Source organism: Ruegeria sp. AB9 (assembly GCF_056542585.1).
The window spans coordinates 393312-851033 of the sequence record NZ_JBQGAA010000001.1; the positions used below are offsets into that span (position 1 = coordinate 393312).

A 457722-nucleotide genomic window follows, 5' to 3' on the forward strand; every position below is an offset into this window, starting at 1 on the left:
TTCGACGTAGCCTTCAAGAACAAGCGAGTGATCAACCCGGTTGAGCGCGGCCACATCGCCTTTCGGACTGATGATTTGCCCGCTTTCCTTAAACTGCTGGACGAACGTGGCATCCCCTATTCCGACTACGGCACCACCTTTGCGAAAGAGTGGCATCAGGTGTTCTTTCACGACCCAGAAGGCAACGTGATCGAAGTTCATCAGCAGGTCGTTCAGGAAGCTTGATCAGCAAAGGGGCGGAACCAACCGCCCCCACCGGGTTTCCGTCCCTCAGACAAATCTGTTGACGTAGTTTTCCAGAACTTCCTGACGCCCTGATCGCGGTTGTGGATTGAGGTCGTTCGCCAACACCCGCGCCGAAATCTCGTCCAACCCAGAATTCAGCATCGCCTGCGCCTCGGGCGTTTTCCAGCCCGCGTACCTGTCCGCCAGAGCTTGCTCCAAACCACCATCTTCAAGCATCGCTGCCGCTGCTTTCAGGCCCCGGGCGCAGATATCCATCCCGCCCACATGCGCGGCGATCAGATCTTCTGCATCGATGGACTGCCTGCGCAGCTTGGCGTCGAAATTGGTGCCACCGGTGGTAAACCCACCTGATTTCAGGATGTGGTAATAAGCCAGCGCGACTTCGGGGGTGTTGTTGGGGAACTGATCCGTATCCCACCCTGATTGATAATCGTTCCGGTTCATGTCGATGGACCCCAGCATCCCCTCGGTCGCGGCCACTGCAATCTCATGCTCAAAGCTATGCCCTGCCAGGATCGCGTGCCCTTGTTCGAGGTTCAGTTTGACCTCATCCTCAAGCCCAAATTTGCGCAGGAAACCGATGCAGGTGGCGGCGTCGAAATCATATTGGTGCTTCGATGGCTCCTGCGGTTTGGGTTCGACAAGGATCGCACCCTTAAACCCGATCTTGTGCTTGTACTCGACCACCATGTTCAGGAACCGGCCCATATGATCCAGTTCGGCCTTCATATCGGTGTTGAGCAGCGTCTCGTACCCTTCGCGCCCGCCCCAAAGCACATAGTTTTCGCCGCCCAGCTTGTGGGTGGCATCCATGCAGGACTTCACCGTGGCGGCAGCGAAAGCAAAAACGTCGGGATCAGGGTTGGTGCTGGCACCGCCCATCCAGCGGCGATGGCTGAACATGTTGGCGGTGCCCCACAACAGCTTGGTACCAGCCCGCTGCATCATTTCACCGATATAGTCGGTGATCTCATTCAACGTGCGAAGGTTGTCCGCGAAGTTACCCTGCTCAGGGCGGATATCGGCATCATGCCAGCAGAAATAGGGCTGCCCCAGGATCTGAAACATCTCAAAGGCGATATCGGCCTTCATCTTAGCCCGTCCCATGTCATCCTGCGGATGCCAGGGGCGCTCGAAAGTGGGGCCACCAAATGGATCTCCACCTTCCCAGGCGAAAGAGTGCCACCATGCCACGGCAAAACGCAAATGATCCTCCATGCGCTTGCCCATGACGATCTCGTCCGGGTTGTAGTGGCGGAATGCGAGCGGATTCTTACTGTCCTCGCCCTCGAACTGGACCTTTTCAATTCCCTGAAAAAAACCACTCGTCATCTCGTTTACCTCATTCCGCCATTTCGCCGGGCTTTTTGCCCAGAATGATCATCGACAACAGATCGTCATCGGTGACATCGGCGATATCAACCGTTCCAACCAGTTGCCCGTTTTTCATGACCGAAGCCCGGTCGCACAGTTCCATCACCGCGTGCACATCATGGTCGATCAAAAAAATGCCGATCCCCTGCGCCTTGAGCTGTTGGATAAGGTCCGCCACCATCTGCGTTTCGTGCGGGCCAAGCGCAGCTGTAGGCTCATCCATAATCAGGATGCGTGCGTTGAAATACACCGCGCGTGCAATGGCAACCGATTGCCTTTGTCCACCTGACAGAGCCGATACCGGGTCGTTGAACTTCTGAAAGTTCGGGTTCAGCTGCGCCATGATCTTACGACACTCGGCCTCCATCGCTGCGTCGTTTACCAGACCAAAGGGCGTGACCATTTCCCGCCCCAAGAACAGGTTCGAGCTTGCATCCAGATTGTCGGCCAGCGCGAGTGTCTGATAGATCGTCTCGATGTTGTTGGCACGCGCGTCGCGGGGGTTGTTGATTTCGACCTTATTGCCATCGATCAGGATTTCGCCGTGGTCCATCTGATAGGCCCCTGAAAGCACCTTGATCAGGGTAGATTTTCCAGCCCCGTTGTGGCCCAGAAGGCCAACAACCTCGCCCGGGTACAGATCAACCGATACATGGTCTACCGCCTTGATCCCCCCGAAGGAAATCGAGATATCGCGCATTTCCACCAGCGGAGGCTGGCCCGACCCGCGGCCAGTCGCTTTGTTCTGTGTTTCTTGAGCTTGCATCATTTCGCCCCCAGACGTTTGCGATACACGATGTCGATATAGACGGCCAAAACCAGAACGGTGCCGACGACGATATTCTGGAACGGCGCATCCACGCCGACCATGGCCATACCCGATTGCAACGCCTGCATGATCAACGCGCCCAGGATTGCGCCATAGATCGTGCCGATGCCACCGGACAGAGCCGTTCCACCGATCACCGCAGCAGCAATCACGCGCAACTCATCCAGCGTACCGATGTCGTTCGAGTGGTTGGCCAGACGGGCCGAAGCCACGACTGCGGACAGCGCACACAAGAACCCCATCAGGGCGAAGATCTTGACGGTCATCATGCGGGTGTTGATGCCCGACAGTTCTGCCGCATCAGGGTTGCCGCCAGTGGCGAAGATATAGCGACCAAAGCGGGTCTTGCGGGCCACGACAGTCAAAGTTACCGCAACAAGGATCAGGATCAGGACCGAGATCGGGATGCCATAGCCGACAACCAGACCTTCTGGCATTGTCTCACCACGTGCCTCGAACATACGTTCGAGCCTGCGGGTGGGGATGGAGTAACTATTGACGATGAAGACATAGCCCATGATTGCGATGCCAACGATCGCGGCCAGCGTTGTTTCAGCCCATACCGGTTTGACAGGGAACCCGTGGGCCGCTTTGGACCTGCGACCGCTCCACAACGCCCAGATCGCTATTGCCGTTGCCGCAAAGCCAACCAGCAAACTGACCGTTGTGCCCAATGTCCCATTGGTGCCGCCGAACATAAGGAATGTGCTATCCAGCGGGCCGATTGTCTGGCCGTCCGTCATGTACCAGGCAACGTTGCGCCAGACCAGAAATCCGCCAAGCGTCACGATAAAGGCCGGTATGGTCAGGTAACCCACCATCCAACCGTGGAAAGCTCCGATCAATGTCCCCACCACCAGGCCCACCACCAGAGTAATCGCCCATGTCGCCGGGTGGTTCAAACCCATTCCCAGCACGTTTGGCAGCAGCTCTGTCTGTGTCATCGCCATGACGGCGGATGTTGTCGCCAGCAGCGCACCGACTGACAGATCAATGTGGCGCATAACGATGATGAACACCATGCCACAGGCCATGATGGCGACCGAGACGGTCTGAATCGACAGATTGAACAGGTTTCTGGGCGTCAGAAAACGGCCGTCCGTAAAGATGTTGAAGCCAATGCACAGGATGATGAAGGCGCCGATCATGCCCAATAGCCGCATATCCAGTTCCAGCTGCTGGAACAGGTTGGCCTTTGCTTTTTGGGGTACCGGCTGAGACGAAGTTTCGGTCATATCCGATCTTTCATGTTCAGCTATGGTCTCTGGCCCACCCATGCGGGCCAGAGACGCAATGATTTGGAACTTGGGTTAGTTACAGGGTGCGGGGCCGTTTTCGACGCCCTGGCAGAGGTCTTCCAGCGGGATCCAGCCAGCATCGACCACAACGGACAGATTGTCTTTTGTGATCGGCACAGGTGCCAGGAAGACCGAATTCATCTCGGTTCCACCAGGCGAGGTCCAGCTGATCGCGCCTTCTACATCCGCAGGGCTGGTTCCACTGCTCAACGCAACGGCGATTTCACCGGCAGCTTTGCCCAATTCACGCGCATCTTTCCAGACCGAGACGGTTTGTGTGCCTTTGGCAACCCGGTTCAGCGCTGCATGGTCGCCATCCTGACCCGAGACAGGAATGCCATCCATGCCCTGTGCGGTCAGCGCAGCAACGGCACCGCCTGCAGTACCGTCATTAGAGGCGACCACGGCATCAACGTTGTTTTCGTTCGCAGTCAGGATCTGTTCCATGTTGCGTTGTGCGTTCGCAGGCAGCCAACCGTCAGTATATGCCTCACCCACAATCACGATGTCACCACTGTCAACGGCGGCCTGAATGATCTCTTGCTGACCACCGCGCAGGAAGTCCGCGTTCGGATCGGTGGGCGAACCCTTGATCATCACGTAGTTGCCTTTGGGCATAGCATCGAACACTGCACGTGCCTGCATCCGGCCAACTTCGACGTTGTCGAAGGTCAGGTAAAATGCGCGATCATCTTCGATCAGACGGTCATACGCGATGACTGGAATACCTTCATCAGCTGCAGCCTGAACTGCCGGACCGATGGCCTGAGAGTCTTGCGCCAAAATGATCAGCGCATCCACGCCTTGGGCGATCAGGCTCTCGATATCCGACAGCTGTTTGGCCGATGACGATTGCGCATCCGACGAAATGTAGTCTGCACCACCCGCTTCCAGTGCAGCCTTGATCGCCGCCTCGTCAGTTTTCCAACGCTCTTCCTGGAAATTCGACCAGCTGACACCGACCGTGGGCTCTGCAAATGCAACTGTCCCCATCAGGACTGCAACTGCAGAAGCGCTGAGAATTCGTTTCATGATTTCCTCCCGGTTTCATTGAGCCATCGATTCATGATTCGTGGCCCCGATAACTCTGAGTAGCATATTTATTTCAGTCGGTAAAATATTTATGCTATCGGTAACGGAAAAAACCGCCTAGGTTGAAGCAGGGATCAGATTCGCGAGGGCAAGATGCTGAAAAGCAAAGCTTCTTCAAATGCCACGGACCAAAGAAACATCACTCGCCTGCGCGTATTGGAAAAAATCCGGGCCAAGGGAACCATTTCGCGAATCGACATCGCCAGCGCTCTGGAGACCAGCCCCGCAACGATCACTTCCGCTACCGCTGATCTGTTATCCGCCGGTCTTATTCAGGAAATAGACGGCGAAACGCCTTCGAAGTCGGCACGTCGCGGCAGACCACGCGTGCTGCTAAAACTACATGGCGCGTCGAATATGATAGCTGGTGTGAAGGTTGCCCGGCAGCAAATTTCAGTCATTCTTGTGGATTTCGAAGGAACCGAAATCACTTCGTACACGCATCCGTTGGATGAGGCTCGTATGGCCCCGGACGCGTTCGCCAAGAAGATCCGCACCGTTCTTGAACAGGCTTGCGGTTCAGCAAACCGATCCCTCGCAGATTTGTCCGGTGTCTGCATCGGTATCGCCGGTCTTATAGATGCAGAACAGAATTTCGTGCATTGGTCGTCTTCTCTGACGGAACGAAATGTGGATCTGAGTCAGCTGTTGTCCAAGGCGCTCCCCTGCCCTGCGTTCATCGAAAACGACGCCAATCTGGTCGCAAAGGCGGAACAGCTATTCGGACTGGGTAAGGGGCTGAAGAACTTTTTGGTTGTGACGATCGAGCACGGTATCGGTCTTGGCATCGTGCTGGATGGCAAACTCTATCGCGGCGAACGCGGATGCGGCGCAGAATTCGGGCACCTCAAAGTTCAGTTGGATGGTGCTTTGTGTCAGTGCGGTCAACGCGGATGCCTGGAAGCCTACGTGGGCGAATACGCCCTGATACGCGAAGCGACCATTGCCAGCCAGGCGACTGATCCCCGCACTCTTGTTGACATACTCGCAGCAGCAAAGGTTGGAGACGCCCGATCCATTTCCGTTCTGGCCCGCGCGGGTCAGATGTTCGGTATGGGGATTTCGAACCTGATCAATCTGTTCGACCCCGAGTGCATTATCCTGTCTGGTGCCAGAGGCAGCTTTGACTACCTGTACTCAGAAGAGGTGATGACCCGTGTCCAAAATGGTGTAGTTAGCGTTGACGCGCCCTTGCCCGAAATCAAAGTGAACCATTGGGGCGATTCAATGTGGGCCAAGGGCGCGGCGGCCTATGGGATTGAACAAGTCTCAATCCTGAAAGTCAGGGAATTAGCAGCTCATGCGAACTAACATTGCGATCCTGTTTGCCGCGGCTTCGCCCGCAATAGCAGACACCCTGCCCCCACGTTTTCAAAGCGTCGAAATCCCCAGCCATGTCTATGACGGTGGCTGGGAACACTTCGTCGGAGGAGGCGTCGCCGTTTTCGACTGTAACGGCGACGATCAACCTGAACTGTTTGTCGCTGGCGGATCAAACCCCGCGCAACTGTTTATCAATACATCCGACGCGACGGTCAGTTTTCATGCAGACACGCCAAGCCAGATGTCGCTGACCGGTGTGACCGGTGCATACCCATTGGACATTGATGGCGATGGGCTATTGGACCTTGCGGTTCTGCGGGTGGGCAAAGACCTCTTGCTGCGCGGCAAACCGGACTGCGCGTTCGAGCCGTTCGAAACGCTGAAATTTCAGTCTCAGGACCATTGGACAACCGGCTTTTCCGCGACTTGGGAAAGCGGGCAAACCCTGCCGACGCTTGCCTTTGGGACCTATGTCGACCGCGGCAATCCGGACGGACCTTTTGAAGCTTGCGGGCCAACTCTGCTGTATAGACCGGAAGGCGCAGGATATGGCGATCCAGTCCACTTGAATCCCGGTCATTGCTCCTTGTCCATTCTGTTTTCCGACTGGGCGCGTACGGGCCGTGCGGATCTGCGTGTCAGCAATGATCGCCATTACTATGTGCGCGGCGGGCAAGAGCAATTATGGGCCATGGAAGACACCCCGCGCCTGTACGGGGCGGAAGACGGATGGCTGCCCTACTCGATCTGGGGTATGGGGATCGCCTCGCGGGATTTGACTGGTGACGGATTTCCAGATGTTTATCTGACGTCGATGGGCGACCAGAAATTCCAGATATTCGATCCCGCATCGGACGGGCCGACATGGCGGGATGCAACCTATGATCGCGGCACTACGGCGCACAGGCCGCACACCGGTGAGGACGGCCGCCCCTCAACCGGCTGGCACGCGCAGTTCGGAGACGTCAATAACGACGGTCTGGACGACATATTTGTGGCCAAAGGCAATGTGGAACAGATGCCTGATGCGGCCCAAACCGATCCCAACAACCTTTTGATGCAGACCGAAGGCGGTCAGTTTGTCGAAACGGCATCAGATGCTGGTGTCGCGTCCATGGCAAAATCTCGTGGTGGAGCTTTGGCGGATTTCAACGGGGATGGATGGCTGGATTTGGTGGTGGTCAATCGTGGTTCGGACCTTGAGGTTTTTCAGAATGAACCGACGTCCGGCAACTGGCTCATGGTTGAACTTAGTCAGAACCATCCAAATCAAGCGGCGGTCGGCAGTTTTATCGAGATCAGGACGGCCGAGGGCGTTCAAACCCGCGAAGTTACCGTCGGCGGCGGACATGCCAGCGGGATTTCTGGAGTCCACCACTTTGGCCTGGGAGATGCCAAAACCGTAAACATAAGGGTGATCTGGCCTGACGGTGAAACTGGTGTATGGCAGACGGTAAACGCCAATCAGGTGATCCGCCTCCACCGTTGATCACTGATCCACTGGCAACCCACTGGGAACTGATTGGGGAACACCCAGGCGCACTGCCGGGTCTTCCAGGGTGTTCAGGAAACTCAGAATGGCATCAACTTCATCATCACTCAGGCTGATCGGCGCCAAATCGTTTGACGCCGCGATAGCGTCGATATGCTGAAGGTCCAACAAAGCCTTTTGGTCCTCTGCCCCGAAAAAATCGGGCAGATCAGCCTTGTCGATTGAGTAACTCCGCAATGCGGTAACCGGATCCAGGTGATGACGCACAACATCTTCAAGCCGCGCGTAAGCCCCGCTGTGGCCATATGGCGCCGTCAGGGTCACGTTGCGCAGTGAAGGTGTGCGAAACGCAAAGGCGTCCTTTGTATCACCCGTGACGCGCATTCGCCCGTCATCCCGAACATGGTTTTCGAAACGCGCCGCTTTTCCGGGGCCGATTTGAGGCATGGCGATGGAATGGAAACTGTGATCGGTCTGGAACCATCCGGAATGGCAAGTGCTGCACCCCGCCTCTCCGTAAAACAGCTCCATCCCCAGTTGCGCCTGATCGGGCAGCGTTTCTTCGCCCCGCATCGCTCGGTCAAAGAGGCTGTTGTCAGCTCGCCATTCGAACGCAATGAAATCAGCAATGACATTGGCGATGGCGGTAAAGGTGATGTCTTCGCCGGGCGCGACCTCTTCAAAATGCCTTTGATACTCCGGTATTGCGGCCACGCGCGCAGCGATCAGATCCCAGGCACCACCCTCCTGGGTCAGCAAGCCAAGGCGTACGGCTTTACTCACTTCGTTTTCCGAATAATGCCCTGCCATTTCATCGGGTGATAGTACCGGGAACATCGCCTGTGCCGCCAATGCGGACTGGAACCCGGGCCTCATATGCGTTCCCAACGGGGTTCTGATACCATTCGGCTGCGACGGATCTGCCTCGAGACGGCCGTCATGGAAGAAGGTCGTAAATTCCAGCGCCCCAAGGTTCCACATCGCGGGAGAGTTCCGGGGAATACGCTGCTCGGGCGTGTTGTCTTGGGCGAGCTTGCGCTTGCCCCCCAGCCCCGATCCACCCTCACCGATCCCCAGCGAGAGCCCGTCTGACGTTCCCAGTTTCGGATGATGACAGGTAGCGCAACTGATGTTCTTGTTCCCTGAAAGGATCGGGTCGTAAAACAGCAGTTGCCCCAATTCTACATTGGAAATGTCCGGTTCGACAAATTCGGGTTGCTGTCCAAGGTCTTGCGCCTGGGCAACTGAAAGCGTCAGCCAGATGCCTACAGCACTCGTTGCGACTCGAATCCTCATGATCGATCCTCTGAAATTTCCAGTGTCAGTGTTTGTTGATACGAGTTGTCCGGCGTGTGGATGACGGATGGGAACGAAGGGATATTAACGGCGTTCGGATATCCTGAGGGTTCAATGCAAAGCCCCGCGCCCGGCATGAATGGACCCGACAGATGAGCCGCAGAATAGACCTGTGCGCCGGGTTGGTCCGAGTAGACATTCATCCTCAACCCCGAAGGAGTTTCGACCTCAGCAACAGGATGGGCTAGGTTCGCGACCTCATCAAACACAAAATAATGGTCCAGTTCATGCCCGTCCTCATCAATGGTGCGCGGCAACGAGAAATCCGGCACCCCATGCCCGGCACCGGTCACCACGCCGGATGGAACCGATAGCTCGTCCAACTCCAACACCCGGTGCGACTTCAGCTTAAGACGGCAGCTCAGAATACCCTGCGGGCAGCCCAGAGTGTAATAATTGTGCTGGGCAATGCTGATCGGTGTAGGGCGATCCGGTCGCGCCGTGATCGTGTAAGTCAGGCGTGGATATGCCAGTTCGACACGCAGCTCAAACTTGACCTCTCCGGGAAACCCACCTGAACCATCAGGCGAGGTGAAGGACAGAACAGCCTGATTTGGTGCGTTTTTCACGATACTCCAGTGTTGGTGTGATAGCCCACCCGGACCGCCGTGCAGTGTCGTCGGCCCCTCATTTCCCGTCAGATGATGGTCGCCCCCCAGCAATGTAAACTGCGCCCCGCCGATACGGTTGGCCACTCGCCCTACAATCGCACCAAGATAAAACGGATCCGACAGGTATTCCCGCGGATTCTCGTAGCCCAATATCAAAGGGGTTTCGCCAAGCCACCATCCCTGCGTGATTGCACCATAGCTCAATACCGAAACGGACATGTCACCGTCTTGAAGTAAGACCTGATCGATAGCTATGGATTTGAAATCAGCCATCATCGGGCAGCAAGGGGGGACAGAGCAGTGTAGTACTGCCGATACCGCTGATATTCGGCCTCATAAGCGTCGGACAGCTCGGCGCGTGGTTCAACACGCTCAGCAACTTCAGGGGATAGCATTACGTCCTTGGGGTTGTCGCCATTTACCGCGCAGGCGGCTAGACGTGCTGCGCCGATGGCTGCGCCGAACTCGCTCCCTTTGGGCAGAGCAAGCGGCATGTTCAGAACCGTCGCCAGCGTTTCCAGCCAAAAGCGCGACCGCGCGCCGCCACCGACAACCAGCAGACTTTCGGGTTTGGTGCCCGTGTTCTTGAGCGCTTCAAGACAATCGCGCATGGCAAAGGAAACCCCCTCCATCACGGATTGCGTCAAATTGGCGGGTTCCGACGCTATATCCAGCCCCAGGAACGCTCCTCGTATGGCGCTGTCGTTATGAGGCGTCCGTTCCCCGGACAGGTATGGCAGGAAGGTGATCTTGGATGGCCCCTCCACCCTATCCGGCAGGGCCGACGCCAGCGCGCCGACGGGTTGGCCGAGGTGACGGGACAGCCAGTTGAGACTGTTGGTGGCCGACAAAATCACACCCATTTGAATCCAGCGATCCGGCACCGCATGACAGAAACAATGAACAGCCGTTTCCGGCGCAGGCGCATAGCTTTCCTTCGCGACCAGCAGCACACCAGACGTCCCCAAGGAAAGAAATCCGCTGCCCTCACCAATGCTTCCGATGCCGCAGGCTGCCGCTGCATTATCGCCTGCCCCGCCGGCAACCACGACGGGCCCGGCTAGGCCCCATTGCTGCAATATCTCAGACCGAAGCTCTCCACCGGCCGCGCTGCCCTCAACCAGTTCGGGCATCTGGTCCCGGCGCATGTGGCTCAGGTCCAGCGCGGTGTCTGACCATTCTCGTTTTCCAACGTCCAACCACGCCGTACCAGCGCTGTCGGACATGTCGCTGACACAGGAACCGGTGAGCCAGAAACGCAGATAGTCTTTCGGAAGCAAAACTTTGGATGTCTTTGCAAACACGTCAGGTTCATGCCAACGCACCCACTCCAGCTTGGGGGCAGTGAAACCCGGAAAAACGATATTCCCGGTGATTGAGCGCATTGAAGGCAGACCATCCAGTTCCGCAGCTTCCTTTGCAGATCTCGTATCGTTCCAAAGGATACAGGGCCGCAGCACATTGCCATCCCGATCCAGCAATGTAGCACCATGCATGTGCCCGCTCAGACCAACGCCTCGCACTGCCGAAAACGCGACATCGTTCACCTCGCGCAGACGGGCGACGACTTTTTGACAAGCTTCTATCCAATCGGACGGATCCTGTTCCGACCAGCCGGGGTGCGGCGTCGATGTCGCGACATCTGCCTCTGCCTCGGCCACGACGCTGCCATCTTCACCAACGACAATTCCCCGAAGACCTGACGTCCCCAAATCCAAACCGAGGTACACGTGCTTCTCCCCCTATATGCAGCACAGACTGATGGCGCCACTAGGCGCTTTGAACTATGCCAGACCTTATCAGTGCAGTTTGCGCTAACACAACAAGACGAAACAAAAGATGGCACTTAATTTCGTGAAGAGCCCTAAAGAACGCGAGAATCATCGACAAGCCCGGTCAAAGTTTAACTGAACTAAGCCGGACCCTAAAATTTTTCCAATTGTCTGACGCTGGTTTCCCGTAAAGAGTTCAAGCAGTTCTGAGTTTACTGATTTCATACTGGCAGTCCGCCCGAAAAGGAAATCGGTCGCAAAAAGGGATTCGGCGAATGAAACCACATGTCAAAGTTGTTGTTGTTGGCGGCGGATGCGTTGGGGCTTCGATCCTTTATGGATTGACACAAAACGGCTGCACCGATGCAGTCATGCTGGAACGGACGACGCTGACCTCTGGCTCTACCTGGCATGCTGCGGGTTTGCTCGTCACCTTTGTGCGGTCGCACAACGTGTCAAAGATGACGATGGAAACCATCCGCATCTATTCCGAAGTCGAAAAGAAGATGGGCGCATCGGTGGGGTTGCGCAAAGTGGGCCAGCTGCGCGTGGCGAATACTCAGGAACGTTGGGATGAGTTCCAATCCTATATCTCGATTGCCGAAGCTGCCGGTGTGCCCTGCAAACTTCTGACGCCAGAGGAAATCGCCGAAGTGCACCCGCTCCTGAACCAATCGGAACATATTCGCGGTGGCATCCTGCATACCGAGGACGGCTATGTGAACCCTGCCGACATCACCATGGCAATGGCGAAACTGGCGCGGGACGCTGGTGCCAAAGTCTTTCAGAACACCGAAGCGCAAGCCTATGAAAAGCTTGAAAACGGTCATTGGAAGGTGACAACCAATCAGGGTGAAATCACCTGCGAGCATCTGGTGTTCGCGACCGGAAACTATGCCCGCGAAAACGCGCGGCGTGTTGGTCTGGATCTGCCTTGCATTCCAATCGTTCACCAGTATTGGACAACTGAAACCGTTCCGCTGCTCAAGGAACGTCGCGCGCAAGGCTTGCCTGAGTTCCCGATCCTGAGGGATGAGGACTACGGCGCGTATCTGCGCGAAGACGTGGGCGGCATTCAGTTCGGCCCGTATGAGTTCACCAAAGACCTCAAGCTGTTCGCCGAAGATCGCGTACCGCCCGACTTCGGCGCTGATCTGCTGCCCGAGGATTTTGACGCGGTCGAGGCTCAGTGGGAACGCGCCATCGAGCGGGTGCCGACACTTGGTGAGGTGGGCATCAAGGCCAACACGCGCGGCCCATTCCAGATGACGCCGGACGAATTGCCGCTTGCCGGGCCCGCACCGGGGCATGAAAACCTGTGGCTGGCCGAAGGCATGCCCGGAGGCATTTTGTGGGGTGGTACCGTTGGGGAACGCCTGGCCCGCTGGATTGTCGACGGCGATCCGGGGATGGATATGTCGGAACTCGACCCGCGTCGGTTCTCGGACTATGCGTCCAAACGGTGGACCATGGACAAGGTACGCGAAACTTGGGGCACGCACATGAACGCGCACATCCCCGGTGAAGATTTCCCCGACGCGCGCCCGATGAAAACAATGGGGTCCTACGATCTGCTGACTGCGCATGGCGCCGTCTGGACCAGCTTCAACGGATATGAGTTCCCGCGCTGGTTCGCCAAGTCACCCGAGGAAGCTGTTCCAGAACACTCCTTCCGCCGCACCAACCACATGGAACGCGTTCAGGAAGAGGTGCGCACAACCCGTGAAGAGGCCGGGTTCATCGAGATGTCGCCGATGACCAAGTTTACCGTGCGCGGACCGGGAGCCGCTGATTGGCTGGATGGCCTGATGGCGAACAAGCTGCCTAAAGTGGGCCGAATGACTCTGTCGCTTTTGTTGAACCCCAAAGGTGGCATGGATGCGGAATACACGATCGTCCGCTATGCCGAGAATGATTTCTATTTGATTTCGACTCCGAACTGGCGCGCCTACAACTGGGATCAACTGCGTCGCCTGCTGCCCAATGATCACTCTGTTATTCTCGAGGATATCTCAGAGCAATTGGGCGTGATTGCTTTGGCGGGTCCTAAGGCGCGCGAGATCCTGCAACCGTTGACCGATAATGACTTGTCGAACGAAACCTTCCCCTGGTTATCGGCGCAAATGGGTGAAGTGGGTTATGCCAAGGGCGTTCATCTGCTTCGCGTGTCTTATACTGGTGAGCTGGGGTGGGAACTGCATCATCCCGTCGGTTACAACCGCCATCTTGTCGACCTGCTTTTGAAAGCCGGGGTGAAACCCTTCGGGCTTGAGGCGCTGGAATCCATGCGTCTTGAGAAATCCTATCGCGCCATAAATCGCGAAATTTGCAAGGATATGACGCCCTATGAGGCCAGCCTCGACCGGTTTGTGGTGACCGAAGGGCGCGACTTCATAGGCAAAGCCGCGCTTCTGAAACAGACAGAAGAAGGCAGGCACCAGCGGTTGGTCTCGTTGAAATTGCCCTTTGGTGAAACTTCGGTGATGTTCGACGAAGGCGTATACGCACATGGAAAACTGATTGGGCGCGTAACGTCGGGCGGGTTCTCTTATTATTGCAACCACGACATTGCGATGGCACTAGTACCACAGGACATGACTGCGCCCGGCACGAAGATGCAGGTGCTGATCCACAATGAAATGCGCGACGCCGAGGTCATCGATACATGTGCCGTTGATCCCGCAAGCACGCGTGCGCGTGCTTGACCGCTAAGACATAGAGGCTGGACTTGAACTGATGACCGAACAATCGACAAAAACGCTTTCTCTTGCTGAAGTTCGGGCCTTGGCCAAATCGGTTCTTGTTTCTGCCGGTGTAGATTCACGCGGCAGTGATGTTCTTGCGGATATCGTCACGCGGTCTGAACGGGACGGTCCGCGCAGCCACGGATTGCGCATGTTACCCGTCTATGTCCAAAGCTTCACCTCGGGATATGCCAACGGCCAGGCGGAGCCCAAGATAGAAAAAGCTGCACCAGGCGTTCTGCGCTGTGATGCCGACAACGGGTATTATCAGGTCGCAGCTGCAGAAGCTCGCGAGGCGTTGATCGCGTTGGCACGGGAAAACGGCATTGCGGCATTCACTTGCGCAAACTGCCATCACCTTGGTGCGTTACGGTTTGACACCGAACCCTTGGCCGAAGCCGGTCTGGTGGCCTTCGCCGTGATCAACTCGCTGTCGATGGTGGTACCGCAGGGTGGAGTTCGCCCGGTTTTTGGCACAAATCCCATGTCATTTGCCTGCCCACGCAAAGGCGACGCGCCCGTGGTCTGGGATCAGGCCTCGTCTATGGTTGCCCTCATGGATATCCGTATGGCCGCAGCCGAGGGGCACGACCTGCCTCGCCCTGCCGGTCTTGATCCTCAGGGCGAGCCCTCCACAGACCCCAATGCTATTCTTGAAACCCGCAGCCTTTTGCCTTTTGGAGAACATAAGGGAGCTGCGATCGCCTTCATGGTTGAGGTGCTCGGTGCCGCACTGGCGGGAGGAACCCTGTCCGTGAACAACGAAGAGCGCGAGTCCTTCGGTGCCTTGAATATCAAAGGCGGTGCGACGCTGATTGCGATTGATCCGACCCGGTTCGGTAATGCGGCCTTCAACGATTATGTCACGCGCATCTGCGCTGAGATTTCCGATAATGGTAGCGCCCGCGTTCCGGGTGACGGCCGCCTTGCAAAACGGGCAGCTGCCGAAGCCCACGGCATCGAAGTGAGTACCGAGGTTCTGGCCGCATTCAGCTGAAACTTAAAACACCGGCTACTGAATAAGTTGTGCGACACCTGCCGACTTGCTCGCCACGCGGTTCAATGGCCCCCGAAATAGGCCTCAAGCAAGCGCTTGTCATTCCGCAATTCATCGGCTGTACCCGACGTCTGCATGCGTCCAGACTCCAGCACATAGATGCGGCTGGCAAGAGACAGGGCGAAATTGGCGTTCTGTTCGGTGATCACAACGGTCAGGCCATATTCCTTGTTCAGCTGACGGACAACCTCGGCAATCTCGTGACAAATTTTCGGGGCAAGTCCGATTGTCGGCTCATCGACAAGCAGCAGTTCCGGACTGGTCATCAAGGCCCGGCCAAATGACACCATCTGTCTTTCTCCGCCGGATTGGGTCGACGTCTCTTGCCCTTCCCGTTCTTCCAGACGCGGAAAAAGTTTGTGCACCATCTCAAGGTTGCTTTCGATGTCGTCACGAGCGGTGAACGCGCCCACCATGAGATTGTCGCGCACCGACATATAGGGAAACAGGTTGAACCTCTCGGGCGCATAGCCCACCCCATGGCGCACAATTTCCGAAGGTGTCCGACCAGCAAGGCTGTGCCCCCGCAACCGGATATCGCCCTCGGTTTTCACAAGGCCCATGATGCTGTCCAACAAGGTGGATTTGCCTGCGCCGTTCGGACCCACCACAGCGACAATCTCGCCGGGCTGTACCGTGATCGATATATCGGTCAACGCCTGCGCCTTGCCGTAAAACGCGGACAGGTTCTCGATTTCCAGATAGGACATCAGACGCTCCCCAGATACGAGGCCTGAACGGCCGCGTCGTTCATCACGTCGCCGAACGAACCCTCGGCAATCATGGTGCCCCTCTCGATGGCAATGGCGCGGTCAATCAGCGGCTCCAGCGCGGGCAGGTCATGGCTGACGATCAGGAAAGTCATCCCGCCCTTGCGCATGGATTGTATGAGATAGGAAATCTGCGCGATTTCACCGACGGTCAGACCCGCAAACACCTCATCCAGTAACATGACGCGCGGTGCTGTGGCCATTGTGCGGGCCATTTCGAGTTTGCGCAAATCACCCATGGCCAGTTCGGCGGGTGAGCGGCTCAAATCCGCTTCCGAGAATCCGACACTCAGCGCCAACTCTTTTTCCCGCTCCGTATCCGGGCGCGAAACGATCATGCGCCAGATGTCGTCCGGCATCAGGCCCACCCGGATGTTCTCTGCAACACTCATGTCTCCGAACGGACGCGGGATCTGATAGGTCCTGCTGACCCCGGCACGAATGCGCTGAGGCGTCGAGAGGCCTGAGATCTCTTGCCCGAACAGCTCGATTGTACCGCTGTTCTGCCGCAGCTCACCCATGATCTGACTGAAGACAGTTGTCTTGCCCGCACCATTTGGTCCGATCAGGCCCAGCGACTCTCCTTCTTGCAAGGAAAAGGACAGATCATTCGTGGCCACAAGACCACCAAACCGCTTGACCAGACCAGAAACTTCCAGTGCAGCGGTCATGCCAGCCCCCCTTTCCGAAGCCGATGAAACCCGCGTTGCACAAGTTCGACCAGCCCCTTTGGCTGATACATATAGAGAAGCAGTGCGATGGCACCGTAGACGAAATACCGCTCGGCCCCCGGCAGTACCGGGCGCAGATATTCCAGCAGAAAGGTCATAAAGAAGGCACCAATCATCGGACCGATGATGGTCGATGTTCCGCCCAGCAATGCCGCAACGATGATGGTGAACAGGAAATTGATGTCGAACAGCGCGCGGGGCGCAAGTGAGCCCAGATAATGGACATAAAACGCCCCACCTAACCCGGCGATAAGAGCGCTGGTCAGGAATGCAAACGCCTTGAGCCGAGTGGTGCTGAGACCTGAACCACGAACGCTTTCCTCATTCATTCCGATGGCGGCCAAGGCGGTTCCAATCCGGGTTTTCATCAATAGCCACATGCTGACTGCAACGCTCAGCATCAGGGCCGTGGACAGGTAATACCCGTTGGCCGCGCCGCGTGTGAGTGTTTGTATCCCTGACATACCACGTGTGCCGCCCGTGAGATCCGGGCGGATCACTTGAACCAACTGATACAGCAACTCCATGAAGGCCAACGTGACCAGCGCAAAGTAGCTGCCGCGAATGCGCAAGGCGGGGAGCAGCACAAGAAGACCCGCGATCATGGTGACCAACACGGCCACAGGGATCGAAATTTCGACCGGCACGTCAAACCGCTTGGTCAGGATCGCGGTCGTGTAGGCCCCGATACCGATCAGGAAAGGATGGCCGAAACTCACGTACCCCGTTCGGCCTGACAGCACATCCCAACTGATGGCGAAGATGGCCAGATAGTTGGCAAAGATCATTGTGCGCAGTGTGCCATTCGAAACCACTTGAGGCAGCAGCAACATGCCCGCAATCAGGCCGCCCCAGAGGACAAAGTGAAACCAGCGCAGCCCCATGTTATAACTCCTCGCGGCCAAACAGGCCCTGCGGCCGGGTCACCAGCACTCCGATGATCAGCAGCATGGTGAAGACGCCGCGCAGTTCTGGCGCCAGCGTTGCCACCACGATGACTTCGAGAAATCCGACGATATGGGCAACGACCAGCGTACCGATGATCGATCCGATACCACCCACAATGACGACGGCCACCGAGATGATCAGAGGCGCGACCCACATGGATGGCGATAGCTGCGTATAACTGGCAAAGAACACGCCACCTAGCGCGCCCAGTGCCCCTGATATACCCCATGTGATCAGGTTGATCCGATCCGGATCGATCCCTGAAATCGCTGCCCCCTTGGCGTCCATTGACACCGCCTGCATAGCCCGCCCCGTATGAGTCAGACGGACAAATGCATAGAGCCCCAACAGAATGGCCCAACTGATCAGTGTTGCGATCAGGATGTTATAGGTAACGGATGCCCCTGCCACGTTGATCACGCCCGGCACAATCGGCAAGAGGATCTTGCTGCTATCGCCAAAAACCAGAACGACCCCCGCCTGTATCACGACAGCAAGGATCAGCGTCGAAATCTCGACCGCTACGTGATCCCCTTTCAGCGTCTTGACGATCAGGCGGTATTTCAGAACGCCCATCATAACGCCCAGTATGACGGCCACCGCAACGCCCATCAGTTTTGGCATTCCCAGCGTCTGAGACACCCAGAAATACATGTACCCGCCGACCATCAGATAAGCACCGTAGGCCAGATTCAGGACGCGCCCGATGCTGAAGATCAGCGTGAAGCCCATGGCGATTAGCGCGTAGAGACCGCTGAGCAAAAGCCCCTGGATCAGTATTTGCAACATGTAAGGATCCCTGGCTGCGGGTGCGCGCCGTCGCGCACCCGATTCAAGCTAAGCGAACGGACAGGTTACTGCTTAACCCAGCTTGGCAAAGTGAATTCACCCGTCGCGTATTTCTCGGGGTAGACAACAGCGGCGGTGCCGTCTTCATACCACTGGACCACAACCATGGACGGCGCGGCATCGTCAAACGGTTCGGACAGATCGAAACGGATATTGTGCGGATAAGTCCGGCCCGTTACGGGCTCCACCTCGTCGTCACCCCAGAAGGCGTAGCGCAGCCACAACTGGCCATCCAGTTCAAGAACCAGATCCTGTTTCTTCATCGCCCCGGCCCAGCCTTCGACATTTTCGAAGCCACCGGCCTCTTCGGCTGCGGCCATGGCCTGCTTCAGGCCATGATAGGCATTGAAACCGTTGAAATGAGGCAACAGCGGGCGGCTGTCATATTTGGCCTGATAGGTATCGACAAATTCCTGGCTGGCCGGATCAAGCCGGAACCCAACAGACGGGATCGGAGACAGGGTCGAGATACCGCCACCTGCGCCGCCCGTATCTTCCCAATATTCCATACCCAGCGCTGCTACGTTCACGCCCGTCATTGCCATCGGCACCTGAAGCTTCACATATTGCGATGACACAACCTGCGAGTTCACCGACGAGACCTGATAGATGAAATCGGCCCCAGTGTCCTGTGCACGGCTGAAGATCGGTGCGAAATCGACGGTGGCAACATCGTAAGTGATGATGTCCTTGACCTCGATGCCGGCAACAGGTGCCAGCGCCTCGGTCACCAGACCGGTTATCGCCTCACCAAAGGCAGTGTCTTCGGCAAGGATGACGACAGAATCCCAACCCATCTTTTCCTTCAGAACATCCGCGCCAAAGTTGATATACAGCGTGGCCAGCGCCTCGTCTGAGGCGATGTTCATGAAATAGGGCGCCATGCTGTCAGGGTCTTCGACCACCATGTCGATGATCCCGATATAGGATGTCCAGGTGTCCAGCGTTGGAATCCGGTATTCCTGCATCCGGGGCAACCAGCCCAGCGATACATCGTCAATCGAGCCTGAGATGATGAAATCGACCTCTTCCGTTTCCGCGAGGTATTCATAGGCCCTGATACCTTCGGTCGGATCCTGTCCCGTATCAGCCGAGACCAGAGTGATCTGCTCCCCCATCACGCCGCCGTTCGCGTTGAGCTCTTCAATCGCAATTTCGGCCCCCCGTAGGGTCGACAATCCGGTGTCCGAGGAAAGCGATCCGATAAATCCTACCTTGATTTCCGCTCCGGCCGCCGAGGCCATGAGCGCGATGCACGTCCCGCTGAGTAGCGCTGCCTTGATCATCACATTAGCTCCCTGTGTCTTATTATGCCTTTCTTGTATTCTGTATACAGTACACAAGACAGTGGTTCGATCAAATCCTTTCTTAAAAACTCATGTTCAGAATTTGCTGATTTCACCCTTTTCGCCGTGGATCACCGCATCTACATCGATTTCCACCATCAGCCCGGGCTGGGTCAGCCCTGCCTGCACCGCGGTCAAAACCGGATCGATCCCCTTGAAAACTTCCCCATGCGCCTGCGCGAACGCGCCCGCCTGGGACAGATCGGTCAGGTAGGCGCGCACCCGGCCCACATGGCGCAACTCGGCGCCAACTTCTTTCAACGCGTCTTCGATGCGAGAGAGGATGTATCGGGTCTGCGCACCTACATCCCCCGGTGCATGGATACGGCCTGTGGGTTCGATGGCGGTGGTGCCTGCAATCCAGACAAACGGACCGATGCGCTTGGCGCGGGAATAAGACGCGACCTCTTCGAACCGTCCACCGGACTTCCAAATGCGTATTGTCACAAGCCCAGCCTCTGTCGGATCGCCTCGGCTGCGTTTTGTAGCGCGGCTTGTTCTGTCTCGGTCAGGCGTAGCTCCTCAACTTCAACCAACCCGCCTGCTCCGAGATGAGCTGGCACACCCAGAACCACGCCATCGATGCCGTATTCGCCCTGCAACATGACCGAAACCGGGACCGGACCTGTACGCGCACCCCGGATGTGGTCGATCAACTCGATCGAAGCATGGGCGGGGGCAATCGTTGCCGAGCCGGATTTCTTCAGCGCGACCACCTGACCGCCTCCGGTGATCGCATCCCGAACACAGGCGTCGATCTGTTCGGGTGACAAGAACACATCCAGCGGGCGACCTTTAATGCGGGCGCGGCTGGGGATTGGGGCCATCTCGTCCCCATGGCTGCCAAGTGTGAACGCCTCGACATCGGCAGTCGTGACACCGGCAGCCATTGCCAGCGCGTTGCGAAACCGGCTGCTGTCCAGTGTGCCCGCCATGCCCAGCACGCGTTCGCGCGGGAATCCTGTTGCGCGCAGCATTTCGACCGTCATTTCGTCCAGCGGATTGGTCACAATGATTACAATTGCATTTGGCGCCGCTGACCGGATTGCCTCGGCGGATTGACGAATGACACGGGCATTTACGTCGATCAGGTCGGCGCGGGTCATGCCAGGACGCCGGGCACGACCGGCGGTCACGACAACCACTTCGGCACCGGCCACCAGATCCATCGACTCGCCACCGATACATCGCGCACGCGCGCCAGTGATCCCGGATGTATGATTGAGGTCCAGCGCAGTTGAGGCCGCCAAACCCGGCGTTATGTCGATCAGCGCAATTTCATCGGCTAAATCCGCCATCGCCGCCAGATGCGCGATATTGCCGCCAACGCCCCCTGCCCCTATCAAAGCCAGCTTGCCCAGCCTGCTGGCTTTGCGCGGCGCGCGCGAAGGTGCGACCCATTTGGGCGAACGGCGATACAACACACGGCGCATTGAAACAGCACCATCCGTACGTGGCGGCTGTGGCCGTTCCAGCGGCCCGTCCACCATCGCAATACCAACACGCTCTGCGGTTTCACGCGCGAGGGCTGTTACAATGTCGCCCGGCAGAACCTCGAACACGATCCTGCCGCGGCGGCGCGCATCCTCGACCGCGTCCGAGCCTATGACGCGTGGCGCGGCCATCAGCCGGCCTGCCCGTCCACGGCCTCAATGGCACGCGCCGCGGCTTCGACAGCAGTTTTGACCGAGTTTTCCGAGCCTGAAATGAACAGGCGACCAAACCGGCCCACCGCACGCACTTCGACGATATCTATTTCGGCCGCTTTTTCGGCCTCGTTTGCGGCTATCGAGATATATGCGGCGGGCGCGCATTCCACGATGCCCAGCGTCTGCCCCGGAACGATCAGCGCCCCCTTGCGCCATTTGTTCAGTAGCTGCGCCTGATAAGGTTCGACACTGGTGATGATCTGGGTGGAGCTGATCGCAGGCTTCAACCGGTCCGACATTGAGGCCCCAAGTTCGGCCAGCATCGCGTCCCGTGCAGCGGACACTTCGGCGTTTGAAGGCGAGCGCAGGATAAAAAAGCCGAATTCGCGCTCTACCATCTGCGTCGTCGCTTCGACCGAAGACGCCTTGAGCGCCCGGTCGATAAGCGAGAACACTCCGTTTCCCGGCGCAAACTCCCCAATCAGCACAGTGTCACCGGACAAAGGCACCGAGCCCTGCACTGTCGCCCCGTTGTAGGCGGCGAATTTGGGTTGCAGGTTATCGATCTGCATCAGCGCCCGGATCGTGATCTCGCTCATGCGCCATACTCCTCGTAAATGTCGCGCCAGGGTCTGCTCTCATACGCGACCCGCTTGATGTTGATGAGATGCAGGGCAGTCACGTTGTCCGAGGTGATCGATCCCGACCACGTGCCTGTGCCCAGCATGAAGGATGGTTCAAGATCAGTGGAATAGCCCATACCGCCCATGATCCCCGGTGTGTTCACCAGCACCCGCCCAGTGGGCACAGTGGCGAACCGGGCGACCACTTCGGGATCATCGGAATGGATGACCGAGGAATGGCCCCAGCCCTCGAATTTGGCGATGGATTGCGCCAATTCGATACCATGATCGGTGGATTTTGCCTCGTAGAAGGCCAAGACCGGGTTCAACTTTTCAGCTGAAAGCGGGCGTTGCCAGCCTATCTCTGTCTCTTCCGATACCAGACAGCGCGTGCGCGGCGGGATCGAAAACCCAGCGGCGTCAGCCAGCGCCTGAGGGCTTTGCCCGACCCTGTCAGGGTCCATCGCCTGCGCGCCTTTGAAGATCACTTTCGCCAGCCTGTCGGTCTCGGCCGGAGTGCAAAAATAGGCGCCTTTGAGTTTCAGTTCGTGGCGCAGATCGCGTGCAATTTCAGGATCGGCGACCACCGCCTGTTCGCTGACACAGGCAGTGCCGTAGTCGAAGCTCTTCGAGGTTACAATCATCTCGGCGACTTCGGCCAAATCACGGGCTTTGGATTTATGCACGTAACAGGGCACATTGCCCGCCCCAACCGCCAGCGTCGGCTTGCCGCTGGAATAGGCCGCCTTGACCATCGCAGGGCCACCCGTCGCCATAACAACCGAAGTCCGGCGATGTCGCATCAGTTCAGCCGTGCCCTGAATGGTCACGGCATCCAGGCATTGGATCAGACCTTTGGGCGCGCCCATCTGCTCGGCCACGCGCGCCATGACACGGACGGTTTCGATCCCGCAACTGACCCCACGCGGATGCGGGGCACAGACAATAGCGTTACCTGCTTTCACCGCAGACAATACTTTATAGATGATCGTCGATGTCGGATTGGTCACTGGGATAAGCGCCGCGACCACGCCCATCGGCTCACCAAAGGCGGCGATCTTGGTGGCATCGTCCCGCCACAGCAGGCCAAGTGTCGTCACGTCCCGCAAGTAATCGGCGACGGACAGCGCATTGAACAGGTTCTTGACCCGTTTGTCGGGCACGTTGCCATACCCGGTTTCTTCAACCGCCAAGTGCCCCAACCTCTCCGCCTCGGGTTCGATCGCCCGAGCCATGGCATCGACTATGGCATCCACCTGCGTCGGATCGGTGCCAAGAAAGGCGCGATACGCTTCGAAAGCCGTTTCAGCAGCGCGCCGTGCGGCGGCGATGGATTTCAGATCAGCGTCCATCACGAGGCTCCGGTGGCAATGGTGTCAAAGATACGGCGTGCCTGATCGACATCGCCTGCGGAGATTCCGATGGTCTCCAGCCTGCGCCCGGCGGCTGCTACGTCGGCACCCAGAATACGGTCTGTCATGGTGATCAGGCTTTCCGTCAAAGGTGCGGGAAGGCCCGCGAGCATCGCGGCTGAAGCAAGCGGTACCAATGAACCGAGCACACCGTCGCGCATCAATTGGCGCGCGGCCTTCCTGTCCGGAACCGGCCGCGCACCCGATCCCCGCTCAGATCCGGCAAAGGTCGCGATCCAGTCGTCTGTCTCTGGCAGATTTCGAACGCCAAAGGCCGCAGCTACCTGCCGCCGTTCTTCAGCCAGCCCTTGGATCACCTCACGCTGATCCGGTCCAATCAGCGCGGCGAATGTCCGGTTGTCCTCCAGCGGGACGCCACCCATAGGCACATCAGGACCGCCAGAGCCCAATCCTGCACCACCGAGGATCAACGCCGGAATCTCAACCGCTGCCGACAAGTCAGCGAACCCTGAGACCAGAACCGAGTCCGCCGGCTGGACGTTTGAAAGATAGGGCTGCAACGCGTCAAGTACGTCTGTCCGGCCACGCGGCAGGGTTGCGGCAGCCATTGGTGTCGCCCGCGTCAGAGTCAGCCCAGCGCCCTCGGCTTGATACCAATAGGGCAAGCCTTGCACCTCAACCAGCGTGACATCTGCCGTGCAACCACCGATACGCAGCATCCAGGCGGCCTCAACCGCGCCCAGAGACCGACCGGGTGCCAGAACAAGCACCTGACCATCGCTCAGGTGATCGGCCAGCACCATGGCATAGGTCCGCTGTTTGTGAATCGGCCCTGTCAGAAAGATCACCTGTGCGCCTCGCACCGCTGCATCCAGCTCGGCCGTGGTGCGGATCGAAGGCCCATCGCGGTCCACCTGATATGTGCCTACCGGCCCTTCACCCCGAATGCCGATCCCCGAGGATTGGGCCAGCAACGACAATTCTGCCCCGTAGGCCGAGAACAGGGTGACCTCGGCCCCTTCAGCCAGACATAGCGCTGCCAGAAGCCGGGCGTCCGGGCCGCCTCCCAATACCGCAATGCGCTCAAATCTCTGGGTAACGGGTGCATCCCGTGTCGCGCCGCGTGTCACTGCGCGCGTGAAATCCTCGAAACCGGATGACATAGTATCTCCTCAGAGGGATGGATCAGGCCGACGATCCGGCACCCAGCCCGTCGATGATTGCCTCAAGCTCGTCATGCGGGCGTGCGATCACGTGGACCGAGACCACCTCGCCTACCTTGTTGGCCGCTGTCGCACCCGCATCGGTGGCGGCTTTGACCGCGCCGACTTCTCCGCGCACGAGGGTCGTCACCAGCCCGCCGCCCGCTTTGGTCTGGCCAACGATTGCAACGCTGGCCGCCTTGACCATCGCATCCGCTGCTTCAATCGCGCCGACAAGGCCGCGTGTTTCGATCATGCCCAGGGCCATCTGCCCCGCCACTGGTTTCGCCATTTTTTGTTCCTCCGAAAAAAGGTTGTTTCGCGTATTGTGGTTCAGGTCGTAGATACGCGGTCGATCACCGCGATAATGGCCATGTCTACGGGTGCCGTGGACAATCCCGCCGCCATCCGGGCCGCAGACCCGCTGACAACCAGCACCATGTCCCCAACCCCGGCGCCGCAGGTATCCACCGCAACCCGGGCCGGTTCGATCAGACTGCCTTTGCTGTCGACCAGGTCCGTCACAAGCAGCTTTGCTCCAACCAACCTGGCGTCCTTGGCAGTTGCTGTGACGGTTCCGGCGACCTTGCCCAAATGCATCAGAATGTCCTCAGATAGCGGTCCATCTCGACCTGAGTGACCTGTTGATTGAAAAACTCCAGCTCTCGCTCGGCTTGCTGCAGGACCAGTTCCCACTGCATTTCGCCCATAACATCGCGCAGCCAGTCCGATCCGCGAGCCAGTTCGATGGCGGTTGGTAAATCGGTGGGAATGGGGTCGCCGATCCCGTCTTCATATCCATTGCCGGTTGTCGGGTCTGAAGGGCTCAACCCCTGCTCAATCCCGTCAAGCCCGGCTGCAATCTCAGCCGCAAGCAACAGATACGGATTGGCATCCGCCCCGGCATCGCGCTTTTCGACGCGCACGGCACTGTCGGAGCCTTCGATGACCCGGATACCAACAGTGCGGTTGTCATAGCCCCAGCTCGTGTTGGTCGGACAGAATGTATAGGGCTGGCGACGGCGATACCCGTTAACTGTGCCACTGCCGCAAATCGCCGTTTCGCACATGCGCTGCTGCAGACCCGCAATGAACGATTTTCCGGTGTCATTGATCTTGCCATTGTCGGCAAAGACGTTCTTGCCATCTTTCCACAGCGAGTAATGCGTGTGGAATCCGTTACCGGACTGGTCAAAAAACGGCTTGGGCATGAATGTCGCCAGATAACCATGCGCGATACCCAACTGGCGGATCAGAGATTTAAACAGAACAACGCGATCCGCAGCAGCCAAAGCTTCGCCGTAACGTATGTTTACCTCGATCTGGCCCGCCGCATATTCCGGGTTCGACTGTTCGATGGGAATGCCGCATTCGTTGATCTGCTGACGGATCGGACCGACAATATGTTCCATTCGGGCAGCGCGGCCCAGACCATAGACCTGAATGCCGCTGTCGCGCGGCTGGCCGGTTTCCGGGTCCAGCAGGTAGAATTCCAGTTCGGTGCCGACATTGACCTCAAACCCCATATCGCGCGCCCGTTCCACCTGCCGCACCAAAGTCTGACGAGGATCGATGGGCACCGGCTTGTGATCCATACCTTCGGCGCGACCAAAACAGACGGCCACGCCCGGCTCCCATGGGACGGCGACAGGCTTGGTCATCGGGAAGACGTGCATGTCGGGATATCCGTTGTCGAAATTGACATAAGGCGTATCCCAGACGTCGCAGGTCATATCGATCGCCAGCAGAGCGATCGACAGTGCATTTCCGCTTTTGCAGACATGATCCCAATGGCTGGCCGGAATGCGCTTGCCGCGCATGATGCCGTTGAGGTCCCCGACACCAAGTATGACGGTATGTGTGCCCTCGGGCAGATCAAACCCCGAACTCATTTGCGCGCGCTCCCTGTTTTTTGGCTTTATAATTGTTGTATTCTGTATACAGTATTCACAAAGCCAGTCAGGAAACAAGGAAAATCTGCGCCATGTCCAAAAGCTCGGTTATCGTTGTCGGGGGCGGCATCGTCGGCGTCATGACGGCGCTTACACTGCAACGGCGCGGCGAGGCCGTGACGCTGATTGACCGGTGGGAACCGGGACATTCCCGTGCATCTTCAACGGATTACAACCGGGTGATCCGCGCCATATCCGGGCGTGACGAGTTCTATACGCGCTGGGCGCGCGAAAGCCGCCTGCGCTGGCTGGAGCTGCAGGCCGAAAGTGGTCAGAACCTGATGTATGAATGCGGTGCGTTGATTCTGGCGACTGCGGGACATTGCGATTGGGAAGACGCAACCGCACAGACTTTCGACCGGGTCGGCGTGCCTTATTACAAATTCGGTCAGCAGGACGTCGAATCTCGGTTCCCTCAGTTCAAGGTCGCCGACATCGAATATGCGCTGTTTGAACCCGAAGCCGGAATGCTGATGGCACATCGCTGTGTTCTGACCGGTCTGGATCTGCTCCGAAAGGCAGGCGGCAAAGTACAGCGCGGTCGTGTCACCACGGATGGATCAGAACGTCCGATGTTGGACGGCAAACCGCTCGAGGCTGATTTGATTGTAATAGCCACCGGCCCGTGGATGGCGGACATGTTCCCCCGAACGATCAAGCCGATCTCGACCGTCGTAGGCGTCAATGTCCTCTACACCTCTACTCCCGACGGGTCAGAAGATTTTGATATGAGCCGGATGCCCTGCTGGATTGATCACGGGCAAGGATCATTTGGCCTGCCATCATCAGAGGGCTCTGGCGTCAAGGCCGCGGTTGTTATCCCGGACAAGATTGATCTGGACAATGATGAGCGGCTGATCCGCCAGGAAACACTGGGCCGCACACGCAGCTATATCCGTCACCGGCTTCCGGGATTGGAGGGACAAAGAGTTGTGGATTCCAAGTTCAACCAGATCATCCTGACCCCTGACACGCATTTCATTGTCGACTGGCACCCCGAGCATGAAAACGTGCTGTTCGCCGGAGGGTGTTCGGGCCATTTGTTCAAGCACGCCCCCGTGTTTGCGGAATTTGCGGCAGGTGTCGGGCTTAAGGATTTTGGCACCGCAGACCGATTCAAGATCGGAGGTCGCAGAAAGTTGAGCCCGAAAGAAAGCCCCAGCGGACGCTAACCGTCTAAGAGGGCGCGATATATTTCAGCGTTAGGGCACCTGCTCTGCGGAAGAACCGCGCCCGCCCGGATGGCATCGCGGCAGGTTTCGGCCTGCAGACAATGCCCGCATTTTTCCGCCAGTTCCAATCCTAGTTCCGAGTGTGCGTTCAGGTCCGCTTCGGTCAGGCCGAATTGCCCGGCCATGGCCAGTATGCGCTCGCGTGCCTGCGGTGCGCCCGATCGCAGCATGGCCAGATCCGCGCGGGACAACCCAAGATCCGAAAGCTCCCGATCACTCAGGCTCTCATCCCGAGGTGCACTGACAATCCGCGTTATTTTCTGAAAGAAATCCGTATATCCTGACATCTCGCGGCCTCCTCCACCACAACATGTATACAGTATACATGGTTACCCGGTGCCGGAATTGATCAGGATCAAGCGGGTTTTGAGTTCTCACGCCTGACCGTAGGTACCGCGAAACAATTCAACCGCCTGCGAGGCGGCCAGATCCTTCGGCACATGAGCCGTTTCAAGCGAGGCCTGCCCATCATCCGCCTCCTGCACTGCAAGAAACACGTCGCGCCCGCGCACGAACAACTCACGCAGATGGCTTGCCCGGTATTCAGGATGGAATTGTACCGAACGGGCCGGGAAGTCATAGTCCAGCGCCCCTACCGGGCAGTGATCCGCCGACCCCGTCACCTGCGCCAGAGGCGGAACACGTGTAACCTGATCCTGATGCCAGAAATAGGCGTCAACGCTGGCTCCGCCATAGTCAAAGCCTCGTGCGCCGACGACATTGCCGATCTCGGCCTTCTCGGCTTTGCCGCCATAGACATCCGCCATGATCTGATGCCCAAAGCAGATGCCGAAGACCGGCTTGGCATGATCCCGGCACAATTCCAGGAAATCGCGAAGGGGCCGCATCCACTCCGTGTCATCGTAGACGCCGAATTCGGACCCTCCGACAACAACCCCATCAAAATCCCCGAGCTGAGGCAATGCCTCGCCGTCGACCACATCCACCGTGGAAAATCGGGCTTCGGGCAGATGTGGTTCAAGCCATGCGCGGATCTGCTGGGCCGTACGCGGCAGCCCCTCAAGCAGCGGCAATGGATGCAGGGTCAACTCAAGAAGTGCGATCCTCACCAGTCGAAGGCCCTATCGATGCCCGCCATTTTGACGCCAGTAAAGGCCGACGCCTGAAAGCTGAGCGCGCGCAGGTCTTCAGTTTCCAGATTGTGGACCGAGGATTTGCCGCAAGCCTTAGCAAGTGCCGTGATTTCCATCGTCATGGCAGTCAGGTAACGAGCGACACGCTCTGCACCTGCATGCGGGTTCATGCGCGCTTCGAGGTCAGGGTCCTGCGTTGCAATACCGACCGGGCAGCGACCCGTATGACAGTGATGGCAAGCCCCCGGCGATGTGCCCAATGCCTGATAATCGTCCAGATATCTCGGAGTGTTACACCCCAGCGCGACCATCGCCGCGTTCCCGATCATGACTGCATCTGCCCCAAGCGCCAGACACTTGGCCGCATCCACACCGGAACGAATACCACCAGCAGCGACGAGCGAGACCTTGCCGCTCATTCCGCACTCATCCAACGCTTCACGCGCGGCGCGGATGGCGCTCATGGTCGGAATGCCAGTGTGGTTAAGCAGTAACTCAGGCGAGGCTCCGGTGCCGCCTTCGGCCCCGTCAACCACAACAACATCGGCACCGGCTTTTGCGGCCACGGCCACGTCGAACCGGGGCCGCGTGGCGCCCATCTTGATGAAGATCGGCACCTGATAGTTCGTGGCGATCCGCAATTCCTCAATCTTGACTGACAGATCGTCGGCCCCGAGAAAATCCGGATGCCGGATAGTGGATCGCTGATCAACTCCTTCGGGCAAAGTGCGCATTTCGCTGACCCGCGGGCTGACCTTCATACCAAGCAGCAAACCGCCGGTGCCCGGTTTGGCCCCCTGCCCTACAACAATCTCCAAGGCATCGGCGCGGCGCAGGTGATCCAGATCCACCCCATAGCGGGCGGGCGACATCTGGTAGAGCAAGCGTTGGGAGGCTTCGCGCTCTTCTTCCAGCATGCCGCCTTCGCCCGTGCAGGTCATGGTGCCCACCTTCGAGGCACCGTAACCCAGCGATGCCTTGGCCGAAGCCGACAGCGCGCCGAAAGACATGGATGCGATATAGATCGGGATTTTCAATTCCAGCGGACGTTCCACCAATCCGCGCCCGCCGCCCAGAACGGTCGTGGTATCGCAGCTTTCGCGGTACCCTTCCAATGGCAGGCGGGTCATTGTCGCCGGGACGAATGTCAAATCGTCAAAGGTTGGCATTTGCTTGTTGAACGTGTTGTAGCCGCGCACCTGATAGCGCCCAAGCTGCGCCAACGCATGCACTTCCGAGATCGCCTCGGGCGTCCAGCGGGTAGACCCACCCTCATCATAAGACGAAGGCACACCGGCCGGCCGGCCTTCGACCGCACCCGCGTCGCGGAACCGAATTTCTTCCTCTGACGCGACTTCAAACGGGTAATCATAGGGTTTACTCAGATCATGAGCCATGCGCTTGCATCCCTGCTTTCAAAATACCAAAGGCGCTGGCCAGACACCATTTTGCGCCAGTTGCGAGAGCTGTCGACCAGCCCCAGAGGATCAAGGATCGCGTCGACCTCGGCCACTTCTTCAGCGGTGGGTTCGATCACGTTGACGTCCACCCCAATACTGTCGATTTCGCCCGCGACCCAGACTTCGCCTTGCCACAGCGCGTCGGCACAAGATTCACCGGCCCCTCCCAACGCAATGATCCGCCCCGCGTGCGCCATGAAACCGGATTGATAGCCGATCTTACCTTCGACCACGATATTGCCGCCCTTCATGGCGACGCCGACGCGCGGCCCCGCATCACCTTTGACATGGATCGTGCCGCCGATCATTGCTGCCCCGCAGGACATACCTGCGTAACCGCCGACGGTGATGTGGCCCTTGGCCATCCCCTCGCCCACGGCCCAGCCGCAGTTGCGTTCGATGGTGATGTTGGCGCCGGTGTTGAGCCCACCGCAATAATAACCAACCGAGCCCTCGAAAGTGATGTCCACATTATCCGGCAGGCCCACGCCTAGATTGTGCCGTGACAACGTATCAACAACCCGGATCGGCTGTCCCGAGGCACACGCGGCCATGATGTCCCGGTTCACCTCACGAATGTGCCGCTTGCCAACTTCGATGACGATTTCATCCATTTTTCTTGCCGCTTCATTCATGCCGCCATGCTCCGGTTGCCGACGCCCCAGATGCCGGTCAGCGACGGGCCGTCATAGTTGATCACATCGCATTCCTCGGTCATCACACGACGCACCGCCTGTTCCTCGGTCGCGGCGGCCAGATCACCATTGCGATTGACCACCACAAGCGGCTTCATCGCGAACCTGTCCTTGGCAAAGCCAATCCCATCCGGTGTCGCGATCATGTAGGTAAAAACACCATCAATAGAGGTGATCGATTTCTTCAGCGCCTGCTCCATCGTCAGGCCCGCCTTCATCTGGTCGCTCACCCAGACCGCAATCAGCTCGCTGTCATTCTCGGTCAGAAAGCGATAGCCCATCCGGCTCAGCCTATCGCGCCATGTGAAATAGTCGGTAATCTGGCCGTTATGCACGATCGCCACATCCGAAAAGGGCCGCGCCCAGAACGGGTGCGAGGCGTTGGGCAAAACCGAGCTTTCCGTCGCCAGCCGCGCATGGCCCAGACCATGGGTGCCGATCATGTCGCGTACGCCATGTTTTTCCGCCACGGCCTCTGCTCCGCCGATATCCTTTATGATCTCAAGGCTACGGCCACAGGATTGCACCTCGAACCGATCCGTCAGTTCATCTGCGTCCCGCACCCAGGCCAGCAAATCAGCCGGGTCCGAGATTTCCGCCCGGAAGCAATAATGCCGGTTCTCATCGGTTACGATCTTCGGGTCGGACAGAAAGCCAGAGCCATGATCTTTCAATACCACCTCAAATGCATCCAGATCGGCGTCCTGCCGAGATTTGTCGAAACCCATTCCCCGCAAAACATATCCGGTTTCCCGTGGCGGCCCATAAACTGCAAACCCGGTGCTATCTGCGCCACGGTGTTCCTGAGCATCCATGAGGTTTACCAGGTCCGCCCCGACCTGTCCGGGTGCGGTTAGAATCCTTCCAGCGATTCCACACATGAAGAGCTCCCTGTTCATTCGTGTCTGTATACTGTATACAGTACACGAACAATAGCAAGCCCAATCGCCTTGGCACCAGTTGCTTTTTTGAATACAGAATTCACGGAACACGGAAAGAGAGGCTCCGAGTGGCTCTGAAACAGATAAAAACTCAGCGCAGACGGCTGGCTGACGAGGTTTACGATCAACTGGTCGAAGCCATCATGAGTCGCGAAATTTCAGCCGAAGATCGATTGGTCCAAGAGAAGCTGGCAGCCGAGTTGAATATCAGCCGAACCCCGGTACGCGAGGCCCTGATGCGGCTGGAAACCGAAGGTGTTCTGGAAGTTGCTGCCAGTGGCGGATTCCGACTGGCGCGCATGGATCAAACCGAAGTCCGGCAACTGTATCAGGCCCGCGCCGCCATCGAAGGTCAAGCCGCCCGGATTCTCGCGGCCCACGCTGACCCCGCAGTTCTGGACAGTCTACGCGAATTGATTCGCCGCGAAGAAAACCTGAGTAATCCTTCGACCCGCGACTACTTCATTGCCAACCGCCGCATTCACCGCGCCTTTATGGTCGAAGCCGGCAACAAGTTCCTGCTGGACATGTTCGACATGATCTGGGGCAAAGCCATGGCCTTCCACTTGTTTTCCGCCATCGAAAATGTCGATATCTCAAAGTCCCTGGGCGACCATCTGACACTTGTCGACGCAATTGCAACCGGCGATGTAACAGAAGCGCTTGAAACCTTTACCGCCCATATCCAAGCCGGGTTTGATTTGCAGATCGAAGGACTGAAGGAAGTGGACAACGGATGAAAGCTGTTTTGCTTAGGCAAAAAGCTATACTTATCCAATTATGCGAAAGTTTCTGATAGCCATAGCAAGCCTCATCGGGCTCGTGGTGCCCCGCGAACTGTACGCCTGCCCGGTTTGTACCGAGCTTCCCGACGCGTCCCTTGCTGATCACATCTTAGCCGCGGAAATAGTCGTATTGGCTGGCCCGGCGTTGGAAAATCCATTCAGATTTGCAGCGCGAAGAGTCTTGTCGGGCAATATTGAAAAGCTCGAAACCATACCGGACATTCCGTTTCTGATTGATAGCGTTACACGGCGTGCTTTTCGCTCTGATCCGACGAACACCGTCCTACTGACCTATGGACCAACCTACAGAGATGGCGCCGGGCGTGGTTTTTCGAGCGGCTGGAGGCGTATCTTCACGATGACCCCGGATCGAAGCGAATTTCTTGAGGAACTGCAATCCTCCGGGCAGATTTGGGCTTATGGAGAAACAAGTACCCCGGACCGGGTGTCCTTCTTCGCTGAGTATTTGTGGCACCCCGATCATGTGCTGCATAATGTGGCCTTGCTTGAAATCGCCCGGGCACCTTACGAACTTGTGCGTCCGATAGGCGGCAGGTTTTCCACCAGCGAAATCATGCGGGAATTGCATGACTTGAACCGCTTCGCATATAGACCCGCCACAATTCGTATGCTCGGATTGCAAACTGATCCACAAGCGCTTTCGATCGTGCGCTCACGCTATGCTAAATCCCTGAAGTCCGGGGGCCTCAATTCTTTTGAGTGGGCACTTGCTGGCATAGAAGCGGATAAAACGTCGGCGATCAGAGCGATTGGTCTCGCCCTACAAGATCCGCTGAAGACCGAAGAAGACAGGAAATCACTGATCCGAGCTTTGGGCGTGGCTGGGTCGTCGCATACAGAGTTTAGACCTGAGATCGCCCAGATTTACTCTGAAGTATTAGAGAAGGACCATGGGCTGGCCCTTCAGATTGCCATCTCAACGCGAAACTGGGGTGAACCGGTTTTGCGCCAACAGTTTGAGGCTCTGGTCGCTCTCGAAGAAACGGACTTGGCAACTCGGTTTATCCTCGAAATGGCGCTGGCTGGCGATATCGCGCCAGACTGAATTGATGGTGGTTATGCTTCGTAGGCTTCGCGTATATCACAGGTCGGGCCTTGCAACTCCAAACATGCCCAAACTTGCTGCTAGTCGCGAACTCTGACATCGCCGCGTTGCGATTGCGGATGAAATGCTTGGATCGAAACCACACTGCCTCATTCACCAGCACCAAAACGGCCTGTCAAAAAACTTCTCAAGGAAATCGACGCAGTATGATATAAACAAAATCGAATATTTAAGGGCCGAGAAGAGCCCTTCGATTTTGCGGTGTATTGTTGGTTTGGGAGGTCAATATGCTTCGGTTTTCTGCCTGTTTTTTTTCACTGGTGGTCGCACCAACAGTTGTACTGTCTGACGCTGTGCCAAGCGAACAGGCGGCGGAAGGCCTGTTTTCGGATCAACCGTATTCCCCGTATGCCCAGCGCACCTTCCCCGAACGCCCGCTATGGGGGGACACACACCTGCACACTGGACTTTCGCTGGATGCGGGTGCTTTTGGGAACACTCTGCTGCCTGATGAAGCGTGGCGTTTTGCAAAAGGTGAGCAGGTCATTTCTTCCACGGGTCAACCTGTAAGGCTGGCACGGCCGCTGGATTGGATGGTTCTTACGGATCATACTGACCTGATGGGGTTTGCCCCGGACCTTCAGGCTGGCAAGCCTGGCGTTCTTGCTGATCCAAAAGGGTTGGAATGGTACGAAGGGTATAAGGCAGGCGGTGAAGAGGCCGGGAAAACGGCTTTCGACATCATTACCAACTTCTCGCAAATGACACTGCCCGAAGTTCTTTTGGAGTCATACAGCCCAGGTGCAGACGCCTTTGCCTTTACCTGGGAACACATTGTTTCAGCCGCAGAGCGGCACAATGACCCTGGCAACTTTACCGCGTTCATCGGTTTCGAGTGGACTTCGGTACCGAAGGGTTTCAACTTGCACCGGAACGTCATGCTACGCGATGGGCCAATCAGGGCGCTTCAAATGGTGCCTCCGGTCACGCAACCTCCTTATGGCGATACCGACCCAAAGTCGCTTTATGCCTGGCTTGAAAAGTATCAGGAGAAAACTGGCGGACGCGCTGTTGCATTTGCTCATAACGGTAACCTGTCGAACGGATGGATGTTCCCAACCGAAGACACGTATCACGGCGGCAAGGTTGACGAAGAATACGTGGCGGCTCGCGCTAAGTGGGAACCCCACTATGAGGTCACTCAGATCAAGGGCGACGGCGAAGCGCACCCGTTCCTGAGCCCGGATGACGAATTTGCGGACTATGAAAACTGGGATGTGGGCAACCTCGACATAACCGAACTGAAAACAGATGAAATGCTGGCTGGCGAATACGCTCGCGAGGCGCTGAAACGCGGTTTGATGCTGGAGGAAAAATTCGGCGTGAACCCCTACAAGTTTGGCATGGGCGGCGCGACGGACAGCCATACGTCCTTGGCCACGGCAGAGGAAGACAATTTCTTTGGAAAATCCGTCAGTGTTGAGCCCTCTGCCTCGCGGATCAAGCATCCGTTCATCGCCAATGATCTTGGCGAAATACCCGGCGACCTCCTTGTCGCGTCCGGATACACGGCTGTCTGGGCCACCGAGAATACGCGCGCCGCGATCTTTGATGCGTTCAAGCGCCGAGAAACCTACGCGACCACCGGACCACGGATCGGCCTGCGGTTCTTTGGCGGGTGGGATTTCAGTGACTCGGACGTAGAAACCCGCTTCCTTGCTAATGTGGGCTATACCAAAGGTGTTCCAATGGGCTCGGACCTGCGCCCACGCGAAGGTGACGGCGCCCCCAGCTTCCTGATCGCGGCTTTGCGCGACCCGGTAGGTGCCAACCTGGATCGTGTTCAAGTGATCAAGGGTTGGCTCGATTCCGAAGGCACCTTGCAGGAGAAGGTTTACGACGTCGCGTGGTCAGATAACCGTGAGCCCGATCAAAACGGCAAGGTCCCTGCGGTTGGAAACACCGTAGACGTTGACACGGCCAGCTGGACCAACACAATCGGAACCGCCGAACTGGTCTCCGTGTGGTCAGATCCGGATTTCGATCCGAATGCGCGCGCATTTTATTACGTCCGCGCCATCGAAATCCCAACCCCGCGCTGGATCCTGTACGACAAGGTGAGATATGGCATCGAATTGCCCGAGAAATCTGTGCTTACGCATCAGGAACGCGCGTATTCGTCACCGATATGGTACACACCGGCAGAGTGATCTGCCCTGGGAACGGAACTGAAAACCGGGGTAGTGACCGCTACCTCGGTGGTTACACAGAGCTTCTGCAACGCGCATTGCGTCCATATTCTTGCCAATTCCGGCCCGATGACGCCAGCAGATGTACGTAGAACCTGAACACGTTTTACGCAGGAGACATCATACGAATACAGAAAGAATCTCTGCTCCACTTTTTTGATTGGAGCAGTTATTTTTATTTGAAATGAAGTTCCGAATACTTGGGTCAAAGTTTCTTTTTTACTCGGGCAGCCAATCTCCAATGACCACCGCAAAGTCGTGACTTTGATGCCTGCGCCAGCGAAACCTCATGATCCCCAAATCTCACGCCGGTCGGAAGAAACAAAAAATACAACCATCAAACATTTTAATGTGATAATTTGACGAAAGCGAAGTTTCCAAGACTTATCAATCATCTCATAATTGGGGGGATTTTATGAGAAATGTACTGCTTCTGAAAATACTTGCCGGTGTCGTCGCCTCACCCGTTCTTGCACAAGATGCACCCATTCAACATGATGCGGAGTATTACATCCTAGAGGCACAACATGGTGAACAATGGGCGCAAGATGACGCGGCCGTTGACGACGCGCTTGTGGCCTTTCGAAACGGAAACGGAGGGAAACCGCCGAATATCGTCAGCGTTCTGATCGATGATATGGGCTTTGGCGACATGGGCATCCCTGAACTGAACGCCGTGCGCGGGTATGAGACGCCCAACATCAATGACTTTTCTGATCAGGCCATGCGTATGGTGCGGATGTATACAGAACCGTCGTGCACCCCTACCCGCGTGGCGCAGATGACCGGACGGTTGCCTGTGCGCATGGGTATGGGCGACACGACAGTGGACATCGCAGGGTTCGGTCTGCCGGATGAAGAGGTGACACTTGCAGAGGTTTTGAAGCAGGCCGGTTACGCGACAAGCCATGTTGGAAAGTGGCACATGGGGGATATCGCTGAAAGCTGGGCGATGAACCAAGGCTTCGACTACGCCCAGCACGCCATCCACCAGCAGGGCCAGCTGACCATCTTCAATGACGATGCGATCAAGGAACAGGTTTCGGTCGCGATCAAAGATTATGATGACAAGTACACTCTGGATAGCTGGTTCCGCCCCGATTCTGCCGCGATGATGACGGTGATCGAAGGTGAAACTGGCGGACCTATTCGTGAAATCCGAATGGAGTCAGGTGAGCGATGGAACGCTGCGAAATATGATGAAATGAACCAGGCCTTTCAGGACAAGACGCTTGAAGAACTGGAACGGTTGAGCGGCGGCGACGAACCGTTCTTTCTTCAGTATTGGCCGATGATCCCGCTGGACAATACGCGCGCCGGTCGGTCTGGGCCGGAAAGCGTGAATGGTGGTCTTTACGTGGACAAGATGCAGCTGTTGGATGAATGGCTCGGCGATTTGTTTGCGCGGCTGGACAGGCTTGGGCTAACCGAGAACACCGTTGTGGTCGTCATGGGCGATAATGGCCATTTCACCAAATACGCGCCGCAGTCAGGTTTTACACCGCTGATCTACGCGGGTGGCAAAGGCGACACCACCGAAGGTGGCGTCCGCGTGGATGCCTTCATCCGCTGGCCCGGCATGATCGAGGCCGACGGGCTGCTTAACAGCATCATCCATGTCTCGGACCTTTATACGACACTTTCTCGTTTTGCCGGGGCGGAGTCATTTATACCTCGGGATCGGTTGGTGGACGGTGTGGACCAATCCGCGGCGCTGCTGTTTGCCGATGAGACCAAAGCGCGCCGCGACCACGTCATCATCTATTCGGTAAACAAGCCTGAGGCGATCGTGAAGGATCAGCTTAAATTGAAACTGCCGGGACCAGGCGAAAGCGCAATTCTGGCGAAGTTCTTCGATCTCTATCGGGACACGCGCGAAGAATATTCAGTTTCGACCGAAGTTGGTGCATGGGGCGGACAGGAATTTGCGAGAATTCTGGGACGTCACATGGCCCGAAAAGAGAAGTTCCCGGACACGCCCCCGGCATTCGGCGTACCATATGAGGGGATCGAGAACATCCGTCCGGAAACCCAACAAGCCGTTGAGGCGTTTCTGGTCAAAAGCCAATCGCCGAAGCAATAAAACTTAACCCTGCGCGGTGAAGCTGCGCATCGTTGGATGCCTTGAAGTTGAGGATTGTGCCATGCTTGGAACGATAATCTATATTCTGGGATTGATCGGATCCCTTGGTATCGGGTTTGTCTATTTCCGCGACCTTGGTGACATCTCTCAGATGCTGCTCAAGGTAAAACGCGAAAACATGGTGCGATTTATCCGTAACGAATACCGGTTGATTGCCATCGGATTGGGCGCGTTTGCCGTGGCGACCCTTGCGCATTTCGCTTTGGGTGCCGGGCCTTTCTGGCTTTGGCTTGTCAGTGCTTTGCTGGTTCTTTTTCTATACGGTTTTCCATACGTATGGGTACATCTTGGCCTCAGAAATCAGCTCAACACCGCGCAGTACTTCCCGATTGATGTCGCAAGCGACTACGTGGGGCCGACGGCACCCGTCATCGTCATCGAAAACGAAGGTCACGCCCGCGCCCATCCGGACGCCCAGATCATGCGCCCGCATCTGGCAGGAGACAAAAAGGGGCTTGGTGGCCAAGACGTCGTCATGACCTACTGCGCGATGGCCAATCTTGGTCAGGGCTATTCCCCCAGCATCGACGGTAAGCGTCTGAACCTTGAGGTTTTGGCGCAGCACGGCAACAACCTGATCCTACGCGACAACGACACAGGCGAGCCGATCCAGCATATCTATGGCTTTCGCGAAGCCGACCGCGATCCCGGCCCAGAAGGCCCGGCGTGCCCCATGCGCCCCGAGGCGCAGATGAAACCCTGGCCCACATACCGGATGACCTTCCGAGGGTTCCGAAAAGCGTTTCCCGATGGAGAGGTCTTTTTGAATAAACCTTCCTCGAACCCACTTCTGCGACTGCTGGATATGGTGACGGAAATCACTTTTGGATGGGGGATCAGCCGCCAGCATCAGGAAGATGCCCCGGTGATGGATAATATGGATCGCTCAGACGACCGGTTGCCCAATAAAACCTATGTGTGGGGCATCACCGTGGGGCAGGACGCCGCTTGCTGGACGGACGACTTCGTTGTTGAAAACGACTGGATTGTGAACGCCAAAGTCGGAGGCCGGGATATCGTGGTCAACCTTGACCCCAGATATGAGAGCCTTGGCGTTTGGTACAATGACAGCGGCAATCCCGTGACCCGCTGTGACTTTTGGGGCGTTTCGGATCAGGGACAGCTGAAACGGGTCGAAACCCTTCGGGCTGGTGTGTTCTGGCACGTCTGGTCCGAGTTCTTTCCAAACACAGACATAAACCGCGTTGGCACGCCAACTGTGCAAGTGGAAGAAACGGCGGCCTGAACACGGCATTATACACGCAAGAAACATCAGGTTTTAGGGAGTTGAGAAATGGCAGAAAGAGCAGGAATTCGAGCGGCCCTCTTTGGGGTTGCGTTGGTGGGATCGGCTGCAACGAACGCCTCGGCACAGCAGTCGGATTGGTCGTACCAAGCGACAATTTATCTGTTCATGCCTGAAACGGAACTGTCCCTGGCCACCCCGAGCGGGACCCTGGACGGGACTTTGAGTTTCTCGGACGCGCTTGAAAACCTTGATTTCGCATTCATGGGGGCGTTTGCTGCGTCCAATGGGCGCTGGTCGTTGCTGGCAGACTACAATTACACTGACTTATCGTTCAGCGATGCCACATCCGGCCCGGCGTTTTCGAGATTGGATATATCGACGACAATCAAGTATTTCAGCGGTTATGTCGGCTATCGGGTCTACGAAGCACCAACCATCAGTGTGGACGTTACCGGCGGGTTCCGCTGGTTCAGCACGGACACCACGATCACGCTGCAGCCGGGGGTCGCTCCGGGGCAGAGTGTGGCGGCTAACGACAATTGGACCGATCCGATCGTCGGAGCCCGCGCCAGAGTGCAGTTTTCAGACAGATGGACCGGGACCGGGTTTGTCGACTATGGAGGTTTCAGAAGTGGCAGCGAGACCTGGCAGGTTTTGTTGACGGCTGACTATGCAATCAATGACCGATGGCAAATACGTGGCGGTTACCGCTACATTTCATTTAGTCACGACCTCAACGGCAATGACTTCGATTTCGATCAATCCGGCCCGCTATTGGGTGCGACCTACAGGTTCTGACCCGATATATCCGGCGCGTTTTCTAACCAGTTCCAAATATTGGCCTCGCTCGGTTTGCCAGACCGAATTGACCTGTCGGGTCTGATGAATAGATATCCCTGGGCAGGTGCGGTCAAAAAAATCGAACCTGTCTAAACATGACCACCAGAGCCGATTTTTTTGTCGCGTAAAGGTCACGCAATCCGAGGACTTTAACCTCAGTGACGCGAGAAGCAGGTTGAGTAAACTGGTAGGGGAAGCGAAATAAACCCGGATCGGTGCGACCTGAGAAGGTCGTGGCACATCCAAGCCCTTATGACCCGACAATTTAGAAAGTCTGAAAACGCGATCGGTGAACGCAGTAAGCGGTGATCTCAAGTATCGCCAGTCATCTGCCTTTTGGCGACCTGAAAGAACTCGGTTAGACACCCTCCATTTCCATAGTGCGGAACTCATCTTTCAACCAAGTGTGCCGGGCGCACATTGGCCTTGTGAAATGCTGCCGTATCAGTTTTCCCATGGCTTTCTGGATCAACACCGACGTCGTCGTCGGGTACACTTCAGTCGTAAACAGCGACACCGTCCGAACGAAGTTCCTGCCAGGAAATGGCATAGCTTTTACGCTGTTGTGAAACCTCTGCGTTCGGTGGAAACACGCTGCCGTCGTTATCGCCCACCCGCTGCCTTGCGCGACCAGACCGATGATGGATTGGTTGCACTCAAGTTCAAACCGGTTGGGCAGGCTGAACTTACTTCGGGCCAATTGAGTTTCGATCTGTTTGCCGATCACATAGTCACGCGAATACCTCAATAATGGCAAGTCGGCATCTGGGTTAAACAGCTCTTCGGGCGAACCTTCAAATTTGTTAGGAACCACGACGAGGAAGGGGTCGCGCATCAAAGGGTATTCGATCAGCCCCTCTGTACGACCCAGCGGTCTTGTGGCAACGCCTACGTCAAGTTTGTGCTCCTGAAGTTTGGCAAGAATTTCGTGACTCGGGCGCGTGAAATGGCGGAAATTGCAGCGCGGCAATGCCTGCGCCAGAAATCGAACAAGATCGGGCGCGATCTGATTGTCGAAATCATCGATCAAAGCCAGTCGCAGGTCCGTCGCATGTTGCCAGTTGCCCGTTCGGATTTCGGCTTCACCGCGTTTCAGTACAGTCAAACCCTCACGAACATAACGAGCAAAAACTTCGCCTGCCGGTGTCAGCCCCATTGGGCGGCGTCCATGGTCGACCAACTCGATACCCAACGCGTTTTCAAGGCTGCGCAGATGGTTCGAAACTGTACTGATCGACAAATCTGTTTCCGATGCGACTTGCTGAATCGATCCGGATTTGGCGATCAACTGGAAGACTTCCAGCCATCTGAGGCTCAGAGATTTGGACACGGCAACGGACCATTGTTTCGATTTGTTCGAAACTAGCGAAGCAAAGTTTTGCCCTTGCGGCAATGAGAAGTTGGTCAAAACGGTCGAATCTAAGACTTCATACGTGCGAATTCCGGATCATATGGACTTGGGTTGATAACCGTCGCGCCAATACGTCGCCCACAACTATCCAGGTCCATTTCGATACCAACCTCCGCCAGCGCCGGATCAACAAAAGCGTGCGCCAGATTCAGTCCTGTGCGATGCCCCCATTCGCCCGAGGTGACGGTACCTACAACATTATCGCCCTGCATAAGAGATGCGCCGGGATGTGCGGGGCCACGATTTGTATCAAAGCGTAAAGGGATCAGCTTGCGACGCAGCCCTTCTGACTGTCGTTTCAGCAAGGCATCGCGCCCGACGAATTCACCCTTGTCCAGACGGACGAACCTATCCAGCCCGGTTTCGAAAGGATCAAATTCGGTGATCAGATCGGCTTTCCAGTGCAAAAAGCTCTTCTCCAGGCGCATGGACTCAACTGCTCTGGCGCCAAACAATTTCAGCCCGTGCGCCTCGCCGGCCTTCCGAAGCGCCAGATAAGCTGCGTACAGCGAAGCGTTTGGAACGTGGATTTCATAGGCCAACTCCCCCGAGAAACTAAGATTCATGACCGTGGCAGGAGCGATGCCAACAAAGCACTCCCGCAAACTGAGCCAGGGAAATGCATATGCGGACCAATCTCCTCTTGAACATGTTGACAGAACAGTGCGCGACTTAGGGCCAGCCAAAACCAGAATGGTTTGATCATTCGTCAGGCTTTGCAGATGAACGTCTTCGTCGCTGCGCAGATGCTGCTGCAACCAATCCATGTCGTGAAACTCGCTTGCTGCGGCAGATCCATACCAGATGCGTGCCGGTCCCCGGTCGCTGGCAGGCAGGTTGGCAACCGTCGCTTCCGCTTTGATCATACCGTGTTGGTTCAACAAATATCCTAACCCGACGCGCCCATCGCGCCGTACGACAGTTCCGCAAAACATCCGATCCAAAAATGTGTGCCTGTCCGCTCCGGTGATCTCGATGCGGTTGAACCCGTTTACCTCCGCAAGCCCGACACCGGTTCGAACATTTTCGACCTCGGCAGCCACCAGATCGAAGGTTTCGTCAAAATCAAAACTGAGCGTTGGCGATAAATCGGGAGCTGGCTTGATGTAGTCCACCCTCTCCCACCCATTAACTACCGTAAACTCCGCCCCTTCGGATGCCAGAACGGGAGTCAATGGTGTCGTCTTGGCGGGTCGGCCAGCCGGGCGATGCTCATGCGGAAAGTGGAACCTGAATTCGTTCTGATAATCCTCAATCGCCTTAAGTGCCGTGAGTTCCACATTTGCATGTCCGGTGAACCTTCGGGGATCGAGGCACCACGTGTCATAACATGCCTCACCATGCACGATCTGCTGCGCCAGCAACCACCCGTGCCCGCCACCTTCACCCAACCCGGCCCGCAGGCCGATAATACAAAACGCATTGCGCTTGCCCGGGATCGGACCAACTAACGGCGCCCCATCAATTGTGTAGGTGATGGGTCCGTTGACCACGGTGTGAATGCCGACCTCCATCAAGGTAGGCATTCGTGCAAACGCCCCCTCGAGCACATCGGTCACACGGTCCAGATCATCCGGGCACAGTGCGTTCACGAAGTTTGGATCAATCCCATCCAATCCCCAAGTCTTGCATCCCTGCTCATAGAACCCGAGCAGCAGACCGTTCTTTTCCTGTCTGCAATAATAGTCGCTGATTGGGCAGCGAAGCAGCGGCATCCGGTGCTCCGCGTCCCGAATGGCTTCGATCTCTTCGGTCAGAAAATACTGATGCTCCATGGACGACACAGGGTGGTGAACACCCATCATTGCGCCGACTTCGTTGACCCGGTAACCACATGCGTTAACGACAATATCGCAGTCGATATCCCCATGCTCGGTATGCACGGTCCAGGTGTCATCGCTGTGCTGCGTCAACGCGGTCACGGGCGTATTTCGGTACACTTCGGCACCGGCTTGGCGCGCCCGTCGCGCCAGGGCCTGGCATAACTGGGCTGGATCGATGTCGCCGTCCAGCGGGTCCCAAAGCCCACCGATGAGATTTTCGGTCGAAATCAACGGGTGTCGGCGGGCGCATTCATCAGCGTCAATCACCTCGAAATGCACGTCCATGCCCCGCGCCATGGACGCGAAATGACGATAACCCTGCATCTGTCCTTCCGTGTTCGCCAGACGTATCCCGCCGTCTCCGTGATGATAATTGATTGGGTAATCCGGATCGTCGGCCAGTTCTTTATACAGCCGGATCGAATGAGTTTTCAGACCGACCATTGTCTGGTTCATTCCGAAATTGGTGACCTGCGCGGCCGAATGCCATGTCGTGCCCGAAGTCAGTTCGTTCCGTTCGACCAAAACCACATCTGTCCAACCCTCTTGGGTCAGGTGGTACAGTGTCGAACATCCGGCGATTCCACCTCCGATCACAACGACTCTGGTACGCGATTTCATTGGCTTTGCTCCCTCGGTTTCCGCACAAGTCTTGCTGAATAACGGGTTGGGCAGACAACCAGGCAAACGTTGGTGCTGGAAAATCGAAACAGGAATTTCGGATTCTGAAAACGGCAATTCTCCTTTGATGCCGGTGTGTTTTGCACCTTACGGTGCAACGACGAAGCAAAGGGATTGGGATACATGCCATCGGGGGACTCGAGACGAAGTGGTCGCAAGGCACGGCATGCTCAGCGTGCAGCCAAGCCCGTGTTCGATCCTTGCCCACCGGGTCAAACAGGCGGCGCGTACAAGCCATTGACCCTTTCGGAAATAGAACAGATATTCGACACCGCCCTGCGATTGCTGGAACAGCTGGGCATGGGAGATGTGCCGGATAGGCTCGCCGCTGACCTCAGGGCCGCAGGAGCACAGGACCGGGAACAGGACAGGCTGGTTTTTCCTCGTTCAATGGTACAACAGGCCATCAAGTCGGCTGCAAAGAGCTTTGTATTCCACGGCCGGGATGAAAACCGTTCCATCGAGGTGGGTGGCGACCGTGTATACTTTGGCACCGGCGGGGCTGCCGTGCAGACGCTTGATATGGACAGTGGGCTTTATCGTCCGTCCACACTGGTTGATCTGCATGACTTCACCCGGTTACAGGACACATTGGCCAATGTCAGTTGGTTCACACGGTGTTGCGTGGCAACAGACGTCCCCGAGGTATTCGATCTGGACGTCAACACGGTTTACGCCCTGGTGCGGAATACAACCAAGCCAATAGCGACGTCTTTCACCTTGGCCGAACATGTCGGCCCCATTGTCGAGATGCTGGACATTGCCGCCGGAGGGGCCGGTGAATTCGCCAGACGCCCTTTCCTGAAAGCGCACATAAGCCCGGTCATTTCGCCCATGCGATATGGCGAAGACGCCGTGGACGTCGTTTATGAATGCATCGCCCATAACATACCGATGTCCTGCATCACGGCCGCACAAGCGGGTGCAACCGCCCCGGCAACTCTGGCCGGATTTCTGGCGCAATCTCTGGCTGAGACGCTCGCCAGTCTCGTGATGGTCAACACGATCAAACCCGGATTTCCAATGGTGTTTTCCAACTGGCCATTCATCGTGGATCTTAGGACCGGCTCATTTGCAGGAGGCAGCGGCGAGACCGCAATTCTGAACGCTGCGTCGGCGCAAATCACAAACTGGCTGGGGTTGCCTTCAGGCGTCGCTGCGTCGATGGCAGATGCCAAGGCCATTGATGCCCAATACGGGGCAGAAAAAGGCATCACGTCGCTTGCAACCGCCTTGGCGGGCGGCAACCTGATTTATGAAAGCTCGGGGATGACTGCGTCCTTGTTGGGCGCAAGTTTCGAAGCCTTTGTTCTGGACAACGAAATGCACTCGCACACCTATCGGGTCTTGCGCGGGATCGAGGTTACCGAATCAAACCTCGGTTTCGACGCCATTTGCAAATCGGTTTTAGGCGACGGGCATTTTCTGGGCAGCGCACACACATATGAAGCAATGGAGCGAGATTACTTCTACCCACAACTCGCCGACCGTCAGGAGCCACGCACTTGGCAAACCGAAGGCGCGATGGATGCATGGTCATCCGCCCGGCAGGTCGCTCAGGACGTTTTGCGCACGCACAACCCTGAGTATCTCACCCCTGAGCAAGACGCCGAAATTCGCAGCCGTTTTCGCATACTGACCTGACCACGGACAAGCATTACAAGTGGGCTGATGAACGGCTAGGGTCACTGACGAAACTTGCAGAGGATGGATAACCATGACCGATTCATTTTTTCAGCCGGTATCAGCCATGGAGCTCGCCCGGTTTGCAGGTATTCCCTCATTCATGCGCCTGCCTATTCTGGATCTGGATCACGAACGCATCTCGGATGTCGAGCTGGGTCTTGTTGGCATTCCCTGGGACGGCGGAACCACCAATCGCCCGGGCGCGCGGCATGGCCCGCGGCAACTGCGGGACTATTCCACGATGATCCGGGCAATGAATCCGGTTACTGGCGTCGCACCTTTCTCGCTGGTGAATTGTGCGGATCTCGGAGATGTCGCTCCCAACCCGGTCGACATAGAAGACACGCTGAATCGGGTCACGAATTTCTACGCGGACCTGAAGGCTCGCAATATCGCGCCCTTGACGGCCGGAGGGGATCACTTGACCACCCTGCCCGTCCTGCGTGCCCTGGCCGCCTCTGGCCCGGTTGGCCTGATCCAGTTCGACAGTCACACGGATCTGTTCGACACCTATTTCGGCGGCCACAAATTCACGCACGGCACCCCGTTCCGTCGCGCAGTTGAGGAAGGGTTGGTGGACCCCAAACGCTTTGTTCAGGTCGGAATCCGGGGCACAGCCTACAATACCGAAGACATCGAATGGGGTGAGGCACAGGGCATCCGCATCATCCGCATAGAAGAGCTGTTCGACCGGGGTATAGACGATGTGATGGATGAAGTGCGCGGTATCGTCGGCACGAAACCGACCTACTGCACCTATGACATCGATTTTGTTGATCCAACTTATGCCCCAGGAACTGGCACACCCGAAATCGGCGGACCCAACAGTTTTCAGGCCCAGCAGGTCATTCGCAAGATGTCGGGCCTGAACCTGGTTGGCGCCGACCTTGTCGAGGTCTCGCCGCCCTTCGACCCCGAGGGCGGGACGGCTTGGCTTGGTATCTCATTGATGTTCGAACTGCTTTGTGTTCTGGCACAAGCCGTTGATGTGCGCCGCGGTTAATCCGCGGCAACGTTCTCGGCAATCATTGAAATCATCTCGAACATCACTGCTGCTGCAGTCAGGGCGGTGATGTTGTTGGGGCTGTCTTTTGTGGGCATCATGCAAACAACGTCTCCGCCCACGATGTTCAACCCACGCGCCGCCCGCAGGATTCCAACCGCTTCATCGATATCGAATCCCTTTTCACCCGGCTCCAAATTAGAAACGGCGGGCGCAACAGTCGGGTCGAGGCAATCCAGATCGAACGTGATGTAGACAGGCCGGTCGCCCAAAACCTCTTTGGTCTGGGCCACGACATCCTCTAACCCGCGCTGACGGAATTCGCGCATTGTGACAATGTTGTACCCATAATCGTACGACGGCTGCAGCCAGTCCAGGCTGCGTGGGTGTCCTCGTAGCCCAATCTGCATCGAACGGGTTGGGTCCACCTGTCCCTGATCGGCCAGATATGCTCCCCAATGTGCCGCTGATTTCTTGGCGCCCAGGAAGTGATCGACCTTGGTAAAAACATCCGTATGTGCGTCCAGGTGCAAGAAGCTGACCGGTTCTCCGCCGGCCAATTTTCCACGTCCCAGAGCCTGCACTATGCCTCCGGTAATGGAGTGATCTCCGCCAATGGAAACCGGCCGTGCGCCGGCCACGTCGATGTCCTTGTAGAATTCGGTAATCCGTTCGATGCAGTCTTCGTTGTCGTTCGCTCTTGGGAACGGCACATCCCCCACATCTGCAATCCGCGCGCTGTTCCATGGATCGATCTCGAAAACCGAATGCACTCTGCGCTGAACGGCCGAGACGTGCCGCAATGCACGTGGTCCCAAATGCTGGTCCCTCTCAGTCGTGCCGTTGCCTGTCGAATGCGGCACACCCGCCAATGCGATATCCTGTCCTTCTGGCCCTACATTGGGACAACGGAACAGAGTAGGTACGCCCCACCAATATAAATTGTCCATCATGGACTGTTCGTAGCGATCGGCCATAGTTTCTCCCGGTCTATAAAAAACGCCCTCAGCAAGAGCCGGAGGCGTCGCTGTTCAGATTTTTTCGTCTTCTCGCCGGAATGCCCCCTGAACGATCCGGTCCATGACCATGGCGAGGAACAGGATTGCGAAACCACCCAGCAGCCCCGGCCCCTTGGCGGCATATTGCAGCGCTTCAAGGATCTCCTTGCCCAAGCCGCCGCCGCCGATCAGCGAGATGATCACGACCATGGACAGACACATCAGGATCGTCTGGTTCACCCCCGTCATGATCGATGGCAATGCCAATGGGATTTCAACGTCCTTCAGCAGTTGCCATTTCGAGGCCCCAAAGGCGACGGCAGCTTCCTTGATGCTTTCCGGCACCCCTCGCATTCCCAGAGCCGTCAGTCGAATAACCGGCGGCATTCCGAAGATGATAGTGGCCAGAATGCCCGGCGGGTTACCCGTGCCAAAGAAGGCGATGATCGGGATAAGATAAACGAATGCCGGAAGCGTCTGCATCAGGTCCAGAACCGGTTCCGCCGCGCGATACGCGCGCTGCGACTTGCCGAACCAGATACCCAGCGGAATACCAAAGACAACGCAAAGCAGCACCGCAGCACCAACCAGAGCGACCGTTTCCATCGCCACGTCCCAATACCCCAGCAGCGCAATGTAAGCCAAAGAAGACGCTGTGAAGATGGCAACCCTTGGTCCCGCTGCGCGCCATGCAGTCACACAGATGACCAGCATGACAACTGGCCAGGGTGAGCCGATAAGGGCAATTGTCAGCGCATCGAGCACCGACCGCACACCCGCCACGATCCCGTCAAAGATGTCGCCACCAGCTGCAGCAGCCGCATCGATCCTGGCCTCCATCCAGCTTGCCAGACTCGAGAACAGCGTGCCGTTCCCTTCTCCCAAAAATATCGCGGATACTTGCTGTTCGGGGAACGCGTCCAATAATGGAAATGATGCGTTCACAGTGAACTTGTAAACAATCAAAGGACCGATCGCGGCGACAAGGATTGCGCCCATGACGATGTTCCGAGTCGAACGCCCACTTTCCGTGCTATCCGGATCGATGCGCCACTTGGAATACTGTTTTTCGTAGACGCGGTCGGCATAGAACCCTTGAACCGCCTTGAAAACCAGCAACATCAACAACCCGGTGATCAGGATACCCGCGGCCTCGGACTGGGCAGCAGCGGCCTTTTCCAGACTTGCGGCCGCCGCTTTTTGTATGTTCTCAGCAAGCTTGGTGAAACGATCTATATCGGCCTGTTCGGTGGCGTCCGCTGCGCGCGCCAACAATTCGGCCGCGCGTTCTTGCTGACGGGCGGCACGGTCAGCGAAATCCGCGCCGGGGTTTCCCCAAGCGCCCCTGCCGATTTGGACCCATGCGATGATCTCGAGGATCAGAAAAGTCCAGAACATGCCCCATATGGCTCGCGATGCGGACCAGAACGGCCCCAACACGGCCGCCCAGGTATTGAACGTGTTGGGGATTGCGCTGGTCGCATCATGGATTTTGTGGAACGCGTTGACATAGTAGTCCCCATTCGGGCCAGCGAATTCCTTGATGGAAAGGTCCAGAGCCTCGCGATCAACTTCGATATCAGAGGCGGCCGTTACCTTCAGCTCTGTCGTTGCATCAGTCATTCTTGCCCCCCTGAATACCACGCAACAGGCGCGGCTTGGTCACGACACCCACATCATTGCCCGAATCCGTGATGACGACCGGCAAATCGGAATTCACGGCCAGATCGATCAGTTGATCCAGATCCGCGCCCTCGTCCGCTCGGGGCGCACCGTCGAGCGGCCCTGAATAACTGTCCATAGGCTCCATGATAGAATGGGCCTTGACCAATTTGAGCTTGGATATGCCTTGAACGAATTCGCGCACGTAATCGTCGGACGGGTTCATGACGATATCTTCCGGGGTGCCGATCTGTACGATGACCCCGTCTTTCATAATCGCAATTCGGTGTCCGATGCGGATGGCTTCATCCAGATCGTGCGTGATGAACAATGTGGTTTTTTTCAACTGCGCCACGAGTGCTTTGAACTGGTCCTGCAATTGCAGGCGGATCAGCGGATCAAGGGCGGAAAAAGGTTCATCCATCAACAGGATTTCCGGGTCCGAAGCCAGCGCCCGCGCGATCCCCACACGTTGCTGCATCCCACCGGAAAGTTCCTTGGGCAGCCTGTCCTCATAACCTGTCAGGTTCACCAGGCTCAAAGCGTGATCCGATACAGCCCAGCGCTTGGACTTGGGAACCTTTCGGATCTCCAAGGGATAGGCCACATTATCGCGCACCGAACGATGCGGCATCAGCGCCATATGCTGAAAGACCATACCAATTTGCTGGGCGCGAATGCGGCGCAATTCGGATTCCGACAGCTTCGATACATCGTGACCCAGAATTTCGATCCGCCCGGCTGTTGGCTCGATCAACCGGTTCACATGTCGCACCAAAGTGGACTTGCCCGAGCCGGACAGCCCCATGATGCAGAAAATCTCGCCCCTCGGCACTTCGAACGTGGCGCCCTGAACGCCGACCACACAGTTGAACCGTTCCAGAACTTCGGGCTTGCCTATGCCTTCGTTGCGAACGGCTTCCATGGCTTCTTCAGCGCGGGAACCAAAGATCTTCCAAACGTTTTCTAGTTTTACGACAGGTTCGTCCATTTATCCCCCACAGGGCGGTGCCCTGCCCAACAGAAAAAAGGCCGCCGCGGTTTTGCGCGACGGCCCAAAGAGTGGTGGTTTAGTTGGTTAGCCAGCCGATGACTGTGTCTTCATTCGCAGCCACCCATTCCTTGGCGAAATCCGCTGCTTCGACGTTGTCGACAGCCAGAGCCTTGCCCATTGCACTCAGATCATCTCCCGACATCTGATAGTTGCTGAACAAGGCGGCCACTTCAGGATAGTTCTCTTCCAGCTCTTTCGCGTAATGCAGGTGAAGCGTTGCCCCGTTCCAGGCCGAGGACGCCTCGGACTTGGACAGCCAATCCGGGTCATCAGTGGGCTGAACAATTGTCCAGGAGGCCGGATCATGGGCGGGTTCTTCCAGAACCGTCAGGTCCTGTGTCACGAAGATATAGTGGGGGCTGTAGCAAAACCCGATCCACGGTTCTCCCGCTTTGGTCGCGTTTGCCAGGTTGGCATAGGCAATGGTTTCTTCATATTCTGTCATGTCGAATATCTGGTCGTAACCATAGGACTTGGCCCGGATCTTTTCGACGACGGTCGACGCCCAGCCCGGCGCACCGATCCATACCTCGGGTGTTCCGTTGCCATCGGTGTCAAAGATCGCCACTTTGTCAGGATCACTCAGGTCATCGATTGATTTGATGTCGTGTTGTTCCGCGATGTAGGTCGGTACGCACATACCCTGCTCAGCCTGGACCGGGTTTTGGTTCATGACGACAGTGCCATTGTCTTTGACATAGGTGTCATGCAGGTTTTGCTGGTTGGGCATCCACACTTCTGGGTGGACATGCATTGAACCGCTGTCCATTGCTTCAAAGACAATCGGGTTGGTGCCGTTCTGCAATTCCACGTCCAGGCCGAGGTTTTCTTCGATCACAAGCTCAAGTATATGCGCCGTGGCGTTCACCGAGGCCCAGTTCGGCACACCGATCACGATATCCGCGGCCATGGCCTGCCCGGCGATCGCAACCGACGCGCTTCCAAGTAGCGTTGCAAATTTTTTCATCTGATATCTCCATGTTGGGCAGCTAGGCGCTTGTTTTTCTCGCCCTCTTGGGCGGTGGTGCGCTCAGGTTTTGGTGCAGGAAGGCAGTGCCTTCCGGTCTTTTTTGGCCAGCGAAATAAGAGGCTGACATAGCATCAAAAGTGAAGCACGCAGATGCGCTGCCCATCAAGAGATACGTTTTTCTACCTCTTGAATGCGAAATTATCGCAAGTTAGTTTTGGTTTATTGCGATTTGAGGCAATATCTCCAACGTCCCTATATTCACCTTTGTTCATTAAAATCTTGGGCACTTGAAAGGAACTGTCAGCCAGCTCAAACCGGTCTCAGCTCGACCTGTGAACTTGTTCTTTGTGGCAAGCCAATACTCTCGGCAAGATCGGCAGACCGCTTCGACTTGAAGATGCCGCCACTATCGAATGGTCGTTCCCGGTTGACGTAGTTGCAATCTGGATAGTGAATGGGGCGGTAAACACCGGCAAATATTGCGTGCAATTGAATCTTCACATCGCGCAATCTCTGTCGGACTAGAAGGCGTGAAATCTCCTCTCGGATTTTTTGGCCACCTGCCCGCTGTAATGAAGTTCCTCTGGCAAGACTATGTTCAACACTCTGTGAAGTGTGGTGCCTAGTCGAAATCGGTAGATGACAATTGCCTACCTACTGATAGATAGTTATCATTATCTTAACCATCTAAGAGAACTGATCCTATGGAAATCAACTCGGACTTCTCTGACCGCGTCGTGGTTCACTCAGACCAGCTTGAGTGGCAAGCCTCGCCCATGAAGGGCGTGGAGCGCAGGATGCTGGACCGGATCGGAGGCGAAGTGGCTCGTGCCACTACTATCGTGCGCTTTGCGCCGGGCAGCCATTTCTCTGCCCATACCCATACTGGCGGTGAGGAGTTCATTGTCCTTGATGGTGTGTTTCAGGATGAACATGGCGACTTCCCAGCAGGTACCTATGTCCGCAATCCACCAACCACGAGGCACACTCCTGGCTCGGAACCCGGCTGCACGATCTTCGTCAAGCTCTGGCAATTCGACATGGAGGACCGCAACCAGTTCCGCAAAAGCATGGCGGATGAATTGGGCGCGCCGGTGAACGGTGTCGCCTCGGCACTCCTGCATAAAGACGAGCGCGAGGTCGTGACTTACAGCCATCTGGACGCGGATGCGGCCCTGACCTCTGGCGCCTCTGGCGGGATAGAGGTTCTGATCATCGATGGTTCTGTCACGGAAGGCGGGGATGAACTGATCAAAAACGATTGGCTACGACTGCCCGAAGGTCAAAGCCTGAAGGTCGTTGCCGGCCCGGACGGGGCCAAAGTCTGGATGAAGACCGGCCACCTGCCCTTTGCCCAGCCACCAGCGGTGTAACTGATGGTTGCGCAAAAACCCCTGGCGATTGTCGCCGGAGCCGGGGCTGGTCTTGGCCAGACCCTGTTGTCACGTTTCCAGGCCGAAGGCATGGCGGCCGTGGGCCTGGGCCGAACCCAACCTGATCACCCTGCCGGTGCGTTTCATCAGGTCGATCTGTCCGACCCTGACGACGCGGCATCGGTCATAGCCGATTTGATCGCCACATACGGCCCCCCGAAAATCGTTGTGCACAATACTGCGGAACTGGTGATCGCACCCTTCGCGGGAACGACTCTGAACGACTATCAACGTACCTGGACTTCAATGGTACAGACGCTGATCGTACTGGCGCAATCAGTGATGCAACCTATGGTTCGTGGCGGTGGCGGCACCTTGATCGTGTCGGGTGCAACCGCTTCCCTCCGCGGTGGCGCACAGTTTTCGGCGTTCGCCTCGGCCAAGTTTGCCCTGCGTGGACTGACACAATCGCTTGCGCGTGAGTTTCAGCCAGCGGGCGTGCATGTCGCGCATGTAATTCTGGACGGTATAATCGACACGGCCAGGTCGCGCGATCGGCACAGTCTGGACCCGGCCAAGATGATGAAGGCCGAAGATATTGCCCAAGCTTATTGGCAACTGACGCAACAACCCCGGTCGACCTGGACCCATGAACTGGATCTGCGCCCTTCCAGTGAGGGGTTTTGAACCGTGCGCACGGATACGCTCATCATCGGCGGGGGTCTTTCAGGGCTCAGCCTGGCAACTCAGCTTGTGGATCAAGGTCAGGAAGTACTGGTCGCTGAGGCGCGCGCCCGCCTAGGCGGGCGCATTCTGTCTGAGGTGCAGAGCGACGGCTATTTCGACATGGGCCCGGCTTGGTTCTGGCCCGGCCAGCCACGGATCGCCGCGCTCATCAAACGGCTGGGCCTGCATTGGTTCGAACAATTCAGCTCTGGCGCACTGAGTTTCGAAGATGAGCGGGGCCGCGTTGAACACGGTCGCGGGTTTTCATCCATGGAAGGATCCTATCGCCTAGTGGGTGGTCTGGGTGCTTTGACAGACGCGCTGTCGGCACGTTTGCCGGATGGAGTAATCCATCTGTCCACGCAGATCACGACTTTGGCGCAAGCCGAAGGTGGGGTTCTGGTCACGACACAATCTGGTCAACAAATTTCGGCCAACCGTGTCGTGCTTGCCCTGCCCCCGCGTATTGCAGCCGAGTTGATCTATGAGCCCGCCTTGCCCAAAGGCACATTGGCTGCCATGCGTAACCTCGCGACCTGGATGGCCGGTCAGGCTAAAGCGATTGCAGTCTATGACACTCCGTTCTGGCGAGAAGACGGGCTGTCAGGTGATGCGATGAGCCGGCGCGGCCCTATGGTGGAGATTCACGACGCTTCACCCGCCCGCGGCGGCCCCTACGCGTTGTTCGGTTTCATCGGTATCCCTCCGCAGGCTCGCCGGGATGAAAGGGCTTTGCAGCAGCAGGTTCAAGCACAACTGGTGCGCCTGTTCGGACCCAAGGCTACAAATCCCAGCGCAGTTTTCCTGAAAGACTGGGCATTCGACCGCTTCACGTCTACCGACCTGGACCTGCAGCCGCTATATGCGCACCCGCAATACGGCCTGCCAAAGGCCATGACGCGGATATGGGAGGACAGGATCATTTTCAGCGGCACCGAAACAGCCGCTCAATTTGGGGGATATCTTGAGGGTTCTTTGGAAGCGGCAGAGACCGCCGCAGCTTTGGTATGCTCGGAAAGGGTTTAGGTGTCATGGAAACAGATACAAAGACGGCTCTGCTGAATTCTGCCGAGTTTGCTGCCCGCAGCAAAGGTTACGACGGGTTTAGCTATGCCGACCTTGCCCAAGAGGTGGGCATCCGCAAAGCATCGATCCACTATCACTTCCCAACCAAAGCCGCGCTGTCGGCTGCTTTGATGGTCCGCTACCATACCGAGCTTGCCGGGCGCTGCGCCAAGATTGAGGAAGCTTACGATACGGCGGGCAACCGAATGCGTGCGCTGATCGCGCTGTATCGTTCGGCATTGAACGGCGGGGAAACCTTGTGCTTATGTGTTTCGCTGATCATCAGCCGGGAAAGCTTGTCGAAAGAGGTCACCGACAAGATTCAGGATTTCCGTGGCATGATGGTACAGTGGATCGAAGATGTCTTTACACTTGGCAAGGCTGATCGGTCGATCTCGGGCTTAGGTGACCCGAAAGCAGAAGCCCGCGCCACATTGGCCTTACTGGAAGGCGCTCACCTGACCGCGCGGGCCGAGAATAGTGCGCAAACTTTTGATCAAGCCGTGGAAATACTACAAGCCCGATGCTTATGACACGGACCAAGTCTTTTTCGCGAAAATTGGCAGTTCCGGTTGTTGAGGCGTCTGCCCGCCTCAACTCGGTTGTTCATACGAGACCAACTATTCGACGCCAAAAGGCCGGGTGCGTTACGCCAGTTTGACCCAAGCAGAGTTCTTTGCAGAGCTTTGCACACATGCGGCTACGAATCTGACGCCCTCAAGCCCATCATGAACTGTCGGATAAACGACAGATGTGTCAGGCGAACTCCCGTTTCTGTACGCCAGAATGGCTTCCGCTGCTTCTCCATAAATATTCGCAAACCCTTCCAGGTATCCCTCCGGGTGCCCCGGTGGCACTCTGCTTAACCGATTGGCTGCATCCCCTGCCCCAGCCCCATTTCGGGTGATCAAGCGCTTTGGCTCTCCGTAAGGAGTAAACCAAAGATAGTTCGGGTCTTCCTGAGCCCACTCGATGCCCCCCTTTTCACCGTACACACGCAATCGCAGCGCGTTTTCGTTGCCGGGTGCAACCTGTGATGACCACAGCATGCCACGGGCTCCACCTTCGAACCTTAGCATTACGTGCGCGTTGTCATCGACCTGACGACCCGGCACAAAGGCCTGCAAATCCGCCGCGAGGCTTTCTGCCCTCAACCCGGTTACAAAGCGGGCAATGTTATACGCATGGGTTCCAATGTCACCGGTTGATCCTCCGGCACCGGAACGTTCAGGATCAGTCCGCCACTCAGCCTGTTTGAAGTCCTGCTGCTCAGTCAGCCAGTCTTGCGGATATTCGACCTGAACCACGCGGATTTTACCGATATCCCCGTTGGCAACCATCTCACGCGCTTGCCGAACCATGGGATAGCCCGTGTAGTTGTGGGTAAGGATGAACAGCGCGTTTGAGTTTTCAGCGGTTTTGACCAGTTTCTTCGCATCACCAAGGGTCGACGTAAGCGGCTTATCGCAAATCACGTGAATGCCGCGTTTCAGAAACTCACGCGCGGCAGCATAGTGAACGTGATTTGGCGTGACGATCGAAACCGCTTCGATCCCGGATTTCAAACGCGCTTCTCGCATCGCCATCTGCTTGAAGTCCTCATAGACCCGCTCGAGACCCAGCGCCTCGCCGCTTTCCCGGGACTTTTCCGGCGTCGAAGATAACGCTCCGGCAACCAACTCGAACTTATCATCCAGTCGCGCGGCGATGCGGTGGACACCGCCGATGAAAGCATCGTTTCCGCCGCCGACCATGCCGAGGCGAATGCGCCCCGAAATTTCTTCGCTTCGTCCGGCTACCATCAGTCTATCCCCAGCATTTTTCGATTGGCCGCTTCGTCAGTTCCTCCATCCGCAAAGTCGTCAAACGCCTTTTCCGTCACACGAATGATGTGACCGGAAACGAACTGAGCACCTTCACGCGCGCCATCCTCGGGGTGTTTCAGACAGCATTCCCATTCGACCACGGCCCAGCCATCAAAGTCGTTTGCCGCCATCTTGGAAAAGACAGCCCCGAAATCCACCTGTCCATCACCAAGTGACCTGAACCGCCCTGCCCGATCCACCCAGCCTTGATACCCGGAATAGACACCCTGTCGGCCGGTTGGATTGAACTCGGCGTCCTTTACATGGAACATCCGGATGCGGTCTTTGTAGATGTCGATATTATCCAGATAATCAAGGCATTGCAGAACATAGTGCGACGGGTCGTACAACATGCAGGCCCGCGCATGATTGCCTGTACGCTCCAAGAACATCTCGTACGTAATCCCGTCATGAAGATCTTCGCCGGGGTGGATTTCATAGCAGACATCCACACCGCAGTCCTCCGCGTGATCCAAAATCGGAACCCAACGGCGGGCAAGCTCATCAAATGCTGTTTCAATCAGGCCAGCAGGACGTTGCGGCCAAGGGTACACATAAGGCCAGGCCAACGCGCCAGAGAATGTAGCGTGAGCCGGGATGCCCAAGTTCCGAGAGGCTGAAAGTGCCTTCTTAACCTGATCAACCGCCCATTCCTGTCGGGCTTTGGGGTCCCCCCGGACACTTTCGACTGCGAAGCCGTCAAATGCTGTATCATAGGCCGGGTGAACGGCGACAAGCTGCCCCTGAAGGTGCGTTGACAGTTCAGTGACTTCAACGCCGTTCTCTCGGGCTTTACCCTTGAAATCGTCGCAATAGTCAGTGCTTGTCGCGGCCGTTTCAAGGTCGAACAACCGCCGGTCCCAACTGGGAACTTGCACGCCCTTGTATCCGCAATCCGCCGCCCATTTGGTAATTGCATTCCATGAATTGAACGGCGCTTCGTCGCCAGCAAACTGTGCAAGAAACAAAGCTGGACCTTTGATCGTCTTCATTAAATTTCCTCCCCAAATACTGTGCCTCTATGGAGGCAAATTTTCCTTCAGATAGATGTCGATACGGATGCGTTCCTGCGATTTGTTGAAAGGGACTTTGTCCGAGGTCGCCCGCAGCAGACGAACGGCAGATCGGACAAGGTGCCCAGAATCTTGCGAAATCAGCGCGTCAAAGGTGCCGCGACTTAGCGCGTCACGACTAAGCGGTGTGAGTTCGTGTGCGATGATGACCAGATTCTTGCCGATCTTGCTCTCTGACAGAAATTGAACCAGACCCGCATTGCCCGCGGCGGAAGAGTATATTCCGACCAGATCCGGATAGGTTTCGAATATCCCGGGCATCATCTTGTAGATCAGCTCAGGGTCATCTCGGCCTTCCACGGATGCAACGACGTCGAGATGAGGAAATTCCTCGGCGACAACAAGATCAAAACCCTGACGCCGCTCCAGATGATCACGTGCCAAACGTGAGCCTGTCAGGACTAAAACCTTCCCCGGACAATGTACAAAGCGTCCCATCAACTGAGCTGCCGTTCGCCCCGCCGAAACGTTATCGATGCCTACAAAATGGTCTCTGTCCGAGCTTGGCAAATCGGACACCAACGCAACCACCGGAACGCCCTTGTCCCTGACCCTCTTTACCGCGTCGCGGACCGAGGGCGTTTCAGGCCCGAAAACGGCCACTCCGTCGACGTCCAGACTGTCGACACCATCCAGAATATTGACGATATCCTGAGGCTCAAACGGAGCGACCTTTTTTATTGTAATGCGTGTCCGTTCGATAAACTGATCGCGTGATTGTTCGGCGATCTGATCGCATATCGCCTCGACAAATTCGTTGCCTGCGTCCGGCAGTATAAAGAGGAAATTATAGACACGGTTTCGCGCGAGGTTGGCAGCAGCGGTGTCGCGTACATACCCCAGCTCATCAATCGCCTTTTTTACTTTCTGAACGGTCACGGCCCGCACACCGGGACGTCTGTTCAAGACCCGATCAACGGTCGCCAGGCTGACACCTGCAACGCGCGCGATGTCATTTACGGTTGGTTTTTTCACCAATTCTATTTTTTGTTTTTGGTCTTCCACGTGTCTTTCAGCCCTCAATCTCCCGTGCCAAACCCTCGAACAACAGCGCAACGGCTTCAGCACCCGGGTCGTTATGCCCAATCAGGTTTTCTTCGGGAACATAGGCTGCGCGGCCTGCCTTGGCACGGTGAATATTTGCCGTATTGTCAGCACCTTCGCGTGCGGCCTTTGCGGCTTGTAACAACCCTGAAGGAAGCGCCGCCAACGCAGGAGCCAGCGCGTCGATCATTGTCCTGTCGCCAACTTTGGCACCACCCACCTGGCTGACCCGGTTCAGACCTTCAACCAATGACTTCGATATGGAAGCCCCGCTGGCACAGGCGTCTCCGGCGGCATTGAAGAAGATTGCGAGGATCACACCGGACGAGCCGCCCATGGTCTGGCTCAGTTCATTGCCCAGCGCAGGAAACAACTGCGTCAGATCCGCAAGAGGCATCCGATCCAGGCTTCCTTGCAGAGACCTGGCCGCAGTCGCCAGTGTACTGCCGGTATCGCCATCGCCGGACTTGGCGTCCAACTCATTCAGGTCCTTCTCAGCGCGGATCAGCAGCTCTGACAAACGCGTAATCGTTTCCTTGGTCGCCGGGTTGTTCGACGGGATTGGATCAATCGGGGTCAAACCATCCGGCAAAGGCGCAACTTGAATGGGCTTTACTGCATTGACCCCCGGCCAAGCCACCAGATCGACCGGTGCTTTCAGCGCCAACAATTCATCCGGATTGACCGGCAGGATCGATACGGAAAATCCGTGCATATCCAGCGAAGTCATCATTGGTGCCGGCCCAATGATGTGTTCCGCGATGCCGGTTTCGGACAAGGCGTGGGTCAAAACAGACATCTCGAGAGGCGTCGTAGACCCCAAGTTGTTCACGAGCGCCACGCAGTCGCCCGCCCCCACTCGCTGTTTCAACTTTTCGACAACAGTGGACATTGCGGTCACGGCATTTGCAAACTCCACTTGCTCCACCCCCGGCTCGCCGTGAATACCTAACCCGAGTTCCGCTTTGCCGGGGGCGATCCTGTCTTCTTTCGGAGATCCAGGAACGGTGCAGGTGTCCAGGCTCATACCAATACTGACCACCTTCTCGACTACGCTCTTTGCAGCGTTGGTAACTGTGTCGAGATCAGCACCGCGTTCTGCCAATGCTCCGGCAATTTTGTGCACGAACAAAGTACCAGCCACACCGCGCGGCTGCGGAAGGTCCGGCAAGGCGATGTCATCGTCCACCACAACCATCTCCACTTTGCGCCCCAACGCACGGGCCCGTTCGGCCGCAAGCCCAAAATTCAAACGGTCACCGGTGTAGTTCTTGACGATCAGCAGGCATCCTGCCTCGCCCGTCACAGCGAGAATACCCGCGAGAACGGCTTCAACCGAGGGGGACGCGAAGACCTCTCCGCAAACCGCCGCGGTCAACATACCCGCCCCTACGAAACCTGCGTGGGCAGGTTCGTGACCGGACCCCCCACCGGATACCAGGGCAACTTTCGATTTGTCCCAATCAGACCTGTAGACAACCTTGATGTGCGGGTACCCATCCAACCTGGTCAGTGCCCCCCCGGATGATGCAAGAAGACCATCTATCGCCTCTGTCACGAGGGTTTCTTTTGTGTTGAGGAACTGGGCCATGCTTTTGCTCCTTAATTCACACGCGTGCCGGACGCGTCAAAATACAACGGGTTTCGTGGGCGAATTTTGATAATTTTTCCAGCGGGATAGTCCTGATGGACATCGATCAATGTCACGACCGGATGGCCATTCAAGTCCAGATGCAACCGGGTTTGGTCGCCTAAGTGTTCCGCACGTATCACACGCGCGTCACTGCCTTCGCCTTCAATGATGTTTTCCGGGCGAAGGCCAATCTGCGGGCCTTTGTGATCCCCGCCAAACAACTCCGACGGCAGGATATTGATCCGCGGCAGACCCAATCGGCTGGCAACGTAAACACTGCCAGGATTTTCATAGATGTCCCTGGGCGTGCCGTACTGAACCAACCTGCCCTCTTCCAGCACTCCGATATGTGTCGCCATTGTCATGGCCTCAACCTGATCATGGGTCACATACAAAAGCGTTGACCCAAGGTCTGCCTGGATTCTCTTGAGCTCTACACGTAAATCCGCCCGCAGCTTGGCATCCAAGGAACTGAGCGGCTCGTCCATCAGGAAAATCTGCGGATCGCGCACCAAAGCTCGTCCGATTGAAACGCGCTGCATTTCTCCGCCGGACAGTTCGGTGGCTTTGTTGTCCAGCTTGTGCGGGATTTGCAGTATTTCAGCGACTTCATTCACCTTCTGCACAATCTCATCCTCAGGTGTCTTGAGGATCGGGGATCGTAGTGGGAACGACAGGTTCTCGCGCACCGTCATATGCGGATACAGTGAATATTGCTGGAAAACCATCGCTACATCGCGTTGGGCAGGCGTGTCCAACCCAACATCTCGTCCGGCAATACGAACCGACCCTGAATCCAGCTTCTCAAGTCCGGAAATCAATCGAAGCGTTGTTGTTTTCCCTGCACCTGTCGGCCCCAATAGCACGACGAAAGCGCCGTCGGGGATTGTCATCGAGATATCGTCGACTGCCCGAACTGTTCCGAACGATTTTGAGATGTTCGTTAAAACGACTTCAGCCATTGCTCAGCACCTCATCGTTCAAGGCGGATCTCAGCGCCCGGCCTGTGGACTGTTCAAAAAGAGTCACTGTCGGTGAACGAAACTCCAAACCCACAGTCTCACCCGGCGTGGCCGTTTCGCCTGCACCAATACGGGCCTTCAACTCACCGTTCGGGCTTTGCAGTGTCACGATTTGGGTTGTCCCGAGGTATTCAGCCGCCAGAACCTTGGCCCGGTAGTTGCTGTCGTCAGACAAAAACACATGCTCAGGGCGGACACCGAAGACCAGCTCGCCTTCCGCGCCCTCCATCAATTTTGGGACGGCCTCGTCATGGCCGTTCAGCCTGACCGTTTCCGAACCGGGTGCCACTTTTCCCTGAAACGGCAGGAAGTTCATCGACGGGGACCCTATGAAATCCGCCACAAACATGGTCGCCGGTTTGTCGTAGATTTCCTGCGGTGTTCCGAATTGCTCGATCACTGCGTTGTTCATGACGACGATTTTGTCGCCCATCTGCATGGCCTCAAGCTGATCATGCGTGACGTAGACAGTTGTCGCACCCATGCGATCGTGAAGCGCGCGCAACTCTTCAGCCATATGCTCACGAAATTCGGCGTCCAAAGCACCCAGAGGTTCGTCCATCATGAATGCCTTGGGTTCGCGAACGATCGCCCGTCCAAGTGCCACGCGCTGCCTGTCGCCGCCGGAAAGCCCACCCACCGGGCTATCCAGAATGTCAGTTATCCCCAAAATTCCGGCAACTACTTCGACTTTGGCTTTGACGGCTGCACGTGACATGCCTTGTGAAATCAGTGGATAGCTGATGTTCTTGCGAACGTTCATGTGCGGATACAGCGCGAACATCTGAAAAACGAACGCTATGTCACGTTCTGAAGGCGGCTTTTGGCTGATTTCCTCACCATCAAGGTAAATTTCGCCTGATGTAGGGAGCTCCAACCCGGCAATCATCCTGAGCGTGGTTGTTTTTCCGCACCCCGACGGCCCAAGCAGCATGAAGAACTCACCATCCTCAATCGTGAAAGAGCTTTCACGGACAGCCGTGAAATCGCCGAACATCTTCTTTACGTTTTTGACTACGATCTGGGCCATTTCTACTCCGGAAAATGGCTGACGATGATGAACATAACGGTTCCGATCAGCGTGACGATGAAGGAATAGGTGAACGCCCAGAGGACAAAGGGCTGCATTAGCATGAAGACCCCGACCGCGATCAGGATGGTCGCGACCATCTCCCACGGGCCGCGGCGAAGACGCATCAGTCCTGTTAGAAAATCGCTCATTTGCGTACCGCTCCGAAGGTGATCCCGCGCAGCAAGTGTTTGCGCATCAGGATGGTGAAAATCATGACAGGGATCAGGAAGATTGTTGCACCAGCCGCAACCGCAGGCCAATCCAGGCCGCCGATACCAATGATGGTCGGGATAAATGGGGGTGCGGTCTGAGCGTTCGCAGAGGTCAGCAGCACTGCGAAAGCGTACTCATTCCAAGCGAAGATTAGGCAGAAGATCGCCGTCGACGCGATACCCGTCGCGGCCTGTGGAAGCACCACTTTGTAGAATGCCTGAAACCTTGTGTAGCCGTCGATCAGAGCGGCTTCTTCATACTCTCTGGGGATTTCATCTATGAATCCCTTCAGCAACCACACTGCCAGAGAGATGTTCACACCCGTGTAAAGCAGGATCATCCCCAGATGCGTGTCGCTGAGCCCAAGATTCCTGAACATAAGGAAGATCGGAATGGCTACGGCAACCGGTGGCATCATCCGTGTACTGAGAATGAAGAACAGAAGATCATCCTTGAGCGGCACCTTGAAACGGCTGAATGCATAGGCAGCCAATGTTCCCAGAAAGATACTCAGGAACGTCGACCCAAACCCGATGATGACCGAGTTCATAAAGCGTTCACCGAACTTGGACGGACCAACAATCACCATGTCGTATTTGCGAACGATTTCATCAGCCCAGTTTTGCGGAGGGTTGGCTTCCAAAAACTCTTGGGTTTGCCGCGTTCTGGTCGTGAACAGGTTGACATAGCCTTCCAGGGTCGGATCGAAGACGACCTTTGGCGGGTAACTGATGGCATCCGCTGGAGATTTGAATCCGGTCAGCAAGATCCAGACAAGCGGGATCATCGTGATCAGCGCATAAGAGATGACCAAAAAACCTGCGATCCACTTGGACCGGCTTGTGGGTTCAGTGACGGAAAAACTGCTCATCTCTGTTTCACCTTGTTCAGGGCTTTGACATAGATCGACGCAAGGCCGAACACGGTGACGAAAAGGATGATTGCATAGGCCGAGGCATAGCCTGTGCGCCACTTCTCAAATGCCTCTCGCTTGAGATTGATCGAAGTGAGTTCCGTAACAGACCCCGGACCACCGCCGGTCAATTGAACCACCAAATCGAACATCTTGAAGTTCTCGATCCCTCGAAACAGCACCGCGAGCATCAGGAACGGCAGCACCATCGGGATGGTGATCGTGAAAAACTGCCGCAGTTTGCTGGCCCGGTCGATTTCGGCGGCCTCGTAGATATAGTCGGGAATGCTACGCAGTCCGGCCAAACAGATCAGCATGACAAACGGCGTCCACATCCACGTGTCCACAATGACGATTGCCCAGGGGGCCAATGTGACTGAACCCAGCATTTCAAAGCTCGATGGTTCTTTTCCGGTGAACCAGGAGATGATGTAATTGAACAACCCGATCTGTGGTTGGTAGAGGAATTTCCAAAAGTTACCGACAACGGCCGGGGACAGCATCATTGGCAACACAATGATCGTGGTCCAAAGGTCATTGCCCTTAAACTTCTTGTTGATCAGCCACGCCAAGGTGAACCCGATCAGAACCTGAAAGAAGATCGTCCAGAACAGAAAATGCGCCGTTGCCTGCATATTCAGCCAGGTATCGGAGTCCGTCAGGATACGCTCGTAATTCCGGAACCCGACATCCTTGACCTCGCGCCCGATCCGGTTGGCTTTGTAGTTGGTAAAACTCAGCTGGATAGTCCAGATCAACGGAAAGATGTTGATCGCAAGCAGCAGGAAGATCGTGGGGGAGATAAATATCCAGGCGATCGCTCGATCGGATAGCCCCCTGATTTTGCGCGCAACTCGCGTGGGCGTTGCCTGCGCAACGCGATCTATGGTCCTGTCAGACATCTCTTTGCCAGTTCTTGTCGATTTGGGACACAAGGGTCATGGTGGAGCGGGCTCACGCCCGCTCCTGCCCTACTGCCGGATTAAAGCTTGCCTTCGTCTTCGAAGACTTCAGTCCAATCCTCGATCAAAAGATCAAGCGCTTCCTGCGCTGTGCCCTGGTCGGCAACCACGTAGTCATGAATGCGTTTCTGCATTGCCAACAGTAACTCTGCATAAGCAGGCTCCTGCCAGAAGTCCTGCACACCTGCCATTGCTTCCAGGAAGTCGCCGGCAAAGGGCTGGCTATCCACGAATCCGGGATCTTCCAGAACCGAATTGTGAGCAGAATACCCGCCTAGTTCCCACCATTTGGCCTGAACTTCGGGTTGCGCGAACCACTTGATGTATTCAAGCGCCGCGTCCTGCTTGTCAGAATAGCTGACAACGGATATCCCCTGCCCGCCCAGCGTCGAACCAGCCTGATTTTGCGGCGGGTTCACAAAAAAGTCGATTTTGTCACCACCCGTGTTGGGATCGGCATAAAGACCCGGGAAGAATGCAAACCAGTTCATGGCCATAGCGACCTGACCCGATTTAAAGGCGTCCAGGCTCTCACCCATGTAAGAGTTGGTATATCCCGGAGGTGTCGCCGTTTTGTAGAACTCTTTGTAGAATTCCAGAGCTTCAACAGCTTCGGGTGAGTTCACCGCACCTTCCATGTCATAGGAGCCCGGTGTGTTTTCGTACTTGAAGCCCCACGGATAGAGAGCGCCGGTCACACCCATTGTGATCCCTTCCGAGCCCCGCTCAGTAAAGATCGCAGCGCCATACACGGTTTTTCCGTCAATCTCGCGCCCTTGGAAGAATTGCGCGATTTGCAGCAGTTCTTTCTGGGATTCCGGTTCACGCAGATCTTGACCCGTCGCCTCTTTGTAAGCGGCCTGAATTTCTGGATTTTCAAACCAGTCCTTGCGATAGAACCAACCGTTTGCATCACCCATGGCTGGCAGCGCGTAATAATTTGGTGTGCCCTTTGGCCACGTTGAATAAGCGTAAACAGTTGCCGGCGCGAAGTCATCCATACTGATGCTTTCCGCATCGAAGAAGTCATTCAACTTGACATAATGACCGTTTTCGGCACCGCCGCCGATCCATTGGCTGTCACCGATCAGCAGGTCGCAGAGCTTTCCTCCGGAGTTCAGTTCATTCAGCATCCGGTCTGCAAAGTTTGGCCAGGGCACAAACTCGAAATTCATTGTGTGGCCGGACTCAGCTTCGAATTCCTTGGAAAGCTCAACCAGCGCATTGGCCGGGTCCCATGCTGCCCAACATAATGTCAGATCTTCAGCATTTGCCTTGGTAGAAAGAGTAGTAGCGGCAAGGACTATTGCGCTGGCCGAGGCCAGTTTTGAGTAAGTCATCCATTCCTCCCTTTTTAACGCCGTCAACCGAGGATGTGCGAATCGCGGCATACCTCCAAGGCTATTTGAGGTACGCACCTCAAGTCTAGATATTTTTGAGGTTCGTACCTCAAACCATCTGATTGAACTTTAATAAATCAGTATAACTAATTATATATACAAACTTTTTTAAACTTGAATACTTCGTCCATTTCTCGAAGAAGTCATTGGAAAAACCCAATGGTTAAAAAATAGTTCTTCCGAACTGATCAGCTGACGGCATTAGGTCGCCAATTCTCGACGACCGTGCTTTGCTCGTTTCCCGGCTAACTGACCGTCACCCAAGGCCGTTGAAATTGAGGATGCAAAAAACGCAAGATAAGCCAAACTCGACTGTTCACGACGGACCAGGGACAAACGCATGGACGATCTCACCATTGTCAGAATGAACCGGTACCCTATCAAAGGCCTGAGCCCAGAACCTCTGAACACTGTAAATCTGAACGCGCGAGAAGGTATTCCCGGCGACCGCCTTTTCGGCTTTGCTCGCTACAATTCCGGCTTTGACCCAACGGACCCAAAGCCATTACCAAAAGACCGCTTTGTCGTGCTGCTGAAGGAAGCTGGACTTGCAGGCCTAAAGACAAGATTCGACGCCACGACCCGGCAATTGGAAGTTGATGTGGACGAGAGCGTCCATCGCTTCAATATGAATTCGCCCCAAGGAAAAACGGATGCGGCAGCATTCCTTTACAACGTGCTAAACCTGCGGGATCCCGAGCCGCCAAAGTTTGTATCTTCGCACCCGCATCGTTTTACGGACGTTTCAGTCGTATCACCGAAGATGATGAATGCGATTTCGGTTCTCAATCTGAATTCTGTCGATGCGTTAAGTAAAAACCTGAACACGGTCATCCACCCCGCCAGATTTCGAGCGAACATCGAAATCGATGGATTACCCCCGTTTTCAGAGTTGGATGCTGTCGGTTCGACATTGGTATTTGGCGATGTCAGGTTGCGGATACTCTCCCGAACGAAAAGATGTGCTGCCACCGAAGTAAATCCAGAAACAGCCCAGCGAGACTTGAAAATCCCGTTCTTGCTTCGAAAGCACCTGGGGCACATGGATATGGGCGTTTACGTCGAAGTACTGGATGGCGGTACGCTCATTGAAGGCCAACGCGGGACAAAACTCGACTGAATGGACCCTCGCTACCCAATCGGTTCTAACAAGAGACCCCGGTCCAGTCATAGCTTGCAACGAAGATAGCGCGTTTTGCCAATACAAACCCGATGCGCCACCAGAGGCATTGAAAGCCCCCCGCGCGTGTCAAATTAGATGCTAATAATAAGACCACAGTAAGATTGCGTTTCAGCGTCAAGGGCAGCTTGCTCAGCCAACCCAGAGACCGGCTTCGTCACTCCCACCTCGGATTACGGTTAACTTGGGTACTTGCTGATCTCAGTGCCTTGATCTCTGTGATCGCTCCACTCGTGACAGCGTTCTCTGTTCAAAACTTCCCAACCCAGGCGAAGGGGTAATCACTGGCTTTCTGGCTCGCGCAACAGGGTTTTGAGATGCGAAACCGGCACGCCGATGTTTGAGCCACCAAACTCAGGCAGTATCGCTGCATTGATAGCAACAACCTCTCCCCTCCGGTTCAACGCTGGCCCTCCGCTCCCACCGGTTGTGGTTTCGGCGTCATAGACGATGGCACTCGGACTCGTCCGGGCGACGATCCCTCGGCTGGCGAGTGGTTGAATCTTGCTTTGCATGGCAAGCTGCGAAGCAATCGCCCAGAAGTTCAGGTTTCCCTTTTCCTCAAGCGTTTCCAAAAAGCCTGATCCAGCCTGCGCGATCAAAGCCTTCAAACCAGTCGGATACCCCAGCAAATACAGTTCTTCTCCGGCGCCTGGTACAGTATCTGCCAACCTCATTCCAAGGCCCTGAACCTGGCCTGGATCAACTGCCAAAATCGCCAGATCTGCTATTTCGCTGACCCGATCCAACCGTGCCACAATTGGTTCAGTTTGATCGGGCAAGTAGACCAGCAACTTCAACATTTCTGCCTCAAGGCCAGCTTGTTTCAAGGCTTGCTCTTTGTCTCCCGAGGTCCAGGGCAAAGCGACATGGCGATTGGTGGCCAACAATGGGACCCCTTCCAGTAAAAAGCCGGTTCCGGTGAACTGGAACTCGGCGGGTTCGCCCGTCCCATCCGGTTCGATCCAAGGCTGGCCAAACGGGGTTTTCAGCCTTTCTCTGTTTTGTCCCAACACGTGACGCAGTAGTTTCCCGCTTTCAACATGACGCAATCCATATGCCCCCTGGAGGAATGCGACGGATCGAGTAGACGCAGCAATCACCCGCGTTGGCGCTCCTGCTCTGTGTTCCAGTGTTCCAAGACGCTGCTCGGTCGACAAAATCTGGCTTTCAAATGCATCTCGCAATGAGGCCAGGTCCCCAGGTGTAAGTGCGTCTTCCCGCGTCTGTGCAAGCATAACTGAAATCGCTTCGATATTGCGGGATTCCTGCTCGATACTGTCGGCCAAGCGTTTGTCGTTCTGGTAAAGCAAGAATCCAAAACCTGAGATCCCAATAAGCGCAGCAAGAACTGTGATCCTGAACAGGATGGTGGTCTGAGACGCAAGCCGTCGTCCACTGTCGCGCAGCGCACCGGACATCTTTTTGGCAAAAGGTCGACGGCTTGCCCGGGTGTATGCGTAAGCGTCACTCAGGATATCTTCGACCGTGTGATGCGAAGGGAACGAGTGATCACACAACCTGTACCGAGACATCGGACCCTTTTCACCAAACTCGATCATGTCTCCATGCCTAAGAGACGCGGACGAAACTCTTTGCCCATTCACCCATACATTGCGCTCTGACGAGGCAGTTATCGTGTAACCGTCGTCAGCCCACTGAAGAGTAGCGATATCGTTGTCATGGGGGGGCACGTCCCCTTTTGGTCGGAGGCTAAGCGTCCTGCTTTCGCCGACAGAAATAATCAGTGCTTTGTCGACAAGCCAGTTCACATTCCCATGCGATGGTCCGGTCAGGCTCTCCAGAAAGGCCCGCACCTCACCCGCACCAACAATCCCCGACGGCCTTGCACCATTCTCGTCCGGTTTCGGCATTTTGGCCTCCTATCCAAACGGATAGGCATTCTAACACGCTGGACCACCAAACCCATGGCAATGTTTCAGGCGTCGAGAGTATTGGGACATTCTTCTTGAAACGACACTGGTGTACAATTCACGAAGATGGTGCGCCGCGAAGAGATCTCCGGTTCGTTCTCCCGAACACTCGTGCGGCCTGTGTTTCTCCGCCTGAGAATTCAGGTTACGAATCTCGGCGGCAGCCGAGCGCCGGAGAAGACGCTCAAAATACCCGACTCCAGGACATACCCATTCGGCTGGAATGATCAGGAGGTTTTTTTCAACTGCGGCGTATTCGAGCACAGATAACCCTGATACACAGCCTGCCCCTTGTTCCGCGCGGATAACATCCCTGATGTTTTACCTTGGGGATACCCGCGGCAAATTATTGAGAATCATCGACTACTTATAACCCGGATAGCCACTGGCTGGCCCATTCCTGCTACTTTCGCTGTAAACTGCCGGTTGCCAAGCAGAAATTCCTCAAAACGACCCTGCAAAGCCACGGTACTGAGACCTGTGTTCGAAAAGCTCTAAGCGTGAGTGTTCCGAACCGTCTCTGCTTGGGAACAGGCAACTGAAACGGGGAAATCGCGGCACAGATCCGGGTCAAAAACGCAAATGATTTGAGGCACGTACGAGTGGCGGGGAGACAGGGATTCGAACCCTGGGAACGCTCTCACGTTCAACGGTTTTCAAGACCGCCGCATTCGACCACTCTGCCACCTCCCCGTCGAAAGCAGGGTCTAAGGCGAAGTTCGACCAGAGGCAAGTCGAAATCGGGAAATCTTGCCGAAGCCTGTGCAGCGGTCTTTCCATGACACTTCAGCCACGTTATGATCCGCAGGAAAGACCGTAACAGGCTGGCATACAGAACCAGCAGACCGGCAGCGGGGTTCGGAAAACGAAACCCCTTCAGGCAAGGGATAAGCAGATGAAGCGAGCGATCGAGACACGCCCGGGGCCGAAACGGCTGGCGTATCTGGCGTTGACTTTGACGATACTGGCCGGATGCGAAGAGGCTTTTTTGACATCTGAAACGGCTGAGAAACCGGAAGACAATTCGGGGAAAACCGAACTCCTGCCAGAGGTGACGGCCGGCGCGCAGCGTGATGTCGAAGCCCCTGAGGTTTTTCAGACAACCGAAGCCGGGCTTTGGGACGGCCGACCGTCGCTTGGCGGGATCTGGGTTGCCCACCCGGATGTTTCCCAACCTGAGCGTGTCGTTATCAGAAACACGTCTAACAACAAATCCGTGACGGGTGCCCTGTTCCGGCGCGAACGCGATCTGCCCGGCCCCACGCTTCAGGTCTCGTCCGCTGCCGCGAAGGAGCTTGGAATGCTTGCAGGCGCGCCGACAAAAGTCAGCGTCGTCGCACTGCGCCGTGAAAAGATAGAAGAGCCGCCTTCGGAGGACACGCCAGAGGCTGAAGAATCGGCAGAGGAAACCACAACTGCTGCAAGTGATGACGCCATCGACACTCAAGCTGCTCCTGATCCGGAAAAGCCAGCCAAACGGAAGTGGTGGCAAAAGAAAGAACCAGCCGTTGCAGCGGCTGGTGCGGCGGCTGTTGCAGCGGGCACCTCCAGCTCGGCCGATGACGCGGCTAAAACTGTTGAGGATGCGAACGAAAAACCCGAGACGTCAACGTCAGCGGACGATCAGGCCGACGCGCCTGAAGAAAAACCTGCCAAGCGAAAATGGTGGCAGAAGAAAGCGCCCGCAGCCGCCGCCGCGGGAACTGCGGTGGCAACTGCGGATGCGGTGACTGACAGCGCGGACGTAGCCGCCGAAGCGGCAGCGGCCGTGGCGTCACCCTCTTTGTCGGACGCGCCGGTCGAGGCCCCTGCTGAAAAATCTGCCAAGCGAAAATGGTGGCAAAAGAAAGATCCTGCCGCGATCACCGAAACACCGCTGGACCCGATAGAGGGTGCCGCAGCAGCAATTGATGCGGCAGACGTCACTCCTGTGGCCGCCCCGGCGACATCGGCGACACCTTTGAGCAAACCATATGTTCAGATCGGAACCTTCAGCGTCGAGGCAAACGCCAACTCAGCGGCACAAAAGGTGCGCCGAAACGGCATGCCGACGGTTGTCCGGGAGTTGAAAACCGCAAATAATACCGTCTGGCGGGTGCTGGTTGGCCCTGCCGCTACCCGGGCCGAACGCAAAGCCATTCAGAAAGACGTGAAAGACCTTGGCTTCAAAGATGCGTTCACGGTTACCGACTAATTCAGCGAGGCGTAATATGCTATCCTCACTACGAACATCTGTATTGGCTCTCGGGCTTGCCGTACTGGCGCTACCTGCCCAGGCTTTTGATACATCGGCCCGTGCGGCCTATGTGATCGACCAAACCACAGGTACCGTACTGCTATCGAAAGATGCCGACCAGCCGTTGCCGCCCGCGTCGATGTCCAAGCTTATGACGCTTTACGTTGCGTTCGAAGCATTGCGGGACGGACGCTTGACGCTGGACGAAACTCTACCTGTTTCGGAACACGCGATGAGCTATGGCGGCTCGACGATGTTCCTGAATACGCAGGATCGCGTTCGTGTCGAAGATCTGCTGCGCGGCATTATCGTTTTGTCGGGCAATGACGCCTGCGTCGTCATTGCCGAAGCGCTCAGCCCGGATGGCACCGAGGCGGGGTTTGCGCGTTACATGACTCAGCGCGCCAAGCAAATGGGCATGAACAACTCGAATTTTGCCAATTCAAACGGCTGGCCTGCCGCCGGGCATATGATGTCGGTTCATGATCTGGCCGTTCTTGCGGATCACCTGATTTCCGACTTTCCAGAATACTATCCCCTTTTCGCCGAAGAGGTTTTTGAATTTGACGGTCGCGCGCCGTCGAACGCCCGTAACCGCAACCCGTTGTTACGGCTGGAAATCGGAGCGGACGGTTTGAAAACCGGCCACACGCAAGAAGCGGGTTATGGCCTTGTCGGGTCCGCCAAACAAGGCGACAGGCGTGTGATCTTTGTGCTGACAGGTCTCGACAGCACCGGCCAGCGGGCAGAGGAGGCTGAGGCCGTGGTTAACTGGTCGTTTCGAAATTTTGTCGAGAGGACAGTTGCCAACGCGGAAACGCCGATAGCCGAAGCCAAGCTGTGGATGGGCGAGAAAAAAACCGTGGGGCTTGTCCCCGAAGGTGATCTGAACGTGCTGTTTCCGGTTCTGGGCACACAGAATGTCGAGGCCGAGGTTGTTTATGACGGCCCCATCAACGCGCCCGTCAAGAAAGGCCAGCAACTGGCGGAACTGGTGATCAAGCCTGAAGGGCTACCGGAAATCCGACGCTCTCTGGTGGCGGCCGAAGACGTGGCGCTTGGCGGGTTTGTGGTGCGTATGCTGACCGTTGGCGGTATCGTATTGAAGGACGTGATCAACAACCCGCTGGAGTCGATGTGACGAAAGCGGGGTTATTTCTGACCTTCGAAGGTATTGACGGATCAGGCAAGTCAACCCAGGCGCGGATGCTGGCGGATCGCTTGCGCGCGCAGGGTCATGAGGTTGTATTGACGCGCGAACCCGGCGGCTCTCCGGGGGCCGAGGAAATTCGTAGTCTCGTTTTGGAAGGTGACCCGGAACGTTGGTCCGCCGAAACCGAGATTTTGCTTTTCACTGCGGCCCGTCGTGACCATCTGGAGCGTACCATCGAACCCGCCCTTGCGGCAGGGAAAGTGGTGATTTGTGACCGTTTTGCGGACAGTACTCGTATGTATCAGGGCCTGTCGCGGGGTGATCTGCGCAGTCTGGTTGATCAATTGCACAGTTTGATGATCGGGCGGGAACCGGATATGACTCTGCTGATCGACATGGACCCAGAAACGGGCCTGTCCCGAGCCAAGGGCCGACAAGGCACAGAGGAACGTTTCGAAGACTTTGGCCCGGAATTGCAAAAGAAAATGCGCGCAGGCTTTCTTGCGTTGGCCAATGAGTTCTCGGACCGGTTTCGCGTTGTCGACGGCAACAGAGACATGGACAGGGTTGCACAGGATGTGACAGAAATCGTCCAAGCAGCTTTGCGGTAGACGATGAGCGACGATATCCCTTCTCCGGATCAAGTGCCGGGTGCACTGCATCCGCGCGAAACTGCGCATCTTTTTGGTCAAGAGGATGCCGAACAGGCTTTTCTGACCGCCTTTAATTCGGACAGGTTGCATCATGGCTGGCTGTTGACCGGGCCGCGCGGTGTCGGCAAGGCGACGCTGGCATGGCGGATTGCGCGTTTTCTATTGGCAACGCCTCCGGCAGATGACGCGGGTTTGTTCGGTGCGCCGCCAACACCTCAGACACTTGACGTTGATCCCGACCAGCCGGTGTCGCACCGCATTCAAGCTGGCGCAGAACCGGGTTTGGCCGCGATAACCCGGTCGCTGAATGACCAGGGGCGGCTGCGGGGCGAGATTGTCGTGGACGACATCCGCAAGCTCGGGAGGTTCTTTGGCCTGTCCTCTGCTGATGGCGGACGCCGGGTCGTGATTGTGGATTCGGCGGATGAAATGAACGTCAGCGCTGCCAACGCGTTGCTGAAAATGCTGGAAGAGCCGCCAGCGCGCACCACCCTTTTGCTGGTGTCGCACCAACCCTCGCGCCTGTTGCCAACCATCCGTTCGCGCTGTCGCACACTGCGCCTCGGCCCGCTGAACGCTCGGGACATGCAGGCCGCCCTTTCACAAGCTGAAACCGAAATGCCCGCTCAGGCCGAACACCTCGCTGCGCTTGCTGCTGGTTCAGTTGGGGACGCTGTACGCCTGATCAATCTGGGTGGTCTGGACATCTATGCCGAACTGATCGCCATTCTGGGCACCCTGCCCCGCATGGATCGTCAACGCGCATTGGCACTGGCCGAGGCCGCAGCCCAGCGCGGTGCCGCCGAGCGGTTCGAGTTGTTGCTGACACTAATTGACGTCGCTTTGTCTCGGCTGGCCCTGACCGGGGCAACAGGCGCCCCGCCTGTTCCCGAAGCTGCGCCAAACGAAGGGGAAACGTTGGCGCGACTTTCCGCTTCTCCGGATCACGCCCGCCGCTGGGCCGAGGTCGCCGCGATAATCACCGCCCGGGCGCGCCATGGTCAAGCCGTCAACCTTGACCCTGCCGCTCTGGTCCTAGATACGGTGTTCAAGATACAGGAAACCGCCGGTCAGAACAGATGAGCGACACCCCCCAGATTACTGACAGCCATTGCCATCTGGACTTCCCGGATTTCGACGGCCGGTTGGACGACATCATCGCGCGCGCCGCCGAAGCTGGTGTGGCCCGCATGGTGACGATTTGCACCAAACTGCGCAACGAACCCACCGTCCGCGCGATTGCCGAGGCCCACGCACCGATCTTCTACGCAGCCGGAACGCACCCGATGAGTGCAGCGGACGAGCCAATGGTCTCGGTCGATGAGCTGGTCGATTTGGCACAGCATCCGAAATTCGTTGGCATTGGTGAAACCGGCTTGGACTATCACTACACCGCCGACAGTGCAGAAGTTCAGAAACAGTCACTGCGCGTTCACATCGAAGCGGCTCAGCGAACCCGGTTGCCTCTGATCATTCACGCCCGCGCGGCGGACGATGACATGGCCCGTATTCTGGCTGAAGAATACCGTAACGCGCCGTTTTCTTGCGTGATGCACTGTTTCTCATCCTCAGCTGAACTGGCCAGAGCCGCATTGGATTTGGGCTTCTACCTGTCCATGTCTGGCATTGCTGCTTTCCCGAAAAGCCAGGAACTGCGCGATATTTTGGCAAGCGCTCCGGTGGATCGCATTCTGGTGGAAACCGACGCACCCTATCTGGCCCCGCCGCCCTATCGCGGGAAGCGCAACGAACCAGCCTATACCGCACATACAGCACGCAAGGGTGCCGAGATCTTCGGTATGGAATACGCCGCTTTTGCCGCCCAGACCCAGGCAAACTTTGACCGGCTGTTCACGAAAGCGGCTTTGTACAAGGCTGCTGCATGACCGGGTTGCGATTTACAATTCTGGGCTGCGGTTCTTCAGGCGGCGTGCCAAGGTTGGGCGGTCACTGGGGCGACTGCGACCCTGCGAACCCTAAGAACATCCGACGCCGCTGTTCAATGTTGGTTGAACGCGACGGCCCGGATGGGACAACCTCGGTTCTGATCGACACCACCCCGGACATGCGCAGCCAGTTGCTGGACACAGGCACCGGGCGGTTGGACGGCGTAGTCTATACGCATTCTCACGCAGATCACGTGCACGGGATCGACGACCTGCGTATGATCGTGTTCAACATGAAAACCCGCGTTCCTGTCTGGGCGGATGGCGATACCCAGAACGCCTTGTTGGGACGCTTTGGCTATGCGTTCATTCAGCCCGAGGGCTCACCTTATCCGCCGATCCTTGAACTCAAGACCATCGATGGCCCATTTGAAATCGGAGGTCCTGGCGGCCCCATTTCATTTCGTCCGTTCAAAGTGAATCACGGATCGATCGATTCCCTTGGGTTTCGCATGGGACAACTCGCCTATCTGCCGGATGTAGCCGAGATTTACGACGACGCCTGGCCCGAGATGGAAGGATTGGACTGTCTGGTCATCGACGCCCTGCGCCGCAGCCCGCACCCCACCCATGCGCATCTGGAAAAGACGTTGGGATGGATCGAAAAACTGCAACCAAAGCGTGCAGTTCTGACCAATATGCATATCGATCTCGACTATGCGACCGTCGATGCAGAAACGCCCGACCACATCGCCCCCGCCTTCGACGGGATGGTGATCCATCAGGCACATTAGCCCCCTGCTTCGCGCCCATAGGATAACGCAGCAGGCCTGCCGCACGGGGGCCACATGCTGCAAAGCCTGATTGACGTCATTCTTCCGGTCTTTTTGGTGATCGGCGCCGGATACACGGCGACACGCACAGGGTATTTCAAGGAAGCGCATGTTGATGGGTTGATGAAATTCACCCAAGGCTTTGCGATCCCCTGTCTTTTGTTTCTTGCCATCGCGCATCTGGACCTCAGCGCCAGTTTTGATCCTCGGCTATTGGCCAGCTTCTATTCGGCCGCCGCGTTGTGTTTCACCGCAGGTCTCTTTGGTGCACGCATCATTTTCGGGCGCGATTGGGAAGATTGCGTCGCCATCGGGTTTTGTTGCCTGTTCTCAAACTCTGTCCTCTTGGGCCTACCGATTACCGAACGTGCATATGGGCCTGAGAACCTGACCGGCAACTACGCGATCATCGCCTTTCACTCTCCGTTTTGTTATGGCGTCGGAATTACGGTCATGGAGGTTGTCCGAAATCGTGGAAACGGTGGCGTACACATGGCGCGTTCCGTTCTGTCTGCGATGTTCAAGAATGCACTGATCCTCGGAATCGCTCTTGGGTTTCTGGTCAACCTGTCTGGCCTGGCTATCCCCGCAGTGGTCGACGAAGCCCTTGGGCTGATCACGCGCGCAGCCCTTCCCGGGGCTCTGTTTGCCTTGGGTGGCGTTTTGGTCAAATACAAGCCCGAGGGCGATCTGCGCACCATTGCCTACGTTTGCTGTATCTCGCTGATGCTGCACCCCAGCCTTGTATGGTTGTTCGGCAAATCCACCGGCTTGCCGCAGGACCTGTTTAGGTCGGGCGTTTTGAATGCCGCCATGGCTCCGGGTTTCAATGCCTACATCTTCGCCAATATGTATGGCCGCGCAAAACGTGTCGCTGCTTCGGCCGTTCTTATTGGGACGGCGTCATCTATCCTGACCGTCTGGCTTTGGCTAACACTTCTGGGCTAACTGTGGTGTTGACTTCAGGTCGTCGTGAAACACCTATCGCACAACGCAGCAGGAGATCCGAATGTCGCATGCCATTATTGTTGCTCATGGCCAACCATCCGACCCGGAACCGGCCGAAGCTGCTCTTGCGGTATTCGCAGCAAAAGTTAACGCGCTGACCGAGAAGGTGGTTGTGCATTCAGCGACTCTGGCTGCCCCAGGCGCGTTGGAGACGAAACTGGACAGCGTACCAGAGAACTCGGTCATTTATCCGCTTTTCATGGCAAAAGGGTGGTTTGTAACCAGCGCGTTGCCCAAACGGCTTGGGAATCACAAGGCACAGGTTTTGGATCCGCTGGGAATCGATCCAGAGCTGCCAGCTTTGACTGCGGACGCCCTGCGAATGGAATTGTCTGGCAAGCAATGGACGGCACAGTCGACAGATCTGGTCATTGCCGCTCATGGTTCTGGCCGTAGTCGGAATCCATCGGCCGTGGCGTTGCAGTTTGCTGAACAGATTGGAGGAATGGTATCTTTCAAATCTGTTCGCGTCGGATTTGTCGAAGAATCGCCATCCATTTCTGACGCCGCGAACGGTACAGGAGATCAGGCGCTGTGCCTGCCCTTCTTTGCCTGTACCGGAGGGCATGTTTTGGATGACGTACCGGAAGAGTTGGATCGTGCGGGGTTCTCAGGTGTTGTGCTTCCCGTAGTGGGCGAGTTGGCTCCGATCCGGTGCCAGATTGCAAAAAAGGTAACGGAGGCATTCGAATCTGCCTGAAATCCCGATACGACCCCCATCATGTTATCTGGGCGATTTCAGGTTTGCGCCTTGCTCAACGTTGAATACAAGCGATGGCAAGACCGGCCGTCACGTTTGGCCTGATATAGGGCTAAATCTGCAGCGTGAAGAATGTCCGCAGCGTTGGGCCTCTTGAACTGCGTGGACAAGGCAGTACCGATACTGGCCGAGATGGTACAGAACTGGTTCTGAAACAACATCGGTTCCTTCAATCTTGAGATCAGACGCCCGGCAATGGAGGCCAGAGTTTCCTCTTGCGTCAAGCCTTTGAAAACAATTACAAACTCATCCCCACCGACCCTGGCGACGGTGTCGTTGCTTCGCGTCTCCTCCTGCATGATGTGGGCCGCCTGTTGCAGGACGAAGTCACCAGCCGCATGCCCCAGCTTGTCATTCACCGATTTGAAAAAGTCCAAATCCAGATGCATAAGTGCGAAGGTAGAATTTGCCGAGATCAGATGTGCGAGCAAGTGATCCATTGCTCTGCGGTTCTTCACTCCGGTCAACGTGTCGGTATACGCCTGCTCTTCGGCCGCGAGCATCGCACCCTGCAGCCGGAGGTTGAGAGAGCGGGATGCCTCCATCGCGGCGGACTTGGCTTCGACCAGATACAACAACTCAATTGCCAGATCAGTGCCCGAGAAATCTGCGCTTGTCAGCGCATAATCCCGCACCGCATCCAAAATTGAAATACCAAACGACAGGTTGATGACTGCACCACCGGAATGTGGCAAAGGCGCGACCAACCCCTTGAGGGTTGTGCGCGGTTCATCATGAAATTTCAGGTGCAGCTTTGCCCCGGCCATTGACATCAGGGCAGGAACAGTTGTGACCGCCCTGGGGCGGATCAGCTCAAACACATCCAGAAACCCCTGCCCCACCAGTGGCAGCTCGGGTCGCAATTTTTGCAGGGTCGGACCTGCTTGCTGGACGCAACCGTTTTGGTCCACCAGCAGAAACATCGGGCAAAGCGTTTCCAGAAGACCAGCCAGTTCCCGGGTGTCTGTCATCCGTTCCGAGCCCCCAGATCAAAGTGCCGCCCTTCAGCAAAAGCGCTTTCAACCAACATGATGGAAATAACGTCACTATCCTGCTGCTGCCCCTCATGCGACAGCATCACCAGCGCGCCATAGTCATCGGCCATTGCGCGTAAGACGCCAACCATGACGCTGGAATACCCTGGCAACCCCAGAGAACAGCACAGTTGATATTCTGCGGTTGAAAGCTCTCTCAACTCCAATGCCGGCAGGGTCAAATCGGACACGGCCAGCCGCACGCGGTCTGCCAGATCATCCAGCGAATGCAGAAACTCGATATAGCTGACGCCTCCAAATCTGAGAAGACGGCGCAATCCTTCCATATTCGGGTGAGACACAAGATAGGTACCCAGATCTTCTAGAATTTCGGCTTGCGACCGATTGAGGTCGGCGCTCAGTGCCTCCATTACCCGAGTCGTCATGTCATCGTCATAGACGAGCATGGCTTCAAACTCGACAATCCCCAGCCGCGCAACTTCGGTCACGCGCAGCCAGCAGGATCGCCCGTAGGTCGCACAGACAAAGGACTGTATCGCCCTATTGATCAGACCATGCATCAGATGCCCCAGATTGGTGTCCTTTGCACTGTGGTCTGATAAACCTTAACAAACAGCCAATATCCACCCTGAGTTGTGGCGAATGCAACCGGGTACCAGTTCGACATCACCTGCCTGGTCAGAAATCCGTGGGCGCGCCGCCTTCCGCTTTGCGACGTTCAACAAACGCGGCCAGTTCCTCGCGAATGCCTTCATCCATCGGGGGCGCTTCGAAACTCGAAATGATCTCTTTGAACATGTGGTGGGCGCGTTCTGCGGTCCAGATCCCACCAGCGACCTCCCACCCTTCATAGTTTTTCCAATCACTCAGGAAGGGTTGATAGAAGGCCGTAGTATAGCGATCCTGCGTATGCTGAATGCCAAAGAAATGACCGTCGTTTCCGACCGACCTGATCGCATCCAGTGCAATCTCATCCGGTCCTGTGGCGGTTAGCTCTGGGTTCATATATCGTTGAATCTGCTGCAATATTTCGCAATCCATAATGAATTTTTCCGGGCTGGCGATCAGACCGCCCTCAAGCCAACCGGCTGCATGATAGACCATATTGGTGCCCGACTGCACGGACGCCCAAAGAGAATTCGAAGTCTCCCACACCGACTGCCCGTCCGGCACATTTGCTGCGCAAACACCCGAAGACCGCATGGGCAAGCCATAGAACCGCGCCATTTGACCTGTCATCTGGGTCGAGCGCATGTACTCCGGTGTTCCAAAGGCAGGCGCACCGGACTTCATGTCCACGTTCGAAGTGAAGGTTCCGATCACGCAAGGAATACCGGGGCGCACATACTGGAACAAAGCAATAGCACACAAAGCCTCAGCCAGAGATTGCGCCACTGCCCCCGCCATGGTTACGGGCGCCATGGCCCCGGCCAGTGTAAACGGAGTAACCACAATCGCCTGACCGCGCCGTGCCAGGCGTAAACAACCGTCAATCATCGGGTGGTCGTGTTTCAGCGGCGATGTGGAGTTAATATTGGTGTACATGCGCGGTGCGGCCTCGAATTCCTCGTGGCTCAGACCACCCGCAATACGCACCATCTCCATGACATCTTCGACGCGTTCTTTGCCCAACGAATAGGCGTGCATCGCCTTGTCGGTCAGGGTCAGCTTGTCATACAGCACATCCAGATGGCGGACGCTCGCGTGGATATCGACCGGTTCAACCGGGTATCCGCCCGCGAAATGAATACAATTGAAATACTGCGTCAGCTTCAGAAGGTTCCGGCACATCTCACGATTGCCGGGCACCTTTTTTCCGATTTCCATGTCCCAGTAGTTCGGTGGAGACGAGACGTTGCCGAACAGGATATTCTTGCCGCCAATTTCGATCTTGCGATCCAGATTGCGAGGGGTGATTGAAAACTGGCTGGGGGCTTTGGCAATCATCTCCATGACAAAGTCCCGCCCCATACGGACATTGTCGCCGTCAATGGTACAACCGGCTTCGCGCAGGATGCCAACCGCCTCTTCGTTATAAAACTCGATCCCGATCTCTTCGAGGATACGCATGGCCCCTCCATGGATCGCTTCGATGCCAGCCTGATCCAAAGGCTCTGTAGGGCGATCGATATTGACAGGCGGATCCCAGGGCATCTGGTCAATCGCTGCGCTGCCCCTGCGCGCAGCCGCCCCTGCGCGCCCTCCTCCGCGGCGCTTGCGTGTGGTGGTCTCGGCCATCGGTGCCTCCGTTCTTGCTTAATTTAAGCAAGCCCCGAAGACACAGCTATGGCCGCTCCGTCTGCGACAGAATATGTCGGTTTTCTATTCCCGTCCGTTGAAACCAGGAATTAACCAATCAGCTTTTGGCCAGCCATTCCGGAATATGCCCGATATCCGGCAAAACCACATCCGCCATTGGTGCCAGAGCGTCAGCTTCGGCCAGACCTGTCAGAACGCCGATTGTGGTCATCCCTGCCGCACGCCCGGCCTGCAAGTCATGAAGACTGTCGCCCACCATTGCGATACGAGAAGGCTCAACTCCGATGTGCGCGGCAAAGGCCAACAACTGGCCCGGCCCAGGCTTGAATCCGTGACCACTGTCATACCCGGCCACAAAATCGAAGTGTTCCCGTATCCCGACGGATTCAAGATGCTGCAATGCGGGATGCTCACTGTCATTTGTCGCAACGCCCAGCTTTATTCCCGCGTTTTGCAAACCTTCCAGGAACGGAACCAATGGAATGGCAGGCGCTTGCGGGGCTGCGGCGGCCTCGGCATTCATCAAATCCACTATCTCTTGCAAGGTCATGCCATCAACATGTGCAATCAAAACCTCAGCGATTTCCTCAACTGTCGCTGCGATTACAATGCTGTCTTCGGTGTATTGTTCTTGTTCGAAATCATATCCGATGACTCGGCCAAGCTCGGTCGCGCGATCTTTATCCCCGCCTGACAGGCGCAACAGCATAGAGCGCCCAAAAGCCCCCCAGGTGTTCGCAAAATCAAACAGCGTGCCATCTTTATCGAAGATGATCGCATCTATCGGCATCGGGTGCTCCTGCGGTAAAGATTGTTTACGTCCAGTGTACGTCAGCGCCGCCGGACAATACTGCCCTCGCTTGGGCAGGAAGATCATAGGCGAGTGAATTGGCGTCACAAAACGCCATGACCCACGAATCGTCAAGCACCAGAAAATCAAGAACCGACGCCAGAAAGTCCGGATCGCCTGCCCGATCACGCGCATCCTCGATCGATGCGCCTGTGGAGCCCAGAAAAACAGGCAAAAGCTCGTCATTGCTGACCAGCCAGGCCAGGGCCGTCAGAGCAAGTGTTTCGGCGGAATCGGAAGATATCGGCATAAACTGAGGTGAGATCCGGTCTTGGAAAGGGTTTGTTAACCAGACTCATAAACACTTTGTTCACGCATGCAATCAACGGTGAACAACTATGTCTGTGCAGGGAACCATCCTTGTCCTCGACGGGGTATCGACCAATCGCATAATGCTGAAGGTACAGCTAACCGCGGCCTGGTATCACGTGGTGCAGGGTGAAAAGCTTGAAGGATTGCCCGCACTTGTGCGTCGTACGCAACCTGATCTGGTTCTGACGGCTCAGACGTTGCCGGATGGCACGGCCGCGGATGTTAAGAAGGCGATTGTGAAGGTGCCCGGCCTTGATGACGTCCCCGTTGTGGCGCTTGCCGCGCAAAACGACCGGGACGCACGTCTGCGGGCGCTGAAGGACGGGCTGGACGATGTGCTGACGCAACCGTTCAAGGACACCTTGCTGCTGGCGCGCATTCGCAGCCTGTTGCGTGCGCGTGCAGTTACCCAGGACCTGCAGGTCAGCAACGGATCGCAACCAATTGGGTTCGCGGAACCAGCCCCGGCGATAATCAGACCGCCCAAAGCGGCGCGGGTTGATATTCTGACCCAGACTGCCCGAACCGGCGCCCTCTGGCACAAGGGACTGGATGATCAACGCCAATTCGATTTGCATTGGCATCTTCAGTCAAACCTGCAGGGCGTTCTGTCCGGCGCCATTCCAGATGCGATTGTGGTCGAGCTGGGCCCGCAACCGTCCGGTCTGAATATCCTTGCAGATCTCAGGTCACGCGGTGTGACACGGCACACTGTGTTGATTGGGGTGTTGAAGGACGAAGACGCCGGGCGGGCCTCGGAAGCTCTGGACCGAGGGGCAGATGCCGTCTGTATGGGCGGGTTCTGCGCACAGGAGATCCTGTTGCGGCTTGATAATCAGATTGCCCGCAAAGCTCGGCTTGATCAGATGCGGACCTCTCTCAGAAGAGGTATTGCAGAATCCTGGATCGATCCGTTGACCGGGCTGCACAATCGCCGCTATGCCATGCGGGCACTGGATCAGATCGCGCGCCAATCCGCTCGGACGGGGCGCAGCTTTGCCATCATGCTGGCCGATCTGGATCACTTCAAGGCAATCAATGACGGCCATGGCCATGTCTGCGGTGATTGTGTTTTGACGCAGGCGGCAGAGCGTATGCAAAACGCCCTGGGATCTCGCGGCTTTGTCGCCCGCATCGGCGGCGAAGAGTTCATGATCGGCGTGCCGGATGTGTCGTCCAAACAGGCGTTGAACCTGGCCGAAACCGTTTGTGACAGCATCTGTCAGTCCCCCTTCCCTTTGCCGGATCAGGGGGCGCAAGTTGATGTAACGGTCAGTATTGGGCTGAAACTGTCTCAGGCCGGTCCCACGGGGCAAGACCGTGCAGCCGAACACGTGGAGAACCTGATAAAGTCTGCGGACAAAGCACTTTACGCTGCGAAGAAAGCGGGGCGCAATCAGGTGAGTGTCAGGCAAAGCGCTGCCTGAAGCAATCAGTCTCTTTTCTTGTGCCCGTGCGGCCCTCGTTTAACAACCTCCTGCAATCTGTCTGCATAGACCTGCCGTTCATCATCACTCATGGCGGTCACGCGCGCCAGCCATTGCGCTTGCAAGGCGTGTTGCAAGTTGGCCGTGGCCTGCGCTTGTTGTTGCAGCAGAACCTGAACCGCCACCGGATCAAAGGGCTCTGCACGCAAAGCCTGACTCAGCGCTTCGAAATCCTGGGTACGACCCTTGGATCCCTTCTTGTGCAGGCCCGACAACTCGCCCCGCATGGCCTTGCGATCGTCTTTGGGCAATGCGCGGTACAAAGCGGGGCCAAATCCGGGTGGTGCTTTGGCATGGTCCCCACCTTTGAGGCGCAACACCGTACCAACAGCGACGCCGACAATCAGCAGGTTCAACGCCAATGACACGACCAGGACAACAGGGATCCACCTGCGTTTGGGCTTGGGATCAGTGTTCATTCCGTGCTCTCCAGAAAACTCGAGTCAAATCCAAGGTCCGCCACAAGGAAGGTTGTCTCTTGCGACGTCAGCAGGTTGGCAGGGTCAGGCAAAAAGGTTGGTGCGGAAAACCCGATCCAGACACCGGCAGCACTTGCGGCGACAAGCCCGCCAAGGCCCTGCCATCCTCCTACATTTCTCACCAACCTGTTCCATATCGAAGGTTTCGGTTGCTGTGCAGGTGCAAGACGACCGAGGCGGACAGATTCAGCATCAGTCTGGATTCGTACGGCCAGATCGTCGGGCAGAACCGGCCGCTGCTGCCGCGCCTGCGCAAACAAATGATCCAGTTCCATGTCTTCATCCGCCATTGTCATACCCCAGTTCTTCACGTCTTCCGGCTAAGATCGCTGTCAGGTTTCGCTTGCCACGCGCGGTCAGGCTTTCGACTGCTTCTACCGAAATGCCCATAATCCCGGCAATCTCGGGGTTGGGCAGTTCTTCAATATGGCGCAGCACGATCGCCTGTCGCTGTCGTTCGGGCAGTTCAGCCAGGGCCGACTGCAAAGCATCCTTGCGCGCCTCATCCTGCATTCGGTCAACCACGCTGGCCTTACCGTCTTCGGGTTCAGGAACGTCCGACAACCTGTCAGGTGTCTTCTTGCGCCGCATGTCTACACACAGGTTCAATGTCACCCGATACAGCCAGGTCGAAACTTTGGCCTGACCCGACACCCAATCCGGCGCCATCTGCCACAACCGCATCATCGCATCCTGCGTCACGTCTTCCGCCTCGGCCCTGTTCCCCAACATGCGCAAAGCAACCGAGTAACAGCGTGGACCCAACCGATCGGTCAAGACTCGTGCGGCCCCTGCCTCGCCATCGGCAAATTGCCTCAGCAACACATCGTCGCTGAGTGTGTTCGCGGTGCATTCAACACCGCGAACGTCTTGTGGGTGGGAGGTCAGATCCTCCATCCTGCATCAGTTATCGTTTGCGTTCGATTTGTGATGCTTTTTCTTTTGGTGCCGCCCCATCCGGTCTTTGGCATCGGCAAATTCCTGTTCCGAGATTCCGCCACTGTTATCCGCATCCATCCGGTCAAACATCTTGTCAGCCCGGCGCGGTTTCGGCAACTCATCCTGGCTAAGGAAACCATCTTTATTCGCGTCGTTGTTTTCGAACATCCTGGCAACCCGATCGCTTACTTTCTTTTGGGCAGCGGCCTGCATTTCCTCAAGGCTCAGCTGCCCATCACCATTGGTGTCCGCCTCGGTGAAACGCGCAGTACGATGCGCCTCCATCTCCTGTTGCGTCACCTGACCGTCGCCGTTGGCGTCCAGTTCCTGAAAGGACACGGGATCGCGGCCACCCGGGCCTGCAGCCAGAACAGAAGTACCGGTAACTGCGACTGCCGACAGAACGATGGCCGAGATGAAATTCACGTTTTTCATTTCTGTTTTCCTTTATTGACGCGGCCCAAGTGCCGCTGCTCATACCCATTCAAACGGGCAGTGTCCGGATTTCCGTCGCCGAACCTGAGAATTTTTTTGGCGGATTTGAGATTATCGTGGGCCAGTTCAATCGGAGGGCGTTGCAAAGCGACGCACCCCCTTTTAAATCTATGCGAACAGGCCCATTATCCGGCAAAGATTAATGCGCGAGTTATATTATGACGGATCAGACGATCGAGACGACCACAGAAGATGAGCGTGAAACATGGCCCGCCCTGGTCAAGGGGTTTCGCTGCAAATGCCCCAACTGTGGGGACGGCAAACTGTTGCACAGCTATCTCAAGGTCAATGATTCCTGCTCGAACTGCGGGCAGGAACTGTTTCATCATCGCGCTGATGACGGGCCAGCCTACCTGACGATTTTGCTGGTCGGCCATTTGCTGGCACCGGCTCTGCACGTGTCATATGTGCATTGGCGGCCAGATCCGTGGACCATGGCCATTGGGTTTTCCATCGGTTGCATTGCGTTGTCCCTATTCTTGTTGCCGCGCCTGAAAGGCGCAGTTGTGGCGTATCAATGGGCGCGTCGAATGCATGGCTTTGAAAAATCCGCGTGACCCGAACCGGTTGATCAGATTGGACATGACACCCGACAAGACCGCCATTCGAGACGCTGCAACGGTTATCGTGCTGAGGGACAGATGGACCAACCCATCGATCCTTATGGGCCAACGCGGTTCCAAAGCGGCTTTCATGCCCAACAAATTCGTGTTTCCTGGTGGCGCGGTTGATCCAGCCGATGCGGATGTTCCGTTGGCAACGGAATTGCCGGAGTTGTGCCTTGAACGTTTGGGAGAACAGGCCGAAGCGGGGATTCAAGGTGCGCTCGCCGCTGCTGCCATACGCGAGCTATGGGAAGAGACAGGTCTTGTTCTCGGCCAGCTGGGCACCTGGCCCGGTCATGTTCCTGACGATTGGAAGAGCTTTTCCGCCTTGGGTTATCTGCCAACTGCAGCTGCACTGCAGTTCGTCTTTCGCGCGGTAACTCCTCCGGGTCGTCCCCGCCGGTTCGATGCACGGTTCTTTCTGGTCGACGCCGAAGCTTTGCAAGGCGATCTGGATGATTTCAGTCACGCCTCGGATGAGCTGTCGCACCTGCAATGGGTGCAACTGGATCGGGCGCGTGATCTGGATCTGCCGTTTATTACCGAGGTCGTTCTGGCGGAAATCGCGGCCCGGGTTACCTCCCCCGAGCCGCCATCGTCGGTTCCCTTCTACAAAAACAACGAAGAAGCCAACCTGTTCCTGCGTCTCAGGGGCTATCCGATGCCTGATCACGACTGACGGTTCAGTTTCACCGCATTCGGCTGATCACCACCGTCACTTCGGGCTTTTTGCCGATTTCCGCTTTGGCCGTCTGCCGAACGATCCGACGCATTTCATCTTCCAGCTTGTCGTCATCGCGCAGAGTCTTGGCCGCAGCCCGCATCAGGAACTGGTTCAGATCTTCTTCCAACACTTCGACCAAAGCAGCACGAGACGTTCCGATCTCAGGCAGGCCCATGGTATCGCACCACGGCTCGCCCAGCGGTTCGTCTTCTTCGTCCAGAACAACAGTTACAGTGACGTGCCCGTTCAGGGCCATGCGGATACGATCCCGCACCACTCCATCAAGTGCACCGATTTTCACCGTTCCGTCCAGATAAGTGCGACCGGTTTCGACGTAATCAACAACCACAGGTGCGTTGCCACTGAGATCCAGCAGGGTGCCGTTCACCGCGAGCACACCGGTTTTGCCGCCCTGTTCCGCCAGTTTGACGTGTTCGCGCAGATGCCGGTGTTCGCCATGCATCGGAATTACAAACTGCGGATCGATCAATGCGTGGACCTTCTCAAGATCTGGCCGGTTTGCATGGCCAGAGACATGATAAAGGCCCGAGCTGTCATCGACCACATCCACGCCCTTTTCGCTGAGCTGGTTCATGATGAAGATGACGCCCCGTTCGTTCCCGGGGATGGTTTTCGAGGAGAACAGGAACAGATCGCCCTCAGCCAACTCCAAACCCCGGTACTTACCACGGGCCAATTGGGCGCTGGCGGCACGGCGTTCGCCCTGACTGCCAGTTACAATCAGCATCAGGTTTTGGCGCGGAAGATCCAGCGCCTCTTCCGCGCTGATCACTTTGGGGAAATCCGACAGAATGCCGGTCTCGGTCGCGGCTTCGATCATCCGGCGCATGGCCCGACCCAACAGGACGATCGACCGCCCGGCCCGTGCCCCCGCTTCGGCCAGCGTTTTGACCCGCGCGACATTTGAGGCAAAGGTCGTTGCCACAACCATACCTTCGGCGCTTTCGACCAACTTGACAATCTCGGGGCCAACTTCGGATTCCGAACGGCCCGGATGGGTTGAGAACACATTTGTACTGTCACAGACCAGCGCCTTGACGCCGGGCTTGGCGACTTCGGTCCACAGGTCGGGGTCAAAGGCTTCCCCGACGACCGGAGCCGCATCCAGCTTGAAATCGCCCGAATGCACGACCCGTCCTGCAGGCGTATCGATAACAAGTGCCGCACTTTCAGGAATCGAGTGCGAAACCGGAAGAAAGCCAACCGTGAACGGCCCGACAGAAACCTGTTCGGGCCACGCGGAAACGGTCGTCACCGCCTCGGCCGGGTGGGCATGTTCGTCCATCTTGCGGCGCGCAATATTGGCCGTGAAGGCGCGCGCATAGACCGGCGCACCCAAGGCTTCATAGCAATGGGCCACGGCACCGATGTGATCTTCATGGGCATGCGTGATGAAAACACCATCAAGCCGGTCAGCGCGCTCTTTCAGCCACGAGATATCCGCATAGATGAGGTCAACGCCCGGCGTTGTGTCCATGTCGGGAAAGGTGACGCCCAAATCCACAAGGATCAGACGTTCCTGCCCCGGTTTGCCATAGCCGTACACATAGGCGTTCATGCCAATTTCACCCGCGCCACCCAGCGGCAGGTAGATCAATCTTTCACTGCTCATGTGGAGCCATTGTCCTTGTTATAGCGATGGATCACGGTCAGCCCGTGCATCGTCAGATCATCTTCGATTGCGTCGAACCCCACGTCGGCCTGATCGAACAAGGGGGCCAGCCCTCCGGTTCCAACGACTTTCATCGGCATTCCGTATTCTCCCTTGATCCGGGCAATCAGCCCTTCGATCAAGCCGGAATATCCCCAATACACGCCCGATTGGATACAACCAACCGTATTCGTACCGATCACTCTTTCGGGTCGAGTGATGTCAATATGCGGCAGCGCCGCGGCGCCCTGGTGCAGGGCTTCGAGACTCAGGTTCACACCCGGTGCGATAATGCCACCCACATAGGCACCATCGGCGGCGACAACATCAAAATTCGTCGCAGTGCCAAAATCCACGACAACCACATTGCCGCCATGACGGTCAAACGCACCCACAGCGTTGGCCAATCGATCCGGGCCGGGCACTGTCCCTTCATCCACACGAGGCGGTACAGGCAAAAGGCAATCGGGTTTACCCACGACCAGTGGTCTGCAGCCAAAAAAACGATCGGCGAAGATGCGCAGATTGAACACCACACGTGGTACCGTCGAGGCAATGATGACATCGGTGATATCCGCCTCGATGCCATAATGTTTCACCAGCGTCGAATACCAGGTGAAATATGCGTCTGCCGTGCGCGCGTGGTGGGTCGAGGTGCGCAGGGTACACAGGAATCGCTCACCGTCCCAAATCGAGAAAACGGTATTGGTATTGCCGCAATCGATGGCCAGAAGCATCCGCGCCCCTCTCAGAAATAGACATCCGCCGCAGGAATGCTCACGCGGCCTTTGGCGGTGTTTAAGACAAGGTTACCGCCTGCGTCCACCGTTTCGAAGGTCCCAACCGTCTCTGACGTACCGGTACGAGCGGTGATGACCTCGCCCAACCGGGCCGCGCGGGACAGCCAGGCGGTGCGGATCGGCTCGAACCCATAGGTGACGAATTGGGTTTCATACGTGGCGTAAGCAGCGGCCAGTTCAGTCAGAAAATCCTCGGGCGAGACATTTGCCCCGGTTTCCGACAGCAATGAGACGGGCCGAACCGCGCCAGGTTCCACCGCCTCTGCGTCCGGGGCATTGGCCAAGTTCACGCCGATACCGATGGACAAATGCGCCACGCCACGCCCCTGCCCGGTGCTTTCCAGCAAGATACCGGCAAGCTTGCCCCCGTTCAGCAGCACGTCATTGGGCCATTTCAGCGACAGTCCTGCGGCCCGCCCTGTAACGGCAACACAAGCGTCAAACAGCGCCAGCGCAGCCACGAAACTGCGTAGGGCCGCCTGCTCCGGCGCGCCCTGAGGACGCATCAACAATGTCGCTGCCAGATTGCCCATCGGGTTGGCCCAGGTCCGGCCACGTCGCCCACGCGCCGCCGTTTGATGATGCGCCATGATCCAGACAGGTCCCCGCGCGTCGGGAGCAATCCGCGCCGCCTCGTTGAGTGTGCTGTCGACTTCCTGCACCTCGTGCAGGCCATAGCCTTGGGGCCACTTGGTCATATCAAAAAGGCCCGGTCGCGCGACCGAGCCCCTCCTTCAGATTGTTCCAAACGCTCAGTTGACAAGCGTAGCCGCCGCAGCTGCCGCCGCGCCCTCGACACCGAACTGATAGAAGATACCGACCAGCATCAAAGCTGCTGACCCCATCAATGCCACCCACAGGACAGGTGTCGACTTAGTTTCGATTGGCTCTTCGTTCTCTGCCCCGAAATACATGTAGAAGACGATCCGCAGGTAGTAGAAAGCACCGATAACCGAGGCGATTGCCGAAACGACCACAAGCCCTGTCAAACCAGCGCTGACACCTGCCTGCCAAACACCAAATTTCGCGAAAAAACCCAACATGGGCGGCACGCCCGCAAGGCTGAACATCAGGATCAGAACAGCCAAGGCCTTACCTGGATCGCGCTTGGAATACTGGCGCAGAGCGTCAATGTCGGTGATGGGTTTACCGTCACGTTCCATCATCAAAATGAAGGCGAAGGTACCGATGTTCATAGTCACATAGATGGCAAGATACATCAGCATTGCCTTGATACCCAGCTCTGTACCCGCGGCCAGACCGATCAGCGCATAGCCCATATGTGCAATCGATGAAAATGCCATCAGACGCTTGATGTCGCGCTGCCCGATGGCAGCCACTGCACCCAGCAGCATTGACAGTACCGAGAGCAGGACGATCACCTGCTGCCAGTCTTTGACAATACCGCCGAACGCGTCGTGCAACAGGCGTGCGAACAAGGCCATCGCTGCAACTTTCGGAGCTGTGGCAAAGAAAGCCGTGATCGGCGTCGGCGAGCCTTCGTATACGTCCGGTGTCCACATGTGGAACGGAACGGCCGAAACCTTGAAGGCCAGACCCGAGATCAGGAAAATCAGGCCAAACAGCAGACCAAGGGAAACATCGCCGTGGTGAACGGTTTGGATAATACCCGAGAACAGCGTGGTACCGGTAAAGCCATAGACCAGCGATGCACCATAGAGCAGCAGGCCCGAACTCAGCGCACCAAGCACGAAGTACTTCAGGCCCGCTTCAGTCGATTTCGCGCTATCACGACGCAGCGCCGCCACGACATAGAGAGACAGAGATTGCAACTCAAGGCCCATGTAAAGCGACATCAGATCGCCCGCGCTGACCATCATCATCATGCCCACGGCGGCCAGCGCCACCAGCAACGGGTACTCAAAACGCAGCAAATCACGACGTGCCATGTATTCCTGGCTCATGACCAGTACAGCGCCTGCCGACAGCAAGATGGCAACCTTGGCAAAGCGGGCAAAGCCGTCATCGACGAACATGCCGTTGAAGGCCACGTTGGTCCCCCCGCCCTGGGTCGCAATCCAGATGGCCAGAAGGGCCATCAGACCTGCCGTGGTCCAGACCAAAAGAGGCGCTAAGCCGTCCTTTGTCGTGTAGACAGCCCCCAACAGCGCCGCCATCGCATAAAGCGCCAGAATGATTTCCGGCAGGATAATTGTCAGATCAGCCTGGATCATGTCTCCAAAGCTCCCTTAATGCGAAGCGGCTGTCTGGGTCGCGGCCTCAGCCGCGGCCAGAGCCGTGTCATAGTTCGAAATCAGCGCAGCGGTGGATTGCCCGATCACATCGGTCACCAGTGACGGGTAGACACCCAGCAGGATGGTCATCACGATCAGCGGGGCAAAGATCAACCGCTCGCGCGAGCTCATGTCGGTCATCGCCTTCAGGCTTTCCTTGATCAGATCGCCAAACACCACCCGACGGTACAGCCACAGCGCATAACCCGCCGAAAAAATCACACCGGTCGCTGCCACGGCTGTCACCCACGTGTTTACCTGGAAGGCTCCCATCAGCGTCAGGAATTCGCCGATGAACCCGGATGTCCCTGGCAGACCGACATTGGCCATGGTGAACAGCATGAATACCAGCGCATAGGCCGGCATCCGGATCACCAGACCGCCATAGGCCTCGATATCGCGGGTATGCATCCGGTCATAGATCACCCCGACACACAAGAAGAGCGCGGCCGAGATAAACCCGTGGCTGAGCATCTGGAAAATTGCGCCATCGATACCCTGCTGGTTCGCGGCAAAGATACCCATGGTCACAAAGCCCATATGCGCGACCGAGGAATAAGCGATCAGCTTTTTCATGTCCTCCTGAACTAGTGCCACCAACGAGGTATAGACGACCGCAATGGCAGACATCCACAACACCAGATCGGTCATTACCGCCGAGCCCACTGGGAACATCGGCAGGCTGAACCGCAGGAACCCATAGCCGCCCATCTTCAGCAGGATGGCTGCCAGAACAACCGAGCCCGCCGTCGGCGCCTGAACGTGTGCATCCGGCAACCAGGTGTGAACCGGCCACATCGGCATCTTCACAGCAAAGGACGCGAAGAAGGCCAGGAACATCAGCGTCTGCATACCGCCGACCACGTAGATGCCCAGAACGCTGAAACTTTCGGACGAGAACTGATGGCTCATCAGTGCCTCGATATCCGTAGTGCCTGCATCCGCATACATCGCAACCATCGCCACCAGCATCAGTACCGAGCCGAGGAAGGTGTAGAGGAAGAACTTGAAGCTGGCGTAGATCCGTTCCTTGCCGCCCCATATGCCGATGATCAGGAACATCGGGATCAGACCGGCCTCAAAAAACAGGTAGAACAGTACCAGATCCAGCGCCATGAAGACGCCCAGCATCAACGTTTCCAGCAGCAGGAAGGCGACCATGTATTCCTTGACGCGGTCAGTCACGTTCCAGCTGGCCAGAATGGTAAGCGGCATGATGAAGGTGGTCAGAAGTACAAACAGAACACTGATGCCATCAACGCCCATCTTGTACTTGAGGCCCATCAGCCACTCACCCTCTTCCACCATCTGGAAGCCGGTGTTTGAGGGGTCAAAGCCGGTATAGATGCCAATCGACACAAGGAAGGTCACAGTGGTTGCCAGAAGTGCAATCCACTTGGCGTTGCGCTGTGCTGCCACATCATCACCGTGCAGGAACAGGGCCAGAATGCCTGCTGCAATAGCCGGGATAAACGTAACAATGGAAAGGATGTTGTCCATTAGTGGGCCCCTCCGCCGATAGACATCCAGGTCACAAGGGCCGCGATGCCCAGCACCATCCAGAAGGCATAGGTAAAGATGTACCCGGTCTGCGCCTTGCCAGCGAGGCGGGTAAAGAAGGGAACAACGCCCATTGCTACTCCGTTCAGGAATCCATCGATTGTATTGCCGTCACCGCGTTTCCACAGGAATCGTCCAAGCGCCACAGTGGGTTTGACGAAGATCGCGTCATAGATTTCGTCGAAATACCACTTGTTCAGCAGGAACAGGTACAACGGACGCTGATTTGCAGCCAGACGGGCCGGCAGCGTCGTGTTCACGATGTAGAACCAGTACGCAACCACAAAGCCAAGCAACATTGCGACGAAGGGTGAAACCTTGACCCATTTCGGAGCCGCATGCGCATCGTCCAGAACGTGATTGTCTGGGGCCATATAGAGCGCACCTTCACCCGGTTCACCTGCGAACACATAATGGTGGTCACCGCCAAGTGCGTCTTTCTCGCCATGTTCCGCATTGTCGGCATGGCCGTCGTCTGCGTGGCTTTCGTCGGCATGGCTGTCTTCACCGTGCGAAACGTCCACCGCAGCATGATCACCGGCCTCGGCTGTATCATTGGCCTCGGCATGCTCCGATGCTTCTGCAACCGGAATACCGTAGAACTTGCCGACCTTGTCCGCATGGCCAAAGAAGTTGCCGTACCAGATCATCCCGGCAAACACTGCACCCAGTGACAAGACGCCCAGCGGTACCAGCATGGTCATCGGGCTTTCATGCGCGTGGTCGTGCGTATGCTTGTCCCCGCGCGGTTCGCCATAGAAGGTCAGGAAGATCAGGCGCCAGCTGTAGAACGAGGTGAACATCGCCGCGATCACCAGCATCCAGAACGCATAGCCCGTTCCACCGGCATAGGCGCTTTCGATAATCGCGTCCTTTGACAGGAACCCGGCAAAACCAAAGGTCGTCAACGGGATACCGACACCGGTGATGGCCAGCGTCCCGATCATCATCGCCCAGAAGGTATAGGGGATCTTCTTACGCAGACCACCGTACTCCGTCATCTCCTGCTCATGATGCATCGCGTGGATCACCGAACCTGCGCCGAGGAACAGCAGCGCCTTGAAGAACGCGTGCGTGAACAGGTGGAACATCGCCGCCGAATACATGCCGACGCCAGCCGCCACGAACATGTAACCCAGCTGGGAACAGGTCGAATAAGCGATGACCCGCTTGATGTCGGTTTGGACCAGACCCACGGTTGCCGCAAAGAACGCGGTCGAGGCACCAAGGAAGGTGATAAACCCGGTCGCGCCGGGGGCGAATTCCATCAGCGGCGACATGCGGCAGACCAGGAAGACCCCCGCCGTCACCATGGTCGCGGCGTGGATCAGGGCTGACACAGGCGTCGGGCCTTCCATCGCGTCCGGCAACCATGTGTGCAGGATCAATTGCGCCGATTTACCCATCGCGCCAATGAACAGCAGAACGCAGATCACTTCGATCGCGGTCCACTCGCCCCACAGGAAGTGCAGCTTCTCTTCTGCCAGAGCAGGGGCCGAGGCAAAAATGTCCGAGAAATTGATGCTGTCGGTCAGGAAGAACAGTGCAAAGATGCCCAGAGCAAAGCCGAAGTCGCCCACCCGGTTGACGATGAAAGCTTTCATCGCCGCCGCGTTGGCCGACGGCTTGCGATAGTAGAACCCGATCAGCAGATACGAGGCGACGCCCACGCCTTCCCAGCCAAAGAACATCTGTACCAGATTATCCGCCGTCACCAGCATCAGCATGGCGAAGGTGAAGAAGGACAGATAGGCAAAGAAGCGCGGCTTATAGCTCTCGCCTTCGCGCCACTGCGGATCGTGATCCATGTAGCCAAAGGAGTAGAGGTGCACGAGCGCCGAGACGGTCGTCACCACGATCAGCATGATCGCGGTCAGCCGGTCCAAACGAATGGCCCAGCTTGTCGAAAGCGAGCCGCTTTCGATCCAGCGCATAATCTCGATCTGCTGGGTGTGACCGTCGAAGGTGAAGAAGACGATCCACGACAGTAGACAGGCCAGAAACAGCAGGCCCGTCGCAGTCCACATGGCCGCTTTCTGACCAATGAACTTCCAGCCGAACCCGCAAAGCAGCGCGCCCACCAGCGGGGCAAAGAGGATGGTGGTTTCCATGTTCTCTTACCCCTTCATCATATTGATGTCTTCAACCGCGATGGTGCCACGGTTGCGGAAGAAGCAGACCAGAATGGCCAGACCAATCGCCGCCTCAGCCGCCGCCACTGTCAGCACGAACAGCGTGAAGACCTGCCCGACCAGATCGCCGAGGAAACTGGAAAACGCCACGAGGTTGATATTCACCGCCAGCAGCATCAGTTCGATGCTCATCAGCAGGATGATGACGTTCTTGCGGTTCAGGAAGAGACCGAAGATGCCGATGACGAACAGCGTCGCCGCGACCGTTAGATAGTGTTCAAGTCCGATCATTTTCTTTCGGTCCCATTCGTTTCCTGTTCTTCGCTGCCCTAAACCCGACCCAAGCAAGTATAAAAGGCACCGCAACTAGTAGTTTCAGCAGCCAGTACTCCGCAGGAAGTACCAGCGGCAAAGTCAAAGTCCCTGCCCCGGTTTCACGTCCTTCAACTCCATCGCCTTGGCCGGGTCGCGCATCATCTGGCCGACGATATCCTGGCGCTTGATGTCCTTGCGGTGGCGCAGCGTCAGAACAATGGCGCCGATCATGGCCACCAGCAGGATCAGGCCCGCCAGTTGGAACAGAAGGAAGTATTGATCATAAAGGATGACGCCGAGCGCCTCAGTGTTGTGGCGGTCCACCGGGACCGGCTGGGCCAGATTGGCTGCCGCGCCCTGCGCGCTGTCCCATGCCCCGAAGGCCATGACAAACTGCATCAGGATGATCAGCCCGATCAGCAAAGCCAGCGGCATATAGCGCGCCATCTCGGCCTTGAGCTCGGCAAAGTCCACGTCCAGCATCATCACCACGAACAGGAACAGAACCGCGACCGCGCCGACATAGACGATGATCAGCAGCATCGCCACGAACTCGGCCCCCAGCAATACGAACAGCCCCGCCGAGGACAGGAAGGACAGGATCAGCCACAGCACCGAGTGCACCGGCTGGCGGCTGATCACCGTGAACAACCCGCCGGTGATGGCGCTGATGGCAAACAGATAGAAGGCAAAGACGGTCATTGATCCTCATCCTCGTTGTCGCCCATGACCTCTTGCGCCAGATCCAGCGCGCGGGTCATGGCCGGGATGCCGGCAAAGACCGACATCTGACCGATCGTTTCCACGATCTCTTGTTTCTTGGCACCCGCTTCCAGCGCGTGGCGCACAGTCTGGCGCACAGCCGCGTCCGCTTGCGCGCCCTGGCAGGTCAGCCCGGCCAGCGTCAGCAGCAGGCGTGTTTTGGCATCCAGACCGTCCTTGTTGACGGTGTTGCCGAACATCATCTCCATGACCTCCTTCGGCATGGTCGGCCACAGCGCCTCGAACCCCTTGGGCGAGAAATTCTCCATCGCCGGGTTCATCGCCTTAGCCATGTCCTGAGCCTGCTTCATCATCAGCTCGAAAGGATTTGTCGGGCTGTCAGTCATCGGTACGGCGCGTCCAGTTCCAGATTGCGTGCAATCTCGGCTTCCCAGCGCTCGCCGTTATCCAGCAGTTTTTCCTTGTCATAAAACAGTTCTTCGCGGGTTTCCGTGGCGAATTCAAAGTTAGGGCCTTCGACGATGGCATCGACCGGGCAGGCCTCCTGACAGAAACCGCAATAGATGCATTTGGTCATGTCGATGTCATACCGCGTGGTGCGGCGGCTGCCATCTTCGCGCGGTTCGGCGTCGATGGTGATGGCCTGCGCCGGGCAGACAGCTTCACACAATTTACAGGCGATGCAGCGTTCCTCGCCGTTGGGATAGCGACGCAGGGCGTGTTCCCCCCGGAAACGTGGCGACAACGGGCCCTTTTCGTGCGGGTAGTTGATGGTGGCCTTAGGAGCAAAGAAATACTTCATCCCCAGCTTCATACCAACCCAGAAATCCTGCAGCAGAAAGTACTTGGCGGCGCGGGTATAGTCGATTTGGGTCATGATCAGCCTCCTACGCTCCACCGGGCGAAGATGCCCCAGAACCACTCGAATTTCGCCGCAAAGGCCACGAACACCACCCAGGCCAGCGAGAAGGGCAGGAAGACTTTCCAACCCAGCCGCATCAGTTGGTCATAGCGGTAGCGCGGCGTGATCGCCTTGACCATCGAGAAGATGAAGAAGAAGAACGCCATCTTGGCGACCATCCACAGCACACCATCGGGCAGACCTGGGATCGGGGACAGCCAGCCACCGAAGAACAGCAGCGAGGTCAGCGCGCACATCAGGAAGATCGCGATGTATTCGCCCGCCATGAACAGCAGGAACATGGTGGCGGAGTATTCCACCTGATACCCGGCCACCAGTTCCGATTCCGCTTCGGGCAGGTCGAACGGCGGGCGGTTGGTTTCAGCCAGCGCCGAGATGAAGAACAGGAAGACCATCGGGAAATGCGGCAGCCAGTACCAGCCAAAGAAGCCGTAGGCAGTGTCTTGCGCCCCTACAATGGCGCCGAAATTCATTGATCCGGTCGAAATGATCACGCCGATGATGATCAAACCGATAGACACTTCGTATGAGATCATCTGCGCCGCAGATCGCAGCGACCCGAGGAAGGGGTACTTTGAGTTCGACGCCCAACCACCCATGATCACACCATAAACCTCAAGCGAGGACACGGCGAAAACATAGAGAACGGCCACGTTCAAATCGGACAGAACCCATCCATCATTGAATGGGATAACCGCCCAGGCAATCAGCGACAAAACGAAACTGGTCATCGGTGCCAGAATGAACACGGCACGGTCGGCCCCGGCGGGTATGACCACTTCCTTGACCACGTACTTCAGCGCATCCGCCACCGATTGCAAAATGCCGTAGACGCCCACCACGTTGGGCCCCCGCCGCATTTGCACAGCGGCCCAGATCTTCCGGTCGCCATAAACAAGGAACAACAGCGAGATCATCACGAAGGCAACAACTGCAAGCACTTGCGCCAGAATGATGATGGCTATTCCGCCTGGGGTGTTAAAGAAATCAGCCATTGGTCCTCACACCGTGGGTATTCCGTTTTCCGCGCGCGATGCAAAGGCCAGATGCCTGCGCAAACTGCGGCTGGGTCGGCGCGTTGGTGTAAACAGCATCTGCCGCCATTGCGCCACCCTTAATATTCGATTTCACACGCAAATCAGGCGCGGCCATCTGCCGCCCGGCACCGTGCGCGCAGTTCTGCGATATGAAACAGTTCAGGTTCATTCCGCAGCGATCTTCTTGGATTTGCGGGCTTGCGTCTGGGCCGAAAGCTCGGCCATCAATTGCGATGCCCGAGCGACCGGGTTGGTCAGATAGAAATCCTTGACCGCATAACGGAAACTCGCCTTGCCTAAAGAACCGGCATCGAGAGCAACGACTTCATTCTCGATCACCTCGTCGATGCGAGCCAGATGCGGAACCGCCTCAATCAAGGCCGTGCGCAACTGCGCCAGCGAGTCAAAAGGCAACGTTGCTTCCAGTTCGGCGGACAGGGCACGAAGAATGGCCCAGTTTTCTTTTGCCTCGCCCGGAGCAAACCCGGCACGCATCGCCAGCTGCGGGCGGCCTTCTGTATTCACGAACAGGCCATTTTCCTCGGTATAGGCCGCGCCCGGCAGGATCACGTCAGCGCGGTGTGCGCCCCGGTCACCATGGCTGCCCTGATAGATTACAAACGCGCCTTCGCCGATCTCGACCTCATCCGCGCCAAGATTATAGATCACATCCGCGGCGCTGATCGATTCCATGCCGCCTTCGTTGGTGGCATCCACGTCCATCGCACCTACGCGCGAGGCCGCAGTATGCAACACGATCAGACCACTTTCGGTATTGGTCGCAATGACTTGCGCGGCGGCCAGCACGGCGGCGCCGTCCGCTTCCTGCAGCGCGCCCTGCCCGACGATGACAAGCGAGCGTTTGCCCTTGATCTCATCATCGCCGCCCATGTCGACGACCTTTTGCAGCGCGGCACGGTCATCGCCAACGTGATGATATCCATACGTCAAATCGACCGCAGAACCGACCAAAGCGACTTCGGCCCCATGCGCCCAAGCTTTACGGATACGCGCGTTCAGGACCGGCGCTTCGTCACGTGGGTTGGTTCCGATCAGCAGGATTCGTTCGGCGGAATCAATGTCCTCAATAGCGGCAGTCCCGGCGTATGCGCCACGGTTGCCCGCAGGAAGTTTGGCACCATCGGTACGGCATTCAACGACACCGCCCTGCCCTTCGATCATCTGTTTCAACGCAAAGGCAGCTTCGACCGGCACCAGATCACCCACGATACCGGCAGGCTTTTCGGCGCTTTTGAGCGCCTCTGCGGCCTTGGTCAGCGCTTCAGGCCATGAGGCCGGGCGCAGCTTGCCGTTTTCACGCACATACGGCTTGTCCAGCCGCTGACGGCGCAGACCATCCCAGACAAATCGGGTCTTATCGCTAATCCACTCTTCGTTCACACCGTCATGGTTGCGCGGCAGAAAGCGCATCACTTCGCGCCCTTTGGTGTCTACGCGAATGTTCGATCCCAAAGCATCCATCACATCGATGCTTTCGGTTTTGGTCAGCTCCCACGGGCGCGCTGTAAAGGCGTACGGCTTGGAGGTCAGCGCACCCACCGGGCACAAATCGATGATGTTGCCCTGCAGGTTCGAGTCCAGCGTCTGATTCAGGTACGAAGTGATCTCTGCATCCTCGCCGCGCCCGGTCTGACCCATCTGGGTAATCCCGGCCACCTCGGTGGTAAACCGCACGCAGCGGGTGCAACTGATACAGCGCGTCATCGCGGTGCCGACCAACGGTCCGAGATCCAAATCATCGACCGCCCGCTTGGCTTCTTTGAAACGAGAACCGGACAGGCCATAGGCCATCGCCTGATCCTGAAGATCGCATTCACCGCCCTGATCGCAGATCGGACAATCCAGCGGGTGGTTGATCAGCAAGAACTCCATCACCCCTTCGCGGGCCTTTTTGACCATGGGCGAATTCGTCTTGACCACAGGTGGCTGGCCCTCAGGCCCCGGGCGCAAATCGCGCACCTGCATCGCGCAGGACGCCGCTGGCTTCGGTGGTCCGCCCACAACCTCGACCAGACACATCCGGCAGTTCCCGGCGATCGACAGACGCTCGTGATAACAAAAACGCGGCACTTCGACACCGGCTTGTTCACAAGCCTGTATCAGGGTCATCGCACCATCGACTTCGATTTCCTGCCCGTCGATATTGATCTTGCGGAGGTCAGACATGGCTCTCAATTCGCTCTCAAGTAGACGCCAATGGCGCTGTTTCTTTGGATTTCCTTCTGCCCCAGCGTGCAGAATGTGTTGGGATTGTCGTAGGTCACGCCGTTCGAGGTCAGATACGCCTCGCCCTTGGCACGCATACGATCTTTTTCCGCATCCGACTCAACGTACGAGCGGATTTCACTGTCCGAATATCCCAGATTGTTCGCTTTGGACCGCAGCCCCCACATCACGCTGATCGCCTTCAATCGCCGCCCGCTGATCGAGGGGCAGTATTCTGAAATCTCATTTGCGATGGCGATGTAATAGAGTTCGTCGTCGATCTCTTTGACATCCCTCAAGGGCGGCTTTGCTTCTACTACAGAAGGGAACGTGATCAGAGCGGCCAGGGCTAACGTTTTTGCAAAAGACATGGATCTTCCTTTCGTTTTGGAAGCACCAAAACGAACTGGTCCGGTCTTGCTAGGCAATAACGGCCTGCAAGTCGCGTCACGATATGCATAAACGCGTGTCATGGCCGCTGACATTGACCTGCTAACGTCAATTGATCATCAATGATGCGAAGGTTTTGCGGCTCGGTATCCGGCCCCACTTTCCAATCAATCCGAGACGAACCAAAATTCTGTACACAGAATTTGATACCCTCATGGCGACCGGCCTCGCGCGCACCGTCCAACGATGCAGACGCGCCCTTCACAACAACGGTAAAATCCGTGGGCGATACTTTCTTGTCGACCACCTTCGCCTTGGCCCTGAACGACTTTCCATCGAACAGAATACGATCTTCCGAGGGCTTAATGATGCCGCAGGCGGACACGCCCGCCAATGCCAAGACGACTACAAGGGTTCTTGGGACTTTCATTCCATCCCTCTTAGTGTTCTTTTCCGCCGAATCGCCATCAGAACGCCGCCACCAATGCCATAAGACCAATCACAAACATGCAAGCCCAGCCCAATACATAAAGTACAGACCGCAGGCCACTGTGTGGTTTACCTAATCCTTTGATGTGCACCACCAACATCACCAAACGCGCAACCAAAGCAACAGACGCAAGCAGATTGATCCAGAATGGGCTGGCACCCAGCAAAACCGCCGCGGTAACAACCGTCACAAACGCCGGAAGCGTTTCCGTTCCATTCAGATAGGCCCGGTTCAGACGATAGGCTCGATCAGAATAATCCTGGTCCGGAGTCGCCCCCGGCGCGAGGCCTTTGCCTTGCTTAGCCAGCGCTGAAAACGGCGCCAGGAACAGAACGACCAGTGTGAAAAGCACAACCGATGAAATCGCGTGGCTATAGTCTGCAAAAACGTCCATCCCGTTTACTCCGCCGCCATCGCACCCATACGGCCCGATTTCTGGGCCTTGATGCGGTCTTCGATTTCTTCACGGAAATTCCGGATCAGGCCCTGGATCGGCCAGGCGGCCGCATCGCCCAGGGCACAGATCGTATGGCCTTCGACCTGTTTGGTCACGTCGAACAACATGTCGATCTCTTCCGGTTCGGCCTCGCCGCGTACCAGACGGTCCATCACACGCATCATCCAGCCGGTGCCTTCGCGGCACGGCGTACACTGACCGCAGCTTTCGTGCTTGTAGAATTTCGATAAGCGCCAGATCGCCTTGATGATATCGGTGGACTTATCCATCACGATCACGGCAGCAGTGCCCAGGCCCGAGCCCAGATCGTTTCGCAGGTAATCGAAATCCATGATCGCGTCGCGCATGTTCTCACCGCGCACACACGGAACCGAGGACCCCCCGGGGATCACTGCCAGAAGATTGTCCCAACCGCCGCGAATACCGCCGCAATGCGTTTCGATCAGTTCTTCGAACGAAATCGACATCGCCTCTTCGACGACGCAAGGATTGTTCACATGACCCGAAATCGCAAACAGCTTGGTGCCTGCGTTGTTCTGACGACCAAAGCCCGCGAACCAGTCGGCTCCACGGCGCAGGATGGTCGGCACAACCGCAATCGATTCCACGTTGTTCACTGTGGTCGGACAACCATACAGACCTGCACCAGCCGGAAACGGAGGTTTCATCCGCGGCATACCTTTTTTGCCTTCGAGGCTTTCGATCAGGGCGGTTTCCTCGCCGCAGATATAGGCCCCTGCCCCATGATGCAGGAAGATATCGAAATCCCAACCTGAACCGGCGGCATTCTTGCCCAGCAGGCCAGCATCATAGGCCTCATCAATCGCGGCCTGCAGCGCCTCACGCTCGCGGATATATTCGCCGCGCAGGTAGATGTAGCAGGTGTGGGCATTCATCGCGAAGGACGCGATCAGGCAGCCTTCGATCAGCGTGTGCGGATCATGACGCATGATCTCACGGTCTTTGCAGGTGCCGGGTTCGGATTCATCTGCATTCACAACCAGATACGAAGGGCGTCCGTCGCTTTCCTTGGGCATGAACGACCATTTCAGACCGGTCGGGAAGCCCGCACCACCGCGACCACGCAGACCCGAGTCTTTCATCGTCTGGATGATCCAGTCGCGACCTTTTTCAATCAGGCCAGCAGTGCCGTCCCAATGCCCGCGGGCTTGCGCGCCCTTCAGTGTGCGCTCATGCATCCCGTAGATGTTGGTGAAGATCCGGTCCTGATCCTTCAGCATCGCGTGTTACCTTCAGCTGTCCTGACGCATGCGCCAGAGTTGAAAAATGTTGATGCCCGCATAGATGAAACCCGCCAGAGCCGCGAGATCAAACAGCAGAGCGTGCCGGGTCGTCAAACCCAGCGCGGGGCCAATGAACAGGTTCATCGCAAGCCAGATCAGCATGGTCACAGCAATGACCACTCCGATATGTCGGCCCTTACGGGCTATGGCCTGTTCCTTGTCCTTATCCATCTTCCCCCGATGCCCCGGATGGGCACCCGTCTAGTCTTCGTACGTGCCCTCAGATTTGGCACGTTTGGCAAATTCGGTTTCTTCGCCTGCCGCAAGCTTGGCCGCCTGCTCGATCCATCCATCGCGTTCGATCCGGCCTTTGAATTTCAAACGCGCATCCACCCAAGCCACCTGTTCGGGCGTCCATGCAGCGATCTGATCGTAGTGATAGAAACCCAGTTCGTTCAGCGTCTCTTCCAGCTTGGGACCGACGCCTTTCAACAGCTTCAGGTCATCTGCCTTACCGTCGCGTGCGGCAGTCAGTGTCTCGGGCTGGTCTTCTTTGACGTCTGCGGGCTTGGCTTCGACTTCTTTGGCAATAGGCTCGGCTTTTGCCTCAGCCACTTGTTTCACAGCCGGTTTCGGAGCCTCGGGTGCTTTCGGAGGTTTTGCCGCCGCCGACGCGCCCGCCTGCTTGCCATCCTTACCCAGCCACGGTGTCAGGATCGGAACTTCGGTCCCGTCAATACGCTTGACCGTATCCCCCAGATCTGTCGCCAGCTCAACGCTTGCGTTGTACTGAGGTTTCCCAGCCTCATACTCGGCCAGACTGCTCAGACCCTTCAGCGGTTCCGCCGCATAGCGGCCGTTCTGCGGCCCCGGGGTCGGTACCTTGCCCGCCGCCAGATCGTCGATGATCTTGCCAAAGCTCGCGGCGGTCAGATCTTCGTAATAATCCTTACCGATCTGCGCCATCGGCGCGTTGGTGCACGATCCGAGGCATTCCACCTCTTCCCAGCTCAACTTGCCATCGGCAGACAGTGCATGCGGTTTCGCAGCGATCTTTTCCTTACAAACCGCGATCAGGTCTTCTGCACCGCAGATCATGCACGACGTCGTTCCACACACCTGAATATGCGCAACAGACCCAACTGGTTGCAGCTGGAACATGAAATAGAAGGAAGCCACCTCAAGCACTCGGATATAAGCCATGCCCAGCATGTCGGCGACGGCTTCGATCGCCGGGCGGCTCAGCCAGCCCTCCTGCTCTTGCGCGCGCCACAGCAGCGGAATGACCGCACTGGCCTGACGCCCCTCGGGGTATTTGGTGACCTGCGCTTCGGCCCATTGCTGGTTAGCAGCGGTGAAGGCGAAGCTTTCGGGTTGTTCGGCGTGAAGACGGCGGAGCATTAGCGGTCAATCTCTCCAAATACGACGTCCATGGTGCCGATAATCGCGGCGACGTCGGCCAGTTGGTGGCCGCCGGCGACGTGGTCCATGGCTTGCAAGTGCAGGAATCCCGGCGCGCGGAGTTTGGCGCGGTAGGGTTTGTTAGTGCCGTCGGCGACCAGATAGACGCCGAACTCACCCTTGGGGGCCTCAACGGCGGCGTAGACCTCGCCAGCGGGGACGTGGAAGCCTTCGGTGTAGAGCTTGAAGTGATGGATCAGGCTCTCCATCGAGGTCTTCATGTCCGAGCGTTTCGGCGGGGTTATCTTGCCGCGCGCCAGAACGTCTCCGGGGCAATCGCGGATTTTGGCGATGGCCTGACGGATGATCAGCAGCGACTGGCGCATCTCTTCCATGCGGACGAGGTACCGGTCATAGCAGTCGCCGTTCTTGCCGACGGGGATCTGGAACTCGAACTCGTCATAGCATTCATAGGGCTGCGCGCGACGCAGGTCCCATGCCAGACCCGATCCGCGCACCATCACGCCGGAAAAGCCATATTTCTGGATGTCATCCTCGGTCACAATACCAATATCGGCGTTACGCTGCTTGAAGATGCGGTTTTCGGTCAGCAAACCGTCGATGTCGTCCAGAACGGCGGGGAATTCGTGACTCCATGCCTCGATATCGTCCAACAGTTCAGGCGGCAGGTCTTGGTGCACACCACCGGGACGGAAATAAGCCGCGTGCAGACGTGCGCCACAGGCACGCTCGTAGAACACCATCAGTTTTTCACGCTCTTCAAAGCCCCACAGCGGCGGGGTCAGTGCGCCGACATCCATCGCCTGCGTTGTCACGTTCAGCAGGTGGTTCAGGATGCGCCCGATCTCGGAATACAGAACCCGGATCAGCGAACCCCGGCGCGGCACTTCGACACCGGTCAGCTTTTCGATGGCCAGACACCAGGCGTGTTCCTGATTCATCGGGGCCACGTAATCCAGACGGTCGAAATACGGCAGGTTCTGCAGATACGTCCGGCTTTCCATCAGCTTTTCGGTACCGCGGTGCAGCAGGCCGATATGCGGGTCGCACCGTTCGACGATCTCACCGTCCAACTCAAGCACAAGGCGCAGAACCCCGTGCGCGGCTGGGTGTTGCGGGCCGAAGTTAATGTTGAAGTTGCGGATCTTCTGTTCTCCGCTCAGCGCGTCCGTGCTGCCGTCATCGTATCTTGAGCCGTCCATCAACGCCCTCGTTTCTTCTTTGCTTCGGCCCGAACCCGGACCTTTTCCGCCTCGGCCGCCTTGGCTGCGGCCCCGGCCAGCAGAACCCCTAACGCGCCCAGAATGATCAACTCACCCATCATCTCAGCGGCGCTCCAACTCTTGCAGTTTCAGCCCGACCCACCACAGCAACGCAATCGTGCCAAAGGGAACCAGACACAGCAGGCACCAGTATTTGTTGATCCCGAAGAACGGTAGAATCTTCACCATCGGAATGATGGTCAGCGCAGACAGGATCAGCCACCAGATGCCCCCCATTTATTCGGTCTCCTGCTTTTCATCCCCCGGCAGAATGTAGTTCGCGCCTTCCCACGGGGACATGAAATCAAACTGACGGTATTCCTGCACCAGGCTGACCGGCTCGTAGACCACGCGTTTCTGCGCCTCGTCGTAACGGACCTCGGTATAACCTGTGGTCGGGAAATCCTTGCGCAGTGGATGACCACGGAACCCATAGTCGGTCAGGATGCGCCGCAGGTCCGGATGACCCGAAAACAGGATGCCGAACATGTCAAACACCTCGCGCTCGAACCAGTTGGCCGAGGGATGTACGCCAACGATAGACGGCACCATATCTTCTTCGCGGATCGAGACCCGCAGACGGATGCGCTGGTTCTGGTACATCGACAGGAAGTGATACACCACGTCGAACCGCTTGGCGCGCTCGGGGTAATCCACGCCAGTTATATCCACCAACGTCGAGAATTTGCAGTTCTGGTCGGACTTTAGGAATTCAATGAATTCCACGAGGTTCGACGGTGCCACGTCCACGTTCAGTTCGCCATGGGTTACGTCCCATGACAGAACGCAATCAGCCCGCTTCAGCTCCAACTGTGTGCCGAGTTCCTTGAGTGCTTCGCTCATCAGCTCTCTCCTCAGCGCACGATTGTGCCGGTACGGCGGATTTTGCGTTGCAACTGCATCAGGCCATACAGCAGCGCCTCAGCAGTCGGAGGGCAGCCGGGCACATAAATATCCACAGGAACGACCCGGTCACAGCCACGAACAACGGAATAGGAATAATGGTAGTACCCACCGCCATTGGCACAGGACCCCATTGAGATCACATAGCGCGGTTCGGGCATCTGGTCGTACACTTTACGCAGCGCAGGCGCCATTTTATTGGTCAGCGTACCCGCCACGATCATCACGTCGGACTGACGCGGGGATGCACGCGGGGCAATGCCGAATCGTTCGGCATCATAGCGCGGCATAGAGGTGTGCATCATTTCAACCGCGCAGCAGGCCAGACCAAAAGTCATCCAATGCAGCGAGCCGGTACGGGCCCAGTTGATGATGTCCTCGGTCGAGGTCAGCAGGAAACCTTTATCCTGCAGCTCGGCATTCAGGGCCTGGGTGGCGACTTCCTTGTCGACGCCGGTGGTGTTGGCACCCGTCATCACTCCCATTCCAGAGCCCCTTTCTTCCATTCATAGGCAAAGCCGATGGTCAGCACCGCCAGGAACACCATCATGGACCAGAATCCGACATCGCTGACGTCCTTGAAGCCCACGGCCCAGGGAAACAGGAATGCAATTTCCAGATCGAATATGATGAACAGAATCGAAACCAGATAGAATCGGACGTCGAATTTCATCCGCGCATCGTCGAAGGCATTGAAACCACATTCATATGCGCTGACCTTTTCAGGGTCGGGATTGCGGACGGCCAGTACAACGGCTGCCAGAATCAAGACGATCCCCAAGCCTATGGCAACGGCCAGAAACACCAGAATCGGGAGGTACTCCCGCAGCAGGTCTTCCACGAATAGCTCCTTTCCTGCGCACGCATCTTGTCGGGTGCGCCGTCAATTGGCGTGTTGACTGGACATTCTCTATCCCCGCGGGGTCAGAGGGTCAACCGAACACAGCCCCCTTCGCCATCAAACCTGAGCTTGACAGCGCGGCATACAACCGCAGCACGTGCGGTTCGCTCTGGCTTGGCAGAACTTCGTTAAACCTAACTATTCCATACAGGTTTTCGTTTTTCGAAAAACGCCGCGATCCCTTCGCGCGCCTCTTCCGTTTCCCAGCGCTCGACCAGTTCACCAATGGTCTGATCAATCACGGCATCGTTAATACGCGGACCCAGAGTACTGATCAGAGCCTTAGCAGAGGCAACCGCCCCCGGCGCGCAAGACAAGTAAGGGCGAATTTCGTCCTCTACAGCCTCCGAAAGCCGATCAGCTGACACAGTCTTCGTCAACAGCCCAAGTTCAACGGCTTCGTTTGCATCAAAAAGACGGGCAGACATAAACACCCGGCGTGCGCGGGCTTCGCCCATGCGGGCAATGACATAGGGTCCGATTGTTGCCGGGATCAGCCCCAGACGCGTTTCGGTCAATCCCATTTTCAAACCGTCGACACCGATCGCGACATCACATACTGCCGCCATTCCAACCCCACCGCCAAAGGCATTGCCGTGCAGTGCTCCGATCAAAGGCTTGGGCATCGCATTCAGAGTCTGCAACATCTCGGCAAGCTTACGTGCTTCGACAAAACGCGTCGCTTTGTCAGCCGCCATCTGATCCTGCATCCAACCCAGATCGCCACCGGCACAAAACGTCTTTCCGGCCGCAGCCAGAACGACCACTCGGACAGCGTCATCCTGACCCAGTTGCGACGCGGCCAGCGTCAACTCGGCGATCATTTGGCCTGACAAGGCGTTGTGCTTCTGCGCTCTGTTCAGGGTCAGCGTGGCAACGCCCCGGACATCGGTCGATACCATTATTGTCTCGAACATCTCAGCTCCTCAAAACCTTGGCCATCTGTGCAGCCTCTTCAATCACGTCGATATCCAGACCAGTTTCGTATCCCAGTCGCTGCAAATGCGCCGCAACGGCCTCGGTGGCCACATTCCCCGCAGCGCCCGGGGCATAGGGACAACCGCCCAAGCCGCCCACGGCTGCATCGAATACACGCACGCCCAGCGCCAAAGCGGCGTCGATGTTATCGATTGCACGGCCATTTGTGTCATGGAAATGCCCCGCCAGTCGCGTCACCGGAACCCGCTCGCGCACTGCCAGAAGCATATGTGCAACCTTGTCCGGAGTACCCTGCCCAATCGTGTCGCCCAATGAGACCTCATAACAGCCCAGCGCAAAAAGCCGATCTGCCACCTCGGCGACTTTCTCGGGCGGTGTCGGACCGTCATACGGGCAGTCCGTGACACACGAGACATAACCGCGAACCGGCAGGTCGATATGGCGCGCCGCTTCAAGGATCGGCGTGAACCGCTCAATCGACTCGGCGATAGAGGCATTGATGTTGGCTTTTGAGAACCCCTCGGAGGCCGAGGCAAACACGGCAATCTCGTCCGCCTTGGCCGCCAGCGCATCGCCATATCCATGCATGTTCGGCGTCAGCGCAGCATAGCGCACACCATCCACACGAGTGATTCCACCCAGAACCTGAGCCGATCCCGCCATCTGCGGCACCCATTTTGGAGACACAAAGCTTGCAACTTCGATCCGGCGGAAACCCGCACGGCTGAGGCAGTCGATCAGGGCGATCTTGTCTGCCACCGGTATCTCGCGCTTTTCGTTCTGCAGCCCGTCGCGCGGCCCGACCTCGTAGATTTCGACCAGGTCACCCATATCCGACCCCCTTCTGGATTGTTGCCGTTTCAAGCAAAGATTGTCTGACCCTGCCACGCCGCGTTGCGCGGGTACAGATCAAGCTTCTTCCTCCAACCTCACCAAGGCAGCCCCGGCTTCGACCTGCGCACCGTCCTCGACCAGCACTTCGGCAACGATCCCGTCCCGCGCCGCAAGCAGAGAATGCTCCATCTTCATCGCTTCCAAAATGGCCAGACGATCGCCTTCCTGTACGGTTTGTCCGGCTGTGGCAAAGACTGCCTTGACCAGACCAGGCATAGGAGCTTCGATCACATTGGTGTCGCCGGTCGCGCTGGCATCGCGGTCCAGCGGGTCGATAACGTCGAAGCTCTGACCGTGGGTGGTGAAAACCGTCAGCGTACCGTTGTTTGCCGCGACACGAGGCATCGGCGCACCGTTCAGCACCCAGCACCCGACGGCACGTTCCGCAACAACGCGATCTTCGCCAAGCTGCCAAATCTGACGATCCGGCCCGTCGACCTGCACGTCCAATTCCAATACTTCATCGCGATTGGACAATTGCACAGCGCGATGCAGCGGAGCCCAGAGCGAAAACCCGGTTTCAGTTCCAACATCCACTAGATCCAGTGCAGTCATCGCAGCCGCGACTGCCGTAGCAGCCGATGGCACAGGTTCCTGCACCAACGCTTCAAGATCACGTCCGATCAGCCCTGTATCCACATCGCCCGAGGCAAATCCTTCGTGACGCGTTAACGCGCCCAGAAAGGCCAGGTTTGTAACGGTTCCCGCAACTTCGGTCTGCTGCAGCACCCGGTTCAACGTCTCAAGCGCAACAGCACGTGTCGCGCCATGTACGACCACTTTGGCGATCATCGGGTCGTACCACGGGCTGATCGTGTCCCCGGCCCGCACGCCGCTGTCAGCGCGACAATTGGCGGGGAAAACCAGATGAGTGAGCGTTCCCGTTGCAGGTAAGAACCCTTTCGGCACGTCCTCGGCATAAAGACGGGCCTCAAACGAATGGCCAGAGATCGACAGGTCTTCCTGCTGCTTCGGCAGGCTTTCACCCGCTGCAACACGCAATTGCCATTCAACCAGATCGATCTCCGTGATGGCCTCTGTTACCGGATGCTCCACCTGAAGGCGCGTGTTCATCTCCATGAACCAGAACCTGTCGGGGCGCAGTCCGTCAGAGGCATCGACGATGAACTCCACCGTGCCTGCGCCTTTATAGCCAATGGCTTCAGCTGCGCGCACTCCGGCCTGTCCCATCGCTTCGCGCATCTCAGACGTCATGCCCGGGGCCGGTGCCTCTTCGATCACCTTCTGATGACGGCGTTGCAGTGAACAGTCGCGTTCGAACAAATGCACCGCATGGGTGCCATCGCCAAAGACCTGAACTTCGATGTGCCGGGGTTTGGCGACAAATTTCTCGACCAATACGGCATCATTGCCAAAAGCTGTCCTGGCTTCGCCCCGTGCACTGTCCAATGCGGGGCGGAAATCGCTGGCTCGTTCGACCAGCCGCATCCCTTTGCCGCCGCCACCCGCAACCGCCTTGATCAAAACGGGGTAACCGATGGTGTCTGCGGCGCCCGCCAGATGTTCCGGATCCTGATTATCGCCATGATAGCCTGGCACTACGGGCACGCCAGCCTCTTCCATCAGAACCTTGGCTGCATCCTTTAGACCCATCTTGCGGATCGCATCCGCCGAGGGGCCGATGAACGTTAGCCCCGCCGCCTGCACGGCATCTACGAAGTCGGGGTTCTCGGACAGAAAGCCGTAACCGGGATGGATCGCCTGCGCGCCGGTATCCAGCGCGGCCTGAATGATCACATCGCCCTTCAAATAGCTCTCGGCCGGAGCTGCGCCGCCGATATGCACCGCCTCATCCGCCATCTGCACATGCTTTGCTACGGCGTCCGCATCCGAATAAACAGCAACGCAGGACACACCCATCTTCTGAGCGGTTTCCATCACCCGACAGGCGATCTCGCCCCGGTTGGCAATCAGGATTTTGTTGAACATCACGCGCCTCCACCTGTTTCGGCAATTGGAAAAGTGAACGAAACAATTGCTAGCAAGAAAAAAATCACTAGCAGGAGGAAGGGCACTGATTGTGCCAGTAGCCTTCCGTTCAGCCTGAGCACTGGTGCGCCGAAATCCGGCAGGTCAGCTTTTAGTGCACCCAGAAGCGCGCCATCAAACTGTGCCATCCGAGTAATGATTGCCCATTGCACGATCATCAACAGCATTCCCAGAAACGCCGTCAGAAATGACAATGTTGCTTCACCTTCCCTTAAAAGGGCGAACCAACCAGCAATGACGGGCACCGCGATAATGGGTGTGGCATAGACTGTACGCCACATTTTGTTGCTGTGCTCCACCCAAAGATAGGCAAGTTTATCTTTTGAAAGTTCGCTCATGGGTATCTTCTCACATCCGGAACACGCCGAAACGTGTCTCCTCAATCGGTGCGTTCAGAGCAGCACTCAGCGACAGGGCCAGCACGTCGCGGCTTTTGCGCGGGTCGATGATGCCGTCGTCCCACAACCGGGCCGAGGCGTAGAGCGGGTGCGATTGCTCCTCGAACATCTCCAGCGTCGGGCGCTTGAATTCGGCCTCTTCCTCGGCAGACCAGGCACCGCCCTGCCGTTCTATCCCGTCGCGTTTGACAGTGGCCAGCACGCCCGCCGCCTGCTCGCCGCCCATGACCGAGATCCTCGAATTCGGCCAGGTCCACAGAAATCGCGGCTGATAGGCCCGCCCCGCCATACCGTAGTTCCCAGCCCCGAACGAGCCACCGACCAGCATGGTGATTTTGGGGACATTCGTCGTGGCAACAGCCGTCACCATCTTGGCTCCATGCCGCGCGATGCCTTCGTTTTCGTATTTGCGACCAACCATGAAGCCGGTGATGTTCTGCAGGAAGACCAACGGGATGTTACGCTGAGAACATAGCTCAACGAAATGAGCGCCCTTCTGCGCCGCCTCCGAGAACAGCACGCCGTTGTTGGCGATGATGCCAACCGGGCAGCCCTTGACATGGGCAAAACCGGTCACCAGCGTCTCACCAAAGCGGGGCTTGAACTCATCAAAACGCGAACCGTCGACAAGTCGCGCGATTACTTCGCGAATGTCATACGGGGTACGCAGGTCGGCGGGAACAACACCCAGAATCTCGTCGGGGTCATATGCCGGATCTTCGGGGTTGGCCCAGTCCACGGTCTGCGGCCGGCGCAGGTTCAGCGAAGCAACCGCGCGGCGCGCAAGGGCCAGCGCGTGGGCGTCATCCTCGGCCAGATAATCCGCCACGCCGGACAGACGAGTATGTACATCGCCGCCGCCCAGGTCTTCGGCGCTGACAACCTCACCGGTCGCAGCCTTGACCAGAGGTGGCCCGGCCAGAAAGATCGTACCCTGCTCTTTCACGATGATTGTCACATCCGACATCGCCGGAACATAAGCCCCACCCGCCGTGCAGGAGCCCATGACCACAGCGATCTGAGGGATACCCTTCGCGCTCATCCGTGCTTGGTTATAGAAGATGCGGCCAAAATGGTCGCGGTCTGGGAAAACCTCATCCTGATTGGGCAGGTTCGCGCCGCCGCTATCGACCAGATAGATGCAGGGCAGATGGTTTTCCTCGGCAATCTCCTGCGCGCGCAGGTGTTTCTTGACCGTCATCGGATAATAGGTGCCGCCCTTCACGGTGGCGTCATTGCACACCACCATGACCTCGCGCCCCTGCACCCGGCCAATGCCCGCGATGACACCCGCCGCCGGGGCCGCATCGCCATACATCCCATGCGCCGCCGTCGCGCCGATTTCCAGAAACGGAGACCCTGGATCGAGCAGGTTCGCCACCCGACGCCGAGGCAGCATCTTGCCACGGGATTCATGCCGCGCCCGGGATTTCTCCCCGCCCCCCATACGGGCCCCTTCGGCAGCGGCTGAGATTTGGGCCAACGCGTCGAGATGGGCCGCGCGGTTTGTCTTGAAGCCCTCAGAGGCGGGCATGGCTTTGGATGTGAGTTTCATATCAGTACGATCCCATTCCCTGTTCGAAGATCCAAAGGCTTCTTGCTTCGAGGGTCAAATCATCACGATCCAACCCACGAAATGATGCCCTCATTAATCGTGGATAAACCCACCCAACTCAAACTGAAGCGTTTGCATTTGCATGAGCGTAAGCCTTGACATGCAATCGGCTCTTACTGCGTCGTATCCCGAGTTAATTGCATTCCAACTCGCCTCTATTTCGCACATTGCATCACGGTAATTGATCCAAGCTCTTTGAGCGGATACCAACATTTCTTTGCTTTCAGAGACACCGTCAGAGCCATAGGCGTTGTTTCGCGCGGCAGCCAAGTAGACTGGATAGACTTCATTTAATTTCGCATCGATCTCATCGAAAGCCGCATAGCTACAATAGTAAGCACCGCCAGCTGTACCGAGGTTTTGCGTGAACCGGTAGCAGCGCCTCATGGCTTGCTCAAAACAAGTGAGTTGGTCCGAGTATTCCCAGTTAAAACACTCTGTCATGTTTAGGTGTGTTTCAGAATCGAAATCCTCAATCGTTTGCAACGGCTGGGCGACAGCTGCAGCGGAAACAAGACCGAAGACACTGAACACAATGGAAGAGATTGAGGCTCTCATTTATTACTTTTCCTTATTGGATTGATGAGTAACAGAGGAGTATGTTGCTTCGTCCACAGCATCAATTCCCTCTTTGGTTGAATCAGCTTTTTCTTTAATCGCCCTTGCTTTCAACTCCTTGCGGATCACCTTCCCCGTCACCGTCATCGGCAGCTCCTCGAGAAACGCCACCTCACGCGGATAGGAATAATGCGCCAGACGGTCTTTGACCCAATCCTGCAACTCGCGCTCCGCCGCCTCGGCCCCCGGCTTCAACACCACATAGGCCTTTACAATCTCGGTCCTCAGCGGGTCGGGCTTGCCGACCACGCCAACCGTCGCCACCGCAGGGTGGGTCAGCAGGCAATCCTCAATCTCAGCCGGGCCGATACGGTATCCGGCTGAAGTGATCACGTCATCATCACGACCAACAAAGCGCAGGTAGTCGCCTTCCCAAACACCTCTGTCTCCGGTGATCAGCCAGTCGCCCCGGAACTTCTCAGCCGTCGCCTCGGGCCGGTTCCAGTACTCCAGCATCATCGAGGCGGACCCGCGCCGGATCGCCACGTCGCCCTCGTCGTCGGTCGTTGGGTTGCCGTCCTCGTCGATCACCGCCACCTCATGCCCCGGCACCGGTTTGCCAATGCACCCGGGCTGCACGGGGAAATCCTCGGCGCAAGAAGATACGACCATGTTGCATTCGGTCTGGCCATAGAATTCGTTGATCGTCAGACCGAACGCCTTTTGACCCCAGGCCAGCATCTCGGCCCCCAGCGGTTCCCCCCCGGACGCAACCGAGCGCAATCCGGGGATCGCCTGATCCGCGGCCTTGAGCATACGCAGCGCGGTTGGCGGGAAGAAGACATTCCGCACCTCTCCCCGTGCAATGATATCGGCGCAGGCTTCGGGGGTGAACTTCTCAAGCCGTGCCGCGACAACCGGGATACCCAGCGCCAGCCCCGGCATCAGAACATCGAACAGCCCGCCGATCCACGCCCAATCCGCCGGCGTCCACAGGCAGTCCCCTTTGCGCAGGTGATTGTGGCTGATCGAGACACCCGGCAGATGCCCGGTCAGAACCCGGTGCCCATGCAGCGCGCCCTTCGGGCTGCCGGTGGTGCCCGAGGTATAGATCAACGCAGCCGGATCTTCAGGCCCGGTCGTGGCAAATGGCACAGCCGGACCCGCCTCGCCAATTTCAGATGCAATCAGAGGTTCAGACAAATCGCCCAGCAGATCCGCCCCTTCGGCATCAGTCAGCACGATCTGAACGCCTGCATCGCCAGCCCGCGACCGCAGCGCATCCCGCTTGAACAGTTTGAACAGCGGCACCGAGATCGCACCGATCTTCCAGATCGCCAGATGCGCCGCAGCGCACCACGGCGACTGGCTCAGCAAAACGCCGATGCGATCCCCAGGTTGCACGCGACGCAGCAGCGCGCGGGCGATATCGTCGGTCATTTGCGACAATTGCCCGTATCTTATAAGCCGCTGGTCCGATCCGGTCAGATCAACAAGCGCCACCTGGTCGCCCGAATGGCTCAGACACTGCTGCGCCATGTTCAGCCGCTCCGGCAGGTCCCAGGTTCCACCTGGACGCAAACCCGGTATGCGCTCAGCGTCTAGCACCATGAAATCCCCTTGTTTTCCTGGTGCTTCGCAGCGCGACTTCACATGAGTTCCTCACGCAAACTTGATGCAGATCAGAGTTGTCGAATGCCGCCTTTGCCAAACCACGAACATCAACATAACCAAAGGCACGAATATGACAAAGAAACTCGCCGCTTTGACGCTGTCTACCGCGTTGGTCGCTCTGGCCGCTCCGGCTTTGGCCCAGTCGCAAGGGGACTGGACGCTTGGCATCGGTGTCGGCTACCTGGACCCGAAGTCGGACAATGGCACTGTCGCGAATACCTACGCCGAAGTCGGTTCCAACACCCGCCCGATCTTTACCGCAGAGTATTTTGTTCGCGACAACCTGGGCATCGAACTTCTGGCGGCGCTGCCATTCAAGCACGATATCACCCTTGGCGGAAGCCTTGACGTCGGCGACGTCAAACACTTGCCGCCCACCCTGTCGTTGAACTATCACTTTCCGACCAACAGCGTGTGGAAACCGTATGTCGGCGCTGGTGTGAACTACACGATCTTCTTCGACGAAGAGACCCCTGGTCTTAAGCTGGACAATTCCGTCGGCCTCGCGCTGCAGGCCGGTCTGGATTATATGGTCACCGAAGCAGGTGCCATCCGTCTGAACGTACGCTGGTTCGACATCGACTCGGATGTCTCGCTCGGCGGTGTCCCAATCGGCACAGCAGAAATCGATCCTTGGCTGGTCGGTGTTTCCTACGTCCATCAGTTCTGATTCCATTACCAAAGCGCCTCGCAGTTCCCTCGTCTGCGGGGCGTTTTTCCTCAGAGCATTTCGTTCATCATTTCACGGCCGATCAGCATCCGGCGAATCTCGCTGGTGCCTGCACCGATTTCCATCAGCTTGGCGTCCCGGAAAATCCGGCTGACCGGTGAATCCGACAGGAACCCCGCCCCACCCAGCGCCTGAACCGCCTGATGCGCCTGAACCATCGCCTGTTCCGAGGCGTATAGGCAGCAAGCCGCCGCATCCTGCCGGGTCACGTCGCCCCGATCGCACGCCTTGGCGACCTCATAGACATAGGCCCGCGCCGAATTCATTGCCGTGTACATGTCGGCGATCTTGCCCTGCATCAGTTGGAAGCTGCCGATAGGTTTGCCGAACTGTTTGCGCTCGGCCATATAGGGCATCACTTCGTCCAGACAGGCGGCCATGATGCCAGTGCCAATCCCGGCCAAAACCACGCGTTCGTAGTCCAGACCAGACATGAGCACGGCCACGCCCTTGCCCTCTTCGCCCAACACGTTCTCGAACGGCACCTCGACGTCTTCAAAGATCAATTCCGCCGTGTTCGATCCGCGCATCCCCAGCTTGTCGAAATGAGGCGAGGTCGAAAAACCCTTCATCTCTTTTTCGATCAGAAAAGCAGTGATGCCTTTCGATCCGGCTTCTGGGTCTGTCTTGGCGTAGACCACCAGAGTATCCGCGTCCGGCCCATTGGTGATCCAGTATTTGTTCCCGTTCAGGCGGTAATGATCGTTGCGCTTTTCCGCGCGCAACTTCATCGACACCACGTCCGACCCGGCCGAAGGCTCTGACATGGCCAGCGCGCCCACATGTTCACCCGAAATCAGGCGCGGCAGGTATTTCTGCTTCTGCTCATTGTTGCCGTTCAGCTTGATCTGATTCACGCACAGGTTGGAATGAGCCCCATAAGACAGAGAAACCGAGGCCGACGCGCGCGCAACCTCTTCGACAGCAATCGTATGCGCCAGATAGGACATGCCTGCACCACCGTACTCTTCAGGGACGGTAACACCCAACAGGCCAAGCTCTCCCATCTCTTTCCACAGCTCGTTCGGAAAGGCATTCGTCGAGTCGATCTCGGCCGCCATCGGCTTGACCCGTTCTTGCGCCCAGCGATGCACCATCTCGCGCAGGGCATTCACATCCTCACCCAGATCGAACTTCATCGTGGCCATGAACATCTGCGTCTTCCCTCCGCTTTAATGAACAAGTGTTCAATAAATCTTTAGCAGCGAATCTGTTGCCGGTCAATCTTTGTGAAGCCCCGACCAAAAACAGAAAACGCCGCCCGGAAAGGGCGGCGCTTTCAACGATTGAACGTGCGTCGCAGGCGCACTCCGCGTGGTCACGACTGATAAATCGCCCCCACTTCCGCCCGGATTATCCGGGCGATCAATCGGCAATCCTCCAGAGAGAACGTCAGGGGCACACGCATGTCCATAACGCCCGCCAGAACCCGGTCACTTTCAGGCATCCGTTCGCTTTCAAAATATCGCCAGCTGTCATAGCGCGATGTGAATCCTGTCGGCTCAGCCCCACCGAACCACTTCAACTCGACCCCACGTGCCGCACAACGGTCGATAACGTCGGCAATCCGCTCAGGCGACCAATCCAGCAGCAGGAACTGGATTGAAGACCCAACATAGGTTTCATCCTCGGGTCGCTCAACAATCGTTAGACCCGGAGTGCCGCGCAGCCCGGCCTCGATCTCGCGGTAGCGCTCGTTCCACCGGTCCACCTGCCGGTCGAGGTCCCGCAATTGCGGGCGCAAGATCGCCGCGCGCAAGTTGTCCATCCGGCCGGAGACGTTTGGCGTAGTGTATTTGATCCGCTCGAACACTTCGGGACCCGGAGCCGCCAGATGGCGCTCATACAACATGTAAGACCCCGACAGCATCGTAGCCTTGGCGGCCAGCTCCTCGTCATCAGTGACCAGCAGGCCCCCCTCGCCCGAGTTTACATGCTTGTAGGTCTGACAGGAATAACACCCGATTGCGCCCTGCCGCCCTGACAACTGGCCACGCCAGGTCGCGCCCATCGTATGCGCACAATCTTCGATCACCATCACTCCGGCTGCATCACACATCTGCATCAGCCGGTCCATGTCGCACAGATGTCCGCGCATGTGGCTGAGCATCAAGACACGGGATTGTTCCAGCTTGCTCTCAAGATCCTCCAGATCGATTGTCAGATCTTCAGTCACACCGACAAAGATTGCCCGCCCACCGACTGAGGCAATCGACCCCGGTACCGGGGCCAGCGTGAAGGCGTTTGTCAGAACCGGATCGCCGGGTTGAACGCCAACTGCGCGCAAAGCCGTCGCAAGCGCATATCCGCCAGACGAAACCGCCAAACAATATTTGGCGCCCGTCTGCGCGGCAAATTCCTGCTCCAGCAGGGCCGTTTCCCCCAATTCACCCGGGGCAACGTTATAGCGATGCAGACGTCCATGGCGCAGAACGGCCAGTGCCGCCTCGATTGCGTCTTCCGGAAGGGGTTCCTGCTGCGTGAAATTACCAGAGAATATTTCGGTCATGGTCTTGTTCTGGGGCTCCGAAGAGGTCCGGTCAAGGTCTTACGCAGCCGCACCGATCAGATTGGGTACGAGGCCAGGCAAATCGTCAAAGTGATGCAGCAAGGCTTCTGGCTCTAATGCCGCCATGTCATCACCTGACGGTCCGAAAGTCACAAGGACGGAGGGCACCCCTGCTGCTCTGGCGGTATTGCGATCTGTATCCGAGTCGCCGATCAGCACACACCAATCGGGATCCCCCCCGGCACGCCGCGCTGCTTCGCGCAGCGGGGCCGGGTCAGGTTTACGCACCGGCAGCGTATCCGCCCCGACCAGCGAGGCAAACCGGTCCCGCACCCCCATGCGCGTCAGCAACAATTCGGCCAGATGTTCCGGTTTGTTGGTGCAAATGCCAATCCCGTATCCCGCATTGCTAAGCATTTCGACCGCCTGCAATGCACCGGGATAGAAACTGGTGTGGGTATCGATATCCTGCGCATAGGCCTCAAGAAGAACCGGGTAATATGTCTGCACTGTCTCTTCATCATAGGCTCCGACACGCTTTAGCCCGTGGGTCAACATCATGCGTCCGCCACGCAGCGCTATAGCGGAATCTGGCCCGTGGACCATCACATCGCCGTGCCCCATTTCGCGAAAACAATGGTTCGCTGCGGCCAGCAAATCGCCCGATGTATCCGCCAAAGTGCCGTCCAGATCGAAAATGACTGTACGCATTTAGCCCCCTTATTCGGCAGGTTTTCGCCGTATCCTGTTTCAATCGGCAATCTAGTTTGATGGCCGAACGGCTTGCGCCTTTGCCCTCAGCGGATAAAACGGTCGGCAACAAAACACAAAGAGAAAACGATTTTATGAGCAATGCCCTTGTCATCCTCGCCGCCGGGAAAGGCACCAGGATGAATTCGGATCTTCCCAAAGTCCTGCATCCGATCGCTCACGCTCCGATGCTTGTTCACGCGATGCGTGCGGGATCTGTCCTGTCCCCTGAGCGTACTGTGATCGTCACCGGCCACGGGTCCGAAGCTGTGGCAAAGGTGGCAAACGGCGAAGATGAAGAGGCGCAGATTGCTGTTCAGGAAGAACAGCTAGGCACGGCCCATGCAGTCGCTAAGGCCCGGCAAGCGCTGGACGGGTTCGAAGGCGATGTCGTGGTTCTTTACGGCGACACCCCGTTTCTGCAACCTGACACGTTAGAGCGGATGATCGAGGCACGATCAGAGAACGATCTGGTCATATTGGGGTTCGAAGCTGCCGATCCTGCCCGCTATGGCCGATTGGTCATGAATGGCAATGTGCTGGAACGCATTGTCGAGTTTAAAGACGCATCAGACGAAGAACGCGCCATAGTATTTTGCAATTCAGGGCTTTTAGCCTGCGACGCACAACTGCTGTTCTCGTTGATCGATGAGGTCGGAAACGATAACGCCTCGGGTGAATACTACCTGACCGACGTGGTTGAAATTGCCCGCAATCGCGGACTGAAAGTCACTGCAGTCGCTTGCGACGAGGCGCAAACATTGGGCGTGAACTCTCGTGCCGATCTGGCGTTTGCCGATGCTGTGTTTCAGGAGCGTGCCCGGGCCGAGCTGCTTGATATGGGCGTTACGCTGATGGCACCCGAGACGGTGTACCTGTCTGCGGATACGGTGGTCGGGCGTGATACGGTGATCGAACCCAACGTGGTTTTCGGCCCTGGCGTCACGGTGGAAAGCGACACAACAATCCGGGCGTTTTCCCATTTGGAAGGCTGTCATGTCAGCCGGGGTTCTGTCATCGGCCCCTACGCCCGACTGCGCCCCGGTGCCGAACTTGCCGAAAACACGCGAGTTGGCAATTTCGTCGAAATCAAGAACGCCGAAATCGCCGAAGGCGCGAAGGTCAACCACCTCAGCTATATCGGGGACGCTTCGGTTGGCGCGGCAACAAATATTGGCGCGGGAACGATCACCTGTAACTACGACGGTGTGATGAAACACAAGACCACCATTGGTGAGAACGTCTTTATCGGATCGAACACCATGTTGGTGGCGCCAGTCACTGTGGGCGATGGCGGCATGACCGCGACAGGCACCGTCGTGACCAAGAATGTGGAACCTGACGCGCTGGCGGTCGCCCGTGCCAAGCAGGAAAACAAACCCGGATATGCGCGTAAATTGTTTGAAATGTTGAAGGCGAAGAAGGCTCGCCGCGACAAAGAGGCCTGAGATATGTGTGGAATTGTAGGTGTTCTGGGGCAGCACGAAGCGGCCCCTATTCTGGTAGAAGCCCTGAAACGGCTGGAATATCGCGGCTATGACAGTGCCGGGATTGCAACGGTGAACGACGGCACATTGGGTCGGCGACGCGCGGTCGGCAAGCTGGTCAACCTCAGCGACCTGCTGGTGCATGACCCGCTACCCGGAAAATCAGGCATCGGCCACACCCGCTGGGCCACCCATGGTGCCCCGTCGGTCAACAATGCGCATCCGCACAAGGCAGGTCCTGTGGCGGTTGTTCACAATGGCATCGTCGAAAACTATCGCAATCTGCGGGCTGAACTGGCCGAACATGGCGTCGACTTTCAGACCGAAACCGACACGGAAACGGTCGCCCTTATGGCGGAACACCATATGAACTCTGGTTTGTCTCCGGTTGAGGCCGCGTTCAAGACGATCGACCAGTTGGACGGCGCCTTTGCGCTGGCGTTTCTGTTCGACGGTGAAGACGACCTGATCGTGGCTGCCCGCAAGGGATCGCCGCTGGCTATCGGCCACGGCGATGGTGAGATGTATGTGGGGTCTGACGCCATTGCCCTGGCTCCGCTTACCAATCAGATCACATACCTTGAAGAAGGCGACAGAGCGGTTCTGACCCGAACGTCGCTGGAAATCCGCAACGAGGCAGGTGAACTTGCCAACCGTGAAAAGCGCAAGATCAAGCTGGATCATGCGCGGGCCGACAAAGGCGAACACAAACACTTCATGGCCAAGGAAATCGCTGAACAGCCCATCGTGGTGGCCGAAGCGATCCGATCCTATCTGCCCACGGGCGGCGACCACGTTGTGCTACCCGACACGAATTTGGATTTCAGCAAGCTGGATCGCCTGACCATGGTGGCCTGCGGCACCGCGTTTTACGCCTGCCTGACCGCGAAATACTGGTTCGAACAACTGGCGAAGATGCCCGTTGAAGTCGATATCGCCAGCGAGTTCCGCTATCGCGAACCTCCGATCACCGACCGCACACTGGCCCTTTTCGTCAGCCAGTCGGGCGAAACCGCCGACACGCTGGCCGCGTTGCGGTACTGTGAGGGCAAGGCAGACAAGATCGTTTCGGTCGTCAACGTGCCCGAAAGCTCGATTGCACGGGAAAGCGATATCGCCTTGCCGATCCATGCCGGTGTCGAAATCGGCGTGGCTTCGACCAAAGCCTTCACCTGTCAGCTGAGCGTGCTGCTGATGCTGGCGCTCAAGGCCGCAGCAGACCGGGGCACGATGACGGATGAGGACATCGCCGATCATGCCGCCGCGCTGCGCGGGTTGCCGTCCGTGCTGAACGCAGCGCTCGATCAGAACCGGGCGATCCGAAAAGCGGCCCAACGGCTTTCCGAGGCGCGCGACGTTCTGTTTCTGGGCCGTGGCCTGATGTATCCGCTGGCAATGGAAGGCGCGTTGAAGCTCAAGGAAATCAGCTACATCCACGCCGAAGGGTATGCGTCGGGTGAGTTGAAACACGGGCCCATTGCCTTGATCGACAAACATATGCCCGTCGTTGTCATGGCACCCCGTGACACGGTGTTCGACAAGACCGTATCAAACATGCAAGAAGTGATGGCGCGCAAGGGCAAAGTGATCCTGGTCTCTGACGACGACGGCATTGATGAGGCCGGTGACGGTGTCTGGAGCACCATCCGCATGCCGCATATTCACACCAGCCTTGCGCCGATCCTCTACTCGGTTCCCGCACAATTGCTTGCCTACCATACGGCCGTTGCCAAGGGCACGGATGTGGATCAACCGCGCAATTTGGCCAAGTCGGTCACAGTGGAGTAACCCATGTCCAAACAGTTTCCGCGGCTTGAAGACGCCCACCGAAAGTTCATCGAAGACCAACACATGTTCTTCGTCGGTACCGCCGGGGCTGAGGGTCGGGTCAATATTTCCCCCAAGGGAATGGACACGCTGCGGGTACTGGGGCCAAACCGCATTGTCTGGGTAAACCTGACAGGTAGCGGCAATGAAACGGCGGGGCATCTTTTACAGGTCGACAGGATGACCCTGATGTGGTGTTCCTTCACCACACGCCCGATGATCCTGCGCACTTATGGAACGGCCCGCTGCCTGCATGTCGGGAATGATGGCTGGGACGAACTCGCCGGGCTTTTCCCCAATCACCGCAGTGCCCGACAGATATATGACCAGTCCATTGACATGGTGCAGACCTCGTGCGGCTATGCCGTGCCTTTTATGGAGTTCCAATCCGACCGTGACACAATGCAAAAATGGGTGGATAGAAAATCAGACGAGGAAATCCGTTCCTATTGGGTTGAGAAAAACGGGAAGACGATTGATGGAAAACCAACAGGCGTTCCTGTCTGATCAAAATGCTGACCGGTTTTCTTGATCAAATCAAAGCCCACGCAGACCCAGAGCGTGCGGACCAGATGGCGGCTTATCATAAGGTAGACCGACCCTATCTGGGCGTGTCAAACCCGGTTCTCAACGACCTGACCAAAGCGTGGCGGCAGGAATTGGATATTCCCGCGCGTGTCGCACTGGCGGATGAGCTTTGGAAAACCGATATTCACGAAGGCCGCCTTGCCGCAGCCAAACTTCTGACCCAGGCGCGTATCCGGCCCGACGAAACAGCTTGGACATTGCTCAAAAGCTGGTTGCCGGACTTCGATGCTTGGGCCGTTGCCGATCATGCCTGTATGGCGATGCAAAAGCGGCTTTCAGCAGATCCTGAACGGCTGAACGAAGTGGAGCAATGGACTTCGTCCGATCACATGTGGACCCGGCGCGCGGCCCTTGTCGCGACCCTGCCCTGGACGAAACAGAACCACCCCAAGCCCCACGACCTGCACCGCCGCGACCGCATCCTCGGCTGGGCCGCCGGATATGTTTCGGACCGAAACTGGTTCATCCAGAAATCCATCGCCTGGTGGCTGCGTGAGCTATCCAAACACGACCCGGAGCGTGTGATCGCTTTTCTGGATATACACGGCGATGCCATGAAACCGTTTGCCCGCCGGGAAGCAGGTAAATACCTGAAAAATCAGTCGGCGTAGACCTCAACCTCGACAAGCTCGTCGAAGGGCACCAACAAGGCTCTCATGGCGTCCAAAGACAAACGGCTGCCGCCACTGTCGGGACCCGAAACCGGGACCAAAGTGATGTAGGCCTGCGCCCCTGTTCTGGGAACCACGACACGCGCCGTAACTTCGCTGTCCACCAGCGGTGTCTGCATCCAGCGCCCCGGAGTGGTCGGATCCCCAAGCCCGGCAATAGTGGTTTTCGCACCAACCCAATTCGGGCGCGCGGAAACCGGCTCAGGTTGCAGCACCTCTTCGGTGACGGCCGTCGTGGCTTCGGCCTCAGACGAGGCCGGAGCTGGCGCGTCACCCCCGCCAAACACGCGGTCAGTCGTTGACCGTACCGCGTCGCACCCGGTTATCAGCAAACATAGCAAAACAAGTATTTTCTTCATGCCGGAAACCTACAGCCCTGCGCCCATCTGTTCCAGCGCAAAGCGCAGTTCGCCCTTGTCGCGGACCGGTTCCAGCTTTACCTATTACGGCATGACAGCTCCGCTTATCGACCCGTTTGCCCGCGCCATCACCTATCTTCGCGTCTCCGTCACGGACCGCTGCGATTTCCGCTGCGTGTATTGCATGTCCGAGAACATGACCTTTCTGCCAAAGAAAGACCTGCTGACGCTGGAGGAACTGGACCGGATGTGTTCGACCTTTGTCAAGATGGGGGTCGAAAAGCTGCGCATCACGGGTGGCGAACCACTGGTGCGCCGTAATATCATGACCTTTTTCAACGCCATGACCCGTCATCTGGACAGCGGCGCACTGAAGGAGCTGACGCTGACAACCAACGGCTCACAACTGCATCGCTTTTCCGAAGACCTGTATGCTGCCGGAGTGCGGCGGGTGAATGTTTCTCTGGACACATTGGACGATGACAAGTTTGCCAAGGTCACGCGCTGGGGTCGCCTGAAACAGGTATTGAACGGAATTGACGCTGCGCAAAAGGCTGGTTTGCGGATCAAGATCAATGCGGTCGCCCTGAAGGGGTTCAATGAGCCTGAACTTCCGAAGATCACGGAATGGTGTGCCGAGCGTGATATGGATCTGACCTGGATCGAAGTCATGCCTATGGGCGATATTGGCAACGAAGACCGCCTGGACCAGTACTGGTCGCTCAAGGACGTCCGGAAAGAGTACGAAAACCACTATTCCGTCACCGATCTGACCGAACGCACCGGTGGCCCGGCGCGGTATGTCCGGCTGGAAGAAACCGGTCAGAAAATCGGTTTCATCACACCGCTGTCGCACAATTTCTGCGAAAGCTGTAACCGGGTCCGCCTGACATGCACTGGCGAGCTTTACATGTGTCTTGGTCAGGAAGACATGGCCGATCTGCGCGGCGCCCTGCGCGACCATCCGGATACCGAACAGCCACTTGAGAATGCCATCCGCTCGGCGATTACCCTCAAACCCAAAGGGCATGACTTCGACTATTCCCGCCAAGCCGTCGATGGCCAGATGAGCCGTCATATGAGCCACACAGGCGGCTGATATGCCGGATCACGACGGTCGTCCCACGGCGTTGTACCATTTGTACTGCGCCCTCACGTCTCTGGCCGCGCCTCTGATATGGCGGACCGTTCGAAACAAACTGCGGGCAGCAGACGTACCTGTTGAGCGCCAACAAGAACGCCTGGGTCATGCCAGCCTGCCCCGGCCAGAAGGGCGTTTGATCTGGTTTCACGCCGCCAGCGTTGGCGAAAGCCTTTCCGTCCTCAGCCTGATCAAACGGCTGGCAGACCGCCTGCCCGAAACCGAATTTCTAATCACCTCCGGCACCCCGACTTCAGCCTCTCTGATCGAAAAGCGCCTGCCTCCTCTTACGCGGCACCAATATCCACCACTTGATACAGCGGGCCCGGTCCTGCGCTTCTTGAACCATTGGCAACCAGATGGCGGGGTTTTCGTCGAAAGCGAGATCTGGCCGCGGCTGATTGTCGAAAGTGCCAAACGCGACGTTCCGCTGGCCCTGTTGAATGCAAGACTGTCCGACAAATCCGTCGCAGGCTGGGAAAAGAGACCAAGGACAGCACGGTTCGTTCTGAACAAATTCAACCTTTTCCTGACGCAAAACGACAAAACCGCAGCCAACCTCACGGCCATGGGTGCCCCTGCCGATCGAGTCCGACCCGGCACCAATCTCAAAGCCATGTCCGATCCCCTTCCCGTGGATCAAAACACGCTGGATGACATACGTGCGCAAATCGCCGACAGACCGGTATGGATCGCCAGTTCGACCCATGCAGGCGAAGAAGAAAGCGTTCTGGCCGCGCATAAATCACTTATGGACCGCTGGCCGGAACTTCTGCTTCTGCTAATCCCGCGCCACCCAGAGCGACGCGGCGAGATCGCTAAACTACTTAAAGATTCCGATCTCAACGCCGCGTTCCGATCAGATAATTCCCGGGTCAGAAACGAAACCCAAGTATATGTCGCGGATACATTGGGCGAGACCGGGACATGGTATGCACTATGTCCCATCGTGTTCCTGGGTGGCTCTCTGAAGGAAATCGGCGGCCACAACCCCTTCGAACCGGCACAAGCCGGAGCCGCCGTGATAACTGGCCCCGGATACTTCAATTTTGCGGAAACATTCGCACCATTGATCAAAACTGGTGGTGCCATTGAGGTTCAAACCACAAAGGATCTCGCTGCAGCGGTCGAGCGTTGGCTTTCAGACAGTCAGGCCCTGACACATGCTTGTCGGGCCGCCCAATCCTGCGTCAAAACACAAAGTAACGCGCTGAACTCTGTCATTGACACGCTGTGCACGTCGCTCGACCTGACGTGAAAGGGCCGGGTCCCTCTTCATCTGGCTAAAAATACCTCAGGGGTGTAGGGGCAGAGCCCCCATTCTTTCCCTCAGGCCGCTGGCATCCGCTGCTCAACGATCTCTGCCCACCAACTGCACCCGGCAGGAATCGCTTCATCGTTAAAATTGTACTCCGGATGATGGACCATCGCGGTGTCACCATTGCCCACAAGAATATACGCGCCCGGACGTTCCTCCAGCATGAAGGCGAAATCTTCACCGCCCATGACCAGAGGCGCCTCGTCACAATCCCCGGATACCGACCGGGCGACATCGGCCGCGAATTCCGTCTGTTCGTCACTGTTCACCATCACCGGATACCCACGGATGTAGGTGACGTCCGCGGTGCCTCCGAACGTGGCAGCGATGCCATTGCAGATCTCGTTAATCCGCTTTTCAGCCAGATCGCGCATGTCCTTGCTCATTGTACGCACGGTGCCTTTGATCTGAACGGTCTGTGGGATCACGTTGAAGGCTTTCGACGACGTCTCAAACGACGTCACCGAAACCACGACCTGATCGATCGGATCGGCATTGCGAGAGGAAATGGTTTGCAGCGCCAAAACCGCCTGCGCCGCCAGAACGGTGGTATCAACTGTTTCATGAGGCTTGGCAGCGTGGCCGCCGCGCCCTTCGAAAGTGATGTCAAACTGATCGGTTGCAGCAAAGAATGAACCCGGGCGAATAGCGAACTTGCCGATAGGCTGCCCCGGCCAGTTGTGCATTCCATAGACTTCCTGAATATTCCAGCGGTCCATCATGCCATCTTCGCACATTTCGCGACCACCGCCGCCGCCCTCTTCTGCTGGCTGAAAGATCACAACAACCGTGCCATCGAAATTGCGGGTTTCGGACAGGTATTTCGCAGCCCCCAACAGCATCGCCGTGTGGCCATCATGGCCACAGGCATGCATGGCACCCGGCGTTTTCGAGGCGTAATCCAGCCCCGTCGCCTCATGGATGGGCAGCGCATCCATATCCGCCCGCAAACCGATGACCTTGCCATTGCTGTCCGATTTGCCCTTGATCACACCCACGACGCCGGTACGCCCTATGCCGGTAACAACCTCGTCGCAGCCAAACTCTTTAAGTTTCTCGGCCACCACTGCACTCGTACGGTGAGTTTCGAACAGGATTTCCGGGTTTTCGTGCAGATCCCGTCGCCAGGCGGTGATTTCATCCTGCAATTCGGCAAAGCGGTTTTTGACTGGCATATCTTCTCTCTCCTAATTCAAGCCGCCGGCATTCGGCGCTCGACCATTTCTGCAAACCACGAGCATCCGATCGGGATAATCTCGTCGTTGAAGTTGTATTCAGGGTGGTGCAACCCGGCGCTGTCGCCATTGCCCAGAACGATGAATGCTCCGGGCCGTTCTTCCAGCATGAACGAGAAATCTTCGCCCCCCATCACCATCGGCGCCTCGATGCAGCTGCCGCCGACCGAGACTGCGGCTTCTTCGGCAAATCCCGTCTGAGCTTCGGCATTGATCGTCACGGGAACACCGCGCGTATAGTTGACGTTCACGGAACCACCGAATGTCGCAGCGATTCCTTCTGCGACCTCTTCGAGGCGTTGTTCGATCAGGTCCCGCATCTCGTTGGAATGGGTCCGGACGGTACCGCGTATCTGCGCCGATTGCGGGATTACGTTGAACGCATTCGAGGACGTCTCGACCGAGGTCACGGACAGCACGGCTTGCAGGATCGGATCCGCATTGCGCGACACAATCGTCTGCAATGCCACAATCAGCTGCGACAGCATCACCGTTGTATCGACCGTCTCATGGGGTTTTGCAGCGTGGCCTCCGCGCCCTTCAAGATGGATGTCAAACTCGTCCGCCGCAGCCAGTAACGGGCCCGAGCGGATAGCGAATTGCCCGGTCGGTACGCCCGGCACGTTGTGCATCGCATAAACTTCCTGAATGCCAAACCGGTCCATCAGACCGTCCTTACACATGGCCTCGGCGCCATTCCCGCCCTCTTCTGCGGGCTGAAAGATCACGATTGTCGTGCCATCGAAATTGCGCGTCTCAGTCAGGTACTTTGCCGCTCCTAAAACCATCGCAGTATGCCCGTCATGCCCACAGGCATGCATCGCATCTGGCGTTTTCGAGGCATAGTCCAGCCCGGTCTGCTCCTGCATCGGCAGAGCATCCATGTCGGCTCGCAGACCAACCACGCGGCCTTGCGTGTCGCTCTTACCTCGAATAACCCCGACCACGCCGGTGCGACCGATGCCCGTTACGACCTCATCACACCCGAATTCCTTCAGTTTGTCGGCCACCAGTGCGCTGGTGCGGTGTGTGTCGTACAGAATTTCCGGATGTTGGTGAATGTCACGCCGCCAACCTGTGATCTCTTCGTGCATCTCTGCGAGGCGGTTTTTGATCGGCATGGCATTCTCCCTGATTTAAGCGACGGGCAATCGTCGTTCCACAATCTCGGCAAACCAACTGCAGCCGGCGGGAATCGCGTCGTCGTCAAAATTGTATTCCGGGTGATGGCACATGGCCGTATCCCCGTTCCCGATAAAGATGTAGGCTCCGGGCCGTTCTTCAAGCATGTAGGCGAAATCTTCCGAGGGCATGATCGGATCAGTGTTGCCATTGACCTTTCCCGCGACAGCCTCGGCCGCCTCGGCAGCGTACGCCGTCTCTGCCTCGGAATTTACCGTCACAGGATACCCCGGCGTCCAGACAACATCAGCTCTTGCTCCAAAGGCCGAAGCCGTATCCTCGGCGATTCTGCGCACGCGCTCTTCTGCAATCGTGCGGTATTCGGGATCGAGCGTCCGGACGGTTCCCTGCAAACGAACTGTATGCGCAATCACGTTCGAAGCAACGCTGTCCGTTTCGAACGTACCCACTGTCAGGACAACGCGTTTGATCGGATCAACGGTACGCGCCACAACGGATTGCAACGACACAACGATATGCGAGGCCACCAGCGTCGCGTCCACCGCGTCATGCGGCGCGGCTGCGTGTCCGCCCTTGCCGGTGATCATGATTTCGAACTCGTCAGATGAGGCCAGCAGTGCACCGGGCCGAATCGCGAACTCTCCTACCGGCAACCCCGGCATATTGTGCATGCCATAGACTTCGTGAATACCCCAGCGATCCATCAGACCGTCCTGACACATTGCCAGACCACCTGCGCCGCCTTCTTCCGCGGGCTGAAAAATCAGGACAGCTGTGCCATCAAAATTTCGGGTCTCGGCCAGATACTGGGCGGCCCCAAGCAGCATCGAGGTATGCCCGTCATGCCCGCAGGCGTGCATCTTGCCCGAGGCAGTAGAGGCATAGTCCAGCCCCGTCGCTTCTTCGATCGGCAAGGCGTCCATATCTGCGCGCAACCCGATCACGCGTCCGGTCGTGTTCTGCCGCCCCCGGATAACAGCCACGACACCCGTCTTGCCAATTCCCGGAGTGATCTCATCGACACCAAATTCCTTGAGGCGCTCGACGACGAATGCAGCAGTTTCGTGCACGTCATACATCAGTTCCGGGTGCGCATGCAGGTGGCGGCGCCACTTGGTGATATCGCCGTGCATTTCTGCAAGTCTGTTTTTGACAGGCATCTCAAAACCTTCCTCTGAGCTGCTGATGCTACTTTAGATTCTACTCGGCGCTCAGCTTTTCAACCAAGCGCTGCATAAACTTATGACCGGCTTCAAATTGTGCAATCGATATGAACTCGTTCGGTTGATGAGCCTGCGCAATATCACCAGGACCGCAAATCACGGCTGAATACCCGGCCTCCTGAAACTGACCCGCCTCGGTCCCGTAGCTGACGACGTGGCTTGCATTGTCCCCGGTCAGAACGCGCACCAAAGCTTCTGCTTCGCCGTCCTTTTCAGGCACCAGCCCCGGGATCGAAAAGTGCTCAGACAATTCGATGCGGGCGTCCGGATGAACAGTCTGCATCCGGGCCTCGGCCGCGCGGACCTGCTGGAAATACGCATCCTGCCAATGCGCCTTGGATTCATCCGGCACGGTGCGGAAATCCATCATGAACCGACAGTCTTTGGCAGTGATGTTGTGAGCCGTACCGCCTTCGATCATGCCAACATGACAGGTCGTCCACGGTGGATCGAATACAGCGGCAACCGCGCTGGGATCTGCCGCCATGTTCTTCGCGTTTTGCTGATTGGCCCAGTCGATCAGAGGAGCAGCCTCCAGGATCGCGTTGACGCCTGTATGCATGATGGAGCTGTGAACTTCGAACCCTACGATATGGGTATCAAAGCCGAAACCGCCTTTGTGCCCTGTCACGGCCTGCATCATCGACGGCTCACCCACAATCACCGCTGACCCCTTGGGAAAAACCTCTTGCATTGCCTCAATCATGGGCGGGGCACCGGTGCATCCAACTTCTTCGTCAAAGCTGAGCGCAAGTTGAAGCGGTCGCTTGATATCAGTGTAACGCGCTTCGACCAGAGCCCAAATCGCCAAAGCGTCAAAGCCCTTCATGTCGCAGGTGCCGCGCCCGAAATACTTGCCGTCTTTCTCGGTCACCGTGAACGGGTCAGTATCCCACGGTTGCCCGTCAACCGGCACGACATCGGTATGGCCGGACAGAATCACCGCGCCTTCTTGCAAAGGACCAACATGCGCAATGATCGCGGCTTTGTGCGGCTGATCCGGATCGGGCCAGCGATGCGGTTCGATTCCATGGCCTTTCAGGTATTCCTCAACCCAATCCACCAAAGGTAGATTGGTTTCACGGCTTACGGTTGGAAAAGAGATCAGTTTGGTCATGATCTCAAGCGGCGTCAGGCGTTTTGCCATTGGGGTCAGTATCCGCTGTCCGTAGTCAGAATGAAGTGTCCTGACTCAACCTCTTGATATTGCGAGGGTTCAGGTTTGTGACCGACAGGATGGATCGGAGACGGGATCGGCTTGAAGTTCAGGTCCTTTTCCGATTTGCGCTTGTTCGGGTCCGCAATCGGAACAGCCTTCATCAGCGCCTGCGTATAGGGGTGTTGCGGGTTCTCGAACACGCGTGCACGGGGGCCAAGTTCGACAATGCGGCCAAGATACATCACCCCGACATAATGGCTGACACGCTCAACCACGGCCATATCGTGACTGATGAACAGATAGGACAGGCCCAGCTCAGACTGCAGTTCCATCATCAGGTTCAGAACCTGCGCCTGCACTGATACGTCAAGGGCCGAGACTGCTTCATCCGCGATGATCAGCTTGGGATTCAGGGCCAGAGCACGGGCAATCGCAATCCGCTGACGCTGACCACCGGACATTTCGTGCGGGAACCGACGCATGAAGCTGCGCGGCAGTTGAACCTTGTCGAAAAGTTGCGCCACACGATCCTGCAATTCCGATCCCGATGCGACGCCATAGTTGCGCATCGGCTCGGCCACTTGATCAACCAGTTGCATCTGCGGGTTCAGCGATGCGAACGGATCCTGAAAGATCATCTGCATATCAAGCCGCGCCTTGCGCAAGCCCGACTGGTCCAGCTTCATGATATCGACGCCGTCCAGATTAATCTCACCCGCCAGCGGCTCGACAAGTCGCAGGATCGAACGCCCAGCCGAAGATTTGCCACAGCCGGATTCACCAACAAGACTAAGGGTTTGCCCCTTATTCAAAGTGAACGAAACATCTTCGACCGCGTGCACGTTCGAGATCGTGCGGCGCAACAGCCCGCCTTTCACCGGAAATCGAGTGGTCAGGTTTTTTACCGTCAGCAGAACGTCTTCTGTGCCCGGGATCGGCGCAATATTTTGCCCTTCCACGCCCAACAACTTCATGGGCTCAGGTGCCGATTTGCCCTGCATCTCACCCAGTTTCGGCACCGCAGCCAGCAGAGCTTTGGTATAGTCGTGCTGCGGGTTTTCAAAGATCTCTTTGACTGTGCCCTCTTCGACTTTGTTGCCGCGGAACATGACCACCACGCGGTCCGCCATCTGAGCAACCACAGCCATATCGTGGGTGATAAACATCACTGCAGTACCGGTTTCCCGCTTGAGGCGATCCATCAGCGCAAGAATCTCGGCCTGGATGGTCACGTCCAGTGCTGTGGTGGGTTCATCTGCAATCAACAGGCGCGGTTCACAGGCCATTGCCATCGCAATGACAACTCGCTGGCGCATCCCACCCGACAACTCGTGCGGGTATTGCTTCAGGCGACGTTCGGGCTCGGGGATGCGAACCTGACGCAGCAATTCCAGCGCCCGGTCCTCGGCCTGCGCCTTCGACATGTCTTTGTGGATGCGCAGACCTTCGGTCAATTGGCGACCCACGGTGAAAACGGGGTTCAGCGCCGTCATCGGTTCCTGAAAGATCATCCCGATCTCATTGCCGCGAATCTGTTTCATCAGATCCTGATCGGCTTTTGACAGATCCATTTCTTCGCCATCGCGACGATCAAACAGCAGTTCTCCGCCCGCGATTTCACCGCCACCGAACTCGACCAGCCGCATCAGCGACAACGACGAAACCGACTTTCCAGAGCCCGATTCGCCAACGATACAAACGGTTTCGCCTGGTTTGACCTCGAATGAGACGTCTTCGACCCCGACAACAGGACCGTCCTTCGTCTGAAATTCCACCCGCAGTTTTTTGATTTGGGCAATAGGCTGATCCAGCACGCTCGCGCTCCCTTGACGACGTTATTCTTGTTCTGAATGCCGAACGCTACGGCGGGCCACCAGGAAAAGTCAAACCCATTACACATTTTCGCGACGGCACCACTTGCATTTTTCTCAAGTTCTGTTTCGATACCCAACGTAACCGGCTTGGGGCGGCGGCGCCGATGGAAATCGTTAGCGCTTTTATCATTGTTGATCAAAACGTTACCCCGATACGGCAACGCCAAACCCGCAGGCCTTGCGGAGATAATCGAGACACGAACGTGTCCAATTCGGGAGTGACTTATGAAAATCAAAACCCTTTTGCTTGGTGCGATCGCGAGCACGGCAATGGCCCCGGTGGCCTTTGCCGAGCGCGGTTCGGACGGCAATGTCAGCATCATCTATTGGCAGGCACCATCAATCCTGAACCCGTTCCTGTCGGGTGGCACCAAAGACATCGAGGCCGCCTCGCTGGTCATCGAGCCGCTGGCCCGCTATGACCAGGATGGTAACATGGTACCTTTCCTGGCCGCAGAAGTACCTACGGTTGAAAATGGTGGCGTCAGCGAAGACCTCACTTCGATCACTTGGAAAATCGCGCCTGGAATCACTTGGTCGGATGGCACACCGTTCACCTCGGCGGATGTGAAATTCACTGCTGATTACTGCATGCATCCCGAAGGCGGCTGTGCGCAGGTAACCAAATTTGAAGGCGTTACCTCGGTCGAAGCGGTTGACGATATGACCGTCAAAGTAACATTCGACGCGCCGACCCCCTTCCCCTACGGCCCGTTTGTTGGCGGTGAAAGCCCGATCCTGCAGAAGGCCCAGTTCGACAATTGCATGGGTGCCAAAGCCCCGGAATGCACCGAACAGAACTTCAACCCGATTGGCACAGGTCCGTTTGTCGTCACCGAGTTCAAGCCGAATGACGTGATTACTTTCAAGGCCAACGACAACTACCGCGATCCGGCCAAGCCCGCCTTCGCGACCGTGACCTTCAAAGGCGGCGGTGACGCGACTGCTGCGGGTCGTGCCGTCATGGAAACAGGCGAATTTGACTATGCCTGGAACCTGCAGCTGGCACCGGAAGTGATCGCGCAGATGCAGGAAGGTGGCAAAGGAACACCGGTTGCTGGCTTCGGCCCGCTGGTCGAGCGCATTATGTTGAACCAGACCAACCCCTCGCCCGATCTTCCGGAAGGCGAGCGTTCGACGGCTGCCCATCCGCACCCGTTCCTGCAGGACCCGGCAGTTTACAAAGCGATGTCCATGGCCATCGACCGTCCGCTGCTGGTTGAGATCGGTTATGGTCAGGCGGGTAAAGTGACCTGTAACTGGGTTCCGGCCCCTGCCGCGTTCAACTCGACTTCGATGACCTGCGACACGCAGGATATCGAAGGCGCGAAAAAGTTGCTGGATGATGCAGGCATCGTCGATACCAATGGCGATGGTGTCCGCGAAAAAGACGGTGTTCCAATGAAAATCGTCTATCAGACTTCGACCAACGCCGTCCGTCAGGACTTCCAGGCGCTGATCAAGGAATGGTGGAGCCAGATCGGCATCGAATCCGAGCTGCGCAACATCAACGCATCGGTCTTCTTCGGTGGTGACCCGGGTTCGCCCGATACCTTCCAGAAGTTCTATGCCGACGTTGAGATGTACGCCAATACCTTCAACGGCACCGACCCGCAGTCTTACCTGGGTAACGGCCTGTGCGACAAAGCACCTCGCCCTGACTCGCAGTGGCAGGGTGAAAACATCAGCCGCTTCTGCAACGAAGAGTTCGATGCTCTGCACGCCAAACTGGCTGAAACCGCTGGTCTTGAGCAGCGTGCCGAGATCGCGAAGCAGTTGAACGACATCATGGTTGAGAACGGCGGTATGATCCCGCTGGTGCACCGTGGTCGTCTGTCGGCGCACGCAAACACCTTGGGTGGTGTTGTCCTGAACGTTTGGGACAGCGAGCTGTGGAACATTGCGGACTGGTACCGCAAGACCGGTTCCTAAGCACTGACCTTGCAAAGCCGCGCCCCGATCGTTATCGGGGCGCGGTCATTTGCACACCACTCCAACAAGAAGACGCATATAAAGGCGCCTCTTAATGCTCAATTTTACAATCAGACGACTGGTGCTGGCCGTTCCAACACTGCTGTTCATCAGCCTCGTCATCTTCCTGCTCCTCGAATTCGCACCAGGCGACCCGATGGCGCAGGTTCCCCTCACCGTTCCCCCCGAAGTCAAAGAGAAGATGCGCGAAGCGCTGGGCCTGGGCCAGCCGATGCACATCCGGTTCTGGAAGTGGATCGTTCAGTTCTTCTGGATCGAGCCTCAGGTTCTGATCGACTCCATGTTCGGTACGACCTTCTCCGAAGGCGACCTGCGCGTGATTTCATGGCAGACCCGCTCGCCCGTCATGGACATCGTCGTTCAGCGTATCCCGCAGACCCTGTGGGTTGTTGGCACCGCCTACGTGGTCGCCATCCTGATCGCCCTGCCGATCGGCATCTATTCCGCTTACCGCCAGTATTCCTGGTTCGACCAGATGGGTACCTTCGTGTCGATGGTCGGATTCTCGGTTCCGCCCTTCTTCTCGGGCGTGCTGGTGATCGTGATCTTCTCGGTCCAGCTGGGCTGGTTCCCGTCGATCTACGACACAACGCATGTGGTTAACAGTTGGGATAGCTTCGTGGTGCAGTTGAAGCAGATGATCATGCCAGTCATGGTGCTGGCCCTGCAGATCACCGCGCAGCTCAGCCGGTTCATGCGCGCCTCGATGCTGGACAACCTCAATCAGGATTATGTCCGCACCGCACGCGCCAAGGGCCTCAGCGAATACACGGTGGTCATGGTCCACGTCCTGCGCAACTCGATGATCCCGGTGGTTACTGTTATTGCGCTGGGTATCCCGGCCATCTTCGGTGGCGCCATCATCACCGAGCAGGTGTTCAAAGTGAATGGCATCGGTCAATTGCTGATCGGCGCGATCCAGGCCAACGACCTGCCGATGGTGCAAACCCTGACCTTCATCTTTGCTGTACTGATCGTGCTGTTCAACCTTGTAGCAGACGTTCTCTACGGCATTCTTGATCCGAGGATTCGCTATGACTGATCACGATAAATCAGACACGCTGATCCCCGACGAAGGTCTGGCTCCGGCATCCACCGCGTTGCCAACCGCCGACGTGATGGAGGAGCTTACGACTCCTCCCCGCAGCCAGTGGCGTGACGTGTGGGATCAGTTCAAGACGCACAAAGGGGCAATGCTGGGTGCGATCCTGTTCATCTTCATCGTTGCAGGCGTCTATCTGGGGCCATATCTCTGGAGCATTGATCCGACGCAGATCGATATCCGGGCACGTAATCAGGGGCCAAGCTGGGGGCATCCATTCGGCACCGACCAACTGGGGCGGGATATTCTGGCGCGCATGATGTCGGGTGGGCAAACTTCGGTATCCGTAGGCATCACCGCGATGCTGCTGGCGCTGTTTCTGGGATCGTTCATCGGCGTTCTGGCCGGGTTCTTCAAACGGCTGGATGGCCCGCTTATGCGCCTGACCGACCTGTTTCTGGCCCTGCCCCTGCTGCCATTGTTGCTGGTCATGATGCTGCTGTTCCGCGAGCCCCTGTCGGCCGCTTTCGGACTGGAGCGTGGAATCTTCATCCTGATTGTCTGCGCCATCGGCATTACCTCATGGATGCCTACAGCGAGGATCGTACGGGGTGACGTGCTGGCCATCAAAGAGCGTGAATTTGTGCTGGCAGCCCGATCCATTGGCACCAGCAATTCACAGATCATCACACGGCATATCCTGCCGAACGTGTTGTCTCCGATCATGGTATCGGCGACGCTGGGGATTGCTACGGCCATCATCACCGAAAGCGCGCTTTCCTTCCTGGGTTTGGGCTTCCCGCCCGATTTCCCGACATGGGGCCGCCTGCTGTTCGACGGTGTCGACTACCTGCAGCAGTATCCTGAGCGCGTGTTCTGGCCCGGCCTGGCGATCTCGCTGACGGTGCTGAGCGTCAACTACTTGGGTGACGGTCTGCGCGACGCGCTGGATCCGCGCATCCGCGGGCGTTAAACAACTCTTAGCCGGTGCGCTTCAGCGCGCCGGCTAAGAACACGATCAGAACGGCCAATGGCAGCAACCTTGCAAAAGCCAGACGCAGGCCGAACAATTCCGCCAAAAGTCGAACAGCGGCGGACCGATCAACAGATCACATCCCAGTACCTCATGAGACAGGTCCAACCTGTCACGTTCGGCCGGAGCGCCCGACGTTCAGATTCTGAACAAGGCACCATCTAAAATGAACATGGCGACGACGACACGCCATTCAGCAACAATGCTTGTCCCCAGAAGCCCTTGTTCTACTTGCCAAACGCCCCTGTTCTACAGGTCCGGCACCGTTTAGCAAAAGCTGCTTATCCAAGCCGTTTGCGAATACGTTGGATCGCGAACCACACCCCCGCGACAACCGGGATCGTAACTGCCGCAGTCAGCATACCCTTGCTGATGCCCGAGGTCGTCAACGGATACAAAAGGTAACTGACCAGCGACACCGCGTAGTAGCTGATGGCAACGACAGACAACCCCTCGACCGTGTGTTGCAGGCGCAAGGCCAGATCGGCCCGGCGGTCCATGCTTTCCAGCAGTGCCTGGTTTTGCGCGCTGCGTTCCACATCTACCCGCGTTCGCAGCAATTCGCCGGCTCGTATCGCCCTGTCCGACAGTGCCTGCAGACGGTGTTCGGTGGATTTCACAGTTCGAATTGCCGGGTCATAGCGGCGCATCATGAAATCAGCAAAGTTCTGACCGCCTTCGAAACGTTCTTCTCGCAACACTTCGATCCGCTGGTTGACGATAGCTTCATAAGCTCCCGTTGCTCCGAACCTGAACGAACACCGGGCAGACAAAGTTTCGAGTTCAATCGACGTCGACAACAAATCCTGCAAAAGCGCGTCAGGCTGGGCGGAATTGTCGGTCATCTGCCCCATCAATCGGGTGAGTTGCCCGTCCAACTCTCCGATGCGCGGCATCAGTTGCTTGACGCGCGCAAATCCCAGCATCGACATCGCCTTATATGTTTCAATCTCACACAACCGCTGGACAATTCGCCCGGTCCGGCGCCGCCCGGTGCCCTCGGCCACAAACAATGCAAAGCGCATGTGACCTGCCGGATCGATACGAAAATCGCTGGCGCAAACGGCGGCATCGTCCAGTACTCTGGCCACAGCCAGGCTTTCAGGCTCGAACCAATCCAACAATTTGGATTTCACCACGTCGTCACTTTCGCGTTCGACCACGCGCACCATCGCTGACGTAACCCTTTGGCCCGGACTGGCCATAAGCCAATCGGGTGGAAAGACTTCGAAGTCGGCCGGGTTGAACGCACGGTCGCTCACGTTCTGGGCAATCGCGGTGTAGGTCACAAACTCGGTATGCTGCTCCCACTTCAACCAATGGCGACCGATCTGCCCGGCATAATGCGTCGCGTCGGGTTGCGGGTGCTGCGCACCGTGGCGGTCCAGCAGGTTGATTAAGTGAGCCAAATCCTCACTGCGATCGCGAGCGACTGCAGCATCTGGTTTCTTGATCGCCAGAAAGACCACCGTACAGGGCATCGACGCGACCGGAAACGGTCGCGCATGCAATTCATTGGCCAGCGCATAGCGAAGGGGATGGTCATCTATCGGTGTCATTTAGGGTTCCGCCTCGTTCGGCGCACTATACGACACACAGATGATACATCAATTCTCTTTTTATTTCATATGCTTACATGGATGCGACGGTATACAAGCCCGCTATCTCATTGATTTGGCTGCCACAGCTCGATTGGGTTGCCTTCCGGGTCGTGAATACGGGCGAATTTTCCGACCTCACTGTCCCAATCCGGATGAGTTTCGACCACGATTCCGGCAGCTTCCAGCTGCGCTGTTATCGCACCCAGATCATCAACGCGGAAATTGATCATCCATTGTTGGTCATCCCGCCCGAAATAGTCGGTGTCCTGCGCGAATGGCGCAAAGACCGTGTACCCTTCACGCTGCCTCCAGGGCACAGGATCGCAGTGATTGACGCCCAGATGTTTTTCATACCAAGCGCTTAATAATTCGGGATCACGGGCGCGAAAGAAAACGCCACCGATACCATTTACTGTCTGCATCACCGGCCTCCTGTCATCCGTCATGCCGCATCAGCATAACACACTCATCCAGCTTCATCTGGCTGCAAATACCTTGGAGGTCAGGAGGCAAGGCCTCCCTGCATGCAAAAAAGCAAAGGGCGCCTGCGGGCGCCCTTTGCAATTTGGTCAAAGCCGCGGATCAGTCGATCATGGGCAACAGCTTGTCCAGAGACGCTTTGGCATCGCCGTAGAACATGCGGGTGTTTTCCTTGAAGAACAGCGGGTTTTCGATGCCTGAATAGCCGGTACCCTGACCGCGTTTCGAGACGAACACCTGTTTCGCCTTCCAGCATTCCAGAACCGGCATTCCGGCGATGGGGCTGTTGGGATCTTCCTGTGCCGCAGGGTTCACGATGTCGTTCGAGCCGATGACGATGGCTACATCCGTTTCCGGGAAGTCGTCATTGATCTCGTCCATTTCCAGAACGATGTCATACGGCACCTTCGCCTCGGCCAGCAGCACGTTCATGTGGCCCGGCAGACGGCCCGCGACGGGATGGATCGCAAAGCGGACCTCTTTGCCCTTGGCGCGCAGCTTGCGGACCAGTTCGGAAACTGATTGCTGCGCCTGCGCAACCGCCATGCCGTAACCCGGAATGATGACAACACTGTCGGCGTCGTTCAGGGCTGCGGCCACACCATCGGCCTCAATCGCGATCTGTTCACCTTCGACCGCCATCTGCTCACCCTGCGGGCCGCCAAAGCCGCCCAGGATCACGCTGACAAAGTGACGGTTCATCGCCTTACACATGATGTAGGACAGGATCGCACCCGACGAGCCCACCAGCGCGCCGACCACGATCAGCAGGTCGTTGCCCAGCGAGAAGCCAATGGCCGCAGCCGCCCAGCCCGAGTAGCTGTTCAGCATCGACACAACCACCGGCATGTCGGCGCCGCCGATGCCCATGATCAGGTGATAGCCGATGAACAGCGCCGCCAGCGTCATCAGGAACAGCGGGAAGAAGCCGCCCGAAGCGGTGTACCAGATCAGGCAGATCAGCGAGAGACCCGCTGCGGCTGCGTTCAGCGCGTGACCGCCGGGCAGCTTGGTGGCTGCGGACGTCACCTTGCCCGCCAGCTTGCCATAGGCCACGACCGAGCCGGTAAAGGTGATCGCACCGATGAAGACGCCCAGGAACAGTTCCACATGCAGGATCGACAGCTCCGCCGGGGTTTTCTTGGCGATCAGCTGCCCAAACCCTCCGAGACCGGTGTACAGAACCTCTTTCGAGGCATCCGCAACCGCCATCACTTCGGCGACATTCAGAACTTCAAAATGCGCGTTGAAGCCGACGAACACCGCCGCCAGACCGACCAGCGAGTGCATCGCGGCCACCAGCTGCGGCATCTCGGTCATCTGGACGCGCTGCGCCACGTACTGGCCGATCAGACCACCGCCCGCGATCAGCAACAGCGACAGCAACCACAGGCCCGAACCCGGACCAACCAGCGTGGCAAAGACCGCCAGCGCCATACCGACGATGCCATACCAGACCGCGCGTTTGGCGCTTTCCTGGTTCGACAGACCGCCAAGCGAAAGGATGAACAGAACAGCCGCAACAACATAGGCGGCAGTGGTGAAGCCAAATTCCATGTGCCCGGCCTCCTTAAGATTTCTGGAACATGGCGAGCATGCGCCGGGTTACGAGGAAGCCGCCGAAGATGTTGATCCCGGCCATGAAGACAGACAGCGCCGCCAGCAGAATGACCAGGAACGATCCCGATCCGATCTGCATGAGCGCCCCAACGATGATGATCGACGAGATCGCGTTGGTGATCGCCATCAGCGGTGTGTGCAGGCTGTGCGAGACATTCCAGATCACTTGGAAGCCCACGAAAATGGCCAATACAAAGACGATGAAGTGCTGCATGAAGCTGGCCGGAGCGATCAGCCCCACCAGCAGCATCAGCGCGCCACCGACACCCAGCAGGGTGAACTGCTGCTTGGTCTGCGCCTTGAAGGCCGCAATTTCCTGCGCCCTCTTCTCTTCCGGGGTCAGTTCCTTGACCTCAGGCTTTTTCTGCGCCGCGATCGCCTGCACTTTGGGCGGCGGCGGCGGGAAGGTGATCTCACCCTCATGAGTCACGGTCGCGCCGCGGATAACGTCATCTTCCATGTCATGGTTAATCTGACCGTCCTTCTCGGGCGTCAGGTCAGTCATCATGTGACGGATGTTGGTCGCATAAAGCGACGAGGACTGCGCCGCCATCCGGCTGGGGAAGTCGGTATAGCCGATGATGGTCACGCCATTGTCGGTCACGATCTTCTCATCCGCGACGGTCAGTTTGCAGTTGCCGCCCTTTTCCGCCGCAAGGTCAACGATGACCGAGCCCGGTTTCATCGCCTCGACCATGTCCCTGGTCCAAAGTTCCGGCGCCTCGCGGTTCGGGATCAGCGCGGTGGTGATGACGATGTCCATTTCCGGCGCCAGCTCACGGAACTTGGCCAGCTGCGCCTCGCGGAACTCGTCCGACTGGACGCTGGCATAGCCACCAGTGGCCGCACCGTCCTGCTGGTCTTCTTCAAAGTCCAGATAGACGAACTCGGCCCCCATGGATTCGACCTGTTCCGCAACTTCGGGGCGCACGTCGAACGCGTAAGTGATCGCGCCCAGCGAAGTCGAGGTCCCGATCGCGGCCAGACCGGCCACACCGGCGCCCACGATCAGCACCTTGGCAGGTGGCACCTTACCGGCCGCCGTCACCTGACCGGTGAAGAACCGGCCAAAGTTGTTACCCGCTTCGATCACCGCACGATAACCGGCAATATTGGCCATCGACGACAGCGCGTCCATCTTCTGAGCACGCGAAATCCGCGGCACCATTTCCATGGCAATGACATTCGCGCCCTTGGATTTGGCAAGCTCCATCCCCTCTTCGTTCCCGGCAGGATTGAAGAAAGAAATCAGGGTTTTACCCTTGGTCATCCGCTTCAGTTCGGTCTCGGTCGGGATACGAACCTTGGCGACGATATCTGCAGCCTTCCACAGAGACGCAGCAGTCTTTACGACCTCAACACCTGCGGCTTCGTAAGCAGCATCCGAAAACCCAGCGGCAGCTCCAGCCCCTTTTTCGATCAGGCACTCATAGCCCAGTTTCTGCAGCTGCACGGCCGAGTCCGGTGTCATCGCGACCCGGTTCTCCCCGTCCAATATCTCCTTCGGTGTGCCTATCTTCACTGGCAGTCCCCCTAATTCTTACTCTGTGTGAGCGGGTGGTCGGTATTCTTTGTTAAGCAAACATGTATCCTGCGCAACATTATTTCGCAAGCGCAGCATTTCTTACGTGGTGTAATTGCGGAAGCCACCTTAGATCCAGCGCCGCGTCTTACGCTCGTAGCGAGCGAAATCCGCCCGGAATGTCCGACGCAGGCGATCTTCTTCCGGCAGGATGAACCGGCGCTCCAACACCCAGACGAAGATTGGCACAAGAACCAGTGACAGCACGGCGTCAAACCGAAGGATAAGGCCTGCAAGAATCAGAACGTCACCTACGTAGATCGGGTTTCGACTGCGTTTGTAGATGCCCGATTGCACCATCGATGATGGCGTTTTATGCGGAATGACAGTTGTCTTGTGGCGGCGGAACTCAACTATGGCCAATACGGCCATCAGAATTCCGCCTCCGATCAATACACCGCTGAGAAGGTCGGTAAGACCGCCCTCAAGCGACAGGCCGAACCCCAGAAATTTGGCCTGCAACCATGCCAATACCGCAAAGGCGATCAACCAAACCGGTGGTACATCTATCCAGCGCATTCGGGGCCCTTTTTGAATGACGACAAGATCGAGCACATGTCGCTTCTGGGCGATGTCCTACCGCTTTTAGGCCAAGATGGCAAAAGCCCAGTATGTCGCATCGCATAGACACACAATTGAGTATCGGCTACCTCAAAAGCAATCAACGACGATCACACAAGTTAGCGAGCCTTCATGACCGACTTTGCAGCAACCAAAGCCATGTTCGAATTGCCCGAGGGTGTCATTTATTTGGATGGCAACTCTCTGGGGCCGTTGCCCAGGACGGCAGCCGCGCGGGTACAGGAAATGCTGACCGATGAATGGGGCCAGATGCTGATCACCGGCTGGAACAAGGCTGGTTGGATGGGCTTGCCTACCGGGCTTGGCGACCGGGTCGGTCGCCTGATCGGAGCGGAAAAAGGCAGCGTAGTGACCGGAGACACCTTGTCGATCAAGGTCTATCAGGCAGTGGCATCAGCCCTTGAGCTGAATCCGGATCGCAAAGTTGTTCTGTCGGATAACGGGAACTTCCCTTCGGACCTTTACATCGCCGATGGCTTACTACGATCGCTGGGGGACGATTATGAATTGCGGGTCGTTGATCCCGAAGACGTGGCCGGCGCGATCACCGAAGAAGTTGCTGTTCTGATGCTGACCGAGGTGGATTACCGCTCTGGCCGGATGCATGACATGAAGGCGCTGACTGAACTGGCCCATTCTAAAGGTGTGGTGACGGTCTGGGATCTGGCGCATTCCGCAGGTGCCATCCCCGTGGACCTTGCCGGCTGCAACGTCGATTTCGCAGTCGGGTGTACCTATAAATATCTCAACGGAGGCCCCGGCGCACCGGCCTTCATATATGTGGCACCGCGGTTGGCAGAAAACGTACGCCCTGCCTTGTCCGGCTGGCTGGGGCATGAAGCGCCCTTTGCCTTCGATCTGGATTACCGCCCCGGCAGTGGCATTGAGCGGATGCGAGTAGGAACACCGCCCATCATCCAGATGACGGCGTTGTCGACCGCCATGGACATCTGGGATATGGCCGATATGGCCGACGTACGCGCAAAATCGATTGAACTGACCGAACTTTTCATAAAACGCGTCGAAGCGACGTGCCCGGATCTGCAACTGGCCAGTCCCCGCAATCCAAAGCTGCGTGGCAGCCAGATCTCATTCCGCTTCAAAGAAGGTTACGCCGCGATGCAGGCCCTAATCGCGCGCGGTGTGATCGGAGATTTCCGTGCACCCGACATTATGCGGTTCGGCTTTACACCATTGTATATTGATGAAGGCGATGTCGAACGCGCAGTCGAGATTATGGCCGATATCATGCAGAACCGCTTGTGGGACGCGCCCGAATACAAAGTTCTTCAGGGGGTTACCTGACTTCGAGCCCGGCACCAATAAGGGCCGCAACCTGCGCGACCTGCTGTTCGTATACCTCGGCCCCGGCACCAATCAGCTTCAACCCCTTGAGCGTGGCCGTGATCGTCCGACCGGTCTCTGCCGCGTCAGCCAGCAGGCGCACCCGGCCCGATTGTTCCTGCTGGGTCAGCCAATCCGCATAGATTGCCGCTAATTTGGCCTCACCCGCTGCTATAATTTCGGAGGACAAGGATTTGGTGTTGTCCAGCATCTCAAGCCCGTGCGGAGAGGCTAGGATTTTCGCCATTCCCTCAGTTTGCGCCTGAATCGCTCGGGTCAAAACCTCGGGCACTGATCCTAGTGTCGCCAGCGCTTCGGCCACCGCTACGCTTTTTTCGGCATAGTACAACTCGGTCAGTTTGCTGACGATCGCCTCTTTGTTCTTGTAATGCAGATACACCGCTGGCCGCGACATCCCCGCACCGCGCGCGATATCGTCCATCGAGGTCTTTCGGTATCCATAGGTGGAAAAGGCTTGAAACGCAGAATTCAGGATCGCCTTTTGCCGTGAATCGTCACTGGTATCTTTCATACCCGAAGCACTGACATTTTTTGCTAATTTTGTCAATTGACATCCTGACACTTTGATACAATTATGTCAGAAACCAGCCGAAGCAACAAGAGGTGCGCCATGGCGACGGCCCTGAAAATCAATGGAAAGCAACATCAGGTGGACCTGCCTGATGACGTCCCCCTGCTCTGGGTGCTGCGGGATGAAGTCGGCCTGACCGGAACCAAATTCGGCTGCGGCGTGGCAGCTTGTGGGGCCTGCACTGTTCATATCGACGGCGAGGCCGTGCGCTCATGTCAAGTTGCGCTGTCGGATGTCTGGGGCGACGTGACCACGATTGAGGGGATTGGCTCGCCAGACGCGCTGGCGACGATCCAACAGGCCTGGGTAGAACATCAGGTTGCTCAATGCGGGTACTGCCAATCAGGCCAGATCATGCAGGCCACCGCATTGCTGGCGGAAAACCCGACCCCCACGGATGCGCAGATCGATGAAGCGATGCAGGGCAACCTCTGCCGCTGCGGCACCTACCCCCGCATTCGCGCTGCGATCCACGACGCGGCATCCAAGCTGAAGGAAGCGTAAACCATGGCATCCGTTGGAAAAATCCTGCGCCGTACATTCCTGATTGGCTCCACCGCGATCGTCGGCGGCGTGGCCTTTGGGGCCTATTACGTCACCCGCCCTGCAGCCAACCCCCTGAAACCCGGTGAAGGTGAGGCCGCGCTGAATCCGTTTGTGCTGATCGATCGGAATGGTGTCACCCTGTTTGCCCCCCGCGCGGAAATGGGTCAGGGCGTTAAGACCACATGGGCAGCGCTGATTGCCGAAGAACTGGATGTCGATCTGGATCAGATCAACGTTTTGCACGGCCCCGCGGCGCAAGCCTATTACAACACCGCCATGGTTGGGGAAGGTCTACCCAACAAAGGTTACGATATTTCGAATTTCCAGCACAATCTGGGACAGGCTTTGGGCGTGATCGGCAAGGTCATCAGCCTGCAGGTCACCGGCGGGTCGACCTCGATGAAAGATGGATTCGAGCGGATGCGCGAGGCCGGGGCTTCGGCCCGTGAGACGCTGAAACAGGCCGCCGCCGACCGGTTGGGGGTGGATCGCAGCCAGTTGCAGACGGCCTCAGGTCATGTGATCGCGCCCAATGGCGACAAGATCGCCTATACCGAGCTGGCGGAAGATGTGGCCAAGCTGGAGCCGATCGAATCCCCCCTGCGCGACCCGTCCGAATGGCGGTACCTGGGCCAGACCCAGCCGCGTCTGGACATGATCGGAAAGGTCACCGGAACAGCGGAATTTGCTATAGATGTGCGCTTGCCCGGGATGAAATTCGCCAGCGTCCGGGTCAATCCGAAACTGGGCGGCACGATGAATGGCTTTGATGACAGCGCCGCGAAATCCATGCCCGGGGTCGAGAAAATAGTTGATCTGGGCAATGGCGTGGCGGTCATCGCCACCAACACATGGCTCGCCAATCAGGCGGTCGAGGCCATCGACGTGGATTGGGGCGATGCACCTTACCCGCCGGAAACCGATGCGATCTTTGCCAAAATTGCTGAGGCGTTCGAGGACAAACCGAACTCGACCATGCGCGATGACGGCGATGTCAGCACGCTACCCGAGGGCGCGACCGAGATTTCAGCCGAATATACCGTACCTTATCTGGCCCACGCCACGATGGAGCCGATGACGGCGGCGGCACTGTATTCCGGCAACAAGCTGGAATTCTGGGGCGGTAACCAAGCCCCGACCTTCATGCAGAGCAAGATTGCCGAAGCAGCCGGTTTGGATTCTGAGGCAGTCGAAGTTCACACCACCTATCTGGGCGGTGGCTTTGGCCGCCGGACCGAGTTTGACTTTGGCGTCATCGCCACCAAGATCGCGATGGCCATGCCGAACACACCGGTCCTGACCACATGGAGCCGCGAAGAGGACATGCGCCACGACTTCTACCGGCCCGGCGCAATCGCGCGGATGCGCGGTGCGGTCAAGGATGGTCAGGCGGTTCTGATCGACGGCCAGGTTGCTTCGCAATCCTGCACCCATCAGGCTGTTTCCCGAATGACCGGATTTGACGGAGGCGGCCCGGACAAAGTGCTGGTCGAAGGCATATTCAACCAACCCTATGCCGTTCCGCACTATCGCATCAGCGGCCACGTCGCCGATCTGGATATTCCTGTCGGCTTCTGGCGCTCGGTCGGCAACAGTCACAACGGCTTCTTTCATGAAACATTCATGGATGAGATGGCCCATGCTGCCGGGCAAGACCCGCTGGAATTCCGGCTGGAACTGATGAAGAACGAGCACGCCCCGTCGGCGGGATGTCTGGAAGCCGTGAAGGAGATGTCAGGCTGGACCGGCCAGACACCAGACGGCATTGGCAGGGGCGTGGCCTTTACCTACAGCTTCGGCACGCCTGTGGCTCAGGTCATCGAAGTGGTCGAAGAAGGCGGCGCCATCCGCATCAACAAGGCCTGGATTGCCTGCGACATGGGGCTGGCGCTGGACCCGGAGAACGTCAAGGCGCAGATGTTCGGTGGCATGATGTACGGCCTGTCCGCGGCATGCTTTGGCGAGATCACCTTTGCCGAAGGCGAAGTCGAGCAGTTCAACTTCCCCGACTATGACGCGGTTCGGATGCACACAGCGCCGCAGGTCGAAGTGCGCGTGCTGGAAACCAACCGCCATATGGGCGGCGCGGGTGAACCGGGCACGCCGCCTTCGATGCCTGCCCTTGGCAATGCGCTGTTTGACCTGACCGGAAAACGCGCACGCTCCCTTCCACTGATCAATCAGTTCGACCTTCTGATCTGATCGTATAGCACCGGTCCGACCTTCCCCCTCGTCGGGCCGGCGCTTATTTCAGGCAGTTTTTTGGATAGTTTGATAAACGGTTCCGGTCGCCCATTCACGCACCGCTTCGCCAAATGCTTCGAACAACGGCCGTGAGACCGGATCATTGATCGCGTCCCATTCCGGATGCCATTGAACCGACAAGGTAAAGCCGGGCGCATCCTTGATATAGATCGCCTCTGGCGTCCCGTCCGGTGCGTGACCATCAATGACAACGCGTTGACCGATCGTTTTGATGCCCTGACCGTGCAGCGTGTTGGTCATGACCTCTGCCGCACCAAACAGTTGCTGGAACACACCACCGGTTTCCAGTGTCACCACATGGCGCAAGGCAAATTTCTCTTCCAGTGTTCCGTCCGGTGGCATCCTGTGGTTCATCCGACCCGGCAGATCGCGGATCTCGGGGTAAAGCGTACCGCCCATGGCCACGTTAACCTCTTGAAAACCGCGACAGATGCCCAGAAACGGCTGCCCCCTTTCGACGCAGGCGCGAACCAGCGGCAACGTAATGGCATCCCGCGCGCGGTCGAATTCCCCATGAGCGTCGGTCGCGGCTTCACCGTATTCTTCCGGATGCACATTGGGGCGGCCACCTGTCAGCAGGAAGCCATCGCAGACCTCCAGCAACTCATCGACCGAGACATAACGTGGATCAGCCGGTATCAGCAGCGGCAGACATCCTGACACATTGGCCACAGCATCCGAGTTCATCGTTCCCCCCGCATGCGTGGGGTATTGGTCGTTCATGAGATACGAGTTGCCGATGATACCGACGACTGGCCGAGACATTCCGCTTTCCTTGTTGTTGTTTTGACTGACAAGGAAGCTAGCGGCAGCAGTATTAACGTGCAAGAAAACACGCCCTGCGTGAAAGCGCAGGGACGTGTTCAGGCACGCACTATACGTTCTGGATTTACTCAATTTTTCGGGAAAATTTCCCAAAATTTAAGGAAAGTATAGAACACGCTCCCAGATCAACTTAGGAGACGTAAATATACACCGCTTGCGTTAAATCTCGCCCGTCAGGCCGGCTGCCTCAATTCCCGCCATTGCGGCCACCGCATCATTGTCAGAAGTGTCACCGGTAACCCCAACGGCGCCGATCACAGCCCCCTTGCGATCACGCAGCAGAACGCCGCCCGGAACAGGCACAACCTGACCGCCATAGACACCATTCACAGACGCCATGAAATAGGCCTGAGCTTCGGCGCGCTGCATCTGCGCGGTACCCGCCATACCCAGCATGACCGAGCCATAGGCCTTACCCTGAGCGATCCCGAAACGACCCGGGGCCGCACCATCCTCACGCTCAAACGCGATGACATGCCCACCGGCGTCCAGAACCACAACCGAGAGGGGCTTCAACTCCATCTCACGGCCCCTTTCAAGGGCTTTGCGGATGATAGTGCGAGCTTTGCGTAGGGAAACTGACATATGAAATTCCTCTTGTCGGATTGGAGTTCAAATAGGCCCGCAAGCAACCGACCTGCGAGTTTTGATTGGGGTTATCCGTGGCTGGCTTTCAATTCCAAACGGCGCGCATGCAGGACCGGCTCTGTGTAGCCCGAGGGCTGAACCCGCCCCTTGAACACAAGATCGCACGCCGCCTGAAAGGCGATGCCGTCAAATCCCGGAGCCATCGGAGTGTAACTTGGATCGATTTCGTTCTGGCGATCCACCACGGCAGCCATCTTTTGCAATGCGGCCATCACCTGAGCCTCATCCACGATGCTGTGATGCAGCCAGTTGGCCAGCGCCTGAGACGAAATCCGGCAGGTCGCGCGGTCTTCCATCAGGCCGACATCGTTGATGTCAGGCACCTTGGAACAGCCCACACCCTGATCAACCCAGCGCACCACATAGCCCAGTATGCCCTGCGCATTGTTTTCGAGTTCTCGGGTGATCTCCTCGTCGCTCAGATTGCGACCACCCAGAAGCGGAATGGTCAACAGATCATCCAGGGTGCCACGGGCACCGCCAGCGGCCAATTCGTCCTGGCGGGCCAACACGTCAACCTTGTGGTAATGCGTTGCGTGCAGGGTCGCGGCGGTGGGCGACGGCACCCAGGCGCAGGTTGCACCGGATTGAGGGTGACCGATCTTGGCCTCCAGCATATCGCCCATACGATCGGGCATGGCCCACATACCTTTGCCGATCTGCGCCTTGCCCTTCAGGCCGCAGGCGAGACCGATATCGACATTGCGATCTTCGTAGGACGCAATCCATGGCGTGTTCTTGATGTCGCCCTTTGGCAGTATCGGACCGGCCTCCATCGAAGTGTGAATTTCATCGCCGGTGCGATCCAGAAACCCGGTATTGATGAAGGCGACCCGCGATTTCGCGGCGCGAATGCACTCTTTAAGGTTGGCCGAAGTGCGGCGTTCTTCATCCATGATACCCAGCTTCACGGTGTTGCGTGGCAGGCCCAAAATGTCTTCTACCATGTCGAAAATCTCGACCGAGAACGCGACTTCCTCGGGCCCGTGCATCTTGGGCTTCACGACATAGACAGAGCCTTCGACAGAGTTGCCGCCTTCGCGCTTCAGATCGTGCATGGCGATCAGCGTGGTGCAAAGCGCATCCATCAAACCTTCACCAATCTCGCGCCCTTCGGCATCCAGTACGGCCGGGTTGGTCATCAGGTGACCAACGTTCCGTACAAGCATCAGAGAACGGCCTTTCAACTTGGCCTGATCACCCGAAGGCCTGGTAAAGCTCAGGTCATCGGCCAGCTTTCGTGTGAATGTGGTGCTACCCTTGGTGACTTCTTCGGTCAGATCGCCTTTCATCAGCCCCAGCCAGTTGCCGTAAGCAACAACCTTGTCCGCCGCATCGACACAGGCCACCGAGTCTTCGCAATCCATGATAGTAGACAGAGCGGATTCCAACCGGACATCTGCAATGCCAGCGGGGTCGGTTGCGCCAATGTTACTGGTGGGGTCGATTATGATCTGGATGTGCAGACCGTTGTTTTTCAACAGCGCAAAGTCGGGCTTGTCCGCTGCGCCGCCAAATCCGGCAAACTGAGCAGGATCACTCAGCGCCGGGGTCAATGCGCCATCCTTGACGCTCAGCTCAGAGACATCTGCCCATGATCCCGACGCCAGCGGCACTGCGTCATCCAGAAAAGCTTTGGCCCACGCGATCACACGAGCGCCGCGCGCGGCATCATAGCCACCACCCGCAGGCAGATCACCCATCGCGTCTGTACCGTAAAGCGCATCATACAGGCTGCCCCAACGTGCATTGGCCGCGTTCAAGGCAAAGCGTGCATTGGTGATTGGAACCACCAGTTGCGGACCGGGGGTCAGGGCAATCTCGGGATCGACATCAGCGGTTTCGATCTGGAACGCATTACCTTCCTCGACCAGATACCCGATCTCGCGCAGGAAGGCCTGATACGCTTTGGCATCGTGTTCCTGACCCTTGTTCGCCATGTGCCACCCATCGACGCGGCTCTGAATTTCAGCCCGTTTGGCCAGCAGCGCCCTGTTCTTCGGTCCCAGCTCATCGGTCATGCGGGACAGGCCGGACCAGAACGCCTCGGATGACACGCCAGTTCCGGGCAGCGCCCGATTCTCGATGAAATCCGCCAGTTCGACGGCAATCTGCAGACCGTTCCGGGTTTCCCTGCTGCTCATGTTCGACATCTCCCGCATTTGTACGCCACTGTATGCAGGCCTCAATTAAGGGCGAAGTTTCCGATAGGCAACACGCCTTGCACCCATTAACGGTCGATCCGTTGGGTCACATCACATTCATCACGTACCCGATGGGCGGCAGAGGGGCATCCGCTCTCTGCTTGCAGGCACCCGGCAGAGCCCATAACGTCGCGCCAAACACGAACCGATGCGAGGCCCCCGATGCGCGACGCCGCCCCTACTACGATCTACCTGAAAGACTATACGCCGTTCGGCTATCTGGTGGACAGCGTGCATCTGACCTTTGACCTCGCGGATCATGCGACGCGCGTCACCTCTCGTATCGCGTTCCGCCCGAATCCCGATGCCACCGATCGCACCTTCTTTCTGCATGGCGAGGAGCTGACCCTGATCCGCGCGACAATTGACGGGTCCGAGATCACCCCTGAGGTTAGTGACAAGGGCCTGACTGCCGATGCACCAGACGCCCCGTTCGTCTGGGAGGCCGAGGTCGAGATCGACCCCGGCAACAACACCGCGCTAGAGGGGCTCTACATGTCCAATGGCATGTACTGCACGCAATGCGAGGCCGAAGGGTTCCGCAAGATCACCTTCTACCCGGACCGACCGGATGTGATGTCCACATTTACCGTGCGCATCAATGGCGATCTTCCCGTGCTTCTGTCCAATGGCAACCCGTCGGGCAAGGGCGCAGGTTGGGCCGAATGGACCGACCCATGGCCCAAACCCGCCTACCTGTTCGCGCTGGTCGCTGGCGATCTGATCGCCCATCCCGGCCAGTTCACCACCATGTCGGGCCGCGATGTGGAACTGAACCTCTGGGTCCGTCCGGGTGACGAAGGAAAATGCGCCTTTGGCATGGAGGCCCTGAAGAAATCGATGAAATGGGACGAAGACGTCTATGGCCGTGAATACGATCTGGACGTCTTCAACATCGTGGCCGTCGATGATTTCAACATGGGCGCGATGGAAAACAAGGGGCTGAACATCTTCAACTCTTCGGCCGTTCTGGCCAGCCCTGAAACCTCAACCGACGCTAATTTCGAGCGGATCGAGGCGATCATCGCCCATGAGTATTTCCACAACTGGACCGGCAACCGAATAACCTGCCGGGATTGGTTCCAACTGTGTCTGAAAGAGGGGCTGACCGTGTTCCGCGATGCGCAGTTTACGTCCGACATGCGCTCGGCCCCGGTGAAACGCATCCACGATGCCATTGACCTGCGTGCACGGCAGTTTCCCGAAGACAACGGTCCTCTCTCGCATCCGGTGCGGCCCGAGAGCTTTCAGGAGATCAACAACTTCTACACGGCAACCGTTTACGAAAAAGGCGCCGAACTGATCGGTATGCTAAAGCGGTTGGTCGGGGATGAAGCCTATACCAAAGCACTCGATCTCTATTTTGACCGCCATGACGGTCAGGCCTGTACCATCGAAGATTGGTTGAGGGTGTTCGAAGACACCACGGGCCGGGATCTGTCTCAGTTCAAACGCTGGTACAGTCAGTCGGGTACGCCTCGCGTCACCGTGTCCGAAGTTTGGGCTGACGGTAATTACACCCTAACGTTGAAACAACGCACCGACCCTACACCGGGACAGGATGAGAAGCTGCCTCAGGTGATCCCGGTCGCTGTTGGTTTGTTGGGACCAAACGGGGATGAGGTTCACGCGACCGAAGTGCTGGAACTGACAGAGGCCGAGCAGAGCTTTCAGTTCACCGGGCTGGCAGCGAAACCCACACCTTCGATCCTGCGCGATTTCTCGGCCCCGGTTATTCTGGAACATGATCACTCGAACGCGGAACGCGCGTTTCTGCTGGCGCATGACACGGACCCGTTCAACCGGTGGCAGGCAGGACGGTCGCTGGCACAGGACACTTTGATGCGGATGATCCTGGATGATGCGGCACCAGACGCCGATTATCTCGACGGGCTGTTGGCCGTGCTGCGCGATGGTGAACTTGACCCAGCCTATCGTGCGTTGATGCTGGGATTACCGACACAGTCTGAGTTGGCAGCAGCCTTGCATGAACGCGGTCAGACCCCCGACCCCATGGCGATCTGGGTCGCGGTGGAAACGCTGCGGCAGGCCACCGCACAGCATGTTCAGGACTTGTTGCCTCGCCTGCACAGCGAGACTTTGGTGGACGGCCCCTACATCCCAGACGCCAAACAATCGGGCAAACGGGCACTTGGCAGCGCTGCACTGGCACTGACGTCTCGTCTGGACGGAGGAGCGATGGCAGAAGATGTGTACGCCAATGCGGACAATATGACGTTGCAACTCACTGCATTGTCTTGCCTTTTGCGGGCCCGCAAAGGTGAGGCACAGCTGACTGCCTTCTATGACCAATGGCAGCACGACCGGCTGGTCATGGACAAGTGGTTTGGCTTGCAGGTCGCGATGGCGGCACCCGAAACGACCTCCGCAATAGCAACGGCTCTGACCCAGCATTCAGATTTCAACTGGAAAAACCCGAACAGATTCCGCGCCGTTATGGGTGCGTTGGCGATGAACCACGCAGGGTTCCACGAGCCGGACGGGACCGGATATACCCTGCTGGCCGATTGGCTGATCCGTCTGGACCCGGTGAACCCGCAAACCACTGCCCGAATGTGTTCTGCATTCCAGACCTGGAAACGGTATGATGCAGAACGTCAGGCCCTTATGCGTGCGCAGCTTTCACGTATCGCGGAAACACCGAACTTGTCGCGCGACACAACCGAAATGGTGTCCCGCATCCTCGGCACATGACGCCTTACAGCTTCACCCGCAGCAACCGGAACTCACGAACGCTGGTCATCCTGGCCAGCGTTTACGCGGCTTTGCTGGCGCTGATTATTCTATTTGACGCTGCATGGTGGATCGCTGGGCTGCTGTCTTTGGCCACCTTGCCCGCGCTATGGGACGTAGTTCAGAACACCAGCGCGGGCATGCAATTAAATCAAGACGCCATTAGCTGGTTCACCGGAAATCGTCAGGGTGAGATCGCGTTGCGCGATATCGATCATTTCCGTTTTGACACCCGCTGGGACTTTTCCGTCCGTGTGTCCATTGTTCTGCATTCCGGCAAACGAATCCGCCTGCCTGATGAGGCCCTTCCGATGCATCGGGATTTGGAAACCTGCCTAGAACAAGCCGGATTTCGGGTAGAACGGCATCATTTCACTGTTTTCTGAAACACTGGGCCTTTGAGGGGTGAATTGGACACAGAAAGGAGAAACTTTTAGGCAATTTACTTGATTTGAACCTGATATCCCGCCAGACTTCGGTGTCAGTTATAAGTTTTACAGTTTTGAGTTTCGCCATGTTTCGGTCGCTAAGGGCGCTGTTCGCCCCATCCACAGCTACTCCTTCAAACTCTTCAACGGATTTGTGCGCGACAAAATCCGCGCTGGCGGCTGCCTTGCCAGAGCAAGGTCAGCTCAATATTCCTGTTGCGAAATCTGCCTGCGACGATCTGATCGGACATTCCACAATCGAACATGGCCGTTATCTGGCCCGGCAGGATCGCTGGACGGAACTGTCGGAGGAAATGCGCGCAGCTGATGAGGATCGCGCCGCCGTATCGGATGGTATGCCGGTTGCCGATCTGTTGGCTTTCGGCGCCAGATCTGACGTTGTATTGGCCGCCGAACATGCGCTCTCGGATGGCAAGGCCATCTCGGATTACGACCTGTTAGGTGGCATCTCGGAACTTGAAGGCGAAATGGCGGATAACCCAGATGATCCAATGATCGCCGCAATCGTGGCTCTTGCCCATATCGATCTGGCATGGGCGTGGCGCGGAACGGCCTCGGACGCGGCTCTGCCGCCCTTGCACCGGTCACGTTGCGCCGCTCATTTCGACCGGGCCGCAGCGATCCTGCCCAACTGCAGGAAAGATGCACCTGAAAGCCCCCTGATTGCAGCGGCTGGTTGTGCGCTCCTAGCTGGTCAACGCAAATCCAACGCTCGGGTTTCTGACGAATATGAACGCCTGATCACCCTGGATCCACGCAATCAGCGCCATATGCGCGCGATGGGCAGCCACCTTCTGCCCCGGTGGTTCGGCAGCTACGAAGAGCTTGAACTGCAAGCCTTGCGGACTGCCGCCAGGACACAGCAAATCTGGGGCGCCGCCGGGTACACATGGGTGCAGTTCGACGCCATCGCACTGGATGAAGAGGCCTGTGCCCGGATTGATGTTGAGTATTTCCTTGAAGGTTTGCGTGATATTGTGCGGCTGCGGCCCGATCAGCAGATGATCAACATGCTGTCAGCCTACTGCGCGATCACCGTGCAGAACGGTCAGGGCCTGAACGATCAGGCCGACCTTGTCCGGTCTCGGATGCGCGACACTGCAAACTGGCTTATCCGAGATCATATGACCGAATTGCACCCATTGACTTGGGCGCACGCGGCCAACGGTTTCAACAACTCTGTCCGCATCAACTCACCCGAACGATTTGCTGCGCGCGGTCAGCGCGATGCCTTGCGCGCCATCTCGGATCTGTTTCGGGAAGAACTGCGCAGCGGTATGGATGTGACATTCACACCATCGGGTCTGCAGTTTTCTCAGAACTGAACACGACAGGATTCCCCCTTGCCCCTAGGCCCAGCCGGGCCTAATACGCAGGTTTAGACTTCTGCGGAAATGAGGCGCGCCATGCTCGACCTGACATACGAAATGCCCAAACCCAAAACCATTGCCGGGGCCAAGCACGATTGGGAACTGGTAATTGGGATGGAGGTGCATGCGCAGGTCTCGTCCAATGCCAAGCTGTTTTCGGGCGCATCGACCCAATTCGGGGCCGAACCGAACTCGAACGTGGCCTTCGTGGACGCGGCGATGCCGGGAATGCTGCCGGTGATCAATGAATACTGCGTGGAACAGGCGGTGCGCACCGGGCTGGGCCTGAAGGCGGATATCAATTTGAAATCGGCTTTTGACCGCAAGAACTATTTCTACCCTGACCTGCCGCAGGGATACCAAATTTCCCAGCTCTACCACCCCATCGTGGGCGAGGGCGAAGTGCTGGTCGAAATGGGTGACGGCACCGCGCGCATGGTCCGCATCGAACGCATCCACATGGAACAGGACGCGGGCAAGTCGATCCACGACATGGACCCGCATATGTCCTTTGTCGACCTGAACCGGACCGGTGTCTGCCTGATGGAGATCGTCAGCCGCCCCGATATCCGTGGCCCCGAAGAAGCTGCGGCCTATATCGCCAAGCTGCGCCAAATCATGCGCTATTTGGGCACTTGCGACGGTAACATGCAGAACGGCAACCTGCGCGCGGATGTAAACGTCTCGATCTGTCTGCCGGGTGCTTATGAAAAGTATCAGGAAACACAGGACTTCTCTCATCTCGGCACACGTTGCGAGATCAAGAACATGAACTCGATGCGCTTTATCCAGCAGGCGATTGAGGTCGAAGCCCGCCGCCAGATCGCCATCGTCGAAGGTGGCGGTACTGTCGATCAGGAAACCCGCCTGTATGATCCGGACAAGGGCGAGACCCGCTCGATGCGGTCCAAGGAAGAAGCGCATGACTATCGCTATTTTCCCGACCCTGATCTGCTGCCGCTCGAAATCGAGCAGGCATGGGTCGATAACATCGCCGCCAAGCTGCCGGAACTTCCTGATGACAAAAAAGCACGTTTTATCAGTGAGTTCAGTCTGACCGACTATGACGCGTCGGTCCTGACGGCCGAGGTTGAGTCCGCCGCCTATTTCGAAGAGGTTGCCAAAGGCCGTAATGGCAAGCTGGCAGCGAACTGGGTGATCAACGAGTTGTTTGGGCGCCTGAAAAAAGAAGACCACGACATCACCGAGTCCCCCGTCTCACCGGCGCAGCTCGCAGGCATCATTGACCTGATCTCATCAGACGCCATCTCGGGCAAGATTGCCAAGGATCTGTTCGAAATCGTCTATACCGAAGGTGGCGACCCGGCGCAGATCGTCGAAGACCGTGGCATGAAACAGGTCACCGACACCGGCGCTATCGAAGCCGCCCTGGACGAGATCATCGCCGCAAACCCGGCGCAGGTCGAGAAGGCCAAGGTGAATCCGAAACTGGCAGGATGGTTCGTGGGCCAGGTCATGAAGGCGACCGGCGGCAAGGCAAATCCGAAGGCCGTCAACGAACTGGTCAGCAAGAAGCTGGGTTCGTAAACCTTTCGTTTTGTACAAGCCTGTCAGCAGCCAACGACGGGTTTGTACAATCCAAAACCTTATGAATTCTTAAGAATTGAGGTCAAGCCTTCGGCTTGACTTCCCCCTTGTTTGCGCTCTTTCTTCCGCTCCAGAGAGGTAAGGTATTATGCAAAACAGATTTGATCAGGAACTTGAAGACCGGCTGGTGCGCTATGCCGCCATCGACAGTCAAAGTGATGAGACGTCCCCCTCGACCCCGAGCACTCAGATCCAGTTCGACATGCTCAACCTGCTGCGCGATGAACTGGCCGGGATCGGCGCGCAGGACGTCAAAATGACAGGCGACAGCGTGGTGGTCGCCACCATTCCCGGAACGGCACCCGGGCCGACCGTGGGCTTTCTGGCCCATGTCGATACGGCCCCTCAGTTCAATGCAGCCGGCGTCAAGCCGCGGGTGATCAAGGGGTATAATGGTGGCGACATCACTTTCCCTGACAATCCGGATTTGGTTCTGTCCCCAGAAGAGAATCCCTATCTGGCCGAAAAGATCGGCCATGACCTGATCACCGCATCGGGCAAGACTCTGCTGGGTGCAGATGACAAGGCGGGTGTGTCGATCCTGATGACCATGGCGCGGCACCTGATCGAAAATCCGGATATTCCGCACGGGCCGATCCGCATCGCCTTTACCCCGGACGAAGAGATCGGGCGCGGTGTGACCGAACAACTGCCCAAAGATCTTGGTGCGGACTTCGCGTACACTCTGGACGGTCAGGAAGTTGGCGAGATCGAATACGAAAGCTTTTCAGCCGACCGTGCGGTGATCAGGATCGAAGGCGTTTCAATCCACCCCGGACTGGCCAAGGAAAAGATGGTAAATGCCACGCATCTGGCCGCCAAAATCGTGCAGACCCTGCCGCAGGCCACGATGACCCCCGAAGTGACGGATGGGCGTGACGGTTTCATCCATGTCACTGACATGAATGGCGGCTCGTCCGAGATGGAAATCAAACTGATCCTGCGCGATTTCGAACTGGATGGCCTAGAGGCTCAGCGCAACATTGTACGTCAGGTTTGCGCGGCCGTGCAGGCCACGGAACCGCGTGCGACCATCACCTGTGACATCAGCCACCAGTACCGCAACATGCGCTATTGGCTGGAAAACGACATGACACCTGTCGAGCTGGCGCGGGATGCCTGCCGCGAGTTGGGGATCGAGCCGCTTTCAGTGCCGATCAGAGGCGGCACGGATGGGTCACGCCTGACCGAATTCGGCACCCCCTGCCCCAACATCTTCACCGGGATGCAGTGCGTTCACGGTCCGTTGGAGTGGATTTCGGTGCAGGACATGGCGCTGGCGACGGAACTGTGCCTTTCGGTTGTGGCCAAGGCAGCACAGGCCGAAGGGAATAGTCAGGGCTGAAATCCGCCGGTTGGGCAACGGCCCTTTCACCCGGGGGTCAGCGTGTTAAGTTGGCGCGGAAACGCATTTAGGAACAGTTGATGCAGCGCTACGAATACAAGGTCATCCCCGCCCCGCAGAAAGGCGTCAAAACAAAAGGTGTGAAAACGGCCGAAGGTCGTTTTGCCACCTCGGTCGAGCAACTGCTGAATCAGATGGGCCAGGACGGCTGGGAATACCAGCGGGCTGAACTTCTGCCCAGCGAAGAACGCTCGGGCCTGACCGGATCGACCACGAACTGGCGCAATGTGCTGGTGTTCCGCCGCGTGGTGGCCGAGGAAGTTGATGTCTCGGAGGTCGGCAAAGTGCCTGAGACAAGTGACGCCCCCCTCGCCCAACCGATTCCGGGCCCCGATGAGGTGCGAGCGCCGAAGCCGATTGCAGTGGACGCAGATGAACCGCCCTTGTCGTTGAAGGGGAAGCATGTAATTTCGGAAGAGGCAGAAAAGTCATAAACGGTTCAGCAAAGGCTAATTACCTGGCCCCGCTGGTTCACTCACTCTCAGTTGATTCTAGAACAATCTTTAAACCTAATCCCAAGGCCACAACGTCGTCCGCAAAATCTGCATTCAAGATGGCGAATGGGCCTTTATCGATTGACACCAAAAGTTCTCCAATCTGACGTGTGCCCGGCGCGCTTGGAGGCGGGACAATTTCCTTTCGCCGCCAAAATCCAGGTGTTCGAACGCTACCTGACAATTGTGCGGTGTACGTGGCATCCATCGTGTTGTTTTTCCGTGAAGGGATAAAACCAAACCGGCTTGGACCGATTTGTGCCGAACCAAAACCACCAAAAAGGTCAATGTGTCCGCTTAGGGGTACAAAATGGACCCCAAAGGAACACCCTTCGATAGCAAGGGCCACTTCGAGATTCAGATTCTTACGAACCTTTCCCTTCTCAATTGCAGTTGATTGATAATGCTCCGGAGCATTCGTTCCCGCCGAGATCTGACCTATCTCGCTCAGGTTCGCCTGTGTTTCCAGGCGGACATATTGAAACCCTTCTCTGCAAGGCTCACTGCCAACTGCAGGTGGAACGGGAGTCAGTCGAGCAACAACGTATTTGGTCTGCCGGAAATCGACAAACCAAATACGTGCGGGTTCTGCATAGGCCCAAGCACTTATCGAGAACGTGAAGAAGGAAACCAGCCAACTGACGTGAAACGACATAGTTTTCAATTCGTTGCATCCGCATTGAGGACTTCGAAATATAGATAATGGCTCAGATTAACCGGTAAATCAGGTAGGTCTTTATTGATCCGAAATGGCACCTCACCCAAGTCAAAATCCGCTCGCATAGTTCCGTATTTTAACGTTTCAAACTCACCCGTTTTGTGGTTCCTTATGCGTCTGGTGTTTTCAGAATATGTTATGTTGAGATTTTCGTTTTTGTCTGGGCTCAGCGTACCTTGAAATTGAACCGAATAGTCGTGAACGTGCCCGGACAATGAGTAGTCAAGGCGCACGAATTCCGGATAACCGTAGAGTTCGCAAAGATAAAAAACTGTATGCAAACGCAAATCAGAAACAGCGGCAACCCGCGCCTTTGAGTAGTGTTTTTTGCTGAACCTCGAGGGAAGCTTACGTTGCTCTGCTTGAGGGGTCACCTGATTTCCGCGGCGTACGACGACAGGTTTCCTTTTGCCTGAAGTTCCGTCGAACGGTGTCAAATCGTTTCCATAGAGGTCAACGTCAAACTCAACTTCAGTTTTTGCTGGTCGCATAGCGTTTGGGCAATCAAACGCGGCTTCTGCATCCAAAATCTCGAGCGGTGCAGATACGAGATCGGTAAAAAGCGTTAGGCCTGCTTTTGATGATTGCGCTGCGACCTGTATTGCCGCCAGCGATGCGCAGGAAACTGCAATAGCGCAAACAGGAGCTATTCTTTTCAAGCTTATAAATTCCTAAAATGATCAGTCGTCGATTTTATGGTTAGCAGTGCGTCAATCGTCAACCAACGAAGTCAAGCCTATCGCTTTGGCACCATGCCCTCCGGCCTCTGGGCACGTCACAACCTGAACGTGAACCATGCCTGCAAAGGCAATAAAAGATACACCCTCGGAAAATCTGTGGCATGTTAACCGGACAACCGGAAAGGGACATCGAAATGGCTATTCGGCAGACACAGGGGCGGACGCGCCTGTACGACAACATCCTCGACACAGTTGGTGACACACCGTGCATCCGGGTCAACCGGATCGCGCCGGACCATGTTACCGTCTATGTAAAGTTCGAGGCCTTCAACCCAGCCGGTTCTGTCAAGGACAGGTTGGCCTTGAACATCATCGAAGCTGCAGAACGTGACGGGCGACTGAAGCCCGGCCAAACCATTGTCGAAGCAACTTCCGGCAATACCGGGATCGGGCTGGCCATGGTCTGCGCGGCCAAGGGCTATCCGCTGGTTGTGACGATGGCCGAAAGCTTCTCGGTGGAGCGGCGCAAACTGATGCGCTTTCTGGGGGCCAAAGTAGTTTTGACTCCCAAAGAGCAGAAGGGGTTTGGCATGTACACCAAGGCCAAGGAATTGGCCGAGGAAAACGGTTGGTTCCTTGCCAGCCAGTTCGAAACCTCTGCTAATGCCGATATTCACGAGAATACAACCGCGCGGGAAATCCTTGCCGATTTCGATGGGAAACGGCTGGACTATTGGGTGACGGGCTACGGAACCGGCGGCACCGTTTCAGGCGTGTCTCGAGTATTGCGGAAAGAGCGGCCCGAAACACAGATCATCCTGACCGAACCGGCAAATGCGGCCATCGTTTCATCGGGCTACGTCAACACCCGCAACGGCGACCATCAGCCGACGGAAAGCCACCCCAATTTCGAGCCGCATCCGATTCAGGGATGGACACCGGATTTCATCCCATGGGTGTTGCAGGAAGCGATCGACAAATCCTATTACGATGAGCTGATCCCCATTTCCGGTCCGGAAGGGATCGAATGGTCGCGCCGACTAGCCTCAGAAGAGGGGATTTTCACAGGAATTTCGGGTGGATCGACCTTTGCGGTGGCTATGAAAATCGCGGAAACCGCGCCGAAAGGGTCCGTTATGCTGGTCATGCTGCCGGACACGGGCGAGCGCTACCTGTCGACCCCATTGTTCGAGGGAATCGAAGAAGGAATGACGGAAGAAGAGTACGCAATCTCGTCATCTACGCCGTCTGCACAGATGAACGCGGACTGACACGCAATGGAATTCAGGTTCCGATATCCAGTGCCAGTGCATGGATCCGGGGCACGATGTCGCCCAGCGCCTTGTGCACGGCGCGGTGGCAGGCGACACGGGATTGGCCCTCGAATGCTCTGGCACGGATACGGACGCTGAAGTGGCTTTCGCCGCCGTCCTGATAGCCAGCATGGCCGCGATGGCTTTCACTGTCGTCGATCACTTCAAGCTCGCGCGGATCAAAGGCGGCTTGCAGGCGGGTTCGGATATCGTCGGTCACGCTCATTTTTTCGCTCAGCGGCAAAAAATTTACCGCTCCCCTCTTCTACTTTCGGCTGCTTAGATTAAACTGCTGCCTCCGAGTCGAAAAGATGCGTTCGTGAGGATGAGAGCATGGCGAAATCAGACCCCTTCGGATTCGATATGTCCGTTTCCAGCGCCAAGAAAAAGAACCCGCGCGGGCGCCGGGGCATGTCGGGTGCGTCCGAGACCTCGGTCCGGATTTGTGATCATGAGGGATGCAACGAGCCGGGTAAGTTCCGTGCCCCCAAAGCGCCCGATGTCTTGGATGATTTCTTCTGGTTCTGCCAACAGCACGTGCGCGAGTATAACCAGAAATGGAACTTCTTTGACGGCACCACCGAGGCTGAGTTGAACGCGCAGCGGTCGAAAGACAAGGTATGGGAGCGTGAAACCAAGCCCATGGGCGATCCCGAAGCCCGTGCGTGGGCCCGTTTGGGCATCGAGGACCCGCATCAGGTGCTGGGTGCCAACAGCACGCAGAACAAAGGCCGCACCTCGGGTGGTGGCGGACGTCGCCTGCCGCCGACCGAACGTCGTGCGATCGAAATTCTTGAGGCAAACGACAGTTGGACCAAGGCTGAGGTCCGCAAAGCATACAAGAAACTGATCAAAGTTCTGCACCCGGATATGAATGGTGGCGACCGCAGCCAGGAAGAGCAGCTACAGGAAGTTGTCTGGGCCTGGGATCAGATCAAGGACAGCCGGAACTTCAAGTAAGGGCTCTGCTTTACTTTTGCGGCGTGCTGCAGCTGAATGGCTGAGGGCCGCGAATGACACAACCTGATACAACTGCGCAAATTCCGTATGGAAACCTGTTTCAATCCCCGTGAAAGTGGTGGAGGATCGGGACAGGAATTTCCAGGGATCAGTTTCGTTGCGCACGTCCATTTGCCTGTTGCTCGTCTCACTAAGCGGGTTAATCGCTGCCAGTTTTTATCCGACTGATGCGGATTGGCGGTTTCTTCTGGCTTTACTGTGCGTGGTGGCCAGCGCGATCCTTCTGATCCGCGCTTGGTCCAGATGGCGCAGAGCCAACACATGGATCATCGTGGATGGCTCGAACGTCATGCACTGGAAAGACGGCACGCCGGATCTGAGCGCGTTGCAGCACGTTATTGTGACTTTGAAGAAAGCCGGATTCAAACCGGGCGTCGTGTTTGATGCGAATGCCGGGTATAAACTCGAAGGTCATTACATGAGCGACCGGGCGTTGAGCCGCGCTTTGGGCTTGCGGGCCAAACGGGTGATGGTCGCCCCCAAAGGGACACCGGCAGACCCGCTGATTCTGCAAGCAGCGCGGGACAGCAGCGCACGCATCGTTACAAACGACAGGTTTCGGGATTGGGTTGACGAGTTTCCGGATGTGTTGCAAGCGGATCGCCTTGTGAAAGGTGGCTTTCGCAAAGACGAGCTTTGGTTTTCGCTATAGGCAAATGCGCCTGATCACGGGCTGAAAAGGGTGAGCCAAGCACGAATCTGTTCAGGATTCTGTGTTTCAACATGAACAGTCGTGACCGGGAGCGGGCGCCTGTCGAGACCTGGCGCGCGCCGTCCGTTCGCGTCGGCCATCAGGCCCAAAACCCGTTTCACGCATTCAGTGACATGTGAAACGAGACATTTGTGTTTTGTTTCACCCTGAGAAAAAGAAGACCCAAGTTAAGGATGATCAAAAAAACTCGGAGTCTTCGTCTGTGAAAGAGATACTGTAATCATCATAGCGTGCAGGGTATTCTCTCGTGAAATTTCGAAAGACCACCTCCTGCTGTTCGATTTCATTTTCGGTGCCGGGGATTTCAACTTCAGCTTCCACCTCAAACGGATAGGAGTCTTCCTGATCTGTTTCCCGGGTAATTTTGTAGCCCATGGTTTCGAGCCTGGCAGCAACCTTATCGGCGTCATTGGCATGCCGAAAAGCTAAGTAGAACGTAAAAGTTATTGGTTTGGACAGATCCAGTCCCTGATCCGCAGCCGAGGCCAACATTTGTGCATTGCTCGGCTTAAAGAACCGATCGACAACCCTTGTGTGAATATCCGACAAGATGGATTTCATCAGTTCGCGCCCTCTACCTTGGTCGTACATAACACTAAGCAGACGGTTTCTCATTCTTCAACTCTTGTCGACGCTGTCCAGCTGTTTGAAATACCTGCCGGTTGAAATCCCATGACTGGCTCCAGCAGGCAGGACTCCTTTGCGCTGGCGCGCCTGGTCGTCCTCACTCTGTTACAAACACTTGTTACGGCCTGTCCCATGGGCCGTGACCTGCGCCCATATCTGAATATGACCTGCCAACGGAAATCGATATGGACCCCCTGATCTACAACGTTCATGCAATTGCTCTTCTGGTTGCCTGTGGTTCGGCCCTGTTGCTGGGCGGATACCTTTCCCTCAACCTCCGCCTGCCGCGGCTTGGCCTGTGGCCAAGCGCCAGCGGGTGGAGGCATCACACAGCGTTCGGTTTGTTCCGGCTGTTCTGCGGTGCCACGATCGCCTTCGCCCTGTTTGAAGTTTGGGTGAATGGCTGGGGTCATTGGCTCCGATATGCGATTGGCGTGCCGATCATGGTCATATCGTTTGGCATAACGCTTTGGGGCTATCGCTTTCTGGGGCTGGACAACACCTATTGCGAAAGCGACGGGTTGGTTACCGGCGGCATGTACGCTTATTCACGCAATCCGCAATACGTGACTTCGGTTCTGGCCACGGTGGGGCTGGGCATTGCCAGCGGATCCTGGGCTACTCTGGCGCTGGCGGCGGCGCTGTTCGTGATCTATTTTCTGTTCGTTCTGAACGAGGAGCGTTGGCTGTTGCAGGGTTATGGTCGCGCCTTTCAGGACTATATGCAGTCGACCCCTCGATTTGTTGATGAACGCAGCCTGATCCGCGTGCGTGACGCTATTCTGGAATGACCTGCCCCGCACGGCGATAGGGCCAGATTGAAAGAAAAGCCTGCTCACCTTTCGGCGCGCACCGCTTTCCCTTGCCCTTGCCCGCAATATGTTGCACCACACACGGGTTCAAACCCGGAGAACGGGGCAGAGGATAAGGACAACGCGCATGGCTGACGGATCGATCGATATCAACGCAAAACCCACCGAAGACATCTCGGTCCGTGACGTGTTTGGCATTGACAGTGACATGGCGGTCAAGGGCTTTGCCGAGCGCAGCGACCGCGTGCCTGCCATCGACCCGACCTACAAGTTCGACCCGGAAACCACGCTGGCGATTCTGGCAGGGTTTTCCCATAACCGCCGCGTCATGATCCAAGGCTATCACGGCACGGGTAAATCGACCCATATCGAACAGGTTGCAGCCCGCCTGAACTGGCCTGCCGTGCGCGTGAACCTGGACAGCCACATCAGCCGGATCGACCTGATCGGCAAAGACGCGATTAAACTGCGCGACGGCAAGCAGGTGACCGAATTCCACGAAGGCATCCTGCCCTGGGCCCTGCGCAACCCGGTTGCCATCGTGTTCGACGAATATGATGCGGGCCGTGCCGACGTGATGTTCGTGATCCAGCGCGTGCTGGAGCATGACGGTAAGCTGACGCTTCTGGACCAGAATGAGATCATCACGCCGAACCCGAACTTCCGTCTGTTTGCCACCGCGAATACCGTTGGTCTGGGCGATACAACTGGTCTGTATCACGGCACGCAGCAGATCAACCAGGCGCAGATGGACCGCTGGTCGCTGGTCTCGACCCTGAACTATCTGAGCCACGATGCCGAGACGATGATCGTGCTGTCGAAGGCCCCGCATTACAACACCGCCGAGGGTCGCAAAACCGTCAGCCAGATGGTCACTGTCGCCGACCTGACCCGGACCGCCTTCATGAACGGCGATCTGTCCACGGTGATGAGCCCGCGGACCGTGATCAACTGGGCGCAAAACGCCGAGATTTTCCGCAATGTGGGCTATGCCTTCCGCCTGTCGTTCCTGAACAAATGCGACGAGCTGGAGCGTCAGACCGTGGCCGAATTCTATCAGCGCTGCTTCGACGAGGAATTGCCGGAAAGCGCTGCGAGTGCGACCCTGGGATAAGCACCCGAATTGCGCCCATTCCGGGCGCAATGCCTCCGGCGGGGATATTTTTGGCCAGATGAAGTCAGATCCGTTACAGTTTTCCGCGCCGGGCAGGTCATTTTGATGAGGGCTTAAGGACATGGCACAGAAGAACGACAACCCTGCCGATCCGTTCAAGAAGGCCTTGGCCGAAGCCACCAAGGTCATGGCCGATGACCCTGAGTTGTCGGTAACCTACACGGTCGACCCTTCTGGCATGTCCGGCGAGTCGATGCGGTTGCCGCAGGTTTCACGCCGGATGACGCGAGAGGAAGTGTTGTTGGCGCGGGGAACTGCGGATGCTTTGGCGTTGCAGCGGAAATACCATGACGACGCGACCCATGCCCGTTATGCGCCTCCGGGTGACATGGCACGGGATCTCTATGAAGCGATGGAGACCGCGCGCTGCGAGGCGATGGGCGCACGCGATATGCCCGGCACGGCCAGCAACATCGACGTCAAGATCGGGCATGAGGCGATCCGGCGTGGCTATGACCAGTGCAAGCAGCCTGCTGATGCACCTCTATCGGTCGCGGCCGGCTATCTGATCCGGCATCTGGCCACCGGGCGCGATCTGCCCCCCGCCGCAGAAAACATCATGAACCTGTGGCGTGGGTTCATAGAGGAGCAAGCTGGTGGGACGTTGGAGAATTTGGACGAGATTCTCTCAGACCAGGCGGAATTCGCCAAATTTGCCCGCCAGGTAATCAAGGATCTTGGCTACGGCGACCAGTTGGGGGATGACCCCGATGAACTGGACGACGAGCAGGAAGATCAGGCCGAAGAAGACGCCGAAGAACAGCCCGATCCCGACAGCACCGGTCAGGATGATCAGGACGAACAGGACGCGGATGCGACCCCTGAGCAAACTCAGGAAGAGCAGCAGGATCAATCTCAGGCCCAGATCTCGATGGACGAAATGGCCGAGGATGAGATGGGCGATGAGGCGGAGATGCCGGATGGTGAGGCGCCGCTGGAACCACCTGCCCCGCCGCCAGCGTCCGAGGCTGACCCGGATTACAAGATCTTTCTGGACACCCATGACGAAGAGATCGCCGCCGAGGATCTGGCGGAACCTGCCGAGCTGGAACGGCTGCGCGCCTATCTGGATCAGCAACTGGAGCCTTTGAAAGGGGCGGTATCGCGGCTGGCCAACAAATTGCAGCGCCGCCTGCAGGCGCAGCAAAACCGCAGCTGGGAGTTCGACCGCGAGGAAGGCATTCTGGACGCGGGCCGTCTGGCGCGTGTGGTGGCCAATCCGACCACGCCGCTGAGCTTTAAGGTCGAAAAAGATACCGAGTTCCGCGATACCGTTGTGACGCTGTTGCTGGATAATTCGGGGTCGATGCGGGGGCGTCCGATTTCGATCGCGGCCATCTGTGCCGATGTTCTGGCGCGGACACTGGAACGCTGCAATGTGAAAGTCGAGATTCTGGGCTTTACCACACGGGCGTGGAAAGGTGGTCAGGCGCGTGAGGCGTGGCTGAACGACGGTCGCCCGCAGCAACCCGGGCGTCTGAACGATCTACGCCACATCATCTATAAAGGAGCCGATGCCCCTTGGCGTCGCGCGCGGCCCAATCTGGGCCTGATGATGAAAGAGGGCCTGCTGAAGGAGAACATCGACGGCGAGGCGTTGGAATGGGCGCACCGGCGGATGCTGGCACGGCGCGAGCAGCGCAAGATTCTGATGGTGATTTCGGATGGCGCACCGGTCGATGATTCAACGCTGAGCGTGAACCCGGCCAACTATCTTGAAAAACACCTGCGTGACGTGATCGCGATGGTGGAAAAACGCAAAATTGTCGAGCTGCTGGCCATCGGGATCGGTCACGACGTGACCCGGTATTATGACCGGGCCGTGACCATTACCGATGTAGAGCAACTGGCCGGTGCGATGACCGAACAACTGGCGGCCCTGTTCGACAGTGACCCAAGGGCGCGCGCGCGCGTAATGGGAATGAAGAAGGTCGGCTGAGGCCGACCTTGTCTCTGGCGGGAGTATTTACCCAAAAGATGAGGCATTTGGCGTAACTGAATGCCAGTCTGTTCAGGTCGGATGATCCCGTCTGGACATTTTCTACAATGCGCCTCAGGTTCACGCACAAATGTAGTGAATGAGGCCGCGTATGTTCCAATCCTTCGAAGAAACCGCTCGCCCGGAACAGGGGCCGCCGCGGCTGGCCGCATTGCGGGAGCAAATGGTGCAAGAAGGGTTGGACGGGTTTCTGGTCCCGCGCGCGGATGCGCATCAGGGAGAGTATGTTGCGCCCCGCGATGAGCGACTGGCCTGGACGACCGGGTTTACGGGCTCAGCCGGGTTTTGCGCCGTCTTGCGGGACGTAGCGGGGGTATTTGTCGACGGGCGGTATCGCACTCAGGTCAAGGATCAGGTTGCAGAAGATTTCACCCCTGTTCCATGGCCAGAGGTCAGCCTGAGCACCTGGCTGAAAGAGCAGTTACCCAATGGGGGCAAGATCGGGTTCGATCCATGGCTGCATGCGGCGGGACAGATTTCCAGCACCATGGAGGATCTGGAAGGATCGGGCATCAATCTGGTGCGGTGTGAAAACCTTGTTGACCGGATCTGGGAAGATCAGCCTGCCCCTCCGATGAATCCGGTCAAGGCGCATTCGATTGAGTTTGCCGGGGAAAGTGCGGACAGCAAGATTACCCGTCTGGCCGAAGACCTCCGGCGGGCCGGGCGCGCGGCCGCTGTGATCACTCTGCCGGATTCGATCATGTGGCTGTTGAACATCCGGGGATCGGATATTGCCTATAACCCGGTGGCCCACGGCTTTGCGATCCTTCACGCAGTTGGTCAGGTCGATCTGTTCATGGCGACAGCGAAACTTGCTGGGGTGCGGGATCATCTGAGCACTCAGGTGGCCTTACATGCACCAGAGGACTTTCTGGACGTGGTCACGGCCCTGGACGGTCCGGTGCAGGTGGACGCCGCGTCGGTGCCTCAGATTGTAGCGGATGCTCTGGGCGATGCGATGACGGATGGCGGCGACCCCTGCGCCTTGCCCAAAGCCTGCAAGAACACAGCTGAAATTGCGGGCAGCGCCGAGGCGCATTTGCGCGATGCGGTAGCGGTCATAGAGACGTTGTGCTGGCTGGACGAACAGGGCGCAGGCAACGTGACCGAGACGGTGGTTGTCACCCGGCTGGAAGAAAACCGCCGCAAAGACAAGGCGCTGCAGGATATCTCATTCGACACCATCGCCGGGACGGGTCCGAACGGTGCGATCATGCATTATCGCGTGACCGAAATTACCGACAGCCGGTTGGAAAACGGCCATATGCTGGTTCTGGACAGTGGGGGGCAGTATCTGGACGGCACCACCGACATTACGCGGACCGTTGCCATCGGTGGCGTTGGCGCAGAGGAAAAAACCTGCTTCACCCGCGTGTTGAAAGGCATGATTGCCATGTCGAAGCTGCGTTGGCCTGCGGGCCTTGCCGGACGGGACATCGAATGCGTGGCCCGCGCGCCGCTTTGGTCGGCAGGGCAGGATTTCAACCATGGGGTCGGGCATGGTGTCGGAGCTTATCTGAGCGTGCATGAAGGGCCGCAACGCCTATCAAAGATCAGCCATGTGCCGCTGCAACCCGGCATGATTCTGTCGAACGAACCCGGGTATTACCGCGAAGGTGCCTTTGGCATCCGCATCGAAAACCTTGTCGTCGTAGAAGAAGCGCCTTCACTGCCCGGTGGTGATACCGAGCGCGCGATGCTGAACTGGCGGACTCTGACCTTTGTGCCGATTGACCGCAGGCTGATCATGGTCGATATGTTGACGCCTGACGAACGCGACTGGCTGAATGCCTATCACCGCGACGTTGCGGAAAAAATCCGCCCAAGGCTGGGACATGACGCGCAACTGTGGTTGGATGCCGCAACTGCGCCAATCTGACATCGGCTTGTTACATAGAACGGGCAGAGGAGAGGCCCAAATACGACGACGGAAGGAATTGGAATGACTGAGATCACGATCCGAAAAGCGCCGGGCAAATGGAGTGTCCGCTCGGGCGGTGCGATTCTGGGCGAAACGAATAACGCGCTGGAACTGCATGAAGGTGACAAGGATCCGGTGATCTATTTCCCGCGCAACGATATCGCGATGGCGTTTCTGGATCGAACCGACAAGGTGACCCACTGCCCCGGAAAAGGCGACGCGACGCATTTTTCCATCGTCAACAAGTCATCCGTGACCGACAATGCGGTCTGGAGCTATGAGGACCCGATTCAGGCGGTTGCCGAGATTAAGGGTCATCTGGCATTTTATCCGGTCGAGTCGGTGAAGGTGGAGCAGATTTAACACCTGCATTTCCCAGCGGCTAAGAAGATCAGGCTCCGGTTCCCACGTCCACCTCACGCAGCTGTGGTATGCAAGTGAGCGGCATTTGCGGCACACTTCTTCCGGGTATCACCGGAGGCTTCCATGTCAATTTCACGTCGCGGTTTTGCAGGGATGATCGGAGCTGGTGCGCTTGCACCCGGCACACTGTGGGCGCAGCAGGATCCGATTCTGGAGGCGTTGCGCAGCACATTGAGCGGGCGTCGGACCGCGTTCGAGACGCAAATGGCGTACCTGAAGGATCGCGGCCGGCCGGATGTTGTGGCCGGGTTGCTGACGGCGATGCGTTATGCTGACAGGCGGCGGGATGAGATCGTCGAGGTAATGAAGGCTTTGACTGGGCAGCGCTATGGCAATGACTGGTTCGAGTGGATGCTGTGGCAGGAGCGGAACCCGCAGATTGTCCCTCACCCCGCGCTGATCCCGTTCAAGCGGGAGGTTCTGCTGGGCATCGACCCGAATTTCGACCTTTTCCTGCGGCCCGAATATCTGCAACGCGACAGAATGAAGATCCGCCTGGAAGAGATCACGTGGGGCGGCGTGTACAAGGATGGCATTCCGTCGTTGGACAATCCCACCCTGATCTCCCCGTCGAACGCCGGGTATCTGAAGGGCGACGATCTGGTGTTTGGCGTAGCCATCAACGGGGATGAACGTGCCTATCCGCTTCGGATCATGGGGTGGCACGAGATGTTCAACGAGGTGATCGGCGGTGTACCGGTGGCGCTGGCCTATTGCACGCTTTGCGGGTCGGGCATCCTGTTTGAAACACAGGTGACGGGGCGGCGGAAACCTTTGATATTCGGTTCGTCCGGCTTCCTCTATCGGTCGAACAAGCTGATGTTTGACCGCGAGACGCATACGCTTTGGAACCAGTATACGGGCAAACCCGTTGTGGGGCCTCTGGTGGACAGCGGCATCGAGCTGAAGCAGCGACCTGTAGTGATTACGACATGGGACAGCTGGAAGACCTCACATCCCAAAACCCGTGTTTTGTCACTGAACACCGGGCATCGGCGCAATTACGGGTCTGGTGTTGTTTACCGGGACTATTTCGCCTCGAGTGAGTTGATGTTTCCGGCTGAGGTAGATCAATCCCGACATCGGCAAAAGGACTACATTTTTGCGGTTCGCCAGTTTGGCGCTGCGCGGGCCTGGCCGCTGGGTGCGTTCAAGGGCAAGCCGGTGATCAACGACGCTATCGGGCAGGTACCTCTGGTTCTGATTGGCGATCCTAAAGAGCGCAGCGTGCGTGCGTATGAGCGAAAATCATATCAGTTTCAGGCGACGCAAAACGGGTTGCAGGATAGCGCAGGGAACAGTTGGACCGTTACCGAAGAAGCTTTGATTGGTCCGGATGGGGCGCGACTACCGCGGGTCGCCGGGCATATCTCGTACTGGTTTGCCTGGGACAATTATCTGGGGGACGCAGCCAGCGTGTATGGCGGATAAGCGTCAGGAGTGTTCTTCAGCGGCCGTTGCCGCAAGCGCCCGGTTATACGCCTTGAGCGCGTCGACGTGATAGAGCGCGCCGACTGGGGTTTCGGACCCGTCTTTTTCCAGAATGATAACCGGAATGCAGGGGATGTCGTCACGGTCGAAATAGGGCATAGCGGCTTCCAGCGTGGCACTGGCCTGAATACACAGGCCCTGTTCGATCAGCCCCAGTGCATCTTCCTTCGTGATTGACCGCTGATCTCCAAGCGGGCGCATCACGGCCCCGGCACGTAGCATTGCCAGCAAATAGGCCTGCGGCCCTGCGGCCAGGTGGACATCACGTCGTTCCAGCTGAGTCAGGAAGAAAGACCGGTCTACCAGGCGCGAGGCCAGCGCTGTGGACATGGATACTGTCACCATAACAGCAAGGCCGATCTGCCAGTCTCCGGTCAGTTCAAAGACGATCAATGTGGTCGAGATGGGCGCCCCAAGCACAGCCGCAGCCACGGCACCCATACCGGCAAAAGCATAGAGGGTGTGCGTGCCCGACACGTCCGGCAGCAACCCGGTGGCGATCAGCCCGAATGCCAACCCGGTCAGTGCACCGACCATCAAAGAAGGCGAGAAAACACCGCCGCCCATGCGCCCACCCATGGTGATGGCAACCGCTACCGTTTTGGTCACCGCAAACAGAATTGCCGTTGTCAGAACCAGATCGCCGGTCAAAGCGCGGGTCGTAGTTTCATACCCAACGCCGATGATATGCGGGAACCAGATCGCCATCAGCCCCAGCATCGCCCCGGATACCGCCGGACGCAGCCAGCCCGGGATGGACAGGCGGTTCTGGATATGGCTGCCAATATCCTCGGCAAAAAAGATCGACCGCATCAGCAGCAGGGCGACAAAGCCACAGATCAGACCAAGGATCAGGAAGGCCGGAAGTTCGACATAGAATTGCAGCGATCCCGGTGTCTCCAAAGTGAACTCGGTGACGTCGCCATATTCCAGACGGTTGATCACCGTTCCGGCGACCGAGGCGATGACGATCGGGGCAAAGGCATGAACGGCGAAATGGCGCAGCACGACCTCAAGCGCAAACAAAGCCCCGGCGATGGGCGCGTTAAAGCTGGCTGATACCGCGGCTGCAACCGCGCAGCCCAGCAGGTCGCGGCCCGTGATCCCATCCGCGTGGATGCGGTTGCTGACCCATGTGGATATGACCCCGGCCATATGCACCACGGGGCCTTCGCGACCCGTTGACCCACCCGAACTGAGCGTGATCAGCGAGGCAAAAAACGAAGCGATGCCCGCCTTGACCTCAACCCGCCCGTCGGTGATGGCCGAACCTTCGATCACATCGGCAACCGACCTGACGCGCCCGTCATTGGTGAACCGGTTCAGAATCACGCCGACAATCAGTCCGCCGATGATGGGAATGATCAGAACCATGAACCACGGCAGTTTCTCGGCGTGGCTGTGCAACAACAGGATGTCGTCGGTGTCGTACAGATAGGCCTGCAATGCACTGATGGCCTTTCGGAAACCAAGCGCCATGAAACCCGCTGCGATCCCGATAGCCAGTGCGATGAACCAGAATTGGATCTGGCTTGGTCCCCGGCGCAACATCACCCGCCACGCATCTTTGATCGCGGCCAGAGCCTGATTGAACTGGTTGCGCAGAACGGTGCGGGTCGATTGGGTCATTGGCCCTCGGGGATCATCACTTAACCCTTAGTAAGCCACGGAGCGCCCATATAAAAGTGAGATAGCGACAGTGTGAGCACCAATTCACGCCATCGCCGCGTCAGGCCTGCAACAGAGCCCGGGCGGCGGCACGGGCTTCTTCGGTGATGGTATCGCCCGCCACCATGCGCGCGATCTCGTCCACCCGGTCCGGTTCGGCCAGAGGGACAACGGTGGACAGGGTTTGACCGTTCGCGACCTGTTTCTGCACCCGCCAGTGATGCGCTGCCCGCGCGGCAACTTGCGGAGAGTGAGTGACAATCAGAACCTGTCCGCCTTGCGCCAGTGACGCCAGCCTGCGCCCGACCGCATCAGCAGTGGCGCCACCGACACCCCGGTCAATCTCGTCAAAGATCATCGTGCGGGCGCTGTCATCACCTGACAGGCAGACCTTGAGAGCCAACAGGAAGCGGCTGAGTTCACCCCCCGAGGCGATCTTGTTCAGCGGCCCCGCCGGGGCACCGGGGTTGGTGGCCACAGTGAAAGCCACCGCGTCAGTGCCTTCGGGGCCCGGCTCAGCCGGTGTGATTTCCGTCTGGAACACGGCGCGTTCCATCTTGAGCGGGGCCAGTTCCGCCATGACGGCCGCATCAAGCTGCCCGGCGGCGGCTTTCCGGGCAGCGCCGAGGTCGGCTGCGGCGGCGTCATAGGCCCGCTGTGCCGCGTCCACGGCTGCGCGCTTGTCCGTCAGATCTGCATCGCCCGCTTCCAGCTGGTTCAACCGGTTGCGCAATGTGTCGGCAAACATGCCCAGATCATCCGGCGCTATGTCATGTTTGCGGGCCTGCGCGCGGATGGCGAACAGGCGTTCTTCGACCTGTTCCAGTTCTGCCGGGTTGAAGTCCAGCGCCTGAAGGCAGGCGTTGACGCCGTCTTGCGCCTCGCCCAGTTCGATCATCGCACGCCCAAGCGCGGCAATCGGATCTTCCAACTGGCCGCCTGCGTTGTCAGAGACGCCTTCCAGCCAACGGATGGCGTCGGACATGGCCCCTTCCGCCCCGTCCCCGGACAACAGGGCAAAGGCACGCGCAACATCGTCACGGATACGCTCGGCCCCTTGCATCATGCGGCGGCGGGCATCCAGTTCGGCATCTTCGCCCGGCTGCGGATCAAGTTGATCCAGTTCGGAAACCGCGTGGCGCAGGAATTCTTCTTCGCTGCGGACAGCGGCCAGTGCGGCCTCGGTCTCAGCCAGTGCTTTGCGGGTGCGGGACATGTCAGTCCAGGCCGTGCGCACCTTGGCCAGATGGTCCGAGACCCCGGCGAAGTCGTCCAGCATCGCCCGATGGCCGCGCGGATTCAGCAGACCACGATCATCGTGCTGACCATGCAGCTCGATCAGGGTTTCGGACAGCACACGCAGCACTTCACCCGAGCAGCGGCGATCATTGACCCAGGCGGTCTTGCGCCCCTCGGCAGTGTTGACACGACGCAGGATCAGTTCCTCGCCACCCGGAAGGCCAGCTTCGGCAAGAATCGCGTGCGCGGGGTGATCGGCGGAGAGTTCGAACTCGGCAACAACCTCGCCCTGCGCAGCACCCTGCCGTACCAGTTCGGCCCGGCCACGCCAGCCCAACACGAAGCCCAGCGAATCCAGAAGGATAGACTTGCCCGCGCCGGTTTCACCGGTCAACGCGTTCAGGCCCGGCTGAAAGCTCAGTTCCAGCCGGTCGATGATCAGCATGTCGCGGATATCAAGGGCGCGCAGCATCAGGTCTTCAGCGTCCCGGACCAGAGGCCATGGCGATTACAACCATTCACCTTTGATGGTCTGACGATAGATCGTGCTGAGCCAGTTGTTGCCACGGCTCTTGAGGTCGAGGCCGCGAGAGGTCAGCAGCTTGTACGCATCGTCATACCATTCCGTGGATTGGTAGTTGTAGCCCAGGATGGCACCTGCGGATTGCGCTTCGTCCAGCAGGCCCAGAGACAGATAGGCCTCGACCAGACGATACAGTGCTTCGGCAGTGTGGGACGTGGTCTGGAAGTCTTCGACCACAACGCGGAAGCGGTTGATGGCCGCGATATAGTGATCCTGACGCAGGTAATAACGCCCGATCTCCATTTCCTTGCCCGCCAGATGATCGAAGGCCAGATCGAATTTCAGAACCGCCGATGTGGCGTACTCGCTGTCAGGATAGACCTCAATCACGGTCCGCAGAGATTGCAGCGCCTGGAAGGTCAGGCCCTGATCGCGTCCAACTTCGTCAATCTGATCATAATAGCTGAGCGCCAGCAGATACTGCGCATAAGCCGCGTCTTCATCCGTGGGATAGAAGTCAATATAGCGCTGCGCCGCCGCACGGCTTTCTTCATAGTTCTGGTCCGAATGGAACGAAAACGCCTGCATGATCAGCGCACGTTTGGCCCAGTCAGAATACGGATACAGACGTTCGACTTCCGAGAAATACCACGCCGCATCGTCCGACCGATTCTGCGACAGTTCGTATTCACCACGGGTGTAAATCTGTTCCGGCGTAAACCCTTCAAGGTTCTGGTCCCGGTCCGCGCCTTTGCTGCTAAAAAGGCCGCCCCCGTTACCGCATGCCGCCAAAACTGCTGTCAGAAGAATCGCGCTTGCGAATCTGACTGCCGCTTTGCTGCCAACCATACCGCCCATCCTTGTCGTCTTGCTAAATGGGGTTTGCCCCGAATTGAGCCATGGTCTAGCACAGAAAATTCCGGTGCAAAACGCCTTATGCGACTTCTGGCGCAAATGTCGTCAGAGTTGATCGGATCAGGCGACTTCGGGAATTTCGTTCACAACCAGCCCCTGCCCCGGCAGGCGCGCGGCCTGTTCCGGCGTGCACAGAACCGGACGCACCGCACCCGGCGTTTCGAACAGATTGCGCAGCAGCGTGTTGGTCAGAGAATGGCCAGACTTGTTTCCGGTGAAGTGGCCCAAAATCGGTCCACCCGCGAGATAGAGATCCCCCAGCGCATCCAGCATCTTGTGGCGCACGGCCTCGTCCACACGGCGGAACCCGCCCGGTGTCAGAACTTCGACGCCCTGAACGACCACCGCATTTTCAAGCGTGCCGCCCAATGCCAGCCCGTTTTCACGCATCGCTTCGACATCTGTACGTCGGCAGAACGTACGACAATCACTGAGTTCGCGCGCAAACGAACCGTTGCGCATGTCCAGTGTTTTGCTCTGGCTACCTATGGCACTGTCTTCAAAATCGATGTGAAAGTCGATGATCAGCCCATCAGCAGGTGCGATGCTCGCACTGGCACCTTCGCGCGACGCGGTGACAGGTTTCAACACCTCATAGGCCAGAACCGGGCTGGCCTGACGGCGCACGCCTCTGGCCATGATCCCACGCACGAAGTCAATCGAAGAGCCGTCCATGATCGGAACCTCGGGACCGTCGATCTCGATCAGCGCATTATGCACGCCACATCCGGCCAGAGCAGCCATGATGTGTTCGATGGTGGAAACCGAGACACCGGCGTCATTCACCAGCCGCGTGCACAGCGGGGTCCGTTCGACCACATGATAGATCGCCGGGATCATCGCATCGCCCAGATGAATATCCGTCCGCTTGAACCAGATCCCGTGACCAGCTGCCGCCGGTTTCAGGACCATGGTCGCCGGTTTGCCGCTGTGGAGCCCGACGCCTGTAAACGTGACCGGAGATTTGAGCGTATGTTGCAAAATGGGCCTCGGTGAGTGGTGTCCAGCCTGCTGGGGCTGTGTTGGACACTCAGTTAAGGAAGCCCGCGTCAAGGCTCAACTCACTCTTTGCAACCGAATGAAACATCTATGTAACAGATCGGCAAAACCCTGCTTACATTCCCGCAAGCCGCTGTAAACAAATAATAAAGGGCCGCCAAATGGCAGCCCTTAAGGTGGATTTTGTTACCGCGATCAGTTGGCTTGGCGACGCAGGAAGGCCGGAATTTCGATGCGATCCTGATCCGGATCAGCCTCATCCTGCATCGGTGCGGTGGCCTCGGACTGGCGCAAAACGGGCTGCTGACGCGCCGGTTGCGCCGGTGTATCAGGCGCGTGGCCTGTCATCCGGTCGATCAGACGATTGAAGCCAAAACGCGAGCGTTCCTCCGTTTCTGGCTGTGAAACAGCCTCGGGCTGGCGGGGTGCTGCGGGGCGTTGCGGTGCCGAGGGAACCTTCTGAACGGCGGCCTGCAAGCGCTGGAGCGCTTCTGGCGACGGGGTGCCAGCAGCATGTCCACGCGGCGCCACGAATGCTTCGGGCGCAGGCTCAACATGCTCGGGCTGCGGTTCGAATTCAGCCACACGCGGTTGGTAAGCTGGCGGCGGCAGGCCGTCATCCTCACGCTCGTCACGCGGCTGGAACTGCGGTTGCGCGGGTTCTTCAGCGGCTTCGAACAGTGAAGGTTCGCGGTTTTCTTCCGCCTGCGGTGCGAGTTCTGCCACGTCAGCAGCGACCGGCGCTTCTTCCTGAACATGCTCTTCGGCCGAGACCGTGCGAGTCAGCGGCTCGGACATAGAGCGGCGCGCCACCGGGATGTCTGTGGTTTTCTCGCTGGCATCGATACCGGTCGCAACAACCGATACGCGCATTCCGCCTTCCATAACCGTATCCAGTGTCGAACCGACGATGATGTTCGCCTCGGGGTCCACTTCCTCGCGGATGCGGTTGGCGGCCTCGTCCAGTTCGAACAGGGTCAGGTCATGCGAGCCAGTGATGTTGATCAATACACCTTTGGCACCCTTGAGGCTGATTTCGTCCAGCAGCGGGTTGGCGATGGCCTTTTCTGCTGCCTGGATGGCACGGTCCTCACCGGTTGCTTCACCGGTGCCCATCATCGCCTTGCCCATCTCGTCCATCACAGCGCGAACATCGGCAAAGTCGAGGTTGATCAGGCCCGGGCGCACCATCAGGTCGGTCACGCCTTTGACGCCCTGATACAGAACGTCGTCGGCCATCGAGAACGCTTCGGTGAACGTGGTTTTTTCGTTAGCCAGACGGAACAGGTTCTGGTTCGGAATAATGATCAGCGTGTCGACAACTTGTTGCAGCGCTTCAACACCATCTTCGGCCTGACGCATCCGCTTGGCACCTTCGAACTGGAAGGGCTTGGTGACCACGCCAACGGTCAGAACACCCAGCTCACGAGCGGCCTGCGCGATAATCGGAGCAGCACCCGTACCGGTGCCACCACCCATGCCAGCAGTGATGAAACACATATGTGCACCGGCTAGGTGATCCACGATCTGTTCGATGCTTTCTTCGGCAGCAGCCGCACCCACGGTCGGACGGGCCCCTGCGCCCAGACCTTCGGTGACTTTTACACCCAACTGCACTCGCGCCGAGGACTGGCTTTGCTGCAGCGCCTGCGCGTCGGTGTTGGCGACCACGAAATCTACGCCGTCCAACTGTTTTTCAATCATGTTGTTGACAGCGTTTCCGCCTGCACCGCCAACGCCAAATACCGTAATCCGAGGCTTCAGTTCGTCTTGCCCGGGCATCGAAAGATTCAATGTCATGCTCTGTCCGCCTGTATTTATGTCCCGCCAAAGCGGTGTTTTTCTTACCTATCCTTGTCTGATTCTAGCGGCCTGATGCGAAAAGGTCACGTCAAAAATCGCGTTTTCCCACAAAATATGGAGGAAATAAGGCACGAACCGGCGGCATTTCGCAGGCTCTGCCAGATATAGCGGAAACAACGGCGACCATCACAAGACAGCCGGTTTAAACGCGAAGACACATCCGTTCATCACGCTTTGATCGACTGTCATTTACACTGCGGAAAACTGCTCAGGTCCTGCCGCGAGGCCTCTGCCGGGCCTTGTGGATATCTTGAGGGATAAATCGGCTCGCTGCAACCGGAATATTCAGCTGGTCGGAGCATTTGGGCAGTTCAGACTGGTTTCAGATATACTGCGCACTTCCTGTATCTCTCCTTCAGCGAAAGAGGCAAGTCGCACCATCAGGCGGCCTTCGTGCAAAAACGGCCACCAACAGACCGGAATACCGTCAGGATCGTTGTCGTAGAGAAAACAAATCTGCCCGTTGGGCGTGGTGATTTGCCCATAGACACAGCCCTGCCCCTCTTCACGCCAGACCGAGACACGGCGGTTCAGGAACTGTTCGGTTCCAACCAGACCACCGCTGCGAATCTCGTAAAAGGTAAGAGTTTTGCCGACAGCCGCATCCAGAAACGCATCAGGCGTGATGATAGTCTGTGCCGAGACCCAGCCGGGCAGCAGGGCCGCACACAGTGCGAGCCCGCGCAGGCCTCTACCAATTGTCACGGAACCACCGCACGGCGCGCTTGAACGGGCGCGCGGCGTAAGTATCAACCGGGATTTCGAAATCCCACCATTCGTCCTGAGGATGGGCCGCAAACAGGCTGAGGCCGACAGCGGACGAGAATCCGGGCCCGGTGGCCGATTGCGGCAGGCCGTGCACGCGCAACGGGCGGCCCAGGCGCACGCGTTGACCCAGAATGCGGGTGGCAAGCCCGTCCAGCCCCATGATCTGGCTGCCGCCCCCGGTCAACACGATCTGTTGGCTTGGCATATGTTCGAATCCTGCAGCATCCAGCCGCACACGCACCTCTTCAAGGATTTCTTCGACACGGGGACGCATGATGCCGATCAGCTCGGCACGACTGACGGTGCGGCGGTCATGCTCCCAATCGCCGGTGTCGCCGCCGATATCGATCATGTCACGGTCATCAGCTCCGGTGGCATGTACGCCGCCGTTGAACGTCTTGATCCGTTCGGCCACGGCCGCAGGCACACCCAGACCCATCGAGATATCGGAGGTCACGTGATCGCCACCCATGCGCACGCAATCGGCATAGATCATGTGCTTCTTCATGAAGATTGAGACACTGGTGGTGCCACCGCCCATATCGATACAGGCCGCGCCCAGTTCTTGTTCATCTTCGACCAGTGCCGAGACGCCGGACACATAGGCCGAGTTCGCAATGCCTGCGAGCTCCAGGTCGCAGCGTTTGATGCACCGCACGATGTTCTGGATCGCCGTCGCATCCACAGTCAGCATATGCATGTCAACGGCAAGGCTTTGGCCCATCTGCCCGCGTGGATCGATCAGGCCTGAACGGTTGTCGAGTGCGAAATTCACAGGTTGCGCGTGCAACACTTCGCGCCCGTCGCCATAATCCGGCACGTCGCAGGCATTCAGAACGCGCCCCACTTCGGCTTCGCTCACCAGTTGGCCGTCCAAATCCACTTGCGCGTCCAACCCGTAAGAGCGCGGGTTGGCGCCCGAGAAACAGGCAATCACATGATCGACGCGGATATCCGCCATCTTCTGCGCCGCTTGCAGCGCGGTGCGGATGGCACGTTCGGTTTCCTGCATGGCGGTGACTTCGCCAAACTGCACGCCGCGCGACCGGGTGGTCGCAGCACCGATGACACGGAAGCCCGTCTGCCCCGCCATCGAGCCGATGGTGTTGTCCTCACTCAGCCGACCTGTGCCGTCAAAGCGCAGGACGAGGCAGGCGATTTTCGAGCTGCCTATGTCCAGAATCGCGATCACACCACGTTGCAAAGCCTGCCGCCGCATCTGACGCATGGCGCGTTGGGACTGATAAAGATCGGTCATCATGGTCGTTACTGCCCGTTACTCACTGTCACTTTTGTGTTCCACCAGTCTTCGCTGGCGGCTTTGGTCATTCGGATGGTTGGACGCTGCCCGAGGCGCATGTCGACCACGGCCACGTCACGTTCCAGAAGGTCCTGCACCTCGTTCACCGCGAGCACACGTTCCAGCGCGCGCGCAGGGCGGTCAGTCGGCAGCATGATGCGCTGACCGCGATCGAGCACCAGATCCCAGCGCCGTTCCCCAACGCGCACCAACCCGCGTACGCGATTGCCCAGGCTGCGCGATGTTTGAAGAAGCTCCAGCGCTTCACTCACGTGATCATTGGCGCCCGTGCCCGCGATCAGCGGCAATTCGGCATGGTTCTTGCGAGAGGTCGTTTCCTTGACATGCGCGCCTGTCTCATCGAGCAGTTCGAGCCCGTCCCGCGTTCGCCAGACAATCACCGGCTGACGCTCGACGACATCCACTTGCAGGATGCCGCCGGGGCGGATTCTGACGGTTGCGGACTTCACCGGGTCCAGCCCGGTGATCGTGTCGCGCATCTGTTCTACATCCAGATCCCAGGAACTGATCGGGAAATCCAGAGGCACAACTTCGCGGATGTCCTCGGACAGGCTGGTACCTGCCCCGTCGATGGCCATCAGGTTGACCATGAATTCGGGACGCTCCTGAATCGAAGTGCGCACGTCTGCGATATATGCCCCAAGTGCGTCACGACGGTCCTGAGAAGCAAAGAACAAGCCGGTCGCTGCGGCGATGGCACAGATCGGCAGACCGACTTTGACGCCCAGACGAATGCCCGGTGTCAGCATCCACCGCTGAAGCCGATAGCTGAGACGCGACGGGGCCGGGTCGCTGCGCCGGGCGGTGCGGGAAAACACCCGCGCCCCATGCAGACGCAGAAGCGGTTGAGTTCCATGCGTTTCGGTGTCTGCCGAGGCGAAATCCGCATCCGGCCCGGCAAGGGGTTTGGCACGATGGATTTCCAGCGAGCGGCTGGCGGTTAGCGATCGCATGAGGCGTCCTCCACCATCCATGCGCAAAGCTTGCCGAATGTCATATCCAGATGGGCGGCCTGTTCCGGGGCCAGAGACGTGGGCGTCATACCGGGTTGGGTATTGGTCTCCAGCAGAAACAATCCATCAACACCCATGCTGTCATCCCAGCGGAAATCGGTACGGCTGACGCCTCTGCATCCCAAGACACTATGCGCGCGCAAGGCGTAGTCCATACAGCGATCAAAGATGTCTTGCGGGATGTCCGCAGGCAGCACATGCCATGATCCGCCGGGTTTGTATTTGGCGTCATAGTCGTACCACCCGCCATCGGTCTTGATCTCGGTCACGGTCAGGGCACGGTCGCCCATCACGGTCACGGTCAACTCGCGCCCAGCCACGTATTTCTCGACCATGATCTGGTCGGGCATATCTTCGGACAGTTGCGGCGGGCCGTTGGCGTTTTCATGTACGATATAGATGCCGACGCTGGAGCCTTCGTTGTTTGGCTTGGCCACGTAAGGCGGCTCCATCACGTGCGCTTCGATCACCAAAGTTTTTGGGACGATCACACTTGGAACTACGGGCAACCCTTCGGCCCGATAGGCTTCTTTGCTGCGCTGTTTGTCCATCGCCAGAGCTGAGGCCAGCACGCCGGAATGCGTGTAGGGAATGCGCATCCACTCCAGCAGGCCCTGAACACATCCATCCTCGCCCCAGCGGCCATGCAGAGCGTTGAAAACCACATCGGGCTTGATGTCCAGTAGGCGCGCATAGAGGTCGGGACCCGCGTCCAGTTCGACCACTTCAAAACCTTCTCCCACAAGAGCGGCTGCGCATTCGCGCCCAGAGCTGAGAGACACCTCGCGTTCCGCCGAGGGTCCACCCATCAATACCGCCACTTTGGGGCTTGTCCTGCTCGACATACCCACGTTCGTGCGCCTCAATGTCCCCGGACCTTATGTGGTGGTCCGTACTGCGTTTATGCCTTTGATCCGTCGCCTTAAATTGCCTGTTATTGGTCTGACGGTCGGGGCTTTATTTCTTCAGCGGATCACCGACCCGCATGATTTCCCACTCTAGCGTGATGCCGCTTGTTTCGTAAACCTTTTTTCGCACCTCTTCGCCCAGACCTTCGAGGTCGGCAGCAGTGGCTGAACCGGTATTGATCAGGAAATTCGAGTGTTTCGGGCTCATCTGCGCACCGCCAAGCGTCGCGCCTCGCATCCCGGCGTCGTCGATCACTTTCCACGCCTTGAGATCATGCACGTCATCCGCCTGACCCGTTGAGGAAAACCCGGCCGGGTTGCGGAACGTCGAACCCGCGCTGCGGTCTTTGGTAGGCTGGGTTTCGTCGCGTTTTTTCAACTGCACCTCCATGCGGGCATGGAGATCTTCGGGAATACCTGAAGCGCCCTCGAACGTTGCCGACACAAGAACCGAACCTTCGGGCAGGTCCGTCTGGCGATAGCGAAAGTTCAGATCTTCGGGTGTCAGCTCCACAACTTCGCCCTGCCGGGTGACGATGGTCGCCTTGCGCAGAACATCCGCAGTGTAGCTGCCATAGCAGCCCGCATTCATTCGCACGGCGCCGCCGATTGAGCCCGGAATGGTGCGCAGAAAGGTCAGGTCAACACCGGCATCCGCGGCCTTGCGCGCCACATGCGCATCCAGCGCAGCGGCCCCTGCCGTCACGGTATTGCCTTCAACCGAGATCGTATTGAATCCACGGCCCAGCCGAATCACCACGGCCCGCAGACCGCCATCCCGGACAATCAGGTTCGACCCGACACCCATCGGAAAGACCGGAATGTCCGCGGGCAATTCCCGCAGAAAGGACTGTAGGTCTTCGATATCGGCGGGCTGGAACAGGTAATCTGCCGGGCCACCGACGCGAAGCCATGTGAGGTCTGAGAGAGTACGCGCCTGAGACAAGCGGCCTCGGGGAGCGGGAAGCACTGTCATGCGTCTGCGCGCACCGCCAGACTGCGTCCACCAACACCACCCATAATCGCGGCAAAGAGAAAGGGAAGTACTCCCGCGGTCAGCCAGACCAGCGGGCCGAACGCTTGTTCTTCTTCGCCTGTTCCAATACCGGCCAGAACGACAATCAACGCCAACCCGACGGCCGAGGCCAGCCCGATCAGCCACAACAGGCCGCGTAGACCAAGCCAGCGGCCCGCCGTGAATCCGGCAGCGGCCCCGAGAAGGAAGGAAAGAATTGGCAGATAGGCAAATGTAGCGACCGACGCCATGGCGGATCTCCTGAAATTGGTCGGTTATTCGTCAGCCGTCTTCATGCCCTGCATTTTCGTCTTTGTCCAACGGGTCAGATAAATAACTGGCCAGCGCAGCACGGACATGCCCATGGCCAGCACCAGCAAACCGATCCACGGGCCGTTTTGATAGGTGACATATCCCAGAATCGGAATGCCCACGGCGATCAGGATATAGGCGCGTGTCCAGTGGTTGTCTTTGCTTGGGATCATTGCCAGCAGATTCGCAGCTATCCCCCAGAGACCGGCAAGAGCGATGGACCAGTTCATTCCATGACCTCCCCTCGCACCCATTTCCGCCAATAGAACCGGATGGGGTTGCGGAACATCGAAACGAAACCGCCGAAGGCAAAAACGGACCAGAACCAGCCGTGGTCATAGCCCAGCCACACGATCAGAACCGGAGCACAGATCAGCAGGGCCACGCCCGGCGGGAACTGCAGGCGCATCGGCAAGAACGCCACAATCGTGGCACAGATCACCCAGAGGGCGGCAAAGATCATCGAATAGTCCATCTGTCCCCTCCGAGGACATGCGATAGCCGCTGGCAGATTGCCACACTTTCAGGTTGTGCACCAAACAGAAGGGAAGTCAAACAGCTTGTTTTCGTTGCAATCTCTCTGGCAGACCGTTGGCCCAGGCGCTGATCGTGCCGGCCCCAAGACAAACCACCATATCGCCCGGACGGGCCTGTTCCCGCACAAGACGTTCCAGATCGTTTTCGTCCAGCAACGCGCGGGCGTGGCGATGGCCGTGGCGGATCAAACCTTGCACCAGATCATCACGGGCTGCGCCATCAATCGGATCCTCTCCGGCGGCGAAAACCTCGGCGATGGCCACGACATCGGCGTCGTTGAAGCACGTGCAGAAATCGTCAAACAGGTTGGACAAGCGCGAATAGCGGTGCGGCTGGTGCACGGCGATCACGCGGCCTTCGGTTGCCTGACGGGCGGCCTTGAGGACAGCGGCGATTTCAACCGGATGGTGGCCGTAATCATCGATGATGGTAACACCGTCGATCTCGCCAACCTTGGTAAAGCGGCGATTGACGCCACCGAAATTGGCCAGTGCATCCCGGATTTCTGACGCTTTCATGCCCAGATGGCGGGCAACAGCCACGGCGGACAGAGCGTTTGAAACGTTGTGATCACCGGGCATCGGCAGGGTGCAGCCTTCGATCACCTTGTCTTCGTATTGCAGATGGATATCGAAATGCGCGACGCCGCCTTTATAGGTCAGATTCTCGGCGCGCACATCGGCCTGCGCGTTGAAGCCATAGGTCCGCACACGGCGGTCAGTGATCCGCCCGACCAAGGCCTGTACCTCGGCATGATCGGTGCAGCAGACCGCCAGACCGTAAAAGGGCAGGTTCGAGACGAACTCATGGAAGCCATCGCGCAACGTATCGAAATCGCCCCAATGCTCCATATGCTCTGGGTCGATATTGGTGACGATGGCGATAGTTGCGGGCAGGCGGTTGAAGGAACCGTCGCTTTCGTCCGCTTCGACGACCATCCATTCGCCCTGCCCCATCCGCGCGTTCGAGCCATAGGCATGAATGATACCGCCATTGATCACGGTTGGATCGAAATCCCCCGCCACCATCAGCTCGGCCATCATGGTGGTCGTGGTGGTTTTGCCGTGCGTGCCGGCGATTGCAATATTCGAACGCAAGCGCATCAACTCAGCCAGCATGTCAGCGCGGCGGACCACGGGCAGGCCTTGGGCCCGCGCCTCATCCAGTTCCGGATTGCCCGGTTTGATCGCGGTCGAGACGACAACCACTGCCGCATTCTGAAGGTTCTCAGCACGCTGACCGACGAAAATCTCGGCCCCCAAACCCGCTAACCGGTCCGTGATTTTTGAGGCTTTCAGATCAGAACCCTGTACCCGGTAACCCAGGTTGAGCAACACTTCGGCGATGCCTGACATCCCGATTCCGCCAATCCCTACAAAGTGAATCGGTCCTACGTCCTGCGGTAGTTTGGTGGCTGGGTTCATGTGGTCTCCTTCTGCGCCAACTGTTCGACAAGGGCGACCAGACGTTCGGTTGCGTCGGGTGCCCCGACCGACAAGGCGGCATGGGCCATTTTCTGTGCGGCTTCGGGGTTCGTGAGAACCGTGGTGATTTGCTGTGTCAGCGCGGGAACGTCAAGCGCATTTTCCGGGATCATGATGGCCCCGCCCGCCTGCACCAACCCACGTGCATTGGCGGTCTGGTGATCTCCGGCGGCAGCGGCAAAAGGGATCAGGATCGAGGGCCGTCCGATGATCGAGATATCGGCAACGCTGGATGCGCCCGAACGTGAGATTACCAGTTGGGCATCTGACATACGTCGCGGAACGTCTTGGAAAAAGGGTTGAACATCGGCGCGAATGCCGTGGTCGTCAAAGAAAGCTGTGACGCGCTCGCCGTCTTCATCCCGCGCCTGATGCGAAACGCGGATATGGTTGCGGATATCTTCGGGCAGTGCGGCGATGGCACCGGGCACCACGTCGCTGAGGATGCGTGCGCCTTGCGATCCGCCCATGACAAGGACCGACATCGGGTAGTCACCGGGCGGGATATAACCGGCTGCGGCGCGGTCCAGAACGGCGGCCCGAACCGGGTTACCGGTATGGGTGCCATGCGCGCCCTCGGGCAGGTCCGTGGGCCAGACACCGCAGGCCACCTGCGCGACGCGGGTGGCGAACAGTTGGTTCACACGTCCCAGCACTCCGTTCTGTTCGTGGATCATGCGCGGGATTTTCAGCATGGTCGCCGCGCCCAGTGCCGGGATCGACGGATAGCCACCGAATCCAACGACCACATTCGGTTTGTCGCGCATCATCTGGAACACCATGCTGGCGACGCCACCCGCGATCTTGGGACCGGCCATAGCCTTGGCCGTCAGGCCGCCACGCGCGAAGGTGGCCGAGGAGGCCTCGACAATCTCGGTCGAGTGCGGGAAGCCGCCAGTATAGCGGGCTCCGCGCGGGTCGGTTGACAGGCGCACACGCCAGCCTTTGTTCAGCATCGCCTCGGCCAGTGCCTGCGCCGGGAACATATGCCCCCCGGTGCCGCCAGCCGCAATCAACAGGTAAGGTTTCCCCATTATCCTCGTCCGCGTAAAATGTCGCCAAGTTCACCCTGTGGTCGGGTTCGGGTAAAGGCCAGCAGCATTCCGACCGCAATACCGCCTGCAATCAGCGATGAGCCGCCATAACTGACAAAAGGCAGGGTCATACCTTTTGCGGGCAGCAGGCGCACGGCCACACCCATGTTGATCATCGCCTGGACGCCGAACATGCAGGCCAGCCCGGTCCCCGCGAGACGGATGAACATGTCGCGCTCGCGCATCAGCCGCAACAGCGAGCGCACGACGATCAATGAGTAAAGCGCGATGATGATCAGCACGAGGATCAGGCCGTATTCCTCGGCCGCAACAGCAATGATGAAATCGGTATGTGCATCAGGTAGCGACCATTTCACCTGCCCTTCACCCACACCGACACCAAAAAGGCCGCCTTCTCGGATGGCATTGGTAGCATAGCCAAGCTGAGTGGTCGGATCGACCTCTTGATTAAGAAAACCATCAATACGGCGGGCGAAGTGTTCGGAATTCGAATAAGCGAACATACCACCAAGCACGACCGCGCCAGCCATTCCGACCAGCAGCAGCATCGGCGCACCGGCGACAAAATACATCACGCCCCAGCCAAACAGGATCAGGCAGGCCTGACCGAAATCGGGCTGCATCACCAGCATACCCACGATGGCCATACACAGCGCGAAGGACCACAACCGCCCAGGAGGGCCGTTGATTTCCTGCGAAGCGGCCAGCAGCCACGCGGCAACGACGATGAATCCGGGTTTGAGAAACTCGGACGGCTGCAGCGAGGCAAAGCCCAGCGAGTACCAGCGCACCGCACCCTTGCCGAAGTCGGTTCCAAACACGGGCAAGAAGGCAAGCGCAACGAAAGCGCCCAGAAAACCCAGCACGGCCAGACGGCGCACCAAGGTCGGAGACATCATCGATGTCAACAGCATCGCAATTAGCGCCAATCCGCCGAAGATGGCCTGACGCTCGACATAATGGAACGGATCGAAACCGTTTCGCCCGGCCAGCGGTGGCGAAGAAGCCAGCCCCAGCAATAGCCCGATGGTAAACAGGATCAGAACGCAGGACATTGTCCAGCGATCGATTGTCCGCCACCACTTTGGTAGAATCGGTTCACCGCGCTGGTCCTGGACCGCGCCATACACCATCTCAGTCATGAGATACCGCCACTCTCTGCCTCGTTAACGCCCCGTTTTCGGGGTCTGATTGAGACTCTACAGGGATTTTTGTTTTTGGGCTAGCAGAATGAGGGAATAAGGCAGAAATCTACCTCCCAGGCGCGAGGTGTCCCCCATCTGCCTTTGGCCGACCATAGGTGTTGCAGTATCAGCCGCGTGACTGCTCGGGATCGGCATGCGACCGAACCCGTAAGATGTTTCACTTTATGCTATTCTTTGATCGGATATCGGTCGGGCTCTTCAAACACATCGATTACACGAGACCCCGCCTTAATAGTCCCACCGTGCTCGACTCCAGACGGGATAGAATAACTGTCGCCGGAGCGGTAGGTGTTGGTTTGGCCGCCTATGGTGAGTTCAATTTCCCCCTCAACCACTGTCCCCCATTGGGCACCATGCGAATGCAAAGGAAGCTTCATATCCTTGAGAAAAGTAAAAAACGCGACCAAACCTGCATCGGATCGAATGACGGCTGTCTGCACTACGTCTTCAGGAAATGGCACGTCTAGTTTTGGGAATGACGCTACAAATTCTGGAAATTGCATTGGAAATCCTCTGTCAGCGAGTTCTGTAAAAACTCTGGGCGTAAAGGCGGCAGCATGCCAGTGCGCTGAACATCTGGCAATCCGCATGTCAGTTGACCTCAGATTTGGAAACCGCAGGTGGCTCGTCTCGTGAACCACATCATCATGAGCTCTTGCTATCCTACCTAATCCACGCCATGCGCTGCACATGACCTACGATACGATCATCCTTGGAGCCGGGGCCGCCGGCATGATGTGCGCAGCCAATTGCGGTGGGCGCGTGCTGGTGATTGATCACGCCAAAGCACCCGGTGAGAAAATCCGTATCTCGGGCGGCGGGCGCTGTAACTTTACCAACATGTATGCGGGGCCGGGCAACTTCCTGTCGCGGAACCCGCATTTCTGCAAATCCGCGCTTGCGCGGTATACACAATGGGATTTCGTCGATCTGGTCGGGCGTCATGGCATTTCCTGGCATGAGAAAACGCTGGGCCAGTTGTTCTGCGACGGCTCTTCAAAACAGATCATCCAGATGTTGCTGGACGAGATGAGCAATGCAGGAGCAGAGCTGTGGGTGCGAACTTCTCTGCGTGATTTGCGCATGGATGACAGCGGATTTGTGCTGGAAGTCGAACGCGAAGGGCAACGGCTGCACCTGACCTGCGCAAATCTCGTGCTGGCCACGGGCGGAAAATCCATCCCCAAGATGGGAGCGACCGGGCTGGCCTATGACATTGCCGGGCAGTTCGGCTTGCGCATGACCAACACCCGTGCCGCACTGGTACCGTTCACCTTCTCCGACGGGCGGTTCAAGGACCTGTCGGGCGTTTCTCTGCCTGTGCGGTTGGCGAATGACCGTACCAGCTTTGACGAGGCGTTACTGTTCACCCATCGGGGCCTCAGCGGGCCGTCGGTATTGCAGATTTCGTCTTACTGGAAGGAAGGTGAAGCGATCCGGGTGAACCTGATCCCCGATCTGCCCCTGTTCGATCTGTTGCGCACGCAGCGGCAAAGCGCGGGCCGCAAAGCGTTGACCACCGAATTGGCCCGGCACCTGCCGGCCCGGCTGGTCGATTACCTGTGTCAGATTTTTCCAATGTCCGGGAATCTGGCGGATCAGTCGGATGCGAAGCTGACGACCCTGACTGCAGCCTTGTCTGAATGGCAACTGGTGCCGTCCGGAACCGAAGGGTATCGCACTGCCGAAGTCACCCTGGGTGGAATAGATACCGATGATCTGTCCTCGAAAACGATGGAGGCCAAGGAAATCCCTGGCCTCTATGCGATTGGCGAAGCGGTGGATGTCACCGGGTGGCTGGGCGGCTACAATTTTCAGTGGGCGTGGTCATCGGGCCATGCCGCTGGGGTTGCTATTGCCGCCAAGGGTCAGCCGACACGTCAGATTGCGCGGCCTTAGCCGACAACGTTATACCCGCGACCGCGCATGCAGTTGCGCACAATCACTTCCTGATTCTGGTTGTTGTTAATCGCGCTTGCACCTGCACCAATCAGGGCACCAGCTGCTGCTGCGCGACCCAGATCGCTGGCGCTGTTGTCAATGATCGCCGTGGTCGCCGCAGCACCAGCCGCGCCGATGGCTGCAGCACCTGCCGTGTTGCGGTCCAGCGTCGGCTGAGACCGTGCCAGCGCCTGACAATTGGCCAGATCGGACTGATAGTTGGGGCCTACCGCCCCATCAATGATCGGAACATAATTCGCCCCGCTATTGGCGCAAGCCCCGGCCAGAGCGACCACGGGAAGTACGAAGAAAATTTTGCGTGCAGACATTTCCGCTACCTCTTTTTGAACTGAAGGTGACGCAACCTTACTTCTCACAAAGTGTCAATCCGATTAGGGAAAGTCCAGATCAACCAGCAGGTCGCTACCTCACGTCAGGCGCTTGGACACCTGTTCGGCAAAGTCATCTCCGCGTTGTTCAAAGTTGTCGTACTGATCAAAACTGGCCGCTGCCGGGGCCAGCAACACAGTGTCGCCCGCTTCGGCATCTTCCATGGCCTGCGCCACGGCGGCCTCCATCGTGGTACAAACCTGCGCATCAGCTTCAAGCTGCATCGCAAAACCAGCTGCTTCGCGACCGATCACATAGGCCTTGAGAACCTTGCCTGCTGCCGCGTTCAGGGCTGCGATGCCGCCCTCTTTCTCAAGGCCACCGCAAATCCATCTGATCTTTTTGAATGCCATCAGAGCCTTCAGGGCGCTGTCGACATTGGTCGCCTTGGAATCGTTGACGTACGTAACCCCATCCGCTTCAGCGATGATCTGGCTGCGGTGCGGCAGACCCGGGTAAGTGTACAGCGCATCCTCAATCACGCGCGGCGCAAGGCCCAGCGACCGGCAGGCAGCGTAAGCCGCGCAGGCGTTCTGGTGGTTATGCGCGCCGGGCAGTCCCTTGATTGTACGCAGATCGATGGACCCCGCTTGACGCCCCTTGCGATACTCTGACAGGAATCCTTTGCGCGCGAACACCTGCCAACCCGGCCCGGTCAGTTTCCGCACCACCGAGATACGGATCACCCGGTCATCCGTCGGCCCTTCGGCCAATTGTCCGGCCAGAAACGCGCCTTCGGTTTCATCGACACCGACGATCGCGCGGTCCGGGCCGCCTTCGGCAAAGAGGCGCCGTTTGGCCGCGAAATACCCGCCCATGCCACCGTGACGGTCCAGATGATCGGGCGACAGGTTGGTGAACACCGCCACATCGGGGGTCAGAGCGCGGGCCAGTTCCGTCTGGTAACTGCTGAGTTCCAGCACCACAACCGAGCCATCTCCGCCCGGATCTATATCCAGAACCCCGCGTCCGATATTACCCGCCAATTGCGCCTCACGCCCGGCCTCGGTCAGGATGTGGTGGATCAGCGCCGCTGTGGTCGATTTCCCGTTCGAGCCCGTGACCGCGATCACGCGCGGCGGGGTGTCATAGTTGTTCCATTCCGGCCCGGCGAAGGAGCGGAAGAACAAGCCAATGTCATTGTCCACCGGCACGCCTGCGTCCAAGGCTGCAGCAACCACCGGGTTCGGTTCAGGATAGAGATGTGGAATGCCGGGTGAGACAATCAGCGAGGCGATGTCGTCAAACGCCCCATGCTTGCGCAGGTCGGCGCAGGTGAAGCCCTCGCTTTCGGCGGCCTCACGGGCCGCCGGGTTGTCGTCCCAGCACACTGGCTCGGCCCCGCCCGCACGCAGGGCGCGGGCTGTTGCCAAGCCGGACCTACCCAGCCCCAGAAGGGCGACTTTCTGTCCTATAAAGCCTTTGACTGGGATCAATGCGAAACCCTACGCTTTGCGGATACAAAAAGCAATGTATACGTCAAACAAATGGTCATAAATGACCCAATCGAGATCAACCACAAAACCCAATTTCCGGTAAGTACGCCAGGCAAAGCCAGCGGAGTTGCAAAACACACAGCAATTGCAAATACGATCAGCATGCAAAACTGCGCTCCCCAACCCATTTGGGCGACTTTACGAAATCCATCATCTTGGCCGATTATGCCCGTACCGCGTAACGCAACAACAGTTGCGTGTGCTGAGAAGGCATAGGTCGGAACTACATAAACGGGTGCCATGAGAGCAAAGGCAACCAGACCGATGCCCAACCCAGCTGCCGACAGAAGAGAGGTTACTTTCAAAAGGCCCGCGGTCCATGCGATTGCCGCAACCAAAGCCTGACCACTGTTAGCGATCCATTCATTGTGATCGCGCATAAAAACTAACATTTTTTCCTTTTTTACCTTACTTTCAGCGTCGCCAGACCGATCATCGCCAGGATCAGCGAGATGATCCAGAAGCGGATCACGATGGTCGGCTCGGCCCAGCCTTTTTTCTCATAGTGGTGATGGATCGGGGCCATCAGGAAGACCCGTTTGCCCGTGCGTTTGAAATAGAGGACCTGAATGATCACGCTCAGCGCCTCGACCACGAACAGGCCGCCGACCACGGCCAGAACCAGCTCGTGCTTGGTGGCCACGGCAATGGCGCCCAGCGCACCGCCGAGGGCCAGCGATCCGGTGTCACCCATGAACACAGCCGCCGGAGGGGCGTTGTACCAGAGGAACCCAAGGCCTGCTCCGAAAAGCGCAGAGGTGAAGATGAATATCTCCCCCGTACCGGGGACGTAATGCACGTCGAGATATTCGGTAAAGTCGACCCGACCCACCGCATAGGCGATGATGCCGAGCGTCGAGGCCGCAATCATCGCGGGCATGATGGCCAGCCCGTCCAGACCGTCGGTCAGGTTGACCGCATTAGCAGCCCCAACGATCACGACAATCGAAAACGGAATGTAGAAGATGCCCAGATTGACCAGCGTGTCCTTGAAGACCGGCACGGCCAGTTGGTTTTGCAGCGCATCGGGGTGGTGCAACGTGGCCCAGAGCGAGGCCAGTACGGCAATAATCACACCCAAAGCGAGACGCATCCTGCCTGAAACCCCTTGAGTGTTCTGTTTTGAGACCTTGGCGTAGTCGTCCGCAAATCCAATCGCTGCATAAGACAAAGTCACGAACAGAACCATCCAGACATAGGGATTGTCCAACCGCGCCCAGACAAGGGTCGAGGTCACAAGGGCTCCGACAATCAGCAGCCCGCCCATGGTCGGCGTACCTGCCTTGGAAAAATGCCCCTCAGGGCCGTCATCACGAATTGGCTGACCCTTGCCCTGCTTTCTGCGAAGCACATTGATCAGGGGTTTTCCGAAGATGAAACCAAAGATCAGCGCGGTCATGAAGGCACCGCCTGCACGGAAGGTGATATACCGGAAGAGGTTCCAGAAATCCCCCCCGTCCGACAGAGCGGTCAACCAGTACAGCATGCCAATACCTTTCTCAAACGAGGCGCGCGGGCTTGATCACCCATCAAGCGCGCCCCCTTGCCCCATTTTGCGCAGACCGTCAACAATCGCGGCCAATGCCATGCTGAGCGAACCTTTGGCGAGCACAGTGTCCCCATCCCGGATCAATGCGGGCAGCTGCTCGGCCATTTCGGCGCTGGTTGCAAACCAGAGACCGCGCTTCTCTTCGGGCAATGCCTGGTGCATCGCCTGCATCAACGGCCCGATGCAATGGACCTGATCCACCTGCGTCATCACTTTGATGTCTGCCAGGGCGGCGTGCATCGCCTTTTCCTGAGTGCCCAGTTCTTTCATGTCACCCAGAAACGCTATGCGACGAGTACCGTCAGAGGTGGCCAATACGTCCAGCGCTGCCTCCATCGAGGTTGGGTTGGCGTTATAGCTGTCATCCAGCAGTTCGATCTGCCCGCCCCCTGACAGTGGTAAGCTCTCGCGCACCCCGCGCCCTTTAACCGGAGACCACGCGCGCAGCGTCGGAATGGCCTGATCCAGATCGACGCCCAATTCGACGCAGGCCGCCAAAGCGCCAAGAGCGTTCGTGGCGAAATGCGTACCGGCAGAGTTCACCTCAAACCGGATCACTTGAGCACCGATCTTTGCTTCGGCTTTCACAGTGTCGGCCGCGGCTTGAATATCGATCAGCCGGTAATCCGCTGCGTTGCGGCCGAAATCGACAATCGCTGCCCCCCGCTCGAACGCCGTTTGGCGCAGGATGTCCGCGTGGTCGATATCTGCATTGACGATCGCGGCCCCGCCGGTTTCGAGCCCCTCAAAGATCGCCGCTTTTTCATGGGCGATGCCTGCCACCGACTCGAAGGCTTCCAGATGCACTGCCGCCACGGTCGTAACCAGCGCCACATGCGGGCGGGCTTGTTTGGCGAGCGGAGCAATTTCGCCCGGGTGGTTCATGCCGATTTCGATCACCGCAAACTCGGTGTTGCGCGGCATCCGTGCCAATGTCAGTGGAACACCCCAATGGTTATTATAGCTGGCCACGCTGGCGTGGGTCTTACCTTGTGTTTCAAGGATCGTCGCCAGCATTTCCTTGGTCGAAGTCTTGCCCACGCTACCCGTCACGCCCACGATGCGCGCATCAGTTCGTGCCCGTGCTGCCTGCCCTAACGCTTCAAGGCCCGCCTGCACGTCGTCGACGATCAGCAATGGTGCGCCTTCGGGTACGTCTTCAGGAATGCGGGATACCAGCGCTGCCCCGGCCCCTTTTTTTAACGCCTGCGCCACGAAATCATGTCCGTCCCGCGCGGCTTTCAGCGCCACGAACAAATCGCCAGGCTGAAGGGTGCGGGTGTCGATGGACACGCCATTTGCGATCCAATCGGTCGTTGCCTGCCCGCCGGTCGCCTCAGCGGCCTCGGAAGCTGTCCAGAGCGTCATGCGACCCTCCCGTCCAGCGCGGCCACGGAAATACTGGCCTGCTCCACATCGTCGAATGGCAGAACCTGATCCCCCACGATCTGACCGGATTCATGACCCTTTCCTGCGATCAGCAATGCATCGCCGGGTTGCAACGCATCGATGCCGCGCAGGATGGCCTCGGCACGGTCACCGACTTCGGTCACGCTGGTTTCGCCCGCGGCCTCCACAGCGCCTGCCATGACGGCTGCGCGGATGGTCGCGGGGTCTTCGCTGCGTGGGTTGTCATCAGTGACAAAGACCACATCTGCATGGTCGGCTGCCGCCTTGCCCATCAGGGGGCGTTTGGTGGCATCGCGATCCCCGCCTGCACCAACAATGGCAATCAGACGGCCCATCACGTGCGGGCGCAGCGCCTTGAGGGCCGTGGCCACGGCGTCAGGCGTGTGAGCGTAATCCACAAACACTGTCGCACCATTGTCGCGGGTTGCAGCCAGTTGCATCCGCCCCCGAACCGTCGTCAGGTGCGGCAGGGTTTCAAAGACCTGCTCGGGGCCGTCGCCTGCGGCGATCACCAGCCCACAGGCCAGCAGGATGTTTTCAGCCTGAAATCCACCAATCAGATTCAGACGGGTCTGGAAGGTTCGGCCCTGCCACGCAAAGCGCAGGTCCTGCCCGGTGGCATCAAAGCGCTGGTTGATCAGGCACAGATCGGCATCGCCCAAGCCGACCGTCAGCAAAGACTGGCCCCGCTCCTCGGCGATCCGCCTGACCTGAGCCCCTTTAGGGTCGCTCAGGTTGACGACAGACGTTCCATCCTGCGGCAGGACACGGTCGAACAGACCAGCTTTTGCTGTAAAATAAGCTTCGAAGGTTTCGTGGTAGTCCAGATGGTCCTGCGTGAAATTCGAGAACCCGGCAGCTGTCAGATGCACACCATCGAGGCGGCGCTGTTCGAGGCCATGAGACGAAGCCTCCATCGCGGCATGCGTCACGCCGTTCTCGGCCGCCTCGGCCAGACAGCGATGCAAGGTAATCGGCTCAGGCGTGGTATGGGCCAGCGGCGCGGTCCAGGCACCCTCGACCCCGGTGGTGCCGAGGTTGACAGCGGCGTGACCAAGTTCGGTCCAGATCTGACGCACAAAGGTGGAAACAGACGTTTTGCCGTTTGTGCCGGTGACCGCGACGATGGTATTCGGCTGCGCGCCGAACCAAAGTGCCGCCGCACCGGCAAGCGCCTGACGCGGATCTTCGACCACAACCAGCGCTGCGTCCGAGGTTGCAAGCTCTGCCTCGGCAATCTCTGCCCCTTCGGCATCTGTCAGGATCGCAGCGGCCCCCATGCGCAGGGCAAACTGGATAAACTCTCCGCCATGAACGCGGGAACCAGGCAGGGCCGCAAACAGGAAGCCGCCTTTCACCTCACGGCTGTCCACGGCCAGACCGGTGATATCGGGGTTTGCGCCCACTCTCGCGGTCAGGGCCAGTTGGCTGAGATTCTTTGTCCTTGTGCCCATGACCCACCTCTTGCTGGACAGCCTAGTTTGAGGTCAGCGTTATAGCAGCGCCCGCCTCAGGCTCAAGCCGGGGACGTAACCCCAAAAGTGGCGCGATGCGACCGATGAGTTCGGCGGCTACAGGCACCGCGGTCCAACCTGCCGTGCGGCGTTTTTCGCCATAGGCCACGATCGAGGGTTCATCCAGCGTGACGATCAGAACGTATTGCGGATCGTAGGCCGGGAAGATCGTCGCGAAGGTGGCAATGACCTTGTCGTCATAATAGCCGCCGCGTGGTTTGGGCTTGTCCGCCGTGCCGGTTTTGCCCGCCACGTCATAGCCTTTGACCTCGGCAAAGCTTGCTGTGCCATCCGTCACAACTTTGCGCAGCATTTTCTGTGCCTGACGCGCGGTACCCTGCGACATGATACGAGGGCCATATTGAGGGCCATTCTTACGCAGGATGGTCGGGCTGACATAATGCCCGCCATTGGCAATCGCCGCATATCCGGCGGCCAGATGCATCGGGCTGGTCGACAAACCATGACCATAGGAAATCGTCACAGTGCTGAGCTCACCCCATTTCTTGGGCTTTAGCGGTGCACCACCCTTGGCCTCTACAATCTCGAACGGGGTCGGGTCGAACATACCAAGCGCGTTCAGAAAATCCTGCTGTCGGTTTGAACCGATTTGCAACGCCAAACGCCCTGTACCACGGTTCGAGCTGTGGACGATCACATCCGCCACGCTGATCTTGCCGTAGTTCTTGCCGTTGAATTCACCGATTGGGAACCGACCGATCTTCATCGGGCCAGATGTATCGATGATGGTATTCGAATTCACCAACCCAAGCTCGACAGCCTGCGCAGCGGTGAAAATCTTGAACACCGATCCCAATTCGTAAACGCCCTGCACATAGCGGTTGAACAGCGGGCTGTCCGAGGGATCAAAGCCCGAGGTCGGCGGGCGCGGGCGGTCATTCGGGTCAAAAGACGGAAGCGAGGCGGCGGAAACAACCTCACCCGTATGCGCGTTCATCAGAACCGCCGAGGCGCCCTTGGCGTTCATGATTTTCATGCCGCCATAAAGCACCTGCTCAACCGCGGCCTGAATTGTCAGGTCCAACGACAGTTGCAGCGGTTTGTTGCCGTTGGCCGGGTCGCGCAGATAATCGTCAAACTGCTTTTCCACGCCGGCCACGCCAATCACTTCGGCGGCGCTGACGCCTTCGCGGCCAAAACCGGACCCACCCAGAATATGCGCAGCCAGTCGGCCATTCGGGTAAAGCCGCATTTCGCGCGGGCCAAACAGGATACCCGGATCACCGATATCGTGCACGGCCTGCTTCTGCTCGGGCGAGATGCGTTTCTTGATCCACAGGAACTTGCGTTTGCCGGTAAAATCCTTGACCAGACGCTCTTTCTCCAGATCGGGAAAGATCGCTACCAGTTTGTCCGCCGCAGCAACCGGGTCAATCATCAGAGGTGGCTGCGCGTAAACGGAATATGTATCCAAGTTGGTCGCCAGAATGCGCCCTTCACGGTCGACGATGTTCGCGCGCTGCATTGCAATCGCCGCCCCCGGCGCGCTGGCCAGAGGTTCTTGCGCCTCAGACGTCGCCAGCATTCCCATGCGGACACCAACGACGGAAAACGCGCAGAAGAAGAACAGGCCAAGCACCAGCAGACGCCCTTCGGCGCGGGCGCGGGCGCGGTCTTTCATATCTTCATGGCGCTTGCGGATGTTCTCACGCTCGATTGCCTTGGGGTTTTCGCCCCGAGCGCGGGCATCAAGGATACGGGCCAGCGGGCGCAGAGGGGTACGTGTCATGGGATCTGCACCTCGCCCAAAGCCTGAATGTCGGTGATGGCCTGCAATTCAATCGGGTCCACGATGGGCAGGTCCGGGTCTTCGGCATAGGCGATCTGATCGGCTCGTCCGAACTGTTCGGCCCGCAATGGCAGCAGGCCAAGGCGTTCAAAATTCAGGTCTGCCAGTTCGCGCAGCCGATCCGGGCGGTTCAGATAGGCCCATTCGGCATTCAGGACGGCCAACCGCACCTGTGCCATTCCGATCTCACGCTGCAAGGACTGTGTTTCCTTAACCACCTGCTGGGTACGGTAGTTTTCCTGATAGGCCCACAATGCCAGCCCGAACACGGACAGAGCAGTCAACACATACAAGACACTCTTCATCTTGCCCTTCCCCCCAGTTGCGGCATCCCGATGGCCCGGGATTCAATTTCCCCCGCCGGAGCATCGGTTCGTATTGCGACGCGCAGCTTGGCCGAACGCGCGCGCGGGTTTTCCTGCAATTCCTGTTCGTCAGGTCCCACCGCCTTACGGGTCTTCAACGTGAATTGCGGCTGGTCCTGCTCAATTTCCGGCGCATAGCGGTTCGCACGCCCCGTCTTGCCTGCGCGCGACTGGAAGAACCGTTTGACCATCCGGTCTTCTATGGAATGGAAAGTGACTACGGCCAATTGCCCGCCAGGCTTCAATGCGCGTTCAGCGGCCATCAGCCCATGAAACAGCTCTTCATATTCCGCGTTTACCGCGATCCGCAGACCTTGGAAGCTGCGCGTCGCCGGGTGAGATTGGCCCGGTTTCGGGCGCGGCAGGCAGGATTCGATGATCTCAGCCAGACGCAGAGTCGTTGTGATCGGTGCGTCCGTGCGCGCTTTGACAATCGCCTTGGCAATCCGGCGGCTGGCGCGTTCTTCACCGTAGTGGAACAGGATATCTGCCAGTTGAGCTTCGGAGGCCGTGTTGACCAGATCGGCAGCGCTTTCACCGTCCTGACTCATGCGCATATCCAGCGGGCCGTCCTTCATGAAGGAAAACCCACGCTCCGCCAGATCCAACTGCATGGAAGAGACCCCAAGGTCCAGCACAACGCCATCCAGATCCTGCGCGTATTCGTCCATACGCGAGAACACGCCGGGCTGCATCACCAGCTGATCACCGTATTCAGCCGCCCAATCTGCCGCCATTTCAAAGGCCAGCGGGTCGCGATCCACACCTATGACCTTTTCAGCACCCGCCTCCAGCAACCCGCGCGTATATCCGCCTGCGCCGAAGGTACCGTCCAGCCAAATTCCGGACACCGGCGCCACCGTTGCCAACAAAGGGCGCAGCAGAACGGGAATGTGGGGCTTGTCGGAATGGATATCAGCGCCGGCCATGCCGTTACGCATCCCCGGTGCTATCAAGAAACTGCATCGGATCGAAGTCGTCCGGCAGATCATCTATCCATTCTTCAGTCTTGGCCAATTCCTCAACCTCGTAGGTCTCGGGCTTCCAGATCTGGAACGTGTCACCGGCGGCGATAAAGAACGCCTCACCTTCGAGGTCGATCTTGGTGCGCAACTTGGCAGGCAGCACCAGACGTCCGGTTTCATCTACTGTGGTCGGGAAGGATTGGCCATGGAACATACGCTGCAGCATCCGGCGCTGCATTGACCCACGCGGCAAGGCATCGATTTTGGCGTCAACCTCGTCAATCGCCTGCATGGTATAGCATTCAAGGAATTTTCGGCGGTGGTCACCGTAGACGATCACAAGTTCAGGATTGTCACCAGGCTGCCAATTGGGGTCGGACGCCTCAAGCACACGGCGAAAAGAGGCCGGGATCGAGACCCTGCCCTTCGTGTCCACCTTATGGTGGCTTTCACCTCTGAACCTGCGCGCCAAGACGACTGTCCCTTTCGCTTGCGCCCCACTTGAAATTCGCGTTCCCCCCGGATGAAAAACGGCGGGTTGATCTGCTGCCACTGATCAACCCGCCGCATTGACCCGCTGTGCGGGATGTCCAGCTGCACGCGCCACCTGGGGGGATGTCTGCTCGCCCGCGCGCCGGATCTCTTGATTGATGAAAGCGAGATGCCTGTATGAAACCTGATTATTTTTGGTCGGGGTCGTTTGGTGCCCCTGCTGCCTCGTCCTCATCGGATGTATAAGGGATGCCATGGGAATTCATGGAAATCAATAGGAAAATTGCGGAGCGTGTCGTACGAAACACGCTCTAAACACAGCATCATACTAAAATTGGAGCATCACAGCACCATTTGTAGCAGAATATGAATCAGTATCCGCTACATATAGAAGAAGCGGAGTTGGAGTTTTTTCCCATAAATTCCCGAAAATTTTTGAAACTCACCGTTGAGGGTGGAATAACTGCGTGTCCTTGGGCAGCCATCTCGCAGAATCGCTCGAGATATTTGGGCGATTCCGGCCTGAAATCCCCTCGACAACCAACACCGCCCATGGATTCCCATAGGCTGCCGATCGCGCGCTCCGCGAGCCATGAAACTGGTAAGTCGCCGCTCTTCGCGATGCCCCTTCGATTGCGGACGCTTTCAGAAACGCTTTATTTCGAACAAATTCCCACCCACCGTGCTCAATTCAAAGGCAAGCTGCCAAAAGGTCATCTTTCCGTCGCCTACAGTGACCCAAGGTAATGCCCAATATTTCAAGGCGCATTTCGAGCCGACGGAAAAAACTGAACCAATCTATGCGCTTGCTGCATAGCAGCATTGACAACACGACCTATTGTGCAATTGCAGCATTTGCCTATTTTCAATCTCAAGCAAGGGCCGAGCGTTATCGGCAAAGCAAGAAAATACGGATGATGAAAATGGCAGTCGCAGGCACACATACAGCCCCCAAGAGCGCACCGGCGTTCGGAATCGCAGCATTGTTTGAAAACGCCAAGACGCGTTTTACCCGCTACCGTATGTATCGCCAGACCGTTAATGAACTGTCCGCTCTGTCCAATCGCGAACTGGCCGACCTCGGCCTGCACCGCTCTATGATCCGCCGCGTTGCCATTCAGGCCGCAAACGATCAAATCGCGCGATAGCGCAACACGCATACTGAGATCAGGCCCTTCCTCCTCCCTTAGGGTCTGTAATCAGCGGCAACGTCTTTCCTCCTCCCTGACGTTGCCGCACCAAATACCGGCCTCAACCTGCCGGAGACTGATACATCGAGGCTCTCCTCCTCCCTGCCTTGATGTTGAAAGCGCGCGGCGACGCCTTCCTCCTCCCTGACGTCGCCGCGTCTTCCTTATACCGGGCTCAAACCCGGGTTCGCATACATTGGGGCTTCCTCCTCCCTGTCCTGATGTAGAAAAGAACGGCGGTTCCCCTTCCTCCTCCCTGGGAACCGCCGTTTTTGTTTTTCAGACACTGGTGTAGGATGGCGTCCTGATTTTTGATCCGGAGGATGCCATGGCCGCCTATTTTATCGCGCAGATCGATATCCACGACCCGGAGGGGTATCAGGACTATCTGGCGGGGTTCATGCCGATCTTCGACCGCCACGGAGGTCGCTTGTTGACGATCTCGTCCAAATCGGTCGAACGAATCGAAGGCAAATGGCCCGAAGGCGGAATTGTGTTGATGGAGTTTCCGGACCTTGCGGCAGCAAAAGCCTGGAAAGACGACCCCGACTACATCGAATTGGCGAAAATCCGACAGGCCACAGCTGCCACCAATCTGGTTCTGGTCGACGGGATATGACGCCTCAGAACGGGACGTCATCCTTGTTGGTCAGGAAACGTGAGACGACCTTCTTGGTGCCCGCCTTGTCAAAATCGACCTCGACCTTGTCGCCTTCGATGCCGATCACTGCGCCATAGCCGAATTTCTGGTGAAACACCCGCTCGCCCAGCGTGAAACTGGCCAAGGCCGTGGCGTCGATCACCGTGTTTCTGCTTTCTTTCGGTTGCGACATGCCATATTGCCCCTGCCGCGCCTGCAACCGCCTCCAGCCGGGAGAGTTGTAGACATTCGCTTCGGCTGCACGTGTTTCAATGCCCGCCGTTTGCTGACCGCCACCATAGAGCCCCGGGGGCGTCAATACCTCGACATGTTCTTCCGGCAATTCGTCAATGAAGCGTGAAGGCATGGAGTTCTGCCATTGCCCGAACACCCGCCGGTTAGCGGCAAAGGAAATAGTGCAAACTTCCTCGGCGCGCGTAATGCCGACATAGGCCAGACGGCGCTCTTCCTCGAGGCCTTTGAGGCCGGATTCGTCCATTGACCGTTGCGAGGGGAACAAACCATCCTCCCACCCCGGCAGGAAGACGACGGGAAACTCAAGGCCTTTGGCCGCGTGCAGGGTCATGATCGAGACCTTGGCACCATCACCGTCCTGCTCGTTATCCATGACCAGACTGACATGTTCCAGGAACCCTTGCAGGTTCTCGAAATTGTCCAGCTGATTGACAAGCTCCTTGAGGTTTTCCAGACGTCCCGGTGCTTCGGGCGTCTTGTCGTTCTGCCAATGGGCCGTATAGCCGGACTCGTCGAGGATAATCTGCGCCAGTTCGATATGCGTATGTTCGGGCGCGCCGAACCGCATGGGAGAAGTCCCGTCATCAATTACCGAATCGTCGTCCACCTCGATCCGAGGCCCACGTGTCATCGCATTCCACCGCGCCAAACCGTCAATTAATTCGCGCAGCGCTTTGCCGCCCTTGCCCTTGATCAACCCGTTGTCGACCGCGATCCGCGCGCCATCGACCAAAGACACCCCGTTCTCGCGCGCCGTCATCTGAATCGTCTGTTGCGCCTTGTCGCCAAGGCCACGTTTTGGCGTGTTCACGATTCGCTCAAAGGCCAGATCATCCTCGGGGCTGACCACAAGCCGGAAATAGGCCATGGCATCGCGAATCTCCATCCGCTCATAGAATCGCGGGCCGCCTATCACCTTGTAGGGTAGACCGATGGTCAGGAACCGATCCTCAAAGGCGCGCATCTGGTGCGAGGCGCGCACAAGGATAGCCATCTCATCAAGGTTCACAGGGCGGATGCCACGTGTCCCGCCCTGCATAGCGTCGATTTCTTCGCCGATCCAGCGGGCCTCTTCTTCGCCATCCCAATGACCGATCAGATTGACCTTGTGGCCTTCTTCGACATCGGTCCAAAGTTCTTTGCCCAAACGGTTTTCATTGCCCCGAATGACGTTCGATGCAGCGGCCAGAATATGCGGGGTTGAGCGGTAGTTCTGTTCCAGCCGCACCACATGCGCGCCGGGAAAATCCTTTTCGAACCGCAGGATATTGCCCACCTCGGCCCCACGCCAGCCATAAATCGACTGATCGTCGTCGCCGACGCAACAAATGTTCTTGTGCCCCTTGGCCAGTAAACGCAGCCACAGGTATTGGGCAACATTGGTGTCCTGATACTCGTCTACGAGAATATAACGGAACCAGCGCTGGTATTGCTCCAGAACATCCTGATGGGTCTGGAAGATGGTGACCATGTGCAAAAGCAGGTCGCCGAAATCCACCGCATTCAACTCGCGCAGGCGGGTCTGGTACTGGGCGTACAGTTCTATGCCCTTGTTATTATAGGCTCCGGCATCGGCGGTCGGCACCTTGTCCGGCGTAAGGGCGCGATTTTTCCAATCGTCGATGATCCCCAGCAAGTGCCGCGGCGGCCAACGCTTCTCATCAATATTATTCACTTTCAGCAACTGCTTTATCAGCCGCAGTTGGTCGTCCGTATCCAAGATTGTGAAGTTTGACTTAAGATCGACCAACTCCGCATGACGTCTAAGCAATTTAGCGCTAATTGAATGAAAGGTGCCAAGCCAGCGCACAGGTTCTTGGACCGAATATGGGGTATTCTCCAAACGGATTTGCATCTCTTTCGCGGCCTTGTTGGTGAAGGTCACTGCTAGAATTTCGTTCGCCCTGACCCCGTGTCGCTCTATCAAATGCGCAACACGTGCCATCAACGTCCTTGTTTTTCCTGTACCCGCACCAGCCAATACCAAAAGGGGACCGTCGATTTTTTCGACCGCATCTCCTTGTGCCGAGTTAAGACCCTTCTTGTACTCGCCTTTCGGTTCTGAAAACCGAGCCATTGCGCGCGCAGACAGGGATGCGCCTTCGAAGGCGTCGTTTTCGTCAAAACTGCTCATGGCGCCAAACTACGCTGGAAAAGCGCGAAGGGAAAGGGTTTGTTCACGGCTTGTTCACAAGGTTTTTGTACGTCTTTTTGCCTTCAATTCTAAACAAAGACACCGCTGCCCAGCGCACCTGTTAACTCTCTGTCAAACCTTGGCCCGGATGTTTGGCCGAGTGTTGTGGGAGCGGGAAAATGGAACAGGCGAAACCGACAAATCAGTCCTCAAGGCTGAAAATGATGGGCGTGACCCTGATGCTGGTCGCGCTGACGGCAGCAGCGGGATGGGGGATTTATGCCGCCCCTGCGCCAGTGGTTGACCGCATGTTGGAATCTGACCTGCGGAAAAACGCGATGCAGATGAGCCGTCAGGTCGAAAGCCACCTGAACGATCTGGGCAAAACTTTCCGTTTTCACACATTGACCGAGCACGACCAGGAATTTCTGGAATTACTGCCCGAAACCACGGACATTTATCGTTTCAAACTGTTTGATGCTTCGGGGCAAGTATTCTGGTCAACCCGCTCACGCGACATTGGAACCGTCAACACGAAGCCCTATTTCCAGTCTATCGTCTCCGCCGGCGGTCTCTACTACAAACATGAGGAGAAGCCGATTGCCGAAGTTGATTCCTTTGGCGCAGATAATCCGGAGGCTACAGGTCTGAGCAGCCGCCATGTGGCCGAGGTTTATACACCCATCATCAGGGATGCCACATTTCTGGGGGCAATCGAGTTCTATTCGGACATTACGGACCTGCGGAACCTGTTCATCACCCGCGTTCGCCTGTCTCTGGCGCTGCTCAGCGGGGTCGCCTTGCTGGCGCTGACGACGGTCATTCTGATTGTCCACCGCACCAATCGCCGTCAAGTTCGCGATCTGCGCAAACGTGCTGAAAAAGAACGTGAGCTGATGGACGAACAGCTACGCCTTGCCCGGGAGGTCCGCCTGCTGGGTGAACTGAACGAATGGCTGCAATCCAGCCGGTCTCTGGACGAACTGTTCGAAATGGTATCTCGGTTCATGACCCATATCCTGCCCGAAGCTGAAGGCAGCGTGTATGTCTACTCGAATTCACGCGACGTGTTGGATGGCTGCGCCAGCTGGAACGGCGGCGTGCATAAGGCTCACATCCACCCAGAAGGGTGCTGGGGTTTGCGGCGGGGCCGGACTTATGAGTTCGGCGCGTCCGAGATCGATTTTGTTTGCGAACATGCCGAACCGCATGACGGGCGGCCTTATTTCTGCTTTCCCATTCTGGCGCATGGGGAAACCGTTGGCCTATTGCATCTGCGGGCACTTGAGCGGCGTGAAGATTGCTTCAACAAGAGCCGCAAGTTGGCTCAACTGTGTGCCGAACAGATCAGCATGGCGATCGCCAATGTCCGCATGCGGGATCAGCTTCAAGACCAATCGGTGCGCGACCCGCTGACCGGGCTGTTCAATCGCCGCCATATGACCGAGACGCTGCGCAAGTCGATCAGCCGCAGTCAGCAGACGGGCGCCGCGCTGAGCTTGATTGCGGTGGACGTGGATCACTTCAAGAAGTTCAACGATACTCACGGCCATGATGCGGGCGATATGGTTTTGCGCGCGGTCGGCGCCGCGTTGGAGCAAGGATGCGACCGGGATGAAATCGCCTGCCGCGTCGGAGGAGAAGAGTTCATGCTGATCCTGCCCGACAACAGCCCCGAAGATGCCATGACCCGCGCCGAACAGCTGCGTCAGGCGGTTGAGGCTGTGACCGTACGGTATGGTGAAAAGGCTCTGCCCCGCATTACGATATCGGTTGGGGTCGCACACTATCCGGTCCACGGCACCATGCCACAAGACCTGATGCGCGCGGCCGACGACGCGCTTTATGTCGCCAAGGACAAAGGGCGCAATCAGGTGCAGGTTGCTAGTGGAACCGGGAAACAGACCAAACGCACGCCGCCTGAAAACCGGCAACCATCGACAGACGCTGCGTAAAAGCCTTGCCGAATCGGGCGACAGGTCGGATCAATCTGCATGGACTTGCACAGCGCCTATCCCGGCATTCCGGATCTTAAACGCCGCGCGCGACGCCGCCTGCCGCATTTCGTGTGGGAGTACATCGACAGCGGAACCGGGATTGAAACGACGCTGCGCCGGAATCGCCAAGCACTGGATGACGTGCGCCTCTGCCCCTCGATCCTGCACGGAGAGCTGGAGTTCGATACGTCAAAAACGCTTTTTGAGACCTCGTACCTGTTGCCTTTCGGCATTGCGCCAATCGGAATGTCCGGGCTGGTCTGGCCCCGCGCCGAACAGTTGCTTGCCGGCGCCGCTGCCAAAGCAGGTATTCCGTACACTCTGTCAACCGTTGCCAGTCAGAGCCCGGAAGACATGGCGCCGCATGTTGGGGACAATGCCTGGTTTCAGCTCTACCCGCCCAGAGACCCGGAGATTCGCAAGGACCTGCTGAGGCGAGTACGCGAGGCCGGGTTCAGAACCCTTGTTCTCACCGCTGATGTCCCCGTAGCTTCGCGCAGGGAAAGGCAGACACGATCTGGTCTGCAGCAACCGCCAAAGCTGACCCCACGCGTGCTGGCGCAGATTGCCCGGAGGCCCGCCTGGGCCATGGGCATGTTGCACAATGGTGTGCCTCACATGCGAACTCTGGATAAGTATATCGAAAACCCTGGGAATCTGCCGCCAACGGCTCATATCGGATACCTGCTGCGGACTTCGCCGGATCTGGAATACGTCAAATGGCTGCGCGATCATTGGGACGGGCCATTTATCCTGAAAGGTGTCTTACGCCCTGAGGATACGAGCAGGCTGGAACAGGTCGGTGTCGATGCCTTGTGGGTATCGAATCATGGCGGCCGTCAATTTGACGCGGCCCCGGCCAGCATCGAGGTCCTTCCTTCAATCCGGAGTGCGACCCGCCTGCCCCTGATCTTCGACGGTGGAGTCGAAGGCGGTCTGGATATCTTGCGGGCGGTATCACTGGGCGCGGATTTCGTCATGCTTGGGCGCGCTTTTTTGTATGGGCTGGCCGCACTTGGCGCACAGGGGCCTGCACATGTCATCGATATTCTGAGACAGGATCTGCACGCGAATATGGGTCAAATGGGTTTGGCAAATCTATGTCAGATTGAGAGTTAACGCTAAATATTTGATGCTGCGACGCGGCATACGTATAAGAGCGCAGCGGCCGAAGGGCGTTTGCGAGCGGTAACATGCCGGTTCTACCCAGAAGAACGGATATACCTGCGCGTATTCTCCGCCCAATAAGACGCCCATACACAAAAGACCGGGACCTACTATGACAGACTTCAACAAGATCCTGATCGCCAACCGCGGCGAGATTGCCATCCGCGTTATGCGCGCAGCAAACGAGATGGGAAAACGAACCGTCGCCGTTTACGCCGAAGAGGACAAACTGGGCCTGCACCGGTTCAAGGCGGACGAGGCGTATCAGATCGGTGAGGGCATGGGGCCGGTTGCCGCGTATCTGTCGATCGACGAGATCATCCGCGTTGCCAAGCAATGTGGCGCAGACGCGATCCATCCGGGCTATGGCCTGCTGTCCGAGAACCCGGATTTCGTCGATGCTTGCGTTAAGAATGGCATTACCTTCATCGGCCCCAAGGCGGAAACCATGCGTGCGCTAGGTGACAAGGCCAGCGCGCGGCGCGTTGCGATCGAAGCAGGTGTGCCCGTCATTCCTGCTACCGAAGTGCTGGGCGACGACATGGATGCAATCCGCAAGGAAGCTGCCGAGATCGGCTATCCGCTGATGCTCAAGGCGTCTTGGGGCGGCGGCGGTCGCGGCATGCGCCCGATCGAGTCCGAAGATGAGCTGGAAGAAAAGGTTCTGGAAGGCCGCCGCGAAGCCGAAGCCGCCTTCGGCAATGGCGAGGGTTATCTGGAAAAGATGATCATCCGCGCCCGCCACGTGGAGGTTCAGATTCTTGGTGACAAGCATGGTGAGATTTATCACCTTTATGAACGCGACTGCTCGGTCCAGCGTCGCAATCAGAAAGTCGTCGAACGCGCGCCTGCCCCGTATCTGAGCGACGAGCAGCGCGCTGAAATCTGTGAACTGGGCCGCAAGATCTGCGCCCATGTGAACTATGAATGCGCAGGTACAGTCGAGTTCCTGATGGATATGGAATCCGGCAAGTTCTACTTCATCGAGGTGAACCCTCGTGTACAGGTGGAACACACCGTCACCGAGGAAGTCACCGGTATCGACATTGTGCAGGCGCAGATTCTGATTGCCGAAGGCAAGACGCTGGCCGAGGCCACCGGTGCAGCAAGCCAGTCGGATGTACATCTGACCGGTCACGCGCTGCAGACCCGGATCACCACCGAAGACCCGCAGAACAATTTCATCCCCGACTACGGCCGCATCACCGCCTATCGCTCGGCCACTGGCATGGGCATCCGCCTGGACGGGGGCACGGCTTACGCGGGAGGTGTGATCACGCGGTATTATGATTCGTTGCTGACCAAGGTGACGGCCAAGGCGCCGACGCCCGAAGCCGCGATTGCCCGCATGGACCGGGCACTGCGCGAGTTCCGTATTCGTGGCGTCAGCACCAATATCGACTTCGTCATCAACCTGCTGAAACATCCGACCTTCCTGTCGAACGAATATACCACCAAGTTCATCGACACGACGCCGGACCTGTTCACCTTCAAGCGTCGCCGCGACCGGGGCACCAAGGTTCTGACCTATATCGCCGACATCACGGTGAACGGGCATCCCGAGACCAAGGATCGGCCCGAACCGCGCGCAGACCTGAAAGAGGCCAAGCCGCCCGCTCTGAAGGCCGAACCTCAGATGGGCACCCGCAACCTGCTGGAGCAGAAAGGCCCGCAGGCCGTGGCGGATTGGATGAAAGCGCAGCGTCAGTTGCTGATCACCGATACAACCATGCGCGACGGGCACCAGTCTCTGTTGGCGACCCGAATGCGCTCGATCGACATGATCAAGGTGGCGCCGACCTATGCGGCGAACCTGCCGCAGCTGTTCTCGGTCGAATGCTGGGGCGGTGCAACGTTTGACGTCGCCTACCGCTTCCTGCAGGAATGCCCATGGCAGCGCCTGCGCGACCTGCGCGAGGCGATGCCGAACCTGATGACCCAGATGCTGCTGCGCGGCGCGAACGGGGTTGGCTATACAAACTACCCTGACAACGTGGTGCAGGAGTTCGTGCGTCAGGCAGCCAAAGGCATCGACGTGTTCCGCGTGTTCGACTCGCTGAACTGGGTGGAAAACATGCGCGTCGCCATGGATGCGGTCATCGACAACGGTAAAATCTGTGAGGGCACCGTCTGCTATACCGGTGACATTCTGGACCCGGATCGGGCCAAGTATGACCTGAAATACTATGTCGGCATGGCTAAAGAGCTGCGCGACGCAGGTGCTCATGTGCTGGGCCTGAAGGATATGGCAGGTCTGTTGAAACCGGCCTCGGCCCGCATCCTGATCCGCGCGCTGAAAGAAGAGGTCGGACTGCCGATCCACTTCCACACGCACGACACGGCTGGCATCGCCAGCGCGACCATTCTGGCCGCGTCCGAAGCAGGCGTGGACGCGGTAGACTGCGCGATGGACAGCTTCTCGGGCAACACGTCGCAGGCAACGCTGGGCACCGTGGTCGAGGCCCTGCGCCATACCGACCGCGACACCGGGCTGGACATCAAAGCCATCCGTGAAATCAGCGATTACTTTGAGGCCGTCCGCGGCCAGTACGCGGCCTTTGAATCCAGCCTGCAGGCCCCGGCTTCTGAGGTCTATCTGCACGAGATGCCGGGCGGTCAGTTCACCAACCTCAAGGCGCAGGCGCGCTCGCTGGGGCTGGAGGAGCGCTGGCACGAAGTGGCGCAGATGTATGCCGACGTGAACCAGATGTTCGGTGATATCGTAAAGGTAACGCCGTCGTCCAAGGTTGTTGGTGATATGGCGCTGATGATGGTCAGCCAGAACATGACCCGTGAACAGGTCGAGGACCCGGCAACCGACGTGGCCTTCCCCGACTCGGTCGTGGACATGATGCGCGGCAATCTGGGTCAGCCTCCGGGCGGGTTCCCTGACACCATCATCAAGAAGGTGCTGAAGGACGAAGCGCCCAACACCCAACGTCCCGGCAAGGATGTGCCCGCCGTCGATCTGGAGGCCACCCGCACCGAACTGTCCAAGCAACTGGAAGGTAAAGAGGTCGATGACGAGGATCTGAACGGTTACCTGATGTATCCCAAGGTGTTCCTGGATTACATGGGCCGCCACCGGGTCTATGGCCCCGTCCGCACCCTGCCCACGCGAACCTTCTTCTACGGCATGGAGCCGGGTGAAGAGATCACCGCCGAGATCGATCCGGGCAAGACGCTGGAAATCCGCTGTCAGGCCATCGGCGAGACCGACGAAAACGGCGAAGTTCGCGTGTTTTTTGAACTCAACGGCCAGCCGCGTGTGATCCGGGTTCCGAACCGGATGGTGACCTCAACCACGCAGGCGCGGCCCAAGGCCGAAGCCGGCAACCCCGACCACGTCGGTGCGCCGATGCCGGGTGTGGTGGCCACCGTTGCCGTAACTGCGGGCCAAGAGGTCAAAGAAGGCGACATGCTGCTGACTATCGAAGCGATGAAGATGGAAACCGGCATCCACGCCGAGCGGGATGCCACAGTCAAAGCCGTCCACGTGCAGCCGGGCGGCCAGATCGACGCAAAGGACCTGCTGGTCGAACTGGAATAAGCTGTCGAACTGATTACAATTCAAAGGGCCGTGCGGAAAACCGCGCGGCCTTTTTCTATGATGGGACGGAGACACACCATGCTGGCAATCACCCCGATCTACGCGGCCCTGATCGCGATCCTATATGTGACGCTCAGCGTCAGAGTGATTCTACAGCGGCGTAGCGACAAAATCTCGGTCGGGGATGGCGGCAGCAAAATGATGATCAAGGCGATGCGAACACATTCCAATTGCGCCGAGTACGCCCCAATCGCACTTTTATTGATCGCTATGGTGGAGTTGCAGGGCGCAAGTGGGCTGCTTCTGCATGTGCTGGGCCTGGTGTTGTTGACCGGGCGTCTGCTGCACGCTTATGGGTTTGGCAGGACACCGCAGATTGTCATTCTGCGGCAGATCGGCATGGCGCTGACCTTCACGGCGATACTGGTAGCCGCCATTGCGAATCTGGTCTTGGCACTCTGACCGCAGGCGGGGTTTACCCCGACATCACCTGCGTTTCGACCAGCGGAGCGTGCATAAGGACTGGTTCGACCTCGGCCACCTTGTCCTCAACCCGTGCGCATATCATCGTGGTCAATACGATCAGCATGGCCAACAGCGCCATTTTCATATCAGCTATACGTGTCATTTTAGTTCTTCAGCCCTCTTATTTTGTCACGCTTTGGATTTTGAACGCACCGAGCGCGGATTTCCGTCGAAAGATTTTTCCTCTTTTTTGTGTTTTTCCGCTTGCAGCCCTGCGCGGGAATTTATACATCCCTCCTCACTCAACGGCGCGGGCGTAGCTCAGGGGTAGAGCATAACCTTGCCAAGGTTAGGGTCGGGCGTTCGAATCGCCTCGCCCGCTCCATTGAGAGGTCTTCGGACCACATATGTATCTGATGCGGGCGTAGCTCAGGGGTAGAGCATAACCTTGCCAAGGTTAGGGTCGGGCGTTCGAATCGCCTCGCCCGCTCCAGATACAAAACCTTCCGAACTTTCTGGTCCTTTCGACAGCCTTGCGCCATTCTGGCTGTATTGCGCAATACAGGATTCACCCATGTCTGACTATGTCATCCGCCCCCTGACCGCCGATGAGTTGCAGGAGGCCGTGGACTGGGCTGGCCACGAAGGGTGGAACCCTGGCCATCACGATGCAACGTGCTTCCATGGCACCGATACTGGCGGGTTTCTGGGCGGGTTTCTGGATGGCGAAATGATCGCCTCTATCTCGGTCGTCCAATACGATGCCGCGTTTGCGTTCCTTGGGTTTTATATCGTCCGGCCCGAGTTTCGCGGCTCGGGCCACGGGCTGAAAATCTGGCAGCACGCTTTGGAAAATTGCAATGCGGGCAACATTGGGCTGGACGGGGTCGTTGATCAACAACACAACTATCGCAAATCGGGCTTCGACTTTGCGTATAACAACTATCGCTTCACAGCGACCGTAAAGGGACTTCAGCAGGCACTGGCACCATCAACGGGTGTTGAGAACCTGACTGCGGCGTCTGAGGCCTTGATCGCTTATGACCGGCAACTCTTCCCGACCCCTCGCGACGCCTTCTTGCAGGCCTGGATCAGCGCTCCGGGTCATATATCCCGAGTGTTTTCCGAGGATGGTCAGATCAAGGGGTATGCGACGCTGCGCCCCTGCCGGACAGGTTACAAGATCGGGCCCCTTTTTGCAGATCGCACGAATATCGCCGAAGCCCTGCTGGCTGATTTGCTAGAGGCCGTGCCCTCGGACCATCGTCAGCAAGAGGTCTTCATTGACATGCCCCAACCCAACGCGGCCGCGTTTACGCTGGCCGAAAAGCTGGGGTTGAAGAAAGTGTTTGAAACGGCCCGGATGTACTCCAGCCATCAGCCGGATATCGATCTGAACCGAATCTTTGGGGTGACAACGTTCGAACTGGGTTAAAACGCCTTGAACGTCATTGTGGTCAGCGAGCGTTCGATATTGGGAATCACCAGCAGGTGTTCGTTGATGAAATGACCTACATCTTCGGTTTCGGGAATGTAGAGCTTGAGCAACAAATCGTATTCGCCGCTGGTGGAATAAAGTTCCGAGTGGATTTCGCGCAATGCGATTTCCTCAGCAACTTTGTAGGTGGTGCCGGGTTTGCAGCGGATCTGGATGAAAACGCAGGTGGACATGGTTTGACCCTATCGGTTCGTGTTGTTCGCAAGCTGACACGGGGCCAAGCCGGGTGCAATCCCCTGCAACAGTTTGCAGCGATCGCAATGCGCGGTCTGGAAAACCATATCCATCCCCGTCTATAAGCGCGCCTGTAGCAAAAGGAATTCGCCCATGCGCAGCGCTTCGATCAGCCGCAAGACCGCCGAAACCGATATCTCGGTCGAGGTTAATCTGGATGGCACCGGCACCTATGACAACCAGACCGGTGTGGGTTTCTTTGACCATATGCTGGATCAGCTGGCGCGCCATTCTTTGATCGACATGACGATCCGCGCCAATGGTGATTATCATATCGACGATCACCACACGGTCGAAGATACCGGCATCGCGCTGGGTCAGGCTTTGACGCAGGCTTTGGGCGACAAGAAGGGCATCCGCCGCTACGGCGAGTGTCACTTGCCCATGGATGACGCTCAGGTGCGCAGTGCGCTGGATCTGTCAGGCCGTCCGTTCCTGATCTGGAACCTTGACCTGCCGACGCAGAAGATCGGCACATTCGATACCGAACTTGTACGCGAGTTCTTTCAGGCGCTCAGCACCCATGGCGGCATCACCCTGCATATCGATCAGTTGCACGGCTTCAACAGCCACCACATTGCCGAGGCTGCCTTCAAAGCCGTCGCGCGCGCTCTGCGGGATGCGGTTGAGACTGATCCCCGCAAAGCGGATGCGATACCGTCGACCAAGGGCGCGCTGTAAATGCTGACAGCCATCATCGACTACGAAAGCGGCAATCTGCATTCGGCCGAGAAGGCCTTTCAGCGCATGGCAAAAGAAGTCGGCGCGGGTGAGGTTGTTGTTACGTCGGACGCGGACGTTGTCGCGAAGGCGGATCGTCTGGTTCTGCCGGGTGACGGTGCCTTTCCTGCCTGCGCTGCTGAACTGCGCGGGCACAAAGGCATCTATGATGCGATGGTTGAAGCGGTTGAACAGAAGGGCCGTCCGTTCCTGGGTATCTGTGTTGGCATGCAGCTGATGGCAACCAAAGGCCATGAATACACGGAAACCGATGGTCTGGGCTGGGTTGCAGGTGACGTTGTCAGGATCGAGCCTTCAGACCCTTCGCTGAAAGTGCCGCATATGGGCTGGAACGATCTGGTTCTTGAAAGCGATCACCCGGTGTTCAACGGTGTGAAATCCGGCGATCACACCTATTTTGTTCATTCCTACCATTTCCGTGTAACCGACCCGGCGCAGCGGTTGGCTTATGTGGATTACGGGCAGGAAGTCACGGCCGTGATTGGCCGCGACACGATGGTTGGGATGCAGTTTCACCCCGAGAAAAGTCAGGACGTTGGCCTACGCATGCTGGGCAACTTCCTGACCTGGAAACCCTGAGGATTACTGAACACGCGTCCAGGTTTGGCCGCGACAGATCAGACCGCCGGCCACACACCCCTTGACGGTCAACTTGTTCTGGCCGTCCAGCGACATTTTTGAGTTGTAGGTTTTGTTCCGGTCCGGCGCCCAGATCTTGCCGCTGTCGTAGCTGCCGTCACCTTCGGGCACCATATCCCAGATGATCTGCTTGCCAAGGTTTTCGTATTCCAACTGCTGGTTGCCATCCGCGTCAAACGCGCTGTCGATGGTGCCGCATATCGCGCTGCCGCATTCTGAAATCGATACATGCAGGTACCCACCCGTATCACCCGGTGCAGTCTTCCACAGACCATCGACGGGATCCGCAGCCATCGCGCCGGTTGCAAGAAACATCAAACCTGCTGCAAACGTAAATCTCTTCATGATTTTCTCCCTGTTTTGAGGGCAGTCTGACCCGCCGATGGACAACGGGCAAGAATGACCCAGCGTCGCGTTGCATCCCCTGCCCTGCCTGTGCGATATCCCGCGCGTGTAACAGTGATAAAGGGCCGCCCGACATGATCCTCTACCCCGCCATCGACCTCAAAGACGGCAACGCCGTGCGCCTGCTGCGTGGTGAAATGGACAAGGCCACCGTGTTCAACGAAGACCCGGCGGCACAAGCCCGCGCCTTTGTCGAGGCAGGCTGCGAATGGCTGCATCTGGTCGATCTGAACGGAGCTTTCGCTGGTGAACCGGTTAACGCGGCACCCGTCGAGGCGATCCTGAAAACCTGCAATGTGCCCGCGCAACTGGGCGGAGGAATCCGCGATATGGCCACGATTGAGACCTGGATCGAAAAAGGTCTGGCGCGGGTCATTCTGGGCACGGTTGCCGTCGAAAACCCCGACCTGGTGCGTGAAGCAGCCAAAGCTTTCCCGGGCAAGATCGCCGTAGGAATTGACGCGCGCAATGGCATGGTGGCCACCAAAGGTTGGGCTGAAGAGACAGATGTTCAGGTTGCCGATCTGGCCCGCAGCTTCGAAGACGCGGGCGTTGCCGCGATCATCTATACCGATATCAACCGTGACGGCGCGATGCAGGGTCCCAATATCGAGGCCACGGCAGACCTCGCCAGAACAGTAGACATTCCGGTTATTGCATCCGGTGGCGTGTCCTCGATCGCCGATCTGATTGCCCTGCGCGATTGTGGCGCAGCCCTGAATGGTGCCATTTCCGGCCGCGCACTTTACGATGGGGCGATTGATCTGAAAGAGGCTCTGACAACTCTCAGAGAGTAGTTCAATGTTCCATTCGCCTGTAAAACGTTCCGTTTTGTCCGCGCAAAGCCTGCTGCACAAACGGTACAAAAACGGCGACTTTCTGGACTGCTATAGCGTTGAGTCTGAGCTTTCGCCGCGCCGGGCCGCGGAGATCATTACTGCATTTCCGGCATGGGCGATGGCATTGGTACGGTTGCGCGGTTTGCTGGTCGCACCTTTTGGCCTCAGCACCAAAGGACCGGAGGCTGCCGACAAGTTAGGGATTTTTCCGGTTGAACACGATGGCGAGGCCGAGGTGATTGCAGGGTTCAACGACCGCCATCTGGATTTCCGCGTTTCCGTTCTGTCTGAGAACGGTCGCATCTCGCTGGCTACCTGGGTACATCGCCACAATTTGGGTGGACGGCTGTACCTGGCTGCAATTCTACCATTTCATATCCTGATCGCGCGAAACGCGCTTGCGCGTGTGAACAACGCAAGCGCCATGCAAACAGGAGATTAACCCGCGGCAGCGGAAGTTAGTTTGGCCAATGCGCCGCGCATTTTTTCAATGACCGGTGACTTTTCGACGTCATCAAGCTCATCCATGGTCTCTTTTGGATCTTCATAGGTCAGCCAGACCTGACCATTGGCATCCTCATAAGCCTGTACTTTGAGCGGCAGGAAAAGTCCCGCGCGCGGATCGATCTGCATGGCTGGCGTGCCAAGCGCAGGGTTGCCAAAAATCAGCACCTGATTGGCCGGGATCGGGGTGCCGACCTTTTCGGCGCCCGCCGCGTGGTCGATCCGGGCAAATACCGTTGCCCCTGCATTGCCAACCGCTGCTTCCAGCGCATCCAACGCTTCGTCCACGGATTTGTCTGTTTGAACTTTGATGATATCGTCAGCCATGGCGGAAAAAGCCCCTCCGATCGAAAGAATTGAAGCCAGTATCAAGGTACGCATATCGGTTTTCCTTCTTTGAAATTCACCCCAATTTTCACAGGTTTGAGAGATCTGACAATCACAAGTCTGGCATCGGCGAGGCTTTGCCGGTAAAGGTCCGGCAGCAAAGGACACCAGATGCTGAAAACCCGGATCATTCCCTGTCTTGATGTTGCAGATGGCCGTGTGGTCAAAGGCGTGAATTTCGTGGGTCTGCGCGATGCAGGCGATCCCGTGGAGTCTGCCAAGGCGTATGACACCGCCGGTGCAGATGAAATCTGTTTTCTGGATATCCACGCGACTCATGAGAACCGTGGAACCATGTTCGACGTGGTGCAACGCACCGCGGAACAGTGCTTTGTGCCGCTGACAGTGGGCGGCGGCGTTCGCACCAAAGATGATGTACGCGCCTTGTTGCTGGCCGGGGCGGACAAGGTCAGTTTCAACTCGGCGGCCGTTGCAAACCCGGATGTGATCGCGGAATCGGCGGACCAGTTCGGCAGCCAGTGCATTGTCTGCGCCATCGACGCTAAGACGGTTGGCCCCGGCAAGTGGGAAATCTTCACCCATGGCGGGCGCAAGCCCACGGGTATAGATGCGGTTGAGTTCGCAAAAACCGTCGTTGCAAAAGGGGCCGGAGAAATCCTGCTGACCTCGATGGACCGCGACGGCACCAAGGCGGGCTTCAACCTTCCCTTGACTCGTGCCATTTCCGAAGCCGTGGACGTGCCGGTAATCGCAAGTGGCGGCGTCGGCAATCTGGACCATCTGGTCGAAGGCGTCACTGAAGGTGGCGCAAGTGCGGTATTGGCTGCCTCGATCTTCCATTTCGGCGAATATACGATCCGCGAGGCCAAGGAACACATGGCCGCTGCTGGAATCCCCATGAGGCTGACATGAGCATTCTGCACGACCTAGCCGCTACGATTGAGGCCCGCAAGGGAGCTGATCCGGACTCGAGCTGGACAGCCAAACTGCTTGCAAAAGGCCCCGAGAAATGCGCCGAAAAATTCGGTGAAGAAGCCATCGAAGCCATTATCGAAGCCGCGAAAGGGGATCAGGCCAAGCTGACTTCTGAGGCGGCGGATGTTCTGTATCACCTTCTGGTCATGCTGGCCGCGCGGGACGTGGCGCTTGACGATGTGCTGGCCGAGCTTGCGCGCCGCCAGGGCATCAGCGGCATTGCCGAAAAAGCTGCCCGCCCCAAAGGGTAAGGGCCGGGTTCCGCGTCGCTACAATGGCCGCTATACTCGGGCGTCAGATTGACAGGCCGAGGGCGCGAAATGATCCGGGTATTGATGCTTGTGGCAACTCTTGCCCTTGTTGCAGCTTGCTCTGCGGCTCCGCCCTCAACCGGGGACGAGGTGCAGCGTCTGGCCGTGGAAATTCAGAGGCTTGGGCCCGATATTGACCCTGAAGAAGCCCAACGGGCCGCGCAAGTCGCTTACAGCTACACTGCGCAGCTGGTGGACGAGTACCAGATCACCGACCCTCCGCTGATTCACAACGCGAAGGTCAACAAGGGCCTTCGCCCGCGCGGCCTATGCTGGCATTGGGCCGAGGATATCGAGCGCCGTCTGAAACAGGAAAACTTCCAGACGCTGGAGTTGCACCGCGCCATCGCCAACGCCGACAACCCGCTGAGGATCGACCACAGTACTGCCATCATCAGCCGTAGAGGAGAATCGCTGTATGACGGCGTCGTTCTCGACCCCTGGCGCTATGGCGGGGTGTTGTTCTGGTCGCCGTTGGTCGAGGATACCCGCTATGACTGGGTGCCGCGCGACGTGGTGCTGGAAAAGCGGCGGCAGGAACAAGTGGCCAGACTGAAGCCATACGAACCCGCAACGCCTTAAAGCTTGGACGAGATGATCCCGGTCGAAAACCCGCCCATGCGCAGCTCGCCAAACAAGCGCTGATATTCGATTTTTGGACAGCGATTCATTACCACATCCACACCACGGTCTTCGGCCTTGGCCGCCGCCTTGGGGTGTTCCACCCCGATCTGCATCCAGATCGTGCTGAGTGACGAAAAGGTATCCAGCGCCTCATCTACAATGGGCGGCACAGATTCGGGCCGACGGAAAATGTCCACCATGTCCACCGGCTCGGATATATCCGAAAGGCTGCCGCACACCGTCTGGCCAAACAGGTCTTTCCCGGCATGGCCCGGATTGACCGGGATAACGTTAAACCCTTTCAACGACAGATAGCGGGCTACGTAATAGCTTGGCCGTACCGGGTTCATGGAAACACCGACAACAGCAACGGTTTTGGTTCGTTGCAAAATGCTTTTCAGGTGCTGATCGGAATAGTCGGGCATGCCCTATCCTTAACAGGGTTCCAAAAAGAAAAAAGCGCCCAAGAAACCTTGGGCGCCAGTTGTTGGAACGAGGGACAGTGAAATGACCCGCGGCAGTTCCGTTCCGCGGTCACTGTGACATTTAAGCATGTCTTCGCTAAAAAAAAGAGGGGGAGCGCATTTTTGTGATGACTTATCACAATTAGCTGATTCTTGCTCATTCCCGATACAGGATCGTCGGCCAGTTTTCTTCAGCCATCTCAATATATTCTGCCTGATCCTGCTGCCAGATCTCCTCGATCTTCATCGAGTGCGTAAGGTAAAGACGACCATCCACCACTTCCCAGGCTTTGGGGTCTGTACTCTTCAGAACTCCCATTGCCATCGCATAGGAACAATACCCACCGAACTGCGGCGCGAAAGCACGGGGATTGCTCTCGAAAAGCTCACGGTTCTCTTGCGAGGTGAAATGCCACCGTGCCCCTTTCCACATCACCGAATTTTCGGCCATGCCCATAATGGGCGTAGCGCTGTCGAAATAGGACACAGCGTCATACCCGGCCAACGCCACCCCTTCGGTGGTGTAGTAGACGGGCATGTCCTGGGCATATACGGCAGGAGCCAGAAAAAAAGCGCACAGCGCGCCAAGAGTGGAACGTCGGGTCAGCATCGTCATGTCAGAATCTGAATTCACAGGGCTATCAAGATGCAATTTTTTGCTGCGTGCGGAACCCCTGTTGACGTGGATGTGAACGATCTTCAGCCAAATACGCTCAATCGAAAATATCTTCGATCACATCCCAGGCTTCGTCGAACGCGCGTGAGAACATGCCTTTCTTCTTCTTTTTTCGTTTTGCTTTCCGCGGAGCGGTATGAGAAACGGCGGTTCGCGCTGTTTTGGAAGGCGTGGCTTTCCGCTTGGGCAGCATTTTCAGATCGTGCAAAGGTGCTCCACAATTGGAACAGCTCAGCTCGTGCCTCTCTTTGCCCTTCAGGACCAAAGCAGCCCGGGTCCCGCAATAGCAGCAGGTGGCGATTTTGGACGGACCGGAAATAGCGCTCTCCTTTTTTGTCAGGGCCGGGATGCATATAAGGCGATTGCCGCAGCATTTGAGACATTCAGCGATCCGAATCCCCCGGCTGCGTCAATTTTCACCAACTGATCCACTGTTTCCTTTGTCTTTTGCCGCAATCCCGGGCCTTCCGCCCCCAGAACAAGTGCGACAGGGCGGTCCCGACCATCACCCAGCGCGCCTTCGATGGTTACGTCTGCTTCGCCGTCCAGCCCAAGGACCAGAAAGCCCATGTCCTGAAGCTCAACAATTGTGTCGGCAAGGTTACGCATCCGCAGATAGGGTTGACGCTCCAGCGCACCGCTGGCTGTTTTTGCCAGCGCCCCGGTTTCGGGCGCAGAATGGTGGCGCGTGCCTATGACCGCACTCGCCCCAAGAACCTCGGCCGAGCGCAGAATCGCTCCGACATTATGGGGGTCCGTGACGCGGTCCAGCAGGATGACGCGCGGGTTTTCCCGACCGATGCAGTTCTCGGCCAGACCGCCCCAATCCAGTGGCTTGACCTCCAGCGCAGCCCCCTGATGCACAGAACCTGCGTCGATGGGCGCAGTAAATTTGCGCGGATCAACCATCTCGGGCTCGATACCCGAGAATTCTATCGCTTCCGCCAGTTTGTCCCGCGCATTACGCGTAACGATCAGGCGCAATTTCTGCCGATTTGGGTTCATCAAAGCGTCGCGAACTGCATGCAATCCGAACAGCCAGACAGTTTCGGCGGCGGCAGCTTTGCGGGCCTGTTCCTTTTCGACGACCCATTTGGGTTTCTTCATTTTATGAGCCTCCGGGCCGAGATTTCGGTTTCCTGCGTCAAAGCGAAATTTTCCTGTTGACGCTCCTTTGGTGCGCTAGTAATCACGCCTCCACGTCAGGTGCAACGCCTGACAGTGGGCGACAGGCCGCAAGGTGTGGCAGGGGACTGTAACTCCCTCGCGGAGACGCACGCCTGGTTCGATTCCAGGGTCGCCCACCATCTTTCCAACTGATTGTGAAGATGGCCAGAGCGTATTTTGCCATACGCTCTTATTCCCTTCGTAGACGCCCCTCGCGAACGACGGGCTTCGAAACTTGCGATTAGCAGTGCGGAATCTGCAGGCCCGTTTGCCTCATCGGGAAGCTGTTACCGGCGGTCATCTCAGGTTTCCTTTTACGCATCCATTCAGGTCGCATGAGGTTATCGGTTGATCAGAGGGTGCCGAGCCCGCTCGGATACCGCTTTTTCCAAGCAGCGCAAGTTCTTGCAAGGGCTAATCGAACAAACGGCGCTGAAATCACTTCAGCGCCGTTCGATTCGCTTTTTTGATGGTAAGCCAATCGGCTTGAAGAACTTACTCCGCTGCCGGGCGCAGCTGCGATACCTGCTCAAACCAGGCAACAATCGCGTCCAGATCCGCTGGTAAGACTTCGGCAGCGCCGTCTGCAAACGCTTGGAACTTCACTTCGTTCAATCCGTTCACGCCGACCAGCACCGGAATGTCCAAGGCCAGTGCTTCCCCGATCACGGGCCGGAACCCGCGCCCATCGGATTCATGTTTGCCAAACTTGTTGATGATCAGCAATTGAGGCGCATCCTCAAGCGACGCGGTCACATATCCCACCGCCTGTTCCAGCGCCGCAGGATCCAGGCGGCAACCGCGTGACTGCGTTCCCAGCGACTGCGAGATACGGATGGTTTCACCGTCAGGCAGCACACGAACGTCCATATCGCATTTGCTGCTGTCGGCGCATTCCGTGTTCGTTTGTACAACACCGGCAAGTTTTGCGCCGCACGCCAAAAGGCGTTCTGCAACGGCAGTCAGCAGGCGGTCCGTTGCGCCGCGATCAGTTGTGGTGACATAGGCCAGATGCATCTTGGACCTCTTGTAAATCGTTTGTGACGTTTCAGATAGCACGCAAGGCACCGCCCGACCACTCCCCCAGCTATGGAAGCGGGGACAGGCCGATCACAGGTGCGTGCAGGTGAAGAAGAACCGCGTAAGCGGCAAGCGCGGCAAGCCAAACCCCACGGCGCGGCCAGGGACGCGGCGCACGGAGTGAAAACCGCACTGTATTGCGAGATAACCGGACCCATTCAAAGCCCATCTCGCGCCTCTTGCGCCGGTCGATCAGGGCCATGCCCATTGCTGCGAAACCGGCAAAAAGGCCGAACAGAATCACATGAGACAGGCTGCCATTGGCCAGCAGATGTGCCACCGCCCACAGCATCATCGCGGCAAGGATCGGGTGGCGGGTGGTGCGCAGGATACCGGGCTGCTCCGGGTCAAAAGGCCGATTGCCGAGCCCTCCGAAAGAGAACGGATTCTGAATGATGAGCCCCGCAACTGCCAGCCAGCAGACCACGGGCATGATCAGCACCGGTGCCCAGCGTAAAATCCCGAATGGTGGGATGACCTCGACGTAAGGGGCATTTGCGGCGGCAACGATCAGCCAGGCCAGGACCGCCAGCGACAGAACCGAATAGGCTGTGAAATAACCCCGGCGTCCGAGTGTGTCGATCAACCACCCTCGCACCGTCGGCCGAACGGGAATTGCGTGGCTGAGAAGGAAGGTGACGAGCGCTGCAAGGAATAGGACCCAACCGGTCATTGTGATCTCCGAGTTATTGGGATCGGTCTAGATCAGGATGGCGGCGGCTTCCTTGTCCGAAATCAAGTTCGGCGCAGGGGCAGATGCACCGCCCCTGCCCTGTTTTAAAGCCCAAGCGCCGCACGGCGTTCTTCGGCAAAGCCCTGCACGATGCGGTCGGCAATCAGTGCCAGAATCGCCATCGCAGCGCCGGCCGAGATACCAAGCCCCACATCTGCCTGCCCCAGCGCCAGATAGATCGACTGGCCCAGACCGGTGGTTCCGATCAGTGCCGCGATGACCAGCATTGCAAAGGCATAGAGGATGGTCTGATTCAGCCCCAGCAAGATGGTCGGCGCGGCATAAGGCGCGCGGACGTCGCGCATGATCTGCCACTCGGTCGCACCGCTGGAGATTGCAGCCTCCATCATCTCTTCCGGCGTGTTGACCAGCCCATGTCGCGTATAGCGGATCATCGGGACGATCGCATAGGCACAGATCGCCAGAAAGGCCGAAAACTCACCAATCTGGAACACCATCAGAACCGGGATCAGGAACACGAACAGAGGGATTGTCTGCAGCATATCGCAAATCGGACGGACCACTTTCCACACCGGCTCCCAAACCGCACTGGCGAGACCGATCAGGCCGCCGGCCACCGCACAGGAAAACACTGCGGCGCCGCTGAGGTAGAGCGACAGCAGCGCCCGCTCCCACAGCCCCGAAACGAGGATGGTGCACAGCAGACCCACACAGAGGGCCGCCAGACGCCAGCCGCCCGCGACCCAACCCAGCGCGGCAGCGCCGGTCAGGACAAAGGGCCACGGCAGGTTCGAGATTCCGGTTTCCAGCATGCCGATCAGGATCAGGACGATCAGACCGCCCGTCAGCCGACCGCGCCATGCCATCAACAGGGCAATCGCCGCACCTGCGGCGAACAGACCCCAGCTCATGCTGGGCGTCCACTGGAAACCCCATGTGAATGGAAGCACCGCCTGATCCAGACCGATCCGCAGCGGCAGCAACACATAGAACAGAGAATTGTTCTTGAGCGCGTCCAGCCATGGGCCGTTGGCCTGCGTGAATGCGGTCAGGCCGCTGTCCACAGCCTCGGCCATCGGGTCGAGAACGGTCAGTTCAGACGGGTTCGGCAACCAGTTGCGAAACGCCAGGGTAAACAGCACCGCAAAACCGAGCATCACCCACACGACGCGGCTGTCATACCGTTTGCGCTCGGTCGCCAAAGTTCCGCTCATCCGGTCAATGACGACTGCAAACACGACGATCACCAACCCCGCCATCAGCGATTCACCGAACTGCGCCTTGCGCATGGTCAGCAGAACCTCCCAGCCGATATCATTAAACCCGCCGATGACGGCGGCGATGATAACCATCGACAAGGCGGCCATCAGGCATTGGTTCACACCAACCATGATCTGCGTAGTGGCGGCAGGAATTTCGACCTGAAACAATTGCTGAAACCGTGTGCCGCCCGACATGATGGCGGCTTCCTTGATCTCTGGCTCGACCCGTTCCAGACCCAGCATCACGTTGCGGGCCATAGGCGGCGCGGCATAAATAGCCGAGGCGATCAGCCCGACTACCGGACCAAATCCGAACAGCAGCAACAGCGGCGTCAGATAGGCAAAGGTCGGAACCGTCTGCATCACATCCAGAACCGCCTGCACGAAGGACTTAACCTTTGGCACCTCATTGGCGAGGATGCCGATGCCACCACCCAATATCAACGCCACAGGGACGGAAACGGCGACAAGAGCCAAGGTGTTCATGCTCTCTGTCCAATAGCCCGAGGCGAGAACGAAGCTGAGACCCAGAAAGCCCAGCGCCGCCATCGGCAACCCGCCAAGGTACCAGCCCAGCGCGGTCACGATCCCGATCAGGATGGGCCATGGCGTGTTGCCCAGAACAAAATTCGCCCAGTTCATTGGATAGGTCATCATGTCCGAGAACAACCGCATCGCCGGTTTGATCAGGTTCAGAAACCAATCCAGAAACGCTCCGACCCATTGGGTTGCGGGCAATTCCCATGCAGCGGGCCATTTAACCAGCCAAGGGGCGACACCCTCCAACGCAAGGCAAACCGCACCGACGATAACCGTAATCAGGGCGGCCTTTGCGCCCGCCGTCAACTTCGCGCTGTGCTTCATCGGAAGGTCGGTTAAAGCCGTCATGTTTCGTCCACCTGCAGCGCAGCAGCAAGATCAGACGGGTGCACCGTGCCAACGACATTACCATCGGCATCCCGCACCGGCACGGGTTCATACAGTTCCATGCAATGGGCAAGGGCTGCGTCCAGCGTCATTGAGGTGGTCAGGCCGGGATCATCCGGGCCACATTCTGCTTCGCTCCGCATGACCGAGGCGACCTTCGCGTGCTGACCTTTGGCGACATCCTTCGAGAACTCGCGCACATAATCGTCCACGGGACGCAGCACGATATCGGTGGGCGTGCCGATCTGCACGATCTTGCCATCACGCATGATCGCGATGCGATCGGCCAGCTTCAGCGCTTCCTGAATATCGTGGGTGATGAAGACGATGGATTTCTTCAGCGTCGCCTGAATGCGCAGAAACTCGTCCTGCAACTGGCGACGGATCAACGGGTCAAGGGCCGAGAACGGCTCGTCCAGAAACCAGATATCGGGGTTCACGGCAAGGCTGCGGGCAATGCCCACACGCTGACGCTGACCACCTGAGAGCTGGCGCGGGAAACTGTCTTCGCGCCCTTCCAACCCGACAAGCGAGATTACTTCCTGCGCGCGGTCCAGCCGTTCCTTTTTGCCCACACCCTGCACCCGCAGCGGATAGGCCACGTTTTCGGCAACGGTCATGTGCGGGAACAGGCCGAAATGCTGGAATACCATGCCCAGCTTTTTGCGGCGCAGCTCGGTCAGAGCCTTTTTTGAGGCTCCGATGACGTTTTCGCCGTCCACCCGAATTTCACCGCCCGTGCCAGGCAGCAGTTGAGAGATACAGCGGATCAAAGTGGATTTGCCCGAACCGGACAGACCCATGATGACGAACAGTTCGCCCTCTTTGACCTCGAAATTGGCATCCTGCACCGCAGGGATGAATCCGTTTTCCCGAAGATCGGTTGCGGCTTTGTCAGCGTCATTCCCTGACCGAGACAGCGCGTCGGTCAGGGCTTTGTCAGCGCCGGGGCCAAAAACCTGCCAGAGATTCTGGCAGGCAATGGCAGGCATAGTCGCGTCAGTCACTTACGCGCGCTCACTGGGTTGCTGCGTCAACAACCGGACGCCACTTGCCCTCGTTTTCGGCCATCCATGCCGCAACAACTTCTTCGACCTTTCCGCCATCGACATCAATCGCGCCCATCATCGGCTGCTGGTCTTCGACCGCCAGTTGATAGTTGGACAGGATTTCATAGGCGGCGGGCCATTTCTCTTCCATGCCGCTCCAGCCAGCTTTGAAGATGCGCGAGGGCGAGAAGTCGCAGTCATTCACAGCATTCGGGTTCGGACCCCATGCCGGATCATTGAAGCACGCTTCTTCGCCAGCAGGCAGGTCGACGAACTGAACATCATAAGCCGACATTGCCCAGTGCGGTTGCCAGAAGGTAATCAGCAGTGGCGATTTTCGCTCGGTTGATGCGCGCAACTCGGCAATCAGTGCGCCTTCGGAACCGGCAGGAACAGCTTTGAACGGCAATTCCAGCCCGGTCATACGATCCGCGCCGGGTGTACCCCAATCGGCCGGATAGTCGACCAAACGGCCACCGGGCAGAGTTTCCGCCGTGGCAAAGACCTGAGCGCAGTCTTTCAGAGCTTCCCACGCAGGCAGACCCGGGCACAGATCAGCAACATGCGCGGGGTAAGCGATGCCTTCCTTGGCATCCAGACCCAGATCACCGATTTCGACCACGGTGCCTTCGTCGATTTTCTTGGCATATTCGTCCGATACGTTGGACGACCAGATTTCCAGCGTCGCGTCGATATCACCATCGGCAAGCGCCTGGAACTGGTTCATCATGCCTGCAGTTACATATTCGACGTTATAGCCAGCGGCCTTGAGCATCTCGCCCGCCACATGCGTAGTGACGTGCTGACCAGTCCATTCGTTGATCGCCAGTTTGATTGGCTCGTCCACAGCACCCATATCCGCCGCTTGCGCCGCACCCGCAACGGTCAGGGCCATAAGGCTTACACTCAGTTTTTTCATGGATTTTCTCCCTGTCTTATTTGTTTTGCCCACCCCGGCGAGGGTTTTCCCACCGGTACATTTGTCTGATGACAATACCATGTCGCAACATGCACAAATTCAGTCGGAAAAGGAAAGTGAACAGTTTGTAGCGGACGAAAAGATCTCATCCCTACACCGTTGATGTTTCCCTGCAAGCGCCCCCAAGGCCCTAACCCGACCGGCCATTGCTCCGCGCCATTAACATGGAACGTTGACTGACGAGTCAATCACAAGCCGTTTTGAACCCGTTTGTCGAGGATTTCTTTGACAATTTTCAGATTTTTCTTGAAGAGCCCAAACGTTTGGCTCTCAGAGGCAAAGTATCAGATCGTTTGATTTCCCGTTGCAAAACCGAAACAAAAGATGAACATTCAAGGTGTCACTGATTTGAGGTCGGGTCTATGCGTTCATTTGAAGAGATCTTGGATATTGCCGCAGCTCGTCATGGGGGGGCTGAAGCCCTTGAGGCAAAGCTGAACAAACCCAAAAGCCACGCGGAACTGGCCGCAATGCCCGAGGATCGCTGGCTTTCGATCATCACGAAATGCGTCTTTCAAGCCGGATTCAACTGGAAGGTCATCGAAAACAAATGGGATGGTTTCGAGACTGCCTTTGACAGGTTCGATGTAGGTCGGTGCGCTTTCATGGATGATGAAAAGTTTGATGCCTTGCTGCAGGACACGCGCATTGTCCGCAATGGAACCAAGATCGCGACAGTGCGGGACAACGCAGCCTTTCTTCTGGAACTGCGCGAGGAAGGCGGTGCCGGCAAGGTTCTGGGCGGCTGGCCCTCTGACGACTACGTCAACCTTCTGGCAATGCTGGCCAATCGCGGGTCTCGTCTGGGCGGGGCTTCGGCGCAATATGCAATGCGCTTCGCAGGGCGCGACAGTTTCATTCTGTCTCAGGATGTGACCGCTCGCCTGATCGCCGAAGGTGTGATCGACAAGCCCGCCACGTCGAAAAAAGCAATGGCGGCGGTGCAGCAGGCCTTTAATTTCTGGATGGATCAATCCGGGCGGTCTTTAACTGAAATCAGCCGGGTTCTGGCCATGAGCCTGTGAAAACGGTTTGCGGAATACAAGCAGCGGACTAGGATTCAAGTCATGGTTCTGCGCGTTTTCCTGTTTGCTCTTCTTTTGCTGTCCTCCTGTGGCCGTCAGTTGACAGTGCAAGAGCGTGATTTTGCGGATACCATTCAGGGGGAAACCCTGAATCTGGACAGCGTGCGGCTGGTCGATGGCGCTCCGGTCACCAATGTAACATACTTCCGCGAAGAGCGCCCCCGTCTGGCCTGCCGTGAGCGCATTCTTCCCCCTGTGGAACCCGGGCCGGTAACTGGCAAGCCCGCGGCGGTCGCGTTGTTCAACAAAGTGTACTTTGCCCGCGACTGGTATCTGGAAGACTACATGTCTGACTTCCCCGATCAGATGAATCTGGTGGCTGCGATGTTGCTGGCCCATGAATTGACGCATGTCTGGCAATGGCAAAATCGCCGGACCACCGGTTACCATCCCCTGCGTGCCGCAGCGGAACATGGCGGACGAAAGGACCCGTATCTGTTCGACCTCGAAACCTCGCCGGATTTCCTGTCCTATGGGTTTGAACAACAAGGCGCTATTGTCGAGGAATATGTGTGCTGCCGCGCACTGGACCCTCAGGCCACACGCACCAAAAGGCTGCACACGATGTTGGGCGCGCATTTCGACTTGTCTCCACTTCCGGAAAAAGGGCGTGAGCGCGCAATTGTGCTGCCCTGGAGGGAAGCCGAGATTGAAGGGATATGCAGCGGGACCTAGTTCTGCTGAAGTGTTTCCAGATAGGCTACCAGATCCACGATGGGCTGGCTCGTCAGAATCGGCTGACCCTGCGGCGTTTTCATAGAGGTGTCCTGCCCCTCGAAGTAAGGACCATAGACCGGCATCGGGCTGCCATGACTGACCAACGGATCCCGACCGTCAATGCGGGCGACAACGCGGGCGGTGGGGAACACGCCTTCTGCGTCGGATAGTGCCGTCAGATCCGTCGGCTGAACCACCAATACGCTTGCCATCGGACCCTGCCCGGTCGCATCGATCCCGTGGCAGGTTGCACAATAGTGCAGGTAGAGTTCCTCGCCGGTCTTTGTGTCCTGCGCCCAGACCGCCTGTGAGGCAGCGGCCGAAACCCCAAGAACCAGTAATCCGATTGTTGCCCTGAACATCGTATCCTCCTGCCAAGATTGACAATTGCAGGGTTGCCCGATGGACGTCTTGGCGCAATGATCCAGATCAACGCAGGCGGAGGGTACGGGTCATGACACAATACGCAGCCATAATGCTGGCAGCCGGGGTCGGCGTCCCTGTTCTGGCTGCATTGAACGCGGCATTGGGCAAACTGATCGGGTCGCCGACCACCGCCGCGGTGATCCTGTTTGCCATCGCCTTTGTCGCGTCTGCACTGGTGATGCTGCTGTTCCCAGGGTTCGAAGCGCTGTCCAAGGTTGCCGAGGCTCCGAAACACCTGCTGCTGGCCGGTGTCCTGATCGCGTTCTATGTTCTGTCGATCACCCACGTTGCCCCTTATTTCGGGGTCGGCAACGCAGTATTCTTTGTATTGCTGGGACAATTGGTCAGCACAGCGGCCATAGACCATTTCGGCCTGTTTGGCGCTCAAATCACGCCTCTGACATGGATACGGGCCGGAGGTATTGCGGTCATGGCGATTGGAGTAGCGATCACTCAACTGGCCTGAGCACGCCCCCCTCAAGCCGGACCATACGATCCATACGCGCCGCCAACTCAAGATTGTGGGTTGCTATCAACGCCGACAGCCCTTCGTCCCGCACCAATGTCATCAGCGCGTCAAACACCTGATCCGAAGTATCCGGGTCCAGATTGCCGGTCGGCTCATCCGCCAACAAAACACGCGGCGCATTGGCCAGTGCCCGGCAAAAAGCCACGCGTTGTTGTTCGCCCCCCGAGAGCGCTGCGGGGCGATGACTGGCGCGCGGAGCAACGCCGACACGGTCCAGCAGGTCCAAGGCCCGCGCCTGTGCGGCTTTTTCGGACACACCGTTGGCCAGTTGCGGCAGCGTGATGTTTTCCAACGCCGTGAATTCCGGCAGCAGGTGGTGGAACTGATAGACAAAACCCACATCCTGCCGACGCAGCGCAGTTCTGGTACGGTCCCCCTTACCCGAAGCATTCTGCCCCCTGATTTCGACGGATCCGTCGTCGGGTTTATCCAAAAGGCCTGCAATGTGCAGAAGGGTCGATTTGCCTGCACCTGAGGGAGCAACCATCGCCACGGCCTCGCCCGCGCGCAGGTCCAGATCGACCCCGCGCAGAACCTGCACTTCGCCCGGCGTGCCCTTCAGATAGGTCTTGGTCAGACCCTTCAGACGCAACGTGACATCACTCATAACGCAAAGCCTCAACCGGGTTCAGCCGCGCGGCACGACGCGCGGGGAAATAGGTAACAATGAAAGACAGGCCAAGCGAAAGGCCGATTGCCTTAAGCACATCGCTCAGATGCAGCTCGGCCGGCAAGGCGTAGATGCCCCGGATCGACGGGTCCCAAACGCCGCCGCCCATCACGTAGTTCACGAACGAGAAGATCGGATCGATATAGATCGCGAAGAGGCATCCCAGAACGACCCCCATCGCAGTTCCAATCAGGCCGGTGAACGCGCCACAGATGAAAAACACACGCAGAACTGACCCTTCGCTGAGGCCGATGGTGCGCAGGATACCGATATCGCGCCCTTTGTTCTTGACCAGCATGATCAGGCCCGAGACGATATTCATCGCTGCGATCAAAACAAGGATCGAGAGGATGATGAACATCACGTTGTCCTCGACCTCCAACGCCCGCAAAAAGCCACCGGAGGCATCCTGCCAGGTCCAGATCTGGCTACGCTCGCCCGAGGCCTCGATGATCGAAATCAGGATCGGGCCCAGTTCTTCAGGCTTTTCCACCATCACTTCGATCTCATCCGCCACGCCGTCGCGGTTGAAAAAGCTCTGGGCCTGCGAAAACGGCATGTAGACGCGGGTGCGGTCGATGTCATAGCGCCCCGCTGAAAATACATAGACCACACGATAAGCACTCACACGGGGCGAGGTCCCGAAGGCGGTTTTGACCCCGTTGGGCGAGGTCAGCTTGACAACATCCCCGACTGTCGCTCCGATGCTACGCGCCACGCCCGACCCGATGGCAATAACATCCTCGCCGGTCTGGAATTCGGACAAGTCCCCCACAGCCTGCTCTGCTTGCGCAATACCCGGCAAATCGAGCAGATCGTCAGGGCGGATACCAAACACCTCAACCCCGCTGCTGCGGTCGCGGTTCGTAATCAGCACCTGCCCTTTCACTAAAGGAGCAGTGCGTTCAACACCGGGCACTTGCGCGATACGGGCCGCTCGTTCTTCAAAGTCGGCCATCGTTCGATCCACGCGACCCAGCGCGTCAAACTCACCCGACGAGTAGACCGTCACATGCGCATTGGCGCCCAGAATGGTGCCTACAAATTCCGAACGGAACCCGGACCGGACCGCCAGTGTCGCGATCAGGGCAAACACCGCCAGTGTGATCCCGATCAGGGAAATCCATGTCATCACGCTGACGCCACCTTCGGCCCTGCGGGCCCGCAGATAACGCCAGGCGATTTTCCATTCAAAAGGGGCAAAGGGCGGGGGTGTCTTGGCCATGCCAGCTCCGGGGTGTTCTTGTTCGCGGGGACAGTTTCGGCATTTCACCCGATGGTCAAGCCGGTTGTCACTCTGATCCGGCTCCTCAGCCTGAATGAGCCGAATCAATTCGGGTGGCAGCCGTGGCATCTGGGCCAAACGGATGACTTAGAATGCAGGTGTTACACCATGAGTTGTGAAGCGCATCACAGACAAAGCCATATTGTTTCATGTATGAAGTTAATCATCGCGCTTCGTGAGCTCCTGAATCGAAAAAGCAACAATGAGCGCGAAATTTTATTACTCTTTTTGATTATTTTCAGAAACTTTGTACCCTGACTGTGGGGGAACACATTTTAAGAGCGGGGGTCGCTCAATGAATTTTCAAATCTCAACCAACGGAGCGGGGGTTATTCCGTCCCGCCAAGCATCTACAGAACTGGATTGCGAGACAGCGGCGCTGCTGCGTGCGGCCATTCGGCCGATCTTTGCCAGCGCGGCAAGCTGGGGCAATCTGACGGATATTCTGAAAGACAAAGGGTACCGTCTGGTTTTCCGGCAAGGCCGTCTGTGCATCACGGATCGAACCACCGACGCACGGGTTTGCGGACTGCAGTTTCTGGGCCTTGAATTTCGCGAACTGGTCAGTCGACTGGGCCGTCCGATCGTGGTGGCACGGGGCGACGGAGCCAATGGCGACATTCTGGCAACGCGTCCGACGGCAGACCAAAACTGAAATCTGAACTAAGCGTCTTGGACAGGTCGTACTTGGCGGCCAGAGCAGTATCATGGCCGCCTTCATGGATCAGGTCAGTTTAACGTGACACTCACAGCAGGTACCGACGCCTGTGCTCAGGCGATCTGCTCGTAGATTTCAGCAACTTTGATGACAGCCGCCTCGGGGCTCAGTTCCTCGCTTTCGCCGGTACGGCGGCAGGTCAGTTCAACAACACCATTCTTCAGGCCGCGCGGACCAACGGTAATCCGCCAGGGCAGACCGATCAGGTCCATGGTCGCAAACTTGCCCCCTGCCCGTTCGTTACGGTCATCATAGAGCGGTTCCAGACCCAAAGCGGTCAGCGCCTTGTAGATTTTGTCACAGGCTTCATCCGCTTCTTCATCACCCTGCTTCAGGTTCACGATGCCGCAATGGAACGGTGTCACCCCCTCGGGCCAGATGATGCCTTTGTCGTCATGGCTGGCCTCGATGATCGCGCCGACAAGACGGCTGACACCAATCCCGTGGCTTCCCATGTGAACCGGAACAGGTTTTCCATCAGGGCCTTGCACGGTCGCGCCCAGCGGTTCGGAATACTTGGTGCCGAAGTAGAAGATCTGCCCAACTTCGATACCGCGCGCCACGCGACGGCGTTCTTCGGGGATCTGATTGAACAGCGCCTCATCATGCGTTTCATCAGTGCGTGCGTATTTCGAGGTGAACTCTTCCAAGATCGCCTGACATTGTTCGCGGCTGTCATAATCAATCTCACGATCACCAAAGGTCAGATCGGTAACGGCGCTGTCATAGAAAACCTCGGATTCGCCGGTATCGGCCAGCACGAGGAATTCATGCGTATCATCACCGCCGATGGGTCCGGAATCGGCGCGCATCGGGATCGCTTGCAGGCCCATACGCTCATAAGTGCGCAGATAGCTGACAAGATGGCGGTTATAGGCGTGCAGCGCGTCTTCCTTGGTCAGGTCGAAGTTATAGCCGTCCTTCATGTAGAACTCGCGCCCCCGCATCACGCCGAAACGCGGGCGGATTTCATCGCGGAACTTCCATTGGATCTGATAGAGCGTCAGCGGCAGATCTTTGTAGCTGTTCACGTGACCACGGAAAATATCGGTCACCAGTTCTTCCGCCGTGGGTGTGAACAACATGTCCCGGTCATGCCGGTCCTTCATCCGCAGCATTTCCTGACCATAATCATCATACCGACCAGATTCGCGCCACAGATCAGCTGACTGGATGATGGGCATCTGGATCGCGATATGACCGGCCCGCGCCTGTTCCTCATGGACGATGTTTTCCAGCTTGCGCAGCACTTTGAAGCCCAGCGGCAACCAAGAATAAATCCCGGCAGAGGCCTGCTTGATCATCCCGGCGCGCAGCATCAGCCGGTGGCTGACGATCTGAGCCTCGGACGGGTTTTCCTTGAGAACGGGCAGAAAGTAACGGCTGAGGCGCATGGATGGACCTTCAAAGGTAAGAATTCGACTGGAAAGGTGATTATGCCAAAGCCCCGCCGGGGGCAATCGGACATTGGCGTTTTTGCGACCTCGGGCCAGTCGGTTTTTTGATTGACCCACCAATCGGGAATTCCAATGGTGGCGGAAACGCAAACCTTTAGAGGCGCCGATGCAGACAATTCAGGAACCCGCCCGGCAAATCCCTGTCATCCATCAAACCGATGTTCTGGTCGTGGGCTCTGGCCCCGCCGGCTTGGCCGCAGCGCTGTCAGCGGCACGTGCGGGTGTAGAGGTGTCCCTGGTTGACCGGTTCGGCTGCATGGGTGGCAATATCACAGCAGTTGGCGTGGAAGGATTCGCCTGGTACCGGCACGAGCAAACTGTCGAGGCAGGCGGCATCGGGATGGAGTTCGAAACCCGTGCCAAGGACATGGGCGCTGCTGTTCCGGAAAGTCAGTCGCTCAGCTATGAGCTGGACAGCGAAGGCTTCAAGCTGGTGGCGGACAAGCTGGTCGAAGAGGCAGGTGTGCACCCGATGTTGCACCGTCAATTCGTGGCACCCATTATGGACGGTGAGCGGATCACTGGTATCATCACCGAATCCAAAGCCGGGCGTGAGGCGATCCTGGCCAAGGTCGTGATTGATGCCACCGGCGACGCGGATGTGGCCCATCGCGCAGGCGCTCCGACCCACAAAACCCCACGTGAGGACATGATGGCGGCCTCGGTTATGTTCCATCTGGCAGGCGTCGACAAACGGGCCTTTATGGAAGGCGTCAAGGCTGACCCGCAGACCTACAAAGATTGGGGCGGCGGAGGTGAGTGGAACATTGAGACCAGCGGAAAAGAGGACGACATGTTCTCACCCTTCGTACACAAGCCGTTCCAGCAAGCCATCGATCAGGGTCTGATCCCGCCGCATCTGAACACGATCGCAGGCACCTGGGGCGCGATGCATGACACGGGTGAGCTGACCTATATGAACCTCATCCATCTGGCCGAAATAGACGGAACCGACCCCGACAGCCTGACAAAGGGTGAGATTGAAGGCCGCCGCCAGTCGATGCTGGCCATCGACGCCCTGCGTCGGTTCATGCCGGGTTGCAAGAACGCGCGGTTGCGGAATTTCGGGATGACCATCGGCATTCGCGACACCCGCAAAATCGATGCGGTGTACAACATGACCGAAAACGATGCCCGCCATCAGGGTCGGTTTGAAGATACGATCGGCATTTATCCCGAATTCATCGACGGCTATGGAATCCTGATCCTGCCGACCACGGGACGGTATTTGCAGGTCCCGTACCGCTCGATGTTGCCCAAAGACATCAAAGGCCTTCTGGTCGCGGGGCGGTCACATGGTGCGGACCGGGTGGCTCATGCCGCCACACGTAACATGGCCTGCTGCGCCGTTATGGGCCAGGGCGCAGGTATCGCAGCGGCGATGTCTCTGAAAAGCAATCAGGAGCTGGATCAGTTGGATCTGGCACCTGTTCATACGGAACTGAACCGCCAAGGAGTCAGAATTCACTGATGGACAGCATTCCAACGATTGACATCTCGCCATTGGCTGAACCTGAAACCGCGGCCTATAATGCGACGGTGCAAAGCATCTTTGAGGCCTGCACCGGGATCGGGTTTTTGTCCATCACCGGAACAGGCGTGTCTCAGCAAACCGTTAATCAGGTCAGGCAGGTTGCCCGAGAGATCTTTGCCATCAACGAGTCCCGCAAATGGGATCAGGCCATCACCCGCGAGAACTATCGCGGTTATATCCCGATGGGGTTTTTCACACCCAATGATGGATCGGGCAAGGCCGACAAGTATGAGGGTTACAAGCTGCACCACGAGGTTGCCGCAGATGCGCAGGTACGTGCAGATTGTCCATTGTACGGGCCCAACCTTTGGCCGGATGAGGTGCCCGACGCCAAAGAGATCATTCTGGACTATTGGGGCCAGCTGGATCACGTCGCCGATCTGTTGCTGGGCGCATTGGAGGCTGGCCTGGACCTTAAACCTGACACGCTGCGCAGTGCTTTCCAGAACCCGATGACCAACATGACCTTGCTGCATTACCCGCCGCAGGCTGCGTATGAGGCAGGCTATGGCATCCACCCGCATAAGGACACGGACGCACTGACCATCATCGCTCCCGATCCGGTGGGCGGGCTTGAGGTTCAAACCCGCGGCGGGGGATGGATCACGCCAGATTGCCCGCGTGGCGGTTTTGTGGTGAATATCGGCGACATGCTGGAGCTGTGGTCCGGCGGGCGATTGAAATCCACACCGCACCGGGTGGTCAACCGGTCGGGCAAGGAACGGTACTCCTTTCCGTATTTCGCTGTGCCCCGCCATGATGTCATCGTCGAACCGCTGCTGCCCGCGCTGCCCGGCTTCCACCGCCCTGCCGTCCATTGCGGCCATTGGTCAGCGGAAATCTGGCGCACCAATTGGCCTGACGAAACCGCCGGCGCGGACACTCCGGAGCTGGGGACACTGTACGACTGAAAGCCACAAAGCCCGGCCCAATGAAGCGCTTGCATCACGGGCGTCGATGCGCCAAGAACACCTGCAATGACCTGAATAAGGGGATCGCAATGGCATTGCCGGTTAAGGACCAGCTTAGATACTGGAGCATCACCGCTGCGGTTTTTGTGTTGATCCTCTGGGCATTGGGGGACGTTCTGCTGCCCTTCGTCATTGGCGGGGCCATCGCCTATTTCCTTGATCCCGTCGCGGATCGGCTGGAGCGGTTGGGCCTGTCACGCATGGCGGCCACAGCCATCATCACCGTTATCGGTGTTCTTGGATTTGTGCTGGCAATTCTGATGGTGGTACCCGCTCTAATCACCCAGTTACTGGATCTGATCGACGTTCTGCCAGATCTGTTCAAGCAATTGCGCGGTTTCATCGAAAAACAGTTCCCCTCCTTGCTGGATCGGGAGTCGAACACGCATCAGATGCTTTTGTCCTTCGGCGAAACATTGAAATCCAAGACCGGGGATGTTCTGGAAACGGTTCTCGCCTCTCTTGGCTCTGCAATCAACATCGTCGTCCTGCTGGTGATCGTGCCGGTTGTTGCGGTCTATCTGCTGCTGGATTGGGACCGCATGATCGCCCGCATCGGAGAGCTGCTGCCCCGGGATCACGCCCCCACCATCAAGCGACTGGCAGGTGAGATTGACGCGGTTCTGGCCTCATTCGTGCGCGGTATGGGGACGGTCTGCCTGATCCTGGGCACATATTATGCGGTCGCCTTGATGCTTGCCGGTCTGCAATTCGGCCTGATCGTGGGCTTCATCGCAGGATTGGTCACGTTCATTCCCTATCTGGGCGCCCTGATCGGAGGCTCACTGGCCATCGGACTTGCGCTGTTTCAGTTTTGGGGTGATTGGGCTCATATCGGGCTGATCGCAGGCATCTTTGCTGTCGGGCAGGTCACAGAGGGGAATTTCCTCACGCCCAAACTGGTGGGCAGCTCTGTCGGCCTGCACCCGGTCTGGCTGTTGCTTGCACTGTCGGTCTTTGGCGCGCTGTTTGGCTTTGTCGGTATGCTAATCGCTGTTCCGGTGGCCGCGGCATTGGGCGTACTGGCCCGATTTGCCACATCGCTGTACCTGGACAGCCGACTATACACCGGTCTTGAAGGTCAGGATCAGGAAACCGAATAAATGGCCCGACAACTCAGCTTTGATCTGCCCGCCAAAACTGCGCTCGGGCGTGAGGATTTCTTTGTGTCGCCAGCCAATGCGCTGGCTGTGGCGATGATCTCGGCCACGTCCTGGCCCGGGAACAAACTGGTCCTGAGCGGCCCGGCCGGAGCGGGCAAAACTCATCTGGCACATGTCTGGGCCGCTGAAACCGGCGGGCGTATAGTTCAGGCCACCGACCTGCATTATGACGATGTGCCCGAACTGGCCCGCAAACCGATTGCGGTCGAAGACGTGCCCGTGATCGCAGACGATCTTGATCAGCAAAAAACGCTGTTTCACCTGCACAATCTGGTTCTGGCCGAAGGGCACGCCTTGCTGATAACAGGACGGCTTGCGCCAAAATTCTGGGAATTGCCGCTAGCGGACCTGCAAAGCCGGGTCGAAGGGGCTCATCACGTGGCGCTGGACCCACCCGACGATGCACTGCTGGGCGCTGTGCTGGCCAAGCTGTTCGTTGACCGACAGCTGAACCCGGGACCCGAGGTGATTGCCTACCTCGTCAAACATATGGATCGGCGATTTGAAACTGCGGCTGACGTAGTGGCGCAGCTGGACCAGTTGGCTCTGACGGAAAAACGCGACATCACCCGCACTTTGGCTGTCCGAGTCCTGAACATGAGCCCGGAAGAAATCGAGACGGGTAATTGACCCGCACCCACCAATTGAGCATCCTCACACAGCAATATCTGGAAGACACATGGATCAGACCGCTGTAACCGACATCCCTGACTGGGGACCTTTCGGAAAGCCACTGTTCGACGAGCCGGGAACCCGGGCTTTGTCGCGTGTCGGAGTCGTTGACGTTGGGTCAAACTCGGTCCGCATGGTTATCTTTGACGGGGCGGCCAGATCGCCAGCCTATTTTTACAACGAAAAGGTCATGTGCGAACTGGGCGCGGGCCTGTCCGAGACCGGGCGATTGAACCCACGTGGACGCGAACGTGCGCTGGCGGCGCTGCGGCGGTTTCAGAATCTGGCGACGGATCTGGAATTGCCGGGTCTGCATGTCGTGGCCACGGCAGCTGTGCGCGAGGCCAAGGACGGACCGGATTTCTGCGATCAGGTAAAGGCGGAAACCGGCCTGCACGTAGAAGTCATTAACGGAGATGAAGAAGCCCGTTTTTCGGCGCAGGGTGTTTTGCTGGGATGGCCCGGAGCTTATGGCCTGATTTGCGATATCGGCGGATCCTCAATGGAACTGGCCGAGATTGGGGACGGTCAGGTTGGCCGCCGCGTGACCTCGGCGCTCGGGCCGCTGAAATTGCGCGATATCAAGGGCGGACGGCGCGCACGCAAGGCCCATATCAAAAGCACAATGGAAGAGCTGCGCGATCGGATGGGCCCGCAGAGGGACCGTCTGTTTCTGGTTGGCGGCAGCTGGCGGGCATTTGCCCGACTGGACATGCTGCGGCGAGGCTATCCGCTGATTGTTCTGCATGAATACCGCATGACGACAAAACAGGTCCGCGAAACAATCAAGTTCATCGAAAAGAACGATCATGACAAGCTGCGCAGTCAGGCGGGCGTTTCCAGTTCGCGCATGTCGCTTATCCCTTATGCAATGGATGTGCTGGCGCGTCTGATCCGCACGTTCAAACCCAAGGATATCGCCATCTCCAGCTACGGCATCCGCGAGGGGTTGCTGTATGAACAGATGTCTCAGGAGCTGCGCGACCGGGACCCGCTGATCGAAGCGAGCCTCTTTTCCGAGTCCAAGGATGCCCGCCTGCCCGGGTTTGGCCGCAACCTCTATGACTTTGTGATGCCGCTGTTCAAATCGGCGCCCCCCAACCGTGTGCGTCTGATCAAGGCGGCGTGCCTGCTGCACGATGTCAGCTGGCGTGCTCATCCCGACTATCGGGCCGAAGTCTGCTTTGACAATGTCACCCGCGCCAATCTGGGCGGCTTGAAGCATTCCGAACGTGTCTTTATCGGGTTGGCCCTGCAGCACCGTTATCGCAACAAACGCGAGGGCAACCGGTTTACCCCTTTGTATGATCTGCTGGACGATAAAGGCCAGAAAGAGGCTGAAATTCTGGGCAAGGCAATGCGCTTTGGCGCGATGTTGTGGATGCACAATGACGCCAACATGGGGCGCCTGAAGTTTTACCCCAAGAAGCGGGAGTTGGAGCTGTATCTGCCTGAAGCAGCAGCGCCTCTGTTCAGCGAAGTGGCCGAAGCGCGTCTGAATTCGCTGGCAAATGCTCTGAAATCCGATACGCGCGTGATCATCAAGGGCTGACCACTGAGCCGATCAGATATCGGTTGCCCCGTCGGGCATCTCGTCATCCTTGTTTTCGGGCTCTGGCAGGTCCTCGGTCTGTTTTCTGCGGATGATGATATCGCCATTGGGCAAGATCTCGGGCGCTTCGTAAGCACTCCAATCCTTGATCTCGGCCCCCAGCTCGGCCAGTGCAGGGCCCATTTCCCGCAGGAACGACTGCATCGCGGGGCCAAACTCATCCGCCAAGCCCAGCAATTCATCCAGCGCCGGTTCCATTTCCTTGCGCAGACCTTCGAAAAACAGTTCGGCGCCCTGCTCCATCAGGGATTTACTATTGTCTTCCTGCGACATGGCGGGCGCGGCAATGCCAGCCGAAATGATGCTGATCAACAATACGTGTTTCATACTGAATATATAGCCTCTCGGTCGCAGGCGTGAAAGGTCACAGGTCGATATCCAGGGTCACCGGGAAATGATCCGACGCAGTCAGCAGCGCCTGCCGGAGGTCTGGTGCGGACCAACAGGCCACGTCGCGAAACGGATGCCAGATGCGCCAGGCCGGACGGTATGCACGCAGGTCTTGGGTGATCATTATATAGTCCAGCAGAGCCTCGAGAAACCTGCCTTCATCCGGGCGGGCAAAGCGGGCCGTGGAGGGTATCGATCCGGGCCGCAAACCATGAGCTGTCACTGCGTGTGGGTCGAATAACCCCGCTTGCAGCAGAATCTCGACCGAAGAGCGGCCGAACAGATGCTCGAACTCATCCAGCCCGGGACCATCGTTCAGATCGCCCAGAAGAATAACAGACTCGTCCTCGGCAACATGCGCTTCGACCCGCCTGGCCAGCCAGACCGCCTGCGCCAATTGCTTGCGGCGATTGGCAATCGAAATTCGGATCGCCTCATCACGCGACCCTGCCCCATGCGGCGCCTTGGATTTCAGATGAGCCCCGATCAACCGGATGTCATGACCAGATTGCGTTGTCATGGCCAGCTCCATCGGCGGTTTAGAGAACCGCACGACGTCTTCAGTCGCATCCACATCCAGATCAATTCTGAACTCTCCGTCAAACCGGGGGGCTGACGTGTCCGCAATGTCACCCCGGGGATCGTGACGTACGGTCAGAACGTTCCTGTCATATAGCAGAGCGAGCTCCTGATGCGTGGTATTGGCAAACCCCATCACCGCTTCGGATGCGCGCAGATCAAACGCCTCGGCAAAGGCCTGCAGGGCCCGCACTGTGTTCTGACGTTTGCCAGTGTTCGGAGCTTCGACAATCAATATGGCGTCTGCATCGATCGCGGTCAGCACCTTCGCAATCGCTTCAACCTGCTGTGCCTTGGTGACATCATGCCGACCGGACCAGCTGTCATCGACAATCAGTTTGTCGTTTTTATCAAAAAGATTGGCGAACCATTCGATGTTGTACGTCGCCAAACGCATCTCATCAGGCCCGCGCGCCGTTGATCTCATCCCAGGCGCGGTTGATGTCGATCATCTTTTTCTCGGCCAATCGGATCGCCTCTTCCGGGACACCGCGCGCCATCATGGCGTCCGGGTGCGTTTCGCGGACCAGTTGTCGCCAAATCTTGCGAATATCGGGCAAAGGCATGTCGTGCGGTACGCCCAGAACCGTATACGGGTCTTTCGGTGCATCCGGCACAAAGCGTTCCCGCAGCGCTTTGAACTGAGCATCAGTTTGCCCGAAGATCTCGCTCACTTCTTCCAGAAACGCGTTTTCATTCGGATGATAAAACCCATCTGCCATCGCGATGTGAAACAGCCCCTCCATCAGATCGCAGAGCGTGGTGCTGTCTTCGGCAAACATCCGGGCAATCTTGCGGGCATAATCCTGATAGCCCGCCACATCCGTACGGGCCATGTTGAAAACCCGCGCAGCGCCTTCTTCGTCCTCGCGCGCGATCTGAAACACGTCGCGGAAGGCGGTAACCTCGTCTCGTGTCACCTGACCGTCTGCTTTGGCCATTTTTGCGCCCAGCGCAATCACGGCAATCGTGAAAGCCACCGACCGTTCCGGCGGCGACCGCAGTTTCTCAAAAACTGCGGTCAGGCTTTCGCCTTGGGCCAGCGCACTGAGCGCATCGGATATGCGGGTCCAGATCGACATGGGCGTACACTAGCGTCACAATTCGGGACTGTCAGGTGCGACAGATCACTCCGGTGTAAGAATTTTCTGCATCAGCACAAGATCCAGCCGTTGACCCCATTTGAACCCGACTTCGGGCATTCGACCAACCTGCAAAAAACCCAGTGCCGCGTGAAACGCCACAGCGCCCGGATTGGCCGAGGATATTCCAGCAACCAGCACATGCACCCGGTCGGTTCGTGCGGCGTCCTCCAGCGCGGTCATCAAAGCACGCCCTACGCCCTGTCCGCGCGCATCCGGTGACAGCTGGATCGAGTGTTCGTGCGTCTCAGCGTATCCGGGACCCGCACGAAACGGGGAATAGGTGGCAAAACCAACAACTTGCCCATCATATTCGGCAACCAGATAACCGCTGCCGCGCGCCTGAATTTCCGCGGCGATATCCTCTGCGCTGCGCTCGTCAGTTGTGAAGGTGATCAAAGTCTCGCGAATGATCGCGTTGGTAATCCGGGCGATTGCAGGCGCGTCCGGCACGCGCGCTGGGCGGATGATCATTCCAGTACCCGAACCCCGTGAGGTGTCTCAAATTCTGCCCTGAGCGCCGCCGGGCCAGTATCAAACACGACAAGGTCCAGTTCGCCCAGATGCCTGGCCAGCGTCAATGCTTCGGGGTGATACACAACCACGCGCCGCAATCGGCACCCACTATCCTGCAGCATGTTTGCCGGGTGCAGGTCGCCCTGCCATTCGATAAGTGCCGGGAAAAGGTTATCGAACGGCAAGCGCCCGGATGGTGGAACAGCCATGCGCCACCGCAACGCGCCGCGGGTCAGGTCGATGGGTTGCCCCACACCATCGGGAAACATCGATAATGAAGCTTCGATATCCTCCACCTGACAAATCCAGTTGGTCAGACGCGGGCTGCCCTCAAAGCGGTCCAGATCGAACCATCGCGTTCTGCCCGGAGTTTGAGCTTGCAGGTCTATGGCAATCGCTTCCAGGTAAAGACCATCCCGGAGGCCCAGCAGCTTGTTATATGTGCCGAATTTCTCGTGCTTGCCGCCGGGTTGCAACGCTACGCCAAGCGCTTGCTCGATATGGGCAGATGCGTCTTCAAGCGTTTCGCCCGCGACGGCCAGATGATCCAGTAACATGCGCGACCTCCTGCAAGTATTACGGCCAGACCCTTACGGGTCTGGCCGTATGTTTTCGTCAAAGACACGAGATCACAAGATTTTTCGATGAAAAATCCTGACCGTCGTCACCCCCGCGCTTCGCTGATCAGGCGCAGGATGTCCTGAGCAGCCTCTGGAATGTTGGTGCCGGGCCCGAAGATGGCTTTGACCCCATGGTCATACAGGAACTGGTAATCCTGTTGCGGGATCACACCGCCACAGATCACGATGATGTCCTCGGCCCCGGCTTTTTTCAGTTCTTCTACCAACTGTGGAGCCAATGTCTTGTGGCCCGCCGCCTGAGAGGAAATGCCGACCACGTGCACGTCATTGTCCACCGCGTCCTGCGCGGCCTCGGCCGGTGTCTGGAACAGAGGGCCGACATCCACATCGAACCCGATGTCGGCAAAGGCCGTCGCGATAACCTTGGCACCCCGGTCATGCCCATCCTGCCCCATCTTGACCACCAGCAAACGCGGGCGGCGGCCCTCATCCTCGGCAAAATCTTCGATAGATTTCTGGATTGCGGCAAAGCCCTCGTCGCCCTCATAGGCGGCACCATAAACGCCGGCCAGGGTTTTCACCTCGGCGCGGTGGCGGCCGAACTCTTTTTCCATTGCCATGCTGATCTCTCCTACGGATGCGCGGGCGCGGGCGGCTTCAACGGCAGCGGCCAGCAGGTTTCCACCCTCCTGAGCCGTCCTTGTCAGAGCCTCCAGCGCAGCCTGACATGCGGCTTCGTCTCGCGTTGCACGAATGCGTTCCAGACGCGCGACCTGCGCCTCGCGCACAGCGACGTTATCGACGTCCAGAATGTCGATCGGATCTTCCTGTTCTTTACGGTATTTGTTGACCCCGACGATCACCTCGTCGCCCCGGTCGATCATCGCCTGACGACGCGCAGCGCTTTCCTCGATCCGCAGCTTCGGCATACCCGAGGCAACGGCTTTGGTCATACCGCCCATTTCCTCGACCTCTTCCATCAGGGCCCAGGCCTTTTCGACCAGTTCATTGGTCAGGCTTTCGACATAGTAAGAGCCAGCAAGAGGATCGACCACGTCGGTCACCCCGGTCTCTTCCTGCAGCACCAACTGCGTGTTCCGCGCGATACGGGCCGAGAAATCGGTGGGCAACGCAATCGCTTCGTCCAGAGCGTTTGTATGCAACGACTGGGTGCCGCCCAGAACAGCGCTCATCGCCTCATAGGCGGTACGGATGACATTGTTGTATGGGTCCTGTTCCTGCAGCGATACGCCCGAGGTCTGGCAGTGTGTGCGCAACATCTTTGAGCGTTCGGATTTTGCCCCGAACTCGGTCATAACGCGGTGCCAAAGGGTCCTTGCGGCACGCAGTTTGGCGATTTCCATGAAAAAGTTCATGCCGATGGCGAAGAAGAACGACAGTCGACCTGCGAACTTGTCGACATCCATGCCGGACTCGGTCGCGGCACGAACATATTCACGCCCGTCGGCCAAGGTATAGGCTAGTTCTTGAACAAGGTTCGCCCCGGCCTCTTGCATGTGATAGCCCGAAATCGAGATCGAGTTGAACTTGGGCATCTCGTTCGACGTATATTCGATGATGTTCGAGATGATCCGCATCGACGGTTCCGGCGGATAAATATAAGTGTTGCGCACCATGAACTCTTTCAGAATGTCATTCTGAATAGTGCCGGACAGGACAGACTTGTCGTGACCCTGTTCTTCACCGGCAACGATGAAATTTGCCAGAATCGGGATCACCGCACCGTTCATGGTCATCGAGACGGAAACCTTATCCAGCGGAATGCCGTCGAACAGGATTTTCATATCTTCGACACTGTCGATGGCCACGCCTGCCTTACCAACATCGCCCACAACACGCGGGTGGTCACTGTCGTATCCCCGGTGTGTGGCCAGATCGAACGCGACCGAGACACCTTGCTGCCCAGCTGCCAGGTTACGGCGGTAGAACGCGTTGGATTCTTCGGCTGTCGAAAAGCCTGCATATTGACGGATCGTCCAGGGACGACCCGCATACATCGTGGCCTTTACTCCGCGTGTGAAAGGTCCAAAGCCCGGCAGCGAACCCATATGCGGCAGATCAGCCGTATCTTCCTGCGTATAGAGCGGCTTGACGTCGATGCCTTCCAGCGTCTCTTTGGTCAGGTCGTCCAACGGACGTCCACGCAGCTCTTTCTCGGCCAGCGCTTTCCAGTCCTTCGTGTCGGTCATTTCGTTTTCCTCTCGTCAATTCGGATGGCGGCAGTCGAAAGCTTCCGCATTGAGGTCCTGCACTTGGCCGTTTCATTCAGGCTCAAGCGCAACATTTTGAGTGTTTGGTACAAATCGTCGGTCGCAATCGGTGTCACAGAGGCTATATTCGAAGGAACAGGAGGCCACATGATACGCACGCTTGCCTTTGTTTTCTCGGCACTAATCCCGCTGTCCGTCTGGGCGGCGGATGGCACGGCGACGACGGATGACAGTTTTGTCCGCCCGGCAGGTGACAGCGAACTCAGCGAGTTTCTATGGGTCAACCGACCCATCGTGGTCTTTGCCGACACGCCCGCCGATCCGCGTTTCCAGCAGCAAATCGACATGCTGGTCGAAGGTGAAGCCGCCATGCGTGACCGGGACGTGGTGGTCCTGACCGATACCGATCCGTCGGCGCGGTCCCCGATCCGCTCACAGCTGCGCCCGCGCGGGTTCCAGATGGTGTTTGTCGACAAGGACGGCGTGGTCAAACTGCGCAAACCCTCTCCGTGGAGCGTACGCGAAATCGGTCGATCCATCGACAAAACACCCCTGCGCGAACGCGAAATCCGAGAACGCCGCGAAGGCGGCTGAACGCTTTCGCCATACGCCTTGGCCCCGGCGCGGAACGCCTGAGGCTGTTGGAGATATGACAAAAGCGCAGTCATGATCACTCGAACTCGATGATCACTTCGTCCACGGCAAGGCTGTCGCCGGGGCCTGCGTTGATCTTGGCAACGGTGCCCTTCTTCTCGGCACGCAGGATGTTTTCCATCTTCATCGCCTCGATTGTGCACAGTGCCTGACCTTCCTGCACCTCTTGCCCAACTTCGACGTCAATCTTGACGACCAGACCGGGCATGGGGCAGAGCAGCATCTTCGAGGTATCGGGCGGCAGTTTCTCGGGCATCAGCTCGGCCAGTTCTGCCTGACGCGGGGTGCGTATCTGCACCTTGAGATCCGCGCCGCGATTACGGATGCGGAACCCACCCGAGACCTTACCCACCTTCATGACCAGCGGCGCGCCATCGACCATCATGGTGGCAAGCTGATCGCCCGGGGTCCAATCACCCGTCACCCTCATTTCCTGACCATCCTCGAACCTGATCGTGGCCCCTTCCTGATCGGCTATGACCTTGAGAGGCCACGGAATCTCGCCTCCGAAGGTAACGACCCAATCAGTGCCAACTTTGCGCTCGTGATTGTCCATCCGGCCCGACACACGAGTCCGGCGAATCTCGGCAACGCGATGCATGGCCGCGCAGGACGCTGCAATCCGGCGTAGGTCCGTGTCGGCAAGTTCTACACCTTCGAACCCGTCCGGGTATTCTTCGGCGATGAAAGCGGTCGTCATATCACCACTGATGAACTTTGGATGATCCATCACGGCGGACAGGAAAGGCAGGTTGTGGCCGATGCCTTCAACCTCGAAACTGTCCAGAGCAACACGCATGGCTTCAATCGCTTGCTCACGGGTCGGAGCCCATGTGCACAGCTTGGCAATCATCGGGTCGTAATACATGCTGATCTCGCCGCCTTCATAGACGCCGGTATCGTTGCGAACGGCGGCCTCACCTTCGGGCGCATCGCCTTGCCATTTGCCGTTCACGAGCATCGGGCCAGAGGCGACCTCTTGCGGTGGGCGATAGCGGGTCAGACGACCGATCGAAGGCAGGAAGTTGCGATAGGGATCTTCAGCATACAGGCGGTTTTCGATGGCCCAACCGGTCAGGGTCACGTCATCCTGCGTGATCGACAATGGCTCACCGGCTGCAACACGGATCATCTGTTCGACCAGATCGACACCGGTGATCAACTCGGTCACCGGGTGTTCCACCTGTAAACGCGTGTTCATTTCGAGGAAGTAGAAGTTCTTATCACCGTCCACGATGAACTCAACCGTACCCGCGCTGGCATAGCCAACGGCCTTGGCCAGAGCCACGGCCTGTTCACCCATGGCCTTGCGAGTCGCTTCGTCGAGGAAAGGTGATGGCGCCTCTTCCACCACTTTCTGGTTCCGTCGCTGGATCGAACATTCGCGCTCGCCCAGATAGATGCCATTTCCGTGACTGTCGCACAGAACCTGGATTTCGATGTGACGCGGTTGGGTCACGAATTTCTCGATGAAGATCCGGTCATCCCCGAACGAGTTCGCAGCTTCGTTCTTGGACGACTGGAAACCCTCGCGCGCCTCGTCATCATTCCAAGCGATCCGCATCCCTTTGCCACCGCCACCGGCGCTGGCCTTAATCATGACGGGGTAACCGATTTCGTTCGAGATTTTGACCGCTTCGTCGGCGTCTTCGATCAGCCCCATGTATCCGGGAACCGTCGACACGTTTGCGTCCTGAGCGATTTTCTTCGAAGTAATCTTGTCGCCCATCGCCTCGATCGCGCCTTTAGGGGGGCCGACAAAAGCCACGCCTTCGGCCTCAAGCGCCTCGGCGAATTTGGCGTTTTCGGACAGGAAGCCATAACCAGGATGAACCGCCTGCGCACCGCTCTGGCGGATGGCGTCCATGACCTTGTCGATCACGATATAAGACTGGTTGGCTGGCGGCGGGCCGATATGCACGGCTTCATCTGCCATCGACACATGCAGCGCGTTCTTGTCCGCGTCCGAGAAAATGGCAACGGTGCCGATACCCATCTTGCGGGCAGTCTTGATAACCCGGCAGGCGATCTCGCCCCGGTTGGCGATCAGGATCTTATTGAACATGGAACGTCCTTTGGCTTGGTGTTCTGGAAACGCAAAACGCCGCCGCAGAGAGTAATCCCCACGACGGCGTGATACGCGATGACAGGCGGAACGGCGCGCGTCCCGCAAAAGATACGTTAGTTACAGTTGTTCTGTGTCTTGCAGTAGAGCACGTTGCCCGCCGCACCGACGGCTGCGCCAAGTAACGGGTCGGCGCTGAGGACGGCTGCCCCCACTGCCCCGGCACCACCGCCGAGGATTGCTTGTTCGCCCGTGGTATCCCCGCAGGCGGCCAGGCCCGCGCAGGTCGTCGCAACAAGGATGAAGCGTGAGAATCGCATTGAATCTGCCCTTTTTGGTTTCTTGGTCCTTTTGAGGTCAGATGCGCGAAACGCACCCTGTTATTCAATATCAATGGGCGCGCAGGTAGATTTTGTGCAGGATTTTGCCTCTTTTTGCCCGTTACAGGCAAAAAGAAAAACGCGGACAGATCTATGTGGGGAACACAAGCCTGCCCGCGTAAGGAAGGGGTACGGAATAGTAGGTGCATGTGCGGCGCAGGCAAAGTAGAGCCGCACGGCCCGATCAGTTTGCACAGCACAATCTCACCGGCAAACACAGTATTGTTTCCAATCGAGATTTCGGCTGAATTCTGCCCACACCGCAATATGCCGCGCAATTTCGCGCCGATACCAATTCGACATTGCACCGGTATCTGAAGCCACTTCTCTGTCACAGTTTCGTTACAGAACAAGCCGCTCACAACGCATTTTGCAATCGCAGCATCACGAATCTCAGTAAGCACTTGAGATAAAGAATTGCCTTGTCTCAATGCGTTATTCGAGAGGCTCAAGGGATCGTGTTTCAACACGGTTAAAAACACACATTTGCTTGAAAAATCAAAGCACTCGCTTCTCTTTCTCGTGATTTCCCAAGGTTTCCGCCGCGTGAAACGGTCCTTGTGCACACTCGCACTCAAAGGAACACCCACATGACTATGAATAGAAAAAAGGCACTCCTGCTCGCTGCCTCTGCGCTCAGTGTGACCGGCACGCTTGCCCTTGCTCAGGATGCCCAGACCCAGGCCGAACTTGATGCTTTGCGCGCCCGGGTCGAAGCGCTGGAATCCACCAAGAGCAGCCCCGCTAACGGTGACTTCCGCATCGGCAACACCGTTCTGGATGTTTATGGCTACGTGAAGGCCGACTTCTTTTATGACTTCGAATTCGATCAAGGGGATACGGCATTCGTGAACGTCATTGGTGAGCCGTCGGCCGCGACCGATGGCACGTTTGGTGCCACCGTCCGCCAATCGCGGATCGGTTTGCGCACCACCACCCCCAGCGGTATCGGCGATATCGGCGGGCAGTTGGAACTTGATCTGTTCGGTTCGGGCGGAACGGCCGAACTGCGTGTAAGACACGCCAATATCACCATTGGTGACAACTGGCTGATCGGTCAGACATGGACCAACTTCATGCCGCTGGACACCTACCCGACGTCGGTAGAATTCAACGGTCCCGTTGGTATTCCCTTCGCGCGTGTTCCGCAGGTCCGCTATACAAATTCCTTCGGAACGAACACGGCCTTTGCTGTTTCGATCGAAGAGAATGTCAGCGGCTCGAACTCGGACGATCCGGTTTTGACCGCATCTGCCGAGTACAATGACGGGACGTATGTCGCTCGTGTGTCCGGCCTCTACGGCAAGGCGGAATCCGGCAGTGTCGAAGTTGATCAGACCGGATTTACAGTATCCGGCTCTATTCGCCCGTGGCAGGGCGGCCTGTTTCAGGTCAACTACGTCAACGGCGAGGCTCTCGGCCCGTACCTGATCGGCCTTGGTGATCCTATCGTCAATGGCCAGGCCAACGACGTGGATGGCTACACTATCGAATTTCGGCAGGATCTGAGCCCGAAATGGAATGTTGGCATTGCATACGGCAAAGAAGACTATGACCTGCCGACGTCGACTGGCACTCTGTCGTTTACCGAGCTGGAAACGATCCACGTCAACGCCTTCTACAAAGCCACCGACAATCTGACGCTCAGCGCAGAATACATTTATGGCGAGCGGAACGATGCGCCCACTGGTAGAACCTTTGACGCAAACCGCGTTCAGCTCGCGGCCCAGCTGAACTTCTGATACCGCATACAGATCCTGCCCGACTTCGGGCAGGATCATCCCGAAACCGGTTTCAAAGGGATGGTATGCGGCGGCCAGAGTCACAATCAGTCCGTCCCGTCGAATACGTCCGGAAAAGACGCACCTGCAGCGTCCACATCGATCACAAGCAATGCATCATAACTGGCCGGATCAAATGGATCTTCCGCCGGGACAACTTCGCGCCCGAACAACCAACTGAGACGCCCCGCATCCAGATTACCCCGCTCGAACGGCTGATCGCCGAAATGAGCCCACAGAGCTTCCATGAACGCGATATCTGCGCGCTTGTCCGCTGGCTTTCGGTCCCGAAACCGTTCCCGCCGCGTCAACGGTGTAACGCCCTTGGGATTGGCACGACGAATTGTGAACTGAAAGTCGGTGCCTGTAAGGCGACCGGGGAACCCGCGATGTTTCAGCATGACAACACTCCACACCTAGCTTTCGCAGACAAGAATAATTCGAACCCGAAATGGGATGGGATCATGTTGCGCACCTCCATAGCCGCACCATTGGTTAGAGATGCTTTGAAGTCATGACGGATTGAGCTCATGATCAAAGCCCCTCCCAGATACACCGGGACTGATCCAGCCGGTAGGCTTCAAAATACTGTGTCGCGTCCGGAGCGGCATCGCCAAATTCCACCGGGCGATCGGACAGAGAGATGACTACTCTTGATGGCTGCAATTCGTGTTGAGCCACGTAAGGAACGGCCAATATCTGGCACAGATGCTCCATATCTTTCGATGCTACATCGTACCCAATCCGCCCCACTGACGCGCCGATCTTTGGGGCGATAAAGCGGAAACGTACCCAAAGCTCACCCGGATTGTTGTCCAGCAGGACATCGTCCAGATGCACCGGCTGACCGGAAGGTACCGGCAACGAACTATCGGTCTGGGCGAAAACAGGTGTGCAGAGCGCGCACAACACCAGACTAATGGCGCGATCCCGGACCCGCTGAAGGCAGGCTCCTCCTTCCGGGATCGCGCGCGCAGTGCTGTTGGCCTGCGCGGTTCTATGTCTGATGGGTCGGATCATTCAACTATTTGCCGCTTTTTGTCAATTCCGCCGCAATTTTGGGCAGGTTTCGCCCAGAATCGGATTGCCAAGCCAAAAGAACTCGGGGCGGACTGGACCGCCCCGAATGGTTTAAAGCGGAATGTTGTCGTGCTTTTTCCATGGGTTCTTAAGCTGTTTGCCACGCAAGCTGGCAAAGGCTCGGGACACGCGCCGGCGGGTCGATTGCGGCATGATCACCTCGTCGACAAAGCCGCGCTCGGCAGCGACGAAGGGATTTGCGAAGCGATCTTCGTAATCCGCAACATGCTGTGCTGTCTTTTCTGCATCACTAAGATCCGCACGGTGGATGATCTCGGTCGCGCCCTTCGCCCCCATCACCGCAATTTCGGCTGTCGGCCAGGCATAGTTGAAATCGCCGCGAAGGTGTTTGGACGCCATGACCACATAAGCGCCGCCATATGCCTTGCGTGTGATCACGGTGACCTTTGGCACAGTCGCTTCACCATAGGCATAAAGCAGCTTTGCGCCGTGCTTGATCACACCGCTGTATTCCTGCTGCGTTCCCGGCAGGAAGCCCGGAACATCCACAAAGGTCAGGATTGGAATTTCAAAGCAATCGCAGAACCGAACGAACCGCGCCGCCTTGCGCGAACTGTCGATATCCAGACACCCTGCCAGCACCATGGGCTGGTTGGCTACAACACCCACGGTCTGACCTTCCAGCCGGATAAAGCCGGTGATGATATTCTTGGCAAAATCTTCCTGAATTTCGTAAAAATCACCCTCATCCGCAATTTTGGTGATGAGTTCCTTCATGTCGTAGGGCGTATTCGGGTTGTCCGGGACAAGAGTATCCAGTGAAGCCTCGATCCGGTCAGGTTCATCAAAGAACGGACGGACCGGAGGTTTCTCGCGGTTGTTGAGCGGCAGGAAATCCACCAATCGACGCACTTCGGCCAGCGCCTCGACATCGTTTTCAAACGCGGCGTCGGCGACCGAGGACTTTTTGGTATGAGTTGAAGCTCCGCCCAGTTCCTCGGCGGTGACGACTTCGTTGGTCACGGTTTTGACCACGTCCGGGCCTGTCACGAACATGTATGATGAGTCCTTGACCATGAAAATGAAGTCGGTCATCGCAGGGCTGTAAACCGCGCCACCGGCGCAGGGGCCCATTATCACACTGATCTGGGGAACCACGCCCGAGGCTGTGATGTTGCGTTGAAACACTTCGGCATAGCCAGCCAGCGACGCCACACCTTCCTGGATTCGCGCACCGCCCGAGTCGTTGATTCCAATGATCGGCGCACCGTTTTGCACCGCCATATCCATAATCTTGCAGATTTTCTGGGCGTGCGTCTCGGACAATGACCCACCAAAGACTGTAAAGTCCTGGCTGAACACATAGACCATTCGACCGTTGATGGTGCCCCAGCCAGTGACAACGCCATCACCCGCAGGCTTTTGATTTTCCATTCCGAATTCAGTGCAGCGATGATTGACGAACATGTCGAATTCTTCAAAGCTACCCTCATCCAGCAGCAGTTCGATCCGCTCACGCGCTGTCAGTTTTCCGCGTGAATGCTGGGCATCAATCCGCCTTTGCCCGCCACCCAGTCGTGCGTCGTTACGGCGGTTTTCCAACTCGGAAAGGATGTCTTTCATGACGGTTATCCCCTATAAAATTTGCCGGGACCCTACCCTTTTGTTCCACTCATCCAAAGTCCTTTTCGGCAAATTTGCAAAGTTTCAGCAACAACAATCTGGATAACTGTAAACTTGCTAAGTCTCATGCTGAAATCCATGGATGGCTGGCAATCCAAAATTCCATGGCTATACATGTGAACTATGCAGTTCAGCTCTCGCGCGGTTCACCGCACACCACCCACATTGGCTACTCTTGTCCTGCTCTCGGGTCTGTCCGCGCTGAGCATGAACCTGTTTCTGCCCAGCCTGCCGAATATGGCCCTGTATTTCGACACCGATTACAAGGTCATGCAGCTGTCGATCGCGCTCTATCTGCTGGTCAATGCAGTTCTTCAAATCCTGATCGGACCGCTTGCAGACAAGGCTGGTCGCAGGCCTGTTCTGTTATGGGGAATTGGCTTGTTCCTACTGGCCACCTTGGGGTGCATTTATGCCCCGAACGCAGAAATTTTTCTGGTTTTCAGGATGTGCCAGGCCGTCGTCGTTGTCGGTATGGTTCTCAGCCGCGCTGCGGTACGAGACATGTACAATCAGGATCAGGCCGCATCCATGATCGGTTACGTGACCATGGGAATGGCCGTGGTTCCGATGATTGGCCCAGCGATCGGCGGGCTTCTGGAGGAGAGCTTTGGCTGGAAGGCGAACTTCTGGCTGCCATTCGCCCTGGGTGTCTTGACGCTTGCATTGACGTTCACGGATTTCGGGGAAACGTCAGCCAAAAGCGGCAAAACCCTTGTTCAGCAATTCAAGGAATACCCCGAGCTTCTGACTTCGCCACGGTTCTGGGGCTATTCGCTGGCCTGCGCTTTGTCGTCCGGTACTTTCTTCGCCTATCTCGGTGGCGCCCCTTTTATCGGAACCGAACTATTTGGACTGAGCGCAGCGCAGGTCGGAGTGTATTTTGGCGCTCCTGCAGTCGGCTATTTTGTCGGAAACTTTCTGAGCGGCCGGTTTTCCATGCAAATGGGCATAAACAGAATGATACTCTGGGGCAGTCTGCTGAACGCATTTGGTGTCGCGCTTTCAGCTTTGCTGTTTCTTACCGACCGGGGCACCGCGATCAGCTTTTTTGGCTTAATGACTTTTGTCGGCGTCGGAAACGGTATGGCCATCCCGAACGCCACTTCTGGCGCCCTGTCAGTCCGTCCGCATCTGGCCGCGACCGCTTCAGGATTAAGCGGTGCGATTATGTTGGGCGGCGGCGCCGGGCTAAGCGCATTGGCTGGCACGCTGCTGACCCGCGAAACCGGCGCCATGCCCTTACTCTGGCTGATGCTAACATCCGCAGTTATGGCGATTTTCGCAATTTGGTCCGTCATTCGGAGAGAGCGGCAACTAGGGTTGTAACGACTTGCCCCGAAAACTTTGCAAAGTTAGTCTCGCAATATAGAAAACTTGCAAAGGTGCCCCATGGCCACCCGGAAACTCTATGCTGGCGCGAAACTGCGCGAAATGCGCACGCGGCTGACTCTGACACAACGCGAATTCGCGGCGAAACTGGGCGTTTCATTGCCCTATCTGAACCAGATGGAGAACAACAACAGGCCGATCTCAACCACGGTTGTGTTGGCTCTGGCGCAAGAGTTTGGCATGGATGTCACCGAGCTCAGCACCGGCGACAGCGAGCGGCTGGTGTCGGATATGCGCGAAGCTCTGGCCGACCCGGTTTTTGCAGACATCCAACCTCCCCTTGCCGATTTGCGTCTGACGGCATCCAATGCTCCGGCCTTGGCCCGCGCTTTTATTGAATTGCACAAAACCTACCGACAAACACACGAACGCCTGGCCTCGCTGGACGAAGCCTTGGGACGAGAAGACGCCCGTATGCAGGCCAGCCCGTGGGAGGAGGTGCGAGACTTCTTTCACTATTGCGACAACTATATCGACGCCGTGGACAGGGCGGCAGAGCTGTTCGCCAACCGTGCGGAAGGCCCGGGCAATATCCGGCAGGCTGCTTTGAACAGCCTGATGGAACGCGGCATACAGGTGATGTTTTCAGACATTGCCCCGTTGCGCACATATGACGCCGAAAGCAAGGTCCTGCGCCTGTCGTCACGCTCTGCGCCGCAAACGCAAGTGTTTCAACTGTTGTTGCAGGTCGCCTTGATCAGTCAGGACAAGCTGTTGGAAGCGACCCTGGATTTTGCCAAGTTCCAGAGCGAAGAGGCCCGGTCTATCGCAAAGATCGGCCTTGCCAATTATTTCGCAGGCGCTTCTTTGATGCCTTATTCCGAGTTCCTGACTGCCGCACAGGAAGAACGCCACGATCTGGAGCTGCTCAGCAACCGGTTCGGGGCATCGATCGAGCAGGTTGCGCACCGGCTGTCGACACTGCAACGCCCCGGCGCAAAAGGTATACCGTTCTTTTTCGTCCGCGTGGATCAGGCCGGAACAATCACCAAACGGCACTCGGCCACACGCCTGCAATTTGCGCGTTTCGGCGGTGCTTGCCCGCTTTGGAACGTGCACCGAGCCTTTGAAACGCCGGGCCATTTCCTGCGGCAGCTGGCAGAAACGCCAGATGGGGTGCGTTATATCTCGCTGGCACGGGATGTGTCGAAATCGGGGGGCTCTTTCGGTGCACCGGTCAGACGGTATGCAATCGCGCTGGGGTGCGAGGTGCGCCATGCCCCGGCGCTGGTTTATGCTGACAACCTCGATATCAACAACGCCAGCGCCTACGAGCCCATCGGTATTTCCTGCCGCATCTGCGAACGGCAAACCTGCCACCAGCGCTCAGTCCCGCCGCTGGAACGCCGCCTGAGCATCGACACCCATGTTCGCGGCACCCTGCCCTACGAAGTCACCTGATCTTCACCTGACACATAATACCCCGGAGGGATCGCAGCGCTCGCCATGACGGGGGCAGAGCCCCCGGCACCGTGTTCAGGCTTTGGACAAAATCGCCCAGATTTCGTCTTTCAGCACTGCCCGCTTTTTGCGCAAATCAACCTCGGCCAGTTCTTCCATCGGTTCAACATTGGTTTCGGCCCGATGCACAACGCGATTGACCTCGTGATATTCATCGGCCAGCCGGGCAAAATGCGCGTCCGATTGCTTGAGCTGGCTCATCAGTTCAACCTTGTCCGGAAACTCTTCGGCCAGTTCATGCGGGGTGTGAGACATTTCTGTTCGCTCCTTCATATGTCGTTGCATATCAGTGGTAGGAGCGTGATGTGTTTTCTTCTTTGACGCGGATCAATTTCACACGGGATTCATGCGAATTTCAACGCCGTGCAGCGCACCATCCCGCGGCGCGTGCCTCGGCAGCAGAGCAGAACCATCGCTCGCCCCTAATTTCGCTGATCTGTGTTTTGGCGTAATATCTTTGCCCCGGTACGTGAAAGACCTTTTCACCCTTTGACGAGATGTTCCCTTTGATAAGGCACCTTTCGGACGACTTGGGATTTTCGTATGTCCTATGCACCCAAGGCACCTGAACCTGTGTCTGATGCAATCCCCTGTTTCGAACCATTGCGCCTTGCTCGGCACTTGCGTACACGTCCGAATACTTGCGGTACGCAAAGGCCAACCCCTGCTCTACAATCTGGCTTGCCACGTCCTCGCGCCCCACGTCGCACTGCGCAACGATACGGTCATAGCGATCCCGATCCAGCGGCACACATGAAGCCGTCTGCCCCTGATACTGCTGCCGGACGCGATGTGTGGCCCACGCCCCGCACGGCCAGCTCGATCCGTCGGAATCCTGACAAGTCTGATCCAGTTCTGGCGCATCAATACCGTGCAGCCGAACCCGGACGCCGCCGACATCCCAGGTATCCGCATCAATTACGTCAACCCGGCCTGTAAGTCGTTCTGCCGCATAGGTCAGGCCTGGCAAGAGAAGAACAAAAGCTAAACAAATCCTTAACATGCCCCCGATTTGCGCGGTATTTCATGCGCATTCAACCAGGGGCCGTTAAGAAAGGTTAACGCTGGGCCGTAGCCCAGCCAGGATGAATCCACGGGCGGTCATTGGCTTTGGGCAACGGATCTTTGCCCAATAGCGAATCCGACACCTTTTCGCCCACCATGATCGATGGTGCGTTCAGGTTGCCATTGGTGATCTGCGGGAAGATCGAACTGTCTGCAACGCGCAGCCCATCCACACCAATCACACGGCCTTCGGGATCAACCACCGCGTTTTTGTCGTCCGCGCGCCCCATCCGGCAGGTGCCGCAGGGGTGATACGCGCTTTCTGCATGTTCCGCGATAAAAGCGTTTAGCTCTTCATCCGATTGGACAGCGGCCCCCGGTTGAATTTCTTTGCCTGCGTAGGGTTTGAAGGCATCTTGCCCAAAGATTTCGCGTGTCAGTCGGATGCAGGTGCGGAAATCCTCCCAATCCTCTTCATGGCTCATGTAGTTGAACTTGATCATAGGCGCGTCTGCGGCTTGGGCAGACCGCAATGTGACCGCCCCACGTGACGGGGACCGCATCGGACCGACATGCGCCTGGAACCCGTGCCCCTCGGCCGCTGCCTGTCCGTCGTACCGGACCGCGATAGGCAGGAAGTGGTACTGAATGTCGGGGTATTCCACGCCCGGCTTCGACCGGATGAATGCCGCGCTTTCAAACTGGTTCGACGCGCCCAAACCTGTCTTGGTAAACAGCCATTGCGCCCCGATCAGACCTTTGCTGAACAGGTTCCAGTGCTTGTAGAGCGTGATGGGTTGCAGCGATGCCTGCTGAATATACAGCTCCAGATGGTCCTGCAGGTTGGCACCGACGCCCGGGCGATCCGCGACAACGTCGATCCCATGCTCGGCCAGATGCGCCGCCGGGCCGATGCCGGACAACATCAACAGCTTGGGCGAGTTGATCGAGGACGCCGCCAGAACCACCTCACGCCGGGCTTTAATGACTTCTTTCTTGCCGCCGCGGATCAGTTCGACCCCAGTGGCGCGACCGTTTTCCAGAACTATGCGCGACGCCAGACCGCGCACGATATCGCAATTGTCGCGTTTGAGCGCAGGTTTCAGGTAAGCATTCGCCGCCGACCACCGCCGTCCTTTCCAGACGGTTTGTTCCATCGGGCCAAAGCCTTCCTGCTTTTCACCGTTATAGTCACCTGTAACCTCGTATCCGGCCTGCTGACCTGCATCGACAAAAGCCTGAAACAGCGGGTTTTCGCGCGGACCGCGTGATACATGCAGCGGACCGTCTGTGCCGCGCCATTCGGGATCACCGCCATGGCCACCGTCATGCCAGGTCTCCATACGTTTATAATAAGGCAAAACGTCCGCATAGGACCACCCGTCAGCCCCCATATCGGCCCAGGTGTCAAAATCGCGTGCGTGACCGCGAACATAGACCATGCCGTTGATCGAGGACGACCCACCGATCACCTTGCCGCGCGGACAAGCCAGGCGGCGGTTGTTCAGGTGCGGCTCGGGTTCGGATTGATAACCCCAGTCATAGCGCGACATGTTCATTGGGTAACTGAGTGCTGCCGGCATCTGAATGAACGGCCCCACATCGGTACCGCCATGTTCGATCACCAGAACCGAGGCCCCGGCCTCGCTCAGACGATATGCCATTGCGCAGCCTGCGGACCCTGCGCCAACGATGACAAAATCTGCTTCCATTTCCACAACTCCTGACCCGCCGGGACGTGATGTGTTCGGCGGGAGTATTTTCGAATAGATGAAGAGGTTATTCGCCGCGGGGGAACCGGGCGTTTTCCTCTACGGTGTTAAGATCCATGTGATTGCGCATGTAGCGCTCCGACGCTTTTTGCAGCGGCTGATAATCCCACGGGTAATATCCGCCCTGCCGCAACGCTTCGTACACGACCCAGCGCCGCGCCTGGCTGGCGCGGACATCGGCATCGAAGCGATCCAGATCCCAGCGAGCTTCGGATTTTGCGCGCAAGGTTTGCAGCGTGCCCGCGTGTTCGGGGCTGTCTGCGAGATTGGTCAGTTCGTGCGGGTCAGCTTCAAGATCAAACAGCTGATCCGGGTCCAATGCGCAGCGGTTGTATTTCCATTTGCCATAGCGAAGCGAGACCAGCGGCGCATAGGATGCTTCGGCTGCGTATTCCATGGCCACCGGTGCAGTTCGTTCTTCGCCTCGGGCTAGTGGCATCAGATTTTCGCCATCGGTCCATGGTGCGATTTCGCCCATGTCAACGCCTGCCAGAGCCCCAAGCGTTGGTGTTACGTCGATTGTTGATACCGGCGTATCAATCCGCCCGGCAGGCAGATCAGGCGACGCAATCATCAGCGGCACGCGCGCTGACCCCTCGTAGAAGTTCATTTTGAACCAAAGGCCCCGTTCACCCAGCATGTCGCCGTGATCCGAGACGAACAGGATAGTCGCCTCTTGCCGGGTTGTTTCCAGCACTTCGAGGATTTCACCAATCTTGTCGTCCAGATAGGAGATATTGGCGAAATAGGCGCGGCGGGACTTGCGGATGTCTTCTTCGGTGATGTCGAAGCTGCGCCAATCGTTGGCGTCGAAGATGCGCTTGGCGTGCGGGTCCTGATTGTCATAGCCGATATCCGCGACTTCGGGCTGCAGGTGCTCGCAATCCTCGTACAGATCCCAGTATTTGCGACGGGCCACGTATGGGTCATGCGGATGTGTGAAGCTGACTGTTACACACCATGGCCGGTCATCCTTGCCGCGGGCCAGATCGTAGAGTTTGGCTTTGGCGTTGTAAGCCACCTCGTCGTCGTATTCCATCTGGTTGGAAATCTCAGCGACACCCGCGCCGGTGACGGAGCCCATGTTGTGATACCACCAGTCGATCCGCTCACCCGGTTTGCGATAATCCGGCGTCCAGCCGAAGTCGGCCGGGTAAATGTCAGTGGTCAGACGATCCTCGAACCCGTGCATCTGATCGGGGCCCACAAAATGCATCTTGCCCGAAAGGCAGGTGTAATACCCGGCCCGACGCAGGTGATGGGCATAAGTGGGGATGTCACTGCGGAACTCGGCTGCGTTATCATAAACGCCTGTGCGCGAAGGCAACTGACCGGACATGAAACTGGCCCGCCCCGGCGCGCAGAGAGGAGACGCCGTATAGGTGTTGGCAAACCGGGTCGACCGTTCGGCCAGTTTCTTCAGGTTCGGAGCGTGAAGCCAGTCTGCGGGACCGTCTGGAAAGAGGGTCCCGTTCAGCTGATCCACCATCAGGATCAGAACGTTCGGTTTTGTCATTTTTCAGCCTCGAGCAGAGTGTTGAGCACACGCATCGCGTGGTTCACGGCCAGTTGCGGTTCTTCGGGGGCGCTGAGCGCTGCGCGGATATAAAGCCCGTCAATCAGAGCAACCATGTTCTCGGCCGCCTCGTGCGGATCAGACAGCTTGTTCCGCAGGGCGTCGGTCAGGTTTGATCTGATGCGCGCCTGATAGATTTGCCACAGGCGCAGGGCGTCATCATTGGTCTGCGCCAGCACATAAAAGGTCATCCAGGCTGCAATCACGTCGGGCGTGAAACAGGAGGGCGCAAAACAGGCCCGGACAATTGCTTGGGCCCGGTCCTCCGGCGCAGCCGCTTTCAGCTCGCCCCGTGCTTCTTCGCCGAAGTCAGACAGGATCTGACGCATAGCAGCCAGAAATATCTGATCCTTGCCACCAAAATAGTGGTGCGCCAGCGCGCTGGACATGCCCGCGCGTTTGGCAATCTGACTGACAGTTACATCAAGAGATTTCTTTACGCCCAACTCAGCGATCGTCGCGCGGACAATCGCATCCCGGCGGATTGGCTCCATTCCGACTTTTGGCATCGCTCCCCCCATGAACAGGCGTTATACGCCCACGCTAGGAGGTTTTTATTGACTCGTCAATTAATGAAAAACCGTAAGCCGCGGTCGTTACAGCTTGGGTGCAATGCTTGGAGGCGTCAAGTCCCTGCGATTCAGCACGAATTCGCGCCATGAGATAAAGCTTACGGCGGCCAGGATCAGTGTGCCGCCCGCAACAACCCAGACGTCAACACTTTCGTGGAAGACCACAGCGCCCAAAATCGTGGCCCAGATCAGCTGAAGAAACGTCACCGGCTGCGTGACAGCCACAGGCGCAGCCTGCAGCGCAAGAGTCATGAAGTAGTGACCAGCGGTTGCAAAGCAAGCCACGAGGAACAGAACCCCGAGATCCCGCAAACTTGGCTCCGTCCAAACGGCAAGTGCAAAGGGTATCAAGGCGATGGTCACCCAGATCGACAGATGCGCCACAACGACAGATGGCGGGACATCACGCACCAGAAGTTTGGCCAACAAATACGACCCTCCCAGAGTCAGGGCCGTTCCCAGCATGGCCAGATGGCCTGGTGACACTTCGCGGAATCCCGGTCGCAGGATGATCAGAACCCCGACCAGAGCGACAAGAATGGCCGCGATCCGGCGAAACGCCAGCTTCTCGCCCAGAAACAGGGCCGCTCCCAGAGTAACGTAAACCGGCGTCATGTAGTTCATGGCGGTGACTTCGGCCAACGGTATCTGTGTCATGGCAAAGAACCAGAGCATGACGGCGACGGCATGCACGACGCCTCGCAGACCGAACAGCGTCAGCAGGCGGGGTGTCAGGCGCGTTGCCATGATCGACCGCATGGCAGGCAACAAAAACACCAGTCCCAAGGCATAACGCAGGAAAGCAGCCTGGATCGGGTTCATCGTCGTGCCCAGCGATTTCACCAAAGCGGTCATCACGACAAAGGACAAACCGGCGGCAAACATCCAGAACATGCCGGCAAGCGGGCGGGACGATACGGCGAGTGTTGACATGGCTTAGGTTGAACACTGAATTCCGGTCGGGAACAACCCTTCACATGATAACAAGTTTCAGTGCGATACCCAGCATGACGACGCCGATCCCTGCGTCCAGTATCTGCCATGCACGCGGACGCGCAAAAAACGGCGACAGGACGCTTGCGCCGTAGCCAAGCGAAAAGAAGAACACGAAGCTCGATGTCATAGCACCCAGAGCAAACCCAAGCCGATCATCATATTGCGCCGAGATCGAGCCGATAAGCACCACCGTATCCAGATACACATGTGGATTCAGCCATGTAAAAGCGAACACCGTAAGCAGCGCGGCCTTCAAACTGGTCTGCCGACCATTGCCAATTTCCATCACCGCACCGCCCTGCCAGGCAGACCGAAAACTGCGCAACCCATACCAGGTCAGGAACGCGGCCCCACCATATCGCATCACAGTTTCAAACCAAGGGGCGGCCTGCGCTAATGTCCCAAATCCAGCCACACCTGCGCCAATCAGAAGGGTATCAGACACTGCGCAGGTCAGGCACAGAAGAAAGACATGTTCGCGCCGCAGTCCCTGTCGCAGGACAAAGGCGTTTTGCGCTCCGATGGCGAGAATCAGACTGAAACCCAGCGCGAAACCGGCGATCACGGATGTAGGCATGGGACCTCCTGCTTTTACAAAGCGTTGACTAGGCCCCTCGGCGCGATCTATCAAATTAAAGATGTTACCCCCAGTTAAGTTCTGCTAATGCTACTGGATCCTCACCAATTGGCCGCTTTGTCAGCCATTCTGCGCCATGGTAGTTTTGATGCAGCGGCAGCTGAACTGGCGGTGACTCCTTCGGCGATCTCTCAGCGGATAAAGGCGCTGGAGGATAGGGTGGGTGCATCCCTGATAAATCGGGGAACACCCTGCACTGGCACGCCAGCCGGGCAGCGCATCGCGCGCTACGCTGAAGATGTCGGCCTGCTTGAGGCGCAACTGGCCCGTGAATTGACACTGGAACAGGAACCCGAATCCGCCCGGGTCCGTATTGCAGTACCCGCCGACATTCTGGCGACCTGGTTCATTGACGCGATGGCGCAAGTCCCCAACATGTTGTTCGACCTTGTGATCGACGATCAGGACCATTCAGCAGACTGGCTGAAGCGAGGGGAGGTTAGCGCCGCCGTCACTGTTGGCGGACAGCCCGTGAGCGGTTGCGACGCGGTAGCATTGGGCGTTTTGAGATATCTGCCAACTGCCAGCCCGAAATTCATCGAGACGTGGTTCAAGGACGGCGTGACGGAAGAGACGCTTGGCAAGGCCCCCTGCCTTATCTTCAACCAGAAGGACGGCCTTCAGAAAGCGTGGATTGCGCAACACACTGGCAGCCGCCTTTCCGCCCCTTCCCACTTCCTGCCATCCTCGCATGGGTTCGTTGATGCCGCGATCGCCGGGCTCGGGTGGGGTATGAACCCCGCTGCGCTTGTGCAAAACTCTATGGAACGTGGACTGTTGCGCCCTGTTGTTCCCAATGCACCACTGGACGTCGCGCTTAGCTGGCAGGTCGGGAGGGTTCTTGCCCCGGCGCTTAAACCGCTTACACAGGCGGTCAAACGTGCTGCGGAGCGGGTTTTGCTCCCGTCACACAGCGAATAGTCAAATACCACATGATCGGAGGAACCGATGTTCTCACGCGACGCCCTCAGCTATGACCCCATTCCCTTGCCCGACCGATGCGAGATCGGAGATGCGGACATGCAAGGCGCGGTTCAGGCCTTTTTCGAAAAGATGCGGCAGCGTCATACTGTTCGGGATTTCACGGCGCGCCCAGTGGCTCGCGATGTGATCGAAACCTGCCTGCGTACTGCGGGAACAGCCCCGTCAGGGGCCAACCACCAACCCTGGCATTTTGCTGCCATCTCGGACCTTAACTTGAAACAGCGCATCCGCGAGGAAGCCGAAGAAGAAGAGCGCCGGTTCTATGCGGGTGGCGCGGGTGATGAGTGGATTAAGGCTTTGGAGCCCATCGGCACCAACGCTGTCAAAGAACATCTGACAATCGCGCCATGGCTGATCGTTGTTTTTGCTCAGCGCTGGGGGCAATTCGAAGACGGGACTCGGTTCAAGAACTACTACGTGCCCGAAAGTGTGAACATTGCCACCGGCTTTCTGTTGGCGGCGCTACATCACGCCGGTCTCAGCACCCTGACGCATACCCCGAACCCGATGCGGTTTCTGAACGACGCGCTGGACCGTCCCGCATCGGAAAAGCCAACGATGATCATCGCAGTTGGTCACCCATCAGACACCGCGACCGTGCCAGCGGTGGCGAAAATGAAGAAACCCTTAGAGGAGATTTCCTCGTTCTTTTAAGCGCCTTTGCTTGAACCCTTCGACCGGGAGGCGTCTTCCTGCTCCGGCATCATCATTCGATAGCACGTCACACAAGCTATCAGACTGGTGGCGACAATGAAGGCAACCGCCAATGCGACCTCGTGCATATGGGCGACTGCAGCCAGGGCGGCGGATAACAACACCGCCGTCAACCGGGCAAACGCCTTGATTGCTGCTGATCCCTGCACCCGTTGTTCCTTGGGCGCGACGTCCATGAAATAGAGCTGGCGTGCACTGCTGATTCCGGTCACCGCAACGGTGGCTACAAACAGCGCAATGGCATGCAGGTGCACCGCATGATCGATCCCCATATAGTGGAAAACCAGAAGAACGCCCCCGGTACCGGCCACCATCAGCGTTCCAACCACCATGACGGCGCGGTGAGATTTCATGTTCACCACTTGCCACAACGGCCCCGAGACAAGATACCCCGAAGCCGACGAAACAATCATCGCGGTCAGACCCTTGGCCGAGCTGTGATGCGCCTCGGCCGCGATCAGAGCGAAAAACGGAACCGAAAGTGAAACTGCAACCAAAGGCATTCGCATAACCATGTAGCGCCGAAACCAACGGTATTCGAACATGCTCAGAATACCTTTGACGTTCTCCTTCAACGAGAATTTCGGTGTCGCTTCTGCCTTTGCCTGCGGTTCGACCTTGCTCACATTCTCGGTCATCGCCAGCATCAAAAGCCCTGACATCATAAAGAACACAACCGCGACCCCGATCATGATTGAATGGCGCGAAAAGGGCGGGTTTTCCTTGGTAATCTGATGCACAAGCAGGGCAAGGCCAATGGCGCACAGGCCTCCACCACCGAGTTGCAGGTAATGCATCACCATGCGCGAACGTGAGTGGACATGGTCGCCCAGAAGATCAGTGAACATGAGGTTCTGAACCTCGTCCACAAGACCAATGACGAAAAAGATCGACACGAAAACCACCGCGATCAACGGCACGACCCCGGTCGCGGCCGCCGCCATTGCCAGCACGAGACAGGCACCGATAAGAGCTTCGGTCAGGGCAATGGCGCGCTTCTTTTGCGATTTCGCCGCGACGGATTGCGCCAGAAAGAAGTCAGAAATCATGCTGCCAACCATCCGCACCGAAACCAGCGCACCAGCCACGAACATAGGCAGCTCGAAGGACACGGCCAGAAACGGCAACACCACCGAAGGGCTGCCCAGAGTCCACGCAATCTGAGACACGATACTCTGCCCAGCGAGAACCGGCACGTTGCGCTTGGCCTTATCAGCAGTCACGTCCGTCATAGATCCTTCGGTTGCGTCATCCCGGAAGTTTCGTGTTATCCCAGCCTAAGCGTTTCGAGGGTTTCAGCCAATAACCCACGAAATCCGCCCGAAAACGAAAAAACCCGGCCGAATGGCCGGGTCTCACAATCGAAGTCTTCAACGGCTCAGAGTTGCGCCATCACCTCATCGGTAGCTTCGAAGTTGGTTGTAACGCGCTGTACGTCGTCATCATCTTCCAGCGCATCGACCAGCTTCATCAGCTTTTGCATGTCTTCCAGACCCAGCTCGGTCGTCGTGGTCGGTTTCCAGACCAACTTGGTGGACTCTGATTCGCCCAGCGCAGATTCCAACGCGTTCGAAACTTCGTTCAGATCAGTATCCGCGCACCAGATGATGTGACCGTCTTCCGAGCTTTCAACATCCTCGGCCCCGGCCTCGATCGCGGCTTCGAAGATCGTATCCGCATCGCCAGCATCCGCCTGATAGACAACCTCGCCCTTGCGGTCGAACATGAACCCGACCGAGCCGGTCTCACCAAGGTTCCCACCATTCTTCGAGAAGGTCGAGCGCACGGTCGATGCGGTGCGGTTGCGGTTGTCGGTCATGGTTTCGACGATCACGGCCACGCCGTTGGGGCCGTAGCCCTCATAGCGGATTTCTTCGTAATCGTCGCCTTCACCCGCAACCGATTTCTTGATCGCGCGGTCGATCACGTCCTTGGGGACCGAGTTCGACTTGGCCTCTTTCACCGCCAGACGCAGGCGCGGGTTCTTCTCGGGATCAGGGTCGCCCATCTTGGCGGCAACGGTGATCTCTTTCGACAGTTTGGAAAACAGTTTGGACCGCGCGGCGTCCTGACGCCCCTTGCGGTGCTGGATGTTGGCCCATTTGGAATGGCCTGCCATGTTGCGTCCTCGTCATCGTGATTGCGTGTTCGGCGCTCATATAGACGTTTGCGGGGGGCAGGATCAAGAGAGCGGCTTGCGACGATATCACTGACTTGTATGGTGACGGCATGACGACAGATCAGATCATTCTTTTTGCGCTTTTCATCACGGTCTTCGGAATGTTGCTTTGGGGTCGATTTCGATACGACCTTGTGGCTTTTGCCGCGCTGATGATCGGTGTCGTGCTGGGCGTTGTTCCCAAAGATGCTGCCTTTGCCGGGTTCGGCCATCCGGCGACTATCATTGTGGCGCTGGTTCTGGTCGTCTCTGCCGGTTTGGTCCGGTCAGGTGCAGTGTTTCTGATCACCCGCACTCTGGTCGATGCCTCGCGAGGCCTTGGCGCACATATTGCCCTGATGGGCGGGATCGGCGCGGTTCTGTCGGCCTTCATGAACAATGTGGCAGCCCTTGCACTGCTGATGCCAGTGGATATCCAGACCGCGCGCAAAGCCGGCCGGTCTGTGGGTCTGACTCTGATGCCGCTGAGCTTTGCCACTATTCTCGGTGGGATGGCCACGCTGATCGGGACCCCCCCGAACATCATCATCGCGTCAATCCGACAGGAAACACTGGGCGAGCCGTTTCACATGTTCGATTTTGCTCCGGTCGGTGGGCTGGCCGCGATTGCCGGCCTTGCCTTTGTCGCTTTGGTGGGCTGGCGTCTGATCCCAAATCGCGGACCTCAGACCGAGACATCAGAGACGCTGGCCGAATATATCGCCGAGCTGACCGTTCCCCCGGAATCGGCCCATATCGGCAAGCGGGTCAGCGAACTTTATGAGGCTGCCGAGAAATCCGACGTGGCCATCATCGGTTTGATCCGAGACGGCAAGCGGCGCTATGGCCGGTCTGCCCATGCCACATTGAAAGAAGGCGACGCACTGGTTCTGGAAGCCCGGCCCGAGGCGCTGGACGAATTCCGCGCCGCGCTCAATCTGGATTTCTCAGACACGCGTAGGCAGGAATTGCTAACGGCTGAGAGTGACGGGCTGGAAGTAATCGAAGTCGTTGTGCCGGAAAGCTCGCGTATCACGGGTCGCACTGCGCAAGGGCTTGGGCTGGCCTGGCGGCAGAGCACCGTTCTGATGGGCATCTCACGCCAGGGGCGTCGGATCACCGAGCAGGTCCGCAAGACCGAGGTAGAGCCAGGCGATATCCTGCTTCTGCTCTGCCCCCGCGATCGCGCTGCGGATGTCACGGAGTGGTTGGGCTGCCTGCCCCTTGCCGGGCGCGGGCTGAATGTTACTGCAAATGACAAGGCGTGGCTGGCCATCGGCCTGTTTGCCGCCGCTGTTTTGGCCGCAAGTATTGGATTGATCTACCTTCCTATCGCCTTGGGGCTGGTTGTCATTGCTTATGTGCTGACCAAGATCATGCCGATCAGTGACATCTACAATCACATCGAATGGCCGGTGGTCGTACTGTTGGGGTCGATGATTCCTCTGGGCAGCGCTTTGGAGACCTCGGGTGGCACGGAACTGATCGCCAATGCGTTGATCCAACTGACGAATGGCCTGCCTGCGTGGGCTATCCTGACCGTGCTGATGGTCGTGACCATGACCCTGTCGGATGTGCTGAACAACACAGCCACGGCCATTGTTGCCGCCCCGGTCGGCATCCAGATGGCGCGCACGCTGGAGGTTTCGCCCGACCCATTCCTCATGACCGTTGCCGTTGCTGCTTCGGCCGCCTTCCTGACCCCCATAGGACACAAGAACAACACGTTGGTTCTGGGTCCCGGCGGCTATCGGTTTGGCGATTACTGGCGCATGGGGCTGCCGCTGGAAGTCCTGATTATCGCCGTTTCTATCCCCGCCATCCTTGTCTTCTGGCCGCTGTGACGGGTAAAGGCTGCGCATGAAACGCTTTTTGATCCTGCAACTGCGCCCCGAAACGGATGCATCTGACGCCGAATACGCCTCGATCCTGAACCGGAGCGGGATGTCATCCGAGCAGACCCATCGCATCCGTCTGGACTGCGACGACCTGCCTGAAGGGTTGGATGTCACCGGCTATGCCGGTGTCATCGTAGGCGGAGGGCCGGGTTGCGTCAGTGATGACCCGGCAACCAAGTCCCCGCTAGATGCCCGTATTGAAGCGGCGATCATGGGGTTGATGCCACAGATTATTGCACAGGATCACCCTTTCATGGGCTGCTGTTATGGCCTTGGAATTCTGGCCGCGCATCTGGGCGGTGACGTCAGCAAGGCGCGGTATGGCGAGCCCGTGGGGCCATCCACTTGTCACCTCACCAAAGACGGCAAGCAGGACGCGTTGACCGCCGGGCTGGATACCACCTTTGACGCTTTTGTTGGCCATAAGGAAGCGGTTCAGACCCTGCCAGAGGGCTGCGTTCACCTTGTCTCGTCTGCCCCCTGTCCGTTTCAGATGATACGCTGGGGTCAGAATGTATATGCCACCCAGTTCCACCCCGAAGCCGATGCTAAAGACTTTGAACAGCGCATCAATATCTACAAGAACCACGGCTATTTTCCGCCCGAGGACGCGCAGAAACTGATCGGCCACTGCCATTCGGCTGATGTCACACAACCCGGCGAAATTCTGCGCCGCTTCGTCCGACGGTACGAGTGACCCAACGGCGCGGTTGCCTGCGCCTTCCTGCCTCGCTTAGGCTGATCTGACGCAACTTTGGGAGGAGTTGTCCTTGGATCTGCTTATAAACGTCGGTCTGCCGGTTTCGCTGGCCATTATCATGCTGTCTTTGGGTATCGGGCTGGAGGTTGCTGATTTCCGCCGGGTCCTGAACCGACGACACGCCTTTGCCATCGGGGCTGTTAGCCAAATCGTTCTTTTGCCGATTGCTGCCTTCGTGACGGTCAAGCTTTTTGCGTTACCGCCCGAGATCGCGGTTGGTTTTATGCTGCTCAGTTTTTGCCCCGGTGGCGTAACAAGCAATATCCTGTCCAAGCTCGCCAAAGCCGACGTGGCACTGTCGGTCAGCCTGACCGCAGTGATCAGCCTGTTGTCGATGATAACGGTCCCAATTCTGGCCGCGTGGTCGATTGGGCATTTCATGGGTGCAGAGGCACCTGAGGTTTCGATCACCGGGTTAGCGGTCGCACTCTTTCTGATCACGACACTGCCCGTGGCGATTGGCGTTGGAATTCGCAACTTTGCAACGGGCTTTGCAAACCGTATTGAGGCAGCGTTATCGACCCTGGCAACAATCCTGTTCGTTCTGGTTGTTGTCGCCGCGCTGGCCGCAAACTGGCAGCTGTTTGTTGACAACCTCGGCATCATGGGTGCGGGATTGATCTCATTGAACGTGGCTTTGTTGTTGATGGGTCTGGGGCTGGCACGCGCTGCAAATCTGTCGTGGAACGAGTGTAAGACCATTTCCATCGAAACCGGGATTCAGAACTCGACGCTGGGCATTACACTTGCCGCCCTGATCACAAACACTGACAGTGGGCTCAGCCCGCTGGCTCTGCCTTCGGCCGTGTATGGCATCACGATGTATGCCGTTGTTCTGCCATTTCTTGCCTGGTTCCGCCGCAGCTGAAAGGACAGTTTATGACGAATGACACAGTAGATGCGATTATCGTCGGCGCGGGTCTGGCAGGGCTGGCCGCTGCGGCCGAGTTGGGCGACCGGGGCAGAAAGGTGATCATTGTCGATCAGGAGCCCGAGAGCTTTCTGGGCGGACAGGCTTTCTGGAGCCTTGGCGGCCTGTTCATGGTTAACACACCTGAACAACGCCGCATGGGCATACACGACAGCCATGATCTGGCGCTGCGCGACTGGATGGGCAGCGCGCAGTTTGACCGCGAAGAAGACGTCTGGCCGCGCAAATGGGCCGAATCCTATGTCGAATTCGCCGCGGGCCAAATGCGCCCATGGCTGCACGAAATGGGCCTGCGCTGGTTTCCGGTCGTCGGCTGGGCCGAACGCGGTGGATCCTATGCGAATGGACACGGCAACTCGGTCCCGCGTTTTCACATCACATGGGGGACAGGGCCAGGTGTTCTGGAACACTTTATCCGTCGCGTCCGCGAGCACGTCAGCGCCGGGCTGATCCAGTTGAAATTCCGCCATCAGGTCAGCCATATCATCATGCAGAACGGCACCGCCAAGGGTGTGTCCGGTGAGGTTCTGGCCGATGACATTGCCCAGCGCGGCGGCAAGACCAACCGTGACGAGGTTGGCGAGTTCGAAGTTTATGCGCCCTCCGTCATCGTCACCTCGGGTGGGATCGGCGGTAATTTTGAAATGGTGCGGCAGAACTGGCCCAGGGATCGTCTGGGAGAACCGCCCAAAGACATGGTGGCCGGAGTACCATTTCACGTCGACGGCCGCATGATCGCGATCAGCGAAAAGGCAGGCGGCCATTTGATCAACGGCGACCGCATGTGGCATTACACCGAAGGCGTTCACAACTGGGATCCGATCTGGCCCGCCCATGGCATTCGCATTCTGCCCGGCCCCAGCTCAATGTGGTTCGATGCCAAGGGCAACCGTCTGGCCCCTCCCTGCCTGCCGGGGTTCGATACGCTGGGGACGTTGCGGGAAATCCTGAAGACCGGATATGAATACAGCTGGTTTGTTCTGACACAGAAGGTGATCAAGAAGGAATTCGCCCTGTCCGGGTCGGAACAAAACCCAGACTTCACCTCGGGCAGCTGGAAAGAGGTCATCCGTCAACGCATCTTGTCAGGAGCCAAGGCAACTGCCCCGGTCGAGGCGTTCAAGGAAAAGGGTGCAGATTTCGTCGTCGCCAATACGCTGACCGAACTGGTCAACGGCATGAACCATCTGGGCGGGGGACTGATAGACGAGGCCTATTTGCGCGCCCAGATCGAAGCGCGGGATTCTCAGGTCGACAACCCGTTCTCGAAAGACGCGCAAATGATGGCGATCCTTGCGGCGCGCAATTATCGTGGAGATAAGCTGATCCGCACCGCCAAACCGCACAAATTCCTCGATCCGAGCAACGGCCCATTGATTGCGGTCAAGCTACACGTTCTGACTCGCAAGACGTTGGGCGGGCTTCAGACCAATCTGGACAGTCAGATGATCGGAGCGGATGGGCAGGTCGTCCCCGGCCTGTTCGCAGCAGGCGAAGTCGCCGGGTTCGGCGGTGGCGGCTATCACGGCTATAACGCGCTGGAGGGCACGTTCCTGGGTGGCTGCATCTTTTCGGGTCGCAATGCCGGGCGGTCAAGGGCGGTCGCCTGACAGCCCTGCCCCGTTATTTGCGCATCAGCTTGATCACCGGCTCGCCCTGTGCATCCAGCAACGCCAGCGCGTTGCCTTGCATCGCGAAGGTCGTGATACTTTGCATCGCTTTCAGAAACTGCCGCTCGACCTCATCCAACGGGGGCGGGCACGCCATGAGGGTTGCCGCCATATTGTCCGGGAACGAGATGCGGTTATTGGAAATCTCGGCCAGACCATTGAATCGGTTACAGCCGCCACTTCCTGAAAATGCACCGTCTTGCCCGAAGGCAAGTTCGGGACGCTTCTCCGTCTCTATAGGCGCGCCATTCAGGCCCGAGGCGACCCATTCGGTGTTCTCCAGCGTCGCCGCGCCCTGATGTTGAACCTGTATCATCAGCAGGTCAGCGGCTTTCTCCGCGCCATCCGTCAGAACCGGGTAAACAGTATCCGTGGTGAACAGCATATTTTGCCCCTGCATCACCGAGGCACGCACGGCATAGCTGCGCCCATCGTGAATCAACGCGTCGTCGTAGGTCAGTTCAAATTGCGCAGGCACCCCGGTCAGAGCGTATCTTTGCGCAGCAAGCGTCGCGGCAGGCGCATCAGCCAATGAGATATCCTGAAGCTCGACGAAAAGGGTCGCGTCGGGCGGGAGTGCAATACGCTCTCGGTAGGTTGCGGTTCCCTCAACGGTTCCGGCAATCGATGCACCGCTTAGAACGGTCGCAATCGCAGCACCTGTAAATGTCGCGCGTCCTTTCGTCAGCATGGCAAATCCCCTTTGCAAATAACATTCACAAAAGATTGTACGTCACCCGACATTTACAAGTCTGCAGCCAACAAAGCGGCAAATCTGCGCCGACATTATAGCGGCCAGATCAACGGGATAAGCAGGGACGCCAGCAATCCGACCGTCAGGTTAAGCGGAACGCCCACTTTCATGAAGTCGGTAAATCTGTAGCCACCGGGGCCATAGACCATCATATTTGTCTGATACCCGATCGGCGTTGCAAAGGATGCCGAGGCCGCAACCATAACCGCGACCACCAACGGACGCGGATCTATTCCCACAGCCTGTGCCAAGCCGATTGCAATCGGGGTGACGACAACCGCAACGGCGTTGTTGGAGACCAGTTCGGTCAGCACCGAGGTCAGCAGGTAAATCGCCCAGATAATCAGAAACGGCGGCAAGGCGCTGAGCCCCGGTGCCACAGCTTCGACAATCAGCGACACCGCGCCAGAGCTATCCAGTGCCGCACCAATGGCAAGCATTGCGAAAATCAGCGCCAACAGGCGGCCCTCGACAAAGGAAAACGCCTCATCCGCGTCAATACAACGGGTCATAAGGACGACGGCGACAGCAACAATCGACAATAGCAGGATTGGCGCAACGCCCAGCGCAGCGAGGGCGACAATCCCTATAAGAGCGCCAATCGCAATGGGAGCATGGCTGCGACGGAAGGCCCGAGCGGACGGTTGGGTGACGTCCACCATGTCCATTTCGGCCGCAAGCCGCTGGATATCCGCCGGGGCACCTTCCAAAAGCAGCGTATCCCCAACCCGGACCACCAAATCATCCAATTGGCGGCCAATGTTCTGGTTGCGGCGGTGCACTGCCAACACATAGACGCCATACCGACGGCGAAGTCGCATCATTCCCAGGGTCCGACCCACCAAACGGCACCCGGGCGTGATCAACACCTCAACTGTCCTGGTTTCAACGGCGGACACCTGATCCACGCGTTTGAGTTCTCTGTTTCGCTGAAGGCTCAGCAGTTCGGTCATCTCGGTGCGTAAAACCACCCGATCGCCAACTTTCAGTTCGACGCCTTTCAGGTTACGTCGCAGCGACTCGTCTCCCCGGATAACATCGATCAGGCGCACGCCGGGGCGCTTGAACAACTGCACCCCGTTCACTTCGCGTCCGATCAAGTTGCTGTCCGGTGGAATGACAGCTTCGGTGAAGAATTTCATCTTGGACCGGTCGCTCAGGAGTGTCGCCATGCTGTCCCTCTCAGGCAACAGCTTGGGCGCGATGAACCGCAAGTAGATCATGCCGTAGATCACCAGAGCGATCCCCAAAGGCGTGACTTCGAAAATCGTGAAGGCTTTCATGCCCTGGGCGCGAGCGACCCCATCCACGAGCAGGTTGGTCGATGTGCCGATCAGTGTCAGCGTGCCGCCCAGAATGGCGGCATAGCTCAATGGAATCAACAGCTTCGACGCAGGCACATTCAGGGTTCGGGAAATTTGGACAAAAACCGGGATCATCACCACAACAACCGGTGTATTTGACACCACCGCCGAGGCCAGCACGACGAAGCCCATAAGCAAACCAATGGCAATCCGCGGGTTCACCTGAGCTTGCTTTTGCGCGGTCGAAGTGAACGAGTCCAACGCCCCGGTCCGCACCAAGGCCCCCATGATGATGAACATCGCACCAATTGTCCAAGGCGCGGGGTTGGACAGAACCGCCAATGCGCTTTGATAGGGCAGAATGCCGGTCACAAGCATCAGAGAAACACCACCAATGGCCACGACCTCGGTCGGATAAACTTCGCGCAGAAACATGATGAACATGCCCGCAACGATGAGCAGCGCCAGAACTGCGCTCCCTGTGTCTGTCAGTGAAAGGAAATTCATTCGTGGTATTCTGTCCGAACCCGGGCCCAAGCGCCTGATGGCATACAGTTTCACGCATTGCGCGCAGCAGAGCAAGCCTGACGTTGATTATTAGGGCCCGGCTTGTTCCAGACGCCCCCCGACGCGCACCATACGCACCGATTTGGCGTGACCATCACGATCATCGGTTTCCACGAACACGCCGCTCAATGTGGCCTCGCCGTTGGCAGGGGTAAACCGAGCCTTGGGCATACCGGTGATGAACCGGCGCATGGGCTCCTGCTTGTCCATGCCGATGACCGAATCGTAATCTCCGCACATGCCCGCATCCGTCAAATAGGCGGTGCCACCCGGCAGAATTTGGGAATCCGCTGTTGGTACATGGGTATGCGTGCCAACCACGAGGCTTGCGCGCTTGTCACAATAGTGCCCCATCGCCATCTTCTCGGACGTCGCCTCGCAATGCATATCCACGATGATGGCCTGCGCCTGTCCGCCTCGCGGATGCGACTTGAGGATCGGCTCAATGGCCGAGAACGGATCATCGAACGGTCGTTTCATAAAGACCTGACCCAGCACCTGCACCACCAGAACCTTGCGCCCGCCCGGTGCAGTGAACAGCCGATGACCCCGCCCCGGTGCACCTTTGGCAAAGTTCACAGGGCGCACGATGCGCTGTTCTTTCTCGATATATTGCAACATGTCCTTCTGATCGAAGGCATGATCACCCAGCGTCAGACAATCAGCCCCCGCATCAAGTAGCAGCTTGGCGTGATCGCCGCTCAACCCCATGCCGTTCGATGCGTTTTCGCCATTGACCACTACGAAATCCAGCCGCCATTCGTCGCGCAGGCGCGGCAAATGCTGCTGAACGGCCGCACGCCCAGCGCGCCCCATGACATCACCAAGAAACAATATCCTCATGATCCGGGTCGTAGGGGCTGTACACGGCAATAACAAGGCGGAACCGTGAAAATCACACGCGTCAGAGGGTTGAATTCACATGCAACCGTGGCAATGTGTAACTTTGCCTAGCCAGATTGAGGGAATTCACCGTGAGATCGTTGGCAATTCTGACAATTGGCCTTGTGGCCGCCTCCAGCGTCATGGCGGAAGGCACAAAAACATCCATGGCTAATCCCGCTGCAACCTTTTGTGTTGAGAATGATGGCGTTTACCAACTTCGGAACAACGAAGATGGCAGTGTCTACGGTGTTTGCATCCTGAAAGACGGCACCGAGGTGGATGCCTGGGATTACTTGCGCAGCCACTTCGAACAATAGCAGCTAGAAACTTAGCACGCGGCTTTCCGTTATGACCATATCAAGCGATTGGTCGGTCGGCTCGAGCGGCAGATTCTGCGCCTCTTGCGCGTCAAAGGCGAAGCCAACGGCAAGCGTTGGTCGCTTGGCGCGCAGACCTTCCAGCGTCCGGTCGTAAAACCCGCCGCCGTACCCCAGGCGCCCACCTTTCGCATCGAATGCGACCAGCGGTACGATCAGAATCTCGGGTTCGAAAAAGTCGTCCACCTCGGGCACCTTGGCGCCAAACGGACCATCTTTGAGCGCACCTTCGGGTGTCCAGCGAGAGAATTTCAGCGGCTGACCAGCTGCTTGGATGACAGGCACCCCTACCGGGCCATAAGCCGATGCCTCCGCCATTGCGGGAAGCGGGTCGATCTCGGTCCGGATCGGCATATAGCCCGACATGGGCACGCCACGATGCCCGGCAAGAACTTCGGACAAACGCCCTGCGGCACCCGGCAGGCGGGTATCAAATGCAGCCTTGCGGCGCGCAAAAGCCACTTTGCGTGCAGCGGCTTTGATTTCGGTCAGGTCGGTCACAGTAGCACCACGCTGGCAAGCCCAAGAAAGATGAAGAACCCCATGACATCCGTTGTGGTTGTCACAAAGGTTCCCGACGCCAGCGCTGGGTCGATGCCCAAACGGTCCAGCACGACCGGTACTACCGTACCTGCAAATCCAGCGATGATCATATTCACGACCAAGGCCGATCCGATCACGACACCCAACAGCGGAGAGTCAAACCAAAGCATCCCCACGGTTCCCAACACGATGGCAAAACACAGCCCGTTGAGCATACCGACAAGCAATTCGCGCCGGATCACCCGCATCACGTTTGCATCGGTCAGGTCGCGCGTTGCCAGTGCGCGCACGGCAACCGTCAGCGATTGCGTGCCCGCATTGCCCCCCATCGAAGCCACAATCGGCATCAGGATGGCCAGCGCGACCAACTGATCGATCGCCGCCTCGAACTGCGAAATCACCAGTGAGGCACAAATTGCCGTGCACAGGTTCACCGCCAGCCACGGCAATCGTCGGCGGCTGGTGGCGGCCACACTGTCGGACAAAGAGCTTTCGTCGCTCACACCGGCAAGACGCAGGATGTCTTCTTCATGCTCTTCATCAAGAACCACCATGGCATCGTCAATGGTGATAACACCAACCAGACGACCGTCCGCATCTACAACCGGGGCTGAGATCAGGTGGTACTGGTTAAAGGCATAGGCCACGTCTTCCTCATCCTGATCGACGGGGATGATGTGAAACTCCTCTTCGGTCAGATCATGCAGCGGCACCTCACGCCGTGCTGCCATCAGCTTGCCCAACGTCACCTGCGCCACCGGTTTCAGGCGCGGATCAACCAGAACGACGTGATAGAACTGCTCGGGCAAATCGTCATTGGCGCGCATGAAATCAATGGCTTGCCCAACGGTCCAATGCTCGGGCGCCATGACGACTTCGCGCTGCATGAGACGACCAGCCGAGTTTTCAGGGTAGGACAACGCCTGTTCGGCGGCGAGCCGCTCGGAATCTTCCAGCGCGTCCAGAATGGTTTCCTGCTGCGGTTCCTCAAGATCTTCCAGCAGGTCGACGACGTCATCGCTTTCCATCTCACGCACGGCTTCCGCCAGAACGTCGGGTTTCAGAACGCCAATGATCTCTTCCCGGATCGCCTCATCGAGTTCAGACAGGATGTCGCCGTCGAATTCCTTGTCGTAAAGGCGGATCAGTCGCGCACGGTCATAGGGGTTGATCTGTTCCAGCAGGTCGGCGATGTCGGCAGCGTGAAGCGGCTCCATCAGTTCGATCAGCTTGTCACGGTCGTCAACGTCTACTGCATACAGGATCGCCACCACAGTCTTGGGATCCAGCGCGTAGGCGTCCTCGTCCCGGGGCTGATCGTGTCCGACTTCGTCACTGCCTGTCGTCATGCGCTGCCCCCTTTTTTCGGCGATTGGCTTCTAAATAGAAGAAGCAGCTACCGGAAAACAATGACAATGCGCCGATTTACCCACTTCTTTCACCCGACTATGCTGGTGCGCAGTTCCAAACAGGTGGAGAACAGGGCAAATGGCGCAAAAGACGCTTTTGAAAGGGCGCGTTCTGAGTTTCACGGGCTCGCCGTTTGAAGGAAAGCCGACCGAGGCCACCCGGCTGGACGAAGCGGTTGTAATCGAAGACGGCCGAATTGCCGATGTCGGCAGAGTTGATGTGCTGGCCCATGCCCATCCTGACGCGGTTGCAAAGGATCACGGTAAACGCTTGATCATGGCTGGTTTTGTTGACCCGCATGTGCATTACCCGCAGACAGCGATGATTGCCAGTTGGGGCAAGCGGCTGATCGACTGGCTGAACACCTATACCTTCCCGGAAGAGATGAAGTTTGGCGATCCCGACTATGCAAGTGAAATCGCCAATCGCTATCTGGATCTGACCACCGCGCACGGAACGACAACCATGTGCAGCTTTTGCACAATCCATCCCGAAAGCGTGGATGCGTTCTTTGCCGCAGCGCAACAACGCGGGCAGCGTGTGGTCGCGGGCAAGACCTGTATGGACCGCATTGCGCCCGAGGGCCTGTGCGACACCGCACAGACGGCTTATGACCAATCGGCTGCCCTGCTTGAGAAATGGCATCGTATCGACCGGTTATCCTACGCCATCACTCCGCGCTTTTCGCCGACCTCAACCCCGGAACAGCTTGAGGCGATGGGCGCGCTCTGGGCCGAGCATCCGCATTGCCTGATGCAAACCCATCTGAGCGAGCAAACGGACGAAATCGAATGGGTCCGGTCTTTGTTCCCCGAGGCACGGGATTATCTGGACACCTACGAGAAATTCGGGTTGCTGGGGCAGAACGGCCTGTATGGGCATGCCATCCATCTGGAAGACAGGGAACGGGATCGACTGCGCGAGGTCGATGCATCCCTCATCCATTGCCCTACGTCCAACACCTTCATCGGGTCTGGTCTGTTTGACATGAATGGGCTGATCCATGATGGCCACAGGATCGGCCTGGCCACAGATACCGGCGGCGGGTCCAGCTTTTCGATGCTGCGCACCATGGCGTCCGCCTATGAAATCGGGCAATTGCGGGGGCAACCGCTGCACCCTGCGCAATTGCTGTGGCTGGGCACCGTCGGATCGGCGCGGAGCCTGCGGATGGACGATTGCATCGGCAATATCGCCCCTGGGATGGAGGCAGATCTGGTTGTGCTCGACCTCGCCTCGACTCCTGCCATCGCTCAGCGCGAGGCCCATGCCGAGGACATTTGGGAGGCGACTTTCCCGACCATCATGATGGGCGATGATCGGGCTGTGACCGAGGTTTGGATCGGCGGGCGGCAGGCGGTTTAATCCTGCAACGCCCGGGCAAGCGTATTTTGACGTTCAATCACGCGCGGCAGATCAATCGTTGTGATCTGTCCATCACGCACGACCTGACGGCCTTCAACAAACAGATGTTTCACCGTCATGGGCCCCGCCAGAAGCAAGGCCGCCGGATCCCAACTACCGGCACTTTCGATGCAGCGCGTATCCCACACCGCGATATCCGCGCGCTTTCCGGGCATAAGCCGTCCGCAATCGGGACGCCCCAACACATCGGCTCCGCCGCGCGTCGCAATCTCCAACGCTTCGCGGGCTGACATGGCATCGGCACCATTGGTCACCCGTTGCAGCAGCATCGCCTGCCGGGCTTCAAGCATCAGGTTGCCATTGTCGTTGCTGGCCGAACCGTCCGCTCCAAGACCAACCTTTACACCTGCATCCCGCATCGCTCGTACCGGCGCAATGCCCGAACCCAGACGACAATTTGAACAAGGACAATGAGCGACACCGGTTTTTGTGCGAGAAAACAAATCTATCTCGGACCCGTCCAGCTTGACACAATGCGCGTGCCAGACATCCGGACCTGTCCAGCCCAAATCCTCAACATACTGACCGGGGCGACACCCGAACTGCGCCTGCGAATAGGCGATATCCTCGTCATTTTCGGCTAGGTGGGTATGCAGCATCACAACCTTGTCCCGAGCCAGCAATGCGGCATCGCGCATAAGATCCCGGCTGACGGAAAACGGCGAACACGGGGCAAGGCCAACGCGGCACATCGACCCTTCTGACGGGTCATGGAATGCGTCAACAACTCGGATCATGTCGTCCAGAATGGTAGTTTCCTTTTCCACCAGACTGTCCGGCGGCAGGCCTCCGTCACTTTCACCAATGCTCATCGCACCGCGCGTCGGATGGAACCGCATCCCCAGTTCGGACGCGGCAGCAATCGTGTCCTCCAGCCGTGCGCCATTGGGATAGAGGTAGAGGTGATCGGAACTGAGTGTGCACCCCGACAGCGCCAGTTCCGCTAAGCCGATCTGGGCCGAGGTGAACATCTCTTCCGGTCCGAACCGCGACCAAATCGGATAGAGAGTTTTTAGCCATCCAAACAGCAAAGCGTCCTGCCCGCCCGGAACTGCGCGGGTCAGCGTTTGATAGAGGTGGTGATGGGTGTTCACAAGGCCGGGCGTCACCAGACAGCCCTTGGCGTCGTGAACCTCACCTTGAGTCTGCAACCCCTGCCCGATCTGCGCAATTTGCCCGTTGCGGACCAGAATGTCCGCTTGGGACAATTCCTGCCGGGAATCGTTCATCGTCAGGATCAGATCGGCGTTCTTGAGTAAGGTTTCTGTCATATCGCGCTCCTGCATCTGCCCGTTTCATGCAAGGAGAGCGCGGGCCGGCGGAAAACGGGCTCAAGAACCGGCTATAGTCGGTGTAGCCGCCATGGGCGTGCACGGCAACAAAATTCAGAATTGGCGCAATATCTGAAGCGCTGCGGCGTGAAGGTCCGCATTTGCCGCAGCTAAGGCCCGACCACCTTCATGCGCCGGGCCGCCCTGCCAATCGGTCACAATCCCTCCGGCCGCCTGTATTACGGCGATGGGCGCCTGAATGTCATATGAATTCAAGCCCGCCTCTATCACCAAATCCGCCTGCCCGGCGGCAAGAAGCGCATAGGCGTAGCAATCCATTCCATAGCGCGTCAGTTGCACCTGCCTGGAGACGGCCTGAAACCCTGCCTGGTCCTTCGGGGTGCCGACCTCGGGAAATGTGGTGAACAGAGTGGCTTGATCAAGTGTCTTGGTATCGCGCGTTTGCATTTTGCTGGTGCCCAGTGGACCGGTCAGTTGAGCCCCAAAAGGCGATCCAACAAAGCGCTCTCCGATATAAGGCTGATCGATCACCCCGATAAACGGCCCATCCTGATCGCTCAGCGCAATCAGAATCCCCCAGGTTGGTGTGCCACTGATAAACCCGCGGGTCCCATCGATGGGGTCCAATACCCAAGTGCGGCCACTAGTGCCCTTATGCTCACCGAACTCTTCGCCCAGAATACCGTCATCCGGGCGCTTCCGCGCCAGAACCTCTCGCATCGCCTGTTCTGCGGCGCGATCAGCCACTGTGACCGGGTCAAACCCGTCGACCAGCTTGTTGGAAGTTTCAAGATTTGTTTGACGAAAGAAAGGAAGTATGGCCGCGCGCGCTGCTTCGGCCATTTCTTCGGCAATTTCAATGTCGCTCAGTGTCGTCGGTTGCATGGCCCTGAGGTGCGAGCAATCCGCGACAATGTCAAGTCAGTCAGGCGACGTCGCTGAGAACCCGCGCCAGCTCAAACAGGCGGCGACGCTGGTTTTCCGGAATCGCATAGTAAGAGCGCACCAGATCCAAAGCTTCTTTGTCACCCATCAGATCAGCAGGAACAGATTTCTTGTCCGCATCGCTTTTCTGGGTTTCTTCCAGACCTTCGAAGAAAAAGCTGACAGGTACATCCAATGCCTCGGCGATGTCCCAAAGGCGGGATGCACTGATTCGGTTGGCACCGGTCTCATATTTCTGGATTTGCTGAAACTTGATACCAACTTGCTGCGCCAACTGCTGCTGGGTCATGCCAATCAGCCAGCGGCGATGCCGAACGCGCTTGCCCACATGGACATCGACGTGATGAGTCATTGGTATTCTCCTATACTACACAAACATCTGTACGGGATTTCGCGACGTCCGATATCGCAATTTTAGAGAGCTCCCCTTAACCGCTCCCTAATTCGGACTGTACCGCCCCCCGTTTACAGCACTGATTGTTTATAATGCCTGTTTTGAGTTTTTTTTCAAGAAGGTTGAGTCAAATACCCATTACAGGGATTTGTGGTTGTATTGCCTTGAGTCTTTACAAACCTTTTTACCTGCAACTCGAGTCCGCGCCCCGAAACTCTGGTCGTTTTCACCCGCCTCAGCAAATGAATTGACTTTTCTGACAGCACACGCGCCTATGCCCGAAACAGATGAGGAGCCGTATGCGGGCCTATTGCATTCCATCCGACGGGGCGTCCGCCCAGCTTTGTGACGTGAACATACCAGAGCCGGGGAAAGGCCAGGTGCGGGTCGCGATAAAAGCATGTGGCCTGAACTTTGCCGATCTGCTGATGCAGAAGGGTACGTATCAAGACACCCCCCCTGCCCCATTCACATTGGGCATGGAGATTGCCGGTGTCGTGGATACGGTCGGACCCGGCGTTTCAACTCTGAGACCCGGAGACCGGATTGCGGTTTATTCAGGTCAGGGTGGGTTGGCAGAATACGGCGTGTTCGATGCGGACCGCGCGATCCCGCTGCCGGACTCCACCAGATTCGAAGATGCAGCCGCCATCCAGATCGCATATGGCACAAGCCACATGGCCCTTGATCACAGGGCGCGCTTGCAACCTGGCGAAACTCTTCTGGTCACAGGTGCCGCAGGTGGTGTAGGCCTGACTGCTGTCGAGATCGGAAAACTGATGGGCGCTACGGTCATCGCGCAGGCACGTGGCGATGACAAGCTCGCCGTTGCCCGCGCCGCGGGGGCGGATCATCTGATCGATGCCTCGGAAAACCTCCGTGATCGGGTCATATCGCTGGGGGGCGCGGACGTCGTCTATGACGCAATCGGCGGGGAAGTGTTCAAGGCCGCTTTCCGCGCGACAAATCCCGAAGGACGCTTGCTGCCCATTGGATTCGCCGGGGGCGACGTCCCGCAGATCCCAGCCAATCATCTGCTGGTCAAAAACCTGACTGTTATCGGGGTGTATATCGGCGGGTATCTGAAGTTTCGCCCCGAAGCTGTGCGCAACAGTTTCGACACCCTGTTCAAATGGCATTCAGAAGGCCGGATCAAACCGCACATCAGTCATGTCCTGCCACTTGAAGAAGCCGCACACGGAATGCAGCTGCTGAAAGAGCGTAGATCGACAGGCAAGATCGTGATCACCCCCTGATCGCGATCACCCAACTACTGCCCGCAACTGCGTACCACCCAGCAACCTGAAGTTCTGACGCACCAACTGGGCCAGAGCCTCGACAACCGCATCCCGGCCCGGCTCCCCACCATAAAGGTTGATCATATGCGCAGGCAAATCCGGCAGAGCACCACCCGAGTCGATCTGTTCAAGATGCGCGGCCTCGGTCCCATCCAGCATTGCGTGAACTGCAAGATCGGCACTGACCGTGGCTTCAATTGTGCGGTCGTTTTCGGTTTCCACCGACAGCTCCCACGGTATTCCGGCAGCATCCAGCGCTGAAATGACCTGAGGCCTGAACAGACAGCGACGTCCAAGCGCCAGAGGCAACGGACGCTTACGCCATGAAGATCCGCCCGGAGCGCCAATCCAGCGCAACGGAAGTTCTGCAATGGTCTCTGCACCATCGGTCGAAGATGGTTCTGTCGTCAGGATCACATCACATTCGCCGCGCTTGTACATGTCTTTCAATTGCAGTGAATAAGATGACACCAACTGCACCCTGACACGCGGGAAATCAGCATTGAACCGCTGCAGAACCCGCGGGATCGCGGGGTAGACTATGTCATGTGGAACGCCCAGAACCACCTCGCCCTCAAACGCCTGGTCGGTGAGTTTTGAGATTACCTCGTCATTCAGGGCAATCATGCGGCGCGCGTAAGCCAACAGTTGCTCACCGGATGCCGTAAGGGCAATTGTTCTGCCGCTGCGATCCAGCAACTCCAGGCCCAGCAGCTCCTCGAGCCGCTTCAATTGCATAGAAACAGCAGATTGCGTCAGGTGCAAAAATCCGGCGGCGCGCGTGACGCCGCCCTGATCCGCAACCGCTACAAAGGATCGCAGGGTGGTAATGTCCAAATTTCGCATCTTCACGATTCCTTATGCGTTCCATCAAAAATATTCGTTTTCAAAATATGTCACACTCCCCCATATCAATCAAGGAAATTGATGATAACTGGCGAAACCATCGGGAAAGCAGAAAGGACAAGTTATGACCCAACTCGCAATCCATCACCCTTGCAAACCAGCCAAACGATCTTTGGTTTCACGGATTTCTCAAGCGTTCGAGCTGTCTAAACAGCGGCGCAAGCTGGCACAACTGGACAGCGCCATGCTTGAAGATATCGGGGTGACCCGAGAAGAAGCATCTGCAGAGGCAGAACGCTATTTCTGGGATGCACCTCAATTCTGGAAAAGATAACTGTGAAACTTATAATTTTAAGGCGATAGGTGACCTTCAGTCGCCTGTCGCTATTTTTGTTGCGTGTTTTAGTCGGTTTTCGGTCGGAATCTCTTGAAACACAGCCACTAGTTGCCGATATTTAGAGAGAAAACCGCCCCGCTCAGCCGGGGCGATCTAACTTGACGAATAGGGAGACCCTTTGATGGCACAATTCGACACGATCCGGACGGTATCCGGCGCGCGCGCCGCCGAGATTGATCAGGGCCTGCGCGCCCATATGAACAAAGTATACGGCACAATGTCCGTTGGCATGCTGATCACTGCATTGGCGGCATGGGCCATTGCCGGTCTGGCTGTCACCAGCGATCCGACCAACGCGGTCGCACAGATCGGCGCAGATCGCTATCTGACAAGCCTGGGTGGCGCGCTGTTCCTGTCGCCACTGAAGTGGGTGGTCATGTTCGCACCGCTGGCCTTTATCTTCTTTGGCTGGGGCGCCCTGATGCGCCGTGGCTCGGCCGCGACTGTTCAGCTTGGCTTCTTCGCCTTTGCGGCCGTGATGGGCGTCTCGATGAGCTCGATCTTCATGGTCTTCACGCCGTATTCGATTGCTCAGACCTTTCTGGTGACCTCGATCGCCTTTGCTGGGCTGAGCCTGTACGGGTATACCACCAAGCGTAATCTCAGCGGAATGGGCACCTTCCTGATGATGGGCGTGATCGGTCTGCTGGTTGCGATGATCATCAACCTGTTCCTGCAGTCTGGCGTTATGATGCTGGCCATTTCGGCCATCGGCATCCTGATCTTCGCCGGCCTGACCGCGTTCTACACGCAGGACATCAAGAACACCTACGTCGCCCATGCCGCGCATGGCGATCAGGAATGGCTGGACAAAGCGGCCTTTGACGGCGCGCTGAGCCTGTACATCTCGTTCCTGAACATGTTCCAGTTCCTGCTGATGTTCATGGGGCAGCAAGAATAGGCCTTCGCGGTATATGAATTGGTTCGGGGCCGGTCACTGACCGGCCCTTTTCTTTGCACACCAAAATTCTGTTGCCCCAAAATGTAAAACCCCGCTGATTAGGCGGGGCTTTTTATTGCTGGAAAAAATGACTGCCTAGCTGCAGTTGAGCGGTATGGCAAAGCCGGAACTCTTTTCGGACGTTCCTTTGCGGAAAACATCACCCGCTGGCAGGCAACCGGTGAAGCGCTCGGTCTCTTCTGCAAAACCGACGCCAATCGAATTGTCCACCTTTACGCTATCGGTGGGCGTTCGCAGTACACCGAACAAAGTCCCGTTGACACTAACAGTGCTGAGGAACAGGTTCGTGTCACTGCCTTGCAGTTGAACCGCATTGTTCGGCGTCCGCCCGCCATTGTCGATGGCAACCGATGCCACCTTGGAAGGATCTACCTCGTCAACCAACAATGTGACTGCCCGCAATTCTGCCAGCTCTGCAGGAACGTTGGTCGCATCTGGTAGAAAGGAAACAGCTCCGGGCACGTCTGAAACCGTGCGCGGTTCGCCATCGATTCCAGTAAACCCGACACCTTCGCGGTTAAATGGGTCTTCACAAGCCGCCAGGGTCAGAACGGCTATTGTGGACAACAAGATTTTTTTCATGGCGGTCAACATTTTGTGGCGTTTTGCTGAAGCGTACTTGCAGGTCACCACAAAAAGCAAGCCGCCGGAGATGCGATTACACCAAACGCTGATGCGCCACTGCAACGGACACCGCAGGCTGCCACCCGTCGGATAACAGGATCAAGAATTTAAAAAGGGCTCTGTCAAACAGAGCCCTTTTCAGAATGTCCATATGGAACGGCAGATTACTTGATCTTGCCTTCCTTGTACTCGACATGCTTGCGAACGACCGGATCGTATTTACGAATGGTCATTTTCTCAGTCATGGTGCGCGCGTTCTTTTTGGTCACGTAGAAGTGGCCCGTGCCCGCGGTCGAGTTCAGACGGATCTTGATTGTCGTCGGCTTCGCCATGGTTATCTCCTGCGTCCGGAAAGGCAGGGGCCTTTCGGTTGAATTCCTATGAGCGTGCGCTTTTACGCGCTGCACCGCCTATGTCAAGACCAATCGGATGATACCGGTTCAGGAATTGGGTGCAGGTTCAACCAGGCAGGGTTGGAGCACCCATATACGTGTGAATCTGGTCTCTTTCTGCGTCTGAAAGGCCCAATGCGGTGGACAATTGCCGCAGATAAGATGCCTCGCGCGTGTTATCCAGACGGATCGCGGCCAGAGATGTTGCATAAACCTGCGCGCCTAGCGGGGCACCAGAATCAGCCGCCAGCCCCATCACATCTATCGGAGCGTTCAGTTGTTCCTGAACAAAGGCGCGTTCTTCATCGCTGATGTCCTCGCCCAGTTCGCCCAGGATCGTTTCCTTTTCCTGCTCATCCAGCTCACCATCTGCTTTGGCTGCCTGGATCATCGCCCGCAGCATCAGTTTGGCCTGAGCTTCCATCGCGGCACCTGCTGGCGTTCCACCAAATACAGCGTCCATCATGTCAGTTGTTTGTTGGCTTCCCGTTTTCGCGGCACCTTGCATGGCGTTCAACAACCCGCCCAGACCAGCGGCACCAGCGGCCGTGCCGCCCAACCCCATTTTACCTATCATGTCCTGCAGGCCTGTCGCGCCACCGGGTAGGCCGAATTGCTCGGCCATTTTGCCCAGCTGGTCGATGCCAAAACCGCCGCCTGCGCCCTGCATCATGTCCTGCAGGCCAGCCATTCCGCCCATCTTCTGATACTTATCCATGCCTTTGGCCGCAGCAAAACCGATAGCCACCGACGCAAGGGTTTTCATAAAGCTCATAACTAACCTCCCGGTTCTTCAAATTCGTGCCGCAAGTCTAACAGCCGAATGTAAACACGAATACCGTGTTCAACCCCTGCGCGATTGACGTTCCTGATAACGTCTGGCGAAGGCGTGCAATTCACCATCATGTTTGTACATATCACGGATTCGTGATAGGTTCGCGCATCCAAGAAGTCGAATTCAGGCTCGAAGGCAGAGGCAGCGCGAACGGGCTCTACCCGCAACGAGCAGGGTTGTTTTGCACGATTTTTCTTGGGGGGCTATCATGACAGAATGGGTTATTCAGGCCGAGGAACTGGCCAATTGCAATTGCAATTTCGGTTGCCCGTGTCAGTTCAGCGTGCTTCCGTCTCACGGCAACTGCGAGGCGGTTGTCGTATTCGACATCCAAAGCGGCCACTACGGCGATACAGATCTGTCCGGAGTTCGGGCAGCCGGCGTCTATTATTGGCCAGGACCAATCCATGAAGGCAATGGTCAGATGCAGCTGATCATCGATGAAAGCGCTACAACCGATCAACGGGCCGCGCTTCAGGCCATCATGACGGGCGAAGACACCGACGAAATGGCAACCATGTGGTACGTCTTCAGCGCAATGTCACCAACAAAACATGAAACGCTTTATGTTCCGATCGAACTGGATTGGAATCGTGAAGAGCGGAGCGGGTACGCCAAGGTTGCCGGGGTCTTCGATGTCAAGGTCAATCCGATCCCACATATCGTATCGGGTGCGCCTCACCGCGCATCGATTCAACTGCCGAATGGTTTTGAATACCGCCACGCCGAGGCTGCATCGGGCACGGCTAAAACAACGGGCGGTCAGATCAGTCTGACCTTCGACGCGACTCACGCGCATCTGGCACATCTGAATATCTCGGGCCACGGCGTTCTGGGCGCTTAGGCGGAGACTTCTTGTGGCCATGCAGAACATATCGCCCCAGGCCGGTGCGGTTGAGCGGTTGCTGAGACAGGACAATGCGATTGTTCTGGGAAGTGTCCTGCTGATTTTTCTTGCGGCTATCTGGTACACAGTGGCGGGCATCGGAATGAACATGTCAGCGGTCGAGATGACCCGCATGGCCGGCCCGATCGGACAGCCCATGCAAATGGGCTCTGGGTCCGCCTGGAGCGCAAGCTTTGCCTTGCTTATCTTTCTGATGTGGTGGGTCATGATGATCGCCATGATGACCCCGAGCGCTGCACCTGCCGTTCTTCTGTTCGCCGCGATCAAGCGGATGGGACCTGAAAAGGACCGCACGGCAACGTTCAGCCTGTGCTTCCTGACAGGTTATTTGGTTGCCTGGGGCGTGTTCAGCCTGGCTGCAACTGCGCTGCAATGGGGGTTGGAATATATTGGGCTGTCAGACGGACCGATGATGACGATCAACTCCGGAGTCTTCGCAGGGAGTGTTCTGCTGGCTGCGGGTTCCTATCAGTTTTCAGGTTTTAAGAACGCATGCCTACGCCACTGCCAGAGCCCCGTACGATTCTTGGCGGATCACAACCAACCCGGAATATTCGGTGCGTTCCGAACTGGTGCCATGCACGGCACGTATTGCCTGGGGTGCTGCTGGGCCCTGATGCTGTTGCTGTTCGTGGGAGGGATCATGAACCTGTATTGGATCGCGGGCATTGCCGCTTATGTCGCGCTGGAAAAGCTCTTGCCCAGCGCCCGTTGGCTTGTTCCGGTGACAGGCGTAGCCCTGATCAGCGCAGGTCTTTGGTTTATCACCGCACCGTTGTTTTCTGGCACCTGATTTTAATCGGCCCGGGGTCGGCTGACTGAAAGACCCAGCAAGGATTTGATAAAAACGGAGGTACCAATGCCTATTTTCATTACTTACGCATCTTATTCGCAGACTGGCGTCAAAGGCATGCTGCAAAAACCCGAAAATCGCACCGGTCCGGTGAAGGCTTTGCTGGAAAAAGTCGGCGGCAGGCTGCTGTCCTTCTATATGACGACCGGCAGCAACGACGTCGTCGTGATCAGCGAAGCACCGGATGGAACGGATGCTGTGGCCGTAGGCATGGCTGTCGCGGCATCGGGCGCGGTAAGCGACATAGAGACGGTTCGTGCCTGGACCGCGGACGAGTTTACCTCGGTCGCAGAGAAAGCCGCGAAGTTGACAGGGGCGTACACACCGCCCGGAGGATAAGGAATTACGCGCGGAGGGCCTGTAAGCCGGATCTTGTTCCGGGGTTGCCCCCTTCGATGACCATTCCTCTAGACCGTGCATTGCTGCACGGCTCAAGCTGCCAACCCGGTCCCTCTCGGCCAAGACGCGCTTAGCGGTGGTATCGGCAGACGCCGACCATCCCGCGCGGGGACCCTATTTGGCATTGCTCCCGGTGGGGCTTGCCGTGCCGCCACTGTTGCCAGCGGCGCGGTGGGCTCTTACCCCACCGTTTCACCCTTACCGCACGAATGCGGCGGTCTGATTTCTGTGGCGCTTTCCGTCGGGTTTCCCCGCCCGGGCGTTACCCGGCACCGTTGCCTTGTGGAGTCCGGACTTTCCTCTCGGGCCTAGCGACCCCAGCGGCCATCCGACCCTCCGCGCGAAGACCCAATTATTCGTCATCATTCCATCGGTCAACGCCAAAACGAGAGCCAAGCTCACGCGCCATTGCCAGTTTATCCGGTCCGAACCCCCGGAATGCCGGTGCAAACCTCTGGCAAAATGCATCGAGCACCGACAGAGACGGCAATTCATCTACACTGTAGCCAAAACGGGCCAGATCGCAGCCAAATTCCCTTAGTCGCTCAGGTGTTGCAAAGCCCTTTTCAGCCTTCGCTGCACTGACCTCTGGCCAAACTGACAGTCCTGCACGCGCCAATCTCTGCCAGTCAAACTTCCAACCCGGGTCTTTTTTTCGACCCGGAGCCATGTCCGAATGGCCGATAACCGCTTCGGGTGCGATTTCCCATCGCGCCAAAATGTCCCCAAGCAGAGTCTCAAGAATAACCATCTGTGGTTCTGAAAATGGGTGATCACCGCGATTGTCCAGTTCGATCCCCACCGAGCGCGAGTTGATGTCGTCCTTGCCATCCCACTCCCCTGCCCCAGCGTGCCAGGCGCGGTCTTCTTCATGCACCATTTGCCAAAGGGTGCCATCACCACCAATCAGGTAATGCGCCGAAACCTCAGAAGCCGGATCGCACAAGCGATCCAATGCTGCTTTCGCAGTATCCATCGCCGTGTAATGGATCACGATCAAACTCGGCGTCAGCCCATCTCGGCGCTCACCGAAATTGGGTGATGGATGCCAGATTGGCGTCAGCGGATCAGTTGTTGACAGCACTGCGGAACGGGCTGGGATCCCAGCCACACGCGTAGCCGTCGCCATCCGGGTCAAGTCCCTTGCGGTCGCGCTGAGGGCCGCCATTGGACAAAAACTCGATCTGCGCCTGATCCGGCGACGGGAATTGAGCACAATTCCGTTGCGCTTTGGCCTGAAGGTTAAATCCTGAGCGGCTATAGAGTTGTGTCCCCACGGGATTGGACGTGCTCAGCGCGTATTGCACAATGTTCGTCTGGCCGCCCGCTGTGCGTTCGGGCACTGCGGTCGGGGTCACAAGCTCATAGGTCTGGCTGTTCTGTTCTATCCGGGCGGCATCAGTTTCGATGCTGCGACGCTCGGACACTGCAGCGAAATCCTGTTCGTCCGAAATTGCGCCGTTGCTCGACAAGGGCACCGCCGCCGCTGTGGAAGGCGTTTGCCCAGACGTGCTGGCCAACGCAGCTGCCGCCTGGTTGGCAATGTCGGCATTCTCACCTGTGGCAACAGTTGCCGTACCCGGAGCGCCCAACGGTTGTTGTGAAACATCAACCGGAGCCAAAAGCGGGTTGCCCACCGCACCCTGACCTGCCAATTGAGCCTCTCGCTGCGCCTGGTATTCAGGCGTGTTGAAACCTGTGCTGGTCAGCGGCGCCACGTCCGTGCACGCTGCTGCCAGTGTCAGTACGGGCACAAAAAGCAAAACGCGCATTGTCTGGCTCCGTTTCTAGGTATTCGGTCGCCCGAGGCTTACCACCATTTCCCGGGCTTGGCCACAAACCCGGCGGCGTTCTCCAGCGCGTAGGCGGTGTTGAGCAGATCACCCTCTTCCCACGGTCGTCCAATCAGCTGCAAACCCAGCGGAAGACCTTGTGCATCCAGACCCGCAGGGACCGAGATACCGGGCAATCCGGCCAGGTTAACGGTTACCGTAAAGACGTCGTTCAAATACATTTGAACAGGATCCGCTTCAGTCATTTCACCCAGACCGAAGGCTGCCGATGGGGTCGCCGGGGTCAGAATCGCGTCGACTCCGGCCGCGAACACGTCTTCGAAGTCTTTCTTGATCAGGGTTCTGACACGGCGCGCGCGGTTGTAGTAGGCGTCATAGAAACCTGCCGAAAGCACATAGGTTCCGACCATCACACGGCGCTGCACTTCGTGGCCGAACCCTTCAGCACGGGTCTTTTCGTACATCTCGGTGATGCCATCGCCCTGCGCCAACTGTGCGCGGCGGCCATAGCGAACACCATCGTAGCGGGCGAGGTTCGAGGACGCCTCGGCCGGAGCGATCACATAGTAGGCGGGCAGCGCATACTTCGTATGCGGCAGCGAGATATCGACAATCTCAGCGCCTGCATCTTTCAACATCGCTGCACCATCGGCCCAGAGCTTTTCAATTTCCGCAGGCATACCGTCCATACGGTACTCTTTAGGAATACCGATCTTCTTGCCTTTGATATCGCCGGTCAGCATCGCCTCGAAATTCGGGACGGCCAGTTCGGCACTGGTCGAATCCTTGGCGTCATGGCCGCACATGGTTTCGAGCATTATCGCCGCGTCGCGAACGTTCTTGGTCATCGGGCCGGCCTGATCCAACGAAGACGCGAAGGCCACGATGCCCCAGCGCGAGCAGCGGCCGTAGGTCGGCTTGATACCGGTGATGCCAACAAAAGCGGCAGGCTGGCGGATGGAACCGCCCGTATCGGTACCTGTCGCCGCAAGGCACAGGTCAGCTGCCACAGCGGATGCCGATCCGCCGGACGAGCCGCCCGGCGTCAGCTGCGCATCATCATTGCCACGACGCCACGGGCTGACCGCGTTTCCATAAACCGATGTTTCGTTGGACGATCCCATGGCGAATTCGTCCATGTTCAGCTTGCCCAGCATGACTGCGCCTGAGTCTGCCAGCTGCTGCGACACAGTGGATTCGTATTCCGGCTTGAAACCTTCAAGGATGCCCGATGCTGCTTGCGACGGCACGCCTTTGGTGCAGAACAAATCCTTGATGCCGATCGGCAGGCCGCACATTGACGGCGCATCGCCGCCCTTGATCCGCTCATCCGCTACCTTTGCGCGTTCCAGCGCGATTTCGGGCGTCTTATGGACAAAAGCGTTCAGCGCATCTGCCTCGTCAATGGCCTTCAGGCAAGATTCGGTCAGCTCGACTGAAGTGACATCACCTGCACGCAGCGCGTCGCGCGCCTCAGCCAGGCCCAGTTTGTTCAGATCGCTCATGTTTACTCCACCACTTTGGGGACCGCGAAAAAGCCCTCGCGCGCGTCAGGGGCGTTGGCCAGCACCTTATCTTGCTGGTTGCCGTCAGTGACCTCGTCCTGACGACGCTTCAGGCGCATCGGCTCGACCGAAACCATCGGCTCGACGCCTTCGACATCCACTTCGTTCAGTTGCTCGATGAACCCAAGGATGGTGTTGAACTCGGATGCCAGCGCCGGCAGCGCGTCATCCTCGACCTTGATCCGGGCCAGTTTGGCCACTTTGGCGGCGGTGCTTTGGTCAATCGACATCGGCTTCCCTCATCTACGTTAAGGGGCGTTTACCCTTCTGTTGCGGCAGTCGCAAGACCGCTGCGCCAAAGGCAGGCCCGAGTTTCGAATTCCCCGATCTTCACCTGCTATTCAAAGCTGAATGAGTGGTATGCGAAAAAGTAAACTGATTAGTTCATTATGGAGCTTGAATTCTGAACTGTACTGTTCATTTTAATTATGCGACACAACGCAAACCGGAGAAAAAAACATGAAACCCCTGATGACAGCCGCAGTCTTGTCCGCCACGTTTTTGGCCGCACCGGCCATGGCTTTGGGTATCGACACAAGCAACCTGACACGCACGTTGACCTTCCCGCCCCCTATCGCGGAACCGGTCACGCAGGATCAGGTTAAACCTGCCAAGTGATGGGCAGGTTCCGGCCGGGTCAGACATCCCCTCTCTGACCCGGCCTTATTGCATTTTCGAGGATGCACATCCCACGGCAAGTCGTTAGCATAACTGCGAATACCAAACAGAACTACTCCGAAATTTTGTAGTTCAGGCAAGCCAGTGGAGCAGATAATGAGCGCGCAAAAACAAGCGGTTCTGGACGCAATCGACGCAGCCAATGCAAATGACCCCAATCTCGACAATGGTCGCCCAGAAGCGCTTCTTTATGGCGAAAGGATGAGTTCCGAGTTAAGCCGCTTGTTTCCGGACGCTTCCGATGCCCTTCAAATCGCCGCGCGCGGTCAGCATGTAGAGCGGTGGAAACTTGCGCGCAGTGAGTATCCGGAAGGCCGGGCAGGCTATCTGGCATGGCGCAAGGCGCAGGGGGTTCATCACGCGGACGTGGTGATGAATTTGATGACCCGAGAAGGCTACGATGCAGATCAGGCTGAAGCCGCAGGGCGCATGTTGCGCAAACAGGGCATCAAACGCGACGAAGAGGTGCAGGCGCTGGAAGACGTGATCTGTTTTGTGTTTCTGAAATGGTATTTCCAACCCTTTGCCGCAAAGCACTCCGCCGAGAAAATCCAGCGCATCGTCGAAAAAACTGCCCGCAAGATGTCACGCGAAGGCCGCGCACGGGCATTGAGTGAATTCGACCTGCCCGACCATCTGGCCGCAGCATTTCAGGACTAAACAAGAACCTGCGTGATTTCCCCAACCGCTTTTCATTTCTCTGGGATGATCTCAAGAAGCCATCCCACCGTATCCTCATGACCCGTGATCATTGGCGAAACGGCCCCTTATGAGGGCCGTACGATACACCTCGATCATCCAGCCGAGCATAATGGCATTCAGGATATGCCACATGAAATGCGTTCCTAACGGCCATTGCCCACAAACCGGCAAATCCAGCGCACGGAGAGTGATCGACAGGATCAGGATCAATGCGCCGATTGTCATCCCCTTGGCCAAATTCGGATCACGGCGCCTCAGCAGGAGCGCGTAGATCAGGATCAGCAAAGGGACCGGCGCATAAACCGCCGACCCGCCAAGCCCTGGAACCAGTTGGAACAGTGGTGCGGCGGCAGCCGCATAGGGAAGAAACAGCAGTGTTCCTCCAAATGCCATCCCAGGGGACATCCACCAGATGTCTCTGTTCACTGCAAATATATAGACCAGAATGAACAGAAGGATCGGCACAACATCTGCAAAGGCCGCCCAGACCTGCGCATGTGTGTGAAACAAATAGCTGCCAATCCCGATCATCGCCAAAATCACGACCAGAACCATGGCCAGCGGCATGCCCTGATTGCGCACGCGTCGCCACATGATCCAGGCGGCAATCAGAAAGGCCGCGTTTGTGATCGCGTTAATTGGCTCGGCCCAATAGCCCGGCGACAAGCGTTCACAATAGCCATCAATTTCTCGAATCCAGTCCATGGAATTTTACATAACCGATGTTAGGCTGCCGCCAACAGAATGTTCGGGAGGAAATAATTTATGAATATTATCTGGTTGGGTCATGGCAGTTTTCGCATTGAAACTGAGGGGCAGGTGCTGCTGATTGACCCTTGGCTGACCGGTAACCCGGTCTTGCCCGAGGATCAACATGACGCGGCGCTGGACGGGGCGACGCATATCCTTCTGACCCATACGCATTTTGATCATGTGGTTGATATTCTGCCGCTGGCTAAACACCTGAAAATCCCCGTCGTCGGACAGTACGATCTAATGGGGTATTGGAGCGAAGCGGAAGGCATTGAGACCATTGGCTTCAACAAGGGCGGCACTGTCGATCTGAACGGGATCAAGGTGACAATGGTTCCTGCTTCCCACAGCTCGACTTTTTCAACACCGGACGGTCTGCGCACCGGCGGCAGTGAGGTCGGCTTCATGATCGCGACTGAGGGGCATATGCTCTACGTCTCGGGCGATACCGACATCATGGCCGACATGGATTGGATGGGAGATTACTACAAACCAGATATCGGCATCCTGTCGGCTGGCGGGCATTTTACAATGGACATGAAAGCCACCGCCTATGCCGCAGAACGGTACTTCAACTTCAAGACGGTCATCCCATGTCACTACCAGACTTTCCCCATTCTGGAACAATCGGCTCAGGACCTGATCGACAGGTTACCAGGTGTTGAGGTTATTGAGCCGGAAGTGATGACGCCGATAAGGCTATAGGGTATAATCATGGTCGTATTTCGAGCCAAACTCATCAGAGAATGGATGACCGTATTGCCACATCGCCTGAATTGGAGGCCATAGTTCAAAGATGGGTCTCGGCATTTGGCGCGCGTGAAACAGACATCGTTGTCAACCTGTTTTCAAAGTCCAATGCTCTGACATACTTGGGATCAGCCGATGACGAGTTCTGGATCGGAGACGCGCTCCGGACCGGGTATAAAGCATACATCGAGGACGTGCCGAAATTCATTATTAACGAGTCCAGCATCGTCGCGCACGAAGTTGGTTCGGTCGGATGGGCTGTCTGGCGCGCCAAGGTCTACGCGCCAGAAACAGATAAAGCCGTGGATTTTCGTATTTCTTTTGTATTCATTCTTGAAGACGCTGTATGGCGCATCGTTCAGATCCACAATTCCAATCCCGTTTCGAATATTGAGGCGATGGGGTTCGAAGCCAAGAGTTTCGACGACCTGTTGCTAGCGGTGGACCAGGAAGAATTGCGGCAAAACCCCTCTGGTATAGCGTCGATCATGTTCACTGACATCGCCGACAGTTCAGCCATTGCGCAGGCGATCGGCGATCATCTCTGGAACCAGGCCGTCAAGTACCATTTGGAGAAAGTCGAAGCGGAGATCGATCAAACAGGCGGGAAAATGATAAAGTCGTTGGGTGACGGAACAATGTCTGCGTTCCCAACGGCCCGCAGTGCGCTTGAGGCAGCCCGGTCAATCCAAAATACTCTTAATTCAGACAAAAACGAACCACGCCTGCGGGCCAGAATTGGAATTCATACAGGTGATGTTCTGGAGGCCGACGGGGACTATTTTGGAACGGTCGTAAACAAAGCGGCACGGATCGCTTCGATGTGCGCGCCAGATGAGATTCGCGTGTCCGACGCGACCAGGATTATGGTCGGAAGCAGGGCTCGGTTCTCGTTTTCCGATGCCGCAACCGTGCCGCTTAAAGGCCTGAAAGGGAATCACAAGATTTACAAGCTTGATTGGCGAAAACGGTAAGGTTTCGCGACAGCCTACTCAGGTCGCTCGCCGTCCCGCAAAGAATGATCTCAGCAAGTATTCGGATTCCGCAGCTGAGATGCCGTCATAAATCTCAGGCACATGGTGAGCTTGCGGATGCGAAAAGACCCGCGCCCCATGGGCCACCCCTCCAGATTTGGGATCTGAAGCACCATAATAGATCCGCCGGATGCGCGCGGCCGCCAGGGCCGCAGCGCACATCGCACAAGGTTCCAGCGTGACGTAAAGATCATGATCCGGCAGCCGTTCAGAGCCCGCCTTTGCACAAGCTGCGCGCAAGGCCACGATTTCTGCATGGGCCGTCGGGTCATTCAACTCACGCGTTCGGTTCCCGGCAGCCGCCACAACGTTTCCGTCTGGACCGACGATAACAGCGCCGACGGGCACTTCTCCACGATCCGCTGCCGCGCGCGCCTCGGACAACGCCTGTTCCATATGCGATTTGAACACCATGCCCCTGACTGCATCAGAAACCTGCCTTTCGCAAGCGCGCGGGATGGGGTATGGCCCTGACATGAACAAGACCCCTCCTCCCGGCGACCGGATCGCCAAAGTTCTGGCCCGCGCCGGCGTAGCATCGCGGCGCGAGGCGGAACGCATGATCGAAGCAGGCCGCGTGGCAGTGAACGGCAAGACCATCGACAGCCCCGCCTTGAACGTAACGGCGAAAGACAAAATCGTTGTCGACGGCAAGCCGGTCTCAGAGCCGGAACCCTCGCGCCTGTGGCTGTATCACAAGCCGGCGGGGTTGGTGACGACGACTCGCGACGAAAAAGGGCGCGACACGATTTTCGACAAGCTGCCCGTAGATATGCCACGCGTCATGAGCGTCGGCCGGCTGGACCTGAACTCCGAAGGTCTGCTGTTGCTGACCAATGACGGTGGCATCAAGCGCAAGCTCGAACTGCCCTCGACCGGCTGGTTGCGCAAATACCGCGTGCGAGTGAACGGTCGCCCGAAGGACGAAGATTTCGACCCGCTGCGCAAAGGGTTGGTGATCGAAGGAGAGCGGTTTCAGCCAATGACCGTGTCGTTGGATCGCCAACAGGGTGCAAATGCCTGGCTGACGATCGGCTTGCGCGAAGGCAAGAACCGCGAAATCCGCCGCGCGATGGAAGATATCGGGTTTACCGTGAACCGTCTGTTGCGCGTGTCCTACGGCCCATTCCAACTGGGGACCCTGAAACAGGGCGAAGTCGAAGAAATTCGTCGCCGTGTAATGCGGGACCAACTGGGTCTGGATTCCGAAGACAAACCCGACAGCGCGCGCAAACGCCCGGCACGGCCGCAACGAAAGCGGCCTCAAATCGGCAAGAATCCCCGCAAGTGATGCAGGTTCGGCAACCTTCCCCCTAGCGCTAAGCCTGCGCATCCCCTAAATTTTCAGTGAATGCTGCTATTGGGGGGCGTGATGTCCGGAAGCGGAGTGCAAAAACTGGCCTACGCTGTACTGCTGGTGCTGTTGCTTGGTGTTTGCACCGGCTTGCTTGGAGGTCTGTGAGCCATGGCAAAGCGGTTTGGCGGAAAATACAGCCCGCAGGGCGATGAGTCGAGTGACGCACCTCTGCCTCGGGGCCAGTTCGATGGCGCCCGTGTCGAGCCTGCTGGCGCGCGGGCGAATATTCTGTTTCTGCCCGCCATTCCTCTGGTATTTCTGTCCCTGAACGATGGCGCGATCGGTATGACCATCGGGCTGGTCGCCGCCGGCATTTTGACAGCTGCCGCGTTTTTGTTGCGCGAAGGTCTGCGAGCCGAGGCCGCGTATAACGTCCGCAAAACCGCCCGTCGGCCTGCTTTTCCGCGAAAGATTTTTGCCAGTCTTCTGACCGGCCTTGGCGCTGGCCTTGCCTCTTACAGAACCGAGTTTCTGGATGCCGAAACCGCCGCGCAGGCCAGCTTGTTGGCGCCGATGCTATTTGGCGTAGCAGCAACCGTTCTGCACTCTGTCTCATTCGGGCTGGACCCGATGAAAAACAAGGGCATGGAAGGGATCGACACCTTTCAGCAAGACCGCGTGGCCCGCGTTGTCGATGATGCCGAACAACACCTGTCCGAGATGACGGACGCGATCAAACGAGCAGGCGACCGTCGGGTCGAGGCCCGTGTCGAGCGGTTTCAGGACACCGCGCGCGATCTGTTTCGCACTGTCGAAGAAGACCCCCGGGATCTGGCCGGCGCAAGGAAATATCTGACGGTCTATCTGCAGGGCGCACGTGATGCGACTGTCAAGTTTGCCGATGTCTATTCCCGTACACGCGACGGGCAAGCGTTGGCGGACTATTCCGCCCTGCTGGACGATCTGGAACAGAATTTCGCTGCGCGTACGCGCAAGATGCTATTGGATGACCGCAGTGATCTGACGGTCGAAATTGACGTGTTGCGCGAAAGACTGCAGCGCGAAGGCGTCCGGTTTGACTGACCGGCTATTATTTCAGCGAGGAATATCCCCATGTCCGATGAGATCAAGAACAAGGCAGTTCAGGCCGAAACTTTGGTACAGGAAGTCATTGCGGTTGCCCTGCCTGAACCACAGGCCGAGATCGTGTCACTGGAAGAAGCTGACGAGCCCGTCAGCGCTGAAATCCGCAAGCGGATGGATGAGATCGACATGGGCAACACCAATTCGATCGTGGCTTTCGGCTCATCTGCACAGGCAGAGTTGCAGGAAATCAGCCAGGCCATGCTGGCGGATGTGCGCAACAAGGATGTAGGCCCGGCCGGTGACAGCCTGCGCAACATCGTAACCACGATTCGCGGTTTCTCGGTCAGTGAACTTGACGTGCGGCGCGAGCGTAGCTGGTGGGAAAAACTGTTGGGCAGGGCCGCGCCGTTTGCCAAGTTTACCGCTCAGTACGAAGACGTTCAGGGCCAGATCGATCGCATTACAGACGATCTTCTGGGGCATGAGCACACTTTGCTCAAGGATATCAAGTCTTTGGACCTGCTGTATGAAAAGACGCTGGATTTCTATGACGAACTGGCGCTTTACATCGCGGCAGGTGAGGAAAAACTGACAGAGTTGGACAGCCACGACATTCCTGAGAAGGAGGCCGAAGTTCAGGCAGTCCCCGAAGAACAACAGGTGATGAAAGCGCAGGAGCTGCGCGACATGCGCGCCGCGCGCGATGATCTCGAGCGCCGGGTTCATGACCTGAAACTGACACGGCAGGTCACGATGCAGTCGCTGCCGTCGATCCGGTTGGTTCAGGAAAACGACAAATCGCTGGTGACCAAGATCAACTCGACACTGGTGAATACGGTCCCTCTCTGGGAAACGCAACTGGCACAGGCCGTCACCATCCAGCGTAGCGCCGAAGCAGCGGCTGCCGTGCGCGATGCCAACGATCTGACCAACGAGCTTTTGACCTCGAACGCGGCAAACCTGCGTGAATCCAACAAGATGATCCGCGAAGAAATGGAGCGCGGCGTCTTTGACATCGAAGCGGTCAAGCAAGCGAATGCCGACCTTATCGGCACCATCAATGAAAGCCTGGCTATAGCTGACGAAGGCAAGGCCAAGCGCGCCGCTGCCGAAGTTGAATTGCAGAAAATGGAAACAGAACTGCGTGATACACTGGCCGCCGCCAAGGCACGTCGTGATGGAACCGGCGACAATGCCGGTACTGCGGTGCCCGGCTAAAGGCGTGTTCAAAGTGCGTCCTGTAGTTTGTCTGAAACTGGCGTTAGGGATCGTCTCGTTGTTGGCTTTAGCCAACTGCGATGAAACCCTGACGTCTTCGGTTGTGCCACAGACGCGCCCGACACCAACGCCTCAGGCTGCCAATGCCTATGTGCCGCCTTCCGCAGCAAGTCAGGATCTGGCACGCTTTTATCACCGGGTCGAACGCGACCTTCTGGTCCGGGGGCTGTTACGCACAGATGGGGGTGGCCCGGACACCCCTTATGATGCCGACGATCTGGCACGGAATTTCGAAGCGATCGCTTTCTACAGTGAGTATCCGACGCAGAGCGCATCAATTGGCTCGCGCCAGACGGACGGGCAACTCAGCCGATGGTCCGGGCCCGTCCGCATACAGACAGAATTCGGACCGTCTGTACTTCCTTCAACACGGGAAACGGACGCCGCTCAGGTTCAGTCTTTTGCCAACCGTCTCGCCAAGCTGACGGATCATCCAATTTCCGTCGTCTCTCGCAACGCCAATTTCCACGTCTTCTTCGCGGGCAAGGACGACAGCGCATATGTCGTATCCCGCCTGAAGCAACTTATCCCCAATATTAGCCAAGACTCGCTGAACCTGGTGGCCAACCCACGGGCCAGTTTTGATTGTTTGGTGTTTGCATCGGCGACAACCTCCTCGCCACACAGGTACGTGCGTGCCGTATCGCTGATCAGGGCCGAGTTGACCGATCTGGTCCGCGAAAGCTGCATCCACGAAGAAATCGCGCAGGGGCTGGGCCTGTCGAACGACAGCCCGGCAGCGCGACCTTCGATCTTCAACGATGATGACGAGTTCGCCTTGCTGACCAGTCATGACGAGAAACTGCTGACGATGCTGTATGACCAGCGATTGCAGCCCGGTGTGGGCGTAGATGATGCACGCCCGGTAATCCGCATCATTGCACGAGAATTGATGGGGCAGCCGCTCTGACCCCAAGGACAGGAGAACCCAAATGGGAATATTCGATTTTCTGACCGGAGAATTCATTGATGTCATCCATTGGGTGGATGACACCCGCGACACCATGGTTTGGCGGTTCGAACGCGAAGGCCACGAGATCAAGTACGGGGCCAAGCTGACGGTGCGTGAAGGTCAGGCGGCAGTGTTCGTGCATGAGGGCCAACTGGCGGACGTGTTCACGCCGGGCCTCTATATGCTTGAAACCAACAACATGCCGATCCTGACCACGCTGCAGCACTGGGATCACGGGTTTCAATCGCCGTTCAAATCCGAGGTCTATTTCGTCAACACGACCCGGTTCAATGACCTGAAGTGGGGCACCAAGAACCCCATCATGCTGCGTGACCCGGAATTCGGTCCAACCCGTATCCGCGCCTATGGCACTTATACCGTGCGCGTCAAAGACCCGGCCAAATTCCTGGTCGAGATCGTCGGCACAGACGGCGAATTCACCATGGACGAGATCAGCTTTCAGGTGCGCAATATCATCGTACAGGAGTTCAGCCGCGTCATCTCGGGTTCGGGCATTCCGGTGCTGGACATGGCTGCAAACACCGCCGATCTGGGCAAGCTGATTGCAGCCGAGGTGTCACCGGTGCTGGACAGCTATGGACTGGAGATGCCGGAATTCTACATCGAAAATATCTCACTGCCGCCTGCGGTCGAGGCGGCACTGGACAAGCGGACTTCGATGGGACTGGCCGGAGATCTGGGCAAGTTCACGCAATACTCGGCCGCCGAAGCGATGACGGCTGCGGCCAACAATCCGGGGCAAGGCGGTGGCATGGGCGCTGGTCTTGGCATGGGAATGGGCATGGCGATGGCGCAGCAAATGTCGAACATGACAGCGGGCCAACCAAGTGGCCCGTGGGGATCGCCCACCCCCGCTGCCCCGCAAACGACACCCCATGCGGCACCGCCGCCCCCTCCCCCGGTTGAGCATGTCTGGCATATCGCAGTGGACGGGCAGACCAGTGGCCCATTTTCCAAGGCCAAGATGGGCCGCATGGCCACCGAAGGCGACCTGACACGGGACACCTATGTCTGGACCGCTGGTCAGGACGGTTGGAAAAAGGCGGGAGACATACAGGAACTGGCACAGCTGTTCACTATATTGCCGCCGCCTCCGCCCGGAAGCTGATCAAACCCGCACAACGCATCGCAGTTGAATCGCAAAAGTGGAAGCGTGACATAAATGAGTGACAGCTTGTCTTCGTCTCCGAAACTGGAACAGGAACATCGATTCCCCTGCAACCAGTGCGGCGCGGATTACCGCTTCAATCCAGGCAACGGCACACTGACCTGCGATCATTGCGGGAACTCCGAGCCGATAGGCGCTGGCCCATGGGGCGGCGCCAGCCTGCGCGAGCTGGATTTTGATACCGCCATCGCGGATCGCCTGCCTGAAAGCGAGATAGAGGAAACCCGCGTTCTGTCCTGCCCGAACTGTGCGGCGCAGGTTGAATTCGACCCCAACACGCATGCCGCGGAATGTCCGTTCTGCGCCACTCCGGTTGTGACTGACACCGGATTGAACCGACATATCAAACCGAAAGGCGTTCTGCCTTTTGCGCTTGATGAACGCTCGGCCCACAAGGCAATGAGCGATTGGTTGGGGCAGCTGTGGTTCGCTCCAAACGGATTGAAAGACTATGCCCGCAAGGGGCGCAGGATGCAGGGTATCTATGTGCCGTACTGGACCTTCGATGCCGATACCAAGTCTGCCTATCGCGGTGAGCGCGGCATTGTCTACTATGAAACCCGCACTGTCATGCGGGATGGAAAACGGGTGCAACAACAGGTGCCAAAGGTCCGCTGGACGCCCAAGTCAGGCCGTGTCACCCGGTTTTTTGACGACGTATTGGTACTGGCCTCAAGGTCGCTGCCCAAGGCCTACACCGATGCGCTGGAGCCATGGGACCTGCCCGCTCTGGAACCCTACCAGCCAGAATACCTCGCAGGTTTTCGCGCCGAGGCCTATACAGTTGAACTGAAGGAAGGCTACACCGAAGCCCGCACCCATATGGCACGCGTGATCGAGCGGGACGTGCGTTTTGATATCGGCGGCGACCGGCAACGCATCCATGCCGTGGACACTGACGTGCGCGATGTGACATTCAAACACATTCTGCTGCCGATCTGGATGGCGGCCTACAAGTATCGTGGCCAGACCTATCGCTTTGTCGTGAACGGCAGAACCGGGCGGGTTCAGGGAGAACGCCCCTGGTCCGCAATAAAGATCACAATCGCCGTTGTACTGGGCCTGCTCGTTGCTGCGGGGATCGGGTACATGATGGCAACAGGACAGCAATAACAACCTCTTGTACATTGCGCGTGGCCCGGTCATCTTCGAGCTTGCAACTTTGGAGACGAGGTCCCTGTGCCGTTTGCTGAATTGAACACTTTGCTGGAGAAACGCCATTCCTGCCGGGCCTTTCTGCCTGACCCTGTGCCGCAAGAACAGATCGAACAGATCGTGGCCAGCGCATCCCGGGTTCCAAGCTGGTGCAACGCGCAACCTTGGCAATTGGTGATCACCAGTGGGGACGAAACCAACAAGTTCCGCGATGCGATGCTAAGCGAGGCGGAAAACGGCACCACGGCCCCCGACCTTCCATTTCCAGCGTCTTACTCCGGCGCCTATCAGGACCGTCGCCGAGCCTGCGGCTGGGCGCTCTACAGCGCGGTTGGCGTAGAACGGGGGGATCGCGCGGGATCGGCGCAGCAAATGATGCGGAACTTCGCCCTGTTTGACGCCCCACATTGTGCCATCGTCTCAAGCCCGGCAGAACTTGGACCTTATGGGGCAATGGACTGCGGCGGCTTTGTCACGGCCTTTACGCTCGCCGCTCAGGCGTTGGGCGTCGCAACCATCCCGCAAGCGGCATTGGCCGCATACAGCCCTTTTTTGCGCCAGTACTTTAAGATCCCGGATGACCGGTTGATCCTATGCGCAATTTCCTTTGGCTATTCAGACACGACCCACCCTGCAAACAACTTCCGCACGGAACGCGCAGCATTGGGTGACTTTGTGGACTGGCGCGGCTAAACCATCGCTCAGGCAGGCTTACGTTCGGGGGAGGAACCAAGTGCGCGCATTGCTGCAAAGGGTGGCACACGCCAAAGTTTCGGTCGATGATACCGTCGTCGGCACATCCGGTCCGGGTCTCATGATCCTTGTCTGTGCCATGCAAGGCGACAGCGAGGCACAGGCGAAAAAACTGGCTGAAAAGACAGCCAAGTTACGGGTTTTCAAGGACGATACCGGTAAGATGAACCGTTCGATTCAGGATGTCGGAGGATCTGCCTTGGTGATCAGTCAGTTTACTCTGGCGGCGGACACCACCAGCGGCAATCGCCCCGGCTTTTCGAACGCAGCCCCACCTGAGCTGGGGGAACAATTGTACGAGACATTCGCAGATCACCTCGCCGCGCAGGGTATCACGGTGGAAACCGGGCGTTTTGGAGCAGACATGGCGGTAGAGCTGGTAAATGATGGGCCGGTTACGATCTGGGTGGAGAATTGATGGATATTGAAAAGCAAGCCGCCGAATTGTGGCAGGCTGGCGTTGATGCCGTAGGCGGATACGAGGCCATCGAAGCCGCCTTGCCGGATGTCCCGAAACCGGACCGTATTCTGGCCGTGGGCAAACCAGCCGCAGCCATGGCGCGGGCCGCACTGGCACATTTTGGCGCTATCCCGACGCTTGTTGTCACCAAAGACGATCATGGCCGCGACCTGCCGGCTGGGGTCGAGGTGATAGAAGCGTCGCACCCCGTCCCAGATGACCGCAGTCTTGCAGGCGGGCGGGCACTGCGCCTCGCCATGGAACAGATGGAGCCGGGATCACACGTGCTGCTGCTGGTCTCGGGCGGCGCGTCATCCCTGGCCGAAGACCTTCTTCCCGGAACATCGCTCGGTGACGTCGAGGCATTGAACCGCAAACTGCTGTCGGAAGGGCTGGATATCCGCGCAATGAATGCCGAGCGGCGCAAGATTTCTCGTATCAAGGGCGGTGGTCTGCTGTCTCATTTCGCGGGAAGCCGCGCTACTGTTCTGGCGATTTCGGACGTGCCCGGAGACGATCTGAACGTCATCGGGTCGGGAATCGGTGCATTGCCCGACAGCCACTCCTTTGCGGCCACCACCCGGATCGTCGCCTCTAACGCACATGCCCGCAATGCGGCTGCCAAAGCTGCGAAAACGGTGGGGTTGCAGGTTCTCACCAATGATGAGGCCCTGCACGACGACTATTTGCAGGTCGCGGCGCATCTTGGGCCGATGTTGCGCGGGATGGAAAAGGGTGTGATGATCTTCGGCGGCGAACCGACTGTGGTTTTGCCTGATCGCCCGGGGCGTGGGGGCAGAAATCAGGCCCTGGCGCTGGCTTTGGCAAAAGAGATTTCCGGCCAGACGGATCTTGTGGTCGTTGTGGGCGGCACAGACGGCACGGATGGCCCGACAAATGCGGCGGGCGGAATCATAACAGGCGCAACATGGGGTGATGGCGCCAACCGCGCACTTCAAAACGCCGATAGTGGGTCATTTCTTGAAAAAGCCGAAGCCTTGCTGACAACCGGGCCAACCGGCACCAATGTCATGGATCTCGTTGTCGCTATACGTGGATGAATTGACGCATTTCCTACCGCTTTGGCCGCCAATGAACCGGAAACTGGCTGGAAATGCAGATCGCACTTGAACACCCTCACAGCGATTACCGCGCACCGGGCAATAATGTGAGGACTTCTGCCTTAGGTATTTAGGAGAAATAACCTTGCCCGGTCCGCGGAAATAAGCCAACGTTGACTCATGCGTCAACAAAAAGCCCGAAAAGGGCTGGAACCACTCAATAGGGAGATCACTAAATGAACGAACAAATCACGCATATGGCCGGTCAGGTCACAGCCGGAAAAATGACCCGCCGCGAATTTATGGGGAAAGCCGCGGCCCTGGGTGTTTCGGCTGCCGTGGCCAGCACGATGTTCGCGGACGCTGCGCGCGCAGCAGGACCTAAAAAGGGCGGTGACCTGAAGTTTGGCCTTCAGGGTGGCGAATCCACCAACTCGCTGGATCCCGCAACCTATGCCAGCTCGGTTCCGTTCCAAAACGGCAAGCAATTCGGTGACCAGCTTGTAGAAGTTGCACCCGATGGATCCATCGAGCCGCGCCTGGCGGAAAGCGTCGAAGGCAGCGCGGACGCCAAGGTCTGGACCTTTAAACTGCGTCAAGGTGTCGAGTTTCACAACGGCAAGACCATGACCAGCGAGGACGTTCTAAAAACCATGGAACGTCACTCGAACGAGGACTCGAAATCTGGTGCACTTGGCATCATGAAGGGCATTGAGTCCATGAAAGCCGATGGCGACAACTTCCAGGTCACGCTGTCCGAGCCAAATGCCGACCTTCCGTATCTGATGGCCGACTACCACCTGATCATTCAGCCCGATGGCGGCATGGATGATCCGGGGGCAGGTATCGGAACCGGACCATATAAAGTCGAAGTAGACGAGCCCGGTGTGCGTCACCTGTTCACAAAAAACGAGAACCACTGGAACTCTGATTTTGGCAACTTTGACAGCGTTGAAGTCGTAGTTATCAACGACGCAACCGCACGAACCGCAGCGCTGCAATCCGGTCAGGTTCACGCCATCAACCGGGTTGAACCTAAGGTTGCGGACCTGCTGGGGCGTGCACCTAACCTGACCGTGCATTCGACCGCTGGTCGTGGCCACTACGTCTTCATCATGCACTGCGATACCGCACCGTTCGACAACAATGAACTGCGAACAGCCCTGAAATATGCCATCAATCGTGCAGATTTGGTGGACAAAGTGTTGCGCGGCTATGGCTCCATCGGAAACGACATGCCGATCAATGCAGCCTATCCGCTGTTCGACGAAACCATCGAACAGCGTGAATTCAGCATTGAAAAAGCTGCTGAGCACTACAAGAAGTCCGGCCATGACGGCTCGCCAATCATCTTGCGCGTAGCAGACGGGGCGTTCCCGGGTGCCGTGGATGCCGCTGCCCTGTTCCAACAATCAGCTTCTCAGGCTGGGATTCCGCTTGAGATCAAGCGTGAGCCGAATGACGGCTACTGGTCCGAGGTTTGGAACGTGCAGCCCTTCTGTGCCTCGTACTGGGGAGGTCGCCCGGTTCAGGACCAGATGTACTCGACCGCGTATCTGTCGACGGCGGACTGGAACGACACGCGCTTCAAAGTACAAGCCTTTGACGACTTGCTGTTCTCGGCACGCGCTGAACTGGACGCGGAAAAGCGCAAGGGCATCTATAGCCAGATGGGCCGCATGGTCCGTGATGAGGGTGGCCTGATTTGCCCGATGTTCAACGACTTTGTCGAAGGTATCAGCAATCAGCTGGACGGCTGGGAAAGCGATCCGACCCAAGAGATGATGAACGGCAACATATCCCGCAAAATGTGGTTCGTCTGATACGGGCTACGGATCATGCATCCTATCATCAAACTGGTGTTCCAGCGCTTAGCGCTGGGACTCCTGCTTCTCTTCGGTGCATCGGCTCTGATTTTCGGCCTCACCGAAGCCCTCCCCGGGGACGCAGCGCAAGCTGTCCTTGGCCAATCTGCAACCCCTGAGGCGCTGGCAAACCTGCGCGAAGAAATGGGTCTGAACCGCCCCGCCCTGACCCGCTATTTCGAGTGGCTCGGTGGTATTGTTCAAGGTGATCTGGGACAATCCCTGACCAACAAGCTGGATATTGCTGAATCCGTCGGAAGCCGTCTGGGTAACACTCTTTTCCTGGCATTCTGGGCTGCAATCGTGTCAGTTCCACTTGCCATCTTTCTTGGCCTGCTGGCCGTGCGCTACCGCAACCGCTGGCCGGACAAGCTGATTTCGGCTGTGACGCTGACCACGATCTCGATCCCCGAGTTTCTGATCGGTTACGTTCTGGTCTATTTCATTGCGGTCAAACTGGGAATGTTCTCTCCGCTGGCCATGATCAATGACAGTATGTCCTTCGGGCAAAAGCTGAATGCCATTGCTTTGCCTGTCATCGTTCTGACAATGGTTGTTCTGGCGCATATGATGCGGATGACCCGCGCTGCAATCCTGAACGTCATGCAATCGGCTTATGTCGAAACTGCAGAACTCAAGGGCCTGAGCAATTTCAAGATCATCTACCGCCACGCGTTGCCCAACGCAATCGCGCCCATCGTTAACGTGGTTATGCTGAACCTGGCCTATCTGGTCGTCGGCGTCGTCGTGGTCGAAGTGGTGTTCGTCTATCCTGGAATGGGACAGTACCTTGTGGACCACGTAACCAAGCGTGACGTGCCGGTTGTTCTGGCATGCGGCGTCATCTTCGCTGCCATCTACATCGGACTAAACATGATCGCAGATATCGTTGCCATTTTGGCCAACCCAAGGCTGAGGCATCCGAAATGAAGAACATTCCTATCTCTGCAATGATCGGATTGGCCTTCACGGCCCTGTATTTCATCGTCGCCGTCTTTGCGCCTCTGTTGGCGCCTTATGGGATGGCCGAGGTCGTCGGCGATGTTTGGGAACCATCCAGCCCCGAGTTTTGGCTGGGCACCGACAATATCGGACGCGACCTGCTGAGCCGCATGATCTACGGCGGACGCACGACGATCTTCATCGCAACTGCCGCGACAATCCTCAGCTTCGTGACCGGTTCGATCCTGGGCTTTTTGGCCGCTGTTCTGGGCGGCTGGGCTGATCAGGTCATGTCACGTACCGTTGACCTGATCATGTCGATCCCGTCGCTGATCACTGCGCTGGTGGTTCTGGCCATGGTACCGGTCACCATTCCCGTTCTGATTGTCGTCATGGGCCTGCTGGACGCCACCCGCGTCTATCGTCTGGCGCGTGCCGTTGCGGTGGATATCGCCGTGATGGACTATGTCGAGGCCGCACGTCTGCGCGGTGAAGGCCAGGTCTGGGTCATCTTCCGGGAAATCCTGCCTAACGCATTGTCACCACTGGTGGCCGAACTGGGTCTGCGGTTTATCTTCATGGTTCTGTTTGTCTCGACCCTGTCTTTCCTGGGTCTGGGCGTGCAGCCGCCGCTGGCAGACTGGGGCGGCATCGTGAAAGAAAACAAGGACGGCATCGTTTACGGCATCGGGGCAGCCCTTTACCCCGCCGTGGCCATCGCGACGCTTGCCATCTCGGTCAATCTTGTGGCTGACTGGGTCCTCAACCGCACCACATCGCTGAAAGGAGGCCGGGGATGAGTGATACCATTCTCAAGGTCCGTGACCTCAAGATCGGCGCGACCGTCTATCCGCCAGGTGAAAAACCCCATGACATCGAAATCGTGCACGGGGTCAGCTTTGACCTCGAGCGCGGCAAGGTGCTGGGCCTGATCGGTGAATCCGGTGCTGGCAAGTCCACCATCGGTCTGGCCTCAATGGCTTACGGGCGGGGCGGCGTGAAGATCACCGGCGGTGAGGTCTGGGTCAACGGCAGGGACGTTCTGAAAACGTCACACGGCGACATACGCAAACTGCGCGGCGGTGAGGTCACTTATGTGTCTCAGTCAGCAGCGGCGTCTTTCAACCCGGCCAAGAAGATCATGGATCAGGTGGTCGAAGCCGCGGTCGAACAGAAGAAGTTCAGCCGCAAAGAGGCCGAAGGCCGCGCGCGCGAGCTGTTCGCCAAGCTGGGTCTGCCCGACCCGGACAACATCGGTGAACGCTATCCGCACCAGGTTTCGGGCGGTCAGCTGCAACGTTGTATGACCGCGCTGGCGCTGTGCCCCGAACCAGATCTGGTTGTGTTCGACGAACCCACAACCGCACTGGACGTGACGACTCAGATCGACGTTCTGATGGCGATCAAGGAAGCCATCGCAGATACCGGCGTTGCCGCGCTCTATATCACCCACGACCTGGCGGTTGTGGCGCAGGTGAGCGATGACATCATGGTGCTGCGGATGGGGAACACGGTCGAATACGGCAACACCGACCAGATCATCAACAACCCGCAGGAAGACTATACCAAGGCTCTGGTTTCGGTACGGTCGATCGAACACGAAGAAAAGCAACCCACACCAGAACCGGTGCTCAGCGTCGACGGTATCACCGCGCGCTACAAGGGGTTGAATTTCGACGTTCTGCACAATGTCAATGTTGAGCTTCATCCGGGGCAGACTCTGGCGGTTGTGGGCGAGTCCGGCTCGGGCAAGTCCACACTGGCGCGCGTGATCACCGGCCTTCTGCCACCGCGCGACGGCGAGATCACCTTTGCCGGGCGCAAGCTTTCGCCCGACCTCAAGGGCCGCACCCGCGAAGACCTGCGCGAGTTGCAGATGATCTACCAAATGGCTGACGTGGCGATGAACCCGCGTCAGACAGTGGGCACGATCATCGGCCGACCTCTGGAGTTCTATTTCAACATGCGCGGCGCCGAAAAGCGCAAGCGGGTCATTGAGCTGCTGGATGAGATCGAACTGGGCGAGAAGTTCATGGATCGCTACCCGGCGGAATTGTCTGGCGGCCAGAAACAGCGTGTCTGTATCGCCCGGTCGCTGGCGGCGAAGCCCAAGATGATCATCTGTGACGAAGTCACCTCGGCGCTCGACCCCTTGGTTGCGGACGGCATCCTCAAGCTGCTGCTGGATCTGCAGAAGATCGAGGATGTGGCCTATCTGTTCATCACCCACGATCTGGCGACGGTCCGTGCGATCAGCGACAGCATCGCGGTGATGTATCAGGGCCGCGTGGCGCGTTACGGCTCGAAGAGCCAGGTGCTGAGCCCGCCGTTCGACGATTATACCGACCTTCTGCTCAGTTCGGTGCCCGAAATGCACCTGGGCTGGCTGGAAGAGGTTGTCGCTCATCGCAAAATGGAAAGCGCCGGGAACTGATCCGGTTCGTGACAATTCGATGAAGCTTTGAAATCCCGGCGCTTTGTCTGATGACAGGTGTCGGGATTTTGCTATTGGGGGCGCAAAGTGGCAGCCCATCGATTGCGAATCTCATAGGGTCGCCTGAACGCAATGACTCTCAAAGGGCCTCGACATGGACCGCAAGCTTCTCCTCATCATTCTGGACGGCGTCCCCTATCGCAACTTTCGCCGCCTGTTCGGCAATCTCGAAGGCTGGGTCGACAGCGGTGAAGCGCGGGTCTGGAAACTGCGCGCGGTGCTGCCTTCGACTTCTGCCAGTTGCTATGCGTCGATCCACACAGGTGTGACACCGCAAGAGCATGGCTGTACCGGAAATGGAAACGTCTTCCGACTGAGCCATAAGGACGTGTTCAGCCAGGTGCGTGAGGCCGGTGGTGTGACCGGAGCGGTGACACACAGCTACTGGTCGCAGTTCTTCAACCGTCATCCATTCGATTTCGTCCGGGACATCGAATATGATGAGCCCGAGAGCCAGACAATCAACCATGGCCGTTTTCACAGCATGACCGGCTACGGAAAAGACAATCAGATGACACCGTCCGATGTCGACCTGTATGGCACTCTGACCAATCTGTGCCTGAGATTCGGACTGGATTACGGCATCCTGCACACCTGCACGCTGGACAGCATGGGTCACCGTTTCTTCCACGATTGTGAGGAAATGGATCATGCCTGTTTCGTTGCCGATGAAATGCTGGCCCCTTTCATTCCCCGCTGGCGCCAGCTGGGATATGAAGTGATCGTCACTGCCGATCACGGCCAGGACGAGCGCGGTCACCACGGCGGGCGCGGCCCGCTGCAACAGGAAACAGCGCTGTACTATTTCGGTGATGCGGACGGGCCGGATGCAGAGACCGTGATCCACCAGTTGCAGTTGGCTCCAACCATCCTCAGCCGCATGGGCGCACCGGTTGCAGAGACAATGAAGGCTGAACCTTTCCTTAAGTAAGGTTGCATTTTTACCAGCTGAAGACGGCCAAACGCCGTCTTCAGTCAGTGCGACCGCGCCACCGCCTAGTCATAGGCCCAGATCCCCTGCCCCAGCGCTTCGATTGCAACCGAGATGCGTTCGAAACTGTCGGCAGCACGTTTCACCGAGGTTCTCGCGCGCAGATAGCCGTGGACCAGACCGGATTCGTTGATCCAGTGGGCCTGCCCGCCCGCCGCGATGACCCGCCCACAATAGACCTGCCCGTCATCGCGCAGCGGGTCGCAATCAGCCGTCACAACCACAGTCGGGGGCAGGTTCGAAAAGTTGCTGTCCTGCAGCGGCGCGTAGGTTGGATCGCCCTGGGGCTGATCACCCGCGCATCGGACAGATTCATAGAATTTTATTTCGTCCAGCGTCAGCAAAGGGGCTTGGGCATGTTCAAGATAGGACCCCTGCGTGCGATCCCCGCCGAGCCCAGGATAGATCAATACCTGTCCAAGGATGCCGTCCAAACGCCCGCGTGCGTGGTGGGACACAGCGGCAGCCAGGTTCCCACCGGCACTGTCACCGGTCAGGATCAGCGGGTCACCATATTCATTTGCTGTCCAACTCGTAGCTGTCCAACAGTCTTCGAACTGCGTGGGGTGCACATGTTCCGGGCACAGCCGGTAATCAACCGCGACTACTCGATACCCGGTCTGGGCGCACAATTCGGCGCAGACATCATCATGGCTGTCGAGACCACCAACGACAAAACCGCCGCCATGAAAATAGACGACAGTTCGGGTTGGTTGCCCGGCAGAATAGATACGAACCGGAACGCCATCGGCCGTCCGGTCCAGTGTTTCCACGCCTGTTGGGCGCGATTGGCGAAAGTCCTGACACATTTTGTCATAGACCCGGCGTTGATCCTCGATGGACAATTCTACCGCGTCATCAGGATAGCTCTCGGCCGTGCGACGTATGAACGCCCAGGTTTCTTCGTCGATCAGGCGTTCATAGTCCATTTTCCCTCCGGTTCAGTCAGACCATTCCCACGGCCGGGTGTACGCCCCCAGCACTTTCGAGACATCGTCTTCCGAAGATCCGTTCGCGTCAAGCTGCGCGACAAGGCCACGTTTCTTGTCGTCGATCACCGAAACGACCCGCGCCGCGATACCCGCGCCCTCAAGAGCGTCGTTGTAGATGCGGGTGATGGCCTGCTTCCGCAGATCCGGCTTGAACACCTTGCCAACGGCGGTTTTTGGCAGTTCATCCAGAATGGTCATATGCTTGGGTTGCGCCGCACGCTCATGCACGTGAACTTTGCAATAATCCATCAGCTCTTTTTCGGTGGCCGAAGCGCCCTCAACCAGTTCGACAAAGGCGCAGGGAACTTCACCGGAATGCGCATCCGGCTGTCCGATGGCGCCGGCAAAAGCAACGGCCTCATGGCCCAGCAAAGCCTCTTCGATCTCGGCGGGATCAATGTTGTGACCGCCACGAATGATCAGATCTTTCGCGCGGCCGGTGATCCACAGGTAACCATCTTCGTCGAAGCGCCCCAGATCGCCTGTGCGCAGGTATTTATCGAAGTGATATAGGTTAACGTTCTTGTCGGTCTCGGTGTAAGTATTGCCCGCATAGACACCCGGGTTCGAGATACAGATCTCACCGATTTGATCGGTACCGCATTCGGTTGGTCCATCCGGCCCGTCCTGCAGGATTTTGACGTCCGTATATGGGAACGGAATACCGATCGATCCGATCTTTTTTTCACCATCAACCGGATTGCACGAGACCAGGCACGTGGCCTCGGTCAGGCCATAGCCTTCGACAATGGTGACACCCGTTGCCTCTTCAAAGCGGCGGAAAAGTTCCACCGGCAACGGGGCCGAGCCCGAGAAGGCCGTTTTTACGCTTGAGATATCGGCATCGACCGGACGCTGCATTTTAGCCGAGATCGCGGTGGGTACTGTAATGATGAAGCTTACTTTCCAGCGCTCGATCAACTTCCAGAAATTGTCGAATACCCCGTCGCCGCGATATCCCTGTGGTGTCGGGAAAATCACATGCGCGCCCGACGATACAGCCGCCATCACGATCACATGCACTGCAAAGACATGGAACATGGGCAGAGGGCACATGATGACGTCGTTTTCATCAAACAGCAGCGTGTTGCCCAACCAGCCGTTATAGATAAGACCGGAATACTTGTGCTGCGCCACCTTTGGCATACCCGTGGTGCCGCCAGTATGGAAATAACAGGCGACACGATCCTCTTTGCTGTCTTCAAAGGTCAGCGTTGCCGGCTGCTTGGCCAGTTCTTTATTGAAGTTCTTGTAATCCGCGTGCGCCAGCTTTTCCTTGTCACCCATCTTGGGCCGCAGGAACGGCACCAGCCATGATTTGGGTGGGGTCAGATACCGGTTCAGATCAACCTCCAGAATGGTGTTGACCCTGGGTGCGTGGCGAACGGCCTCTTCCACCTTCTGTGCAACATCCGTTTTCGGAAAGGACTTCAGTGTAACTACGACTTTGGCACCGGTCTCACGCAGGATCGCTGCGATCTGTTCCGGTTCAAGCAGCGGGTTGATCGGGTTCACGATCCCCGCGACTGCACCGCCCATCATAGTGACCAGGGTCTCGTTGCAGTTGGGCAGCACATAGGCGATCACGTCGTTTTCACCAACACCCAGCGAGCGGAACAGGTTCGCCGCCTGATTGACCTGGCGCAGCAGTTCTGACCAGGTCAGGGTTTCGGCCTTTTCATTAGGGCCGGAAAAAAGCTGGAAACTTATGGCATTGTGGTTAGGGAACTTACCCGCCGTGCGCGACAAGAGCTGATGGAAGGTGACAGGCAAATCCCGATCCTCCCACGGCATTTCCTGTTCCATGCGCGTTTTGTCTTCCAATCCCACAAAGGCCATGTGGTTCCTCCCGTATACTCTCCCGCGTTTTGCGCGGGCTTGTTGTTCACAACCAAGATGGAAGCAAAACAAACCTCGCGCAAGCGAGGCCTTAGCCTTCAAGGGGGGTAAAATGTAGAATGACGCTACGACGAATTCGCAAATGCCGGAGCGTCACTCTTATTCCGCGGCGACACCATCGGTGAACTGCAATCGTGCGAGGCGCGCATACAGCCCGTCCTGAGACACCAGATCCTCGTGGCTGCCTTGTGCTACGATGCGGCCTTCTTCCAATACAACGATGCGGTCGGCTTTCTTAACGGTTGCCAATCTGTGCGCAACAATCAGGGTCGTGCGCCCGGCACGCATCTTGTCCACCGCGCCCTGCACTGCGCGTTCGCTTTCCGCGTCAAGGGCCGATGTCGCCTCGTCCAATAGCAGAACCGGCGCGTCGCGCAGGATGGCGCGGGCGATGGCGATACGCTGTTTCTGCCCGCCGGACAGCATTACACCACGTTCGCCGACAAAGCTGTCATACCCTTCGGGCAAAGCCGCAATAAAGTCATGCGCGGCAGCGGCACGTGCGGCAGCTTCAACTTCCGCGTCTGACGCGTCCAGACGGCCAAAGCGGATGTTTTCACGGGCAGACGCAGCAAAGATCACCGGATCTTGTGGCACCAACGCCATGTGGGTGCGGAAATCTGACCGGTCGATGTCACGCAGATCAAGACCGTCCAGCGTCACCCGGCCCGAGTTTGGATCATAGAACCGCTGGATCAGTTGTATCACAGTTGTTTTTCCCGCACCCGATGGCCCGACAAATGCGACAGTTTCACCGGGTTTCACCACCAGTGACAAGTGATCCAACGCCACCGTCTCGGGGCGTGCCGGATAGCGGAAGCTGACGTCTTCAAATCGGATTTCACCCTGAATGTCCTTGGGCAGCACTGCAGGTTTGACCGGATCGGTAACAGTGTCTTCGGCATGCAGCAGTTCAACAAGACGTTCGGTGGCGCCGGCTGCGCGCTGAAGTTCGCTCCAGATTTCGGACAGGGCCGCGACCGAGCCTGCCATGATGATCGAATAGATCACGAACTGGATCAGAACGCCTTCGCTCATCACACCGTTTCGCACGTCGTTCGCGCCCATCCAAAGGACGCCCACGATGCCCGAGAAGACCAGAAAGATCACAATAACCGTCAATACCGCACGGGTCTGGATTCGGCGCAGCGATACGACATAAGACGTCTCGGTCATCTCACCGAATTGCTGCCGGCTTGCTTGTTCGTGAGAAAAGGCCTGAACAGTCTGTACTGCGCCCAACGCCTCCCCCGCGTTGCCGGACGAGGCTGCGATCCAGTCCTGGTTTTCACGACTGATAACGCGCAGGCGGCGACCCAGAACAAGGATCGGCACAACAACCACCGGGATCAGCAACAGCACAAGCCCCGTCAGCTTGGCCGACGTCAGCAGCATCAGCACCAACCCACCGATGAACAACAGCATGTTTCGCAGGGCAATGGACACGGATGAGCCAAGAACCGACTGGATCAGCGTCGTGTCGGTGGTGATACGGCTCAGAACTTCACCGGTCATGATGCGTTCGTAGAATTCCGGGCTCATACCAATGACCCGGTCAAACACCGCCTTGCGGATATCGGCCACCACCCGTTCGCCCAACCGGGTCACCAGCGCATATCTGATGCCGGTGCCCACAGCCAGAACAGCAGCAATGACCAGCGCGGCCAGAAAATACCAGTCCAGGAGTTCACCGTCCTGAATGCGGAAATTGTCGACAACACGCCGCACCGCCAGAGGCAGTGTCAGTGTCATGCTCGCCGTCAGAATCAACGCCAACGTCGCTCCGATCATCAAGAGCCGGTAGGGCTTCATAAACGGCCAGAGCGAGGCCAGCACCCCAATTTTCCTGGAGCGGGCGCGCTCTTCGGTGGCGCCGGGGGCTGCGGCATGTGCTGGTTTGTTGGCGGTTTGTCTTGCCATGTCTGGCCTTTGTGTCCTGAACGGTGCTGAGTGACCGCTTTCTTGGAGGTACCGGCTGTTTTGGTCAAGCATCACAATCACAATCGGCAGCCCAGAAGGGCCATTTGACGCAGAAATGTAAGGGAAGTTGGAGCGGGTAGACGGAATCGAACCGACATAGCCTGCTTGGAAGGCAGGGGCTTTACCATTAAGCTATACCCGCAAATGGTTTGCGCTGGTTAAGTCATGCATCCGGGCGCGTCAAGCGGGAAGTGGCAAAATTAGTGCTGCCTTTTTCCGGATATTGCTCTGCCCACTGCCGGATCTTTAGTCCTGATTGCGAAAAATCCTGGTCGAGGAAAAAAACCGCTCCAGTTCTTCAATCCGTTCCTTGCTTTCTTCCCACCGCGCCTCCTGCACTTCTGCGATCAGCGTTTCTGAAATCAACTGCAAAGCGATGGTCGAATCCCAACTGGATGGCGCCTCAACCAGCGCGTGGAACGTATAATTGGCCGTTCTACCAATCGGTGACCCCCATTGGTCCGTAAACAAAACAACGGTGACGCCACGGTTTGAAGCAACCTGTGCCAGTTTTTCCAGATGAGCCTCGTACCGGCGGATGTCAAAGATCACCAGAACCGAGGACTCGTCCATATCCAGAAGGTGTTGCGGCCATACATTCGCCGAGTTGCCGAGCATTGTCACGTTGGGCCGAATGATCTGCATGTGATTGAACAGATAATCCGCATTTGACCGGGTGATACGCCCCCCGACAACATAAAGATGTCGTTCGGTATCCGCCAGAAGCTGGGCCACCGTATTGAACATATCCTTGTCGAGGCGCTCCAGCGTATGGCGCATATTTGTCCACACTGCTTGCGCAAAACGGGTTGTTGGATGTTCGGCCTCGTCGTCTACAACCCAGGCATCCCGTTTCGAGATCGGCTTTTTGATCTGAGCCGCTACTTCTTCGCGCAGCGCGTCTTGCAGGTCCGGGAACCCATCGAACCCAAGTTTGCGTGCCATGCGAATAACCGTTGGGGTCGAAACCTGCGCCGCCGCAGCCAACTTGGTGATCGATTGCAAACCGGCCATCGGATAATCCTGCAACAGGATGGAAGCCAACTGACGCTCGGAGCGAGTCAGATCGTCCAGCTCATCCTGAATCCGTTGTTTGACAAGTTTGGCAACGGTGGCCATCTACACCCTCGTTTCTTAAATTTGTTACAGAATATGTTCGTTTGTAATTTTGTCTACAGAAATTTTCTTGACAGGTGAGAACTTGCTGTAACAAATGCTACCTATGCATCACGAAACCGAGTCATTGTTACTACAGCCGACAGAAGTTCCAGCCGCCCGCGCGCTGAATGTGGAAAGTCGCGCGCGCGCTGTCTTGATATGTGAACATGCAAGCCGGTTCATTCCCGCGGTGCTCGACGGTTTGGGTTTGGATGAAGTCGCGGCATGTTCTCATGCCGCCTGGGATATTGGCGCTCTGGATTTGTCGATGGAACTGATGGGCGCTTTGGATGTGCCTCTGGTTCATTCGCGGGTCAGTCGCCTGGTTTACGATTGCAACCGCCCGCCCGAACGTGAAGACGCCATGCCACAGGTCAGCGAAGTATTTTCCGTTCCAGGAAATATGAACCTGACCGACGCTCAACGTGCCCAGCGGGTTCGCGATGTTTATGAGCCGTTCAAACAGCTGGTTTCAACAACTCTGGATGCACGACCCGAACCACCAGTTGTTATAACGATACACAGTTTCACGCCGGTCTATAAGGGGCAACCCCGAACGGTTGAGCTGGGCATTCTTCATGACGAAGACGAGCGCGCCGCGCAACTCATGCTGCAGCACTCAGAAGACTCGGGGCTACGCGTTGCATTGAACGAGCCCTACTCGGCCACGGACGGCGTCACACACACGCTGCGCGAGCATGCGATCAAACGTGGGCTTCCGAATGTGATGATCGAAGTACGAAACGATCTGATCGACACATCTACAGGCGTTAACCGCATGGCAGGGTTGCTGACGCCGATCCTGCAATCGGTCATCAAAGAATTATCGCACGCAGAGGCGAAATCATGAGAGCAGAGGTATCGGGATGAATTTCATGCGGGGATATGTGGCGGTCATTGACCGCACGAACCGCTGGATCGGGCGCGTTGTCATGTACGGCATTTTTGTCATGATGGGCATCCTGCTCTGGTCCTCGATTTCGAAAACCTTCTTTCTGCCGTCGCTATGGACACTGGAAATGGCCCAGTTCGCAATGGTCGCCTATTACATTCTGGGCGGCCCTTACTCGATCCAGATGGGGTCCAACGTCCGCATGGACCTGTTGTACGGCGAATGGTCCGACCGCCGTCGGGCTTGGACGGATGCGATCACCGTCTTTTTCCTGATCATCTACCTGGGTGTGATGATCTATGGCGGTTACGACTCGCTGAGCTATTCGCTGCAATATGGTGAGCGCAGCCCAACCGCGTGGCGCCCTTACCTCTGGCCGATCAAGGTGATTATGGTCATCGGACTGTTCCTGATGTTGCTTCAGGCAATCTCGGAACTCTTTAAAGATATTTTGCGCCTCAAGGGCGATGATATCCCGCGCGAGGTGATCTGATGTCTTACGAATTGATCGCCATCCTGATGTTTTCGACCATGATGCTGATGCTGCTGACCGGGCAGCGGGTGTTCGGAGCCATTGGCTTTGTTGCCGTCATGGCCGCGCTGTTTCTGTGGGGGGATCGCGGTGGCTATGACATTGGCTTTTCGGCCGCCATGAAACTGATGAAATGGTACCCGTTGCTGACGCTGCCGATGTTCATTTTCATGGGTTACGTGCTGGCCGAGTCCAAAATCGCAGACGATCTGTACAAGATGTTCCACGTTTGGATGGGTGGCCTGAACGGCGGTCTCGCGATTGGCACGATTGGTCTCATGGTACTGATTTCGGCCATGAACGGGTTGAGTGTCGCAGGCATGGCCATTGGCGCGACCATTGCGCTGCCTGAACTGTTGAAACGCGGGTACGACAAGAAGATGGTGACAGGGGTGATACAAGCCGGATCGTCACTGGGCATCCTCGTACCGCCGTCCGTCGTGCTGGTTCTTTATGCGATGATCGCGCGGCAGCCGGTTGGGCAACTCTGGCTTGCGGGGCTACTTCCCGGGCTGATGATGGCCGCGATGTTCATCCTGTATATCGTGATCCGTTGCCGCATTAACCCTGCACTGGGGCCCGCTCTTTCAGCCGAGGAACGAGACGTGCCAATGGCAGAGAAACTGCGCCTGTTGCGTGCTGGCCTTCTGCCTTTGGGTATTTTCGCCGCAATGATGGTGCCCTTCGTCAATGGCTGGACCTCGCTGGTCGAAAGTTCGGCCATAGGCGCCTTGACGGCGTTCGCTGCCGCCATCCTCAAAGGTCGTATGACACGCGAGGTTTTCGAGACCTCAGTACGGTCAACCCTTGGCATCACGTGCATGTTCATGTGGATCATCCTCGCTGCGCTGGCATTCGGAGCCGTATTCGACGGGCTGGGCGCGGTGCGTGCAATCGAAAACCTGTTCACCGAGCGTCTGGGCTTGAATCCTTGGGTCATTTTGATCTTCATGCAGCTCAGCTTTATCCTGATGGGCACATTTCTGGACGACACTGCCATGCTGGTCATCGTCGCGCCGCTTTACGTTCCGCTTGTGGGCGCGATGGGGTTCGATCTGATCTGGTACGGCGTGCTCTATACGATCACGACCCAGATCGCCTATATGACACCGCCCTTCGGCTATAACCTGTTCCTGATGCGCGCGATGGCGCCGCCAGAGATTTCGCTGCGCGACATCTATGGCTCGATCCTGCCTTTCGTCATGGTGATGACGCTGGCGCTTGCGATCATAATGACCTTCCCGCAAATCGCGCTATGGCTGCCAGAATACGTTTACAACAAATGATCCCGGATCAAACCGGGGCGTCGCGGGGCAATCCCCGCATAACTGAAACTGACCAACGGAGAGAGAGAATGACGAACAGACGTACATTTCTGAAAGGTGCCGCAGCGGCCCCCGCTGCTGCGCTGGCGACGCCTGCACTGGCACAATCGACCATCAGATGGCGGATGCAGACCTACGCTGGCCCGGCACTGGCCGAGCACGTGATCGACCCGGCTATCAAGATGTTCAACACAATTGCCGGCGACAGGATGCAGATCGAGCTGTTCTATGCTGACCAGCTGGTCCCGACGGGCGAGCTATTCCGCGCGATGCAGCGCGGCACGATTGATGCCGTACAGTCGGATGATGACTCGATGGCGTCACCCACCGAGGTCACTGTTTTCGGCGGCTATTTCCCATTCGCATCCCGCTATTCGCTGGATGTGCCGGTTCTGTTCAACCAGTACGGGCTGAACGAAATCTGGGACGAGGAATACTCAAAGGTTGGCGTCAAGCACATCTCGGCAGGTGCGTGGGATCCCTGCCATTTTGCCACCAAAGACCCGATCAACAGCCTCGCGGATCTGCAGGGCAAGCGCGTCTTCACCTTCCCGACCGCGGGCCGCTTCCTGTCGCAGTTCGGCGTTGTGCCCGTCACCCTGCCCTGGGAAGACATCGAAGTTGCGGTTCAAACCGGCGAGTTGGACGGCATCGCATGGTCCGGCATCACCGAGGACTACACTGTTGGCTGGGCAGACGTGACCAACTACTTCCTGACCAACAACATCTCGGGCGCCTGGGCCGGTTCGTTCTTTGCCAACATGGATCGCTGGAACGAGCTGCCCGAAGATTTGCAGACCCTGTTCCGCGTGTGTACCGATCAGTCGCACTACTATCGTCAGTGGTGGTATTGGGGTGGCGAGGCCAGCCTGCGCGTCAATGGCGACAAGATGCAGCTGACTTCGATCCCTGACGAAGAATGGGCAACAGTCGAGGCAGCCGCCGTTGAGTTCTGGGATGAGATCGCAGCTGAATCCGAGACCAAAGCGAAGGTTGTTGAAATCTTCAAGCAGTACAACGCCGACATGCTCAAGGCCGGACGGCCTTATCGTTACGGCTAAGGAATGGCAAACTCGACCTGCCCCTTTCCCGGGGCGGGTCTATCAGGACGAATAGCCGATGGTAAATTTCGGCAAAGATAAAGGTGGCACATGCTCACGTTCGAACATCTGAAGACGCAAGTCTCTGAAGGTACGGTGGATACGGTATTGGTCTGCATGGTGGACATGCAGGGCCGTTTGATGGGCAAACGCTTTCACGCGGGTCATTTCGTGGCGGGCGCCTGGGAAGAAACGCATTGCTGCAATTACCTGCTGGCCACCGATCTGGAGATGGCAACTCCCGATGGCTACGCCTCGACCAGTTGGGAACGGGGCTATGGTGACTATGTCATGAAACCTGATCTGGACACGTTGCGCCCGGTGCCATGGCTTGAGGGCACAGTCATGGTGATGTGCGATGTGCTGGATCACCACACGCATGAGGAAGTGCCGCACGCGCCGCGTTCGATCCTGAAGAAGCAGGTCAACCGGTTGAAAGCCATGGGCTATGACGCCATGACCGCAACTGAGCTTGAGTTCTTCCTGTTCGAGAAGAGCTTTGACCAGATCCGCAAGGAAGGTTTCCGCGATCTGGAGCCGATCTCGGGCTATAACGAGGACTATCACATCCTGCAGACCACCAAGGAAGAGCATGTGATGCGGCCGATCCGCAACCACTTGTGGGATGCGGGGATACCGGTTGAGAACTCGAAGGGTGAGGCCGAGACCGGGCAGGAAGAACTGAACATCAAGTACGCGTCCGCAATGGACACAGCCGAGTATCATTCTATCGCCAAGAACGCTGTGAAAGAGATCGCCTGGCAACGTGGGCATGCGGCAACCTTCCTGCCGAAATGGCATCACGACAAGGTGGGCAGCTCGTCCCATGTGCATCAGTCACTGTGGGCAGATGGCAAGCCCGCGTTCTTTGACGCGGATGACGAGTTGGGCATGTCAGCGCTGATGAAAAGCTACATGGCCGGTCTGCTGAAATACGCCCCTGATTATACCTGTTTCATGGCGCCCTATATCAACAGCTACAAACGCTTCATGAAGGGCACCTTTGCGCCGACAAGGATCATCTGGTCGGTGGACAACCGCACCGCCGGGTTCCGCCTGTGTGGTGACGGCACCAAGGCCGTGCGGGTCGAGTGCCGGATTCCAGGTTCGGACATGAACCCCTATCTGGCAATGGCCGGAATGCTGGCTGCGGGGATTGCGGGGATCGAGGAAGGGCTTGAACTTCAGCCGCCAACCAAAGGCGACGTTTATCAGGGCGAGACTGGCATGATCCCCGGCAACCTGCGTGCGGCACGGGATGCCCTGCATGGCTCGGCGATGTTGCGGGCGGCCATGGGCGATGACGTCGTCGATCACTATACCCGCGCAGCGGAGGTCGAGATCGAGGAGTTCGAGCGCGTGGTGACAGATTGGGAAATCGCCCGCGGGTTCGAGCGGGCTTGAGTTCGGGTCGTGCTGGGGGCTCTGCCCCCAGACCCCCGGGATATTTTTGGCCAGATGAAGCAGGGATCCTGTTTCTTGTGAAGATGGAGTGATCATGGGGCAGATGTTGCAATGCATCTCACCGATTGATGGATCGGTTTATGCCGAACGTCAGGTACTGTCGCGAGATGCGGCATTCGAGAGCGCTGCGAAGGCGCGGGCGGCGCAAGCGGAATGGGCAGCGCGACCTTTGCAGGATCGAATTGATCTTGTGATGGCGGGTGTGGCCGCCGTGGGCGCGATGAATGATGAGATTGTTCCCGAGTTGGCCCATATGATGGGCCGCCCAGTGCGCTATGGCGGTGAGTTTGGCGGGTTCAACGAACGGGCCAGCCATATGGCTGAGATTGCCGAGGCGTCTCTGGCTGATATCGCAGTGGGTGAAGATGAGACGTTCCAGCGCTATATCAAGCGCATCCCGCATGGGGTGGTGTTTGTGGTAGCGCCCTGGAACTACCCCTACATGACGGCGATCAACACAGTCGCACCAGCGCTTATCGCGGGCAACACAGTCATCCTGAAACACGCGACGCAGACCTTGCTGGTGGGCGAACGCATGGCGCAGGCGTTCCATTCGGCGGGTGTGCCTGAGGACGTGTTCCAGAACGCCTTCCTGAGCCATGACGTGACAAATGACCTGATCGCGGGCAACGCGTTTGATTTCGTGAACTTTACGGGATCGGTCGGAGGTGGTCAGGCGATGGAACGTGCCGCGGCTGGTACCTTTACCGGCGTCGGCACAGAGCTGGGCGGCAAAGACCCGGGATATGTCATGGATGACGCCGATCTGGATGCTGCGGTCGATACGTTGATTGATGGCGCGATGTTTAATTCGGGCCAGTGCTGCTGCGGGATCGAGCGGATCTATGTGCATGAGAGCCTCTATGACGCTTTCGTCGCCAAGGCGGTGGAGATCGTGCAGGGGTATAAACTGGGCAACCCGCTGGGCGCCGAGACGACGATTGGCCCAATGGCCAATGTGCGTTTTGCCGACGAAGTGAGGGCACAGATCGCCGAGGCGGTTGAAGCCGGTGCGGTCGCGCATATCGACACCTTCGCTGAAGATGATGGTGGCGCGTATCTGACACCGCAGATCCTGACAAATGTCACGCACGACATGCGCGTGATGCGGGATGAAAGCTTTGGACCCGTGGTGGGCATCATGAAGGTGTCTTCGGACGAAGAGGCAATTGAGCTGATGAATGACAGCGAGTTTGGCCTAACCGCCAGCCTGTGGACCTGCGACGTAGATCGTGCAGCGCAAGTGGGTGACCAGATTGAAACAGGCACTGTGTTCATGAACCGCGCCGACTATCTTGACCCCGGCCTTTGCTGGACCGGCTGCAAGAATACCGGGCGCGGCGGCGGCCTTTCAATCATTGGATACCAAAACCTAACCCGTCCCAAATCCTATCACCTGAAGAAGGTCACGGGCTAAGGACGACGGCCTGCCCGGGCTTACCCCCTCTCCCGGGCAGGTCTCAAATCACAAAGGAAACCTGACATGTCACTTGTTGGAAACTGGTCCTATCCGACCGCCATCAAATTTGGAGCCGGGCGTATCAAGGAACTGCCCGAAGCGTGTGCCGCCGCCGGGATGAAAAAACCCCTGCTGGTCACGGACAAGGGGCTGGCTGACCTGCCGATCACCACAGCGACGTTGGATATCATGGAAGCTGCCGGTCTGGGCCGGGGATTGTTTGGCGATGTAGACCCAAACCCGAATGAGAAAAATCTCGATGCAGGGGTCGCTGCCTATAACGCGGGCGGCCACGATGGCGTAATTGCCTTTGGCGGAGGGTCGGGCCTGGATCTGGGCAAAATGGTTGCTTTCATGGCAGGCCAGTCACGCCCGGTGTGGGATTTCGAGGACATCGGTGATTGGTGGACCCGGGCCGACGCGGATGTGATCGCACCGATCATTGCAGTGCCTACGACCGCCGGCACTGGATCAGAAGTGGGCCGTGCCAGCGTCATCACCAATTCCGAGACGCACGCCAAGAAGATCATCTTCCACCCCAAGGTGTTGCCAACTGTCGTGATCTGCGATCCTGAACTGACGGTTGGGATGCCAAAGTTCATCACGGCAGGTACAGGTCTGGACGCTTTTGCGCATTGTGTCGAAGCCTATTCGAGCCCGCACTATCACCCGATGAGCCAAGGCATCGCACTAGAAGGTATGCGTTTGGTGAAAGATTATCTGCCACGAGCCTACTCTGACGGCTCCGATGTCGAGGCCCGCGCCCAGATGATGAGTGCGGCCGCCATGGGGGCGACGGCCTTCCAGAAAGGCCTTGGCGCGATCCACGCGATGAGCCACCCAATCGGCGCGGTGTTCAACACCCATCACGGCACCACCAATGCGGTTTGCATGCCCGCCGTACTGGAGTTCAACACCCCCGCCATTGCGGATCGGTTCCAGCAAGCTGCGGACTATCTGGGAATCGACGGCGGCTTTGACGGTTTCCGTGCCTTCGTACAGGACTTCAACGACAGCTTTGCCATTCCGCGCAAACTGAACGATCTGGGCGTTACCGAGGCCGCAATTCCGGAACTGGTCGAGGGAGCCATCACCGATCCGTCATGCGGCGGAAACCCAATTGAGTTGACCAAAGAGAACCTTACGCAGCTGTTCAAAGCAGCGCTCTAAATAACTAAATGGCCCGGCGAAACTTGCCGGGCCCTTTGCGTTCAGGTTGTCAAGACCAGATCAATGCCCGGTCAAAACCAGAGTGTTCACGGGCATCAGGATCAAACGCAGGCGCAGACCCGCGGCATGCACCACACCGATCGTGTCGACGACATGCAAAAAGGCCGCCTCCCAAAAGCCCAGATCTTCGTGTTCCAGACGTTCATGGTTGTCTGTGTAGACGTTAGCCAGGCAGTTACTGCCCGCAGGAATGTCATCCGCCATACCTTTGTATAGCGGTTCCATATAAACCAGAATCGAGCCGGGATTGTTGTTGGTCTGCACGTCCCGCAATTCATCCGATGGGCGGATCTGGCCGGAAGGAATGACGTCTTGAACCTCGACCACCACCGTGGGAATCACAGTGAACGGTTTGGTCATGCAGCCCAACTCACCGATCATGCCCGGCTTAATCACCTGCGCCGACAGCTGATTGAAAGCAGCCTGAAAACGATCATGTCCGGTATGCGATGGCACAAGAATGCCAGCGGGGCGCAACAAGGGGCTTACATAATCACCGACCTGCAGGCTGAACTGTTCAACCCGCCCGGTTACTCCAGCGAGGATCACTGTTTTGTCCAACTCGGTCTGCGCGGCGTCCAATTGCGCAATGGCACTGGCCAGTTGCGCGGGGATCAACTCTTCGATCTGCTGTTCAACGGCTGCACGTTTGGCTTCAGCGGCAACAACCTGGGCCTCACGCTCGGCAACCAGGTTTTCCAGCCTCTCGATCTCGGCCAGCCTTACAGCGCTCGAACCTTCGTCGCGCAAAGTCGTGTTTCGCTCAAGATCTTCCAGGGACTGTGCAAGGGCCGCCTTGGAACCGGCAATTCCAGCCTCAGCCTCTGCCAAATCGGTTTCCGCAACTTTCAGCGAGGCCTGAACCTGTGCAATCTGCGCATTTGCCGCCTGAACCTGCGCAGTCTGGCTGAAATCCTCGAGCCGGAAAATCGGCTGACCAGCAGTTACCAGTTCGTTGTTCTTGACGAAAACCTCTGAAACACGCCCGCCCAATTGCGGCAGAATGGTTACCGTCCGGAAATAGGACGCTGCGGTTTTACTGGCCGGGTGAAAATAGAACAATGTGGTGATCACGGTCAGCGCCAGAATGGCACAGGTGGTCAATCCCCAGCGCAGTTCGTACCACATGGTGAACAAGGTGATCTCGTGACCGATACGCTTGCCCTGAACAAACCGGCGAAACAGGTAGTCGGGCAGCACCGTAATCAGGGCGCAAAGCAGGGTCTCGATCATGCGTTCGGCTCCCGCACTTCGCTGACTTCTGAAACGGGCGAGGCCTGAGCTGTTGTTTCAGGCACGGGTTCCGGAACAGGTGACTGAGCAAGAGAACGAATGGCGTCGGCAATATTTCTGAGCGGGGTGGCGAAGTCCGGAAACTGGAACCCTGCAACCAGTATTGCCGCAATCCAGAAAAGCCCATTGTGTGTAAACAATGCCAGCAGCGCCAGAATACCCACCAATTGAAATTGCGGATGATTGTTTTCGTGGGCCATTTTTTCCGGAACCGAATGAAGCGTCAGGTAACCAACACCGATCAGCACCACAAGAACGACGAAAAAGACGACCATGGCGGAAAAAAGGTAATCGCTTCCGTCCGCTGCTACAACGTATCGGGGAATGTGCCCTGTGGCCATTGGATGAAGGTCTGCTGCAGTCACCTTACCCTCCTGTTTATTTTATACTTCTTTGACCGGGTTGAAGCACAAATTCAAGGCTGCTTATAGTCTGGAAACCCAAACGCATTACGAATGAGGGCTTGGGGGCCAATATGAAATTCAAGGAAAGTATGGCGTGTCTGTTTCGAACGGATCGTGAATTATGATTGATTTCCTCGTCATCGGAGGCGGTATCGCCGGGCTGAGCGCGGGTGCGCGCCTGTCGCAACACGGAACCGTGACAGTTCTGGAGGCTGAAGACGCCTTGGGCTATCACGCATCTGGCCGGTCAGCGGCTCTGTTTGAGGAAAGCTATGGACCACCTTCGGTCGTGGCCCTGAACAGGGCTGGGGCCGCTTTCCTGCACACGCAAAATGATGGCTACCTGACTGCGCGCGGTTTGATGCTGGTTGGCGCGATTGATCAGTCAGGCGTATTTGAAGCCGATTGCACCGATCTGAACATGGCGCGGATATCGATGGAACAGGCTATATCGCGTGTTCCGATCCTGAACCCGGACAAGGTCGGGTTTGCCGCGGTCAGCGAAGCCGCCTTTGACATCGACACCGATCGCTTGCTTCAGGATTTCGCGCGGACCATCCGTCGAAATGGAGGGACGGTTTCAACAAAAAGCAAAGTCACCGGCATTCGAAAAGAAGCGCATTGGGTGGTTAATGCCGATCAAGTCTTCGAAGCCCGCAATCTGGTCAACGCCGCCGGAGCCTGGGTGGACGAGGTAGCACAACTTGCAGGGCTGCCCGGCATCGGCATCATACCCCGGCGCAGGTCAATGGCGCGTCTGCCTGCTCCCGGAGGACACGACGTTTCCGTCTGGCCTATGATGCTCGGCGCGGGTGAAACATGGTACGCAAAACCGGATGCAGGCAAACTGCTGGTGTCGCCGTCCGAGGCCGATCCTGTCCCGCCTCAGGATGCCTATGCAGACGATATGGTCCTTGCCGAGGGTCTGGCCCGATATGAAGAATTGATGATCGAACCTGTCACACGGGTTGAAACAAACTGGGCGGGATTGCGAAGTTTTGCCCCTGACGGAACTTTGGTGATTGGACGGGACCCGTTTGACCCTTCGTTTGTCTGGTGCGCTGGCCAGGGCGGTTACGGATTTCAAACGTCGCCAGCGGCCTCGCAATTGTTGTGCGATCTGGTTGTTGGAAACACCCCGGAACTGGAATCTGACATTGTGGGCATGCTGACTCCTGACAGATTGAAGCGATGATCAAACGCAACCTCCCCTCGTCTGCAAGCGTCGCCAATGCGGGTGAAGATGGAAAACTGGTGGCCCCGGCAGCGTCGCGTAACGCGGACGCCCTGTGTGCATTGCTGCAAGAATGGGCCCCGCCCAATGGGTCGGCATTGGAAATCGCAAGCGGGACAGGTCAGCATGTCAGTGCCTTTGCAAAAGTGCTGCCCAATCTGAGCTGGCATCCGTCGGAAATCGACTCTGAACGGCGCTTGAGTATCGACGCCTATACCAGCAAATTGCCGAATGTCGCGCCGGCCGAAGTACTGAATGCGGTACAATCTGGCTGGAACAGGCGTTTTCCCGGGCAGAATCTGATCATCCTGATCAACCTGATACACTTGATCAGTTGGCAGGAAACCAAAACCATCATCTCGGAAGTGGCTCAGTCTTTGTCACCAAATGGGCGGTTCATCTTATACGGCCCTTTCAAACGTGCAGGGCTACTCACAAGTGACGGAGATATCCGGTTTCATGAGGCTTTGACCCTGCAAGACCCGGAAATCGGCTACAAAAACGACGCGGATATTCTCGACTTGTTCAAAGACGTCGGTCTGCACATGCTGGAAGCGGTCGAAATGCCTGCCAACAATCTTTCATTTATTGCCGAGCGCCCAGTCGTCTGATCGAGATCAAAGTCAAGCAACCGCATCCCGATTCATATTCCATTTACAATATATGATGAAGGACTCTCAGAAATGACTTGGCAAGAAAAACTCTCGGCGACACGAAAGAGTTTGCGAAATCTCAACGGTTCCATCCCCGATGCGACGCGCGCATTCGGAGCGCTTGGCAAGGCCGTTAAGGAAGGCGGGACACTCGATTACAAAACAAAGGAATTCATTGCGTTGGGAATGTCGGTCACCTTGCGATGCGAACCTTGTATTACCCTGCACACCGAAGCGTTGGTCAAAGCTGGTGCGACGCGAGATGAGGTGTCCGACGTATTGGCGATGGCCATTCAGATGGGTGGCGGGCCAGCAATGATGTATGCGGCCAAGGCACTGGAATGCTTCGACGAACTCTCCGCGTGACCAACAGAAAAAGGCCCCGGAAGTTTCCGGGGCCTTTTTTCGGTCAACCGTCCTTGCGGATGGTTTCGTTTTTCGGATCGTAAGGGCTGTCGCAGGTCACGACCGCATCCCACAGTTTGTCCTGTAGTTTGACCTTCAGCTTAGTGCCTTCGACCGCCAGCTCGGGCTTCACATAGCCCATGCCGATGGATTTCTCGAACGCGACCGAGTAACCGCCCGAGGTCAGACGACCCACACGCTCACCTTCCGGTGTGTACAGCGCTTCACGGCCCCACGGATCGGCATCGTCCGGTCCGTCGATCAGCAGGGTGCAGCATTTGACGCGCACACCGGTCTCTTCCAGCTTGGCCTTGCCATAGAAGTCCTTGGACAGGTCGACAAAGCGCGGCAGGTCAGCTTCCAGCGGAGTCGCGTCACGACCCAGTTCGGTTCCGAAGGCGCGATAGGATTTCTCCTGACGCAGCCAGTTCTGGGCGCGGGCACCGACCAGCTTCATGCCATGCTTCTCACCGGCTTTTTCCAGCAGGTCGAACAGGTAGTTCTGCATCTCGATCGGGTGGTGCAGTTCCCAGCCAAGCTCACCGGTATAGGCCACGCGGATCGCGTTGACCGGGCACATGCCCAGTTCGATCTGGCGGGCCGAAAGCCACGGGAAACGCTTGTTGGACAGTGCGGTTTCCGGATCAACGTCCTTGATGACCTCTCTCAGAACGTCACGCGACTTGGGTCCCGCGATGGCGAAGACGCCCCACTGGGTGGTCACGTCCTGGATTTCGATGTAGCCGAACTCCTCCATCTTGTCCTCGGCCGCCTTGCGCAGGTAGTCGGCGTCATACTCGGTCCAGGCACCGGCAGAGACGATGTAGTAGTTGTCCTCGCCATTGCGGACGATGGTGTATTCGGTGCGGGTGGTGCCGTGCGAGGTCAGCGCGTAGGTCAGGTTGATACGACCAACCTTGGGCAGCTTGTTGCAGGTGAACCAATCCAGGAACTGGGTCGCACCGGGGCCTTTGACGACATGCTTGGTGAAGGCCGACGCGTCGATCAGGCCAACGCCTTCGCGGATCGCCTTGGCCTCTTCGACGGCATGTTGCCACCAGCCACCACGGCGGAACGAACGGGCGTCATGATCGAAGTTTTCCGGAGCATCGACCGGACCAAAATAGTTGGGGCGTTCCCAGCCGTTCACCCAGCCGAACTGTGCGCCACGTGCTTTCTGGCGGTCATAGGCCGGAACAGTCCGCAGCGGACGGCAGGCTGCGCGCTCTTCGTCCGGGTGGTGCAGGATGTAGACGTGCTCATAGCATTCTTCGTTTTTGCGCGCCGCGAATTCGGTCGTCATCCAGTTGGACGAGTAACGCTTGGGGTCCAGCGAGGCCATGTCGATCTCGGCTTCGCCATCGACCATCATCTGCGCCAGATAGTAGCCGGTGCCGCCTGCGGCGGTGATGCCAAAGCTGAAGCCCTCGGCCAGCCACATGTTGCGCAGACCCGGAGCAGGACCAACCAGCGGGTTGCCATCGGGGGTATAGCAGATCGGGCCGTTGAAATCGTCTTTCAGCCCGGATTCGGCGCAGGACGGTACGCGCTCAGCCATCGCCATGTACTGATCTGCAATCCGGTCGAGATCCAACGGGAACAGGTCGGCGCGGAAGCTGTCCGGTACACCATGTTCAAAGCGTGCGGGCGCACCATGTTCGTAGATACCCAGAATCCAGCCGCCACGCTCTTCACGTGCGTAGGATTCGTTGTCAGCGTCACGCACGACGGGGTGTTCGGGGTTGCCCGCTTCACGCCATTTGACCAACTCGGGGTCTTTATCCATGACGATGAAAGTGTGCTCGACCGGGATGGCAGGCATCTTGATACCCAGCATCTTGGCGGTGCGCTGTGCGTGGTTGCCCGATGCGGTCACCACGTGCTCGGCTGTGATCACGACCTTCTCATCGCTTTCAACAAGATTACCGCCTTTTTCCACCATCTTGGTGCAGGTGACTTCCCAATGAGTACCGTTCCAGTGGAACGCGTCGGCCTGCATCTTGCGCACGATGTCCACGCCGCGCTGTCGGGCACCCTTGGCCATCGCCTGAGTCACGTCCGCAGGGTTAATGTAGCCGTCTTCGGTGTGATAAATCGCACCCTTCAGGTCCGAGGTTTCGATCAGCGGCCAGCGTTCCTTGATCTGGTCAGGGGTCAACCACTCATAGGCAACATCGCAGGTTTCGGCGGTGGAGGCATAGAGCATGTACTCATCCATACGCTCTTGCGTCTGTGCCATACGCAGGTTGCCGACCACGGCAAAACCCGCATTCAGTCCGGTTTCTTCTTCCAGCGTCTTGTAGAAGTCGACCGAGTACTTGTGGATGTGAGTTGTCGCATAGGACATGTTGAACAGTGGCAGCAGACCTGCCGCGTGCCAGGTGGACCCGGACGTCAACTCGTCCCGTTCGATCAACATCACATCATCCCAGCCAGCTTTGGCCAGATGATAGGCAATCGAGGTCCCAACGGCGCCACCGCCAACGACCAATGCTTTGACTTGGGTTTTCATAACCGGGCGTCTCCCCTTGAATTCAGCTGACACCATATGGCGCACTTAAGGGGGACCGCGCGACATTCATCCGACCAGTGATATGAAAAAAACGACCCGAACATCGAAAGCGGGTCGCGGATCAGTCATCAAACCCCTGATCTCAACCGCTGGAGCGGCAGCGCTTGCTGTTCCCGGCCGTGGTGCAGACAAGTTTACGACTGTCCTTTGAAGGCGTCTTCGCCGCAGGTTCCTGAGGTTGTGAAGGTTCGACCTCGGCTTCGAACCAGCTGGCAGAAAACCCGGCACGCGAGGATACCGAAGAGAGATAGCCTTGGATGCCCAACCCATTCTCTGATGCTTTGGCCTGCTGAGAATAGTCCAGCCCCGCGACTGCCACCCCGCAGATCACTGCAAACCCTGCCAGATATTTTGCACTCATGTCGGCCACCTGTTCGTATTCGGGTCTGTGAAACCAAGACATGTGGACGTTTTGAGGGCACGATACGGGCCAAAACGCGAAAATCATTATGATTGGTCGGACAAGACCTTGCCGGGGTTCATGATGTTCTCAGGGTCCAGAGCAGCCTTGATTGCAGCCATATACTGCATGGCAGCTCCCAGTTCTTTAATCAGGTAAGGTTTCTTACCCTGACCAATTCCGTGTTCACCGGTACAGGTTCCCTCCATTGAAATCGCCAGATCGTTCAACCAGCCGACAAACTCTTCGGCTTTGGCAAGTTCTTCGGCATTCTCCATGTCGATCAACAGAAGCGAGTGGAAGTTCCCATCCCCCACATGCCCCACCATCGGAGCGAGCAAGCCAAGATCGGCTGCCTTCTGCTGAGTCTCGGTCACGCATTCGGCCAGGCGCGAGATCGGCACGCAGACATCGGTTGATATACCACGTGCGCCGGGGCGCAGTTGCAGGCACGCCCAATACATATCATGCCGCGCCTGCCACAGCTTGTTCCGTTCTTCGGTGGTCGAGGTCGCGACAAAATCGGTGCCGCCGAACTCTTCAGCGATCTGACCAAAGGTTTCGGCCTGTTCCACGGCACCGCTCTCTGAGCCATGAAATTCCAACAACAGCAGCGGCGTTTCCGGCAAGCTCAGCCCAGAATAGGCATTGGCGGCCCGAACCGACATTTCATCCAGCAACTCGATTCGGGCGACCGGAATGCCGTATTGAATGGTCATCATCACCGCGCGACACGCTGCATCGACGGTTGGAAAGGAACATCTGGCTGAGCTGATCGCTTCGGGGATACCCTGCAATCTCAGGGTCAGTTCGGTGATAATCCCCAACGTACCTTCCGCACCAATCAAAAGGCGTGCCAGATCATACCCGGCCGATGATTTCTTGGCCCTGTGACCAGTACGAATGATCTGACCGTCCGGCATGACCGCCTCAAGGCTGAGAACATTGTCCCTCATCGTTCCATACCGGACCGCATTGGTGCCCGAAGCTCGGGTCGCGGCCATACCACCCAGCGAAGCATTGGCTCCTGGATCAATCGGAAAGAACAGACCCTGGTCTCGCAAATGAGTGTTCAGCGCCTCGCGCGTCACTCCGGGCTGCACCACACAATCCAGATCTTCGGCGTGGACCGCCAGCACTTTGTCCATTTGCATCAGATCGACCGAAATGCCCCCTGCTGGCGCATTCACATGCCCTTCCAGCGAGGTTCCTGTACCGAAGGGGATTACCGGCACCCGGTGCGCGGCACAGGTTTTGACGATGTCAGAAACTTCCTGCGTTGTATGCGGGAAAACCACGGCGTCCGGGCTTTGGTTTTCGATCCATGTCGTTGTGTGGCCATGCTGTTCACGGATCGCAGTGCCAGTTTGCAACCTGTCGCCAAAGCGCTGCTTGAGAACGCCGATCGCAGTTTCGATACCAGCTTCGTTTCTTGGCAATGCGGTTGCCTGCACCATTGTCATCCTCCCCTGCCCGCGCACGTCATGGGCCTTTCAGCCTATGACTAAAAGGCCCGCTGAGAGTGGGCAATCCCCACAAATACCGAGAGCTTACTCGCCCAGCGCAATGCCTTCCCGGCGCGGGTCGGCACCACCGCTCAGCCCGTCGCCAATTTCGATTGCGTGCAGACCCGATGTCAGGTCGCGGGGATTGACTTCAAAGCCGAGCTGAGCAAGCCCATCTGTAAACCCTTCTGCAGCGGTACCAACCTCGACATCATACGTTCCGAAACGGTTGACCAGATGCGGAAGTGACACCGATTGCTGCACATCCATTCCCCAATCGGCCCATGCGATGATGGACTTGGCCACGTAGCCAATGATCCGGCTGCCACCCGGGGATCCGATCGCCAGAACCGGCGCGCCGTCCTGCATCACGATAGTCGGACTCATAGACGAGCGCGGACGCTTACCGGGCTCCAGCCGGTTGGCAATCGGTACGCCGTCACTGTGGGTCTTAAACGAGAAATCCGTCAACTCATTGTTGAGAAGGAACCCGTTTGTCATCAGGCGCGAACCAAAACCGTTTTCGATTGTCGTCGTCATGGACAGGACGTTGCCGTATCCATCCACGATGGAAATATGCGAGGTCGAGGGCAGTTCCAGCGATATATCATCCGCCCAGTTCAGCGCGTGGTCGAATTCCGGTTGCCCCGGCCCGACCTCTGCCAAAGCACCTTCCACGCCCAGAAGCGCCGCCCGCTGTGACAGGTAGGCCGGATCGACGAGGCCGTTGGTCGGCATGGGCACAAAATCATTGTCAGCCATGTACCGGCCCCGGTCCGCAAAGGCGAGGCGCGAGGCGTCCCCGATCAACCTCCAAGCCTCAGCACTCTCAGGGCCCATAGCTGCCAGATCATAGCTGTTCAGCATCCCGAGAATCTGCCCCACGGTCAGTGCACCCGACGACGGGGGACCCATGCCGCAGACTTCATAGGCGCGGTATGCCGCACAAACTGGCTCGCGTTCGATCACCTGATAGAGCGCCAGATCCACGCCCGACAGAACTCCGGGATTACCCGGAGCGTTGCGAACCGTGCGCACGATGTCTGCAGCAATCTCGCCACCGTAAAATCCAGCCGCCCCGTCACTGGCCAGAGCGCGCAAAGTTTCGGCATAAGCCGGGTTCATCAGGCGCTGTCCCTGCTTTAGGGGTTCTCCACCTGGCAGAAAATATGCGGCGGTTTCGGGAAAGCGCGACAAACGCTCAGCATCGTTTTCAACCAAGCTGGCAAGGCGCGGCGAGACCAGAAAGCCCTCATCCGCCAAGCGGATGCCATCGGCGAACAATCCGGGCCAGGACGAACGACCCCAACGGCGATGCGCTTCTTCCAGCAAAGCGGGCGTGCCCGGAGTACCCACCGACAACCCACCGACTACTGCATCGAAGAATTTTCGCGGCTCACCGTTTTCGTCCTGAAACAGGGTCGGTGTAGCCGACAGTGGCGCGGTTTCACGCCCATCCAGCGTTGTCATCTGCTCGGTCGCAGCGTCGTACCAAACCAAAAACGCACCGCCGCCCAGCCCCGAGGACTGCGGCTCGACCAGTCCTAGCACTACCTGAACGGCGACCATTGCATCTGCAGCGGACCCGCCTGCACGCAGCACTTTGGCTCCGGCTTCAACGGCCAGCGGGTTGGCGGCGGCCACCATCCAGTTCTCGGATGTGACCGGAACGCCGTCCAGCTTTGCCTCGAGCGCGGCAATGACTTCTTCGGTCAGGGCTTGTACCTGCCCCTCCGTGGCAGTTTCCGGCGCAACGGCATCTGCCGCTTCCTGAGCGAACACCGGAGCGGCAAAAGAAAAAGCAGAAAACAGCAGAACTGAAACACGTCTCATCTGATCAAATCCTCCAATACATCCTTAATTTTCAACATCGTACGCCGAACACCCTCTGCACAAGGACACACTGTTTAGTCAGGAACGCACGGCAGAGTTCCGCCACATGAATTACGCCTTTGCACCGTCTGCCGTGCGATCCCGTTCATAGCAGGTCATTCCGGAGAATTCCGGCAACCACGCCTCGCGTCGAGTGACCCAGCTTTCATATGTTGGCGTCAATTGATCCCGCGCATCGAGACACCCAAGATGCACTTCGATTTCAGTTCCGCTGCGCGCAAAGACCGGTGAGCCGCAGGTTGGGCAAAAGAACCGGTCCGCATAGCCACGCGCTTCGCCGGAAACTGCTACTTTGTCGTCCAAGAAAATAGCCGCCGTATAGAACAAAGCACCATGTTGCTTGCGACAGTCCAGACAATGACAAATCCCGACCCGGAGAGGACGACCAGAAGCCGTGATGCGCAGATTTCCGCAGCGGCATCCTCCTTCAAATACGTCCATCCGAGCTCCTTTCCGGTATGCTACAGCATCGCTGGCACTACCTGATCCGGCGGGCGGTGACCGTCTTCAAAAGTCTTGATGTTGATGATCACTTTCTCGCCCATCTCGACCCGCCCCTCCAGCGTAGCCGATCCCATATGCGGCAACAGAACCACGTTGGGCAGTTGCCGCAGGCGCGGATTCACGTCGGTTCCCTGTTCGTAGACGTCCAGCCCTGCCCCCGCGATTTCACCCGCGCGGATCATCCGGGTCAGGGCATTTTCGTCCACAACCTCTCCACGTGACGTATTTACAATCACTGCCGAGGGTTTCATCAATTTCAGACGACGTGCGTTCATCAGATGGAAGGTAGATGGCGTTGACGGGCAATTGACCGAAATCACATCCATCCGCGCAACCATCTGATCCAGGCTTTCCCAATAGGTTGCCTCCAGTTCTTGCTCAGTCTCGGGGCGCAGCCTGCGACGGTTGTGATAGTGAACCTGCATTCCAAACGCGTTTGCACGTCGCGCCACTGCCTGCCCGATCCGGCCCATACCCAGAATACCCAGACGACGACCTCCGATACGACCTCCCAGAAATGCGGTGGGCGCCCAGCCGGACCAATCTCCCTGCTGCATCACACTCAAACCTTCGGGAATGCGTCGGGTAACGGCCAGAATCAGGGCCATTGTCATATCGGCTGTGTCATCAGTCAGCACACCCGGCGTGTTCGACACCAGAATACCGCGCTGACGCGCCGTGGACACATCAATATTGTCGACACCGGCTCCGTAATTAGCAATGAGCTTCAACTTTTCGCCCGCCTGCCCCAGCAGGCCGCCATCAATGGCATCGGTCACTGTGGGCACTAGCACATCGGCATCCTGCACAGCTGCCACAAGTTCTTCGCGCGTCATCGGAGTGTCATCGTCGCGCAGGCGCACATCAAACAACTCGCTCAGCCGGGTTTCGACCGCTTCGGGCAACCGTCGCGTAACGACAACACTCAAACGTTCTCTTGGCACCTCGGCCCTCCCACTACTTTGCAAACGGACGCGCGCCATGGCATCGTGGCGCAGGATAAGGCGGGGCACAAGAACCCCATTGGCATTGAGTCGACCTTTTTTCAAAACCGGATCAACAGGCATAAGAGCAGGCAGTCAGTGAGTGGTATTCGACCGGTAAAACGCCTTTGTCTGGCGGCAATATCCGTTTTTTCGATCATGTTCGGCGCAGGGGCTGCACATGCCCAGGAAAAACGCGGATCGGTCACCAACCTTCCCCTGCCCCGTTATGTTTCGATGAAAGGGGCCGAAGGCAACGTACGCCGCGGTCCATCTTTGACACATCGAATCGACTGGGTGTTCAAACGGCGCGGAATGCCGCTGCAGATCACTGCCGAATATGGCAACTGGCGCAGGGTTCAGGACCGCGACGGCGCGGGCGGCTGGGTTCACTACGCTTTGTTGTCGGGCGTCCGAACGGTTCTGATCGAATCCGAAATGCTGCCTGTCTATTCCCGCCCTGATCCGACCTCACCTGTGAATGCGCATTTTGAGACCGGAGTGGTGGCGCGCCTAGGCACCTGTTCGTTGGACTGGTGCCGGATCACAGCTGGCGGATATCGCGGTTGGACACTTAAATCGAACCTATGGGGTGTCGATCCGTCAGAAATTCGCGAATAGTTGGAAGGCTGACTGTCCCACCGTATTAGGAAGCACGCGACAAGGTGTTTGAGTTTCCTGTCGATATGCTGTGAAACTCGACCAAAACGGAGGCGATCATGCGCGCAGTTACATATTCCACCTTCGGAGACCCAGCCGATGTCCTGCGGATACAGGACCTTCCCCCCATCCCACCGGGCCCGGGTGAGGTCACGGTTGAACTGTCCTTTTCCGGCGTGAACCCTTCTGACGTCAAAGCCCGAGCCGGGACCAGACCGGGCGTGACGGAACCTCCGTTCCCACTGATCATCCCGCACAGCGACGGGGCCGGTATTATCTCGACTGTTGGCGATGGAGTACCCGAATCGCGGATCGGTCAACGCGTGTGGGTCTGGAACGGGCAGTGGCAACGTCCCTTTGGCACCGCCGCCAGCCACATCACCCTTCCCGAGGCACAGGCTATAGCTCTGCCGGACAAAGTATCGCTACAGACCGGCGCGGTTCTGGGCATCCCTGGCCTTACCGCCAGCCACGCCGTGTTTTCAGGCGGTAGCCCCGATGGGCAAACGATTCTGATCCACGGTGGCGCGGGCACCGTTGGCTTTCTGGCCGTTCAGCTTGCCAAATGGGCCGGGGCGCGTGTGATTGCGACAGCCAGCCCGCGCAACTTTGACCGGGTTATAGCAGCCGGGGCGGATGTCGTGCTCGATTACGCCAGCAAGGATCTATCTACCGAGATTCTCGATGCAAATGGTGGCCAACCAATCGGTCGAATCGTCGACGTCGAATTCGGCCGGAACATAGAAACAAACGCGGCGGTCATCGCCGAGAACGGGCGCATCAACGCTTACGGGTCTGCCCAAAACATGGCGCCTGTCTTTCCGTTCGGATCAATGATGTTCAAGGCCATGACGCTTGAGACGATTCTGATTTACCTTCTTCCACCGGTTCAGCGTGCCAATGCCGTGAAGACCCTTCATCGGGCCCTGGCTGAAGGCGCTTTGACCTGCCCTGTTCAAAAGGTCTTTACGCTGGAAGACTGCGCATCCGCGCATGCAATGGTGCAGGGCGGCAATCGTACCGGAGCCGTGTTAATCGGCACCAAATGACGGTCGTTAAAAAAAATTGTTCGGCTTGAGTTTTTTTGACAAAACGCTCTTGATCCCCGCCAACAACAATCGTAGATAGCCGCTCACCGTTGGGGTGTAGCCAAGTGGTAAGGCAGCGGTTTTTGGTACCGTGTATCGTAGGTTCGAATCCTACCACCCCAGCCACAAAACTTCATAAAAATCATACACTTAGAAGCGCTCAAGATGTAAGTTATACTTACCTTGATTTCTGCCCCACACCTCCCCCACAGATAGTGCATGGTCGCGGTTCCGGCCGGCTGCGTCCCCCAAAAAACATCGGGAGACAACGACATGCGCAACAAAAGCGTTCGTATAAGTGACAGAATCATTGGCGATTCCAGACGGTACAGAGTGCGTTGGTACTGTGATTGGAGTGAAAATTATAAGGAGGAGACTTTCAAGTCTCTGGCTGAAGCAAAGCAACGCAAACGAGAAATCGATGCCATGAACGCTTCTCAAGTCGGACCGGGCATGCGGGAAATGAAATTCTCTCAGCTCGCCGAACAATATATGGAAGCTTCAAAGCGCGGCAGGGATGGAAAAATGCCGCTCGAATACTCCACGCTAAAGGGCTACCAACATTACTTGGACGAGCACATACTCCCTTACATCGGGAACGTGCCTCTGAACGAACTAACCAGAGACAAGATGAGCATGTTCATGGGACAGCTAACCGAGAAGTTTACCTCTCGACAAACTGCCAAGCATGCATTTGATCTTTCCAAGTCGATCTTGAACTGGGCCGTGGCTAGGGACCTGATCGTCAAGAGCCCTGCCTACAAATTGGCAGTGCAATTGAACGACGGCAGGGGCGAACCCGCGTCGCGCTCATTACATACTCGGGCAGAAGTTAGGATCATCTTCGAAACACTCGCTGAGCTTCGTGAGCATCCCAATAAGCAGGTTAGGCGCAGTTGGATAAAGTATAGCGCGCTAATTGCATTGATTGCGTCAACCGGAGTTCGAATCTCCGAGGCGCTTGGCATCAAGCGGAGCGATATTTCTGAGGATTTCGCATCAATTACTTTGCGCAGGAAGGTCGATCAAAGCAGGCGCGGCAGACCAGACAGCGACAGGGTCGGGAAAATGAAATCCGCTAACGCGTACCGCACTGTCCCTATCGGTTCGCTGGCGCGACATTGGCTAGTTGATCACCTTGCCACCCACGACCACGATTTTGTCTTTTGCACCAAAGCCGGGCTTCCAATGCATCATTCTCAAGTCAACAACTACGGTTGGTACCGAGTTCAGCGCATTGCAGGGGTTAGGCAGCGCGGGCTCCACACACTGCGGCACATGTTTGCATCCGAGTTGATGCTTCGCGGAAAGTACTTGGAGGCTCAAAAACTGCTTGGCCACCACAATGCCTCGTTCACAATGTCACAGTACGGCCACCTAATCAGTGACGAGAACACGAAAATGCAGGCCATAGCCAATATGGTAGCTGAGACGTTCATGCCACCACCAAAGGATGAACCAACCGATGGCAAACCGATTCCACCCGACGGGACGTTAGAATCCGATGGAACCGATCAGTCACTGGGCGACAGTGAAAGCCAAGACAAGAGCGGCGACACTTCATGAAATCGATTGCGAGAGGGGGGGGACGAAGGTTCGGTTAAGCCCAATGGAGTGCGGCAAAAAACACCACCCTCTCGCAACCTTTACTACGAGCTAGTGGATTGCTCTCAACTTTAGATTGGCCTACGGTCGTCCTGCATTTAGCAGTACGATGGTTCAAAAATTGGCCAAAACCCCATTACTCGCAGACCTCCTGCAGAAACCACAGCGCGAGACCGCCGGGTCTGATACCAATCTCAGATTTGACTATCAAAAGAGCTGGGCCTTCTGCAGAATGATACGTGATCATCTTGATGGCGTGGATTACCTTGTAGCCTTCGAATTTCACGACGACGTCGTCTTTCTAAAACCAAGCGAAAATCCGGATCACGTAGAGTTCTGTCAGGTAAAGACGTCCAAGGCAAAGGGAGGAAGGACTCTGGGTTCATTCCTCTCGCGGGCAACCAAGGATAAGGCGTCGATCATTGGAAAAATGTACAACAACTTCGATGGGATATGTTCACCGCAGAACATAGACGTTGTGCTAGTCTCCAATGCTCCATTCAAGTTTGGTGACACGAAGTTCTGTGCCAAAGACTTGGAGGAAAAGTACAAAACTCAACTTATTGAAAAACTCACGGAAGAAATTCCGAGCTTCGACGTAGCGCGGCTTGAAAACATCCACTTCCTTGATACGGAAGTCAGCCTTGAAGCTATGCGGAGCTTCCTCTTGGGTGAAGTCACCGAGCTTCTGAAAGCGGAGCTGGGGGAAGCAAACGGCGTAAACGCGCACGCTTGGACACGAGGTGTTCAAGATGAGATTAATCGAAAGAACAACTTCGCATCAGATAAAGTCACCAACATAGAAGAGTTGATTGGGCGAAAATGCATCGATCGCTCGTTCATGACTACAAGTATAAAAATGGCGGCGAACAACAAGCCGCGTGCCCCCGACATGCAACTGGTGAATGCCGAACTGTTGGCCGCTGGTTGGAAGACCAAAGAACTCATGATGCTGGGGAAGCAGATTCCCAAGGCAGTATCGGATTTCACTGACCCAAGTAACGTCGAGGCAGCAACTCTGCGAGAACGTCTGGAAGCAATTTACTCAGATGAGAATCCTGACAGCTTGTCGGAGTTCCTGAGCCTTGCTCTGGAAAGCAAGGATACTGTTACAAACGGGCTCGCGCCATATTCGGACGAAAGCTATTTCTCCGCCTTTGCAGTGGTCGTATTCCATGAAGCAATCTAACTACCACAAATTGATCAGAAACCTTCGAAAAGGTCAGCACAATGACAGGCTTGGTGTTCAAAAAGCTCTCGATAGTATCAAAGCTCGAGAAAGCAGCAAGAACAGTGGAACTGACACCCGGAGTGAACGTCCTGACCGGCGTAAATGACGTCGGCAAGTCCACCTTAATAAAAAGCCTGTATTACACTATCGGCGCAGATGTACCGCAAATGGCTAATACCCGTTGGAAACGCGCCAAGGCGTTCTACTGCGCTGAAATTGAGATCGACGGCACATCTTACAAAATACTTCGTGATGGAAAGCACTTCGGAGTTTTCGACCACAATCGCAAATTGCTTTCAAAGCACACTGGGATTTCGTCGGAAGGGGGAATTGCTGATTTCATTTGCAAAAAGCTAGGGTTCAACATCGAACTTGAGCGCAATAGCGATGGCAAACTCGGCAGAGCAGGACCAGCGTTCTATTACCTACCCTTCTATGTCGATCAAGACGAAGGTTGGAACAAAAGCTGGAATTCATTCCTAGCGCTTACGCAGTTCACCGCGTACCGGAAACAAATGCTGGAGTATCACTTGGGCATAAGACCCCAAGCCTATTACGACGCGCTCAAACAGAGCATGGAGAAGCTCGATGATCAGACCGATCTAAATAAGAAACGCGGTACTCTATCCGTTGCCTTAGAGAGTTTTCAAAAGCGACTGGCAAATGCGCAAGTTGATCTTAATCCCGAAGACTTTCGAATTGAAATGGAACAGCTTGTCGATGAGTACAATTTAGTACGAGCCAAACAGCAAGACGCGCTTAGCTTAGTAAAAGAGTTCAGAAATGAACGAAATGGCGTAGATACAGATATTGTAATACTTCGGCGCTCGATATCTGAGTTAGACGCTGACTATAGGTTTGCTGCTGATTTGGAGACACCGGATGAAGTAGGATGCCCAACGTGCGGCACTACATTTGAGAACTCGCTTCAACAGAGATTTGGGCTGCTCGACGACGTCGCGTACTGCCAAAGTATCTTGGATCAGCGCCTCAAGGACCGACAAGATATCGACCTAAAGCTCAAAGAAGCTGAAAAGACCTATAAGGAAGTTTGTCAGAGCGCGCATGGGGTCAGCCAGCTTCTTGAACGGAAAAAATCTACTGTCTCACTGCGGGATATCGTAATGGCGGAAGGTAGCAAGGAAGTTGTAACGTCGCTGCAGTCAGAAATTTCTGACTACGACGATCAAATTGCCGAGATTCAGAAGTCAATCGACGCCCTGAAAGCAAAAATGAAGCTCGACTCAGAGCACAAGAAAAAGATCGTTGAGTACTATCAGTCCCGGATGAAACAGTTCTTAAATGAGCTGAACGTATTCGTCTTGGAAGAAAGCGACTATGCGTCACCAGAGAAAATAATAAAAAACAACGCACTAGGAAGCGATCTACCAAGGGCGCTCCTTGCACAATACTACGCTTTGCTGCACACAATGAAAAAATTTGGTTCTACAAAGATATGCCCATTGGTGATCGACTCGCCGATCCAGCAGGAGCAGGATCCAAAGAACATTGATGCGATCTTCAAGTTCATAGTCAAAAATATGTTACCTCAGCAGCAGCTCATTTTGGGGACGATTTCGTTTGAAGCGCCAGCAGACGAGTCCCTTCCTGAAAATTGGGAACATATAGAGCTGTCCGATGAGTATTCGGTACTTTCAAACTCGCAATATGACTCTGTCATGTCCGATGTAGGCACAATGCACGAGGTGATGCTCTCTGCGTAGAGCACCCTTTTTCCATCTCAATGAACTTTGGTTGTTAGCCTAGTGCCCAGTGGTGGAATTGGGGCTACCAAGCTCAAAGGCTTTATGCACGTATTTTCGGAACTGGCTGTGTTAGGTGGCAAACCGGCCCACAATCCAACTGTTTAACTTGAAGTGCAGGTTCTCGGAGACGTGACATTTATACTGCCCTGACCGCTGACGCTTGGGGCAGATGCCCGAATTTGGGTAGGTGTGCCAGATTCTCTTACAAATTTGCCTATCTCACCGTCTAGTTGGTCCAATGTCACAAATAATGACAAAACGAATCAGATAACTTCGTTGAAAATCAATATGTTGTGTTTTAGAGTAGATTCCCCGTTGGACTATTTGATGTTTTGGTACCGTGTATCGTAGGTTCGAATCCTACCACCCCAGCCATGATTTTCCCTAAAATCACGCACTGAATATTTGATCGCCTATTACCGCTTGTTTTCAGCAGGTTATCATCCGGCTATTCCAGCTGAGACCTGAGTTTATGCGCAACAATGGTCGATTTCGGGCCCCAGTCTCATTTCGCGATTCCGGCGGTACGAGTTTGGTGACTTTGGGAGAGTCTGTAGATCAGAGCGCAGCGAACTGCTTGTGCTGATCTGACCAGATAGCCGGGAAGCCGGACTTGATCAGGTAGTCCGTTGTCAGGCCATCAGGTTGTTCGCCCGTAGCGATGGCCTCCAGAACATCAGGCGCCAGCATGGCGAGATCGACCACATCCTGCACCCGGCGTTTGGAGGTGCCTTCTTCTTCCGCTATTTCTGAGAACGTTCTGCCATCAATGATCATCGCCAGCCATCGGCGCGCCTTGATGACATTGCGAACAAGTGTCTGATCGATCTCACGCGGTGCATCTCCAAGATGCAGTTTCAGCTCCACCCCCCTGCGGCGCATCCGGAATGGCGCTTCGATCGTTAGTTCTTTGGCATCGACCTGATCCGCCCTGCACTCCATCGTTCGGGCGAGTGCCTGAAGATCCAGCTGCGCGGTCAAGGACCCCTGTCGCAGATCTGCCCGCGCAATCAGGCCGAGGCATTTCCTGACGGACTGGCAATCTCTGAGGAGTTCCGTCGTTGAAGCAATTTCGGCCGCCGACATATCCCGTGTCATTGATGTCACGGCGCTCGGTCGGCTCAGATGTTGTCTGATCACTTCGGCCAGGAGGCTCTCAAGCTGTTCTGCAGGCAGCCGCCACGCATCCGGATGCTTCTGACTGCGGTCAGTTATCAGGCGCCCGGAGATGTAGTAACGCAGACGTTTGCCGTTCTTCCGGCTATGGCTGGGCGTCAGCCGATCTCCGGTCTCATCGAAGAGCTTTCCGGCCAGCACTGATCGCTTCGCTTTCTGCCTAACTCCGCGCTCCCTTGCTGCGCCATCTGTAAGTAGCTGTTGCACCCGTTCCCACACTGCCGGGTCGATGATGGCGGGGTGCTGCCCCTTAAAGACCTGCCCCTTATGCCGGATGTCGCCAGCATAGATCGGATTGCTGAGCAAATGATGGATGTGTCCGCGGTCAAAAAACTTACCGCCTGTCTCGCGTCCACCAGGACGTTCCCGTCTCCGAGACCGGAGCTCCAGTGCCTCCGCCTGCTCTTTCACGTCAAGAATACTCTGATGTTCCAGATAGAGATTAAAAAGCGTCCTGATGGTCTCAGCTTCTTTGTCGTCGATTTTCAGCGTCCGGCCGTCAGCTTGATATCCAAGCGGAACATTCCCGCCCATCCACAGGCCTTTGCGTTTAGAGGCTGCAATTTTATCCCGGATACGTTCAGCGGTAACTTCCCGTTCGAACTGAGCGAAGCTGAGCAACACATTGAGGGTCAGGCGTCCCATGCTGGTAGACGTATTGAAGGACTGAGTAACGGACACAAACGATGCGTCGGCTGCGTCGAGACGTTCGACCAGTTTCGCGAAGTCTGCCAGCGAGCGCGTCAGCCGGTCGATCTTGTATACAACAATCTGATCTACGCGTTTCTCATCAACATCCTGCATCAGCCGCTGCAGCGCCGGGCGGTCAAGATGACCGCCCGAGATACCACCGTCATCATAGTAATCCGGCAGCAACTCCCAGCCCTCATGCTTCTGACTGGAGATGTAGGCTTCACAGGCTTCCCGCTGGGCATCGAGTGAGTTGAAATCCTGCTCCAGCCCCTCCTCCGAGCTTTTCCGGGTGTATATGGCGCAGCGGATGCGTCGCATCACTGAACTCCGAAGAAGCGCGGGCCTGACCAGTGTGCCCCGGTGATGTGCTTTGCGATGGCTGACAGGGAGCGCCACATCTTGCCGTCCATGACGAACCCGCGATCAACCACTTCTACCTGATAGGTGCGCCCGTTCCATTCCCGCACCAGATGTGACCCTGGTTTCAGAGTAGGTGGCGGTGTTTTTCCCAACGCGATTTGCTGCAGTCGACGCTCCGTTTTCACAGACAACTCACCCAGCTCCAGATTCTGCAGCTCCCAGATCAGTACCCGTTTCATGAACTGCGGGGACAGGTATTTCGGCGGCGGCCGACCGAACACTTCCCGCCACTGATCAAGGCAGCCAGAGCGGTCCAGATTTTCGATGTCAGCGAGTACTTTCGTAAGGTCGCGGATAGTGGGGCTAGAATCCATAATGCTCAAGCCTCCTTTACAATCCGATAGACCGTACCTTTGTCAGATCCAGATCGCTCAACAATATGCCCCGCCTTGCGCATCATCGAAATCGCCGCGCGTGCGGAATGCGGTTGCCAGCCAAAGGCCTTTTGAATCTGCGCAATTGTGGCACCTGCCTTACGGGACAGCAGTTTCTGTAACTGTTGCTGACGCGTGGGGCCACTTCGGGCCAATCTTACAGGTGACGTTTTGGTTTTTGTTCCGGATGCAATTGTCATCGTTATCTCCACTTTGCAGACACAGACGGATCCTGCGCCCTCTACTGAGTGGAGCCCGGGCGCCCCGGGCGAATCTTGACCGTCGTCAGTACCGCTTCCGAACAGCCCAAAGTCCAGTTGTTTACCGTAAAAAGGGCGGGAAGCTGACCTTCGCTGCGGACGCTAACAACGCCTTGCACCAGTTTAGAAGCGGACTTTCAGGTTGCCAATTGTTCGACTAATTAAAAGTGAGGGCCTACCAGTTGAAATCGTCGAGCCAACGTGCAGGAAACCGACCTTCGCTTCGGCACCCCTTTTCGGTGCAGCATGATAGCTGACGTTTAACAAATCCTTCCACCATTCATGCACCTATTTTGAGTCTGGTTAGCCATCGTGTATTACGCTACCGTCGGTTGTGCGAGGACGTCGTCACCATTTCTGAGAAGTGATATTTTGAATATTGAAGAATTCGTTCCAAAAGCAGGAACAAGTATAGACAACTTGGGTTTTCTATTAGGCGCAGGGACGTCATTTGAGTCAGGTTATCCACTAGTTTCTGGATTGACGAAAGATGTTGTAAGAGCACTGTCAACAGACGACAGGTCCGCATTGGACGACGCTCTTGCGGCCAAAGGGCTCGCATACGATGACGGCAAAGGATTGCCAAACATCGAAGAAATCTCAGACATAGTAATCGAGCATCACACAAACAGTCAGCTTCCGAAGTTCCAGTCTCTAAGAGAAAAGATCCGCGAACTGGTTCGAGATGCGATACTGGGAGTTACTCATCCAGATATATCCAATCAAGTTGCCTTATTGGAGAGGCTCAAAAGACGGGCTTTTGACCGACCTACCAATGTTTGGTTTCTCACGACAAACTACGATCTGTTGCTTGAAGAGGCTTGCGCCGAAGTTGGCTTGAAACTGATAAATGGGTTTTGTGGCGCGACAAAGAGGTTCTTTTCAGAACAGGAGTTTTCGATCGTATCTGGGACAACCTCTGGATCCAGGTTCACCCCCGAGAGCGGTTTGACCATAAGACTAGTCAAGCTTCATGGATCGGTGTCTTGGTATCGCAAAGGTGATCGCGTTTTTGAGGCGGCTCCGAGCGCAATTGTAGAACAAGATGCAAGATGTATGGTGCTCCCGCGGCGAAGCAAGGTAATTGAAACTCTGTCAGGACCATACGACGGCCTCTTTCGTATTTCTAACTCAGTTTTAGGGAGACGCTGTAAACACTTGATAGCTTCCGGCTTCAGCTTCGGGGACAGCCACATTAACGACAGCTTGGTGAAGCCTCACATTTCGTCCGGTGGCATCTCGCTCTGCAATTTCTGTGAAGTCGAGCCTGAAGACCTGAGTGACCTACGTGCACGCCCCAATGTTCTTCATGTTTGCCGAGACAAAAAGGTGATTGGCGGGCGTGAGACTGAAGAGGAAAGCGAAGCCTGGATGTTCAGCAAGTTTGTCGAGCTGTTTTAGGAGATACGCGGTGAAGCACCAAATCGGAAAAGTAATTGAGGTTAAAGGCGATACAATTGCCGTATCACTAATTGAATTTGACGAAGAGAACACTGTTGGCGTGCCTGAAGAGATGGCGGTTGACGTCTCCACTCCAGATGGTCCGGTGAACATCCTAATTGGGCAGCCCGGATCTTTTGTTGAGCTGTCTTTACCAAACGGCACTTTGCTATGTCTTGTCACAGAAACACGGATGCGAGAAGCAAATGTTGGCGTGACAGAAGCCAAAGAAGCCATCACTGCGGGTGACTTTGTAATCGACCAAGTCTCGCGACAGCTTGTTACGATTCCGATTGGAACAATAGATTCAGACGGAGACTTTGAAAGGGGAACCAATGTCTTACCAACAGTAAACGCCCCCGTTTTCGCCGTGCTCCCTTCAACAATAAATGACATCTACACAAGCTTTGCCGAAGGGAACTTTTCTTTGGGGAAGTTGTCCCTTCTTCCTGAGCAAGAAGCAAAACTGAACCTTGATGCATTCCTTGGCCGTCATGCTGCGATACTAGGGCAAACAGGTGGGGGAAAGTCTTGGACGGTTGCCTCTGTCCTCCAGAAGATTGCACAATTCCCACAATCGACCGTCCTCCTGCTTGATCTGCATGGAGAGTATGCTTCAGCATTTGGGGATGGAGCCGAGGTTATTTCTGCTGCCGACATCGAGATGCCCTATTGGTTGATGAACGCAGAGGAAATTCTTTCGCTCATGATAGATCGAGCAGAGTCCAGCGCCCCGAACCAAAACGCCAAATTTAAAGAGCTGTTGCAATCTGCGAAGGAGAACCACCCCGAGAATGCTGCCCTCGGTCTAGAAAAAATTACTATCGATACGCCGGTCTATTTCGACCTTATGGACATCGTTGATGAGTTTCGGCGTTTGGATGTCGAAATGGTTCAGGGCAGTACGAAAAAAGTTAAGGGGCCACTCCATGGGCAGTTTACCCGCCTTCTCATGAGGCTGGAATCTCGGCTAAACGACCGACGCTATGACCTGATCTTCAAACCCCAGACATATAACTCCAGTGCTTCAATGGATGACCTATTTCGCAAACTCTTGGGAGAGGAGATTTCAAATAGGAAAAAGATAGTCGTTCTTGACCTGAGCCCTGTACCCTTTGATGTCAGAGGTTCCTTGATATCCTTAACTCTCAGGTGTCTGTTTGACTTCTCCTATTGGCATAGCCGCCTCAAGGGTTCGCGCTTTCCCATATCCATTTTCGCCGATGAAGCTCACATCTATCTGAGCGACTCAGGATCTAACCAAGCCCCGCGAGAGTCGGCCGAAAGGATCGCAAAAGAAGGTCGAAAGTACGGAATAAGTCTAACAGTCATTAGTCAGCGACCGAGGGAAATGTCGTCCACGATTTTATCGCAGTGCGGGAGTTTTCTGTGCTTGAGAATTTCGAATCCGGACGACCAGTCGTATGTTCGCAACCTGCTTCCTGATTCCGTTCGAGGAATAACGTCAATGTTCGCTTCGCTAAGGCGTGGTGAAGCCATCTTGATTGGTGATTCAATGATGATGCCGACGCGCATCAAAGTGGATGCACCTAACCCTGCTCCGGATAGCGCCGATGCATCCTTTACAGCGCTATGGAGCGAAGAACCGGTCGAGTTAAATGTCGCAGAAATTTTGGATACTTGGCGAAACCAAAAGGTTCGCAACTAATTTCGGTCCGGCGGAGCAAAGGCACGCTTCGACAGGACAGATGTCGAATGTCATCTAGGGGGCAGCATGTTGGGATTCTTTAAAAAGCTATTTAATTCTCAGAAAACTCTGAAGAGCGACTCTTTCCAAGTCGCCACGAAACGGCAAGGGGGGAGCAGTGTTGGAGAACGGTCTACCCCATTCTCCGAAGAACTTGAGGAATGGGAGCCGCAAAACATAGAGACATTGGAGAGATTGTCTGCTGAGATGCCAGGCGGTGACTATTTTCCCCTGCTCGAAAGCTTGCAATATTCGATCTCAAAGAAAAAATACGCAGAGGCTGCTGAAGCGGCCCACAAGAGCATTGCACCACTTCGAGATTGGTTGAAAGACCCAAGAGGAGATGGTGCACGGTTGCAGCTCCGCGTCCCTGCATTGCAGCAAGGTGGCACGATGATGGCCTTAACAGGGGATTTAGAGGGACTTGAGAAAATTCGTGATCTTGTAACCGAATTCGACCACCTTGAGTCTTACAGGTTCGATGCGATGAGACACTTTAAGTCTTATGAGCTTTTTGTAGCCATTCGAAAGCTTGTCTCGTCCAAGCCAGGAGTATTGCAAAACAAGGTAAAGGCCGAGCTCGGGGAAGAAGATGGCCGTCATGTGAGCAACTTGGTTTCTTGGTTGGAAAAAGCTGGCGAGATCACAAGGGAAAAGAAGGGAAAGACATATGCGCTCTACATATCAGAGCCGAGTACTTCTTCGAGTCAAACTCAGCCCGCTGAAACTAGAATTTACATACCGGCCCCAAGAACTTCGAAGGCGGACATCTCACCTGACTTAGAGACATTTACTGACCGCACATTCCGGTTTGTGGCCGTAGATGTCGAAACAGCGAATCGACAACACAGCAGCATATGCCAAGTAGGGTTGGCGATGGTGTCCACCAGCGGAGATGTTGAGACGGTTGGATTACTGATCGACCCTGAACAAGATTTCGAACGTTCGAATGTCAACCTACACGGGATTGATGAATCTTCAGTAGCAGGGGCCCCCAATTTCAAGGCAGTTATTCAGTCTTTGCGCCCGTTCCTTGAGCGGCATCTTCTGGTGCAACACAGCAATTTCGACAAACAGGCGTTTAATGCGGCCAGCAAATTTCACGGTGTTCCAGAATTGAGGGCCAACTGGGTCGATAGCGTCAAAATCGCTAGAAGAGCTTGGCCAGAACTGAAAGGTAATGGTGGCCATGGGTTGGCTAATTTAAAGACTTACCTTGGCTTAAGCTTTGAACACCATGATGCAGAAGAAGATGCACGTGCGGCGGCTGAAGTCGTTCTGGCGGCAGAAGCTGCAACTGGTTCGGATTTCTTCGAACTCGCGAAGTCTAGAAATCAGAATTACCAAACTTCGGTGGCGATTGCTGGCAATCAAGGCGGCGCTCTCTACGGGCATGTTGCTTGCTTTACAGGGCAGTTGAGTATGTCTCGTGTGGAAGCGGCGACAATAGCTGCTGGAGCAGGGATAACTGTAAAGACAAGTGTTTCGAAGAAAATAACGCTTTTGGTTGTTGGAGACCAAGATCTATCGACTTTGGCGGGTCACGACAAAAGCAGCAAGCACCGTCGCGCGGAAGATCTGCAGAGTGAAGGGCATGAAATCAAGATCCTTGGTGAGTCGGAATTTCTTAAGTTGATCGAAGCCGAATGATGTCTGGTTTAAGTGAGGCCTTCAAAGGCGGTAGGGCAGTGACAAACGGAATCCATAAAGTTGTCAGATAACTCCACCAAGAGAGTGTTTGCTGGATTATCCACCGGGGTGAAGCTCGAGCAGTATGCGCGTTCAATTCTGAAACAGGTTTTGTCGATGGAGGACAGCTCCCAGCCAAGTGATGCTTCAAACGAGCGCTGTCATATCGGCGTTGAGCCTATGCTTTTGGCGCTGGCAATGGAATTCGCGCTTAAAGCTTGGTTTGTTTGGGACCATGATCGTCATGATCCAATCAGGACACACGATCTCGCAAAACTCTTCGACGCTTTACCCGTCTCAAGCAAGGATAGGCTGAATGCCGCATTCAAAGACAAAGTTGCTCCAATTCATCCTTGGAGCGGGTGGATGGAATACAACATCAAAGATGTCCTTGAGCACCACGCCAATGCATTTGTTGAGTGGCGCTACCTGCATGAGAAACGAGACAAGGGCTTGAGCTTCAATTTCATAACTTTCGTAGCAACGCTCGAATTGGTTCTGGACGAGTTTGGAAAGCGCCACAATACGCGGAAAATCCAGCCACAACGGCCTCTCTATTAGAACTTCTTGGTGTCGCGCGTAATTTCAGCTGCCGATCTAAGCTTGTTGTTTCGACGAATGTCCGTCCGCTTCTACGACCGCACCGCGGCATAGTTCTGGTACAATGGAGGTCCACTTCGGGCCGGCCTCGGTCCAGCTGGATCGACCGATCAGTAGGATGCTGGACCTGCACCGATGGCCGCTTCGAGCTCCATTTTGACAAATGCTGCGCGCGCACGAGTGACTTCGAAGCTCTGATTGCTGCCATGGGTCTGCGCAAGGATCACCCCTTGCGGACGTTGACCAGACTATCTCCACGCTACGGTGCCGTCCGCCTAAGCTGCCATTGATGTACTGCGGCACGATTGCCGAAAGGGAATTTTTTTGCGGCAATTGATGCGAAATATCCTCAATCGTCCCGCAGAATTAGATCTTTTGACCATCATTCAGTTTTCACCTGAAACCCAAAACAGACCCGCCTGACGACGGGTCTGTGTTTCGGCCGAACGATGTATTGGGAGGAACATCGATTGGCCGTAGCGGTCTCGCCGGAGGTTCAACCAAAATGCTCTTTGAAGCGATCAATACAGCGGCGGAAACCGTCTTCGAAATTTCCGTTACCGGGGTGGTAGACACTTTCGAATGATATCACCCCATCATAGGCGTCGGCTTTCAGAGCATCCGCCATCGGCTGAAACTGATCGGCCAGTTGGCCTTCGCCCATTTGTTTGACCGTCAATGTCGCGCGGGGCGTGTCGACTTGAACGTCCTTGATGTGGATGTGCCCGAGATAACCATCTTTTACTTCGTCATACCCAGCAGGAAACGCTTGTTCGTGACACCAGCAATTGTTGGCCGGGTCCCAAAGTACCTTTAACGTGTCTTTGGCATCCAGATCATCGATCAGCTTACGGGCGGTGTAATTCGAATTCACCATGGTCCCGTTGCCCGTTTCGACGACCAAAGTCACTCCGCCGTCCTTGGCAACGTCAATCGCCGGTGCAATCAGGGGCAGCATCGCGTCCCATGCACCCTTGGCGACGTTCCACTTTTCGGCACCTCCGTACCCCCAAAGGATTTGCTCTTTCTTGGGCGTCATAATGCGAACCAATGGGCTACCGACCACATGCGCCATGTCGATCACGCGCTTCAGAGAATCCAAATGCTTGCTGTGCAGGTCGTCCCCTGGTTTGTTCGCTCCGCTCATTCCCGCGAAGATGTGGCGCGACAGACAGGATACAGGCTTGCCGCGGTCACGCAGCAGCGTATCAATTTCCCGGATCTCATCCGCCGAGTGATCGCCAACCTCGGTATCGCCGACGAATTGTAGTTCCGCATATTCGAGATCAAACTCATCCATCACATCGACCGCGTGTTTCAGGTCCCGACTGATGCCATCACAGATAACGCCAAGTTTCATGTTCTTGTCCTTTCTCAGCGATGCAACTCAGCGCCGACAATGTCTTCGATCACACGGGTGCAGGCCCAGTTGTCGCCATCGGGGAATTTGGTTTTGCCAGCATGGAAAATCTGCATGGCAGATGAAGCAGTATGCATCGGAACGCCTAGCTCTTCGGCCAGATCCAGTGAGATGGTCAGGTCCTTGTGCATGGTGCCGATGCCCGAGCCGGTGTTTTCGAATTTACGGTCGATGATGTTCTCCAACGCCGTGTTAGTGCATCCGCATCCCGCGCCAGAGGTCGAAAAGACCTTGAACAGGTTTTCGCCCTTCACGCCCGCCTTGGCGGCAAGAACCGACGCCTCAAATGTTGCCGAAAAGATTGAACCGATCAGAGTCTGCAGACATGCTTTTACGGTCTGACCTTGGCCGGGCCCGTCCCCTACGCGGTGAATGGTGGCCGAGACCGCCTCCATCACTGGTTGGAATTCGTCCAGTATGGCATCGGGGGCCGCGGCCATCATGGTAAGAGTGCCGCCCTGAGCGCCTGGAAATCCGCCAGAGACGGGGCTGTCGATCAGGTGGATGCCCGAACCGACCATGGCCTCGCCAATCTCGCGGGCCTCACGCGGTTTGATCGTGGCTGTCAGAATGACCGCCCCGCCTTGCGCCATGTGACGGACCAGACCGTTTTCACCAAGAATGACAGCCTTAGCCTGATCGCCGTTCATAACCATGACATAGACCGCATCCGCGTTGGCCCCTACATCTACCACACTTGCTGCAGGCGTTCCGCCCATTTCAGCCAGCGCCTTCAGGCGCGCTTCACTCAGATCAAACCCGGTGGTTTCGAACCCGTTTTTGATCAGGTTCCTCGCCAACCCGCTGCCCATATCCCCTAATCCAATGACACCTGCACGTTGCATAATTGTCTTCCTAATGTGTCGTCCGGCCCGGCCGGAGTTGAGGTTTGGCGCCCCAATTTCCGAGGCGTCGATGTGTGCGGGGATTTCAGGCATTGGCTGACCAAGGCCGGGCAGGTCCGGAAGACACCCCGCTGCCCAATTCCGTGTCGTTACGGCCCCATGACCGCGTCCGGTATCCACATGACCAGTTGCGGGAAGATCGCGATCAAAATCAGCACCACCACATTTGCCAGCAGGAACGGCGCGGCCCCGACGAAAATCTTTCCGATCGGCATCCGGCAGATTGCAGCGCAGACGTTCAGGCAATTCCCCACCGGTGGCGTGCACGCACCAACCGCCAGACCCGAAACCATCACCACACCAAAATGCACGCCAGACACGCCCAGCTTTTCAGCGACCGGCAATAGAACCGGTGTCAGCAAAAGAATGGCGGGGCTAACGTCGATGAACGTACCCGCCATCAGGATCAAAATGGCTGTCAGAACCATGAAGGCGACCGGGCCAAGTCCGAGTCCCGAAACGAAATCGGCCAGTTGATTGGGTACACGTTCCAGCGCCAGAACAGTGATGAACACCTGACTGAATGCGATGATCATCATGATCTTAGCGGACATGATGATTGCGTGGCGCATGGCCCCCGGGAGATCTTTCAGAACACCAAAGCCGACAATGAACAATCCGATGATCAGGCCATACACTACAGCAGCTCCGGCTGTTTCGGTCGGGGTAACAAAGCCGAAGACGACGGAACCTACGATCAAGATCGGCATCAGTGCTACGGCGGCAGAACGTCTGGCCTGCCGCCCGGCTTCGGCCAATGTGAACGGTACGTCTTCGGTCGGGTAATCGTTCCTCTTGGCCAGCAACCACACGACGATCAGTTGAAGTAAACCAACCATGATACCGGGAATGATCCCGCCCAGAAACAGGCGACCGATGCTCTCTTCGGCAGCGACGGCGTAGATAATCATGGGAACAGACGGCGGGATGATCATGCCCATAGTGGACGAGGCAACCGTGATCCCCGCTGCGAAACTCTTGGGGTATCCTCGTTTCTCCATCTCAGGAATCAGCACAGACCCGATTGAAGCAGTATCCGAGGCGGAAGAACCCGAGATGCCGCCAAAGATCATCGAGCCCACGACGTTGACCAATCCCAGCCCACCTTTCAACCGACCGACGAAGAACATGGACAAGTCCAGCAGCCGCCGCGTGATGCCTCCGGAATTCATCACCAAGCCCATCAGGATGAAGAAGGGCAGTGAAACCAGCGGATAATTATTGATGCCGGAGAAGAAACGCTGAACAACGAACCCGGTCGCCGCAGGAGCCTCGATCAGGAAATACGCCAGTGACGCCAGCCCCAGAGAATAGGCAATTGGAACTCCGCAGACCAACAATATTCCAAGCGTGGCAAACAGGATCAACATGTCAGTCCTCCGGCATCCAGAGAACATCGATGGAATCCCGACCGCCCAGAGTCAGAACCACACGAACAAAGCAATAAAACACGGCAATCGAACAGGAGATCGGAACAATGATGAACACATAAGCCTGAGGCATCCCGAAGGGTTGCCACATGTTTTTGCCTGGCCCTGCGATCCAATCGATGGACAGCCAGACCAATGCCGCGTTCATCACTCCGACAAGGACAAGCCCTGCCACGTATAAGGCCATTTTGACGTAGTAGGGCATCATGTCGATGAAGAATGTGATTGCGATATGCTCGCGCTTCGTAATCGCGACGGCACCGCCCAAGGCCGAGGTGCAAAGAAACGCGATCTTGACCTGTTCGTCGACGCCGTAGATCGCCATGTCAAAGGGGCGCATCAGGACTTTGGTGACGACAATCACCAGAAACACCCCAAACAGCACGACCATCAACGCTTCGATAACGCGCGTCAGTACACGGTCAATTGAAGAGAGCGTATCCATAAACCGGTTCCGTTAAGAAGGGAATCCGGGCGCAGGGTAAGAGCGCCCGGAATTGCCGTTTCAGATCAGCCGCAGGACGCCGCTGCCGCACGGGCTGCGTCGATATCATCCATCGTGAAATGACCTGCGTCGATCATTTGTTGATAGACCGGCGCAACAGCTTCCTGGAAACCCGCCAGGGCTTCGGGCGTCAGTTCGTTGATCTCCATGTGCTTGCCGAGTTCGCCGACGATGTTCGTTTCAGCATCGCGATACAGCTTGTCCGACATCGCCATCGCTTCGACCGCAACCTCGTCAAAGGTGGCCTGAAGATCTTCGGGCAAACCGTCATACCATGCCTTGTTGACGATCAAAGGATCGGGGCCGGTCATGTGGTTCGACAGTGTCAGATACTTCTGGACTTCATGAATGTTAAAGTCCCAGATATTTTGCGGCGGGTTGTGCTGACCGTCGATCACGCCCTGTTTGAATGCCTGATATGCCTCTGAAAACGGCATGGCGACCGGAACAGACCCGATGGCCGTGCCCGTGGCGATCATCAGATCAGATTGCGGTTCGCGAATGCGCAGACCTTGCAGATCGCCAACCGAGGTTATTGGCTGAACGTTGTTGGTATATGCCCGGAACCCTTGGCTGATACCGGTGGCAGGGATGTGGTACCCGTTTTCCTCTGCACGAGCCTGCACTCCCTTGGTGAAGTCCGAACCGACCAGACATTCCATCTCATCCCAATTCGCGACGAGGAACGGCAACTGGTACAGGTTGAATGCCCCGGACGCGTCGGCAAAGAAACCGCCACGCGTGCCTTGCAGCAGACCGGCCGTCACCTGATCCATCATTTCACGCTCGTTACCAAGCGCGGCACCAAAGAAATTCTCGACTTCGATGCGACCGTCCGTACGTTTTTCAAGTTCGGTCTTGAACCAGTCCATGGACTGCGAACGGATTGATGTTTCCGGCTGCTCATTGCCATATTTAAAGGTGAAGTCCGCCGCCAGTGTTGTACTGGCCGTCATTATTAGGCCGGCAACCCCGGCCAGTAATTTAGCTGTGTAGGTCATGTTATCCTCCCTGAACGGGACTCGATCCCGTTGCATGACGTTGGGATAAGCCCCCTCACAATTCGGTGGCAAGAAAAACTGCATCAGATGACGGTAATGATGTTTTTTGATGTTATGTGAAGTTAATTTGAGGATGATTTTGATCGGAAATGATGTTAGCAGGGGCCTATGAGTGATGAAGCTGTAATAATCCCAAAGAAGGCACGCGTCTCCGAGATTGCGAGGATTGCGGGGGTCGGCACTGCTACGGTTGACCGGGTTTTGAACAACAGATCAAACGTAAAGCCTGAGACCCGCCAGCGGGTTTTGCAGGCCAAGAACGCGATCGAATCCGGCGCTCAATTGGACCAGCCTGCGCGACCCTGGCGGCTGAAGATATTTCTGCCAGAGGAAGCCGGGCCATCGACAGAATTTCTGGGCGACTGTTTCCAGAATGTTTTTACCAATGGCCGCGCCACTGTCGAGTGTGTGTTTTCCACGAAACTGGAACCATCTGTGTTGGCGCGAAAACTGAGAGCCTGCGCCGGGCAGGGAATTGATGCAGTGGGTTTTCAGGCTTTGGATGATCCGCGGGTGCGCGACGCTGTCGAAGAGCTGCACGGTTTGAATATTCCCTGCATACCTGTCGTCTCCGATCTGATCAGCCCAGTTCTGGGCCAATTTGTCGGGACGGACAACATGGCCGCAGGACGAACAGCGGCCTATTTTATGGGTCGGATGCTTCGGCAATCCGGAACTGTCGGTGTGATTTCCGGCGAGCAACTGTATCGCAACCATTCGGATCGCGAGATGGGGTTTCGGTCGGCCTTGCGAAGGGATTTCAGTCACCTCCGCGTTGTGGGCACTTATATCGGCCACGATGATGTGCAGGAAAATCGCGTGGTGGTGGGCCAGATGCTGGACGAACATCCTGGGCTGCTGGGCATTTATAACGTTGGCGGCGGCAACGAAGGCATTGTTGCGGCTCTGGCTGATCGCGATTTGACGGGAGAAATCATGCTGATCGGCCACAACCTTACGCCGAAGACGAGAAACTACCTGCTGGACGGATCAATGGATCTTGTCATTCATCAGAATATGCAACGGATCGCTGAACAAGCCGTTCAGACCCTGATCGCGACACTGGAAAACCGGCCCCATCAGGCTGAGGTCGTTCCAGTTGAAGTCATTACCCGTGAAAACATCAACGGCGCCACCTTCGGCTGATGCTCACAGGTTTTCAGATGTGCAGAGATCAAACGGAATAACTCCAACCTGTTCCTGAATTGGTTTTCCGGTCAGACACCGAGACATCATCTGAGTCACGCGATCTGCAACCTGATCCAGCGGGTTGTTAATCACCAAATCGATGCTGCCATCGGCAAGCGCGGCTTCGGTAACCGGTGTCCGTTCATGGCAGATGTAGACAACTTCCCGCGATTGCCCTGCCTCGCGCAGCGCTTTCAAGGCTCCGGTCACCCCGCCTCCGCAATGATAGATGCCGGAGAGGTCTTTGTTGGCCCGCAGCAATTCTGCTGTCGCTTCATATGCGACTGCGGCGTCATCCAGATACACCACAGAGTCCCGAAGAGGTTTCTGCGGTGCAAATTCGCGCATGTAGCTTCTGAACCCGGTCTCAAGCGCTTCGTGTCCAAGATACCTGTGCGACCCGATAAGGATACCAACCGCGCCTTCAGTTCGATCAAGACGCGCCATCGCCCAACCTGCCGTCCGCCCCGCTTTTCGACTGTCGATCCCGACATAGGCAGTAACGCGAGGCGAAGACAGCGGCGAGAGCAATGCAATGACAGGGACATCGGCACTGGCGATCGCACGATTGACCTCCGGATGGTCAATCGCAACCAAGCCTATAGCGTCTACCTTGCCGCGCAATTCGTCAATCGCAGTTGCAAGCTCGGACGGCGACAGGCTTTCTACATACCGGATCACAACATTTGCCCGGATACTGCGCAACTGCTCTGCTTTTTGCTGCAACTCGATTGCCAATTCGCGATAAAACCACTTGCTTTCTTTTTGAAGAATGAACCCCAGCCGTTTAGCTGGCGCCATCTCTTCAATTCGGCGCCGTAACAACCCTGCCGAGCGATACCCCAACGCGTCTGCCGCTGAAAGAACCCGCGCAGAAGTCGCCGCAGTAACCGGCGCGCGCGCATTCAGAACGCGGTCTACTGTTGCGACGCCTACCCCCGCCTTTTCTGCGACGTCTTTGAGTGTGACACGGGCCATAGCACGCTCCATGATAAAACGTATCATCTATTTTACAGAATATTCTGAGAGAAATGATAGAAAATATCACGACAGGTTTGACGATTCAGGCGCCCTTCGGTTCTGCTCGGCAACAGCTATGTAGAAAAGGAACCTGATGTGTCGAAGGACAATACCCTTCCCTGGCGGGATTATTCGCTGACGGGCCGGGACAGCGGTCCAAGCTTTGCACCTAAACAGTGGTATTCTACTCCAGTCCCCCGGAAACGGATGAAGGAACTGATGAAGCGCCGCGATGCTCCGGCCCTGATCGACTATGGGATCTGGCTGGGATTGGTGTTGGTAACCGGAGCTCTGGTCGTTCTGACCTGGGGTACGTGGTGGGCAGTGCCGACTGTCATCCTCTACGGGGTGTTTTATGGATCCTGCGCCGACAGCCGTTGGCACGAGTGCTGCCATGGGACTGTTTTCAAAACGCCATGGCTGAACACCGCAGCCTATCAGCTGGCCTCATTTATGTCGCTGAAAAACCCCTATCTTTGGCGGTGGAGCCATACACGCCATCACACGGATACGGTGATTGTCGGAAAGGACCCCGAGATTGCGTTTCCCCGGCCTCCGCATCCACTCAACATCCTATGGAACATGCTGCATCTGCAATCTGGCTGGAATGAATTGAAGAAGATGTTTTGGTTGTCGGCTGGTCGTTTGACTAAAGATCAGAAAACCTTCCTCATCGAAGCCGACCGTTCTAAGGCGTTCTTGGCGTCGCGTGTTCACCTCGCAATCCTCGCGATGACATTTGCTTTGGCAATGGTGCTGCAATCATGGCTGCCCATTGTGCTGATCGGCGGACCGACGTTTTATGGTTCGTGGCTGCATCACTTGCTGGCATCTCTGCAGCATGCCGGTTTGGCAGAAGACGTCCCGGATCACCGATTGAACTCGCGAACCGTCTACATGAACTGGTTCTTCCGCTTCGTGTATTCGAACATGAACTACCATGTGGAACATCACATGTATCCCATGGTGCCGTTCTACAATCTCCCGGCCCTGCACGAAGAAATAAAAGTCGATTGCCCACCAGCTTACGCGGGAACAATGACCGCATTTCGCGAAATGCTCCCGGCCATTCTGATCCAGCGGCGCGATCCGTTCTACTTTGTCGACCGCAAGCCGCTGCTGCCCAAGGACGCTAACCCCAGCCCAGAATACACTCGGCCAACAGCCATAGCGGTCGAGTGACCCAATCCCCGGAATACAGGAAAGCCCATGACGAACTGGACCCGCGCCTGCGCTTGCGATGACATCGAAACCGAAGATCTAATCCGTTACGACAATGGCGATCGTACCTTTGCCATCTACCGAAGCCCCGAGGACGAATTTTACTGCACCGACGGCCTGTGCACCCATGAAGAAGTGCATCTGGAAGACGGTCTGGTCATCGATCATCTGATCGAATGCCCCATGCACAACGGCCAATTCGACTATCGCACCGGCGAGGCAAAGCGCTCACCGGTCTGTGTGAATCTGAAAACCTACCCCGTTAAGGTCGAAGGCGGAGATGTCTTTATCGATATCGGATGATACCATGAAACGGATCTACGACTGGGACGCGAAGTTCTCACTTAGAAACTACACCGCTTCCGACCTTCGTGCGCTGAAGGGTATCCGCAAGCTGGTTCAGACAACGGCGAATACAACCGAAGAGGCAGCAGCCGCGAAAGATGCCGGAATTGACTTGATCATGGGCAATGCCCACAACACCTCCACCGTGCGTCAAGGCGCGCCTGAATTGTTCTTCACCGCTGCACTCGGTCTCCCGGACTTTGCAACCGAAAGTGACGTGCTGACCGCCGCGTTTGCAGCCATGAAAGATGGTGCCGACAGCATCTACACGGCAAGAGGGCCGCACATTGTTGAACTTTTGGCGCGCGAAGATATCCCTGTGATGTGTCATCTTGGCCTGGTTCCTCGCAAATCCACTTGGCGGGGCGGCCTGCGTGCCGTTGGTAAAACTGCGGACGAGGCTTTCGCGCTTTGGAATGCGTTCCGCACAATGGAAGATGCCGGAGCCTTTTCGGTAGAGGCTGAAGTTATCTGTGACCGAGTATTGGCTGAGATTTCCGCCCGCACATCTCTGATTACATCCTCGCTCGGATCGGGCCCCAGTGCAGACATTATCTATCTTTTTCAAAATGACATATGCGGAGAGCAACCCGAAAGCCCGCGCCATGCACGTGCCTTTGGCGATCTCAATTCACTGTATGAACAGATAAAACACCACCGCCGAGTTGCACTTTCAGCGTTCAGGGACTCTGTTGAAGAGGAGCAATTTCCAGGCCCAAGCGAATGCGCAACAATCTCAGACGCGGAGTTTGAGAGTTTTTTTGAGCGACTAAAATGATTTTTGGTCAAGGAATGCTGAACCCAGATCCACATTTTGAAAGCCGGAATTATTACCCATCGGTAATAGATGTACGTTGGTCACCTTTGGCGACGACTAGTAAAGAAGTTTGCAATCGCAGTGAAAGTCCCTTTCCCGCCCGACCTGCGGGGGGTCGCCGTCGCGATCCGCCAGCAGTTGTCGTTCGAGCAACCGCAGCGAATTCGGACTTTGTCCCGCGTTTTTTCCGTCCACATGTGACGCATCGGAGGTCCGGAGAGCGGGACAAAACCGTCATTGGCGTTCGTGATCTGAACGGCCGCTTTTTGTCCTTCGCGCCGGCGGCGAAAAACAGCAAAAGGATAAACCGGACCTTCGCTGGTCTCGCGAAAAGCCATTCCCAGTCTTGCTTAGCGGTCATTCGACGACGTCTGCATGAATTGACCTATTGGTCCGCTTGAGCACGCAAACAGAGAAACCACCAGACGGTGTCCGCCTGGCTATCTCATCAGGATGTTTGATTGCCGATTTCGCGGCTTTGCAACCCGCTTCGCGATTGCGGCACAACTCTGTCGCGGCCTGTCCAAGAGACTTCATTGTTTTCGAATAGTGAGTGGTAACCTATTATGGTGTTGTTAAATATGTAAAATCCCTTTGGGCGCAGGAGTCCCAACGGTATTGTGAATATTTATGCTTTCTAAATATACAAATTCTCCTCTCAATCTTCACCGCTATGTTAGCGTTATCGCTTTGAGATTGACGCTTGTTCTTACCGGTTAGCCGGCACCCAGCACAATTTGCGAAGCATTTAGCGTTGCCAACCCAATTGGACCGGCAGCCAAGGAACATACACTGGAGGAAATATGTCCCTTTTTCAGACCATTACCCGTAGAGCCGCCTTGCTTTCTGTCGCCGCTGTCGCACTAACTGCCGGGACAGCGTATGCAGGCGATGTCAAAATTGGCTTTCTGCTGAAAACCATGCAGGAAGAGCGCTACAAGCGTGACCGCGCCGCGTTCACTGCGAAAGCTGAGGAACTGGGCGCCGAAGTTATCTTTGATTCAGCGAACAATGACGAGCTGACCCAGCTGGCAAAGTTTGAAAACATGCTCGCCAAGGGAGCAGATGTCATCGTGTTGCAGCCGGTGAATACCGGTACTGCCGGTAGCATGGTCAGCATGGCAAACAGCGAAGGTGTGCGCGTTGTCGGGTATGACTCGATGCTTGTGGACGGGCCGCTGGATGCGATGGTGATGCAAGACAGCTGGGCCGTGGGCCGCCTGCAAGGCGAAGCCATGGTCGAATGGCTGCAGGAGAAGAACGGAGAGGTGTCCGGCAAGGTCGCTCTGATTCAAGGTCAACCCGGCGACTCCAACGCGATTGCCATGAGCAGCGGTGTGTTGGAGATTGTCAAAGCGAACCCGGGGTTGGAACTGGTAACAAATCAGGCGCATGAAGGTTGGTCCTCGGAAAAGGCCATGGCGACTGCTGAGAACACGCTCACCTCGAACAGCAACAGCATCGACGCTTTTATCGCCAACAACAGCGGCATGGCCCGTGGTGTTATCGCGGCATTGGAAGCACAGGGGCTGGCGTCATCAGACAAAGTGTTTGTAGCCGGATCTGATGCCGACTTGGCCAATATCCAATATGTTGCGCAAGGCAAGCAAGCCGTTGAAATCTGGAAGCAGATTGATCCGTTGGCAGAAACTGCGGCAGAGGTGGCGGTCGCTTTGGCTGCCGATCCCAACACCGCGCCCGCAGATCTGGTCAAAGTGGACAAGGTTATCAACAACGGTTTCGCCGATGTGCCGACAATCGTGACCCCGATCACGCTTGTGACACAGGACAACATCGATGACACGATCATCGCTGGCGGTTTCTACTCTAAAGAAGAAGTCTACGGGAACTGATCCCCGGGACCTTTTCCTGAAGGAGGGCGTTTCGCCATCTGGCTCCCTATGCGTGTACTCCCCGCGCGCGGCTTCATGGTGCCCTCCTTCCTTAAACCCCTTGCGGCAGGATTGCCGGTCGGGGTGGGGAATGTCCGAAACACCTTTCTGAATGTGATGGGAAAAAGCATGTCTGAAGTCGTCCTGAAAATGCAGGGTATCATCAAGGATTTTCCCGGAGTTCGCGCCTTGAACAATGTCAATTTCGAAGCCCGCTCGGGTGAGCTTCTGGCGTTGATGGGAGAAAACGGAGCGGGCAAATCCACGTTGATGAAAGTGCTCAGCGGCGTGTGGCCGTATCCGACCTACGAAGGCGATATCTTTCTGCGCGGCGAAAGAGTCCGGTTCGCGAATACGAAAGAGGCCGAGGCGGCCGGCATTGGCATCATCTATCAGGAACTCAACCTAATCCCCGGCCTGTCTGTCGCCGAAAACATCTTTCTGGATCGCCAGTTCACCGATGCCAAGGGCAGGATCAACTGGAACCAGACCTTTGCCGAAACCCAGAAGCTGCTGACCGAACTGGGCATCAATGACATTCGCCCGACCGATCTGGTGCAGAACATCACTGTGGGCAAACAACAGATGGTTGAGATTGCCAAAGCTTTGTCGCTCAAGGCAGAGATACTGGTGTTAGACGAACCGACATCGGCGCTGACGGATAAAGAGGTCAAGGATCTCTTCCGTATCATCCGCAAGCTGAAAACCGATGGGGTCTGTATGTGCTACATCTCGCACAAGATGGAAGAGATCGAGCAGATTGCCGACCGGATCGCAGTTCTGCGCGATGGCCAGACCATCGGTGACGTCACTCCGATCGCGGATATCACGCTTGATCAGATCATCGCCCGAATGGTCGGGCGCGACATCAAGGATATGTTCCCCAAGGTCGATTTCACGCCCGGTGAGGTGACCTTGGAGGTCAACGATCTGTCCGTCACAAACCTCGACCTGCCCGGCAGCTATCTGGTCAAGAACGCCAGCTTCGTTGCCCGCAAAGGCGAGATATTGGGCATCTCCGGGCTAATGGGCGCGGGCCGGACCGAGCTGGTTGGCGGTGTATTCGGTGCCTATCCAGAACAGACCACCGGTGAAGTGAAGCTGAACGGGCAAAAGCTGGACATCAAATCGCCGAAGGACGCCATTGATGCCGGCATCGCGCTGCTGACCGAAGATCGTAAGGCTTTGGGGCTGTTTTTGGACAAATCCATTTCCTTCAACACGACGATTTCCTCGCTTGAGATGATCAGTTCAAAGGTTCTGGGCATTATCAACACCCAGCAGGAGCGCAAAATCGTTAAGGAATATGTCGACCAGTTGGGCGTTAAAACACCGTCGATTGACACGGTCATCGGTACGCTGAGCGGCGGCAACCAGCAGAAGGTCATTCTGGGTAAGTGGCTGAACTCGCGCCCGGATGTGTTCATCCTGGATGAACCTACCCGCGGGATCGATATCGGCGCCAAGGTCGAGATTTACAAGCTGCTGAACGAACTGGTCCAACAAGGTGTCACCGTCATCATGATTTCATCAGAACTGCCCGAGGTTTTGGGCATGTGCGACCGGATTCTGGTGATGTGCGAAGGCGAGATCGTGTCGAACTTTGAACGGGACGACGCGAAGAAAGAAGCAATCATGGCGTATGCCACCGGCAGCGCATAAGGGAGGAAGCAAATGAGTGCTGACAGCAACGTTGCAGGTGTTGGCGTCAATGGCGCCAAGGAAAACCACCTGATAAACTTCATAAAGGACAACGCGACGCTAATTGCGTTGATCGTGCTTGTCGTCGGGCTCAGCTTTGCCGACGATGCATTTTTCACCGCGAGGAACCTTAGCAACCTATCCCGTCAGGTTACCATCATCGGGATCATTGCCGTAGGCATGACCATGGTCATTCTGATTGCGGGAATTGACCTATCCGTTGGCTCAGTCGTCGGGTTATCAGCGGTCGTCTGTACGCTCATGATGCAATGGGGCGTGCCGACAATATTGGCGGTACCTGCAACTCTTTTGATCGTGGGTGTTGGAATAGGTCTGTGGAACGGGTTCTGGATAGCCAAGTTCAACATACCCCCATTCATCATAACCCTTGGAATGCTGACCATCGCACGCGGTCTGGCACTAACCCTGACCAACGGCAGTTCTGTCCCGGTAACGAGTAATGTGTTCCCATTGATTGGTGGGGCTTATATCCCGCCGATGATGTCCAGTATCGTGCTGATCGTGTGTGCTGCGCTTGCTGTTTATTCGATCTTCCGGGACGTTCAACAAAGCAAAGCTCACGGCGTCGAAGTGAATATGCAGGAACTGTTGGTCAACGGGGCAGTAATGATCGGCGGGTTTGCTTTGGCCTTCCACGTGTTCACCAGCTACAAGGGGATCCCCGTTCCTGTTGCGATCTTTGCAGTCATTGCGTTTGCCGGGATCTATACGCTGAACAGCACCCGCTTTGGTCGCCGCCTCTATGCGCTTGGCGGAAACGAGGATGCGGCTCGCCTGTCCGGCATCAACGTCGTCCGCACCAAGATGATTGTCTATACGGTCATTTCGGTTCTGTCGGCGCTGGCTGGTATCATCCTGGCCTCGCGTCTGAACGGTGCCTCACCCAACCTTGGAACCATGTTTGAGCTTGATGCGATTGCAGCGGTCGTTATCGGCGGTACCAGCCTGGCGGGTGGTTCTGGCAAGGTGAGTGGAACCATCATCGGTGCCCTGCTGATCGGGGTCCTGAACAACGGCATGAGCCTGCTTGGTGTGGTCACGTTCTATCAGTTGATCATCAAGGGCCTGATCATCATCCTCGCCGTCTGGTTCGATGTGATGCAGAAGAAATAATGTTGCTGGCCTGCCCCCGGTCCCACGCACCGGGGGCAACGCCAAAATCCCCGAAAACTTGAATGACAGTTGGGAGGTAAGCGATGGTCCAGTCCATTTTAGCAACCTTACGCACAGACGGCCTCAGAGCTTTGGGTTTGGCCGGCCTTCTATCCGCATCGCTGCCAATGATCGCGGCAGCGCAGGACAACGCTACAATCGGGTTCCTGCTCAAGACCATGCAGGAAGCCAGATACCAGACTGACAAATCCCTGTTCATCGCACGCGCGGAATCCCAAGGCGCAGATGTGATCTTTGACAGCAGCGGCAATGATCCATTGCGTCAGTTGCAGCAGGTTGAGGAAATGCTGGAATCGGGGGTGGACGTTCTGGTCCTGCAACCCGTCAACACCGCAACCGCTGGTGCCCTTGTTGATCTGGCCCACGATCAAGGCGTCAAAGTGGTCGGGTACGACTCGATGCTGCAGGACGGGCCGCTTGACGTCATGGTCATGCAGGACAGTTGGGCTGTTGGCCAGCTTCAGGCCGAAGCGATGGTCGAGTGGCTGAATGACACCCGCGGTGAGGTCAAAGGCCGTGTCGCCCTGATCCGCGGTCAACCTGGTGATGCCAATGCCGAAGCGCTCAGCAGTGGTGTGTTGAAGGTCATCGCCGATAATCCGGGTCTCGAACTTGTTGCGGATCGTAGCCACGTGGACTGGTCTCCGGATATGGCCAGAGACACTGCCGAAAACCTTCTGGTCGAATATGACAACGACATCGATGCATTCATTGCCAATAACAGCGGGCTTGCTTTCGGGGTTCTGGCAGCATTGTCGGATGAGGATCTGGCATCGGCGGATCAGGTCTTTGTTGCCGGTTCAGACGCTGATCTGCGGAATGTCCAGATGGTCGCAAACGATGTGCAGGCGCTGGAAATCTGGAAGCAAATCAAACCTTTGGCCTATGAGGCGGCGGATATTGCCGTGAAAATTGCGCAGTCTCCGGATGCGGAAGTTAGTGATTTGATCGGAGACCATACGCTAATTGACAACGGTTTCGCGGAAATCCCGACGGTTATCACCCCTGTTTTCGCAGTGTCAAAAGATACGATCAACAGCACGGTGATCGATGGCGGGTTCTATACCAGCGAACAGATCTATCAGAACTGAAGCTGCTATAATCACGCATACGCCCGTCGACAAAACAGCGAATAAAAGCAAGGGACCGAAATGTCTGACAAGATCAATGTCGCAGTCCTTGGCCCGATCCCAAGGGACAATATCACCAGCTATCAGGGTGAGAAATTCAATAAATTTGGCTGCGCGGTCTATACAGCGGTCTGTATGTCCTCGCTGGCCGGTCCGGGTTCGCGGATCAACGTTGTCAGCCATGTGCGCAGGTCGGACGTCGACAATGTTCGCAACTTGCTGTCTGAGTTTCCGTATCTGGATGTCAGCCATGTTACAGACGACGCCGATCAGGGCGCAGTGATCGATCTGGTCTACGTCGATCAGAACCATCGCAACGAAAAGCAAACGGGTTTTATGAACCCGATCCTGCCCGACGACATCGAAGATCTGATGGACTGCGAGGCCTTTGTTTTCGTTCCAATCACGGATTTCGAGGTTCCGTTGGAAACAATTCGATACATCAAAGCCAACAGCGATGGTCTGGTTGTGTTTGATGCGCATGGTCCCACCAGTGGCTGTTCAGCACATGGCGAACGGTATCATAAATTCTGGATCGATAGAGATCGCTGGCTTCCGCATATCGACCTACTAAAGATGAATTTGGAAGAGGCTCAATGCAGTTGGTTCAAAGGGGAATACGGCTCTGACGAGTTGCAGGAAATAAGCGAACTCACGATGGACCAGTTGCCCAAGTTCGCCCAACACTGCCTGGATCTGGGCGTCAAGGCGCTCTACGTCACGCTGGATCAACACGGCTGCGCCGTCTACCACAGGGATGCAACCGGCCGGATGCGGGAACATCTGGTCAAGCGGGTGCTTGTCGAGGATGTGGTCGACACCACGGGTTGCGGTGACAGCTTTGCTGGTGGCTTGGCTTTTGGCTACCTCAAGACTGGTGATTTCGTCAAAGCCTGCCAGTTCGGAAACTGTGCAGGGGCGCAGCGCTGCTCGAGCAGCGAGCTGGATGTCTACGGATCGCTGGAAGAAACCGAACGTCAGATTGCCGAAACCTACGGCGACTGAATTATCCGAAATATCACCCGAATGGAGCCCTGACATGCAGACAATGCTGAGCAGTAGCGACTGGCTGATCGAAGAAACCCAATTCAATCTGGATGAAGCGAACTTCAAGGAGACCATTTTCACGGTCGGCAACGGCTATCAGGGCACACGTGGGTCGCTGGAAGAGGGCCACAAAGGAGAGCTGTCTGGCACCTATCTGGCCGGTGTTTACGATCACCATGACTCGACGGTGATCGATCAGGTCAATGTGCCTACCTGGTTGCCACTTAGGGTTCGTGTCGAAGGTGAATTTCTGGATGTCCAAACGTGTAAAGTGGTCGAACACAAGCGCGTGTTGGATCTGCAGACCGGAATTCTCCACCGAGATACGGTGTTTGAAGATAGCAAAGGTCGTCGCACTCGCATCACCAGCATCCGCTTTGCCAGTTTTGCCGAACAGCACATCTGTGGCATTCGCCTGATCGTCACTATGGAAAACCACTCGTCCAATATCACTGTCGAAAGCGCCCTTGATGCCCATCGATACAATCTGGATCGATTGCCAGCTTATCAGGGAAACCCGGATTTCCATCCCGAGGTAAAGTGGGAAAAATGGGCCAAAAGCCGACACCTGAAGGTCACTCAGTCACATGCAAGCAGCGATGCGTCTTATATCGAAGCTCTGACTCTGGACACTGGCATTTCGATTGGCATGGCGTCTGCCTTGGATTGTCCTTCCTTCAGCGAGTTCAAAGGCGCAAACCTTGATTATGAGCAGGTTTCGCAAACCGTTTCTGTCGAGGCGCTCAACGGGCAAAGTCTGACTTTCGAAAAGCTGGTGTCGATTTATACATCGCGAGATCTGAACGGCGCAGAATTGGCGGCCAAGTGCGAAGCCTCCCTTGAGACCGCGCATGCCAAAGGGTTCTCCGCATGTCTAAGCGAAAGTGCCGCAGCCTGGCGCAAAAAATGGGATTCCTGTGATTGTGTGGTGACGGGTGATCCTGAAGCAACGCGGGCGATGCGCTTCAACATCTATCACTTGCTTATAGCAGCCAACGAAAACGACCCGCGCGCAAATATCGGCGCCAAATCCATGTCTGGCGAGGGGTACAAGGGTCACGTATTCTGGGATACCGAGATATTCCTGCTGCCATTCTACATTTTCACGCAGCCGGAGACGGCCAAAGCCCTTCTGAAATACCGTTACAACACGTTGAACGGCGCACTTGAGAACGCCCGAATGAATGGGCTTAAGGGCGCACAGTACGCATGGGAATCCGCTGATACCGGGGTGGAGACAACGCCAAAATGGACAGCGGACGGTGCGAACCGTATCTGGACCGGAGAAGAAGAGATTCACGTCACTGCGTGCGTGGCATATGGCATCCTCAGTTATGTTGCGGCGACCGGAGACAGAGATTTCCTTCGCGATTTCGGTGCCGAGGTTTTGTATCAAACCAGTCGGTTCTGGATCAGTCGGCTGGAATGGAACAAAGACAAGGACCGGTACGAGCTGACAAACGTTATCGGGCCGGACGAGTTTCACGAACATGTCGACAACAATACGTTCACCAACCGAATGGCGAAATGGCATCTGGAGCAATCGGTGCGTGTTTTCAAAGAGTTCAGCATGGCTTCGTCAGCGGTTCATGACGAATTGCGGATTCGGTTAGACTTAACAGAAAAGGAAGTGGATAATTGGTTGGAAACGGCCGAAAAAATCTATGTTCCCTTTGACCCGTCCCGCAATCTGATTGAGCAATTTGAAGGGTATTTCCAGCTCAAGGACATTCCCATCACCGAATGGGACAAAAACCGTATGCCGGTCTACCCCGAGGGGCATGATCACTTTTCACTGAATGGCTCGATGTTGCTCAAGCAACCTGACGTGATCATGTTGAATTATCTTTTGCCTGACGAGTTTTCAGACGAAATCAAAAAGGCGAACTATGCGTTTTACGAAAAGCGCACGATGCATAAATCATCGCTCAGCCCGGCCATTCATTCGATCATGGGGATCGAAGTCGGCGACATTTCCTCGGCTCATCGCTATTTCGAACGTTCTGCCTTTGTTGATCTGGTCAACAATCAGGGAAATACACAGGACGGGATGCATATCGCATCGGCAGGTGGCACGTGGCAGTCGCTTGTGTGTGGATTTGGCGGGTTCCGGGTCAAGCACGGCAAGATGACGTTCAAACCCTGGCTGCCTGAGACATGGTCCGATATCCGATTCAATCTGAAGTGGCAGGGGAATGATGTCGAAGTTGCGATTTCTCATGAAGAGTGCCGGTTTAAACTCATTGCTCCGTCCGGCATGAAAGAAAACATCGAGGTAATGGGTCATCCTGTTACTTTGATTGCAGGAGAGGAAGTGGTCTTCGCACCGCAGCCAGCTTGACGACCAGGGCAATTCTCTCAGGAATGGTCTAGGTGCGCCGAGGTCTCGCAGTCAGTCTGCAAGGACCTCGGCAATGCGCATGTGCAGTTGTTCCGCCGCTGCGTGATCAATGAGCAATTCGTTGACAAGCCCTCGGGTGATCAATTCGAATATCGTATCACCTCGTTCCTTCTGAATCGCGACGACCACAACCCCACTTTGGTTGGGATCGTCAAACGCCCGATCTGCGATGGCCTTGACATGCTCTGTTTTGATTCCGGTCCACAGCCCGTTCAGCTCGTCAATCAGGTCCATCTTGGCCTGTGAAATTTCGGTTCTCGGGATCAAAATGCCGCCAAGGTCCCCGACAACTAATTGCCGAAGATCGTCAGCCCTTAACCCGCCTGCCTGAACCAGTTCTTCAAAGCTGCCCAGAACCGGAGTGCTTGAAGATCCAACGCTGGAAATCAGCATATCCATTTTGCCAATCAATGCGTCTGGACCCGAAAACACGCGGTGAAATCCCGGGGTGTCAGAGATGTACTGCCAAATGGAACGGCGCATGGTTTCATCGTAGTGACGGGGTATGTATGCCGGGAAACCCGTTAGCTGAGGGCTATCCTCTGGCTGGTCGTTAAATAGCTCATCAAACGTTCCGGCAAGCCGGCTGGCAGAGTATCCGTGCTGAGCCAGTGACATCAATTCTGCGCAAACTGCTGCAAACTCAGTCTTTTGCGATTTATCTATGGGTTGCCTTGAGGCTGCAATCCCGTCTGCCAGAGACTTGATTGTTCGACCCCACGCAACGCCGATGACGTTCGATTTCTCGATCAGTTCTATCAATCGTCCGGATGCGGTTCGTCCAAACCTGGTACGGCGCTGTGACAGCGCAGCCTCGGTGTTCCCCGGGCCGCTTTCAAACACCCCAAGCCGAGGCGGTCTGAGGTTGTTCTTGCTGCAATATCGTTTCAGATCAGAATTAAGTCCAGTAGGTGCCAGCAATTCATCCATCTGGACAATCCACTCGTCTGAGAATTGTTCTTTGACGAAGCGTTGTTCGATTACCAGGTAGTTTTGGCGTTCAGCGTGTTTCAGCAACCGCGATACGTGCGGTTGAGAGAGGCCTCCAAGAATGGCTCCGATCTCTACCTGTGACATGTTGTGCGTCGCGCGCATATAGGCAGCGCACTGGGCGCGTTCTTCAAATGGAAGTTTTTTAACGTCGATCATTTGTTCACTATTGTTCGTTAGCAGGATCCTGACGGGGTGAATAATTATGCCAGATAAACATTCACATGCCAGCCGATTGAAGAAAATTCCTTACATGCTACGTGTTTCTTGCACAGGCTCGAACCAGGAGATTCAGCATGCCGATCAAAGGACTGATCTTTGACCTCGATGGTGTTTTGGTCGACACCGTACCGGCGCATTTTGCTGCTTGGAAACGCATGTTCGAAGAATACGGGTATGAGTTTGGAAGGGCGGAATACCGGAGGCTTGTCGATGGGCGCCCTCGTTATGATGGGGCGCGAGCGGTCATGACCCGGCATTCGGAGAATGAAGTCAGAACCGCCGCAGACAAAAAAAATGACTATTATGTTGAAATGATCGAGCAAGGCGAATTTCGGGTCTTCGATGCCGCTGTGCGCCTCGTAAGACAATGCCAGTCGGAGGGATACGGTCTGGCGGCTGCTTCCAGCAGCGCCAACGTCCGAGCCGTTCTTGAAAAAGCTGGTTTGTTGGATGCCTTTCCGGTTGTTATCGGGGGCGATGATGTCGAAAAAGGGAAGCCCAACCCTGATATATTCCTCACCGCCGCCCGCGGGCTGGGGCTGAAAGTGGATGAATGTGTCGTGATCGAGGATTCCTCCTCCGGGGTCGAAGCGGCAAAGAATGGTGGTTTCTACTGCGTGGGTCTTCTTCATGAAGATCACGAGAGTGAACTAACGGCTGCGGATTGCGTCATTTATTCGCTGGCCGAGATTGACATTGAACAGATAGACGAATCCAAGTCGAAATTGCCTGTCTGAGTACTTCTTTGCGAAACAGAACTGACTTTTTAGGGACAGATAACAAATTTCACATAAATTTTAGTATCTTGTGCTCACACTCTCATGACTCCGTGTGCCCGAGTTGGACTATTGGCCGCTTCGGTCAAGCTCCGATACGGCGCTTGACCCTGTTAGTAAGGCACAGTTGGGACCGTTTGCGCGCGTGTAAGGCGTTTGGCTGAAGGCCCGGAAAATCCGCGAACTGTTCGACTGGCCTTCCCCCTGTCTCGCGCTGGCAGCGAACTGCAGGTTTGACGAACCGCAACGCAGCATCGAAGTTGTCCAATGGACGGCAGCTCCGGGCCGTCCTCAATATCGCTAACGTCGGGTTTCAATGGTTGTCCGGCAATTACGTCTGCGCAGCATCCGGCACTCTGGGCTCGATCCGCCCCGCCGCTGCGCCGCGAACGCAGGTCCGCTCAGGATTGGCGAACGGCAAGAGCCGCCCGCCAACGTGGATCAGATGTCGATTTGCTCGGCAATGCTCAGCGCATCTTCGAGTTCGACACCAAGGTACCGTACTGTGCTGTCTACCTTGGTGTGACCGAGCAGAAGTTGAACCGCTCTGAGATTTCCGGTTTTGCGGTAAATCTCAGCTGCTTTGGTCCGGCGCAGCGAATGGGTGCCGTATCCACTGGGTTCTAGCCCAATCGCGGCCACCCAACCCCTCACAAGCCGGCCATATTGGCGCGTTGAGATATGCGGGCGGTCATGAAACCTGCTGGGAAACATGAAACGGCAGCCGAGCATCTCCGGTGACTTGATCCATGCGGCAATGGTATCCCGCGTGTTTTCAGAGAGTTCGAACTGAACGGGCCGCTTGGTTTTACTCTGGATCACGGACACGCGTTCGCGAACGCGATCGTCCCTCACTAGGTCGGTGACGGCCAGTTTCACCAAATCGCATCCGCGAAGCTTGCTATCAATGGCCACGTTGAACAGCGCAAGATCGCGCAGGTTGCCCGCCAGTTCGAGCCGCGCGCGGATCGCCCAGACCTGTTTCGGCAACAGTGGTCGTTTCTGGCCGATGATCCGGCCCTTGTTCCAGGCTCTTCGTTTCGGGGTAACAGCGGGAAGTTGGACTCTTGGCATAGTTTGCTCTCCAATCCTCCCGCCAATCCCAGACATCAGCACAGCGCTGACGCCTCAGTTTACTGGTGGCTTGAATAGCCGTTGTCAGGTTGCTGTTTCATTGGCGAACGACGCAAACGCATTGGGCAGCTTCGAGCCCAGACCGACACTTGCTGCACGATACCACGACAGCTTTTCAACGCTTCAAAGCTGACGTCCGGTTTCATCTTATTGCAGGAAATTTGACCTAAATTTCGTGGCAGTTGCCATGCGTGAAGAGTTTCAATCTAATTGGATGCAATCGTGAGCGCTCATGCGCAAATCGAAAGCTATCAAGGTGGCACCAATGGATCTCAACCAAATCAAGTACTTTGTGCACCTAGCGGATACCTTGAACTTCACCGAGGCTGCGCGCCTTAGTGGCGTGTCTCAACCCAGCCTGACCAAGGCTATTCAACGGCTCGAAGATGAACTGGGAGGGCTTCTCATCTACCGCGATGGCAAAGACAGCCGTTTGACCGCACTTGGCCGTGAGATGCAGCTAGAATTTATGCAGATCGTGGCTAGGCTGAATGCCATTCGCGAAGTGGCAGACAATTCAATCAGTGGACGAAAGCGGGTACTATCCGTCGGGGTGATGACGACGATTACCCCGTTAGTTATGTCGCAGTTCTTTGAGTACGTGCTGTCACAGCTGCCGGACGTTGAGTTGCACATTACACCGATGCCTCCGGGTGAAAGCGAAACCGAAATTCTTTCTGGAAAATACGATCTGGCGATCCTACCCGAAACTCCTGCCCAGAATTTCAAGATCGAGTCTGTACCCCTGTTTGAAGAACCGATCAGGCTGGCGATGGCCGAGGCACATGCCTTGGCGAAAGACGACGAGGTAACACTTCAGCAGATCGCACAAGAAAACTATATCGACCGGCTTCACTGTGAATTCCGCACCCGGATCATCGAGCATCTGATGGATAGGGATGTCTCGCTTGTCCCTCGCGTACGCTCCGAACGCGAAGATTGGGTGCAGCAGCTTGTTGCCAGCGGTTTGGGCGTTTGTGTGCTTGCAGAGCGTTCGCAAATCGTGGCTGGTATAACATTGCGGCCAATCCACGGATTTGACCTGCGCCGGCAGGTCACGCTTGTTGCAGTGTCCGGATCAGGCACTCTGAAAGAAGTTCGTCAGATCGTCCAAATGGCCCGCGACTTTGATTGGAGCGCGCCGTAGGTCGTTAAACCACGAGATGCATCAAAATTTCTACAGCGCTCAACACTGACCGGCTGGGCATAGAACATATAGCCGTCAGGAATTGGTAAAATCCTCCGGTCCTGCTCATAATTAGGTCACTTCAACGCGATGATGCCGCACCTGCTCAAAGCTCTACCTGGTGCAGCACACGCCACGCGTTTCGTGATGAGGGGCCATGCAATTTGGACGACTACATGACGTGGCGAAGGAATTTCGCGTTGCCAGCTGGATTGATGGCGACGGCAACTCTGATCCCGAGCCTTTGCGACTTTCCGACCTTGGCGCTGGCTACAAAGTCGTCTTCTGCTTCCAGCATTGGTGCCCTGGTTGCCATACGCGCGGTTTCCCGACGCTATTGGAGCTGCACGAAGCATTGAGAGATCAAGAAATTGGTTTTGCGGCCATACAAACTGTTTTCGAAGGGTTTGATACCAATACATTCGACAAATTGAGCGTGAACCAAAAGCGATACGGGCTAAACATCCCCTTCGGGCACGATCTGGCGGCGGATGATGAGCGTTACCCGACCTTTATGGAAGATTACCGTACCGCGGGAACACCCTGGTTCACGGTGATCGATCCCGACAATACCGTAGTTTATGCCGACTTCCGGCTTGATCCACCCCGTTTGCTAGCCGCGCTTGAGGCAGAGGACGTTCGGTTCGGTTCGAAACGCCGGAGCCGACACACTTAGCGGCGAACTCCCTCTCGGCATCGAAGCTCAATCAACACCCAAGAAAGGACTGTGAAATGACATTTCTATCCAAATTAACCATTGTAGGGTTATCGGCTGCACTGGCCGTCTCAGGCATGACAAGTTCCGGGCTTGCATCCGGCCATTTTATTTCCGGATTGCAAGGGCAGTACCCTGCATATGACCTCAACGACACCTATGTTTTTCAATCCAGTAAGGACGGCTACACAACAATAATCTCATCTGCCAACCCAAGCGCGCCGGGTGAAGCGGGGCCGATCTCCGGAACAACCTTTGGCGAAGAAGGTCTGTACAATCTGCACATCTCTCAGGACGGGGAGTTCACTACGGGCATGACCCTCACGTTCTCCTTTGACGGAGACACGGTGACAATCGGCAATATCAATAATCCAAATGCTGACATTGGCGAAGCCGGTGATGCTCTCGGCAGTGGCAATGTTGGCGAAACCATCGAGTTGGGCAACGGTATCCGCATCTGGACCGGTCGGGGACAGGATCCATTTTTTGGCAATGGCATCGGTGTTGCTGCCTTCAACGCAGCTCAGGCCAGTGGCCAATTTGCGCCTGATGTCTACAAGGAGAGCGGAGACCTGTTTGTCGGAGCAACTGCCAGCTTCATCGTGGCGGACATTCCCAACGAGATGCTCAGCAATGAAATCAAGGTCTTCACCACCTCCGCTGTGCCCTACAATGAAAATTGGGCGCAGGTCTCACGCCATGCAAACGTCCTGTTTCCCTATGTGTTCTTTGCGGACACTCCCACGGTTCAGGAAGATCATGAGCAGCACAGACCGGATGAAGATGTCGCTGTTCGTCGCAAAGCGCTCGTAAACAACATCTTCTGGGCCGTATCTGTATCGAATGGTCAGGAAGGCAACGAGATGGCCTATGCCAATATGGTTGCCGACACGCTGATGCCGGATGTGCTGACCTACAAACCGGGTTCCGAGGCCAGCTATACTGTTGGAAGCCTGAACGGGCGCAGTCTGAGTGACGATGCGATGAATACCGTGTTGGAATTGATGGCTGGCGTAGCAATTGACGACAACGCCAACGATGCCAACCGCTATTCGGCTGAATTCCCATACATTCTCGGCGTGGAGTGACGTCGCTCTAATCAAACAACCACTTCCCTCGGCAGTTCGCACTTTTGGCGGCTGAACAGGGGAGGATAGTCGGGAGATGAATTCATGAAACAACTCACTGTGGTTACCCTTGCAGCCATTCTAAGCACGAGCACAGTCTTTGCTGAAGACGTCGCCAGATTACCCATTCACTACAACGCGGATGGATCTGTCGACCGCCCCCTCAATTACAGGCAATGGGTCAATGTTGGCACATTTATCCTACCGAAGGGGGCCGTTAACATCATTGACCTGAAACCGGCAGAGACAGCCGAAGCGCTGGATACCTATGTCGAACCCCACACTTATGCGATCTATATGGCCACAGGCGTTTGGCCGGAAGGCGCTCAGATGGTCAAGGAGTTCACGGCTCTCGCGGAACCGGCCGAGGACGGTTCGGTTTCCGAGAGCCATTTCATTGGCCTGAGCTACATCATCAAGGATTCCGAGCGCTTTCCCGATGAGACTGCAAATCTGGGTTATTTTCAGTTCGGGCATAAAAGACAATATGCAGATACCGCCTCGCTTATGCCGCGTGATCGCTGCTCTTCCTGCCATGAAGAAAATGCAAGCGACCAACAGAATATCTTCGCGAGCCGCCATATCGGGCTGAAGCGAGATTGAACAGGTCGGTTATCAGCCAGACTGCCCGCAAACTCGTGGGCGGTCGGAGCAAATCAATGGTTACTTGCTTGGCAAAACAAGGGAATGAAGGGGATCAGAATGAACGAAGAAGTTAAGGGGTGGCAATGGACTATGTTTGCAGGGCTGGTGCCGCTGGCCGCGGGATTGTTCATGTATGTCACATCAAAATGGAACTTTGCTCACCCGGATTCAATGTGGTCATTTATAGTACACAGATTAGACTTCAGCTTTGGCCAGCTTGCTGCGGTCAACCCTGAGGCTGGTCCTCTTGTCGTATTATTAGGTGATCTGGCGAGCGTGAATATTGTTTCTGCTGCTTTGGCCGTCGTCCTAATTTCTAAATTTGCGCTGCGCAGAGGCCAAAAGTGGGCGTGGTGGTATTTGCTCTTTGCCCTTGTTTGGGTTGGTTTACATGACCTCTATGGTGTGACCAAGTTTGCCATTGAAACTGGCGCTCCAATGTTTGTCATGCCGTGGACCTTCTGCATCCTCATGGGTATCGGGCTCTACAAGACGCGAAATCAGATCTTTCGTTAATCGAAAAAACCAACAGGGCCGACAAATCACGAGGGCTGGTTTTGGCGCGTTGCGGAAATTGCAAAGTTCGCTGGTGAATGTCCGGTTTGGGCTGACTGCGGTCCTTTGGCATAAAACGCGGTTGGCTGCAAAGTCCCGCGATCTGTGAGTTCATTTAGCTGCTGTTTTTGCTCGTGCAGCGAACGGCAGGTTCGACGGGCCGCGCCGCAGCATGAAAAACTGCTGGTGAATGGCAGGAAAGGGCCGTTTGAGCCTGTTGCATCAAATACCCGCCATATACTGGACAAGTGAGGTCAGTTGCCTGTCGCCATGACCTTCATTCCAGGCTGCCCTCGTTCGGTCATGCATTAACCGGATGAATTCGGCTGGAGCATCTACAGACTGGAAAGTCTTAAGAGCATCCTCTTGCGCCATCGCGTAAACCTTCAGTGAGGCTTCCGCACTGTCGTAATCCTCAAACGGAACAGTTCTGGCAAAGAGATCATAGTAGTCATTGACCAGCTTGATCGTGGCAGGGAGTTGGTCGGCATAAACCTGCATCGGGATGCCCGCTTTTTGGCAGACAAGTGCACCGTAGATCATTCCGAACATGAATCCCTGTCGAACCGTGAAGAGGCCGGCAAAGAGCGCGGCAAGTGCCGTTGGTTTCTCTCCAACATGGGCGGACTTTCCACCCAATTCTCTGATGATACTGCCATAGCGGTCCCAGGTTCCGGCACTGCCCACCGTAAGGATTGTGGTTTCGTCACCACCAATGCCGGAAGGGTAGGCATTGATCATGCCCAGCATGTAGCCAGCCCCCTGTCCCTCAAGGATGGCGACCAGTCTATCGGCATCCGAGGTATCGCCTGTGCTCATGTCACAAATGGTCTTGCCCTTTAGCGAGACGCTCAGCCCGTTGACCAGTTCAACAGTTTCCTTGTGGCTCTTGATACAGATGATGACAAAATCAGACGCCGCAATAGCATCATTCAGTGAAGAGCAGATCGTGGCTCCAGCCTCAGCAAAAACCTCTGCCTTTTCCGATGTGCGGTTCCAAACGCTGACTTCGTGGCCTGCCTTGAGCAAGCAATGCGCCAGCGCTGAGCCCATATTGCCCAGTCCCAAAACAGCAATTTTCATGATGTTTGCCTCCGGTGGTCGCCAATGAATTACTGCGCCAGCATGCGCCAGCATCGGGGGATCACATAGTTGTAAATTTTTCTATATTGTTAGATGATCTTACTTATGGATTGGCGCACACTTCCCTCTTTGACATCTCTCAGAGCCTTCGCCGCCGCTGCCGAGTTTCGAAATCTGACCCGGGCGGCAGAGGCACTGAACGTGACCCATTCCGCAGTCAGCCAGCAAATCCGCGGGCTCGAACAACATCTCGACACTCGGCTTATCACTCGTACCCGACATGGCATTTCTCTGACATCGCAAGGCGAATTCCTGTCAGCTGGCCTGCTTGAAGCCTTCGCTGAAATGGCCTCCGTGACCGAGAACGTGTCGAGTGCAGAGGCGGTTCGACCGTTGGTGGTTAGCGCGACTCCGATGTTTTCAAGCGCGTTCCTTATGCCGCGTCTGTCGACGTTCATTGACGAATTCCCCAATATCGAGTTGAGGATCGATTCAACGATCCAAGCTGTCGACCTCAAGCCGGGCGGAATTGATATGGCCATCCGATATGGAACAGGTCGCCGGCAAGGGCTTGTCTCGCAGATGCTGCTGCCAGGCTGTCTGACGGTCGTCGCGTCCCGCGAACTAATCGGAAACCGGGTGCTGACGAATCCTGCAGAATTACTTGATTTCACGATTCTTCAGGAACATGGGTCAGTCGAGTTTGACCTGTGGTTAGAAAAAGTCGGAATTCCGACCGACGCCGACCGGAGAGTTGTGCGCGTGCCGGGCAATATGCTGCTGGATGGCATCCGTCGCGGTGATGGTATCGGGGCGACGGTACCGGCTTTTGTTTCTGACGAGTTGAAGTCGGGACAACTCGTGGCGCTGTTCGACGACCCAATACCGCAGATCGGCTACTACCTTGTCACGTTGCCGGGCCCGGTTCGACCAGCGGCAAAGCTGTTCATGCGGTGGCTCTCGAAATCAGTCACTGAGTATGAAAAAAGCCTGTTTCGATGGACGCCCGCTCACTTGTTGTAGACGGTAGATTGCACCGGCTGGAGCTAAATGGGGTCTGATCTCGCAAGATAACAGCCTGATAATGCTGCTCTATCGATGAAAGTCCGTTTACAGGAAGTCAAAACACCGGATATTTGAACGGATGAGTGTCTGTTATGGGCCATCCACACCTAAGCAAGTTGGGGCCATCGAAAAGATGACGCGATCGCTCCGACGTTAGCAAGTGAGCCATATTGAAAGGTGCTGCGAGAGGCATGAATGGCAGAAACACTTGCATAGTAACCTTTGCAAAGATCGGAAGATTCCCGACTGTGGAAATCTGAGTCGATTGCAGCGCGCGGAAAGCCGGATGCTCTGAGTTAGAGTAGTATGTTGGTACCACAGCCTGCCTTGCGCTGCCTTTGTCGCGACAGCTATTCCAACTCAGCTATTCAAATCTTGGTTTCCGGGACCCCTAGTCTGCGTAAGTCATCTAGCCATCGATTGAGGTAATCGTCACTCTCGAACGGCGCATTCCTTGCCTCTTCGATGCTGTAGTTAGGGTTGTCTTCCAAAAATTGGCCGATCATTGTTTTTGCTTCCTCTTCTCGCCCCAACCGCAAGAGTATCGGCGCAAGCGTGCGTCTTAGACGATCCGGGACCTCGTTCATCTTTTCAATCGAAGCAAGCGCGCCAGCGTAATCCTCTGCAAAATACTGTGCCCATCCCAGATTCCACAGATACCAATCGGGATGATGCGGGTTGAGGCGAATGGCCGAAAGCATCCGTTCAACGGCTTCATCGGCGCGTCCGCTGTAGACCAGCGGGTCAGTTGAGTTCACGAGGGTGCCCGCAGAATTCGGATTTAGAGAGATAGCCTTGTCATATAGCGTTACAGCCCGGTCAAGATCTCCGCTATACATCGTCGCATAAGCCAGAACAGCGTAGCCGGCAAAGTTGAGGGGTTCCAGGTCAATCGCCTTTCTGGCCATTTTGAAGGCAAGATCGAGGGACTCTTCGCGTGAGAGATCCTCGCTCCAACCAAAGCGGTACCCAAAGGAATGCGCCCAAGCAAGTTCGGCATATGCGCCCGCGAAGTTTGGATCGAGCGCAATCGCTTGCTCACTCAGTCGCTGTGCTTGAATATTGTCCATCTTGCTGAATCTAAGCGAGTGTTCCTCTGCACGCCTGGAGAGTTCATAGGCCCCGAGGCTGTCAGTGGGTTGGTGCTTCAACCGGTCATACTCCGCGAGATCGATACTAGTACTCAACGTCGAAGCGATAGTTCGCGTAATCTCATCTTGAACGTCGAATATGTCTTGCAGATTGCGGTCGTATTGATCGGCCCAGAGATGCTTTCCGGTAGTGGCATCGATTAATTGTGCGTTTGCGCGCAAACGTTCCCCTGCGATCTGAACACTGCCTTCGACGATGTATCTCACGCCGAGTTCCTGCGCGATCTGCTGCACCTCTGCGGGCTTGTCCTTGTATGAAAAAGTCGAATTGCGTGCGATGACAAAAAAGTCTGAGAACCGAGACAGCGCTGTCAGGATGCTCTCACTCAGGCCATCACTCAGATAGTCCTGGCTCGGATCGTTGTTCAGATTGTCGAAAGCCATGACCGCGATGGACGGCTTACCAGTCACAGGCAAATATTGGTCGTCGTTGACGGAAGACATCGCATCCGGGTTCCAAGGCTGCCACCATGCCAAGATCCCAAAGAACAGGGCGAGCACGGCGCCGATGGCAACTCCCAATCGACGATGTGAAGGCTTTGCTGAATTCCTCACGATGGGCGATACTAAGTTCGTGGCCTTTTCATCAAGCGCTAGCCTGAACACGTGCAGCGGGTCGGTCATGTTCTTGACCTGATGCATTCCCATGTCTTCAATGGTGAAGTCAAGTTTGTCCTTAACTTGATCGAAGACACTGAGCGACATGCAGATGCCGTCCGGTTCGGCCAGGCTTTCCAGTCGAGAGGCGATGTTGACGCCGTCTCCTTGAATGTCGTCCTGATCAACCACGATGTCGCCGACATTGAGCCCTATCCGGTATCGAACCTGAGCGTTGTCCGGTAAGCTCATGTTCTCGATCCCAACATAATGCTGCATTTCGACAGCACATCGAACGGCCTCGACGGCGCTTGCGAATTCTATCAGCAACCCGTCACCCATCAATTTCACAATGCGTCCGCTCCGCGCCGATACAATTGGCTCGAATAGACGTTCGCGATGCGTTTTGACGATCTCTAAAGTACCGGCTTCATCATTGCGGACGAGACGGCTGTAGCCAACGACGTCGGCGGCAAGTATCGCGGCGAGGCGGCGTTCCAAATTCCTACCTCCAAAGGTTGAAGACAGGCTAGGCAGAAAGCTACAACTAATCCAGAACCTTTAAGACCGTTGATACATGCCCCAAAAGCTGTCTTTGTCTGAGCCACTGCTGGCAGCTGCTATTCCGCAATTTCCCAATTCACAGCCGGCGCGGTGAGGGTCAGTTATCGCAGGTTCGCGCTACGATTTGTGCTCCCGCGTCGGCGAAGCTGCGCCAGTATGTTGGCAACAGAGGAGGGGAAATGCCGCAATGCAATGATACCGACATTGGCGAAGCCGCAGCGAAAAACTGCAAAGTCTGCGATCTGTGAATTCGTTTGGCGGTTCGTTTTGCTCGCGCAGCGAACGGCAGCTTCGACGGGCCGCAACGCAGCATTTGTATATTGCGTTGGACGGCAGGTAAGGGCCGCTACCACCCATTGTGCTCGACACAACCATCGCGCTAGTTTCCCCGTATGGGCATTTCATCAATCGATCAGTTTCGAAACCTTTTCAGAGATGCAGGTGTTGACCGGATTTACGTCAAGATTCTTGCTCCTAAACAAGATAACGACAAAAATCAGATTGTTCTTGCCAGCCAGCTTGAAGGGCTGGTGAACGCTTTCCCCGTGCGCGAAATCCGCCTGCGCGAACCAAGCAGCAGCACTAAGAAGAGAAACTCTTCCGCAGGTCGTCCGATCACTGAGGCGCATCTCAACTTTTTCTGGCTCGATGCAGATGGTAGTCGATATCACGCACCCAATACGAAACTGATCGAGTATTTTCAATATCCGGAAGCCCGGCTATCGGGGTTCCTTAAAGGGTGTAAATGGGCCCCAACGGCAATCCGCAGGACGAGGCAAGCCGAGTTCGGAAAACGGATTCTGGGCATCGGAGCCAATCGGGCTGGCGAAATTTTCGGACTGCTTCTGACAGAACGCGATGATCCAGTCGTAGCAGATTTACCCGAACTCGCACCTTCCGGGATTTCGGGTGTTCTTGGTATTCTGAATGTCACCGGAGACACTACAGCGACACCTCAGGAACTGCTGACCGGCGAACTGCGCAGGATCGTTACGGCAGGCTGGCACCCATCCATCAGAAACAAGGGTGGTACCATCGTTCCGTTCAAAGGAAACCAGGGCGCCGGATACACGCTGGAGGCACTGCTCGGCGTCGAGACCAACGCGCTAAAAGAACCCGATGCGTATGGCCATGAAATCAAGTCCTTCAGAGGTGACAAAATCAGCCTGATGACACCGACAGCGGATATGGGCGCTGAAGGCGATCTTACCTTTCGCGATTTCATGATGACTTACGGCTGGGAAGGAAAAAAGGGAGACGGCTCTCACCGCTTCACTGGCGTGCATCGCGCGGGTAAACGGAGCAACTCGACAGGATACCTACTCGGGGTCTCAGGGTTTGATCCTGTGAGCGGTGAGTTCGACGACAACCCGGATAAAATCTTTGTTGGAGTTTCTGATCCGGACACCGGGAGACTGATTGGCGGTTGGTCTCTCGAAAAACTTGCTAATTCATGGAACACGAAACATGCATTGGCGGCCTATGTGCCTGCCGGTTTCCGGAAGGATCCTGATAGTGGGGGCGATCAATACTGCTTCGGCGCACCATGGTTTATGTGTGAAGGCACCGATGTCTGGCGTCTGCTGCGCGCGATCGCATCTGGTCTGGTTTACTATGACCCAGCTCATACAATCTACGCGGACGGGAGTACGAAAGTCCGGCCCCAATGGCGGATCGGAACATCACGCCTGGAAGCGGCGCTGCGGGAACTTTATGCGAGAGTGTCAGTGGTTTCCTAGTCCTGACCTTCGATCGAACAATCCGCTGCATCCCCCTCGAGCCATTCGCTGAGGCGATCAAGGACATATGCAGGCTGGAGGCGGCGTTTCCCTTTCAGCGCGCATTCCCACACAATACCGACGCGCCAGCCTGATACTTTTAGTGCAGCTAGGTTCCTCTGATCCCGTTCCGCGTTCCCGCCGATTTTGTCCCGCCAGAACTCTTCGCGCGTTTTTGGCCATTTGAAGAGTGGACATTTATGACCATGCCAAAAGCACCCGTTTACAAATATTACGGCCTGATATTTTGGCAGTACCAGATCCGGCCGACCCGGCAGTTTGCGGCCGTGCAGGCGATAGCGGAATCCTCGGGCATGAAGCCCGCGCCGGATGATCAGTTCCGGTTTGGTATCCGCACCCCGGATTGCCGCCATGTTGCGGCTGCGGGTTTGGCGGTCGTGGACGTCAGCCAGCTTTGCGAACAGGTACCTTCCCCTGCCCTTCCAGGATTGCGCGGACATGCGGCTCCATAATCCGTGCTACTTCGGCAAATACCGGCACAGCGACTGAGTTCCCGAACTGCTTATAGGCCTGGGTGTCAGAAACCGGGATCCGAAAATCTTCCGGATATCCCATCAGGCGGGCACATTCGCGCGGTGTGAGCCTGCGAGGATTATTGCCTTCACCCCGGCTCACAAGAATTTCGGATCCATCTTTGTAGTACCGTGCAGACAGAGTTCGGGCGATGCTGTCGCCATCCACCAGGCCAAAACCAAACCCGTTGCCTTTGGCTTTGTGTTTCGCGGCATAGTCCTGAAGGTATTTCCAGAGCTTATCAGTAAGAATGTATTTGTCGCTAACGGTCGCGTCGTTGCCCAGAGTGTAGTGCCCTTCCGGGTTTTCAATGCCGTTTTCCGGATGCAGAATGTCCCGCATCCGGCGCTCCCGATGGGGCGGCAATAGAACATCATCAAAGCTGAACGGTACGTTTTCGCGGAAGCCGACAATGACAATCCGCTCCCGGTGCTGAGGTACAAAATGGGCAGCATCAATGACCCTAGGCTCAGGCACATGATAACCCAGTTCATCACGGAGTTTCCGCATGATGACCTCAAAGGTTCGACCCTTGTCGTGGCTGCGCAGGTTTTTCACGTTTTCCAGCATGAAGGCTGCCGGACGGTGATGTTTCAGGATCCGCAGCACATCGAAGAATAGAGTGCCCTGGGTCTCGTCATCAAATCCGTGTGCACGGCCAAGTGCGTTCTTTTTCGAAACGCCGGCAATCGAAAACGGCTGGCAGGGAAACCCGGCGACCAGAACGTCATGTTCCGGGATCTCTTCGGCCTCGATTTGAGTGATGTCGCCTGCGATGGGGCGGTTATCTGCGAAGTTCGCGTCGTAGGTCTGTTGGGCGTATTTGTCCCATTCCGACGTAAACACACAGCGCCCGCCAGCGCTCTCCATCGCCTTTCTCAGGCCACCAATACCGGCAAACAGGTCAATGAACGAAAATGCGGCGCCGGAAGTATCCGGCTGGCGCGCTTCGGCCTCCATCCGCAGGAGGTTCATTACGCCCTCGCGCGGGGTTTCCTCTCCGCGTTTCCAGCGGTAGATGTGACTTTCCGAATAACCCAGGATTTCTGCGGCCTCAGAAACCGAATGGCCGGTTTTCTGCAACAACAATTCAAATTCGGTCATTCTGCTCGCCCTCTGCTCCCGCGCTTCAGATGTTTGCGGGGAATTTTTTTGTCACTATGGCGACCAGAGTCCCGCGAAGCAAGAACATTCTGGAAACATTGAAGTGAATCTGAAGTTAACGCAGGTTGGAACCTCAATATCATCAGGGTGCCCAGCGCGTTTTTGCAATACACCAGAAGGCGGCGCAGAAATCGCTCGACTTCCATGGCTCGGCAAGCCGTACTGCCGCCATGGACGACGCAACCCGGGAACAGCTCAGTTTTGTATTTGCTAGGCTGACCGGTAATCTGGAGGATGCGGCCTCGCTGGCCCTGAAGGGCCAGCACCCGCAGATAGGTGCGGAAGAGGCCGACGAGTTGATACGGTCCATTCAGGCCCTGCTGAACCATGCTGACACCCGCATACGCGCGATAGAGCGACTGGCCGGCCGGTATCGCTGATAGTCGGTCGACACACCTGGGACTATGTACGATAGGGGCGACGGGTATAACACCGCCGCCCCTGATCCGGGTCGTGTCGGGACGCCAAAATCAGTGGCTCAACTTTTCAGCTGGTATCCGCAGATGCGCGCCTGGCGCCACTGACATCGACACCCATTTTTTCCAGCCTGGCAAGTATCTCTTCGCGGCGCTGTTTGTCCTGGTTTTCTCTGGCATCCATTTCCGGCTGCACCTCCAGCATAATGTTGATCGCTTTAATCAGGGACGGCACATGCCCTTTCAGCCCCTTCTTACAGAGCGCCAGGTAGGCAGCCTCAAATCCGTCCAGCGACACAGTCCGGCCATCCGGTGTGCGGGCTGCAACAGGCTCCGACAGGATCGCTGCAGCGTCTTTCACCAGATCGGAACGGGTCTTCGGCCGACCTTTCGGATTGCCGGACTGACCTTTTTTCCACTGGCTGGATTTTGGAGGTTTGCCATAGCCGATGTCGTAAGTGTCAGTCATTTCCACCTCCATCGTCGATGACATTGACACCCATCTTCCGGAGCGCGTTCAGGATCCGCTGCTTTTTCTCCTTCGGATCAAACTCAGCAGCCTGCGCGGCACCGGCTTCTTCCAGGATACGCCGCTGCAGGTCCATGGCACGCCGGTCACCGGACAGAGCCAGTTCCCGCAGTTTGCGGATCAGGGCTTCGCTGATGGGCATCTGTTTCTCTGCACCCTTCGGCCTGACTTTGCGCTTCAGCACCTTTTGCGTCAGAGACAGAATATCATCCTGTTTTTTGGGTCGGCCTTTTGGATTTCCGGATTTTCCCTTTTTGAAACGGCTGTGTTCAGGCGGGCGCATATAGCCCACCTGAGTTTTGGTCTGGTCACTCATTCTGCAGCCTCCATGGCAGGAGACATAGCCTCTTCAGCGCGATGAACGGCTGTCTCGGCGAATGTCTCACCAGTGGAGGCCAGAACAGCTTGCTGTCCTGTCTGTGCCATAAATCGGCGGCAGATAACATCACAATAGATCGGGTCGAGCTCCACCAGGCGGGCTCTGCGGCCACAGCGCTCCGCAGCTATCAGGGTCGTACCGGATCCGCCAAAGCCGTCCAGCACGATATCACAACGTCGAGTGACATCTCTGATCGCATCCGCCACCAGCGCCACTGGCTTAACTGTCGGGTGCAGTTCCAGATCTTTCTGATTGCCACCAAAGCTGTTCACTCCGGGATAGTCCCAGACATTCGTCCGGTATCTGCCTTTCTCACCAAGGCCAAAAGTATTGAGATGGGGCGCGGATCCGACTTTCCAGACATAGATCAGCTCATGTCTCGACCGGTAAAACGTACCCATGCCGCCATTGGTCTTGGCCCAGACAATCAGGTTTTTCAGCTCTGAATAGGTTTTGGAACCGGCTGACTGCAGCTCCGGCATGTGGCGCCAGTCCATGCAGACAAAGTGAATGGCACCGTCGACGCTGACACCCGCCATGGCGCCGAGCGACGCTTCCAGGAAGGCTGTAAAGGCACTGGCATCCATCTCACCGGCAGCCATAGCAAACTCACGGTGTTTCACGGCACCCGAGCCACAGACATGGCCATCTATTTTGACGTTGTAGGGTGGATCGGTAAAAACAGCGCGCGCACGATCATCGCCCATCAGGCTTGCATATGTCTCGGGATCACGTGCATCGCCGCAGATCAGTCTGTGCGCGCCAAGGATCCAGACATCACCGGGCTTCGTGATTGCCTGCTCTTCAGCAGGTTCCGGCACCTCATCAGCCGGGTCCGCTGTTTCTTCATCATCGTCATCCAGCAGCAGATCCAGTTCGGCCGTTTCAAATCCTGTGATTTCCAGGTCAAAATCCAGCTCCAGCTCTTCCAGCGCCTGGAATTCGATTTTCAGGATGTCGCGATCCCAACCGGCCAGTTCAGCCAGCCTGTTGTCAGCAATGACATAGGCACGACGTTCCGCGTCCGACAAATGTGCCAATTCAACTGTCGGCACCTCAGTGGAGCCAAGACGTTTAGCGGCAGCAACGCGACCATGGCCGGCAATGATGCCGCCATTTTCGTCGATCAACACAGGATTGGTAAAGCCAAACTGTCGGATCGACGCTGCGATCTGATCAATCTGCTTGTCACTGTGCGTGCGGGCATTGCCGGCATAGGGGATCAGATCATCCGTTTTGCGATATGCGATCTTCAGCCGGGTTTCCTCCGGCAGAGATTTAATGTCAGCCATTTCGGGGCCTTTCAAATGCGCGCAGCCGGCTCGCCCTGACAGAGATCAGATCCCCGTTCGGGGAACCGGTCTGCGCTGTTTCAGGAAGAGGCCGGATCAACAGATCCCTGCGAAGGGCCGGAATCTCCCGGCACAAGATCGGCAGGCCCCCCACCGATCACTTCGCTTTGCGTGTTAACAAGCTAATAAAGTATGCGCTTGTTCAGGTCAGGCTGTTTAGCGCAGCTTCGGATAGTACATGTTTCCACGCGCGTCACAGAAGCCACCATTGATCTTGAATTCGGTGTTCAGCTGCGTTTCCCTCAGGCCACGCACATCAAGATCCAGGATCTCCGGCGACCAGTTTCCGAGACGGGCAAAGCGGATCATGCCAATACTCAGCAGGCGCCTTTCCTGCTCGGTCATCCACTGAAGTGGGATAGTCGGAATCGTCGAATACCTGAGTCTTATTGCCGCCTTCACACGACCAGGTCCCCAGATAATGGAGTCCCGGCCATCTGTCACAACTGGCAGAGCAAAACCAAATTTACGGATCGTATCAGCGATCACCTTGATCTGCTCGCCGCTGTGAAGCGGCATGTATTCGCGACCATAATCCACAAGTTTCTTTGGAGAAACCTGCTCTGTTTTCCACCGGCTTGTCACCGGCATTTTCGGAACCTGCAGTTCCAGTTTTGAAGCATGCATCAGAGTACTCCTCACACACCATTTGCCTCCGGACCATCCGGCGGCTTCGAAATTTCATGCGGTGATAGTCACCGCTTAACTCCGTTGATGCGTAAGCAGCCTCATAGGCGCTTACGGAATTGCCGGGTCTGAGCCCGACATCCGGCAAGTTCAGCAAACCAGCCAGCTTCCGTTGACAGGCAAGATCACCCGGTGGATGCGTCTTGCTGAACACCAGAAAGGAAAGTTCGGTGGGAATTTCAAGAACTTTTTTTGGTAGAGATGCCAGAATTATAAATGGCTTATACAAAAAATGACATTCAGGCCGGTTTCGCCGTGATTTCGCACCGGGCAAACGGTTCACTCGGGGCCCTACCGCGGCCTCTCAACCCTGACGTGATTCGGCTTCGGCTCAGTCCAGTAGCTCGCCGCAGGGTACACCCAGCGCAACAGCTATCTTGTCCACCACTTCTATCGTGGGATTTCTGGCCCCGCGTTCGAGATCACTGATGTAGGTTCTGTGGATGCCGGACTGATGCGCGAGCTCTTCCTGCGACCAGTCTTTCGACCGGCGCAGACGCCGCATGTTTCCACTGAGACGGTCACGAACATCCATGACCCCCAAAGGCACGGGATGTCGCCGATCCGTCTACAGACGATCAGTGACATTATGTGTTGACTCCCACCCTTCAGAAAGCATTTGTCGATGTCACTGATCGACGACAAAGGAATTGATATGCTGAATTCAGAAACAGCGGTTGGCGAGCTTGGGGTGACAATTGAAGACCAGGCAAATCTGGTCGCGAACTACATCATCAAAACCGGGCTGAAACCGTTGCCCCTGCCCGGGGAGTTCTTCTACGCCTCCCTGCCGCTATGTGTAATTGATGCGGTGTTTTCGATTGGCGTCACATACACCTCTACCGCAAACACGGTGGCCCGGTTTTGCGAACGCCAGGGCTGGACGATGTCGTTGGCGCCGAATGCGCCTCGCTCAACCGGCGAGCACACCATCAGTGAGTTTCTGGCGCTGTTTGATGGCGTGACTCCGGAGCAGATGGCTGGCACCCTCTTCGGCAACAGGCAACGCACATCCACCCGCTCGGGCATTCTGAAAGCGGAAGCGGTTCGTCAGTTTGCTGCAGCGTTGAAGAAAATCAGGATCGAAGATTTCGGGGACTTGACCGATACCCGGCTAACAACGGTCGAAAAGCAGGTCCGCGGCATTCCGGGTCAGGGAAGCGGGATTTCATTCGACTACTTTCGGATGCTCGCCGGCAACGACAATCTGATCAAACCAGACCGGATGGTGCAACGCTATATCGCAAAGGCGACGAATATGAGACCCGATCGAGTCACGCCGGAGTTTGCCAGATCAGTATTGCAGAATACGATTACCAAGCTGGCTGAGGGCAGTTTCGCTTGGACTTCTCGGCAACTGGATTACGCGATATGGAACTCGGAAAGAACGCGTTGATGCGGCTGGCCCTGCCCGTCCGCTAAAGTCTTTCTTCATAGTCACCGAAAACCGTAACCAGACATTCAACATAGCAAGTTGAATGTCTGGCTCAAGCCCCGAGCAGACGTTGCCCTGCTGCCGCGATGCTGCAGAGGCATTCGTCATGTCCAGCCCGAAGCGGACCTTCCCAACCAAATCTTGGAGATCCCGATAAGCGGGACTTTGCGGCCATCCACATTTTTGCTTCAAAGGGCCGCAGTCCGCCCCAAGCGGTCCTTCTCAGCCAAGCATTGCAATTTAGTAAACCCGCAAGGAAGCGGCATTTAGACTGATTCCGCCCAAAGCCCGCGTCCACAGCGCAATCCCCAGAACTGACTTGGCAATATCAGGTTCAATACGGGCGACACGCGTACCAATGTTGCCCGATTAGTCAGTTGCGAAGCAGTAAAACAAACCTGCCCCGCCGGAACGTGGCAGATGTTCCTCACCGCAACCGCGCGAACCGTGCGATGAGTTCCAGGACAACATATTTCGGGCATCATTGAGACCTACACGGTCATGGTGTCCGACAATCGCAGACCCATCTTCACTATTCGAAGTCCAGTTGCTGCATGTCGTATCGCCACCTGCCGTTGAGAAATGTCCGGCGGAATCGGAGCCCGTCAAAATGTCATGTTTGTTCGGCTGACTGCCACGCCCATTGACAGGGTTACCATTTTCGTCGAGCGCGGTCTGAAGGTTAATATTCACGCTGTCGCTGTGCAGGTCCTCAACATTGTTGGCGATGAGTTCTCCATCGGCATTATGCCACGGACCCGATCCGATCCGGTCGCGTGCAGAAACGCCATTGGTGATTGTCATCGGGTCGGTACTGCGATCAATGGACATTGAGGTGCTCAGATAGGCCGCGAAAGTCTTGGAAGAACCGGTCGCGGAGGCAAGCGCATTGCAATGAGCATCGGCGCCTTCAAGGCCACCTAAGTTGGCACCGTCGCCCTTGCCCACACTTGTGATGAAGAACGACATCTCCTCGCCTGCCGATTGCGCCTGTGCGGTCGCCGCGATACAGCAGATTAGGAGTGCAACAACCCCGTGGGCAGTTTTTCGTTTGGTGAACTTCGACATGTGTGTCTCCCTTCGTGCTGTGTGATCACTGATGCTAGCCGTATGTAACAATCGGGTCCATCCGAGCAACAGATGTATGACACTGTGGTGCCAGCGCCATTCACGACAGCCGGTCGAGCATGACCGACCCTACGGCCCTGTTCATCTTTATCCTAATCCTGTCTTACGTGTTAAGCACGATAGCTCATCTGTTCCTAGGATCTCTTGTAACGATTGACTGAGGCTCGTGACCGAATGACACAAAAATTTGCTCTTTGGTCCATTCCGATTTCCATTGCGGTACTGGCTCTGAAACTGCTGGCCTGGTGGCTGACGGGCTCGGTGGCGTTGTTGTCAGACGCAATGGAATCAACCGTGAACGTCGTTGCGGCGCTGCTGGCGTATTTCGCAGTTCGCGTTGCAAACAAGCCTCCTGACGAAAACCACCCGTTTGGTCACAAAAAAGCTGAGTATCTTTCCGCCGTCGCCGAGGGTGTACTGATTGTGCTGGCAGCGTTCCTGATCATCAGAGAAGCTGTACTGGCGCTCCCTAACCCGCATCTTGAGGATGCGCCACTTCTTGGAATCGTCGTCAATGTCATTGCAACTGGTGTGAATGGCGCATGGGCCTACCTATTGCTCAAAATCGGCAGGCGCGAGGGTTCGCCTGCATTGGAGGCAAGCTCCCGGCACATTTTTACAGATGTCATGACTTCAGTTGGTGTCATCGCAGGTCTGATACTGGCGCTTGTCACCGGCTGGTTGATCCTCGACCCAATCCTGGCAATTCTTGTTGCGCTGAACATCTTGTGGGAGGGATGGAAAGTTATTCGGGCTTCCGTCGATGGTCTGATGGATGTGACACTGTCGGAGCATGACTTGCAGACCGTTTCTAAAGCAATCGAAGCCAACCTTGGCGCAGCCTTAGAATACCACGACCTAAAAGGGCGCAGGTCCGCAAATGTCATCTTCGTGGAGTTTCACCTTGTTGTGGACGGCACAATGCCAGTCAGCGCGGCGCATGATATATGCAATGACATCGAGGAAGAATTGGATCGTTTGTATCCGGGTTCCGTCTTTGTCATTCACCTCGAACCTGATGAGGAGTTGAAAGGTGACGGGGTCAGTTCCCACTAAACAGGTCACATGGCTCAGCAAAAACTCTATTGGTTTGACTGATCTGACTAAGACGTTCGGCTTGAAATTCGTCAGACCTAAGCCCGATGTGGAAAAGCCGAACCAGAAGTAACCTGTCTCCAACGTCACGAAGCGTGGCGCTCAGAAATGGAGGCGAAAATGAAAATTCAAAGAAAGCTGGGTCAACTTCTTAGTACCGCGGCGTTGGCTTCGTTGATTGCGGCTACGCCTTATGTGCCAGTGCTTGATGCCGATGGTCGCCTACATTTTGAACCGTCCTATGCCTTTGCCAAGAGCGGCAAGGGGAAAGACGGGGATGGTCGCGACGATGATCGGGATGATGATCGTGACGACGACAGAGATGATGACCGCGACGACAACTCGGGGTCGGGCAATAGCGGCCGTGGTGGTGACCGGGACGATGATCGTGATGACGATAGAGACGATGATCGCGACGACGACCGAGATGATGATCGTGACGACAATTCGGGATCAGAAAAAAGTGGTCGCGACGACGATGACGATGATGATGATGATGATGATGACTCCAAACGCTCCAACAAAGGCAGCGGAAAGAAGGATCGGTCTCAAGCAGGGGGCAAGCCGTCGGGTTCGGCTGGGATAACAAAGGTCGAAACAAACGCTAACGGCATTGAAGTGCGTTACGCCGACGGAACCAAGGAGGAGATCGAAAACGGGCGGTATGAGAGAAAGAATGCTCAGAACCGAACTGTTGAGGAGCGCCCCGCGACCGGTGCTGACGTCTCAAGGCTTCGGTCTTTGGCAAATGGCATCTCAATCGACAACGTGCGCTCTTCAGGGCAAGGCGGCACTGCTGGAAGTCGGCCCACGAAAATCGAACGCCAGGGCAACAACATCGAAGTGAACTATGCCAATGGTTGGAAAGAGGAGATCGAGTTTGGGCGCTACGAGTTGAAAGACCCGTACAACCGGACTGTTGTCGAGAGAAACGCAACGGCCTCTGATCGCCGTAGGTTACAGTCGGTTACCAACTGAACAGTAACACCAGTCGATAATCCGTTGGCGGCTTCTGATTTGAGAGGGGCTGCCATCGTCGTTAGAGAGACCGCTGTTAATCTCCCTTGTTCCAAACATCATGTGCAATAAGCGCGGCCTCTACCCGATTTCGCGCATGAAGCTTGGACAGGATTGCCGTCATGTAGTGCTTCACGGTCTTTTCCTGAAGGTCTAACTCGTCAGCGATTTCACGATTACTTAGTCCTTTGGCCACACGTCTAAGTATTTCTTCCTCACGATGCGTAAGGTCATCGAGAATGCTGCTGTTAATAGACATGCCGCTGTCAGCATTGATTTGCAGTAATACTCGCGAGGCCAAGCCCGGAGAAACGAACCCTTCACCTGCGGCGATACTGCGTAAGGAAGCGGTTAGTTCGCTCGCGGTTACTCCCTTCACAATGTACCCAATCGCGCCCGCCTCCAAGGCGTCCGCGACATCGCTGCTGTTCTCTGAGACCGTCAAGATTGCAATGACGGGCGGATTTGCCATTGCCGCAATTGTACGTGTCGCGCTTATCCCGCCACCGGGCATAGAGAGGTCAAGAATAGCTATGTCCGGCTGATGCGTGCCGACCAGCGATACTGCCTCTTCAGCGTTGGACCCAGCGGCCAAAACTTCGAAACCATCAGCTTCATCCAACGTGCGTTGCAAACCATCCCTGAATATTGGGTGATCATCAGCTATTACGACAGATGTAGTCATGATGTGCCTAACTTTCTGGGAAAAAGTGTCATAGCAATGGTGGTGCCTTCGCCCGGTCTCGATGCGACTTCGAACCTGCCACCAATACTCTCGACCCGATCTCGCAAGCCCATAAGCCCTTGGCCACCATCGTCTCGCAATGCGGTTTCTTCTGACCTGTCAAATCCAGGTCCATCGTCTTTGACCTTTACAACTATGCGGTCGTTCTGCGCATCAGAGATAACCGTGCACTTGGAAGCTGGAGCATATCTCGCGGCATTGGAAAGCGTTTCCTGAAGGAACCGAAAAACGCACAGCTTGTCCGACAATGACAACTCTGGGACCTGGCTACCTTGGAATGAGATATCTGGTCGCAACGGGCTGTGTTCGGCATGATCTTCTACGGCTCTCTTCACAACATCGACGAGTGACAGGCTGTCGATATCTGGCGCGGACAGCCCTCGCGAAATTGCACGAATTTCAGCCAGAGATTTTTGCAAAGACTGCTGAATTTCCTCTGCCTCTTTTGGCCTTTCGGACTCTTTGGAAAACGCCGCCTCCAGTCTTAGTGCCGCGAGCGACAGGTACTGCGCAGGACCGTCATGTAGCTCGGCACCGAGTTTCTTGAGGAACCGATCTGTTTGCGTGGCATATCTTTCTGACGCCTCGACCACACGCGAGCGCAGCCGGGCATTCTGCTCGGCCATCTTCTCACTTTCTGTCAGGCGCTGTTTAAGAAGAGCCCCCTGTCGTCGAATTGTTTTGTCACCAATTGCGACGATGGAATACAGAACAATAGTACTTGCCAGAAATGCGGAACCGACGACCAACCAACTTGTTCGCCTGGCCTTGGCTAAGTCTAACTCAAGCTGATCAGCTCTTTCGTAGAACTCCGCAACGGCGATGATTTCGCCGGACCAGAGTTCGCGGATGGGGCTGTAAACTTCAAGTAGTGGTATCCCCAATGCCGCCTCGGCGGCGCTCTCGGCATGGTCAAGCTCTTCGAAAGAGCCGGAGATATCACCGTTCCACGCCCGCTTTAAGTCATCCGTTGGATTGAAACGGTTTCCAATAATGTCTGTATCCGAGGCATGTGCAATCACACCGCCTTGCTTCCAGAATTTGTAGGAGACGATGCGGTCACGCATTGGCTGGGTCGTAAAAATCTCGTCCAGCGCCAGGCTTGCCTGCTCAGAAAGATGGTCGCCATGTGCCAATTCCTGGCTGAGCGGGGATACTACGCTTTCCATATATAGCGCAGCGGAGTTGGCGGAGTTTTGCACGACTGCGTTCTGGATTCGATTTGACACCCAGACCCCGACGATTGCGGTAGCAGTACCCATCACGAAAATGCTGGCCGCAAGAAAGACTCGCGACAACGACCAATTGCCAATCGTCAGGTCAGTTACTTTCGCCCTCATCGTGAAATCGACTATGAACTACAATCTGTTATCGCACCACAGACCTTGGTCTGACGCGATCTGGCTAAATCTCAGACCCTGAGCTTCTACCCAGTGGCCAGAGTCAGATATCATCCAACGTTCTCAGTCTTTGCAGCATCGGGCATTGAACGTTTCCGATATCACAATTGGCCGTAAGCTCACTCAAGGCGTGCTCTAGGCGTCTGAGCTCATCAATCTTGCTACGGACGCTGGCAATGTGTGCCTCGGCCAGTTTTTTCACTGATCGGCAGTCTTCTGCACTTCCTTCTGACAGCTCCAAAAGCGCCTTTGCGTCTGAAAGAGGAAACCCCAGATCGCGGCATTTCTTCAAAAATCGAAGTCTTCCCACATCGCTTGCTGAATAGAGGCGACGATTATTCAGAGCTCGTACCGGTCTTGGTACGATACCTTCGCGTTCGTAATAACGGATGGTTTCTACTCCGACCCCGGATTGCCGGGAAGCCTCACCTATCGCAATCATGTGAAGTGTCCCCTCTTGATCCTGTAGTTACTACAGGAGTTATACGCTCTGAATGCCGGTGCCTCAACACAATCAAATCGCCTACCCAAGGAGCGAGAGATGAAGAAGTATGTGACATTCAGCTACTTGGGATCGGTTTCCGCTCTGGGGGTGGCGGCATGCTGTGTTCTTCCAATGGCCATGATGTTGTTAGGCTTGGGTGGCAGTTGGTTGGCGGTATTCGGAAGAATAGCGGCGGCAAGCTACTATGTTCTCGCCATCTCAACAGCGCTGGTCGCGGTTTCATGGATCGTAGCGCATCGAAACGGGACGATGGCAAATCTAAAATGGTGGCTTGTTGGAAGCTCAGCGATCACCGCGCTGGCATGGGTCATCGTGTTCAATGAGGCTCAAATCAACGATTATCTACTCATGCAGATGTGAGACAATGACAAAACAAACTGTGGTGCTGGATAGCACTTTGACTTGTCCTGAGTGCGGACACATTGAAACCGAAAGAATGCCAACCGACACGTGCCAGTGGTTTTATGAATGCAAATCATGCAAGGCAGTCTTGAAGCCACTAGAAGGCGATTGCTGTGTTTTTTGCTCCTACGCAACTGTCCCATGTCCGCCAATTCAAGAGGGCAGTTCGTGCTGCGGTTAGAGGCAATCCCGGCTTCCAAAGTTCAGTGCTCGTGGCGGCACAGCTCATGATCGGCGAGTGAAGCAAGCACGTAGCGGTGCTCTGACACCCCATCTCCACTACAACCTTTTGAAATCCGGTTCAGTTCTTTCTCAAGTGCGCGGAGCCTTCTGATTTTTGCTCGGATTCAACTGCGCGGGACGGGAGCTACCATTGATGCGAATGGCTTGAATGTATCGAGCGCTTCGCCACGGCGATAATGTAAGAAAGAATTTGACCGCTAAAAGCAAGGCGACTGAAACAGCACTCTTAAAGGAAGCAGGCGTCACCGCACACTTTCGGGCAAAACAGGCTTAACCCAAGGTGTTGCCGGTGATGAAGGTGTACGAACTTTCGACCAGATCGATGACGACATCCAGCTCTTCTGGTGTGGTCGGAGTATAGATCATGACAAAGCCACCCCATCCGGGACGTTGATTGGCCCATGGGTGTGCGACGGCCCAGCCAGCCTCAATTGCCCGTCGGGCCATTGCGGGGTGCAGCGAAGCGTGCAAGCTGCCATCAGGATGCATATGCGCAAACTCAAACCCACCGACGATAGAGTTCGGTTGAGACAATAACATGTCAGGATCAAGCTGAAAGCCAATCGCGCCAGGTAATGATATGCGTGTTGGGCCAAGTGTGACCCCTGGGAATTGCGCAACTCGCTCCAGCAATAGCTGGGCCAAATCGGCATTAATTTCGACGCCAATCTGAGTGTGCGGTACGCCGCTTGTTGTTTCGGGACGGGGCGAGGTGCGCTCCGGCAAGGAGCGCTCTTGTGCGGACGCCATTGAGCACATCAATATCACTATCGTCACAGCAACCGCCAATGTTCTCAGGTGCACATTCATCGTGTTGACCATCTGCCAATCAAAAAGATTGAGTGCTGAGCGCAGTATCGGCGCCCTTGCACACATCATTCAGCCTTTAACGCTTCGATATTGATCAAGAGCTCTATTTCGTCGCTCACCGCTGGCGCAAATGCCCCAAGTCCGAATTCAGACCGCACGATAGTCGCCGTGGCAGCTAGCCCCAAGGTCGGCGTGCCCTCTTTTGGGCCAAACGGGTATGGCGCTGACTTGTTAAGCGTTGTTTCCAGAACAACAGGTTTGGTGACGCCATTAATGGTCAGGTCGCCAGAAATATTCGCGGAATTGTCCCCAGTCACTTCAATGCTGGTTGAGGCGAATGTGACCACGTCACCGTCACTCGCGCTAAAAAAGTCATCGGACATGAAGTGTTGCAGACGGGCGTCCCAGCCCGTGATCATGGATCTTACAGGCATGGACACTATAACAGATGATGCAGACGGCTCATCCTCGTCGAACTCTATCTCACCGCTAAAACCTGAGAACATTCCAAATGTTTCTGAGAACCCGATGTGGTCGTAACTGAACAATACCTGGCTGTGTCCGGGATCCAGCTCGTAAGTGCCACTCTCGGACAATGCGGTTGTCGCGACCATCGATAAGAGTGCCGCCAGCGGGGTTGCTGCAACTTTGGACATTGATAGGCTCCCATTTTGACAAGACGTGTTCGCGGAATTGAGTATTGAGCTTTAGTTTTTAGCTGGCCATACTTTTAGAACAAAGTGTTCTACTATGCAACAAATTGTTCTATAGGAGGGGTGATTGAAAGAAGATCCTAGGCTGATCGCCACACGACAGACGGCGCTTGATGCGGCACAAAGGATACTGATGGATGAGGGCGTACTGCACGTAACACATGGCGCTGTTTCGAAGGCAACGGCCATTTCGCGCAGCACACTTTACCGGCACTGGCCAGACGCGCGTAGTCTGCGTGATGCAGCGTTCAGGCGCATCGCAACACCGCCGAACATACCGCCCAAAACCGATGGCCCACTGCGATCTGACCTGCGCTGGTTACTCGGTGTACTGATGGGAGCCTTGAATGACACACCATGGGGCCAAATCGCGCCACAGGTGGTCGCTGCTGCGTCCAACGATGCAGAAGCGCGGTTGGTGATCACTGAATTCATGAAAGACAGGTTCGCAAGTGTTGAAGCAGTATTTGCAGCCGCAATAGGCCGCGGTGAGATCACCGCCGACGTTCCGGTTGACCAGCTCATAGAACTAGCAGTGGCTGCACCTTATTTCCGCAAGCTCATACGTCACGAGGCACTGAACGAAGATTGGTTGGATCAACATGTTGATCTGCTTTGCAGTATAGCGAAAACCAATTCTGGACAGTGACCATCGCCTGACTTTGCAATCAAAGCGACCTGCAACAGGCGCGAGATTTCGGCAGAACAGCAAATTGTGATCAATAGCGTGTCCAGCCAGTCTCTATTAGCGGTTGCTCCAAAAGGTCTCGGCAAACGTTTGCTATGATCGTCCGCCGAAGTTTGAAAAGTCAGCTTTCTGTGCACTGCCGACACTGATGCACGGTGCAGCAATTTGCACTTTGGGCTCGCTGCCGTCATTCTCTGCGATGTGTCCCGACAGCAAGTAAGAGCCCAGAGCTGCCGTTGGTCATTTTCCTCAATTCAAGCAATCAGGCTTCGTGCCGCTGTGGACCGCGGGCTCTGTTCTTGCTCACCATTTTTGCCAAAAGCGGACATTCAACGGTCTTCGGGTAGAAGCGTTCTCCGCAATTTCAAAACTGCTGGAAAGTTTTGTCAGTAGTCAATTGTGTTTTTCACTCTCGGGAAGGTCGTTCGCCCTGCGTATCATAGTGGCCAGTTCTTTGATGCGAGCGTTTAAGTCGAGCAGGTCGAGATTTGCTGGTTGTTCACACACGTACAATGCTGCACCAACTTTGTCGCCTTTCTTGTACACCCTATCTTCAGGGGTCTTAGGTTTTTTCCTCACGAAATAAAATGCATGATCGTATTGGCCAACCTCGGCCTGCTCCTTGTAAATAGTCGGATGGCAGGCTTTGAGTGCTTCGTGCAGTACACTCGGTTCTAAGTAGTTCTCGATCTCGCGGCCTTTCGTGATCCATACTATACTGTTGCCATCAATCATTTCTTCCTTGAGGCGTTGTGCAGCACGCTTGAGCGGAGCACGGGAGTTATGCTTGTCGCTGTCAATCACAATAGCGAGGTTTCGGTTCAATTCCCTCAACCGGATAAACTCCGCAACAGCGTCGTCATCCGCACTGAGGTGGCTGATCAAACCTCCGCCGTAGAATAGTATGCTGTAGTGTATTCCCTCCTCTAACTCCGGGGCCACATCGTTCAGCCAATGGCGTATGTAAATCCTGTCTGACGGACCCTCCACCCACACAACGGCATTTGCCTGCACAATATCGGATGCACGGTAGCCGAGTTCATCCACGACACGACGCCTTTCGGACTTGAGTACGGCTGCATTGATATAGGTTTGGCTGCCGTCGTTATGCACGCGAAACACCGATGCGCCAGGAACATCAATAAATGCAGCCGAGTGAGTGGCAATAAAATATTGGTTGGTCGTGTTCTCTTGAAGGTACTTGATCAGCTTGCGTTGTAATACAGGGTGCAAATGTATCTCAGGTTCTTCAATGCACATGATCTTCTTTTGGTGGATCGTGCAAAACGCCGCAATTAGAATAACTTCGTGGATACCGGTGCCTAACGAAGATAGGGGAAGTACTTTATTGTCCATATGCACAAGCAGGTGCTGCCTGTTACTAGGGACCTCCAATGTAGCATCTGATTTTCCTGTTACTGCTCTGACGAACTCATTAATTTGGTCGAATACATTCTTACGTTCGCGCTCGTGGTGATCGGGGTTCTGAATTTCTGCGAGATGATCTATCAGCCCCTTGCCCGAGAGGTCGACAAAGGTTTCATCTTTGGGTCCTAGCTGCCGTTTCGCAGGAATTAACATACTCGTTGGGAGTTGTTGCTTTAGGCTACCTAGGATTATCGAAATAGTTTCAGGAACCCAGTGCTGCTGCAAACCGCCACCGGATTGGTTCGTGAAAACGCTCCAGAGTTCCTTCCAGCTTTCGCTATGTACCCAGCGGGAGGCAACTTCCAAGTCGACTTCGTTCAGGAAAGCTGGACTGTGATCTGTTCCCTCTGCTCGCAGCCAGATAAAACCATTGTGGCCTAGCTTCTCTGCAATCGTATTGAGAGTTTCAAGTCGATTTGTTCTCCCCAAAGGCGCTTTGAAGATACGACTTTCTTGTTTCGTTTCAACGTCGGTGACTGGAACGCCAACCGCGCCTGCGCATCGCCCCGTTTTTTCTCCGCGAAATACGTCCGCAGATGTCGCCTCTAGATCGCCAAGCTTGATCCCGTCGCTAAACGGCAGACGTTCGTGTATGAAGTTGAGGACAATTGACTTACCGGAGTTGTTCGCCCCAACAAAAAAGTTCATCGTAGAGAATGGATGAATGTATTGGATCTCGGGGCCAATGCCGCGATAGAATTGAACAGCAATAGCATGCAAAAAAACCGGCATAAATATACCTTTAGACGAATCTGACAATCATCGCACACCCTATGGTCCCACAGGCTGTCCCGCAACGAGATTTGGCATACAACTACATTTACTATGCCCACGTTGAGAGTTTCATTCTCTAGCGCCAATTACCGTGATCAGAACTAAGCAAAGCCCAGAAACTGCGAAAAGCTGCCGTTAGTAGCGCTTCGCACTGCGACAGCAGCGAAGGTCCACTTGGTGGCCAACTACACCAACTTTGATCAGCACAGAACGTCTGATTTCTCCCAAAGTGGTGGCCGTGGAATGACCGCTTCAGCCGGTTATCTGCCGAATGCTACCTCAGATTTCTGGGTACACATCTGCGGCCAGTACATAACGAGTGATCAGCGAACGGTAGGAAATCTAGGCGGTAACTTCACGATTTAACATAACGGCCCTTATCCAGCCAAAATGCAGCGCGTTGGTGGATTGACTATCCAACGCCTGGTACCGCGCGTGACCCTGCGTACACTCAAAAAGTACCGTGATGCGATGAACAGAAAGTTCAAATCGGCTTCAGAACTCGGTCCGGAAATACCTAAAGCTATTTCCTACAAAGAAATGCAACGGCACATCCAATCACTTGCACCCGAGGATGGTCGAACTCGGGAGCGTCGCTGACAAGGATGTTGTCGCCTACAATTTCTTTCAGCCAGCGTGCGACATCTTCCGCGGGTTCCGCCGTCTTCAAGGCGCTGAAAGGGATATTGTGTACGGCAGCGCTTTTCTCTGACCAATCATCGAGCAACCAGTCAGGATCTGGCTGTAGCCATTACTGTGCACTTACTGATCCAGTGCGTGTGCGCTGGATCAGCAAAAATACGATGCTTTTTTTGAATTTGGATAGACATGTTCATTAAGAGGTTCGCCTCAGGTTTTCTTTCTATCTTTCTTTCAGCCAACGCCACCTGATGCGGCTGTGCGGCCCGTCGGAGAAGACATTCGCCGCGAGCGCTATATCCAATTCAACTCGAACTCTTGGATTGCAGGACTTTTGCCTGTCGTCGTATTGAGAACAGACACGCATTTGGCGACATCTCTAAATGAAACGATGACCTCTGCTGAACCCATACCTCAATCTCCGGATCGCACCCTTGTCGGCGTAGCGCTGATGCTGGGGTTTTGCCTAACCGCTCCTTTGCTGGATGTGTCTGCGAAACTCGCGTCGACCAGTGTGCCGGTTGGGCAGATTACGGCTGCTCGGTTTGTGGTGCAATGCGCGTTGATGGCGCCTTTCATCTGGATAATGGGACTGTCGTTGCGCGTGGCGAAAGGTCAGTTGATGGTGTTGGTTTTCCGCTCACTGCTGCTGGTGTTTGCAACATTTTGCTTCATTGCCGCAATCCGGGTGATGCCCCTTGCCGATGCGCTGGCAATCGTGTTCGTTGCCCCTTTCATCGTATTGTTGGTCGGCAAGTTCTATCTTGGTGAAGCCGTCGGCCCGCGTCGCGTTGGCGCGGCGCTTGTGGGGTTTGTCGGGGTGTTGTTCGTTATCCAGCCCAGTTTCGCAGCTTTCGGCGCGGTTGCCATTATTCCGCTTGGCACGGCAGTTGCCTTCGCTTTCTACATTCTTTTGACCCGGGAGTTGTCGCGTCAGGTGCACCCAGTGACCCTGCAATTCCACACCGGCCTGATCGCCAGCCTGTTTTGCATTCCAGCTCTAATTGTTGCGCAAGGTTCCGGCTCTGATTTGTTTGATCCCGTTTGGCCGACAGACATCGCGTTGTTGTGGCTTTTGGGCGCTGGCTTTTTCGCGACGGTGAGCCACATGATGATGACGTATGCGCTGTCTTTTGCGCCTTCCGTCACGCTGGCACCGCTGCAGTATTTTGAGCTGCCGGTCGCAACCTTGTTCGGCTATCTTGTCTTCAACGACTTCCCGAACACGCTTAGCCTGCTTGGCATTGCCATCATCATCAGTGCGGGGCTGTATATGATACATCGCGAAAGGGTGGCGGCCAGACAGTCGGTCACCGTACGTGCCGTACCTCCAATCTAAGGCTACACGCCCGGCCCATTGCTGCCGTCCATCCGACTCAACTGTCGCCGCGGCGCGGCCCGTCAGAGGAGACATTCGCTGCAAGTGCAAGATAGGGTTAACATCGGAGGTCTGGAGTGCACAAAAAAGCTTCCATTCGAAGGATGAGTGGCAAGGTCCACTTTGTGCGGTTCTCGACAGTAGTAAGAAAGCAATGGACGGATCGCGAGCCACTCGCTGCTCTGCTGCTTCTGATTTGAGTATCAGCTCTTAAGTTTCAACTTCTACCCTTGAACTCTGCGTAACCACCCCAAATTTCTATCGATAAGGTGACATCGGAACTATCGCGATTGCGCCGGAACAAGCCATGCTGACCGTCGAAAACCGTAGGGATATTGCCTCGGACGCAGTAAATTCGTGTGCCCATACATTTGTAACTGACTGACCATAGCTGTGTCCGCGCAAGTCAAAATTTGCGAGGCCCACCTCCACGATCAGCCGGTATTGCGCGGCTTGGCTTATTGTCGCGATCAGCTTCCATGCCGCCACTGGCGGCGAATAGTCAGTGACTTTCGACACACCGACACACGTTCTTTCACCAAATCTCCAAGAGCTGTCGCGTTAGACTTTGCGGGATCAATCATGCGAATGGCCATGTCCACCTGTGGGATCGCCGCCGGCGAAGATCGCCATCAATACAACAAGCACCAAGGCAAGCACTACAGCCACAAATACGATCTTGGGACCGCTGAGATTTTGAAGGAAGGTTTTCATCTTTTTGTCCGTTTCTTGAATTTCGCCAGTACCAGCTCTACCCAGTTGTTTCACCTTGCAATCCAGCAGAGAAGGCAAGCTGGATGGCCCCGCACATTTGCAGCAGGGCCACCGGTTGCCAATTTTACGGCCGCAGCATTTCGCCGTAGTCACCGCGAACATAGAGCGTGACCGTCACATCCTGGCTGTCCCTGTTGCGCCAGAACCAGCCGTGCTTGCCTGTAAAGGCCGCTTTCAGCACATCCTCGTCCTTAGGTAGGCCGCGACCCTTTTCATAGCTGATGAACTTGTCACCGGGAGCGTCGCCATGCAGGTCGAAATTGACAACTCCGTTTTCGGCAACCCACAGGAACTCGACTTCAGCGCCTTCCTCCATTGTCAGTTTGACCTCGGTTCCTTCGCCGGGGGTCAGGACGACACTGAACTGCTCAGTCCACACAGGGGTCTCAGTTTGCGCGTGGGCCGCTCCGGCAAATAGACCAAAGACATCGTTAAGCAGGCTTGTCTGATCGTCACCCACCGCTTCCTTTGCTTTGTCGGCCTCAGCTTCTGCCGCGAGTTGGGATTTAATCTCTCCCATCTCTGCAAGGCCGAGCACGCGACCGATGCGCGTGGGGTCGATTCCGTATTCAGCCGGCAGCACGATCGTGACCATGATCACGAAGGCCGACACGGCGGCAATGATCGTGGATTTCAGGAGTTGCGCCGAGCTTGGCAGTTCTTCGAGGCTGGGTTTTTCTGCATTGAACATTTGTTTATTTCCTTATGCGGCCACAAAATAGCCAGTGATTTGGTAGCCCATGAGGATGAACCCTATGGACATCATGACGACGTTGACCGTGTAGGCTTGACCGAAGAATTTCGGGGATTTTCTCCAAAACCCCATGACGATTAGGATCATGGATAGCGCCATAAGTTGCCCCAGTTCCACACCGACATTGAACGCCAGCAGGTTGGGCAACAACCCGTCCGGCGCGATGTTGTAGTCAAGGATTTTGGTGGCAAGGCCGGTGCCATGAAAGAACCCGAAGACCAGCGTTGCAACCTTGGTGTTCGGCTGGAAGCCAAACCAACGCTGGTAGGCTCCAAGATTGTCGAGCGCCTTGTAAACGACCGACAAGCCGATGATCGCGTCAACGATGTAGGCGTTGACGCCCCAACCGAACCAGACCCCAGCGAGCATGGTTGTGGAGTGACCAATCGCAAAGAGGCTGACATAGATGCCAACGTCCTTCGCGCGATATAGGAAAAAGACAACACCGAGCAGGAACAGGATGTGGTCATAGCCCGTGACCATGTGCTTGGCCCCGAGATACATGAAGGGAATAATGTTTACCCCCCAGATTTCCTGAATATAACCCGCATCCCCTTCGGTGACGTTGTGGGCTGCCGCAGCGGATGCCCAAAGCATCAGAGCTGCAAGCGCAGGTAGGATGGCGGCGGCACGCGTTCCGTGCCACGACGGTCCATCCGCGAAAACGGATTTCATAAGTTTCTCCTTGGATTGTCCGTTATTACGAGTGTGGGCGCCCGTTCGGGCAAACCTCACGCACGCGGCGGCCTTTCCAATAGAATCAACGGATGCGACCAATCTGTCTTTGCCGGGCTGCGCCATACGGCGTGTGCTTCAGCTAAAGCATGAACGTAACGGATGGGCATAAGAACAGCCTGAGTATGATCGTGGTCTGCCACATCATGGCTATGACCATGCATGGCCCACATCAAATCTTCTTCAAGACCATGGGAATGGCCATGCTCTGAAACCATCTCAGCGTGATGCTGCACGGTATCAAAAACGGTCGGGACATGCGATGAACCCGGCGCAACAGCCCAGACGAGTAGCGCAAGGCACGACAGGGCAACAAGCACCTGACGCATCGCGCGCTTTATCGCCACGACACTGCTCATGGGTCCGTCTGGTCCTTTCTGCTCTTGCCTTGCATTCGGCGTCTTGCGCCATCCTCCCTGGGAGGTTAGCTCTGACATATGACAAAACCACACACCCATGCAAGCCATCCCAAGATAATATCCCGATTGAGACGCGCCGACGGGCATCTGCGTTCGGTCATCGCGATGATCGAAGAGGGGCGTCCCTGCCTTGATGTGGCGCAGCAAATGCAGGCCGTCGAAAGCGCCATCCGCAATGCCAAGCAGGCCCTAATCCATGACCACATGGATCATTGTCTGGATGGGGACCACGACCGGGAAGAAATGAAAGCGATCTCCCGCTATCTCTGAGGGCAACCATGTTCGACATTCTGTCTGACCGAACCTACCGCCACCTTTTTCTGGCCCAGATCGTTGCCCTGTTGGGCACCGGGCTCGCCACAGTTGCCCTGGGTCTACTTGCCTATGATCTGGCTGGCGACGGCGCGGCGATGGTTCTGGGAACTGTGTTTACGATCAAGATGGTCGCCTATGTCGGCATCGCGCCGATTGCGGGGGCGTTCGCGGATCGTGTCAACCGCCGTGTTCTGCTTGTGGCGCTTGACCTGGTGCGTGGAGCAGTTGCGTTGTGCCTGCCATTCGTCACCGAGGTCTGGCAGGTCTACATCCTCATCTTCCTTCTGCAGTCGGCTTCGGCAGCCTTTACGCCGACGTTTCAGGCCACGATCCCGGACGTTTTGACCGAAGAAAGCCGCTATACGCGCGCGCTGTCACTATCGCGGCTGGCCTATGATCTGGAGAACATCGTCAGCCCGACGCTCGCTGCGCTCCTGCTGGCAGTGATGAGTTATAACAGCCTGTTTCTTGGAACCGCTTTGGGGTTTGCGGCGTCTGCGGTTCTGGTGGTTTCGGTCTTGCTGCCCAGTCCCAAGGCTTCCGAACCACGCGGTGTCTATGACCGAACCACGCGGGGTGTACGGATCTACCTTGCGACACCACGGTTGCGGGGATTGCTGGGGCTGAGCCTGGCGGTGTCGAGCGCAGGGGCGATGGTGCTGGTGAATTCGGTGGTTCTGGTCCGTGGGCAGTTGGGACTGGACGAAAGTGCTTTGGCTTGGACAATGTTTGCCTTCGGCGCCGGCAGCATGGCAGCTGCTCTCCTCCTGCCGCGCGTGCTGGATCGCGTTGCGGACAGGCCGGTCATGATGGCCGGGGCTTGGGTCATGGTCGGAGCGCTCTTGGGGATCGCAGTTGCGTCCCTGACGGTTGGACTGAGCTGGCCGCTCCTTCTTGTCGTTTGGCTGATCATCGGCTTGGGGTATTCCACCGTCCAGACGCCTTCGGGACGCCTGCTTCGTTGCTCTGCCCATGCCGAGGATCGGCCTGCAGTGTTCGCCGCGCAATTCGCGCTCTCACATGCCTGCTGGTTGATAACCTACCCGCTTTCTGGCTGGCTCATGACCAGTCTCGGGGCAGGTTCGGCGCTTGTGGTTCTGGCGGGGCTGGCAACGGTCGGGATCGTTGCCGCGCTTTGGCTTTGGCCAGCAGGCGACCCGGAAGTCGTGGAGCATACGCATGACAATCTGCCGCTGGACCATCCGCACCTGCAAGGACGTAGGTGTCACTCCCACGCGCTTGTCATTGATGATGCCCATCCGCGTTGGGGGTCACAATTCTGACTGGCGCGGCAACGTCACACGTGTTTTGAGCCCCCCTTCGACGCGGCTCACAAGGACAATGTCGCCGCCGTGGGCACGCAGGATGGAACGGGCAATTGGTAATCCAAGCCCGGTGCCTCCGGTTTCAAGGGAACGCGAATCCTCAAGCCGAACAAAAGGGTCGAAGACCCGCTCCAGATCCGCGTCAGGGATGCCAGGGCCATTGTCATCGATATCGACCTGAACCTGTCTGTCACCAACAGAAAGTGATATTCGCGCACCATTGCCATAGCGCTGTGCGTTGCCCATGAGGTTCCGGAAAGCCCGCCGCATGGCGACGTTGCGCAGCGGCAAAATGACCGGCTCTGCCTCGACCACGAGAGACGGACCGCATTCCGACAGATCGTCGGCGATCTCGAGCAGCATGGTGCTCAGATCGACCGGCTCGGTCGGCTGATCGGTCGACACGCCGCGCGCATAGGCCAGCGTTGCCTCGACCATGTCTTGCATTTCGTCGAGTGTTGCAGTCATCCGCATGCGCGTTTCAACATCATCAACCATTTCGGCTCGCAACCGCAGAGCCGTAATCGGTGACCGCAAATCGTGGCCAAGCGCGGCCAGCATTCTGGTTCTGTCCGAGACAAGGCGTGCCAGGCGGTCATGCATCCGCGTAAGAGCATCAGACAAAGCCTGCACTTCGAGCGGCCCTCCTTTCGGCATTTCGGGCGACTCTCGATCCAAACCCAAGCCTTCTGCGGCCTTAGCCAACCGGCGCAGCGGGCCGGTGATACGGCGCAGCCCGAACCACAGCGCCCCCAGGATGAGCAGTAGCGACAGCAGGGCTGACCCCACGACCACGGGCGGCAGCTGCAGATCGGCACGCTGGAAACGCGCGCTGACGTTTAACCATCCCCCATTGGCCAGAGGAAGAGAAAGGCGCATTTCACTGGGCGCGATACCGGCACGCAGCATTCGCTGATGCAACCAGGAAACCGGGGTGGGTGGATCCGCACGTCGGTCGCCATGAGGCGACACCGCGAAGACTTCGCTGCGGGCGTTTTCGGGCAGGTGTTGGGATAGCGTATTGATGTTGGACTCGTCGTCGTCCACCAGCGGCTCGGACCCATAGGCGAAACGCACGCTGGGCGAATTCGACGCGGCAAGGATCGCATCCCGAGTCTTGGCAGGGGTCTCCGAGAGCGCCTCGGCAAGACCTACGGCGCGCTCAACCGTTTCGCGTTGTTGCGCCGCCCGGATTGCTGCACCCCGTTCATCCGTAAATAGCCATGCGGCGAGAACTTGCGCCGCGACAAATGCCACGAAGATCAGCAGGCCCAATTGCGCCCGGATGCTGCGAAAGCGCATCACGGAACCTCACGGACATTTGTCGCGAAGCTATAACCACCTGCGCGAATGGTGGCGATGATCTTCGGATGGGCGGGGTCCTCTTCGATCTTGCGGCGCAACCTGCTCACTTGGTTGTCGATGGTCCGGTCGAAGACATCCCCCGTACGGCCGGAGGTAATATCCAGCAACTGATCGCGAGAGAGCACAAAGCGCGGCCGCTCCAGAAAGGCGGTCAACAGTTTGAATTCCGCAGTTGTCAGAGAGGCTTGTCGTCCATCCTCGTGAACCAGGTCGCGTGTGTCCGTATTCAACACCCAACCGGCAAAGCTCAGCCTGCGCCCGCCAAGCGTCCCGGCCATTGGCTCCTTACGATCAACCCGGCGCATGATCGCCTTGACCCGCGCAAGCAATTCTCGGGGGTTGAAAGGTTTGGGCAGATAGTCATCGGCACCGACTTCCAATCCGACAATGCGGTCAGTCTCTTCTCCGAGAGCACTCAACATCAGGACAGGCGGGCCGCCCGCGCTCGCCAGTCTGCGCGCGGCCGACAGCCCATCCTCGCCCGGCATCATGACATCCAGGATGACAAGGTCGAACCGTCCTCCCTGCAGCGCCGCGTCCATTTCTGATGCGTTCTTGGCCGGTTGCGCACGCAGGCCATTCTTTTCGAGATAGCGCGTGACCGCATCCCGGATTTCGCGGTGATCATCGACAACAAGGATGTGGGGCGTGTGGTCCGTCATGTCGTTCTCATACCCCGGTTTCGCATTCGAGCGAAAGAATACGTGTCGCGTTCCATGTCAAAACCGGGTTTTGCGACAGACTGATACAATTCTCCCCCCATCCTGGCACATCCCTGCGACAGAACTGCCTCATCTTGGTTTCATCGAAACACCAACCCGATGAGGTAGAGAGATGAAACGCAAGACGATCCTGACCCTTGGTGCAGTTGCAGCCGCCGCCGCGTTTGGTGCCGTCACTATTCCCGCCGTCGCCGGCGGTCCTGGTTGGGGGCCTGGTTGCATGATGGAGACGATGCAAAACCAGCAAGGCGGTTTCATGGGCGGTCATCGCGGTCCGGGCATGATGATGCGCGGCGGATTTGCTGGACCGGGTGCCGGTTTCGGACCGATGCGGGCAATGGCTGCAAACCCCGTCTACAAGTCATTTGACGCTGATGCCGACGGCACTGTTTCAGCTGCCGAACTGGAAGCAGGCATCACCGCACTTCACGCCAAATATGATGTTGATGGCAACGGCGCACTGTCCGCCGAAGAGTTCGCAGCACTCTTTGCCGAAGCCAAGCGCGGTATGGCCGAGCGTCCCTTTGCGATGCTGGATGCCAACAACGATGGTGTGATCGACGCGGATGAAATGGCTTTTCCGGCGCAGATGATGGCGCGGATGCAGAAGATGCATGCACCTGCAACGACGGCCGCAGAGCAACAATGAAACAACCTGGCTGGTCTGATTTGGGCCGGCCAGATCAACAAAGGGACTTGATCAATGACCGCTCACCAAACCGCGCCCAAGGGCTATTCAACCACACAGATCGCCCTGCATTGGGGTGTCGCCGCGCTCGTCGCTGGACAATACTTCTTCAAGGATGCGATTACCGGGGCATGGAAAGCGATCCGTGAAGGCCGCAATTACGATTTCGATCCTTTGATCCTGGCCCATGTGGTTGCTGGCGTACTGATCCTCGCGCTTGTCGTTTGGCGCCTTGCCCTTCGGCTGCGGCGCGGCGCTCCGCCTCCTCCGGAAAATGAACCTGCACCGCTAAAGACGCTGAGCCATGTGGCTCATTGGGTGTTCTATGCCCTGCTGGCCGCGATGTCAGTAACGGGCCTTGTCGCGTGGTTTGGTGATGCCACCGGCGCCGCGCAGGCCCACAACGTTCTGAAGGTCGCGCTTCTGGCGCTTGTTGCCTTACACGTGCTGGCCGTCCCCTTCCACCGTGTGGTGCTGAAGAACAACGTCATGCAGCGCATGGTCCGCCCGAACTAACCCCAGGCCCGCCCATGGCAAATCTTGCGCAAATTCAACACACCAAAAAGGAAAAGATATGACCCGTTTTGCCGCTCTTGCCGCAACCGCACTCTTTGCATCGGCAGCCATCGCTCAAACAACCCCGGGTGACCAGTTCATGCAAAACTGGGACCTGAACGGTGACGGCATCGCCACCCTCGAAGAACAGCATGAGATGCGCGGAAACGTGTTTTTCACATTTGATGCAAATGAAGATGGATACCTCGATGCCGAAGAGTACGTGATGTTCGACGAGGTACGCCAGAACGATGTAAACAACTATGAATATGACCAGCGTGCGCAGATGCAAGCAGTTGCAGACGACATGAGCTTGCCGAACAGTGACATCGACGGGGATGGCCGTGTGTCTGAGCACGAATTCCTCGTCGGAGCAGACAGATGGTTCACCGACCTGGATACCGGCCATTCGGGCACGATCACGCTGGTTGACTTCAACATTCGTCACTAAAATATGCGACGCGACCGTTCTTGGTTTTGTCTCAAACGGTTGGTTTAAGGCCGTTTTCACCACCGTCTATGTCAGCTTTGCAACGTTTGCTTCAGTTCAAGCGAAACGCTGCATCCAGGACTTTGGCCACAGAGCCGACCACGGAGCAAGCGTAGCTTCCGACCGATTGATCAGATGACTGGTCGTAAACCTCGGCCCAATGGCAACAATGGCAGTGTATTGGCATGATGCAGTGCAGCATACCTGAAACCGCCCTCCCGTATGATAATGCAGTAGCCAATGCGTTCGGACAGGTCCACATTCGAATGTGAGTGCAAACAACAACGACAAGATCTAAGACGTTACCTGATCACGTGAACGGCGCAGTGCGCGTGCCGGACGACACGTGCCGCAGTAGATCCAAGCAAGTAATCCTGTAAGCCGGGTTGATGGCTTGCGATTACTACGCATTCGACACCGTGTGAGGCCGCATAGTCGATGATACCGCGGCCTGCGTGACCTTCGGCGATCTCGATCCGGGCATTCGTCAAACCATTCAACAACGGCATCAACTTTTTCGAAGCGACGGCTTTGACACGTTCCAAATGATCATCAGGAAGCAAGTTATTCGTGTATAGAGGCAGATGTTCGACGACATGCAAAAAGGTGATTTGACCATCGTTGGAATTGAGCGCACGCGCAACTTCAACAGAGCGCGCCGTGTCGCGGTCTCCATCCAGCGAGATCGGAACGAGGATATTCTGATACATTTAAGTTCAAGCTCCTGAAGAATTAAAAATCAACGGCTTAAAGGTAAAGCAATCGTACCTTCAGGCCGTTGAAGTTTGGCCCGCAGCATTGTCGAGAAGAGGGCTGGCGGACCGGGGAGTGTCTACCTACGCGACCACGAACAGGTCCTTGTATTGGTCACGCAGGATGTTCTTTTGGACCTTGCCCATGGTATTACGAGGCAGTTCATCCAGCACGATCAACTGGCGAGGATGTTTGAATCGCGCAAGGCTGTTGCACACCGCGATCTTCATCTCTTCAAGGTTAGGGGTCTCACCCGGTTCGGCGACAATCACACCAAGAACCGTTTCACCAAAGTCCGGGTGGGGTACACCGACCACCGCACTTTCCAGCACTCCCGGCTGATCATCCAGCACAAGCTCAATTTCCTTGGGGTAGATATTGTAGCCACCCGAGATGATTAGATCCTTGTTGCGGCCGACGATTTGGACATAACCATCCTCGTCGATCCGGCCCAGATCGCCGGTGATAAAGAACCCGTTCTCACGCAGTTCGGCGGCGGTTTTTTCGGGCATCTGCCAGTAGCCCTTGAATACGTTGGGGCCGCGCACCTCGATCTCTCCGATCTCGCCCTGCGGAAGGGCATTGCCATCAGAGTCGCAGATTTTCAGTTCAACCCCCGGCAGTGGAAAGCCCACCGTGCCCGCGCGGCGGTCGCCATCATAGGGGTTCGAGGTGTTCATGTTGGTCTCGGTCATGCCATAACGTTCAAGGATACGATGGCCGGTACGCTCCTCGAACTGCACATGTGTTTCCGCCAGCAGAGGCGCGGAACCGGAAACAAACAGGCGCATATGTTCGGCCAGTTCCTTTGTGAACCGATCATCATCCAGCAGACGGGTATAGAAAGTCGGTACGCCCATCATGGTCGTAGCCTGTGGCATCCGCCCGATGATTTCATCCAGATCGAACTTGGGCATGAATACGATGCTGCTGCCCGCAGCCAGTGTGACATTGGTTGCCACAAACAATCCGTGAGTGTGAAAGATCGGCAGCGCGTGTAGCAGCACGTCGTCGGATGTGAAACGCCATTCCGTGACCAGCGTTTGTGCATTCGACAACAGGTTGTTCTGGGTCAGCATCGCACCCTTAGACCGACCCGTCGTTCCAGATGTGTAAAGGAACGCGGCCAGATCATCACCGTCCCGGTCAACTGTCTCAAAACTGGCAGGCATGGCCGCTGCCTGATCCATCAGGCTACCACTGCCATCAGCGTTCAGGATTTCGACTTGCGCACCCAGTTGCGCACCGACAGGTGTAAGTTTCTCCTCACTTCTGGCGTCGCAGACGATCAGCGAGGCCCCGCTATTTTCAATGAAATAGGTCAATTCATCGACGGTATAGGCTGTATTAAGAGGCAGGAACACAAGACCCGCCTGCGCGCAGGCCGCATAGAGCGCCAGCGCTTCGGGCGATTTCTCGATCTGCGCCGCAACCCGGTCGCCGGGTTTCAGACCAAGCTGAGTAGCCACATGAGCGATCTGCGCTGCGGTGCTCAGGAAGTCCTGATGCGTGATCACCGAACCGTCGAGCAAATGCAAAAAAGGTGTGTCTTTACCGGCATGAGCGCCGAACAAACCGTCATAGAGAGGATTGGCCATAAGGGTTACCTTTCCTGTGTCGTGGTGAGAGAGGCTGAGGCGGCAAGCGATTTGACCTCGGGCGAGGCGATGACCTCGCGGGTATTGGCGAACAGCTCGTGGTTCTGGGACACACGGCCGAGGTCATACAGGTAGTTCACCATCGTGCCGCCGGACTGCGCCCGGCCCTTGTCCGAGATATCGGCATCGGCATGAACTGCATGCACCAGCGCGCCATTACCAAGATGGAACCGCGCGACCGGATCGAAGGGCAGATCGCCCCGGCCTTTGGCATTCAGCAGATAGTGCGCTGCCAGCGTCTTGATCTGATCGGGTTCTTCGATGTCCCATTCAATGCTTTCCTGTGCCAACCAATTGGTCAGGCCCGGAATGGGTGACAGGGTGACAAAGGTCTTCAGCCCAGTCAGTTCCGCCGCCAGATCCGAGGCCACCTGCTTGATCAGCGAATTGCCGAAAGATATGCTGGCGAGCCCCGCCTGACAGTTCGAGATCGAGTAGAACACCGCCGTATCGGCCTGATCTTCGGGGAGAGGATCGCGGTCCTCGGCCAGCAGTGCCTGAACCGAGCCGGGTATCCCACTATTCAGCGCAACTTCGACAAAGATCAGAGGCTCGTCGGGCATCGAGGGGTGGAAGAAGGCAAAGCAACGCCGGTCGGCAGGCTCCAGCCTGCGGCGCAGGTCGTCCCAGCTGTCGATCGCATGAACGGCTTCATAGGCGATGATCTTTTCCAGAATATGCGCCGGGCTCTCCCAGTTGATTGGGCGCAGCACCAGAAAGCCGCGGTTGAACCAACTGGCGAACAGGTGGCGGAAGTCCAGATCCATCGCTTCCAGCTCGGGCTCTTTACCACCTAATCGCAGCAGATCGGCGCGCATCTGAACAAGCGCACCTGTGGCACCCGGCACTCGGTTCAGGCGACGGATCATCTCCTGCCGCGCAGGCTCTGCTGCGGAGGCAAAACTGCGATAGGTCGTTTTGGATGGGTTTCGTTCGTACTCGTCCAGCGAAAACCGCACCGCCTCGGGATCGATATTCATGGCGTTCGCAAGATACCGGAAGAATTCCAGCTTTTCGTCATCCTCCATATTGTCGAAACGGGTCAATATCTCTTCCGCCAGAGCCAGCCCGGAGGTCTCCCCGGCTGAGCCTACCAACGCGTCAGCCAGTTCGGTCAACGGGCGACCATCGAGGGTCGCTGCACCAGCGCGGTGATAACGTCGCTCGAACACAGTTGAGAGAAGATCGGCGAACAGGGTCATACCGCTGCTCCCATCACCAGATCAGGCAGCCATGTCGCGAGGCCCGGGAACAGGCATAGCAGGACAATCGCGATCACCATGCAGGCCACGAAGGGCAGCGAGCCGGTCAGGATGGTTTTCAGCGAGATGTCCGGCGCGATGCCGTTGATCACGTAGAGGTTCAGACCAACCGGGGGCGAGATCAGACCGATCTCCATGTTGATAGTCAGCACAACCGCGAACCAGATCGGGTCAAATCCGGCGGTAGTGATGATCGGCAGTAGGATGGGTGCCGCCATCAGGATCACCGCAACGGGCGGCAAGAAAAACCCGGCAATCAGCAGGAACACGTTGACCGCGCCCATCAGCACCCAGCGATTCACATCCAGCGTACCAATCCATTCGGCTATCGCCTGGGTGATGAACAGTGAGCTGAGCATGTACGAGAACACCCCGGCAGCGGCGATGATAAAGAGGATCATCACGCTTTCCTTGGTGCTGTCGCGCAGCACGACCCAGATGTCCTTTGGATTCCACAGCTTGTAGATGATCATCGCGATTAGCAGGCACAGCAAGGCTCCGACGGCAGCGGTTTCCGACGGCGTGGCGATGCCGCCATACATGGCGTAGAGCACACCCAAAATGATGCCGAGGAAGGGCAGCACGCGCGGCAGGATCTCGAACCGCTCACCCCAGGTGTAACTGCCGGACCCCAGACGGGTGGCGTCGCCGGATTTCCAGGTGGAATAGAGCGACCAGGCCATGAACAAGCCAACCAGCATCAGGCCGGGGATTACGCCCGCAAGAAACAAACGGCCAATCGAGGTCTCGGTGGCGATACCATAGACGATCATGGTGACCGAGGGCGGGATCAGGATGCCCAACGTACCACCTGCGGCGATGGAACCGGCGGCAACGCCATCCGGGTAACCACGCTTGCGCATCTCGGGGATGCCCATTTTTCCGATTGCTGCGCAGGTTGCGGGCGATGAGCCTGACATGGCGGCAAACAGGGCGCAGGCGCCAAGGTTTGATACGACCAGCCCGCCAGGAACTCGCGTTAGCCAGCGCTCAAGCGCTTCGTACAGGTCCGCCCCTGCTCTTGTAGAGGCGATTGAGGCGCCCATGATGATGAACATCGGGATCGACAGAAGAGCAAAGTTATCGAGCTTTCCGAACAGGATTTCCGGCATCAGCTCCAGCGACCGAGGACCGTCGAAGACAATCAGGAACCCGGCCGAGACGATCAGTAGACCGATGGCGACCGATACGCCTGAGAACAGAACAAGGATGGTGGCGATGGCGACAATAGCGCCGAGCAGAAGGGGATCCATCGGCTTTACTCCAGTCCGAAGGGTTTATCGATGCCAAGCAAGACGGCGACGAGGTCAGCGATTAGTTGCAACAGTAGCAGTCCAAAGCCGACCGGAATTGACAGGTAGGGAATCCACAGGCGCACACCCCATACGGTGTCGGATTTCCAGCCACGCTCCCACGCGAAGTGCCAATACTCGTAGCCGTAGAACAACATGACCGAGACGATGGCGATGGACAGGACCGAAGTCAGGATTGCCATGAAGAACCGCGCGCGCGGGGCCAGTGAGATCGGGATCAAGTCTACGTTCACATGCCCGCGCAGGCGCTGCACATAGGGCAGACCAACCAGCGTGGCGGCAATCACCAGATAGATGACCGCCTCGGTCTGCCAGATGGTCGATTGATTCAGCACGAAGCGCACGATGATCATCTGGCATGTGATGGCGACGGCGGCGACGATCATGCCTGCGGAACACCATCCGGCCAGAGTTGAAAGCGCAGCGACAAAGCGAAGGAAGGGATTGTTCCCGGTATGGGAAGCAACGGCGGAGCTATGGCCAGCCATTTGCGCCTCCTGTGATTGAGATGCAATTAAGTCTTAAGATCGGAACTGAGATCAGGTGCCGGGCGGCAGCATGACCGCCCGACCAAAGTGGGTCACTCGACCGCCAGAGCCTTGTCCAGCAGGTCCTGCCCGTCAGGAACCTCTTCCACGAAGGCTTTGTAGGATGTTTCCATCGCAAGCGCGCGCCAGGCTTCGAAGTCTTCTGGTGTCATTTCGGCGATTTCGACGCCAGCCTCTTCAAAGACCTTGGCTGAGTTGGCATCCTGTTTCTTGGCCTCTTCCAGATAGTAGGCCTGTGCCTTCTCAGACGCGGCCAGCAGTGCGGCCTGCTGATCTTCATTCAACCCGTCGAAAGTGGATTTGTTCATCAGTAGCGGCTGATACATGAACCACAGCGCCACATCGCCCGCCGGGGTATAGCAGCTGACTTGTTCGTAGATGCGATAACTGACAAAGGAAGAGGACGAGGTATTGGCAGCCTGAAGAACGCCAGTCTGCATGGCATTGTAGATTTCCGATGACGCCATCGACGCGATCGAAGCATCCGCTCCGGCCAGCATTTGCTCAAAAGACTTACCGGCCGCTCGGGTTTGCAGGCCCGCGACGTCTTCGGGTTTGGTGATGCACTTGTCTTTACCGGCAAAACCACCCGCCAGATAGCCGTGGACCAGAACCATCACATCATCTTCGGCCATCTTGGCCTCAAGCGCGTCCATGAAGGGCGAGTCGGCCAGACGCGCAGCGTGATCGTGGTTTTTCACCAGACCCGGCATCAGGGTCAGGTTGTAAGCAGGCTGCTGGCCCCCCGCGTAGCTGAGCGGCAGAACTGTCATGTCCAGCTGACCGCGGCTCAGCGGCTTGTACTGCTCGCGCGGTTTGAACAACGATTTCGAGCCGAAAATCTTGATTTCCAGATCGACGTCGGCCGCGGCAACCTCATCGGCCACGATCTGGGCGACCTGATGACGGATATCCTTGTTCGACCACTGATGCGAAAGGCGCAGCTCTTCTGCAGACCCCAGTGTGCCTGCGGATGCAAGCGCCAAAGCAGCGACGGCTGTTTTGAACATGGCTTTCATTTTCTCCTCCCTTTTTCAAACCCGGTCTTGCCGGGGATGAATAGGAGCATAGGGCGGTTATGTTTTTTAAGTCAACATTTTTGTATACAAGATTTGGTTTCTTGAGTTCTCACTCGATCGTGAGTAAAACAGAAACCTATGGACCAAAGACTTGCCGACACCATTGCTCAGGATCTGGAAGAGCTGATCTTTGACGGGACATTTTCAGATGGTGACCGTCTGGACGAAGTTAAGCTGGCCGAGCAATTCGGTGTCTCCAGAACGCCACTTCGAGAAGCATTTCAGAGGCTTGCCCTATCGGGGCTGGTCGACCTCATCCCGCGCCGGGGGGCTTTTGTCCGACAGCCCGGACCTGTGGAACTGATGGAAATGTTCGAGGTCATGGCCGAGCTCGAAGCCGTTTGCGGCCGGCTTGCCGCTTTGCGTATTTCCGATCAAGCCTTGAAAGACCTCACTGACGCCAACGCGCGATGTCAGGAGGCCGTCGATGCCGGTGACCCTGACTCTTACTATCTGGAAAACGAGCGTTTCCATCGAATCATATACAACCAGTCTGGCAATTCATTTCTGGAACAAGAGGCGTCCAAGCTGCACAGACGGCTCAAACCCTTCCGGCGACAACAGCTTCGGTTTCGGGGTCGCATGGCACAGTCGATGTCCGAGCATGAAGACATTGTGCGCGCGCTCGACAATGGCAATCCCGAGGAAACGGCAAATGCGCTTCGAGATCACGTCGCGGTACAGGGCGAAAAGTTTCACAATCTGATGGCCTCTTTGAAGAACACATCGGAATAGCTCCCTTTACTGTGGCCTACCCAAGTCTCCGATTTCTCGGTATGTGCGCTTCAAGTCGATATAAGTATGGGCTACACGCTGCTGAAAAATTTGCGCTGGCCGAGAATGGGCGCTCGAAAAGTAAGATAGCAACGCTCCAGTCTCGCTTTGCTGCCACACCTCGTTCCGCTCGCTGCGAGTATCAGGCTGAAACGGTGTCACCACTCGCGCCCGGAGGAATTGATACGTCGGGGCCAAGTCTGCTCAACGAATCTTCGGCTGTTCGATGTGATAGGCAAACCGAACATGCGGCATAAACACGAGACGGGTGACAAAAGCTCTGTTCTCGTGCACTTGGATAGTGATCAACCGTTGATAGGCTGGAGTTATAGAAACCCCGGCCCATCTAACGCCAAGTTTTCCAATTGGCTCAGTTTTTCACTCGCGTTGCCCTAAAAGGTCAACTGTTTCCATAAGCTCCTCCGCTGGCCCCGGAAAATGGCATGCGACAGCATGGTTGGTATCCAGTTGTTCCAGAGCGGGACGATCACGACGGCAGCGATCCTGCGCCCTGCGACAGCGGGTCTGGAAGCGGCATCCGGACGGCGGGTCCATCGGACTGGGCGGATCGCCTTGCAACACAATGCGCTGCCTCTCTGCCTCAACGCGCGGGTCGGGTGACGGAACGGAGGACAGAAGTGCTTGCGTATAAGGATGCTGAGCGTTGCCGAACAAGGTTTCGGTTGCGCCCATTTCCATCACCTTTCCCAAATACATCACTGTCACATCGCTGCACATCTCTCGGACGACGGCCAAATCATGAGAGATCATTACCACCGTTAACCCAAGCTCCTGCTGCAAGGAAACGAACAGTTTCACGATCTGCGCCTGAATCGAAACATCCAAAGCCGAGAGAGGCTCATCACAGATCAGAATCTCCGGCTCCAGCATTAAGGCACGGGCAATGGCCACACGTTGTCTCTGACCGCCGGACAAGGACCTTGGCAGGCGTTCTCCAGCGCTTTCCGGCAATCCTACCAAGTCCATCAGCCGGGCGATACGTTCGCGCCTCTCCTTGCCGCCGATACCATGTATCGATAGCGGCTCCTCCAGCGACTGATACACGGTTTGACGACGGCTCAGCGCACCCAGCGGGTTCTGAAACACAAACTGCATTTGTCTGGCTAACGCTTTGCGGTCTCTTAATCCGGTCTCCAAATCCTGACCCAGTATGCGTACACCGCCGGAAGTCGCAGGTTGCAGCCCAACCATCGCCCGCGCCAGCGTGGTCTTGCCACAGCCGGACTCACCGACGATCGCATGAAAGGCACCGCGTTCGACGGTCAGGTCCACTCCATCCACCGCCCTGACCATTCTGTCCGGACCACTACCCGGAAAATGAACCTTGAGTTCTCGCACCTCGATTGCAATTTTATTGTCCATCTCAGGCCCTTTCCAATTCTGCCTGTGCCACGTGGCAAGCCGTGATATGGGTCTCGTCGCCGAGCACTGGCATCAGAGAGGGGCGACTAACTGCGCAAACCGGCAATACACGCGAACAACGCAGATCGAATGGACACCCGGTGCGTAGCTTAGACTGATCAGGGGGGGAGCCGGGGATGCCTTCAGACACTTCACCCCCACTGGCGCGTAGGTCCGGGACCGAGGCCAGCAGACCTTGCGTATAGGGATGTACTGGTGCGGTCAGCACCTGAACCACAGTTCCACTTTCAACCACACGACCGGCATACAGCACCGCCACCCGATCTGCGACCGAGGCGACAACGCCGATATCGTGAGTGATCAATACTACCGCAATATTCTCCTGCTTTTGGATGTCCTTTATCAGTTCCAGAATCTGCGCCTGTACAGTGGCGTCCAGCGCCGTGGTGGGTTCGTCCGCGATCAACACCCGGGGATTGCCTGCCAAAGCCAGCGCAATCATCGCGCGCTGCAACATGCCACCCGACATCTCGTGCGGATAACGGTTGTAACGATCTTCAGGGTCTGGAATGCCGGTGCGTCTTAGCAGCCCCAAAGCGATTTCATAGGCCTTTGCCTTGTTAACGCCCTGCAACCGCATTGCTTGCCGCATCAATTGCGGGCCGATCTTCTTCATCGGGTTCAGGGCCGAGATCGGATCCTGAAACACGACACCAAAGTTGCGACCACGCAGATCGGCCAGAGCTCGATCTGACTGTCCCAGCAGAGATTGCCCGCCGCAGACGGCTTTGCCTCGAATATCTACAGACACACCCTCGGGCAGCAAACCCAACGGACCCAATGTCAGTACGGTCTTGCCCGACCCGCTTTCGCCGACAATGGCCAGTATCTCACCCGGCATCACTGCAAGTGAGGCTGTGTCAACGGCCCGGACCGAGACCTGCTCTGTATAAAGATCAATCACCAGATCCTCGATTTCAAAAACGGGAGCTGTCATGTCTTGGCCTCCTGCGCTTGAATGTCTGTCTCTTCGTTGCGGCGCAATCTAAGCAGCTTGCGCAGGCGACGCGGGTTCAGTGCACGCGGCACCTTTTGCAGCGCAAAATGCTCACCCAGAAGGTTAAAGCTGACCACAACCAAGGTCAGTGCCAGACCGGGCGCGATGACAAGGCGCGGATACTCCTCAAGATAGCTCATCCCGTCGACCAGCATTTGCCCCCATTCCGGCGTGGGAGGCTCTACCCCCAGCCCCAAGAAGGACAGCGTGGCAATCGCCAGCACCAATGCTCCGGCATCAGCCGAAGCATAAACAACCACCAGCGCCAGCACATGCGGAAGGATGTGGCGCGAGAAGATACGTAGATGGCTTGCACCCATCATACGCGCGGCTTCGATGTAGGGCTGGTGCAATTCGGACGCGACAACAGAGCGGCTCATCCGCGCATAGTTCGCCCACCAGGCCAAGGTCAGTGCCGCCACCATCGACCAATATCCGGGTCCGAAAATACCGATGAGCGCCAGCGCCATAATCAGGCTGGGGAGCGAAAGAACGATGTCGATGATACTGATCAACACCAGTTCGACCTTTCCACCGACATAGCCAGCGAACGATCCGATCACGACGCCGATCACTAACGCGAATGACAGCACCATGGACATAGCCACCAGAGACACCCGCGCCCCGTGGATCAACCGGCTGAGCATATCGCGACCCAGATAATCGGTGCCCAACCAATGAGCGGCGCTCGGGCCCTGAAGGATCGCGCCGTAGTCTTGTTTGGTTGGATCGTAGGGGCTCAGCGCGGGGCCGAATACAGCAACGGCAACGAAGAACAGGACCGGCATCAGCACCAGCCAGGGCCACTTTGTCGGTTTACTTTTGCGGACCCATGATAGAAGGTTATGCATTTTTCTGCCTCCGAATACGCGGGTCGATCAGCATGCAGATGAAATCTGCAATCAGATTGATGAAGACGAAAAAGATGATGAAGAGCAGCAGGATCGACTGCATCGAAATGAAATCGCGGAACCGGATCGCTTCGATGAAAAACGCACCGACGCCTTTCAGCGCAAAGACTGTTTCAACCAGGATCGCACCGATCATCATCAGAGCAAGCTGCGCACCGAAAGTAGTAAGGTAAGGCACAGCGATATTGGGCAAAGCTTCCCGCAGTAGTACCCCGGATCGACCGTAACCTTTTGCAAACCCAGTTGTTGCGAAGGGACGCGACATCACTTCTTGCAAACCTACCCGCACGACACGGCTGAGAACGGCGCCAGGGAACATGGCAATGGTCAGGCAGGGCATCAGCCACGAACTTGCACCGACTCCGCCAAAGGCGGGCAGCCAGCCCAAAGTCACCGAGAAGACTATGACCAGCATTGCGCCTACAAAAAAGTTGGGACTCGAGGCCGCCAAAAGTGCAAAGGCACGCAGCGCGCGATCGACGATCCCGCCATTGCTGATGGCGCCTGCTACCCCGATGCTCAGCGACATGATCAGGGTGATGATGCCACCCCAAAACATCAGCAGGCCGGTTACCGGCATCCGTTCGGTGAACTCCTGTGCAATCGGCTTGCCAGTTCGGAGCGAGTCTCCGAGATCGCCGGTTGCAGCAGAGGCCTGCCAGCGGCCATAGCGCAGCGGCAGCGGGTCATTCAGGCCAAGTTCATCTTCGATTTGTTCAACGAGCTCAGCACTGGCAGCGGGCCCGGCAACGCGTTCGGCGATCAGCGCGGCCACGTTTCCAGGGGCCGCGGAGATCATCGAAAAGGTCAGCGCAGAGGCCGCCAGTATCATTAAAAGTGCCAATCCCGCGCGGCGGGCAAACAGCTTCAACATGTCGGTTTTCCTTCATCTCTGACCCGGACACCTCTGCCCGGGCCAAGACATCACTCAGATCAGTTCAGATTGATCCCAGCATGTGGAATGTCATAATCAGCGGCTGGCAGAGCAAAGCCGCTGACCCGCGATGAATGTGCCCAAAGGCGCTGAGGTGCCACCAGAGGTGCTACAGCCGCGTTTTCGAGCAGCCAGGCGTGGATCTCTTGCATCGCTGCACCGCGGTCTTCCCCGCCGGTTTCCAACGCTTTAGTGACAATAGGATCCAGGTCGGGATGTGCATAGAACTTCCCATCAGGTCCGCTGTCGACGTTGCTCAGGAACAGGTTGGCCAATGTGCCGTGTGGATCGTAGGGCGCACCATAGGTTGCCATGAAGGTCAGGTCGTATTCGAAACCCGGGCGGCGTTCGTGGATTGTGGCATTGTCGACCGAAGAGACCGTTACCTTGATACCACTTTCCGAGATCATGCCCTGCACCATTTCGGCCAAACGGCGGGAACCGGGCAGCGCCTCGTCTGACACCATCAGTTCAAGCTCGAGCGTCTCACCGTCCTTGGTCCATCCTCCGCCGGATTGCTCCCACCCAGCCTCTGCCAGCAGGGCTTTGGCGGCATCGATGTCGCGTGTCGGGATTTCATTTTGATCGCCACTGTCGGGGATCACGCCGGGGAACACATTGTTGATCGGATCTGCAAACCCTTCGTACAGCACAGCAACAATGGCATTGCGGTCAATCGAGTCTGAGATTGCCTTGCGCACACGTTCGTCCTGCAGTTTGGAAGACTTTGGCGAGAAGGTCAGCGAAACACCGGTTGTACCCTGCTCGGCCACGACGGTCGCTTCACCCGCTTTTTCCATCGCACGTGCGCGGCGCGGCGAGAGCGGTGAAACCCAATCACCACCAATGACGTCCAGATCACCCGAGCGCAGACCATTCGAACGCGACAACTCGTCTGGAACGACTTTCAGGTCAATACCTTCAAACTTGGGCGCATCCCCCCAGTAATGCGGGTTTGGAACCAGCTTGGTGCCAGCATTGTCATTTTCGATCACCATCCAGGGGCCAGTACCAACTGGCGCTGTTTGTTTGGCGTCACCATCCGCTGCATTCGGCGATAGGAAGCGAACCGGGCGGACAATACTTAGCTCTAACAACGCCACTGGTACGGGGCGTTTCAGGTTAATGATCAGGCCATGCGTGCCGTCAACTTCGATCGATTCCATCGCGTCTGACACGCCGATCCAGCTGAAATCGTCTTTACCCATCCAACGTTCCAGGTTCCATTTCGCGACCTCGGCGTCGAAGTCGGTACCGTCGCTGAATTTGACGCCCTCGCGGAGTTTGAAAGTCAGGGTCTTTCCATCATCAGATTCAGCCCATTCTGTTGCGAGGCTGGGCTGCAAGACACCATTGGGGCCGTAGTGCACAAGCGTGTCGAATACGAGGCTATACGTACTGAGCGCCGAAACATTGGTCAGCAGGTCCAGATCTCCGGCCTCCTGCGCGATGGCGATTTTCAGCACTTTGTGACCGTCAGCGAGCGTCAGGTTAGGAAGCACTGAAAGGGTAGCGGCGCTCGCGGCGCTCAAAAGCGCGGCACGACGAGTAAGGGTGAACATTTTGAGTCTCCAAACTGTTGGTTCAGAAAGCTGGCGTCGAGGCGCCCAGCTTCAGATGTGATTATTGATTGCGCGTAGCGAACCCGTCGGGCGAGCACGCGATAACCAGCACGACGGAACGCCGGGCCGACGCAATGCACGGAACTATCCGTGCTCAATCACCCAAGTTTTGGAGGATGGAAGATATCTGCGGAGAGCTCAAAAACCTGCGAGCTCTGGGATGACAAGCCATCCATGGACTGGAACTCACCTACAATTGCCACCGCAAACGACGGAAAAACAAACGGTACATCATGCACGTGTGTCGAACTGTGTTTAGCAGATGGTTTTGGTAGGGTGTTTTTTCCCTCGTCAGACGTTTCCGTGCCCGGAAGATGAGCCGCGTGGCGAGATGCGAATTGCGCTCCCAATCCGGTCGGTTTTGGAGCGGTTTTTTCAACTGCCTCAGATTGCCGAACAGTGGATGGGTCCGTATGCACATGGAACCCGGACGAAAAGGAAACGGTCAGGCAAATCAGTAGCAGCCCAAGAAACACTGTACGAGCTTTGTCTAAGACAACCCGCATACCGAAGCATGATCTTGCCCCTAAGCGTTCTAACCGTGCGACCAATTTAACTCCCATCTACAGGCGGCTTGGAGGTGAAGTATTTACCTTTCACATGGACAGCCTATGGACGACGGGCAAACGCGTCCAATACTATCTTTTATTATTATGCTAATTTTCATTATGTCTACACTTTTTATTTTAATTTAGAACAACAGGGGAATCCGGCGCTCTCAACACATTCAGGCTCTCTTCAAATGGGCCCGTGAATCTACCCATATTCCGGACAACAAACAGGTCTGTCAGCAATGATCCCGATGGGAGTTTACCCAATAGTCACAAGGCCTTTCCCGATGGAACGAGCTGAATTCAAAGGGAAGAACAGCCAAAAAGCGGCCGTCGCGCAGAAAACCTGCGCGGCGGCTTGCTTTGTTTAATCGACAATCTCGCTGTAGTCGCCGCGGAGCTGTACTATCACGGATACATCGCCGGAGTCGCGGTTGCGCCAGAACCAGCCATGCTCACCGGCAAAGGCCGCTTCAATGGTACCTTCAGCACCGGTCGATCCGCGCCCCTTTTCATAGGTGATCGACTGTCCGCCGCCGTGGCCATGCAGGTCGAAGTTCACCCGACCGCCTGTCACAACCATACGATACTCAGCCGTCGCACCTTCCTCCATGACCAGCTTCCACTCAGCCGACTCTCCAGGTGTGAGAGTAAAGCTGGTTTCATCCTGCCAGACCTCGGCTTCTTGCGCATACGCCGACCCGACAAAAAGGCCAAGAATGTCGTTCAGCAAGCTCGACTGATCCTGGTTTTCAAGTTGCCGGTCGGCTTCGGCCTCGTCTGCAAGTTGCGTTTTGATTTCACCCATCTCTTGCAGCCCGAGCACACGGCCCATTCCGGTCAGGTCGATCCCGTATTCGGCCGGCAGAACCACCGTGACAAGAATTACAGCGGCGGACGCGCCTGCAATGACGGTCGAGCGGATAAGTTGTGCCGAGCTTGGCAGTTCCTCAAGACTTGGTCTTTCTGTGTTGAACATGATTGAACTCCTTTACGCGGCGACAAAATAGCCGGTGATCTGATACCCCATCAGGATGAACCCGAGGGTCATCATGATGACGTTTACGCTGTAAGCTTGTTGGAAGAAGTTCGGGCTTTTGCGCCAGAACCCCATGACGATAAGTATGATCGCAAGGGCCGTGAGCTGGCCAAGTTCCACACCCACATTGAACGCCAACAGATTGGCAAGAAGCCCTTCTGGCGCGATATCGTAGTCGAGGATTTTGGTCGCGAGGCCCATGCCGTGAAACAGACCAAAAATCAGCGTTGCGGCTTTGGTATTTGGCTGGAATCCCAGCCAGCGTTGGAACGCGCCAAGATTATCGAGCGCCTTGTAGACGACCGAAAGGCCGATAATCGCGTCGACAATGTACGCGTTTACGCCCCAGCCGAACCACACTCCCAACAACATTGTCGTCGAGTGACCGATCGCAAAGAGGCTGACATAGATGCCAACGTCCTTGGCCCGATAGAGAAAGAACACGACGCCAAGCAGGAACAGGATGTGATCGTACCCTGTAACCATGTGCTTGGCCCCAAGATACATGAAAGGGATGATGTTCACGCCCCAGATTTCCTGGATGTAGCCTGCATCGCCTTCGGTAACGTTATGAGCCAGCACCTGAGACGTGCTCAACGCCAGATTGGTTATGATGAGGGCCAGAAAAAGCGTCGCGCGCCTGTCCAGACCTCGAAGGATAAGATTCATGGATGATCTCCGTTGTTATGTGATGTCGAAAACCCCGATTGGGGCGACGTCACACGCGCGGAGGTCGCTCTATACTGTTGTTCCTGAAAGGGCCGCCCGGCACACTGTCGAAGGCCCAGTCATCCGGGAGCGAGGCCAGTGACAGCGCATCGCCCGATTCCGGTATAACCATCTGGCTATGGTCATGATCAGCGCCATCATGACTGTGTCCGTGCATAGCCCACAACAAATCTTCTTCAAAGCCGTGGGTATGCCCGTGTTCCGCAATTATCTGCAAATGCTCCTGCACGGTTTCGATTACCGTCGGAGCATGGCCCGAGTTTGGCTGAAGCGACCACACGATCAAAGACAGGCAGACCAAAGCTGCCATCGCGTTTTGCGTATATCGCTGAACTGCCCTCACGCTCACAGGTGCCTCTGCGGACTTGTTGTATCCCCTCCCGGGGGTTATCTCGACTTATATGGCAAAACCACAAATACACGCAAGCCACCCGGCGCTCATCGCCCGGCTGAAACGCGCCGAGGGGCATTTGCGGTCAGCAATTGAGACTGTTTGCATTCTTTTGAACCTCGGTATGAATGAAGAGTTTGGACAACACAGAAAATCTAAGTGGTTGGTCTTGGTCTGAATGGCTGCTTCGGAAACAACGTTTCGAGTGTTTTCGATTGCGGCGAAGGTCTGTTTCCCGCCCGATCCCGCGCAAATCGTATGACCGGCGAACTCGCTAACGTCCAAAAAGTCAAAAGCAGAAAAGTGAGGCACAATATTGGACACAAACCAATTTCCGAACACTACCCATTGACCCTATTTCCTTTATTTTGTTAATTTTCAATATGTTGACAAAAAATCCTACCACCCCAGCCATAATCTTCCAAAATCCAATGAAATCAAAAGGCGAAACCTGCCCCTGACATGCCGTGTGTCACAGTCCTCAGAAACTGTGACACAGAGTGTAACACATGCCATTGCGAGCTATGCCCGCAAGCGTGTCGACTCGTCCCGTCGAAAACCCAAACACTGCGCCGGTCCCTACCTTATGCGAAGGGGCCGGTTTTTCTATTTCCGCAAACGCCTACCGAAGACCCTAACAAACTTACAAACAAACCCATTTCTCTGTTTTTCGTTGCGAACCGATCTCCCGCGCGACGCCGTGATGCGCGCCGCAAGGCTCCTCGCGGTCTACGAGCAAAAGGAGATCGAAATCGTGGACATGCTGAAAACAACTACCCTGGCCCCCGCCGATGCAAAGGCCCTGCTGACCGAAGCCCTTCGGGCGGAACTGGCCCGGATTCTCATCGAGCAGCAGGGCACAGGCTGCTTACATTTGATTACCGGCAGCTGATCAACAATTGCTGGCGCTAATCAGGAATGCCTGCGGCTGCCAGCATCGTGTAATAGGCGCCATAGATCTCCGGCTTTGCAATTGAGATACGAGCGCGCATTTCCCGAAACATTGAAACGCTAAAATCGGGTTCCCGCGACATGTGTATACGCGCGAGTTCTTTAGCTCGACCCACATTGCCCAGGGCCATCTCCGCGACAAGCTCGTTCAGGCGGAATACAGTCACTGTGTTATGAAATGCACGCATTTTTTGAGCGGTTTCTTTGAGACCGCGCCAGTTCTCTTCTGCAATTTGCGATAGGCTAATTCCCATATAGACCCGGTAATTCAGCGGGTCATTTGGATTGAGTCGGAGAGCTTCCCTGGCGTGAGCTTGTGCCGTTTGCGCTTCGCCCATCAGGCCGTGCAACAAACAGCTGGAACCCCAGGCTGACACGCAGTTTGGGCTTGTCTCGACGACTTGGTCCACCAGTGACAAGCCGTAGGCCGTGTCTTCCGAGAGAAACGCCAGTACGTAACCGGCATAGGCCTGAGCTTCCAAGTCAATGTGCGATGCATCCAGTGTCTCACGTGCCAGCTGAACTGCGTAGTCAAATCGGTTGTTGCTTGGGCGCGTGTCCGAATTCCAAAGCAAAGTTCTGATCCAGCCTCGAAGGGCGCTGGCTAACGGGTACTCACTTGAGAGCGAGAGAGCTTTTGACAGTTGGTCGTCTGCCTCAGTGAAATTGAACCTGTAGATCGCTGCCTGCGCTCGCAGGAAGTGATCATATGCTCCTAGCGTATCCGGGCGCTTGTGGGCAGAACGATCTATCTCAGCCTGCCTTATGCCCGGTGCAATTGAAGCTACGACGGCCTCGGTCACCTGATCTTGGAGATCAAAAATATCGTCGAGCTTGCCATCGTATCGATCCGCCCAGACATGCGCCGTGGTTTCCGCATCAATCAGCTGCCCAGTCACACGCAACCGATCACCAGCTCCGCGAACAGAACCCTCCAGCACGTAGCGGACACCAAGCTCGCGACCGATGCGGCGCACATCAACCGAAAGTCCTTTGTAAGAAAAAGAAGAGTTTCGGGCGACCACGAATATCCAGGGCACTCTGGATAAGCTGGTAATAATGTCTTCGGTAATACCTTCTGCGAAATAGTCCTGTTCTGCGTCAGACGAAAGATTTTCAAACGCCAATACGGCCACGGAAGGTTTGTCAGGACGAGACTGAGCCGCTGGGCGTGCAGTTACGAATGAGGTCTGTACTGAGTAGGCCGTCACAGGGCGCGCAATATTCTTCAGGTACTGCGGCCCCAGTTCGGTGAACGAAACATCGACTTTACCTATAACCTCTTCGTAAACCCGCCCTGATACGATGATACCTCCGGGAGGGGCCAGACCTTCCAGCCGGGCTGCAATATTGACGCCGTCACCAAGAACGTCACCGTCGTCATCAAAAACATCACTCGCATGAATTCCCATACGGAATTGCATTTCCGGGCTTTGCCCGCGTGCCGCGTTCCGCTCAACCATCTGACGCTGCATCGTTTCCGCACACGTTATTGCGTCAACCACCGAGGGAAACTCGGCAAGAAATCCGTCACCGGTTTTCTTGAATAGCCGTCCGCCATTCAAGCCGACGTGCGGTTCCAGCGCTCTAAAGTGGCCCTTGTACGCGTGCAAAGTGGCTTCCTCGTCAGCACTGACAAGCGCGCTATAGCCAACAATATCAGCCGCAAGTATGGCTGCCAGGTGTCGCTCCAAACAAAAATCCTCCCGCGTATCCATTGTGAAGGAGTGTCAAAGAGATACTAGGGGCTTCGCGTATAAATCGCTCAGACCACGTCTCGGAAGTCGGCGGCACGATAAGGCACAATCAGTTCAGAAATTGGCGCCAGGATACCGCGCTTGCGAAGCGGGTCCGCACTCATGTCGAGTAGGAGTTCATCGTGATAGTGGCACATGTGAAGCAGAAGTGTAGCGGAACGTGCTGGCCCTTCTGGCATCCAGGATTGTTTCCAGGACTTGAGCGCATCGATTTCGCTTTGCATGGCCGCAGCATCCGGTAGGAGCACGCGACCTGCAACTACTTCCGCAAGCCATTTGGCCTGAAGCGCGTAGGTCGTCACACTCATGAAGGAGGACGCCCGCCCCACGAATGCAAGGTTTGGCACCGAGGGGTGCAGGACATGGCGGTATAAATAGAACCCATCCGGCCCATCATCCAATGAGTTAAGGATCGACTTCGGTAGATATGGGTAGCCGGTCTTCCAGCCGGTGCCGAAGACCACGCAATCGACCTCAAGAGAATCCCCATCTGCAAGGTCGATCCCGTTGGAAGAGAATGCACTCACACCTGTTCGATGTGCAGAAATCTCACCTGATCGGATAAAGTCGATCAGACCCGGACGTGGAACCATGGTCACTTCCGTAAATGCGTCGAATTCGACAGGCGTCTCTGGCATCAGGGTCTCACCACGTGCGATTTGTGTTCGCAATCGTTGCTGGGTGCTGAGCAGCAGTTCTACGACACGCCAGAACAGCCAGGGCAACGGATATCCTATTGAGTGGATTGCACGCACGATTGGGCTGGGTTTGACATACGGAGGGATCAGGGCTGCAACAAGGCGCGTCAGCATTCCCCATTTGAACGGAAGAACGCCCAGCAATTTGCGTGGAACAGGCCAGTGTGCTGTTCGGAAAACGAGGTGAATCTTATCAGCAGTATCCACAGCCGAACCCGCTATGTCTGTCGCACTTTTTCCGTAGCCGATTACAGCGACACGACGGCCTTTGAGTTGCGATATGTCTTTAATTTCGCTCGCGTGAAGGACTTCTCCTCCAAAATCTTCACGTTTGGGAATGTTCGGGACATTTGGTGTCTCTGAATAGAGCCCGGCTGCAACGACAACGAGACCAGCCTCAATACTTTCAGAACTTTCGGAACCCTCAACCTCAAGTGACCACCGGTCACCTTTGCGCTCAATCATGGTGACGCGGGTGCCTAACCGTAGGCACTCTCGAATTCCGAAATGATCGCAATAATCCTCCAGATACTCCCGAAAGACCGGCCCCGGAGTGAAATGAGACGCTTCTTCGGAAAGCGGAAAATCCGGGAACTCGTACAGGTCCTTTTGCACCTGAACGCCAAAATCGTGGTAGCCATCAGCCCAGACGCCGCCTAGGTACGGGTTTCGATCAAAAACAGTGCAGTGTATGCCAACCCTTGTCAGGCATTTTGCAGTAGCAAGCCCGGAAACCCCCGCACCAATGACAGCGGCGGTTTTTACTTCCCCTACTATCATACCTCAGTTCCCTGTCGCAAAATTCGCGATAAGCCCAAGAGAACGACACCCAGAAGCCATAGCGCCAGAACATAGGCACCGAACACAGTCCAAAGCGCCCATGTCCATAGGCCTTGCCAAATTGTCTTGGCTTGATTTAACCCGGTCTGACTGAGGCGAGAACGCAAAATGAACAACATATTGAGTAGCCCTGTCGCCGCGCCAATTGCTGTTCCAATCCAAAAGAAATCGCCCATAACAGCCCCCCAAAGGCGGTATCAGGATATCACGAAATCACAGTTTTAGATAGCAAGGCGGCCATTGGCGCTTTTGGAATCAGAAGTCGTCGCTGCCGTCATAGCCCTGAGAACCTTCACAAAACCAGCCGTGCAAATCCCATCAAGTAGGCTCTTAGCTTGCCCGCTTGCTCCTAGATTGTTGCGACAATCTTGTCCAAGAGCCTCTTGGGGGAAGTGGTGCCGTGGCATTTGGTAAGGAGATAGGTGTCGGGAAGGTGAACGCCGCCAAACTTTGCAAAATCTGCTTTCTGCGCAATGCTGCCGCTATTAAGGCTTGGTGCTGCAAACGCGGCGAAGGTCTGCTTGGCGACCTGCTCTACCGACTTTGTTCAGTGGCGGAAATTCTGCTTTCTCCCTACGCAGTGGCAGTGGAGCGGCCGCTTCGGGCTGGTTATCGGTCGAATGCTACCTCAGATTTCTGTGCACACATAAGCGGTAGGCAAACACGTGTTATCAGCAAACGCGAAGAAGCCTGCGCCGTAACCACACGACTTAACATAACGGCCCTAGACCGGCGTTGCGTGGATACTTCCCAACCCCTCCTTAGCCATTCGGTCATCAAAGCCGAAGGGTGACTGTCCCGTACTAGCCGGAGTTCGATGACCCGGGTGTTGGGTGCGTGTGTCCCATCAGTTCGCTCCGGTGAACATGCTGAAATACCGCCGTACGCCGCGAAAGGTTGAACTTCCCCAGGATAGAGCGCACGTGGTTTTTTACAGTACCGACGCTTCGGTTTACTTCAAGCGCGATTTCCTTGTTGGTCATGCCGTCGCAGATCAGCGCACAGACCTCGCGCTCGCGCCGGGTGAGGCAGGCCACAGTATCCGCGTCCTGCGCCGGTTCCGGGCGGGCCGAGAGGGCGCGCATCAACCCGGCGGCCACGCGCGGGTGCACCAATGCCTCGCCCCGTTCCGCCGCCCGCACAATGCAAACCAGTTCTTCAAGAGAGGCGTCGCGCGGTACGACTGCCGTACAACCGATCCGGGCACAGTCCAGCACGTCTCCTGTGGCGGTTTCATCGATGGACAGCCCAACAAGGTGACGGTTGTTCAGGCCACGTGCCAATTGTTGCACCGCCAAACGACCTTCCGGATATGCAAGATCGACAAGAGTGCTGGATGCGTCCAGCCTTGCCGACGCCGAAAACACTTGGTCAAGTTCAGAACAATAGTCAGCAGCTTCAACCCGCGCATGGGCCGCAAGGCTAGAAGCCAGGCACTGCCCGAAGAGTCCGTTAACTGAATAGACAAGGCAACGCATCGCACCACCCTGAGGGAGAAAAAATTTGGCCAACATGGCCAGCGAATCAAAACAACTATGAAGATTATAACACGGTTCAGGCAACGCATAGAAAACGACAGCTGTCGTGAAATCCCAGTTAAAGAAATTCACACCTTTTGTTGCACCGAGCACTTTTTCAGATGACTTCACCTCGAATGTCGTTTTGAAGGGCGTGTATTGCTCGTTCTATCGAGGGCGCGGAGGGTAATCTCCGATGGGTTCGAACGCTGTACCGACGATGCCGGCGTCTTGAAGCGCATCCGCTGCATCAGAAGATACAAAGTCAAGGACCGGAAATGCAAAAAGCCGAAACAGCGGTGGGAAACCACCAGATACATTTGTCAGTTTCAAATAGTCCAGCCGATCTACCAGCGTTGGATCGTACTCGCTCACCTCATACTTCGATTTCTCCCAGTCAAAAGCATCGATCTGCGTAAGCAGTTGAACAGCAGAAAATCCCTCAAGCGTATACTGAGCGTCAGGTTTTTCGTCACCTTTCAGTATTTTGCTAAGCGGCAGGCGATTATCAAGAAAGACAATTGGAATTTCTTGGTGCTCGAATTCGTCAATGCCCTTTAGTATTTGCAGCATCCGTGTCGACATTATCGGCCAACGGACGTCGTTTTCAGGGAAATCGATTTTCCGAATTCTTTCTATGTCGCCAGCGAAGTACACGGGCTTCGGGGCCTTTAAAGGCTGGGTTTTGGCGAACCCGATCGCACCTACCCAATCTGGATATTCCACCAAGCTTGCAACATGAAGCTCATCCCCGAGCAATGAGTAATCTCGGTCCAAAATCATCGCTTCGCGGGTCTTTGACGTCATTCCATACGGTCCCAATTCACAATCTCACGGCGGAGGTCATTCTGAACAGATACTATAGGAGGAGTAAGCTGGCGAGCATCGACCGCACTAAGTGCGATTGTGCCTCTGCGGGTTAAGCCAAGCTCCTTGGTATCGAGCTGTGTTTCTACATAAGAACTCCACTTTGGGTGCGAACCTCTGTGTACTGGGAGATTGGGCATCAGCTTGGCAGACTCCTCATCTCTCGGTAGATAAATAAGTCCGCTATTTGGACGGAATTTTGGGTCCCCGCGATTCATTGCTTCTTTGGTAAGAGCATGCGATGCCGCGACAGCGAGCGGGATCAAGTGATGCCGCTCTTTCCCCGGTTGTGCTTCGCCAAGTTCGGCTTGCATCTCAGCCTCACTTCTAAGAGCTGCCGCAGGGCTGATTCCCTTGCCAAGCACAATCTTGCCGTCCGCATCGACACCGAGTTGCTGAAGACCATCCGCCACGTTGTCCCGTCGAATGTACGGTTTGTCCTTATTGAAACGCTTGGAGTAGCCAGGTAGATCACCGGGCGGATTGAAGTTTGCGACGGGGGTGCCGACGAAGCGCCTTGCCGCTTCATAGTTTGGCGGGGTGCCATCGCTTTCCTCTTTTTTCTCGCCTTTCTTCTTCTGAGCAGAACTGGCAGTGAACTCATAATCCCAGGTGTCGCCGCCATCTACGACGACAAGCGTCTTGAATACGGGGTGCTCGCGTTTCACCTTGATGGCGATGGCCTCAGCTTCTTCCCGCGTTCCTTCGCCTTCTTTCATCTGGTGCCGCTCGGCATCGTCAATCGCTTCCGTACCTTTCTTGATTTTAATGGCTTTCTCAGGATCGTCGGCATATTGTTCGGAAGGATCGTTCGACGAAGTCTCCTTCTTACCACCCCCAAACAAACCGCCGATCTTGCGGGCGATGCCGAGGCCAAGGTTGATCACCCAATCGATGGCCTTGTTGACGGGGGCCTGGATGGCTTCAATGATTTTGCGGATTTGGTCCGAGATGCCGCCCAAGCCCAGAAGCGAGGCAAGGAAGCCTATGACGACGGGCAGGATGCGGTTCAACGCTCCTTCGACCGCTTGGGCCATAGCCGAGATGTTGCCTGCCACGATCGTGCCAAGCGCGTTCACGATGGCATTGACTGCCGAAATGATCTGCTGGCCCCGCTGTATAAAGAACATCACGATGTCATAGATCATCATGCAGGCCTTCACGAAGGCGCTGGCTGGGTTCAGAAGCCCGACGATCCATTTAATTCCGGCAATCACGATCTTGGTGATGACCCAAGATTTGATCTCTTCGATGATGGCGTCCTTGATGTTGCCCAACTGTTCGAGCAGCATTTCCCAGATTGCAGCCGGTCCTTCGGTAAAGAGCGTTTTCAGGAAATCGACCGCCATCTCGATCTTGGCCACGGTCTCTTCGCCGAGGATTTTCACCGCCCGCGCGCGCACGTTTTCCTTCGTCAACCCAAGGACCTGCAGAACAATGTCAAGGAACCCCATAAGATCGAACTTGTCGGGCAGTTTCAGGCCCGCGCCCTCGAGCGCGCCAAAGAGCCAGCCCATCAGCGCCTGCTTCAGGTTCTCGGCAATGTTGTCGACAAAGCGCTGCAGGCCCGCACCAATCCCCGCGATCAAGTTGGACAGGAAGCCAATGGGATCCTGAATGATCGCTTCGACCACGGCCACGGCGCGGCTCAGGATACCCAGCAGCATGTTCTTGAATTCCAGGACTTTCTGGACCAGACCAACCGTAGCGTCATAGACCCGCTGCCAGACCGATTTCGAGCGCTCGCGGAACTCGGCAGCTGACTTTTCACGCTCCTCAAGAGCCACGCGATAGATGTCGACCATCGCACTCACCACCGCACCGCGGCTGCTTTCAATCTCGCCCTCCAGCGTATCGAAATCAGCGGTGATCGAGGTCGAGGCATCTTCGCCAAACTGCCGTTCATCGTCGGTCAGCGTTTCGTTGATATAGGTGTCGATCTCTTGGCGGCCTTTGGCGACACGATCCTTCGCACGCTGCAGCTCCTGCACGACGAAGGTGGCGACCACGCCAATGCCCTCGTCAACGATGGCGTCATAATCGGCGGTCGCATCGATCAGCGCGGCATTGTATTCGTCGGAATTGTCAAACCAGTTACCGAAGATTGCCGAGAACCAGCCGCCGCCCACCGCGTCATCCATGATCTCGTTGAAGCGTTTTTGCGCGTCGGCGATGGCCTTGTTGAACTTGGTTGCCGCACCCTCCTGCATTTTAGTTAGGATATCCGTCACATCTTGGCGCGTGGCCAGACCGATGGCTTCGATCTCGCGGGTGATTTCGGCCTTGCGTTCGGCAGTGATCTTCGAGGTATCGGCTTGAGTTTGAGCAACGTTGCTGAACTGTTCGGTCCGCGTTACCTGGATATCGGTCAGACCCGTGCCGATCCGATTGGCGGCGCGTGCCCGCGTGGCGCCACGCGCGGCCGCTTCGCCTTCGCGGTAGGTGGCGGGGGCCGCTGCGTCGTGGGCTTGTGCCTCTGACCGTGCGCCGAGGGCGGCGTCGAATTGCGGATCATTACCTCGCTGCAATTGCTCCTGCGTGATATTGTTTTCCGCCGCCAGGGCATCAACGCGCTCTTCATTTGCCGAAGTGTCCAGCGCGGCAGCAGGTGTGGGCGGCGGCACAACCGGGCCAGCTGAGACGGGCGCGGGCGCTTCGCCGACAGCTTCTGGTTCAAGCGGGACGGGCTCAACCGGGGCGATCTGGGCGGGATCGGGCTCGGCCGCGGCTGTGGCGGGCAGGTCACCGGCGGCGGTTGTGGTTTGATCGGAAAGTGCCGTTTGCAAGGGCGCGGCGGCGTCGACCGCCCCGCGTTCGACCTGACGCTCTGCCTGGCTTTCGCTCCGCGGAGGCGGGACAGCTGCGGCCAGGGCGTCTTTCAGCTCCTTACGGAACTCGGACACGTTGATTTCACCAGTTTCCGTGTCATCGGTTGCGGTGATGCCCGCGCGTTCCGCTTCGCGCGCCTGACCGACGGAGGGCACGTTTGAGGATTGAATAGCGTTGTCCGTTGCCGCCCCAGGGGGTTGGTGTGTGGACGCCGCCGAGGCGCGCCGCCCCATGGCGGCAGCGGCAGGGGCCACGGCCTCTTCGGGGCTGGGACCTGCGACAACCTCGGGTTCTTCTGAGGTGGCATCTGCGCTGGCGGCCTCGCCCTGCGCGGGTTCGGATTGGTCGGCAGTCTCGGCAGACCCGGCTTCGGCGGGATCAGGCGGGGCCAGTTCCGGCGCCTCCGAGGCCGCGCCTGCCACCACGTCTTCGGCACCGGGGGAGACAGCTTCGGGGCCTGCCCCGGTCGCGGCTTCGGTTTCGGCTGAGACTGGCACTTCCTCCGCCTCGGTAGCCGACGCCGGTGCGGGGGCATTCGCGACCTCGGCGGCGGGAGGTTCGGCTTCGGGCGCGCGGGGCAGCGGTGTCGGCTTGGCGGCAGGGGTAGACGCTGGACGGGACACAGGCGTGACCGCGTTAGGCAAGGACATCATCCCCGGCGTTGCGGAAGCCGGAACAGCCGAGGCGTTTGCCGGTGTTAAACCACCCGGCCCCTGCCCCGGCGTCCGGCGGAGCGGTTGCCTGTTTCGCATAGCATTGGACCGCCGCGGAGGCGCTGAAGATCGGCGCGTGGTGGTCGTGCGAGCCATGGATGCGCTTTCAGAAATGGGCTATCAAAGCGCGGCTTAGCGCTCGGTCAGCCGGTCCTCCTTGATCTTTTCGCGGGTCCGCGCGAGGTAGTATTCGAGCTTCCCGGCATTGGCCGAAGTGAACACCGGTTTCAACTCGCGCAACTCGGAGCCATGGGTTTCCAGAACGTATTCCAGATGCGGCAAGCTGCGGATGCCCATCGCCCGGAAGAATTTCTGGTGCCCGGCGACGTCGACGATTTCGCCCAATCGGGCATTGATATCGGCGTCCTGCATAGCCATGACCTGGATCAGTTTCTGGGTGTCGTCATCGGCCTCCTTGTAATCGTAGACCCGATCAGGTTCGGATTCGACGGTCGTTACTTTCTCTTCGCAAGGGCCGGGCGGGCAGATGCATTCTATGGGCTTGATGTATTTGCGCTTGCGCACGTGATCGTTTTCGTACCAGTTCTTGTCGTCGTCCTCCTGCCACCGGACGATACCGTGACTGGTGACGTGCACGCAGGCCAACAGCACCCAGCCGTCGCCACAGCAGCAGCACTCTCCGCATTCTTTCAGACAAGTGCATTTGTCGGGCTCATCCGGTGTTTCCCGGAGGGGCGAATGTGTTGAATCGGGCGGGGTTTCGCAGTCCGGGTCCCTGCGCTTGGGCACACAGGCGCAGGTCGTGTCATCGATCTCGAGATCACGCCCGCAATAATGATCGGGCAGTTGATCCGAGGGAAAGCCCTTGATTTCCACGTGGTCCTGCAGGCGCGAGCATTCCAGCGGCCCGTCTGCCGTGCCGCAGCAATCGCCACGCGGCGCTTCCGGTGCCTGAAAACGCCGGATCATGATGCAAACGCAACCACCGACCTTCGGGTCGCAACCGCATGTATCGGGCGAAAGATCGACAAGCATTGGCTTGCACAGTTCAATCGGCAGACCCGAGCAATCCATTGCGGTTCCCTTGCCCACTTCGACCCGGAAACTGCGGTGCAGCGGCAATTTCTGGTCGGTGCCATCAACACAGATTTCGATCTCTTCGGTTTTCCCGCACAGGCCGGGGTCGGGTCGAATTTCGAACCCGCAGATCACTCCGCAGCCATAGACAGCACGGTTGGTCGCCTGCATCAGTTGGACCGAATACAGCATCGCGGCCTTCAGATCTTCGGCGGTCACGATCATTCCGTTTTTGAAGTTGACCGCTTCCGAGGACATGGGCCAGGTCGGGGCCGGTGAGGATGTATGTTTGTTCATCTCAAGGTTCCTTCCATTCGTTTTGGGCCGTGATCCAACTGGATCAGCCAAGGATCAGGTCCGGATCGATCAGATCGGAGTCAGGGCCGCGGCGCCCATCTTGGGACCGGCCATATTTTTGCGGATCCTTTTCATCCACCTTACCGGGGTCGGGGGTCTTGTCGGCGTAGGGTTCGGGCTTGCTGTCATCCGGGTAGGACTCGCCTTTGGGCGGGTCGTACCGTTCATAAGCGTCGTCACAATCCGCGCGGTAATCTTTCCGCTGCTTCGACAGACGAACCGCACTGCGCCATGTGCCGCCGGGCATGGCCTGACCGGCCCGGTCGCCGCAGGGGTCTTTTTTGTCGACCCAGCCCGGACGGGCATCCGGCATGCGACAGCATTTGTCCTGAATCAGGTTGCAGTGCAGCATGAACTCGACACGCGCCAGGTAGCCCCGGTTCGAGCAATCCAGAATTGACGAGGCCGGGTCGGCGATTTCGTGGGCGATCCACAGTTTATCCGGGCAGATCACCACTCCCCAAGCGCATTCCTCATCATCATCTTCGGGGATCACGCATTTATTTTTGTCGAGATGCATGATCTTTACGGGCACCCGGTGGTCCACCCAGTAATAAGGGCGCTCCTGCTGGATGTAGATGTCCATAATCACGCTCATCGGGTGCAGCGTACGGCGCAGAAGCGGCCGCGAGAAGCATATGGTGAAGGCGTCCTTCGGGTCGAAACCTTTGCGATGACAGGCGACGGACCGTTTAGCGAAATCCTCGAAAGGCATGCGATCGTCGTCACTCCATTCCGAGACTTCATAATCGCTCCAGGCGTAGTAATTCACCTTGGAAAGCGGAACGTCGCGACGGCTGAGCAATTCGTACAGAAGCTGGTTGCGGTAGGCGACCTTGCGCTTTCGGCAGCTAGTCACTTCGCCGTCGCAACAGAATTCCACGGGCGGGTGGCAGTCTTTGTCGTCTACCTCGCAAAGCTCGACACAGGCCAGCGGCAACCCGGCTTTGGGATCGTAGCCGACTTTGCCGCAATGGTTCAGTTCCAGCTGTGGCGGGTCCTGGCAGGCTTCGGCCAGATCAAGATCCTTCTCAATTTCCTCGGGCGGAACAAAGCCGTTTCGTTGGCAGATGTACTCCCACCGTTCGATACAGTCTTCGGGCTCGATGTCGGGCATGCAAGGTTGGTCGTCGCAGCATTCGCATTCAAGTGTGAAGCCAACGCAGGTCGAAATCCATTCAGTGCCTTCGTGACACGGATCATAGGCCCGCCCGTGGCCCGAACGTTCGGCGTAATGTACGGACAGGCAGTAAGATCCCGGTTTTTCGGGTTTGCAGCCAAGGAAATCGTCAAGACAGACCCAACCGCCCTTCCAATAGAGCATGCGGCCATATTTATCGAAGCCCAGACCGCAGCCGATATAGATCGCCCCGTCCTTGACCACCAGCAGGCCCGCGTCGTCGGTCTTGAGCTCGTAGCCATGCGCGATGCCGACGCCGTTCATCCCAAGATTTAGTATTCGGGTGCGAACCTGCGCATCATCCTGTGACGCGTTGAGTTGTTCAGCGGTCAGGCCTGTCTTCGGGCGATAAACCGGCAGGCTGGACCAGCAGTGTGCGTGGGTTTTGTCATTGGCCATCGGTGTCTCCTTCAGGAATGCGCATCATTCGAGGATCAGCGATCCATCGAGCACTGCGTCGTCTACGGTTCGGGCCTCGCGTTCGGCCCCGGGGCCGCTCGTGGGCAGGGTCCAGACGCCAAGCTGCGGATCGCTGCCTGCGTCGAGGGTGAGGAGGATTGTGTCGCCGGGATCGGTATCCAGCGTTTCAGGGGGCGGTGTCGCCCCAAAGACGAATTGCGTACGTGTATTCGCGGGAACGAAAGCGCGGATGATCCGGTCGGTGAAGGGCCCGATCTCGGCTTGTGCGTCGTCACCGCCATAGACGTGGATCGCGACGTCAGCACCGCAGGATTGCGCCGCTGCCGGATCGAAACAGGTGCCGCCAAGAAGTGCATCGCCCAGCCTGAAACGGCCGCCCAGCCCCCAGGGTTGCGGGCGGTGTCCGATTGTGGCCGTGTCTCGGCCAAGCCGCGCGCCAATCGGGTCGTCGGCGCGGGGCAGCACCCAGATGTCCGGGCCCTGCGATTTATCTTGGATGCGAAAACCGCGCGGAGCCAATGCTGTCATCACCCGCGTCAGGCCGTCCAACGTTCCCCGGCGCGGCAGAATTTCGGGCAGCGCGGTCAACAGGGCGCGGCGTAGATCGGCGGGCAGGCCCGAGAAGCTGCCATGACCCAGCCACGACAGCAGGAACCCGGCCCAAAGATCATCGGCAGTGGCGGGATCGACCCGGCGGACCGCATCGCCGATCAGATCGTCGATTTCGTCGGCCAGCGCCTGGAAAGGGGCCAGCATCCGGCGCGTCTTCACCTCGCCTGCACCGCCGGTGGCATAGATATCCGGCAGGCTCTCGATCAGTGACCGGTCGGGATAGAGCACATCCAGCCCCTTGATAAGGATCGCGGGCGCGCAGGCTGGCAGCGAGATATGGATGTTCAAGGCCAGATATTCGTCCCGGACATCGCCCAGGAAATGGCGCAGCGGTCCGGGCGCACCGGTGCCGTTATGGATACTGGCCGTCTCATCGCTCCACCCGTTTCTTATGAAGGGATCGGTGGGATCGCTGTGCAGGAGCGATTGGTAATGCAAAGCGTCAAGGCTGCGGGTGAAACCGCGACTGCGAATGGTGGCCTGCGCGCCTTCGGGAAGGTCTGCAAATATATCAGCGCGTTGCCATCCCTGCCGGTCACCAAGGGGCGAACGCAGAACAGGCGTCAGGTAGCGCGCCGACAGCGCCTCGGCCGCTTCGGCGGTTTCCAGGACGCGGTAAAGGGCCGCCTCGGACGCCGCCAATAGCGCCCCGTCGAAGGCCAGCAGGTCGACAATGGAACCCATGCTGTTGGGCCCGTCGATATCAATGCGTGGCTCTAGCAGCCCTTCGGCGGCGGTGAAGACGGCGCGGTCCCCTGCGGCGAAGACTAAACGCCCGGTGCCGTCCATTGTGACGGCGCGACCGGGCGTGCGCCGGGGATCGGTGGCGTAGGTGCTGGTCCGCACACTCCAGTCGCCGGGATCGATGCGATGGATACGCCAGGCACCGAAGGCCTGCGCGACAAGGTGGATGGCGGCCCTATCGTGCAGCCGGGCGGCAGCGATCACATGGGTGTTTTCCAACCGGAGGCCGGTGTCCATGGTTTCGCCCTCGGGCCGGATCCGGCGCAGGCGCGTGGTAGTCTCCCGCTCTTCGATGACGATCACGCCGTCGCAGAGATCAGGCACAGCGTCGGCAACCTGCCAGCCGGGCGCTGCGAAAGAGCCCATGCGATCCCCGGTGCGCATGTCAAAGCGGACGATATCTCCGCCCGTTGCGATCCAGCCGAAGCGCTGCCCCAGCACCACCCGTTGCACGGCCTGAACCAGCGGCGCGTCGATTGCCGTCAGCCGGACAAAACCAGCGCCGTGCAATGCCCAAAGTCCGCCGTCGCTGCCAAGAACCACGGCCCTTCCGCCCGGGTCGACCGTCAGAGCCACTATGCGTTCGCCACCCGGAAGCGGACCGAGGCGATGCGCCCGAAGGGCCGTGCGGGTTGCCAGTGCTTCGTCCTCGCCGCTGCCGAAGGTCAGGTTTTCAGCATAGCCCCGGCCCCAATGGGTCAGCTTGCGGAAACGGTAGACGCGATCACGGGGATGGGTCATGGCGTGCCCTCGCTGTTGCGGTGGAGGCTCACATCGATATTGCGGCCAAGCGCAATTTCGCGATCACCCAGCGGGATCGGGTCGCGGGTCAACGGCGACCCTGCGACAGCGATACGGCAGTCGGTGACGCGGATGACCTCGGGCAGCTTTGCGACCAGCGTTTCGATTTCGCCTACGGTGACAGGGCGCCCGGCGGGCCAGGGCTCGACCGGTTGATGCGGTTCGCGCGGCAGGTCCCACAGCCGCGCGTGCAAAAGTGATCTGGCAGCGGCTTCAACCCCTTCCACATCGGCATCGGCTTCGACTACAAGCGTCACAGCAATGTCCACATTCCGGTACATGGGCGGCGAGACGTGCAAACGTTCGCCCAGCAAGCGGCCGGGGGCAATATCCCGGTCTATCCGGGTCAGGATGGCCGGGTCGGCGGGAACCGGTTCAAGCGTTGCATCACGCGTGGGCAGAACCAAAATGGTGCGGCTGCCTCGCATCTCCGCATCTTCGCGAGCCGGGCGGCGGCGCGGTGTGACGTCGACGCGTTGCAGACCGAGTGCTGCGGCCTTCAGTTCATCCTCCAGCTGGTCCGAACGGAGATGGCCATCCCGCCCCTTCGCGACCGCGCGGGCGCGGGCCACAAGATCGGCCAAGGTATCGCCGTCGCGTCCGGCTGAACTGGGTGTCAGATTCCGACCATAAGTTAGACCTGCAATGCGCCAGTCCAATCCGCTGGCGACCGCGCCTGCCGCACCTGCGGTGCGCCGTAGATCATCGTGGCTGATTTGGGCACCGGGCGGTGGGATCATTCCATTCAGGCCATTGCCAAAAATCACTTCATCGCCCGTGATCCGCACATGTGTGTCGTCGGGACCAGAGGCATCAAAATCGGTGACGCGGGTCCATTCCACCTCAGCCCCGCCATCGGTTACGCGGATTGTCAGTGGGTAGATCAGGCCGTCCAGTGGTGGGATCAGATGGCCATCCTCGACCAGATCATCGGTCTTCAGAGGGACGGACTGGTCAGGCAATCCGGTGCCTTCCGTCAGGACCGTAGCAGGCACCACATGCCCTTCGGTCGCGGGCAGGACGTTCAGCCCAACCCGCGTCAGGGTTACGGTGGCCGGGCGGAACCCGGCATCCAGTCGAATGCGAAAGCGGCTGGCGGCGCCGGTATCGCGTATCCGAAAGAGAACGGCACCGTCACGGGCCAGACCACCGGTCAGGTCACGCGTCTCAAGCGGCCGCCAGTATCCGCCCTCGTCCCATTGATCGACCTCGCAAGGGCCCCAATCCGCGCCTTTGGGCGCCGGGGCCCGCATCAGTATCCCCAGCGAGATGAAACCGTCATTTTCCAGGGGCTGGATTTCTTGCGTCAGCATAAACTCAAGGCTTCGCGGGCCACCACCCGAGACGGGCAACATCGGCAAGGGATCGCGACCCTCGGCCAGACCGGGACCCAGCAGCTTGTGGTCGCCGTCGCCGCTGACCGTTGCAAAATCGGCGATCTGAGCGGCAACGGTTCGGATATGCGCGTCCAGCGTCCATGCGGCCCCGTCGGCATCAGGTGTCTCGATCACCGTGCCCGGTTCCAGATCAAGGATGCCAGGACCCCCAGCCGCTGGCCAGATCAGCACACGGGCGGGGCTCGGTCCTTCCGGGGTCACGCCCATCAGCCGGGTAAAAGCACCAATCAGGCTGTCGCCGACAAAGCCGATGCGGTAAATCTGGCGATCCACAAGATAGGCAATCAAATCGATGATCGTGATCCCTGGATCGTGCAGATTATGATCCGTCCAGTCCGGCGCATAGCGTGGAATGACACCCCGGCCTTCGGCAACCAACCGGTCGAAGTCAATGTCGTCAAGCTCGGGTACGAATGTCATTGCGCGGCCTCCTGCACCTGCACACGGATGTCGCTCTGAGCGGCTGCCGCGATCACCTCGGCGGAGCCAATCCGCGCTGGGTCGCGCCCGTCTTTGGCGGTGATCCTGGTGCTGTCGATGCGGTCCAAAGCGTCCAGCATCATCAGCGCTCGGCGAATATCAGTGGGCCACAGCGGACGTCCTGGGGGCCAGCCCTCACCGTCTGGCCCGCCACGCGCGGGGTCAAGGAAACGACCCAGGCGCTTTCCGGCTTCGGCCTCCAGTTCGGTTTGCCTGCCGGGATTGGCGACCAGGGTGACGTCTACCTGAAGCTCAACAAAATCCACCGAGACGACATTGAGGCACTCAGACCCCCAGGCATCCGACATGGACCGGGTCAGCACACGGGCCAGGTTATCGCGGGCGGCGCGGCTGTAGGTTGTCAGACGGCTATCGCCTCGCGCCAGAACAGCAACCAGAACCCGGTCGCGCATAGCCGACGGCGCGAAAGCCCGGACTTGCGCGATTTCATTATCCGCGTCGCGCGCGGCGGCTTCGATATCTGAAAGTGTCAGGGCGGTGGTCGTGCGGCGCAGCACATCGGGCATGCGCGAAATCAGCTCGGGCACTTCAGGCAAATCACGCCCGCCCGAAATCGCGATGGGGGCCAGGATCAGGTCAAGCGCTTCCACTGTTGCGGTGGCCGCAGCGGCGGCGAAGGCCGAGGTCACGATGCGTTGTCCACCGGCGCGATAGCGGAAGGCCCGCAGGTTGTCGCGTCCGGCGGGCAGAAGCCGACCGTCGCGACCATTGCCAAAGCGCACCCGGCCTTCGGCATCCACCCGGAAAACACGATCCCCGCCTTGCCCGGCCAAACTGTCGACCAGACGCCAGAGCACCCACTGACCCGGCAATTTCGGCACGGCGTCCAGCACCGGATCCGGGCCGTCGCCCTGTGCAGCGCGCAAGGCGACAACTTCTTCTTCGCCCAGCCTTTCGCGGACGCGCAATTCCAGCGATCCGGTCAGGACCGGGGTCGAACGCAATTGGAATTCCTGATTTGGCTCGCCCGATGAGGCACCAACAAGTTCCTGTTCGACGGTCGTCGCCTGTATCACCGACACGCCATTCAGGTAGAGACCGTTGATTTTGGGAACAAATCCCGCGTCCGGTGTTGTCAGACGCACCCAGTGCAGTGGCTGGCCCAAAAGCTGAAACTGTGCGGGCGGCGTGGCGATCTGAAAACTGATAAGGCCCGGGCGGGTCAGCCCCATCGTCGCATCCTCGCCGGTCAGCGGAGCCGGGCTCCAAACCGCTTCGGGGCCCAGAATATCAACCTCCAGAGTACCCCCCGGCTCCTGATCTTCGACGTCCAGCAAAAGCGAGACTGTGCCGGTCGCCAGCGGTTGGGAAAACCCGACGATAATGGCCGGTCCGGGCACGGGTCGGTCAATCGTTGGGGCCGGTGTCAACGGCAGCGCATCGGCACCGCGGAACATGGTGATGGTCGCCCCCGCCAGGCCATTGGCGCCGGTGACGTCAATGTCTTGCAGGTTGTTGCGGGCAATCAGATGGTCGGGCAAGTGATCGGGGCCAAGCGTGAATGAGGCGACCAGCCGCACCACCTCGGGCGGGCGCATGTGGCTGGTATCAACCGTGATCGTCTGTTCGTTACCGTTGGTTTCGACGATGTATTTGGGCCGCCCGTAGTCTCCGCCGATCAACCGGGCACGTATCCAGTAATCTTCCTGTCCACCTATTTCGACCAGTGACAGATCGCGGGGCACAGTGAACCGGACGGAACCGTTGCGAGCAAGGTTCTGGGTGGTGTCCCCAAGCCCCTCGGTCAGCTGTTTCCAGCCTTCGCCATTGTAATACTCCCACGACAATTGCGGGCCGGAATACCCTTGGGCAATGGGTGTGGCGGTGAGTGCTTGGAATTCAGTTTCAGCGGCCGCAGTTTTCATGCGCGCGCCGGAAGGCGGCTGCCCTGTCCAGTCCAGCAGGATCGCGCGTGGCACCGCGTCGGGCGTGTTGTCCAAAGCCTCGGTCTCAGCCAGCACGTCCGGCCTGTGAAACGGTCCGGCAAAAGCGGGAACGGAATCGGCAAATTCGACGAGGGTGTTTCGATGTTCCGCAGCCTCGCCGGGCAGGACGCGGCCTCTTTCCTGAGCGCGGCGCCAGCCTACGGGTGTCGTGCCGCCAAGGATCAGCGTGTCGATGACGACCGGAGGCATGCCGGGCAGTGGATTGTCAGGAGCCCGTAAGACCACGGCATCGGGCATGAGAACATTATCAACCTGAAAGATCCTGAATTCAGGGCTCACGGCTCCGAAACTGACAATTATCAGATCGCCCGGATCGAGGTTCAGGTTGGCACCGCCCGGATCGGACAGTTCGCGGCTGACCAAATCGAGGTCCCCCGCACGTTCTTCGCTGATGTCTTCGATACGATAGGCAATCGCACCAAATCCTATGTCGGTGGTCGCGGGAAGCCTGACAACATCAGAGCCGCCTTGCCGTTCCCCCACCGTATCCAGATTGGTAAGGACAGCGGCCTCGGGCGTGGTGTCAACCTGCAAAACCGCAATCTCGGGCAAATCAGGAGGCGCTGCCGGATCCTGTTCAACGGCGACCCAACTGCTGTAGAGATCTATTTCGACCGCCGTGTTCAATTCGAGCATGTAGACCGTGCGATCTTCGCCAGCAATGACCACGCGGGCGCGGGCCTCATCATAGTCGGCATCTCCTTCACGACGCGGGAAGACTGCCATCAGCGCCACAGCGGCCTGGCCCGCCTCAAGCGATATGCCTGCGGACACAGCCATGCGCGCCTGCGACGCGGGGGCGGTATCAGGTGACCATTCCACAATTTCGCCCGAACCTGTGGAAGGTGCATAGGCAATAACGTGCGGCGGATGGTTCGGGGTCATGTCCGGTAGAAAGCTGACAGAGCATTGGTTCGGAAGACTGGTCAGACTGGTGCTGAGCCCGGGGACAAGTGCCGGATAGCTGAAACTCTGGTGGGTCAGCGTATCCCCATCGACCGCCGCAACCACAAGTTGGCTACCGCTATCATGGAACATCCCTGCCGGACGCGCGGTCGAGGCGACAGAGACCCCCAGATTGACCATCCGGTCGGCGGCAAGCGCCTCATTCGGCTGTACCAGCCAGAGGAGCTGATTTGTATCGACGATCAGAAAGCCCAGGCGGTCGAATCCGGCCACAAGATCGTTTGCCAGGAATTGCGTGTCTTCGATCCGGGTCAGGATCGGCGAAAGCGGGGGTTCAAACCCGGTAATATCCGGGGCAAGGTCGATCTGCGTCCAGCCTTCGGCGACATTTCCGGCGCCATCGATTTCGGTTTTGTAGAGGCCCACGCTGGTGGCGGCGTAAACCTCGGTTTCGTAGATGAAGCCGTTTAATGTCGCCGAAAGCGCAATGGCAGGCTGCTCGGGCACATTATCAGGATCAACCGCCAGAGCATTCGCTGGGAGAGCTGGCAGCGGAGCCCACTCGCCGACCTGAGAGATTCTGGTGTCGGATTGATCAGGCACGTTCCGGCTGAATCTGATGCGGGTAAATTGCCACGTTCCCGTAAGCGTTCTGGCAAGCACATAGTCGCTGGAAATCCCGACGGACTGAACAAATGCCCCTTGCGACATGATCCCGGCTGTCGGGTCTAGGCCACCGGCACCTGTATCTTCCGCCGGTCCCTCAATTTCGCGGAACACCGGCACCTCGGTCAGGTCCATGACCTGAAGGCGACCGTTGCGGGACACGCCGTAAACATGCCGGTCGCCATCGGCGCGCACCGCTTGTGTCAGCGCCAGCATGGTCGCATCGGCCAGTTCAAAGTCCAGCACGGCTTCGGCGTTGGGCTTGGTGAACGCCTCGGGAGCGGCCAGCGAAAAGACGTCAAACCGCAGGGGTTCGGCCCCGAACGGCAGGAAGGCGTCCGCAACAGACAAAGGCTGCCCATTATGAGCGACCTGGCTGATGGTGTCACCACCGGCCTCTTCAGGTGGGTCGGTTTTTACCCCGATTTTAACTTCGCGTAATTCGCTTGGGCCGGCCATCAGGGCACCTGCATCCGCAAAGATGCCACCGGGAGCAACAATACGGATGAAACGGGACTTGAGCACGCCCAACTCAACCTCGTCGACCGGCCCAGTCCAGGCTTTGTATAGCACCAGATCGTCGCCGGGCGCGGCCAGCGGAACCAACTCGTGCCAGCGGGGCGTGTCTTCGGGTGGCGACATCGATTCCGCTGTGCCGAAAAGCTCGAACCGTGCGCCGCCCGCGATCAGATCGGCAGCGACCTCCGGCGGGTCAAAGGCTAGCGTGAACTCGGCGGGTTCCTTGACGTTCAACGCGTCGCCATCGCCCAGATAGAACCCGTGTTCCTGCCGGTTTGGCATCGCGAAGGCATCGAATGCCGTCTGGCGCGACAGACTTTTTATGGCACTTGGGACCAGCCCCGCCCCGCCAATCGGCTCGGTAAGGGTAACGCGGCCATCCTCGGCAAGCTCGGATATCTCGTGAAACCCCGGCGCGCGGCCATCGGTTTCGGTGAAATCGACCCGCAACAAGTCGCCCGGAGCGAGCCCGACGATGGGTTCAATGGCGACCACCTTGCTTTCTGCGGGCGCGCCGGTCAGCAGCCGGTATTCGGGACGCCGCGAAAGATCAGGTTCCAGCGCAGTCACCGAAGCCGGTGCAATCTCGATCCTGTCCGAACCCGGATCGACACTGGCCAGCAGGGAAATCCGGCCAGGCTGCGCGCGCAACGGAACCATGGTTTCAAATGGAGCCTTATCGTCTTCCGTCTTGATCTCGATCCCGGTTCTGGCAGGTACATCGACTGGACGGGTGCGATCTTCTTTCAGTGCGAACGCGGTCAGCCCCTCGGCGGCCACCGGTTGCGGCGGGGCGATATCGAACATGTCGAGGAAGGCCAGCGCATCGCGTTCGGGCGTCTTGTCCAACCGCTTCGTCGCTTCTTCCTGCAACCGCGCGGCGGCTTCGATCAACGCCCGGTCGGCGCCGGTGTCTTCTTGTGCCCCGCGCCAGAACGATGCCATCGACGCCACATCCCGCAACAAAGTCTGACGCAAGGCCCGGGTGCGCCGGGGATCAACGGGGGGATAGGAGGGTCGCCGTGTCATGTCCCCTCCTGAAAGTAGAATGGATAGACAAGATTGCCGCGCTGATTGGTCGTCCGCACCCGGTAGTCGATATCGACGCTCAGCTCACCGTTCAGACTGGCGTCGGTGCCGACCTTGACCGCATCCACCTCAATCCGTGCTTCGAACCGGCGAAGCGCTTCTTTAACCGATTGCTGGATTTCGGCGGTCAACTGCGACGAGATGGGCTGGAATGGCAACTCATTGATCCCGCACCCAAAATCTGGCCGCATCACGCGGCTGCCGCGGCGCGTGGACAGGATGATGAAGATCGCTTCCTTGATGTCCTCTCCACCTTCCGACATCTCGACCTGGCCCCAGCGGGGGTCGAATGTGATCCCGCGACGGGTGTCACCACGTCCGAAGCGTAACCCTCGCCCCAAAAAGGCCGGGAAATCGGTGATATCGAGCCGATTCATCATCCGATCCTCACTGTCATGCAACCCATCGCGATGGCATTGGGCGGTCCGGCTTCCACGATCTGATCACCCTGCCGCGCGGCGAATGCGCCTTCGATCCGAACGGTCGTAGATCCCTTGGCGACGACGCCTCCCACATGTGGTTGCGGGCCGTTCGACAAAGGACAGGCGTGAAAATCGACCGCCGCGCGCCAGGCCGCCTGGCCGCCGATGCGGACCGTGACCGCCCCCGGACCCGGGCTGAGCGGTTTGCCGTGGCTGGTCGCGTCATTCATACGTGCAGCTGGTTGTCCCATCAGTTGATCTCCACCATAGCGCCTTTGACTTTGCAGGTGCCGCCCGCCTTGAACTCGGCTGTGCCCGAGGCATCGATTTCGACCTGCGGGGCGGACAGTTTGATTTTCTGCTGTGCCTCAATCATGATTTCACCGGATTCAATGGCGACCTTGTTGCCACCGCCATCCTCGAGAATCGCCGTGTTTTCAGTCAGATAAATCCGCGGACCCGCCGCCAGTTTCAGTTCGATCTCATTGGCGTCACCGTCGTCGAATCGCAGCTCGTGCCCGGCGCGCGTGCGGATCAACCGACGGTCATTTTGGCCATTGTTTGTCTCGGGCGGAGGCATTTTACCGTTCCAAACGGCCCCCAGCACAACAGGGTGCGCAGGATCCTGGCTGATAAAGCCAACCAACACTTCGTCATCGACCTCGGGCAAGAAATAGAGACCCATTTCATTTCCGGCCATCGGCGTGGCAATCCGGGCCCAGAAGCTTTGCTGGTCGTCTGTGTGCAGTTCCAGTCGCACGCGGATGCGGCCCAATCCCTCGGGGTCTTCGTTGTCGGTGACGATACCGAAGGCTAGGCCGCGCAGGAAACCGTCGGATGCCCTGTCTGCCTCGGCGGTCGCACCGCCCATCATTTGCATCATACTCATATCGATGGCTCCTCGACGGTGAGAGAGGTGGTGAATCCTGAACCCGAGATCGAATGCACCACGGCGCTAATCCAGTAAGTCTTTGAAAACCCTTGCCCCAGACCTTCAAACGCGACGTTCATGTCGGGCCTCAACTCGGGCAGGCCAATGCACTCAGCGCTTCCGGTCAGGAACTTTTGGGCGCGTTCGCGCAGGATGGCCGCGGCCTTGGCGTCGGCTTCGTCCTGCGTGTGAATTCCCGCGCGCACCCGCAGAACAGGCGCGCTGCTCAGCGCTTCGGCCAGACGTTCGGGCCCGCTTTGGTCGCCTGGGTCGCGGCCCGTTTCTCCGCCCTGCTCGGCGCGACCCACGATCTGTTCGCCCTCTTCCGAGGTGCCGACCACCTCGACCGCCGCGATCTGATTGCCCAGATTCACCTCGGGCGAGAACGTGGTCAGCCCGCCGCCCCAGGGCAAAGCAATCTCGGCGTCTTCGTCCTGATGGCGCGGGCCGAAATAAAGCGTGTCGCCCGAGATGTAGAAGGTGAAATTGTCGTTCCGGCCCGCCAGTTTTTCCAAAAACGCCAGATCGGTTTCTTCATTCTGTTCGATACGGGGTTTGGCGGGCGTGGTATCGGTAATGTCCGGCGTCAGCCCGTGACGCCTGGCTATCTTCAACACATAAGCGCTGTCTGGTTCGTTTTCGAGGTAATCAGTGACCTTCCCGATCCCGAGAGCAAACAGCTTGTCATAGCCCGAAACCTCTAGCTGCGGCGCCCCGCCCGAGCCAAAATCCGTCGACAACTCGGTGATCGTACCTTCCAGCACGCGGTCCAGCCGGGCGGGTTCGCCATAGCCCAGATTCACTTCGACCTCGGTGCCGAACTTGAACAGGTCCAAAAGCTCAATTCGTTCATCACGTGCACCGGCCACGAACTCGCGGTCTTCCCATGAAAAGGCGTTGGTGACCGTGATCGAGAACCGCCCGGCCGTCTTTTCCTTGAGATCCACAGACACCGAAGCGACCGTCAGATGCATGTCGCGCACCAGATCTTCGCCGCCAATCTTGACGACAAATGCCGGCGCGAAATAGTCGCCGTGCTTTTGCTCAAGTGTTTCGACGTCCACTGAGGCTCTCCCTTGTTGCGAAGCCTTCCAGCGGCGGCACGATCATTACGTCGCCTGGAGAAAGGGTGCGCGGGTCTTCGACCCGATTGTGTCGCGCGATCTGACGCCAGAATTGCGGATCGCCCAATTCTTCCGCCGATAGGGCCCAGAGGCTGACGGGCGTCGGGCGGAAACCATCGACCTTGCCCAACACGCGGTGCTTGGTCTTGTCGGCCGAGTTGCGGCGCGGTTCTTCCAACTGTTCGGAAATGGTTCGGTATTGCTTGAAGGTGACACTGAGTGTGGCCCGCACCGGCGTTCCGTCGCCCAGAAACATCGTAAAGCGTTGCGATATCTTCTCGACCACGGCACGGAAGGTGAAAGCCCCCCAACTGAATTCGACACGCGGCGGTGCATGGGTGTCGCCGTCTATGGCAACCATTTGGGTGAAGGCTCCGGTGTCGATTGACACGTCGCTGCCCCCCCTGTCGGTATAGGTATCGAATAAGAGGTCCATGCTCAGAACCTCGGCGGCACCGTTCACGAATTGCAGGATCGGGTTCGAAAGCCCGGGGACGGGTGTTTCCTGAAAGCTGGCACCGTATTCAAGTGCATATTCGGTTGGGTTAAAATGCACTTCGATCTCGGCATCCTTATTGCGTCCTTCAAGGATTTTGACTTTGGCTTTTACAAGTTGCTGGGTCATGGTTCAGGTCCTTCCCCGCCGTTCCTGCTCGATCCGCAGGCGCTTTTCGAAGCGTTGCCACATAACGCGCTCAAGCTTGGAGACATCGATGTTTGGATTGTTTTCCGGCAGCACCGCTGTGGGTGTTGGTGGCGCGACGGGCGGCACAGCGGGTGCTGATTTCGGCGCGGCGCGAAACCGACGCTCGGTTGGGGTGCGCGGCAGATCGGTAGAGGTTTTCGGATGTGCGTCATGCCCGCTGGGGCGGTCGGCGAGGACGCGGGCAGTGACTTTAGACGAGGTATGTTGACGGTTTGCACCATGGTCCGCGCTGACTTCGTCGGGTTTGAAGCCGTTTTGACCCGATTGCAGCCGATACACCCGCAAGGCAACGGTCGTGACGCAACGCGGAGCCGCGCGGTGTGGCGTGTTTTTGGCCCGAGCCTGCAAGCGGGCGGTAGCGCAGCGCAAATGGCCACAACGGAAGGGTTGCCGAAGCTCCGGCTGTTGAGGTGCGTCAACGGATGCGCCGTTCAATCCAGCCATTGGCGTCGGCAGATCAACCGCCGCTGCCGGGCGGGTGCCCCGCACATAGACACCTGACTTGGTGCCTTTCGGGTCTTGCAGTGCGGATCGTGAAGCTCGGTTTGACTGGGGCATTGCAGCGGGCACCAAGCGGGACAGGAAGATGCGTTCGGTGCGGGCGACAAGGCTTTCGTTTACCCTGGTCGCCGGGCTGTTTACGCGCCTTATTTGCGCCTGTTCGCTAGCGGCGCGGCCTTGCTGCGCCGCGATTGCGGACACCGTTTTGATGAAGTTCTGCCAAAGCAGTTCGAACCGAGGCGCCAGTGTCATCTGGGTTTCAGCGATATTTATGATCGAATTTGATGACGCGTGGATCGTCACCGGAGTCTGCGCTGGATTACGAAACACGCGCTCCGGCCCGGTGGCCCGCACACCGGTGGATACCGTACGGCGGCCCAGGCGATGGCGGGGCCAACCGACATTCACCAAACCAAAAGTTTGTCGGGCTGCGGACCGCCATGGGGTCATGAGTGTCCGAGCGCCAATCATTGCTTCGACAACCCGTGATGGACCAGCTCGACGCTTTCCATCGCAACTGCATTGGCGCCGGCATCCAGCTCGGGACCGGTCCATTTCGTAGGCAGTGCGTCGGCACAAATCCAGCGCCACGCCTCTCCGCCCATCTCATCCATCAGGATGATCGAGACGGTCCGGCGTTCAATCGACCCGGACACGACGTCCTCGTGCCAATCCCAGAACCAGGCATCCAAAAGTCCGCGCTTCAGAACCAACGTGGCTTGCGTGCTTTTGGTGATCAGCTGGATGTCATAATCGTTGACGCCGCCTTCACGGTAAGGCTCGGTCTCGGTTGTCCGCTCAAGCCCGCCGACGGACATGACGCCACCGCGATCAAGCCCTTGAGCTTCAATCCGGAACCGGAAACCACGCAGCGGGTCAGTCATTAGTCACCTCCTCCGTTTTACAAAGCCTCGAGCGCGCGTGCGCCAGAAGGTCCATCAAGCCGCCGGTTGATCTGCGAGATCTCGGCAACCCAGGTCCGCCTTTCGGCGTGGTCGAGCGCCATGAGCTCTGTGCCCGACCAATGAAAATGATACGCAATGAACGCCATCTCCTCGTAGAGCTCTCCGACGGGATAAAGCGTCAGGCTTCCCCCACCAGACCGAAACCTTCCTGGCGTTGGGGGGCCATCTCTTCAGCGTCGCCATCTGCGTTGAAACGTTCGTAAAGGGCTTGCAGGTAATTCAGATCGGCGGCGAACAGCCCTTCGATCACCTTGGTGTTGGCGTCCTGCACTGCGCCCAGCTTGGTGATAACGCGGGACAGCACGATGATCGCCAGATAGGCCGGGTTTTGCTTCACGCGGGGGTCTTTCAGCGGCAGGATTTCATCGGCCGCCGTTGCCAGCCGCATGCGCCCTTCCCGGTGCAGGTTGCCATCGGCGTCCACATAGCCGCGCGGCAATGTGAACTCGATTTCGGTTTGGATCGTCATGTCTCAGACCTTTCCTACTGGATGCGTTTGATGCCTTCGTTG

General features: G+C 57.0%; 439 protein-coding genes, 6 tRNA genes and 1 other RNA gene (2 of these 446 running past the window's edge). 175 read left to right on the forward strand and 271 right to left on the reverse strand.

What is annotated here, in order from left to right; translation table 11 throughout:
• Nucleotides 1-225, forward strand: the 3' portion of a protein-coding gene (locus tag ACR0K5_RS02070; RefSeq protein WP_480628076.1) for a VOC family protein. The gene continues 201 nt to the left of window position 1, outside the view; 225 of the gene's 426 nt are visible here — the last part of the coding sequence; its start codon lies off the left edge, out of view; it ends in the stop codon at nt 223-225.
• A 45-nt stretch (nt 226-270) separates the two neighbouring features.
• On the opposite strand, the gene xylA is transcribed toward ACR0K5_RS02070, so the two are convergent.
• The 4 genes from xylA to xylF all read right to left on the reverse strand — a co-directional run bounded on the left by xylA (nt 271) and on the right by xylF (nt 4779).
• Entirely contained in the window at nt 271-1578 is a 1308-nt protein-coding gene (xylA, locus tag ACR0K5_RS02075) for a xylose isomerase (protein ID WP_480628077.1), read from the reverse strand.
• Between the two features lie 10 nt (nt 1579-1588).
• Nucleotides 1589-2386, reverse strand: a complete 798-nt coding sequence (locus ACR0K5_RS02080) for an ATP-binding cassette domain-containing protein (protein WP_480628078.1) — start codon at nt 2384-2386, stop codon at nt 1589-1591.
• Nucleotides 2386-3684, reverse strand: a complete 1299-nt coding sequence (locus tag ACR0K5_RS02085; RefSeq protein WP_480628079.1) for a sugar ABC transporter permease — start codon at nt 3682-3684, stop codon at nt 2386-2388. The genes ACR0K5_RS02080 and ACR0K5_RS02085 overlap by 1 nt, the downstream gene beginning before the upstream one ends.
• Nucleotides 3685-3759: 75 nt before the next feature.
• Nucleotides 3760-4779, reverse strand: a complete 1020-nt coding sequence (gene xylF, locus ACR0K5_RS02090) for a D-xylose ABC transporter substrate-binding protein (RefSeq protein WP_480628080.1) — start codon at nt 4777-4779, stop codon at nt 3760-3762.
• Nucleotides 4780-4932: 153 nt separating this feature from the next.
• On the opposite strand from xylF, the gene ACR0K5_RS02095 reads away from it, so the two are divergent.
• Both ACR0K5_RS02095 and ACR0K5_RS02100 read left to right on the forward strand, forming a co-directional pair.
• On the forward strand, nt 4933-6150 hold the full coding sequence (locus tag ACR0K5_RS02095) for an ROK family transcriptional regulator (RefSeq protein WP_480628081.1): 1218 nt from the start codon (nt 4933-4935) through the stop codon (nt 6148-6150).
• A complete protein-coding gene (locus ACR0K5_RS02100; protein WP_480628082.1) occupies nt 6140-7651 on the forward strand; it encodes a CRTAC1 family protein in 1512 nt (503 codons plus the stop codon). The genes ACR0K5_RS02095 and ACR0K5_RS02100 overlap by 11 nt, the downstream gene beginning before the upstream one ends.
• On the opposite strand, the gene ACR0K5_RS02105 is transcribed toward ACR0K5_RS02100, so the two are convergent.
• Genes ACR0K5_RS02105 through xylB form a run of 3 tightly spaced genes read right to left on the reverse strand, consistent with a single transcriptional unit; the run spans nt 7652 to nt 11351 of the window.
• A complete protein-coding gene (locus tag ACR0K5_RS02105; RefSeq protein WP_480628083.1) occupies nt 7652-8950 on the reverse strand; it encodes a cytochrome-c peroxidase in 1299 nt (432 codons plus the stop codon).
• Nucleotides 8947-9894: an aldose epimerase family protein gene (locus ACR0K5_RS02110; RefSeq protein WP_480628084.1), complete on the reverse strand. Its 948-nt coding sequence runs from the start codon at nt 9892-9894 to the stop codon at nt 8947-8949. Before ACR0K5_RS02110 ends, ACR0K5_RS02105 begins: the two co-directional genes overlap by 4 nt.
• Complete coding sequence (gene xylB, locus ACR0K5_RS02115; RefSeq protein WP_480628085.1) at nt 9894-11351, reverse strand: xylulokinase; 1458 nt, start codon at nt 11349-11351, stop codon at nt 9894-9896. The genes ACR0K5_RS02110 and xylB overlap by 1 nt, the downstream gene beginning before the upstream one ends.
• A gap of 317 nt (nt 11352-11668) precedes the next feature.
• On the opposite strand from xylB, the gene ACR0K5_RS02120 reads away from it, so the two are divergent.
• Together ACR0K5_RS02120 and ACR0K5_RS02125 are read left to right on the forward strand one after the other, a co-directional pair.
• Nucleotides 11669-14098 carry a GcvT family protein gene (locus tag ACR0K5_RS02120; RefSeq protein WP_480628086.1) on the forward strand — a complete coding sequence of 810 codons (2430 nt, stop codon included), beginning with the start codon at nt 11669-11671 and terminating at the stop codon, nt 14096-14098.
• A gap of 31 nt (nt 14099-14129) precedes the next feature.
• On the forward strand, nt 14130-15134 hold the full coding sequence (locus ACR0K5_RS02125) for an Ldh family oxidoreductase (protein ID WP_480628087.1): 1005 nt from the start codon (nt 14130-14132) through the stop codon (nt 15132-15134).
• Between the two features lie 62 nt (nt 15135-15196).
• Here ACR0K5_RS02125 and ACR0K5_RS02130 read toward each other — a convergent pair whose 3' ends face one another.
• The 13 genes from ACR0K5_RS02130 to ACR0K5_RS02190 all read right to left on the reverse strand — a co-directional run bounded on the left by ACR0K5_RS02130 (nt 15197) and on the right by ACR0K5_RS02190 (nt 26577).
• Nucleotides 15197-15904 (reverse strand): ABC transporter ATP-binding protein, encoded by a 708-nt coding sequence (locus ACR0K5_RS02130; protein WP_480628088.1) that lies wholly within the window; start codon nt 15902-15904, stop codon nt 15197-15199.
• Nucleotides 15904-16635: an ABC transporter ATP-binding protein gene (locus tag ACR0K5_RS02135; RefSeq protein ID WP_480628089.1), complete on the reverse strand. Its 732-nt coding sequence runs from the start codon at nt 16633-16635 to the stop codon at nt 15904-15906. The genes ACR0K5_RS02130 and ACR0K5_RS02135 overlap by 1 nt, the downstream gene beginning before the upstream one ends.
• Nucleotides 16632-17579 carry a branched-chain amino acid ABC transporter permease gene (locus ACR0K5_RS02140; protein WP_480628090.1) on the reverse strand — a complete coding sequence of 316 codons (948 nt, stop codon included), beginning with the start codon at nt 17577-17579 and terminating at the stop codon, nt 16632-16634. The genes ACR0K5_RS02135 and ACR0K5_RS02140 overlap by 4 nt, the downstream gene beginning before the upstream one ends.
• Before the next feature lies 1 nt (nt 17580).
• Nucleotides 17581-18432 carry a branched-chain amino acid ABC transporter permease gene (locus ACR0K5_RS02145; RefSeq protein ID WP_480628091.1) on the reverse strand — a complete coding sequence of 284 codons (852 nt, stop codon included), beginning with the start codon at nt 18430-18432 and terminating at the stop codon, nt 17581-17583.
• 65 nt (nt 18433-18497) lie between these two features.
• Complete coding sequence (locus ACR0K5_RS02150) at nt 18498-19778, reverse strand: ABC transporter substrate-binding protein (protein ID WP_480628092.1); 1281 nt, start codon at nt 19776-19778, stop codon at nt 18498-18500.
• A gap of 96 nt (nt 19779-19874) precedes the next feature.
• The gene (locus ACR0K5_RS02155) at nt 19875-20285 is read right to left on the reverse strand and encodes a Rid family hydrolase (protein WP_480628093.1); all 411 of its coding nucleotides are present in this window, start codon (nt 20283-20285) and stop codon (nt 19875-19877) included.
• Nucleotides 20282-21463, reverse strand: coding sequence for a malate dehydrogenase (locus tag ACR0K5_RS02160; protein ID WP_480628094.1), 1182 nt, complete (start codon nt 21461-21463; stop codon nt 20282-20284). Before ACR0K5_RS02160 ends, ACR0K5_RS02155 begins: the two co-directional genes overlap by 4 nt.
• Complete coding sequence (locus ACR0K5_RS02165; protein ID WP_480628095.1) at nt 21463-22086, reverse strand: BMC domain-containing protein; 624 nt, start codon at nt 22084-22086, stop codon at nt 21463-21465. Before ACR0K5_RS02165 ends, ACR0K5_RS02160 begins: the two co-directional genes overlap by 1 nt.
• Nucleotides 22083-23462 carry an aldehyde dehydrogenase family protein gene (locus ACR0K5_RS02170; protein WP_480628096.1) on the reverse strand — a complete coding sequence of 460 codons (1380 nt, stop codon included), beginning with the start codon at nt 23460-23462 and terminating at the stop codon, nt 22083-22085. The genes ACR0K5_RS02165 and ACR0K5_RS02170 overlap by 4 nt, the downstream gene beginning before the upstream one ends.
• Nucleotides 23462-24646 carry a hypothetical protein gene (locus ACR0K5_RS02175; RefSeq protein WP_480628097.1) on the reverse strand — a complete coding sequence of 395 codons (1185 nt, stop codon included), beginning with the start codon at nt 24644-24646 and terminating at the stop codon, nt 23462-23464. Before ACR0K5_RS02175 ends, ACR0K5_RS02170 begins: the two co-directional genes overlap by 1 nt.
• A gap of 22 nt (nt 24647-24668) precedes the next feature.
• Nucleotides 24669-24977 (reverse strand): BMC domain-containing protein, encoded by a 309-nt coding sequence (locus ACR0K5_RS02180; RefSeq protein ID WP_117869464.1) that lies wholly within the window; start codon nt 24975-24977, stop codon nt 24669-24671.
• A 41-nt stretch (nt 24978-25018) separates the two neighbouring features.
• A complete protein-coding gene (locus tag ACR0K5_RS02185; RefSeq protein ID WP_480628098.1) occupies nt 25019-25285 on the reverse strand; it encodes a EutN/CcmL family microcompartment protein in 267 nt (88 codons plus the stop codon).
• Nucleotides 25285-26577 (reverse strand): glutamine synthetase family protein, encoded by a 1293-nt coding sequence (locus ACR0K5_RS02190; RefSeq protein ID WP_480628099.1) that lies wholly within the window; start codon nt 26575-26577, stop codon nt 25285-25287. Before ACR0K5_RS02190 ends, ACR0K5_RS02185 begins: the two co-directional genes overlap by 1 nt.
• Nucleotides 26578-26669: 92 nt before the next feature.
• On the opposite strand from ACR0K5_RS02190, the gene ACR0K5_RS02195 reads away from it, so the two are divergent.
• Nucleotides 26670-27809 carry an FAD-dependent oxidoreductase gene (locus ACR0K5_RS02195; protein WP_480628100.1) on the forward strand — a complete coding sequence of 380 codons (1140 nt, stop codon included), beginning with the start codon at nt 26670-26672 and terminating at the stop codon, nt 27807-27809.
• Here ACR0K5_RS02195 and ACR0K5_RS02200 read toward each other — a convergent pair.
• The 5 genes from ACR0K5_RS02200 to ACR0K5_RS02220 form a co-directional block, all read right to left on the reverse strand.
• Nucleotides 27806-28156: a YjiS-like domain-containing protein gene (locus ACR0K5_RS02200; RefSeq protein ID WP_480628101.1), complete on the reverse strand. Its 351-nt coding sequence runs from the start codon at nt 28154-28156 to the stop codon at nt 27806-27808. The two genes, ACR0K5_RS02195 and ACR0K5_RS02200, sit on opposite strands and share 4 nt — an antisense overlap.
• Before the next feature lie 87 nt (nt 28157-28243).
• A complete protein-coding gene (locus ACR0K5_RS02205) occupies nt 28244-28939 on the reverse strand; it encodes a type 1 glutamine amidotransferase (protein WP_480628102.1) in 696 nt (231 codons plus the stop codon).
• Nucleotides 28936-30360, reverse strand: coding sequence for an FMN-binding glutamate synthase family protein (locus tag ACR0K5_RS02210; RefSeq protein ID WP_480628103.1), 1425 nt, complete (start codon nt 30358-30360; stop codon nt 28936-28938). The genes ACR0K5_RS02205 and ACR0K5_RS02210 overlap by 4 nt, the downstream gene beginning before the upstream one ends.
• Nucleotides 30345-31058: a GltB/FmdC/FwdC-like GXGXG domain-containing protein gene (locus tag ACR0K5_RS02215; RefSeq protein ID WP_480628104.1), complete on the reverse strand. Its 714-nt coding sequence runs from the start codon at nt 31056-31058 to the stop codon at nt 30345-30347. The genes ACR0K5_RS02210 and ACR0K5_RS02215 overlap by 16 nt, the downstream gene beginning before the upstream one ends.
• Entirely contained in the window at nt 31055-31999 is a 945-nt protein-coding gene (locus ACR0K5_RS02220; protein ID WP_480628105.1) for a class II glutamine amidotransferase domain-containing protein, read from the reverse strand. Before ACR0K5_RS02220 ends, ACR0K5_RS02215 begins: the two co-directional genes overlap by 4 nt.
• Nucleotides 32000-32127: 128 nt before the next feature.
• On the opposite strand from ACR0K5_RS02220, the gene ACR0K5_RS02225 reads away from it, so the two are divergent.
• From ACR0K5_RS02225 to ACR0K5_RS02250, 6 genes are all read left to right on the forward strand, one after another.
• Complete coding sequence (locus ACR0K5_RS02225; protein WP_480628106.1) at nt 32128-32799, forward strand: GntR family transcriptional regulator; 672 nt, start codon at nt 32128-32130, stop codon at nt 32797-32799.
• Nucleotides 32800-32839: 40 nt separating this feature from the next.
• Nucleotides 32840-33910: a hypothetical protein gene (locus ACR0K5_RS02230; RefSeq protein ID WP_480628107.1), complete on the forward strand. Its 1071-nt coding sequence runs from the start codon at nt 32840-32842 to the stop codon at nt 33908-33910.
• Nucleotides 33911-34197: 287 nt separating this feature from the next.
• Nucleotides 34198-36120, forward strand: coding sequence for a DUF3604 domain-containing protein (locus ACR0K5_RS02235; protein ID WP_480628108.1), 1923 nt, complete (start codon nt 34198-34200; stop codon nt 36118-36120).
• 454 nt (nt 36121-36574) lie between these two features.
• The gene (locus ACR0K5_RS02240) at nt 36575-38242 is read left to right on the forward strand and encodes a sulfatase-like hydrolase/transferase (RefSeq protein ID WP_480628109.1); all 1668 of its coding nucleotides are present in this window, start codon (nt 36575-36577) and stop codon (nt 38240-38242) included.
• Nucleotides 38243-38303: 61 nt separating this feature from the next.
• Nucleotides 38304-39548: a DUF3179 domain-containing (seleno)protein gene (locus ACR0K5_RS02245; protein ID WP_480628110.1), complete on the forward strand. Its 1245-nt coding sequence runs from the start codon at nt 38304-38306 to the stop codon at nt 39546-39548.
• A gap of 48 nt (nt 39549-39596) precedes the next feature.
• Nucleotides 39597-40349: an outer membrane protein gene (locus ACR0K5_RS02250; protein ID WP_480628111.1), complete on the forward strand. Its 753-nt coding sequence runs from the start codon at nt 39597-39599 to the stop codon at nt 40347-40349.
• 400 nt (nt 40350-40749) lie between these two features.
• On the opposite strand, the gene ACR0K5_RS02255 is transcribed toward ACR0K5_RS02250, so the two are convergent.
• Nucleotides 40750-41721 (reverse strand): LysR family transcriptional regulator, encoded by a 972-nt coding sequence (locus ACR0K5_RS02255; RefSeq protein WP_480628112.1) that lies wholly within the window; start codon nt 41719-41721, stop codon nt 40750-40752.
• A gap of 89 nt (nt 41722-41810) precedes the next feature.
• A complete protein-coding gene (locus ACR0K5_RS02260; RefSeq protein ID WP_480628113.1) occupies nt 41811-44246 on the reverse strand; it encodes a GcvT family protein in 2436 nt (811 codons plus the stop codon).
• Between the two features lie 183 nt (nt 44247-44429).
• On the opposite strand from ACR0K5_RS02260, the gene ACR0K5_RS02265 reads away from it, so the two are divergent.
• Together ACR0K5_RS02265 and ACR0K5_RS02270 are read left to right on the forward strand one after the other, a co-directional pair.
• The gene (locus ACR0K5_RS02265; protein WP_480628114.1) at nt 44430-45950 is read left to right on the forward strand and encodes a trimethylamine methyltransferase family protein; all 1521 of its coding nucleotides are present in this window, start codon (nt 44430-44432) and stop codon (nt 45948-45950) included.
• 73 nt (nt 45951-46023) lie between these two features.
• Nucleotides 46024-46995, forward strand: a complete 972-nt coding sequence (locus ACR0K5_RS02270) for an agmatinase (RefSeq protein ID WP_480628115.1) — start codon at nt 46024-46026, stop codon at nt 46993-46995.
• On the opposite strand, the gene ACR0K5_RS02275 is transcribed toward ACR0K5_RS02270, so the two are convergent.
• The 4 genes from ACR0K5_RS02275 to ACR0K5_RS02290 form a co-directional block, all read right to left on the reverse strand.
• Nucleotides 46992-47972, reverse strand: coding sequence for an arginase family protein (locus ACR0K5_RS02275; protein ID WP_480628116.1), 981 nt, complete (start codon nt 47970-47972; stop codon nt 46992-46994). The genes ACR0K5_RS02270 and ACR0K5_RS02275 overlap by 4 nt on opposite strands.
• Before the next feature lie 54 nt (nt 47973-48026).
• Nucleotides 48027-49616: an ABC transporter permease gene (locus ACR0K5_RS02280; RefSeq protein WP_480628117.1), complete on the reverse strand. Its 1590-nt coding sequence runs from the start codon at nt 49614-49616 to the stop codon at nt 48027-48029.
• Entirely contained in the window at nt 49609-50646 is a 1038-nt protein-coding gene (locus ACR0K5_RS02285) for a quaternary amine ABC transporter ATP-binding protein (RefSeq protein WP_480628118.1), read from the reverse strand. Before ACR0K5_RS02285 ends, ACR0K5_RS02280 begins: the two co-directional genes overlap by 8 nt.
• 79 nt (nt 50647-50725) lie before the next feature.
• Nucleotides 50726-51676, reverse strand: a complete 951-nt coding sequence (locus ACR0K5_RS02290) for an ABC transporter substrate-binding protein (protein WP_480628119.1) — start codon at nt 51674-51676, stop codon at nt 50726-50728.
• 707 nt (nt 51677-52383) lie between these two features.
• Between ACR0K5_RS02290 and ACR0K5_RS02295 the strand changes: the two genes are divergently transcribed.
• From ACR0K5_RS02295 to ACR0K5_RS02310, 4 genes are read left to right on the forward strand one after another with little or no spacing between them, the layout of a single operon-like run.
• A complete protein-coding gene (locus ACR0K5_RS02295; RefSeq protein WP_480628120.1) occupies nt 52384-53052 on the forward strand; it encodes a cupin domain-containing protein in 669 nt (222 codons plus the stop codon).
• A gap of 3 nt (nt 53053-53055) precedes the next feature.
• Nucleotides 53056-53739 (forward strand): SDR family NAD(P)-dependent oxidoreductase, encoded by a 684-nt coding sequence (locus tag ACR0K5_RS02300; protein ID WP_480628121.1) that lies wholly within the window; start codon nt 53056-53058, stop codon nt 53737-53739.
• 3 nt (nt 53740-53742) lie between these two features.
• Entirely contained in the window at nt 53743-54804 is a 1062-nt protein-coding gene (locus tag ACR0K5_RS02305) for a flavin monoamine oxidase family protein (RefSeq protein ID WP_480628122.1), read from the forward strand.
• Between the two features lie 5 nt (nt 54805-54809).
• Nucleotides 54810-55376 carry a TetR/AcrR family transcriptional regulator gene (locus ACR0K5_RS02310; protein WP_480628123.1) on the forward strand — a complete coding sequence of 189 codons (567 nt, stop codon included), beginning with the start codon at nt 54810-54812 and terminating at the stop codon, nt 55374-55376.
• A 114-nt stretch (nt 55377-55490) separates the two neighbouring features.
• Here ACR0K5_RS02310 and ACR0K5_RS02315 read toward each other — a convergent pair whose 3' ends face one another.
• From ACR0K5_RS02315 to ACR0K5_RS02360, 10 genes are all read right to left on the reverse strand, one after another.
• Nucleotides 55491-56645 carry a Gfo/Idh/MocA family protein gene (locus ACR0K5_RS02315; RefSeq protein ID WP_480628124.1) on the reverse strand — a complete coding sequence of 385 codons (1155 nt, stop codon included), beginning with the start codon at nt 56643-56645 and terminating at the stop codon, nt 55491-55493.
• A complete protein-coding gene (locus ACR0K5_RS02320) occupies nt 56645-57700 on the reverse strand; it encodes a sugar phosphate isomerase/epimerase family protein (RefSeq protein ID WP_480628125.1) in 1056 nt (351 codons plus the stop codon). Before ACR0K5_RS02320 ends, ACR0K5_RS02315 begins: the two co-directional genes overlap by 1 nt.
• A 27-nt stretch (nt 57701-57727) precedes the next feature.
• The gene (locus tag ACR0K5_RS02325; protein ID WP_480628126.1) at nt 57728-58756 is read right to left on the reverse strand and encodes a LacI family DNA-binding transcriptional regulator; all 1029 of its coding nucleotides are present in this window, start codon (nt 58754-58756) and stop codon (nt 57728-57730) included.
• Nucleotides 58757-58793: 37 nt separating this feature from the next.
• The gene (locus ACR0K5_RS02330) at nt 58794-60416 is read right to left on the reverse strand and encodes a dihydroxyacetone kinase subunit DhaK (protein WP_480628127.1); all 1623 of its coding nucleotides are present in this window, start codon (nt 60414-60416) and stop codon (nt 58794-58796) included.
• Nucleotides 60417-60427: 11 nt separating this feature from the next.
• The gene (locus ACR0K5_RS02335) at nt 60428-61420 is read right to left on the reverse strand and encodes an ABC transporter ATP-binding protein (protein WP_480628128.1); all 993 of its coding nucleotides are present in this window, start codon (nt 61418-61420) and stop codon (nt 60428-60430) included.
• A complete protein-coding gene (locus ACR0K5_RS02340; RefSeq protein ID WP_480628129.1) occupies nt 61413-62510 on the reverse strand; it encodes an ABC transporter ATP-binding protein in 1098 nt (365 codons plus the stop codon). Before ACR0K5_RS02340 ends, ACR0K5_RS02335 begins: the two co-directional genes overlap by 8 nt.
• Before the next feature lie 2 nt (nt 62511-62512).
• Nucleotides 62513-62701: a hypothetical protein gene (locus ACR0K5_RS02345; protein WP_039524935.1), complete on the reverse strand. Its 189-nt coding sequence runs from the start codon at nt 62699-62701 to the stop codon at nt 62513-62515.
• Complete coding sequence (locus ACR0K5_RS02350; RefSeq protein WP_480628130.1) at nt 62698-63636, reverse strand: carbohydrate ABC transporter permease; 939 nt, start codon at nt 63634-63636, stop codon at nt 62698-62700. Before ACR0K5_RS02350 ends, ACR0K5_RS02345 begins: the two co-directional genes overlap by 4 nt.
• Nucleotides 63633-64580 carry a carbohydrate ABC transporter permease gene (locus ACR0K5_RS02355; protein WP_480628131.1) on the reverse strand — a complete coding sequence of 316 codons (948 nt, stop codon included), beginning with the start codon at nt 64578-64580 and terminating at the stop codon, nt 63633-63635. Before ACR0K5_RS02355 ends, ACR0K5_RS02350 begins: the two co-directional genes overlap by 4 nt.
• Before the next feature lie 80 nt (nt 64581-64660).
• Nucleotides 64661-65980, reverse strand: coding sequence for an ABC transporter substrate-binding protein (locus tag ACR0K5_RS02360; protein ID WP_480628132.1), 1320 nt, complete (start codon nt 65978-65980; stop codon nt 64661-64663).
• A 400-nt stretch (nt 65981-66380) separates the two neighbouring features.
• Between ACR0K5_RS02360 and ACR0K5_RS02365 the strand changes: the two genes are divergently transcribed.
• Entirely contained in the window at nt 66381-67160 is a 780-nt protein-coding gene (locus ACR0K5_RS02365) for an MOSC domain-containing protein (protein ID WP_480628133.1), read from the forward strand.
• A 341-nt stretch (nt 67161-67501) separates the two neighbouring features.
• Here ACR0K5_RS02365 and ACR0K5_RS02370 read toward each other — a convergent pair whose 3' ends face one another.
• Together ACR0K5_RS02370 and ACR0K5_RS02375 are read right to left on the reverse strand one after the other, a co-directional pair.
• Entirely contained in the window at nt 67502-69094 is a 1593-nt protein-coding gene (locus ACR0K5_RS02370; protein WP_480628134.1) for a trypsin-like peptidase domain-containing protein, read from the reverse strand.
• Between the two features lie 663 nt (nt 69095-69757).
• Nucleotides 69758-69847 (reverse strand) — tRNA-Ser (locus tag ACR0K5_RS02375).
• Nucleotides 69848-70049: 202 nt separating this feature from the next.
• Here ACR0K5_RS02375 and ACR0K5_RS02380 point away from each other — a divergent pair.
• The 8 genes from ACR0K5_RS02380 (at nt 70050) to ACR0K5_RS02415 (ending at nt 77623) form a co-directional block, all read left to right on the forward strand.
• Nucleotides 70050-71348, forward strand: a complete 1299-nt coding sequence (locus ACR0K5_RS02380; RefSeq protein WP_480628135.1) for an SPOR domain-containing protein — start codon at nt 70050-70052, stop codon at nt 71346-71348.
• 16 nt (nt 71349-71364) lie between these two features.
• Nucleotides 71365-72531, forward strand: a complete 1167-nt coding sequence (locus ACR0K5_RS02385) for a D-alanyl-D-alanine carboxypeptidase family protein (RefSeq protein WP_480628136.1) — start codon at nt 71365-71367, stop codon at nt 72529-72531.
• On the forward strand, nt 72528-73154 hold the full coding sequence (gene tmk, locus ACR0K5_RS02390; protein WP_480628137.1) for a dTMP kinase: 627 nt from the start codon (nt 72528-72530) through the stop codon (nt 73152-73154). Before ACR0K5_RS02385 ends, tmk begins: the two co-directional genes overlap by 4 nt.
• A 3-nt stretch (nt 73155-73157) precedes the next feature.
• A complete protein-coding gene (locus tag ACR0K5_RS02395) occupies nt 73158-74279 on the forward strand; it encodes a DNA polymerase III subunit delta' (protein ID WP_480628138.1) in 1122 nt (373 codons plus the stop codon).
• A complete protein-coding gene (locus ACR0K5_RS02400; protein ID WP_480628139.1) occupies nt 74276-75082 on the forward strand; it encodes a TatD family hydrolase in 807 nt (268 codons plus the stop codon). The genes ACR0K5_RS02395 and ACR0K5_RS02400 overlap by 4 nt, the downstream gene beginning before the upstream one ends.
• Nucleotides 75079-75876, forward strand: coding sequence for an MBL fold metallo-hydrolase (locus tag ACR0K5_RS02405; RefSeq protein WP_480628140.1), 798 nt, complete (start codon nt 75079-75081; stop codon nt 75874-75876). Before ACR0K5_RS02400 ends, ACR0K5_RS02405 begins: the two co-directional genes overlap by 4 nt.
• Nucleotides 75877-75930: 54 nt before the next feature.
• A complete protein-coding gene (locus tag ACR0K5_RS02410; protein ID WP_480628141.1) occupies nt 75931-76863 on the forward strand; it encodes an AEC family transporter in 933 nt (310 codons plus the stop codon).
• Between the two features lie 61 nt (nt 76864-76924).
• The gene (locus ACR0K5_RS02415) at nt 76925-77623 is read left to right on the forward strand and encodes a CbiX/SirB N-terminal domain-containing protein (RefSeq protein ID WP_480628142.1); all 699 of its coding nucleotides are present in this window, start codon (nt 76925-76927) and stop codon (nt 77621-77623) included.
• Between the two features lie 38 nt (nt 77624-77661).
• On the opposite strand, the gene ACR0K5_RS02420 is transcribed toward ACR0K5_RS02415, so the two are convergent.
• The 5 genes from ACR0K5_RS02420 to ACR0K5_RS02440 all read right to left on the reverse strand — a co-directional run bounded on the left by ACR0K5_RS02420 (nt 77662) and on the right by ACR0K5_RS02440 (nt 82037).
• Complete coding sequence (locus ACR0K5_RS02420; protein WP_480628143.1) at nt 77662-78654, reverse strand: diguanylate cyclase domain-containing protein; 993 nt, start codon at nt 78652-78654, stop codon at nt 77662-77664.
• On the reverse strand, nt 78651-79238 hold the full coding sequence (locus ACR0K5_RS02425) for a heme NO-binding domain-containing protein (protein WP_480628144.1): 588 nt from the start codon (nt 79236-79238) through the stop codon (nt 78651-78653). Before ACR0K5_RS02425 ends, ACR0K5_RS02420 begins: the two co-directional genes overlap by 4 nt.
• A gap of 118 nt (nt 79239-79356) precedes the next feature.
• Nucleotides 79357-80916 carry a trimethylamine methyltransferase family protein gene (locus ACR0K5_RS02430; protein WP_480628145.1) on the reverse strand — a complete coding sequence of 520 codons (1560 nt, stop codon included), beginning with the start codon at nt 80914-80916 and terminating at the stop codon, nt 79357-79359.
• 118 nt (nt 80917-81034) lie between these two features.
• Nucleotides 81035-81727 carry an HAD family hydrolase gene (locus ACR0K5_RS02435; protein ID WP_480628146.1) on the reverse strand — a complete coding sequence of 231 codons (693 nt, stop codon included), beginning with the start codon at nt 81725-81727 and terminating at the stop codon, nt 81035-81037.
• Between the two features lie 25 nt (nt 81728-81752).
• Nucleotides 81753-82037, reverse strand: coding sequence for a DUF3572 domain-containing protein (locus ACR0K5_RS02440; RefSeq protein WP_480628147.1), 285 nt, complete (start codon nt 82035-82037; stop codon nt 81753-81755).
• A gap of 88 nt (nt 82038-82125) precedes the next feature.
• Between ACR0K5_RS02440 and ACR0K5_RS02445 the strand changes: the two genes are divergently transcribed.
• Nucleotides 82126-83526, forward strand: coding sequence for a diguanylate cyclase (locus tag ACR0K5_RS02445; RefSeq protein WP_480628148.1), 1401 nt, complete (start codon nt 82126-82128; stop codon nt 83524-83526).
• A 5-nt stretch (nt 83527-83531) separates the two neighbouring features.
• On the opposite strand, the gene ACR0K5_RS02450 is transcribed toward ACR0K5_RS02445, so the two are convergent.
• Genes ACR0K5_RS02450 through ACR0K5_RS02465 form a run of 4 tightly spaced genes read right to left on the reverse strand, consistent with a single transcriptional unit; the run spans nt 83532 to nt 85439 of the window.
• Nucleotides 83532-84005 carry a periplasmic heavy metal sensor gene (locus ACR0K5_RS02450; protein ID WP_480628149.1) on the reverse strand — a complete coding sequence of 158 codons (474 nt, stop codon included), beginning with the start codon at nt 84003-84005 and terminating at the stop codon, nt 83532-83534.
• A complete protein-coding gene (locus tag ACR0K5_RS02455) occupies nt 84002-84355 on the reverse strand; it encodes a hypothetical protein (protein WP_480628150.1) in 354 nt (117 codons plus the stop codon). The genes ACR0K5_RS02450 and ACR0K5_RS02455 overlap by 4 nt, the downstream gene beginning before the upstream one ends.
• Complete coding sequence (locus ACR0K5_RS02460; protein WP_480628151.1) at nt 84345-84962, reverse strand: RNA polymerase sigma factor; 618 nt, start codon at nt 84960-84962, stop codon at nt 84345-84347. The genes ACR0K5_RS02455 and ACR0K5_RS02460 overlap by 11 nt, the downstream gene beginning before the upstream one ends.
• Nucleotides 84963-84968: 6 nt before the next feature.
• A complete protein-coding gene (locus tag ACR0K5_RS02465; RefSeq protein WP_480628152.1) occupies nt 84969-85439 on the reverse strand; it encodes an EF-hand domain-containing protein in 471 nt (156 codons plus the stop codon).
• Between the two features lie 218 nt (nt 85440-85657).
• On the opposite strand from ACR0K5_RS02465, the gene ACR0K5_RS02470 reads away from it, so the two are divergent.
• Nucleotides 85658-86056 (forward strand): DUF983 domain-containing protein, encoded by a 399-nt coding sequence (locus ACR0K5_RS02470; RefSeq protein WP_480628153.1) that lies wholly within the window; start codon nt 85658-85660, stop codon nt 86054-86056.
• Nucleotides 86057-86081: 25 nt separating this feature from the next.
• Entirely contained in the window at nt 86082-86783 is a 702-nt protein-coding gene (locus tag ACR0K5_RS02475) for an NUDIX hydrolase (RefSeq protein ID WP_480628745.1), read from the forward strand.
• Between the two features lie 10 nt (nt 86784-86793).
• Here ACR0K5_RS02475 and ACR0K5_RS02480 read toward each other — a convergent pair whose 3' ends face one another.
• From ACR0K5_RS02480 to ACR0K5_RS02635, 32 genes are all read right to left on the reverse strand, one after another.
• A complete protein-coding gene (locus ACR0K5_RS02480; RefSeq protein WP_480628154.1) occupies nt 86794-88461 on the reverse strand; it encodes a ribonuclease J in 1668 nt (555 codons plus the stop codon).
• Nucleotides 88458-89237, reverse strand: coding sequence for a type III pantothenate kinase (locus ACR0K5_RS02485; RefSeq protein WP_480628155.1), 780 nt, complete (start codon nt 89235-89237; stop codon nt 88458-88460). Before ACR0K5_RS02485 ends, ACR0K5_RS02480 begins: the two co-directional genes overlap by 4 nt.
• 11 nt (nt 89238-89248) lie before the next feature.
• A complete protein-coding gene (locus tag ACR0K5_RS02490; protein WP_480628156.1) occupies nt 89249-89998 on the reverse strand; it encodes a biotin--[acetyl-CoA-carboxylase] ligase in 750 nt (249 codons plus the stop codon).
• Nucleotides 89999-90052: 54 nt separating this feature from the next.
• A complete protein-coding gene (nuoN, locus tag ACR0K5_RS02495; protein WP_480628157.1) occupies nt 90053-91495 on the reverse strand; it encodes an NADH-quinone oxidoreductase subunit NuoN in 1443 nt (480 codons plus the stop codon).
• A 15-nt stretch (nt 91496-91510) separates the two neighbouring features.
• On the reverse strand, nt 91511-93055 hold the full coding sequence (locus tag ACR0K5_RS02500; RefSeq protein ID WP_480628158.1) for an NADH-quinone oxidoreductase subunit M: 1545 nt from the start codon (nt 93053-93055) through the stop codon (nt 91511-91513).
• Complete coding sequence (nuoL, locus tag ACR0K5_RS02505) at nt 93055-95226, reverse strand: NADH-quinone oxidoreductase subunit L (RefSeq protein WP_480628159.1); 2172 nt, start codon at nt 95224-95226, stop codon at nt 93055-93057. The genes ACR0K5_RS02500 and nuoL overlap by 1 nt, the downstream gene beginning before the upstream one ends.
• Nucleotides 95227-95232: 6 nt before the next feature.
• Entirely contained in the window at nt 95233-95538 is a 306-nt protein-coding gene (gene nuoK, locus ACR0K5_RS02510; RefSeq protein WP_008208630.1) for an NADH-quinone oxidoreductase subunit NuoK, read from the reverse strand.
• Between the two features lie 123 nt (nt 95539-95661).
• Nucleotides 95662-96264: an NADH-quinone oxidoreductase subunit J gene (locus tag ACR0K5_RS02515; RefSeq protein WP_480628160.1), complete on the reverse strand. Its 603-nt coding sequence runs from the start codon at nt 96262-96264 to the stop codon at nt 95662-95664.
• Nucleotides 96261-96671: a carboxymuconolactone decarboxylase family protein gene (locus ACR0K5_RS02520; protein ID WP_298846609.1), complete on the reverse strand. Its 411-nt coding sequence runs from the start codon at nt 96669-96671 to the stop codon at nt 96261-96263. Before ACR0K5_RS02520 ends, ACR0K5_RS02515 begins: the two co-directional genes overlap by 4 nt.
• Complete coding sequence (gene nuoI / locus ACR0K5_RS02525; RefSeq protein WP_480628161.1) at nt 96668-97162, reverse strand: NADH-quinone oxidoreductase subunit NuoI; 495 nt, start codon at nt 97160-97162, stop codon at nt 96668-96670. Before nuoI ends, ACR0K5_RS02520 begins: the two co-directional genes overlap by 4 nt.
• A gap of 2 nt (nt 97163-97164) precedes the next feature.
• Complete coding sequence (gene nuoH / locus ACR0K5_RS02530) at nt 97165-98202, reverse strand: NADH-quinone oxidoreductase subunit NuoH (RefSeq protein WP_480628162.1); 1038 nt, start codon at nt 98200-98202, stop codon at nt 97165-97167.
• A complete protein-coding gene (locus tag ACR0K5_RS02535) occupies nt 98195-98413 on the reverse strand; it encodes a hypothetical protein (protein WP_480628163.1) in 219 nt (72 codons plus the stop codon). Before ACR0K5_RS02535 ends, nuoH begins: the two co-directional genes overlap by 8 nt.
• Nucleotides 98410-100431 carry an NADH-quinone oxidoreductase subunit NuoG gene (gene nuoG / locus ACR0K5_RS02540; RefSeq protein WP_480628164.1) on the reverse strand — a complete coding sequence of 674 codons (2022 nt, stop codon included), beginning with the start codon at nt 100429-100431 and terminating at the stop codon, nt 98410-98412. Before nuoG ends, ACR0K5_RS02535 begins: the two co-directional genes overlap by 4 nt.
• 5 nt (nt 100432-100436) lie before the next feature.
• A complete protein-coding gene (locus ACR0K5_RS02545) occupies nt 100437-100841 on the reverse strand; it encodes a DUF5333 domain-containing protein (RefSeq protein ID WP_480628165.1) in 405 nt (134 codons plus the stop codon).
• Between the two features lie 98 nt (nt 100842-100939).
• Entirely contained in the window at nt 100940-101290 is a 351-nt protein-coding gene (locus tag ACR0K5_RS02550) for a hypothetical protein (RefSeq protein ID WP_480628166.1), read from the reverse strand.
• A 37-nt stretch (nt 101291-101327) separates the two neighbouring features.
• A complete protein-coding gene (locus ACR0K5_RS02555) occupies nt 101328-101744 on the reverse strand; it encodes an MAPEG family protein (RefSeq protein WP_480628167.1) in 417 nt (138 codons plus the stop codon).
• A 5-nt stretch (nt 101745-101749) separates the two neighbouring features.
• Complete coding sequence (nuoF, locus tag ACR0K5_RS02560; RefSeq protein ID WP_480628168.1) at nt 101750-103048, reverse strand: NADH-quinone oxidoreductase subunit NuoF; 1299 nt, start codon at nt 103046-103048, stop codon at nt 101750-101752.
• A gap of 12 nt (nt 103049-103060) precedes the next feature.
• The gene (locus ACR0K5_RS02565) at nt 103061-103282 is read right to left on the reverse strand and encodes a DUF5337 domain-containing protein (RefSeq protein WP_171092174.1); all 222 of its coding nucleotides are present in this window, start codon (nt 103280-103282) and stop codon (nt 103061-103063) included.
• A 30-nt stretch (nt 103283-103312) separates the two neighbouring features.
• Nucleotides 103313-104452 carry an NADH-quinone oxidoreductase subunit E gene (locus ACR0K5_RS02570; RefSeq protein ID WP_480628169.1) on the reverse strand — a complete coding sequence of 380 codons (1140 nt, stop codon included), beginning with the start codon at nt 104450-104452 and terminating at the stop codon, nt 103313-103315.
• Nucleotides 104452-105675 carry an NADH-quinone oxidoreductase subunit D gene (locus ACR0K5_RS02575; protein WP_480628170.1) on the reverse strand — a complete coding sequence of 408 codons (1224 nt, stop codon included), beginning with the start codon at nt 105673-105675 and terminating at the stop codon, nt 104452-104454. The genes ACR0K5_RS02570 and ACR0K5_RS02575 overlap by 1 nt, the downstream gene beginning before the upstream one ends.
• Nucleotides 105675-105797 carry a hypothetical protein gene (locus ACR0K5_RS02580; protein WP_257599041.1) on the reverse strand — a complete coding sequence of 41 codons (123 nt, stop codon included), beginning with the start codon at nt 105795-105797 and terminating at the stop codon, nt 105675-105677. Before ACR0K5_RS02580 ends, ACR0K5_RS02575 begins: the two co-directional genes overlap by 1 nt.
• 1 nt (nt 105798) lies before the next feature.
• Nucleotides 105799-105972 (reverse strand): hypothetical protein, encoded by a 174-nt coding sequence (locus tag ACR0K5_RS02585; RefSeq protein WP_010442775.1) that lies wholly within the window; start codon nt 105970-105972, stop codon nt 105799-105801.
• On the reverse strand, nt 105973-106578 hold the full coding sequence (locus ACR0K5_RS02590) for an NADH-quinone oxidoreductase subunit C (protein WP_480628171.1): 606 nt from the start codon (nt 106576-106578) through the stop codon (nt 105973-105975).
• Between the two features lie 11 nt (nt 106579-106589).
• On the reverse strand, nt 106590-107123 hold the full coding sequence (locus tag ACR0K5_RS02595; RefSeq protein WP_480628172.1) for a NuoB/complex I 20 kDa subunit family protein: 534 nt from the start codon (nt 107121-107123) through the stop codon (nt 106590-106592).
• A complete protein-coding gene (locus ACR0K5_RS02600) occupies nt 107114-107479 on the reverse strand; it encodes an NADH-quinone oxidoreductase subunit A (protein WP_480628173.1) in 366 nt (121 codons plus the stop codon). Before ACR0K5_RS02600 ends, ACR0K5_RS02595 begins: the two co-directional genes overlap by 10 nt.
• A gap of 194 nt (nt 107480-107673) precedes the next feature.
• A complete protein-coding gene (locus tag ACR0K5_RS02605; protein ID WP_480628174.1) occupies nt 107674-108456 on the reverse strand; it encodes a crotonase/enoyl-CoA hydratase family protein in 783 nt (260 codons plus the stop codon).
• A gap of 1 nt (nt 108457) precedes the next feature.
• Nucleotides 108458-109309, reverse strand: coding sequence for a hydroxymethylglutaryl-CoA lyase (locus tag ACR0K5_RS02610; protein WP_480628175.1), 852 nt, complete (start codon nt 109307-109309; stop codon nt 108458-108460).
• A 78-nt stretch (nt 109310-109387) separates the two neighbouring features.
• A complete protein-coding gene (locus tag ACR0K5_RS02615; RefSeq protein WP_480628176.1) occupies nt 109388-111322 on the reverse strand; it encodes an acetyl/propionyl/methylcrotonyl-CoA carboxylase subunit alpha in 1935 nt (644 codons plus the stop codon).
• Nucleotides 111322-111720 (reverse strand): hypothetical protein, encoded by a 399-nt coding sequence (locus tag ACR0K5_RS02620; RefSeq protein ID WP_480628177.1) that lies wholly within the window; start codon nt 111718-111720, stop codon nt 111322-111324. Before ACR0K5_RS02620 ends, ACR0K5_RS02615 begins: the two co-directional genes overlap by 1 nt.
• A 10-nt stretch (nt 111721-111730) precedes the next feature.
• Nucleotides 111731-113335, reverse strand: coding sequence for a carboxyl transferase domain-containing protein (locus ACR0K5_RS02625; protein WP_480628178.1), 1605 nt, complete (start codon nt 113333-113335; stop codon nt 111731-111733).
• A 93-nt stretch (nt 113336-113428) separates the two neighbouring features.
• Complete coding sequence (locus ACR0K5_RS02630; protein WP_480628179.1) at nt 113429-113953, reverse strand: lysozyme inhibitor LprI family protein; 525 nt, start codon at nt 113951-113953, stop codon at nt 113429-113431.
• Between the two features lie 3 nt (nt 113954-113956).
• Nucleotides 113957-115564 (reverse strand): AMP-binding protein, encoded by a 1608-nt coding sequence (locus ACR0K5_RS02635; RefSeq protein WP_480628180.1) that lies wholly within the window; start codon nt 115562-115564, stop codon nt 113957-113959.
• A gap of 133 nt (nt 115565-115697) precedes the next feature.
• On the opposite strand from ACR0K5_RS02635, the gene ACR0K5_RS02640 reads away from it, so the two are divergent.
• The gene (locus ACR0K5_RS02640; RefSeq protein WP_480628181.1) at nt 115698-116297 is read left to right on the forward strand and encodes an OmpW/AlkL family protein; all 600 of its coding nucleotides are present in this window, start codon (nt 115698-115700) and stop codon (nt 116295-116297) included.
• Nucleotides 116298-116347: 50 nt separating this feature from the next.
• Here ACR0K5_RS02640 and ACR0K5_RS02645 read toward each other — a convergent pair whose 3' ends face one another.
• The 3 genes from ACR0K5_RS02645 to ACR0K5_RS02655 form a co-directional block, all read right to left on the reverse strand.
• Entirely contained in the window at nt 116348-117511 is a 1164-nt protein-coding gene (locus ACR0K5_RS02645) for an isovaleryl-CoA dehydrogenase (protein WP_480628182.1), read from the reverse strand.
• 164 nt (nt 117512-117675) lie between these two features.
• Entirely contained in the window at nt 117676-118866 is a 1191-nt protein-coding gene (locus ACR0K5_RS02650) for a DegT/DnrJ/EryC1/StrS family aminotransferase (protein ID WP_480628183.1), read from the reverse strand.
• A 39-nt stretch (nt 118867-118905) separates the two neighbouring features.
• Nucleotides 118906-119577, reverse strand: coding sequence for an HAD-IA family hydrolase (locus ACR0K5_RS02655; protein WP_480628184.1), 672 nt, complete (start codon nt 119575-119577; stop codon nt 118906-118908).
• 134 nt (nt 119578-119711) lie between these two features.
• On the opposite strand from ACR0K5_RS02655, the gene glmU reads away from it, so the two are divergent.
• Genes glmU through ACR0K5_RS02675 form a run of 4 tightly spaced genes read left to right on the forward strand, consistent with a single transcriptional unit; the run spans nt 119712 to nt 124129 of the window.
• A complete protein-coding gene (glmU, locus tag ACR0K5_RS02660) occupies nt 119712-121064 on the forward strand; it encodes a bifunctional UDP-N-acetylglucosamine diphosphorylase/glucosamine-1-phosphate N-acetyltransferase GlmU (protein WP_480628185.1) in 1353 nt (450 codons plus the stop codon).
• A gap of 3 nt (nt 121065-121067) precedes the next feature.
• Nucleotides 121068-122891 (forward strand): glutamine--fructose-6-phosphate transaminase (isomerizing), encoded by a 1824-nt coding sequence (gene glmS, locus ACR0K5_RS02665; RefSeq protein ID WP_480628186.1) that lies wholly within the window; start codon nt 121068-121070, stop codon nt 122889-122891.
• A gap of 3 nt (nt 122892-122894) precedes the next feature.
• Nucleotides 122895-123437 carry a pyridoxamine 5'-phosphate oxidase family protein gene (locus tag ACR0K5_RS02670; protein WP_480628187.1) on the forward strand — a complete coding sequence of 181 codons (543 nt, stop codon included), beginning with the start codon at nt 122895-122897 and terminating at the stop codon, nt 123435-123437.
• A gap of 5 nt (nt 123438-123442) precedes the next feature.
• Nucleotides 123443-124129, forward strand: coding sequence for a DNA alkylation repair protein (locus ACR0K5_RS02675; RefSeq protein WP_480628188.1), 687 nt, complete (start codon nt 123443-123445; stop codon nt 124127-124129).
• Here ACR0K5_RS02675 and ACR0K5_RS02680 read toward each other — a convergent pair.
• Nucleotides 124117-124548, reverse strand: coding sequence for a hypothetical protein (locus tag ACR0K5_RS02680; RefSeq protein WP_480628189.1), 432 nt, complete (start codon nt 124546-124548; stop codon nt 124117-124119). The two genes, ACR0K5_RS02675 and ACR0K5_RS02680, sit on opposite strands and share 13 nt — an antisense overlap.
• 91 nt (nt 124549-124639) lie before the next feature.
• Here ACR0K5_RS02680 and moaA point away from each other — a divergent pair, with 91 nt between their 5' ends.
• Entirely contained in the window at nt 124640-125647 is a 1008-nt protein-coding gene (moaA, locus tag ACR0K5_RS02685) for a GTP 3',8-cyclase MoaA (RefSeq protein ID WP_480628190.1), read from the forward strand.
• A gap of 1 nt (nt 125648) precedes the next feature.
• On the forward strand, nt 125649-126947 hold the full coding sequence (locus ACR0K5_RS02690; RefSeq protein ID WP_480628191.1) for a 3-deoxy-D-manno-octulosonic acid transferase: 1299 nt from the start codon (nt 125649-125651) through the stop codon (nt 126945-126947).
• A 71-nt stretch (nt 126948-127018) separates the two neighbouring features.
• Here the strand turns inward: ACR0K5_RS02690 and ACR0K5_RS02695 are convergent, their stop codons facing one another.
• From ACR0K5_RS02695 to ACR0K5_RS02715, 5 genes are read right to left on the reverse strand one after another with little or no spacing between them, the layout of a single operon-like run.
• A complete protein-coding gene (locus ACR0K5_RS02695) occupies nt 127019-128182 on the reverse strand; it encodes a M20 aminoacylase family protein (protein WP_480628192.1) in 1164 nt (387 codons plus the stop codon).
• A gap of 17 nt (nt 128183-128199) precedes the next feature.
• Nucleotides 128200-129363, reverse strand: coding sequence for a M20 aminoacylase family protein (locus ACR0K5_RS02700; RefSeq protein ID WP_480628193.1), 1164 nt, complete (start codon nt 129361-129363; stop codon nt 128200-128202).
• A 15-nt stretch (nt 129364-129378) separates the two neighbouring features.
• Nucleotides 129379-130545, reverse strand: coding sequence for a M20 aminoacylase family protein (locus tag ACR0K5_RS02705; RefSeq protein WP_480628194.1), 1167 nt, complete (start codon nt 130543-130545; stop codon nt 129379-129381).
• A 40-nt stretch (nt 130546-130585) separates the two neighbouring features.
• On the reverse strand, nt 130586-131755 hold the full coding sequence (argE, locus tag ACR0K5_RS02710) for an acetylornithine deacetylase (RefSeq protein ID WP_480628195.1): 1170 nt from the start codon (nt 131753-131755) through the stop codon (nt 130586-130588).
• 5 nt (nt 131756-131760) lie between these two features.
• Entirely contained in the window at nt 131761-133581 is a 1821-nt protein-coding gene (locus ACR0K5_RS02715; protein ID WP_480628196.1) for an ABC transporter ATP-binding protein, read from the reverse strand.
• A 285-nt stretch (nt 133582-133866) separates the two neighbouring features.
• Here ACR0K5_RS02715 and ACR0K5_RS02720 point away from each other — a divergent pair, with 285 nt between their 5' ends.
• From ACR0K5_RS02720 to ACR0K5_RS02730, 3 genes are all read left to right on the forward strand, one after another.
• Nucleotides 133867-135573 (forward strand): peptide ABC transporter substrate-binding protein, encoded by a 1707-nt coding sequence (locus ACR0K5_RS02720; RefSeq protein WP_480628197.1) that lies wholly within the window; start codon nt 133867-133869, stop codon nt 135571-135573.
• Between the two features lie 94 nt (nt 135574-135667).
• On the forward strand, nt 135668-136675 hold the full coding sequence (locus tag ACR0K5_RS02725; RefSeq protein WP_480628198.1) for an ABC transporter permease: 1008 nt from the start codon (nt 135668-135670) through the stop codon (nt 136673-136675).
• Nucleotides 136668-137648 (forward strand): ABC transporter permease, encoded by a 981-nt coding sequence (locus ACR0K5_RS02730; RefSeq protein WP_480628199.1) that lies wholly within the window; start codon nt 136668-136670, stop codon nt 137646-137648. The genes ACR0K5_RS02725 and ACR0K5_RS02730 overlap by 8 nt, the downstream gene beginning before the upstream one ends.
• A 341-nt stretch (nt 137649-137989) precedes the next feature.
• Here the strand turns inward: ACR0K5_RS02730 and ACR0K5_RS02735 are convergent, their stop codons facing one another.
• From ACR0K5_RS02735 to ACR0K5_RS02755, 5 genes are all read right to left on the reverse strand, one after another.
• Complete coding sequence (locus tag ACR0K5_RS02735) at nt 137990-139267, reverse strand: DUF3422 family protein (RefSeq protein WP_480628200.1); 1278 nt, start codon at nt 139265-139267, stop codon at nt 137990-137992.
• A 107-nt stretch (nt 139268-139374) separates the two neighbouring features.
• Nucleotides 139375-139731 (reverse strand): VOC family protein, encoded by a 357-nt coding sequence (locus ACR0K5_RS02740; RefSeq protein ID WP_480628201.1) that lies wholly within the window; start codon nt 139729-139731, stop codon nt 139375-139377.
• A gap of 160 nt (nt 139732-139891) precedes the next feature.
• Complete coding sequence (locus tag ACR0K5_RS02745) at nt 139892-141346, reverse strand: NAD(P)(+) transhydrogenase (Re/Si-specific) subunit beta (RefSeq protein ID WP_480628202.1); 1455 nt, start codon at nt 141344-141346, stop codon at nt 139892-139894.
• A gap of 13 nt (nt 141347-141359) precedes the next feature.
• Nucleotides 141360-142931 carry a Re/Si-specific NAD(P)(+) transhydrogenase subunit alpha gene (locus tag ACR0K5_RS02750; protein WP_480628203.1) on the reverse strand — a complete coding sequence of 524 codons (1572 nt, stop codon included), beginning with the start codon at nt 142929-142931 and terminating at the stop codon, nt 141360-141362.
• 129 nt (nt 142932-143060) lie between these two features.
• A complete protein-coding gene (locus ACR0K5_RS02755) occupies nt 143061-143510 on the reverse strand; it encodes a methyltransferase family protein (protein ID WP_480628204.1) in 450 nt (149 codons plus the stop codon).
• Between the two features lie 174 nt (nt 143511-143684).
• On the opposite strand from ACR0K5_RS02755, the gene kynU reads away from it, so the two are divergent.
• Nucleotides 143685-144878: a kynureninase gene (gene kynU / locus ACR0K5_RS02760; protein ID WP_480628205.1), complete on the forward strand. Its 1194-nt coding sequence runs from the start codon at nt 143685-143687 to the stop codon at nt 144876-144878.
• On the opposite strand, the gene ACR0K5_RS02765 is transcribed toward kynU, so the two are convergent.
• Entirely contained in the window at nt 144871-145449 is a 579-nt protein-coding gene (locus ACR0K5_RS02765) for a TetR/AcrR family transcriptional regulator (RefSeq protein ID WP_480628206.1), read from the reverse strand. The genes kynU and ACR0K5_RS02765 overlap by 8 nt on opposite strands.
• A 99-nt stretch (nt 145450-145548) precedes the next feature.
• Here ACR0K5_RS02765 and ACR0K5_RS02770 point away from each other — a divergent pair, with 99 nt between their 5' ends.
• Nucleotides 145549-146013, forward strand: a complete 465-nt coding sequence (locus tag ACR0K5_RS02770; RefSeq protein WP_480628207.1) for a (2Fe-2S)-binding protein — start codon at nt 145549-145551, stop codon at nt 146011-146013.
• Nucleotides 146014-146016: 3 nt separating this feature from the next.
• A complete protein-coding gene (locus tag ACR0K5_RS02775) occupies nt 146017-148257 on the forward strand; it encodes a xanthine dehydrogenase family protein molybdopterin-binding subunit (protein ID WP_480628208.1) in 2241 nt (746 codons plus the stop codon).
• A gap of 48 nt (nt 148258-148305) precedes the next feature.
• Here the strand turns inward: ACR0K5_RS02775 and ACR0K5_RS02780 are convergent, their stop codons facing one another.
• The 3 genes from ACR0K5_RS02780 to ACR0K5_RS02790 all read right to left on the reverse strand — a co-directional run bounded on the left by ACR0K5_RS02780 (nt 148306) and on the right by ACR0K5_RS02790 (nt 151937).
• Nucleotides 148306-149085 (reverse strand): gamma-glutamyl-gamma-aminobutyrate hydrolase family protein, encoded by a 780-nt coding sequence (locus tag ACR0K5_RS02780; RefSeq protein ID WP_480628209.1) that lies wholly within the window; start codon nt 149083-149085, stop codon nt 148306-148308.
• 219 nt (nt 149086-149304) lie between these two features.
• Complete coding sequence (locus ACR0K5_RS02785; RefSeq protein ID WP_480628210.1) at nt 149305-149730, reverse strand: GlcG/HbpS family heme-binding protein; 426 nt, start codon at nt 149728-149730, stop codon at nt 149305-149307.
• A 71-nt stretch (nt 149731-149801) separates the two neighbouring features.
• Nucleotides 149802-151937, reverse strand: coding sequence for a malate synthase G (locus ACR0K5_RS02790; protein WP_480628211.1), 2136 nt, complete (start codon nt 151935-151937; stop codon nt 149802-149804).
• Nucleotides 151938-152159: 222 nt separating this feature from the next.
• On the opposite strand from ACR0K5_RS02790, the gene pepN reads away from it, so the two are divergent.
• The 6 genes from pepN (at nt 152160) to ACR0K5_RS02820 (ending at nt 160017) form a co-directional block, all read left to right on the forward strand.
• Complete coding sequence (pepN, locus tag ACR0K5_RS02795) at nt 152160-154712, forward strand: aminopeptidase N (protein ID WP_480628212.1); 2553 nt, start codon at nt 152160-152162, stop codon at nt 154710-154712.
• Nucleotides 154709-155137, forward strand: coding sequence for a hypothetical protein (locus ACR0K5_RS02800; protein ID WP_480628213.1), 429 nt, complete (start codon nt 154709-154711; stop codon nt 155135-155137). The genes pepN and ACR0K5_RS02800 overlap by 4 nt, the downstream gene beginning before the upstream one ends.
• Before the next feature lie 128 nt (nt 155138-155265).
• Nucleotides 155266-156525, forward strand: a complete 1260-nt coding sequence (locus ACR0K5_RS02805; RefSeq protein ID WP_480628214.1) for a hypothetical protein — start codon at nt 155266-155268, stop codon at nt 156523-156525.
• A gap of 81 nt (nt 156526-156606) precedes the next feature.
• Nucleotides 156607-158118, forward strand: coding sequence for an Asp-tRNA(Asn)/Glu-tRNA(Gln) amidotransferase subunit GatB (gene gatB / locus ACR0K5_RS02810; protein ID WP_480628215.1), 1512 nt, complete (start codon nt 156607-156609; stop codon nt 158116-158118).
• A gap of 148 nt (nt 158119-158266) precedes the next feature.
• A complete protein-coding gene (pepT, locus tag ACR0K5_RS02815) occupies nt 158267-159523 on the forward strand; it encodes a peptidase T (RefSeq protein WP_480628216.1) in 1257 nt (418 codons plus the stop codon).
• Between the two features lie 80 nt (nt 159524-159603).
• On the forward strand, nt 159604-160017 hold the full coding sequence (locus ACR0K5_RS02820; RefSeq protein ID WP_480628217.1) for a DUF4177 domain-containing protein: 414 nt from the start codon (nt 159604-159606) through the stop codon (nt 160015-160017).
• Between the two features lie 37 nt (nt 160018-160054).
• Here the strand turns inward: ACR0K5_RS02820 and ACR0K5_RS02825 are convergent, their stop codons facing one another.
• On the reverse strand, nt 160055-160741 hold the full coding sequence (locus ACR0K5_RS02825; RefSeq protein ID WP_480628218.1) for a hypothetical protein: 687 nt from the start codon (nt 160739-160741) through the stop codon (nt 160055-160057).
• Nucleotides 160738-161454, reverse strand: coding sequence for a hypothetical protein (locus ACR0K5_RS02830; RefSeq protein WP_480628219.1), 717 nt, complete (start codon nt 161452-161454; stop codon nt 160738-160740). The genes ACR0K5_RS02825 and ACR0K5_RS02830 overlap by 4 nt, the downstream gene beginning before the upstream one ends.
• Nucleotides 161455-161669: 215 nt before the next feature.
• On the opposite strand from ACR0K5_RS02830, the gene cysK reads away from it, so the two are divergent.
• Nucleotides 161670-162746, forward strand: coding sequence for a cysteine synthase A (cysK, locus tag ACR0K5_RS02835; RefSeq protein ID WP_480628220.1), 1077 nt, complete (start codon nt 161670-161672; stop codon nt 162744-162746).
• Nucleotides 162747-162759: 13 nt separating this feature from the next.
• Here cysK and ACR0K5_RS02840 read toward each other — a convergent pair whose 3' ends face one another.
• Nucleotides 162760-163014: a BolA family protein gene (locus tag ACR0K5_RS02840; protein ID WP_480628221.1), complete on the reverse strand. Its 255-nt coding sequence runs from the start codon at nt 163012-163014 to the stop codon at nt 162760-162762.
• Between the two features lie 107 nt (nt 163015-163121).
• On the opposite strand from ACR0K5_RS02840, the gene ACR0K5_RS02845 reads away from it, so the two are divergent.
• Complete coding sequence (locus ACR0K5_RS02845; RefSeq protein ID WP_480628222.1) at nt 163122-163748, forward strand: J domain-containing protein; 627 nt, start codon at nt 163122-163124, stop codon at nt 163746-163748.
• Between the two features lie 157 nt (nt 163749-163905).
• Complete coding sequence (locus ACR0K5_RS02850; RefSeq protein WP_480628223.1) at nt 163906-164460, forward strand: NYN domain-containing protein; 555 nt, start codon at nt 163906-163908, stop codon at nt 164458-164460.
• 237 nt (nt 164461-164697) lie between these two features.
• Here ACR0K5_RS02850 and ACR0K5_RS02855 read toward each other — a convergent pair whose 3' ends face one another.
• Nucleotides 164698-165135, reverse strand: coding sequence for a ribonuclease E inhibitor RraB (locus ACR0K5_RS02855; RefSeq protein ID WP_480628224.1), 438 nt, complete (start codon nt 165133-165135; stop codon nt 164698-164700).
• A gap of 197 nt (nt 165136-165332) precedes the next feature.
• Between ACR0K5_RS02855 and ACR0K5_RS02860 the strand changes: the two genes are divergently transcribed.
• The 6 genes from ACR0K5_RS02860 (at nt 165333) to ACR0K5_RS02885 (ending at nt 172910) form a co-directional block, all read left to right on the forward strand.
• On the forward strand, nt 165333-165938 hold the full coding sequence (locus ACR0K5_RS02860; protein ID WP_480628225.1) for a methyltransferase family protein: 606 nt from the start codon (nt 165333-165335) through the stop codon (nt 165936-165938).
• 148 nt (nt 165939-166086) lie between these two features.
• A complete protein-coding gene (cobS, locus tag ACR0K5_RS02865) occupies nt 166087-167073 on the forward strand; it encodes a cobaltochelatase subunit CobS (protein ID WP_480628226.1) in 987 nt (328 codons plus the stop codon).
• A gap of 121 nt (nt 167074-167194) precedes the next feature.
• A complete protein-coding gene (gene cobT, locus ACR0K5_RS02870) occupies nt 167195-169072 on the forward strand; it encodes a cobaltochelatase subunit CobT (RefSeq protein WP_480628227.1) in 1878 nt (625 codons plus the stop codon).
• 151 nt (nt 169073-169223) lie between these two features.
• Nucleotides 169224-171014 (forward strand): aminopeptidase P family protein, encoded by a 1791-nt coding sequence (locus ACR0K5_RS02875; protein ID WP_480628228.1) that lies wholly within the window; start codon nt 169224-169226, stop codon nt 171012-171014.
• Between the two features lie 63 nt (nt 171015-171077).
• Nucleotides 171078-171419 (forward strand): DUF427 domain-containing protein, encoded by a 342-nt coding sequence (locus ACR0K5_RS02880; RefSeq protein WP_480628229.1) that lies wholly within the window; start codon nt 171078-171080, stop codon nt 171417-171419.
• A 123-nt stretch (nt 171420-171542) separates the two neighbouring features.
• The gene (locus ACR0K5_RS02885; RefSeq protein ID WP_480628230.1) at nt 171543-172910 is read left to right on the forward strand and encodes a DUF3179 domain-containing protein; all 1368 of its coding nucleotides are present in this window, start codon (nt 171543-171545) and stop codon (nt 172908-172910) included.
• Between the two features lie 3 nt (nt 172911-172913).
• On the opposite strand, the gene ACR0K5_RS02890 is transcribed toward ACR0K5_RS02885, so the two are convergent.
• The 17 genes from ACR0K5_RS02890 to ACR0K5_RS02970 form a co-directional block, all read right to left on the reverse strand.
• The gene (locus ACR0K5_RS02890; RefSeq protein WP_480628231.1) at nt 172914-174599 is read right to left on the reverse strand and encodes a chloride channel protein; all 1686 of its coding nucleotides are present in this window, start codon (nt 174597-174599) and stop codon (nt 172914-172916) included.
• 100 nt (nt 174600-174699) lie between these two features.
• Nucleotides 174700-176349 (reverse strand): DNA repair protein RecN, encoded by a 1650-nt coding sequence (gene recN / locus ACR0K5_RS02895; protein ID WP_480628232.1) that lies wholly within the window; start codon nt 176347-176349, stop codon nt 174700-174702.
• Nucleotides 176350-176385: 36 nt separating this feature from the next.
• Complete coding sequence (locus tag ACR0K5_RS02900; protein WP_480628233.1) at nt 176386-177249, reverse strand: outer membrane protein assembly factor BamD; 864 nt, start codon at nt 177247-177249, stop codon at nt 176386-176388.
• Between the two features lie 126 nt (nt 177250-177375).
• The gene (lpxC, locus tag ACR0K5_RS02905; protein WP_480628234.1) at nt 177376-178296 is read right to left on the reverse strand and encodes a UDP-3-O-acyl-N-acetylglucosamine deacetylase; all 921 of its coding nucleotides are present in this window, start codon (nt 178294-178296) and stop codon (nt 177376-177378) included.
• Between the two features lie 213 nt (nt 178297-178509).
• Nucleotides 178510-180114 carry a cell division protein FtsZ gene (gene ftsZ, locus ACR0K5_RS02910; RefSeq protein ID WP_480628235.1) on the reverse strand — a complete coding sequence of 535 codons (1605 nt, stop codon included), beginning with the start codon at nt 180112-180114 and terminating at the stop codon, nt 178510-178512.
• Between the two features lie 348 nt (nt 180115-180462).
• Nucleotides 180463-180882 (reverse strand): hypothetical protein, encoded by a 420-nt coding sequence (locus ACR0K5_RS02915; protein WP_480628236.1) that lies wholly within the window; start codon nt 180880-180882, stop codon nt 180463-180465.
• Nucleotides 180869-182203, reverse strand: a complete 1335-nt coding sequence (ftsA, locus tag ACR0K5_RS02920) for a cell division protein FtsA (protein WP_480628746.1) — start codon at nt 182201-182203, stop codon at nt 180869-180871. The genes ACR0K5_RS02915 and ftsA overlap by 14 nt, the downstream gene beginning before the upstream one ends.
• Before the next feature lie 8 nt (nt 182204-182211).
• Nucleotides 182212-183219 (reverse strand): cell division protein FtsQ/DivIB, encoded by a 1008-nt coding sequence (locus ACR0K5_RS02925; protein WP_480628237.1) that lies wholly within the window; start codon nt 183217-183219, stop codon nt 182212-182214.
• Nucleotides 183207-184124, reverse strand: a complete 918-nt coding sequence (locus ACR0K5_RS02930; protein WP_480628238.1) for a D-alanine--D-alanine ligase — start codon at nt 184122-184124, stop codon at nt 183207-183209. Before ACR0K5_RS02930 ends, ACR0K5_RS02925 begins: the two co-directional genes overlap by 13 nt.
• Before the next feature lie 112 nt (nt 184125-184236).
• The gene (murB, locus tag ACR0K5_RS02935) at nt 184237-185163 is read right to left on the reverse strand and encodes a UDP-N-acetylmuramate dehydrogenase (RefSeq protein WP_480628239.1); all 927 of its coding nucleotides are present in this window, start codon (nt 185161-185163) and stop codon (nt 184237-184239) included.
• The gene (locus tag ACR0K5_RS02940) at nt 185160-185453 is read right to left on the reverse strand and encodes a hypothetical protein (RefSeq protein ID WP_152458656.1); all 294 of its coding nucleotides are present in this window, start codon (nt 185451-185453) and stop codon (nt 185160-185162) included. The genes murB and ACR0K5_RS02940 overlap by 4 nt, the downstream gene beginning before the upstream one ends.
• Before the next feature lie 24 nt (nt 185454-185477).
• Nucleotides 185478-185744 (reverse strand): DUF2484 family protein, encoded by a 267-nt coding sequence (locus tag ACR0K5_RS02945; protein ID WP_480628240.1) that lies wholly within the window; start codon nt 185742-185744, stop codon nt 185478-185480.
• Entirely contained in the window at nt 185741-185989 is a 249-nt protein-coding gene (locus ACR0K5_RS02950) for a DUF2484 family protein (protein ID WP_480628241.1), read from the reverse strand. The genes ACR0K5_RS02945 and ACR0K5_RS02950 overlap by 4 nt, the downstream gene beginning before the upstream one ends.
• Before the next feature lie 76 nt (nt 185990-186065).
• The gene (gene murC / locus ACR0K5_RS02955) at nt 186066-187475 is read right to left on the reverse strand and encodes a UDP-N-acetylmuramate--L-alanine ligase (RefSeq protein ID WP_480628242.1); all 1410 of its coding nucleotides are present in this window, start codon (nt 187473-187475) and stop codon (nt 186066-186068) included.
• On the reverse strand, nt 187472-188569 hold the full coding sequence (locus ACR0K5_RS02960) for a UDP-N-acetylglucosamine--N-acetylmuramyl-(pentapeptide) pyrophosphoryl-undecaprenol N-acetylglucosamine transferase (RefSeq protein WP_480628243.1): 1098 nt from the start codon (nt 188567-188569) through the stop codon (nt 187472-187474). Before ACR0K5_RS02960 ends, murC begins: the two co-directional genes overlap by 4 nt.
• Nucleotides 188569-189732 (reverse strand): putative lipid II flippase FtsW, encoded by a 1164-nt coding sequence (gene ftsW / locus ACR0K5_RS02965; RefSeq protein WP_480628244.1) that lies wholly within the window; start codon nt 189730-189732, stop codon nt 188569-188571. The genes ACR0K5_RS02960 and ftsW overlap by 1 nt, the downstream gene beginning before the upstream one ends.
• 230 nt (nt 189733-189962) lie before the next feature.
• Complete coding sequence (locus ACR0K5_RS02970) at nt 189963-190298, reverse strand: cupin domain-containing protein (RefSeq protein ID WP_480628245.1); 336 nt, start codon at nt 190296-190298, stop codon at nt 189963-189965.
• Nucleotides 190299-190485: 187 nt separating this feature from the next.
• On the opposite strand from ACR0K5_RS02970, the gene ACR0K5_RS02975 reads away from it, so the two are divergent.
• Nucleotides 190486-191694, forward strand: a complete 1209-nt coding sequence (locus ACR0K5_RS02975) for a BaiN/RdsA family NAD(P)/FAD-dependent oxidoreductase (protein ID WP_480628246.1) — start codon at nt 190486-190488, stop codon at nt 191692-191694.
• Here ACR0K5_RS02975 and ACR0K5_RS02980 read toward each other — a convergent pair.
• From ACR0K5_RS02980 to mraZ, 10 genes are all read right to left on the reverse strand, one after another.
• On the reverse strand, nt 191691-192065 hold the full coding sequence (locus ACR0K5_RS02980) for a glycine zipper family protein (protein WP_480628247.1): 375 nt from the start codon (nt 192063-192065) through the stop codon (nt 191691-191693). The two genes, ACR0K5_RS02975 and ACR0K5_RS02980, sit on opposite strands and share 4 nt — an antisense overlap.
• A 99-nt stretch (nt 192066-192164) precedes the next feature.
• Nucleotides 192165-193562, reverse strand: a complete 1398-nt coding sequence (gene murD, locus ACR0K5_RS02985; RefSeq protein WP_480628248.1) for a UDP-N-acetylmuramoyl-L-alanine--D-glutamate ligase — start codon at nt 193560-193562, stop codon at nt 192165-192167.
• Nucleotides 193559-194014, reverse strand: coding sequence for a hypothetical protein (locus tag ACR0K5_RS02990; RefSeq protein ID WP_480628249.1), 456 nt, complete (start codon nt 194012-194014; stop codon nt 193559-193561). Before ACR0K5_RS02990 ends, murD begins: the two co-directional genes overlap by 4 nt.
• Nucleotides 194015-194025: 11 nt before the next feature.
• Nucleotides 194026-195108 carry a phospho-N-acetylmuramoyl-pentapeptide-transferase gene (gene mraY, locus ACR0K5_RS02995; RefSeq protein ID WP_480628250.1) on the reverse strand — a complete coding sequence of 361 codons (1083 nt, stop codon included), beginning with the start codon at nt 195106-195108 and terminating at the stop codon, nt 194026-194028.
• 36 nt (nt 195109-195144) lie between these two features.
• On the reverse strand, nt 195145-196539 hold the full coding sequence (locus ACR0K5_RS03000; RefSeq protein WP_480628251.1) for a UDP-N-acetylmuramoyl-tripeptide--D-alanyl-D-alanine ligase: 1395 nt from the start codon (nt 196537-196539) through the stop codon (nt 195145-195147).
• Nucleotides 196536-198035 carry a UDP-N-acetylmuramoyl-L-alanyl-D-glutamate--2,6-diaminopimelate ligase gene (locus tag ACR0K5_RS03005; protein WP_480628252.1) on the reverse strand — a complete coding sequence of 500 codons (1500 nt, stop codon included), beginning with the start codon at nt 198033-198035 and terminating at the stop codon, nt 196536-196538. Before ACR0K5_RS03005 ends, ACR0K5_RS03000 begins: the two co-directional genes overlap by 4 nt.
• Before the next feature lie 22 nt (nt 198036-198057).
• Entirely contained in the window at nt 198058-199845 is a 1788-nt protein-coding gene (locus ACR0K5_RS03010) for a peptidoglycan D,D-transpeptidase FtsI family protein (protein WP_480628253.1), read from the reverse strand.
• Nucleotides 199842-200210, reverse strand: a complete 369-nt coding sequence (ftsL, locus tag ACR0K5_RS03015; RefSeq protein WP_480628254.1) for a cell division protein FtsL — start codon at nt 200208-200210, stop codon at nt 199842-199844. Before ftsL ends, ACR0K5_RS03010 begins: the two co-directional genes overlap by 4 nt.
• Nucleotides 200207-201199 (reverse strand): 16S rRNA (cytosine(1402)-N(4))-methyltransferase RsmH, encoded by a 993-nt coding sequence (gene rsmH, locus ACR0K5_RS03020; RefSeq protein WP_480628255.1) that lies wholly within the window; start codon nt 201197-201199, stop codon nt 200207-200209. Before rsmH ends, ftsL begins: the two co-directional genes overlap by 4 nt.
• Before the next feature lie 4 nt (nt 201200-201203).
• A complete protein-coding gene (mraZ, locus tag ACR0K5_RS03025; RefSeq protein ID WP_480628256.1) occupies nt 201204-201671 on the reverse strand; it encodes a division/cell wall cluster transcriptional repressor MraZ in 468 nt (155 codons plus the stop codon).
• A gap of 979 nt (nt 201672-202650) precedes the next feature.
• On the opposite strand from mraZ, the gene ACR0K5_RS03030 reads away from it, so the two are divergent.
• Nucleotides 202651-202875 (forward strand): DUF1127 domain-containing protein, encoded by a 225-nt coding sequence (locus tag ACR0K5_RS03030; RefSeq protein ID WP_480628257.1) that lies wholly within the window; start codon nt 202651-202653, stop codon nt 202873-202875.
• A gap of 370 nt (nt 202876-203245) precedes the next feature.
• On the forward strand, nt 203246-203536 hold the full coding sequence (locus tag ACR0K5_RS03035) for a DUF1330 domain-containing protein (RefSeq protein WP_480628258.1): 291 nt from the start codon (nt 203246-203248) through the stop codon (nt 203534-203536).
• Between the two features lie 4 nt (nt 203537-203540).
• Here ACR0K5_RS03035 and ACR0K5_RS03040 read toward each other — a convergent pair whose 3' ends face one another.
• A complete protein-coding gene (locus ACR0K5_RS03040; RefSeq protein WP_480628259.1) occupies nt 203541-205946 on the reverse strand; it encodes an ATP-dependent helicase in 2406 nt (801 codons plus the stop codon).
• A 179-nt stretch (nt 205947-206125) separates the two neighbouring features.
• Between ACR0K5_RS03040 and ACR0K5_RS03045 the strand changes: the two genes are divergently transcribed.
• From ACR0K5_RS03045 to ACR0K5_RS03060, 4 genes are all read left to right on the forward strand, one after another.
• Nucleotides 206126-207901, forward strand: coding sequence for a sensor domain-containing diguanylate cyclase (locus ACR0K5_RS03045; protein ID WP_480628260.1), 1776 nt, complete (start codon nt 206126-206128; stop codon nt 207899-207901).
• A 39-nt stretch (nt 207902-207940) separates the two neighbouring features.
• Nucleotides 207941-209062 (forward strand): alpha-hydroxy acid oxidase, encoded by a 1122-nt coding sequence (locus ACR0K5_RS03050; protein WP_480628261.1) that lies wholly within the window; start codon nt 207941-207943, stop codon nt 209060-209062.
• Nucleotides 209063-209222: 160 nt separating this feature from the next.
• The gene (locus ACR0K5_RS03055; RefSeq protein WP_480628262.1) at nt 209223-212660 is read left to right on the forward strand and encodes a pyruvate carboxylase; all 3438 of its coding nucleotides are present in this window, start codon (nt 209223-209225) and stop codon (nt 212658-212660) included.
• A 78-nt stretch (nt 212661-212738) separates the two neighbouring features.
• Nucleotides 212739-213122, forward strand: coding sequence for an MAPEG family protein (locus tag ACR0K5_RS03060; RefSeq protein WP_480628263.1), 384 nt, complete (start codon nt 212739-212741; stop codon nt 213120-213122).
• Nucleotides 213123-213135: 13 nt separating this feature from the next.
• Here ACR0K5_RS03060 and ACR0K5_RS03065 read toward each other — a convergent pair whose 3' ends face one another.
• A complete protein-coding gene (locus tag ACR0K5_RS03065; RefSeq protein ID WP_480628264.1) occupies nt 213136-213288 on the reverse strand; it encodes a hypothetical protein in 153 nt (50 codons plus the stop codon).
• Nucleotides 213289-213435: 147 nt separating this feature from the next.
• Between ACR0K5_RS03065 and ACR0K5_RS03070 the strand changes: the two genes are divergently transcribed.
• The 3 genes from ACR0K5_RS03070 to ACR0K5_RS03080 all read left to right on the forward strand — a co-directional run bounded on the left by ACR0K5_RS03070 (nt 213436) and on the right by ACR0K5_RS03080 (nt 214560).
• Nucleotides 213436-213510, forward strand: a tRNA-Gly gene (locus tag ACR0K5_RS03070).
• 33 nt (nt 213511-213543) lie between these two features.
• Nucleotides 213544-213618: transfer RNA gene (locus ACR0K5_RS03075), tRNA-Gly, on the forward strand.
• An 81-nt stretch (nt 213619-213699) separates the two neighbouring features.
• Entirely contained in the window at nt 213700-214560 is an 861-nt protein-coding gene (locus ACR0K5_RS03080; RefSeq protein ID WP_480628265.1) for a GNAT family N-acetyltransferase, read from the forward strand.
• Here the strand turns inward: ACR0K5_RS03080 and ACR0K5_RS03085 are convergent.
• Nucleotides 214557-214796 (reverse strand): Lrp/AsnC family transcriptional regulator, encoded by a 240-nt coding sequence (locus tag ACR0K5_RS03085; protein ID WP_050602861.1) that lies wholly within the window; start codon nt 214794-214796, stop codon nt 214557-214559. The genes ACR0K5_RS03080 and ACR0K5_RS03085 overlap by 4 nt on opposite strands.
• A 154-nt stretch (nt 214797-214950) precedes the next feature.
• Between ACR0K5_RS03085 and hisB the strand changes: the two genes are divergently transcribed.
• Both hisB and hisH read left to right on the forward strand, forming a co-directional pair.
• Nucleotides 214951-215538 (forward strand): imidazoleglycerol-phosphate dehydratase HisB, encoded by a 588-nt coding sequence (hisB, locus tag ACR0K5_RS03090; protein WP_480628266.1) that lies wholly within the window; start codon nt 214951-214953, stop codon nt 215536-215538.
• On the forward strand, nt 215539-216177 hold the full coding sequence (hisH, locus tag ACR0K5_RS03095; protein ID WP_480628267.1) for an imidazole glycerol phosphate synthase subunit HisH: 639 nt from the start codon (nt 215539-215541) through the stop codon (nt 216175-216177).
• A 3-nt stretch (nt 216178-216180) separates the two neighbouring features.
• Here hisH and ACR0K5_RS03100 read toward each other — a convergent pair whose 3' ends face one another.
• Nucleotides 216181-216582 (reverse strand): DUF2147 domain-containing protein, encoded by a 402-nt coding sequence (locus ACR0K5_RS03100; RefSeq protein ID WP_480628268.1) that lies wholly within the window; start codon nt 216580-216582, stop codon nt 216181-216183.
• A 134-nt stretch (nt 216583-216716) separates the two neighbouring features.
• Here ACR0K5_RS03100 and hisA point away from each other — a divergent pair, with 134 nt between their 5' ends.
• Nucleotides 216717-217439: a 1-(5-phosphoribosyl)-5-[(5-phosphoribosylamino)methylideneamino]imidazole-4-carboxamide isomerase gene (hisA, locus tag ACR0K5_RS03105; RefSeq protein ID WP_480628269.1), complete on the forward strand. Its 723-nt coding sequence runs from the start codon at nt 216717-216719 to the stop codon at nt 217437-217439.
• 4 nt (nt 217440-217443) lie between these two features.
• On the forward strand, nt 217444-217923 hold the full coding sequence (locus ACR0K5_RS03110) for a DUF2867 domain-containing protein (RefSeq protein WP_480628270.1): 480 nt from the start codon (nt 217444-217446) through the stop codon (nt 217921-217923).
• On the opposite strand, the gene ACR0K5_RS03115 is transcribed toward ACR0K5_RS03110, so the two are convergent.
• Nucleotides 217920-218366, reverse strand: a complete 447-nt coding sequence (locus ACR0K5_RS03115; protein ID WP_480628271.1) for a DUF302 domain-containing protein — start codon at nt 218364-218366, stop codon at nt 217920-217922. The two genes, ACR0K5_RS03110 and ACR0K5_RS03115, sit on opposite strands and share 4 nt — an antisense overlap.
• Before the next feature lie 117 nt (nt 218367-218483).
• Here ACR0K5_RS03115 and hisF point away from each other — a divergent pair, with 117 nt between their 5' ends.
• The 3 genes from hisF to ACR0K5_RS03130 all read left to right on the forward strand — a co-directional run bounded on the left by hisF (nt 218484) and on the right by ACR0K5_RS03130 (nt 220201).
• Nucleotides 218484-219245, forward strand: a complete 762-nt coding sequence (gene hisF, locus ACR0K5_RS03120) for an imidazole glycerol phosphate synthase subunit HisF (protein ID WP_480628272.1) — start codon at nt 218484-218486, stop codon at nt 219243-219245.
• Nucleotides 219242-219559, forward strand: coding sequence for a phosphoribosyl-ATP diphosphatase (locus ACR0K5_RS03125; RefSeq protein ID WP_480628273.1), 318 nt, complete (start codon nt 219242-219244; stop codon nt 219557-219559). Before hisF ends, ACR0K5_RS03125 begins: the two co-directional genes overlap by 4 nt.
• Nucleotides 219560-219628: 69 nt before the next feature.
• Nucleotides 219629-220201 carry a hypothetical protein gene (locus tag ACR0K5_RS03130; RefSeq protein ID WP_480628274.1) on the forward strand — a complete coding sequence of 191 codons (573 nt, stop codon included), beginning with the start codon at nt 219629-219631 and terminating at the stop codon, nt 220199-220201.
• On the opposite strand, the gene ACR0K5_RS03135 is transcribed toward ACR0K5_RS03130, so the two are convergent.
• The 4 genes from ACR0K5_RS03135 to rlmB all read right to left on the reverse strand — a co-directional run bounded on the left by ACR0K5_RS03135 (nt 220198) and on the right by rlmB (nt 222490).
• The gene (locus tag ACR0K5_RS03135; RefSeq protein ID WP_480628275.1) at nt 220198-220668 is read right to left on the reverse strand and encodes a CoA-binding protein; all 471 of its coding nucleotides are present in this window, start codon (nt 220666-220668) and stop codon (nt 220198-220200) included. The genes ACR0K5_RS03130 and ACR0K5_RS03135 overlap by 4 nt on opposite strands.
• Before the next feature lie 196 nt (nt 220669-220864).
• Entirely contained in the window at nt 220865-221323 is a 459-nt protein-coding gene (locus ACR0K5_RS03140) for a YHS domain-containing (seleno)protein (protein ID WP_480628276.1), read from the reverse strand.
• 97 nt (nt 221324-221420) lie between these two features.
• Complete coding sequence (locus ACR0K5_RS03145; protein ID WP_480628747.1) at nt 221421-221702, reverse strand: hypothetical protein; 282 nt, start codon at nt 221700-221702, stop codon at nt 221421-221423.
• A gap of 17 nt (nt 221703-221719) precedes the next feature.
• Nucleotides 221720-222490: a 23S rRNA (guanosine(2251)-2'-O)-methyltransferase RlmB gene (rlmB, locus tag ACR0K5_RS03150; RefSeq protein ID WP_480628277.1), complete on the reverse strand. Its 771-nt coding sequence runs from the start codon at nt 222488-222490 to the stop codon at nt 221720-221722.
• A 116-nt stretch (nt 222491-222606) separates the two neighbouring features.
• Here rlmB and ACR0K5_RS03155 point away from each other — a divergent pair.
• Nucleotides 222607-222690 (forward strand) — tRNA-Tyr (locus ACR0K5_RS03155).
• A gap of 355 nt (nt 222691-223045) precedes the next feature.
• On the opposite strand, the gene ACR0K5_RS03160 is transcribed toward ACR0K5_RS03155, so the two are convergent.
• The 5 genes from ACR0K5_RS03160 to ACR0K5_RS03180 form a co-directional block, all read right to left on the reverse strand.
• Nucleotides 223046-223567 (reverse strand): DUF2478 domain-containing protein, encoded by a 522-nt coding sequence (locus ACR0K5_RS03160; protein WP_480628278.1) that lies wholly within the window; start codon nt 223565-223567, stop codon nt 223046-223048.
• A gap of 70 nt (nt 223568-223637) precedes the next feature.
• A complete protein-coding gene (locus ACR0K5_RS03165; protein WP_480628279.1) occupies nt 223638-224303 on the reverse strand; it encodes an NnrU family protein in 666 nt (221 codons plus the stop codon).
• A gap of 104 nt (nt 224304-224407) precedes the next feature.
• Nucleotides 224408-226474 carry an ABC transporter permease gene (locus tag ACR0K5_RS03170; protein ID WP_480628280.1) on the reverse strand — a complete coding sequence of 689 codons (2067 nt, stop codon included), beginning with the start codon at nt 226472-226474 and terminating at the stop codon, nt 224408-224410.
• On the reverse strand, nt 226471-227520 hold the full coding sequence (locus tag ACR0K5_RS03175) for a quaternary amine ABC transporter ATP-binding protein (protein ID WP_480628281.1): 1050 nt from the start codon (nt 227518-227520) through the stop codon (nt 226471-226473). The genes ACR0K5_RS03170 and ACR0K5_RS03175 overlap by 4 nt, the downstream gene beginning before the upstream one ends.
• 10 nt (nt 227521-227530) lie before the next feature.
• A complete protein-coding gene (locus tag ACR0K5_RS03180) occupies nt 227531-228481 on the reverse strand; it encodes an ABC transporter substrate-binding protein (RefSeq protein WP_480628282.1) in 951 nt (316 codons plus the stop codon).
• Nucleotides 228482-228903: 422 nt separating this feature from the next.
• Here ACR0K5_RS03180 and ACR0K5_RS03185 point away from each other — a divergent pair, with 422 nt between their 5' ends.
• Both ACR0K5_RS03185 and ACR0K5_RS03190 read left to right on the forward strand, forming a co-directional pair.
• Nucleotides 228904-229566 (forward strand): DNA-3-methyladenine glycosylase I, encoded by a 663-nt coding sequence (locus ACR0K5_RS03185; RefSeq protein ID WP_480628283.1) that lies wholly within the window; start codon nt 228904-228906, stop codon nt 229564-229566.
• Nucleotides 229567-229608: 42 nt separating this feature from the next.
• The gene (locus tag ACR0K5_RS03190; protein ID WP_480628284.1) at nt 229609-230301 is read left to right on the forward strand and encodes a hypothetical protein; all 693 of its coding nucleotides are present in this window, start codon (nt 229609-229611) and stop codon (nt 230299-230301) included.
• On the opposite strand, the gene ACR0K5_RS03195 is transcribed toward ACR0K5_RS03190, so the two are convergent.
• Nucleotides 230298-230705, reverse strand: coding sequence for a c-type cytochrome (locus ACR0K5_RS03195; RefSeq protein ID WP_480628285.1), 408 nt, complete (start codon nt 230703-230705; stop codon nt 230298-230300). The genes ACR0K5_RS03190 and ACR0K5_RS03195 overlap by 4 nt on opposite strands.
• 92 nt (nt 230706-230797) lie before the next feature.
• Between ACR0K5_RS03195 and ACR0K5_RS03200 the strand changes: the two genes are divergently transcribed.
• Entirely contained in the window at nt 230798-231235 is a 438-nt protein-coding gene (locus ACR0K5_RS03200) for a DMT family transporter (RefSeq protein ID WP_480628286.1), read from the forward strand.
• On the opposite strand, the gene ACR0K5_RS03205 is transcribed toward ACR0K5_RS03200, so the two are convergent.
• Together ACR0K5_RS03205 and ACR0K5_RS03210 are read right to left on the reverse strand one after the other, a co-directional pair.
• Nucleotides 231219-231905 (reverse strand): ABC transporter ATP-binding protein, encoded by a 687-nt coding sequence (locus ACR0K5_RS03205; protein WP_480628287.1) that lies wholly within the window; start codon nt 231903-231905, stop codon nt 231219-231221. The two genes, ACR0K5_RS03200 and ACR0K5_RS03205, sit on opposite strands and share 17 nt — an antisense overlap.
• Nucleotides 231898-233193 carry a lipoprotein-releasing ABC transporter permease subunit gene (locus ACR0K5_RS03210; RefSeq protein ID WP_480628288.1) on the reverse strand — a complete coding sequence of 432 codons (1296 nt, stop codon included), beginning with the start codon at nt 233191-233193 and terminating at the stop codon, nt 231898-231900. Before ACR0K5_RS03210 ends, ACR0K5_RS03205 begins: the two co-directional genes overlap by 8 nt.
• A 355-nt stretch (nt 233194-233548) precedes the next feature.
• Between ACR0K5_RS03210 and ACR0K5_RS03215 the strand changes: the two genes are divergently transcribed.
• A complete protein-coding gene (locus tag ACR0K5_RS03215; protein ID WP_480628289.1) occupies nt 233549-233908 on the forward strand; it encodes a hypothetical protein in 360 nt (119 codons plus the stop codon).
• A 116-nt stretch (nt 233909-234024) separates the two neighbouring features.
• Here ACR0K5_RS03215 and proS read toward each other — a convergent pair whose 3' ends face one another.
• Nucleotides 234025-235365, reverse strand: coding sequence for a proline--tRNA ligase (proS, locus tag ACR0K5_RS03220; protein WP_480628290.1), 1341 nt, complete (start codon nt 235363-235365; stop codon nt 234025-234027).
• A 169-nt stretch (nt 235366-235534) separates the two neighbouring features.
• On the opposite strand from proS, the gene ACR0K5_RS03225 reads away from it, so the two are divergent.
• The 5 genes from ACR0K5_RS03225 (at nt 235535) to ACR0K5_RS03245 (ending at nt 241320) form a co-directional block, all read left to right on the forward strand.
• The gene (locus ACR0K5_RS03225) at nt 235535-236899 is read left to right on the forward strand and encodes an FAD-dependent oxidoreductase (RefSeq protein WP_480628291.1); all 1365 of its coding nucleotides are present in this window, start codon (nt 235535-235537) and stop codon (nt 236897-236899) included.
• Nucleotides 236899-237873, forward strand: coding sequence for an isopenicillin N synthase family dioxygenase (locus tag ACR0K5_RS03230; protein WP_480628292.1), 975 nt, complete (start codon nt 236899-236901; stop codon nt 237871-237873). Before ACR0K5_RS03225 ends, ACR0K5_RS03230 begins: the two co-directional genes overlap by 1 nt.
• Nucleotides 237874-237962: 89 nt before the next feature.
• On the forward strand, nt 237963-239036 hold the full coding sequence (locus tag ACR0K5_RS03235) for an AI-2E family transporter (protein ID WP_480628748.1): 1074 nt from the start codon (nt 237963-237965) through the stop codon (nt 239034-239036).
• Nucleotides 239037-239726 (forward strand): P-loop NTPase family protein, encoded by a 690-nt coding sequence (locus ACR0K5_RS03240; RefSeq protein ID WP_480628293.1) that lies wholly within the window; start codon nt 239037-239039, stop codon nt 239724-239726. It abuts the gene before it with no gap.
• A gap of 49 nt (nt 239727-239775) precedes the next feature.
• A complete protein-coding gene (locus ACR0K5_RS03245) occupies nt 239776-241320 on the forward strand; it encodes a Ppx/GppA family phosphatase (protein ID WP_480628294.1) in 1545 nt (514 codons plus the stop codon).
• Between the two features lie 12 nt (nt 241321-241332).
• On the opposite strand, the gene ACR0K5_RS03250 is transcribed toward ACR0K5_RS03245, so the two are convergent.
• The 6 genes from ACR0K5_RS03250 to scpA all read right to left on the reverse strand — a co-directional run bounded on the left by ACR0K5_RS03250 (nt 241333) and on the right by scpA (nt 246798).
• Nucleotides 241333-241707: a hypothetical protein gene (locus ACR0K5_RS03250; protein ID WP_480628295.1), complete on the reverse strand. Its 375-nt coding sequence runs from the start codon at nt 241705-241707 to the stop codon at nt 241333-241335.
• Nucleotides 241708-241744: 37 nt separating this feature from the next.
• On the reverse strand, nt 241745-242746 hold the full coding sequence (locus ACR0K5_RS03255) for an endonuclease/exonuclease/phosphatase family protein (protein WP_480628749.1): 1002 nt from the start codon (nt 242744-242746) through the stop codon (nt 241745-241747).
• Between the two features lie 4 nt (nt 242747-242750).
• The gene (locus ACR0K5_RS03260) at nt 242751-243431 is read right to left on the reverse strand and encodes a TerB family tellurite resistance protein (protein ID WP_480628296.1); all 681 of its coding nucleotides are present in this window, start codon (nt 243429-243431) and stop codon (nt 242751-242753) included.
• Nucleotides 243432-243476: 45 nt separating this feature from the next.
• A complete protein-coding gene (locus ACR0K5_RS03265; RefSeq protein ID WP_480628297.1) occupies nt 243477-243965 on the reverse strand; it encodes an N-acetyltransferase family protein in 489 nt (162 codons plus the stop codon).
• Entirely contained in the window at nt 243962-244564 is a 603-nt protein-coding gene (locus ACR0K5_RS03270) for a VOC family protein (protein ID WP_480628298.1), read from the reverse strand. The genes ACR0K5_RS03265 and ACR0K5_RS03270 overlap by 4 nt, the downstream gene beginning before the upstream one ends.
• Nucleotides 244565-244671: 107 nt before the next feature.
• Nucleotides 244672-246798 carry a methylmalonyl-CoA mutase gene (scpA, locus tag ACR0K5_RS03275; protein ID WP_480628299.1) on the reverse strand — a complete coding sequence of 709 codons (2127 nt, stop codon included), beginning with the start codon at nt 246796-246798 and terminating at the stop codon, nt 244672-244674.
• Between the two features lie 168 nt (nt 246799-246966).
• Between scpA and ACR0K5_RS03280 the strand changes: the two genes are divergently transcribed.
• Nucleotides 246967-247413, forward strand: a complete 447-nt coding sequence (locus ACR0K5_RS03280) for a DUF4174 domain-containing protein (protein ID WP_480628300.1) — start codon at nt 246967-246969, stop codon at nt 247411-247413.
• Between the two features lie 76 nt (nt 247414-247489).
• On the opposite strand, the gene ACR0K5_RS03285 is transcribed toward ACR0K5_RS03280, so the two are convergent.
• Complete coding sequence (locus ACR0K5_RS03285) at nt 247490-249538, reverse strand: acetyl-CoA carboxylase biotin carboxylase subunit (RefSeq protein ID WP_480628301.1); 2049 nt, start codon at nt 249536-249538, stop codon at nt 247490-247492.
• Between the two features lie 116 nt (nt 249539-249654).
• The gene (locus tag ACR0K5_RS03290; RefSeq protein WP_480628302.1) at nt 249655-249858 is read right to left on the reverse strand and encodes a hypothetical protein; all 204 of its coding nucleotides are present in this window, start codon (nt 249856-249858) and stop codon (nt 249655-249657) included.
• Nucleotides 249859-250508: 650 nt separating this feature from the next.
• Here ACR0K5_RS03290 and ACR0K5_RS03295 point away from each other — a divergent pair.
• On the forward strand, nt 250509-251660 hold the full coding sequence (locus ACR0K5_RS03295; protein ID WP_480628303.1) for a DcaP family trimeric outer membrane transporter: 1152 nt from the start codon (nt 250509-250511) through the stop codon (nt 251658-251660).
• Between the two features lie 86 nt (nt 251661-251746).
• Here the strand turns inward: ACR0K5_RS03295 and ACR0K5_RS03300 are convergent, their stop codons facing one another.
• The 3 genes from ACR0K5_RS03300 to ACR0K5_RS03310 all read right to left on the reverse strand — a co-directional run bounded on the left by ACR0K5_RS03300 (nt 251747) and on the right by ACR0K5_RS03310 (nt 254363).
• The gene (locus tag ACR0K5_RS03300; RefSeq protein ID WP_480628304.1) at nt 251747-252100 is read right to left on the reverse strand and encodes a hypothetical protein; all 354 of its coding nucleotides are present in this window, start codon (nt 252098-252100) and stop codon (nt 251747-251749) included.
• 133 nt (nt 252101-252233) lie between these two features.
• Nucleotides 252234-252719, reverse strand: a complete 486-nt coding sequence (locus tag ACR0K5_RS03305; RefSeq protein ID WP_480628305.1) for a DUF6497 family protein — start codon at nt 252717-252719, stop codon at nt 252234-252236.
• A gap of 111 nt (nt 252720-252830) precedes the next feature.
• Nucleotides 252831-254363 (reverse strand): acyl-CoA carboxylase subunit beta, encoded by a 1533-nt coding sequence (locus tag ACR0K5_RS03310; RefSeq protein ID WP_480628306.1) that lies wholly within the window; start codon nt 254361-254363, stop codon nt 252831-252833.
• 183 nt (nt 254364-254546) lie between these two features.
• Here ACR0K5_RS03310 and ACR0K5_RS03315 point away from each other — a divergent pair, with 183 nt between their 5' ends.
• Both ACR0K5_RS03315 and ACR0K5_RS03320 read left to right on the forward strand, forming a co-directional pair.
• The gene (locus tag ACR0K5_RS03315; protein ID WP_480628307.1) at nt 254547-255752 is read left to right on the forward strand and encodes a multidrug effflux MFS transporter; all 1206 of its coding nucleotides are present in this window, start codon (nt 254547-254549) and stop codon (nt 255750-255752) included.
• A gap of 63 nt (nt 255753-255815) precedes the next feature.
• The gene (locus tag ACR0K5_RS03320; protein WP_480628308.1) at nt 255816-257216 is read left to right on the forward strand and encodes a helix-turn-helix domain-containing protein; all 1401 of its coding nucleotides are present in this window, start codon (nt 255816-255818) and stop codon (nt 257214-257216) included.
• A gap of 75 nt (nt 257217-257291) precedes the next feature.
• Here ACR0K5_RS03320 and ACR0K5_RS03325 read toward each other — a convergent pair whose 3' ends face one another.
• The 7 genes from ACR0K5_RS03325 to ACR0K5_RS03355 all read right to left on the reverse strand — a co-directional run bounded on the left by ACR0K5_RS03325 (nt 257292) and on the right by ACR0K5_RS03355 (nt 263774).
• Entirely contained in the window at nt 257292-257531 is a 240-nt protein-coding gene (locus tag ACR0K5_RS03325; protein ID WP_480628309.1) for an HP1242/YdcH family protein, read from the reverse strand.
• A 100-nt stretch (nt 257532-257631) separates the two neighbouring features.
• Nucleotides 257632-258279: a thermonuclease family protein gene (locus tag ACR0K5_RS03330; protein ID WP_480628310.1), complete on the reverse strand. Its 648-nt coding sequence runs from the start codon at nt 258277-258279 to the stop codon at nt 257632-257634.
• Nucleotides 258280-258334: 55 nt separating this feature from the next.
• A complete protein-coding gene (betA, locus tag ACR0K5_RS03335; protein ID WP_480628311.1) occupies nt 258335-259993 on the reverse strand; it encodes a choline dehydrogenase in 1659 nt (552 codons plus the stop codon).
• A gap of 67 nt (nt 259994-260060) precedes the next feature.
• Nucleotides 260061-261569 carry a choline-sulfatase gene (gene betC / locus ACR0K5_RS03340; RefSeq protein WP_480628312.1) on the reverse strand — a complete coding sequence of 503 codons (1509 nt, stop codon included), beginning with the start codon at nt 261567-261569 and terminating at the stop codon, nt 260061-260063.
• Complete coding sequence (gene betI / locus ACR0K5_RS03345; protein WP_480628313.1) at nt 261566-262138, reverse strand: choline-binding transcriptional repressor BetI; 573 nt, start codon at nt 262136-262138, stop codon at nt 261566-261568. Before betI ends, betC begins: the two co-directional genes overlap by 4 nt.
• Nucleotides 262139-262225: 87 nt before the next feature.
• Complete coding sequence (locus ACR0K5_RS03350; RefSeq protein ID WP_480628314.1) at nt 262226-263134, reverse strand: DMT family transporter; 909 nt, start codon at nt 263132-263134, stop codon at nt 262226-262228.
• Between the two features lie 40 nt (nt 263135-263174).
• Entirely contained in the window at nt 263175-263774 is a 600-nt protein-coding gene (locus tag ACR0K5_RS03355; protein WP_480628315.1) for a LysE/ArgO family amino acid transporter, read from the reverse strand.
• Nucleotides 263775-263861: 87 nt separating this feature from the next.
• Between ACR0K5_RS03355 and ACR0K5_RS03360 the strand changes: the two genes are divergently transcribed.
• Both ACR0K5_RS03360 and ACR0K5_RS03365 read left to right on the forward strand, forming a co-directional pair.
• Nucleotides 263862-264755, forward strand: coding sequence for a LysR family transcriptional regulator ArgP (locus ACR0K5_RS03360; protein WP_480628316.1), 894 nt, complete (start codon nt 263862-263864; stop codon nt 264753-264755).
• A gap of 27 nt (nt 264756-264782) precedes the next feature.
• A complete protein-coding gene (locus ACR0K5_RS03365) occupies nt 264783-265472 on the forward strand; it encodes a nitroreductase family protein (RefSeq protein ID WP_480628317.1) in 690 nt (229 codons plus the stop codon).
• Here the strand turns inward: ACR0K5_RS03365 and ACR0K5_RS03370 are convergent.
• Nucleotides 265469-266764 (reverse strand): MFS transporter, encoded by a 1296-nt coding sequence (locus ACR0K5_RS03370; RefSeq protein WP_480628318.1) that lies wholly within the window; start codon nt 266762-266764, stop codon nt 265469-265471. The genes ACR0K5_RS03365 and ACR0K5_RS03370 overlap by 4 nt on opposite strands.
• A gap of 146 nt (nt 266765-266910) precedes the next feature.
• Nucleotides 266911-267651, reverse strand: coding sequence for a YebC/PmpR family DNA-binding transcriptional regulator (locus tag ACR0K5_RS03375; protein WP_480628319.1), 741 nt, complete (start codon nt 267649-267651; stop codon nt 266911-266913).
• Nucleotides 267652-267761: 110 nt separating this feature from the next.
• Between ACR0K5_RS03375 and ACR0K5_RS03380 the strand changes: the two genes are divergently transcribed.
• From ACR0K5_RS03380 to ACR0K5_RS03395, 4 genes are all read left to right on the forward strand, one after another.
• Nucleotides 267762-269534, forward strand: a complete 1773-nt coding sequence (locus tag ACR0K5_RS03380) for an SLC13 family permease (RefSeq protein WP_480628320.1) — start codon at nt 267762-267764, stop codon at nt 269532-269534.
• A gap of 16 nt (nt 269535-269550) precedes the next feature.
• Nucleotides 269551-270285, forward strand: coding sequence for a glutamine amidotransferase (locus tag ACR0K5_RS03385; protein ID WP_480628321.1), 735 nt, complete (start codon nt 269551-269553; stop codon nt 270283-270285).
• 73 nt (nt 270286-270358) lie between these two features.
• Complete coding sequence (locus ACR0K5_RS03390; protein ID WP_480628322.1) at nt 270359-271216, forward strand: bile acid:sodium symporter family protein; 858 nt, start codon at nt 270359-270361, stop codon at nt 271214-271216.
• 11 nt (nt 271217-271227) lie between these two features.
• Complete coding sequence (locus ACR0K5_RS03395) at nt 271228-272889, forward strand: FAD-binding dehydrogenase (RefSeq protein WP_480628323.1); 1662 nt, start codon at nt 271228-271230, stop codon at nt 272887-272889.
• Between the two features lie 13 nt (nt 272890-272902).
• Here ACR0K5_RS03395 and ACR0K5_RS03400 read toward each other — a convergent pair whose 3' ends face one another.
• From ACR0K5_RS03400 to ACR0K5_RS03410, 3 genes are all read right to left on the reverse strand, one after another.
• Nucleotides 272903-273640 carry a YbaY family lipoprotein gene (locus ACR0K5_RS03400; RefSeq protein ID WP_480628324.1) on the reverse strand — a complete coding sequence of 246 codons (738 nt, stop codon included), beginning with the start codon at nt 273638-273640 and terminating at the stop codon, nt 272903-272905.
• 95 nt (nt 273641-273735) lie between these two features.
• Nucleotides 273736-275514: an SLC13 family permease gene (locus ACR0K5_RS03405; protein WP_480628325.1), complete on the reverse strand. Its 1779-nt coding sequence runs from the start codon at nt 275512-275514 to the stop codon at nt 273736-273738.
• Between the two features lie 90 nt (nt 275515-275604).
• The gene (locus tag ACR0K5_RS03410) at nt 275605-276417 is read right to left on the reverse strand and encodes a TIGR00282 family metallophosphoesterase (protein ID WP_480628326.1); all 813 of its coding nucleotides are present in this window, start codon (nt 276415-276417) and stop codon (nt 275605-275607) included.
• Between the two features lie 131 nt (nt 276418-276548).
• Between ACR0K5_RS03410 and ACR0K5_RS03415 the strand changes: the two genes are divergently transcribed.
• Nucleotides 276549-276776, forward strand: a complete 228-nt coding sequence (locus tag ACR0K5_RS03415; RefSeq protein ID WP_480628327.1) for a putative hemolysin — start codon at nt 276549-276551, stop codon at nt 276774-276776.
• Nucleotides 276777-276779: 3 nt separating this feature from the next.
• Here ACR0K5_RS03415 and ACR0K5_RS03420 read toward each other — a convergent pair whose 3' ends face one another.
• Both ACR0K5_RS03420 and mgtE read right to left on the reverse strand, forming a co-directional pair.
• Nucleotides 276780-277337, reverse strand: a complete 558-nt coding sequence (locus tag ACR0K5_RS03420) for a 5-formyltetrahydrofolate cyclo-ligase (RefSeq protein WP_480628328.1) — start codon at nt 277335-277337, stop codon at nt 276780-276782.
• Nucleotides 277334-278728, reverse strand: coding sequence for a magnesium transporter (gene mgtE, locus ACR0K5_RS03425; RefSeq protein ID WP_480628329.1), 1395 nt, complete (start codon nt 278726-278728; stop codon nt 277334-277336). Before mgtE ends, ACR0K5_RS03420 begins: the two co-directional genes overlap by 4 nt.
• Nucleotides 278729-278867: 139 nt before the next feature.
• On the opposite strand from mgtE, the gene guaD reads away from it, so the two are divergent.
• Nucleotides 278868-280154: a guanine deaminase gene (gene guaD / locus ACR0K5_RS03430; protein ID WP_480628330.1), complete on the forward strand. Its 1287-nt coding sequence runs from the start codon at nt 278868-278870 to the stop codon at nt 280152-280154.
• Here guaD and ACR0K5_RS03435 read toward each other — a convergent pair.
• The 3 genes from ACR0K5_RS03435 to ACR0K5_RS03445 all read right to left on the reverse strand — a co-directional run bounded on the left by ACR0K5_RS03435 (nt 280151) and on the right by ACR0K5_RS03445 (nt 282803).
• On the reverse strand, nt 280151-281485 hold the full coding sequence (locus ACR0K5_RS03435) for an 8-oxoguanine deaminase (RefSeq protein ID WP_480628331.1): 1335 nt from the start codon (nt 281483-281485) through the stop codon (nt 280151-280153). The genes guaD and ACR0K5_RS03435 overlap by 4 nt on opposite strands.
• Before the next feature lie 114 nt (nt 281486-281599).
• Nucleotides 281600-282391: a histidinol-phosphatase gene (gene hisN / locus ACR0K5_RS03440; protein WP_480628332.1), complete on the reverse strand. Its 792-nt coding sequence runs from the start codon at nt 282389-282391 to the stop codon at nt 281600-281602.
• A 40-nt stretch (nt 282392-282431) separates the two neighbouring features.
• Nucleotides 282432-282803 (reverse strand): helix-turn-helix domain-containing protein, encoded by a 372-nt coding sequence (locus tag ACR0K5_RS03445; RefSeq protein ID WP_170588513.1) that lies wholly within the window; start codon nt 282801-282803, stop codon nt 282432-282434.
• A 341-nt stretch (nt 282804-283144) separates the two neighbouring features.
• Between ACR0K5_RS03445 and ACR0K5_RS03450 the strand changes: the two genes are divergently transcribed.
• On the forward strand, nt 283145-284101 hold the full coding sequence (locus ACR0K5_RS03450; RefSeq protein ID WP_480628750.1) for an NADPH:quinone oxidoreductase family protein: 957 nt from the start codon (nt 283145-283147) through the stop codon (nt 284099-284101).
• Nucleotides 284102-284107: 6 nt separating this feature from the next.
• On the opposite strand, the gene ACR0K5_RS03455 is transcribed toward ACR0K5_RS03450, so the two are convergent.
• Nucleotides 284108-284989 (reverse strand): LysR family transcriptional regulator, encoded by an 882-nt coding sequence (locus tag ACR0K5_RS03455; protein WP_480628333.1) that lies wholly within the window; start codon nt 284987-284989, stop codon nt 284108-284110.
• A 124-nt stretch (nt 284990-285113) separates the two neighbouring features.
• Between ACR0K5_RS03455 and ACR0K5_RS03460 the strand changes: the two genes are divergently transcribed.
• Nucleotides 285114-285323 carry a DUF1127 domain-containing protein gene (locus ACR0K5_RS03460; RefSeq protein WP_480628334.1) on the forward strand — a complete coding sequence of 70 codons (210 nt, stop codon included), beginning with the start codon at nt 285114-285116 and terminating at the stop codon, nt 285321-285323.
• Between the two features lie 184 nt (nt 285324-285507).
• Nucleotides 285508-286287 (forward strand): Bax inhibitor-1/YccA family protein, encoded by a 780-nt coding sequence (locus ACR0K5_RS03465; protein ID WP_480628335.1) that lies wholly within the window; start codon nt 285508-285510, stop codon nt 286285-286287.
• 135 nt (nt 286288-286422) lie between these two features.
• On the opposite strand, the gene ACR0K5_RS03470 is transcribed toward ACR0K5_RS03465, so the two are convergent.
• From ACR0K5_RS03470 to ACR0K5_RS03480, 3 genes are all read right to left on the reverse strand, one after another.
• Nucleotides 286423-286929, reverse strand: a complete 507-nt coding sequence (locus ACR0K5_RS03470) for a hypothetical protein (RefSeq protein ID WP_480628336.1) — start codon at nt 286927-286929, stop codon at nt 286423-286425.
• Nucleotides 286930-287135: 206 nt separating this feature from the next.
• Nucleotides 287136-287303, reverse strand: a complete 168-nt coding sequence (gene rpmG, locus ACR0K5_RS03475) for a 50S ribosomal protein L33 (RefSeq protein WP_037309480.1) — start codon at nt 287301-287303, stop codon at nt 287136-287138.
• Nucleotides 287304-287430: 127 nt separating this feature from the next.
• Nucleotides 287431-288138 carry a DUF533 domain-containing protein gene (locus ACR0K5_RS03480; RefSeq protein ID WP_480628337.1) on the reverse strand — a complete coding sequence of 236 codons (708 nt, stop codon included), beginning with the start codon at nt 288136-288138 and terminating at the stop codon, nt 287431-287433.
• Nucleotides 288139-288406: 268 nt separating this feature from the next.
• On the opposite strand from ACR0K5_RS03480, the gene ACR0K5_RS03485 reads away from it, so the two are divergent.
• From ACR0K5_RS03485 to ACR0K5_RS03495, 3 genes are all read left to right on the forward strand, one after another.
• Nucleotides 288407-289042 (forward strand): DUF1326 domain-containing protein, encoded by a 636-nt coding sequence (locus ACR0K5_RS03485; protein WP_480628338.1) that lies wholly within the window; start codon nt 288407-288409, stop codon nt 289040-289042.
• A gap of 19 nt (nt 289043-289061) precedes the next feature.
• On the forward strand, nt 289062-289898 hold the full coding sequence (locus ACR0K5_RS03490) for a DUF2182 domain-containing protein (RefSeq protein ID WP_480628339.1): 837 nt from the start codon (nt 289062-289064) through the stop codon (nt 289896-289898).
• 66 nt (nt 289899-289964) lie between these two features.
• The gene (locus ACR0K5_RS03495; RefSeq protein ID WP_480628340.1) at nt 289965-290297 is read left to right on the forward strand and encodes a GYD domain-containing protein; all 333 of its coding nucleotides are present in this window, start codon (nt 289965-289967) and stop codon (nt 290295-290297) included.
• A 6-nt stretch (nt 290298-290303) separates the two neighbouring features.
• On the opposite strand, the gene rnpB is transcribed toward ACR0K5_RS03495, so the two are convergent.
• The 5 genes from rnpB to gatC all read right to left on the reverse strand — a co-directional run bounded on the left by rnpB (nt 290304) and on the right by gatC (nt 293945).
• An RNA gene (rnpB, locus tag ACR0K5_RS03500) (RNase P RNA component class A) lies at nt 290304-290697 on the reverse strand.
• Nucleotides 290698-290709: 12 nt separating this feature from the next.
• Complete coding sequence (locus ACR0K5_RS03505) at nt 290710-291333, reverse strand: N-acetylmuramoyl-L-alanine amidase (RefSeq protein WP_480628341.1); 624 nt, start codon at nt 291331-291333, stop codon at nt 290710-290712.
• 91 nt (nt 291334-291424) lie between these two features.
• Entirely contained in the window at nt 291425-292129 is a 705-nt protein-coding gene (locus ACR0K5_RS03510) for a hypothetical protein (RefSeq protein ID WP_480628342.1), read from the reverse strand.
• A 38-nt stretch (nt 292130-292167) separates the two neighbouring features.
• A complete protein-coding gene (gene gatA, locus ACR0K5_RS03515) occupies nt 292168-293655 on the reverse strand; it encodes an Asp-tRNA(Asn)/Glu-tRNA(Gln) amidotransferase subunit GatA (protein ID WP_480628343.1) in 1488 nt (495 codons plus the stop codon).
• A gap of 2 nt (nt 293656-293657) precedes the next feature.
• Nucleotides 293658-293945 carry an Asp-tRNA(Asn)/Glu-tRNA(Gln) amidotransferase subunit GatC gene (gatC, locus tag ACR0K5_RS03520; protein WP_050602932.1) on the reverse strand — a complete coding sequence of 96 codons (288 nt, stop codon included), beginning with the start codon at nt 293943-293945 and terminating at the stop codon, nt 293658-293660.
• A gap of 229 nt (nt 293946-294174) precedes the next feature.
• On the opposite strand from gatC, the gene ACR0K5_RS03525 reads away from it, so the two are divergent.
• Nucleotides 294175-294333 (forward strand): hypothetical protein, encoded by a 159-nt coding sequence (locus ACR0K5_RS03525; protein ID WP_480628344.1) that lies wholly within the window; start codon nt 294175-294177, stop codon nt 294331-294333.
• 156 nt (nt 294334-294489) lie between these two features.
• A complete protein-coding gene (locus tag ACR0K5_RS03530) occupies nt 294490-295053 on the forward strand; it encodes a DUF4202 domain-containing protein (protein ID WP_480628345.1) in 564 nt (187 codons plus the stop codon).
• Between the two features lie 75 nt (nt 295054-295128).
• On the opposite strand, the gene ACR0K5_RS03535 is transcribed toward ACR0K5_RS03530, so the two are convergent.
• A complete protein-coding gene (locus ACR0K5_RS03535; protein ID WP_480628346.1) occupies nt 295129-295800 on the reverse strand; it encodes a ceramidase domain-containing protein in 672 nt (223 codons plus the stop codon).
• Between the two features lie 60 nt (nt 295801-295860).
• Between ACR0K5_RS03535 and ACR0K5_RS03540 the strand changes: the two genes are divergently transcribed.
• Nucleotides 295861-296553: a metal-dependent hydrolase gene (locus ACR0K5_RS03540; protein WP_480628347.1), complete on the forward strand. Its 693-nt coding sequence runs from the start codon at nt 295861-295863 to the stop codon at nt 296551-296553.
• Nucleotides 296554-296594: 41 nt separating this feature from the next.
• Nucleotides 296595-297572, forward strand: coding sequence for an adenylate/guanylate cyclase domain-containing protein (locus tag ACR0K5_RS03545; protein ID WP_480628348.1), 978 nt, complete (start codon nt 296595-296597; stop codon nt 297570-297572).
• 18 nt (nt 297573-297590) lie between these two features.
• Here the strand turns inward: ACR0K5_RS03545 and ACR0K5_RS03550 are convergent, their stop codons facing one another.
• Entirely contained in the window at nt 297591-298046 is a 456-nt protein-coding gene (locus ACR0K5_RS03550; protein WP_480628751.1) for a nucleoside deaminase, read from the reverse strand.
• A 61-nt stretch (nt 298047-298107) separates the two neighbouring features.
• Between ACR0K5_RS03550 and ACR0K5_RS03555 the strand changes: the two genes are divergently transcribed.
• The 14 genes from ACR0K5_RS03555 (at nt 298108) to ACR0K5_RS03620 (ending at nt 313095) form a co-directional block, all read left to right on the forward strand.
• Nucleotides 298108-298923 (forward strand): pseudouridine synthase, encoded by an 816-nt coding sequence (locus ACR0K5_RS03555; protein WP_480628349.1) that lies wholly within the window; start codon nt 298108-298110, stop codon nt 298921-298923.
• Nucleotides 298924-299097: 174 nt separating this feature from the next.
• The gene (locus tag ACR0K5_RS03560) at nt 299098-300012 is read left to right on the forward strand and encodes a 5-bromo-4-chloroindolyl phosphate hydrolysis family protein (protein ID WP_480628350.1); all 915 of its coding nucleotides are present in this window, start codon (nt 299098-299100) and stop codon (nt 300010-300012) included.
• A gap of 30 nt (nt 300013-300042) precedes the next feature.
• Nucleotides 300043-301233: a toxic anion resistance protein gene (locus ACR0K5_RS03565; protein WP_480628351.1), complete on the forward strand. Its 1191-nt coding sequence runs from the start codon at nt 300043-300045 to the stop codon at nt 301231-301233.
• On the forward strand, nt 301193-302203 hold the full coding sequence (locus ACR0K5_RS03570) for a DUF2927 domain-containing protein (protein ID WP_480628352.1): 1011 nt from the start codon (nt 301193-301195) through the stop codon (nt 302201-302203). Before ACR0K5_RS03565 ends, ACR0K5_RS03570 begins: the two co-directional genes overlap by 41 nt.
• 22 nt (nt 302204-302225) lie before the next feature.
• The gene (locus tag ACR0K5_RS03575) at nt 302226-303374 is read left to right on the forward strand and encodes an SPFH domain-containing protein (protein WP_480628353.1); all 1149 of its coding nucleotides are present in this window, start codon (nt 302226-302228) and stop codon (nt 303372-303374) included.
• 54 nt (nt 303375-303428) lie between these two features.
• Complete coding sequence (locus tag ACR0K5_RS03580; RefSeq protein WP_480628354.1) at nt 303429-304547, forward strand: TFIIB-type zinc finger domain-containing protein; 1119 nt, start codon at nt 303429-303431, stop codon at nt 304545-304547.
• A 66-nt stretch (nt 304548-304613) separates the two neighbouring features.
• Nucleotides 304614-305282: a nitroreductase gene (locus tag ACR0K5_RS03585; protein WP_480628355.1), complete on the forward strand. Its 669-nt coding sequence runs from the start codon at nt 304614-304616 to the stop codon at nt 305280-305282.
• Between the two features lie 40 nt (nt 305283-305322).
• Nucleotides 305323-305760, forward strand: a complete 438-nt coding sequence (dtd, locus tag ACR0K5_RS03590) for a D-aminoacyl-tRNA deacylase (RefSeq protein WP_480628356.1) — start codon at nt 305323-305325, stop codon at nt 305758-305760.
• A complete protein-coding gene (locus tag ACR0K5_RS03595) occupies nt 305760-306863 on the forward strand; it encodes a DUF4147 domain-containing protein (RefSeq protein WP_480628357.1) in 1104 nt (367 codons plus the stop codon). Before dtd ends, ACR0K5_RS03595 begins: the two co-directional genes overlap by 1 nt.
• Nucleotides 306864-307099: 236 nt before the next feature.
• Nucleotides 307100-308686, forward strand: coding sequence for an ABC transporter substrate-binding protein (locus ACR0K5_RS03600; protein WP_480628358.1), 1587 nt, complete (start codon nt 307100-307102; stop codon nt 308684-308686).
• 15 nt (nt 308687-308701) lie between these two features.
• Complete coding sequence (locus ACR0K5_RS03605) at nt 308702-309658, forward strand: ABC transporter permease (protein WP_480628359.1); 957 nt, start codon at nt 308702-308704, stop codon at nt 309656-309658.
• Nucleotides 309655-310470, forward strand: a complete 816-nt coding sequence (locus ACR0K5_RS03610) for an ABC transporter permease (RefSeq protein WP_480628360.1) — start codon at nt 309655-309657, stop codon at nt 310468-310470. Before ACR0K5_RS03605 ends, ACR0K5_RS03610 begins: the two co-directional genes overlap by 4 nt.
• Complete coding sequence (locus ACR0K5_RS03615; protein WP_480628361.1) at nt 310467-312104, forward strand: ABC transporter ATP-binding protein; 1638 nt, start codon at nt 310467-310469, stop codon at nt 312102-312104. Before ACR0K5_RS03610 ends, ACR0K5_RS03615 begins: the two co-directional genes overlap by 4 nt.
• Nucleotides 312105-312258: 154 nt before the next feature.
• A complete protein-coding gene (locus ACR0K5_RS03620) occupies nt 312259-313095 on the forward strand; it encodes an alkaline phosphatase family protein (RefSeq protein WP_480628362.1) in 837 nt (278 codons plus the stop codon).
• Between the two features lie 65 nt (nt 313096-313160).
• Here the strand turns inward: ACR0K5_RS03620 and ACR0K5_RS03625 are convergent, their stop codons facing one another.
• The 5 genes from ACR0K5_RS03625 to ACR0K5_RS03645 all read right to left on the reverse strand — a co-directional run bounded on the left by ACR0K5_RS03625 (nt 313161) and on the right by ACR0K5_RS03645 (nt 319145).
• Complete coding sequence (locus tag ACR0K5_RS03625; RefSeq protein WP_480628363.1) at nt 313161-314084, reverse strand: alpha/beta hydrolase; 924 nt, start codon at nt 314082-314084, stop codon at nt 313161-313163.
• Between the two features lie 12 nt (nt 314085-314096).
• Nucleotides 314097-315986 carry an acyl-CoA synthetase gene (locus ACR0K5_RS03630; protein ID WP_480628364.1) on the reverse strand — a complete coding sequence of 630 codons (1890 nt, stop codon included), beginning with the start codon at nt 315984-315986 and terminating at the stop codon, nt 314097-314099.
• 159 nt (nt 315987-316145) lie between these two features.
• A complete protein-coding gene (locus tag ACR0K5_RS03635; protein WP_480628365.1) occupies nt 316146-317966 on the reverse strand; it encodes an ABC transporter transmembrane domain-containing protein in 1821 nt (606 codons plus the stop codon).
• 128 nt (nt 317967-318094) lie between these two features.
• Nucleotides 318095-318168, reverse strand: a tRNA-Gly gene (locus ACR0K5_RS03640).
• A gap of 104 nt (nt 318169-318272) precedes the next feature.
• The gene (locus ACR0K5_RS03645) at nt 318273-319145 is read right to left on the reverse strand and encodes a MurR/RpiR family transcriptional regulator (protein WP_480628366.1); all 873 of its coding nucleotides are present in this window, start codon (nt 319143-319145) and stop codon (nt 318273-318275) included.
• A gap of 103 nt (nt 319146-319248) precedes the next feature.
• Here ACR0K5_RS03645 and ACR0K5_RS03650 point away from each other — a divergent pair, with 103 nt between their 5' ends.
• From ACR0K5_RS03650 to ACR0K5_RS03680, 7 genes are all read left to right on the forward strand, one after another.
• The gene (locus tag ACR0K5_RS03650; RefSeq protein ID WP_480628367.1) at nt 319249-320034 is read left to right on the forward strand and encodes an N-formylglutamate amidohydrolase; all 786 of its coding nucleotides are present in this window, start codon (nt 319249-319251) and stop codon (nt 320032-320034) included.
• A gap of 16 nt (nt 320035-320050) precedes the next feature.
• Complete coding sequence (locus tag ACR0K5_RS03655; protein ID WP_480628368.1) at nt 320051-320569, forward strand: TRAP transporter small permease subunit; 519 nt, start codon at nt 320051-320053, stop codon at nt 320567-320569.
• The gene (locus ACR0K5_RS03660; RefSeq protein ID WP_480628369.1) at nt 320569-321894 is read left to right on the forward strand and encodes a TRAP transporter large permease; all 1326 of its coding nucleotides are present in this window, start codon (nt 320569-320571) and stop codon (nt 321892-321894) included. Before ACR0K5_RS03655 ends, ACR0K5_RS03660 begins: the two co-directional genes overlap by 1 nt.
• A 68-nt stretch (nt 321895-321962) precedes the next feature.
• A complete protein-coding gene (locus tag ACR0K5_RS03665; protein WP_480628370.1) occupies nt 321963-322994 on the forward strand; it encodes a TRAP transporter substrate-binding protein in 1032 nt (343 codons plus the stop codon).
• A gap of 90 nt (nt 322995-323084) precedes the next feature.
• On the forward strand, nt 323085-324437 hold the full coding sequence (locus tag ACR0K5_RS03670) for a glutamine synthetase family protein (protein ID WP_480628371.1): 1353 nt from the start codon (nt 323085-323087) through the stop codon (nt 324435-324437).
• Nucleotides 324438-324531: 94 nt separating this feature from the next.
• Nucleotides 324532-325914, forward strand: coding sequence for an aldehyde dehydrogenase family protein (locus tag ACR0K5_RS03675; protein ID WP_480628372.1), 1383 nt, complete (start codon nt 324532-324534; stop codon nt 325912-325914).
• A 66-nt stretch (nt 325915-325980) separates the two neighbouring features.
• The gene (locus ACR0K5_RS03680) at nt 325981-327126 is read left to right on the forward strand and encodes an iron-containing alcohol dehydrogenase (protein WP_480628373.1); all 1146 of its coding nucleotides are present in this window, start codon (nt 325981-325983) and stop codon (nt 327124-327126) included.
• Between the two features lie 60 nt (nt 327127-327186).
• Here the strand turns inward: ACR0K5_RS03680 and ACR0K5_RS03685 are convergent, their stop codons facing one another.
• Both ACR0K5_RS03685 and ACR0K5_RS03690 read right to left on the reverse strand, forming a co-directional pair.
• Entirely contained in the window at nt 327187-328419 is a 1233-nt protein-coding gene (locus ACR0K5_RS03685; protein WP_480628374.1) for an HlyD family secretion protein, read from the reverse strand.
• Nucleotides 328416-328820, reverse strand: coding sequence for a hypothetical protein (locus ACR0K5_RS03690; protein ID WP_480628752.1), 405 nt, complete (start codon nt 328818-328820; stop codon nt 328416-328418). The genes ACR0K5_RS03685 and ACR0K5_RS03690 overlap by 4 nt, the downstream gene beginning before the upstream one ends.
• A gap of 184 nt (nt 328821-329004) precedes the next feature.
• On the opposite strand from ACR0K5_RS03690, the gene ACR0K5_RS03695 reads away from it, so the two are divergent.
• From ACR0K5_RS03695 to ACR0K5_RS03705, 3 genes are all read left to right on the forward strand, one after another.
• Complete coding sequence (locus ACR0K5_RS03695) at nt 329005-330078, forward strand: NAD(P)/FAD-dependent oxidoreductase (RefSeq protein WP_480628375.1); 1074 nt, start codon at nt 329005-329007, stop codon at nt 330076-330078.
• On the forward strand, nt 330075-330728 hold the full coding sequence (locus ACR0K5_RS03700) for a DUF938 domain-containing protein (protein ID WP_480628376.1): 654 nt from the start codon (nt 330075-330077) through the stop codon (nt 330726-330728). Before ACR0K5_RS03695 ends, ACR0K5_RS03700 begins: the two co-directional genes overlap by 4 nt.
• Nucleotides 330729-330800: 72 nt before the next feature.
• Nucleotides 330801-331136 (forward strand): carboxymuconolactone decarboxylase family protein, encoded by a 336-nt coding sequence (locus tag ACR0K5_RS03705; RefSeq protein ID WP_480628377.1) that lies wholly within the window; start codon nt 330801-330803, stop codon nt 331134-331136.
• Nucleotides 331137-331179: 43 nt separating this feature from the next.
• On the opposite strand, the gene ACR0K5_RS03710 is transcribed toward ACR0K5_RS03705, so the two are convergent.
• The 6 genes from ACR0K5_RS03710 to ACR0K5_RS03735 form a co-directional block, all read right to left on the reverse strand.
• Nucleotides 331180-333687: a GcvT family protein gene (locus ACR0K5_RS03710; RefSeq protein ID WP_480628378.1), complete on the reverse strand. Its 2508-nt coding sequence runs from the start codon at nt 333685-333687 to the stop codon at nt 331180-331182.
• 142 nt (nt 333688-333829) lie between these two features.
• Nucleotides 333830-334108: a hypothetical protein gene (locus ACR0K5_RS03715; RefSeq protein WP_480628379.1), complete on the reverse strand. Its 279-nt coding sequence runs from the start codon at nt 334106-334108 to the stop codon at nt 333830-333832.
• A gap of 86 nt (nt 334109-334194) precedes the next feature.
• Entirely contained in the window at nt 334195-335604 is a 1410-nt protein-coding gene (locus ACR0K5_RS03720) for an FAD-binding oxidoreductase (RefSeq protein WP_480628380.1), read from the reverse strand.
• Between the two features lie 93 nt (nt 335605-335697).
• Nucleotides 335698-337485, reverse strand: a complete 1788-nt coding sequence (gene ggt, locus ACR0K5_RS03725) for a gamma-glutamyltransferase (RefSeq protein ID WP_480628381.1) — start codon at nt 337483-337485, stop codon at nt 335698-335700.
• Nucleotides 337486-337596: 111 nt separating this feature from the next.
• Nucleotides 337597-337986, reverse strand: coding sequence for a GFA family protein (locus ACR0K5_RS03730; RefSeq protein WP_480628382.1), 390 nt, complete (start codon nt 337984-337986; stop codon nt 337597-337599).
• 20 nt (nt 337987-338006) lie between these two features.
• On the reverse strand, nt 338007-338993 hold the full coding sequence (locus ACR0K5_RS03735) for a 2-hydroxyacid dehydrogenase (protein WP_480628383.1): 987 nt from the start codon (nt 338991-338993) through the stop codon (nt 338007-338009).
• A gap of 198 nt (nt 338994-339191) precedes the next feature.
• Here ACR0K5_RS03735 and ACR0K5_RS03740 point away from each other — a divergent pair, with 198 nt between their 5' ends.
• The 6 genes from ACR0K5_RS03740 to ACR0K5_RS03765 all read left to right on the forward strand — a co-directional run bounded on the left by ACR0K5_RS03740 (nt 339192) and on the right by ACR0K5_RS03765 (nt 345340).
• Nucleotides 339192-339653 (forward strand): SH3 domain-containing protein, encoded by a 462-nt coding sequence (locus tag ACR0K5_RS03740; protein ID WP_480628753.1) that lies wholly within the window; start codon nt 339192-339194, stop codon nt 339651-339653.
• Nucleotides 339654-339751: 98 nt separating this feature from the next.
• The gene (locus ACR0K5_RS03745; protein WP_480628384.1) at nt 339752-340741 is read left to right on the forward strand and encodes an NADPH:quinone reductase; all 990 of its coding nucleotides are present in this window, start codon (nt 339752-339754) and stop codon (nt 340739-340741) included.
• Between the two features lie 90 nt (nt 340742-340831).
• Nucleotides 340832-340906 (forward strand) — tRNA-Gln (locus ACR0K5_RS03750).
• Between the two features lie 147 nt (nt 340907-341053).
• Nucleotides 341054-342346, forward strand: coding sequence for a tyrosine-type recombinase/integrase (locus tag ACR0K5_RS03755; RefSeq protein WP_480628385.1), 1293 nt, complete (start codon nt 341054-341056; stop codon nt 342344-342346).
• A 115-nt stretch (nt 342347-342461) separates the two neighbouring features.
• Nucleotides 342462-343574 (forward strand): dsDNA nuclease domain-containing protein, encoded by a 1113-nt coding sequence (locus ACR0K5_RS03760; protein WP_480628386.1) that lies wholly within the window; start codon nt 342462-342464, stop codon nt 343572-343574.
• 41 nt (nt 343575-343615) lie between these two features.
• On the forward strand, nt 343616-345340 hold the full coding sequence (locus ACR0K5_RS03765; protein WP_480628387.1) for an AAA family ATPase: 1725 nt from the start codon (nt 343616-343618) through the stop codon (nt 345338-345340).
• A gap of 600 nt (nt 345341-345940) precedes the next feature.
• Here ACR0K5_RS03765 and ACR0K5_RS03770 read toward each other — a convergent pair.
• Genes ACR0K5_RS03770 through ACR0K5_RS03780 form a run of 3 tightly spaced genes read right to left on the reverse strand, consistent with a single transcriptional unit; the run spans nt 345941 to nt 348245 of the window.
• Nucleotides 345941-347569 carry a recombinase family protein gene (locus ACR0K5_RS03770; RefSeq protein WP_480628388.1) on the reverse strand — a complete coding sequence of 543 codons (1629 nt, stop codon included), beginning with the start codon at nt 347567-347569 and terminating at the stop codon, nt 345941-345943.
• Nucleotides 347569-347985 carry a DUF2924 domain-containing protein gene (locus ACR0K5_RS03775; RefSeq protein ID WP_480628389.1) on the reverse strand — a complete coding sequence of 139 codons (417 nt, stop codon included), beginning with the start codon at nt 347983-347985 and terminating at the stop codon, nt 347569-347571. Before ACR0K5_RS03775 ends, ACR0K5_RS03770 begins: the two co-directional genes overlap by 1 nt.
• Nucleotides 347986-347990: 5 nt before the next feature.
• Entirely contained in the window at nt 347991-348245 is a 255-nt protein-coding gene (locus ACR0K5_RS03780; RefSeq protein WP_480628390.1) for a DUF3489 domain-containing protein, read from the reverse strand.
• A gap of 432 nt (nt 348246-348677) precedes the next feature.
• On the opposite strand from ACR0K5_RS03780, the gene ACR0K5_RS03785 reads away from it, so the two are divergent.
• From ACR0K5_RS03785 to ACR0K5_RS03800, 4 genes are all read left to right on the forward strand, one after another.
• Nucleotides 348678-349706 carry an SIR2 family protein gene (locus ACR0K5_RS03785; RefSeq protein ID WP_170419446.1) on the forward strand — a complete coding sequence of 343 codons (1029 nt, stop codon included), beginning with the start codon at nt 348678-348680 and terminating at the stop codon, nt 349704-349706.
• Between the two features lie 10 nt (nt 349707-349716).
• Nucleotides 349717-351414 (forward strand): ATP-binding protein, encoded by a 1698-nt coding sequence (locus ACR0K5_RS03790; RefSeq protein WP_480628391.1) that lies wholly within the window; start codon nt 349717-349719, stop codon nt 351412-351414.
• A 66-nt stretch (nt 351415-351480) separates the two neighbouring features.
• A complete protein-coding gene (locus ACR0K5_RS03795) occupies nt 351481-353103 on the forward strand; it encodes an exonuclease domain-containing protein (protein WP_480628392.1) in 1623 nt (540 codons plus the stop codon).
• Between the two features lie 60 nt (nt 353104-353163).
• Complete coding sequence (locus tag ACR0K5_RS03800; RefSeq protein ID WP_480628393.1) at nt 353164-353703, forward strand: hypothetical protein; 540 nt, start codon at nt 353164-353166, stop codon at nt 353701-353703.
• 535 nt (nt 353704-354238) lie between these two features.
• Here ACR0K5_RS03800 and ACR0K5_RS03805 read toward each other — a convergent pair.
• The 5 genes from ACR0K5_RS03805 to ACR0K5_RS03825 form a co-directional block, all read right to left on the reverse strand.
• Entirely contained in the window at nt 354239-355102 is an 864-nt protein-coding gene (locus tag ACR0K5_RS03805; protein WP_480536366.1) for a sugar phosphate isomerase/epimerase family protein, read from the reverse strand.
• A 14-nt stretch (nt 355103-355116) separates the two neighbouring features.
• Nucleotides 355117-356007 carry an NAD(P)-dependent oxidoreductase gene (locus tag ACR0K5_RS03810; RefSeq protein WP_480536365.1) on the reverse strand — a complete coding sequence of 297 codons (891 nt, stop codon included), beginning with the start codon at nt 356005-356007 and terminating at the stop codon, nt 355117-355119.
• A 149-nt stretch (nt 356008-356156) separates the two neighbouring features.
• The gene (locus tag ACR0K5_RS03815; protein ID WP_480536364.1) at nt 356157-357437 is read right to left on the reverse strand and encodes a TRAP transporter large permease; all 1281 of its coding nucleotides are present in this window, start codon (nt 357435-357437) and stop codon (nt 356157-356159) included.
• Nucleotide 357438: 1 nt separating this feature from the next.
• On the reverse strand, nt 357439-357942 hold the full coding sequence (locus tag ACR0K5_RS03820) for a TRAP transporter small permease (protein WP_480628394.1): 504 nt from the start codon (nt 357940-357942) through the stop codon (nt 357439-357441).
• A gap of 65 nt (nt 357943-358007) precedes the next feature.
• The gene (locus ACR0K5_RS03825; RefSeq protein ID WP_480628395.1) at nt 358008-359003 is read right to left on the reverse strand and encodes a TRAP transporter substrate-binding protein; all 996 of its coding nucleotides are present in this window, start codon (nt 359001-359003) and stop codon (nt 358008-358010) included.
• Between the two features lie 168 nt (nt 359004-359171).
• Between ACR0K5_RS03825 and ACR0K5_RS03830 the strand changes: the two genes are divergently transcribed.
• Nucleotides 359172-360209 carry a LacI family DNA-binding transcriptional regulator gene (locus ACR0K5_RS03830; protein WP_480628396.1) on the forward strand — a complete coding sequence of 346 codons (1038 nt, stop codon included), beginning with the start codon at nt 359172-359174 and terminating at the stop codon, nt 360207-360209.
• Between the two features lie 3 nt (nt 360210-360212).
• Here the strand turns inward: ACR0K5_RS03830 and ACR0K5_RS03835 are convergent, their stop codons facing one another.
• On the reverse strand, nt 360213-361256 hold the full coding sequence (locus ACR0K5_RS03835) for a LacI family DNA-binding transcriptional regulator (RefSeq protein ID WP_480628397.1): 1044 nt from the start codon (nt 361254-361256) through the stop codon (nt 360213-360215).
• A gap of 111 nt (nt 361257-361367) precedes the next feature.
• Between ACR0K5_RS03835 and ACR0K5_RS03840 the strand changes: the two genes are divergently transcribed.
• The 9 genes from ACR0K5_RS03840 (at nt 361368) to ACR0K5_RS03880 (ending at nt 372959) form a co-directional block, all read left to right on the forward strand.
• The gene (locus ACR0K5_RS03840; protein WP_480628398.1) at nt 361368-362453 is read left to right on the forward strand and encodes a fatty acid desaturase; all 1086 of its coding nucleotides are present in this window, start codon (nt 361368-361370) and stop codon (nt 362451-362453) included.
• A gap of 27 nt (nt 362454-362480) precedes the next feature.
• The gene (locus ACR0K5_RS03845; protein ID WP_170680686.1) at nt 362481-362795 is read left to right on the forward strand and encodes a MocE family 2Fe-2S type ferredoxin; all 315 of its coding nucleotides are present in this window, start codon (nt 362481-362483) and stop codon (nt 362793-362795) included.
• A 4-nt stretch (nt 362796-362799) separates the two neighbouring features.
• On the forward strand, nt 362800-363615 hold the full coding sequence (locus tag ACR0K5_RS03850) for a 3-methyl-2-oxobutanoate hydroxymethyltransferase (RefSeq protein WP_480628399.1): 816 nt from the start codon (nt 362800-362802) through the stop codon (nt 363613-363615).
• An 842-nt stretch (nt 363616-364457) separates the two neighbouring features.
• Nucleotides 364458-365507, forward strand: coding sequence for a sugar ABC transporter substrate-binding protein (locus ACR0K5_RS03855; RefSeq protein ID WP_480628400.1), 1050 nt, complete (start codon nt 364458-364460; stop codon nt 365505-365507).
• 48 nt (nt 365508-365555) lie between these two features.
• On the forward strand, nt 365556-367208 hold the full coding sequence (locus ACR0K5_RS03860; protein ID WP_480628401.1) for a sugar ABC transporter ATP-binding protein: 1653 nt from the start codon (nt 365556-365558) through the stop codon (nt 367206-367208).
• A 12-nt stretch (nt 367209-367220) separates the two neighbouring features.
• Nucleotides 367221-368381 carry a sugar ABC transporter permease gene (locus ACR0K5_RS03865; protein ID WP_217354249.1) on the forward strand — a complete coding sequence of 387 codons (1161 nt, stop codon included), beginning with the start codon at nt 367221-367223 and terminating at the stop codon, nt 368379-368381.
• 83 nt (nt 368382-368464) lie between these two features.
• A complete protein-coding gene (locus ACR0K5_RS03870; protein WP_480628402.1) occupies nt 368465-369532 on the forward strand; it encodes a substrate-binding domain-containing protein in 1068 nt (355 codons plus the stop codon).
• Between the two features lie 60 nt (nt 369533-369592).
• Complete coding sequence (locus ACR0K5_RS03875) at nt 369593-370576, forward strand: carbohydrate kinase family protein (protein ID WP_480628403.1); 984 nt, start codon at nt 369593-369595, stop codon at nt 370574-370576.
• Nucleotides 370577-370610: 34 nt separating this feature from the next.
• Nucleotides 370611-372959 (forward strand): glycoside hydrolase family 65 protein, encoded by a 2349-nt coding sequence (locus ACR0K5_RS03880; protein WP_480628404.1) that lies wholly within the window; start codon nt 370611-370613, stop codon nt 372957-372959.
• 51 nt (nt 372960-373010) lie between these two features.
• Here the strand turns inward: ACR0K5_RS03880 and ACR0K5_RS03885 are convergent, their stop codons facing one another.
• On the reverse strand, nt 373011-374168 hold the full coding sequence (locus ACR0K5_RS03885; protein ID WP_480628405.1) for a sugar-binding transcriptional regulator: 1158 nt from the start codon (nt 374166-374168) through the stop codon (nt 373011-373013).
• Nucleotides 374169-374269: 101 nt separating this feature from the next.
• Between ACR0K5_RS03885 and ACR0K5_RS03890 the strand changes: the two genes are divergently transcribed.
• Nucleotides 374270-374968: an HAD family hydrolase gene (locus ACR0K5_RS03890; RefSeq protein WP_480628406.1), complete on the forward strand. Its 699-nt coding sequence runs from the start codon at nt 374270-374272 to the stop codon at nt 374966-374968.
• Between the two features lie 480 nt (nt 374969-375448).
• On the opposite strand, the gene ACR0K5_RS03895 is transcribed toward ACR0K5_RS03890, so the two are convergent.
• Nucleotides 375449-376081 carry a tyrosine-type recombinase/integrase gene (locus tag ACR0K5_RS03895; RefSeq protein WP_480628407.1) on the reverse strand — a complete coding sequence of 211 codons (633 nt, stop codon included), beginning with the start codon at nt 376079-376081 and terminating at the stop codon, nt 375449-375451.
• Between the two features lie 325 nt (nt 376082-376406).
• Here ACR0K5_RS03895 and ACR0K5_RS03900 point away from each other — a divergent pair, with 325 nt between their 5' ends.
• The 5 genes from ACR0K5_RS03900 (at nt 376407) to ACR0K5_RS03920 (ending at nt 380330) form a co-directional block, all read left to right on the forward strand.
• On the forward strand, nt 376407-377288 hold the full coding sequence (locus tag ACR0K5_RS03900) for a LysR family transcriptional regulator (protein ID WP_480628408.1): 882 nt from the start codon (nt 376407-376409) through the stop codon (nt 377286-377288).
• Between the two features lie 196 nt (nt 377289-377484).
• Nucleotides 377485-378003 (forward strand): peroxiredoxin family protein, encoded by a 519-nt coding sequence (locus ACR0K5_RS03905; protein ID WP_480628409.1) that lies wholly within the window; start codon nt 377485-377487, stop codon nt 378001-378003.
• A 56-nt stretch (nt 378004-378059) separates the two neighbouring features.
• On the forward strand, nt 378060-379130 hold the full coding sequence (locus tag ACR0K5_RS03910; RefSeq protein ID WP_480628410.1) for a DUF4331 family protein: 1071 nt from the start codon (nt 378060-378062) through the stop codon (nt 379128-379130).
• Between the two features lie 84 nt (nt 379131-379214).
• Entirely contained in the window at nt 379215-379772 is a 558-nt protein-coding gene (locus ACR0K5_RS03915; protein ID WP_480628411.1) for a cytochrome P460 family protein, read from the forward strand.
• A gap of 99 nt (nt 379773-379871) precedes the next feature.
• Nucleotides 379872-380330, forward strand: a complete 459-nt coding sequence (locus ACR0K5_RS03920) for a hypothetical protein (protein ID WP_480628412.1) — start codon at nt 379872-379874, stop codon at nt 380328-380330.
• A gap of 261 nt (nt 380331-380591) precedes the next feature.
• Here the strand turns inward: ACR0K5_RS03920 and ACR0K5_RS03925 are convergent, their stop codons facing one another.
• A complete protein-coding gene (locus ACR0K5_RS03925) occupies nt 380592-381452 on the reverse strand; it encodes an NAD(P)-dependent oxidoreductase (protein ID WP_480628413.1) in 861 nt (286 codons plus the stop codon).
• A 129-nt stretch (nt 381453-381581) separates the two neighbouring features.
• Between ACR0K5_RS03925 and ACR0K5_RS03930 the strand changes: the two genes are divergently transcribed.
• Nucleotides 381582-382475: a LysR family transcriptional regulator gene (locus tag ACR0K5_RS03930; RefSeq protein WP_480628414.1), complete on the forward strand. Its 894-nt coding sequence runs from the start codon at nt 381582-381584 to the stop codon at nt 382473-382475.
• 410 nt (nt 382476-382885) lie between these two features.
• Here ACR0K5_RS03930 and ACR0K5_RS03935 read toward each other — a convergent pair whose 3' ends face one another.
• The gene (locus tag ACR0K5_RS03935; protein ID WP_480628415.1) at nt 382886-384766 is read right to left on the reverse strand and encodes an adenylate/guanylate cyclase domain-containing protein; all 1881 of its coding nucleotides are present in this window, start codon (nt 384764-384766) and stop codon (nt 382886-382888) included.
• 455 nt (nt 384767-385221) lie between these two features.
• Between ACR0K5_RS03935 and ACR0K5_RS03940 the strand changes: the two genes are divergently transcribed.
• The gene (locus ACR0K5_RS03940) at nt 385222-386568 is read left to right on the forward strand and encodes an MvaI/BcnI family restriction endonuclease (RefSeq protein WP_480628416.1); all 1347 of its coding nucleotides are present in this window, start codon (nt 385222-385224) and stop codon (nt 386566-386568) included.
• Here ACR0K5_RS03940 and ACR0K5_RS03945 read toward each other — a convergent pair.
• Entirely contained in the window at nt 386565-387068 is a 504-nt protein-coding gene (locus ACR0K5_RS03945) for a very short patch repair endonuclease (RefSeq protein ID WP_480628417.1), read from the reverse strand. The genes ACR0K5_RS03940 and ACR0K5_RS03945 overlap by 4 nt on opposite strands.
• Nucleotides 387013-388245, reverse strand: a complete 1233-nt coding sequence (gene dcm / locus ACR0K5_RS03950; protein ID WP_480628418.1) for a DNA (cytosine-5-)-methyltransferase — start codon at nt 388243-388245, stop codon at nt 387013-387015. The genes ACR0K5_RS03945 and dcm overlap by 56 nt, the downstream gene beginning before the upstream one ends.
• 230 nt (nt 388246-388475) lie before the next feature.
• Between dcm and ACR0K5_RS03955 the strand changes: the two genes are divergently transcribed.
• Entirely contained in the window at nt 388476-388685 is a 210-nt protein-coding gene (locus tag ACR0K5_RS03955) for a hypothetical protein (protein ID WP_480628419.1), read from the forward strand.
• 106 nt (nt 388686-388791) lie between these two features.
• On the opposite strand, the gene ACR0K5_RS03960 is transcribed toward ACR0K5_RS03955, so the two are convergent.
• From ACR0K5_RS03960 to ACR0K5_RS03980, 5 genes are all read right to left on the reverse strand, one after another.
• Nucleotides 388792-389190, reverse strand: a complete 399-nt coding sequence (locus ACR0K5_RS03960; RefSeq protein ID WP_480628420.1) for a DUF5681 domain-containing protein — start codon at nt 389188-389190, stop codon at nt 388792-388794.
• Nucleotides 389183-389566, reverse strand: coding sequence for a DUF5681 domain-containing protein (locus ACR0K5_RS03965; RefSeq protein ID WP_480628421.1), 384 nt, complete (start codon nt 389564-389566; stop codon nt 389183-389185). The genes ACR0K5_RS03960 and ACR0K5_RS03965 overlap by 8 nt, the downstream gene beginning before the upstream one ends.
• A complete protein-coding gene (locus ACR0K5_RS03970; RefSeq protein ID WP_480628422.1) occupies nt 389563-390921 on the reverse strand; it encodes a site-specific DNA-methyltransferase in 1359 nt (452 codons plus the stop codon). The genes ACR0K5_RS03965 and ACR0K5_RS03970 overlap by 4 nt, the downstream gene beginning before the upstream one ends.
• A gap of 216 nt (nt 390922-391137) precedes the next feature.
• The gene (locus ACR0K5_RS03975) at nt 391138-391608 is read right to left on the reverse strand and encodes a ParB N-terminal domain-containing protein (protein WP_170623029.1); all 471 of its coding nucleotides are present in this window, start codon (nt 391606-391608) and stop codon (nt 391138-391140) included.
• Nucleotides 391609-391999: 391 nt separating this feature from the next.
• Complete coding sequence (locus ACR0K5_RS03980; RefSeq protein ID WP_170335516.1) at nt 392000-392203, reverse strand: helix-turn-helix domain-containing protein; 204 nt, start codon at nt 392201-392203, stop codon at nt 392000-392002.
• A gap of 90 nt (nt 392204-392293) precedes the next feature.
• On the opposite strand from ACR0K5_RS03980, the gene ACR0K5_RS03985 reads away from it, so the two are divergent.
• A complete protein-coding gene (locus tag ACR0K5_RS03985) occupies nt 392294-393064 on the forward strand; it encodes a hypothetical protein (RefSeq protein WP_480628423.1) in 771 nt (256 codons plus the stop codon).
• A 408-nt stretch (nt 393065-393472) separates the two neighbouring features.
• On the opposite strand, the gene ACR0K5_RS03990 is transcribed toward ACR0K5_RS03985, so the two are convergent.
• Complete coding sequence (locus tag ACR0K5_RS03990; protein ID WP_306203615.1) at nt 393473-394171, reverse strand: hypothetical protein; 699 nt, start codon at nt 394169-394171, stop codon at nt 393473-393475.
• Nucleotides 394172-394405: 234 nt separating this feature from the next.
• On the opposite strand from ACR0K5_RS03990, the gene ACR0K5_RS03995 reads away from it, so the two are divergent.
• Together ACR0K5_RS03995 and ACR0K5_RS04000 are read left to right on the forward strand one after the other, a co-directional pair.
• Nucleotides 394406-395287: a cation diffusion facilitator family transporter gene (locus ACR0K5_RS03995; protein ID WP_480628424.1), complete on the forward strand. Its 882-nt coding sequence runs from the start codon at nt 394406-394408 to the stop codon at nt 395285-395287.
• Nucleotides 395288-395446: 159 nt separating this feature from the next.
• Nucleotides 395447-396304, forward strand: coding sequence for a hypothetical protein (locus tag ACR0K5_RS04000; RefSeq protein WP_480628425.1), 858 nt, complete (start codon nt 395447-395449; stop codon nt 396302-396304).
• 76 nt (nt 396305-396380) lie between these two features.
• Here the strand turns inward: ACR0K5_RS04000 and ACR0K5_RS04005 are convergent, their stop codons facing one another.
• From ACR0K5_RS04005 to ACR0K5_RS04015, 3 genes are all read right to left on the reverse strand, one after another.
• Complete coding sequence (locus ACR0K5_RS04005) at nt 396381-397028, reverse strand: response regulator (RefSeq protein WP_480628426.1); 648 nt, start codon at nt 397026-397028, stop codon at nt 396381-396383.
• A complete protein-coding gene (locus ACR0K5_RS04010) occupies nt 397025-398350 on the reverse strand; it encodes a sensor histidine kinase (RefSeq protein ID WP_480628427.1) in 1326 nt (441 codons plus the stop codon). The genes ACR0K5_RS04005 and ACR0K5_RS04010 overlap by 4 nt, the downstream gene beginning before the upstream one ends.
• Before the next feature lie 181 nt (nt 398351-398531).
• Complete coding sequence (locus ACR0K5_RS04015; protein WP_480628428.1) at nt 398532-398930, reverse strand: MerR family transcriptional regulator; 399 nt, start codon at nt 398928-398930, stop codon at nt 398532-398534.
• A 99-nt stretch (nt 398931-399029) separates the two neighbouring features.
• Here ACR0K5_RS04015 and ACR0K5_RS04020 point away from each other — a divergent pair, with 99 nt between their 5' ends.
• Nucleotides 399030-399353 carry a hypothetical protein gene (locus tag ACR0K5_RS04020; protein WP_480628429.1) on the forward strand — a complete coding sequence of 108 codons (324 nt, stop codon included), beginning with the start codon at nt 399030-399032 and terminating at the stop codon, nt 399351-399353.
• 4 nt (nt 399354-399357) lie between these two features.
• The gene (locus tag ACR0K5_RS04025) at nt 399358-399576 is read left to right on the forward strand and encodes a GDCCVxC domain-containing (seleno)protein (RefSeq protein WP_480628430.1); all 219 of its coding nucleotides are present in this window, start codon (nt 399358-399360) and stop codon (nt 399574-399576) included.
• Nucleotides 399577-399908: 332 nt separating this feature from the next.
• Here ACR0K5_RS04025 and ACR0K5_RS04030 read toward each other — a convergent pair whose 3' ends face one another.
• Together ACR0K5_RS04030 and ACR0K5_RS04035 are read right to left on the reverse strand one after the other, a co-directional pair.
• On the reverse strand, nt 399909-400388 hold the full coding sequence (locus ACR0K5_RS04030) for a luciferase domain-containing protein (protein WP_480628431.1): 480 nt from the start codon (nt 400386-400388) through the stop codon (nt 399909-399911).
• A gap of 125 nt (nt 400389-400513) precedes the next feature.
• On the reverse strand, nt 400514-401104 hold the full coding sequence (locus ACR0K5_RS04035; RefSeq protein WP_480628432.1) for a YceI family protein: 591 nt from the start codon (nt 401102-401104) through the stop codon (nt 400514-400516).
• Nucleotides 401105-401228: 124 nt separating this feature from the next.
• On the opposite strand from ACR0K5_RS04035, the gene ACR0K5_RS04040 reads away from it, so the two are divergent.
• Nucleotides 401229-401810: a TetR-like C-terminal domain-containing protein gene (locus ACR0K5_RS04040; RefSeq protein ID WP_480628433.1), complete on the forward strand. Its 582-nt coding sequence runs from the start codon at nt 401229-401231 to the stop codon at nt 401808-401810.
• A gap of 432 nt (nt 401811-402242) precedes the next feature.
• Here the strand turns inward: ACR0K5_RS04040 and ACR0K5_RS04045 are convergent, their stop codons facing one another.
• Nucleotides 402243-404036 (reverse strand): AAA family ATPase, encoded by a 1794-nt coding sequence (locus ACR0K5_RS04045; RefSeq protein WP_480628434.1) that lies wholly within the window; start codon nt 404034-404036, stop codon nt 402243-402245.
• Between the two features lie 1045 nt (nt 404037-405081).
• Here ACR0K5_RS04045 and ACR0K5_RS04050 point away from each other — a divergent pair.
• Nucleotides 405082-406029: a DMT family transporter gene (locus ACR0K5_RS04050; protein WP_480628435.1), complete on the forward strand. Its 948-nt coding sequence runs from the start codon at nt 405082-405084 to the stop codon at nt 406027-406029.
• A gap of 297 nt (nt 406030-406326) precedes the next feature.
• Here ACR0K5_RS04050 and ACR0K5_RS04055 read toward each other — a convergent pair whose 3' ends face one another.
• The 5 genes from ACR0K5_RS04055 to ACR0K5_RS04075 form a co-directional block, all read right to left on the reverse strand.
• Nucleotides 406327-406587: a hypothetical protein gene (locus ACR0K5_RS04055; protein WP_480628436.1), complete on the reverse strand. Its 261-nt coding sequence runs from the start codon at nt 406585-406587 to the stop codon at nt 406327-406329.
• A gap of 57 nt (nt 406588-406644) precedes the next feature.
• A complete protein-coding gene (locus ACR0K5_RS04060) occupies nt 406645-406836 on the reverse strand; it encodes a hypothetical protein (RefSeq protein ID WP_170670160.1) in 192 nt (63 codons plus the stop codon).
• Between the two features lie 70 nt (nt 406837-406906).
• A complete protein-coding gene (locus tag ACR0K5_RS04065) occupies nt 406907-407533 on the reverse strand; it encodes a transmembrane anchor protein (RefSeq protein WP_480628437.1) in 627 nt (208 codons plus the stop codon).
• A 12-nt stretch (nt 407534-407545) separates the two neighbouring features.
• Nucleotides 407546-408271: a HupE/UreJ family protein gene (locus ACR0K5_RS04070; RefSeq protein WP_480628438.1), complete on the reverse strand. Its 726-nt coding sequence runs from the start codon at nt 408269-408271 to the stop codon at nt 407546-407548.
• Between the two features lie 56 nt (nt 408272-408327).
• Nucleotides 408328-408690 carry a hypothetical protein gene (locus ACR0K5_RS04075; RefSeq protein WP_480628439.1) on the reverse strand — a complete coding sequence of 121 codons (363 nt, stop codon included), beginning with the start codon at nt 408688-408690 and terminating at the stop codon, nt 408328-408330.
• Between the two features lie 78 nt (nt 408691-408768).
• Between ACR0K5_RS04075 and ACR0K5_RS04080 the strand changes: the two genes are divergently transcribed.
• Together ACR0K5_RS04080 and ACR0K5_RS04085 are read left to right on the forward strand one after the other, a co-directional pair.
• On the forward strand, nt 408769-409020 hold the full coding sequence (locus ACR0K5_RS04080) for a metal-sensing transcriptional repressor (RefSeq protein ID WP_480628440.1): 252 nt from the start codon (nt 408769-408771) through the stop codon (nt 409018-409020).
• Nucleotides 409021-409028: 8 nt separating this feature from the next.
• On the forward strand, nt 409029-410348 hold the full coding sequence (locus tag ACR0K5_RS04085) for an MFS transporter (protein ID WP_480628441.1): 1320 nt from the start codon (nt 409029-409031) through the stop codon (nt 410346-410348).
• Here ACR0K5_RS04085 and ACR0K5_RS04090 read toward each other — a convergent pair.
• Together ACR0K5_RS04090 and ACR0K5_RS04095 are read right to left on the reverse strand one after the other, a co-directional pair.
• A complete protein-coding gene (locus ACR0K5_RS04090) occupies nt 410337-411692 on the reverse strand; it encodes an ATP-binding protein (RefSeq protein ID WP_480628442.1) in 1356 nt (451 codons plus the stop codon). The genes ACR0K5_RS04085 and ACR0K5_RS04090 overlap by 12 nt on opposite strands.
• Nucleotides 411692-412417, reverse strand: coding sequence for a response regulator (locus ACR0K5_RS04095; protein WP_480628443.1), 726 nt, complete (start codon nt 412415-412417; stop codon nt 411692-411694). The genes ACR0K5_RS04090 and ACR0K5_RS04095 overlap by 1 nt, the downstream gene beginning before the upstream one ends.
• A 172-nt stretch (nt 412418-412589) precedes the next feature.
• On the opposite strand from ACR0K5_RS04095, the gene ACR0K5_RS04100 reads away from it, so the two are divergent.
• Genes ACR0K5_RS04100 through ACR0K5_RS04110 form a run of 3 tightly spaced genes read left to right on the forward strand, consistent with a single transcriptional unit; the run spans nt 412590 to nt 414171 of the window.
• Nucleotides 412590-413126 (forward strand): EF-hand domain-containing protein, encoded by a 537-nt coding sequence (locus tag ACR0K5_RS04100; RefSeq protein ID WP_480628444.1) that lies wholly within the window; start codon nt 412590-412592, stop codon nt 413124-413126.
• Nucleotides 413127-413180: 54 nt separating this feature from the next.
• The gene (locus ACR0K5_RS04105; protein WP_480628445.1) at nt 413181-413681 is read left to right on the forward strand and encodes a cytochrome b; all 501 of its coding nucleotides are present in this window, start codon (nt 413181-413183) and stop codon (nt 413679-413681) included.
• A gap of 58 nt (nt 413682-413739) precedes the next feature.
• Entirely contained in the window at nt 413740-414171 is a 432-nt protein-coding gene (locus tag ACR0K5_RS04110; protein WP_480628446.1) for an EF-hand domain-containing protein, read from the forward strand.
• 341 nt (nt 414172-414512) lie between these two features.
• Here ACR0K5_RS04110 and ACR0K5_RS04115 read toward each other — a convergent pair whose 3' ends face one another.
• The 6 genes from ACR0K5_RS04115 to dctP all read right to left on the reverse strand — a co-directional run bounded on the left by ACR0K5_RS04115 (nt 414513) and on the right by dctP (nt 420763).
• The gene (locus tag ACR0K5_RS04115) at nt 414513-414920 is read right to left on the reverse strand and encodes a universal stress protein (protein WP_480628447.1); all 408 of its coding nucleotides are present in this window, start codon (nt 414918-414920) and stop codon (nt 414513-414515) included.
• 126 nt (nt 414921-415046) lie between these two features.
• Nucleotides 415047-416561, reverse strand: a complete 1515-nt coding sequence (locus tag ACR0K5_RS04120) for a malonate--CoA ligase (protein ID WP_480628448.1) — start codon at nt 416559-416561, stop codon at nt 415047-415049.
• Nucleotides 416562-416566: 5 nt separating this feature from the next.
• A complete protein-coding gene (locus ACR0K5_RS04125) occupies nt 416567-417823 on the reverse strand; it encodes a malonyl-CoA decarboxylase (RefSeq protein ID WP_480628449.1) in 1257 nt (418 codons plus the stop codon).
• Nucleotides 417820-419136, reverse strand: a complete 1317-nt coding sequence (locus tag ACR0K5_RS04130; RefSeq protein ID WP_170670147.1) for a TRAP transporter large permease — start codon at nt 419134-419136, stop codon at nt 417820-417822. Before ACR0K5_RS04130 ends, ACR0K5_RS04125 begins: the two co-directional genes overlap by 4 nt.
• 5 nt (nt 419137-419141) lie before the next feature.
• Nucleotides 419142-419684: a TRAP transporter small permease gene (locus tag ACR0K5_RS04135; RefSeq protein ID WP_170670146.1), complete on the reverse strand. Its 543-nt coding sequence runs from the start codon at nt 419682-419684 to the stop codon at nt 419142-419144.
• 92 nt (nt 419685-419776) lie between these two features.
• The gene (gene dctP / locus ACR0K5_RS04140) at nt 419777-420763 is read right to left on the reverse strand and encodes a TRAP transporter substrate-binding protein DctP (protein WP_480628450.1); all 987 of its coding nucleotides are present in this window, start codon (nt 420761-420763) and stop codon (nt 419777-419779) included.
• 138 nt (nt 420764-420901) lie between these two features.
• Between dctP and ACR0K5_RS04145 the strand changes: the two genes are divergently transcribed.
• Nucleotides 420902-421558 carry a GntR family transcriptional regulator gene (locus tag ACR0K5_RS04145; protein ID WP_480628451.1) on the forward strand — a complete coding sequence of 219 codons (657 nt, stop codon included), beginning with the start codon at nt 420902-420904 and terminating at the stop codon, nt 421556-421558.
• A 417-nt stretch (nt 421559-421975) separates the two neighbouring features.
• Here ACR0K5_RS04145 and ACR0K5_RS04150 read toward each other — a convergent pair whose 3' ends face one another.
• From ACR0K5_RS04150 to ACR0K5_RS04185, 8 genes are all read right to left on the reverse strand, one after another.
• Nucleotides 421976-422980, reverse strand: a complete 1005-nt coding sequence (locus tag ACR0K5_RS04150; protein WP_480628452.1) for an ABC transporter ATP-binding protein — start codon at nt 422978-422980, stop codon at nt 421976-421978.
• 1 nt (nt 422981) lies between these two features.
• The gene (locus ACR0K5_RS04155; RefSeq protein ID WP_480628453.1) at nt 422982-423977 is read right to left on the reverse strand and encodes an ABC transporter ATP-binding protein; all 996 of its coding nucleotides are present in this window, start codon (nt 423975-423977) and stop codon (nt 422982-422984) included.
• Nucleotides 423974-424888 (reverse strand): ABC transporter permease, encoded by a 915-nt coding sequence (locus tag ACR0K5_RS04160; protein WP_480628454.1) that lies wholly within the window; start codon nt 424886-424888, stop codon nt 423974-423976. The genes ACR0K5_RS04155 and ACR0K5_RS04160 overlap by 4 nt, the downstream gene beginning before the upstream one ends.
• The gene (locus tag ACR0K5_RS04165; protein ID WP_480628455.1) at nt 424881-425822 is read right to left on the reverse strand and encodes an ABC transporter permease; all 942 of its coding nucleotides are present in this window, start codon (nt 425820-425822) and stop codon (nt 424881-424883) included. Before ACR0K5_RS04165 ends, ACR0K5_RS04160 begins: the two co-directional genes overlap by 8 nt.
• 59 nt (nt 425823-425881) lie before the next feature.
• Nucleotides 425882-427444 carry an ABC transporter substrate-binding protein gene (locus tag ACR0K5_RS04170; protein WP_480628456.1) on the reverse strand — a complete coding sequence of 521 codons (1563 nt, stop codon included), beginning with the start codon at nt 427442-427444 and terminating at the stop codon, nt 425882-425884.
• Nucleotides 427445-428422: 978 nt separating this feature from the next.
• Nucleotides 428423-429034, reverse strand: a complete 612-nt coding sequence (locus tag ACR0K5_RS04175; RefSeq protein ID WP_480628457.1) for a transmembrane anchor protein — start codon at nt 429032-429034, stop codon at nt 428423-428425.
• A 12-nt stretch (nt 429035-429046) separates the two neighbouring features.
• Nucleotides 429047-429763, reverse strand: a complete 717-nt coding sequence (locus ACR0K5_RS04180) for a HupE/UreJ family protein (RefSeq protein WP_480628458.1) — start codon at nt 429761-429763, stop codon at nt 429047-429049.
• A gap of 49 nt (nt 429764-429812) precedes the next feature.
• Nucleotides 429813-430172, reverse strand: a complete 360-nt coding sequence (locus ACR0K5_RS04185) for a hypothetical protein (RefSeq protein ID WP_480628459.1) — start codon at nt 430170-430172, stop codon at nt 429813-429815.
• A gap of 628 nt (nt 430173-430800) precedes the next feature.
• On the opposite strand from ACR0K5_RS04185, the gene ACR0K5_RS04190 reads away from it, so the two are divergent.
• A complete protein-coding gene (locus ACR0K5_RS04190; protein ID WP_480628754.1) occupies nt 430801-431106 on the forward strand; it encodes a DUF6538 domain-containing protein in 306 nt (101 codons plus the stop codon).
• 16 nt (nt 431107-431122) lie between these two features.
• Here the strand turns inward: ACR0K5_RS04190 and ACR0K5_RS04195 are convergent, their stop codons facing one another.
• The 5 genes from ACR0K5_RS04195 to ACR0K5_RS04215 all read right to left on the reverse strand — a co-directional run bounded on the left by ACR0K5_RS04195 (nt 431123) and on the right by ACR0K5_RS04215 (nt 440296).
• The gene (locus ACR0K5_RS04195; protein WP_480628460.1) at nt 431123-432859 is read right to left on the reverse strand and encodes an adenylate/guanylate cyclase domain-containing protein; all 1737 of its coding nucleotides are present in this window, start codon (nt 432857-432859) and stop codon (nt 431123-431125) included.
• 71 nt (nt 432860-432930) lie between these two features.
• On the reverse strand, nt 432931-434400 hold the full coding sequence (locus ACR0K5_RS04200) for a flavin-containing monooxygenase (protein WP_480628461.1): 1470 nt from the start codon (nt 434398-434400) through the stop codon (nt 432931-432933).
• Nucleotides 434401-435263: 863 nt separating this feature from the next.
• Nucleotides 435264-435827, reverse strand: a complete 564-nt coding sequence (locus ACR0K5_RS04205) for a response regulator transcription factor (RefSeq protein ID WP_480628462.1) — start codon at nt 435825-435827, stop codon at nt 435264-435266.
• Between the two features lie 318 nt (nt 435828-436145).
• Nucleotides 436146-436784: a hypothetical protein gene (locus ACR0K5_RS04210; RefSeq protein WP_480628463.1), complete on the reverse strand. Its 639-nt coding sequence runs from the start codon at nt 436782-436784 to the stop codon at nt 436146-436148.
• Nucleotides 436781-440296, reverse strand: coding sequence for an AHH domain-containing protein (locus ACR0K5_RS04215; RefSeq protein ID WP_480628464.1), 3516 nt, complete (start codon nt 440294-440296; stop codon nt 436781-436783). Before ACR0K5_RS04215 ends, ACR0K5_RS04210 begins: the two co-directional genes overlap by 4 nt.
• A gap of 4 nt (nt 440297-440300) precedes the next feature.
• On the opposite strand from ACR0K5_RS04215, the gene ACR0K5_RS04220 reads away from it, so the two are divergent.
• Nucleotides 440301-440522: a hypothetical protein gene (locus ACR0K5_RS04220; protein WP_480628465.1), complete on the forward strand. Its 222-nt coding sequence runs from the start codon at nt 440301-440303 to the stop codon at nt 440520-440522.
• On the opposite strand, the gene ACR0K5_RS04225 is transcribed toward ACR0K5_RS04220, so the two are convergent.
• The 15 genes in view from ACR0K5_RS04225 to ACR0K5_RS04295 are tightly spaced (at most 43 nt apart) and all read right to left on the reverse strand, a layout consistent with a single transcriptional unit that may run on beyond the window.
• Nucleotides 440519-441721 carry a hypothetical protein gene (locus ACR0K5_RS04225; protein ID WP_480628466.1) on the reverse strand — a complete coding sequence of 401 codons (1203 nt, stop codon included), beginning with the start codon at nt 441719-441721 and terminating at the stop codon, nt 440519-440521. The genes ACR0K5_RS04220 and ACR0K5_RS04225 overlap by 4 nt on opposite strands.
• Nucleotides 441722-441764: 43 nt before the next feature.
• A complete protein-coding gene (locus tag ACR0K5_RS04230) occupies nt 441765-443360 on the reverse strand; it encodes a hypothetical protein (protein ID WP_480628467.1) in 1596 nt (531 codons plus the stop codon).
• Between the two features lie 24 nt (nt 443361-443384).
• A complete protein-coding gene (locus tag ACR0K5_RS04235; protein ID WP_480628468.1) occupies nt 443385-445478 on the reverse strand; it encodes a hypothetical protein in 2094 nt (697 codons plus the stop codon).
• A complete protein-coding gene (locus ACR0K5_RS04240; protein ID WP_480628469.1) occupies nt 445475-447355 on the reverse strand; it encodes a baseplate J/gp47 family protein in 1881 nt (626 codons plus the stop codon). The genes ACR0K5_RS04235 and ACR0K5_RS04240 overlap by 4 nt, the downstream gene beginning before the upstream one ends.
• A complete protein-coding gene (locus tag ACR0K5_RS04245) occupies nt 447352-452502 on the reverse strand; it encodes a baseplate J/gp47 family protein (RefSeq protein WP_480628470.1) in 5151 nt (1716 codons plus the stop codon). Before ACR0K5_RS04245 ends, ACR0K5_RS04240 begins: the two co-directional genes overlap by 4 nt.
• On the reverse strand, nt 452499-452939 hold the full coding sequence (locus tag ACR0K5_RS04250; protein WP_480628471.1) for a GPW/gp25 family protein: 441 nt from the start codon (nt 452937-452939) through the stop codon (nt 452499-452501). Before ACR0K5_RS04250 ends, ACR0K5_RS04245 begins: the two co-directional genes overlap by 4 nt.
• Entirely contained in the window at nt 452939-453235 is a 297-nt protein-coding gene (locus tag ACR0K5_RS04255; protein WP_480628472.1) for a PAAR domain-containing protein, read from the reverse strand. The genes ACR0K5_RS04250 and ACR0K5_RS04255 overlap by 1 nt, the downstream gene beginning before the upstream one ends.
• A complete protein-coding gene (locus tag ACR0K5_RS04260; protein WP_480628473.1) occupies nt 453235-453873 on the reverse strand; it encodes a phage baseplate assembly protein V in 639 nt (212 codons plus the stop codon). The genes ACR0K5_RS04255 and ACR0K5_RS04260 overlap by 1 nt, the downstream gene beginning before the upstream one ends.
• A complete protein-coding gene (locus tag ACR0K5_RS04265) occupies nt 453870-454979 on the reverse strand; it encodes a phage late control D family protein (protein WP_480628474.1) in 1110 nt (369 codons plus the stop codon). Before ACR0K5_RS04265 ends, ACR0K5_RS04260 begins: the two co-directional genes overlap by 4 nt.
• Entirely contained in the window at nt 454960-455664 is a 705-nt protein-coding gene (locus ACR0K5_RS04270) for a CIS tube protein (protein ID WP_480628475.1), read from the reverse strand. Before ACR0K5_RS04270 ends, ACR0K5_RS04265 begins: the two co-directional genes overlap by 20 nt.
• Nucleotides 455665-455667: 3 nt before the next feature.
• Nucleotides 455668-456696: a hypothetical protein gene (locus tag ACR0K5_RS04275; RefSeq protein WP_480628476.1), complete on the reverse strand. Its 1029-nt coding sequence runs from the start codon at nt 456694-456696 to the stop codon at nt 455668-455670.
• Nucleotides 456697-456713: 17 nt separating this feature from the next.
• Nucleotides 456714-457130, reverse strand: a complete 417-nt coding sequence (locus tag ACR0K5_RS04280) for a phage tail protein (protein WP_480628477.1) — start codon at nt 457128-457130, stop codon at nt 456714-456716.
• A 17-nt stretch (nt 457131-457147) separates the two neighbouring features.
• A complete protein-coding gene (locus ACR0K5_RS04285) occupies nt 457148-457333 on the reverse strand; it encodes a DUF6760 family protein (RefSeq protein ID WP_480628755.1) in 186 nt (61 codons plus the stop codon).
• On the reverse strand, nt 457330-457680 hold the full coding sequence (locus ACR0K5_RS04290) for a hypothetical protein (protein ID WP_480628478.1): 351 nt from the start codon (nt 457678-457680) through the stop codon (nt 457330-457332). Before ACR0K5_RS04290 ends, ACR0K5_RS04285 begins: the two co-directional genes overlap by 4 nt.
• Nucleotides 457681-457694: 14 nt before the next feature.
• A protein-coding gene (locus ACR0K5_RS04295) for a phage tail protein (RefSeq protein WP_480628479.1) crosses the window boundary here: on the reverse strand, nt 457695-457722 show its end. It continues 413 nt past the right edge of the window; only the last 28 of its 441 coding nucleotides appear in the window; the start codon falls outside the window, past its right edge — the gene reads right to left on this strand; it ends in the stop codon at nt 457695-457697.

Excerpts from the sequence above, each read along its gene's own strand:
- ACR0K5_RS03330 (WP_480628310.1), bottom strand. The coding sequence starts at position 258,279 with ATGTTAAGGATTTGTTTAGCTTTTGTTCTTCTCTTGCCAGGCCTGACC.
- ACR0K5_RS03400 (WP_480628324.1), bottom strand. The coding sequence starts at position 273,640 with ATGCTGACGAAAGGACGCGCGACATTTACAGGTGCTGCGATTGCGACC.
- ACR0K5_RS03485 (WP_480628338.1), top strand. The coding sequence starts at position 288,407 with ATGACAGAATGGGTTATTCAGGCCGAGGAACTGGCCAATTGCAATTGC.
- ACR0K5_RS02345 (WP_039524935.1), bottom strand. The coding sequence starts at position 62,701 with ATGAGCGATTTTCTAACAGGACTGATGCGTCTTCGCCGCGGCCCGTGG.
- ACR0K5_RS02940 (WP_152458656.1), bottom strand. The coding sequence starts at position 185,453 with ATGGCGTCGGTCGCTACATTTGCCTATCTGCCAATTCTTTCCTTCCTT.
- ACR0K5_RS03195 (WP_480628285.1), bottom strand. The coding sequence starts at position 230,705 with ATGTTCAGGGCAACAATCGGATTACTGGTTCTTGGGGTTTCGGCCGCT.
- ACR0K5_RS03110 (WP_480628270.1), top strand. The coding sequence starts at position 217,444 with ATGTTCCATTCGCCTGTAAAACGTTCCGTTTTGTCCGCGCAAAGCCTG.
- ACR0K5_RS02585 (WP_010442775.1), bottom strand. The coding sequence starts at position 105,972 with ATGGGGGGCATCTGGTGGCTGATCCTGTCTGCGCTGACCATCATTCCG.
- ACR0K5_RS04010 (WP_480628427.1), bottom strand. The coding sequence starts at position 398,350 with ATGGGTACTGCTACCGCAATCGTCGGGGTCTGGGTGTCAAATCGAATC.
- ACR0K5_RS03140 (WP_480628276.1), bottom strand. The coding sequence starts at position 221,323 with ATGACGATGCTGACCCGACGTTCCACTCTTGGCGCGCTGTGCGCTTTT.
- ACR0K5_RS03125 (WP_480628273.1), top strand. The coding sequence starts at position 219,242 with ATGAGCATTCTGCACGACCTAGCCGCTACGATTGAGGCCCGCAAGGGA.
- ACR0K5_RS02440 (WP_480628147.1), bottom strand. The coding sequence starts at position 82,037 with ATGCCGATATCTTCCGATTCCGCCGAAACACTTGCTCTGACGGCCCTG.
- ACR0K5_RS02085 (WP_480628079.1), bottom strand. The coding sequence starts at position 3,684 with ATGACCGAAACTTCGTCTCAGCCGGTACCCCAAAAAGCAAAGGCCAAC.
- ACR0K5_RS02320 (WP_480628125.1), bottom strand. The coding sequence starts at position 57,700 with ATGAAGACGATCAAAGGTCCAGCTTTGTTTCTTGCACAGTTTGCTGGC.
- ACR0K5_RS04135 (WP_170670146.1), bottom strand. The coding sequence starts at position 419,684 with ATGGCTGGCCATAGCTCCGCCGTTGCTTCCCATACCGGGAACAATCCC.
- ACR0K5_RS03115 (WP_480628271.1), bottom strand. The coding sequence starts at position 218,366 with ATGCGTACCTTGATACTGGCTTCAATTCTTTCGATCGGAGGGGCTTTT.
- ACR0K5_RS02690 (WP_480628191.1), top strand. The coding sequence starts at position 125,649 with ATGCCGGATCACGACGGTCGTCCCACGGCGTTGTACCATTTGTACTGC.
- ACR0K5_RS04100 (WP_480628444.1), top strand. The coding sequence starts at position 412,590 with ATGAAACGCAAGACGATCCTGACCCTTGGTGCAGTTGCAGCCGCCGCC.
- ACR0K5_RS02180 (WP_117869464.1), bottom strand. The coding sequence starts at position 24,977 with ATGGCGAAACCAGTGGCGGGGCAGATGGCCCTGGGCATGATCGAAACA.
- ACR0K5_RS03265 (WP_480628297.1), bottom strand. The coding sequence starts at position 243,965 with ATGATCATCCGCCCAGCGCGCGTGCCGGACGCGCCTGCAATCGCCCGG.
- ACR0K5_RS04165 (WP_480628455.1), bottom strand. The coding sequence starts at position 425,822 with ATGTTGAAGCTGTTTGCCCGCCGCGCGGGATTGGCACTTTTAATGATA.
- ACR0K5_RS02295 (WP_480628120.1), top strand. The coding sequence starts at position 52,384 with ATGGAAATCAACTCGGACTTCTCTGACCGCGTCGTGGTTCACTCAGAC.
- ACR0K5_RS03845 (WP_170680686.1), top strand. The coding sequence starts at position 362,481 with ATGACGAACTGGACCCGCGCCTGCGCTTGCGATGACATCGAAACCGAA.
- rlmB (WP_480628277.1), bottom strand. The coding sequence starts at position 222,490 with ATGAAGAAACCCAAATGGGTCGTCGAAAAGGAACAGGCCCGCAAAGCT.
- ACR0K5_RS03745 (WP_480628384.1), top strand. The coding sequence starts at position 339,752 with ATGCGCGCAGTTACATATTCCACCTTCGGAGACCCAGCCGATGTCCTG.
- ACR0K5_RS03815 (WP_480536364.1), bottom strand. The coding sequence starts at position 357,437 with ATGTTGATCCTGTTTGCCACGCTTGGAATATTGTTGGTCTGCGGAGTT.
- ACR0K5_RS03580 (WP_480628354.1), top strand. The coding sequence starts at position 303,429 with ATGAGTGACAGCTTGTCTTCGTCTCCGAAACTGGAACAGGAACATCGA.
- ACR0K5_RS02635 (WP_480628180.1), bottom strand. The coding sequence starts at position 115,564 with ATGGTGCTAGACGCTGAGCGCATACCGGGTTTGCGTCCAGGTGGAACC.
- xylF (WP_480628080.1), bottom strand. The coding sequence starts at position 4,779 with ATGAAACGAATTCTCAGCGCTTCTGCAGTTGCAGTCCTGATGGGGACA.
- cysK (WP_480628220.1), top strand. The coding sequence starts at position 161,670 with ATGGCTATTCGGCAGACACAGGGGCGGACGCGCCTGTACGACAACATC.
- ACR0K5_RS03990 (WP_306203615.1), bottom strand. The coding sequence starts at position 394,171 with ATGTCGAAGTTCACCAAACGAAAAACTGCCCACGGGGTTGTTGCACTC.
- ACR0K5_RS03185 (WP_480628283.1), top strand. The coding sequence starts at position 228,904 with ATGCGTTCATTTGAAGAGATCTTGGATATTGCCGCAGCTCGTCATGGG.
- ACR0K5_RS03770 (WP_480628388.1), bottom strand. The coding sequence starts at position 347,569 with ATGCGACGCATCCGCTGCGCCATATACACCCGGAAAAGCTCGGAGGAG.
- ACR0K5_RS02670 (WP_480628187.1), top strand. The coding sequence starts at position 122,895 with ATGTCCAAACAGTTTCCGCGGCTTGAAGACGCCCACCGAAAGTTCATC.
- ACR0K5_RS03305 (WP_480628305.1), bottom strand. The coding sequence starts at position 252,719 with ATGATCCGACCCATCAGACATAGAACCGCGCAGGCCAACAGCACTGCG.
- ACR0K5_RS03080 (WP_480628265.1), top strand. The coding sequence starts at position 213,700 with ATGTCTGACTATGTCATCCGCCCCCTGACCGCCGATGAGTTGCAGGAG.
- ACR0K5_RS02110 (WP_480628084.1), bottom strand. The coding sequence starts at position 9,894 with ATGGCTGATTTCAAATCCATAGCTATCGATCAGGTCTTACTTCAAGAC.
- ACR0K5_RS03355 (WP_480628315.1), bottom strand. The coding sequence starts at position 263,774 with ATGCCTACATCCGTGATCGCCGGTTTCGCGCTGGGTTTCAGTCTGATT.
- ACR0K5_RS03435 (WP_480628331.1), bottom strand. The coding sequence starts at position 281,485 with ATGACAGAAACCTTACTCAAGAACGCCGATCTGATCCTGACGATGAAC.
- ACR0K5_RS03325 (WP_480628309.1), bottom strand. The coding sequence starts at position 257,531 with ATGTCTCACACCCCGCATGAACTGGCCGAAGAGTTTCCGGACAAGGTT.
- ACR0K5_RS02455 (WP_480628150.1), bottom strand. The coding sequence starts at position 84,355 with ATGGCGGATGAAGACATGGAACTGGATCATTTGTTTGCGCAGGCGCGG.
- ACR0K5_RS03700 (WP_480628376.1), top strand. The coding sequence starts at position 330,075 with ATGATCAAACGCAACCTCCCCTCGTCTGCAAGCGTCGCCAATGCGGGT.
- ACR0K5_RS03315 (WP_480628307.1), top strand. The coding sequence starts at position 254,547 with ATGCAGTTCAGCTCTCGCGCGGTTCACCGCACACCACCCACATTGGCT.
- ACR0K5_RS04065 (WP_480628437.1), bottom strand. The coding sequence starts at position 407,533 with ATGTTCAATGCAGAAAAACCCAGCCTCGAAGAACTGCCAAGCTCGGCG.
- ACR0K5_RS04110 (WP_480628446.1), top strand. The coding sequence starts at position 413,740 with ATGACCCGTTTTGCCGCTCTTGCCGCAACCGCACTCTTTGCATCGGCA.
- recN (WP_480628232.1), bottom strand. The coding sequence starts at position 176,349 with ATGCTGCGCGCCCTTGATATCCGCGACATGCTGATCATCGACCGGCTG.
- ACR0K5_RS02095 (WP_480628081.1), top strand. The coding sequence starts at position 4,933 with ATGCTGAAAAGCAAAGCTTCTTCAAATGCCACGGACCAAAGAAACATC.
- ACR0K5_RS03920 (WP_480628412.1), top strand. The coding sequence starts at position 379,872 with ATGAACGAAGAAGTTAAGGGGTGGCAATGGACTATGTTTGCAGGGCTG.
- ACR0K5_RS02880 (WP_480628229.1), top strand. The coding sequence starts at position 171,078 with ATGACTGAGATCACGATCCGAAAAGCGCCGGGCAAATGGAGTGTCCGC.
- ACR0K5_RS03955 (WP_480628419.1), top strand. The coding sequence starts at position 388,476 with ATGGACGACGCAACCCGGGAACAGCTCAGTTTTGTATTTGCTAGGCTG.
- nuoN (WP_480628157.1), bottom strand. The coding sequence starts at position 91,495 with ATGATCCAGGCTGATCTGACAATTATCCTGCCGGAAATCATTCTGGCG.
- ACR0K5_RS03050 (WP_480628261.1), top strand. The coding sequence starts at position 207,941 with ATGGACTTGCACAGCGCCTATCCCGGCATTCCGGATCTTAAACGCCGC.
- ACR0K5_RS03170 (WP_480628280.1), bottom strand. The coding sequence starts at position 226,474 with ATGACGGCTTTAACCGACCTTCCGATGAAGCACAGCGCGAAGTTGACG.
- ACR0K5_RS02565 (WP_171092174.1), bottom strand. The coding sequence starts at position 103,282 with ATGGATAAGGACAAGGAACAGGCCATAGCCCGTAAGGGCCGACATATC.
- ACR0K5_RS02735 (WP_480628200.1), bottom strand. The coding sequence starts at position 139,267 with ATGACACCGATAGATGACCATCCCCTTCGCTATGCGCTGGCCAATGAA.
- ACR0K5_RS03945 (WP_480628417.1), bottom strand. The coding sequence starts at position 387,068 with ATGTCCGCGCAATCCTGGAAGGGCAGGGGAAGGTACCTGTTCGCAAAG.
- ACR0K5_RS02855 (WP_480628224.1), bottom strand. The coding sequence starts at position 165,135 with ATGAGAAACCGTCTGCTTAGTGTTATGTACGACCAAGGTAGAGGGCGC.
- ACR0K5_RS03200 (WP_480628286.1), top strand. The coding sequence starts at position 230,798 with ATGACACAATACGCAGCCATAATGCTGGCAGCCGGGGTCGGCGTCCCT.
- ACR0K5_RS02280 (WP_480628117.1), bottom strand. The coding sequence starts at position 49,616 with ATGACTGATGCAACGACAGAGCTGAAGGTAACGGCCGCCTCTGATATC.
- ACR0K5_RS02675 (WP_480628188.1), top strand. The coding sequence starts at position 123,443 with ATGCTGACCGGTTTTCTTGATCAAATCAAAGCCCACGCAGACCCAGAG.
- ACR0K5_RS03545 (WP_480628348.1), top strand. The coding sequence starts at position 296,595 with ATGGATGACCGTATTGCCACATCGCCTGAATTGGAGGCCATAGTTCAA.
- ACR0K5_RS04235 (WP_480628468.1), bottom strand. The coding sequence starts at position 445,478 with ATGACCCATCCCCGTGATCGCGTCTACCGTTTCCGCAAGCTGACCCAT.
- ACR0K5_RS02500 (WP_480628158.1), bottom strand. The coding sequence starts at position 93,055 with ATGGACAACATCCTTTCCATTGTTACGTTTATCCCGGCTATTGCAGCA.
- ACR0K5_RS03595 (WP_480628357.1), top strand. The coding sequence starts at position 305,760 with ATGGATATTGAAAAGCAAGCCGCCGAATTGTGGCAGGCTGGCGTTGAT.
- ACR0K5_RS04050 (WP_480628435.1), top strand. The coding sequence starts at position 405,082 with ATGACCTCTGCTGAACCCATACCTCAATCTCCGGATCGCACCCTTGTC.
- ACR0K5_RS04245 (WP_480628470.1), bottom strand. The coding sequence starts at position 452,502 with ATGACACGGCGACCCTCCTATCCCCCCGTTGATCCCCGGCGCACCCGG.
- ACR0K5_RS04210 (WP_480628463.1), bottom strand. The coding sequence starts at position 436,784 with ATGACGTCAAAGACCCGCGAAGCGATGATTTTGGACCGAGATTACTCA.
- ACR0K5_RS02620 (WP_480628177.1), bottom strand. The coding sequence starts at position 111,720 with ATGAGCGAACTTTCAAAAGATAAACTTGCCTATCTTTGGGTGGAGCAC.
- ACR0K5_RS03910 (WP_480628410.1), top strand. The coding sequence starts at position 378,060 with ATGACATTTCTATCCAAATTAACCATTGTAGGGTTATCGGCTGCACTG.
- ACR0K5_RS02105 (WP_480628083.1), bottom strand. The coding sequence starts at position 8,950 with ATGAGGATTCGAGTCGCAACGAGTGCTGTAGGCATCTGGCTGACGCTT.
- ggt (WP_480628381.1), bottom strand. The coding sequence starts at position 337,485 with ATGAGACGTGTTTCAGTTCTGCTGTTTTCTGCTTTTTCTTTTGCCGCT.
- ACR0K5_RS04160 (WP_480628454.1), bottom strand. The coding sequence starts at position 424,888 with ATGCATAACCTTCTATCATGGGTCCGCAAAAGTAAACCGACAAAGTGG.
- ACR0K5_RS04070 (WP_480628438.1), bottom strand. The coding sequence starts at position 408,271 with ATGAAATCCGTTTTCGCGGATGGACCGTCGTGGCACGGAACGCGTGCC.
- ACR0K5_RS03575 (WP_480628353.1), top strand. The coding sequence starts at position 302,226 with ATGGGAATATTCGATTTTCTGACCGGAGAATTCATTGATGTCATCCAT.
- rpmG (WP_037309480.1), bottom strand. The coding sequence starts at position 287,303 with ATGGCGAAGCCGACGACAATCAAGATCCGTCTGAACTCGACCGCGGGC.
- ACR0K5_RS03710 (WP_480628378.1), bottom strand. The coding sequence starts at position 333,687 with ATGAAAACCCAAGTCAAAGCATTGGTCGTTGGCGGTGGCGCCGTTGGG.
- ACR0K5_RS03360 (WP_480628316.1), top strand. The coding sequence starts at position 263,862 with ATGCTACTGGATCCTCACCAATTGGCCGCTTTGTCAGCCATTCTGCGC.
- ACR0K5_RS02190 (WP_480628099.1), bottom strand. The coding sequence starts at position 26,577 with ATGAGTTCGGGGTTTGATCTGCCCGAGGGCACACATACCGTCATACTT.
- ACR0K5_RS02165 (WP_480628095.1), bottom strand. The coding sequence starts at position 22,086 with ATGAGCGAGATCACGATCCGGGCGCTGATGCAGATCGATAACCTGCAA.
- ACR0K5_RS04290 (WP_480628478.1), bottom strand. The coding sequence starts at position 457,680 with ATGACGATCCAAACCGAAATCGAGTTCACATTGCCGCGCGGCTATGTG.
- ACR0K5_RS02450 (WP_480628149.1), bottom strand. The coding sequence starts at position 84,005 with ATGAACACTGATCCCAAGCCCAAACGCAGGTGGATCCCTGTTGTCCTG.
- ACR0K5_RS02480 (WP_480628154.1), bottom strand. The coding sequence starts at position 88,461 with ATGAGCAGTGAAAGATTGATCTACCTGCCGCTGGGTGGCGCGGGTGAA.
- ACR0K5_RS02960 (WP_480628243.1), bottom strand. The coding sequence starts at position 188,569 with ATGGGGAAACCTTACCTGTTGATTGCGGCTGGCGGCACCGGGGGGCAT.
- ACR0K5_RS02590 (WP_480628171.1), bottom strand. The coding sequence starts at position 106,578 with ATGAGCGAAGCACTCAAGGAACTCGGCACACAGTTGGAGCTGAAGCGG.
- ACR0K5_RS03405 (WP_480628325.1), bottom strand. The coding sequence starts at position 275,514 with ATGAATTTCCTTTCACTGACAGACACAGGGAGCGCAGTTCTGGCGCTG.
- ACR0K5_RS02120 (WP_480628086.1), top strand. The coding sequence starts at position 11,669 with ATGAAACCACATGTCAAAGTTGTTGTTGTTGGCGGCGGATGCGTTGGG.
- ACR0K5_RS03030 (WP_480628257.1), top strand. The coding sequence starts at position 202,651 with ATGGCAGTCGCAGGCACACATACAGCCCCCAAGAGCGCACCGGCGTTC.
- ACR0K5_RS02355 (WP_480628131.1), bottom strand. The coding sequence starts at position 64,580 with ATGTCTGACAGGACCATAGATCGCGTTGCGCAGGCAACGCCCACGCGA.
- ACR0K5_RS03625 (WP_480628363.1), bottom strand. The coding sequence starts at position 314,084 with ATGGACTATGAACGCCTGATCGACGAAGAAACCTGGGCGTTCATACGT.
- ACR0K5_RS02885 (WP_480628230.1), top strand. The coding sequence starts at position 171,543 with ATGTCAATTTCACGTCGCGGTTTTGCAGGGATGATCGGAGCTGGTGCG.
- ACR0K5_RS04125 (WP_480628449.1), bottom strand. The coding sequence starts at position 417,823 with ATGACCCTGTTCGCCGATCTTCTCTCAACTGTGTTCGAGCGACGTTAT.
- ACR0K5_RS03865 (WP_217354249.1), top strand. The coding sequence starts at position 367,221 with ATGAGTGCTGACAGCAACGTTGCAGGTGTTGGCGTCAATGGCGCCAAG.
- ACR0K5_RS03320 (WP_480628308.1), top strand. The coding sequence starts at position 255,816 with ATGGCCACCCGGAAACTCTATGCTGGCGCGAAACTGCGCGAAATGCGC.
- ACR0K5_RS02140 (WP_480628090.1), bottom strand. The coding sequence starts at position 17,579 with ATGGGGCTGCGCTGGTTTCACTTTGTCCTCTGGGGCGGCCTGATTGCG.
- ACR0K5_RS03615 (WP_480628361.1), top strand. The coding sequence starts at position 310,467 with ATGAGTGATACCATTCTCAAGGTCCGTGACCTCAAGATCGGCGCGACC.
- ftsL (WP_480628254.1), bottom strand. The coding sequence starts at position 200,210 with ATGAAGAGTGTCTTGTATGTGTTGACTGCTCTGTCCGTGTTCGGGCTG.
- ACR0K5_RS02730 (WP_480628199.1), top strand. The coding sequence starts at position 136,668 with ATGACTGATCACGATAAATCAGACACGCTGATCCCCGACGAAGGTCTG.
- ACR0K5_RS03980 (WP_170335516.1), bottom strand. The coding sequence starts at position 392,203 with ATGGATGTTCGTGACCGTCTCAGTGGAAACATGCGGCGTCTGCGCCGG.
- ACR0K5_RS03900 (WP_480628408.1), top strand. The coding sequence starts at position 376,407 with ATGGATCTCAACCAAATCAAGTACTTTGTGCACCTAGCGGATACCTTG.
- ACR0K5_RS02550 (WP_480628166.1), bottom strand. The coding sequence starts at position 101,290 with ATGAAAGTCCCAAGAACCCTTGTAGTCGTCTTGGCATTGGCGGGCGTG.
- ACR0K5_RS03940 (WP_480628416.1), top strand. The coding sequence starts at position 385,222 with ATGGGCATTTCATCAATCGATCAGTTTCGAAACCTTTTCAGAGATGCA.
- ACR0K5_RS04170 (WP_480628456.1), bottom strand. The coding sequence starts at position 427,444 with ATGTTCACCCTTACTCGTCGTGCCGCGCTTTTGAGCGCCGCGAGCGCC.
- ACR0K5_RS02395 (WP_480628138.1), top strand. The coding sequence starts at position 73,158 with ATGAGCGACGATATCCCTTCTCCGGATCAAGTGCCGGGTGCACTGCAT.
- ACR0K5_RS02945 (WP_480628240.1), bottom strand. The coding sequence starts at position 185,744 with ATGAACTGGTCCATCGCTCTTGCCGGTCTCTGGGGGATAGCTGCGAAT.
- ACR0K5_RS03045 (WP_480628260.1), top strand. The coding sequence starts at position 206,126 with ATGGAACAGGCGAAACCGACAAATCAGTCCTCAAGGCTGAAAATGATG.
- ACR0K5_RS03570 (WP_480628352.1), top strand. The coding sequence starts at position 301,193 with ATGGAACCGGCGACAATGCCGGTACTGCGGTGCCCGGCTAAAGGCGTG.
- ACR0K5_RS03085 (WP_050602861.1), bottom strand. The coding sequence starts at position 214,796 with ATGTCCACCTGCGTTTTCATCCAGATCCGCTGCAAACCCGGCACCACC.
- ACR0K5_RS02250 (WP_480628111.1), top strand. The coding sequence starts at position 39,597 with ATGGCAGAAAGAGCAGGAATTCGAGCGGCCCTCTTTGGGGTTGCGTTG.
- ACR0K5_RS03830 (WP_480628396.1), top strand. The coding sequence starts at position 359,172 with ATGAGTGATGAAGCTGTAATAATCCCAAAGAAGGCACGCGTCTCCGAG.
- ACR0K5_RS02785 (WP_480628210.1), bottom strand. The coding sequence starts at position 149,730 with ATGTCAGTTTCCCTACGCAAAGCTCGCACTATCATCCGCAAAGCCCTT.
- ACR0K5_RS02350 (WP_480628130.1), bottom strand. The coding sequence starts at position 63,636 with ATGAGCAGTTTTTCCGTCACTGAACCCACAAGCCGGTCCAAGTGGATC.
- ACR0K5_RS04025 (WP_480628430.1), top strand. The coding sequence starts at position 399,358 with ATGACAAAACAAACTGTGGTGCTGGATAGCACTTTGACTTGTCCTGAG.
- ACR0K5_RS03460 (WP_480628334.1), top strand. The coding sequence starts at position 285,114 with ATGACCCAACTCGCAATCCATCACCCTTGCAAACCAGCCAAACGATCT.
- ACR0K5_RS03850 (WP_480628399.1), top strand. The coding sequence starts at position 362,800 with ATGAAACGGATCTACGACTGGGACGCGAAGTTCTCACTTAGAAACTAC.
- ACR0K5_RS02445 (WP_480628148.1), top strand. The coding sequence starts at position 82,126 with ATGTCTGTGCAGGGAACCATCCTTGTCCTCGACGGGGTATCGACCAAT.
- cobS (WP_480628226.1), top strand. The coding sequence starts at position 166,087 with ATGGCTGACGGATCGATCGATATCAACGCAAAACCCACCGAAGACATC.
- ACR0K5_RS03765 (WP_480628387.1), top strand. The coding sequence starts at position 343,616 with ATGACAGGCTTGGTGTTCAAAAAGCTCTCGATAGTATCAAAGCTCGAG.
- ACR0K5_RS04095 (WP_480628443.1), bottom strand. The coding sequence starts at position 412,417 with ATGACGGACCACACGCCCCACATCCTTGTTGTCGATGATCACCGCGAA.
- ACR0K5_RS03965 (WP_480628421.1), bottom strand. The coding sequence starts at position 389,566 with ATGAGTGACCAGACCAAAACTCAGGTGGGCTATATGCGCCCGCCTGAA.
- ACR0K5_RS02790 (WP_480628211.1), bottom strand. The coding sequence starts at position 151,937 with ATGAGCAGCAGGGAAACCCGGAACGGTCTGCAGATTGCCGTCGAACTG.
- ACR0K5_RS03005 (WP_480628252.1), bottom strand. The coding sequence starts at position 198,035 with ATGGGCACAAGGACAAAGAATCTCAGCCAACTGGCCCTGACCGCGAGA.
- ACR0K5_RS02980 (WP_480628247.1), bottom strand. The coding sequence starts at position 192,065 with ATGTCTGCACGCAAAATTTTCTTCGTACTTCCCGTGGTCGCTCTGGCC.
- ACR0K5_RS03825 (WP_480628395.1), bottom strand. The coding sequence starts at position 359,003 with ATGACCTACACAGCTAAATTACTGGCCGGGGTTGCCGGCCTAATAATG.
- ACR0K5_RS02385 (WP_480628136.1), top strand. The coding sequence starts at position 71,365 with ATGCTATCCTCACTACGAACATCTGTATTGGCTCTCGGGCTTGCCGTA.
- kynU (WP_480628205.1), top strand. The coding sequence starts at position 143,685 with ATGACCGACTTTGCAGCAACCAAAGCCATGTTCGAATTGCCCGAGGGT.
- ACR0K5_RS03680 (WP_480628373.1), top strand. The coding sequence starts at position 325,981 with ATGTCACTTGTTGGAAACTGGTCCTATCCGACCGCCATCAAATTTGGA.
- ACR0K5_RS02705 (WP_480628194.1), bottom strand. The coding sequence starts at position 130,545 with ATGCCTGTCAAAAACAGACTTGCAGAAATGCACGGCGATATCACCAAG.
- ACR0K5_RS02285 (WP_480628118.1), bottom strand. The coding sequence starts at position 50,646 with ATGGACGAACCTGTCGTAAAACTAGAAAACGTTTGGAAGATCTTTGGT.
- ACR0K5_RS03000 (WP_480628251.1), bottom strand. The coding sequence starts at position 196,539 with ATGACGCTCTGGACAGCTTCCGAGGCCGCTGAGGCGACCGGCGGGCAG.
- ACR0K5_RS02950 (WP_480628241.1), bottom strand. The coding sequence starts at position 185,989 with ATGGACTATTCGATGATCTTTGCCGCCCTCTGGGTGATCTGTGCCACG.
- ACR0K5_RS02625 (WP_480628178.1), bottom strand. The coding sequence starts at position 113,335 with ATGAAACTCACATCCAAAGCCATGCCCGCCTCTGAGGGCTTCAAGACA.
- gatB (WP_480628215.1), top strand. The coding sequence starts at position 156,607 with ATGCTCGACCTGACATACGAAATGCCCAAACCCAAAACCATTGCCGGG.
- ACR0K5_RS02370 (WP_480628134.1), bottom strand. The coding sequence starts at position 69,094 with ATGCCGAAACCGGACGAGAATGGTGCAAGGCCGTCGGGGATTGTTGGT.
- ACR0K5_RS04080 (WP_480628440.1), top strand. The coding sequence starts at position 408,769 with ATGACAAAACCACACACCCATGCAAGCCATCCCAAGATAATATCCCGA.
- ACR0K5_RS02175 (WP_480628097.1), bottom strand. The coding sequence starts at position 24,646 with ATGTCATCCGGTTTCGAGGATTTCACGCGCGCAGTGACACGCGGCGCG.
- ACR0K5_RS03875 (WP_480628403.1), top strand. The coding sequence starts at position 369,593 with ATGTCTGACAAGATCAATGTCGCAGTCCTTGGCCCGATCCCAAGGGAC.
- ACR0K5_RS03465 (WP_480628335.1), top strand. The coding sequence starts at position 285,508 with ATGGCACAATTCGACACGATCCGGACGGTATCCGGCGCGCGCGCCGCC.
- glmU (WP_480628185.1), top strand. The coding sequence starts at position 119,712 with ATGAGCAATGCCCTTGTCATCCTCGCCGCCGGGAAAGGCACCAGGATG.
- ACR0K5_RS03250 (WP_480628295.1), bottom strand. The coding sequence starts at position 241,707 with ATGAAACACGTATTGTTGATCAGCATCATTTCGGCTGGCATTGCCGCG.
- ACR0K5_RS02610 (WP_480628175.1), bottom strand. The coding sequence starts at position 109,309 with ATGGGTGACCTGGTCGAAATCTACGAGGTCGGGCCGCGCGACGGGCTG.
- ACR0K5_RS02405 (WP_480628140.1), top strand. The coding sequence starts at position 75,079 with ATGACCGGGTTGCGATTTACAATTCTGGGCTGCGGTTCTTCAGGCGGC.
- glmS (WP_480628186.1), top strand. The coding sequence starts at position 121,068 with ATGTGTGGAATTGTAGGTGTTCTGGGGCAGCACGAAGCGGCCCCTATT.
- ACR0K5_RS03925 (WP_480628413.1), bottom strand. The coding sequence starts at position 381,452 with ATGAAAATTGCTGTTTTGGGACTGGGCAATATGGGCTCAGCGCTGGCG.
- ACR0K5_RS03540 (WP_480628347.1), top strand. The coding sequence starts at position 295,861 with ATGAATATTATCTGGTTGGGTCATGGCAGTTTTCGCATTGAAACTGAG.
- ACR0K5_RS02230 (WP_480628107.1), top strand. The coding sequence starts at position 32,840 with ATGCGAAAGTTTCTGATAGCCATAGCAAGCCTCATCGGGCTCGTGGTG.
- hisB (WP_480628266.1), top strand. The coding sequence starts at position 214,951 with ATGCGCAGCGCTTCGATCAGCCGCAAGACCGCCGAAACCGATATCTCG.
- ACR0K5_RS02720 (WP_480628197.1), top strand. The coding sequence starts at position 133,867 with ATGAAAATCAAAACCCTTTTGCTTGGTGCGATCGCGAGCACGGCAATG.
- ACR0K5_RS04230 (WP_480628467.1), bottom strand. The coding sequence starts at position 443,360 with ATGGCCAATGACAAAACCCACGCACACTGCTGGTCCAGCCTGCCGGTT.
- ACR0K5_RS03495 (WP_480628340.1), top strand. The coding sequence starts at position 289,965 with ATGCCTATTTTCATTACTTACGCATCTTATTCGCAGACTGGCGTCAAA.
- ACR0K5_RS02210 (WP_480628103.1), bottom strand. The coding sequence starts at position 30,360 with ATGGCTCATGATCTGAGTAAACCCTATGATTACCCGTTTGAAGTCGCG.
- ACR0K5_RS03860 (WP_480628401.1), top strand. The coding sequence starts at position 365,556 with ATGCGTGTACTCCCCGCGCGCGGCTTCATGGTGCCCTCCTTCCTTAAA.
- ACR0K5_RS03720 (WP_480628380.1), bottom strand. The coding sequence starts at position 335,604 with ATGGTGCAGGCAACCGCATTGCCAAGAAACGAAGCTGGTATCGAAACT.
- ACR0K5_RS02380 (WP_480628135.1), top strand. The coding sequence starts at position 70,050 with ATGAAGCGAGCGATCGAGACACGCCCGGGGCCGAAACGGCTGGCGTAT.
- ACR0K5_RS03650 (WP_480628367.1), top strand. The coding sequence starts at position 319,249 with ATGCATCACGAAACCGAGTCATTGTTACTACAGCCGACAGAAGTTCCA.
- ACR0K5_RS03260 (WP_480628296.1), bottom strand. The coding sequence starts at position 243,431 with ATGTCGATCTGGACCCGCATATCCGATGCGCTCAGTGCGCTGGCCCAA.
- ACR0K5_RS04255 (WP_480628472.1), bottom strand. The coding sequence starts at position 453,235 with ATGGGACAACCAGCTGCACGTATGAATGACGCGACCAGCCACGGCAAA.
- ACR0K5_RS03985 (WP_480628423.1), top strand. The coding sequence starts at position 392,294 with ATGTCACTGATCGACGACAAAGGAATTGATATGCTGAATTCAGAAACA.
- ACR0K5_RS02240 (WP_480628109.1), top strand. The coding sequence starts at position 36,575 with ATGAGAAATGTACTGCTTCTGAAAATACTTGCCGGTGTCGTCGCCTCA.
- ACR0K5_RS03855 (WP_480628400.1), top strand. The coding sequence starts at position 364,458 with ATGTCCCTTTTTCAGACCATTACCCGTAGAGCCGCCTTGCTTTCTGTC.
- ACR0K5_RS03715 (WP_480628379.1), bottom strand. The coding sequence starts at position 334,108 with ATGAGTGCAAAATATCTGGCAGGGTTTGCAGTGATCTGCGGGGTGGCA.
- ACR0K5_RS02930 (WP_480628238.1), bottom strand. The coding sequence starts at position 184,124 with ATGTCGAGCAGGACAAGCCCCAAAGTGGCGGTATTGATGGGTGGACCC.
- xylA (WP_480628077.1), bottom strand. The coding sequence starts at position 1,578 with ATGACGAGTGGTTTTTTTCAGGGAATTGAAAAGGTCCAGTTCGAGGGC.
- ACR0K5_RS04200 (WP_480628461.1), bottom strand. The coding sequence starts at position 434,400 with ATGATAGTAGGGGAAGTAAAAACCGCCGCTGTCATTGGTGCGGGGGTT.
- ACR0K5_RS03040 (WP_480628259.1), bottom strand. The coding sequence starts at position 205,946 with ATGAGCAGTTTTGACGAAAACGACGCCTTCGAAGGCGCATCCCTGTCT.
- ACR0K5_RS04150 (WP_480628452.1), bottom strand. The coding sequence starts at position 422,980 with ATGGACAATAAAATTGCAATCGAGGTGCGAGAACTCAAGGTTCATTTT.
- ACR0K5_RS02200 (WP_480628101.1), bottom strand. The coding sequence starts at position 28,156 with ATGTCAGGATATACGGATTTCTTTCAGAAAATAACGCGGATTGTCAGT.
- ACR0K5_RS02840 (WP_480628221.1), bottom strand. The coding sequence starts at position 163,014 with ATGAGCGTGACCGACGATATCCGAACCCGCCTGCAAGCCGCCTTTGAT.
- ACR0K5_RS03480 (WP_480628337.1), bottom strand. The coding sequence starts at position 288,138 with ATGAGCTTTATGAAAACCCTTGCGTCGGTGGCTATCGGTTTTGCTGCG.
- ACR0K5_RS02170 (WP_480628096.1), bottom strand. The coding sequence starts at position 23,462 with ATGGACGCTGATCTGAAATCCATCGCCGCCGCACGGCGCGCTGCTGAA.
- ACR0K5_RS04145 (WP_480628451.1), top strand. The coding sequence starts at position 420,902 with ATGGACCAAAGACTTGCCGACACCATTGCTCAGGATCTGGAAGAGCTG.
- rsmH (WP_480628255.1), bottom strand. The coding sequence starts at position 201,199 with ATGGCCGGCGCTGATATCCATTCCGACAAGCCCCACATTCCCGTTCTG.
- ACR0K5_RS02130 (WP_480628088.1), bottom strand. The coding sequence starts at position 15,904 with ATGTCCTATCTGGAAATCGAGAACCTGTCCGCGTTTTACGGCAAGGCG.
- ACR0K5_RS02425 (WP_480628144.1), bottom strand. The coding sequence starts at position 79,238 with ATGCATGGTCTGATCAATAGGGCGATACAGTCCTTTGTCTGTGCGACC.
- ACR0K5_RS02260 (WP_480628113.1), bottom strand. The coding sequence starts at position 44,246 with ATGAAATCGCGTACCAGAGTCGTTGTGATCGGAGGTGGAATCGCCGGA.
- nuoH (WP_480628162.1), bottom strand. The coding sequence starts at position 98,202 with ATGGCTGATTTCTTTAACACCCCAGGCGGAATAGCCATCATCATTCTG.
- ACR0K5_RS03290 (WP_480628302.1), bottom strand. The coding sequence starts at position 249,858 with ATGCGATTCTCACGCTTCATCCTTGTTGCGACGACCTGCGCGGGCCTG.
- nuoL (WP_480628159.1), bottom strand. The coding sequence starts at position 95,226 with ATGGAAACCACCATCCTCTTTGCCCCGCTGGTGGGCGCGCTGCTTTGC.
- ACR0K5_RS02335 (WP_480628128.1), bottom strand. The coding sequence starts at position 61,420 with ATGGCTGAAGTCGTTTTAACGAACATCTCAAAATCGTTCGGAACAGTT.
- betI (WP_480628313.1), bottom strand. The coding sequence starts at position 262,138 with ATGCCAAAAGTCGGAATGGAGCCAATCCGCCGGGATGCGATTGTCCGC.
- ACR0K5_RS02875 (WP_480628228.1), top strand. The coding sequence starts at position 169,224 with ATGTTCCAATCCTTCGAAGAAACCGCTCGCCCGGAACAGGGGCCGCCG.
- ACR0K5_RS03450 (WP_480628750.1), top strand. The coding sequence starts at position 283,145 with ATGCGGGCCTATTGCATTCCATCCGACGGGGCGTCCGCCCAGCTTTGT.
- ACR0K5_RS04015 (WP_480628428.1), bottom strand. The coding sequence starts at position 398,930 with ATGATTGCGATAGGTGAGGCTTCCCGGCAATCCGGGGTCGGAGTAGAA.
- nuoI (WP_480628161.1), bottom strand. The coding sequence starts at position 97,162 with ATGACCCAAATCGACTATACCCGCGCCGCCAAGTACTTTCTGCTGCAG.
- ACR0K5_RS04250 (WP_480628471.1), bottom strand. The coding sequence starts at position 452,939 with ATGAATCGGCTCGATATCACCGATTTCCCGGCCTTTTTGGGGCGAGGG.
- ACR0K5_RS02990 (WP_480628249.1), bottom strand. The coding sequence starts at position 194,014 with ATGTTAGTTTTTATGCGCGATCACAATGAATGGATCGCTAACAGTGGT.
- ACR0K5_RS03445 (WP_170588513.1), bottom strand. The coding sequence starts at position 282,803 with ATGACTCATCACGTCGATGTCCATGTGGGCAAGCGCGTTCGGCATCGC.
- betA (WP_480628311.1), bottom strand. The coding sequence starts at position 259,993 with ATGGAAGCAGATTTTGTCATCGTTGGCGCAGGGTCCGCAGGCTGCGCA.
- ACR0K5_RS03810 (WP_480536365.1), bottom strand. The coding sequence starts at position 356,007 with ATGCAACGTGCAGGTGTCATTGGATTAGGGGATATGGGCAGCGGGTTG.
- nuoF (WP_480628168.1), bottom strand. The coding sequence starts at position 103,048 with ATGCTGAAGGATCAGGACCGGATCTTCACCAACATCTACGGGATGCAT.
- ACR0K5_RS02780 (WP_480628209.1), bottom strand. The coding sequence starts at position 149,085 with ATGTCTCGGCCAGTCGTCGGTATCATCGGCAACTCGTATCTCATGAAC.
- ACR0K5_RS02160 (WP_480628094.1), bottom strand. The coding sequence starts at position 21,463 with ATGGCCGCGCCACGCGTCATAGGCTCGGACGCGGTCGAGGATGCGCGC.
- ACR0K5_RS04120 (WP_480628448.1), bottom strand. The coding sequence starts at position 416,561 with ATGGCCAATCCTCTCTATGACGGTTTGTTCGGCGCTCATGCCGGTAAA.
- ACR0K5_RS02820 (WP_480628217.1), top strand. The coding sequence starts at position 159,604 with ATGCAGCGCTACGAATACAAGGTCATCCCCGCCCCGCAGAAAGGCGTC.
- ACR0K5_RS04030 (WP_480628431.1), bottom strand. The coding sequence starts at position 400,388 with ATGGCGTCCGCACAAGAGCGCTCCTTGCCGGAGCGCACCTCGCCCCGT.
- ACR0K5_RS03455 (WP_480628333.1), bottom strand. The coding sequence starts at position 284,989 with ATGCGAAATTTGGACATTACCACCCTGCGATCCTTTGTAGCGGTTGCG.
- ACR0K5_RS04190 (WP_480628754.1), top strand. The coding sequence starts at position 430,801 with ATGCGAAGGGGCCGGTTTTTCTATTTCCGCAAACGCCTACCGAAGACC.
- ACR0K5_RS03310 (WP_480628306.1), bottom strand. The coding sequence starts at position 254,363 with ATGAAAGACATCCTTTCCGAGTTGGAAAACCGCCGTAACGACGCACGA.
- ACR0K5_RS04175 (WP_480628457.1), bottom strand. The coding sequence starts at position 429,034 with ATGTTCAACACAGAAAGACCAAGTCTTGAGGAACTGCCAAGCTCGGCA.
- ACR0K5_RS03100 (WP_480628268.1), bottom strand. The coding sequence starts at position 216,582 with ATGAAGAGATTTACGTTTGCAGCAGGTTTGATGTTTCTTGCAACCGGC.
- ACR0K5_RS02975 (WP_480628246.1), top strand. The coding sequence starts at position 190,486 with ATGACCTACGATACGATCATCCTTGGAGCCGGGGCCGCCGGCATGATG.
- ACR0K5_RS03235 (WP_480628748.1), top strand. The coding sequence starts at position 237,963 with ATGGCATTGCCGGTTAAGGACCAGCTTAGATACTGGAGCATCACCGCT.
- scpA (WP_480628299.1), bottom strand. The coding sequence starts at position 246,798 with ATGACCGACACGAAGGACTGGAAAGCGCTGGCCGAGAAAGAGCTGCGT.
- ACR0K5_RS02430 (WP_480628145.1), bottom strand. The coding sequence starts at position 80,916 with ATGGCCGAGACCACCACACGCAAGCGCCGCGGAGGAGGGCGCGCAGGG.
- ACR0K5_RS02125 (WP_480628087.1), top strand. The coding sequence starts at position 14,130 with ATGACCGAACAATCGACAAAAACGCTTTCTCTTGCTGAAGTTCGGGCC.
- ACR0K5_RS03065 (WP_480628264.1), bottom strand. The coding sequence starts at position 213,288 with ATGACACGTATAGCTGATATGAAAATGGCGCTGTTGGCCATGCTGATC.
- ACR0K5_RS02135 (WP_480628089.1), bottom strand. The coding sequence starts at position 16,635 with ATGACCGCTGCACTGGAAGTTTCTGGTCTGGTCAAGCGGTTTGGTGGT.
- ACR0K5_RS03270 (WP_480628298.1), bottom strand. The coding sequence starts at position 244,564 with ATGTTACTGGATCATCTGGCCGTCGCGGGCGAAACGCTTGAAGACGCA.
- ACR0K5_RS02725 (WP_480628198.1), top strand. The coding sequence starts at position 135,668 with ATGCTCAATTTTACAATCAGACGACTGGTGCTGGCCGTTCCAACACTG.
- ACR0K5_RS03915 (WP_480628411.1), top strand. The coding sequence starts at position 379,215 with ATGAAACAACTCACTGTGGTTACCCTTGCAGCCATTCTAAGCACGAGC.
- ACR0K5_RS04130 (WP_170670147.1), bottom strand. The coding sequence starts at position 419,136 with ATGGATCCCCTTCTGCTCGGCGCTATTGTCGCCATCGCCACCATCCTT.
- ACR0K5_RS03835 (WP_480628397.1), bottom strand. The coding sequence starts at position 361,256 with ATGATACGTTTTATCATGGAGCGTGCTATGGCCCGTGTCACACTCAAA.
- ACR0K5_RS03805 (WP_480536366.1), bottom strand. The coding sequence starts at position 355,102 with ATGAAACTTGGCGTTATCTGTGATGGCATCAGTCGGGACCTGAAACAC.
- ACR0K5_RS03880 (WP_480628404.1), top strand. The coding sequence starts at position 370,611 with ATGCAGACAATGCTGAGCAGTAGCGACTGGCTGATCGAAGAAACCCAA.
- ACR0K5_RS04280 (WP_480628477.1), bottom strand. The coding sequence starts at position 457,130 with ATGACTGACCCGCTGCGTGGTTTCCGGTTCCGGATTGAAGCTCAAGGG.
- ACR0K5_RS02595 (WP_480628172.1), bottom strand. The coding sequence starts at position 107,123 with ATGGGAGTGATGACGGGTGCCAACACCACCGGCGTCGACAAGGAAGTC.
- ACR0K5_RS03675 (WP_480628372.1), top strand. The coding sequence starts at position 324,532 with ATGGGGCAGATGTTGCAATGCATCTCACCGATTGATGGATCGGTTTAT.
- ACR0K5_RS04020 (WP_480628429.1), top strand. The coding sequence starts at position 399,030 with ATGAAGAAGTATGTGACATTCAGCTACTTGGGATCGGTTTCCGCTCTG.
- ACR0K5_RS02570 (WP_480628169.1), bottom strand. The coding sequence starts at position 104,452 with ATGCTCCGCCGTCTTCACGCCGAACAACCCGAAAGCTTCGCCTTCACC.
- gatA (WP_480628343.1), bottom strand. The coding sequence starts at position 293,655 with ATGAGCGATCTGAACAAACTGGGCCTGGCTGAGGCGCGCGACGCGCTG.
- ACR0K5_RS03210 (WP_480628288.1), bottom strand. The coding sequence starts at position 233,193 with ATGGCCAAGACACCCCCGCCCTTTGCCCCTTTTGAATGGAAAATCGCC.
- ACR0K5_RS02890 (WP_480628231.1), bottom strand. The coding sequence starts at position 174,599 with ATGACCCAATCGACCCGCACCGTTCTGCGCAACCAGTTCAATCAGGCT.
- ACR0K5_RS04090 (WP_480628442.1), bottom strand. The coding sequence starts at position 411,692 with ATGCGCTTTCGCAGCATCCGGGCGCAATTGGGCCTGCTGATCTTCGTG.
- ACR0K5_RS02740 (WP_480628201.1), bottom strand. The coding sequence starts at position 139,731 with ATGCAGACAGTAAATGGTATCGGTGGCGTTTTCTTTCGCGCCCGTGAT.
- ACR0K5_RS03685 (WP_480628374.1), bottom strand. The coding sequence starts at position 328,419 with ATGATCGAGACCCTGCTTTGCGCCCTGATTACGGTGCTGCCCGACTAC.
- ACR0K5_RS02270 (WP_480628115.1), top strand. The coding sequence starts at position 46,024 with ATGACCGATTCATTTTTTCAGCCGGTATCAGCCATGGAGCTCGCCCGG.
- ACR0K5_RS04270 (WP_480628475.1), bottom strand. The coding sequence starts at position 455,664 with ATGACCCAGCAACTTGTAAAAGCCAAAGTCAAAATCCTTGAAGGACGC.
- ACR0K5_RS03600 (WP_480628358.1), top strand. The coding sequence starts at position 307,100 with ATGAACGAACAAATCACGCATATGGCCGGTCAGGTCACAGCCGGAAAA.
- ACR0K5_RS03695 (WP_480628375.1), top strand. The coding sequence starts at position 329,005 with ATGATTGATTTCCTCGTCATCGGAGGCGGTATCGCCGGGCTGAGCGCG.
- ACR0K5_RS02185 (WP_480628098.1), bottom strand. The coding sequence starts at position 25,285 with ATGCATTTGGGCAAGGTCGCCGGAACCGTCACAGCAACTGCCAAGGAC.
- ACR0K5_RS02745 (WP_480628202.1), bottom strand. The coding sequence starts at position 141,346 with ATGGAATTTGGCTTCACCACTGCCGCCTATGTTGTTGCGGCTGTTCTG.
- ACR0K5_RS02775 (WP_480628208.1), top strand. The coding sequence starts at position 146,017 with ATGGCATCCGTTGGAAAAATCCTGCGCCGTACATTCCTGATTGGCTCC.
- murB (WP_480628239.1), bottom strand. The coding sequence starts at position 185,163 with ATGACAGTGCTTCCCGCTCCCCGAGGCCGCTTGTCTCAGGCGCGTACT.
- ACR0K5_RS02970 (WP_480628245.1), bottom strand. The coding sequence starts at position 190,298 with ATGCAATTTCCAGAATTTGTAGCGTCATTCCCAAAACTAGACGTGCCA.
- ACR0K5_RS03690 (WP_480628752.1), bottom strand. The coding sequence starts at position 328,820 with ATGGCCACAGGGCACATTCCCCGATACGTTGTAGCAGCGGACGGAAGC.
- ACR0K5_RS03565 (WP_480628351.1), top strand. The coding sequence starts at position 300,043 with ATGTCCGATGAGATCAAGAACAAGGCAGTTCAGGCCGAAACTTTGGTA.
- ACR0K5_RS03255 (WP_480628749.1), bottom strand. The coding sequence starts at position 242,746 with ATGCGTTTGGCGACGTACAACATCGAATGGTTCGCCAATCTTTTTGAT.
- ACR0K5_RS02695 (WP_480628192.1), bottom strand. The coding sequence starts at position 128,182 with ATGCCAGTCAAAAACCGCTTTGCCGAATTGCAGGATGAAATCACCGCC.
- pepN (WP_480628212.1), top strand. The coding sequence starts at position 152,160 with ATGCGCGACGCCGCCCCTACTACGATCTACCTGAAAGACTATACGCCG.
- ACR0K5_RS02360 (WP_480628132.1), bottom strand. The coding sequence starts at position 65,980 with ATGACTTACTCAAAACTGGCCTCGGCCAGCGCAATAGTCCTTGCCGCT.
- ACR0K5_RS04005 (WP_480628426.1), bottom strand. The coding sequence starts at position 397,028 with ATGACTACATCTGTCGTAATAGCTGATGATCACCCAATATTCAGGGAT.
- ACR0K5_RS02615 (WP_480628176.1), bottom strand. The coding sequence starts at position 111,322 with ATGTTCAACAAAATCCTGATTGCCAACCGGGGCGAGATCGCCTGTCGG.
- ACR0K5_RS03370 (WP_480628318.1), bottom strand. The coding sequence starts at position 266,764 with ATGACGGACGTGACTGCTGATAAGGCCAAGCGCAACGTGCCGGTTCTC.
- ACR0K5_RS03130 (WP_480628274.1), top strand. The coding sequence starts at position 219,629 with ATGATCCGGGTATTGATGCTTGTGGCAACTCTTGCCCTTGTTGCAGCT.
- ACR0K5_RS02330 (WP_480628127.1), bottom strand. The coding sequence starts at position 60,416 with ATGGCCCAGTTCCTCAACACAAAAGAAACCCTCGTGACAGAGGCGATA.
- ACR0K5_RS02315 (WP_480628124.1), bottom strand. The coding sequence starts at position 56,645 with ATGGTAGCCGGACGAAGCGAAGAAATTTCGGGGCGCATTCGCCTCGGC.
- ACR0K5_RS03295 (WP_480628303.1), top strand. The coding sequence starts at position 250,509 with ATGACTATGAATAGAAAAAAGGCACTCCTGCTCGCTGCCTCTGCGCTC.
- ACR0K5_RS03660 (WP_480628369.1), top strand. The coding sequence starts at position 320,569 with ATGTCTTACGAATTGATCGCCATCCTGATGTTTTCGACCATGATGCTG.
- ACR0K5_RS04000 (WP_480628425.1), top strand. The coding sequence starts at position 395,447 with ATGAAAATTCAAAGAAAGCTGGGTCAACTTCTTAGTACCGCGGCGTTG.
- hisA (WP_480628269.1), top strand. The coding sequence starts at position 216,717 with ATGATCCTCTACCCCGCCATCGACCTCAAAGACGGCAACGCCGTGCGC.
- ACR0K5_RS03470 (WP_480628336.1), bottom strand. The coding sequence starts at position 286,929 with ATGAAAAAAATCTTGTTGTCCACAATAGCCGTTCTGACCCTGGCGGCT.
- ACR0K5_RS03350 (WP_480628314.1), bottom strand. The coding sequence starts at position 263,134 with ATGTCAACACTCGCCGTATCGTCCCGCCCGCTTGCCGGCATGTTCTGG.
- ACR0K5_RS03300 (WP_480628304.1), bottom strand. The coding sequence starts at position 252,100 with ATGCTGAAACATCGCGGGTTCCCCGGTCGCCTTACAGGCACCGACTTT.
- ACR0K5_RS02275 (WP_480628116.1), bottom strand. The coding sequence starts at position 47,972 with ATGGCCGATCGCTACGAACAGTCCATGATGGACAATTTATATTGGTGG.
- ACR0K5_RS02520 (WP_298846609.1), bottom strand. The coding sequence starts at position 96,671 with ATGACTGACAGCCCGACAAATCCTTTCGAGCTGATGATGAAGCAGGCT.
- ACR0K5_RS03895 (WP_480628407.1), bottom strand. The coding sequence starts at position 376,081 with ATGCCAAGAGTCCAACTTCCCGCTGTTACCCCGAAACGAAGAGCCTGG.
- ACR0K5_RS03975 (WP_170623029.1), bottom strand. The coding sequence starts at position 391,608 with ATGCATGCTTCAAAACTGGAACTGCAGGTTCCGAAAATGCCGGTGACA.
- ACR0K5_RS02805 (WP_480628214.1), top strand. The coding sequence starts at position 155,266 with ATGTTTCGGTCGCTAAGGGCGCTGTTCGCCCCATCCACAGCTACTCCT.
- ACR0K5_RS02340 (WP_480628129.1), bottom strand. The coding sequence starts at position 62,510 with ATGGCCCAGATCGTAGTCAAAAACGTAAAGAAGATGTTCGGCGATTTC.
- ACR0K5_RS04155 (WP_480628453.1), bottom strand. The coding sequence starts at position 423,977 with ATGACAGCTCCCGTTTTTGAAATCGAGGATCTGGTGATTGATCTTTAT.
- ACR0K5_RS03775 (WP_480628389.1), bottom strand. The coding sequence starts at position 347,985 with ATGGATTCTAGCCCCACTATCCGCGACCTTACGAAAGTACTCGCTGAC.
- ACR0K5_RS03230 (WP_480628292.1), top strand. The coding sequence starts at position 236,899 with ATGGACAGCATTCCAACGATTGACATCTCGCCATTGGCTGAACCTGAA.
- ACR0K5_RS03365 (WP_480628317.1), top strand. The coding sequence starts at position 264,783 with ATGTTCTCACGCGACGCCCTCAGCTATGACCCCATTCCCTTGCCCGAC.
- ACR0K5_RS03705 (WP_480628377.1), top strand. The coding sequence starts at position 330,801 with ATGACTTGGCAAGAAAAACTCTCGGCGACACGAAAGAGTTTGCGAAAT.
- ACR0K5_RS03285 (WP_480628301.1), bottom strand. The coding sequence starts at position 249,538 with ATGTTCAATAAGATCCTGATCGCCAACCGGGGCGAGATCGCCTGCCGG.
- ACR0K5_RS02435 (WP_480628146.1), bottom strand. The coding sequence starts at position 81,727 with ATGCCGATAGATGCGATCATCTTCGATAAAGATGGCACGCTGTTTGAT.
- ACR0K5_RS03635 (WP_480628365.1), bottom strand. The coding sequence starts at position 317,966 with ATGGCAAGACAAACCGCCAACAAACCAGCACATGCCGCAGCCCCCGGC.
- ACR0K5_RS03215 (WP_480628289.1), top strand. The coding sequence starts at position 233,549 with ATGAATTTTCAAATCTCAACCAACGGAGCGGGGGTTATTCCGTCCCGC.
- ACR0K5_RS03610 (WP_480628360.1), top strand. The coding sequence starts at position 309,655 with ATGAAGAACATTCCTATCTCTGCAATGATCGGATTGGCCTTCACGGCC.
- ACR0K5_RS02925 (WP_480628237.1), bottom strand. The coding sequence starts at position 183,219 with ATGCGATCGCTAACCGCCAGCCGCTCGCTGGAAATCCATCGTGCCAAA.
- ACR0K5_RS02290 (WP_480628119.1), bottom strand. The coding sequence starts at position 51,676 with ATGAAAAAATTTGCAACGCTACTTGGAAGCGCGTCGGTTGCGATCGCC.
- ACR0K5_RS03960 (WP_480628420.1), bottom strand. The coding sequence starts at position 389,190 with ATGACTGACACTTACGACATCGGCTATGGCAAACCTCCAAAATCCAGC.
- ACR0K5_RS03730 (WP_480628382.1), bottom strand. The coding sequence starts at position 337,986 with ATGGACGTATTTGAAGGAGGATGCCGCTGCGGAAATCTGCGCATCACG.
- ACR0K5_RS02235 (WP_480628108.1), top strand. The coding sequence starts at position 34,198 with ATGCTTCGGTTTTCTGCCTGTTTTTTTTCACTGGTGGTCGCACCAACA.
- ACR0K5_RS03555 (WP_480628349.1), top strand. The coding sequence starts at position 298,108 with ATGAACAAGACCCCTCCTCCCGGCGACCGGATCGCCAAAGTTCTGGCC.
- ftsZ (WP_480628235.1), bottom strand. The coding sequence starts at position 180,114 with ATGACATTGAATCTTTCGATGCCCGGGCAAGACGAACTGAAGCCTCGG.
- ACR0K5_RS02195 (WP_480628100.1), top strand. The coding sequence starts at position 26,670 with ATGTCCAAAAGCTCGGTTATCGTTGTCGGGGGCGGCATCGTCGGCGTC.
- ACR0K5_RS02215 (WP_480628104.1), bottom strand. The coding sequence starts at position 31,058 with ATGAATGAAGCGGCAAGAAAAATGGATGAAATCGTCATCGAAGTTGGC.
- ACR0K5_RS03135 (WP_480628275.1), bottom strand. The coding sequence starts at position 220,668 with ATGCCCGACTATTCCGATCAGCACCTGAAAAGCATTTTGCAACGAACC.
- ACR0K5_RS03490 (WP_480628339.1), top strand. The coding sequence starts at position 289,062 with ATGCAGAACATATCGCCCCAGGCCGGTGCGGTTGAGCGGTTGCTGAGA.
- ACR0K5_RS02080 (WP_480628078.1), bottom strand. The coding sequence starts at position 2,386 with ATGCAAGCTCAAGAAACACAGAACAAAGCGACTGGCCGCGGGTCGGGC.
- ACR0K5_RS03970 (WP_480628422.1), bottom strand. The coding sequence starts at position 390,921 with ATGGCTGACATTAAATCTCTGCCGGAGGAAACCCGGCTGAAGATCGCA.
- ACR0K5_RS02770 (WP_480628207.1), top strand. The coding sequence starts at position 145,549 with ATGGCGACGGCCCTGAAAATCAATGGAAAGCAACATCAGGTGGACCTG.
- ACR0K5_RS02860 (WP_480628225.1), top strand. The coding sequence starts at position 165,333 with ATGGACCCCCTGATCTACAACGTTCATGCAATTGCTCTTCTGGTTGCC.
- ACR0K5_RS02845 (WP_480628222.1), top strand. The coding sequence starts at position 163,122 with ATGGCGAAATCAGACCCCTTCGGATTCGATATGTCCGTTTCCAGCGCC.
- ACR0K5_RS02650 (WP_480628183.1), bottom strand. The coding sequence starts at position 118,866 with ATGACCGAAATATTCTCTGGTAATTTCACGCAGCAGGAACCCCTTCCG.
- ACR0K5_RS03245 (WP_480628294.1), top strand. The coding sequence starts at position 239,776 with ATGGATCAGACCGCTGTAACCGACATCCCTGACTGGGGACCTTTCGGA.
- ACR0K5_RS02655 (WP_480628184.1), bottom strand. The coding sequence starts at position 119,577 with ATGCGTACAGTCATTTTCGATCTGGACGGCACTTTGGCGGATACATCG.
- ACR0K5_RS02755 (WP_480628204.1), bottom strand. The coding sequence starts at position 143,510 with ATGCGCTGGATAGATGTACCACCGGTTTGGTTGATCGCCTTTGCGGTA.
- ACR0K5_RS03665 (WP_480628370.1), top strand. The coding sequence starts at position 321,963 with ATGACGAACAGACGTACATTTCTGAAAGGTGCCGCAGCGGCCCCCGCT.
- ACR0K5_RS04115 (WP_480628447.1), bottom strand. The coding sequence starts at position 414,920 with ATGTATCAGAATATCCTCGTTCCGATCTCGCTGGATGGAGACCGCGAC.
- ACR0K5_RS03240 (WP_480628293.1), top strand. The coding sequence starts at position 239,037 with ATGGCCCGACAACTCAGCTTTGATCTGCCCGCCAAAACTGCGCTCGGG.
- ACR0K5_RS03055 (WP_480628262.1), top strand. The coding sequence starts at position 209,223 with ATGACAGACTTCAACAAGATCCTGATCGCCAACCGCGGCGAGATTGCC.
- hisH (WP_480628267.1), top strand. The coding sequence starts at position 215,539 with ATGCTGACAGCCATCATCGACTACGAAAGCGGCAATCTGCATTCGGCC.
- ftsW (WP_480628244.1), bottom strand. The coding sequence starts at position 189,732 with ATGACTGAGATGGTGTATGGCGCGGTCCAGGACCAGCGCGGTGAACCG.
- ACR0K5_RS02400 (WP_480628139.1), top strand. The coding sequence starts at position 74,276 with ATGAGCGACACCCCCCAGATTACTGACAGCCATTGCCATCTGGACTTC.
- ACR0K5_RS03605 (WP_480628359.1), top strand. The coding sequence starts at position 308,702 with ATGCATCCTATCATCAAACTGGTGTTCCAGCGCTTAGCGCTGGGACTC.
- ACR0K5_RS02365 (WP_480628133.1), top strand. The coding sequence starts at position 66,381 with ATGGACGATCTCACCATTGTCAGAATGAACCGGTACCCTATCAAAGGC.
- ACR0K5_RS04240 (WP_480628469.1), bottom strand. The coding sequence starts at position 447,355 with ATGACATTCGTACCCGAGCTTGACGACATTGACTTCGACCGGTTGGTT.
- ACR0K5_RS03380 (WP_480628320.1), top strand. The coding sequence starts at position 267,762 with ATGACGACAGATCAGATCATTCTTTTTGCGCTTTTCATCACGGTCTTC.
- ACR0K5_RS03385 (WP_480628321.1), top strand. The coding sequence starts at position 269,551 with ATGAAACGCTTTTTGATCCTGCAACTGCGCCCCGAAACGGATGCATCT.
- ACR0K5_RS03280 (WP_480628300.1), top strand. The coding sequence starts at position 246,967 with ATGATACGCACGCTTGCCTTTGTTTTCTCGGCACTAATCCCGCTGTCC.
- ACR0K5_RS03630 (WP_480628364.1), bottom strand. The coding sequence starts at position 315,986 with ATGGCCTTTGTGGGATTGGAAGACAAAACGCGCATGGAACAGGAAATG.
- ACR0K5_RS04085 (WP_480628441.1), top strand. The coding sequence starts at position 409,029 with ATGTTCGACATTCTGTCTGACCGAACCTACCGCCACCTTTTTCTGGCC.
- ACR0K5_RS02535 (WP_480628163.1), bottom strand. The coding sequence starts at position 98,413 with ATGAACCTGAACTGTTTCATATCGCAGAACTGCGCGCACGGTGCCGGG.
- nuoG (WP_480628164.1), bottom strand. The coding sequence starts at position 100,431 with ATGTCTGACCTCCGCAAGATCAATATCGACGGGCAGGAAATCGAAGTC.
- mgtE (WP_480628329.1), bottom strand. The coding sequence starts at position 278,728 with ATGACGACAGGCAGTGACGAAGTCGGACACGATCAGCCCCGGGACGAG.
- ACR0K5_RS03535 (WP_480628346.1), bottom strand. The coding sequence starts at position 295,800 with ATGGACTGGATTCGAGAAATTGATGGCTATTGTGAACGCTTGTCGCCG.
- ACR0K5_RS02545 (WP_480628165.1), bottom strand. The coding sequence starts at position 100,841 with ATGTCTTTTGCAAAAACGTTAGCCCTGGCCGCTCTGATCACGTTCCCT.
- ACR0K5_RS02700 (WP_480628193.1), bottom strand. The coding sequence starts at position 129,363 with ATGCCGATCAAAAACCGCCTCGCAGAGATGCACGAAGAGATCACAGGT.
- ACR0K5_RS02800 (WP_480628213.1), top strand. The coding sequence starts at position 154,709 with ATGACGCCTTACAGCTTCACCCGCAGCAACCGGAACTCACGAACGCTG.
- ACR0K5_RS02515 (WP_480628160.1), bottom strand. The coding sequence starts at position 96,264 with ATGACCGTCTTTGCCTTCTATCTGTTTGCCATCAGCGCCATCACCGGC.
- ACR0K5_RS03870 (WP_480628402.1), top strand. The coding sequence starts at position 368,465 with ATGGTCCAGTCCATTTTAGCAACCTTACGCACAGACGGCCTCAGAGCT.
- hisF (WP_480628272.1), top strand. The coding sequence starts at position 218,484 with ATGCTGAAAACCCGGATCATTCCCTGTCTTGATGTTGCAGATGGCCGT.
- guaD (WP_480628330.1), top strand. The coding sequence starts at position 278,868 with ATGGCGCAAAAGACGCTTTTGAAAGGGCGCGTTCTGAGTTTCACGGGC.
- pepT (WP_480628216.1), top strand. The coding sequence starts at position 158,267 with ATGCAAAACAGATTTGATCAGGAACTTGAAGACCGGCTGGTGCGCTAT.
- ACR0K5_RS03560 (WP_480628350.1), top strand. The coding sequence starts at position 299,098 with ATGGCAAAGCGGTTTGGCGGAAAATACAGCCCGCAGGGCGATGAGTCG.
- ftsA (WP_480628746.1), bottom strand. The coding sequence starts at position 182,203 with ATGACCGATCTTTATCAGTCCCAACGCGCCATGCGTCAGATGCGGCGG.
- ACR0K5_RS02245 (WP_480628110.1), top strand. The coding sequence starts at position 38,304 with ATGCTTGGAACGATAATCTATATTCTGGGATTGATCGGATCCCTTGGT.
- ACR0K5_RS02220 (WP_480628105.1), bottom strand. The coding sequence starts at position 31,999 with ATGTGTGGAATCGCTGGAAGGATTCTAACCGCACCCGGACAGGTCGGG.
- ACR0K5_RS02475 (WP_480628745.1), top strand. The coding sequence starts at position 86,082 with ATGACACCCGACAAGACCGCCATTCGAGACGCTGCAACGGTTATCGTG.
- ACR0K5_RS03795 (WP_480628392.1), top strand. The coding sequence starts at position 351,481 with ATGTTGGGATTCTTTAAAAAGCTATTTAATTCTCAGAAAACTCTGAAG.
- ACR0K5_RS04075 (WP_480628439.1), bottom strand. The coding sequence starts at position 408,690 with ATGAGCAGTGTCGTGGCGATAAAGCGCGCGATGCGTCAGGTGCTTGTT.
- ACR0K5_RS03530 (WP_480628345.1), top strand. The coding sequence starts at position 294,490 with ATGAGCGCGCAAAAACAAGCGGTTCTGGACGCAATCGACGCAGCCAAT.
- ACR0K5_RS03165 (WP_480628279.1), bottom strand. The coding sequence starts at position 224,303 with ATGACCGGTTGGGTCCTATTCCTTGCAGCGCTCGTCACCTTCCTTCTC.
- ACR0K5_RS03525 (WP_480628344.1), top strand. The coding sequence starts at position 294,175 with ATGAAACCCCTGATGACAGCCGCAGTCTTGTCCGCCACGTTTTTGGCC.
- ACR0K5_RS04035 (WP_480628432.1), bottom strand. The coding sequence starts at position 401,104 with ATGTCCAAAGTTGCAGCAACCCCGCTGGCGGCACTCTTATCGATGGTC.
- ACR0K5_RS03620 (WP_480628362.1), top strand. The coding sequence starts at position 312,259 with ATGGACCGCAAGCTTCTCCTCATCATTCTGGACGGCGTCCCCTATCGC.
- ACR0K5_RS02580 (WP_257599041.1), bottom strand. The coding sequence starts at position 105,797 with ATGATGGGTGAGTTGATCATTCTGGGCGCGTTAGGGGTTCTGCTGGCC.
- dctP (WP_480628450.1), bottom strand. The coding sequence starts at position 420,763 with ATGAAAGCCATGTTCAAAACAGCCGTCGCTGCTTTGGCGCTTGCATCC.
- ACR0K5_RS02465 (WP_480628152.1), bottom strand. The coding sequence starts at position 85,439 with ATGAAAAACGTGAATTTCATCTCGGCCATCGTTCTGTCGGCAGTCGCA.
- ACR0K5_RS02100 (WP_480628082.1), top strand. The coding sequence starts at position 6,140 with ATGCGAACTAACATTGCGATCCTGTTTGCCGCGGCTTCGCCCGCAATA.
- ACR0K5_RS03670 (WP_480628371.1), top strand. The coding sequence starts at position 323,085 with ATGCTCACGTTCGAACATCTGAAGACGCAAGTCTCTGAAGGTACGGTG.
- ACR0K5_RS02150 (WP_480628092.1), bottom strand. The coding sequence starts at position 19,778 with ATGATCAAGGCAGCGCTACTCAGCGGGACGTGCATCGCGCTCATGGCC.
- ACR0K5_RS03510 (WP_480628342.1), bottom strand. The coding sequence starts at position 292,129 with ATGCGCGTTTTGCTTTTTGTGCCCGTACTGACACTGGCAGCAGCGTGC.
- ACR0K5_RS02640 (WP_480628181.1), top strand. The coding sequence starts at position 115,698 with ATGACAAAGAAACTCGCCGCTTTGACGCTGTCTACCGCGTTGGTCGCT.
- ACR0K5_RS02765 (WP_480628206.1), bottom strand. The coding sequence starts at position 145,449 with ATGAAAGATACCAGTGACGATTCACGGCAAAAGGCGATCCTGAATTCT.
- ACR0K5_RS03780 (WP_480628390.1), bottom strand. The coding sequence starts at position 348,245 with ATGACAATTGCATCCGGAACAAAAACCAAAACGTCACCTGTAAGATTG.
- ACR0K5_RS03225 (WP_480628291.1), top strand. The coding sequence starts at position 235,535 with ATGCAGACAATTCAGGAACCCGCCCGGCAAATCCCTGTCATCCATCAA.
- ACR0K5_RS04260 (WP_480628473.1), bottom strand. The coding sequence starts at position 453,873 with ATGAGTATGATGCAAATGATGGGCGGTGCGACCGCCGAGGCAGACAGG.
- ACR0K5_RS02410 (WP_480628141.1), top strand. The coding sequence starts at position 75,931 with ATGCTGCAAAGCCTGATTGACGTCATTCTTCCGGTCTTTTTGGTGATC.
- ACR0K5_RS02490 (WP_480628156.1), bottom strand. The coding sequence starts at position 89,998 with ATGACCAAGTGGCCCCAAGGCTATGGCCTGCACGAGGTGCAGGAAGTC.
- nuoK (WP_008208630.1), bottom strand. The coding sequence starts at position 95,538 with ATGATCGGACTTGAACACTATCTAACGGTCGCGGCGACGCTGTTCGTC.
- ACR0K5_RS03190 (WP_480628284.1), top strand. The coding sequence starts at position 229,609 with ATGGTTCTGCGCGTTTTCCTGTTTGCTCTTCTTTTGCTGTCCTCCTGT.
- ACR0K5_RS03205 (WP_480628287.1), bottom strand. The coding sequence starts at position 231,905 with ATGAGTGATGTCACGTTGCGTCTGAAGGGTCTGACCAAGACCTATCTG.
- ACR0K5_RS04180 (WP_480628458.1), bottom strand. The coding sequence starts at position 429,763 with ATGAATCTTATCCTTCGAGGTCTGGACAGGCGCGCGACGCTTTTTCTG.
- ACR0K5_RS02680 (WP_480628189.1), bottom strand. The coding sequence starts at position 124,548 with ATGAAGAAAATACTTGTTTTGCTATGTTTGCTGATAACCGGGTGCGAC.
- ACR0K5_RS02460 (WP_480628151.1), bottom strand. The coding sequence starts at position 84,962 with ATGGAGGATCTGACCTCCCACCCACAAGACGTTCGCGGTGTTGAATGC.
- gatC (WP_050602932.1), bottom strand. The coding sequence starts at position 293,945 with ATGTCGATTGACCAAAGCACCGCCGCCAAAGTGGCCAAACTGGCCCGG.
- ACR0K5_RS02145 (WP_480628091.1), bottom strand. The coding sequence starts at position 18,432 with ATGTTGCAAATACTGATCCAGGGGCTTTTGCTCAGCGGTCTCTACGCG.
- ACR0K5_RS04105 (WP_480628445.1), top strand. The coding sequence starts at position 413,181 with ATGACCGCTCACCAAACCGCGCCCAAGGGCTATTCAACCACACAGATC.
- ACR0K5_RS02310 (WP_480628123.1), top strand. The coding sequence starts at position 54,810 with ATGGAAACAGATACAAAGACGGCTCTGCTGAATTCTGCCGAGTTTGCT.
- ACR0K5_RS03395 (WP_480628323.1), top strand. The coding sequence starts at position 271,228 with ATGACGAATGACACAGTAGATGCGATTATCGTCGGCGCGGGTCTGGCA.
- ACR0K5_RS02300 (WP_480628121.1), top strand. The coding sequence starts at position 53,056 with ATGGTTGCGCAAAAACCCCTGGCGATTGTCGCCGGAGCCGGGGCTGGT.
- ACR0K5_RS03755 (WP_480628385.1), top strand. The coding sequence starts at position 341,054 with ATGCGCAACAAAAGCGTTCGTATAAGTGACAGAATCATTGGCGATTCC.
- ACR0K5_RS04225 (WP_480628466.1), bottom strand. The coding sequence starts at position 441,721 with ATGAACAAACATACATCCTCACCGGCCCCGACCTGGCCCATGTCCTCG.
- hisN (WP_480628332.1), bottom strand. The coding sequence starts at position 282,391 with ATGCAACCGACGACACTGAGCGACATTGAAATTGCCGAAGAAATGGCC.
- ACR0K5_RS03655 (WP_480628368.1), top strand. The coding sequence starts at position 320,051 with ATGAATTTCATGCGGGGATATGTGGCGGTCATTGACCGCACGAACCGC.
- ACR0K5_RS02645 (WP_480628182.1), bottom strand. The coding sequence starts at position 117,511 with ATGTTCATGGCCACGATGAAGTTCGATCTGGGTGAGGATGTGAATGCC.
- mraY (WP_480628250.1), bottom strand. The coding sequence starts at position 195,108 with ATGCTGTACTGGTTGACCGCTCTGTCGGACGGGGGGGATTTCTGGAAC.
- ACR0K5_RS02575 (WP_480628170.1), bottom strand. The coding sequence starts at position 105,675 with ATGGACGGCTCAAGATACGATGACGGCAGCACGGACGCGCTGAGCGGA.
- ACR0K5_RS02265 (WP_480628114.1), top strand. The coding sequence starts at position 44,430 with ATGCCATCGGGGGACTCGAGACGAAGTGGTCGCAAGGCACGGCATGCT.
- ACR0K5_RS02420 (WP_480628143.1), bottom strand. The coding sequence starts at position 78,654 with ATGACAGACACCCGGGAACTGGCTGGTCTTCTGGAAACGCTTTGCCCG.
- betC (WP_480628312.1), bottom strand. The coding sequence starts at position 261,569 with ATGACAAAACCGAACGTTCTGATCCTGATGGTGGATCAGCTGAACGGG.
- dcm (WP_480628418.1), bottom strand. The coding sequence starts at position 388,245 with ATGACCGAATTTGAATTGTTGTTGCAGAAAACCGGCCATTCGGTTTCT.
- ACR0K5_RS03505 (WP_480628341.1), bottom strand. The coding sequence starts at position 291,333 with ATGGATACTGCGAAAGCAGCATTGGATCGCTTGTGCGATCCGGCTTCT.
- ACR0K5_RS03035 (WP_480628258.1), top strand. The coding sequence starts at position 203,246 with ATGGCCGCCTATTTTATCGCGCAGATCGATATCCACGACCCGGAGGGG.
- ACR0K5_RS02470 (WP_480628153.1), top strand. The coding sequence starts at position 85,658 with ATGACGGATCAGACGATCGAGACGACCACAGAAGATGAGCGTGAAACA.
- argE (WP_480628195.1), bottom strand. The coding sequence starts at position 131,755 with ATGGCAAAACGCCTGACGCCGCTTGAGATCATGACCAAACTGATCTCT.
- ACR0K5_RS03885 (WP_480628405.1), bottom strand. The coding sequence starts at position 374,168 with ATGATCGACGTTAAAAAACTTCCATTTGAAGAACGCGCCCAGTGCGCT.
- ACR0K5_RS03180 (WP_480628282.1), bottom strand. The coding sequence starts at position 228,481 with ATGAAAAAACTGAGTGTAAGCCTTATGGCCCTGACCGTTGCGGGTGCG.
- ACR0K5_RS03060 (WP_480628263.1), top strand. The coding sequence starts at position 212,739 with ATGCTGGCAATCACCCCGATCTACGCGGCCCTGATCGCGATCCTATAT.
- ACR0K5_RS02605 (WP_480628174.1), bottom strand. The coding sequence starts at position 108,456 with ATGTTCGAGACAATAATGGTATCGACCGATGTCCGGGGCGTTGCCACG.
- ACR0K5_RS03410 (WP_480628326.1), bottom strand. The coding sequence starts at position 276,417 with ATGAGGATATTGTTTCTTGGTGATGTCATGGGGCGCGCTGGGCGTGCG.
- ACR0K5_RS03905 (WP_480628409.1), top strand. The coding sequence starts at position 377,485 with ATGCAATTTGGACGACTACATGACGTGGCGAAGGAATTTCGCGTTGCC.
- ACR0K5_RS02415 (WP_480628142.1), top strand. The coding sequence starts at position 76,925 with ATGTCGCATGCCATTATTGTTGCTCATGGCCAACCATCCGACCCGGAA.
- ACR0K5_RS04275 (WP_480628476.1), bottom strand. The coding sequence starts at position 456,696 with ATGACCCCATGGCGGTCCGCAGCCCGACAAACTTTTGGTTTGGTGAAT.
- cobT (WP_480628227.1), top strand. The coding sequence starts at position 167,195 with ATGGCACAGAAGAACGACAACCCTGCCGATCCGTTCAAGAAGGCCTTG.
- murC (WP_480628242.1), bottom strand. The coding sequence starts at position 187,475 with ATGAACCCAGCCACCAAACTACCGCAGGACGTAGGACCGATTCACTTT.
- ACR0K5_RS02900 (WP_480628233.1), bottom strand. The coding sequence starts at position 177,249 with ATGGTTGGCAGCAAAGCGGCAGTCAGATTCGCAAGCGCGATTCTTCTG.
- ACR0K5_RS02630 (WP_480628179.1), bottom strand. The coding sequence starts at position 113,953 with ATGAGAGCCTCAATCTCTTCCATTGTGTTCAGTGTCTTCGGTCTTGTT.
- ACR0K5_RS03160 (WP_480628278.1), bottom strand. The coding sequence starts at position 223,567 with ATGCATCTGGCCTATGTCACCACAACTGATCGCGGCGCAACGGACCGC.
- ACR0K5_RS03010 (WP_480628253.1), bottom strand. The coding sequence starts at position 199,845 with ATGACACGTACCCCTCTGCGCCCGCTGGCCCGTATCCTTGATGCCCGC.
- ACR0K5_RS03645 (WP_480628366.1), bottom strand. The coding sequence starts at position 319,145 with ATGGCCACCGTTGCCAAACTTGTCAAACAACGGATTCAGGATGAGCTG.
- ACR0K5_RS02555 (WP_480628167.1), bottom strand. The coding sequence starts at position 101,744 with ATGGACGTTTTTGCAGACTATAGCCACGCGATTTCATCGGTTGTGCTT.
- ACR0K5_RS03995 (WP_480628424.1), top strand. The coding sequence starts at position 394,406 with ATGACACAAAAATTTGCTCTTTGGTCCATTCCGATTTCCATTGCGGTA.
- proS (WP_480628290.1), bottom strand. The coding sequence starts at position 235,365 with ATGCGCCTCAGCCGTTACTTTCTGCCCGTTCTCAAGGAAAACCCGTCC.
- ACR0K5_RS02485 (WP_480628155.1), bottom strand. The coding sequence starts at position 89,237 with ATGCTTCTGGCCATCGATTGCGGCAATACCAATACCGTTTTCTCGATT.
- ACR0K5_RS03820 (WP_480628394.1), bottom strand. The coding sequence starts at position 357,942 with ATGGATACGCTCTCTTCAATTGACCGTGTACTGACGCGCGTTATCGAA.
- ACR0K5_RS03740 (WP_480628753.1), top strand. The coding sequence starts at position 339,192 with ATGTTCGGCGCAGGGGCTGCACATGCCCAGGAAAAACGCGGATCGGTC.
- ACR0K5_RS03375 (WP_480628319.1), bottom strand. The coding sequence starts at position 267,651 with ATGGCAGGCCATTCCAAATGGGCCAACATCCAGCACCGCAAGGGGCGT.
- moaA (WP_480628190.1), top strand. The coding sequence starts at position 124,640 with ATGACAGCTCCGCTTATCGACCCGTTTGCCCGCGCCATCACCTATCTT.
- ACR0K5_RS03550 (WP_480628751.1), bottom strand. The coding sequence starts at position 298,046 with ATGGTGTTCAAATCGCATATGGAACAGGCGTTGTCCGAGGCGCGCGCG.